We start from the raw sequence: 461,373 nt of genomic DNA on the forward strand, positions 1-461,373 counted from the left end.
ATGGGCACCATTTCAGGTTAGCAGCATGATCAAGAAGGATAAGAACGTGGATTGGCTGCCTTATCCGGTTCAATCGATCGACGATCAGCCTGCCAAAACGCAGAATCACCTAAGCTTGGGTGGCATATTTGCCGTACGTAAAGGTTATGAGCACCCAGAAGCATTGATCAAACTGCTGAATTTCCAGGCAGAGAAAATGTTTGGTGAGTCGGCCAAGGAAGAGCGTGCTGCGTATTTGAACGGTTTGACCGGACTTGGTTTTCATAATGCGACCGTATCCAATCTGCCTGCCAACAAAAACGTGAAGGCACAGGATGAAGTTGAGCAGGCGCTCAAAACGGGAGATACTTCCGGATTAGAACTTGAAGCGAAGCTGTTCTACGATGATATTATGGATTACCGCAATGGAAATCTGGATAAGTGGCATATGGAACGTATTTTTGGACCGGAAAGCTCGCAGGGCGTCATTAAATATTATCGGGATAACGATCTCATTGTCATGAATGAATTTATCTACGCCCCTACGAGAACCATGAACACCAAACAGGCAACCCTGGATAAACTGCGCGCTGAGACGTTTCTGAAAATCATCTACGGCAACCTGTCTATTGACGAGTTCGATAATTTTGTTGCAAATTGGAAAAAGCTTGGTGGCGACCAGATCACTCAGGAAGTGAATGAAGTCATTAATGCGAATAAATAAGGCACAGCAAAACAGCAAATGCCACTCTGCGTACGATACGCAGGGTGGCATTTTTCATTACGGCGAGAAAGATCATCCGGTTTCATGAGAGCTTTCTTTCTGCTTCTTGCGATATTCATTGGGGCTGCAGCCCATCTCTTGCTTAAACAGTTTGGTGAAGTGAGAGTAGTTGGTATAACCGACATTTCCAGCAATGGTATGCACCGATTGTGCGGTGGTCTCCAGTAGATGCCTGGCCGCCACAAGACGGGTATGAATGACATAATGGCCCAGTGAAATTCCCATCTCTTTCTTGAACAGCCGTGCCAGATAATCCGGGTTCAGATAGACCATCTCCCCCAGATTATTCCTCGTTAAATCTTCTCCATAGTGAGTGCGTATATAATGGGTAATCTCATGTACAACCGACTTTGGCTGTTCGGCGACATTCAGATATTCGGCAGCTGTATTAACCAGGTAAGCAATATAGGATTGCATATCTTCAATAGAATGCAGAGATTGCATGAACAATTGATCATTCGTTTTGCCCATATACAGCTTGTGCACTTCGATCTCCTTACTCTTCAATTGGGCATACACAAGTTGCACCAGATCAAGACGCAACAAACTTAGAACAGCGGTACCTACCACACCTTCACGGACAAGTTGATGCATATAACGACCCGTTTCATCCAGAAACGCCTGAAAGCGGTTTTCATTCAACAATTGCTCCAGTAGTCCCAGATCAGGTGGTACGTAATTCAACTCGGGTCTATTATAGTTTTCCAGTAAAAAGGTTTGGTTGCGGTGTTTGATTCGTTCTTCATTCATCAGCAACAACTCGTTGATGGTATGGCGAATCTGACCCAGCATTAGAGAGAACCCGATACTACAGCAGGCATCCGACTTCAGGTAATTATTAACCTCCGGGATGAACGAACCGCACATGGATTCGATCAGCTGTGCATCCGGTGCTCCGTTCCATTTTAGAATAACCATCCAGTTATGATACTTGATCTCGGTAATGGCTTCAATGGAGAACAAAGTGTCCTGGAACCGTTCAACCATCACATTCAAACAAGCATAATCGAACAGGTTCTTGTCCGTCTTGCCCAGCGTATGATCATACGGAAACAGGTTAACCAGAATAGGAAGAAACAGATCTGTTGTTTCATAAGGTAGATTTTGTTCTGTCAAAAAGGCAGAGACGTCGGCAGGGCCGGAAGGAAAAGCTTTACCTGAGATCAGCCTGCGCCAGCTGTCCTCAATCAGTTTACTCCGATTTTTCTGCCACAGTTCACCTTCATGAATGGCTTTCTCAATAAACTGCTGGTCTCGAGCTTTGGCAACCGCCTTTTGAATAATAAGAGTTAACTTGTCAAACTCAATAGGTTTTAGAAAATAATCAAAGCTTTGCAGCTCAATTGCTTTCTGAGCATAGTTGAAATCGGCATAGTTGGTCAGAAATATCGTCTGTACATTATGCGATTCCTCCCGGACCCATGCGAGTAATTCCAGCCCGCTGCCCTGGGGCATCTCAATATCACATATGAGAATCTGAACGGGATGATTTTGCAAAATCTCTTTGGCCTGCGCTATATTGTAGGCTGTGAATATCGTGTTGATCCCCAAGGCCTTCCAGTCAATTTTCTTTTCCAAAGCCATAACTACAAAATAATCATCATCAACCAGCAATGCATTCATGGTTTGTCACCTCTCCCGGAGTATCTGAATTTAGTATCATTTTAGGTAAGGAAAGTGTGATTCGGGCGCCACTTGCGTCGTTTGCAAACGTAATATTCGCTTCATCTCGATATAATAATTCCAAACGTTGGATGGTATTCATAATGCCAATCCGGTTACCACCTGTTTGTTCCAGCGCTTTTCCACGCATCAGTGCGTCAAGAACATCTGGACTGAAGCCTGGACCTGTATCCGAAATCCGGATGAGCACATGATCACCATTTTCTTGTCGTTGTTCCGTCACGGATAAAGTAATACATAATTCCCGGTCCCGGGAGACCCCATATTTGACGGCATTCTCGATGAATGTCTGAATGACGAGTGGTGGCACAGCGATGCCCGTGATGACCTCTGGCTGTTCAATTCGATAGGAAAAAGCATCACGGTAACGCGACTTCTGTATGTCCAGGAACGTTCTTACATGCTCAATCTCATTCTCCAGAAGAACGAAATTCTCCCCACTTTGAAAGATATATCGGAAATATCGGGACGTAGCCATCGCCATGTTCTCAATTTCTTCGTACATTTGCATCTGTGCCATACTGTACATGCTCGTCAAACAATTCAGGAAGAAGTGGGGCTTAATCTGCAATTTCATATAATCCAAACGTATTTTTTGTTTCTCCAATTCCTGCTCATAGCGATCGATCTTGAACCGTTTAATCTGGCCTACCAGTTCTTTAAACTGTGCATTGACCTGCTCCAGTTCCATAATCCGGCTGCTCTTGAAGTCTGTCGCTTCGTCACCTTCGTTAATACGCGCCAGATTTTTGGAGAATCGCTGAATGGGAACAAGCAGATTTCTCCTGAAAAACATCATAATTGCACTTAATGTGGAGGTCACAATCAGAAAAAGCAGCATAATGAGCAGCTGAGCAACCATGATTTTCTCGAATGCGCCAAACTTGATGACCATATGCGCGCTGAATGCCGCATTGGAGAAGTCGCTGCTGACTATATTGTGAGACTGGAACAGATCGAGAAATGAATGTCTCTCTTCCGGTATGTGATCCCCGCCAGCAGGTCCGGAAAGTTGCACACCACTCTCGTCTACTAGAGAGGCATATCCGTTGGCACCCAGATTAATCTGCTGGAGAGGGGCGATCAGTTCATCTGCGGATATCAAGGCAATAAGATAACGGTTGTAGTACGGCACAATATTGATAAGATAAGAAGTGCCGTTCACGTGAATCGGTGTCCAATGGGAATAGAACTTCTCATATACACCTTTATCACGGGTCAGTGTAATGATTTGTTTTTTCACTTCTGAATAATCCGAATAGGAGATACTTATTGGCGCGCAGTTGAGGAAATATTCACTATTCTCCAAATAATAAAAGAAATTGTACGACTGCCCGTAGTTTCGCTGTAGTTCGGCGAAGAGCAGATGTAGTTTCTCGTTGGCCTTTAGGAACGGGATACTGTTCACACCATATGTATTCATGTTGTCGAGATTCTCGTCGTTCGCCAGTGTCCACCCCATGAAATGATTAATATACGCAAAATCGTGATTAATACGATTGATGTACAGATCGGCCGCATCCTGCAAGTATTGGGTGGACTGCTGTTTGACCATGGAGATGGAAGCAATGCTGATCACGAGATCCAAAATGAGCACGACAAAGGAAATGACGAACATCATGCGGATATAATGCCGGATGGGGTAGGGTTTGATAGTGTTCAGGTTTGCCATGGAACAATGCACCACTTTCTTGATTGCTTGGTTATGAATACGCTTTAATATCTCAGGAATAGTATAAAACCTTTGTTTGAAAAAAACATAAAGATTTGCATCTTTTGATTTAGAAGTCCGGATTACACACACGAAAGTCTGGATAACGATATGATTTTTGCTCGTAAGCGTCTCGGCTACTTGTAAAGTTCATAGATGGAACCACAGAAGTCCGAATAACGTCCTTAGGGGTCCGATAAACCCAATGTGAAGCGGTTTATACTGAAGCTATTCCAGAGATGACAGGTCCTACGGGAGAACAGCATCAGTATATTTACAGGAGGGAAGGAAGAACCATGAGGACCAATCCACTTTATATCGGAAGAACGTTGGAGAGAATCAGGCGAAACTGGGGTCTTTACGTTTTGCTTTTTCCAGCGGTTCTGTTGACACTTTTATTTGCCTACAAGCCGATGTACGGCGTATTAATCGCTTTTAAGGACTACAGCCCGGCGTTGGGGATCGGAGACAGCCCTTGGGCTGGATTCAAATACTTTGAGAAATTCTTTCATTCCTATCAATTTACGAATACGATACGCAATACGCTTGTGATTAGCTTGTACAGTCTGGCTACCTTTCCAATTCCGATAATGCTTGCACTACTGGTGAACCAGATGAGGTCGGGAAGGTTCAAAAGGTTATTCCAGACCGTTTCGTATATGCCTCACTTTATTTCAACGGTAGTTATGGTCGGATTGATGCTGATCCTGTTCTCGCCAAGTACAGGGCTCGTTGGCAATATGTATCAGCTGTTTGGAGCACAAGCACCGGACTTAATGGGTTCATCAGCTCTGTTCAGCAGTGTATATGTCTGGTCTGATGTGTGGCAGCATGTCGGTTGGGACAGCATTATCTATATTGCCGCGCTGTCTGCCGTAGACCCAAGCCTTTATGAAGCGGCCACGGTTGATGGGGCAAGTCGATGGCACAAGGTTCGTTATATTGATATTCCGATGCTGCTGCCGACTGCCATCACGCTGCTTATTTTGCGGGTAGGCGGATTACTCGGCGTAGGATTTGAAAAGGTGTATCTGATGCAGAACGACCTGAACATTCTCTCAAGTGAAATTCTGTCCACTTATGTATACAAAATCGGGTTGCTGAGCAGTCAATACAGCTTCTCCTCAGCAATAAACCTGTTTAATACAGTCATTAATTTCATTTTGCTTATTCTGGTCAATCAGTTGTCCAAGAAATACAGTGAAAACAGTCTATGGTAGGGGGGAGACAAACAAGATGAGCGTTATGGAACCGGCAGCAATGACCAGAACTCCCCGTACAAAACGTCGATCACGCGTTACGGTTGCAGAAGTTGTACTGTATGCCTTTGCAGTTCTTTTTCTGATTGCTATCATTTACCCAATCTATTTTATTGTCATCGCCTCGTTCAGTGATCCTTCATCTGTGGCTAACGGACAGGTGTGGCTTTTCCCCAAAGGCTTTACGCTTGAAGGGTATAGGGAACTGCTGCGACACGAAAATATCTGGATCGGATATCGAAATACCATTCTGTATACGGTAGTGGGAACACTCTTCGGGCTTGTCGTTAATATTTCGGCGGCTTATGCATTATCGAGAAAAGATCTGGTGGGGCGTAAATTTTTCTCGCTGTTCTTTATCTTTACAATGTTCTTCAGCGGGGGCTTGATCCCAACGTTCCTGACGATCCGCGACTTCCATCTATACAACACGTTCCTCGTGATGGTGCTTCCGTTCTCCGTGGTGGTTTTCGACATGATCGTCGCCCGGACATTTTTCCAGACCAGTATTCCGGGAGATCTATGGGAAGCGGCCCAGATCGATGGCTGTGGTAACCTGCGGTATTTTGTACTGATTGTATTGCCGCTGTCCAAAGCAATCATCGCAGTCCTCGGACTATGGATTGCTGTAGGGTATTGGAATTCATATTTTAACGCCCTAATTTATCTAAAAGATCCGAATCTGTATCCGCTGCAACTGATTCTGCGTAATATCCTCATCACGAATCAGATGCAGTCCGGCATGGGTACAGGAGAAGCAGCACAAGTTGCCCTGCGCCTTGCCAATTTGATGAGGTATTCCGTTATTATCATCGCTACAATTCCGATCATGTGTGTGTATCCGTTCATCCAAAAGTATTTCAATCAGGGGGTGATGATCGGCGCAGTGAAGGAATAAGGCGGGTTGAAATTCATTACGAATCAAGGGGGTTCCCAAATGGGGAAAAAGATAGGCAAGAAGTTATTCACCAAAATGAGCAGCCTGCTTCTCGCGTCGGCCATGTTGGTCAGCGTTGTTGGCTGTAGTAGTGGAAATAGTAGTGAACATGCGGAGACTACGATTTCAAGTGATTTTAATCAGGAAGGTCTGCCAATTGTCAATAAACCGGTTACACTCAAGGTACTGACGGTTCGTTGGGGGAATATGGGCGACACCTTTACACAGAACCAATGGCTCAAGGATTTGGAGAAGGATTCCAATGTGAAGATTGAGTGGCAGGTGATGTCCTCCAATGACTGGGGTGAGCAGAAATCCATTATGCTTGCCAGTGGTACGCTCCCGGACATTATCCTGGGCGACCAGGTGTTCAGCGATTCGGACATTGTAAACAACCTGAGCTATTTCCGTCCACTGGATGAGTACATTGACTCGTATATGCCCAACTTGAAGGCAGCTATGGAAGAGACGCCAGATATGAAGAAAATCAGTACGTTTCCTGATGGCAAAATCTATTCCATGCCAACAAGGCTGCCTGCCCGTCCGAAGAGCCGGAACCAGCCTGTAATCAATAAGGCGTGGCTTGATAAACTGGGGCTGAAAGCACCAACGACAACAGAAGAGCTGTATCAGGTGTTGAAAGCGTTTAAGGAAAAAGATCCGAACGGAAATGGAAAACAGGACGAAATTCCTTACACTGAAACGGGTCTGAATGTGGATTTCCTCAATCCATTCGGAATCACTGACATTAATGCCAGCAGTATGATTGTCCAGGACGGTAAACCGGTCTTCTTCCCAACGACTGACGCCTATAAAGAAGCTCTTATTTATACACACAAGCTGTATTCAGAAGGGGTGATTGATCAGGAACTGTTCACACAAGACAATACAATGACATCAGCCAAATGGCAAAATGCAGATATTCCCATCGTCGGCTTCAGCAACCAGTGGACACCCGATGCGGTATTTGGCAAGTGGAGCGATCAATACGAAGCGATTGCACCTATTGCCGGACCTGATGGCAAACGCTATCAGCCAGGGGATCCAGGCGGTATGAACCTGGCCCGTAATGAACTGCTCATTACAAGTTCATGTACTGTTCCAGAAGTAGCGGCACGCTGGGCCGATCAATTCTATTCCAGTGAAGCCAGCATCCAGAATTTCTGGGGTGCGATCGGAACTGTAATCGAGAAAAACGATGATGGCACATACACGTTGATGGACCCGCCGGCAGGCACCAGCGCCGATGCTTGGTACTGGGATCAATCCCTGCGTGATTTCGGACCCAAATATGTAAGCCCTTCCTTTGAAGAAAAAATTAAGCTTAATCCGAAGGCTGGTGACGGACTCAAGCTGCAAATCGATCAGTTGGGCAGTGCCGATGTAACGACACCTTATCCGAAGGTTATGTACAATGCTGAAGAGTTCCAGGAGCTGCCAACGCTGACAACAGATATTGACGGTTATGTAGCAACGATGCGAGCTCAGTGGGTAACCAAAGGCGGCATCGAAGACGGATGGGATGCTTATATCAAAAAGTTGAATGATATGGGACTTGAACAGTTACTGACCATCCGTAATAATGCCTTTGAACGTTATATGAACGTAAAATAGACTGGAGTTCCGTCGTATATTTCATTGAATAACAAACAGGTGCGCCTCCTTATTAAAGGAGGGCACCTGTTTGTTCGTTTATGATCTGCGTTTCAACAATAAAACGCCGCTGATGTTCGATGTTTTTTTGCTATAGACCACTTTGAAACCAATATCATTGTCCAGCAAACAGTTTAAGGCATTGATCAGCAATGCACCACGCACCAGTGTGAAGGTGCAAGGCGATGTGTTCCCAATCACACGCACACTTCTGATTCTACGTGCAGAACCGGGAACGAGCGGGTTTCTGGACCAATAGATCAATACCAAATCCGGTTGTGGAACAGCTTTTACACTAGCCATCCTCATCATCCCTTTTCTATTAGATTCTTAATAGTAAATGAAAAGGAAATGAGGAAGGTGCTAGACAAAGGACGCGATATTTAATAAATGGACAATCGCCAGCTATGCCTCATGGCACAGCTCATGTTATTCGTATTTGTAATCACACACATGATTCGGATCAAAGTATGGGTGTATCAGTCAATCATAAGTGTACTTCCAGTCCCATACATATAATGTTGGAGGTGATTGGAATGAGCAAGGAACCCATAGATGAGAACAAAAAGATAGAGCAGAGAAATACCTTTCTTCGGGATAATAACGGAAAAGAGATGTCTTCCAACGAAGGGGTTAAAATATCGGATGATAGCAACTCGCTAAAAGCTGGGGATCGGGGACCCACGCTGCTTGAAGATTTTCTGATGCGTGAGAAACTGTCGCACTTTGACCGGGAACGCATTCCGGAGAGAGTTGTGCATGCTCGGGGATATGGAGCCTACGGTGAATTTGAGTTATATGAGTCACTTGAAGAGTTAACGATGGCCCATTTTCTTCAGGATCCTGGTGTGAAAACACCGCTGTTTGTTCGTTTTTCCGAGGTTGCAGGCTCCAAAGGAGTGAACGAAACGAATCGGGATGTACGTGGGTTCTCAGTAAAATTTTATACGGATGAAGGCAACTTTGATCTGGTCGGCAACAATATTCCGATCTTTTTCATTCAGGATGGAATCAAGTTCCCGGATCTGATTCATGCGCTGAAGCCGGAACCCAATAATGAAATTCCACAGGGCTCCACTGCGCATGACACCTTCTGGGATTTCATTGCGAATAACCAGGAGTCAGCAGCTATGGTCATGTGGATTATGTCGGATCGCACGATACCGCGAAGCTTTCGAATGATGCAGGGATTTGGAGTGCATACCTTCCGGCTGGTGAACAAAGAAGGCAAATCCAGATTCGTGAAATTTCATTGGCGGCCGGTACTTGGCATGCATTCTTTTGTGTGGGATGAGGCGCAGAAGCTTGGAGGGGCGGACCCGGACTTTCATCGCAGGGACCTTTGGGAGAATATCAATGCAGGTAACTTTGCGGAGTTTGAACTTGGAATACAGGTGCTGGAGGAAGCGGATGAATTCAAGTTTGACTTTGATATTTTGGATGCAACGAAATTATGGCCTGAAGAAGACATTCCGGTACGAATCATTGGCAAAATGACGATTAACCAAAATGTTGAGAATGTATTTGCGGAAACGGAACAGTCGGCTTTCCATCCAGGCAACATTGTACGTGGCATTGATTTCAGCAATGATCCACTGCTTCAAGGCCGACTATTCTCGTATACGGATACACAATTGGCAAGGGTGGGTACGAATTATCAGGAATTGCCGATCAATCGTCCCGTATGCCCTGTACATAACAACCAGAGAGACGGCGCTTCACGGTATACCATTGATCGGGGGAGAGTCGCCTATCACGAAAACTCTCTTGCCAATAATTCTCCCTATACTGTTCCTGGTACCAAAGGGGGTTTTGTAACTTATCCTTCCACGGTGCAAGGTCTCAAGGAACGGAAAACGGCATCTAGTTTCCTGGATCATTTCTCGCAGGCACGTTTATTCTGGAACAGCATGACAGGCGTGGAGCGGAGTCATATCATTCAGGCACTCACGTTTGAGCTCGGGAAGGTAAAGGACGTTTCGATTCGTCAACAGGTTGTTGAAATGTTAGGGAATATCAGCACAGAGCTGGCTACCATTCTGGCCCGCGAGCTTGGAGTCGCTGTACCGAACGTTCACGTTCACGAATCTTCAGTAACAAAGTCCTCCCCTGCGCTAAGTATGGCTAATACCGTATTTTCTCCCAAAACGCTGCGCGTCGGGGTGATTGTCGGTAAAGGATTCGATGGTCCGAGCACACAATACATTTTAGATGAGCTTAAGGGCGCGGGACTTCGTCCAGTCATTGTTCATGAAAGACAAGGTGTGGTCCATGGAACGGGCGGTGTGGAGTTGAAAGTGGACGACAGCTTTTTGACCGGATCACCTTTGGTATATGATGGTTTGTTCATTGTTGGAGGACAGAAGGAAGATGATTATTTTCAAAAATACACCCGATCCTATGCCATTGAAACGTACAATCATTTTAAACCGATAGGAGCTACACCGACGGGGGCTCTACTGATTCAGCCAGTCGGCATTATCGGAAAACCTGGTGTCATTGTGGAGCAACAGCCAGGAACGTTTGCACAGCAATTCATTCAAGCAATGACCCAGCAACGCTTCTGGGATCGAACTTAGTCAGACTGGATGCCTTTGAACGATCAAATTACGAATAGCAAGAAAAGGATCTCCCTCCAGAGGTCCTTTTCTTGCTGAAAGAAAAAATGAGCATTATTTCTCTAACGCCATTATAAGCTTACTTGTTGGTGCTATGCTGCTTCGACGGCAGTTTATCCGTTGGTGTACCTTTACCATTGTTTTTGTTATGACGAGCTTTTTCAGCATTCTCATTCACTTTTTTTACAAACTCATGGGTGCTCTCCATGTTTAAGCATACCTCCTTCAAAAAATCAAAATGTGTAGCCTGAATCTTAATATAACCATTGGGAGGTCATTATATTTGGATGCTCCACTCTGACCGTAATATCCGTATACGACTAGGATGGAGCGTCGGTGGGATAAACTGGACATGGGAAGTTAAGGCGTCTAAACTGTATAGAACGATACAAACAAGAAGGAGCCCGAATCGAACCATGTTGCAGAAATTCGGTTTTACACAATATGAAAGTCAGGTGTATGAGGCCATATTTGCGCAGGATGCACCGCTCGATGCCACATCCATTGTTAATTACTCCAATGTACCCAAGGCTAAAATATACGAAGTGCTTAATCGGCTTATTGATAAGGGAACCGTCCTAACAACCATGCATGGGAAGAAAAAATTGTACATGGCGGTTGATCTTCAATCCATTATCCTCAAAATAAGAGCCGACTTTGAGAAGGATATTGAGGAGTTAAAGACATATAAAATCAAACGTACATTCACAGATGAACATATCTGGACATTGAAGGATGCATCATCCATTGCATCGAATATAGAACAGCTTATTGAAGAGGCGGATTCATCTATCCTTTTTCTGGCCTGGAACGAGCAAATGGAGAAATACCGGGAGCTTCTGGAGAGAAAAGAGGCAGAAGGGGTACATGTAGAGGTCCTGGCTGTAGGAGGACTGCAAACGTCTCTAACCCATAAATATTCGTTAATCCCGATGCTTGAGGACAGTAATCTTGAGCCCTCGCAGTTAATCATTGTTGACCATGGCTATCTTTTGTTTGCAGGAATCGAACATGATTCATGGAAGGCCATCAAGACAACGTCCAAACCGATTGTTAAAGCAATGACAGATTATTTCTATCATGACGTCGCTCTTACTCAAATTACCAAAAAATACGGTGACCAGCTACTTCAGGATGAAGAAATTGCACGTCTGCTGGCGCGATTAATTTATTAAACTGATGTACCAAAAGCTATTCTTTCTGAGAATAGCTTTTTTGTATTGAAATCTTCTTTTGATTAAGTTACTATCGTAGTTGTAACTTTCAAGGAGGCTTCGAAAATGAATAAAAAAGTATATGTCCTGGCAATCGCGGCATTTGTGGTTGGTACCGTTGAACTCATTTTAGGCGGGATTCTGGACTTGATTGCGACAGATCTTCATCTGACTTTGGCAAAAGCCGGGTATTTAATTTCCATCTTCTCACTTGTCTATGCGTTATCTGCGCCTATTTTGTTAAATATGACGGCTAGATTCGAACGTAAAAAAGTATATATGTGCACTTTATTCGTTTTTCTAATCAGCAATCTAATCTCTGCGTTCAGTGCCAATTTCTATATGCTCTTGGCAGGCAGAGCATTGGGGGCCGCAACGGGATCTCTGATTTTTGTCCTGTCTCTGACGCTCGCAGCCCGTATTGTGGAGCCCCAGTATAAAGGGCGTGCTGTGGGAATTATCACGATGGGAGGAAGTGCTTCACTGATCCTGGGTGTACCTATCGGAATCTTTGTGGGTAACCTGGCCGGATGGCGTGAAGTGTTTATGTTGATCGCGATTCTGACTGTAGTGGTCATGGTTGCCATTGGCATTGCCATGGATCGTGTGCAGCCGATTCCGGCAGTATCCCTGAAGAAGCAGCTTACTGCTCTATGGAACCCGAAAATGCTGGCAATCCATGTTACAACATTGCTTGTGCTCGCAGGACACTTGACGTTATATGCGTATTTCACACCATTTCTCCAGGAAGCGTTGGGAGCCAGCTCAACAATGGTCACCTTTATCTATATGATGTTTGGTATCGCTGCTGTAGCAGGGGGCGGAATCGGCGGCATTTTATCAGATCGCTTGCACCCAGCCAAAGCCATTATCATCGTGCTGATACCCTTTATTATAAGCATGGCGGTTATTCCGTTTAGTACCGGGTTGCCTTTAATTGCTTTCTTGATCCTGCTAAGTATCTGGAGTGCGTTAAGCTGGACCGTTACCCCGGTACAGAATAGTCTGATTATCAAAACCTCACCGGCAACGGCTGAAACGTTAATTAGCACCAATTCAGGAATTTCACATGCTGGTATTGCTCTTGGAACCTATATTGGCGGGGTGGTTATCGATCACTCGTCCATTATGTATACAGGATGGGTGGGATCGGTTCTGATCCTGATGGGTCTTGTGTCAGCCGTTTATGCAATTCGTCGCAAGGAGCAAACTGTGCAGGCGGCGTGATAATGCGTTAGTTTAAATGTTGTCTATGCAAACTGCTCTATATTGTATTACTTCAGCAAACAAACCTTTGCGATCCAATAATTTATTGGATTTGCAGAGGTTTTTTTTATAACATTAGGCATAATATCTTTGCATTCAATTTGTAAAAGAACTTGATTTATTTAGGTTATCCCATATAATTATTATAGCTTTATAAAGTATCTTAATTTATTGGTTCGTTAATTAATATAGACATAAAGGGGAAACAATCATGAGCAATATCACAACAAAATCGGAAAAACAAAAAATGATCGATGGTGAGCTGTATTTGGCTTCCGATCCTCAATTGTCTCAAGAGAGGGAACATGCAAGAAGAATGACACGCTTGTACAATCAGACCACAGAAACAGATGGTGAGATCCGTACAAAATTTTTGAAAGAACTGTTAGGTTCAACGGGTGAACACCTGAGCATGGAACCGAATATTCATTTTGACTATGGTTACAACATTCATGTTGGAGAGCATTTCTATACCAACTTTAACTGTACGATACTTGACGTATGTGAAGTGCACATTGGGGATAACTGTTTAATGGGACCTGATGTTCACATATATACCGCTACTCATCCCTTGAATCCATTTGAACGGATAACAGGTGCAGAGTATGGGAAACCAGTGAACATCGGGAATAATGTATGGATCGGAGGCAGGGCAGTCATTAATCCAGGGGTCACTATTGGAAACAATGTCGTTATTGCTTCCGGGTCCGTAGTCACAAAAGATGTCCCGGATAACATGATTGTTGGTGGAAATCCTGCTAGAATCATTAGAGAGATAGAGCTTTAATCTATTCATTTTGGACAGAAGAGTTGGAGGCACAGGAATTCATGACAGAAAAAGAGAAATCACAACTGGGATTACTGTATAATGCGAATTACGACAAAGAATTGATTGATGAGCGTTTGTACGCGAAGGGACTTTGTTACGAGTATAATCAACTTCATCCAGGTAAGATCTCTGCGAGAGAGGCGCTACTCAAAAAGTTGCTTGGAAAAACGACGGATCGTTTCCTGATCGAGCAGCCATTTGTATGTGACTACGGCTATAACATTGAAATTGGTGAGAACTTCTATAGCAATCATAATATGGTTATGCTGGACGGGGCAAAAATCAGTTTTGGTGACAACGTTTTTGTTGCACCGAATTGTGGATTTTATACTGCTGGTCATCCTTATGATGTGGAACAACGTAATGAAGGTCTTGAAATTGTAGGTCCCATCACAGTGGGCAATAATGTTTGGATCGGTGGCGGCGTGACTGTGCTTGCGGGTGTGACCATTGGAGATAACACAATCATCGGGGCGGGAAGTGTAGTTACCAGAGACATTCCTTCTGATGTAATTGCTGCGGGTAATCCATGCAAAGTTATTCGCAAAATAACGGAAGCAGACAAAACGAAGTATAGAAGAAGCTAATCACCAAGTATTTACTAACCCTCAGAATGCCCGATGTTTTTCATCGGGTGTTTTTAATACCTTTGGAGATATTGTATAGTTACTACATTGGAGAAGAAACTATGGAGTAGGTGTGCTTATGAAAATAGCGAACGCGTATTTGATGAAAGAAATTAATATAAACCATGTACGCCAGGTCATGAAACGGGTGGAAACAGCAACAAAGCCACAACTGGCCTCCTTGACCAAGCTCAGTGTAGTAACCGTCAATTCACTGGTAAAAGAGTTGTGTGATCTGGGTGAACTGTTTGAGGACGAGATGGTGCCTTCCAACGGGGGGAGACCTGCATTAACCTATCGATACAATTACGATTTCAGCTTGGCTTTGGTCATGTATATCAACGAAAAGCAGGGGCAGGATCTGATCACCGCCACCGTCATTAACCTAGAGGATAACATGGTGTTCAGAGAAGAATATACGATGCCTACCTTTGACCAGAAACACTTCTATGAAATCATTGGGAACGTGCTGACTCAACATGCTTCCATTAAAGTGATCGGTATCGGTATTCCGGGGCAAACTGTGAATGGAGAAATTAAGGTGAGCAGTCACCAGCAGTTAGAAGGTATCCGCATGATTGAAGATCTTGAAGCACAGTTCGGATTACCAGTCATGGTGGAAAATGATGTGAATGCTGCAATCAGTGGATATTGCGCAAAAAAAGAGTTAGACGAGGATCAGTGTGTCATCGGAATTTATTTTCCAACCCAATACCCTCCAGGTATGGGCATTTATATGGATGGTAAAGTGATCAAAGGAAAACTTGGCATGGCCGGGGAGGTCAAATACCTTCCCATGGGAATTGATTGGTATAAATTAGTGGAAAAGGAAACGTTTGTAGCAACGGTATGTAAAATGATTCAAACGGTAAATGCGATTCTTGCTCCAGACCAGGTTGTAATTTACCAGAAGATGGTTGAAGAAGATGCAGTGGTTCAAGCATGGCAAAAGTATCAAGCCGATCTGTCGATGCCATCTTATCCTGACGTCATTCTGATTGATTCTTTCCGGGAAGACTTTGAAGCAGGGATGCGATGGCTAACATTGAAATCGTTGGAACCGGATCTGGTCCAATTCAACTGAAAACGCGATTCACCATATTAATAAAAATCCCCCAGCAGCAAACAATACATCATGACATCGTATACCAATGCATGTCCTTGTTTTCTGCTGGGAAAGAGCAGGAATACACCTGCTACAGCTGTATCACTTACTTAACGTTTTAGGCTCTTGCCGTTACTGTCGATGACATCTTTGTACCAGTGGAACGACTTTTTGCGATACCGTTTGAGTGTTCCTGAACCATCGTCATGGCGATCAACATAGATATAACCATAACGCTTTTTCAATTGTGCTGACGAAGCACTGACCACATCAATACATCCCCAGGACGTATATCCCATAACTTCAACGCCGTCTTCAATGGCTTCCCCGACCTGAACAAGATGATCATTCAAGTACTGAATGCGATAGTCATCTTCAACTGTTTTTTCACCATCAGGTCCGGTAATAAGCTCGTCCACAGCGCCCAGCCCATTTTCCACAATAAAGAGTGGTTTCTGATAACGGTCATAGAACATGTTCAGCACATAGCGCAGTCCTTGCGGATCGATCTGCCATCCCCATTCACTTGCAGGCAAGTAAGGGTTAGGTATACCGCCAAGCAGGTTACCTTCACCTACAACTTGTTTTTCCGGATCAGCCGTTTGGCAGATACTCATGTAGTAGCTGAAGGAAATGAAGTCGACGGTATGGAGCAACAAGTCTTCGTCGCCATCTTCCATTTGAATCTGGATTCCATTTTCCCGGAAGTAACGTTTCATGTATCCAGGATAGCGGCCTCTTACATGCACATCTCCGAAGAAATAATTGCTGTGTTCGAATTCCATCACTTTAATCATGTCATCGGGATTCGGTGTTAGCGGATAGGTCGGCATACTGAGCATCATACAACCAATCTGTGCATTTGGAATGATCTCATGACAGAGCTTCACAGCAGAAGCGCTGGCTACAAACTCATGGTGTATCGCCTGATAAAGGTCCTGCTTGCTCAATTTCTCTTTTGGTGTGTAGATACCACCACTCATGAATGGTGCTTCCAGAATCGAATTGATTTCGTTGAACGTGAGCCAGTATTTCACTTTATTTTGATAACGTTTGAATACGGCAGTCACATAACGCTCGTAGAAGCCGACCATCTTCCGATTAACCCAACCATCATATTCCTTGGAGAGATGGAGAGGTGTCTCGTAGTGGGAAAGGGTGACCAGTGGTTCGATTCCGTATTTATGACACTCGTCAAAGAGATCATCATAGAATTGAAGGCCTTCTTCATTGGGTTCCAGCTCATCGCCCTTAGGGAAGATACGGGACCAGGCGATGGAAGTGCGGAATACCTTGAATCCCATCTCAGCGAACAGCTTCACGTCTTCTTTATAACGGTGATAGAGGTCAATTCCGATCAGTTTCATGTTATCTTCAGTCGGTTCTTCAGTAATGGGACCCATGATACCTTTGGGGGCCACATCCTGAGTGGACAAACCTTTGCCACCTAGATTATATGCACCTTCAGCCTGGTTGGCGGCAATGGCACCACCCCACAGAAAGTTTTCGGGGAAATGAAATGATGGATGTTGAGAATGAGTCATGTGTATCGCTCCAATCGTTATGAATTCGTTGTGGATATTACATACAGCAGCACTGCATAAAAAAAGCTTAAACGTTGGAACGGGTTACACGTCAAGTTTTACTTTTTATTTATTTTGAGGCAAACTGTAATTCATCATAGAAAGTCAGCAAGAAAGGAGACTTCATGTGTCCAAGTTCGATGAAATTATGAAGCTGTCCGGTTACTCGAAGGCCACGGTGTCCAGAGTGATTAATCATTCACCACATGTGAGTGACGAGGCCCGGCAGAAAATAACGCAAATCATGAAACAGCTAAACTATATCCCGAACCGAAATGCCGTTTCCTTATCCACCGGACAGACCAAGCAAATTGGAATTGTCACATCCGCAACCAACGAGATTATTCTTACGTTTATGAATCAATTCATTGATACAGCGATGGATTATGGATTCCAGACCCTCATCTATACTTCGCGTGGAGATAAAGAGATTGAATTGCAGGCGTTCGAGGATCTGCGGAGTAAACGGGTGGATGGACTGGTGATTATGACCTGTGTCAATCATCCAGATAAACTGAAAGCCTATTGCGAGTATGGTCCGATTGTATCTTGGCAGCGGATGGAAGATGACGAAATTCCGTCAGTGGCTATGGACCAGGCGCAAGGCTACAGGCTGGCTCTTGAACATCTGGTGTCCAAAGGATATACCCGCATTGCCAATGCCTTTGGCAGAGCAGAAAGTCTGAATACCCAGAGTCGGCGTGAAGCCTATGAATCATTTATGGCAGATAAGGGTCTGCCTGTATTGCGTGAAGCCTATCAATATTCCGTGTTCAGTTCATCTGACGGAGAAGAGGCGATGCGAAGAATGGCAAGTGGGCCAGAACTTCCTCAAGCGGTGTTATGTTCTAATGATTATGCAGCAATCGGAATTTGGTCCGAAGCACGTAAACAGAATATACAAGTTCCCGAACAACTTGCTATTGTTGGTTTCGATGATATTGAACTGTCCCGTGTGCTTGGAATAACAACCATACATAATCCAATTGCAGAACAGGCTACCCAGGCCTTTCATCAATTATGGGCCGTCCTTGGCAAGCAGGAGTTACATCCTCAGCAACTGGAATTTCAACTGATAGAACGTGCAACCACCTGAATTTTTTGGGGGGAACGCACATCATTGCTTACGAATTCTTACACCATTTAGAGAACGTAGCATAGCAAAGGAGGGATCGTTATGGCACGTGTTTTATTTATTAACGGTGGATCAGAGGGACATGTCAATCCAACGATTGGCGTGGTACAAGAGCTTATTTCACGCGGGGAAGAGGTCGTGTACTTCACTATAGAAACGTATCGGGAACGTATTGTGAAGACGGGTGCTATAGTTCGAACCTTTGACGGTCAAAAATTTATTAAAGCCTTTGTTTCAGGTGGCAGAACTTATTTGCTCGAGCGAGTCAACGGTCTTTTGCTTACAGCAGATATCGTCATTCCGAGCGTGCTTGAACAGATCGAGGGTGAACATTTTGATTACATTATCCATGATTCCATGTTTGGCTGCGGACGTTTGCTTGCGCAAATTCTGAAGCTGCCTGCAATTAATTCATGCACTTCTTTTGCGCAGACCGAAGAATCATTCAATCATTTGATGCAACACTTTTTCTTAAATGTTCCTGCCGAAATCGTCCAACCTATAAACGATACATTCCATAGCCTGACGATCAGGTTACAGGAAAAATATGATGTGGAGATTGCTTCTCCCTACGAGGTGTTTTGCAATCCCGCGCCGCTTACCATCGTGTATACTACAAGGGAATTCCAGCCCTATGGAGAAGAATTCGATCACACGTATCAATTTGTAGGACCGTCCATATTTTCGGGACTAACGCATGAAGACTTCGACATGGAAGCCATTAAAGGGAAAACACTTATTTACATTTCACTGGGTACGGTTTTTAACCAAGCTCTTGATTTCTATAAGCTTTGCTTGGAAGCATTGGGGAATACCAATCATACAATTGTCATGTCTGTAGGGGATAGAACACAAATTACGGATCTGGGAGCAATTCCGGAAAATTTCATCGTTAAACGTTATGTTCCACAAATGGATGTATTGCAGTACGCTAAATTATTTATCACACACGGCGGGATGAACAGTACCAATGAAGGTTTATATTACGGGGTTTCCCTCATTATACTCCCTCAGAGCGCGGATCAGCCGATCATCGCAGAGCAGGTTGTTAGTAGGGGAGCAGGTCTCCGTTTACAAATGCAAACCTTGACTGCCAGTCAGCTGCGTGAAGCTGTGGATACTGTGTTGAGCGTTTCTTCTTTTGAGAAAGCTGCTGCGAATTTGAGGGAATCCTTTCGAAAATCAGGCGGATATCATTATGCTGTTGATGCGATTTTCGAATTTAAGACTCAACATTTCATTCACGGATAGTTCAGTCATTAATTATTCAAAATTGAAGCATTTCCGGACCAGAACCATGCGGTATACTGAACAAGAAGTTTCAAGAGAAGCTGCATTATTACAGATGATGTGGCCTCAAGTTGCAACATCTTGTAACAAGTTACATATTTCACAAACTAGCCGCTGGAAAGGTGAGATTGAACAGGATGAAGACAGTCACAGGTCGATTCAGAATTGCAGGCATATGGGAAGGTGTATCATTACTGCTGTTGATTTTTATAGCCATGCCGCTAAAATATTTTGCCGATATGTCTTCCCCAGTAACCATTATGGGTATGATTCACGGTATTCTTTTTCCGCTATATCTGATTGCACTTGTGCATTTGGCAGTTGTGAAGAAGTGGAAAGCTTCACGCTGGTTCATGGGATTGGTAGCAGGTTTATTGCCTTTCGGAACATTTGTATTCGAATCCTATCTTCGCAAGAGAGATTGGAAGTAAGGATTGCTGAAAAGAACAATGACAATGACAGCAGGCGACCAACTCCGGATGTTATCCGAACTGGTCGCCTGCTGGTTTCTATGCAAATTCTTTTTTTGGAAAGAGTGTGAACGCTTATTTTACGGTGCCTTGCTGACGATCTGATAGCAGGCTAACTCCAATATCGGCAGAGGCATCAGATACAGGTGCATACGCGGAGAAGGAAGCTACAGCAACCAGGGCAGTAAGCAGAAAAACAAATGATTTTTTCATACAATAACCTCTTTTCATATGGGATGATCTTCCAACTTCATTTTAATGCAGATAGGCTGTGTTTGAAAAGAAAATGTTTAGGTGAGTGCGAGATTTGTACAGTCAATCATTCGTGATAAACTATATTTTAACTATAGTTGCCAACTGACCGAAAGGGATGACCCCTATGAAAGAGCTCCATACTTTAACATCCATAGAAATGATCGAAGAAATGATTAAGCAACATGAATTGGTTTTTTTGTACGTATCACGGCCAGAGTGCAGTGTATGTCACGCCTTACTCCCTAAGATTAGGGAGTTACTTGAACCGTATCCAATGGTGCACTTGGCCCACATCAACGCTAACCAAGTGGAAGAGGTGGCGTCCAGGTTTCTTATTTTCACAGTTCCCACGATGATTATGTTGGTGGAGCAGAAGGAGTATATTCGAGCCGATCGTTTTGTTCGCTTTGATCGATTGGAAGAGCAGGTACAACAAATTTATCATATGTACACCCAGAACGGGTGATAAGAAACATGATTCACGGCAGCTCCTATATGAGCTGCTTTTTTTGCATAAGCAAAAGAATGTGAAAAAATAATTAAAGGGAAAAGTGTTGTATTGAAAACGGTTTTATGCTAATTTAAAATATATAAAAACGTTTTTATAGCAAAGGACCAAAAAATTATGGGAAAGATTACGATTAAAGATGTTGCAAGGGAAGCCGGCGTATCCATTTCTACGGTTTCCAACGCCTTGAATGGCGTAGATGTCTTGAATCCGGAGACCAAATCGCATGTCCTGAAGGTGGCAGAGCGTTTAAATTACGTTCCCAACCTGAACGGCAAACTGCTGAAATCCGGGCAAACCAAGATGCTGGGCTTTTTCACCACAAGTGTGTCGGGTCCGTATTTTTATAAGCTGGTTGAATCCATGTCTCGCGAATGCGATCGTCTAGGTTACGGACTAAATGTATTTGTGACCAAGGATAAGCAGGTCATTATGAGTAATATTCTGGGACGGCGTGTGGATGGCGTCATCATCTACGAAGAACTGCGGATTGATGAACAGGATATTGTCGCTATGGAGAAAGACAAGATCAAGGCAGTATTCTTGGATCGGGTCTTTCAGAGCGATACGATGGGAAGCGTCATTTTTGACTCCTATGTAGCGGGTTATGAAGCGACCAAGTATTTAATTGGACTGGGGCACAAGAAAATTGCTTACATATCCGGCGTGGACACTATGTTTGACAGTAATCAGCGTAGAGATGGATATCTGGCCGCTTTACGTGAGTACCAACTTCCGCTGGATGATGATTACATTTTACAGGGATATTTTGAGGAAGAGGGCACCTACAGTGCTGTGAAATCTTTTCTTCATCTGCATCCTGCCAAGCTACCTGATGCTTTTCTTGCAGGAAATGATGTGAGTGCAATCGGCTGCATCCATGCGCTGAAGTCTCATGGCTTCGAAGTTCCTCAAGATGTAAGTGTAGTAGGCTTCGATGATATTGATATTGCCCAATATTTTTCCCCACCATTAAGTACCGTTAGAAACCAGATTGCAAGGCAGGGTATCCTGGCGATCAATCACTTGGTTCGCATGATCAAGAAGAAGGAACATGGGGTTTCACAGAAACTGGCGGGTGAACTTATCATACGGGGTTCAAGTCATGTGAAGATGGACCGGAGTGATTTTTTAACATAGCGGATGTAATCATTTCCGGTCTTTTTTTAATTATTGATTTGAGATTAGGGGGTTTTTTTGTCGGAAAATAAAAACGTTTTTATGAGGAAATGCTTAAGTTGGAGGGGAGAAAAAGAGCGTGAGTAAATTAGCCGTAGAGACGTCGTCAACCGGTAAAAAGCCTGTAAGACCGGGGGGAAGGAAGCCAATCGGACAAAGAGTGAAAGAGTTCGTCATCGATTATCGAAGACAATGGGAAATTCAATCGATGATTATACCCGGCATCATTTTTATGATTATTTTTTGTTACATTCCAATATACGGATTGACGATTGCATTCAAAAATTACACCGTTATTGATACGCTGTCTAGCGCACCATGGGTCGGTTTGGAAAATTTCAGAATCATTATGTCAGACAAATACTTCTGGGATGCCGTAGTGAATACGTTGGGGATCAGCTTTTTGAAATTGGGTATCGGGTTCGTCATTCCCATTATCCTGGCAATCATGATCTATGAATTAAACAGCGGACGTTTCAAAAAGTTCGTGCAAACGGTTTCATACCTACCTCACTTTCTGTCCTGGATCGTACTGGGCGGCATGCTGATCACCTGGTTTTCAACAACGGGATTGTTTAATCAGCTGCTACTCAGCTTGGGAGTGATCTCGCAACCGCAGAACATTTTGCTGGATGCAGGCAAGTATTGGTGGATTGCAGTTTTATCAGATATTTGGAAAGAGGCCGGCTGGGGAACGATTCTATATTTGGCGATTATGTCCAAGATTGATCCTACGTATTACGAGGCAGCCAAAATTGATGGTGCAAGCCGTCTCAGACAAATTTGGAATATCACATTGCCCAACATGAAGTCGATCATTAGCCTTAATCTGATTCTTACTGTAAGCGGTTTACTTGGTTCCAATCTGGACCAGACGCTCGTTCTGATGAACTCGCAAAACCGTGATAAGGCAGAAGTTATCAATTCGTATGTATATCGTATGGGGATGTCACAGGGTGACTTTTCGTATGCTACCGCGGTTGGTCTGGGCGTCTCGATCGTGTCCGTTATTCTGTTGGTCACCGCGAACAAAATTACAAGCAAATTAAACGATAATCAATCTGTGCTGTAGAAGGAGGCATCCCGTGTGAATGGAAAGGTGGCTAAAGAAGATCTCGATAGTCGGATCTTTGATACCTTAAATATTATTTTACTCGCTATTTGTACTGTCATTATTGTGGTTCCGCTCTGGAATGTCATTATCTCTTCTTTTAGCTCGGGCAAGGCTTTGGCGGAAGGCGGGTTCATCTTCTGGTCACCGGAGTTCTCGCTGGAGAATTATAGAGCCGTGTTCAACGATTCGAGCATCTGGCAAGCGTTCTTCATTTCCATTTCCAAAACAACAATCGGAGTCGTTACACACGTGTTCTTCTGTGCCATGGTCGGTTACGGTCTGAGCAAAAAGCACATACGTGGCCGTAAACTGTACGTTGCCATGGGGGTTATCACGATGTTCTTCTCTGGCGGAATGATCCCAACGTACTTATTGATCAAATCACTTGGCCTCCTCAACAGCTTCTGGGTGTACATTATTCCGGCATTGTTCAGCTTCTATGATGTCGTCATTCTGATGAATTTCTTCCGGAATGTACCGGATTCTCTGGAGGAGTCAGCCAAAATCGATGGTGCAGGAGACTGGCATATTTTTCTCAAAATCTTCATCCCGCTGTCCATGCCAGCGATGGCAACCATTGCATTGTTCAATGGGGTAGGGCAATGGAATGACTTTATGACAACCAAGTTGTACATTACCGATCAGTCGCTGTATCCGCTGCAGATGATGCTGTACGAGATCATTGTTCAGTCCCAGACACAATCCATGCAAAATGTGGGTGGCTCGGCAGTCATCGAAACAACGACTAAAGGGGTGCAACTGGCTACGATTGTTATTACTACACTGCCGATCATACTGATTTATCCCATCCTTCAAAGATACTTTATCTCGGGTATGATGCTGGGAGCAGTCAAGGAGTAAGAGGACTCTAAGCTTGTTCGAAAGTTCGCTCTATTCAATATTTCTCACCTAACTTTAAGGAGGAAACAATATGTTCAAGATGAATAAGGCAGCAGGCAAAAAAGGAGTTAAACTGTGCGCGGCATTGCTGACAGCGGTGATCATGATTACAGGCTGCAGTAGTGGATCAGGGGGTTCGAGCGAAGGGAACTGGGTTTCCATTGAAGATCGCTATACAGTCGATCCGGAAAAACCAGCTTGGCAGCTGGATAAAAAGGAAGAAGCTACAGACTTAACTTGGTACGTTAATGCCGACTGGTGGAACACGGATTTCGGTAAAGACATTGTAACCAAGAAGATCAAGGAAGATCTGAACATCAATATCAAATTCATTACAGGTGATGACACGAAGTTAAATACGTTCTTTGCCGGTGGAGATATGCCTGACCTGCTGACAGTGTTTGACTCTAACTCTCCTGTGGTGCAAAAAGCCGCAACCTGGGCTATGCCGCTGAATGATCTTGCGGAGAAATATGATCCATACTTCAACAAAGTCGCGGCTGCCGACACCCTGAACTGGTTCCAACTAGCTGATGGCAAGACTTATGGCTATCCAAACTACTCCAATACGCAAGCGGATTATGATAGTGGCAACATCCCGGCCAAAACGGCATTTATCATCCGTAAAGATGTGTACGAGGCTTTGGGAAGTCCTGTCATGGGAACACCAGAGGAATTCGAAAGTGTGATGAAACAGATCAAGGAAAAGTTCCCAACGCTGATTCCATTTGGTTTTAACTCTATTGGGGAAGGAACAGGTTCACTCGGAGACACGTTGCAAGATTTCATTGGCGTGCCGCTTGAAACTGAAAATGGAGAATTCTATGACCGCAATCAGGATGAAGACTATCTTACGTGGTTGAAGACTTTAAACAAGGTGTACAGAGACGGAAATATTAGTGATGACAGCTTTGCTGATGATGGTACTGCCTTTGAGGAAAAAGTGAAATCCGGAAAATATGCAACGATGCTGCTGGATGGTACACCTCAACAGGGAGGAAATCTGCAAATTTATCTGAGTGCCAATGCAGGCAAAGAGTATGTTGCCATTGATGGACCACAAAGCACCAAGGGTAATGCGCCGACACTCAATCAATCCGGTATTACAGGCTGGATGATCAACTTCATCTCCAAGGACGCCAAAGATCCAGCCAAAGCGATTCAAATCTTTACGTATCTGTTGAGTGAAGAAGGTCAGCTTCTGATGAACTATGGTATTGAAGGCGAGACATATAAAAAGAATGCAGATGGTACGGTTGAGTTGCTGCCGGCTGTGAAAGACCTGCAACTGCATAATGCGGACAAATTCAAGAAGGAATATCGGTTGGGTGAATTCATGTTCTTTGGTCATGACCGTCACAAAGCACTGAGTGCGGATGCTTTCCCGGAAGCTATTAAACAAATGCAAGAGTGGGGCAAAGGCAAACTGAAACCACACTTCATTCTGGAGAATATTAGTCCGAATCAAGGAACACCTGAAGCACGTGCGTTGTCGGCGATCAACGCCAAGTGGAATTCAACACTGGTAAGCATGGTACGTGCCAAAGATGATGCCTCTTTTGACAATGCGCTCGCCGCATACAAGTCATTTTTAGGTGAAAACCGTTGGGATGATATCCTGAAGGTCCGTAGTGAGAAAATGAAACAGAATAAAGAGAAATTGGGTATCCAATAAGAGGAATGTGGAGGGAAAGCATATGACGAAATTCAAAATGTACAAATCCACGGGAGAAGATGCATTGTTTGTATCCGTGTCCCAGGATCAATTGAAATCGCAGGACTCCAGCATGGAGACAACGACTATCCTTCTGGATGATCAGCAAACATATCAGGAAATGGATGGTTTTGGAGCTTCTTTTACCGACTCATCTGCCTATCTGATCAACCAGATATTAAGCGAAGAGCAGAGAGCTGAAGTCATGACTCGGTTGTTCCATCCCGAGGAAGGCATCGGATTGTCGGTCATCCGCAATCCGATGGGAGCTTCAGACTATGCCAGAACGGTATACAGCTATAATGATCTGCCAGAAAATCAAACGGACCCGGAATTATCCGGGTTCAGCATTGCACACGATGAAGCGGACGTTATTCCTTTGACTCAGAAGGCTTTGGAGCTGAATCCTGATCTGAAGCTGTTTGCTTCACCTTGGAGCGCCCCGGGTTGGATGAAAACAAGCGGCTCCATGATTACAGGTCAATTGAAAAATGAGTGGTATCCAGCGTATGCGGATTATTTTGTGAAATATATCCAAGCCTACGCATCCCATGGATTGCCTATCCATGCAGTAACACCACAAAATGAGGCACTTTATGAACCAGGTCATTATCCCGGCATGTTGATGCCAGCCGAAGCACAAGCAGACTTTATCAAAAATCATCTCAAGCCGGCTTTGGTCAGAAATGACATTCAGTCCAAAATCCTCTGTTATGATCACAACTGGGATCGTCCGGATTACCCACTGACCGTGCTTGATGAGGCGGCAGAAGAGGTAGATGGAGTCGCTTGGCACTGGTATGGAGGCGAAGCCTCGGCACAAACGAAGGTGTATGAAGCCTTTGCCGGTAAAGAGGTACACTTCACCGAAGGATCAGGAGGAGAATGGATTCCTCCATTCGAACAGGCTTTCTCCAATGTGATCAGAACAGGTATTGAGATTCTTCGCAATTACAGCAAATCTTTTGTGCTCTGGAATATGGCACTGGATGAGAACAACGGCCCTGCCGTTCCTGGTTTCGGGAAAAGTACGTGCCGCGGCATTGTGAAGGTTAACCAGCAAACGAAAGAGCTTACCTATACACTGGACTATTATGCTCTGGCTCATTTCAGTGCATTGATTCGTCCCAAAGCGGTACGCATTGACTCGTCCTCCAATGAGGCATCCATTCGTTCCGTAGCCTTCAAAAATACGGATGGTTCTATTGCCGTCGTGCTCTTCAATGACGGAGAAGAGACAGGAAATGTGCAGGTTCAGCTAGGGCAAGAAGAACTGTTAAGTTTCCAACTCGAATCCAAAAGTGCCTTGTCCATTTTGATTAACCAAGAGTAATGCAGTTTTCTCCCATGCTCATGGGAAGTAGTCCTAACAGGCTGCTTAGATAGTGAATTGTAATGAAAGAAAAGGCGATACTGAGAGATTTATCTCTGAGTATCGCCTTTTGACGGTTATGGGTACGCCTATTTACATATGAATATCCTGCAATGATTCACACTCGTTTGCGGATTCGTGTCGCTGATGGGCGAGGCTTAGTGCCTCGTTTTTTGAACCATCGACGTGTCTTCCGCTTCCGTTTTAATTCGCGATGTGGACGTGGGCCAGCAAGGAGGATTTTCTTTTTTATAGGTTGAGAAGGTCTTGGGATTTCTGGCAGTTCAGACAGTTCACATGGTTCATCTGGAGTATCCATCATCGCTTTGTAGCTTATCGGCACAATACCCAACGCCTGTATCGTTTGGGGAACTTCCTCATTGATGAACACGGAAAGTTCGTCCTCCCGAATATCCGTCCATTCTGATATTCCACGCAGAACGTCGTCGACATAGCCAGGATGACATACAATCTCGGTAATCCCCTCGGGGAGCGAAAACAAATGATGAAGCAGCCGCTGCAAACCCTCCTGATCTCCGTAAGTATCCAACAGAATCGTGTTGCTCATTAGGGGGTTAGGTACATTAGGAATGGAATGAACGATTTGTGATCTTCGGAGCGGGATATTTTCTCGAATCGCTTTCTCCGCCATAACCTTATATATCAATGGATCGTTCTGGTGTAACAAATGATGGGAATCTAAATGTGCAGGATAAAGGGAGGTTCCTACAAAACGATTCCACTGCGCATCGAGTTCTCTGGCAACATCATCGCTATCTCGCACAGAGGTCCTTATCCCATTATGAAAAGTACCGTCGGGTCTCACCAGAGATGGTACGCTGTCCGGATCGGAAATAGATCGCCCGTAAGTGAGATTGAAATGCAAACCAATTCCGAAGTCCGGTAATGACCAGGCAGAGCGCACGGCATGATTAAAGCCCGGCATGTTGACCATCATTGAAGTACTCGTAATCCCCCCTGCGTGATAGGCTTTAATGATCCCTTCATTAACGGCAGGCGACAATCCGAAGTCGTCCGCGTTAATAATAACTTGCCTACTCATGCCTCTTATCTCCTTCCTCGCGTTGAGAACGAATCATTTGCCATGTCCCCAATATATTAAAGGCAACAAGGTATGGACCGTTCATTCGCACAGGCCTGTTAAAATACTTCAAATGCTGTCTTGTCCATGGTATATCCTGTTCGCTGGTAGAAATAATCGAGTTGCATGTGGAATACATTTAATGTAAACGTTGTTACGGATTGAGAAAAATGGGGTATCCTCGTTCAGAATCAGTCCGTTAATATGGGGAGGGAAAAGATTGTTGAGAAAAAGAAAAATCGTAAGTATGCTGGTGCTGTTCAGTTTCCTAATCGCTTTACTGCCTGGCACGACGACAAACGCTGCGACCAATTGGAATCTGGTGTGGAGTGATGAATTCAATGGAAGTTCTCTGAATACGTCGAATTGGTCTGCGGAGATTGGTACCGGCAGCGGCGGATGGGGAAATAATGAATTGCAGTATTATACGAATCGCACCGAGAACCTGCAAGTTACAGGTGGCAATCTGGTCATCACTGCACGCAAAGAAAATTACAATGGCAGCAGCTATACCTCCGCACGAATCAAAACCCAAGGCTTGAAGGACTTTACTTACGGGAAAGTTGAAGCACGCATCAAGCTGCCGTCCGGTCAGGGGCTGTGGCCTGCTTTTTGGATGCTGGGAAGCAACATTAATTCCGTCGGCTGGCCTAAGAGCGGAGAGATCGACATTATGGAGCGGGTCAACAACAATGCTTTTGTAAACGGTACCGTGCACTGGGATGCTAACGGGCATGCCGATTATGGAAAGATATCGGAGAATCTTGATTTTTCCCAATTTCATGTCTACAGCATCGAATGGGATTCCAAATATATAAGATGGTTTGTGGATGGCAAACAATTCAATGAGTTTTACATCGAAAATGGAACAGGCAATACGGAGGAGTTCCAACGTCCGTTTTTCCTCCTGTTGAATATGGCTGTGGGTGGGAATTGGCCTGGCAGCCCTAATAATGCGACACCTTTCCCATCACAAATGCTGGTGGATTATGTGCGGGTATATCAAACAGCGAGTACACCGAACATTGTCAGCGGGGGTCTCTATACGATCGGTTCCAAAGCAAGCGGTAAAGTGTTGGATATTGTGGATGTATCCACGGCAAGTGGAGCCAAAGTACAACAATGGACCAACTACAGCGCAAGCAACCAAACGTTCAGAGTCGACAGCACAGGGGATGGTTTCTATAAACTCACGGCTGTTCACAGCGGAAAAGTTATGGATGTGCCTAACTCAACAGCATCACCAGGCGTGCAGCTCCAGCAATGGGATGATAACGGCTCTAACGCCCAAAGGTGGAGCATCCAGGATGCGGGTAACGGTTATTATAAAATCATTTCCAAGGTGAATGGATTGGCAGTAGATGTCTCAAGCTCTTCAACGACGGACGGGGCTGCAATTCAGCAATGGAATGATAATGGTACAGATGCACAAAGATGGTCGTTTAACAAATTGAATTAATTCAAAGACGATACTTTTTGGGGAATCAATCACGAAATTCCTTCTTGATAATATATTGTTAACATCAAGCAAGTGATGTTTACCCGGTGGAAAATGTTCAAAAGGAGACATCTGATCAGATGTCTCCTTTTTGGAGTTTGCCATAAATGATCAGAACAAATTATTGGCTGCAATCAACAATAAGAGAACCCCGCTGACAAGCGTTCCGAACTGTCCCAATGTGAACGAACCAATACGAACGTTTGCCGCTTTGGACCCCATCCACACGCCAAACCATACGGTGACAAAACTGCCGATAGCTGCTGTAAGGGAAATATACAAGGGGGATAAGCCCATTAGCCCGGCGCTTAGGCCATTCGTCAGTGCGTTTGTCGAAAGGGCAACGCCCAGGATCAATGCTTCCAGAACCCCAATATGGTTTGATTTGTCCAAATCTACCCTTTCAGGATTTTGCAAAATAGACCCGATCCCGAGGGTTTGGGAATCGGTCTCTTCGTGATCTTTCCTCTTGCGGGGAACAGATAACAAGATGATACGAAAACCGATAACGAGTAAGATAAATGTCCCCAGTAGTATAGGGAAAACGCCAGGAAGCACGATCGAAATCCATTTCCCGAACAAAATGCCTGAATAGCTGAACAATAAACAAACAACGGCGATCAAAAAATTCGAAAATAGGCTGATTCTGATTTTTCTGATCCCGTACGATAGTCCGACACCCAGATTGTCAAGACTCGAAGAGACGGCCAAAGCAAGAATAAGCATCCACGCCATAAAATCACCTCATGATCTTTAGTCTGCTCTTAATGTATGTAGTGTTGAGATTCATGTGCCCGTCCTTGAGAAAAATGCAACAAAACACTGCTGATGAAGAAAGAATAAGGTAAACTTTCACCACATTGTCCCATATACTAGACTATCGATCATATCTCTGGGGGGATGCTGGTGAGAGCAAATGATCAAACAAAGGTTTGCCATATCGGAGATTTGATCAAGCCTCTGCTTGCCAGACGCTCTCTCTCGATGCGCAAATTCAGTACACTATGCGGAATGGACACGGCTACCATTTCTCGGATCCTGAACGGGAAGCAGCAACCGAAGCTCGCACATTTGCAGATCTTTTCCGAACATTTGGACATTTCCCTGGATCATCTCATTGAGGCTGCAGGCTACAAAATCAATCATGCAAAAAGAGGGGCCGAGCAGGGTATTCTGGATTCGCTTGAATCAATCAAGACGGTCCTGCAACATACGAAATTATTTGACCTCGATGTGACAACAGAACGGATTGAACAGGAAATGGTTAAGTACGAACAATATGCACGTACGGATGAAGGGCATCGAATAATCTGTAAGGAGTTTGATGTAAAAATCAATCAGATAAACGGTGCAGGACCGTTCATAGAACATTTGAAGGAAATGCATATTCGATACTGTGATGAGATTACACCTGAGAATGATCGTTCCCTGATAGGCAGTGCATTGTTATACTTTATTTCTTCTGCTGACCTGATCCCGGACTATCTATTTCCAATTGGTTATCTGGATGATGCCATCGTTGTGTATCTGGTGTTGGATCGTCTCAAGCAGCGCACATGAAACGATTTGTTTGGGGGAACGATGCTACGCGTAACCGAAATATCAGAACCCAAAAAAAACGGCGCGAAGTTTCTCGCGTCGTTCTTTTTGATGTCCGAATGAATCAGACATAGTTATAAAGAACTGTTTGGATCAATCAATAAGTCAGGGTGTTCGCATTTGCGAAAAGCAGATGAATAACGGAGAGTCATTAGACTTACAAAAGCATTAAAAAGGCTTATTTTCTATATATTTCTATAAAAGTGCTTGTATATCTCTTTTTGTGACTCTATAATATACCATAAATATACAATTAAATTCTAAATTTTATATTATATGTAATTTTAAGAGTTTGTTTGTACATAGATAAAGAAATCTCCTGATCTACCCAGATCCATAATACTCCCATGTAAAGTATGCGTTCTTGCTAACGCCGGTGATTACCCTCCTTAATGCATGCGAATAAACTTCCGCTCACAAGATAGATTGATCTGAAATCCACCTCTTCCATATACGCTGAAATTGGCTATCTATAATCTTTCACATACGATTGGAATTTAATAACCTGTCCTGTAAAGGAGGTGAGGCTTGATGTAAATAAACGCAATAAGTCTGTCCAGTTGAGGCCGTTTCATCGTTTCGTTTAAAGAAATGGATACAGTGAATCACTGTATCACAAAAACCGGGTAAAAGGAGTGGAAAAGTTTGATAAAGATGAATCGTTTACGCAAGCCGCTTTCCATGGGCCTGTCGCTTCTCCTTGCATTATCTATCATTCATCCGGTTTCAGCTGAAAACGCCGCATCGCAGAAGATCGACATGAAATCCAGTTCGGGCAAAATCACCACCTCCAAAGTCAACGCTAAGCTGAGCAAGGAATTTGAGAGTAATGATTATGTTACGTATCTGGTGAAAATGAAAGAACAGGTAGATACAGCCTCTGTTTCCAAACAAGCCTTGCAAAAGGCAACAATCGAAAAGCAAACGGCTTCGGCAACGAAACTGTCCGTGCGAAGCACGGTTGTCAGCTCTCTGCGGGAAACGGCCTCACGATCCCAGTACACCCTGGAAAGTTTTCTTGAACAGGAACTTGACCTTGGCAAAGTCAAAGATTATAAAAGTTATTTCATCGTTAACGCACTCGCAGTAACAAGTACAAAGGAAGTCATGGAACAGATTGCACTTCTTCCCGAGGTGGATAAAATACTGCCTAACGAGCAGCGTTATATGCAGAAAACCGAGATTAGCAGCGAAAATGCAACAGCTGCTCCAGCAACGGAGTCTGCCAAGGCACCAGCCAAAGAGGCAGAGTCGAAGGAAAGTGCAGCTGCTAACGATAAGAGCCTGCAGACAGAGAACGTTGAATGGAACATCGATTCTATCAATGCGCCAGCAGTATGGGATAGAGGAATCGACGGTACGGGAATCGTTGTTGCCAATCTGGACAGCGGGGTCGATTATACCCATCCGGCACTCCGCAGCAAATGGAGAGGACTCGATGCTTCGGGAAATATCGTTGATCCCGAGCTAAGCTGGTATGATCCCCATAGCCATGCCTCCCTTCCTGCGGATGGAGACGGTCATGGTACACATACGATGGGTACAATGGTAGGCTCCGAAGCAAACGGCACCAACAAGATCGGGGTTGCTCCCGGAGCAAAATGGATTGCCGTTCGGATTTTCAATCCGAGTACCACTGATGCCATTATACTGGATGGCGGTCAATGGCTGATTGCTCCAGTGGATGCTGAAGGAAACTTGCACCCTGAGCTTGCCCCGGATGTGGTTAACAATTCCTGGGGTGGTGGTGCAGGATTGGACGAGTGGTTCCGTCCAATGGTACAGGCTTGGCGTGATGCACAGATCTTTCCGGAATTCTCAGCCGGGAATGTGACACTGACGAATCCGGGAGGCCCAGGTTCAGTCGCGAACCCTGCGAACTATCCAGAGAGCTTCGCTACGGGAGCAACGGATATCAACGGGAATCTGGCTTCTTTTTCCCTTCTTGGTCCATCCCCTTATGAGGAGATTAAGCCAGAAGTTTCGGCTCCAGGTGTTAACATCCGTTCCTCTGTTCCGGGCGGAGTATATGAGGGTGGCTGGAACGGCACGTCCATGGCAGGCCCGCATACCACTGCACTGGCCGCACTCCTGCTTCAAGCCAATCATTCCCTTACGGTTGATCAGTTGGAGCAGATCATTATGGATACAGCGACACCGAGAACAGACAGCCGATATCCAACCTCGCCAAATAACGGCTACGGTCACGGCATTATTAATGCACTGGATGCTGTGGGCTCCGTCCTTGAAGGTATAGGCACGGTGTCCGGCAGGGTTGTCACAGCAGGTGACGATCTGGAAGCACCGGTCCTGGAACATACGCCTGTAAATTCTGCTTTTACGGGGCTTGATATTCCACTGACTGCGCGTGTTACCGATAATGTCGGTGTAACCACAGTAGAGGCTTTTGCCAAAACAACGGGCACGAGCCAGTACGTATATCTGCCGATGAATCGAGTAGCTGGAGATGCCAAAGATGGAACCTACACAGCGACAATTCCGGCATTTCTGATCGAGTCACAAGGCTTGGAATACTACATCCGGGTCAATGATTATGGCAATAACGGATTCGAGAGTGAAGTTTATAAGGTTACTGTATCGAATGGAGTCCAGCCTGGGTATCTGCAGGATTTTGAGGAAGACAATCTGGGCTTTACTTCGGGTGGAGTTGGCAACACCTGGGCATGGGGAGCACCAACGAGTGGACCGGGCAGTGCCTACTCAGGTGACAAGGTGATTGCAACCAATCTGACTGGGACTTATGCTGCCAACAGCAATGCCTACCTGCTCGCGCCACCAATTGATCTTACCCAGAGCTCTGAGGGAGCATTGTTATCCTTCAAGCACTGGTATGATTTGGAGAGCAACATCGATTTTGGCAAAGTGTACATTGCAACAGAGGATACTGACTTCGTATTTGAAGAGGCATTGAGCTTTACAGGTGCCGGTGGAGACTGGAAAACGCAATATATTGACTTACGTGACTACGCAGGTCAACAGGTGTTTATCAAGTTTAATCTGACCAGTGACAATTCCGTTCAAAAGGCTGGTTGGTATATCGATGACTTTTCTGTACAAGCTCCAGATGATATTGCTCCGGGAGCGCCAAGCGGATTGTCCGCTTCTGCCGACATTCTGGGGAACGTAAACTTGTCCTGGACGGGATCGGACGAAGAGGATCTGAAATCCTATAACGTGTATCGTTCAACGAATTCCGGCTCAGGTTATGAATTGCTCGGAAATACATCTGCAACGACATTTACGGATACGGCTACAGTAACAGATTCGACTTATTTTTATACGGTAGCCGCTCTTGATTATAGTGGCAATGAGAGTGACAAGTCGAATGAGGTATCCGTGACCGTGGAGGTCCCTCAAGATATCTTCATCGATCACTTTGATGGTAACAGCGACAATGGGTGGACTCATTCGGGCACCAAGGACGAGTGGGAACGCGGAGTACCCGTCGTTGGACCTGCCAGTGCGGTTTCTCCGCCGAATGTTTGGGCAACCGATCTGGACAGCACCTACGAGAACGGTTCAAACTATTCTCTGGTTTCGCCAGTCGTGGATTTAACCCAGGCGGATCAAGCTACACTGACGTTCAATCATTGGTATGAAATCGAAAGTGGATACGATTACGGTTATGTTGAAGCCACGAAAGACGGTGGCAACACATGGTCAGAGCTCGGCAAATTCTCTCATTCTTCAAATGGAAAACAATGGACTCCGGTATTTTACGATCTGGCTGCATTGAAGGGTAATGAAGTTCAATTCCGGTTCAGATTGACTTCGGACAGTAGTGTCGTCAAGCAAGGCTGGTACATCGATGACTTCCGCATTCTGGGTATCGCCGCTGAGACGGTTACGAAAGATACGGCGGTTGTTCTGAACAGCGACAAGCCTAAGCCGGAATATGATAATTCTTGGTACAAAATTTCAAGTACGGACAAGGCTGAATTCAATAAAACCAAGCAGGAGCAGCCTGAAGTACAGAAACCTGAAACAGGCTCTGTAACGCCGCAAAGCTTGCCAGCAAGTGCAACGGTTACCGTTCTGGAAACAGGACGTTCAGTGAAGACGGATCCGACGACAGGCAAATACAGTTTCACTCACGTGGCGGGTGATTACACGTTGAAGGCTGAGGCCTATGGATATTATCCTCAAACGAAGACGGTAACCATAACGGATGGTAGTGGAGCAACAGCCAATTTCAATCTGGAAACCATTCCTCAAGGAAAGATTGAAGGCACTGTGAGCGATGAGCGGACAGGAAAACCTATAGCTGGAGCTTCTGTTCTCGTATTAGAAGATGCTCAAGTAGGCGCTGTTCGCACAGGAACAGACGGCAAATTCGTTCTGGATGTTCTGGAAGGAAGCTATACGCTGTCGATCATCGCGACGGACTATTATAGCAAAACTGTAAATGTAACGGTACCTGGAAATGGTACAGTTGAAGCGAAAGTTGCATTAAAACCATTTATCGGATTTCCTGGTGAAATCGCCTATGATGATGGAACTGCTGAAAATGCAAGAGCCTTTGTGGCCGCAGATAACGCATGGGCTGTACGTATGACGCCAGAATTGGAGACAGCACAGCTTACAGGTGCATCACTTCGATTCTGGAATACACAATGGCCTGTACCAGGTGGAACAGCATTCAAATATGCCGTATATGATGCCTCCGGATCAGGTGGAGCACCAGGCCGATTGCTGGCTGGACCGTTCGACGGTACGGCATTGCGCAATGATCAGTGGACAACCGTTGAATTTCCAGAGCCTGTAGTTGTACAAGGCGATTTCTATATCGTGTATGTGCAGACTGCTGTCGGAACGAGCGCACCGGGACTCGCAACCGATGAAAATGGTGTGAATGCAGGGCGGAGCTGGCAGCGTGTAGGCGGCGTATGGAGTACTGCACCAGCTGAAGAGGGAAACTATATGATTCGTGCAGTGGTGAAATATCCGGTGAATGCACCTGTACTTACCCAACCGACGAACACCTATACCAACCAGCCGACATTTGATGTATCGGGAACTTCTCCAGCTTCTGGAGCCCAAATCAAGATATATAACGGGAAAGAAGTAGCGGGAACAACAACAGTGGAGAATGGAAAGTTCAAGCTGAATGTTAAACTTCGTGCAGGGGTTAATGCTATTTCTGCCGAAGCGATAGTTAACGGGAAAACGACGGATCGTTCCCTTCCAGTTGTGATCATCTTGGATCAGACAGCACCTGTGTTAACGGTCCTTACACCTGAAGAAGGAAGTCGAACCAACACAGAAGTGGTTCATGTAACCGGCGATGTACAGGACCAATTTCTCGACAAGGTGACCATTAACGGACAGAAGGTGAAATTGGAGCAAGACAGAAGTTTTAATCACCGCGTACTTGTGAATGAGGGAAAGAACACGATCACAATAATAGCGACAGATATTGCAGGCAATAAAACAACCGTGACCCGGACTGTTTATGTGGAAACGTCTTTGCCTGAACTGACCAATATTTCTCCGGCTGAGGATGTACGGATTGTGGCAGGAGAAACCGTAACGGTTTCGTTCGACAGTGTCCCCAAATTGCAGGCTTCTTTCCGGATTGAACTGCCATCCAATCTGAGCACACAGGCTGGGGCAGAGATTCCATTGGTAGAAACGGAACCTGGTCATTATACAGGCACCTATACCACCGCTTCTTCGCTGGTGCTTGAGGGTGGAGTGATCGTGATCCGTGCTCAGGATGCAGCAGGGAACAAAGTCGAAGTGGAAGCGCCAGGACGGTTGTTCGTATCTGCAGCAGAAGTTCCTGACACGAACGAGCCATCCGACGAAAATCTGTTGCCTTAATTTAAGCATCACGGATGTGCTTATAATCCAGCTTCAAATTGAAACGGAAACGATGATTTGAAAATGTTATGTTGAAAAGCCGACAAGCCCAAAGAATAGGGGTTTGTCGGCTTTTTGTGTGTAAATTCAAGAATTATTGCCTAAGACTCGTTCAATGAAATTGCATATGATGCATGAACTTAATGAAACAGCGATATGTGTTGGATATGAAGACGGGAGGAACGAACTGTGGGTATTGAGAAATCACAACCGTTAAGAAGCAAATGGCTAAAAACAAAGCAGCTTATCAATAATGATTCAATAAAACCGTTCATACCTGATACACAAAAGTTTAACAAGGTGAATCTAAAATCTATGATAGCCAGATATGGGATGTTATATATCAAGCCTGAAATAGGAACTCATGGAGTGGGCGTCATTAAGGCTGAGATGGAAAATCAACAGAATTTTGCGTATCAGATGAATAAAAAACGTCTGACATTTAATAGCTTCGATTCGTTCCATAAAAGTCTTGCACACGTTGTGAATCAGCGAAGCTATCTCATATGAATAAGAAATACAAACGTTTGAAGGGGATTGGCGTGGATATTGGACTGGACCAAAGTCTTAAACCCTGGGTCATTGAAGTGAATGCCAAGCCGGACCCTTATATATTTAATCAATTAAAAGATAAGACGATGTATCGCAAGGTAATCCGATACTTCCGCCATGCTAGTCAGAAGCAATAATGTCTCCAGCCAAACGTTGGACATCCTTGATTCCAACCTGTTACGTGATGAGAATAGTCTGGATTCCTAAGGGATGGAAACCAGACTCGGAAACGCATAAGGGCGTTCGCTGAAATCGGCAATTAACGATTACGCATGAAGAGAAGGCTTCCTACATCACACTGGCGTGGGCAGGAAGCTTTTTTTGCTTTTATTTTTAAAAGCTTATTCTAAATCATGTCGTAATTTTATATATTTATTGTCGTAAGTTCCTATTAAAATTAGATCAGGTCTGTGTTAATTTATAGTTAGATGTCAGAATATCATATAGTATGGAGGTTAAACATAGTGACCATTCGAATAGGTAAAATAAGCTTATGGCACGTACATGCCTGGGATTATATTAAACAAGCTCAGGAGCACGAAGATACGGTGATTGCTGCTGTATGGGATGAAGATGCCGAGCGCGGACAGGAAGCAGCTGAACGTCTGAACGTGCCATTCTATGCTTCGCTTGAAGATATGCTGGCACAGGACAACATTGATGCGGTTATTGTGGATGCGCCGACTCGTCTTCATGAAGAGGTAATCACCGCTGCTGCGAAAGCAGGAAAACATATATTTACAGAGAAAGTTATTGCTTCAACTCTTAAAGAGGTAAATACAATTATTTCTGATGTACAGGATAACGGAGTGAAAATGACGGTTTCTTTACCGCGTTTGAACGATGGATATACATTGACAATTCAAGATATTCTGAACCAAGGATTACTTGGTAAGGTGACTTATGTTCGTGTGCGCCTGTCCCATAACGGTGCTATTGCCAATTGGTTGCCTGAGCATTTTTATCATCTGGAAGATTGTCAGGGCGGGGCATTAATTGACCTCGGTTGTCATCCGATGTATCTGACGAATCTGTTCCTGGGTCAAGAAGTGACAGGGGTTAATGCTAATTTCGGATATGTTACTGGAAAAGAAGTGGAAGATAACGCGGTTGCTACCTTATTTACGGATTCCGGAGCAATCGGTGTAGTCGAGGCTGGATTTGTGAACAGTCATTCGCCGTTTGCGATAGAGGTTCATGGTACGGAGGGCACACTGTTATACGGCACACCGGAGGATAAGCTATTGATTCGCACGAATGTTGGTTCAGATCAACAGAAAGAATGGACGGAGATTCCATTGCTGGACAGAAGAGAAAGCGCATTCAGCCAGTGGGTATCCCATATTCAAAAAGATACGATTGCTACCGAGAATTTGCAGACGGCTACTCAGTTAACTCGCCTGATGGAGGCGGCCAACCTTTCTGCGAAAGAAGGGCGCAAAATCTCCTTGAAGGAGTTACAGGGATAGGGTATTGGGAGGTGCCGCATTGAGCCGATATCCTTTTGAGAAAATGCTTGAACGACAGGATATCCTGGAAAGACTGGATGTCTCGATCCTGTGGGGACACTACGAGATACGGGTTCTGCGATTTCATCTGACTTCTTTTCCGGCAGGCAGAATCGTTGATTTTCATAACCATGCGGAATTCGAGTTACATTTCATCCCGAGAGGGAAAGGAAAAGTCATTCTGGGGGATGAGATGCATCCGCTCTCTGAAGGCATGCTGTATTTAACGGGTCCGGGCCTTGTTCATTATCAGGAGGCGGATTCCCAGGAGGCCATGGATGAATTATGTCTGCATGTGGATATCATTGAACATCCCAGAGAGGGTGTAGATCCTTGGGAGGCAGCAGAATCAGAGGAAACGATCGAAAAGCTTAGAACGCTTCCTCTTGCTCCGGTACATGATTATCATCGCGCCATGAACTGTTTCCTGGAAGCTTATGAGGCTTGTGACCGTAAACTGATCGGATATTACACGTCCATTAAGCAGCAGGTGATCAGTATTCTGCTGAAGACCGTCCGAGCCTACGATATCGGGGGGAATCGGGCGGAGGCTCCTGTGCGAGACATGTCTGTGTACAGGTACGATTATGCCATTCAGTATATGGAGGCGAATCATCCCTCAGCAGTAACGCTGGAGAATGTAGCGGAAAAGCTACATATTAGCAGCAGACAACTGCAACGCATCTTTTATCAGGTTCAGCCGGAAATGCCTTTCAGCCGTGTGTTGGAGGATATTCGCCTGCGCGCGGTTTGCCGCAATCTGGAAGAAAGTCATGTTTCCATCGAACAAATTGCCCTGGCTTCAGGGTTTACCAATGCGAACTATTTGCATGCTGTTTTTCGCAAGCGTCTGGGGATGACCCCATCGGCTTTCCGTAAAATGAAACAACCAAACCAAAAGTGAGGGTGATTGGATATGAGTAAAACGTATCGTGTAGGGATTATTGGCTGTGGCGGGATTGCAAATGGCAAACATCTGCCAAGTCTGAGCAAGCTTGATAATGTGGAACTGGTTGCTTTTTGTGATATCGTTCAGGAACGTGCAGACGAAGCCAAAGAAAAGTATGGTAGTTCCGAAGCACAGGTATACACGGATTATCAAGAATTACTTCAGGATGATACGATTGATATTGTTCATGTTCTTACGCCAAATATCTCCCATGCTGAGATTTCTATTGCCGCGCTGGAAGCCGGAAAACACGTAATGTGTGAAAAACCGATGGCCAAGACATCTGCTGAAGCGCAAGAAATGCTTGAAGCAGCCGAGCGTACCGGTAAAAAACTGACTATCGGATACAATAACCGTTTCAGAGAAGACAGCTTGTACCTGAAGCAGATGTGTGAAGCTGGCGAACTGGGTTCGATTTACTTTGCCAAAGCACATGCGATCAGAAGAAGAGCGGTACCTACTTGGGGTGTTTTCCTTGATGAGGAGAAACAAGGCGGCGGACCGTTGATTGACATTGGTACACACGCACTTGATCTGACCCTTTGGATGATGGATAACTACCAACCAAAAGTTGTTCTGGGCACAACTCATCACGAGCTTTCACAAAGAGAAAATGCAGCGAATGCATGGGGCCCATGGGACCCGAAAAAATTCTCGGTTGAAGATTCCGCTTTCGGTATGATTGTAATGGAGAATGGCGCGACGATCATGCTGGAATCCAGCTGGGCATTGAATTCACTGGATGTGGATGAAGCAAAATGCAGCTTGAGCGGAAGCGAAGCGGGCGCAGATATGAAGAATGGCCTACGCATCAATGGCGAGAAATTCAGCCGTTTGTACACCAACGAAATTGAACTGAGTGCAGGCGGGGTCGCTTTCTACGATGGAAAGAGTGAAAGTGCACCGGATGTAGAGATGAGAAAATGGATTGAAGCGATCGATAAAGATCTGGAGCCGATCGTAACTCCTAAACAGGCTTTGGTGGTTTCACAGATCCTGGAGGCACTTTATGAGTCTGCTCGTACAGGTAAAGCCGTATATATGAACGAATCCAATCAAGCCTAGTATGAATTTCAGAAACCTTTATCCTCCTGATGAGGATAAAGGTTTTTTTGGTCTTTTATACGCTATCGATTCGTCTATACCATTCTCTACTTCTGTACGTATGATGAAAAAATATGTATGAGCAGGAAAGAGGGGATGTCATGATCACAAAGAAAGCGGGAAACGGTGTTTCCATCATTGTATGTACCAACCGGCCACAATTTTTTGACAACATTCTGCAAAATTATAATCGGCAGCGCTATAAAGTAAAAGAACTTATCATCATTTTGAATCATGACAGCATGAATCTGCAATTATATCAAAATCGCGTTCGAAAACATGCGAATGTTAGCGTTTATCAAGTACCAGAAAGCATATCGCTCGGACAAAGCCTGAATGCTGGGATTACCCGAGCCCGATTCCCGTTGATCGCCAAATTTGATGATGATGACTACTACTCGCCTTTTTATTTGAAAGAACAAGTGAATGGACTAAGACGAACGAAAAGTGATGTCGTGGGCAAACATTCGTGTCTGGTTTACTTGGGTGCCTCAAAAACGCTGCTGGTCAGATCACCCAAAGAAAAGAATAAACATGTGGAATTTATACAAGGCGGCACACTTCTATTCAAAAGAGAGATATTGAAGAAGGTCCGATTCACGGATCGTTCTATTGGAGAAGATGTAACCTTTCTAAGACAATGCAGAAAAAAAGGTTTCAAAACCTATGCTACGTCGCCTTTTAACTATGTATATCACCGGAGACAAAACAAACAAAGTCATACCTGGAGAGCAGATGATCACTTTTACCTGGAAGGAAGCAAAAGGTTAGCGATTACGGAAAATTTTAGATCATATGCAGATAAGGAATTATAGACGCAATAATCCAATGAAAAAGATGTATCTGTCTAATGCAGAGGCGTCTTTTTTTGCTTGGGAAAAATGAGTAAGCTGAAAACTATTTTTAAATATTCTCAAAAAAGTATTGCATATCTGTTTAGTCGGAATTATATTAATGGTATAAGGTCTAGACCATTTACAGATCGGAGTGTTTACATGTCCAGTACGTTTTCATTTCGTTTTGAAAAAGTATCTACCAAAAAGGTCAGTGAATTTATTAGGGAACAACTGGAAGAAGCCATCATACTCAAAGAATTAATGAGTGAAGAACAGCTTCCTTCCGAACGAGAGCTGGCCGAGATTTTTAATGCAAGTCGCATTACGGTACGTGAGGCGCTATCTACGCTGGAAGACAAGGGTCTGATTGAGAAGCGCGTGGGGGCTAAGGGTGGAACTTTTGTCCTGCCTCTGACAGCCAATTCTCATAAACGCACAAGAGAAGAAATTAAACGGGATTGGGAACAAATGCTGAAAGTATTTGAATACCGGACCATTATTGAGCCGGAAGCGGCTTTTCTGGCTGCTGAGCGGATTACCGCAGGCGAGCTGGAGCTGCTGGAAGCTTATATGGAGCAAAGCATTGAACCCCATTGTACAAGGGAATGGTTCCGGGCTCTGGATGTGAAGTTCCATCTGACCATTGCTAAGGCGTCCGGAAATCCATATTGCGAGGCGGCCGTAAGACAGATCAGAACAAAAATTAATCCGGCCTTGGACCTGATGCCATATGATGACCGAATTCGCTCCGTCAATCATGGGATACATATGGAGATTCTTGAAGCACTGAAAGCACATGACAGCATCAAGTCCCGGGAGACAATGAAAAGACACATTGAATTCTCGGCTGATGCGATCTATGCCCGACTGGTATCAGAATCGGATGACAAAGAAGGGAATGAGAACTAATGGACCAATCACAACTATATCAACGTGCACAAGCATTGCAGCCCCAACTCATTGCCTGGCGGAGAGATTTCCATCGCCACCCGGAAATCGGCTATGAGGAATTCAGAACGTCAGAGATCGTAGCCAAACACTTGGAAAGTCTGGGTCTTGAAGTGACGCGTAATGTCGGGAAAACCGGAGTCGTAGGTTTGCTGAGGGGGGAGGCAGAGGGCCCCACTTTTGCACTTCGGGCAGATATGGACGCATTGCCTATACAAGATCAGAAGTCGGCTGAGTACAGTTCCCAAGTAGAAGGCAAGGCGCATCTGTGCGGGCATGATGCACATACAACCATTCTGATGGGAGCGGCGGAGCTGCTAACAAGCCTCGGCCGACCGAAAGCGGGCAACATCAAATTTGTGTTCCAGCCTGCGGAGGAAGGGTTGGCAGGTGCACGTGCCATGATTCAGGATGGAGTACTTGAGAATCCGAAAGTGGACGCGATTGCTGGATTGCATATGACTCCAGGTCAAGATACGGGTACCGTCGGGGTTAGCAAAGGTGTGGCTTTTGCCTCGGCAGACCGTCTGGTAATTCGGATACTTGGCAAGGGCGGACATGCTGCCCGCCCGCATGAAGGTATCGATGCTATTGCCGTATCTGCTCAGGTCATCACTGCACTACAGAACCTGGCTAGTCGTATGCTAGACCCGCTGGAACCAGTTGTGGTAACGATCGGTAAAATTACCGGGGGCTACATGGGAACAGCGATTGCGCCGGAGGTTGAGATGATCGGCACGGTTCGAACACTCTCCCCAGCCATTCGTGAACGCATGCCAGCCTTGATTGAACAGGTCGTAAGTGGTGTGTGCAGTTCGTTCGGGGCGGGTCATGAAGTCATCTATGGAGATGGCTACCCGGTTGTGGTTAACGATCTGGGCATGGTGGACCTGCTTACGGAGACCGTTGACGGACTCGAATGGGCAAAGGGCTGGAGCAGTATTCCGCCTTCCACGGGCGGCGAGGATTTTGCATTCTACTGTGAACAGATTCCGGGTGTTTTCTTCCGACTGGGTTCAGGGAACGAGGAAGAGCGAACTCGTTATCCGCTTCACCATCCAATGTTCGATCTGGATGAGACGGTCATGTCATATGGTGTGGGTATGCTGTCCGCCGTAGCGCTTGAATATTTGGCAAGACACACAACTTCTGAGGGGGAGCATGGAAAATGAAAAAAAGACAATGGACTAGTATGTGGATCACATTATTGGCTGTAGTACTGGTACTGAGCGCTTGCGGTGGCAAGAGCACTGGCACGGATAGCAATTCGGCATCAAGTGAATCTGGCAGAAGTACTTCTGCCAGCACTAAGCTTACAATCGCAGCTGCTACGGATATTGAGAGCTTTGACCCGCACAACAACAATAATACATCCAGTGAAGCGGTGCTGGTCAATGTATTTGATTATTTAATCAAAAATGATAGTGAACAGAAGAAGGTTCCAGGTCTAGCGACTTCATGGGAGCAAGTGAATGACACAACATGGCGCTTTAAGCTGCGTGAAGGAGTGACCTTCCATAACGGTGATCCATTCACCTCAGCAGATGTGAAGTATACTCTGGAGCGCGTAGCCAAAGACAGTACACTGAAACAAAACAGCTACTTCAAAAACATCGTTGATGTGAAAGCGGTCGATGAATATACGGTAGATATTATTACCGACGGACCGGACCCGCTGCTGCTTAATCGATTGTCCAAGATGGGGGCTGGCATTCTGCCTGCCAAATATATTGAGGACAATGGGTTTGATCAATTCCTGAAACAACCTGTTGGCACAGGTCCATACAAATTCAGCAAATGGACAAAAGATGATCGCGTTGAACTTGTGAAAAATGAAAAGTATTTCGATGGTGAACCGAAATGGAATGAGGTTGTTTTCCGTGTTATCCCGGAAGCTTCCACACGGGTATCTGAGCTGCTGGCTGGTGGTGTTGATATCGCAGCATCCATACCGTCGACAGATATTGCGCGCATTGAAGGCGAAGCGGACAAAAAGATCGTCAAAGCGCCGATTCAGCGTGTACTTCAGTTGATTTTCCGTCAAACAGAGGGCAGCGTCACAGCTGATCCGAAGGTGCGGGAGGCTATTGATCTGGCGATTGACAAGCAGGGCATTGTAGACAGCATTGCCGGAGGTGCAGGTATCGTGACTCGTACATCCGTAACACCTGGCAACTTTGGAGCAGATCATTCGTTGTACAAAACATCACTTTATGATCAAGAGAAGGCGAAGCAACTGTTGCAGGAAGCAGGATATGCAGAAGGTGAAGCAGAGATGACCATCTCGGTATCCTCGCAGTATAAAGAGCCTGCCGAAGTCGTGGCAGCGATGCTGGAGCAAGTGGGCTTCAAAATTAATCTGGACGTGCTTGAACCAAGTGCTTTCAGTGAACGTTACAGTTCCAAATCATTCAAGGAAATCTTCATGATCGGAATAGGAAACTCCCTCTTTGATGCTTCCAATAACTACAATCGTTACATGTTGGACGAAGCCAAAGGTGAGTCGGATTATAACAATCCGGAAGTAGAGAAATTGCTCCAGTCTGCGCTGGTTAACATGGACCCGGCTTCCAGAGAGAAAGAGTACCAGCAAGTACAACAAATTCTTGCTGAAGATCGCCCAGCTGTGTATTTGTACCAGATGGAAGGGGTTTATGGTACCGATAGCCGTGTAAAATTTGAGCCGCGTAGTGACGAAATGTTCTATGCTGACGAGATTACACCTGCACAGTAAAATCAGACAGAACAACCTGTTATGACAAAGATAAGCCGTGAACGGCAGGGACTGTACCACGTTCCTGTCGTTCTTTTTTAAAAGGAGGTGGACAGAGAATGGGCAAATATGTACTTAAGTCACTACTGCAGGTTATTCCGGTCCTGTTCATTGTTTCATTAATCGTTTTTATATTGGTCCGCGTCACGGGTGATCCGGTTGCTCTGATGCTGCCCGAAACAGCTACTGCTGAAGACCGCGCTGTATTAACGCAGGCACTCGGACTGGACCAGCCATTATACACACAGTATATGAAGTTCCTTGGCAGCGCTTTGCAGGGAGACTTTGGTCAATCCTTCCGTTATGGAGAACCAGCTTTACGGCTTGTACTGGAACGATTGCCGGCCAGCTTTGAACTGGCTGTTGCAGCGATGTTTTTTGCCATTGTTATGGCTGTACCGCTTGGAGTTGCCTCAGCAGTCAAACGAAATACATTTACCGATCTGATCATCTCGGGAATATCGGTCATTGGTAAAGCTATGCCGAACTTTTGGATGGGCATTATGCTCATTTTGTTATTTTCTGTCATGTGGGGAGTTTTGCCTGTATCCGGACGCGGCGGAGTATCACATCTGATCTTGCCTGCCTTTACGCTAGGGGTCGGGTTGGCTGCACAAATGACTCGCCTTATTCGCTCCAGCATGCTGGAAATTCTGAGTCAGGATTACATCCGCACAGCACGGAGCAAGGGGCTTGGCCGGATGGTCGTGATTGGCAAACATGCGTTTCGCAACGGCTTGATTCCGGTTGTAACGATTATGAGTTTGCAGTTTACCAGCTTAATTGGTGGAACATTGATTACGGAGACGGTATTCTCCTGGCCCGGGCTAGGTCAGTTGCTGGTTGTTGCAGTCAACACCCATGACATGGCGATTGTACAGGCCGCCGTTTTTGTCATCGCGTTTATCGTCGTTGTAACGAATATTCTGACGGACGTGGCCTACCGGCTGCTTGATCCTCGCATTAAATACGATTAGAAGGAGGTGCAATCGATGACAGGCAGCAATGAAATGCCAATGCCGGGTGCAGAACAGGAACATGAGAATGTACGTACACCAACAGGACTTCACTATATCTGGAAACAACTGATCATCAGCAAGACCGGAATATTTGGCGCTGTGCTCGTTTTGTTGGTTGTGTTAATCGCCATATGTGCACCTCTGTTAACGAGTCATGATCCTGGTGCAGTGAATCCCCTCAATCGTCTTAAACCGCCAGCTTGGCTTGATGGGGGAACGGCTGAATACTGGCTGGGTACGGATAATCTGGGCAGGGACATGTGGAGCCGAATCGTATATGGTGCGCGGGTTTCATTAATCGTAGGTATGGGAGCAGTCATCGTGTCCGGAATCATTGGTGCCATTCTTGGTCTCTTGTCCGGATTTTACGGAAAATGGCTGGATGCAGTTATTATGCGCGTGGGTGATGCATTCATGGCTATCCCTACCATTCTGTTTATGCTCGTTGTGATGGCTATTGTGGGGCAAGGGATTACGACGCTGATTTTGGTTATCGGTGTAACTAACTGGGTTCCTTTCACACGTGTGGTTCGGAGTGAGGTATTGAGTATCAAGGAACGGGACTTTGTTCACGCTGCCAGATCGATCGGTGCCAAGAATGGGAGATTGATTCTAAAACACATTCTGCCGAATATTTTATCTTCCTTTATCGTGATCTGCGGTATGAATGTCGGGACCACGATCATTATGGAAGCTTCGCTCAGTTTCCTGGGCCTGGGCATTAAGCCACCTGACATTTCCTGGGGAGGTATGCTCAGTGATGGAAGACAATATGTGGCAACAAGCTGGTGGGTGGCAACTTTCCCTGGACTGGCAATTACTCTGACGGTTCTTGGTGTCATTTTCCTGGGAGATTGGCTGCGCGATGTACTTGATCCACGTACGGATACGAACAAAAAATAAGAGGAACGGAGAGGGGAGCCATGGACATGAATAAAAGACCGATCTTGCCAGAGGACTTAGTTCATTACCGCTGGGTTAGCCAGCCTGTAATCAATCAACATGGTCAGGTGGCGTACGTTGAACAGACGATTGATCAGCAGAAAAATGAGTATCACACGCAAATTCGGGGTGTTTTCCTGGATGGTTGTGAGGACAAGCCCCTTACAGATGGAGTGAAGGATTCATCTCCTGCCTGGTCACCGGATGGAACACAGCTCGCTTTTTTACGATTAGAAAGTGGGGGTAAGGGATTATGGACCCTTGCGTCAGACGATACAAAGGCTATAAATCTCATCCCGCCTGAGCGCAAGCTTTTACAATTTATCTGGTCCCCGGATGGGCAATATATTGCGTTTACCAGCAAAGTTGTAGAAGGCAAAGATGAAGCGATGGCTGACAAAACATCAAAGACAGACGAATCACCTAAAGTAACTCCCCTGCGAGGCAAGGTTTTTGAGCGCACGACACCGAAGGCAGAAGGCTCCGGCTGGTGGGATGGTCTTTATAGCCATATGTTTGTATATGAGATCGGAAGTGGAACCATTGCGCAGGTCACAACCGGACCATGGAATGTTGCTGCTCCGGTTTGGTCGCCAGACGGTCAGGCTATTTCCTTCATTTCCAAGCAGGTACAGGATGAGGGGCTGGATGCGGATCTGTTGTATTTTGCAGATGTACATACCGTGAATCTGGCAAGCGGCGAGCAGTGCAGAGTAACAGATTCCAGTCTTCAGGTTAGCCAGTTCGCATATTCACCCGATGGAGAGCAACTGATTCTGATCGCCAGTGACCGAGAGTATGGAAGTGGAAGTCACAACAGACTATATGAAGTGCCGACTAGTGGAGGTATTCCAAAGCCGCTGGCACCTGATGTCGATATGCAGTTGGGGAACGCAGCACTTGGGGACATGAAATCGGCAAGCCCATCTCCGTCGCCACTGATGGATTACCATCATGCGCAACGTACGGCATATGTGCTGGGTACCCATGGTGGAAATGTGGACGTGTATCAAATCACCGAGGATGGTCATTGTCAAGCTGTGACGGGAAGCGGTGAGAAGGATATATATCAATATACCCTGTCACCTGATGGTAAGACGCTGATCATTGGCGCATTGACTGAGGATCACCCTGGGGAACTGTACCGTGTGGATATTAACAGTGGTGAAATGTTCAGACTCACCCGGCGAAACGATGAATTAATGGCAGGCTTGGAAGTCAATATACCTGAACGTGTCGAGTTTACATCGTCGGACGGATGGCCGATTCAGGGTTGGTTGGTAAAGCCTGTTATGCAGGAATCGGACACCAAAGTGCCGATGATATTACAGATTCATGGCGGGCCGCATGCCATGTATACAGGCATCTTCAGCCATGAAATGCAGACACTTGCTGCACAGGGCTATGCCGTTCTATGGGTGAATCCACGTGGAAGTATGGGATACGGGCAGGAATTCGCCAGAGCTTGCCGAGGAGATTTTGCTGGAGGGGACTGCAGGGACCTGCTTGAGGCGGTGGATTATGCACTTGCTACATATGATTTCCTGGATGAAACACGTCTTGGTATAGGTGGAGGTAGTTACGGAGGCGTCATGACCAACTGGATCGTTGCTCATACCCATCGATTTAAGGCAGCAGTAACGCAGCGTTGTATATCCAATTGGTTGTCCTTGTATGGAACCAGTGATATTGGCATCTCCTATGTGGAGGGCGTAATTGGCAGCAATCCGACCGAACATGCAGACATGTTATGGTCCCGTTCTCCCCTTGCTCATGCGCATAAGATTGAAACACCACTTCTGATTATGCATGGGGAGCAAGATTATCGTACACCGATCGGACAGGCGGAGGAGTTATATACCACGTTAAAACGATATGGAAAAACGACTAAACTGATTCGATATCCAGGCTCCAATCACACTTTGCTCAAAAGTGGAAAACCCTCGCTGCGCGTGGATAGCTTTGAACAGGTAAATGCCTGGTTTAATCAATACCTCAGAGATGGAGAGGGCGGAGGATGAGCCGTGTTCAGTTATCCATTCCTGTAGCTCTGTTAGTGGAAAATGTTCTGACGAGCGGTGAACCGAGCGAATTAATCATTGATTGTTTACAGAGAAAAGACTTCTCTTCGTTGTTATCCAAGATCAAGGAACCAACGATGGATCTGGTGGAGAGACTGGACACAGCAGCTGAAGTGAGAGACAACTGGGAAGAGGCCATACGTAGCAGAGTCTATGAGTTCAAATTTTTGCATATTAACGCTTTGAAAAGACTGCTCTATTTCCGGTTTGGTCTCAAGGTAGACCAGGATTATATCCAGGAAGATTTGTCACTGAAACATATTCACCTGACCTTACAAGAGATCGAGTTGCTGCAATTGTTGGTTGGCAGACAGTGGATTGTGCAAGAAGAAGAACAAAACAAAGACGAGCACAGAGACAAGGGAAGAGACGCATCGTTTCCCATCCCTGTTCACATCCGATTGAAGTACTAGCTAAACACAGTTATGGAGTCAAAAAGCCGCGATTTTCCGCGGTTTTTTTATTTGAAGTAGCTATGTTTTTCAGAAAAAAGCGACTTGACTTTTGCAGACGTTTAAGCAGGTACTTGACAGCCGTATGGTATATTATAAAAAGCTCTTTAATGGGGAAAAGATGATAATCATACAAGATGGGGTGTACGTGATGTTTCAATATAAGGATCAGGAATATGAAGGTGTACATTTTGAAGGACGTGACTTGCGGTATGGAGAACTAATCAGCTGTGTTTTCAAACAGTGTACCTTTATGAACGCTTCGATGGAAGAAATCGAGACAAGCAACTGCCGTTTTATCGAGTGTGACTTTAAAGGTGCTTCCATGAATGGCTCCATCCATAGAGAGTCGGCTTTTGAAAACTGCTTATTTGGTGGTGCTAATCTTTTCGCTTCCAAATTCACCTCCTGCAAGATGACGGGGTCGGACTTTTCCGGTGCGCAAATGGATGGTATTACACTAAGTCAAGGCGATTGGTCTTATACGAATCTGAGACATACCCGATTAGGGAAACAGGATTTGCGGGGAATTCGTTTCTTTGAAGCCGACTTTACGGACACAGATTTTACCAAAGCGGATCTGAGAGACTGTGATCTCACAAGAGTAGTTTTAAGCAGAGCCAAGCTGCAAGGGGCCGATCTTAGAGGCGCGAACCTGGAAGGAATCGATCTGAAATCATTGGATATTAAAGGTGTACGTTTGGATCGCGAACAAGCGGTATTGTTTGTACGCTCTTATGGTGCGAAAGTAGATTAAGTTGAACATATACGGTTAGAGTTCATGCCAGTATTATAGAACGCAAGAACTTCATTCAGAAACAAGAAACCGCCAATAAGGCGGTTTTTTGATATGGAGGTGTTCCAGATCAAGCAAATTTGCAGGAATAAGAGATATAATCAAGAAATAGTAAACATAAGTTTCAATAAAAGGAGGCCATTATGTCGACTACATTAATTGCTATTGTTGCTGTTATTGGCTTTGGGCTGATAACAGGCACAATCACTATGATTATGATATTTAAACTGCTCCATAACAATAAACAGAAACAGCACCTTCGAAAAAGCATTTTAATGGAGGGAATTCCCGCAGAGGCGATTATTCATGACATTACACAAACTTCATCCAGTATGGATGGAAGGCCGGGAGTGCGACTGGATTTGACCGTAACCCAAGTTGACGGCCGTACCTTTCCCACGATTGTAGAGACATATATCCCGGTTACACATATTCCCCAATTCCAGAAAGGAAGTGTCGTTCACGTAAGATACATAGCAAACGGAAATGAACGAAAAGTTGAGGTAGAGGATGCTTATGTTCCTTAGGTGAGTAATCAATCCTCTTCTTTTGACAAATTTCTAACGACCAGAAAAATAGCAAACATACCGATTAAAATAATAATTCCATTTATTATTGGAAACCACATGATCGTATATACCTCGCTTCATTTCATGAAATGAATTACATTGCATTATGTTTCAACACCGTTTCTTTTTGAGCGTTTTAAACGCAAGGCTACCCAGCTCATGATCAGAGCAGCAACGAGTAAAAATAAAGTTATCCCTGCAATGACCACAAAGAAGGATTGGTCAAAAGCAGCAAAGGCGGCAAGTTTGAGTGACTCCGCAGACTCAGTAGGTAAACTTTCGGCAGCGAGAAGAGCTTCATCTAGACTGTCCTTCACATTAGCTGGCACATTAATCCCCACAGGAATCCTCATAGCAAGCGTGTATACAAGGGTAGACATGCTCCCAATGATGGCAATACCTGATGCTCCACCCAGCTCATAACCCACTTCCTCAATCGATGCTGCCATACCGGCTTTGTGCGGAGGTGCATAACTCATAATGGAATGGGATGCTGCGGTCATGCCTGCGCCAAGACCTGCGCCAAGTAGTGCTAAACCGAGGATCTGTCCAGTAAACCCTGCATTGAACTGCATCAGATATATCCCTATGCCCAGACCGGCGATCAAGAGAGAGAGACTTTTGATATATACGACATCTACACGATGCATGATGGAACCGACAATAGGGCCAGCAATGAGTGCTGCAACGGGTATAGATAAGGTAAAAAGTCCCGCTTGAAGCGGTGACATGCCCTCCACAAGTTGAAGGCGTTGAGTGACCATATATTGCACACCCATTTGCGCAAACAAACCGACCAGTGCGGTGATAAAGCCGGTGCTGAATCTTGGTATTTTGAATAAGGACAGATCCAAAAGCGGGTTGGTGCTGTTATTTTGACGGCGAATAAAGATGATAAGGGACAGCACACCTATTATTGCAGCGATACTGGCTAATGTCAGAGATCCTTCGCGTCTTGTGAATTCCTTGATGGAATAGATGATTCCCACCATGGCGATCATAATCTGAATGGAACTGGTGAAATCCCACTTTTTCGACGCATCACCTTGATGTTTAGGAATCATTTTTAAGGCGAAAACAAACGCGAGAATGGCAATGGGAAGGTTAATCAGAAACACAGAACCCCACCAGAAGTGTTGAAGAAGCAGCCCGCCGACAATCGGACCCAGTCCCGCACCACCTGATGCAATGGAGCCCCAAATGCCGATCGCGAGTGCAAGTTCTCGTTCATTCGTAAAGGTAACCCTGATGATCGACAATGTCGCTGGCATCATCATGGATGCGCCAACTGCAAGAAGAATTCTACTCATGACCAGTACAGCAGGTACTGGAGAAAAGGCAGCAGTAAGAGAAGCGACAGAAAATACGAGCAATCCCAGGGTGAATATTATCTTATGACCAAGACGGTCCCCAAGCGTTCCCATTGCAGGCAGAAGCCCCGCCATGACGAGGGAGTAACCGTTCAGAATCCATAATTTTTCTGAGGCTGACGCACCTAAATCATGGGTTAAGCTAGGTAAAGCAGTGTATAGGATGGTCATGTCCATCACAATTAGTAATAGTGCACTTGATACAATAACAAGAATCATCCAACGTTTTAACTTTGACATGTTTCCCTCCAACAATATATATAGATAACTTGCATTTTCAAACCATAAACTATAGGGTAACCCTATAGTCAAATTTACTTTTGAACCATAGATTCTAGCGGAGGCATGTACAATGTCGGGAAACCATACACAACAATTTACTACCAGTGAATTTGCAAAAATCTGCGGAGTCACTAAACATACTTTATTTCATTATGATGAGATTGGACTGTTAAAGCCGGAGTTTACGAATTCCAACGGTTACCGTTATTACGGTATTCAGCAAACCTATGTACTTGATGTAATCCATGTGCTGAAGAAGGCGGGAAGCTCTCTCGAGGAAATTAAGTCTTTTATTCAAAATCAAAATACGCCTTTATTAATCGAGCTGTTTCAACAGAAAGTGAAGGAACTGGAGCGAGAACAACTCCGAATCAAACGTATGCAAAAGCTCTTGAATGGTGCCATTGTCATGACACGGCAAGCTATGAGTGCTTCATATGAAGGTCTGGCTTTTGAAGAATGCGAGAAAGAATATTTTATTGCCGTTCAACTGGAACGGGGGGATGGAGACAAGGAGTTTTCCCGCAAGTTTGTCGAATATCGAAACCATTGCGAAGAGCGAATGATCGAATATGAGTTTCCGGTATGGACTGTAGTTTGTCAGGAGAGTTTTGAGACGGGACACTTCTATCCGGACTACTTTTGCAACCAAATAAAAGCACCGATTCCTGGCGAAGCGATGCTAGTCAAGCCCAAAGGATTGTATGCTGTCATGAATCATCGAGGATCATATGAAAGCATGCCCAAAACGTATCTAATCATCAAAGAGTATATAGAACGTGAGGGATTTGAGATCTGTGGAAACGTGTATGCCATGGATCTGCTCAGTTATTTTGCGGAAAATAATCCGGATGAGTATATCATCAAGATATACGTAGAAGTGTGTAAGGTTGCAGAGACGAAATAAAGAACAGAAATCGATTTAATCAAGGGGGATATTTTTTGAAATTAATTAAAGCTTATGATATGGATTTGAACGAAGAATGGTCAACGCTTCTTCAGGAATTGCTTGTTGCCAGTTTTCCAGAGGTTTATCCGAAAGACCGATTGTATTTCAAGCAAATTCCACATTGCAGAATATTAGCATTCACTTCAGATAATCAACTGATTGGGCATGTAGGATTAGATTACAGAATAATGAATTTAAATGGAAATGCAATAAAAGTCCTAGGGATCATTGATCTGTGTGTTTCCATTACACATCGCTCTCAAGGAATCGGTTCCTTTTTGCTAGCGGAAGTGGAGAAGCTGTCTAAAGGGCATATTGATTTTGTGCTATTATTTGCTGATCAAGAGGACTTGTATAGCAAAAATGGATTCAAAACGGTTAACAACACATGTAAGTGGTTGAAAATTGACCATGAGACCTTAACTACAATTGGAGTTGGAATTCAGAAGGTCGAGGGGTTGATGGTTAGAGAAGTCGGAACCATGTCATGGAGTGAAGGAGAACTCGATTTTTTAGGCTATTTGTACTGAGTACAAATAGCACTCAACCAAAAAGAATGAGCAATACTTGTGCCCACATAAAAGGTGGTAGAGCCACGAAGTTTCGTGGCTTTTTTGTATTCCAAAAGAATCTGTTTATAAAATGAATTTGTTGAAAAATGACAAAGTGATAAATTTTATTTATCGAAATGAAATTGAATTTCATTCATGAAAGTTTCATGAGTTCGTTTACATGCCATAGAAAATATTTTATAATTGTCATCGGAAGAACTATAACTAACCAAAAGTTATTAAGTGTTAAAAGGAAATTAAAAAGGCGTTAAAACGTCAAGAGACATCATGAAAGAAGGCAATTAGTAAATGAACTCATTTTTTGTAGATTCCAATGGAAACTTAAAAACCTCTTTGAAAGGTAAGGATGTTCTGTCCAATCCCATGTTGAACAAGGGTACTGCCTTTAACGAAGAAGAAAGAAGAGAGCTTAACCTGAATGGCATCTTGCCACCGATGGTTTTAAATATTGAAGAACAAGTGAGTCGAGTATATCAGCAATTGCAGAATGAATCGGATAATTTGCGGAAAAGCATCATGCTTAGTGATTTGTTCAACCGAAATATTGTACTCTTTTACCGTCTAATGAAGGATCATCTTAGTGAAATGCTGCCGATTGTGTATACACCTACGGTTGGCCAAGCTATTCAGGAATATAGCAATCAGTATCACAGACCTGGTGGTTTATATTTATCCATTAATGATATGGACGGGCTGGAGGAAGCCTTCCGTAACAGTGGTTTACACGCTGGAAATGTAGATTTGATTGTTGTGACCGACTCGGAAAGTATTCTGGGCATCGGAGACTGGGGCGTTGGCGGCATTAATATTGCGATTGGTAAACTCGCGGTATACACAGCAGCCGTAGGCGTTGATCCAAGCCGCGTTTTGCCTGTCGTGCTTGACGTCGGAACCAATAATCCCAAACTGCTGAATGACCCATTGTATGTGGGCAACCGTCATGAACGGATTCGCGGGGAAAAATATGATCAATTTATCGAAGCCTTTGTGAAAGAAACAACAAAGTGGTTCCCGGATATCCTGCTTCACTGGGAAGACTTGGGCAGCGTGAATGCCAGAAATATTATACAGAAATATGGGGAAGAACTGCTTACGTTTAATGATGATATTCAGGGAACGGGTGCGGTAACGCTTGCGGCAATCATGTCCGGAGTTCAAGTGACGGGTGTGCCTCTTCGTGAGCATCGTGTCCTTGTATTTGGTCCAGGGGCCGCTGGTATTGGTAACGCGGATCAGATTCTTGACGCCATGATGGAAGAAGGGCTTGAGAGGGAGGAAGCGGAGAACCGGTTCTGGGCTTTCGATTACCGCGGAATCCTTACCGATGAGACGGAAGGTCTATTTGAATTCCAGAAACCATATGTGCGTAAAGCTGCGGAAGTGAAAGATTGGGCATTGAATGAGCAGGGACAGGTCAGTTTGCTGGAAGCTGTGAAACAAATCAAACCAACGATTCTGATCGGCACTTCTGGTGTGACAGGTGCCTTTAATGAACAAGTTATCAAAGAAATGGCGAAGCATGTGGAACGTCCAATCATTATGCCAATGTCCAACCCGACTTCGCTTGCCGAAGCAGCACCAAGAAGTCTGATTGAATGGACGGATGGCAAAGCATTGATTGCAACAGGCAGTCCATTTGAATCTGTCATGTTTAATGACACTTTATATGAAATTGGTCAATCCAATAATGCTTTTGTGTTCCCTGGTTTGGGCCTGGGAGCGATTGTTGCAAAAGCATCGAAGTTCACCAAAAACATGTTCACCGCAGCTGCAGTGGCCGTAGCTAATTCGGTAGACTCCTCTGCACCAGGTGCTCCACTTCTGCCAAGAGTGAAAGAGCTGCATGCTGTTTCGTACAAAGTTGCAGTGGCAGTCGCCAAGGCGGCAGTGGAAGATGGCGTTGCGCGTGTAGAGCTGAAAGACGTTGAAGAGGCGGTAAAAGCTGCCATGTGGCATCCGGTGTACAAACCGCTGTATGCGGCCGTTTAATAATTGAAATAAATTAAATACAGCGCATGGTGACTATAAATCCATGAGGGTCGGGTGGAAGGTGGAGTTTAAAAGGGATCGACATGATTTCTCGCCTTGACCCATGGTTGTATTCCATGTTAAGTTTCTGGTATTAAATTATTGAGCTTTTAAAGGGGGATAGAGCGATGACTGAATTAGAGGTTGTAGATGTTTATGTGAACCTGTCAACGAACATGAACACTGACATGGTTCACAACATAACTAATCAGAATCCGGCACTTTATCCTTCTATGCATAGATCATCTTGGCGTTAAATTTTTGGACGCCAGGTTTCTTTATCGTATAGTCAGGTTGATGTAACGCAAAAAAGCACCGGTGAATGGGGGCTTTTTTGCGTTTTTTCATTTGAGGATATTCTAATCACTATGACAGAAGGAATGTGTCATTCATTCAAGGGCGGACTGAAATTCTGATTATGTTCAAATATAAAGTGAGGGACCATGTCGTGGTAAATATCCCGTCGGTTAACTTTTATATTTCACATAAAAAGGATGATCTTCATGTCTTTAATCAACGTTACCAACCTAACCTTTGCCTATGATGGCAGTTACGATAATATATTTGAAAATGTGAGTTTTCAGCTGGACTCCGATTGGAAATTGGGTTTCACCGGAAGGAACGGCAGAGGCAAAACGACATTCCTCAATCTGCTGCTTGGTAAATATGAATACAGCGGAACTATTTCTGCGAATGTCAGCTTTGAGTACTTTCCTTTTCAGGTTGAGAATAAAGGAGCTATGACCCTCGATGTCATTGAAGAGGTCTATCCTGAATATTTGCACTGGCAGCTTGTGCGAGAGCTTAACCTGTTAAAAGTTTCGGAAGATATTTTGTATCGACCTTTCGATTCCTTATCAAACGGAGAACAAACGAAGTTGATGCTGGCTGCGTTGTTCCTGAAGGATAATCGATTTTTGCTCATTGATGAACCTACCAATCATCTCGACATTCATGCGAGAAAACTCGTCAGTAATTATCTTCGCAGCAAAAGTGGATTTATTCTGGTGTCGCATGATCGATCCTTTCTGGATAACAGCGTAGACCACATCCTGTCCATCAATAAAAATAACATTGAGATTCAGAGAGGGAACTTCTCCGCTTGGTGGGAAAATAAACAAAGGCAAGATCAGTTTGAACTTGCAAGTAATGAGAAATTAATAAAGGACATCAAGCGTTTGTCCGATTCTTCCAAACGGACGGGTGGATGGTCGCATGAAGTGGAAAGAACCAAAAATGGAACGAGAAATTCCGGTTCAAAGGTGGATAAAGGCTATATTGGACACAAGGCTGCCAAAATGATGAAACGTTCCAAAAATATCGAGCAGAGGCAGCAATCCGCCATCCAAGAAAAGTCCAAACTGCTCAAAAATATTGAAAATGCAGAACGCCTCCAGATTCATCAACTGGATTTTCACAAGAAAGAACTCGTCGAATTGGAACATGTATCGATTGCATACGACTCCAATACGGTATGTAAGGACGTCAGTTTCACAGTTGAAAAAGGCGATCGTATTGCGCTTTATGGTAAAAACGGATCTGGAAAATCAAGCATCCTTAAATTGATTTGTGATGAGAATATCCCATATACAGGCCTTTTTCGAAAGGATCATCAGGTTAAGATCTCGTATGTGTCACAGGATACGTCTGATCTCGGAGGCCATTTATCGGATTATGCTGTCACGCAGGGAATCGATGAAAGCCTGTTTAAATCCATACTAAGAAAGCTTGATTTTTCCAGACTGCAATTGGAGAAAGATATTTCGACGTTTAGCGCTGGCCAAAAAAAGAAGGTTCTGATTGCCAAAAGTCTGAGTGAGAAAGCTCATTTGCACGTTTGGGATGAACCTCTCAATTTTGTAGATGTCATTTCTCGCATGCAAATTGAAGAGTTGCTGCTGGAGTACTCCCCGACCCTTCTGTTTGTAGAGCATGACAGTGAATTTTGCGCAAATATTGCAACGAGAATTATCGAGCTATAAGCAAAAGGAAAGATAAAAGATATAAATTCTAAGAGCCGCCGCTTGGCGGCTTTTAATCATTACATCTATCTTTGCAATACATAACCCATCATAGGTGATGCTTGTTACGTGTTCAGCCATCGGAATTGTGAGCAACTATGCTATAATTTTAAAGTCACATTCCAATCAAATGATGGATCATTGAATCAATTTATAGAATAAACTCCGCAAGAGGTGTAAACCCGTTGAAAAAAGAAATGACATCGATGAAGCAAACAAGACTTAACTCGATTCTGGACGAAGCAACCAAACTGCTGATTGAAAAGCCCAATGCATCCATGAATGATATCGCAGACTCTGCAAAAATCGGCATTGCGACTCTTCATCGTTACGTGGAGAGTCGCGAACAATTAATGGTTTATCTGGGCTTGCGTGCGATTGAGGTGGTAAGTGAGGCCATGCAAAACATTCAGCTGGATGAGGAAAACTGTGAAACATATATTCCGCAATTGATTGAAGTGCTTATTCCGTTAGGAGATAAAATATTCTTCCTTACCCATGATGCAGCTATACACTATAACCCTGAGATTGAGGGAGCAGATTTGAAGCTGAGAGAGCCTATACTGCATGCGGTCAGCTTGTTGCAGCAAAAGAATTATTTTCGTCAGGATGTCAATAAAAACTGGATTGTAGATGTGCTATATTCTATCTTGTTTCTGACGTGGCAGCAGGTTGTAAGTGGTGATATTGCGCGTAAATCAGCAGCTTCTCTGGTTGTGGATACGTTCTATCATGGCTTTAGGGCCAGATAAGTAGCCACTACCTTATAACAACATATAATAATGCAATATAACACCCCATTGTGGAGTCGGTCGTGTCATTGGATACGGACTCACTTTGGAGGTGTTTTTTTTGCGTGGAGAGCTATCAGCGATACTTGAAAGGCGCATATTTTCTTTTCAGTACATATTCAAATTTTAACAGAGTTCAGAATTTAAGATTTCAAACTTACAAAAAATGATATAAATTTCTAGTAGATTCAAATCATTACCAAATTAAGACAGTGAATTTGCGACAAGGAGGTCGATAATCTGCACTGAACGCGATACCGTTTCAACTCGCTTTTGCACTCATTCCATCATATCCAACAGGAGGGATTCCATGCTTTACACCATTATTGTGCCAGTTAACCAGGACTATAACATTTTGAACCTTTTCACGGACTCATTGCTACGGACAGTAAGCCCGTCCACTCAAATCATTTTTATTAACGATGGTTCTGGTTCTGCTGTCTTACAACATTTGGAGAAACTGAAACAAGAGGTTAGAGAAGGTGTAACGATTGAAATTCTTCAGCATGATTTTCCACTCGGTTGTGCTGTATCAATCAATAGCGCGCTTCGGCGAGCAGAGGGAGATTATATTTTCTTCCTGGATTCCGATACGATCCTTCAACCGAACTGGCAATCAATGATGAAAGAGACGATGGACAGCGACATTACGATCGGTATGATTGGCGGTGTTCTGCTCTATCCGCAAACGGGAGGTGTGCAGCATTGTGGTATTGCATTTGCCGATACAATTGGCCGCCACTTATTTCTGAACGCTTCGCCTGAAGACATTCCGAAGGAAACATTTTCAGTTCAGCTTGTCGTATTCGCCATGTTTGGTATGAAGAGGGAAGTGTATGAAACGGTAGGCGAACTGGATGAGAAGTTCTTCAACGGTTATGAGGATTTTGATTATCAGATGCGAGCACGGGCAGCCGGATATGATACGGTTATTAATCCGAATATTCTCGCCTATCACTGGGAACGGAGCAGTGGCATTCATCGCAACTTCAACCGGAAAAACAATCTGGCACGTTTCTGGAAAAAGTGGGGTGGGGAAATTGAGGCCGATGTTTGGCCATTCGTATTCGGTCATCTGAAAGAACAGCTGGATAGTCAGAGTGAATATCAGCATCTGCCGATCGTTGGTATTGATCTTGCAGAAGTTCGCAGTGACGCGGATACGTTCTGGACCAAGCTGGAGGAAGCTGACATTGCACCTGTTGCTGAGGTACGTGACTATTCCAACCGTTTTAACTCTAATGGAGCTATCTGGCTGCCGCAGGTTCTGGGCAAGGAGCTGATTCATAGCGAGAACCGATTGTTGTTTCTGGTGGACAATTTCGCTCGTTTGCTAGAAAACCGTTACTGGATCGAGATGAGACATGCTCATCGAGCCAAAGATCTGATTATTGATCTGTATGGCAATGTCATTACCATGGATCGTATATATGATGGCTGCTGGCCAGGCTCCAAAGTTCGCTAACTCACAAACCAAGTAAACAGGGAGGAACCAAAGGTGAAATCAAAAGAGAGCACGCTGGATCGTGCCGTAAGGTTTACCCGGAATCTGGAGTGGTTGGAACATGTCGAAAAGGTAATTCCGAGCGGATGCAGTACGTTAGCCAAAGCACCAGAACGATTATTTCCGGGATATACACCCGTATGCTGCGCAGAAGCACGCAATTCCCGTTTTATAGATATCGATGGAAATGAATGGTTGGATTGTGAGATGGCCATGGGTACGGCGCCATGGGGACATGCACGGCACGAAGTTCAATTAACCGTCATCCATCAGCTGAAAAAAGGGACAAGTTATTCTATTCCTGCTGACATTGAACTTGAATGCGCTGAATTGATTTTGGAGCGGTTTGAAGGTCGCTACCCCTCATTGCGATTCACCAAAAGCGGCGCCGATGCCGTCAGTGGAGCCGTACGTCTGGCTCGTGCTGGAAGTGGCAAAAGCAGGGTCATCGCGACTGCCTATCATGGGTGGCATGACTGGTCTGCCTATGGGTACTATGGCCGCGAAACGAAAGAGCGAGGCATCCCCGTGGATATCGAACGCACAACAATCTGGATAGATAAGCCCTCACCAGAGCGTATCGAGGCCCAAATCCAATCCTCTCCCGAGGATATCGCCTGCATTGTCCTTTGTCCGAATGAATGGAAACGTGACCCATTGGCGCAAGTTGTATCCCTATGTCGGTCATTGGATATCATTGTCATATTTGATGAAGTCACCTCCGGCATTCGAATGGGCAAGCAAGCTACAGCTGGGGAGTATGACATCTGGCCGGATCTGCTTTGTATTTCCAAAGGCATGGCGAATGGACTGCCACTCGCAGCCGTGATGGGACCGGAACATCTGATGTCGTTATCAGGTCAGGTCAGATTCAGCAACGCGCATTCCAGCGAGACCACTGCACTCGCGGCAGCGATTGCATGTGAGAGATTGATGAAAAGCGCTAAAGTATGGCCTAGCTGGCGCGAGGCTACTATTCGGATTATGGATTTGATTGAAGCTGAACTCGTACTTCTTGGATTAACCGATCAATTGGTGTTGAAGGGTACCTATGCGAGCTTCTCCATTAGCTCTATTTCGGAGGAAAACTTTCATACCGATCCTTTCCGAGAGTTTATGGTCAAACGAATGGCCCACTTCGGAATTTTTACCAAAGGGTACTTTATATTCTCAGATGCTCATACCCGGGATGAATTGTTGTGGGTGGAGGAAGCTCTCTTGCAGACACTTTCCGACTGGAAAGAAATGCTGAAACAGGAACACCTTTCGAATTGAGATTTACGAAAACGTTTAAAATTTTATTCAAATAAGAACATCGACTAGGAGGAATATTCAATGAAAGCACTCGTATATCAGGATCTTAAAAAGGTGACTTACCAGGATATTGAGGAGCCAACCATACAAAAGCCAAACCAGGTAAAAATTAAAATCTATGGTTCAGGCATCTGCGGTACAGACCTGAATATTGTCAAAGGCAAAGTGCCGGCGAATAAAGGAACGATTATTGGTCATGAAGGTGTAGGTACAGTGGTTGAGGTGGGCGACGAAGTTCGTGGTTTCAAGATAGGTGATCGGGTATTGGTTGATCCCACGCAATCTTGCGGTACCTGCTCCTATTGTCGTGAAGGTCTTTTCATCTATTGCGAGAATTTTGATGACTATCAAGTAGGCATGACTACTCACGGAACCTTTGCCGAATTCTTTGTTGGGGACGAGAAGTATATCTATGCCATCCCGGATTCCATGAGCTGGGAAACGGCCATGATGATCGAACCACTGGGATGTGTTCTGCAGACATTCATGAAAGCAGGAGTCAAGCCGAGTGACTCGGTACTCGTCCTTGGTTCCGGTGCAATCGGTTCCCTGTGTCAGCTTGTGAGCAAAAGATTGGCAAGACTTACAGTAGGTACGGAAGTCGATCCATACCGCAAAGAGTTCGCTTCAGAGATTGCGGATCATGTGTTCTATCCTCAGGAACTGACGCTCGATAAAGTATACGAGATTAATAATAAGAAGAAGTTCGATATTGTGGTGGACGCGGTTGGTAACCAGCTTCATGTAGGATTTGAGATGATTGCCAAAGGCGGCAAGATCATCCCTATGGGTTATGACGACAGCTATGAGGTGACGTTCAAATCAACTGCCGTGATTAATGATGGCATTAGTATCATTGGTGCGGTAGCTAATCACTCGATGATCAGTACAGCATTGAAATTTGCACAAAGTATTCCGGAACTGGAGCAAATGGTGACATCCACGGAACTGCTGAGTGATTATGAACAGGCATTCAATGGGACAATCGGGTATCATCTGCACACCGGAGAGAAATTGCCCATGAATTCGGTTAAAACAGCTCTGATCTTGTAAGCATGTAGACATTGGCAGGTTCACCGCTGCGAAAACAGGAATTCGCAGCGGTGAAAACCACCGCAGAAATGGGGGAGATATCGATTGAAGCTGCTACAGGATTTGCCGAGAAATCCGCGGTACTCCATCTTACTTGAACCGGTATGGGCCATTCCGGGCACGATTGTTCTTTTTTATGCTCCCTTATATATGAAGGAAGCCGGACTTTCGGATATTGAAATCGGTTTGATCAATTCGGTGAATCTTTATTTTGCCTTTATATTTCAGTTATTTGCGGGTTCAATCACGAATAAGCTTGGTCGCAAGCGAACAACGCTGATCTTTGATCTGATTGCCTGGAGTGTTCCCATGTTCATCTGGGCTTTTTCTCAGAATTTTTGGTTGTTTCTGATCGCTTACCTGCTGAATGCAACCTCCAAATTTGTGACGGTTTCCTTCAACTGTCTAATTATTGAGGATGTTGAAGAACACAAGCGATCCAAGGTATTCGCCATTCTCAACATGATCATTACTGGTGCTGGAGTACTGACACCGATCGCCGGGGTAGTGATTGCCGATTTTGGCATTGTGCCAACACTAGCCAGTATTTATTTTGTCGGTGGCATCCTCATGACCGTAATGTTCTTCATTCGCAACCGATATACGGATGAGACCGCAGTAGGGAAGGAACTTATGGGAATGCATAGCCAGACACGGGTGATACAGAGTCTGGCTTCCAGTCTGCGACTTTTCGGCAAATCGTTCTACAAACGGAGGCTTTTACCGATTATTCTCATCACGGTGCTTTCCAATCTGATCCTGCAGCTGAACTTTTTTCAGGTGATTTTTTTTAAGGAACAGTTAAAATTCAATGATCAGATTATTTCATTTATCCCGGTCGTCACCGCAGTAACCGTCATGCTCTTGTATTTGGTCATTATCCCGCGTCTGAAACGGCGTTCAGAAGAAAAGTATGTCAGTTCCTCGATCATTCTAAGTACAGTGGGTGCAATACTTTTTCTGTTGATCCCTGCGGGGAATATAGCCATGTTATTTCTGACTCTAATTGTACTGGCGGCAGGCAATTTCATCTTGCAAACGTACCGGGACTCACTGCTTATGAACCGATTGGGTACACATGAAAAAGCGGATATGTTCTCGGCTGTGCAGACCGTCATGACGTTAACAGCAATTCCATCAGGTTACCTGACAGGGCTGCTGTATCACTATAATCCCGTGCTGTTGTTCAGTGTCATTCTTGCACTTTACATCGTACTCATGGTCATAATGTTATTCCTCCCTGATCCCCAGAAACACTCCCAAGCGATCAGTACTTACAAAAATATGTAGGAGAAGGGGTTTTCTGTATATCGAACGAATATATAATACAGAAAATGAACCTGGGAGGCAAAGAGATGACAAACGTATTTGCAACAGAAACAAGAAACCAAATGAACTGGATCAATGAGCCGAAGAGCTGGTCTTATACCGATCAAGGAGTTCTGATTGTAGAAGCTCAGGCCGATACGGACTTTTTCCGGGACCCAGCGGGTAAACACATCCGTGCAACTGCGCCATTTCTGTCGATGCCCGTGCCTAACGATTTTGAAATGACGACCCAGCTAACCGTGGACATGAAAAATCAATATGATTCCGGATGTTTGATGGTTATGGCGGATGAACGAAACTGGTGCAAGCTTTGTTTTGAGTATGATGGAAAAGCAGCTACTATTGTGTCGGTGGTGACGAAGGAAGGTTCATCCGACGATTGCAATTCGGTTGAAGTTCCCGTAACGAATCCTTATCTGCGCATACGCAAAGTGGAGGACTGCATTTCATTTTTTTATTCACCCGATGGGGTGGAGTGGAAATTAATCCGATATTTCGGCATGCCGATAGAGGGGGAGATCCGGGCTGGAGTTGTTGGACAGTCACCAGCCGGAACGGGATGCACTTGTCACTTTTTATCGATGAATGTTACCCGTCCGGACGTGACTGCACGCTTTTAAGCCCATCTCCCTGCCAATCGGCTGATCATTGGAGGGAGAAAAGCGGAATGGTAAAAGCCTTTATTTTGGATTTTGATGGACTTATTGTGGACACGGAGACTCCCTGGTTCTATGCTTTTCGCGATATTTATAAAGAGCATGGACTTGAACTTGGCCTGGAGCTTTGGTCGAAAAACGTAGGAACATCGTTTGAAGAATTTCATCCTTTTCTGTACCTGGAGCAAGCGCTGCAAAAACCGATCGATCACGATCATATCAAGTTGCTCTCTGAACAGAAATACGAAGCTTACCTGGGACAGGCAGCAATTCTTCCAGGCGTGCATGAGTTGCTCCAGTCTGCCCGTAAAAAGGGAATTCAACTTGCCGTTGCTTCCAGCTCTACCCGGGATTGGGTTCATGGTTATTTACGTACTCTCGGCATTTTCGAATTATTCGATGTCATTCATACAGCCGAGGACGTCAAGCGGGTCAAACCGGACCCGGAATTGTATCTGCTCGCCTTGGAGAGTCTCGGGATCGGAGCATCCGAAGCGGTTGTGTTCGAAGACTCGCCGAATGGACTGAAGGCAGCCAAAGCCGCGGGGATTCGCTGTGTCATTGTGCCTAACGAGGTAACGCGTAATCTGGAATTCTCGAAGTATGATCTGCGATTAACCTCGCTGGCAGAGATCACGATGGAAATTCTTTAACCCTGGTATTGCTTGCGTAACTCGATAGGGGAGATTCCTTCATATTTTTTGAATACGGATCCAAAATAACTGGCGCTGTTGAAACCAACAGCCCGGGCAATCTCGTGGGCTGTTATTCCGGCGTCATGGACGAGCATTTCCTTGGCTTTCAATAACCGATATCGTGTCAGATAATCAAGCGGAGTCATTTGGAATTCCTTTTTGAATATCCGATTCAAATGCTGCTCGGTGACGTCCATTTGCTGAGCCAGCATGGAGAGCGAGATATCCTGATCATAATTTTGCTTGATAAAAGTAACCAGTCCGCCCAGCTTTAATCGGGCATCCGAGCGTTCATAAGCACCATAACGATCGCCATCAATAGTTAACCTGACTAGAAGCATGTACAGCAATGCGGATACGTGCCAGATCTGATCCTTGTGCCGGGACTGTAGCGCCAACGTTATTTCATGCAACAGGATATGAAGCATTCCATCCGGCTTGAAGGCGCGCAGCTCCCCGATCTGCAAGGTATGCAGAAAGCGGGGCAATAAATAGCCATTAAAGGACAAACAATCGAACAACAATGAATCACTCAGATTGTCGTAACGGTATGTCACCTCCGGGAACATAATAAGAGCTGTTCCTTCCCGAATTGAAAATTCATGATTTTTCGCTGCGATTTTCCCTGTTCCCCCGATACACTGCACAATGCTGTAATCCCGTGAATGGCCGTTCCAATTCATTAATTCATCTACGGTCAGCTGGTTTTGACCTGTAATCATAAGCGGCATATCGGTATCCAGCGAATTCCCCATACTAGGTTTCGGCATCGTTGTGTTATTCCTCATTTCGTTAAAGGTCGTGTGCGTAAATGGCGCGGATACAGAGTTAAAAGAAACTTGTTTTGAATTTTATTACATAAATAACATTAATTTAAACGGTCTATTCAATTCGATAACCTCTCATCGAAAACCTTTTAGGAATATGTATCATAATGTCGATGCCTTGCCATTACCAGACCAAACAGTATACGCTATAATGGATACAGTGATTTAGGAAAGGGATGCAGTCATGAAGAAAGTCATCGTCGTAGGATCAGGAATTCTTGGGGCTTCCACAGCGTATCAATTGGCAAAACGGGATGCGGAAGTTCTTATTATAGACCGGAAAGATCGAGGGCAGGCTACGGATGCTGCTGCCGGGATCATCTGTCCCTGGTTATCTCAGCGCCGCAACCAGGATTGGTATCAGCTCGCCAAGGCAGGTGCACGTTTTTATCCCGGATTGATTGAAGAACTCAAGAGCGAAGGGGAAACAGAGACAGGTTACGCTCAAGTAGGTGCTCTTAGTATTCATACGGATGTGGAGAAAATCAACAAGATGCAGGAGCGGGCACACCTTCGTAAAGAAGATGCACCGGAGATTGCTGATATTACTCGTCTGGATGCAAAAGAAACCCATGAGCGTTTTCCTCTTCTGGAGGAAAATGTTCAGTCAGTCTACATCAGTGGTGCTGCGCGTATCGATGGACGTGCACTGCGTGATGCCTTAATCCGATCCGCACAACGAAATGGAGCGGTCCTGATGGATGGGGAAGCGACACTTCAATATGAATCGGACCGAGTAACTGGAGTGGTTGTTGACGGTAAAGTCATATCGGCTGACGAGGTTATTGTGTGTGCCGGCGCTTGGGCTAATGAACTGTTGAAGCCCTTGGGCATTGATTTTAAGGTTCACTATCAGAAGGCGCAAATTATGCATTTGCAGGTTCATGATCGAGAAGACACTGGGAACTGGCCTGTGGTCATGCCTCCTTCGGATCAATATCTGTTAGCCTTTGATCAACAGAAGATTGTGATCGGGGCGACTCACGAAAATGATATTGAAGGATATGATACAAGAGTAACCGCAGGCGGAATGCAGGAAATTTTGAATAAAGGATTGGAACTGGCTCCCGGTTTAGCTGATAGCACGTTTCTGGAAGTAAGAGTAGGCTTCCGTCCTTTTACACCGGGTTTTCTTCCGGTTATGGGTGCTGTTCCTGGTTGGAATGGCTTGATCACAGCCAACGGGCTTGGAGCGTCCGGTCTAACGATGGGGCCTTTTATTGGAAGTCAACTGGCCAAGTTGGCTCTTGGTATAGATTTGGATATCGATATTCAGCCATATGATCTTGGAAAAGCAATGGATGATCAGAAATGAGGTGAACCATGACGTATTCACAGCGCTTAACTCACGGCAACTCATCAGACATTATTTATCTGGAGCACCAAATTGGCATCGCCGAGGAGGAATTGGCAAAAGCCGAGGAAGAGCGGCGGACATACGAATCGGATTTAGATCAGTTAAGGACATCTCCAGCGTATCGTTCAACTTCTGCAACGAACATCTCGAATGAGCATAAATTGGTGGATGAGTTAAACAAGGTGCAAAGTATGATTAAGACCATCCGCACCCGACTTAAGAACTTGCAAGAAGATTTAGGGGAACTTGAAGATTAATAGGAATGGTTTGACATTTGGAAAAACACATGTTGTAATAAACCTGAGCTATTTGCAGGGGGACTGTTCGCAGTTGAGAAGGTTAAAACCTGACCCTTTGAACCTGTTAGTTAATACTGACGTAGGGAGCAAATGACATGTACTCATGTTATTTTGCCCTTGCCGAAAATAGGACAAGGGCTTTTTGGTTTGCTTTTGGACAGGACGCGATAGCTTGATTTGAAGCTGGGACATTATGATTTTAATAAAAGGAGAAATGATCATGTCATTTTCAAGAACGTTAAAAGATAAGTCCATAACCGTATGGGAAGATGGATACAACCATCCCTTTTTACACGAAATGGGGAAAGGCACACTGGATCAGGAAGCGTTTAAGTTTTATCTTCTTCAGGACTATACATATCTGATTGAATATGCGAAGATTTTTGCCATGGGTGCGGTGAAGGCGACAGATGAAAAACTGATGACGAACTTTACGGTGATTCAACACGCTATTCTATACGAAGAAATGGATTTGCATCGAAATTACATGAATGAATTTGGGATTACGCTGGATGAAAATCATGCTGTCAAACCATCTCTTTACAACAAGGCCTATACGTCGAATATGATGAGTGTTGCACAAACAGGTGGGGTTGCCGAAATCATCGCCGTCATTTTCCCTTGTGCGTGGACGTATTACGACTATGCCACAAGATTAAAAGAACAATATCGAGATTCATTAGAGGGCAATTTCTATCAGACTTGGATCGAAAATTATGCAAGTGATGAATTCCGCGACTCATTCGAATGGTTCTATGATACACTGGATGCATTATGTGAACATAAAACCGAGCAGGAACTGGAGGCCATTGAAGACATATTCAGAAGAAGTGTTGAATTTGAATATCTGTTCTGGGATATGGCTTATAAAAGGCAACTCTCGTACTTCTGATGAATGAAATCTACTACAACCAGAGACAAGGATGAACATACAGATGGGCAATCATGGGGAACGCATCTATTTACGATTTTTGAACGTGGAGGACGCGGCATCACTGCTGGATTTGCAGTTCCGTAACCGGGCTGTTTTCGAAGAAATATCGGCAAGTGAACGATCGGATACATTCTATACATTGGAGGGCCAAGTAGCCCTTCTCGAAGGTTGGAACAAGGCGAGGGAAGAGGGGAAACGGTACTCTTTCGGGATCTTTCTGAACCATACGCATGAGCTTATTGGGGAGATCTCTCTGTTCGAGCTTGAACTGGATTCCACCACCAAATGGATTGTTGGTTATGTGCTCGATCAGGTGCAGAATGGCAAGGGATATATGAGTGAAGCCCTTCAGCTAGCACTGGATTTTGCTATGAATGAAGCGGGCATAAAACGAGTGGAGGCAGGTGCACTTCCCGACAATGCCGGATCGATTCGAGTGCTTCGCAAGGCGGGCTTTCAGGAGACGGACCGGCAGAATATTAAAATCAAGGGGATTTGGAAGGAACATATGATGTTTGCAGTGGATTTGCAATAGGTTATTAGATATCGTAACGTGAACCACCTAAATCATCCAGGGGGAACTTATGAATAAGCGGAAACAAATGTTATTGGACTCAGCGCTTGTACTCTTTGGGAAACATGGAGTGACCAACACCTCCATACAAATGATCTTAGACGAGTCGGGTGTGTCCAAAGGAACATTTTATAAATTCTTTGGCTCGAAGGATGATTGTATTCTTGCCATTCTGGAGCAACGTGTACAGGAAGATATGATGATTCGCAAAGATTTGGAGAGCCAAAGCTATGCTTCTGATTTTGATTTACTGGTGGATCAGATTATGGTGCCGATGATTTTGCCAGAAAAAAAGCTTGTTGTGGAGCTATTCTGGACAGGCTTCTACTCTGGAGAATGCGATCTGAAAAATTTGACTCGCATGCAGTTAAATTGGTTATCTGAACGACTGGTACAGGTATTTGGGAAAGAATTAAAACCTTTTGCTTATGAAGGGGCTATTTTTGGTTTTGGCATGATCCATCAAATCTCGAATATGTGGAGAAACTTCCATCTTGACCAACCGGCTTGGAACCATCTTGTGCCCAAAATCCTGAACTACATTGAAATTTTGCTTCGTTCCATGCTGGAAAGACAGGAGCATATTATTGATTTTTCAAGTCTTTCGATGATCGCTCCTGATTCCAAAGAAATTGCGCTGGATAAAAACAATCTACTTGAAGGTCTTCAGAAATTCAGTCATTCCATTCTCCATTCGGAAGTGTCTATTAAAGCGAAAGAACTGACCAAAGGGCTGCTTGCTTTAGTCGAGCAGAAAGAGATCAATATTTCCATGTTGGAAGTAACTCTACTGGCGTTTCAAACGGAATTTGAATCGGGTTCCGTTCAGTACGAGGCAAGCACGATTGTCAAAGATTGCAGCTCGTATCTCGAACAAATCAGGCAAATTCCGATGGAGAGCACGAAATAAAACGTTAGCGCAGCAGTTCTCACTTCAGTGGAGAGGCTACTGTTCATTGTATTATTAAATACACAAAAAAGCGGCAGATTGGACGTAAAGCTTAGGGTCCTGATCTGCCGCTTTTTGTATAAGATACAATAGGCTCTACATGATGTAATTCATGTAAATGTTATTCTTAATTTGTATTCATCGAGACTTTTTGTCTTACAGGCTGTTTGGAGTCTTCCTCCGTTGCTTGTTTGGTACGTTTAATGAAGAAGGAAAGTAGCAATCCGAGAACAGCAATGCCGATAATGACAACATAAGCATCATTAATTCCCTGGATCATGGATTCCATTCCCAACTGCTGTTGAGTTAAGCCTTTGGCTGCACCTGTTGCAACCATATCCTGTACATGTGCCGTTGTGCGACTGGTCATTACACTCACGAGCAATGAAGTACCCACAGCGCCAGCTACTTGTCTGACGGTGTTGGATATCGCTGTACCGTGTGGTCCTAGTCGTGGTGGCAGTTGATTCAAACCTGCCGTTTGGATTGGCATCATAAGCAGGGCCATACCAATTCGACGACCTGTTGACATTAATACAAGGTAGGTATAACTAGTAGAATCCGTTAGATCGATAAAACCGATGGTGGTTACGATCGTGATAACCATCCCGATAATTGCCAGCCATTTTGCGCCAAACCGGTCAAACAATCTACCCGTTATCGGCATCAGGAAGCCCATGACAAGCGCCCCCGGAAGCAATAATAATCCGGACTCCAATGCAGTGTAACCCCGTGCATTTTGGAGGTATAAAGGAAGCAACATCATATCAGCATACATGATCATCGTGATCGCGATATTAATGATTGTGGTCAGTGAGAACATATTATACTTGAAAGCCCGCAGATCGAGCAGCGGATTTGCAGACGCGAGTTGTCTCCATGTGAACAGTCCAAGAGCAATGACTCCTGCTGCAATGCATATGATTACTTCTGCGCTTGACCATCCCAGACTTCCTGCCCGGCTGAAGCCATACAGCAATGCGCCGAATCCAATCGTGGACAGCAACACGCTGAGTGTGTCGAACTTGAGATTGACTCGTTCCGATACATTTTTGAGATATACAAACGCAAAACCAATAACAATAACGGTTAGTGGGATCATCCCGTAAAACATCGTTTGCCATGTGTAGTTCTCAAGAATATATCCAGCAAGGGTTGGCCCAATCGCTGGAGCGAAAATGATGGCAAAGCCGACCATCCCCATCGCGGCGCCCCTTTTCTCAGGAGTGAACAAGGTAAGAATGACATGCATTAACAATGGCATGATAATACCAGCACCGGCTGCTTGAACCATACGTCCTGTCAACAGTGTACCAAAATTACTCGCAAGGGCAGATATAATCGTACCGATGAGGAAAATAAACATCGAAGCTTGAAATAATTGCCGTGTCGAAAAGCGTTGCATGAAATAGGCCGTGATGGGAATGAGTACACCATTCACCAGCATGTAGCCTGTCGTAAACCATTGGGCTGTTGCTGCTGAGATATTAAAATCACCCATCAGCTCCGGAGTTGCCACACTCATAACGGTTTGGTTCAATGTGGCAAGAAATGCACCCAAAATCATAACAAACAGTATGGGGCCCTTTTTTACGTCATCTCTTTCTTTTAATCTAGCCTGGCTCAATCCATTCCATCCTTTCAATCCACACGTGACTAAATTTACAACGTGTTGTATAGTTTACATTGTATCTATTGAATTATATACATATTCCCGAAGATTACAATTTACGATTTTGGGTATTTTCGTTGCTTATTTTACGAAATAATAAAATATGTCGTCTAATTCGGAAATAAACGACTGATCATTTAAAATTGTAATTTTTAAAATTTGAGGAGTGATATTGTATGAAAAACGAAAAGAAGTCTTCTACAGATCCTCGTATACTTCGCACAAGACAGTTGATTCGTGATGCTTTTGTAGATCTGTTGCAGGAAATGGACATCGAGAAATTGTCCGTCAACCGGATTGCAGAACGAGCGACGATCAACCGTGTGACCTTCTATCTGCATTATCGGGACATCACAGACATGATGGAGAAAATGGCGGACGAGATGATCGAGCACATTGAACGAATTGTGGACGAATATGCTCCTCAATTTGAAGATGCTGCCAAAGACGATGGTTGGCCAGTGCTTGTGAAATTGCTTGAACACTTTGCTGAACATTCCAAATTCTATCGCGTCGTTCTCGCTTCCAGACGAACCCCCATTTTTACGGAGAGGCTCATGAAATTACTAACGACACTCGTTTCGGCCAAGATCGAAAGCTTGGAGCTGGGAAGCTCTCTTTCACAAGCGGGTATTCATAAGGAAATCGCTATCTGGTACAGTTCCTCAGCTCTGATTGGTACCATTGTATCCTGGCTTCGTAATGACATGCCCTATGCACCGCATTTCCTTGCCAAACAGTTCTCTTTAATTCGCGCTTATTCTTACAATGACTTGATATAACAAAAAAACATCCAGCTATAGTCAGACTCAACTATACGCAGATGTCTTTTCAACAGACTATAAATGGGCTAATCTCCTGTCGGAGTTCGTAATATCATATACAGCCCGATGAGTGCTGCCAGAGCACCAAAAATGATGCCTGACAGTCCATTGTAAAATGTAGGATCTCCTTTGTATGAGAATGACATGATCGCAGTTTGTGTTAATGAAAGTGAGATCAATGATGAAGAGAAGTTCGTCAGTTTGATGGCTTCAATGACCGGTTCATTATTCCGTCTCGCCATAATGGCGCCCCCAAGAGATACCGCGATTTCGGTAAAAGTAACGGCAGCTATGATGAAGGCGACATAGTGAGGATAATGTGTTTTGCTGCCTGTAACGAATAATAACTTACTGCAATAAATGATGTACACCGTACTTGAAGCGAGCACAATATTGCCTATAAATCGGTATGCCGCGTATTGTTTTTTTAGGATTTCCTCCGGGCTGGAATCATCAAGATTCGAGTCCTCATGTGCTTTTGCTGCGTAATACTTGGCAACAGCGATGCCAATATTATAAAAGGCGTTAATGCATAAAAAGAAGGAGAGCGTAAAGATTCCTAAAAGTATTTTTCCAACTGCGATAAGGGCATTAAGTGGAATAGATAATTTTGCAAAGTAGATAATGCGATTATTTTTAACTTTAAAGACAGATTCTCCTCTATTCACTGGACGTATCCAATTCACTGTATCCCTCCCGAACGTAACCCCGATGTGCAAAGAATGAGTCTAGTGTTCAAGCATACCATAGTAAACCATATGGTCTACGTATGAGGTTTAGACATGTTCATCCCTGTCTATCTGTAATCCCAGATTAATGATGTTTTCATTTCTTGAGCTTGTTTATTTTGCCCAAAAGTACATAACCCTTAAGAACTTAATTCTCGTCATTAAATATACGAACAGTATAAAAATATACCTTGAATTATCCAGATTATGAATATAGTTCGAAAGTTTCATTCCAAATAATATACGATTAGTATAAAATTGGTTGTGCGCTGAACTGTCAATTCATGTGCCAACAAAGGAGGAATCAAAGGGAGGCGAAGAACTGAAGTGGCGCTGGGGATGATTATCAGAGGCATGGAAGAAATCCCTCTTTCCTTTGGATAAAATAGTTCGAGAGGCGGTGTACTGGATGTACAAAGAAGTGATTCGTGTTCACGATATTACCAATTTCCAGTCCAGATCGGAAGAGTTTTTTCCTCTTCACTGGTTTCGGAAAATGTTGTCAGAGAAACCTGTCTACTATCATGAGGATACGGACACATGGAATGTGTTCAGATATGACGATGTCAAGCAGGTACTAAGCAATCATGAATATTTTTCATCCGAAGGCTCAAGAACAACCATTTCAGTCGGAGCTAAAAACAAGGAAGGCACACCGCCGGACAAAATGAATATTTCGAGCATAGATCCTCCGCGTCATCAAAAAAGCCGTTCGTTGCTCTCAGCTGCTTTTACACCCCGCAGTCTGAAAAACTGGGAGCCACGGATTCGGAACATTGCGAAGCAACTGGTGGAGGATATCGAGCTCAATACAACGATCGACATCGTGCAAGCACTGGCAGCACCATTGCCTTCCATGGTTATGTCTGATTTGTTGGGCATACCGCTGACGGACAGCCACCGCTTCAAAAGTTGGGTAGATATTCTGTTTCAACCCGCCAATAGAGAAAATGCAGAGGAAATGGAACTGAAAAAGCAGGTCGCAGCACAGGAGTATTACCAGTTCCTGTACCCTATTGTCGTTCAGAAACGGACTCAGCCTGGCGACGATATCATTACAGATCTGTTGAAAGTTGATGTGGACGGCGAGAAGTTTTCCGATGATGAGATTGTTCGAACCACCATGCTTTTGCTCGGTGCTGGTATCGAAACAACCAGTCACATGGTATCTAATACATTTTATTCTTTTCTCTATGATGACCCCAACCTGTATGTGCAATTACGAGAGAACCCTGAGCTGATCCCACTTGCGGTGGAAGAGATGCTTCGTTATCGCTTCCATAATGCCAAGCGACATCGGACTGTTAAGAAGGATAATGATCTCTTGGGTGTAGAATTGAAAAAAGGGGATGTCGTTATCTCCTGGATGAGTGCGGCGAATATGGATGAAACCATATTTGAAAATCCGTTCGACTTGAATATTCACCGTCCTAATAACAAAAAACACCTCACCTTTGGGAATGGTCCGCATTTCTGTCTGGGTGCTCCACTGGCGAGAATGGAATTGATTGTTGCTTTGACCGCATTTGTAGAAAGGGTACCTTTCATCGAATCGGTTGAATCATTTGATTTGGAAAATAACCTTACCGTCTCGGCTCCAGGCCAGTCTCTGACGTACTTGCCTGTGAAGATTGTGCAATAGGAGAAAGATTAATATCATACAGTCAATATATAAAAGCCGTGATTGGATGTTTAACAACAAACAATCACGGCTTTTATAACGTTCAAGGTATTTTTCTGTCAGGAAAGAATCGAAAAATAAAACAAGACTGATCAGAACAATGTAGTCTACTCTTACGGTGAGTGAGTAAGCCTTTGATTTGATTTAAAAGAGGGGAAGGGTCATCTCACACATAAGACAAATGAGAAGATCACATTAGAGGAGTTTGCGATGAAGACTCGAAGTGGTCTTCTTTTTGCGACATGTCTCTGTTTCCGTTAGGGACGGAAAACTGCTGAGCGAGAAGCTGCTGTTCCTTGATGAGCAGATCGACTTTATGGTGCAGATGGTCCAATTGTTTGTTGTAATGCTTGTAGGTATAGAAACCAATAACAGCCTTAATTGCGAAGAAAATGACAGCTGCCGCAATAATCAATATATAGTTAGAAGCAATATGCCTGATCCAACTGTTGATTTCACTTATCACGTATAACCTTCCTTTCGCAAGAAATGCAGATTACTTCTATTCATTGCCTATACTATAGGAAAGATTACGTGGAAAATGTTCTCAAATGATTTCTTTCGCAAGCAGGATGGAACATGGCAACATTGTGTTTATTCCTGTTATTAAGTAGAATTATTTTAATTAATATTTTCCAAAGGAGAGCAAATACGTGCTGGAACTCAGCTTTAACGACCCGGAAAAACTGGTAACTGTAACCCACGCCCTGTCGACTCGTTCCCGGATTGACATTCTCCAGCTTCTTAATGCCAACAAATTAAACATTATCGAAATTGCTGAAGCACTTAACCTGCCCGTGTCAACGGTAGCCAACCATATTAAAGTGTTGGAGGCGGCCAATTTAATACATACGGAAATGCTCCCGGCTTCTCGTGGGGCCATGAAGGTTTGCAGCCGCAATTATGATGATATTCATATTGCTCTGGATCGAGTGAGTTCTTTTCCTACACGGGATACAAATGTCTATGAAGTACAGATGCCGATAGGACATTACAGCGACTGTGAAGTCGCGCCAACATGCGGCATGGCGAGCACGGAGGACATGATTCTGAAGGAAGACGACCCGGCAAGCTTCTATCATCCTAAGCATATTGATGCTCAGATCATCTGGCTGGCAAAAGGTTATCTGGAATATCTGCTTCCGATGGATATTCCGCAAGGTGCAACGATTGAAGCTTTGGAATTGTCCATGGAAATCTGTTCTGAAGTAGCAACCTATAACAATGATTGGCCCTCGGATATTTCCGTTTGGGTGAATGGCACTGAGATCGGGATGTGGACTAGTCCCGGAGATTTGGGCGACCGCCGAGGTAAACTTAATCCGGCATGGTGGTCTGATGGTTCCACACAATACGGCATTCTCAAAAAGTGGCGTGTGGACGACAACATGACCACGCTGGACAAGGAGAAAATTTCGGATGTATCCCTGTCAGATCTTCATCTTGAGGATAAACCCAAGTTAAGATTACGCATTGGAATCCATCCGGATGCCAGGCATCAGGGAGGCATTAACCTGTTTGGCGATGAGTTCGGGGATCATGAACAGAACATTATTATGCAGGTAAGGTATACGATGAATGCGGGTGATAAGGATGCGAGATATGCCAAATAACGGTACTTCATGTATCGTGAGTATCGAGCGTTTTAAACCGAACTTGTTTCATCTGGAGAAGGGTGAAGGTATATTCAAGTCCCATTCACATGCTTATGATGAATTGACACTTATACTGGATGGAGAAGGGTATTACAGTTCACCAGAGCAGAATGTCAAAGTAGTTGCGGGTGACCTTATTATGATCCCGCTAGGGCTTTATCACGGTTATGTGTGTACCGAGCCATGGCAGGGCATTTCCGTGCATTATTATCATGACTACCTGCCCGTGCATTGTCGATATCTCTTCAATGGGCAGGACCATCAGAGGAATCGCATTCAGCTTGCCCATCTCAATCAAGATAGTCTTCGCTGGGCAGATATCAGTTTATCCGAATTGGAGAAGGAGTGGCGGTCCGAAGACAAGCGGAGCATTGACTCCAATCATTTAATACGTCTAGCGCTGGAGACAGCACTGCTACTGTTCCAGCGAAATTGCTCAATCGAAGCTCCTCATCCTGTGATCGATCCAACCGGTCAAGGCATCATTCAGGAAGTCCTGAAAGAGATTCATTCGGGATACTACACGCCGATTACAGTTAGTGAATTGGCCTCTCGACATTTCCTGTCAGAAAGCAATCTGCGAAAGAAATTCACGGAATCGGTGGGGGTTTCTCCGAAGCAATACATTATCAATCTTCGTGTAATGGAAGCCAAACGGCTGTTACAACAAACCAACAAAGCGGTTGAAATGATATCTTCGGAAGTAGGGTTCACTTCGTCCAGCCGATTTTATGATTATTTTGTCAGATCTGTCGGGGTTACCCCACTGGAATGGCGGATGCAAAGCATTCAGTAAAACTTCAACAGGAAAAACCGTCTCCAGGATGTTTTTTTTCGACCGACGAAATCGCTTGAAGGTTGTCTTTTTTCACAACCGAATAAAAGCGTTTTCACAATTGTCTGCAAACAAATCCTGCCAGATAATAGAAAATAGCACGACATGAAGGGAGAGAATAGAGATGACAACCAGTACATTTTGTAATCCGGTGGCACTGCAATCCGCAGACCCTTGGGTCTACAGGCACTCCGATGGTCATTATTATTTTATGCGTACGCGCTCTAATTACCTGGAGCTTATTCAGTCCACCCGATTATCTCACATTGACGAAGGCAATCGGAAAATCATCTGGTCACCGGAGCCTGGCGGGCGTTTCAGCCATCATTTGTGGGCACCAGAAATCCATTTTTTGAACGGAAAATGGTACATATACTATACGGCCAATGATGGGGGAGGGGACGATTCACGGCGAATTTGCGTGCTGGAGAATGAAAGCTCGAATCCCATGGATGGCGATTGGGTATGGAAGGGGGCCCTCGACACTCCTGTTCCTGGTCTGGATGGTACGGTGCTCAAGCTGGCTGGGCAGCTATATTTTCTATACGCAGGCTACGGTCATTTTCCGGACTATGGGTCAGCGATCTATATAATGCGGATGTCTAACCCTTACTCTCTGACAGGTGACCATGTGCTGTTAACAGCGCCGACCCTTTCCTGGGAAAAGCAAGGCGGAATGGCCATTAATGAAGGCCCGGTTACGCTGCATCGAAATGGACGAGTTTTTCTGATTTTCTCGGCCAGCACAACCTGGTCGGAAGATTATGCACTTGGCATGCTGACCATGAATGAAGAGGATGATCCGATACTGGCCTCATCTTGGACCAAGTCCCCGGAGCCTATTTTTCGGAAGAGTATGGAGAATGGTGTATATGCCACAGGACACAACAGCTTTACTACATCACCGGATGGTCTGGAAGACTGGATCGTATTTCATGCCCTTCCTGCGCCGGGTGCAGATACCGGTTTACGGGCAACGCGCATTCAAAAATTTGAATGGAACAGGGATGGAACACCTGATTTTGGTGTGCCTTTCAGCGATGATCATGCGCTTCAAATTCCATCGGGAGAGTAAGACATAAGACTCGAGAATAGTGGATAGGTATGCCTATAGTTACAATTATTTTGTAATTAAAAAGCAAAGCATATAAATACTTTGGTGAAAACGCATGCTGTCATTAGGCGAAGAAAGTAAAAAATATGTTGGCTTCAAACTGGGTTTTACCGCATTAAAACAGCATTTTAATGGAGTTTCCCAGTGAATAATTAACTTTCTCATGCTGTTTGAAGGAAAAGTAAGCAAGAATATCAGACGTATTTTATTACAAGAAAATAAATTGAAAACGTTGACATCTAATTATTGTGTAATTATACTTTGATTCAAATACAGAACAAATATTGCACCATTGTTGTGTCCACCATTCCAATACTGATGGTATACCCTTTCATGCAAAAGTACTTTGTAAAAGGAGTATATATCGGTTCAATCAAAGGCTAATAGGAGTGATTTACGTATGAATAAAGACAAGATGACACTGACACCACGCCCGGAATACCCTCGCCCTCAGTGGGTGCGTAACCATTGGATCAATCTGAACGGAACTTGGCAGTTCGAAATAGATCATGGCAAAAGTGGGAAAGAACGAGGTTATGAACAGTCCGAACATCACCTCTCTGGGATAATCACTGTTCCGTTCTGTCCAGAGAGTAAACTGTCCGGGGTGGCCTATACCGATTTTATGGCAGCAGTATGGTATAAACGTGAGTTCTCCATTCCGGATGCTTGGATGAATGGACGCATTTTGCTTCATTTTGGCGCTGTTGATTACGAAGCCGAGATCTGGGTCAACGGAAAAGCCGTTGGCAAGCATCGGGGAGGCTATTCGCCATTCCATTTTGATATCACATCCCATGTTTCATTGGGAACGAATGTAGTCACGGTTTATGCGGAAGACGATGTGCGTTCTGGACTTCAGCCGCGAGGCAAACAGAGCGGACGATTCCACTCACATGGCTGCGATTACACGCGTACTACCGGCATCTGGCAAACGGTATGGCTGGAGCAGGTGCCAGAGGTGTATCTCTCCGACATGAAAGTCGCGGCTGATCCGGATAATGCATGCGTGCACCTGGAAGTTAAAATATGCGGTAACGCTGCTGGTGGAGAACTGGCTGCAACTACCCGCTTTGACGGCAAGGATGTTGGATGGGCAACGGCGGTTGTTCATGGACCTGCTGTGAAGCTTACCATCCCATTATCCGAAATCCATTTATGGGAGCCGGGGAATGCCAAACTGTATGACTTGGAACTGAAGCTGCATGGGCAGGATCAGACCAGCGACACGGTTGCCTCGTATTTCGGACTACGGACGATAAGGCTGGATGGCATGGCATTTCGCATCAATGAAAAGTCTGTTTTTCAGCGGCTTGTGCTGGATCAGGGCTTTTACCCGGATGGCATCTACACGGCACCTAGCGACGAAGACCTGCGCAAGGACATCGAGATCTCCATGGGGCTTGGCTTTAATGGAGCGAGATTGCACGAAAAGATGTTTGAGCCACGTTTCCTGTATTGGGCTGACCAGCTTGGTTACCTGGTATGGGGAGAACATGCCAACTGGGGACAGGATATTACAACGACCGAAAGTCTTGCCCGGTTCCTGCCAGAATGGATGGAAGGTATGGAACGTGACTTTAATCATCCATCGCTTATCGGCTGGTGCCCTTTCAACGAAACGTGGGATCGCGATGGAACCCGGCAGGATAACGACGTGCTACGCATTGTCTATGAGATGACTAAACGTATGGACCCGACACGTCCTGTTATTGATACCAGCGGTAACTTTCATGTGGTGACGGATATCTTCGATTTGCATGACTATGATCAGAACCCAGAAACGTTCCGGGCCAGATATGAACCGATGAAAAGCGGCGGGGAAGTATTCAATACCTTTCCAGAGCGGCAGACGTATGAAGGGCAGCCATATTTTATCAGTGAGTATGGCGGCATCTGGTGGAATCCGGATCAGCAAGATGAGAAAGCTTGGGGTTATGGGGACAGACCGCAATCCGAAGAAGCTTTCATTGCACGTTATGAGGGACTAACCAATGTCCTGCTGGACCATCCGAAGATGTTCGGGTTTTGTTATACCCAGCTATATGATGTGGAACAGGAAGTGAATGGATTGTACACCTATGACCGCCGTCCCAAATTCGACCCGGAAATGATTCGTCGCATTAATTCCCGCAAGGCTGCCATCGAAGATTGAACGTTGAACTTCAGAAGCGCGCATGATTCATAATCATATAGGGAGCGTGACTGTAGATGAAAATAATGAATTACAGGAACAAATTGTTGCTGGCCTTATGTGCATTTCTTATTTTCCCAATGGGACAGACGACGCATGCTGCTACCGTTCAGAATAACTTTTATAATGTAGTGATGCAGGATGGAGCTGATCCATGGGTATACAAGCACACAGACGGATTCTATTATTTCACTAAAACAACAGGTGGTAATGTTACCATCTGGAAGTCAGCTCAATTAACGACCATTGATGCGGCTCCAACCACAGTGGTAAATACCGGCTGCTGCGGCATCTGGGCCCCTGAGCTTCATTACATCAACGGTGCATGGTACATCTATTATGCCAAGGATAGTGGAGACAACGTAAATCACCGCATGTACGTTATGGAAAATACATCAGCTGATCCCACACAGGGAACCTGGCAATACAAAGGACAGATTACGGATCCCAACAACAAGTGGGCTATCGACGGGACGGTATTACAGGTGAACGGACAGCTCTACTTCATCTGGTCGGGCTGGGAAGGAGATACGAATGTAAGGCAAAATCTGTACATTGCCCAAATGAGTAATCCCTGGACTATCGATTCAAATCGCGTGGAAATTGCACGACCAACCTACGCCTGGGAAACCAATCATTCCCCGAATGTAAATGAGGGACCGCAGGTGATCGTTCGAAACGGTATCATCAGTCTAGTGTACTCGGCAAGTGGCAGTTGGACCAACGACTATTGTCTGGGGCTTATTACCGCTAACGCCTCAAGCAATTTGCTGAATCCGGCATCCTGGAGCAAGCGCACTCAGCCTATCTTCCAATCCGGCAACGGCTTGTACGGTCCGGGTCATCATTCTTTTACGAAATCACCTGACGGGACTGAGGACTGGATCATGTACCACACAGCGAAATTCAATAATTCCGGATGGAATCGTGAGATCCGCTTACAGAAGTTCACCTGGAATGCCGACAATACCCCGAATTTGGGTACACCGGTGAATCCCAACGTACCTATTGCTCTACCTTCGGGAGAAAAGTCAATCGTTCGATATGAAGGAGAAGAGGGAACCTTTGGTGGGATCGCTTATGCATCCCAGAGTCCTTCTGGTTCAGGCGGCATGAAAGCTGGTCATATCGATACGGCGGACAGCTATGTAGAATTTAACGTCAATGCAGCAACTGCGGGCACATATATTCTCCGGGCGAGGACAGCGAATGGCACAGCAGGCGGCAACTGGTCCAACCTGCTGCTGAGTGTGAATGGAGGCACAGCCAGTCCTTTCTACATTACGAACAAGGGATGGGAGAACTGGGGACTGTCTACAGCGAGAGTTCAGCTAAAGGCTGGTGTGAACAAAATTCGCTTCTCCAAAGGTGAAGGATATGGAGAACTGGACTTCTTTGATATCAAACCTGCAAATTAGAGTATGATAAATCCGATCCGAACCCTGCCGGTGTCCATCTGGACCTTGGCGGGGTTTTGTGATTTTGAAATTGAAAACTTTCCGATTCCATTCATATTCAGTTCATAAAAGTACGTTATTCTTCCCCTATAAACGATATGGGAGGAACCACAATTGACAAATACACAGCAAAGAACAACAGGTAATGAACTTGGAGATTGGGCCATTGAAGCAGAGGGGCTTGTAAAAATCTTTGGAGATAAGCGTGCAGTGGACGGTGTAAATCTGAACGTAAAGGCAGGTACGATCTATGGCGTACTGGGTCCGAATGGAGCAGGCAAAACAACAACAATTCGTATGCTGGGCACGCTGCTTCGGCCCGATGGAGGATCAGCCAAAATATTTGGACATGATGTGGTGAAGGAGTCACATATCGTACGCCAGCTAATTGGACTTACAGGACAATACGCATCGGTTGACGAGTCACTTAGTGCCAACGAAAATTTGATGATATTTTCACGGCTGCTGGGTCTTGGCCGCGCAGAATCGAAACGCAAGACTGCTGAGCTGCTCGAAGAGTTCGGCTTGACGGAGGCGGCGAAACGTCCGATCAAAGGGTTCTCCGGAGGCATGCGCCGCCGTCTCGATCTCGCAGCAAGCCTAATTGCTCAGCCGCCGCTGATCTTTCTAGACGAACCGACAACTGGACTTGACCCACGGACACGTGCACAGATGTGGAATACGATTCGCCAGTTGGTCAAGACCGGTTCAACGGTGCTTCTTACCACACAATATCTTGATGAAGCGGATCAACTGGCCGACCGTGTTGCCGTAATTGATCAGGGCCATGTTGTGGCCGAAGGCACGGTGGATGATTTGAAAGCCTCCGTTGGCACTGCATCACTTCAACTGCGCATCCAGGAACCGACACGGATTGAACACGCCCGTCAGATTGTGGAGCAGATCCTTCGAACAGAAACCAGCGTATCAGCGGAAGCAGGAAAGATTACTGCACCGATGGCGAATGCGAATATTGCAGCAGATCTGCTGATTGCCTTTCGTTCCGCAGGCATTGATCTGGCAGAGATGAGTGTCCAGAAACCTACACTTGATGAAGTATTCCTCACCATTACGGGTCAAGATGCGAGTGGCAATGCGTCTCATACGTCTCAAGAATCAAAAGCAGTGGAGGAGTTGCAAGTATGAACAGTACAATAGCGAAACAAAACCCAAGCCGTAAGCTGAGAAAATACACAAGCTTTGGGCAAACCGTCCGGAATTCCTTAACGATGGCTTATCGCGGGATCTTGAAGGTTAGACGAACACCAGAGCAATTATTCGATGTTACACTACAGCCGATCATTTTCACATTGATGTTTACGTACATTTTTGGTGGTGCGATCTCGGGAAATATTCAAGCTTATTTGTTGGTCATTATTCCGGGTATACTTGTGCAGACGGTAATTACAAGCTCCGTCGTTACTGGTGTGCAATTGCGTGAGGATATGGATAAAGGGGTATTCGACCGATTCAAATCATTGCCTATAGCACGTATTGCGCCACTGGCCGGAGCATTGCTGGCAGACACGATACGCTATACCATTGCAACGTTCCTTACCTTTACGATTGGATATTTATTGGGATATAGCCCTGCAGGTGGATTGGGTCATGTTGCCTTGGCAGGATTGCTGGTTATTGTGTGCGCTTGGGCCATCAGTTGGATTTTTGCTTTTCTCGGTGTTATTGCACGTACAGCGTCCAGTGTACAAGGAATTTCCATGCTCGTATTGTTTCCGCTCACCTTTGCTTCGAACGCTTTCGTTCCGGTAGATACGATGCCGAATTGGCTTCAGTGGGTAGTTAATGTCAATCCGATATCCCATTTGGTTTCAGCTGTACGAGAATTGGCGAATCAAGGGACAATGGGCACAGATCTGGTGACCAGCCTTGCCGGAGCTGCGGTTATTGTAGCCATTTTTGCACCATTGACAGTGCGGGCATATATGCGCAGAACGTAATTGGAAATCATCATATTTTGCTAAAACAGTGTAGCATGTCAGGAAAGAGATGTTATGCCTTCATGATATAAGGTCTTTTTCTTGACAGAATGTGGAGTATAAGGCAAGGTTGAAAAAATGGAGGTGGTCACTTTGACAAGCATATTGGTCGTTGATGACGACCCGCATATCCGAGAGCTGGTAGGACATTTTTTACAGCAGGAGGGTTTGCACGTAATCGAGGCTGTTGACGGTTTGGATGCTCTGCGATTACTCGCTGATCATAAGGTCGACCTCGTCGTTCTCGATATTATGATGCCAGGCATGGACGGATGGGAATTGTGCCGCCAGTTGCGGCAGCAGACGGATCTGCCGCTCCTGATGTTAACGGCCAAAGGGGAAACCTCGCAGATCATCAAAGGTTTTACCCTTGGGACGGATGATTATCTGGTGAAGCCTTTTGATCCGCTGGTGCTGGTTGCACGGGTGAAGGCTTTATTGAAACGATATCGGATTATGACTTCACAAGTGATCCTGCTTGGTGAACTGGTCCTGCGGGGTGATACGTTTGAGTGCAAGAAAGGTGATCAGGATATTGTGTTGCCACGTAAGGAATTTGAACTGCTGTTCACCCTTGCCAGTTATCCTGGCAAAACCTTTACCCGTGATCAGTTAATCGAAAAGATTTGGGGTTATGATTACGAAGGGGACGAGAGAACGATTGATGTGCATATCAAGCGACTTCGTGAACGGTTTCCGGAGGAAGAGCATGCTTTCGTCATTCGTACCATGCGAGGTTTGGGCTATCGCCTGGAGGTAAGGCAATGAAGCAGGAGGGTGGATTTCTTCATATTGCCAGAAACGTCATTCTGGTATCTCTGGCCCTGTTTGCCTGCTGGACAGCAGCCTTCTACCTTACGAGATATGTGTATTCCTTTATCCCATGGGAACCACATGAATTACTTGCTTTTCTGATCAATGCCATGCTCGGGTTCATTTTCTTTGGAATATGCATTACAATCATCGGTCCGCTAGTTAAAGGCAGGCAGTATGAATTTTTTAATGAGATGATTCAGGCATTGAAAAGTATTTCCCGGGGCGATTTTCGTGTGAATCTGGATGCGGAATTTGCCAATAGAAACGGGAGACAGAGAAATCCCCACCCGTTTGTCCAGTTGGTTGAAAGCATCAATGACATGGCGGCAAATCTCAAAGTGATGGAAGATTTACGTCAGGAATTCATCTCCAATGTATCACATGAGATCGGATCGCCGCTCACGTCAATCAGCGGCTTCGCCAGGGCGCTGAAAAATAAAGATATGGACCAGGAAAAACGGGAAAAGTATCTGACGATCATTGAAACGGAATGTGTTCGTTTGTCCAGACTGAGTGATAATTTAATGAAGCTCGCCGTTCTGGATTCATCCGAGCATGCATCTCATAAAACATCTTACCGATTGGATCGGCAGCTGGTGACTCTGGTTCTGGCCTGCGAACCCCAATGGGATGACAAAAAAATTGATATGAACGTAGAGCTGGAAGAAGTTGAAATCTTTGCTGATGAGGACTTGATGATTCAGTTGTGGATCAATCTGATTCATAATGCAATCAAGTTCACACCAGAAGGTGGGAAAATTGATGTTTTCCTTACGCAAGGTGAAGGCAAGGTCAGTGTACGTATTACTGACAGTGGCCCCGGCATTACCAAGCAGGATCAACTTCGCATATTCGAACGGTTCTACAAAGCGGATCAATCCCGCACACGTGCCTTGGGCGGCAGTGGGTTGGGTCTGTCCATCGTGCATAAAATTGTGGAGATGCATGAGGGTACTGTCTCCGTATTTAGTGAACCAGAAGAAGGTGCGACATTTACTGTACAACTTCCGGTCCATTCATAATAATAAAAAGGGTAATTGATGGACGTTGTCCGTCAATTACCCTTTTTATTTCAATTAATTCGGATATTTTTGTACAAAATAAGGTATATAAGTGATAAGCTGCAGGGTAGCCATTACATAAGGCCGTAAGGAGTGAGCAATATGCTGATATCTCCCACTCAACAACAGCGTCTGATTGATGTGATGAATTCATTCCCGTTACAACCAAAGTACTCCAAAGCAGAGCTGCTGATGAATGATCTGAAATTAAGCTCTTCAGGAGAGGTGGAGATGTTCTATTCTCCACATAATGAATATATCAATCCTTCCGCAAAAGTCATGCTTGTGGGCATCACACCAGGTTGGCAGCAGATGGAGATTGCTTATAGAACGCCTATCCAGGCTTTGAAAGCACACAAATCATATGAGCAAGCCTGTAAAGAAGCCAAAATAGCAGCAAGAATGGCCGGCTCTATGCGTACCAATTTGATTCTAATGCTCCAGGAAATAGGCTTGCATGAATATGTAAGAGTGCCCCATGTGCAAAGGTTATTTGAAGCAGATTGTACATTGTTACATACAACTTCTCTGATTCGATATCCAGTCTTGGTGAATAAGCAAAATTACAATGGACATCAGCCTTCCATTCCTCAAAGTGAATTTTTGTATCAAGCAGTACTTGAGTCATTTCTGCCTGAATTGGAACAGTTAAAGCATCCTCTGATTATTCCATTAGGAAAGTCGGTGGAGGCTGTACTACATCAATTGCTTGATGAACAGCGGATAGACGAAGGGAAGATTTTATGGGGATTTCCTCATCCATCTGGTGCAAATGGCTCTCGAGTGAAACAGTTTCTTCATACCAAGTCGGGGATGCAGAAAATTCTGAGGGAATGGCGTGATTAAATTTCTTACTTGCTTTTTACAAATTCAATAATAGTATAATGATTACGACTACATGACATGGAAACAGGAAAAGAGGAAACAAATGCCTACAATACTGGTTGCTGACGATGATCCGAATATTCGTGAACTCGTCTGTTTATTTTTGAGAAATGACGGATTTGAAACGGCTGAAGCTGCGGATGGCAAGGAGGCACTGACCGTTTACGGCTCGACACATGTCGATCTTGTCGTGCTTGATATCATGATGCCTATCATGGATGGCTGGACGTTATGCAAGGAGCTGCGAAGAGCCAACCCTGATCTTCCATTACTCATGCTGACTGCGAGAGGTGAGACCTGGGAGAAGGTGAAAGGGTTCGAACTGGGGACGGATGATTATTTGACGAAACCGTTCGATCCGTTGGAGCTCACGGCTCGTGTCCGAGCATTACTGAAACGATACAAAATCGGATCCACACATACGATCCATTTCGGAAACGTTATCCTGGATCGACAAACCTATAAGGTGACGAGTGGAACGGAGTCGCTTACGTTGCCACTGAAAGAGTTCGAATTGCTCTATAAGCTCGCTGGAACACCCGGACAAGTCTATACACGGGAGCAACTGATTGATCAGATCTGGGGCATTGATTACGCCGGAGATGATCGAACGATAGACGTACATATTAAACGCCTGCGTGAACGGTTCGCAACAACACCCGATTTTCGGATCGAAACGGTGCGAGGCTTGGGGTACCGGCTTGAGGTTTACGAATGATTAGATCTTTATATATCCGTGTGGTCCTGACATTTCTGGTCTCCGTCATCGCCGGCACGATCATTTCTTTTTTTGTGTCCACGATGATATTCGAAGATCAATTGAATGAAAATGCTCAAATTAACTTACGTAACTTCGGCCAAGATGTTGTGCAGATTTACAAAATCCTTCCATTAAATGAAGCAGAATCGTTCGTTAGTGGAATGAAGCTACTGAATTCCTACCATATTCGGATTTACGAAGCAACGGGTCAGTTCAAGTCTTATGGAAAGCTTAATGGACATAAATCGGCCACGGTGACGAAGGAGCAACTAAAGAAAGTAATAGACGGAGGCGTTGTTCAGGACAATCCGAACGGTATTGCGACAGTCCTCTTAGGTTTGCCGGTGAAAACGGAGATGGGAACGAAAGCGATGTTTCTGGAGACGCTCTCTCCACCTTCGGCTTCTTTTGTTGTCAACTGGGCATCGATCTTTGCAACCTGTTCATTGATTGCAGGAAGTATTATCATTCTGGTGGCTTCCATATATTTGGTTAGACCGATCAAAAAACTGACAAAAGCAACGAAGCGGATCGCTGCTGGAGATTTCAACGTCAAGCTGAATATCAAGCAAACCGGAGAACTGGGCACACTGGCACGCAGCTTCGAAGAAATGATGCATGATTTGCAGCAGTTGGAGCAGATGCGCAGGGAATTTGTAACGAATGTGTCGCACGAGGTTCAATCTCCGCTTACTTCGATATCCGGTTATGCTCAAGCACTGAAACAAGTAAACCTCTCAGAGCAAGAACGAAGCCGATATCTTGAGATTATCATCGCCGAGGCGAAGCGGATGTCCAAAATGAGTGATAATCTGCTCAAGTTGAGTATGCTTGAATCACAGTCACAGCAACCTCGACTTAGCACACTCAGCCTGGATGAACAGATCAGGCGGGTTATTGTAACTCTCCAGCCACAATGGTCTGCTCGCAACATTCACTTTGAGCTTGATCTTCAAGCCGTTAAAGTCTTGGCTGATCATGACCAGCTAAATCAGGTATGGACGAATATTCTCAGCAACGGCATCAAATTTTCCAAGGATGGCGGCGTGATTCACGTCAGCACCAAGCAGGATATCAAGAACGTGACTATTCGAATCTCCGACACAGGTATTGGTATCCCTCTTGAAGACCAGAAGCGCATATTCGAACGATTTTTCAAGTCGGATCGTTCTCACAGTCGCAAGTATGACGGCAGTGGTATGGGACTTGCTATCGTTAAACAAATTGTATCGCTTCATCAAGGGGACATCCGAGTAGAAAGTGAACCTGGTCAAGGAACGACCTTTATTGTCACGTTGCCAATCACTCCACCAACGGAATAGTTAGGCTTACAGGATAAGGTGGATGTATAGAATATTCACCCGATTGTCTAAATCGTATTTCAGGCCACGTATCACATGCAAGCTTCCTTGCATGTGATACGTGACCTTTTTTTGTTCGTTCATACTCCGTTCATATTGTCGTCATGATGAGGACATCTTGGTTGGTTAGGCTTGTATTAACGGCTTGTTACGGCCATTAAACAGATGAGGACAGGAGCAGATGAGTGTGACACAAGAAACAGAGAAGGAACAGTGGGGTGGAACCAAAACAAAGAAAGTGTTAAACATTTTGCTTAAAGTATTAGGTGCAATCGTTATAGCCATCCTACTTTTTGTGGCCACCGTGTATAGCGTTAACAAATTCAGTAGTCATTCGGAGCAAAAAAGAATGGAAACGTATGGACAGCATGTGGCTGTAGATGGGAAACAGATGAATATCTCCATTCAGGGTGAAGGCGAAGAAACCGTTGTAATTCTACCTGGTTATGGAACAGCTTCACCAGCACTAGATTTTAAGCCGCTTATCTCAGAGCTGTCTCCATATTATAAAGTGGTCGTGGTTGAGCCTTTTGGTTACGGATTAAGCGATCAGACCGAAAAGGAACGCAGTACGGAAAATATTGTAAGTGAAATTCATGAAGCTTTACAGAGTCTCCATATTGATCGCTATATCCTGATGGGTCATTCCATATCGGGAATCTATAGCCTGGATTATGTGAACAAATATCCAAATGAAGTACGTGCATTTGTCGGACTGGATAGCAGTGCTCCAGCGCTGAGTGAAAAAAAGATTGATTCTTCCATGACTAGACCGCTTAAAATACTGCGAGAATTAGGTTTTGGCAGATTGCAACTGAAACTGGGTGCTGATCCCTATGATGGACTACCTTATGATGATGAGACCAAAGAACAATTGAAAATTCTGATAAACAAAAATATGTATAATACCACGCAATTAAATGAGGCAGAAAGCATGTATTCCAATTTTAAAGCAGCTGAACTGCTAACGTTCCCTGTAAATCTCCCTGTTCTTTTCTTTATTCAAAAGAATCATCCTGCAACAGACAGGTGGATCCCTGAGCACGAGAAGTTAATAAAGGATTCTTTACATGGTGAAGTGGTACTGCTGGAGGCAAATCATTATTTGTATCGTTCCCATGCCAAAGAAATTGCTGAAAAATTTAGAGGATTTATGACGTCCCAGTAAGTATTAATTTATTTGCTTGTTCATATTCAGTTCATATTGACGTCACGGAGAGTACATTTTCATTGGTTAAGATTACATTAGCAGCAAAGAAGAATGCCGAACAAACAGTTCAAGACAGGAGAAGATGAGAGTGATACAACCAGAGGAAAAGAAAGCGAAGAATGGATCAAAGGCCAAGAAAGTACGAAACATTATACTTAAAATACTAGGAGCAATCGTAATCGCCATTGTTCTGTTTCTAGGTATTGTTTATATCACGAATGTGATCAGTACCAATTCAGAGGCGAAAAAGATAGAGACTTACGGCCAGCACGTATCTGTAGACGGGAAAAATATGAATGTGTTAATTCAAGGCGAAGGCAAGGAAACGATCGTGCTTCTGCCAGGCTATGGAACAGCTGCGCCAGCGCTTGATTTTAAGCTGCTCATCGATGAGCTATCTCCATATTACAAAGTTGTGGCGGTTGAACCTTTCGGTTATGGATTAAGTGATGGAACTGAAAAAGAACGAACCGCAGAAAATATCGTAAGTGAAGTTCATGAAGCTTTACAACAGCTTAACATTAACCAGTATATCCTCATGGGCCACTCCATTGCAGGCATTTACGGCATTGATTATGTGAACAAATATCCAAACGAGGTGACGGCATTTGTCGGAATCGATAGCAGTGTTTCAACACAACCGGGTATGGATGCCAAATTACCTACAAAAATGTTCGGATTCCTTAAAAAATCAGGTCTCCAAAGATTAGTGGTCAAATTTGGTGGTGACCCTTATGATGGACTCCCATTTGATGAGCACACCGTAGAGCAGATGAAAATGCTGTCGAATAAAAACTCGAATAGTTCCACGATGTTAAATGAGATGGACCATATTTCTTCCAATTTTAAAGAAGCTCAAGGTTTAACCTTCCCTAAAGACCTTCCACTTCTTCTCTTTATTCAAGCGAATAATGAAGGTGTAAAAGGTTGGATACCTTTGCATGAAGGACAGATCAAAGATTCGGTACATGGAAAAGTAATAACAATGGATGGAGAACATTATCTACACCATACGTTATATAAAGAAATAGCTGAAGACTTTAGAGCATTCATGAACGAAGCGAAGTAAATATCCTGTAAAAGTCTACTCGTGATTTCACAGATGTGTATTAATGAATATGAAAAGCCGTCCTTTGGGACGGTTTTTCCATAGTATGTCCAATTCGGCCGATGTCCGTGATGAAAGAGAGGAATTCAAATGAGATTATTTGAAATACTTTTAGTTTTATCCTGTTTCGCTTTACTCGTAGATCTATTGTTTATTAAAAGAAGTGCAAAGAAAATAGGATTGGGTTTGGGTATAGGAAGTAGCGTTATATTATTAGTTCAATTGTTTGTTGAGGGATACAGGTGGCAGTTGCTTTTGGTATATATCATGACAGCGCTATTCATACTCATCGTTTTATTCAGACATTCCGAAAAGATGGTGAATCTAAAAATAGGGAAGTTCTTGAAATATAGTTTATCTTCCTTAATCGTCATTTTACTTGTTGTATCTACTGGCTTGTCTGTATACTTACCTGTCTTTCATTTGCCGAAGCCGGATGGTCCAGAGAAAGTGGGTACTCAAACATTTCATTTTACAGATCAGAACAGAGATGAAGTATTAACTGAAGATCAAAGCGATAAGAGGGAACTAATGGTTCAAGTTTGGTACCCTACTGAAAATAGGAATAATAACAAGCGTGACACGCTGTTTCCAAAAGATAAAGAGAGGTTCAAAAAGTATATTCAGAGCTTCTCTACTTCTTTAAAACTGCCTGAATTTGTGCTCGACTACTGGAAGTATAGTCAAACCAACTCTTATGAAAATGTAGAAATATTACCTTCTGCAAGTCCTTATCCCGTGGTACTACTATCTCATGGTATGGGAACCAGTAGAGTTCTACATGCATCACAGGCCGAGAATCTGGCCAGTCATGGTTTTATCGTGGTCACAATCGATCATACGTATAGCACCTTTGCTACCATTTTTCCGGATGGCCGTGTAACGGATTATACAGCCAAGACGACTACAGTAGAGAATCGTACAAAAATAGGGAATGTATGGACACAAGACGTGGAGTTTGTAATCAATCAAATCGAAAAGCTGAATTCAGGTGCAATTGAAAGTCAATTCAAAGGGAAAATCGATTTAAATAACATAGGCGTGATGGGGCATTCTTTTGGGGGTGCAACGGCGTTTAATACAACTTATTTAGATCATAGAATCAAGGCTGGGGTCAATATGGATGGGTCATTATATGAAGTGGAAAATAGAGATGATATAAACAAGCCGTTTATGTTCATCAGATCGGGAAATTTTAAAGACTGGTTAGCCAATTTTGATAATGATAGAAATTCGGATGACGAAGTAACTAAATCTCTTTCAGATGAGCTGCACATTATGAAAAATGTTATCAATCAGGGGGGAAGTGTGATTTATATAGAAGGAACCCAGCACTTCAATTTCACGGACCTTCAATTCTATTCGGAGTTGATTAAACTGACTGGGATAACAGGAGATATAAATGGTAAAAGAGGATCAAGCATTGTAAATCAATATGTACTCGATTTCTTTAACAAGCAATTGAAAGGAACGGGTGGAAATCTGATTCAGGGTCCGAGCGACAAGTATCCAGAGGTGAAATTTGTAGGCCCGGAAGAACTATAGGGCGTGTCTGAAAACTCCGAAGGAAGCAGATTTTGCCGAATTTTTGTTCCAAGTCAGGAAGTTTTCCGCAGGCGTGCCGGGGCACGTCAAGGGAAAGTGACGCAGCATGGGGCGAAAAGGCGGTAAAAGATGCACTTCAGCGAGTTTTGAGACACGTCCTAATCAACCAAAACATTTAAACTCAGGAGATGATGTGAATGGGACGACAAAAGGGAAAACGAACTTCAATCGCTGCGTTAACCCTGGTGTTAACGATGTTAGCTCCGATGTCAGTAATGGCCGCACCAACTGCCGATAATAGAAGCAATTTTTCGTATGAACCAACCAAGAAAACAGTAGCGGAGAAAGCCAAAATCCTTACCGAGACGTTCGGTACGACCAGTGTGCAATATGCATTAATCGATGGTGGAGAGATTGTGGTGTCCGGTCAAACGGGCAAAAACGATATCAATAACAAGGTGCCTCTTACTTCGAACACGATCTATGGCATCGGTTCAACCAGTAAAATGGTACTTACAACTGCTGTAATGAAGCTGGTTGACGATGGCAAGATTGATTTGGATGTGCCTGTTGTGAACTATATCCCGGATTTTAAAATGAAAGATAATCGCTACAAACAAATCACACCGCGCATGCTGTTGAATCATTCCTCCGGTCTACTGGGCAGCTCCGGAAGCAATGCCACATTGTACGGGGATAATGACACGTATTCACATGATACGTTTCTTGATCAATTGGCGAATCAAAACCTAAAAGCCGATCCAGGAGAATACTCCGTATATTGTAACGACGGTTTTACGTTAGCTGAGATTATGGTTGAACGTGTTAGCGGCATGAGCTTTACTGCATTTATACACAAATATATTACAGAGCCCCTGGACATGAAACATACCAAAACACCACAGGATGTGGTTGATCCGGTAGCGATGGCGGGAATCTATTCTCCTTTGTATGAAGGCCAGCTTCCACAAGAGAATTATAATATCATCGCTACTGGAGGCATTTACTCTACCGCTGAAGATCTTGTGAAATTTTCACAAATATTCACGGGAGAGGTCGAAGGCATTCTTTCCAGTAAGTCGGTAGAAGCCATGGAGCAAGAAGAATACAAAAGAGGCATGTGGCCGGAGGATAGCGATACGTCCATATCTTACGGGCTAGGGTGGGATAGTGTGAACTTGTTCCCATTCAGTGAATACGGAATCAAGGCCGTTACGAAAGGTGGAGATACCATATCGTATCACTCATCATTAATCGTACTGCCGGAATACAATCTGGCAGCAGCCGTTACCTCATCAGGTGGGACAAGTGCAAAAGATCAGTTCATTGCAAGTGAATTATTACTCAGCGCACTTGAGGAAAAGGGCATTATTACAGAACGGAAGCCGGAAAAATCATTTGGGGTGCCAGTGAAGGCAGATATACCTAAAGAAATATCCACGTATGCAGGTATGTATGGCGCCAATAATTTGGTTAAGAAGATCGAAATGAATAATGCTGGACAAATGACTGTATCCACTCTAACAGCTGCGAGTGATTCGGCTCAAAAATACACATATACAGCGGATGGTACTTTTGTTAACGGTAAAGGCACAGAAAAGTTGAAATTCGTTACGGAGCAGAATGGAAGTACTTATCTGTGGTCTCGATCTTATATATCCTTGCCAGGACTTGGGCAGTTGGCTTTCTCAGAATATACAGCGGAGAAGCTGGAAGCCAATGAATTATCCCAGGATATTACCGCCTCATGGGAAAAGCGTGAAGGTAAAAGATATTACGTGGTAAATCAGAAATATACATCAACGGTTTATCTCCATTCATCACCAATCCTGCCTATTCATTCGAATAAAGAGACTCCAGGGTATATGTCCAATAATAAGGTTGTTGGAGCAAACGAAGCAGTCACGGAGCTGCAAATCCCTGGCATGGCTGGACGTGATACAAAGGAAATTTATTTCTCTAAAAAGAACGGAGTGGAGTACATTACAGCCGTAGGTAGCGTATTCGCCAGTGAGGAACTTGTACAACCACTCTATTCGGGTAAACAATCTGTAACAATGATTCAAGCAGATGGATATGCTAAATGGTTTTCGGTACCAGCAAATGTGAAAGGAAAAGTCATGACGGTGAAAATGCCTGCAAATGGCGCCTTTGCCGTATATGATCAGAATGGTGTTTGTATTAATCACACCGTGGTCAGCGGTAAGAATGAGGTTGTTTTACCAGAAAACGGCCGTATTGTATTTGCAGGTGAGGTTAATTCCAAATTTGAAATTTCATTGAAATAGTAAATTTAATGGATTCCCGCGAAGTAAGGTAGCATGCCGAAGGAGTAAGAATATTAACAGAAAAAAAGTCGTAGAATGCGCTAATATCCCCCTTTAAGTGTCACTTAAAGGGGATATTTTTATGCCGAAAAAAGGATCAAGGATCGTAAATCATCATGCTACTCAAATTATTTTGCCTGTTCATACTCGGTTCATATAGACGTCACGAGGAGTACATTTATATTGGTTAAGCTTATTTTAGAACCAAAGCAAGATACTCTAATAAAGAGATACTGACAGGAGAAGATGCAAATGATACAACAAGAGAAAATGAGAGTGGTCAAGAGAACAGTCAAAAAACGAACTTCAATTGCAGCTTTAACTCTAGTGTTAACCATGTTAGCCCCACTATCTGCAATTGCCGCACCGGCTGCCATGAATAACAACAGCAACCTTACGTATGAGAAAACGAAGAAAACCGTGATCGAAAAAGCCAAATTACTGACCGAGACGTACGGTACGACGAGTCTGCAATATGCGCTCATCGATGGTGGAGAGATTGTAGTGTCCGGTCAAACGGGCAAGAACGATATAAACGACAAGGTGCCTCTTACTTCGAACACGATCTTTGGCATTGGTTCAACCAGCAAAATGATGCTTACAGCCGCTGTAATGAAGCTGGTTGACGAAGGCAAGATCGATTTGGATGTGCCTGTTGTGAACTATATTCCTAACTTTAAAATGAAAGATAACCGATACAAACAGATCACACCTCGTATGTTGCTGAATCATTCCTCCGGTCTTCTGGGCAGCTCATTCAGCAATGCCACATTGTACGGAGATAATGACACGTATTCACATGATACATTTCTCGATCAATTGGCCAATCAAACCCTGAAGGCAGATCCCGGCGCATACTCAGTCTACAGCAACGATGGCTTTACGTTAGCCGAGATTCTGGTCGAAAGAGTTAGCGGCATCGGTTATACCGCATTTATACACAAGTATTTTACGGAGCCTTTGGATATGAACCATACCAAGACACCACAGGATGTGGTTAATCCGGCAGAAATGGCGGGAATCTATTCCCGTTTTTATGAGGGGCAACTTCCAAAAGAGAATTATAATATCATCGCTACTGGAGGTCTGTATTCCACCGCTGAAGATCTGGTTAAATTTTCAAGAATCTTCACGGGAGAGGTCAATGGCATTCTTTCCAGTAAGTCGGTAGAAGCCATGGCCCAAGAAGAGTATAAAAGAGGCATGTGGCCAGAGGATAGCGATACGCTCATGTCTTACGGGTTAGGGTGGGATAGTGTGAACTTGTTCCCATTCAACGAATACGGCATTAAGGCAGTTATGAAAGGAGGAGATACGTTATCTTATCAGTCTTCATTAACGGTACTCCCAGAACACAACATGGCTGCAGCCGTTATCTCTTCAGGCGGGTCGAGCTTGACCAATCAATTCATTGCGAATGAATTATTACTCAGCGCACTTGAGGAAAAGGGCGTTATTACAGAACGGAAGCCGGAAAAATCATTTGGCGTACCCGTGAAGGCCGATATGCCTAAGGGAATATCCAAGTTTGCAGGTATATATGGTGGCAATAATTCAGTTACGAAGATCAACATAAATACGACTGGACAAATGACTGTATCTTCACTTACAGCTCCGAGTAATCCGGCTCAAGAATACACCTATACAGCAGATGGTACTTTTGTTAACAACGAAGGTACAGACAAGTTGAAATTCATTGTGGAGAAAAATGGGAAAACCTACTTGTGGTCACGATCTTATATATCTGTTCCAGGACTCGGACAGCTGGCTTTCTCAGAATATAATGCGGAGAAGCTTGAAGCCAATAAATTATCCAAGGAGATTAACGCCGCATGGGCAAAGCGCGATGGTAAAAAATATTATCTAGTGAATGAGAAATACACATCAATGGTCTATCTCAATGCTTCATCGATCCTGCCTATTCATATGAATAAAGAGAATCCAGGGTATATGTCCAATAATAAGATTATTGGAGCTAACGAAGCAGCCAATCCTTTGCAAATTCCTGGTACTGCCGGACGTGATACGATGGACATTCATTTCTCCCAAAAGAACGGAGGAGAGTATCTTACAGCTTTGGGTTATTTATACGCCAGTGAGGAACTTGTAAAACCCATCTATCCGGGTAAACAATCCGCAACAACCATTCAAGCAGATGGATATGCTAAATGGTTCTCGGTACCAGCGACTGCGAAAGGAAAAGTCATGACGGTGAAAATACCCGCAAATAGCGCCTTTGCCGTATACGACCAGACGGGAATTTGTATTAATTACACCGTGGTCAGCGGTAAGAATGAAGTTGTCTTACCAGAAAACGGCCGTATTGTATTTGCAGGTGAGGTTGGCTCCCGATTTGAAATTTCATTAAAGAAGTAAAATGAAATTTCAAATGGCTGTACAATAAACGAACTCAACAGGAGAGAACCATCATGATGAAAAAAATATTTATCATTTTGCTCAAAATATTCGGTGCCATAGTTATCGCTTTTGCATTATTTATTGCCACTGTTTTTATTGTAAATGTATTTAGCAACAAATCGGAGGAAGGGAAAATAAAAGCCTATGGTCAGTCCGTAGCGGTTGACGGGAAAAACATGAATGTGTTGATCCAAGGAAAAGGTGAAGAAACCGTGGTATTGCTTCCGGGGTACGGAACAGCAGCACCAGCCCTTGACTTTAAACCGCTAATCGATGAGCTATCTCCATTTTACAAAGTCGTCGTGATTGAGCCTTTTGGTTATGGATTAAGTGATGTAAGCGAAAAAGAACGAACGATTGATAATATGGTCAGTGAAATTCATGAAGCTTTACAGCAGCTTAATGTTACTCATTACACACTGATGGGTCATTCCATTTCAGGAATCTATGGACTGGATTATGTGAACAAATATCCAAACGAAGTAAATGCTTTTGTTGGGATTGATAGCAGTGTTCCAACACAGGGTGGAACAGATGATCCATTCCCAACAGATGTGTACAAACTGCTCAAAAAATCAGGGTTCTACCGATTGTTAATGAAACTGGCCCCAGACCAACTGGTTGCACCAGCCGTTGATGATGAAACCAGAGAACAGATTAGAATGCTCTCACTCAAAAATACGTTTAATCCGAACAACTTAAGTGAAGGCGAAAATTTTGATCCCAATTTCAAAGCTGCTGAAAACTTGACCTTCCCCAAAGATCTGCCTGTCATTTTCTTTTTACAAGCGAATGATACCGAAACGGAAGGTTGGATACCTTTGCATGAAGAGCAAGTCAAAAATTCTGTACATGGTAAAGTGATGACTTTCGAAGGTGGACATTATTTACACCATACCCGATCCAAAGAAATAGCCGAAAACTTCAGGAAGTTTATGAACGAAGTAAAATAAACTTAGAACAAACGTAGTATCTTTCAGAATTGATTTCAGAAAGAATGAAACGCCCGTTCCCCAGTAGAACACCGTGGAACGGGCGTATTTTCCATGCTCATTATTATTGATTTGTTAACGAAATTTTGAACCTTGAACCAGCTTCACCAGCAAATACAATCGTACCGTTTTCAGGTAATGTAACTTCATTTTCACCACTAACCACGGTATGATTCGTACTAATACCCGTCTGGTCATATACAGTGAAAGCACCTTTCGAAGGCATCTTCACTGTCATCACTTTACCTGCGGCTGCTGCCGGTATCGAGTACCATGTCGCATAACCATTCGTTTGAATCGTTGTCTTCGATTGTTTCCCTGAATAGAGTGGTCTCACAAGTTCTTGACTAACGTAGACCTTTCCTCCTGCTGAGACGTATTCCACGCCGTCTTTCTCGAAGAACTTATACTCCATCGTATCACGCCCAGCCAAGCCTGGAATTTGCAGTTGGTTCAAGGCCGAATTTGCATCAATAATTTTATTAGTATACACATACCCTGGTGCCTCATCGAACATATGAATGGGGATGATCGGCGTTGCACTGTCATATACCGTTGAGGTGTATTTTTCATTCACCAGGTAATAAATGTTGCCTTCACGCTTCTGCCAAGCGGCTGTTACATCTTCGGGTAATGTATTGGTTTCGAGCTTTTCTGCCTTGTATTCCGAGGAGGCGATCTGTCCAAGCCCTGCCACAGACTGATACGAACGGGACCACAAGTATGTATTACCGTTATCCCCTTGGGCGAATTTCAACTTTTCTGTACCTTGCTCGTTCACGAAAGAGCCATCTGAGGTATACGTATACTTTTGTTCCGTACTGTTCGGCGACAATAGCAGAGACATCGTTAATTGCCCTTCATCATTCACTTCCAACTTCAATAATGAGCTGCCGACAGCCCCATAAATGCCTGCATACTGCGTTAGTTCCTTCGGCATGGTTGTTTTTACAGGTACGCCAAACGATTTTTCCGGCTTCCGTTCTTTAATAATATCTTTTTCCTCAAGTGCGCTAAGCAACAGTTCGCTCGCAATTAATTGGTCGGTTGTGCTTGACCCACCTGAGGAGGTAACGGCTGCAGCCATGTTGTATTCCGGAAGCACAATTAATGACGAATGATAGGCAATCGTATTCCCGCCTTTGGTAACTGCCTTGATGCCGTATTCGCTAAATGGGAACAAGTCTACACTATCCCAACCTAACCCGTACGAAATCGATGAATCGCTGTCCTCTGGCCACACACCTTTTTTGTACTCTTCTTGCGTCATTGCTTTTGCCGACTCACTGGAAAGAATACCTTTGACCTCTCCCGTAAAGATTTGCGAAAATTTGACGAGGTCTTCGGCAGTAGAGTAAATGCCTCCAGAGCCAATCATGTTCGTGTTCTCCAGTGGAAGTTGTTCCTTATTCAGCTGCGAATAAGTTACTGCCATTTGGTCAGGGTCAACCAGATCCTGCGGCGTTTTGGTGTGGCTCATGCCCAAGGGTTCGGTGAAATTCTGTTGGATGAAATGGCTGAAGCTCATGCCGCTGACCTTCTCCACTAGAATTTCAGCTAAAGTAAAGCTATCGTTACTATACACCGAGTAGGCTCCCGGATCTGCCTTCAAATTTTGCTCTGCCAATTGATCCAAAAATGTATCATGTGCATAGGTATCATTGTCCCCATACAGTATGGCACTACCGCTTGAGGTTCCGAGAATCCCGGATGAATGATTCAACAGCATACGAGGTGTAATTTGTGTGTAACGGTTGTCCTTCATCTTGAAATCCGGGATATAGTTCACAACCGGCACATCCAAATCAATCTTGCCTTCATCAACCAGCTTCATCACAGCGGCGGTAAGCACCATTTTGCTGGTTGAACCGATGCCATACATTGTATTAGAAGAAAGGGGGATACGGTTCTCCGGGTCGTTTTTGCCTACTTGTCCGGAGATTACGATCTCTCCCTCATCCATGAGTGCGTACTGCACACTTGTTGTACCATATGTTTCGGTAAGGAGCTTGGCCTTCTCCATCACCGCTTTTTGGGTCACATCATAGGTAAGGTTACTGCTATTACTGGTTGCCGGCGCGGCGAGAGCAGACATTGGGGCTAACATCGTTAACACCAGGGTTACGGCGGCGAATGAAGTTCGTTTTTTCAGTGTCAATCTCATCTTCTCCTGTCTTATCTGTGGATTGGGGGTCTCTGTGGTGGTACGTAAGTTAGTGTACTCTAGGACGGTGAACTGAATATGAATTGACCCAGAGTAAAATGGAAAAATACGGGTTGACAGAAAAATCCCTTGCGTATACAATCGTATACATAAAACAATTTGTATACGGATGTATACAAAAATGGAGGTGCTTCACAAATGAGAGAAAGACATATAAATGTGAACGAACAACCTGATCGCCATGGAGAGCGATCCAGACACGGTCGTGGGGAAGATGAGCAACAAGGTGAACGTTCCAGACGTGGGAGAGGGCATGGAGATCATCACGGAAAACGGGGTAATGGGGCACAAACGTTTCGTCGTGGGAGAATTCTAGTCTTTTTGGAACAAATGCAGAATCGAAGAGCTACGTTGGCCAGACAGCTTGGTCAAGAGGAGTTTCGTAATATTCATCAGATGATAAGTGGTGAGCTGAAAGCCATTGATCAGGTCATTGATGAATACATCCAACTTTTTGAATTGCAAAATGAAGAAGAAAGCCCTAATCAGGATCTGGAGAGTGAATAAGAATGGTTCGTCGTTTTTTCTCGTATTATCGTCCTTACAAAAAACTGTTTTTAATTGATTTTGGTTGTGCAGTACTAGCTGGTTTACTAGAGCTGGCATTTCCACTTGCTGTAAGCAAGTTCATTAATGAATTGCTGCCAGGTCAAGATTGGCCGCTCATTATCCTCGCATGTATTGTATTGCTGTCGATCTATGCACTGAATACCGTCTTGAATTATGTCGTGACCTACTGGGGACATATGCTTGGCATTAACATTGAGACCAACATGCGTTCGAAGATGTTTGCTCATTTGCAAAAGCTATCCTTCCGGTTTTTCGATAATCGTAAAACGGGTCATCTGATCGGTCACCTTACCAATGATCTAAACGATATTGGAGAGGTTGCTCACCATGGACCTGAAGATGTATTCATCGCGATTATGACTCTAATTGGATCATTCTGGCTCATGGCGAATATTAATTTAGAACTCGCACTGCTTACCTTTATCATTATCCCTATCATGGCCTGGGTTATTATCGTGTTTGGCGGGCGCATGACGAAGACTTATCGGCGTCTCTTCGGTGATGTGGGCAATTTCAATTCCCGTATTGAAGATAACGTAGGCGGCATTCGTGTCGTACAATCGTTCGCAAACGAAGAACATGAGAAAAAACTTTTTTCCGTAGACAACGAGAACTTCCGCAAAACAAAGCTGCTTGCCTATAAAACGATGGCGAAGAGTATATCGGTCAGCTATATGATGATGCGTCTGGTTACCGTGTTCGTTATGATCAGCGGTGCTTGGTTCTTTATCGATGGCAGAATTGATATGGGTGATTTCATGGCATTCCTGCTCTTGTCTAATATCTTCTTCCGCCCGATTGAGAAAATAAATGCTGTAATCGAAAGTTATCCGAAAGGGATCGCTGGATTCAAGCGTTATCTGGAAATCATTGATACCGAGCCGGAAATCGCCGATGCGAAAAATGCCGTTGAGCTAAAAAGCGTCCGAGGAGATATTCGCTTCGAAAATGTCTCGTTCGGTTATGAGGAAAATCGACGTATTCTGAATAATATCAGTTTGTCCATCAATCCAGGCGAAACCGTTGCTTTTGTGGGTCCTTCCGGTGCAGGTAAAACGACCATTTGCAGTCTGCTTCCACGGTTCTATGAAGTAGAGGAAGGTCGGATTACCGTTGATGGAGTTGATATTCGTGAGGTCCAGCTGGAATCATTGCGCAGACATATCGGTATTGTTCAACAGGATGTATTTCTTTTCTCAGGCACAATTAAGGAAAATATCGCTTATGGCGATTTAACGGCAACAGACGAGCAAATCTGGGATGCAGCCCGTCGTGCATCTTTGGAAGAGTTGCTTCTTACTTTGCCAGAAGGGATCGATACGATCATTGGTGAGCGTGGAGTCAAGCTTTCTGGAGGTCAGAAACAGCGCTTGTCCATTGCTCGCATGTTCCTGAAAAATCCACCGATTCTCATCTTGGACGAAGCAACGTCCGCTCTGGATACTGAAACCGAAGCATTAATCCAGAAGTCCTTGGCGGAACTGTCAGTGGGCAGAACAACCCTTGTTATTGCACACCGACTGACAACGATCAAGAATGCAGATCGCATCCTTGTAGTCAATTCGGATGGCATCGCAGAGCAGGGTAACCATGAGGAACTGGTCGCTGCCGGAGGCATATACAGCAGACTTCACCAGGTGCAATACAGCCATTCTTAAAAGCAAGAAAACAAGCCGTGCATTTGCGCGGTTTGTTTTTTTTTGTTTTTCAATAAAATGGCATTCATTTAGACTATAAAATTCATTGATAATATATTGTTGACAACGTCCACTAAACTGATTATTATAATGTTGACAATGTCCACTAAAAGGGAGGGTTTGACATCGACTCTCAGCAAATAAATGCAGATATGTTGACTGAAATGCGGCGTTTTAACCGTTTTTATACCAATATACTCGGTGTACTCGATAAACATATCCTAGGAACGGGATACTCCTTCGCCGAAGCAAGGGTCATTATTGAAATTGGCATTCAAGGGGAGAGCATTGCGAACAATTTGGTGGATACACTGACCATTGATCGCAGCTACATGAGCCGAATTGTAAGTAAACTGACCCGAGAAGGGCTGCTGATGAAAGTAGATTCGGCCGCTGACAGCCGGGTTAGTTTGATTCGCCTGACCGAGAAGGGTCAGGAGCTTTACGGTGAGTTGAATGAACGTTCAGATCAGCAGATTGTGAAGTTAATGCAAGGTTTGGATGAGGAAGAGATCAGAGAAGTTTACGCTTCAATGATGAATATTCAGGATAAGTTGAACAAAAGAGCAGGAGAGACAAGACGATGATACGATTTGAATGTGATTACAGCGAAGGCGCGCATGAGCGTATTTTGCAAAGACTGATTTCAACGAACATGGAACAAACGAGCGGTTACGGTAAAGATGCCCATTGTGATCGGGCGAGAAGCCTTATTCGACAAGCTTGTGAAAATGAACAGGCGGATGTGCATTTTTTGGTTGGTGGTACACAGACAAATACAACGGTTATTGCCTCCATTTTGCGTCCGTACCAAGGCGTGATTGCAGCGACTTCGGGCCACATCGCAGTCCATGAGACGGGAGCGATCGAAGCCACAGGTCACAAAGTGATTACGGTACCAAGCAAAGATGGAAAGATCACGTCAGATCAGGTTAAAGCCGTCTATGATGCCCATTGGAATGATGCAGCACCTGAACATTGTGTCCAGCCCGGAATGGTTTACATATCCCAGCCTACCGAGAACGGTACGATGTACAGCAAGGCAGAGCTGCAAGCATTGTTTGATGTGAGTCAACAGTGTGGTCTCCCGTTCTTTATTGATGGGGCGCGTCTTGGGTATGCTCTTGCTTCCCGAAATTGTGATATGACTCTCGCGGATCTCGCCCGCCTGTGTGATGTATTCTATATAGGCGGAACCAAGATCGGAGCATTGATGGGAGAAGCGGTAGTCATCCTGAACGACAAGCTCAAGCCAGATTTTCGTTATGTGATCAAACAAAAAGGCGGCCTGCTTGCCAAAGGCAGATTGCTGGGTATTCAATTTGAAACGCTGTTTGAAGATGGTCTGTATCTTGAAATTTCCCAGCATGCTGTGGACATGGCCATGTTGATTCATGATTCGCTTGCGGAGCAAGGTATCGCTTTCCTATATGATTCACCAACCAATCAGCAATTTCCGATTCTGCCAGATGACCTGCTTCAGGATTTACGCAGCCGTTACTCGGTCACATTCTGGGAAAAGGTGGACGATACTCACAGCGTCGTTCGTTTCTGTACCAGTTGGGCAACTCAGCGGCAAAATGTGGATTCACTGATTCGCGATATTTCCCAGGGTCTGAACAAATTAAAACTTGTGTGTAATTATTAATATCTAAAGGATAGTACATTGGCGGAGTAAAACGCCAAAAAAGAAGTCGCCATGTTAATGGCGACTTCTTTTTTTGTTTGCTGCTAAATGTTCCATGAATGCACTTCTAAAATTGAATCACGACCATTTGATGACAGGACCACTCCGGTATCGTATAGGTCACGAGGCCGTTCACCTGACTAAATGGAAGACTAAGACGCTGTGGCGCCAGATACACGTCCTGTACTTTTTCAGCCGCTGCAATGGTTACCTCTGTATTATTGAGAGGAAGCAAATCTTCGATAACTTCCACACCTTGTCCTCTACGTACTGGAGAGGCATACAGCAGATGATTCACCCAACGGCTCGAGTTCGTCTGCATCTGCAGCGTGGTAACCCCTTGCGCAGGCAGATTGGTCATCAGCGACTTGTTGTTACTGAGTAAACGGTCCAGCGCGTAACAGATGATTTCCTTGACTGCCAAGCTCCCCTTCGTCGCATAATCTTCAAAAACATTCCACGCGATATAGATTCCATCCTGACCTTCAGCCATGCCAGTTCCCGATTCCTGCAGATCAGAAGGGGTATGCTGGTGAGAGCAGAAGGTGAACAAGTCACGGTTGAAATATGAATTCTCCTTACTGCCAAGTACGATGCCGTCTGTCGTTGGCACTGTATTCTGTCCTTCGGTATACATGACGAAAGAGGCTGTACGCAGTGAAGGTAGCTCGAAATTCGGACGGAAATAGGAGGGACGGATTGGGGACACCTCCTGAAATTCTACACCCAAATCGAATTCAAAGTCCGTTCCATCCGGTGAGAGTCCGGAGCGGCCAGTGGCGAGAATTTTGCCGCCGCCGGCAAGAAAGGCAGTAAGTTTGGTTTTGATTGACTCTGTAATGCTAATGGCATCCGGCAAAATAACAACTTTATATTTGGACAGATCAGCCTGTAGATCTACCACATCGAAGAGATAGTGGCCTTCCAGCAAAACTCTTACAGCACCGGTATCATGGTGGCTGTGCTGGAGATGAGGGTCGCCTCCGGCTTCCCATAAGGTTGCCTCCACCGATAGCAACGCGATATCTGCCTTAGCAGTAGTATCTCGGCACCATTCTTCCTTCGCTTCTACCTCACGGTAAGCTTCCCCAATCAACGAATACGTGGCAATATCCATCTGACCACCCGGATGCAGCTGATCTCCGATGGAGCAACGCGCTCCGTTCGCAAGGCTCAGTGCAGTTTCATAACGCAGCGCATTGGGATGCTTGTATCCACCGAATTCACCCCAGGAGGTATGGAATTTTCCGGTCATGCCGAGGAAATCCATGCCCAGTGTCTGCGCATAACGTGCAGAGAGCGGGAAGTGGTCGTACCCCCAGCCGCCCGTTGGTAGCGATTCCAACTCCAGATGGGTATTCACATGGGCGAGATCCCGCCGCCCACGGTCGACGTGACTGCTGTTGTGGAACACTGGTAATCCGGGTTTCACTGCGTGCACAGTCTCATTCATTCGATTAGCATAACGAGCGTAAGTCTGTTCCCACAGTTTTCTCATATCTTGAATGTTTCGTGGATCGGAGCCCTGTGAGCGAATCTCGGCAACACAATATTGACAATAACATTCCCGAACACCAACGATATCGAGGAAGATGCCGTCCGCATCATATTTCTTTACGACTTCCTCGACCTGTAGGGTGAGAACGTCAAGATAAGGGGTGTTCATGCAAAATTGATGATATCCTGGCTTCATAAAGTCGGCTGTCCAACTGATTTGCTCCTGCTGATTGCGGATGAGCCATTGTGGATGTTTGCGTGCGAGTCGCTCATCCAGGCCAGCGGAGAGATAGACCGGTGTCTTCACGCCAATCTCATGAGCAGCCTCAATCTGGGCACCCAGAAGATCGAAATTCAGATGTGGATGCATTTGATTGGCGGTAGTTGGGTGATAGGCCCAGCCATGATGGCACTTGGAGAATATGGTGATGGAATCGACATACCCAGTTTTGAGCATCTCCTGAAATTGCTGCTTCGAAAAATCACGGCCAATGCCTTCAATGGCTTCTGACGTATGAAAATCGAGATGAACTTGACGAAATTTCATGCTTGCATCCCCCTGGTCATTAAATGATAGAATCATATTATATCTACCACTCTAATCGATCATCGGCTCCGATACAGCCGACAATTACGACTATATATAGCACATTCTCTACATTTTGAATAAGGAGGGATCTCATGCTTGTACTTGAACTTCAAGTTCCGCCGTTCCCGCTGTTAGCAGCAATTGGGCACACCGAATGGCAGCCGGGAATGCAACATGCCCAGCGTTGCTTTGATGTGTTCGATCTTATTATTTGCGCCAAAGGAGCGCTATACATGGAGGAAGATGGCCTCCGTTACGAGATTGCGGAAGGCATGATGCTGGTTCTTGAACCTGGCAAAGAACACCGTGGCTATAGACCAACGGACGTGCAGACGGAAGTATACTGGATTCATTTCCAGCTCCCCTCTGTCCCAAAGATGATATTGAAAGAAAAGACGACTTGGGAGCAGCCTTTGCTTCAGCAAACAGACCAGGATATTGAGGCTCCTCCTGGAGTCATTGAAATTCCCAAATTCGCCGCGGTGGATTTACGTAACCTGGAGCCGATAATGAAAGAAATGCTTGAGCTGCACCATGTACTCACCCGTCAGCGTTCCTTCGAGCTGCATGTTCTGTTAGGCCAATTCCTTCTGCAATTACAGAAGGGAATGAGACAGAACAGCCCGCAGGCTCGTTCCTATTTTCTAAGCGAGAAGGTGGCGACTTATCTTGGTCAACGCCTAGAGCAGCCGTTTGATTCAGGACAGATGGAGCGTGATCTGCTTTATCATTTTGATTACCTAGCCCGCTGCCTGAAGCAGTATACGGGGATGAGCCCGCTTCAATACAGGCATCACCTGCAAATGGAGAAGGCCAAGCGGTTATTGGCACATTCTGAGCTTCCACTGAAGCGTATCGGCGAGTTGTGTGGACTGCAGGACCATAACTATTTTACAAGGTTATTCAAACGTCAAACTTCCCTTACGCCTGGAGAGTACCGCAAGAAGCATCAGTTGTATTTCATGGAATAGATATGATCAAACAAAAAAACCGCCCGAAAGGGCGGTGGATGATGACTTATTCAATGTCCCGGAATTTCAAATGCTCAAGCTTTAAAGTCCTCGCTTCGTACAGGACTAGCATTCGATAAGGCCTGCCGAAGACTATCCGCTCCATGTTCCTGGTAACTGGGAGTCCCCGGTTGTTGGCGCCAGGATTCGCCCAATCCGCCGGCGTCTATGGCATCAAATCCCAACTCCTCGACAAGTTGAAGCACAATTTTCTTTGTATCAGGATCATCACCAGCTACCGGCAGAGCAAGTCGATCCGGTGAACCGGCAGGCAGTCCACGTTCAAGCAGATTTATAGCGGAAATACCATTAAAGGCTTTGTTAACAGGATGTTTCAAGTATTGCTCGACCCATCGGCTTTCAGGTAAGCCACCTTCGATCTCAGCAATAAAGCCGTCACGCTGACGGGGGTAATAGTTCCCGGTGTCAATAATGGCAGCACCAGATGCAATTTGGTCTAAGATACCATCAGGGAGATCCGGAATATTCTTTTGTGGAATCGTTACAATGACCAGCTCGGCTCCATGGGCGACTTCCGTTACTTCAAGTGGTTTTGCGCCTGTCTCTTCAGCTAAATCCGTCAAGGTATGAGGACCGCGTGAGTTAGCAATCGAGACATCATGACCAAGTTTGGCGAGACGACGGGTGAGATTACCACCGATATTTCCCGTTCCAATAATTGCGATTTTCATTTATTCCGACTTCCTTTCCCGATTTAATATGGTATGACATCTTCACTGTAACAGAGAACAATAGAGCTGTAAACAACTTCTTGACTGAACGTTACAAATTACCTATACTAAGATTTATTATTTCGTTGAGAAGGGAGGAAATGAAGTGACCAGAGGTGGAAGACCAAGAGAATTTAAGGATACGGCTGTGATTGACGCAGCCATGGATGCTTTTTGGCTGAACGGTTACGAAGGGTGTTCTACTGAGGATCTATGTAAACAGACCGGTCTCGGGAAGGGCAGTTTATATAATGCGTTTGGCAGCAAACATGATTTATACGAAAAGGTACTCCAGCGTTATCATGAGGAAGGAATACGGGAGCAAAGCGAGATTTTACAGAGCTCCTTACCGTTGAAAGAAAGATTACGCGGCCTGCTGGAGTGGGGTATACAGGAGGATTTTTCGGAATCGGGGCGAAGAGGCTGTCTCCTAATTAATGCAGCAATGGAACGGGCAAGGGTTGATCCTATGGTTGAGCAAGTGGTAACACGTCATATCGGATTTTTGGAGGATGCACTTTGTGATCTGATGGAGCAGGGTTCCCAGACAGGAGAGATTACTTCAGGGAGACCAGCCAAAGAGCTGGCAAGTCTGTTTCTAAGCAGCTATTACGGACTTCGTGTGCTTAACAGCTCTTCACAGAACCGTGATCTGGCAAAAAGTATTGTTGAAGGCACATTGGCAGCTATTTACTAGCCGGGTAATCCGGCACTTTTTTTTGCATTAGTTTTGTACCGAACATTACAATAATGTGGTTATATAACTCATATGAAAAGGGGAATTGAAGATGCCATTGGCAATCTATGTGCTTAGCTTGGCTATTTTTTGCATGACTACCTCAGAATTTATGGTAGCTGGAATGATGAATACACTTGCGGGGGAATTTGGAGTATCTGTCTCGCAAGTAGGATATTTGATTACAGCCTTTTCAGCGGGGATGGTCGTGGGAGGTCCCTTACTAACCGCAGCTCTGCTGAATATGCCTAGGAAAAAAGCGTTTATTATGCTAACCGGTGTGTTTCTCGCTGGACAGTTGCTTGGCGCGATCGCTGGTAGCTATGAGGTTATGATGGCCTCACGCATCATTGCAGGTATTGCTTCCTCGGCTGCGTTTGGCGTATCAATCTCGATCTCTGCTTCACTCGTGGAGGAGAACCAGCGGGGACGGGCGGTGTCGATAATCTTCGGTGGTCTTATGATCGCCACGGTTCTGGGTACACCTGCTGCAACATGGGTGGCCGATGCATATGGCTGGCGTTTCAGTTTTTGGGCGGTCGCCATTCTTGTTCTATTGTCAGGAGTAACCGCATTGCGGTTGATCCCCGTATTATCCAGACCGGAGCCCACCAGTTTGCGTCATGAAATGAAATCTTTTCGCAATCGCAAGCTCTGGGCGGCTTACCTGACAAGTTTTCTTATTATAGGAGCCACATTTGCAGCATTCAGCTACTTTGCTCCAATTTTTACAGAGTTGACGGGCTTTTCCTCGGCCTCAGTGCCACTATTGTTTGTTGTGTATGGAGCTGCTACGGTTGTTGGTAATCTGATTACTGGCCGACTGGCGGACCGATACACCATGCTGATTCTAACGATAGGGCTTGTTCTCTTGACGTTTGGTCTTCTGATATTCGCCATTGGCGTACATACAGCTGCCGTGGTTATTCCTGCTGTAATCATCATCGGGTTGGCCGGGGTTCCAATGAACCCGCCTATGGTTGCGCGAGTGATACGTACGGGAGGAAGTGGTCTTATGGTGAACACCGTTCACACCGCGATCGTCACCTTTGGTGTAGTGGTAGGGTCTTCTGTTGGAGGCTTGGCAATTAGTGCCGGTTATGGTCTGGTTGCGCCGATTTGGGTCGGGGTTGTGTTGGCTTTGGTGGGTGTAATTTCGCTGCTTCCGTATATGCGTGGAATCTTCAAAGTTAAGGTTGTAGATATGGATATAAAGCATTAAAAAGCGTTCGATAAGCCGATTGGCTTTCAGAACATGGTGTTCAACAATATGAATAAAAGCAGCCCAGATACGATAAAAGTACTGGACTGCTTCTATTTTTTTTGAAATGTGCCCCGTGACATTTCTTCTTATTATTAATTATCCAAATGAATTATTCTAGTGAATTATTCTTCTGAAATAAATCTTTTGCCAAGCAACCACATTACGCCGCTAATGATTAGAAAATATAAGGGCATTACCAGCAATGAACCGTTATGCAGAGCACCCATTCCCCATGTCGTAAGGCTTACCAGCAAGTAGTAGCCCAAGCTGAATATGGCACCTGCTGTGCCAATTACATCTTGAAAATGAACAAGGGCAAGACTTAGACAATTGGGCAAAGCAATACCTGCGCCAATTAACAGAACAAACATGGCTGTTAACATGCAGATGATCTGCAAAAGATTGGGCACCAGAGACACGCTGCTTCCAAGGGTTAGGAGCAGAGCTCCGCTGGTCATAACCAGACAACCCAAACGAATGATCTTTTCCGGTGCGTAAACGGTTAATAATCTTTTGGAGATCATTGCACCGACCACCGATGCCAAGGCCACAATAATGCCCAGAAAACCATAAACGCCAGGCGACAGATCAAAGTGTTCTATGAAGATGAAGGGGGCTTCGGCATAATAACTAAATAAAACTCCGTTAATACCTCCGATCAATACGCCAAACACGATTACGCGCGGCATAGCGAGCATCTTTTTAACAACCGGAAGTATAGCCACCTTGGAGCGTAAAGCAACGTTCGTTGTCTCCGGCAGTTTAAGAAAAGCATATATGAACAACAAAACGCTCATCAGTACTAACGCCAAGAATACCCATCTGAAACCAAGGGCCTGATCAATCCAACCACCAATAAGTGGTCCAACTGCCGGCGTAAATGCAATGACAGCAGAGATTTGGGCAAACATCGCATGTCTTCGATCTCCCGATACACTTTCGCGAAGCATGGTTTGGGTGATAATCGAGCCAGTTGCGGCACCGAAAGCCTGTACGAAACGGCCGACGAGAAGCCATTGAATTGATTCCGAATAAAAGCACATCAAGCTTCCGATCCCATATACGATGAGACCACCCAGCATTGCAGGTCTACGACCAATCAAGTCGGACAGCCAGCCCCAGCAGAAAACGCCCAAGGCAAATCCTATAAAATAGATGCTTAACGTGAATTGTACGGAACTATTAGATACACCAAGTGCTGCTGCGATATCTGGCAGCGATGGAGTGTAGATGGTCTCACTGATTTGTGGAAAAGCGATAAGAACAATCATTAAAAGCAAAGATGGTACTGCATATTTCTTCATTATATATTAGCCCTCCTACAAGCTTATACTCTGTTATGACAACAAGAATATGAGCCTAGCTAGGGAAAGGGGGGCATCATGATGGCGAGACGACTATAAATCATCATTTGTTGAATTACCTTTCATCATTATAAGAGTAGGAGGGTTTGACAATCATTGTTAATACTCGGCCTAGGTTAACATGCTTGATATGGCAAGTCAACCAGCTCTGGCTAATCGTACGATTAAGCAGTTTTGTCCCAAGCACTGAACGTACTAGACTTGGAATTATGAAATTTAATAAAGCTAGCCATTCGCCAAATGGCAATATAGGACAGGGCGACTACATTATTCAGGAATCCAAGAGTTTTGGGATCAATACCTGAGATGAACATGAAGTCAAAGAATCGGATCGAGAAGATAACAATAATTAAAACATAAAGAGATACGTTTCTTTTATAATACATCTTGCCATCCGATTTCCGCTCGAATTGCGTCACCAGAATTAATGGAATCGACAGAATTGCACCTATACCAATTGAACTGATCATTCTGCCAGATGTAAGCACCAATGTAGGGTCGAACAATTCAAACAAAGATGTAGAGATATAAAGGATCGGAATTAATAGTTTTCGGCCAGATTCGTGCAATGGCTTCTTGCTGCCCTGGATGACGCCCCTCAAAATAAGTACGACAATTAATAATGAGACTGTTAAAGATATTGGATTCATGGTAAGCACCTCGTCTGTTTTTTGTGTAACCTAAGTATCGAGGATATTTTAAATTTTTATCAGTGTAGAAAGTAATTCGTTTGAGGTGACTTTTGTCATCTTCCCGCAAAAAAAACATTTTGCACGATGAGTGTGATGATGGTGCTTCTTATCGAGGGACAAGATTTGTTGTACAACATGGAACGTTTCTAAAACAAACTGGGCGACCTCTCCCAATTGAATTCCGGGAAAAAGTCGCCGCTTCATAAAATTTCTTTTTATTGTCTACTTGACAGGGTTATGACCACGGAAGGCCCTGTCGCTGTTTAAGGATCTGTTCAAATCCCTTCTGAATCATCTATACGCTGTAAAATTACTAGACCAGCTCTCGCGATGGGCAGCTCGTACAAACCGTCCTGAAGCTCGATTTGACGAAGTAGAACAATTTGACCGCAGCAATTTTTTACAGTTAGATCGTAACGACCCTGATGGTGGCAACGGACAACTACTTGTTCGTTATAAGTTCCGTTGGCTACAATGAATCGGTCATAGGTAGCGTCCATTGGGACAACAATATTAGCGTAAACAGCGACAATTTTCGTACCTCCTCTTTGAGAACTGACAAGTGGGTAAAGTAGCTCGGGTTGTTCCGGAACTAACTTACCTTTCAGCAGGATGTCACTGTTCTCCTTACAGAAGGAGAGCCAGAAGCGGAGCATTCCAACGTACGCTTCTCCAATCTCATCGAGACGAACAGAGATTTGAGGCACTGAGAAGAGAACGTTGATCAGCTGCATGGCTGCGCTTTCGACCGATTCTTTAGGGTTGAACATGATCATGTCGGAATGGACGGCTGTATTCCCCGACAAAAGTCGCAGGTCGAGCGTGCGGATGCGATTTTGGATGGAGTCGTTCGGGCAATCGTTGGCCCGGAACATGTTGCCGTATTTTCGCATTAGCGGACCGATGTACGTTTGGCGGAATTCGATGAGAATATCCGGCTTGATGGCTCTCAGTCGCTCCATAACATCGGAGAGCAGGCGGTCCACCGCTTCAGGCACTGATTCATAATCCCGTCCTTCCGCCGTTCCCTCCTTCTGATCCGGGCTCAGTCTGAAGCTATCCACGAAATCCAGCTTCAGACCGTCGATATCCCACCCGGATACGGCCTGTTCATAGGTGTTGATCAGGTATTCCCGGACATCCGGGTACCGTGGGTCCAGCACTCCCGTATTCAGCTTCTCATCTACCCGCAATAGTTTATTCTCGAACTTGCTCCATACCTTGCTGCGCTTCCCTACAAATGGCACGGAGTACCATAGCATATATTTCATGCCCAGCCGATGTACGGTATCCACATGAGCTTTCATGTCCGGAATCTTGCCCGCATAGACTTCCCAGTCCCCGGTATACGCATAACCCCGGTTGTTGTCGTCCGTCTGCCAGCCATCATCAACGATAATGGTGTCACAGCCAAGTTCCTTAGCAAGTCTGCATTGTTCCTCCAATTCGGCAGCGGTCAATTTCTGATGATAGGAATACCACGTGGAGTACATGGGGCCGAGGGCCACTTCAGGAACTGCGGCGGGTTCATAGCCGGGAAGGCATTCCCACCACTCGGTTACATCTTCAATCGCCTTATAGAAGGGGATATCCCTACGGTCGATTCGAAGCGTTGCTTCGTAATGATCGAGTTTCGGCATTGCTTCTTCAAACAGGGTAACAGAGCATAGGAAGGTGGAATCCTCTTCATGGATACCGGCTTTTATCGACACGTTGTTCAATGCATCAGTAAAAGCGAAGGTCATTCGATTTCGCCCCTCTAGATTATATAAAGAGGCCACAGGCGCGAGAGAAGTGCTTTTGGACTGGAAACCATCGCCCCAATCCACTTGAAGGGCTTTATTGCGGTCTGTTCCCGGATGCCATAAAGAGTGGATGTCTACGGCGGGAATAGACCACTCGACCCGGCACACTGGCGGCTGTTCTTTTTTCACAGCTGATAGTCGGATATGGACCAGAAAAAGGTTCTCCGTAATGGTTTCGATGTTGGTAAAGCTGTCAAATAAGGTGCTGTTACTGTTAATAATTACAGTGGGGCAATCGTAGTTGATTAAAGTTTTCATAATACCTCCTGCTTGTAGAAATAGATAATGGACTAACAATACCTTGTTTAGAGTATAATATTCACAAAAAGTTTAGTAAACAAATAAAATAAATAAACGTGAAACAAAATATAAATACCATTTTGTAGTAATATAAATATATGTAAGCGATGACAATGAGGTGTTGTCAAACGATTTGATCTCTGATATAGTGAAAACACGCATTAGTTCACTAATGTTTAGTAAACAAAATACAATGTGATTGGCAAGCGCTTGGCAAAACTATAAAATGATTGTGAGGGGTGTTTCCCAAATATGAAGTGAAAAGGTGATTAGTAGTGCCAACTATTCGTGATATTGCAAGTCTGGCGGGTGTTTCTCCATCTACAGTTTCCCGTGTACTGAACGGGGATCCTTCCTTATCGGTATTGGAGGAAACAAGAAGAAAAATTCTTTCTGCTGCAGAACAGCTGCAATATAAAGTAACCCAGCGTCGTCATACCAATCAAGCGGCGCAGTTGAAAGATTATAAAATTGGATTGGTGACCTTCTGTTCGGAGCAATTTGAGTCGGAGGACCCGTATTACCTGACTATAAGGCTGCAAATCGAGAAAGAATTCAATCTGCTGGGGCTTCACATTACTCGGACTATTCGCTGGGTGAACCATGATTCGTATGAAAGCCTGTCGGGGCTTGATGGCCTTATAGTGATTGGCAAGTTCGAATTCGATCCATACAATTTGTACTTCAGCCGAATACATAACATTGTTTTTGTCGACTATTCGCCGGATGAGGACCGCTTTGATTCCGTCGTCGTCGATTTTGACAAGGTAACTCGGATGGCTTTGGATCATCTTACCGGACTTGGCTATACAAAAATTGGCCTGATCAGCTCACGCGATTTCATCAATCGTTTTGGTTCCAACTCTGGTATAGATTCAGTGGATCAGCGGCAAAGCAGTTTTGAATCTTATATGAAGCAGAAAAATCTGTACCTGCCTGAGCATGTCCATATCGGTAACAATTTCTCCATGTCTACTGGGTATCAGCTCATGAAGGAAGTGATTGAAAAGCAGGATTTACCGGAAGCTTTCCTGATTGGTTCCGACCCCATGGCGATAGCTGCTGGGAGGGCATTAAAGGAAGCCGGTTTAAAGGTTCCGAAAGATATCGCAATGGTCGGCATCGATGATATTGAAATGGCTTCTTACGCCAATCCGCCGTTAACCACGGTGAAAATCTACACTGAACAAATGGGCCAGAGCGCGGTAAAAATGCTGCTTGAACGTATCGGTGGCAGAGAAGTGCCGTTAAAGATCGTGATTCCGTCGAAGCTGATTATTAGAAGTAGCTGTGGTGCGGAAATCAGGTCCATAGGGGACGCGGAAGGTTGACCTATATTTAAATATTCAATTCAATAGGGGGAAAAATGATGAAAAAATGGTCTTTGATTATTTTATCTCTACTTGTTGTAATTGCATTGTCGGCGTGTTCTGGAAATGGAGGGAACTCGTCGGAAAGTCAGAGTGGGACGAAAGACAAGGGGAAAATAACATTTGCCTTCTGGGGAGCTCAGTCAGAAGCTGATGCGATCAAGCAGGCCATTGATAACTTCGAGACAAATTACCCTGACATTCAGGTTGAGAGCCAGTGGATTCAGAAGGATTATCTTACCAAGCTACAGACGATGATTGCTGGAGGGACGACTCCTGATGTCATGCTGATCTCAGGAGGGGATTTGCCTGGTTTTGCAAACGCTTTCCAAGAATTGAAGTTGGATGAATCGCTCTTCAGTTCGCCTTCCCTCGTTGATTCCATGAGTGTGGATGGCAAAGCATATGCAGCACCATTTATTATCAAGCCTAAAGTCATGGCGATTAACGTCGATCTTTTTGAGAAAAAAAACATTCCGCTTCCAAGCAAGACCGAACCGATGACGATTGAACAATTCAATGACATCGCTAAGAATCTCACATCTGGAGAAGGGGCAACAAAGATTTTTGGTTCAGAACCGCTGTGGCTCGGTAACTGGATTTATGCGTTCGGCGGTCAATTTTACAGCGATGATCTGAGTAAGTCGGCACTTGATTCACCGCAAGCCATAGCAGCTGCCGAGTATATTGTCTCTAGCAAACAAGCCGGCATCGTGCCGAACGACAGTGAGAAGCAGGGACAAAGCATGATGAACTGGTATTTGGGAGGAAGAATCGGCATGTTCACCGACTTCGGTCCTTGGTATTTGCCACAAATGGCTGATGTGCAGAAATTCAAATGGGATATTGTTCCTTTCCCAGGGAACGGCGGTTCCAAAGAAGTTAACGGGCTGGCTCTAAGCAAAGACAGCAAGAATGTTGAAGCCGCCGAAACTTTCATTAATCATCTTACACAAAACGAAGAAGTGCAAAAAATCATCGGAGGAAACAAGAATGCCTATGGGGTTCCGGTTATTTCCAGTGCAACAAGTGCGTTTGAAACGGTTTCCCCTGACAAGAACCTGAAAGCCTTCGTACTTGCCGCCGAGAAGCAGCATACACAAGAAGCCCAGAAGGGTACGAATGAAATCAACAACGAGATGAAAGCTATCGACGATACGACACCAATCGGAATTGGAAACAAGGATGTGAAGGAAGTATTCCCGCAGGTGGCAGAGAAGATAAACAAGATTTTACAACAAAACTAACGGGAGCAAACTATGAATGGAATAATAGAAGGGATCTACAATTTCTATGAAGGAATAGGGGCACCGGCAGCTGTGTTGCCTCTTCTCCCTTTTCTGACCGTTATCGTGCTAGTATTCGCTATTATTTTTACCATTACCAGAGTTCTTGTGAAAAAGAGGATTATCCATACCAAAACAGCAAGTTTTTATTTGTTCGTCTCAGTCTGGATCATTGGCTTTCTGTTATTTACGGTAGGTCCGATGATTTTCTCATTCTATATCAGCTTCAACAAATGGGAGGTCGTCAGCGACCCGAAATGGATCGGTTTGGACAACTACCGCATGCTATTCAAGGATACCATGTTTTATAAATCGCTGTCCGTGACCTTCTATTACACACTCGTAAGTGTACCCTTGCAGGTCATTCTCTCTTTAGCGATTGCCTTACTGATGAATTTGAAGCTACGCGGGATCTATTTTTTCCGTACCATCTATTATTTGCCAACGCTCGTGCAGGGTGTTGCACAAATGGTGCTGTTTATCTGGATCTTTAACCCGAATGTCGGTCTGGTCAATTCATTATTGCGTTTGATAGGTATCGAAGGCCCCGGCTGGTTCTCCAGTCCAGAATGGTCAATGCCTGCAGTCATTATCATGAGTCTTTGGACGGTCGGAGGCAATATGATTATCTATCTGGCCGGTCTTTCGGATATTCCACAAAGCCTGTATGAGGCGGCTGAGATTGATGGAGCAACGGCGGCAAGAAAAGCCTGGCATGTGACGCTACCACAGATTTCACCGATTTTATTTTTCAACACCGTTACAAGTATGATTGGGGCATTCCAGACCTTTACCCAAGGTTTCATGGTTAACGGTGGACCGGATAATTCGTTGTTATTTTATGCCTACTATCTATATCAAAATGCCTTTATGTGGTTCAAAATGGGCTACGGTTCGGCGTTGGCCTGGGTACTCTTTGTGATTATCCTCCTGTTCACTGCGCTCGTATTCCGCAGCAGTGCATTATGGGTTTATTACGAAACAGAGCAAACCGGAAGGAGGAAGCGTCGTGTCCGTAAAAAAAGAGCGTAAATCTGCTCACAAAAAGGTTCATTGGCTGGCCTATATATTGCTTCTGATCGGGAGCGTTATGTTCCTGTATCCCTTTCTCTGGATGGTTTCTGCCTCTCTGAGGAGTCTGGAGGAGGTTGCAGTTTCCGGGATGAGCATATGGCCTGATAACTGGCGCTGGGATAATTATGCGAAGGCGCTTACCGCGTTCCCGTTTGGTCGTTATCTAATCAATACTGTGATTACAACGGTGTTCCCTATCATTGGTACGGTTCTTTCTTCATCTATTGTGGGTTATGCCTTTGCCCGTTTGAAGGTGAGGGGAAGCGGGATATTGTTCGTACTGGTGTTGTCAACCATGCTGTTGCCAGGCGAGGTTACGATGATTCCGCAATTCATTCTGTTCAAGAATCTGGGCATGCTGGATACGCTTTACCCGCTGATCGTTCCAGCTTTCTTTGGATCGGCGTTCTATATCTTTTTGCTACGTCAGTTCTATTCCCGGCTACCCGTCGCATTGGAGGAAGCAGCGATCATCGACGGCTGCGGTTATTTTAAAATTTGGTGGAAGATTTTCCTACCACTGTCCAAACCAGCTCTGATGGCGGTTGGGGTCATGGTCTTTATGGGCTCCTGGAACAACTTCATGGGACCGCTTATTTATATTAACAGTGACAAATGGAAGACACTCACGCTCGGTCTCGCGGGGTTCCAGGGTACTTATGCCACAGATACCAACTTGCTAATGGCAGCGGCTGTTGTAATCACTTTGCCGTGTATCCTATTATTCTTCACCGCGCAAAAAGCATTTATGGAAGGTCTGACCTTCTCAGGTTCCAAGGAAAGTTAAACCGAAAAAGGACAGGAGTGACTTTGTCATGTCTTATGAGAGAGAAATAGAATCCCAAGCTGGTGCTGTAACTTTTCAATCTTCCGATAAGGAGTTGAATGAAGGTTTTGTTTGGGCCAAACGGCAGGCGCTGGAATATGCCCACTTTGGTGAAGATCCCGTCGGGCTATGGTACGAAGCCGCTCTTCCAGCCAGAGAGGCATTCTGCATCCGTGATGTAATGCACCATAGCACCGGAGCTGCTGTTCTTGGACTTCGTCTCCATACCAAGAATATGATCATGCATTTTGCCGAAAATATTGCCGAGTCACGTGACTGGTGTACATACTGGGAGATCAATAGGAACAATGTTCCTGCACCAGTCGATTATGAAAGCGATGAGGATTTTTGGTATAATCTCCCGGCAAATTTCGACATTATTGACGCCAGCTTGCGTCAATACTTATGGACGGGCGATACTTATTATTTAAATAACAGTAAGTTACTGGACTTCTTCAATTTAACGTTAAATGAATATACAAGTACCTGGGACAAAGACGGAGATGGAGTATTGGAATATTATCCCGAATACGGACGCAGGGGCCTGGCTACATTCAACGAAGCTGGACATCAGCCTTTGATGGGTGGTGATATGATCGCTGCTCAAATTGCCGGTTACCGTGCATTTGTCCATCTGGCCAGTCTCAGGGGACAAACGGAGATAGCGGAAGTGTACACTACCAAGGCGCAAGACTTGAAACGGCGTTATGAGCAAGAATGGTGGAACGAGGAGGAGGGGCGCTTCTTCGGCGCCAAGCTGCAAGACCATTCTTTCCTAACAGGCTATAATGCAGAAGGGACATTTCTCCCTCTCTATTACGGGTCGGTCAGTGACCCGGAGAAACTGCATAAGGCGCTTGAGGATGTCAAGATCAATCGTGTTGCTAACGTTGAAGGAAAGACTTACCTGCCGGATATTTTTTATCAGTACGGCCAAAATGAAGAAGCCTTTAGTGAATTGAAAGAGCTGGTGAATCCATCATTGGAGCGACGGGATTACCCTGAGGTATCTTATTGCGTGATAGGTTCCATGGCCGCCGGATTGATGGGAATTAAGGGAAACGGAGCATCCGTAATCAGCACCTTGCCAAGACTTACACATTCACTGGAATGGTCGGAAATGGGTAATATCCCTATCCTTGATCGGAACATTATGATTAAACATACTGGGAATACAGAGAGTGAAGTGACGCTGCAATCTGGAAAACCTTTTGTCTGGAAGGCTGCTTTTCCTGTAAATACCGAGACGTTATACCACAACGGCATAGCCGTTGCTGCCAAACAGGAAACAAACGAAGGTGGAGAACAGATCAGCTTTATTTCAATAAAAGTGGCTGAAGATGAGATGCACCGTGTGTCCATTGCGCAGGAAGGTTAATATTCAGTCAGGGTCTCTGCATACTTGTGCCATGTGACAGAGAGTCATAAAATGCTTTTCTAGAGATATGTGCCTCATTTTTTGGAGGTACATATCTCTTTTTTTTAGTAATTTTTTTGGGGATATGTCCATTCATTCATTGCAGTGCTGGAGTGCGCTAAAAAATATCAAACGGTCGCATCATTTCGTAGTCTTCATGCTCAAGCATGTGACAATGCCATACATAACGCCCGGTAAAGGGTCCGAAACGAGCAATAATCGTTGTAACGTAACCGAAGGGGGTTGCTACAGTATCCTTTAATCCCATTTCATACGGATTAGGAGGAGTGGGGGGCCCTGTGAAAATAAGTTTTCCAGTTTTCTGAAAATGAGAAACATCAAAAGGCTGACGATCAAGAATTTGAAAATCAACCAAATGAATATGAATGGGGTGAGGATCATCATCAATGATATTGATGATTCGCCAGATTTCAACCGTATTTAATTCAATTCTTTCGGAAATTCGATCCATCCACATTTTTCCATCTAATAGATTTAAGGAGCGACCATATTGATCCTTCACTCTGACAAGTGTTAAATATCTTGTTCTCTTTGCCATACTTTTTGGGAGTCGTTCGAATGCTCCTAAATAAAAGGGAAGTGAGCTGGTATCAATACTTTTTAATGGAACACTTATTCTGAATTGCATGATATCTATTGTTTCAGGGGACGCACTCTTGGTGACATTTTTGAGAATAATAGTTTGACCATAGTATTGAGAAAAATCAATGATCACATCTATACGCTCGGCACTTAAAAGTACAAATTCGTTTATTCTTACTGTTGTCTCAAGAAAGCCACTATCGGTTCCAAGTTGATAAAATGGTTGATTGGATTCCATTCTTAAGGTAAGGATTCGACTATTGGATGCATTTAAAATCCGAAATCGGTATTTTCTTGGTTCTACCTCCAAAAATGGATAAACCTTGCCGTTTATCAGAATGGTATCCGCATCAAAAGGAGGAACAAGGGAAGGGTGAGGAAGACCTGCATCATTTTGATCCGGTTTGCTGGGGTAGTATAGTGACCCGTCCGGATTGAATGATCGGTCCACAATGAGTAGAGGGATTTCATATTTTCCTTTCGGAAGATTAAGGGATTGTTCATTTTGGTCTCGAATGAAATAAAATCCCGCGAGTCCTGCGTAGACGTTCAATCTTGTAATTCCTACTGTATGGTCGTGATACCATAACATTGTTGCTCGTTCAATATTTGGATACGTATAAACCTCTCGCTCAAACAAAGGCCCCGTTTGCTCAAAATTTCTCGTAAACCAAGCTTCGGGGTAGCCATCACTATGAGCTGGCGTTCTTCCTCCGTGTAAATGCACAACGCTTCTACCCTCTGGAACAGTTATTTCCGAACCATGAATCGTAGTATCAACGGGAAGAAAGTGCTTATTGGGCAGGTCGTTCATCCATTTAACAAACACGGTTTCATTCTTCATCACTTCAAACGTAGGACCTGGAAATGTTCCGTCATAACCCCATAAACGTGTTGGTCCCAGGTCTCTATGCAGCTTCTGAGAAAACTCCTTCATAGTCACTTCATAATAAGAACTATTACTGCTTCGCTTCTTAGGAGATAATGTGTTTGGAATAGGCAGTTCATCCACGAATTTTTGCAGTTTTATCTTTTCAGGCATAAGAATTGGGAGCCTCCCTATGGTTAGGATCACTATGTAATTTTATGATCTTGAACTTGTTCATTATGTTAGTTATATATAGAGGAATAAAGGAGAAGCAAACAGCATCATACCTTCGTGCTATGACAGCAATTAAAACAGTAACTATTGAGTAAGCATTCTATTTGTATGTCATTTATACAAACGAGTAAAACGATAGTGATTTCCGCAATCTTTCACTATATGATAAAAGAAACGGATGATTTCAATGAAAGGGAGCGTCGCTTTGGATCGGAAAAGTGGAACAAACACTCTTGGAAGGGCTTTGGATATTTTATTTGCGTTATCTGAGGCGAATGGAACATTATCGGTTAGTGAGATTGCGGAAAAGGTCAACATTCCGGAGAGCTCAACTTACCGTTTTTTGCAAACGCTTGAAAAGAACGGGATTGTGGAGCGTAGGGGCAAGAATCAGATCGGACTTGGTTTGCGTATTCTGGATTTAGCTCGTAGTTTGAACCAACAGATTCATCGTGAGTTATTATCGCTTGCATTGCCTATTATGATCAATCTGATGGAGTCTACACAGGAAACTTCGTTATTGTTCGTTAGAACTGGAAATGATGCTGTATGCATTCAACATGTGAAAGGTCGAGGTCTTATTCAATTTGTAATAGAGAACGGTAGACGTTTGCCTCTTCATCAAGGCGCTTCTGGAAAAAGTATACTAGCTTTTGAAAATGAGAAGACGATTGAGCAGGTACTAGGGAATATTACAAACGATCGGAACCGATCAGAATTGATTGATAGCTTGAAAGCTGTCAAGGAACAGGGCTTCGCTTGTACTGAAGGAGAATATGATCCCGATGTATTTGCGATTGGAGCACCTGTAGTGGATAGTCATGGTCTTGTCGTGGCAAGCTTGTCTATTGCGGGTCCCTTATTTCGTGGCACGAAAGAGAGGATACCCGAAATGATTGATAGCGTTATGGAATCGTCCAAACATCTCTCCAATCTACTTGGAGGGGGATAGAAAAAAATATCAGCTATCATAATTAATCCCGATAGAAATAGTCGAATTAATGATTGACAAAAGAATGTTCTTGGTAATATTATTGGAATAAGAAATTTGATTATCGCATGTTAATAATAAATGACTGACCATAACATTGGAGGTCTTGTTTTTCGCCAATTGGCGAGAAATAAGGCCTTCTTCTTTTTTAGAGAGAATTCGAAATATTAGTTAAATGATGACTGATGGGTGCAAAAAAAATTATTTTTTATCCGAGTTAACAAATTAGTTTACTCAACTTTGAAAGGGGAGGAAGAACGATGACTGAAGCAGTGGCAGTTGAGTTCCAACATGTAAATAAAGATTATGGTTCCGGCAGTGTGCTACATGATTTTAATCTTACGGTACCGAAAGGACAGATTGTAACAATTATAGGGCCATCGGGTTGCGGCAAAACTACACTGCTCAAAATGATCAATCGTCTTGAGGAACCGAGTCAGGGAAAGGTTCTTGTTGAAGGGCGAGACGTAGGAGCTGCAGATGCAGTCAAACTTCGACGCGATATCGGATATGTAATTCAACAGATTGGACTGTTTCCACATATGACCATTGAAGAAAATATTGGCATTGTTCCGAGGCTTAAGGGAGCGAGAAAGGAAGAACGAAAAGAGAGAGTTGATCTATTACTGAACCTGATCGGTCTCCCAGCTGAACAATATAGCAAACGTTATCCCCATGAGCTTAGTGGCGGGCAGCAGCAACGGATCGGTGTAGCCCGTGCACTGGCGTCAGACCCTTCCATTATTTTGATGGATGAACCCTTTAGCGCACTTGATCCCATCAGCCGGGTCCAACTTCAAAAAGAACTGATCCATCTGAATCAGCGGCTGCATAAAACGATAATTTTTGTCACCCACGACATTGAAGAAGCGCTGAAGATCGCCGATCGAATAATTCTACTGAACGAGGGTGAGGTAGTTCAGAACAGCACACCTGCAGAGTTGCTGGCCCATCCGGCAAACGACTTTGTGATAGAATTCATCGGTCAGGAGAGGTTTCGTCCTTCTTTTCCAAGTGGGATGGCACAGCATATTATGATTGACGGTCTCTCGATAAGTAATATCTCAACAATCGTTGAGGCACTTGATCTCCTGCGTTTGAATCAGGCTGATGCCCTTGCCGTGACCGGGAATTGGGGAGAGCTACTGGGTATTGTAGGAATCGAAGAAATTAGTGAACATCTGCAGCATGACAGCAAAATGAAGGTCGGCGATATTGTGAAAAATGGGACTCGCGCCCTCTTTGAGAACACACCAATCTCTGATGTATTCGAACTGATGCAAAGTCAACGAATATTGCCTGTCGTGGATGATCAGAACCGTTTAATCGGTACGGTAACCCGTTCAGGTGTTATTGAAGCCATTGGGCGACACTTTCACCGAGAGGAGACGAGTGCATGAACCATGTATGGGATACGTTAGCTGCTGACTGGCCGATGATCGTTGAGAAAATGGGAGAGCACATGTATCTATCCCTGATTTCCGTCCTCATGGCGGGAATTATTGCAATACCCCTTGGTATTTACCTGCCGCAAGCGGATGGCGGATACAATCATTACTGTAGTCTCTGCCATCCAGACCATTCCAAGTCTGGCGTTGTTCGGATTCATGATTCCGCTGGTAGGCATCGGCACAACACCCGCCATTATTGCATTGACCTTATATGCCGTGCTTCCGATGCTCCAGAACACCTATGTCGGCATTAATGGAGTTCATCCTTCTCTGATTGAGGCAGGAACCGGAATGGGCATGACCAGATGGCAGATGATGAAGATGATTCAGCTTCCGATTGCGTGCAGTGTCATCATGGCCGGCGTAAGGCTCGTCGCGGTGCAAACGATCAGTCTTACGACGATTGCGACCTATATTGCCGCAGGAGGACTGGGAGACATCATCACAAGAGGCATTGCCATGATCAACACGGTTACCATTATGGAAGGGGCTATCCCCGTCTCGCTGCTGGTAATCTCCGTAAACTTCATTTTGCTGCTGCTTAACAGGGCACTTACCCCGAAGGGGTTGCGGCATTTGAATAAATTTTAAGCTTTTACCTAGGGAGAGGAGCACCAATCATGACAACCACAAACAATAAAAGATGGAATGTAATCAAAGGAGGCAGGCTACTTATCACCCTTGGGCTGGTATTGACGACCATACTTACAGTAGCGGGGTGCTCGAATTCCAATGCGTCCGGGCGTAACGATACCATCGTACTGGCCACGAAAGGATTCGCAGAGTCGGACATTTTGGCCAACGCCTTCAAACTCTTGGTTGAGAATGACACGAAGCTGAAGACAGAGATTAAGAAGCTGGACAACACACTGCTCTGGAATGCCATTGACTCAGGAGATGTGGATGCCTATGTAGAGTACAGCGGGACGGCCTTGATCAATATTTTGAAGCAGGAACCAGAATTTGATGCAGATGAAGCATTTAAAACAGTCGTAACCCAACTCAAGGAAAAGAACAAATTGATTGCGCTAGAACCCCTAGGGTTCAACAATACCTATGTCTTTACAGTACGTAGAGAAACCGCTGAGAAGTATGGGCTGAAGACAGCTTCTCAACTTGCTGAGAAATCAGGTGAACTGGTTTTTGGAGCCAGTGAGGAGTTTCTGAATCGCCCAGATGCCTGGCCTTATGTAGAGAGCATATACAAACCAAAGTTCAAGGAGACAAAGTCTATTCAGGACCCTTCCTTGCAGTATCAGGCGATAAAGCAAAAGCTGATTGATGTGAAGCTCTCGTATTCAACGGACAGCCAAATCCTGGCGAATGATCTCGTAGCGTTGGAGGATGACAAGCATGTGTTTATTCCGTATGATGCATTTCCAGTGGTTCGTGAGCAGACGCTGGATGAACATCCGGAGTTGAAAGAAGTCCTCAACAAGTTGGCAGGAAAACTGGATGAGAAGGCAATGCAAAAGTTGAATGCAGAGGTGGAGCAGGATCAGAAACCGGCACTTGATGTTGCGAGGGACTGGCTGAAAGCCCAAGGGCTAATCAAGTGAATTTCTACATGATGAATCAATGATTAATGGTAATTACGTTGTCTAACAACGAGTTAATAAGAGAGGGTGACGCACTGTGAGTAATGGTAAACGGCAGCTTGCGCTGGGGGCAATGATGTTTTTTCCGGCGGGTGAGCATATTTCAAGTTGGAGACATCCCGGGTCTGAAGCAGAGGGACTCCTTGATTTCAATTATTACAAAAGAATTGCGCAGACGGCGGAGCGTGGAAGATTCGACATGTTCTTCTACGCCGATGAACTGTACGTCTGGGATCGATTCGAATCCGGTATTAGCCATGCCAATAGCATTCGGCCGGAGCCGTTCACACTGCTTTCCGCTTTGGCTGCGGTAACGTCTCATATTGGTTTGGCGGCGACCATCTCGACGACCTATAACGATCCGTATCATATTGCCCGGAAGCTGGCGACGCTGGATCATTTCAGTGGGGGGCGAGCCGCGTGGAATATTGTGACGTCTCAAACGGACGAAGAGGCGTGGAACTTCGGTAAGGAACGCCATCTGCAGCATGAGCTGCGATATGAACGTGCGAAAGAATTTGTAGAGGCAACGCAAGGACTTTGGGACAGTTGGGAAGAGGAAGCACTGCTGTTCGACAAGGAAAGTGGGTACTTTGCAGACAAGAACAAGCTGCACAATCTGGATTACGAAGGTACTCATTTTAAAGTAAAAGGACCCCTTAATATCTCCCGTCCACCACAAGGGTATCCTGTTTTGATCCAAGCCGGAGCTTCGGAAGCCGGTAAAGAGGTGGCCGCGGCAACGGCCGAAATTGTATTTGCCCCTGGTGGCACTTTCTCTGAAGGGAAAGCGTTGTATGAAGACATCAAGGGAAGGCTTGCCAAATATGGCCGTTCTCCCGATGAAATCAAGATATTGCCTGCCTTGATGCCCATTATTGGGGCTACTGCCGAAGAGGCGGCGGAGCAGCTTGCTATTGTCGAGAATCTTACTCCAGACCGACTGGCTTTGGACTTGCTGTCACATTACATCGGGGTGGATGTTTCCGGCTATCCGCTGGATGAACCGCTGCCTTTTCTACCTGAAGAAGAAGGCTTTAACCAGAGTAAAAGTGGTTTACAACGTATCCGACGCATCCTCAAGGAAGAAGATTTGACGCTGATTCAGCTTGCCAAACGGATAGTAAGCAAACGGGCTTTTGCCGGAACTCCCGAGCAGATTGCCGATCATATTGAGGAATGGTTCAACAATGGTGCAGCGGATGGATTCAATATTGCCTTTACTCACCTGCCTGGTGCTCTGGATGATTTTGTAGCTGAGGTAGTGCCCATTCTTCAGCGCAGAGGTTTGTTGCGCCTAGAATATGAAGGCACTACACTAAGGGACCATTTTGGACTCAGCAAACCAGAAAACCGCTATTCACAAGAAAAGATTACTTTAGGAACGGCAGAAAGATAACTCAACGAGGAAGTACAAATAACTCCAATGTAATGATATAGCAGGAGACCGAAAGCGAGGAGTGACTGTGAAAAGGATTGTTGCTGAACGAGGTGGCGTGCTGCGATGCAAAGGCTGGCGTCAGGAAGCGTTGCTGCGCATGCTGGAGAACGTGCTCGAGAACGGCGAGAACCAGAAGGAGCTGATCGTCTATGCCTCCCTTGGAAAGGCCGCCCGTAACTGGCCTTCCTATCTGGCAATTGTCGATACCCTAAAGCAATTGGAGGAAGACGAAACACTGGTCATTCAGTCAGGCAAACCGATTGGTGTATTCAGAACCCATCGGCAAGCACCACTAGTCGTGATGGCTAACTGCAATCTGGTCGGCCGATGGGCAACCAGTGAGAATTTCTATGAGTTGCAAGATAAAGGACTGATCATTTGGGGCGGCCTTACTGCGGCTGCTTGGCAATACATCGGATCACAGGGTGTCATACAGGGAACCTATGAAATCTTCCAAAGTATCGCAAGGCTACACTTCGGCGGAGATTTGAGAGGACGTTTCATTCTAACCGCTGGATTGGGCGGTATGGGGGGCGCGCAGCCTTTAGCGGGTTATATGGCTAATGCGGCAATCCTTTGTGTAGAGGTTGCGGAGGAGAGAATAGACAAACGAATCGCTTCCGGTTATTTACAGCGAAAGACAGATAGCCTGGATGAAGCATTGCTATGGATTACTGAAGCTGTAAGCAGCGGCACAAGCCTGTCCGTTGGACTGCTCGGAAATGCTGCGGATGTCTATCCAGAACTGCTTCGGAGAGGTGTCCAGCCGGATATTGTGACTGACCAAACATCTGCACATGATTTGTTATACGGATATATTCCAAGCGGCTACTCACCTGCATCCGCTGGTGTGGCACGACGAGAGCATCCGACTGAGCTTCAGGCTGCTGCCGGAGCTTCAATCGCCAATGAAGTAAAGGCGATGTTGGAATTCAAACAACGGGGAGCGGTCGTTTTTGACAATGGCAACAATATCCGTTCACAGGCAGTGCAATATGGAGTTACGAATGCTTTTGAGATCGATATATTTACGGAAGCTTTTCTTCGTCCCCTTTTTGCCCGGGCTATCGGTCCTTTCCGCTGGATCGCTCTTAGCGGAGAGGCAGAGGATATACGAATCATTGACGATTATATCCTGAAAGAATTTAGTGATAATGACATCGTGTCTAATTGGATCAAACTCGCGAATACGTATGTGCCGTTTGAGGGATTGCCGGCCCGTATAGGCTGGTTTGGGCATAAAGACCGCAGCAAGCTGGCACTCGCGGTTAACCAATTGGTACGAGAAGGAAAACTTGCAGGACCAGTCGCCTTCTCCCGGGATCATCTGGATGCAGCTGCTATGGCTCATCCCAACATTATGACCGAACGGATGAAAGACGGAAGCGATGCGATTTCCGACTGGCCGTTGTTGAATGCCATGCTCAATTGTTCTTCCATGGCTGATCTGGTGGCGATTCATTCCGGCGGAGGGGGCTATTCCGGTTATATGACAAGTGCGGGAGTCACCATTGTAGCCGACGGATCATTGTCAAGTGATGCACGTCTTCGTACAGCACTTGACAATGATACTGGTCTTGGCGTACTCCGCTATGCGGATGCCGGTTATGAGCAATCGTTGGCCGAGGTTAAAACAAAGGGAATTGCCCGAATTGATACCCATCAATATGAAACCATTTCATCCACTGTGAAATAACATCGGGAAATGGTCCAACAGAAATTTCATCCAGGAGGAGATTTTATGCGGGAATTAACAAGAGATGATGTAAACGCTGCTGTCAAAGGCGGCTCTGTATTTGCCAGCGGCGGCGGAGGCTGGGTGGATCATGGACTGGAGATCGGACACGCGGCACTGAGCATCGGACGACCGAAGCTCCTGTCGGTAGATGAACTGCCGGATGACGCCATTATATTGACATGTACCGCAATCGGGGCACCTGCCGGACGAGACTGGCAAATGCTTGGAAAGGACTACATTAAGGCTGTTCAGCTAATCATTGAAAACTATGATGGCAAAATAGCCGGGGTCATGACTCCGCAGAATGGCATGTCCAGCACCATTAACGGTTGGCTGCCGGCAGCAGCCCTTGGTCTTGCTGTTATTGATGCTACTGGAGATATCCGCGCACATCCGACAGGCAAGATGGGCTCACTTGGCCTCGCGTCTTCTATTGATTACGAGACGATACAGGCAGTGGCTGGCGGCAAACCAGAGATTGGCAGCTACATGGAACTTGTGGTTAAGGGAACTCCGGCACGGACCTCCAATATACTGCGTACTGCTTCGGACATGGCGGGTGGGTTTATTGCCGCCGCACGGCACCCGCTCCCGATCAAACATATTAAGAAGCATGCTGCGATCGGTGGCATCTCGATAGCGATTGAGTTGGGCCGTGTCATTATGCAGGCAGAGCCGGAGGGACCGGAAGCGGTGCTAGAGGCTGTGGTACACAAAACCAATGGAAGAATCCTCGGCAGAGGGACGGTGACGACAAAAAATATTCGTTATTCAGGTGCTTTCGATGTGGGTACGATCGAAGTATCCATCCCCAACCGTAGGCTTACGCTTCATGTGATGAATGAATATATGGCTGTCGAGGACGATGAAGGTGCACGCCTGACCACGTTCCCGGACGTAATTACTACGTTTGACCTGAAGAAGGGTCTGCCTGTGAGTGTGGGAGATGTTGAAGAGGGTATGGAAATAGCGGTCTTCGCCATTGATAAATCCAAGGTACCACTGAGCTCCAGTGTAAAGGATCCCAGCGTATATCCCGAGGTGGAAGAAATGCTGGGCATCGATTTGCAGAGCTATGCTTTTGACAAGGAGAAAACAATTTATGCTTGAGGAGAGCATTCTCTCGCTCAGCTCTAACCAAATTGTATTGGACGGAAGCCACATGACCATTGAGGATGTGGAGAGAGTAGCTCGTTCGCGGAGATCCGTAGTGATCGCCGATGAAGCCTGGAAACGACTAGTCACTGCACGTAAAGTAATTTATGAACTAGCTGCAGAAGGCGTTCCTGTCTATGGACTGAACCGTGGAGTAGGCTGGAATAAGGACAAGGTCATCGGAGATGATTATTTTGAAGATTATAACCGGAATTTATTGTTATCTCACAGTGCAGGGGTGAAGCCGGAGGCCACAGAAGATGTCGTTCGTGCGGTGATGCTTGCCCGGCTCAATAGCTTGCTTGTAGGAGCTACCGGCGCTCAGCCCGATATTGCCAAACGTTACGCAGATTTTCTCAATATGGGTATTCACCCGGTTCTCCCGCTTCGCGGATCTGTGGGTGCGGCGGATATTACCTCGATTTCGCATATCGGTCTGGCCATGATTGGTAAAGGTGAAGTGCACATGGCAGGCAATCGTATACCAGCGAGCGATGCGTTAATGGTAATGGGTTTGGAGCCCCTGCGCCTTGGCCCCAAGGACGGTCTGGCTATCGTCAGTTCCAATGCTCTCTCAGCCGGAAACGGAGCACTGGCGCTCTTCGACATCGAAGAGTTACTGGATACCGCAGATTCTGTATACGCGCTGTCTTTGGAAGCCATCCGGGGAAATATCAGTCCGTTGGATGAAGCGGTTCATTTCAAACGTCCTTTTCCAGGACAGTTAAAGAGCCTGGCTATGGTCCGGCGCAGTCTGCGTGGCAGCGGACTCTGGAATGGTTTTAATCCTGATTCGCTGCAAGACCCGCTGAGCTTCCGTGACGCTTGCCAGATTCATGGTGCGGCAAGAGATGCTTATGCCTATGCGCGCCAGCAGCTTGAAGTTCATCTTAATAGCTCGGACGATAACCCCTGTGTGCTGACGGAAGAGCGAAGAATCTTATCCTGCGCCAATTATGACCCCATAACATGGACACTAGGCTTCGAGATGCTTGGAAGTGCGCTGCATCATGTATCCAAAAGTTCATGCTATCGCATGATCAAGCTGGGTGACCCGGACTTTACAGGGTTAAGCCGCTTCTTGACGGCTGATCCGAGCCGCTCCGTCGGTTTCTGCACGGTTCAGAAAACAGCAACCTCACTGGATGCAGAAATTCGTCATTTGAGTAATCCCGTTTCATCTGATTATTTCTCACTGGCGGGAGACATGGAGGATCATGCTGCCAATTCTCCTTACGTTGTAAGCAAGGTAAGAGAGATTGTTGATCGTGTTACTTATATTTTGGCGATTGAAGCGCTCCATGCTGCTCAAGCTATTGATCTGCGTATGGATATGACTCTAGGTGAGGGGACAAGAGCAGGTTATGAACTGTTGCGTTCCGAGGTTCCTTTTTTGTCAGAAGACCGTAATCAAACCATAGATATAGAGCGTGCCTACCTTCTGCTTAAGGAAGGGAAATGGCTGAAAGCAGTTCGTGGGAAGATGAATTAATTCTCTCAATAATGATGGAAAGAGGAGGAAGTACAATGGCACATGTTGATCCCCAGTGGTCTTTACGGGACCATTCCCAAGAGGGCTGGCAAATTCGTGCGGAGGTCAGTCCAAAGTGGATTCGCGTAAAATTTGACGGAGAGTTTATCGCAGACAGCAAGGAAGTTCTCGTTGTTACCGAAACAGGAAGACTGCCCGTTTATTATTTTCCGAAGAAAGATGTGAACCTTGACGTATTCAAACCTTCAGAAAAGCTGGTGAATGATCCGTATAAAGGAAATCAATTGTTTTGGCATATTAGCAGTGGTGGACGTACGGTAGAGAATGCGGTATGGAGCTATTCGGGTGCGCAACAGGAAGAGGTCTCTTTGCAGGATCATTATTCTTTTTCATGGAAAAAAGTAGATGCCTGGTATGAGGAAGAGGAAGAAGTATTCGTTCATGCGCGGGACCCGTTTTCCAGGGTGGATGCGATTCCGGCCTCACGTCATGTTCAAATCGAGTTAGATGGAGTAATTGTTGCTGATAGCAAGCGACCTGTGATTCTATATGAGACAGGATTGACCCCGCGTTATTATCTTCATCAGGAGGATGTGCGCCTTGATTTGTTGAAGCCAGTTGATATAACCACAACTTGCCCTTATAAAGGGATAGCCAGCTATTGGACTGCTTCAGTTAATGGAAGAGAATACAATAATCTTGTTTGGAGCTATAAGGACCCATTACCAGAAGTTCATGAAGTTGAAGGACTGTTATGCTTTTACCATGAGTCTGTGGATGCGCTCTATGTGGATGGGGTAAAGTGGTCCCTATCTGCTGATGATCGCCTTCCTTACCGCAATATAGGATGGGGGATAAAGTGAAATGGTAAATCATCTGGATTCATCTATTGCCTGCTCTCTGCGTCAGGAAGATAAACTAATGTTGAAGGCAGATCTAAATCCACGCCGGGTTCACGTCACGTTTGCTGGTGAGACTATTGCGGACAGCACACGTGTTATTACACTTCATGAGCGTGGCAAGTTACCGGTATATTATTTTCCACAAGAAGATGTGACGCAACAATTTCTGGTGAAGACTGAGTTGCAGACCCACTGCCCTATTAAAGGGGATGCTTCTTACTGGACCATTCAAGTGGGTGAGCGTATTTCTGAAAATGCAGTCTGGGGTTATGAGAATCCACTTAAGGACATCGAGTCGATCAAAGGTTTTGTGGCTTTCTATTGGAACAAGGTGGACGCCTGGTATGAAGAAGAAGAGCAGATCTTCGTCCACCCGCGTGACCCATACAAGCGCGTTGATGCGATCCAAAGTTCCCGCCATGTTCAGATCGTTCTTGATGGCATCAAGCTTGCAGATAGCCGCCGCCCGGTGATCGTATTTGAAACGGGAGTTCCCGTTCGCTATTATCTTCCGGTAGAAGACGTGGATCAGAATGTGCTTACCGCAAATGACAAGCAGACATCCTGCCCTTATAAAGGTGATGCATCCTACTGGACGGCTGTCCTCAATGGACAGACCTATGAGAATATCGTGTGGAGTTATCTAAATCCAATTCCCGAAATTCCAAAGATTGCTGGATTGATGTCGTTTTATAATGAGCAAGTCGATGTCTATGTGGATGGCGAGTTACAGCCCAAACCAAAATGGTACTATTCTGCACTTGAATTCTTTAATGAAACTGAAGTAACTGTCAGAAGACAATGATGAGTGTGTGATGAGGGACTCTGTCTGCTGCATAAGCGGATAGAGCCCTTTTTTTTGATGATTGCCTCAAAAGCCTTGTCAATACACAACGATTTGAATACCTTATGACATAACACAAAAGAGGAGGAGATTACATGAGTGAAGTAGGATATGGAAATGTTGGAGGTCTTGGTGGATACGGTGGTTTCACATCCATCGGAGCAATCCTTGTTCTGTTCATCTTGTTGGTCATCATCTCTAAAGCTTTCCTGGTTTAATTCTTACGCTCTTTGGAGGGCTCTACCGGCATAACGCTGGTAGAGTCTTTTTGTCATGATCACAATTTGAAAGCGTTTGACATATTGAATTATCAATCTATAATTATGGAGTTATGCATTCAACATAGAATGGATGAAGTTAAGGAGAATAGGTTGGAATGACACTTAAAAAAAGAATCTTTTTGCTGTTTTTTCTCAGTGCGTTTATTCCCTTCATTAGTATATTTGCGATTTCCTACTACACCATTGATTCCATTTTTGTGAACAAGATCGATGATGGTATTCGGAGCAATTTACAGCAGGTGACTTCCTCACTGGAGAATTCGATCACCAACCTGAATCATGTTACTCAGCAATTGTCCTACAGTGGTACATTAGGCAAAAAGTTGGATGAGGTGTTGAAACCATCCTCCAATATATTTGAATTGATTGAAACTCGGGATGAATTAAAGAGCGAATTAAATGTCGTAACGTTTACCAACCCGAATATCGGTTTGACATTGTATTATTTTCAGAAAGATGGCTCCACACAGTTCGGAAACTTTCCCATAAAGGATCGTTTTTCACCCGAATCTTTGCCTGTGCTCTCCAAAGCATATGGGATTACCTATTATGGTCCTCATGTCAGTATGAACCGGTTTGATGATCAACTCGTCTTATCCGCCATGCGGAAGGTAAAATTACCCCAGAGGGACGATGTTTATATTTACGTCGAATCCGGTTTTCACCTTGCGCAGGATATATTGGGTTACAATCAGTACAAAGGAGATTTATCCCACTTGATCCTCGATGGAGAGGGAAACATTGTGTATAGTGAGATTCCGGAAGCGATGAAAGTCGGGGAGAATTTCTCCAACTTATCGAATGGTGCAGCTTCGGACGGAATAGCTCGCGGTCATCATTGGTTCAGACAGGATTCCAATCAGAACTGGAGAGTTGTGTCGGTGATCTCGCAAGCCAAGTATCAACAAGAGAAAAATCAGTGGTTGCTTCAAATATTACTGGTCGCTTTATTTTTCCTTGGATTTACGGTATTTCTGGCGTGGCTGCTGTGGAAGATGGTTTATAAACCCCTCGGTCTGTTCCATTCGCAAATCAACGGAATGTCTCAAAATCCACAAACGGCAGGTAGCCAGACCCGCACGCAAATTCCCGAATTTGATTTTCTGTTAGGCGAATTCTCGAATATGCAGCATCAAATCGGTGACCTCTTTAAAGAGGTGCAGCAGAAAGAGAAAATTCGGGCAGATCTCGAAGTGGAGAAGCTTCTGTACCAGATCAATCCTCATTTTTTGATGAATACGCTGGATACGGTGCACTGGCTGGCGGTGATGAATGGACAAGGTGAGATCGACAGGCTGGTGCAGTCCCTGAATAAGCTGTTGTACTACAATTTAGGTAAATTGGGACAGGTTTCCACAATGGCAGAAGAGATTGACGCGCTTAGACAGTACTTGATCCTGCAGCAAATCCGCTATGATTTTGAATTTGATGTGCGTATTTCCGCTGATGAGCAAGTGCTTCAAATACCTGTACCTCGTTTTATTCTACAGCCGTTGGTTGAAAATTCACTTTACCATGGACTGAGTGACGAAGGTTTTATTCAAATTGAAGTGACACGCAAAGAAACGCTAAACATTATGATTCAGGATAATGGAGCAGGCATGACGGAGGAAGCGATTGAAAGACTTCTGAATAATCGTGTAGCTGAACATCAAAAAGTAGGGATGGGCATCGGGCTCAATTATGTTCACCGTATGTTACAAGCACAATACGGGGATCAAGCTCAGCTGGTGATTGAGAGTGAATTGGGAAAAGGGACAAGTATATTGCTTATACTTCCGATCAAAGGAGAAGATATCTCGGCATGATTAAGGTATTGATTGTGGATGACGATAAATTGGTACGAAAAGGAATAAGCTCCGCGATGCCATGGAACGAGTTCGACATGGAGGTAGTTGGAGAAGCAAGTAACGGGGCTAAGGCGCTGGAATTTCTGGAATCCAACTCGGTAGATCTGATGCTAACGGATCTGGCGATGCCGGTGATGTCTGGCATTGAACTGATGCGCGCCGCAAGGCAGCTCTATCCCGAACTTCATATTGTCGTGCTTACCCTTCATCAGGATTTCGATTATATCCAGGAGGCGCTTAGGCTGGGAGCGATCGATTATATAGCCAAAGTTCAGCTCGAGAAGGAGCAGTTCGAACATGTGCTGAATCGTATACATACCCGGATTGGTGAGTTGGGGAATACAAGACGAAAGCTCCCGCTACTCGGTGAAACCAACGTCCATTACCGTAAAGTGTATGCACTTGTCTCACTGGACCGGAAGTCCGGCCAGATCTGGCCCATCGGACTCGAATCCAATGTAGATGAGGTCCGATTTGAAGTGGAACGGAACAGCTGGATGTGGGCGGCACCCCTGGATGGAGAGGATCAGCTATTCGATAGACTGAAGGGATACTTGGATCAAGTTCCTCAAGGTGCGCTACTGGTGTTGTCTGATGTACAGGAACGGACATGGTCGCAAATTCAAAACTGGATTATAAACTATACAGAAACGTCCTTATTTTATGCGTATGAACCCCAAGATCCGGTTATTGCCGTTTCCTTGAATGAAGAAGACACTTCTCCAACAGAACCTCAGGATGAGGACATGGATCGTATTAAGCGAAGTTGGTTTCTATCTCCGTGGACGCATAACGACAATTATTATAACCAGCTTGTTGAAGAGTTTAAATCCCTAAGGCTGCAAAAAGGGCAACTGATGGGATTACTGTACTCCCTGGTCATGGAGTGGAACCATCTTTTTTCCCAGACTACGCTGGGCAGAATCTCAATGATCCATTCTTTTCAATCCTGGTACGAAGTGGAACAGTGGATCAAGCAGACCTCTGAGAGTATTCGAAAGGCGGATGAACAGACTTCGTATTCTCAGGAAATGATAGATGGTGTAAAAAAAGCCGTGATGATTATGCAGAATGATTTGGATCAGGCTTTTACAGCTTCAGGACTGTCCCAGCAACTCAACATTAGCCGAAGCTATTTCAGCCAATGCTTCAAGGACATCATGGGAAAAACCTTTAATGATTATTCCCGATATATACGAATGGAGAAGTCGAAAGAGTATTTATTGAACACAAACAACACGATTTTCTGGATTGCAGAGCGGGTGGGTTATACGGATGAGAAATATTTCAGCCGAATCTTTCGCGATCTGACAGGCGTGCTGCCTAGTGAATATCGACAATTAGGCAGAGCGGACAAATAGTGTACGCTCCACATAACCGACTGACAATCCGGTGAAAGAAGGGAAAGTAATGATCAAGAAGATGGCTGCGTGTCTTGTTGTCGTCAGCTTGATTGCAGGTATAGTATTCTTCAGTATTTCTTACTTTCGGGAATCGCCAATTGGACCAGCAACAACCATACCTGACACAGCCGCCACCGATCCATTTGGCAAATATGAACATCCCGTTTCCATCCGGTTGGGATATGTGGTCGACCCAACTGGTACGGATCTCTCTGAAGGAGAGACATTAGAAAAGAACATGTGGAAAACGGCGATTAAACAAAACCTTAACATTGATGTCGAAGTCATGTGGCAGGTATCCAAGGAGAACTTCGGTCAGAAAATTGATTTGGCTATTGCCAGCAATGATTTGCCAGATGCGATGATCGTTAATCAGGTTCAGTTGAATGAGATGGTCAAAGCGGGAGAAATTGAAGATCTGACCAATGCATATGCAAGCAGCGCTTCACCCGAGATGAAGAAAATTATCGACAGCACCAATGGATTGGCACGGGAACAAGTGACCTTTGAAGGGAAAATGATGGCTGTTCCGTCTGTGACGGCGGAAGACTTCAGCATGCTCTGGATCAGGCAGGACTGGCTGGATCGTCTTGGATTAAAACCACCGAAAACAGTGGACGAATTGGAAGCGATCGCGAAGGCCTTTGTGGAGCAGGACCCGGATGGGAACGGAAAAAGGGATACAATTGGGCTTGCTTCAAGCACAAGTCTGTTTAACGATTTCAACAACAGCGCTTTTGCTTTTGATCTAACTCCGATCTTCTCGGCTTATGGGGCTTTCCCCGGATATTGGCTCGAAAAAGATGGAAAACCAGTATACGGTTCGATTCTACCAGAGACAAGGAACGCCTTGGTCAGGCTTCGTGATATGTATGCCAAAGGTCTCCTTGATCCAGATCTGGGCATCCGCAAAGAGCCAGAGGAAACCGTCATTAGCGGACAGGCGGGAATGTTCTTTCAAGGTTTCTTTGCGGGCTACTGGCCGCTCCCAAGCGCTTGGCTGAATGATCCCCAGGCGAACTGGCAGGCTTACGCGCTCCCGCTGGATGCAAACGGAGCCTATCGTGTGAAGGTAGATAATCCCTCAAGTTCTTTCCTGGTGGTTCGAAAGGGGTATGCTCATCCGGAAGCGATCATTAAAATAAACAATCTGTACCTCCGTGATGAGTTTAAGTATGGTACCAGTTTTATGCTGAGTCGCAATTTTTTTGCCCCGGCAGATGAAGCCCGATATGAATCCAAAGCCGTGCAGGAGATTCTGTCAGGAACCAAATCACCAGCCGATTTCAAGGATAAGTCCGAATATAAGCTGCTGGAAAATACGGTTTCGACTATAAAACAAACCAAGCTAAAGCCTTATGATCAACTTGGCATTTCGTATTGGGATCAGCACAGCGAGAACTTTATGCGTGGTTATTCACTGCTCGTCGGTGGAAGAAACTTCTTTGATCCGAATATTCATAAAGTTCGAAGCCTTACCTACAAACGTACGCCAGCAGTGGAGAGTTCGTGGGTCAAACTTTCCAAATTGGAACATGATACATTTTTGAAAATTATTTTAGGAGCTGCGCCGATCGATTCATTCGATCAATTTGTACAGGAGTGGAAGGAACAGGGTGGCGACAAAGTAACTGCTGAAGTGGCTGCATCCCAGAATCATCGCTGAAGTGCTAACATATATACGCTGAATTTCACACGTTTTTGTACTGAATTCGATCATTCATAGCCGGTAGACTCCGTGTTTGAGGAGTTTGCCGGCTTTCTTTGTTCCAACTCGCTGTGTTACCCTCCCTTATTAACGAGGATAGACAAATGTAAGTCGGTAGGTAAGATAAATGTCCACAAGCTAAATCTTGCTCGTTGATCCGAGTGAAAACTGTATACATTTCTCTATCCAAACAAGCGTTTAATCCCTATCTCGATTAAGCGTCTCCAAGTTTTATAATGAAAGCGCAAACAACATGATAGAGAAATAATCAGAACGAAGGGGAGTTGAATTTGATGAGAAATAATTGGTCAATAAAAAGCAAACTGTTGACGAAACGACTGGCTGTGCTGTCCATGTCCGCCTTGATGGTTTCCGTCCTTGCAGCCTGTGGGGGATCCTCCAATCCGCCGACTGCTGAGGATGCAGGTCAATATGAGGTAACACCTGGAGATCCGTTCAGTGCCTATAAAGACGAAGTGACGGTAACGATGGGGCGTGTTACGACGGCGAACCCGAAATTGCCGGCTGGAGATACATATGAGAACAATGCGTATACCCGTCTGGTCAAAGAATCGTTTAACGCACAAATTAAGGACCAATTTGAGGCCAACGGTGAGGATTACAGCCGTCAAGTTTCTCTTGCAATCGCTTCCGGGGAACTGCCCGATATGATGCGTGTCGATTCCAAGGATGAACTTAAAGAACTGGTTGATAATGATCTGATTGAAGATCTGACGGAAGTATACAAACAATATGCCACCGATAATATCAAAAAGACTTACGATTCCTATGATGGTCGTGCACTGGACAATGCCACGATCGATGGCCGACTGATGGGCCTTCCAGCGACCTCTCTGGACTCCGCACCAACTATGGTCTGGGTTCGTCAAGATTGGCTGGATGTGCTGGGAATCAAACTTGATGCTGACGGAGACGGTGCTATCAAGCTGGAAGATGTAGAGAAAACAGCAGAAGAGTTCTTGAAAAAAGATCCTGGGCAAACAGGGAAACCGGTGGGCATTCCTTTTGTGAACACCCTGAATACGACAGACTATAATGGTTCTGCCTATACCATGCTGGGCGTTGCTTCGACCGAAAACGCGTTTCCTCAGTACTGGATGAAGGGCGAAGATGGCAGCATCGTTTATGGTTCGACCACAGAGGAAACCAAGCAGATGCTCGGCATTATGGCCGACTGGTTCAAAAGAGGTATCATCGACCCTCAATTTGGAACCCGTACATTTGACGATATCACTGCACTTTACACCAATGGCCAGAGCGGAATTGCTTTTGGACCGTGGCACATTCCAGACTGGGGACTGAGCAACGTCAAGCAAATGGATAAACATGCGAAATTTACGGCTTACACACTGGAGGATGCAGACGGTAAGGTAAACGTTGCACATGCCAATCCATCTGGTCAGTTTATTGTCGTGAGAAAAGGGTATGAACACCCGGAACTGGCGATTAAAATTATAAACCTGTTCTACGATAAATTAGCTAATGACAAAGATGTGGAAACTTCCATGCCAGAGGCAGCCAAGTATCTGGAAAGCGGCGTAGATGGTTCCACCAGACCTTTTAATATTGAAGTCAACTCGGCTACTTCGCTGCTAGATGATTATTCCGACGTCGTTCGGGGAATTAAAGGCGAGATTGGTTTGGATCAGGTCCGGACAACGGAATCGAAGAACAATATTGAGAGTATCCAAACCTACTTGAAAGACCAAGATACGGATGATGTAACGGCCTGGTCGAAATATCACTCGCGTATGAACGGAGTAGGGCTCATTGACAAGCTGACGCAGGAAAGCAAATTCAACTGGATGACGCCAGCTTTTTCTGGAACCACACCAAGCATGAAACAGACGTGGGCCAACCTGAACAAATTGGAACAGGAATCTTTCATCAAAATCATAACGGGTGCGGAACCGCTGGATTACTTCGAAACGTTCGTCAGCAATTGGAAGAAACAAGGCGGCGACCAAGTGATCCAGGAGATCGAAGCCGAGACCACATCCCAAAAATAATTAAGCTAACACTGCTGATAGGCTGCGATAAGCAGCCTTTCTTCAGGAAAGGGGTTCATCCATGAAGCAGGAAAATTATAAAGCAAGAAACCGCTTGGGCACGGGTGCCATGTATCATATGATGATGCTGCCAGGCATTTTATTTTTGCTGGTATTCAGCTACATTCCAATGGTTGGTGTCATTACGGCGTTTCAGGATTACGTACCAGCCAAGGGTATGTTGGGCTCCGAATTTGTTGGGCTCAAGCATTTTATTTATATGTTCAAACTGCCGGACATCGGTCAAGTTATCAGCAATACGTTGGTGATTGCCATCGCCAAGATTCTACTCGGCACCCTGATGGCCATCATTTTTTCCATTTTATTAAATGAAATCCGTTTTAAATTCGTTAAAAAATCCGTGCAGACCATTGTATATCTGCCCCACTTTTTGTCCTGGGTCGTTCTGGCCTCCGTGGTTGTTAACATGTTCAGCCTCGATGGAAGTGTAAATCAGATTTTAGCCGTTTTCGGCTTGGAAAATATTAATTTTCTCGGAAGCAACACCTGGTTCCAACCGCTAATTATCGGGACGGACGTATGGAAGGAATTCGGTTATAGTTCCATCGTTTATTTGGCTGCAATTACCTCGATTGATCCCGGCCTATATGAAGCGTCAGGGATAGATGGAGCGAGCTGGTGGAGAAAAGTATGGCATATTACATTGCCGGGCATGCTGCCTATTATCCTGCTCATGGGGGTCATGAGTCTGACCAATATCTTGAGCGCAGGCTTCGATCAAATCTACAATCTATATAATCCGGTTGTCTATGAGTCGGGCGATATTCTGGATACCTATGTATACCGGATTGGTCTCGTTGGCAGACAGTATAGTTTTGGTACGGCTGTTGGGTTGTTCAAGTCAGTGATCGGTATTGTTCTATTATTGTCGGCCAACGAATTGGCCAAAAAATACACCGACAGAAAAATATTCTAAGGAGGCGAAACTTGTGTCTTATTCCGCAAGCCTGAAAGACCGAATGGGCCGGTTTGTCATCTACGCCATCGTTATATTGCTGGCTTTGATCTGCCTCCTTCCATTATGGAATATCGTTGCGATTTCATTCAGCAGCAGTGAGGCCGTCTCGGCCAATGCCGTAGGTCTGTTACCCGTCAAGTTTACAACAGCCGCTTATTCGAAAATTATTGAGGATGCGCAGTTCTGGCGATCCTTTGGCATTTCCGTTCTACGTGTGGCTCTATCCCTTGTACTCAACATGATTCTTATTGTTTTGATGGCTTACCCGCTCTCCAAATCGAAAAGGGAGTTTAAGGGCAGAAATATATATATGAATGTCATGATTTTTGCCATGCTGTTCAGTGGGGGCATGATCCCTAGTTATCTGTTGATCAAAAACCTGGATATGCTCAATACGATTTGGTCGCTTGTACTGCCAGGTGCTGTCCCAATATTCAGTGTCATCCTTGTGATGAACTTCTTCGCCGCAGTACCGAAAGCGCTTGAAGAAGCGGCTTTTATCGATGGAGCAAACGCCTTGCAGGTCCTGTTCAAAGTGTATGTGCCCGTGTCTATTCCGGCGCTGGCGACCGTATCCCTGTTCAGTATCGTGGGCACGTGGAATGACTTCTTTAGTGGATTGATCTATATGACCAAAGTCAGCAATTATCCGTTAATGACCTACATACAGTCTCTTAACGTAAATATTGCTGAACTTCTGCAATCCGGCACAAACTCAGCTCAGCTCAGCAATCTGACTGAGATTTCGAACAAAAACTTAAATGCAGCCAAAATCGTAGTGGCTGTCATTCCGCTGCTGCTGATTTATCCGCTGCTGCAAAAATACTTTGTAACCGGAATTGTTGTGGGGTCGGTAAAAGAATAATAGTGAATGAAACGGAAATTGGATAAGCAGAATCTGGTTCAAGAGAAAGGTGGTGCGTTATGGGAAATAAAAATTGGTGGAAAGAAATTGTCGTATATCAAATTTATCCCCGCAGCTTTCAAGATAGCAACGGTGACGGAATCGGGGATCTGAAAGGTATATTATCCCGACTCGATTATTTGAAGGATCTTGGCATCGGTGCGATCTGGCTGTCACCGGTGTGCAAGTCCCCACAAGATGACAACGGGTATGACATTTCAGATTATCAGGATATTGATCCGATGTTTGGTTCGCTTGAGGATATGGAATTGCTGATTCAGGAAGCAGGCAAGCGGGACATCCGAATTATCATGGATCTGGTGCTTAACCACTCATCAGACGAACACCCCTGGTTTAAGGAAGCCCGGAAAAGCAAGGATAATCCGTACCACGATTACTATGTATGGAGAGATGGTGTGGAAGGAACGCCTCCCAATGATTTAGGTTCAACGTTTGGTGGATCGGCCTGGGAATGGGTTCCCGAGTTGGGACAGTATTATTTGCATCTTTTCTCTGTTAAACAACCGGATCTTAACTGGGAGAACCCCAAGGTACGGCAGGAGATATACGATATGATTCAATGGTGGATGGATAAAGGCGTAGGCGGTTTCCGTCTTGATGTTATCGATCTGATTGGCAAGCAGCCTGATCTCAAAATTACAGGCAATGGGCCAAATCTGCACCAATATATGCGTGAACTCAGTACAGAGACATTCCAAAAGGGTGACCTGCTAACCGTCGGAGAAACCTGGGGAGCAACGCCCGAGAGCGCCAAGCTTTATAGCAACCCAGACGGCAGCGAACTATCCATGGTCTTCCAATTTGAACATATTAGCCTGGATGAGCAGGAGGGGAAAGGCAAGTGGGATCTCCAGCCGCTGGATCTGCTTCAATTAAAGAAAGTGTTGTCCAAATGGCAGACCGAGCTGAAGGGCGAAGCCTGGAACAGCTTGTTCTGGAACAACCATGACCTTCCGCGGATCGTGTCCCGTTGGGGAAATGACGGAGAATATCGTGTGCAGTCTGCCAAAATGCTGGCGACTCTTCTTCATGGCATGCAAGGTACGCCATATGTGTATCAGGGTGAAGAGTTAGGCATGACGAACGTACGTTACCCCATTGAAGAATACCGTGATATTGAGTTGCTGAATCTGTATAAGGAACGTGTAGAGAATGGGTATCCTGAGGAAGAAGTGATGAAATCCATTTATGCAAAAGGCCGTGATAATGCACGTACGCCGATGCAGTGGGATGCTTCCGAAAATGCGGGTTTTACAGAAGGAGAACCATGGATTTTGGTAAATCCGAATTACGCGGAGATTAATGCGGAAGAATCTATAAATGATCCGGATTCCATTTACCATTACTATAAAACACTGATTCAGCTGCGAAAAGAACATGAAGTGATCATCTATGGGGATTATGAACTTCTGTACCCTGAAGACAGCAACCTCTTCGCATATACACGAAAACTTGATGGAACAAAATTACTTGTCCTGTGCAACTTCTATGGCAATACCGTTACATTCGATATTCCTGAGGAGTTTAGAGAGGATAAAACATTATTAATTAGTAACTATTCGGACGTTGTTTCAGAGAACGCACTTCGTCCTTATGAAGCAAGAATGTATCTGCAAGTGTAAAAAAGTAATAAGCAATATAGGCAGACATGTTATGACATTTAGCTGAAATGATGCTTAGGTGCGAGCGAAGAGTGGAGAAGATAGAGGGTTGATGGCGAATAGCCGTCAACCCTCTTTTTTGACGAAAAGAAGTTTTTGCAAGAAAACATCAAGCGCCATGGAATGTGAATGTTCCTTGTGGCGAATGATGGAGAAGCTGCGTTCCAGATGCAGCTGTCTAATTCGCAATTCTTCGACTTCCCCGGTTGCCAGCTCCTTATGAACAATCCATCTGGATACCATAGCAATTCCGAGTCCGGCAGCAACAGCTTCCTTCACACCCTGACTGCTGGTGAAGACATAGGACCGCTTGGGACGGATCGCAGTCTGTTTCATAAAATGATCGCTAAACGCGCGTGTTCCCGAACCCAACTCACGAAGCACCCAGACCTGATCCTGAAGCATATTCTGCTCTACAACGACGGAACCGGAGAGAGGATGACCGGAAGGAGCTACAACGATCATCTCATCTTTCATGTAAGGGATAACGTCAAGGTCTGCCGAGGCTTGCGCTTCACCCTCCACAAATCCGATATCCAGTTGATTTCCTCTAACTGCAGACAGAATCTCCTGGGTATTTCCAATCGTAACCTGAATGTTGACCTGCGGATACTGTGCTGCGAATTCTGCCAGCTTCTTAGGCAAAATATATTCACCTATGGTGAAGCTGGCTCCGATCTGAATGCTTCCGGTCACCTCATCCCGCAGCATCTGAATCTCCTGCCGCGCTTCATCGTAGCGAGCCTGAATGACTTTGGCATGTTTGTAGAGGATTGTGCCCGCTTCAGTCAGGCACACTTGCTTTGGAGAACGATGCAGCAGCTTGGCTCCCAGCTCATTCTCCAAATTTTTGATATGCAGGCTCACGCCAGGTTGGGACAGGTTCAGCAGTTCTGCAGCCTTGGAGAAATGGCTCTGTTCCACAACGGTAACGAAGACTTTTAAAGCATCAGTTATCATTAGAATTCCTCATTTGAATAGTGTGTTTTTGTAGTTATAAGCCTATTGAGGTCATTTTAGCATAAGATACCTAATCAATCATAAGTTTTTCTAATGATTAGGATCGTAGATTCATATTTCACTTCCTTCCTTTCTGCTTCTATAGTGAGGATATACTTTATCCAACAAGGAAGTGTAGAGCTATGATCTTACAGACACAATTGAAATTCGTTAAAAACATAAAAGTAGTTAGGAACCGAGGATTTCTGCAGGGGATCGGACTGACTTTACTGCTCTCGTTTATTGCCAAGCTGCTGGGTTATCTGCCGCTCTTAAATATCATGGGTCAACTCGTTATTGCAATTCTGCTTGGCATCTTGTACCGGGCGGTGCGTGGCGTTCCGCTGACCGCTCAATCAGGGATATCCTTTTCGGGAAAACGATTGCTACGGTTCGGCATCATCCTGCTGGGTTTGAAGCTGAACCTTCTGGATATTGTCCATGCAGGCTACAAAGTCGTTGCGCTTGCGGCAATCAATGTTGTTGTTACGATTTTTGTTGTTTACGGACTAAGCAAGTGGTTAAAGATCGACAAACGAATAGGGCTGCTGACCGCTTGTGGAACAGCCATCTGCGGTGCAGCGGCAGTGGTCGCGATTGCGCCACAGATCAAGGCCAAAGATGAAGAAACGGCAGTAGGTGCGGCCACGGTGGCTATATTGGGCACAATCTTCACCCTTGCATATACATTGTTATACCCGGTATTGGGTTTAAGTGCGAATGGATATGGCCTATTCACAGGAGCTACGCTACATGAAGTAGCACATGTCATCGCTGGGGCTGCACCTGGAGGGCAAGCGGCACTGGATATGGCAGTCATCGTCAAGCTAACCCGGGTCGCCATGTTGGTACCGATTGCGCTGATCATCGGCTTGTGGAGTGGACGACAGGCGCGTGGGGGAGAGCAAAAATTATCTAAAGGAATCCGGTGGCGTGAATTGCCAGTACCCTGGTTCATTTTCGGTTTTCTGGCTATGAGTGGATTAAACACGCTGGGTATTATTCCACAAGAGATGATCACGGGACTTCTGGTTCTATCCTATATGTTGCTCGCGATGGCCATGGCTGGATTAGGGTTAGGTGTGGATATTGCAACCTTCCGCCGTCTGGGCAAGAAGCCTTTCTTGGCAGGATTGCTTGGCTCTGTCGTTTTGTCCATTATCGGTTTCATGCTCGTTCGTGGTTTTGGCCTGAACTAGGGCGTGTGTTAGTTGAATTATACAGGGAGTATTCTCAAAACCGTTGTCACGCATTGACCCTTAGTGGATCAATGCGTGCTTTTTGTTGTTCGAGAGATGCTGATCATCAGATCCAGAAAGAATGCGACAGGAATAGTATAAATTCATCGCTTGAAAAAATATAAATATTTCCCTCTTTTGGTTCAAAAGTCCGAAATGCACATATGAAAGTCTGGATAACGATGTATTTTCTGCTCGCAAGCCTTAAGGTTGCTCGTAAATATCCAAAAAGGAACATCAGAAGTCCGAATACCGTCTCTAGGGGTCCGATAAGGAGAATTGGAAGCGGTTTATACTTAATCTATTCCAGAGATGACAAATACAAGAAGAAAAGCGGATCAGTTGCCCAAGAAACTCCCCAAGGTAAGCGGCGATCACGCATTACGGTCACGTAAACCATGTTGTATGCGTCTGCTATTCTTTATCTGATTGCAGTCCTTTACCCGATCTATCCTAGTCCTAGTGTCATTCACTGATTCTTCCGCTGTAGCTAATGGACAGGTGTGTGTCTATTGGTTTATTCACAAGTACTTTGATAAGGGGGTGATGATCGGCGTAGCGAAAGAATAAGGCAAATCAACCGTCCATTTTCATTGAAAAACCATTTTGCTAATAACCTGAGGAGGAATTGAATTTGCGCAACAAGTACATTGTGTGGTCACTCGTATTAACGATGCTGATCTCGAACGTATTCCTGACTGTCGGATTTCCATCACCAGTATCAGCAGCCGAAAGACCGGACCTGGCACAGGGCAAACAGGTTACCGCGAGCGGGTACAACCAAACATACAGCCCGACCAATGTGATTGACAGTAACCAAGCAACCTATTGGGAAAGTACCAATAGTGAGTTCCCCGAATGGATTCAAGTGGATCTTGGCACCAACACCAACATTGACCAAATTGTATTGAAGATTCCGACAGTGTGGGAAAAGAGAACCCAAACGATAACCGTGCAAGGCAGCACGAACGGTTCATCGTTCACGGATATCGTGGGTTCTGCGGATTATGTATTTAATCCATCGGTTGGGGAGAACTCGGTTACCATCGATTTTCCTGCTGTCGAGACAAGGTACGTTCGCTTAAGCGTAACGGGCAATTCCGAGTGGCCGGCAGCTCAACTGTCGACATTTGAAATTTACGGCCCAGGCAGTGAGGGACCAACGCTACCTGGCCCCGATCCTGTGGATCCCCCAATCATCCCTACAGAGGGAAGCAACATCGCCATCGGTAAGTCGATTACTGCATCGTCCAGCACTTTATCCTTCGTAGCTGCGAATGCAAACGATAACAACATCAATTCGTACTGGGAAGGGGGCAGCAATCCAAGCTCACTGACATTGGATCTAGGCTCCAATCATAAGATTACATCCATTGTACTTAAACTCAACCCGGATCCGGTCTGGAGCACCAGAACACAGACCATTCAAGTGCTTGGACATAACCAGGATACAACCACCTTTAGCAATCTGGTTTCCGCCCAATCATATACATTCAACCCGGCTTCCGGTAACACGGTGACCATTCCCGTTGCAGCAACGGTTAAACGTCTGCAATTGAACATTACCACGAACTCGGGCGCTCCGGCCGGGCAAATTGCTGAATTTCAAGTATTCGGCACACCTGCACCTAATCCTGACCTGACGATTACAGGCATGTCCTGGTCTCCATCTTCTCCAGTGGAGAACAGTCCCATCACCCTTAATGCGATCGTCAAAAACATTGGCTCTGCCGCTTCTCCAGCTTCTAGCGTCAACTTCTATCTGAACAACGAACTGGCGGGTTCGTCACCAGTAGCTGCTCTGCAAGCAGGAGCTTCGACAACGGTCTCGCTTAATGCTGGCAATAAAGCAGCTGCATCATATACGCTCAGTGCCAAGGTGGATGAGAATAACCAGATCATCGAAGAGAATGAAGGAAACAATAATTACACACACACCTCTTCTTTGGTGGTTGCACCGATTACAAGTTCTGATCTGGTAGGCACGGTCTCTTGGAGTCCTGGAACCCCTACAGCAAACAGCACAGTAACATTTACGGTTAATCTGAAAAATCAAGGCAACATGGCCTCCGCAGGTGGTGCACACGGAGTTACAGTGGTTCTCAAGAACGCTGCCGGAGCAACGCTTCAGACGTATAGTGGTTCCTATACCGGTACATTAGCACCTGGAGCTTCGGTCAATGTCAATGTAGGTACCTGGACTGCTGCAACTGGTAACTACAATGTGACAACTACCGTAGCAGTGGACAACAATGAAGCTCCGGTCAAACAAACGAATAACGTCGTTACAACAAGTTTGAACGTGTATTCAGCCCGTGGTGCAAGCATGCCTTATACCCGGTATGATACGGATGATGCTACGCGTGGTGGCAGTGCCACGCTGAAATCCGCACCGACCTTTGATCAGGCTCTGACGGCTTCGGAAGCCTCTGGCCAGCGCTATATCGCGCTTCCTTCCAACGGTTCGTATGCACAATGGACGGTTAGACAAGGGGAGGGAGGCGCAGGTGTAACCATGCGATTCACGATGCCGGATTCCGCAGATGGCATGGGTCTTGACGGCGCGCTTGACGTGTATGTTAACGGGTCCAAGGCCAAAACGGTTCCTTTGACCTCTTACTACAACTGGCAGTATTTCTCCAGCGATCATCCGGGGGATACGCCAAGTGCAGGACGTCCGTTGTTCCGTTTTGATGAAGTGCACTGGAAACTGGATACACCTCTAAAAGCTGGAGACACCATTCGTATTCAGAAAAACAATGGAGATAACCTGGAATACGGTGTGGATTTCCTCGAAATCGAACCCGTTCAGGCTGTGATCCCACGCCCGGCTAACTCCGTCTCTGTAACCGATTTCGGTGCGATTGCAAATGATGGAAAAGATGACCTTGCCGCATTCGAAGCGGCAGTCCAATCCGCGGTATCCACAGGCAAGACTCTATATATCCCTGAGGGCACGTTCCATCTGGGCAATATGTGGAAAATTGGTACGCCGACGAATATGATTAACAACCTCACCATTGTAGGTGCAGGCATCTGGCATACAAACATTCAGTTTACCAACCCTAATGCAGCCTCAGGCGGGATTTCTTTCCGTGTGCAGGGCAAGCTGGATTTCAGCAATATTTATATGAATTCCATGCTGCGTTCGCGCTATAACGAGAATGCAGTTTACAAAGGATTTATGGACAATTTCGGTAAAAATTCAAAGGTTAGCAACGTATGGGTTGAGCACTTTGAATGTGGTTTCTGGGTAGGGGATTACGCCCACACACCTGCAATCATTGCCGATGGCCTAGTGATCGAGAACAGTCGCATTCGGAATAACCTTGCCGACGGTGTCAACTTTGCCCAAGGCACGAGCAATTCGGCTGTACGCAACAGCAGCGTCCGCAACAATGGTGATGATGGTCTGGCCGTATGGACCAGCAACGTGAATGGTGCGCCTGCCGGTGTGAACAACACATTCTCGTTCAACACGATTGAGAATAACTGGCGTGCAGCAGGCATCGCGTTCTTTGGTGGTAGCGGACATAAGGCAACCAACAACCTGATTGTTGACACGGTTGGCGGTTCGGCGATCCGGATGAACACTGTTTTCCCTGGATACCATTTCCAAGACAACACAGGTATTCTGTTCTCCGATACAACGATCATTAACAGCGGCACAAGTAAAGATCTGTACAACGGTGAACGCGGAGCTATTGATCTTGAAGCTTCCAACGATTCCATCAAGAATGTAACGTTTACCAATATTGATATCCTCAATACGCAGCGCAGTGCCGTTCAATTCGGATACGGTGGCGGTTTCCAGAACATTGTGTTTAACAACATCAACATTAATGGTACCGGTCTGGACGGAATTGAGACGTCGCGGTTCACAACCCCGCATAAAGGTGCAGCAATTTACACCTATACCGGAAATGGCTCTGCCACATTCAATAATCTGACAACCAGCAATATTGCCAACCCTAATGTGAATCAGATTCAAAATGGCTTTAATTTGATCATTCAATAAATTTATTTCAAACAAAAACAGGGAGCTCTAAGAGTTCCCTGTTTTTTTAGGTTACTTTGATGAAGTATGGGTGAACATTGATCCGGATCTGAAATATTGAAAATAACCGCGCAAAGTAAGTTTTTAAGATGCCCCATATTTTCTTCTGTAGTGACTTAACGTGAGAAGAGGCCAAATATATGTATAGCTGTGATAATGGGAATAGAAGTTCCCGGGCAGACCTGCGCCTGTGGGATATGAGGTTCTCCAATCGTTTTCGTGCATTGATGCAATAAGCCGTAGAACGCCTTGATTCATCTCAGGTGTAGGTTTGGGTTGGACTGCAATGAGTGCGTCAAGTGCCCAAGCGGTCTGGGAAGGGGTACTTTCCCCTAATGGCACATAGTGCAGGAGTCGGTCACTTTGACAGGATTCTCCCCAGCCACCGTCGGAGTTCTGGATGCTTAAGAGCCACTGCGCTCCTTTTTGAACTGTATCATGGCCTGAAGGTAGCCCAACGGCCGTAAGACCGGTTAATGCTGCCCAGGTACCGTAGATATAACATACGCCCCATCTTCCGTACCATGAGCCATCTTTCTCCTGGTTTCGAATGAGCCATTTCGTTCCACGTTTGATCCATTCATGCCTGGTATCAAGCCCGGCAAAGTTACCGAGATACTCCAAGGTACGTCCCGTTAGGTCAGCCTCTGAAGGGTCTGTAGCCGCAGATTTGGCACCATCAATGGCGAGCCAGGTGAGCATCTCCTTGTTCGTATTTTTTTCGAATGCCGGCCAGCCGCCATCTTTATTTTGCATGGACAGAACCCAATTCAGTCCGCGATTCCAGGATTGCTGAACCGTTGGAAGAGTAGTGGACAAGCTTCGGATAGCCCGTAAAACTGCTGTTGTATCATCCACATCTGGATTGATCGTATTCGACTCCGAAAATCCCCATCCTCCAGGGACTGTATTCGGATTATGGATGCTCCAGTCGGCTGTTTTATCTTGCTGACGGGAGAGCAAATAGGAGGCCGCACGTTGAATAGCCTTATGGTCATCGGTAATGGAAGCCTCCTGCAATGCGTAGGTGATTAAGGCCGTATCCCACACGGTAGATGGGGAGTTTTGAATCGTTGTTTTACCTCCAGAAGAACGGCACTGCATTGCCGTGAGTCCGGTTATGGCTTTTGTAATCAGGGGATGCTGCTTATCGTATTTTAGGGCCAATAGGGCAAAGATCATGAGAATCGTACTACTGGCATAGCTGTATAATGTGCCATCAGACTCAATCCGCTCTATCATGAACTGTTCCGCCTTCGTTCTTGCAGTGTCGTGGATGTGGCGAGGGTTACCGAGCAGTCGGCTTCTCCCGCTTAGAATGTCGTCCTGCATTTCCTGATATCCCCGGGTAGTTGACTCATCTTCAACATTTCGTAAGTCGGTCAGATCAGACAGATCGGGAGCATGGGGTACTGTGAGGGCGAAGCGCAAGTCTGCCATAACGAGCATGGGAGTGAGGTGAACTCTGGAATAACCGGAAAATTCAAAATAGTTGATGGGAAAATAGGTAGGGAACATCAGTATCTCCAGGGGGATCATAGAGATGGATAAAGGCCATTTTATTTGTCCGGTAGCGGCAAGTATGGCTTTGGTCAAAATGCTGCTAACTTTTCCAATACCTCCTTTGGAGTGAATATACTGTTTGGCCCGCTGGATTGGCTCGTCCGTACTCTGGCTGTACCCGGAGTAGAGCAGGGCGTAGTACGCTTCAACCGATGCGGATAAATTTCCATCCTCTTCATCGGTGTACAATCTCCAGCATCCATCCTGTTGCTGTTCGTTAAGGATACGATCGTGCAATTCCCGGATGAACGCTTCATTCGGAACTTCCAATATCCGAAAGAGAATGATGACATAAGCATCAATTACCGTACCGTTCTCAAAACAAAAATGCCAGGAACCGTCTTGTTGCTGCTGTTGAAGCAAGGAAGTCGTCATCCGACTTATTTCCTCATCAATTGCGCTCAGTACATGGCTCATTCCGCGGATACCTCCAGAGTACGTCATTTTTGTATTATATGATGGCAATCAGGGGGAAATGAGGAGCAGAATGAGCGTGAAATCCAGTTCATTTCAGGGTTTTCTACAATTTTCAATAATAAAATGAATTTTACTATTGAAATTTTTTCCAATAAAGTGTATAAATATCTTTGTTAACGCTTACAAGATTTTGATCTATATCTTTCTCCGATACCCTTCAAAAAGGAGGTGTAAGTACTATAACATGCAATAACTGAAAAACGGACTTTATGTTTTCGAAAATGAAATCGATTTCATTTTGTGTATTTGATATTTGGCTGTTCAAATTATAATAAATCAAAGGAGATATGTTGATGAAGATATGGAAAAAGAGTGCGTTAGTGTTGCTGTCCACTTTTCTGGTAACGGCGGGTTCATATAGTTCATATATGCCCAAGACTGCGCATGCAGCGGGTGAACAGGTAGAGGTATGGATTTCAACTTCAGATCCCAATTCCGAACCGGCAGTGGGGCTTAGAACAGATGCCAGACTCACCAAGATTGCATCAAAAAACTTCAGCAGCAACTCAGGCAATGCCGATGTTACCATTACGGTCAACGAAAACCAAACGTATCAGCAGATGGATGGTTTTGGAGTGTCATTAACGGATGCGTCCGCATGGCTCATGAACTACAAGCTGGATAACAATAAGCGCGCGGAAGTAATGGAGAGGCTGTTTGGCAACACAGGCATTGGGCTTAGCTTATTGAGACAGCCGATCGGAAGCTCCGATTTTGCTTGGGCCGCCTACACTTATGCCGATACGCCAAATGATACTTCACTCAACCAATTTACAATCGACCGGGACAAGACTTACATACTGCCCATGGTCAAAGCGGCAATCGCTAAGAATCCCAATATCAAAGTAATGGGTTCCCCATGGAGTGCGCCTGCCTGGATGAAGTATTCCAACAATCTGAATGGCGGCAAACTGAAAGCAGAACACTACGGAACATATGCGAATTATTTCAAAAAATACATTGAAGCCTACCAGGCTGAAGGTGTACCCATCTATGCTGTTACGTTGCAAAACGAGCCAATGTACGAGCCCTCCCATTATCCTTCCATGGGTATGAATGTACAGGATCAGACGGGCTTTATCGGCGATTATCTTGGACCAACACTCCGCAATGCCGGAATCAACACCAAGATTATTGCATTCGATCATAACTTTCTGGACTGGAACTTCCCTAACCAAGTCATTACGAATCTGAAGAACGCAGGCAAGGGCAGCTACGTATCCGGCAGCGCATTCCACCATTATGACAGTGGGGACGGATCGACAATGACCTCCATGAATAACAGTCACCCGGACAAGGAAGTTTGGTTCACGGAGGGTGGTTTCGGCAACTGGAATGATCCGCAGAATGGTACCTCTTCGGGTTTCGATAATATGATGAACGAGTTCATTAATATTACGAGAAACTGGTCCAAATCGATCATTCTCTGGAATGCTGCCCTGGATCAAAAAGACGGTCCAGCATTGCTTTCACCGAACAACACTAATAAAGGCATGATTACAATCCGCAACTCGGACAACCGTAATGATGCTCCTGAGAATAATGTCACATATCACAAACAATATTATTTGCTGGGTCACTTTAGTAAATTTGTAGTACCCAATGCATACCGCATTGACAGCAACACCGGATCTGAAGTCAAAAATGTGGCTTTCCGAAATCCGGACGGTTCCAAAGTGGTTGTCGCCTACAACTCCTCCAGTTCATCGAAAAATGTGAAGATCCAATGGGGCAGCCAAAGCTTTGTTGTCACTATTCCAGGCAAGTCCGCTATGACGTATAAATGGTATGGAAATGTTTCTTAAGGGATAGCGGGGATTCAGATTCCCGTACCCAGCAAGCTAGGGGCCGCGAGCAGTCGCGGCTCTTTTAATTTGTTTTTATTTAAAGATCATCCATCGTATACATTTGTTGTGATTTTTACATATTCAAGGATTTTACAATTTTGATATTATGATTTCTTAGTTTAACTGTCCTCTTACATTGGGTTGATATACTAGCCTGAGCTTTTATATGGGAGAGGGGTTAGACAACTTGAAAGACATCAATCAACGCTGGGTAGCGATGATCCTTGTAGCAGTAATGGTTATCCAATCATTCTGGACATTTGCAGGAATCGGACATGCTGCAACATCAGAAAACCTTAACACCAGCAATTTGGCGAAAAACGTGGTGATCACCCATTTTTATGGAGGAAAGAAAGACGACGTACTCGACGTGTACGGCAACGACTTTGTAGAACTATATAATCCGACAGCAGAACCTGTTTCGCTGAACGACTGGTCCATACAATTTGCGGATACCCAAAAGAATAATTGGAAAGTAGCTCAGCTAGGTACAACGACTGCCCAGATTCCGGCATATGGCTATTATCTGATTGCGCTTGGCAGCAACGGCAACGTCGGAGAGCAGCTTCCACAGCCGGATGCCACTGAAGCTTCATTCAAATTAGGCAACAACAGCGGAAAGCTGGTTTTGTTAAATACGACACAACTGTTGACAGCTAACGATCCAACGGCAGATGTTTTACAGGAACATGTAATTGATTTTGTTGGATATAGTGCTGACGCTTATTGGGGGAGTCCGGCGCCGGAAGCGGGCAAGCAGAGCACCATGCAACGTTTGGTGTATGATCCGCTAAATCCGGAGAAAAGCACTACTACAGCAGCGTTCCCTAATCACGGAAACAACTGGGACACTCGGAATAACGGAAATGACTTTGAGAAGGTCAAAGGCGCGAAGGCTCGCAATTCAAGCACAACTTCCGCCTATGTCATTCTGGAGAGTAATCAAAGGTTAGAGATGCAATCGGCTTCGAGCGTAGATCCTGTACATAACAAGATTACGTTAAATGCATTTGGAGGCTTAGTTAAGCAGGGACCATGGTCATCCGATGACTTCAGTGTGCTGGGCCTCCCGGCAGGATTCACTGCTGAAGCCAATGCGAACGGAGATCAGATCGAAGTGACCATAACTGGAGACGGTACCGGGAATATGGTTTCAGACAGCCTTCTGACATTTGAGATTCATCCTGGTGCGTGGGATCAATTACACAAACCAGCCTCATCCTTAACAGTGTATCAAGGAAGCAATACCGTAACATTCGCTCAATTCACACCTTCCAATAAGATTGTAGCAACATTGGACTCCTCATCGTCGAGCATCCATATGGACAGTGCGAAGGACTTGAATACCACAATCCAACTCAATCTTAGCGCTGGCGTTCCCGTGGATGGGGTGCTGGACTCGAATGCTTACATTGTGACGGGGCTTCCTGAGGGAGATTGGAGCATCAAGGCTGAGGGCCGAAGCAGTGATCATACGATTACGCTTTCCATTTCGGGTACATCCGCTTCTGCTGTCATGAACTCCGTCATGCTGAATGTGACGTTAATGGCTGAGGCTGTGCAGGATAAGGACTGGCTGGCTTCGGAAATGATCAGCGTCCCCCTGCTTCGGTACAGTCAACCGCTTCTTGCTGATGAGAATCGCAAACATGTCGTTGAAGACAGCATCATAGCGGACAATACAGGTTTTAATGACCCTGCCACCAAACAATATAAATATGGAAGTGATGCCATGGGAGCGAACGAATATACCTTCCTGCGCGGTACACATTCCTTATTCAAGGCTGATCTGGCAGCGGGTCTTATTCCTTCTCCGAATTCGGTAATTCCAGGCTGGAATGAGAAGGACATCCTTACGTACACGCAAGGCGATGCCCATATTCAGAATGTGGGAACCTTTAACGACAGTACCAATCAAATGGTGTTTAGCTTGAACGATGTGGATTCTTCCGGCATCGGCAGCTTTTATGATGATCTGATTCGCTTTGTTACAAGTATTTATGTAGTCAAATACGAAAAAGACAGCTCTGCGATTACCAATCTGCAGGACGCCGATTTCCGGGACGTATCTCGTACCTTTCTAGATACCTATAAGGATACTCTGATAGAGATTAATAACGAGATAAACCCCAAAAATACCAAGTTAACCAAAAGCAATGTAACGGCATATACGAAAGAGGTCATGGACAAAGTCTCCAAAGTGTCTTATGAGGAAGCATTGCAAAAGTTGCTCGGCAAGCGGGCAATTGATGGGAAATTAAACATTGCCAGCAACTCCGATAAGTTTGAAGCCGCTACAGATGCGGAGAAATCTTCCCTGCAAGCTGCTTGGGAAGCATACAAATTGCAAGTCAGAAGCAATTTCCCAAACCTGAGTGACGATGAATTCGATGCCTATTTTAAGATAAAGGATATTGTACGCCGTATTCATCAGGGAATTGGCAGCATTGGGGTTGAACGCTACAATGTGCTGATCGAAGGAGCAAGTGAAGCCAATACGGATGACATTCTGCTCGACGTGAAAGAGCAGACTCGGAACGCCAATTTATCGAAAGATGCTTATCTTAAAACTTCAGTTGATCCCGATTCTTATCTGGGTGTACTCGAAGCAATGAATCGCTCGTATCTGATCAAGGAAGTCTCACCTTTTAAAGGGGATTACACGGATAAGCCGTTTAAGAACAAGCAAGAGCTGGAGCAGTATTTGGTCGATGCAGCCAAGGCTTACGCTTATGCAAGCTCGCGCTTGGACAAGGTATCCGATGAGTTGAACTACCGTTTTGAGGAACGTTTTGTAACAAATATCATACCCATCTGGGATGATTTGCAGAACTTTATTCTTAATGCAGCGGAGGATTACTCCCACCAGGTCGTAGCGGATTTTGTGCTTGTAAAGGAAGATATGCGAACCGGGAAGCTGATTGACGTTTCCACATTGGATAATTTATCTGTTGATCAAGGCTCCTTGACTCCAGCATTCAATCTTGCAATTACGGCGTATACTCTGAATGTTGAACAAGCAACAGACTCCATCAGTATTACGGCGAAGGCTACGGATAGCCAGGCTACCTTGTCTGTTAAAGGTGAACCTTATGCAAACGGAATAAATCAATCTTTCGGGTTGTCTGTTGGAAAAAATGTAATTCCAATTACGGTGCAAGCACGTAATGGATCAAGCAAGATTTACAGTATAAATGTCGTCAGAGCCGGAGATTCCTCCTCGGTTCCACCAACGTCTTCGACTCCTTCAACTCCAACTGGAGGAACGAATGGTGATCAAAAGGGTACCACTGCCAACAGTGGAACGATTACTGTGAATGGTGGATCGTTGAGCCTGGACGGGGTCAAAATCAATATGCCAGCCGGAGCGATGGAGAGCAGCATCGTCATCTCCGTAAATAAAGTAAGCCAAACGTCGAATCTGTTCACCGATTCCACATTGATACTGCTCGGGGATGTCTATGAGATTACTGCAAGCAAGAGCGGGAATTTCACCAAACCGGTAACTGTCACCTTACCATTCGACAAGAACAAGGTGGACTTTGACAAATCAATAGTGGGATTGTATTGGTTCAACGAGCAAGCCCAAAAGTGGGTTTCACTCGATAATTTGAAAGTAGATCAAATGAATGGAACAGTATCGGGAACCATTAATCATTTTACCAAGTTTGCTGTTCTGGTATCCGATAAGACTGTAACGTCAACTCCGGAAGGAACCAAGAATTTCACGGATCTCGTAGGACATTGGGCTTCCGGCAGTATTATGGATTTGGTTGAACTCGGTGTGATCCAGGGTTATCCAGACAACAGTTTCAGAGCGGATAAAAAAATTACCAGAGCCGAATTTGTTACTCTTATCATTAAGGCTCTACATCTGCAAGACTCTGCTGACAAAGGATTTGCGGATACTACGACGCATTGGGCACAAGACGCGATTTCCACTGCGGCAGGTCTGGGCATTGTGAATGGATATAGTGATAACACCTTTGGTCCAGATGAACTGGTGACCCGCGAGCAAATTGCGACAATGGTCGTTCGTGCAGCGCAGATTGCTGATTCAGACAGTAATATCAGCTTCTCTGATGGCGCTGAAATTTCTGGTTGGGCTCGTTCAGCACTTGCTGCGGCCATTACCAATGGGCTCGTTAACGGCTATCCAGACGGAACATTGAAACCGAAAGGGAATACAACTCGCGCAGAAGCCGCTACACTCATAGAAAGAACTATTCAATTAACAAAACAATTGACAAAATAAATCGAAGAATTCAGAAAGGCTGCTCTCCAGCAAGTTTAACTTGTTGGGAAGCAGCCTTTTTGTATTGCTTGTATCTTTTTTGTATCTGGTTCATTCGTTTTGTTACAACGATATACCATTTTCGATAATGACGCGATTGAGCTTGGTATTCACCGGGTTGGAAATCGTATCACCTACAGGGCATTTGCTCTCCAGAAATTGTACAAATGATTCAACTTTTTCTTCAGATGAGCTGGTTTTAATATAAAACGTGTATCGAATATCAGAATAACCGGGACGTACATCAGATCGGTTAAAAAATCCGTCAAGATCCAGATCACCTTCAACATCAACTCTGAAATCATCAAGTACCACATCGAATTTGGAGGCATAAACCCGGGCCACAATGGATTGACATGCGCCAAGGGAGGCAAGTAAAGCTTCTACAGGATTCATTCCCGTGTCCGTACCCCCGAGGTTTGTTGGCTCATCGATGATCAGTTCGAATTGTCTTGCTTTGGTGATCACTTTAACCCCATCTTGTAGATGGGCAGTAGCTTTGAAAGTCTGAACATTAGCCATCCGATACCTCTCCTTTATAAAACATTGTATGTAACTTGGTTTAGTATGGATTATAGTTCCATGAATCACAAGCTGTCAATATAAGGATGGGAATAGAATTAGATATTCACTCTTTAAATTAAGAAATGGATAGCCTAATGGCTATCCATTTCTCTAACATTTCAACTTCTCAGCCGATGTACTTATTCACTCATAACATGATCATATTTTTCCTTCAAACGTTTGATATCTGCCCTCGGCGGTGCGCCGAACATGCGGGAGTACTCCCGGCTGAATTGGGACGCACTCTCGTAACCAACCCGGAAGGCTACATCCGCAGCATCAGCTGACTCAGCCATGAGGAGTCGACGTGCTTCCTGAAGCCTTAGCTGCTTCTGAAACTGAAGTGGGCTCATGGCGGTAATTTCTTTGAAATGTCGATGGAATGAGGACACACTCATGTTGGCTGTCTCTGCAAGATCTTCGATTCGAAAAGGTTGCTCCCAATGTCGAACAATATGCTCAATGGCTTCCCTAATCCGGTAACTGCTGCTGCCTTCCACTGCAATCTGGGCCAGTTCAGCTCCATAAGGTCCCTGCAAAAGCCGATACAGAATTTCCCGCGTATAGAGTGGGGCGAGGAACGGGATTTCTCCCGGCGTATCCAGCAGCCGAACCAATCGAAGTACAGCATCTTGAATGGAGGGCTCCATCTGTCCAACAAATAGGGCGCGTCTGGCGTTTTCTTTAGAGGTGACCTTAATATTACAATCATTCAGTACTTCAAGAATCTGGTTCTGTGTAAACTCAAGCTTCAGACTCAGGTAAGGCGTATCAGTGGATGCTTTTATAATCTGACCAATCACCGGCAGGTTCATGGAAGCAATCAGATAATTGGATGGTCCGTATTCGAATCTTTCCTGTGCCAGCAAGATTTCTTTCAAGCCTTGAACGATAACACAAAATGAAGGCTTGTAAACCCGGTAAGCAGGCTCGCTTATGCTGGAATGCTGATAGACATACAAGGAAGGGATTTCCGTTTCCTTGGAGCTGTTATGAAGGGAGTGACGCTTAATTAGTTCGGTGAGTTCCTGTTTCTGCTGAACTGCGTTATCGGACATACATATCCTCCTTGCGAGTTGTTCTTGCTTCATTATAAGACTTAACGACCTTAGACAAAAGTGGACCTGATAGGATCAGGCAATCAATTAAGACAAATGATATACCGATTCGCTCCTTCAGTTCGGCATAATAATATTAGGCTCGCAGAATCAAGCAAGGGGACACGAAAAGGCAATCAGACAGCATAGCTGTAGTACCTCTACGAAAATAGCAACTTTATCCTGAACAAAAGGAGGTATGGAAATGAGTCATGTATTAATTTTGGGTGCCAACGGTCAAATCGCCCGTGAAGCGATAGACTTGTTTCTTAAGGAAACCGATGTCAGGCTAACACTCTATTTGCGGAAATCCAGCAGGCTCGGAAATATCGATTCGAATCGTGCGCGTGTGATCGACGGTGACGTGATGGATCAAGTCAAATTGAAAGACGCCATGAATGGCGTGGACGTTGTCTATGTCAATCTTGCAGGTGATCTGGAACAGTACGCCAGAACCATCGTGGAAACGATGAAATCTGCAGGAGTGAAACGACTAATTTTTATCAGTTCCATGGGCATCTACGATGAAGTGCCTGGACAGAAGTACAGCAGCATATTGGACCCTTATCGTAAAGCTGCTTCCATTGTTGAAGCTTCAGATCTAGACTATACAATCTTACGGCCAGCGTGGTTTACCAGAGCAAACGAGATCGATTATGAAATAACCCAGAAAGGCCAGCCATTCAAAGGCAGCGAAGTATCCTGCAAAAGCGTGGCCGCTTTGGTTGTTAAGCTGACAGAGTCACCAGAGCTGGAAATACGTCGCAGTCTTGGTGTAAGTAAACCCCATTAATTCAGTGTACTCCTAAATGGAGATAATAAATTCATGTACGTTAGTTCACATTCACATCATTTGAATGAAGAAAGGAAGTTATATGATGCAAAAACGAACACTGGGAAATAGCGGGTTGGAAGTTTCGGCAATTGGGCTTGGTTGTATGGGAATGAGCTACGGGTATGGTCCGGCTTCGGACAAAACGGAGATGATCGCGGTCATACGGGAAGCTGTTGAACGCGGTGTAACTTTCTTTGATACCGCCGAAGTCTATGGTCCATATATCAATGAAGAACTCGTCGGCGAAGCACTTTCTCCTGTACGCGATCAGGTTGTCATAGCGACGAAGTTCGGATTCGACATTCAAGGTGGCAAACAGAGCGGGATGGATAGCCGTCCCGAGCAGATCAGGAAAGTTGCCGAAGAGTCTCTTAAGCGACTTAAGATCGAGGCGATTGATTTGTTTTACCAGCACCGTGTTGATCCGGATGTGCCGATTGAAGAGGTTGCTGGAGCCGTGCAGGATCTGATTCGAGAAGGTAAAGTGAAGCATTGGGGGCTATCGGAAGCTGGCGTGAACACGATTCGACGTGCGCATGCCGTTCAGCCGGTCGCTGCTGTTCAGAGCGAATATTCCTTATGGTGGAGACGTCCGGAAGAAGAACTGATTCCAGCGCTTGAGGAGCTCGGTATTGGTTTTGTCCCTTTTAGTCCTTTGGGTAAAGGGTATCTCACGGGAAGTTTTAATGCGAAAACGACTTTTGATCAGGGGGATTTGCGTAATATTCTGCCACGTTTCACTCCAGAGGCGCTCGAGGCCAATCAAGTGCTGGTTGATCTGTTGAAAGAGAAGGCGGAGAAGATTCAAGCCACCCCTGCACAAATCGCACTTGCTTGGTTGCTGGCCCAGAAACCTTGGATTGTACCGATCCCAGGAACGCGCAAGTCGAGTCGTCTCAAAGAAAATATGGGTGCGGCGGACATTGAACTTACACCCGAAGATGTACAGAGCATTAATGATGCGGCTACAAAAATTACCCTGATGGGTTCGAGATATACAGAGGAGTTGGAGAAAAGAACGGGTCTCTGATCCATTATAGTATGCCAGAAAGATGGGTGGAAAGGTTGAGTAAACGCTTATCGAACCAAGTGAAGCAAATTGTAATCGAGAGATTGGAGTCTCAGATCAAATGGGAAGAAAATCCGATTTTCAAAGAATTGTATCTCAGTTACTGGATAAAATTAACTTCAGATGCCTGTCCTTTGGAACGACAGAAACGTAAGGACACCAGAAGTAACCCATCAAAGGCAAACATCTTTTCCCAACCTAATTAAAGGAGTGTATGAACATGGAATATGTGAAGTTGGGCCGTACCGGGCTGGACGTTTCGAGATTATGTCTTGGTTGCATGAGCTATGGAGTCCCTGAACGCGGGATCGCTCCATGGTCGCTGAACGAAGAAGAGAGTCGTCCTTTTATCCAAAAAGCGCTGGACTTGGGTATTAACTTCTTTGATACAGCCAACGTCTATTCGGATGGTACAAGCGAAGAAATCGTGGGTCGTGCTTTGAAGGATTTTGCTCGTCGTGATGAGGTTGTTATTGCAACAAAGGTTTACTTCCGCATGAAGCCGGGGCCGAATGGTGCAGGTTTGTCGAGAAAAGCCATTATGAATGAGATTGATAACAGCTTGAAGCGCCTAGGGACCGATTATGTGGATCTGTATCAGATCCATCGATGGGACAGCAGTACTCCAATTGAAGAAACGATGGAGGCCCTTCATGATGTTGTTAAGGCGGGTAAAGCCCGATATATTGGAGCTTCTTCAATGTACGCCTGGCAGTTTATGAAGGCTCAGCATACGGCGGAACGCAATGGCTGGACCCCTTTTGTCTCCATGCAGAATCTGTTGAATCTCATGTATCGGGAAGAAGAGCGTGAGATGCTGCCTCTCTGTCGTGAAGAGGGAGTTGGTGTCATTCCGTGGAGCCCTCTTGCCAAAGGGCGTCTTACCCGGGATTGGGATGAGAAGACAGCCCGTTCATCGAACGACGAAGCAGGAGACCGACTTGCTGCGGAAATGGTTGATGCCGATCGTAAAATTGTGGGGACTGTCGCCGATATTGCAAACAAAAGAGGTGTTTCTAGAGCAACCGTTGCACTGGCATGGGTATTGCAAAAAGAAGGTGTCACAGCACCAATTGTGGGTGCAACGAAAGAACATCACTTGGAGGATGCCGTAGCAGCCTTGTCCGTCAAGCTAGATGCGCAGGAGGTTGCAAGCTTGGAGGAATACTACGTACCACACAAAATATACGGCATGTAAGTTCCCTCTAGCCCTAGTAGTGAAAAAGGGTTGCCAATCAAAAAGAATTGTGTATAATTGGAGTCACATCAAAATATTCAAATGTTTTCTAGGGTTCCGCGACAGTTATGTCGGTCTGGTCCGAGAGAAAACTCACAGCCTATTGGTTGTGTCACGGAGGGACAAAAGCCTGGGAGATGAACTGCTTAAATGCAGTTTATTTCCCGGGCTTTTTTATTTTGGCTTCATGTAACTAATAATACACGTAGCAAAATTTGATAAGGAGTGTGACAGAAATGAACAAAACATGGTTGTCCGTCGTTATTGCAGCTTTATTTGAAGTCGGTTGGGTCATTGGATTGAAACATGCCAGTGGTTTTCTGGAGTGGGGGGCTACACTGATCGCTATTATTGTCAGTTTCACCTTGATGATCGCGGCTTCCCGCTCACTTGATGTAGGGACTGTATATGCGGTATTCGTTGGACTGGGTACCGCAGGGACTGTACTGGCAGAGATTATATTGTTTGATGCGCCGATTCAATCTGGGAAAATGCTGCTCATTGGGGTTCTTTTATTGGGCGTAATCGGTCTTAAAATGCTCAGCAAAGGAAAAACAAAGGAGGTGCATGAATCATGAACTGGGTATTTCTTATTTTTGCAGGTGTCTTTGAAATGATTGGGGTTCTGATGATTAATAAATTGCACAAAGATCGTAACCTGATGTCAATCATACTGTTGGTTGCAGGCTTTGGACTAAGCTTTCTGTTCCTATCGCTTGCGATGAAGACTCTTCCGATGGGAACGGCATACGCCGTATGGACGGGAATCGGCGCTTCCGGGGGAGCTATTCTCGGCATGATATTTTATGGAGAACCTCGAAATGCGTTAAGGATTCTGTTTATTGCCATGGTGCTTGGATCAGCAGTAGGGTTGAAATTGGTGAGTTAATGGAACGGTATCGGAACTGAATTTTCAAAATATAATATACAGAAGTGCTTTTTAATGTTATCCTTATGTGTTACGTTTTGAAATGAGATATACGTCAAATGAATATTTGTTGCGTAAATTAAGGAGACCTAATGACATTTAAAGACTTGAATATTATACCCGCAATTTTGGAAGGCTTGAGCAAAGCAAACTATACTGCCCCGACACCTATACAGGAACAGGCGATTCCAGCCGTATTGGCAGGCAGAGATTTGCTAGGCTGTGCGCAAACAGGGACAGGGAAGACGGCAGCATTTTCTGTGCCTATCATTCAGTTATTAAGCGAAAATTCAAACGGCCCCAAAGCCGCACGTCATATTCGCTCATTGATTTTAACACCAACAAGAGAACTTGCGATTCAGATTTCAGATAATATTAAGGCATATAGCCGTTTTACCGATATTCGTTGTGCCGCAATCGTTGGTGGCGTTTCACAGAAAGTCCAGGAGCGTGCGCTCAATCAAGGTGCAGATATTATTATTGCAACGCCTGGTAGACTGATTGACTTGGTCAATCAAAAGCGTATTGATCTTAAACATGTGCAAATACTGGTTCTTGATGAAGCAGACCGCATGTTGGATATGGGCTTCATTCATGATGTGAAACGAATCATCGCGAAGATGCCGAGCAAGAAACAGACGTTGTTCTTCTCAGCTACAATGCCTCCGGAAATTACAAAAATGGTAAAAACGCTGCTAGTTGATCCGGTAAAAGTAGAAATTACGCCCGTATCCTCCACAGTGGATCGAATTGAACAGTCTGTGTATTTATTGGAAAATGGAAAAAAACAGAGTCTGTTGAATCATATCTTGCAGGATAAGTCCATTGTTTCGGCACTGGTATTCACTCGTACAAAGCGTGGAGCTGACCGTGTAACTCGTGATTTGTCCAAAGTGAATATTACGGCTCAGGCCATTCATGGCAACAAATCTCAAAATGAGCGTCAAAGAGCCTTGAATAATTTTAAAAGCGGCGTTACACGAGTGCTGGTGGCGACGGATATAGCGGCAAGGGGTATTGATGTTGAAGAGCTGTCACATGTAATCAACTTCAACCTTCCTAATATTCCAGAAACGTATGTCCACCGAATTGGCCGTACGGGCAGAGCAGGGCATAGCGGAATGGCGATTTCCTTTTGTGAAAAGGAAGAGCTTCCGTTCCTGAAGGATATCGAGAAAGTAATCAAGAAGACCATTCCTGAGGTGAAAAATCATCCATATCCGATGACAAGTGTGCCTGCTTTTGTAAAATCGAACCAAACATCGAAGTCTGCACCCCATAAATCTGCAGCCGATAAACCTGCGAAGTCAAAAGCGAATCCCGCTCGCAAACCCAAGTCCGAGTGGTTTAAAAAGAGCGGTAAAGCTAATCACAGTAAGCCAAACAGTAGTAAGCCAAATAGCAGTAAACCAAACCACAATAGTACAAGTCACAGTAAACCAAAGAGCAGCAAAGTGAATAAAGCTCTTTAAAAAACGATCAAAACGCCTTCTCCATTTCGTGGAGGAGGTTTTTTTATGAACACAAAATCGATGCGATATTGATAATCATTTTCAATAAGAATAGAATGATAGAGAGAAAACTTAAAAAAATGTCACAAGGCCATTGTATCCAAGCAGTGACTTGAGGAAATCAGGAGGCGTAATTCATGTTCATTCAAACTCGCGTTATGGTAGTCGAAAAGGGCCACAGTCATAAACTGGTGGAACGTTTCAGTGCCCCTAGCCCTGTAGAGGAAATGTCGGGACTGATTGATTTCAGTGTAATGGTTAACAAAAAGAGTAAAGAACACGAAGAAGTGATGGTGCTGATTCGTTGGGAATCAGAAGAAGCATGGAAGAATTGGGAGAAGAGTGATGTGCATATTAAAGGTCATAAGGAAAAAAGAGGACAGGAGAAACCCGAGTATCTGATTAGCACTACGGTGAATATGTACGAGGTACAGAAAGTGAAGACAGCTAGAGTATCGAATGCTTAATTCGAATGATGAAAAACCGATCTCATGATTTCTCATGGGAAAGGTTTTTTTGTTTGTATGTCCATAGAAGCTGTGTCGCATCATTTTCTTATAGAGGTTCATTATAAATACTATAATACGTAGTTAAGAACGCAAGTTGACAGGTTTTAACCATTGAAGTTATTATAGATATCTAAGGTCCGTAAAGGAGGTTGAGCCATGTCTGGTGAACAATTCAAAAACGAGCACACTTCAGTACCATACATCCATTCAACGGATTTCTTATCTAATCTGGGAGTGGATGTCCTGTCTTTATTGCAGCCGCAAACCGGGGAGCGTATTCTGGATATCGGCAGTGGCAACGGAGATATGACAGCCAAGATCGCAGCTGCCGGAGGGATACCGACAGGTATCGATCTATCGGAGAGAATGGTGAAGCTTGCCCAACAGAAGTACCCTGACCTGAATGTTCAGGTGAAAGACGCTTCTCAATATCGGACAAATATACCCTTTGACGCTGTATTCTCGCATGCAGCTATACATTGGATCAATAATCCAGCGGCTTTGACACGATCCATCTGGTTGGCCCTGCGCGAAGGTGGACGATTCGTGGCTGAATTTGCCGGAAGCGGAAATGTCGCCATTTTGACCACTGCTATGAAGCAGGCTCTGGAGGAGCATGGCTATACATGGGCAGGACGGAATCCCTGGTATCATCCCACTCTTGGTGAATACGCCACCCTGCTGGAGCAGAACGGTTTCCGTGTCACATTCGCTCAGCATTTTGACAAGCCTGCTCCGCTCAAAGGGGAAGAAGGGCTTCGGAATTGGCTAAACAGTTTTGCTGATTATTTCTTTAAGGACGTTTCCTCCGCAGACATGGAATCAATCTATCAAGCCATTGTGACTGAGGTTAAGCCCCACTTTGAGCGGGAAGGTCAATGGTTTCTCGACACAACCCGGTTACGTATCGTAGCGATAAAGGAACCTGTCTGAGAATATAATTCCTGCATTACTGGCTAATCAGATTAAATGCTTGATATTTACATGCAAACGTACATTCGGTATCATTAGATTGGGTAGGGATAGTTTGTCTTCTGTGCAAAGGAGAGATACTGAATTGATGGATAAGATTATAGAGTACTGTTTGAAGAAAAAAGGTGCAACGAAGGAGTATCCCTTCGGACCCGATCCGGTTGTTATTAAAATAGCAGGGAAAATGTTTGCGCTTATGTTTGAGGACAAGGCAGATAACGTTCGCCTGAACTTAAAATGTGATCCGATCATTGCGGAAAACCTGAGAGAGCAGCATGAATCCGTTCAACCGGGGTATCATATGAACAAAAAGCATTGGAATACCATTATTCTAGATGGTTCCTTGTCAGAGCAGGATATCTTTGTCATGATTGACCATTCATACGATTTGGTTGTCAAAACTCTCTCCAAGAGTCTTTTGGAATCCATATCGTAAGTAATTAGGCCGCATGCAACAACAATTCAGACAGCAGGTGGTCGGCGCCAATTGCAGAAAATCAGCTTTGTTCGAAAAAGTAATAGCGGTAGTCCCAGGATGTTAACTTCGTATCCTGAGACTACCGCTATTTTGGTTACGTGCGCATTATTGCAGGTTATCCCAAATTCATTTTGATTAATTCCCCTAATTGCTCAGACATGACCTCGGGTGGATGGGGCATTTCGTTCTTGATCCACCACTCAACGACCCCTACATAAGACATGACCACATATTGGAGAATGATATCTTCACTTAATCCGGATTTTCTGGCCTGAGATAAGTGTACTTCCTCCTTGAAATCCTCATTAAGAAACTCAACCAGCCGGTTGCGGAATTGTACCGCTCCTTTACTGGCCATCATCGTCGAGAAGAACAAGTAATTCTGTTCCAAATAGGTAAACCAGGGAATGATGGATTCTTTCCATTCCAAGTCAGCAACCGAATGACAAATTTCACTTAATTCTTTGATATGCCCGTCAATAAGCTTGTCCAACAGATCATACTTATCGACGTAGTGCAGATAAATGGTGCCTCTGCTAACGTCCGCTCTATCGGAGATATCCTGTAGGGTAATATCATCGAAATTTTTTTCTGACATTAATTCAATTACTGCTGCTTTGATGGCTTCTTGTGATTTTCGAATTCTTCGATCTACTTTGGTCATGTGATTCTCACCAAACTTTCTATAGATAATAAACAATTTTATGTTTAATGTTCACTAATTAACGAAACGCATTCAATTAACAATGGTAAGCTTTCTTATTCTGTCTATAATTATTAACAGATGTTCATTAATATATCAATATTTGTTTTTATACAAAGACAGGCCAAAACATAGATATCATAACTAGAGTGGGGAGGATGAATAATGCAACGCTTATGGACGAAGTCATTTATTCTGATGACGCTGGGTTTGCTTTTTTTATTTACTGCATTTTATATGCTGTATCCCACACTGCCGCTTTTCATTAAAGAGATGGGTGGCAATGAAAAACAGGTGGGCTTGGCCATGGGAGCTTTAATGTTATCTTCCGTCATCCTTCGTCCTTTTGTCGGTGGACTCCTGGATCGATTCGGTAGACGTCCGTTTATGATCGGGGGTTTGCTTTTGTTCATATTGGCGATGTACATGTACAACTGGGTTGGTGGAATCATCATGCTGATCGGACTACGTATCGTGCATGGAATGAGCTGGGCTGTATCCACGACTTCCATGATGACAGCCGTGACAGACATGATTCCATCCGCTCGGCGCGGGGAAGGTATGGGGTGGTTTAGTACCTCTATGACGCTGGCAATGGCGGTTGGCCCCATGATTGGTCTGGGGATTATGCAGGGCACATCATATCAGACGATGTTTCTCTTTGCTGTTGGTTTGTCCGTCGTGGCCCTGCTTTTGACGTTGGGAGCGAAAATGCCATTTCAACCCCATACGGACAGGAAGAAAATTCAAATCTTCGAAAAATCAGTCTTGCCTGTTATGGCGCCAATCTTTTTTCTTTTCATTGCATATGGGGGAATTACTACATTTGTACCTTTATTTGCGGAGCAGATCAAAGTCAATTCCGGCACATTCTTTCTGGTCTACGCCGCGACACTTGCGCTATCCCGGCCCATTGCCGGAAAGCTGTCCGATAAGAAAGGAGAGACAGCAGTTATTGTCCCGGCTCTTATCATTACGATTATTGCTTTGATTGTGCTGAGCTTTGCAACCAGTTTGCTTGGCGTGCTCGCTTCAGCGGTTCTGTACGGGATCGGCTTCGGTTCCGCTCAGCCAGCCCTTCAGGCAATAACGCTTCGCCTCGCACCCGAGGATCGGAATGGGGCGGCCAATGCCTTCTTTTCGACGGCGACCGATCTCGGTATCGGATTGGGTGCCATGGTCCTGGGTCTGGTATCCGAATACATGAGCTATCACATATTGTTTGTGGTCAGTGCCTTGTCGGTCATGGTTTCTTTTCTACTTTTCATGATCTATGTAAGACGTTTGTTGAAAATCAAGCAGACGTTGCCTGGCAAAACGAGTGATTCCGTTTCACTGTAGTTGAATTGTAGTGTGTTGAATCAGATTTGTAGTATAATTTGTGCAGTTAAGAGCAGCAATTATTTCATGATGCGGAGGCTTACTGCATGTTCATTAGAGAGATAGAAGAAAAAGATAATCAAGAAGTAGAGTCTCTGATTCGAAGTTGTTTGATCGAATTCGGGGCCAATAAGTCAGGAACGGCATGGGCTGATCCGAATCTGGGCGATTTCTATCATCTTTACCAACGCGAGGGCTCCAGATATTGGGTGGTTGAGCATAACTCAACCGTTGTAGCTGGCTGCGGTATCGGACCCGTTGAGGGATTTTCACATATTTGTGAATTGCAGAAGATGTATGCATTAAAAGAAGCACGAGGCACCGGGATCTCATATGAGTTGCTTCGAATTTCGCTTGAATTTGCCAAAGAACACTATGAACAATGTTATCTTGAGACGCTTAACAACATGGTCGCAGCCAACAAGTTCTATATCAAGAACGGTTTTATTCCATTAGACGAACCGTTAAATGCAACGGAGCATTTTGCTTGTGATGCATGGTATATCAAAACATTATAAATTCATACCTCATGCTCAAAAAGCCTAGTTCAAGCGGCAGATTGCCGACGATGAATTAGGCTTTTTTGCATTTTTATATACCCATATACCTTAAAGAAACGTCAAACAGAGCTGCTCCACGATGCGGTCGGGAGAGTTGCCGCGTACGTTTTTTTGAAACAGATACGAATCATTACTCATGGCAGTCAGAAGCATGTCCGTTTTGAACAAGCTGATGGCCTGCGATTCGTCGCTCTCTGTTGCCATCTCTTCGAATAATCCAAATAGCTGTTGATGCAATTGGTCATAAAGAGGACTTGAGGTTCTGGACTCTGATCCTTGATATACTGCATTCTCGATGCCCGAGAGCAGCTCCGCATTTTTCTCTCTAAACTGGATAAACAACGTCAGCAGTCCCCGCAATCGCTCAGATGGTGGATGCTGTGCGTTCTCCTGCACATATATCTCCACATCATCGAAGAACAGCGCTGCGTTATCTTTGATCAAGTCCATACATAATTCACTTTTATTGCGGTATCGGCGGTATAAGGTACCCGCTCCAATCTGCGCTTCGGAAGCGATCTGATTCATGCTGACCCGCTCCACGCCGTGCAGCTCGAATAATTTGCTAGCCATATTCAAGATACGTTGGCGATTCTCGGCAGCATCCCGTCGCTCCGAACGAGAGGTTGTATTGGTTTTATCCACTGTCTGTCACTTCCTATCCTTCAACGTCCAAAATTTGACAAGGGGAGAACCCTCCGTTTAATATCAAGAAGAGGTTAAGCGGAGAGTTCTCCCTTTAATCTTAATCAAAACGAGAGGGATGGGCAACCCATGGAGAGTCATCATAACCAATCTGCACTTCTGGTCATGGATATGCAGAACATCATTGTATCGCAATATGCGAAGCACGAGGATGCACTGTTCCCTTTTCAGAAAGCGATAGAAGCAGCTCGCAGACATAACGTACCTGTGATTTTTGTGAAGGTTGGTCATCGCCAGGATTCCCCTCCAATTAGTGAGCGTAACAAGTTGTTTGGAAAAAAGTCAAGCCGCGGTGGTGGAAACGAAGCCAATCCGGCGATGAAAGTAGCAATGGACATTCACGAATCGGTAAAGCCGCTTCCAGGAGAGCTCATTGTGGACAAGTTCCGCGTCAGTGGATTCTCAGGAAGCAACCTGGAAAACCTTCTTCAATCCCATGGCATTAATACACTTATTCTTAGCGGTATCGCAACAAGTGGAGTAGTGCTGTCTACCTTATGTGAGGCGGCGGATAAGGATTACGCGCTGACTGTACTTTCTGATGCTTGTCTGGATAGGGACCCTGAAGTTCATCGAGTTCTCGTAGAGAGCGTATTCCCCCAACAAGCCGATGTGCTGGCTGTAGATGATTGGATAAATGCATTAATTTAAACCAATAAAATGGTCGAAGCGAAAGGATGGTTATTATGAGTGAGTTAGATCTTAATGTTTCACAAAAAGCAGCACTGAGCCTGTTTAGTGGGGATAGTGGTGAAAATCCGTTTTCACTGATCAAGCAATTGCGTGAAACAGGTCCTGTTATTCCAGTATCCTTGCCAATGGGTGGTACAGATCGCGGGCAGTGGTTGGTCACACGAATGGAAGAAGCGTCACAGGTACTCAAAGATCATGCCCACTTCACGGTAGACCCACTCTCCATCGACGGCAATGAGAATATTCTGAAAGCCTATGTGGAAAACGTAGATCCAGATGCTCCTCCAACGTTCTTTACCGGAAAATCAATGCTCTCTGTAGATGATCCTGATCATCGAAGATTACGTCGACTGGTCTCCAAAGCCTTTACCCCCAAATATATGGAAAGTCTTCGTCCACGTGTGCAGCAGATCGCTGATGAATTACTGGATCAGGTTCAATCCCAGGTTGAGATGGACTTGGTCAAGGACTACGCCTTTCCCTTACCGATTCATGTGATTTCCGATATGCTGGGAGTACCTAAAGCAGATCGCCCTCAGATCCAGACCTGGTCCTCCGCGATTGCACACGGTCTGGGCCTCGGAGTGCGTGAACCGGGAGTGGAGGAGCATCTCAAAGCTTTCGGTGACTATACTGCACAACTGGTAGCTGAGAAACGCAAACATCCTGCAGATGATTTGATCAGCCAATTGATTGCTATAGAAGAAGAGGGCGATCGACTCAGTGAACCAGAACTGCTATCCATGATTACGTTATTGATCTTTGCTGGCCATGAGACGACATCCAATCTGATTGCTACGGGTGCAATGATGTTATTGGATCATCCTGAACAATTGGAGAAGCTTAAGGCTGATCTTAGTCTGGCACCTTCTGCTGTTGAGGAATTGCTGCGTTTTAACGGGCCTGCAACCATTGCCGGACCTCGTTTTGCGACTCAGGATATAGAGCTGGCAGGACAACAGATCAAAAAGGGAGATATGGTCATCCCCGTGCTGAAATCAGCCAATCGGGATGAACTTCAATTTGAACAGTCAGAGGACCTGGATGTTGCACGTCATATTAATCGTCATCTGGCTTTTGGTCATGGCATTCATTCCTGCTTGGGGGCTCCACTTGCTCGTGTGGAGGGAGATATCGCCTTTACAACATTGTTAAAACGCATGCCTAATCTGCGACTTAATGTTCCTCGGGAAAACATTGAGTGGCATTTGGCGCTAAGTTCGCAGAGCTTGGCTGCATTACCTGTCGCATTTTAGCAGCAAGAGTTAGGCTAAGCTTCTATTGGGCAAGTAGAAAAATATATACCCAAAAAATCCGCCATGTTTGGCGGATTTTTTGGTTTAGGCTATAAGTTTCATGACGATAGGTAAAATCAACAATTCCAGTATCTATTTGCAGGATCTGATTGGGGAAAACACGAAATAATCTCTGACATGGTCTTTATCTTGTTGATATAGGGGGGGGCGTCGAAGGAGGTGTATGACGAAATCATTTTCCAAGATAAGCATTGGCATCGTACTACTGATCTATGCTGCGCTCATCAGTATCCGTATTTATCAAGGAAACTTAAGTATGACAACGTTAGTGTGGATAACGATCATTTCTACAGGGGTTATTGGCATTTTAGTTAGTTTACCGATATTGCTTTGCGCACATTAACCGGAAATTGTATGAAAAACGAAGAAGAATGATGAAGTAAAAAGTAATTTGATACAAAATAAATGATTTGTTACAATATTATCGACTGAATTAAACTTTACGTTTAAATTTCCTGTTCCATAAATACATAAGAGGTGGTGATACAATGCTTGAGCTGAGTTTTGATAATCCGAATGAGCTGGTCATGGTCACGCATGCTTTATCGACCCGATCCAGAGTGGATATTCTCCGACTATTGATCTCCCAAAACCTGAATATAGTAGAAATCGCGGAAGCTCTCAAACTTCCAGTATCCACGGTAGCTAGCAACATCAAGGTTTTGGAAGCTGCAAGGCTGATTAATACGGAACTGTTGCCTGCCTCTCGCGGGGCAATGAAGGTATGCAGCCGCAATTACGATGATATTCATATTGCTCTTAATCTGGAGAAAGCAATTCCCAAAGGCGATATTCAGGTATACGAAGTGGATATGCCTATTGGTCATTATAGTGATTGTGAAGTGTCACCAACCTGTGGCATGGCGAATAGCGAGGGCATGATCATTCGTGAGGATGAGCCCGCCAGCTTTTATCATCCGAAGCATGTCGGAGCGCAGATTATGTGGTTTCGTAAGGGCTATGTCGAATATTTGATGCCACTGGAGATTCCGGCAGAGGCGGTAATCGAATCGCTGGAACTGTCCATGGAAATGTGTTCTGAAGCGCCAAACTATGACCATAACTGGCCTTCCGATATCTCCGTATGGATTAACGGTGTGGAAATTGGTATGTGGACATGTCCTGGTGACTTTGGCGATCGGCGCGGAAAGCTCAACCCGGCTTGGTGGTTTGAATGGTCAACACAGTATGGTTTATTAAAGACATGGCGAGTGGACAAAAATAAGACGACGCTGGATATGGAGAAAATTTCAGCAGTTGATCTGGCTCAGCTTAACCTCCATAACAGCCACAAGTTAAGGGTTCGGATCGGTATTAAGCCGGATGCGGTTCATCAAGGAGGTGTAAATCTCTTTGGGCGACAATTTGGAGATTATGACCAAAATATCAAAATGACTATACATTATGCCATTCATTAGAATGGGATGAGGAAGAAAGGCCTCGGTTGCAGATATTATGTAACTAAGGCCTTTTTTTATTTTATAATTACACTAAATGTGTTTGAAAGCGTTGACAAGAAAGGATTACCCTTATATAATCCCCTATAGATACAGTAATAATGTAATAAAACAATTATATCGTTTGTATCTACAAATTAGAGTAAAGGGGATACTCGCATGAAAAAAAAGATCGGCTGGTTAGCACTGACATTATTGCTCTCATTCTCAACCGTTTTAAGCGCATGTAGCGGAGGCAGTAACGGGGATGGGGATAGTGGCTCCGGTGATGGAAAAGTGACATTGTCCTTCTGGACACTGTTCGATGGTGGTGATGGCGCAAACATGCAGACATTAGTCGATGAATTCAACAAAACCCACCCGGAAATTGAAGTGAAGAATACCAAATTGGCATGGGGCGAGTATTATACGAAGCTCGTTACTGCTGTTGGTAATGGTAATGGACCCGATATTGGGATCTCTCATTCCTCCAGGCTGCCTGATCTGATTAATCAGGGGGTAGTCACAGAGCTTGATACTCCTGCTACGGATGCAGGTGTGGATTGGAGCACCTATAACCAGAATCTCTTGGATGCGGTTACCGTAGAAGGTCAACATTATGCGGTCCCCATTGACACACATCCCTTTATCATGTTCTACAACAAGAAACTTTTAAAAGATGCAGGTTTGCTTGGTGAAGACGGGAAACCGATCTTGGAGCAATCTGCTGACGGGTTTGTAAGTTTCCTTAAGACTTTAAAAGAGAAGCTGCCTGCCAAAACGACTCCGTTTGCATTGTCCAATAATAATGATGACCCTTACCGCTTGTGGTGGTCCCTTTACTCCCAGTTGGGTGGTAACGACGTGGTGTCGGATGATCTGAAGTCCGCAGCCATTGATAAAGAGAAAGGCATCAAAGCCGCTGACTATATCCAGAAGCTTTATACCGAAGGCTATATCAAGAAGAATGATCCGGACTTTTATAAAAATTTTCAAAGTGGAACAGCCGCTATTATCATGACAGGGGTCTGGACGACAGGAACGTGGGAATCCACCAAAGGACTTGAGTTTGGAGCTATGCCGATTCCGAAATTCTACGACAAAGAAGCAACATGGGGAGATTCCCATACCATTGTTTTGCCACTGACTAAGGATGAGGACCCGGCTAAACGTAAAGCAGCCATGATCTTCGCCGACTGGGTTGCTGATAATGGTCAGGTCTGGGCGAAAGCCGGACATATTCCATCCAAGCCATCCGTCCTGGAAAAACAGGAATTCAAGGATCTGCCATACCGCAGTGATTATTCCGAAGTTGCAAGTGTAGTTAAATTCAGCAAACATTCCACCAAAAATGCACAAATCCGCGATGAAGCTGCCTTTAAATTTTTGAATGAAGTATGGATGAACAAAATGACCCCGGCAGATGCCATGAACAACATGGAGACAGCCATTCAGAAAATACTAAGCGAATAGAAGGAAGACGGGTCGCGCAAGCCTGCGTAATCACCATTTCTAGACAAGAAATCGCCGGCTTGCGTGCCAATCAAAGGGGAGACGCATATGAAGATCAGAAAAATGAGGGCGGATTTGCAGGCACTGGTATTTCTGCTTCCATTCTTAATTGTTTATGGTTTATTTACGATCTGGCCCATGATTAAAGGTGTGGAGATGACCTTCTACAAATGGACGCTGATCAAGAAAATGGATTTTGTTGGCCTGGATAACTTCCGAAAAGTTCTTCAGGACAGAGAGGTTTGGGAAGCGATCTGGCATTCAACCTTTTTTGTTTTCTTGAGCACACCGACCATGATTATACTCGCGATTCTGCTAGCTTTGATTGCCAACCGAAAATCGTCTTTGCAAAAGTTCTACCGCATCATCTTCTTTATACCAAGCGTACTCTCCGTCGCCGTCGCAGCTTATCTGGGTTTATTCGTATTTCAGCCTTATACGGGATTCGTCAATTCCGTCCTGCATCTTGTCAGGTTATTGCCTCAAAATTCCGAAATTTTCTGGCTGACGGAAACCGGGCTCGCCTGGGTCGTTATTACCGTAATTACCTTGTGGTGGACGGTCGGTTTTAACTTTATTTTGTATCTTTCCGCCATGCAGGAAATACCGGATGAGATTTATGAAGCGGCAAGACTGGATGGTGCGAGTGATACTCAAATATTTTGGAGAATTATTCTTCCTTATCTGAATCCATTGACCAAAACCATAACCATGCTGCAGATTATTGCTTCATACAAGGTCTTTATGCAAATTTACGTCATTACTGGCGGCGGACCGCTGGATCAGACACGTCCGATTATTCAGTTGATCTATCAGACCGGATTCAAGAACAACAACCTGGGTTATGCCGCAACGATGTCCTATATTTTATTCGTTATCCTGCTGGTGCTGTCGGCGCTGCAATACTGGATGAATAACCGGAAAGGGGCGGGAAACTGATGAAATGGCTGTATCGCATAGGATCTGCGTTGATGGCGGTTATGTTTGCGGCCCCACTTGTGTGGATGCTGATGGTCTCCATCAAAGAAGAAGGTATGAAGATTATTACAGTCCTGGACTGGTTTAAACCTCCATACTCACTTGCTGTCTATAACGAAATTCTGACAACGACAAAGCTGTCACAGTGGGTGGTTAACAGTTTGTTTGTCGCGGTGGTTGTAACCGTGTTGACTGTTATTTTCGCTGCCATGGCCGGATTTGCCCTGTCCAAAGTACCGTTTCGTTTCCGTACATTTATTTTCTTCTTCATTCTTGGCGGGTTGCTGATTCCTGGTGAAGCTACCATTATTCCGCTCTATCAGGTAGCCAAGGATCTTCATTTGCTGAATTCATACAGTGGATTAATCATTCCTGCGTTGGCTTCCCCTGTAGCAGTCATTGTACTCAAAAGCTTTTTCGATGGTATTCCAAATGATCTGTTGGAGAGCGTGCAAATTGACGGTGGGGGCTTTTGGCGGATTTTCACCAGCATTGTGCTGCCGCTGACCCGGCCAGCGATGGCTTCCATGGCAATCCTAACGTTTATTGGTTCATGGAACAATTTCCTATGGCCATTCCTTTCCATAACCGATGATAATCTGTTTACGCTGCCAATGGGTATCCCAACGCTAATGGGTCAGTATTCAGAAGATTACGTCAAACCGATGGTTATCAATGCAGTGGCTTCTGTTCCCATCATTATATTGTTTATCATTTTTGAGAAACAGATTGTTAAAGGCATCAGCATGTCCGGTATTAAGGGTTAACACTTTTTCAGGCCTATGAGCCAAATACAGAGGAGATCGGAGAGAACAAGATGACAACTAAATTTTACAACAAGGATTATCCAAGACCGCAATTTGTACGGAATGAGTGGTTGGATTTGAATGGAGAATGGGATTTTAGTTTTGATGACAATCAGGCGGGTGAAAGCGAGCATTGGTACGACCAGAATCAGTTTCCGGAAGGAACGAAAATCAAGGTTCCCTTCACGTATGAGACCAAAGCGAGCGGTATCGGAATCGAGACATTTCATCCTCTGGTCTGGTACCGCAGAAGTGTTCAGATTCCCCAGGAAGCAAAAGGAAAGCGGAGCATTCTGCATTTTCAGGGAGTGGATTATCGCGCAAAATGTTGGGTGAACGGAACGGTTGTTGGTGAACATGAAGGAGGGTACGCAGCGTTTTCATTCGACATTACCCCTTATATCACTTACGGCTCGGAAAACAACATTGTTCTTGAAGTAGAAGACAGTCAGAACGCGATGCAGCCTCGGGGGAAACAACGCTGGGTGGATGACAATTTTGAATGTTTTTATGTGCAAAGTACCGGGATATGGAAAAGTGTCTGGCTGGAGCATGTGAGTGAAGCAAGGGTTGAAGCGGTCAAGATGACACCGGACATCGATCGTCATATGATTCGTTTGGACTTTCAATTGAATGGGATCGAAGGCAAGAACAACTTGCGTTTGGAGACACGGATTGAGCTGAAGGGTCAGCATGTGCAAACCATCAGTCTATCTCCAGACAGACCCTGGATGACCGTGGAAGCCAGTGTCAAACATGAAGCTGGCGGTCCGTGGAAACAGTCGTTATGGTCACCGGACTCACCGAACCTGTACGATATCGAGTTTGTGATGTACGAAGATGAGAAAGAAATCGACCGGGTTCATTCCTATTTTGGTATGCGAAAAATATCGATTGAAAATGGGCAGATTCTGCTGAATAATGCTCCGTTGTACCAAAGAATGATTCTGGATCAGGGCTATTGGACGGAGAGCCATTTGACCCCACCTTCAGTGGAAGCACTGATTGAGGATATCGATAAAATTGCCGAGATGGGATATAACGGAATCCGTAAACATATGAAACTGGAAGATCCACGCTTTTTGTATTGGTGTGATGTAAAAGGCATGTTGGTCTGGTCAGAGATGGCAGCAACCTTCGAGTTTAATGATGAGGCAGTGAGCCGATTCACCAAAGAATGGCTTGAAATTGTACCCCAGCAATACAATCATCCCAGCATCATTACCTGGGTGCCATTTAATGAATCGTGGGGAATACCGACGATTGGTCACGAGGTAAGGCAGCAGCAATTCACGCAATCCATTTACCATCTGACCAAAGCCATTGATCCGTATCGTCCGGTCATTACCAACGACGGATGGGAGCATACGGTATCGGATATTTTGACACTCCATGATTATGTGGAGTCGGGAGAAGCTTTTCTGGAACGGTATCAGGATAAGGACTTGATCGTAAATAACAAGATTGCTTCCAATCGATGGAAGTTTGCTTTTGCTGAAGGTTACCACTATAAAGGACAACCCATTATCATCAGTGAATTCGGCGGTATTGCTTTCCAATCGGATAAAGGCTGGGGTTATGGCAATCAGGTGGACTCGGTTGAAGCCTTTATTGAACGTTTCCGTTCCATCACCGAAGCGATCAAAGCCATTCCCTATATCTCGGGCTATTGTTATACACAGGTCACGGATGTGCAGCAGGAGATTAATGGTCTGTTGACGGAAGACCGTAAACCGAAAGTACCACTGGAAGTGATCCGTAAGATCAATCTGGGGTGAGGCCTGACTATATACTAGAGATCCATTTAGAACAGGAGAGCTGAACATCATGCTGCGACAGGATTATCCAAGGCCTCAATTTGTACGTAAAGATTGGCTGAGTTTGAATGGGGAATGGGAATTTGAATTCGATGATGATAACAAGGGACGTTCGGAAAAATGGAGTGAGGGTAAGCAAGCATTCAGCCGCCGAATCCAGGTGCCGTTTGCTTTTCAAAGTCAACTGAGTGGCATTGCAGATCCTAATTTTCACGATAATGTATGGTACAAACGGACCTTTGACACTCCAGAGAACTTCACTGGCAAACGACTGCTGCTGCACTTCGGAGCCGTGGACTATGAAGCCTCTGTCTGGGTCAATGGACAGTTTGTGGTTCGGCATGAAGGGGGACACACCCCTTTTCATGCCGATATTACAGATGCTCTGCTGGAAGGAAGCAATGTGCTGACCGTACAAGCGATCGATTATAGCAGGGATGTAACGCTGCCGCGCGGGAAGCAGTTCTGGCAGGAGCAATCTGCCCAAATTTTCTATACCCGCACTACTGGAATATGGCAATCGGTGTGGTTGGAAGCTGTCGCACCCGTTCATTTGCAGAAGGTACGTCTGACTCCCGATGTCGATCGCAACGAAATCGAATTCACGGCTCATCTTCATAGGGAACAAACAGAACCAAGAGATTGGGACGCACAGGATGTCAGGCTGCGTGTACAGATTGCCTATCAGGGAGAGCTGCTCTCTGAGGATGAATACCGAATTAGCGGCAGGACAGAGACCCGTACCATCGGGCTTCATACCTTTAACGAGCATGGTCTTGGAAGGCTGTGGGCACCAGAGCACCCCAATCTGTATGACATTCATTTCACTGTATTGGTGGATGGTGTACCCGTCGATGAGGTCGACAGCTATTTCGGTATGCGCAAAATCTCCATTGAACAGGGCAAGCTGTTTCTGAATAACCGCCCTTACTATATGAAGCTCGTTCTGGATCAAGGGTATTTCCCGGATGGAAATCTGACTCCGCCGAGTGACGAGGCCATCCGGCGTGATGTGGAATTAACAAAGGAACTGGGGTTTAACGGCGCCAGAAAACACCAGAAGATTGAAGATCCGAGATACCTGTACTGGTGTGATAAGCTGGGACTGCTGGTATGGGGAGAGATGGCGAATGCGTACGATTTCTCTGAACAATACGTCGCCCAGGTAACACGGGAGTGGCAGGAGGCGCTGGAAAGGGACTACAACCATCCATGTGTTGTGGTCTGGGTACCTCTTAATGAAAGCTGGGGTGTTCCTAACATCCTGACCAGCAAGGAGCAGCAGTATCACGCCTTGTCGATGTATTATTTGACCAAGTCACTGGATTCTACACGTCCGGTCATTTCCAATGATGGCTGGGAGATGGTTCAGACCGACTTGTATAACATCCATGATTATGAATGGAGAAGAGAGGTTCTGGAGGAACGCTATCGCACTCGTGAAAATGCGGTAAACGCCCTTCCGGGCAGTCGAAAGCTGAGCGTGGGTAACTATCGTTATGAAGGACAGCCCATTTTAATTACCGAATTCGGTGGAATCGGGTATAAGAAAAGTGACTGGGAAGGCTGGGGTTACTCCGGAGCGGAAAATGACGAAGATTTTACACAGCGATTGCATGCCGTAGTACAGCCACTATTGGATTCTCCAGTAGTAGAAGGATTTTGTTACACCCAGCTGACGGACGTGGAACAGGAGATTAACGGTCTGCTGACGTATGACAGACAGCCCAAGATGCCGATAGAACAGATTCGGGCCATTATTGAAGGACATTATCCATCGTCCGCTGGCGAATAAGGAGGGGAACGCATGTTGAACACAAAGGAGACAAGTAGGTCCTGGGAAGGCGACTTTCAAGGGGAAAAGGCCATTTACCTTCGCTTTGGTTCCAGTGAGGCTGTTATGCTGCCGGAGATAGGTGGTAATCTGGTCGCTTATCGTGATCTTGAGCGAGGGCTTCGCTTCCTTCATGAACCGTCACCGGAAGAGATGGAATCATTCAAGGCAAGACCCATGATTCATGGAATCCCCGTTCTGTTTCCGCCGAATCGCTATGAGGACGGACGGTTTGCCTGGAACGGGCAGAAGCTTCAATTTCCGGTCAATGAGGAAGCAACAGGCAATCATTTGCATGGATTTTTGTATAATACGTCCTGGGTTGTGGATGAGTATGGACATACCGAGAAAGAAAGCCATGTCACGGTGTCCATTACCGTTGATGAAACTCATCCGGTATACGTATCCTTTCCTTTTCAATTCAGCATTACATTGCGCTACTCGCTGAGCAGTGATGGACTCATGCAGCATGTCAGGATTCGAAATCATGGAGCAACCTGCATGCCGTGTCTGTTGGCTTTTCATACTTCCATCAACGCGCCATTTACCGCAGATGGCTCGGCAAGGGATTACAGCCTCAAGCTAACCATCGGAGACAGATGGGAGCTGGATGAACGGATGTTGCCAACGACACGTTTTCAGCCACTGGTTCCAGCGGAAGAGCAAATGCGTGACTCAGGAGTATATCCGTTCTTTGCAGAAATGGATAACCATTACACTGCTGTACCGCAAAATGGGAGGAACCGGATGGAGCTTCAGGATACGAAGAATGGAATGACACTTATCTACGATGTGGGAACTTCCTATAAACAATGGATGATATGGAACAATAATGCGGAAGAAGGGTTTTTCTGCCCCGAACCGCAGATTAATCTCGTGAATGCGCCAAATCTGGATATGCAGGCCGAGGAAGCTGGATTATTTAGTTTGCAGCCGGGAGAGATCTGGGAAGAAACGAGCAGATTATATCTGCGTCATTCGTAAAAATAAAGATGAGGGGAGCAGCCAGGACAGCTAATGCTGTGATCGCTGCTCCTTTTAAAACCATTGAAGGCACTGACTTCTGCCTGTCGTCGCCACACTGAATTTAAAATAAGATAATGCCTGCTGCTCCAGCAACAGTGAGAATCAGAAGGGGATGAAGCTTGTACTTGAGCAGGAGAAATAAACAAACTCCGCTAATAAGCAGTGTCCCGATCCATACCCAGCTTATTCCTGCGTCTTCACTTGGATAACCAAAATGAATGGCAGCATAGATAATGAGTCCCGTCGTTACGGGGCGCAAGCCATATAAAGAGGACTTTACCCATGAATTGTCGTGAATCCGATAAAATAAGGCAGAGAGTAGTACAATTACGACGAGTGAAGGAAAAATCATACCTGCAGTAGAGACAGCGGCTCCTATATAACCTGCCGTCCGATAACCAATCAAGGTTGCGGCATTGGTTGCAATCGAGCCGGGCGCCATACCGGCCAGCGCTACGGTTTGTTGGAATTCTGCGCTTGTCAGCCATCCTTTTTCCGTTACCTCGTGTTGAATGATCGGAATAACGGCATAGCCGCCACCAAATGAAACGAGGCCTACACGTATAAACATCATGAACAGGTCCCAGTACATCTCAATCGCTCCGATTCGTCTTTCTTAAATGTAATATTCCAGTTCCGGGTAGCTGCCTGTTACAGACTTCTTCTCCATTTTCACTTGAAGACCCAGTTGTTTCTTGATCCGAATCACGGCCATGCCGCATATCAATCCCGAAATAATAAGATAGAGGGGATGGATACCTGCAAACAACAGCACAGCTACGGTCACAATGGCAGCTATCGCTGTTGTTGTATCTAAGATGGAATACCTGGCCGTTCGATAAGCTGCCATGCTAATTAGTGCAATAATACCACCGTTCATTCCTTTTAAAGCGGCTTCAACTTTGGGTTGGTTACGAAATAGGATGGCGAACACGCTAATCAGGATCACAATCAGAAACGTGGGACATGTCACGCCGATGACGGCAGACACAGCACCCGCAATTCCTGCCTGGCGGTGTCCGATCATCGCAGCGGCATTGACGCCAACTCCTCCGGGAGCCGAGCCGGCAAGCGATATAAGCTCACCAATCTCGTCCTCCTGCATCCATTTTTTCTTGTTCACCACTTCGCGTTCAATAATTGGCAGCATCGCATATCCGCCTCCAAAGGTGGAAGGACCGATGCAAAAGAAAGTCCAGAAGAGCTCGGTCAGTAACATAAATTGTTCTTTCAGGTTCTTGATGCTACCCCCATCCTTTCCATCAGGCATGATGAATTCGAGGCATTGGCATGGACTCTTTGCCAAGCTCGGCCCAGATATACTTGAGCAGAAGATCTGCCTTCAGATGGGTGTACTCAGGTTCGTTCCACAAGTTAAAGCGCTCATCAGGATCCTTTTCGAGATCGAAAAGTTCACCATAGGTTTGATTGTAATAGACGGTGATTTTATAACGCTGTTCGATATACGTTTTTTGATGAATCGTCGTGGGTTCGTGTCGAAATTCGCAGATAGCGTGATTACGAACGGCTTCCTTGGCGCCAAGCCAAACTTTCTTTTGATCCATGCCCGTCATGGCGTGCGGAATTGGAATGTTGCATAGGGACAAAAAGGTCGGAGCCAAATCGACCAGCGATTGTAGGGCATTTGATTTTTTCGCAGCAGGCACCTGACCAGGATATCTTACGATAAATGGGATTTTGATTAGATCCTCGTAATGGAATCCACCCTTGGCCTGAAGACCATGCTGCCCGAAGAAATGACCATGATCGGTTGTGAAAACGATGATCGTATCGTCTGCAATGCCCAACTCATCCAGCTTATCGAGAATTTTGCCAATATATTTATCCATCATGCTGATCATTCCGTAATACACGCCGACCAGTTTTTTCTTGTCATACGCCGTTAACCGGGATTTGTCGCCATATTCATAATAATGATGCGAACGGTAGCCGTGAATGCCGAAGCCGGTTTCAACCAGATGCTCAAAATTCGGATTCTCCTCCTGGGTCAGTTGAAAATGTGGTGGGTTACGATCATGCTCTCCAGGTGTTATCGACGGAATCGTCAGATCATCCGGGTCATACATCGAATCCCAAGGTTCCGGTACCAGATATTCCGGATGCGGATCGAAAAAACTGGCCCATAGAAAAAATGGATCATCAGCATGGGTGTATTGCTCCAAAAGGGAGTTGGTTCGTTCGGCTATCCAGGTGTTGTAGTGATATTTCTCAGGAATGGGCCACGTATAGGTTACGGAAGGGTCCATCGTTCCGGTTGGGGGAAGGAAGTAATCCCTCCAGTTCGTACATCCCTGTTCTTCCAGCCATAGCGCGTAATGCTGACCGACATGCGCTTCATTCGTATGATTACGTGTTAACTCAACGTGGTCAAAACCGTAAAACGGCCCGTGGAAATGTCTCCAGTACTCCAAATCCTGTAGGATTGGATATGCTTCTGCCGACGGGTAGGCTTCTGTAGATTTCAAAGGCTGAAAATGTGCTTTACCTACTAGGGCAGTGCGGTAGCCTGCCTCCTTGAAACTGTCCCCGACGGTATGACGGTCTTCAAGCAGTTTTGTGCCTAACGTCCAGGCCCCATGCTGACTGGGGTACATGCCTGTAATAATGGAAGCTCGGCTAGGGGTGCAGGTAGGGTTCGGGCAATATGCCCGATCGAACGTTGTTCCTTGCCGGGCGAGCCGGTCCAGATTGGGTGTGGAGATTTCAGACTGAAAAGCTCCGATCGTGTTCCAGTGCTGCTGGTCACTAGTAATTAGCAAAATGTTAGGTGTTCTCGACAAGTGTAATCGCCTCCTAGTAAGATGATATTGAAAAAAACGAGTTATAAAAATAGCCCGGTGTTATATTTTTATTGTCATTTTGTTATGATCAAACAAAATAGGAGAAGGAGGGAACTCCCTACGATGCAGGAATATGAATACGAGTATGCAGAATTCATCTACTATAAGCCAGGTTATTTGGATAAAGAGGAACACATCTGGCCAGTCCGGGCAGGGCGAAGTATAGCCAAATCCAATTACCGGGTTGGTCCCAAACGTATCGAGTGTTACAGTCTTCATTTTGTGCATGAAGGTATGGTCAGGTTTGAGTTTGATGGCAAGCGAGTGGACCTGCAGAAGAATGATCTGTTTTGTCTGTTTCCCGGCAGAACCTATTACTATCACATGCTTCCCTCGGAATCTCCGCTGCAAATGAACTGGCTGGCATTGGATGGGGTTAAAGTGAAGCCATTACTGGAGCTCGCTGGCTTGACTCCGGAAAGTCCGTTCGGCAAGCAGATGTTATCTCCACAGGTTCAGGAAACGTCGGAACGTCTGATTCATGCATTGGCATGTGTGGAACGGTGGAAGCCAGCAGTATCGCTGGAGTTGCACGGGTTGCTATATGGATTGTTGGCTAGTCTTGTTCCAGACACCAACTACGCACAGCCTACAGAACTGGCGGGCTGGATCCATGAATGCATGGATTACATGGAATTACATGCAACAGAGGGCATTTCCGTGCAGCAGGTCGCCGACTTCGCAGGGGTACATCGTTCGTACTTCTCCAACATGTTCACCACTCAGGTTGGTCTGCCCCCGTTAAAATTCATGCAGAGAATACGAATGGATAAGGCCAAACAACTTCTAAAGGATACGGATGCTACCGTTACGGAGATTGCTTTGTCGCTGGGTTATCCGAATCTATATTCATTTACCAGAGCATTCAAAATCTATTACAAAGTACCTCCAATCATGATGCGGAGAACCTCAAGCTGATCCTGAACAAACGGATGTCCGGTACGGAGAACGCGTACTTTTTTCGATTGGATCTTGAAAAAGGAGACTCCCACAATGAAGCTCTCTACATTGCAGAGATGGATTTCACCGAAACGCAGCATTCAAGGTAAAATTTTTATCGCTTTTATTGCCGTTACGCTAGTATCCATTATTTTGATTACGGTCATTGTTTATATGAGCATGCGTGAGACGATTACGCAAAATGCCATTACGTCGGTTTCGGACAGCATAAGGCAGGCAGATGAATCATTGAACATGATGCTGGAAGAGATCGACCGTCTGAATACTGTCGTGGTGACTAACAAAAACACGGTTATTGACACTTTGCTCAGTCCGAATGAGGAAATCAGTTATGAGTGGTTTCAGGAGCAGAAGCGGATGGATGAATTTCTATCGTCCCTGATCGATTATAAGGCTTACATTTCACGGATAGCTGTGGTGGGCCTGAACGGGAAGGTGTTTTTCTCAGGTGGACCTTGGCTGGACAGGACCATCTTGGGTACACCAATGATGAATTACATGCTGCAAAATGGATCAAGGCACGCGTATTTCAAGCAGACAGGAGTGTCAGATGCAATCACCATTGGTCGCGAGATTCGTTATAACCGTGCGTCCATTGGAGTTGTCATGGTGGACCTGAATTATGAGTTTATTCAGAAAACATACGACGTGAGGCCGACTACAGATAGCATGATCTATGTACTGGACAAGGGAAATCAATTCGTCTATGAAACCCGAGCTACCTCATCTCTTACTCCATCTTACCAGCAAATTAAGGAGATCAATCAGCAATTTAAAACGGATGGTGAAGCGGTCAGGCGGTACATTGATGGAAAAGAATATATCGTCGTTTGCCGTCAATCCGACTATACTGGGTGGAGTACTATTTCTTTGGTTCCGATGGATTCTCTTCTGACCGAATCGGTGAAGCTGCGCAAACTGCTGGCAGAGGTGTCCATTATCGTGTTTGTCGTTGTACTGATCGTTTCACTTCAAGTCTCTTCCCGAATTACCCTGAATATCCGAAAACTAAAATCACTGATGATGTTGGTGAAGGACGGAAATCTGACACTTCCCCAAAATGAGATTAAAAGTGAAGATGAGACAGGACAGCTGTACCATGTCTTTAACGGTATGGTGGAAGAATTGAAAGGTCTGCTCGAAGGAATCCGCGTCAGTGAGAAAGAAAAGCGGGAAGCTGAGCTAACTGCGCTCCAAGCACAAATCCATCCTCATTTTTTATATAATTCGCTCAATACGATCAAGTATCTGGCCAGGCTGAACGGAGTGCCGAACATTGAAGCGGTCTCGGGATCGTTGATTGAGCTCATGCGAAGTGTCCTCGGTAATTCAAGCGAATTTCTTACGGTGCGTGAAGAATTGGCATATGTTGAGCACTACATCTCCATCATGAAGTACAGATATATGAAGCCGATTCGTATGATTACCGAAATTGAGGATGACGTATTGCTGGATTGCCGGGTGTTGAAGCTAATGCTGCAGCCCCTGGTTGAAAACGCAATTATTCATGGAATCGGACCGCTCGAACAGGAAGGATTCGTGTTGATACGGGTGTATGAAGAAGGAAAAAATCTCAATATTGATGTGGTGGACAACGGAAAGGGGATCACGGAGGAGCAACGGGAGTATTTACTGAAAGGTACGGGTACAAACGGAAAAACATCACGTTTTAGTGGAATGGGTGTACGTAATGTACACGAACGAATCGTTCGAACGTACGGCGACTCGTATGGTGTCTATTTGTGCAGTGAACCGGGGTTGTACACTAAAGCTGAAATTCGGCTCCCCAAACTGGAGAAAAGTATGGACAATACCAAACAAGAGGTGATATAAGCCATGTTTCAGGTGTTACTCGTCGATGATGAACCGTTAGTACGCCATAATCTATGGACGTTATTGGACTGGGCTGACTATGGATTTGAATTATGCGGTCAGGCGCATAATGGGTTAATCGCTTTAACGATGATTGAGCAGTCGCCACCGCATATTGTCATTATTGATGTAGATATGCCTGAAATGAACGGTGTAGAGCTCAATCGGGCAATTAATGAACGTTTTCCATGCGTTAAGACGATTATGCTTAGCAGCTATGACGATTATGACTATGTGCGGGATTGCCTGAACAATGGCTCCATTGATTATTTGCTCAAGCATCGATTGGACGAGTCAACACTGCTCAACATCTTGAATAAAGCCGTATCGGAATTGCAGCAGGAAGATCGGTTGCGTGAGAAACAGGTCGCCGAGAGCGCCATAGCCGAGAAAGTGAGTCCCGAGGTTATGCGCGATTATTTGCTGTATTTGCTCAAAAGACAGACGAAAACAACGTACGGGTTTGAAGACTTTTCCCAGAAAGACAATCTGTATCCACATGCGTCCAGATATGCAACAGCAGCTTTACAGATTGTTCCATTCCTGCTGCTGACAGAGTCATACAGTGACGTGAGGACCAATGGTCTGGTTCAGCAGGTCGTCGATATGATGCAGCAGAGCCTGGGTGATATCCATGAGCGGACAGCGGTGTACGTTGAGGAAGGGCGATTTGTTATCGTGTTTTCTTTCAGGGAACGAAGCGAGCACATCATGCAGCGTGAGGTAGACGGCCAACTGCGGAAGATTCAGCATGCATTGGAACTGTTCCTGAATCTGCAAAGTGTAACCGCAGTAGGACCTATATGCACCAGTCTGTCACAGCTGGCATCCAGTTACTGCTCAGCGGAATACGAACTCGATGGATCTTCGTCTGTGAAAACGTTCAGAAGTCATACCCTCCAAATTGAAACTCCATGTTCCGACAAGCATTCACATGAAAACGATCAAAGTCAGCGAGTTTCACTGACCATTGAAGAGCACAAGCAGCTTCTGTTATCCATAGAAAGGTTTGACGAGCAAGGCGTGCATCAATTGATTTCCTCCATTATTGCTTCGATAGACCACTTGCCTATCCATTCACATACGGTTCAGATGATTGTCAGCGAGCTCATGCAAACGGGTGATAAAGCATGGAGGACCTGCTTGCCTTCCACAGATCCAGCGGTAGCTAATCTGCCATCAAGAAGCGAGCTTGGGCGGATGAAAAATGTAAGAGAATTGGAGCAAGGCTTGCAATCCTTCTTCTCCAGCCTGTTTCATTTGCTGAATCAACATCGTGTAATCGGGTCCTATTCTCGCCATGTCACGCAGACGATCCATTTCATTCTGGAGAGGTATCCGGGATATGTCACATTGGAGCTTGCGGCAAACGTAATCGGTCTGAATGCCTCCTACTTAAGCAGAATATTCAAGGAGGAGACGCAACGAACTTTTTCGGAATATCTGAATCAGATTCGGATTGATGCAGGCTGCAAGCTGCTGGACAGTGGCCGATATTCGATCAAAGAAATAAGCATGCAAGTGGGATTTACGACGCATAACTATTTTTTTAAAGTATTCAAAGAAATAACAGGTTTAACACCACAAGCGTATTTGAGCAATCCAGGAAAAAGGAAGAACGACACGAAACTCCCGTCTTTGCACTTGGGAAACTAGGCAGATAAGAGCAGAACTAAAAACTCGTAAAATATGTGGAGTAAAGGGTCATATTATTGTAATTACCTTCCATGCCCGGTGAATTATAATGAGCACACACCAACCGTGAACGCTTACAAATTACGTTGGTGATAAAGAATTGTGGGGGGCACAACTTTATGCGCAAACGCTGGGGAAGAAATATGATCATGATGATGATCGCTTCCAGTTTGATGCTGGCTGGATGCAATTCCGGTGGAAGCAATAACGAAGCTTCACCAGAGGTTTCGAAGAATGACGTTCATACGACCGGGTTTCCGATTGTGGACGAACCGGTGAATCTCAAGATGTTTACCCGAATTGCACCCGTAAATGGCCCTTTCAAGGAAATGCCGGTTTTCCAGGATTACGAGAAATTAAGCCATGTGAAGGTGGAATTCATTGAAGCGCAGACGGATGGTTTTCAGGAGAAAAAAAATCTGTTGTTTGCTTCGAATGAACTGCCGGATGCCCTGTTCCGTTCAGGTATTTCTCCGCTTGAAGCCATCCGCTATGGCTCTGCCGGCCAATTGATTCCACTGGAAGGCCTTATCGATGAATATGCTCCGAATTTGAAGAAATTAATGGAACAATATCCCGAAATTCGCTCAGGCATTACTACACCAGAGGGCCACATTTATACGATTCCGGGTATTGTTACGCTAAGTGCGGCGCGTACGGATAAGAAATGGATCAATCAGATGTGGCTGGACAAGCTGAATCTGAAAGTGCCGGAGACCACAGAAGAACTTTACAACGTGTTGCTTGCCTTCCGTGATGGTGATCCGAATGGAAACGGCAAACAGGATGAACTTCCGATGACAGCTCGTGTTGGATTGGCTGTGGTTAACGCGATGAGCGGATCATTCGGATTGGATTCACAGCTCGGCTATAACATTAATATTGAAAATAACAAAGTAAGTATCTGGATGGGCAGTGACCAGAATAAAGAAATGCTGATGTACTTAAACAAGCTGTATAAGGAAAAGCTTCTGGATCAGGAAATATTTTCACACACGGAAGCGCAATATCTTGCCAAGCAGGGATCGGGCAATACAGGCTTTTTCTTTGACCAGACGAACAATAACTTTTTGTCGATAAAAGATCAATATACCGGTATCGCCCCACTGGAAGGTCCGCAAGGTGACCGATTGCAGAGTCAGGCTCTGCCAATCGCCAGAGATTTTGGAGCCTTTGCAATTACATCTGTCAATAAATATCCGGAAGTCACGATGCGTTGGATTGATTATTTCTACGGTGACGAGGGTTCTACCCTGCTCCGATTCGGAAGAGAAGGCGAGCATTACGAGATGAAGGATGGTATTCCTTACTATAAAGAGGACTTCTTGAAGGAAATCAGTAACCAGGCCAAGATTACACCTTATGCCGGCGGAGGCGCGCCACATCTCATCAGTGAACAGGTTGCTTCTTTTATCAATCCACCTCAGGTGCAGGAGGCGCAGCAAAAGCTCGATCCGTTCATGCCAAAAGTCCGCTATGCGGCTCCGATGTTTGATGAGCAAACCGCCCAGGAAGTCAACATTCTGCGAAATGATATTGATAAATATTACGAAGAACAGAGTACAAAATTTATTGTGGGTGCAATCGGTTTTGACAAGTGGGAGCAATTCCAGACCACGCTCAAAAAGATGAGAGTTGAGGAACTGGAGAAGTTGTATCAGGATGCCTTTGACAAGATGCAGAAATAATGCTGAAACATCATGGATGAGGAGCAGTTGCCTATGAAAAGCGTCAAAACCGAAACAACGATTACGATGCCACGAAGCCATCCGAAAAAGAGTTCAGGACTGTTAAGGCAAATGGGCAAAAGATTAGACCTGTACCTTATGCTGCTTCTGCCAGTCACTTGGTATGTGGTATTCCACTATGCCCCGTTGTATGGACTGCAAATTGCGTTCAAGAATTTCAATCCGGCTAAAGGGATTCTGGGCAGCAACTGGGAAGGCTTTGGGCACTTCGAACGATTTTTTGATTCCTATTATTTCTGGAGACTTCTATGGAATACATTATCGATTAACTTGTTCTCTTTATTGATTGCCTTTCCGATTCCGATTCTACTGGCACTAATTATTAATGAAATTCGCAATAAAACCTTCAGCAAGTGGCTACAAAATATTACGTATATTCCCCACTTTATTTCAGTGGTCGTTATCGTTGGCATACTGAATGTGTTTCTCTCGCCCCATACGGGTCCTGTCAATCTGCTGATTGAGGCATTCGGAGGTACACCGATCCGTTTTCTTGAGGAAGCAGGTTGGTTCAAAACCATTTTTATCAGTTCGAATATATGGCAGAACATGGGCTGGCAATCCATCATCTATATTGCAGCCTTGAGCGGAGTGAACCCGCATCTGTATGAAGCTGCCAAGATGGATGGAGCATCAAGGCTGCGGCGCATTTGGCATATTTCGCTACCCGGCATCGCTCCTGTCGTAATCATTTTGCTCATTTTGGATATCGGTCATTTCATGAACGTAGGGTTTGAGAAAATTTTGCTGATGCAAAACAATCTCAATCTGGAATCGAGCGACGTCATTTCAACGTTTGTCTATACGACAGGTATTCTCAAGGGAGAATACAGCTATACAGCTGCTATCGGGCTTTTTAATTCAATCATTAATCTGTTGTTACTTTTACTGGTCAATCGGATTGCGCGCAAAACGTCTGAGACGAGCTTATGGTAAAGGAGGCAAGATCCTATGTCCAAGCAGGCGACATTACAAGCCAGTTCCAATGAACGGATTTTCGATGTAATCATATACATCATAGCCGCGATCATTATCATCGCTGTGCTGTACCCGCTGATTTTTATCGTGAGTGCTTCGTTCAGTGATCCCACGAAAGTATTGAACGGAGAAGTCTGGTTACTGCCCAAAGGACTGACGTTGGACGCCTACACGAATATTTTGCACAACGAGAAGATTTGGCTGGGGTACCGTAATACGATATTTTATACGGTCGTCGGCACTGTGATTAACATTATCATGACCGTGTTGGCTGCATACCCCCTTTCCAGACCTGACCTTCCTGGACGTAATGTAATCATGGTGTTTATCACGCTAACGATGTTTTTCAGTGGCGGATTAATTCCAACGTATCTATTGATCAAAAATTTGGGCATGGTGGATACGATGTGGGCTCTGATTATACCCGGCGCAATCGCCACGTACAATCTGATCGTGATGAGAACGTATTTCCAGTCGAGTATTCCATGGGAGCTGCAGGAAGCTGCCCATATGGATGGGTGCTCCAATTGGCGGCTGCTCTGGAGCATTATTTTGCCCCTGTCCAAGCCGATCCTAGCCGTGATGGTGCTGTTCTATGCCGTAGGCCACTGGAATTCATTTTTTAACGCGCTCATCTATATTCGTAACGAAAATCTGCATCCGCTTCAGTTGGTACTGCGCGAAATTCTGCTGATCAGCCAATCCGATGCCGTGGACGGCAGCCTTGGATTGGAAGACAAAATCCTGCTCGCGGAGAGCATCAAATATGCGGTGATTATCGTCTCTAGTTTGCCTGTACTGTTGATGTATCCTTTTGTGCAGCGCCATTTTGTTAAAGGGGTCATGATTGGATCAATTAAAGGTTAAATCCATGTCAACCTCAATAATGGAGGAGTTATGTTGAAATCAAACGCCAGAATTAGTATAGATTGTAGTCGTGCAAGTGAGCATACGGTCAACCCTTATTTGTTTGGGCATTTTGTGGAAGATATCCGGGACCATATGGAAGCGATGCTTGCATTTCCATTGAAGGATATGGATTTTGAAAGCGAGGCTGAATCAAGGACTTCCGTATCGGGGAACTGGCATGCCCACACCAACGGGAGAAATACTCAATATGCGATGGAAGCCCCGGCCCTCAGACATTCGGGTCGCGCTCAGCGTATTCGAATCTTAAGTGATGATGAAGCGTACGCCGGGATTGCGCAGAGGTCCGCACTGAAAGGGCCAATGGATTACACCGTCCGTATAGTTGCGCGAGCTTCCATCGAACTCCAGTATTTGATGGTGGAAGCAGTCGATAGACGTACGGAAGAAGTGCTCGGTCAGTTGAAAGTCGAATTGGACAGCCATAACTGGCGGGAGTATGAAGGACGGCTGACGATCTTACGTGCTTGTCCCGATGCAGAGGTTCGGGTGTATATTCCGGCGGAGCATCCAAGATGGATCGATCACGTCTCTACGGGAATGCTCTGGCTTGATCATGTGTCTTTATTGCCTATTGATCATATTGCCCTAGTAAAACATGAAGTGATAGAGATGACCAGAGCGCTAAACGCAGGCATGATGAGACTCGCAGGTAACTACATTAGCGCCTATCACTGGGAGCATGGCATCGGGCCGGTTCTGGAGAGACCAGTCATGTACAACGAGGCATGGGGAGGATGGACCAGCAAGTATTTCGGAACGGATGAATTTATCCGTTTTTGCCACGAACTGCAAGTGGAACCTCTGATTTGCGTGAACGATGGATCGGGTACACCTGAAGAGGCCGCCCAATGGATTGAATATTGTAATGGAAGTGTGGATACCCCAATGGGTGCTCTTCGGGCGAAGAATGGATCGCCGGAACCATATCATGTCAAGTATTGGGAGATCGGCAACGAGGTTTGGGGGCAATGGCAAGTTGGTGCTTGCTCTGCGGAACAATTTGCAGAGCGGACCGTACAGTTTGCAAAAACGATGAAGGAAGCAGATCCTTCCATTGTATTGCTTGCCTGTGGACATTACGAGCAGGATTGGAATAAAACCGTGCTTGCCCTGGCAGGGGAGCATATCGATTATCTAACGTTACATTTGTATCATGGCTACGGTCCCTTTGGCATGAATCCAGATACGCCGGCTGAGGATCGATATAAAGCAATGGCTAGTTATCCCGAGTGGACCCGGCATTATATACGCCAGACAATGGAGGTCATCCATTCCGACATCAAACATCAGCATGTAAAGCTGGCCATCACCGAATATAACACGATGTACTATCCAAACACTGTGCGAAAAGGACTGCCAGACGAACACACCCTTGGAGCCGCCGTGGCGAATGCAGCCAATCTGAATGAAATGATTCGTTGCAGCGATAGCGTGCACATCGGCAGTTTCTCCGATCTGGTCAATGGTTGGCTCGGGGGATGCATCCGTGTCGGGGATTTCTATGCCGATCAATATCGGGGCAAGCAGGCTGGATGGAGTGGACACCCGCTCACGATCTATGGAACTCCAACCTATGAAGTATTAAAGCTTTACGCGAATCGGGATATTCATCATATCCTACCTGTCGAAGCCGAATGTGGAACATTCTCTGTAGCTTCTAACAAAAGAACGCCTGTAGAGCTGGATGCACTCCCCGATCTGGATGTTGTGGCCGGAACGAATGCTGATGGCAGCAGGGTCACCTTGTTTGTTGTGAACCGAAGCTTGGAGGAAGTACCGATTGAGCTGGATTTACAAGCTTTCCATGCGAGCGAAGAGGGAACCTTATATGAGATTACCAGCGATTCGCACAATAACATCAACTCCGTGTTTCAACCCAATCATATCAAGTGCACAGAACGGAGTGTTTTGACCGAGCATTGGCAGCGTGGTTACGTATTACATCCTTCATCCATCTATGTACTGGAGTTTGGAAAGGCAGACCAATTGAAGCGACGTCCCGGAGTGTAGACAAATAGGGATTCAGAACTTGTACCTAAGTTCTGAATCCCTATTATCTGTTCTAGATGGTGTATCGACCACCATGAATCCGATACTTGCCTGATGAAAGCATGCAGTTTAAATAGTTACTTGCGTTCGCTTATACAAAACAGGTATTGCCGCTGCTATAAGGATCATGCCCATCACAGCGGGTGCGGCATGACCAAATGATACATAGATTTGACCTCCAATGATAGGACCAATCATTCTAGCTAACGCCTGAATAGATTGGCTACCCCCTTGAATCCTTCCTTGTTCACTAGAATCGACAGACTTGGAGAGCATGCCATTGAAGGAAGGCCCGAAGATCGAATCACCAAAACCAAATATGAACATGCCAGCAATAAATAAGGGATAGAATGAGAACAAAGTAGATAGCGCAATGAGACTGTAGCCTATAATCTCTGAAATCATTCCAAGAATGGCTATCTGTTTATCACTAAGTCTTTTCAAAAGCTTGGGCATGATGAAACTTTGTGAGATGATGTCTTGGACACCCATAATCGAGAACATAAGTCCAATTATTGCAGGCTTCCAATTGAAAGTATCCATTGAAAATTGTGAAAAGACGGCCTGTAAAGATCCGTTGGGTATCCAAAGTAAAAAGGCTGAGATAAGTAGTCTGTTTAAGTTTTTCATGGAAAGCAAGTTTGCAAGTTGTATGAATGGATTAAGTCTTACAAGTGTAATTTCTTTCAGTCTGTGTTTCTTGTCAAGACTCTCAGGCATAAAAAAGGATCCATATATAACATTCACTAAAGTTATGATTGCTCCAAAATACATGGGTGCAGAATAATCAATCTTGGCGAGTAATCCGCCTACAGTCGGTCCAATGACGGTGCCTACACCTACAACCGCACTTACCCATCCAAAGTATTTGGTTCTCTGTTCCGGTGGGATGATGTCCGCGAAATATGCGAAGATTGTGCCTATGCTTCCGCCTGTTATACCCTCAATTATACGCCCCGCAAAGAGTACCCATAGAGCTCCACCTATGCCGAAAACCAAATATCCGATTGCGGAACCCAAAAGGCATACCAGGAGCAATGGACGGCGGCCATATTTGTCGCTCAGAGCTCCAAGCACGGGGGCCGCAAAAAATACGCAGAAGGCATAAACAGAGGTCAGGAGCGTAACAACGATAGCTTGTTGTCCCGGATTGCTTATATAAGGCTGTACCAGGAATGGGACAACAGGTGCGATGATACTGAATCCTATTCCACAAAGAAACACAGAGATCAGACCGAATAGTAAAGCGTGTTTGTCTATGGTTTGTTCTGTGTTCTGTATATGATGTGATCGTGATCGAAATTTAAACATTCAATTCTCCCCTCAAATGTCGTGATTTTATTTCCTTGGAAACATTAATAGCGTACAACTGCTTTGTTTCCTTGTCAACAAAATAATAACAATAAAAATGCAGCTGTTCTCAAAAGAGCCCAGCTGCATTTAATTTAACTTTCATTATTCAAATTTATTCCGACTTCAGATTTACACCCAGTTTCTTTATTTCTGCATCCAAATGTCGATTATACTTGTCCACGAAGTTAAGCATACTTTCAAATTGCTCGTCGGTTACCTGCTCAAATACGGCTTTATCTCGCTCTTGAAACTCGTTGTGCAGGTCCTCATGGATTTGATAAATGACTTTCCCTTGTTCCGTAAGCCTAAAATAGATTTCTTTCTTGTTATCTGATTTCTGGTAGCTTTCAATAAGGCCTTTTTCTATGAGCTTCTTCGTTAATTTACTTATCGCACCGCGAGTCATATAAAAGGAATCCGCAAGTTTAGTCACATTGGAATCTACATTTTTTTCAATGTATTCGATGCAATGTACTTCAGAGGGCTTATAACCCTTAAGACTTTCTTCCATCTTATCTTTATTAAGCCAAACCAGCTTGTTATATAAGTCCCTGAAACCCAGTAAGACCTGTTCTTCTTTGTTCATGGCCTATCCTCCCACCCGTTGGTGCATTACAATATTATATTAAATTTTGGTTTCCAGTTCAAAAATATCAAAATAATTTATTTCAGGAATGAAACTATACGTGAAAAAGAGAGTCAAAAGCTTCTAAATTACAGTGTAAATCAAGGTTGATTTCTGAATAAACTTTTTTCATAACGACATACTACTTCAGAAGAGGTGGTAAAATTTGCAGCGAATCCATGAACAAGATCTTCACGATATAGAAAAGCAACTCTATGAGCATTTCAAAAAGAGCTCGGATTTCTTAAGCAAGAACGTGGTTATCGCCGATCAGGAATTCAGAGCGTATTACATGGAGACTCTTGTCGATCTTCCAACAACATTGTCTGCAGTTAACCAGGCGGCGAGTGGAAATAAGAACGGATCATTTCAAAATATGTTCAGGCCATTTGAAGAAGAGGCCGCCTTGTCAATGGACGAGATATGCGGCCATCTTTTGCATGGAAAGCTTGTTCTGTTCAGCACAGAAGGGACGGCAGCTGTCATGGAACCGGAGCATACTGACATTTCGCGTTCTGTCAGTGCACCGGAGAGTGAGAATCCCCTTCAATCTGCGTACGATGCTTTTACAGAAGATATTAATAAAAACATCGGTTTGCTACGGAAAAAGATGATTTCCGATGAGTTGGTTATTGAACGACGAGAGACAGGGACCCGGTCTACCAAGAAAATTGCCATGGTGTATTTGGAGGGAGTTGCCCAAGCTAAGGTCATCGCGTCTATTCGGGATAAGCTGGAACAAAATAAGGACAAGGAATTGACTACGGTAAGGGACCTGCTCAGTATACTGGGGCATTCGAAATTCTCAATAACACCAACGTATATCTCTTCGGAGCTACCTGGGGAAATGGTACAGAATCTGATGAACGGAAAAGTGGTTATTTTGATTGATCAATTTTCGTTTGCCTTTGCTTTTCCAGCCATCATAACGGATCTATGGTCAACAACGCTGGACGTTAACTACCCGTATTTGTTTCAAGTGTTTTTACGAACCGTACGGGCAATTGGCGCACTTTTGGCCGTTACGCTTCCAGGTATGTATATTGTGCTGAATTCGGTGAATCCGGAACTGTTGCGAATCCAGTTAGCCATCACGGTAGCCAAGAGCAGGGAAGGGGTTCCGTATCCTTCGTTGATCGAAATGCTGCTGGTTATGCTGCTTTTGGAGATGATTATCGAAGCCACCATTCGACTTCCCAAGAATATCGGACCCACCATAACCATGATTGGCGGTATTCTGTTGGGACAAGCCATTGTTCAGGCCAAACTCGTCAGCAATCTATTAATTATTATTCTGGTTGCCTCGGCAATTGCCAATTTTGTATTGGCAGGCTATATGAACACGACGGGCATACGAATGTACAAATATGTTGTCATGCTCATCAGTTCCTTTTTCGGAATATGGGGTCTTGAGGCTGCGATGATTTGGATTATACTGTATTTTGCCTCGTTGAATACTTTCTCCGTTCCCTACTTAAGTTTAAGTGTGAAAGGAAAGGCTCCGGATGAATAAAGCCCAGATTCTTACCATGTTTGTTCTGCTTCACCTCGCTTCGATCTTTGCCATCTTCCCTGAACGCATCATATCTGCGACTTCAAAAGGACACTGGGAACCCATAACGATCCTCTTTTTGGCAGAGTTACTGGTTCTATGGTTGTACTTAAAAGCGTTGTCGCAGTTTCCAGGGAAAACAGTGGTGGACATCTGTAATGATTCACTGGGCAAATGGGTAACGAGACTGATCGTTCTGCCGATGATGATTTTCCTATATATTGAGCTGCTATTGCTTATGTACTTTCAGTCAGTCGAAATTAAAGCCGTATTATTACAGAGAACACCGCCAGCAGCAACATCGGCTCTTTTTATCATTCTCTGCTTCTATGCTGTTTGGAAGGGACTGGGCGTAATGATCCGGGCTAGCATCGGATTGTGTATTCTCTTGATGCCATTCATTTTTTTCTCCATGATGATCAGCATCCAGAATTTCAGAATCAGCTACATTTTTCCGATTTGGGATAGTGGAATGTCATTTTTCTCCCATTCGGATTTCTATGTATGTACGGTAATTTCAGCCGGTTTTTTATTCCTTGGCATGATTCCCTCCAAGCAACGGCTTAGTTTTGGCAAAGCAGCAGCAGCGGTTGGTATCATATTTGTGTTTGCATTGGGATCTGTATACGTTCCGCTTCTTGTATTCGGACAGGAAACGGTAATCCATTTGCAATATCCCATGCTTATGGCATCAGACACCATTGATCTGGAGTGGGTTGTATTTGACTGGCTTCCAAGCTTTTACGTGGTGGCTTCCAGTGCGCTGGGTGTTTTGAAGGTTTCCGTTTTACTCTGGATTCTGGTATCCCTGCTGCATCAGCTATTTATGCCGAAAATCAATCGGTTATGGATTCTTTCCGTAGTGTGCTTCTCCTTGTACATGATTAGTCTCATGATACCGGATGTCAACGCTTTGAATTCATACCTGTACCTGAATTCTTTCTTTTGCGTTTATAGCGTTATCGGTTTTCCGATCATTGTATTCCTCGCGGCACAATGGCAGCGAAAGAAGGTGAGTACATGAACATGCGCACCATAAGGACTCTGATTGTAGCTCTTTCTATGATGATGTTACTTCCGGGATGTTGGGATACAAAGGATATTAACAAACAATATCTGCCTGTTGTCATGGGCGTGGGGAAAGGGAAGACGGAGAAATACAGGATCATTCTCCAAATACCCGATGCATCAGGCAAAACCCAAATTCTTGACAAAGAGGCGAAATCGATCAGTAAAGCCATTGATTTGATTCGTACAGATTCCGAAAAAAGCATCGAATTGGTACATCTGAGGTTGTTGTTAATCGACAGACAGGTCGCAGAGCAGGGGATAGATAACATCATCAATTTTGCTGTGAGAGCGAACGATATCTCCATCAAGGGCCTGGTAGGGGTTATTAACGGTGATTTTGAGAAGACGATGTATCATCAAATCTCGCCAACGCCTGAAATTTCTTCCTACGACTTTTTTAGCCAGGATGCCGGGTGGACGCCCAATCAATCCATCGTCCGAATATGGGAAGCCTATCAAAACCAAAATTCATATACGGAAGACATGGCCATCCCAATGCTCAAAAACGGCGATCGAACTTTGTTCACCTTTAAAGGCACGGCCGTCATGCGGGATGACCGCATGGTAGGAACGCTGAATAAGGAAGAAACGCTTTTGTTTAATTTATTTAAAGGGAAATATTCGGGAGGAACCATTGAAGTTGCACAGAACACAAGTGTTCTTATTCAAGATACCAAAATCAAACACAAGACCTCGTGGTCGGAGAACGGGCCATCCATCCTCACGGATATTCTTCTCAATGTGGTGATTACGGAAAGCCCTGAAGGAAAAGGCAACGTGGTGATTGAGAAAGAAATGAAGGAACAACTGAGCAGACAATTCAATGAAACCGTGAGAAAGATTCATTCCTTAAAATCGGATGTACTGGGGATAGGCATGATATTCCGTCCAAAGATGTCTGAGGAAAAAATAAAGGAATGGAAATCCAAATGGTTTCCGAAGTTGGAGCAAAAGATCAACGTTCGTGTCAACGTACTAAACGAAATTTATTTTAAAGAAAATGCCAACGATAATGATAGTCAGGGGCAAATGTTAAAAAAATAGCTTAGCATTGTTTACTCCGCTATAAGCGAGGAAAATGCTATACCGTTATGAAGTCGCCCTGGTGGCGACTTTTTTATAAAATTTTTTTGCATGTAATATTATTTCCATCATTGCACGTTCACTGTTGCCCTCGTGGCTCGCATTATTCCGGGTTTTTACATCCTTTTTATTGTTCATTGGCTTTGACCGTAGCTTCGACCCCCGTAAGCAGGGAAGAAGCTCCCCAAGCGGTATCTGAAATAATGCTTGGAGGTCACCACGGGAATGGTATTTGGCGTACCGTAAATAGAGGCAAGACCTGGCTAGCCATCGCTGCTGTTATCCTTATGGCTTCGTCAACGGAAAGTGTGAATAGTTACATCGCAGAGTATCTGGGCTCCATCACTCATATTTCGGGAAAAACATTGAGTATCGTGTTATTTATATATGGTTTAGCCAGTTTAGTGGGAAACGTGGTGGGAGCATGTAGGCTAAGTAACTTTAAGCAACCTTAAGTGACATACACAAAAGGGAAATGTTCATTATTCATCATCTTGCTTCCCGAATAATGAACATTTCCGATCTTGTTGTCAGCAGTTCCTGGAGGCCATCAATGGGTCATTAATGAAGAGAACAGTCGTCCCATTATTAAAAAGGCGCTGGATCTAGGGATCAATTTTTTTGATACAGCGAATGTATATTCAGCCGGAACCAGCGAGGAAGTGATTGGGCGCACCTTACGTGACTATGCTAATCGAGATGAAATTGTGCTCGCAACGAAGATCAATGGTCGTATGCACCAAGGCCCAAATGGTGCCGGACTTTCCCGTAAAGCCATCATGAGTGAGATAGATAAAAGCCTGAAGCGGCTGGAAACAGATTATGTGGATTTGTATCAGATTCATCGTTGGGATTACACTACACCCATTGAAGAGACAATGGAAGCCTTACATGATGTGGTCAAAGCAGGGAAGGTAAGATACATAGGCGCTTCTGCGATGTACGCATGGCAGTTTTTGAAAGCTTTACATGTAGCCGAGCAAAATGGGTGGACCCGCTTTGTATCCATGCAGGATCACTACAATCTTATCTACCGCGAAGAAGAGAGAGAGATGCTTCCCCTCTGCAAAGCTGAGAAAATCGGTGTGATTCCGTATAGTCCGCTTGCGGGAGGCCGATTGACAAGGGACCCTCAGGAAAAAACACATCGTTCCGAAACCGATCAGATTGCAAAGCAAAAATATGATGCGACTGCAGTTACCGACCGATTGATCATTGATCAGGTTGCCGCGATTGCGGAGAAGCATGGGGTTCCTCGTGTACAAATCGCCCTTGCCTGGTTACTGCAAAAGGAACCAGTCACAGCTCCCATTATTGGCGCTACCAAAATATCGCATCTTGAGGATGGTGTGGCCGCTCTTTCAATTAAGCTGACACCCGAAGAAACAGCATCATTGGAAGAACCCTATGTGCCTCATCGAATTGTTGGTCATCAATAATCAAAATGATTGGAAAAGGAAGATGGAACCAACGTAAAGTAACAGGTTCATCACATATACAAACAGAAGTCGCCTAATTGGCGGCTTCTTTATGTTTTTATCTGGCGATGCAGCATCGAATTTATTCGCTTTAGGGTGTAATGGAATTAAGCATTCTGAGATGGGGGAAGTCTTCGTAAAATAACATATCGCAGTGCTTACGATTATAAGGCTTGGTTAAGGGGATAATTGTTAATTGGAGAAAATCATTCACAATATATAGCTGTAAAGGAGCGGGATCATGTCCTTCTTTAGAACACTATCCGTACGGGCAAGGGAAGATGAGTTGATGGACGATTTCTCCATAGGGGGAGAAGAATTGAGCGAAGCGCTCAAACATTTGAGACGGCTGAACAAAATATTTGCGGCTCCCGCTCCAACCCGTGCAGGTGTGGAGAAGTTATGGAAAGCGATTGGCAGTCCAACTACGCTGACCCTTCTTGATGTAGGAGCAGGTTCAGGTGATGTAAACCAGAAGTTATTGCGCTGGGCGGACCAGAAGGGAGTTAAGCTTGAGATTACTCTGGTCGATCTGACAGAGGAGGCATGTGAGGAAGCGAGAAACCTTTTCCGGAATGAACCGAGAATCAAGGTTCGACGTGCCGATGTCAGGGAATTGCCGGATGCCTCAGCAGACATCGTGACCGGCTCGCAATTTGTCCATCATTTTGAAGGAAAGCAACTCGTGGAGATGGTCTCGCATATGCTGCGTGCCTCCAAATATGGTGTAGTCATTAACGATATCCATCGGCATCCCATATCCTATGCAGCCGTATGGATAACCACTCGAATGATCTCTCGCAATCGGTATATTCGTCATGATGGACCTCTGTCTGTTGCAAAAGGCTTCACGGGAAGGGATTGGCGGGAATTGAAGCAGCAGTTGAACCATGACACGCTGACCTATGAATGGAAGCCGTTGTTCCGCTATTCCGTCGTGATACCCCATCATGGGACGTTATCATAGCATCATTTCATCAATAGGCAGTTATCATAAAGGACAAAGAAAGGGGGTGTTCTTACGTGTCTAAACCAATGGATGTCATAGTCATCGGAGCGGGAATTGCGGGCAGTACCTGCGCGTTGCAGCTTGCGAGGCAAGGGCATCGGACACTGCTGCTGGATCGGCAGGAATTTCCACGTCACAAAACATGCGGTGAATTTATGTCGCCTGAGACAACGGAAATGCTCGATTACCTGGGTATCCAGCTTTGTGAACAAGAGATAAAGCCGAGCACCCTGGATCATGCCAAGATCATTATGCCTCAGGGCGGGGAGATCGAAGCTCCTTTGCCAGGATTGGCCTATGGCATTAGCCGATATGAACTGGATCGGATTTTACACGAGCAGGCTACAGCCGCAGGCGTTGAAATCGTTACGAGGGCAACGATAACTAACATTCAGCAGTTAGATGATTATAGCTATGAAGTCGAAGCCAAACAAGGAAATGAGCGGATTCAGTATAGAGCAAAAACCGTTATTGGAGCCTATGGCTCGAAGAAGCCGCGCGGGATGACCTCGCCAGCCAAGATGCGGGATAAAACAGCATATGTTGGTGTCAAATCGCATTATCGGGGAATCACCATCCCGCCACGGGTTGAGTTGTATTTTTGCAAGGGAGGGTATGTCGGTGTTTCGCCGATTGAGGATGGTATCGCAAATGTAGCTGCATTGCTGACCCTTGATACGGTGCGGGGAAGCGGCAAGTCTGTGAAGGATATTCTGCAGGCTGCATCCCTAACCAACGAAAGATTGGCAGCGAGGCTTGCCGAGGGAACCCCAGTCCCAGGAACACAGGTCTCAATTGCACCACTCCATCTATCCAATGTTCCTGAACCGTGGTCCCAATATCCTCATATTGGTGATGCGATGCTGATGATACCTCCCCTGTGTGGTGATGGAATGTCCATTGCACTTCGTTCCTCACTGCTGTGTGCTGAATGGACTGACAGGTATCTTCAAAGGAAGATCAGCTTTACGCAGTGGCAGCAAGAGTATTCGAGAGAAGCCAATCTTGAATTCTCCCGACTGCTCCGGCGTGCACGAAGAATTCAGAAGCTGGCTTTTGCCAAAACGAACAAATTCTATCCTGGTTTGGCCCGCATGGTCCCTGGTCTGGCGACTTATCTGGTGAAGGCAACACGGTTATCGGAAATCAATCTAGTCCATCGATCATAGATGGCAGCAAAGTGACATCCAAAAAATAAAATCCATAGGAACATGGGGCGGCTTATGTCAGCCTCTTTTTGTTTTTTCTCTGCCAATTTTGACGAGACCGTTTAGAAATCTGCCAAATACTCGTATAATAGAATCTAATTGTAGTTATAGAGACAAGAGTCAGACTTGAATTCGGGAGGCATTATTTTAAGATGAACTATTCATTTTCCAACCGGATTGCTGCATTGCAGCCATCCATCATTCGTGAGATCCTAAAGGCTTCTTCGGGTCAAAATGTAATTCCGTTCTCTGCGGGAAATCCCGCTCCGGAGACTTTCCCTATTGAGGCGATTCGCACTTTCACTCAATCGATTCTGGAACAAGACCCGGTAACAGCATTGCAATATGGAATTACCGAAGGCTATGCGCCGCTGCGTGATACATTGACTACACATCTGAAGACAGGCTTTGACACGGGTAAAGCATCGGATGAACTATTCATCGTATCTGGAGCACAGCAAGGAATTGAACTCGCTTGTAAAGTATTCTGTAATGAAGGGGATACGATTATCTGTGAGAGCCCGAGCTTTATCGGCTCACTGAACTCTTTCAGGGCTTCAGGTGCAAACCTGGTCGGCGTTCCGATGGAGACGGACGGTATGGATATCGGGAAGCTGGAGCATGCCCTGCAAACCGAGCAGAATGTAAAGCTGATTTATGTCATTCCGAGTTTCCAAAACCCTACAGGTTTTACCACCAGCCTGGAGAAACGCAAGGCAATCTATGATCTTGCCAAGAAGTATGGAGTCATGATCCTGGAAGATAACCCATACGGAGAACTTCGGTTTCGCGGAGAAGATGTAGCGACGATTAAGTCGATGGATGATGAAGGTCTGGTAATTTACGTAGGCTCCTTCTCCAAGATTCTGTCGGCTGGCCTGCGTGTTGGTTATGTTCTGGCTCCTTCCGAGGTTGTTCAGAAGATGGTTGTTGCCAAACAGGGAGAGGATGTACATACAGCCATGCTGCCGCAGATTCTGGCACATAAGTTCATGACTGAGTATAACTATGCAGAGCATATCAGCAGTATCCGTGCGATTTATCGCAGGAAGTCTGCCTTGATGATTGACAAGCTGCAGGAGCATATGGGTGAGTCCATTACCTTTACTCAACCGGATGGAGGGCTGTTCCTCTGGTGTGATCTGCCGGCTCATATCCCGATGCTGGATTATGCCAAAACAGCCGCTGCGGAAGGCGTAGCTGTTGTCCCGGGAACTGCTTTTCTCGTCGATGAGAACGAACCCTGCAATGCGATCAGACTTAATTTCTCAACACCTTCCGATGAGCAAATTGTGAAGGGCATCGAAATTTTGGGACAGGTTCTGCACAAATTCTAATTGGAGGCACATTTCATGAATCAACGTTTTCGGATCACTCGATCCATGCAAGAAAATAACGAGGAGCAATCCATCTCCTTGGAAGAATGCAAACAGTATTTTGCATCCAAACCGGGCTTTACGTACTCGCCTGTTCTTACCGTCCAGGGACCGGAGAGCGTCATGTCCATCGATGGGGATTTCTTCATGTGGACGTATGAGAACCTCCAGATTCCATTTCGTTTGTATATGGGAGATCTGTATGTTGCCATTGTCAATGAAGCTGTCGTTCCGCAAATGATTGAGGTTGCAACGGATTTGCGAGCCGATGTGGTTGAAGGGTAAGCAGAGACTTGGAATCAAATGCATCCGTCCAATTGTAACCATATAAGTGTCGGGAAAGTCGCCAATTTGGCGACTTTTTTGCTGTGAATCTGTTCGTCAGTTTGCTTATTGAAATATTCAATCGATGGGGAATTGACGCTAAGGACCTGTTCGTGATAATTTATATAAATCACAAAATCCAATAAATCCAATGAGGGAAAGGGGTTTTATGCAATGTCGTCGATCGTACTTGCTGCTGCCGAAGATATACGAAGCGAGGATTCGGAACTTTTAATCAAGGAGCTAAGTGAAGAACTGGGATTGTTATATGGCGGCGATGGGACGGCGGGATTTCAGCCATCCGACGTGGAGACACCGCGAGCAGCCTTTATTGTCGCGCGTTTGGATGGATATCCGGTAGGCTGCGGAGCCATCAGGCCCCTTGATGATACATCTGTGGAGGTCAAGCGTATGTACACACGTTCGGATTTCCGTCGTAAGGGTGTGGCCCAAGCCATTCTGGCCGAAGCAGAACGTCTTGCGCTCGAATTCGGCTACACCAATCTGAAGCTGCAGACTGGCCCCAAGCAGCCTGAGGCGGCGGCCCTTTATGAAAGAGTTGGGTACTATCGGATACCGATTTTTCACGGGGACTGGGATCGAGTACTTGCCTATCAAAAAGATCTGGTACTCAGTGCAACCCACAGAAACGAACACTCCTCATTGAACGCATAGATATCATCTATAACAAACGAACCGAAATCTCTTGTTAGCATCCAGAGATTTCGGTTCGTTTTTTTGTGTGTGAAAAGCCAATGGGGTCAAGAATATCGAAATTTCTTTACTCTTTTATAACAGAGGCATGTACAGCGTCTTCCATCTGATTATTGTAGGTACGGAATAATCCAAGGCGCCAGAAGGCAGCTCCTTTGAGATCATATCGCTTGGCAAGACCCAGTTTATCATCTATGGAGGATGAGGTTTCACTATTTAAGCTGATACCGAGCAGAAGCTTTTGCTTGGATACGCCAGCATCTAGCGCAAGTTGGATGGCCTGATCCACAAGACTGTTCGGCTCAGGGACCTGCGATTTGGTTCCAACAGGATTATATTGATAAGCCATAATGATGATGTCATCTGCCAGCGAAGCGAGTGTTTTGTAATCATAACCTTTATATGCACTATTTAATGGGGGGACGGCCAAAGATAGAGCGATGTCTTTAGGCAAGGAATCCTTCAATTGCTTGACGTAATTGTTCAGCAGCTTCTGTTGCTCTACAGCGTCCAGCTTAAAACCCAGTCCTTCAAAATCAAGAACAACGCCTCCAAAACCATTCTCAGCTATGGCAGCAGTTATGCCCTCAATGGACTTCTGGCGCATGCTGCTGTCACTCAGCACCTTGGTCAGTTCTCCGTTTCCATCCAAAGAATAAACCATAAGATACGGTTTAATACTCTGATTTGCTGCATCAGCAACGATGGATTGAGGTGTAACGTCACCGGCAGCAGCAGGAATTTGATACTCATTACCTTGAAGCGTAAATTGACCTTCGCGATCGATGCGACTCCAGCCAAAAGCGACGGAGTTCATGGATGGTACCAAATCGATTTCCTTATAGGATTGCAGCGCATAGAAGGCTCTCAAATGCATTTCACGTTGAGGTGAAACAAGAGAGACGGTACGAGTTGACTGGTTCCAGCCTACATTAACACCGAACTGACTACTGAACGAACTGAGTGGAATAAGCACACGACCTTCCCGCTGAACGGGTGGCGCTGCGAGCTTAACCTTTTCTCCATTGACGGTTGCTGTGGTGCTTCCCACTTGAAGCAGGACTTCCGTCGCCTGACCTTTCACATTTCCAATGGCTTTCACGGTTTGCGCCTTGCTATTCCAAGTAATGCTAATTCCCAGAGCTTCGCCAACAGTTCGGAAAGGGACATAGGTAACACCTTTATCAATCAGTGGGGCTGCATCGAATTTCAGAGGAACATCATCCAGCAAGACCGAAATGGCGGGTGCGGCATAGGCATCATTAAGGTTTGCAGTGGTTCCGAGTAAAGATATAGCAAGAATAGTGGCAGCAGCAGTCTTTCCTATTCGTGTATGTAACATATTTTGAATTCCTCCAACTCATCAAATATAGTAGAATGGCATCTCATCTTGACGGTGATCTAGCATAAAATAGTATAGCAAAATTTTCATAGAGTTCCAATTACAAGATATGATGGGTTAAAGTAAATACGCAAAGAAACGGAAATTCGTACAATTTCGGTTTCTTTGCGCATAATCGCATTTCCATTTTTTTATTTTTAAAGGGAATGAAATCAGAGGAAGTTGAATGCTCATTTTACAGCTGTGGTATTACCCATTTTATTCGTATCGGCAGCCAGATTCGCTGCTTCTTCCTCCGCTTTGAGGATCGAGAAATAACCAAGTATATCCCCGATCACGTTTAACGTTAGTCCGATTTTAGCTAATTCCAAGGAAGTTAGCTCCTCGTTCATCAGGTTATTTCTTTTGCCTTTAGCCACGACGTCACCCCGAAAATCAATTTTATTTCAACATATGTTAATCATGCTCTGTATACTTATGTATACGCCTAATTGTTGGATTAAATGGGCGGAGCAACAGTTGTCCCTTCGGACAGAAACTTCTGATTTTCTATTTGGTGCGAAGGATTTATATTGGCAGGGTAGTAAATCATAGGCTGGAATATTAACGAATGATATTATGAAGAGTAATAAATAAACCAGCGATATTAATTTTAGTCAGGAGGAGGAGATGCTAGTGGACTTTCATGAAAAATTACAGCGTTACGCAGCACTTGTGGTCAACGTTGGTGTTCATGTTCAGAGGGGTCAAACGCTTGTCATAACCGCGCCAATATCGGCTGCTCCGTTTGTTCGATTAGTTGTAAAAAATGCTTATGAGGCCGGCGCTCATGATGTTTATATCGAGTGGAGCGACGATGAGATTACGCGTTTAAAGTATGAACTTGCGCCGGACTCAGTGTTCCACGAATATCCGGCGTTCCGGGCAGCAGGTTGGGAGACTTTTGCCGAAAATAATGCAGCTTTCCTGACGATCACTGCGCCCAATCCCGATCTTCTGCAGGGAATAGATCCACAGCGGATATTGAATTTGAATGCATCCAAAGGTAAGGCATTAGCCAAATTTCGCAGCTACGGGATGTCCAACAAGATCAGTTGGTCTATAGTTACGGTTCCATCAACGGATTGGGCTGCCAAGGTGTTTCCTGATGTTGCCGAAGAGCATTTGATCGATACGATGTGGGAAGCTATCTTTAACGTTACGAGGATTAATTCGGCTGATCCCGTTGAGTCATGGAAGACACATCTTCAACTGCTTAGAAACAAGACAGAGCAGCTTAATCGTAAAAAGTATCGAGCACTTCGATACCGTGGACCCGGTACGGATCTGCGGATAGAACTGTCGCCTAAACATATCTGGGTAAGTGATGCGGATAACATCAACGAAAAGGGTGTTTCATTTTTGGCAAACATTCCGTCAGAAGAAGTATGGACTGTCCCGTTAAAGCAGGGGGTGAACGGCACGGTTCGCAGTACTAAGCCGCTAAGTTATGAAGGATATCTAATCGATGATTTCTCCTTGACGTTTGAAAACGGGAAAATTATTAATGTTCAAGCAGCGCAAGGGCTTGAGGTGCTAAAAAGATTAATTAGCATTGACGAAGGCGCGGCCTATCTGGGCGAGATTGCGTTGGTGCCCCATCATTCTCCGATTTCGGAATCAGGGCTTGTTTTTTACAACTCTCTCTTTGACGAAAATGCATCCAACCATCTCGCGATCGGTAATGCTTATCCGTTCTGTCTTGAGGGAGGGAACGAGATGACTGAATCGGAAAAGGCGGCAAACGGTGTGAACTCAAGCCTCATTCATGTCGATTTTATGATTGGATCGGCTAATATGGACATTGACGGAGAACTTTCAAATGGAGGCTTGGAACCTGTGTTTCGTAACGGTAACTGGGTGTAGAATTAATAATCATAGATCAATAATTGGTAATAAAACGGAGGAGGATTCAAATGTCACCCAGAAACATTCTGAAGGACCAACAAATGAGAAAGGAACGCATTGAGCATATCTTAAATTCAGCATTACAAACCATGGCGAAACGTGGAATTGATTCAACCAATATTAAAGATATCGCCAAGGAAGCAAAACTTAGCGTAGGCAATATCTATACCTACTTTACATCGAAGGACGAAATTTTCAGTGAGGTTCTGCGTCGAGGACAAACGATGTATGGGAGGACTATTGCACAAATAGCAGACATGGATATAGATCCTCGTGAAAAACTATTCGAGATTAGCAAAGGGTGGTTATCAAACGAGAGTAACTGGGCCTTCACCATCATGCTCCAAAGTATACGAACAAATCATGCCGTCAGCACTGAAATAAAACAAGCTGCAACCCAGAGATTTACTGACAATTTGGAACCTTTGGCAGAGATTTTTCGCCAAGGACAGGAGTCGGGCGGCATCATACAAGGAGATACTCGACAACTTGCGTTTTATTTTGTAAGTCTGATTCAAGGTCTGACCTTGCAGCTCGCTCCCGGTTATGAAATACAAGTAGATATTGATCCCCAAAAAATTGTTCGACTTTTTATGGAACCAGAAACAGTGGTATCAACCGCTGGTCTATTTGAGGGGAATAACGATTTAAGTTACATAAATAAAAAAATGTTTGACAGGTAAGAAATGGTATTGATAATATATCGTATAACAAAACGAATCGAAATTCACTTTGTTGATTTGCAACCGTAGAGATTTACACTGCCCCGCTTTATTCGCAGTGGAAAGGGGTAAATCTCTTTTTTTTGTCTCAAAACCAAGTAAACATGTAAGTATTATTGATTAAATGTGAAAGGGTGTCTTTAATGTCTGCGGATATGCTTATGATCAGCGACCTGAACAAAACGTTTGTCGCCCCTGTTGGTGAAATCATCGCACTAAACAACATTCAGCTCAACGTTCGAAAAGGGGAATTAGTAACCATCATTGGTCCGAGCGGATGCGGGAAAAGCACTTTGCTTAAAATTGTGGCTGGCTTAGATACGCAGTATACGGGAACCGTCTTGCTCAACGGTAAACCTATTAAAGGCCCCAGCATAGAGAAAGGATTCATTTTTCAGGAGCCCCGGCTGTTTCCATGGTTAACGGTGGAGAAAAACATTGCAGCCAATCTCTCTCTTAGAGATCTGAATGTCCGCCGAAAGGTGGAGGAACTGATTGAACTGGTCCGTTTAAAAGGATTTGAAAAATCATACCCTCGCGAATTATCAGGTGGGATGGCACAGCGCGTCTCCATTGCCAGAGCATTGCTGCGTAACCCGGATGTATTGTTGCTGGATGAGCCTTTTGGAGCGCTCGACGCATTTACTCGGTCTCATTTGCAGGAAGTACTGCTTGATATTTGGCAACGCAATGGAACAACAATGCTGTTTGTAACCCATGATCTCGATGAAGCCGTCTTCCTAGGGGAACGAGTCGTCATTATGAATCCGCGTCCAGGTCATATTCGGAGTATTCTTTCGATTGATTTACCTTTTCCCCGAAAAAGATCAAGCAGTGCATTTCAGGAGATGAGAAGACTGGTATTAAATGAGTTCGAAAAAGTCGATGAGCCTTTATATGACGTAGGCGGCGGTATATAGCGTTGTCCATAGTATAAGAAGAATGTACAGCATATTAAAGGGAAAGTGGTTTATATGAAAAAATCTCATCTAGTTCTTGTTATGGTGCTCGCGTTGTCTCTGTTGACAATGGCTTGTGCATCAAAAAACTCAAATGATAACGCAAGTGGTTCAGGCACGAGCCAAAATGTAACCGTCAAAATCGGGATTCAGGGAAGTGGTGGCTTATTCGGTAAAGCACGCGAAGCAAAATGGTTTGAACAAGAATTTGAAAAAACAGGAGCCAAAGTGGAATGGATAGAGTTTCAGAGTGGACCGCCCATGACAGAGGCTATTGCTTCCAATAAGCTGGATATCGCCAGCCTGGGGAACATGCCAATTATCGCAGCACAAGCTGCGAATATTCCTTTTAAAATCGTATCGCAAGTTCTGGACGGAAAAAATAACGTTGCAATTATTGTACCTGCCGGTAGTACCGCCCAGTCCCTTAGTGACCTGAAAGGCAAGAAGATTGCCGTTACAAAAGGAAGCAATGCATATAACTTTCTATACCGTGGTTTGGAGAAGTCCGGTCTAACGGATAAAGATTTTGAAATCATTCAGCTACAGCCAGACGAGACACAGTCTGCGTTTGAAACCGGCAGTGTGGATGCCTGGGCGACATGGGACCCTTACATTACTCTCAATACCTTAACGGGAAAAGGAAAAGTGTTGTCCGACGGTGAGCAGCTTGGCGTATTGTCCCCTTCGTTTACGATCGCGGGAACTGGTTTTGCAGAGGAACATCCAGAGCTTGTGACTCTGTACTTGAAGGTAGTTAATAAAGCATTGAAGTGGGAAAGCGAGCATGACACCGAAGCAATCGATAGATATGCAGCTGAACGTAACGTTCCTGCCAGTGTTATTAGTGGGACATTCGAACGTTCCCGCATGATCAACACGCCAGTTAATGAAGATATCGTAGATGAAATGCAGCAAACAGCGGATTTTCAATACCGAATGAAGAACATTCGAAATCAGGTTGTGATCAAAACTATAACGGACAATCAATATATCGACGCAGCTCTCAAGGATCCACTGAAATAAACATAATGACCCCTATAGAAGAGAGGCGTTCACTACATGCAAATGCGTGCGGAAAAGGCGGTTATTCCGCCTTTAATTCAAAAGAAGAACTCGGTTAAGAGGCGAAAACTTTACTTAAGAGCTAGCAATATGGTACTAGGGCTTATCGTTCCGGTGGCTCTGTTAATCGTGTGGGAGGTAGCCGGGGCTATGGGATATTTGAACCCGGTTCTGCTTCCAACGCCAAGCAGCATATGGAAAGAGCTTGTCAGCATGACGGAGACGGGTGAACTTGTGAAGCATTTGGGAATATCGACGTGGAGAGCTCTGCTTGGTTTTCTAATCGGAGGCGGTCTTGGTCTCACGATGGGGTTATGGGTCGGATTTTCTTACAAGACAGAGCGACTGCTGGACCCTTCCTTTCAAATGCTGCGGACGCTGCCTCACTTGGCCATTGCTCCCTTGTTCATTTTGTGGTTCGGTTTCGGTGAAACTTCGAAATTGCTGCTGATAGCTAAAGGCGCTTTCTTTCCGCTGTATGTTAATACTTTTCTGGGTATCCGATCCGTTGACAGCAAGCTATTTGATGTAGGAAAGGTGCTGCAATTCAGCAAATGGCAGATGATCACGAAGTTAATTCTTCCAGCATCTCTGCCGAATATCTTTCTGGGGATACGTTTATCCGTCAGTGTCGCCTGGTTGGGTCTGGTCGTTGCCGAATTGATGGGTTCTAGCGCAGGCTTAGGATATCTGATCAATGATGCTAGATCGTTCTCACTCACCACCGTAGTGTTTGTGGGAATCATTGTTTTTGCTGTCGTGGGCAAACTGTCAGATTCCATCATTAAGCTTCTGGAAGCGAGAGCGCTACGGTGGCAAGACGGTTTCAAAGGAGAAGAAGCAAAATGAGCAAGCTGGAGATTGGTAAACAAACCGAACGAGCAGGAGACTGGCTGAGCAGAATTCCAGGTCGTCTTCACGGGTGGATTATTCCGTTGGCTATTCTCCTCATCTGGGAATTGGCTTCTGCCCTTCAGCTGGTTTCAGCGACCATGCTACCTGCTCCTTCCAAGATTGCAGAGCAGTGCATCCGTCTAATCTTGAACGGCGAGTTGCTGGAACATCTCGGGATCAGCTCCTATCGAGCGGGCTTGGGTTTTCTGCTTGGAACAACTGTCGGGCTCATGCTAGGCCTATCCACAGGGCTTGGAAAATTGGCGGAGCGCACACTTGACCCTTCATTACAGATGCTGCGGATGATCCCGCTTCTTTCCCTCATTCCTTTATTCATTTTATGGTTTGGTGTAGGAGAGTTTTCAAAAATTCTAATGATTTCGCTAGGCGCGTTTTTTCCTGTTTATGTGAATACATTTCTCGGTATACGAAATGTTGATATGAAGCTGATTGAAGTCTCCCGGATTTACCAGTATTCAAGATGGGAGCTACTTGGCAAGCTCGTTATCCCTGCGGCACTTCCTAATATTCTGCTTGGAGTGAGACTGTCTCTGGGCGCGGCGTGGCTAGTCCTTGTTGTTGCTGAAATGATGGGAACCAGTGCAGGCGTCGGCTACATGATACAGGATGCCCGTGCATACTCACAAACGGATATTGTATTTGTCGGTATTGTAGTCTTTGCGGCTGTAGGCAAGCTCTCGGATTCGGCTGTCCGGCTGCTTGAAGACAGATGGCTCCGCTGGCGAGATACGTTCAAGGGATAATCCAAAAATGGAAACAAGAAGGGAAGATATATATGGGGACTAGACAAGAGCAGCTTCATCTAGGGGCATTCATTTATTATACAGGTCATCATCACTATGGCTGGCGCCGCTCGGATTCAGGAGCTGAACAGATTTTTGATTATAAATTTTACCGATCCATCGCACAGACGGCTGAACGTGGGAAGTTTGATATGATGTTTCTGGCTGATCTTCTCTATGTAATGGGCGCTGATCAATCGGCAGCAGGGATGCTGGACCCGCTAACGCTCCTGTCCGCATTGGCTACAGATACGGAAAAGCTGGGTTTGACCGCCACGGTGTCGACTACCTATAACGAGCCGTATAACGTAGCTCGAAAATTTTCCACATTGGACCATATCAGTGAAGGACGCGCTGGATGGAACATCGTGACCTCCCAATTGGATGTTGAAGCAAATAACTATGGACGAACAGAGCATCCTGAGCATGGGCTTCGATATAAAATGGCGCGGGAATTTGTCGAAGTAGCCACTCTGCTCTGGGATAGTTGGGAAGATCAATCATTAATTGTGGATCGGCAGGCTGGACTATTTGCGGACCCATCTAAATTAAAGGAAGTTTCATATAAAGGGCAGTGGTATTCCACCCAAGGTACGATCAATGTACCTCGTTCGCCGCAAGGATACCCTGTACTCATCCAAGCCGGATCATCCGAACCGGGACAGGATTTTGCTGCCAACTACGGTGAAGTGATTTTCACGGCCCAACAATCTCTGAATGCTGCGAAAGAGTTCTACAATAACGTCAAATCCAAACTCGCTCTATATGGACGCGAACAAGGCAGCATGAAAATAATGCCTGGTTTATCACCGATTTTGGGTAAGACGGAGGAGGAAGCTCAGCGAAAATATGAAGAGCTGCAGGAGTTGATTCCTCCGGCAGCGGCAGTAGGTATGTTATCCGGGATGCTTAAGTTTGACCTTTCCGAATATCCTGTCGAAGGCCAGCTGCCTGACATTCCAGATCCCGTGGAAGCTTCCAATGGAATGAAAAGCCGGGTACAGCTGATTATGGACATGGCCCGACAAGATAAGCTGTCCATTCTTGAACTGGGTCGGAGACTGATAGGGGCAAGAGGGCACATGCAGTTTGTTGGGACCTATGAACAACTGGCTGATTTGATGCAACAATGGTTTGAAGAATATGGTTGCGACGGATTTAACATCATGCCACCCGTTCTACCGGGAGATTTGAATGAATTTGTGGATCATGTTGTTCCGATTCTTCAAGCACGGGGGCTCTTCCGCACGGATTATACGGGCAGAACGCTTCGTGATCATCTTGGGCTGGATCGCCCGGGTATAAGTCATTTTCAAAAAGAGAAATCGGTAGATAAGACCTCCATAACAATATGAAAACACCTGTTTCAGTCTGATTTTCAATTGCTGGTCTTCCTAATGAAGAAAGAGAAAAGAAGTCGCCTATTGGCGGCTTTTTTCGTTTGGGACGATATAAGTTCTTGTTCCCAGATAAAAAAATTCATCTTCTTTAAAACTATTTTCGACTCTCAGCTGTCTAACATGCGAAACAACATACAAAGTAAGCTTTATTAAAAATGCGGCAATAATCAAAATATACAGTCGCAACGGGGGTGGACAAACTGAGCAAGGTGAGTACAGCACTAACTGAACAGCAGTTCAGTGAACGTCTGGAGGCATGTAAAGAAAAGCTTTATCGCTTCGCGTTCTCTTATGTAAAAAATGAACAGGAAGCATTGGAAATTATATCTGAAGCCTCTTTTAAAGGTTTTCTATCTTATGAAAAAGTGAAGAGTCCTGATTATTTTGAAACCTGGATGACCCGGATCGTCATCAACTGTTCTCTGGATTACATCAGACGAAAGAAGAAATACACGTATATGGAAGACAGTACAATACCGTTTGCAGCCGAAGAGAGTTCCATGGGGCTTGAAGAGCAATGGGATTTATACGAAGCACTTGATCACCTGCATCCCGAAGATAGGGCATTTATCGTTTTGAAATTTTTCCAGGATCAGCGATTCAAGGATATGGCGGAGGTACTTTCCCTGCCGGAAAGCACGGTGAAGACCAGGTTCTATAAGATCTTAAACAAACTCAAAAAACATCTGACCAAGGAAGAGGTTGATTTTACATGACAGGAAAAGAAAGATATGAACAGATCAATATCCCGTCCGGCCTTTCCGGAGTTATTCAGCAAGCCCGTCAGCGCGCACGAAACCAAAAGCGAAGAAAAATGATGATCTGGCGTAGTTCATCCCTGGTTGCTGCCTGTGCTGCGGTGATGATAACAGCTAACGTACCAGGTGTAGCCAAGGCATTATCCGATGTACCTGTAATAGGTTCTGTCGTCAAAATTTTGCAAGTTGGTGGTGGAGGGGAGCGCACAGATGGGGTTTCGGTTACAACGACCAAAGAATCGGATACACTAAACATTAATTTTCAGATCGATGGTGAACAGATCACCTCTGCTCCATCGTATACTGTGGATCACAAAGAAGGGCCGAATCGCTTGATCTTCACCTTCAACGGGGTACGTCATCTGGATTATGACAAGTTGGAGAAGGATATTAAAGCACTTAAGAATGTAAAAGATGTCTATCAAAATATCATTTTGGATGATTCCGCGATTGGCTTTGTGGTTGAACTTAATGATGATGTGGATTATTCCGTGTCAGAGTATCAGCAGCCTGGATATATTCAGTTGAAGCTTTTTTCCGACGGGAAGAAAACGCAATCGCATGAACTTTTCTTTGTCCGTAGCGAAGACATGGAGCAGGGCGAAGCACTGGCCATGTTGGCTGAACAGTATTCTGCCGATGGCAGCAGCGTTGTGCATACCCAAAATGGGAAATTCACCGTCGTTATGGGTGCCTTCGATAACCGTGCAGATGCAGAGAAACACCTGAAAGAATTTACTGACCGGGAGGACTACAGTGAACCACTGCATGTCGACAGCTGGATGAGTAATGAAAATCCTCAATAATGGAAGAAGCCTGCCCTAGCGCAGGCTTTTTTTGTTGTAACTATGAGATCTGCAAATCTGTAATCTTACATCGTTGTCAGTTTTGTGTAAGTTTGATCGATAGGAGCTGAAGTAGCCCTAATATACACTTAAAACAATTCAACGCACTACATTCACACCTTTAGGAGGCCAAACAATGAAAAGTGCATATGCGGATCTACTGAAAATAGTAAGTAAAAACAAGCCATCTATTCGGTTGAGGAGATCATTCGGATGTACCGAGATACTTGGGCTGAAATAGATCTAACGCAAATTCGCGAGAATGTCATAGAGATCCGCAAATTTCTACCACGTTCGACCAAACTAATGGCAGTTGTTAAAGCAAATGCATACGGCCATGGAGATATCGAGACGGCCAAAGAAGCAGTAGAGGCAGGCGCGGATTATTTAGCGTGTGCCTTCATTGAAGAAGCCATCCGTCTAAGGAATGCGGGCTTAAGACAACCGATTCTTATTTTGACTCCGATTCGTCCTGAACTTGTACCTTTGGCTCTGGAACATGATTTGATGCTTACCGTTACACAAGCGTCTTGGTTTCATGAGATGAGAAAATACAAGCCTGTTCATACCCCGCATAAGTTATCTGTGCATGTGAAAATGGATACTGGACTTGGACGAATTGGTATACGCACAAAAGAAGAGTGGCTTGAAATGGTTCCGTGGCTCAGAGCACCAGATGTAGTAGTCGACGGTTTCTATACCCATTTCGCGACAGCAGGTGAGGCAGACAACCGTTATCTACAGCTTCAGATTCAACGCTTCCTGGAAATGAAAGAGTGGAGCAGTATGTCACGGATTCCAATCAATCATTATCACTGTGCGGGAAGTGTGGCAGCACTTCGATTCCCGGAATTGTGCATGGATATGGCTCGAATAGGAGCTGCAATCTATGGCTTTTATCCGGAAAAACTAGTACCTAACATCCAACTAAAGCCAGCATTCAGTTTACACAGTAGATTATTGCAAACGAAAGGATTAAAAAAAGGCGAATATGTGGGCTACAACAATGCTTATCAAACAGACTCAGATCAATGGATCGGAACAGTGCCTATCGGCTATGCCGATGGATGGTCGCAGAGAATGCAAAATACAGAGGTGTTGGTGGAAGGGTATCGTGCAGAAATTATAGGGAAAATCTCCATGGATCAATTGATGGTCAAGCTTCCGATGTATTTTCCGGAAGGATCAAAGGTGACCTTCATTGGCTATTCAGGTGAGCGGGAAATTCCGATTCAAGCACTGGCCAATCATATCGGTGGTGTATCTCAAGAAATAACGAGTTCCATCACGGACAGAGTGTTACGAATTTATAAAGAAGGTGGGGAAGTTCATCATGAAATCACGGAAACTCGAACAAAAACATATTGAAATCAGCGTAAGTAACGAAGAACGATTTCAAGGGCATTTAGTGTTAATAAATGATCAAAACCCAATCAGAAGGCAAGTACAAGTCCATCAACTAGAGTCATTGGATTCCTTGCCTTCAATAAAGAAATTAAATAAGGAGATGCTTCTGGAGAAGCAGTGTTTCAATCAATTTCATGCTCTGCTTAAAGCTTGTGGGGGGACGGATGAAATTGTCGCCGTCAGCGCATATCGAACAAAAGAAGATCAAGTCCAGATCTATCAAGATTGTTTGATAGAACAGGGTTCGGAATATACTTCCAAATACGTAGCCTTGCCTGACCATAGTGAACACCAAACGGGGTTGGCTATCGATGTGGGTAAATTGGAATCGAATATCGATTTTATTGCTCCTTCCTTTCCGGACACGGGCATTTACAAGCCCTTCAGACAACATGCCATACAATTCGGTTTTATCCTTCGATATAAACAAGAAAAAGAATCAATCACTCGTATTGCTTATGAGCCCTGGCATTTTAGATATGTAGGATATCCCCATTCCAAAATCATGGAAGAAAACAATCTATGTTTAGAGGAGTACATCGATTTTGTACAGCAATATCGGTACTCTGGAGAGCAGCTTACGATTAAAGAAAAGGACATGACAATCCAGATATATTATGTTCCCACGGATAAAGGGACATCTAGCCATATCCCGATCTTGAGTTGTGATTCTTATCGGATATCAGGAACGAATCGTGAAGGATTCATTGTTACGACTTTCTCCAAAAATTAAGTTATAGCAATAAGGATGATTTAGACATATCACATTTTAGGAGGGTTTTACGATGCAGAAGAAGTCGATTGCGGTATTGTTTGGCGGATGTTCAGGTGAGTATAACGTATCTTTGAGCTCAGCCGCTTCAGTGATTGAAAATTTGGATACCGAAAAATACAATCTTGTGTTAATTGGAATTACACAGCAAGGTTCTTGGCTCAGATATAGTGGAACGGTTGAGGATATTCGCAATGATCGATGGCATTTGCATCCGAGTTGTATCCCATCCTTTTTCTCACCGAGCAGAGAAGTCAAAGGACTCATTGAGCTTGTTCATACGGAATATCATGTAACAACGATTGATGTTGTATTTCCAGTGCTTCACGGCAAATACGGTGAGGATGGAACCTTGCAAGGATTATTGGAACTGTCTGGTATACCGTTTGTTGGATGTGGCATGTTATCCTCTGCGTTATGTATGGACAAGGAACTGGCTCATAAACTGGTGCAGGCAGCAGGCATAGATACGCCGCGTTCCCTTACAATACATAGGAGTGAACGGATGGAAGAAGTGCTATCAGCAATAGAAGCACTGGGTTTCCCACTCTTTGTTAAGCCGGCTAGATCAGGATCGTCATTAGGCATATCGAAGGTGAACAATATGCAAGAGTTGATTACCGGAATTGAACACGCCTTCATACACGACAGCAAAGTTGTCATTGAGCAAAATATTAATGGTTTTGAAGTGGGATGTGCTGTATTGGGCAATTCTGATCCCATGATTGGCGTAATTGATGAGATTGAACTACAGGGGCAATTTTTTGACTTCTCGGAAAAGTACTCCTTGATCAGTTCGAAGATTCACTTGCCAGCCCGCATTGATGATGACACTGAAATGAAGGTTAAAGAGAGCGCTCTGACTATTTATAAAACGCTTGGGTGTAGAGGGTTTGCGCGAGTAGATATGTTCCTGACCACTGACGGAAGAATTGTGTTCAATGAAGTCAACACGATACCTGGTTTCACATCGAATTCCCGCTATCCTAACATGCTCCAAGCTAGCGGCATGACTTATGCAAATATTCTTAACCAGCTCATAGAGCTCGCCATTGATGAGAACTGAGAGCGGTTGAATGGAACATAAAACTGAAAAAGAAATATTTGATTACCCATTGTGTAACAATACACAATGGGTAATAATATTATCATGAAGGAATGAAGACATAATCTATTGTAAGAGAAGGGCGTGCGTCATTTAGTGATGAATAAACCAAGCTTGCGCGATATCAAAAGAGAGGCAACCACCAAAGCGCTGTCCAGCTCAGCGTTTGAACTTGCGGTTGAGCGGGGATTGGATGGATTCATTATCGATGATCTCGTTCAAAGGGCCGGATACTCCAGAAAAACGTTCGCCAATCATTTCTCCTGCAAAGAAGAAGCGATAGCCATGGCGGCAATACTTACAACAGATCATTACGATGAAGAGCCATTAAATGAAATTACACAACAAAACATACTGCCGTTGGATACTTTATATGTATTGATAAAGAGATCACTAACTGCAGAGTATGTTTCTAAAATGCGTCAACTCGTATCGCTTTCCAAACAGTACCCGACGCTCGAACCCTATCTTCTCAGCGTGCTCTCTCGTTTGCAAGCTACGGCTCAGGAAACATTAACCGATTTATCCCAGGGACGGTATCCCCAAGGATACTCCCATCTTCTTTCGGGGGCTGTATACGGTGCTGTCCTCGCGATATTCGACGGAAGTATCAACGTGCTACTTCCAGGGCAAGGGGCAACGGATTCTCCTGGGGAGATGACGTTGGATCAATATTTGGATGACATGTTCAACTACTTGCGAACCGGATTTTAGAAAACTCCCGAAAGGATGGGGAACACGATGAGAGTTACAACTAAAATGATTGATAAACAATTAAGAGTGAAAGGTAAACTTATTGATTTATTAATGAAATCTTCTCATGAAGAAAAGTGGCTTAACTCGATGAGGAAAATCAAAAAAAGATCGAATGCGACAGCGGGGAAAGACATCGACGGTTTACAGTGTAGTGAAGAGTGGATACCACGTACAAGTGATGGTTCCAAGATACGTGTTCGAATTTATAAACCTCTACATCCCCAAGGAAAAGCGCCAGGTGTTCTTTGGATACATGGAGGGGGATATGCGATGGGAAACCCGGAGCAATTCGGGGCAACCTACAAAAAATTAATTGATGCAGGGAATTGTATAGTCGTTGCACCGGATTATCAATTATCGATTGATGCTCCCTATCCAGCAGCTTTAAATGATTGTTATGATACCCTTTTATGGATGAAAAGCCATGTGAAGGAACTTGGGATTAGAGAGGATCAGCTCATGGTAGGCGGAGAAAGCGCTGGAGGGGGTCTAACCGCTGCACTTACTCTTTACGCCAGAGATAAGGGAGAAGTAAACATTGCATTTCAAATGCCGCTGTATCCCATGATCGATGATAGAATGATTACTGAATCCGCTAAGGACAATAATGCCCCCATTTGGAACTCTGATTATAATCAATGGGCTTGGAATTTGTATCTTGGCGAATTGGCAGGGAAGGATGTACCTCCCTATGCGGCTGCTGCCCGAGCTACCGATTACAGCAATCTTCCTCCGACAGTCACTTTTGTTGGTGATTTGGAACCGTTTCGAGACGAAACGATTCAGTATGTAGAAAACTTAAGAAAAGCAGGTGTACATGTCGATTTTGAGCTCTACAAAGGCTGCTATCATGGCTTTGATATCATTCAACCCAATGCAGAAGTGAGTAAAAAGGCAGTTTCAGTTTTTATTCAATCATTTAAATATGCAGTGGATCATTATTTTGCTGAGCAGACAGCGAAAAGATGATATTAAAAGGCGGAAATTCCATAGCTTAGGAATGTCCGCCTTTTATAAACGAATTCTTGAATTATTTATCTATTCAACTTAAACCGTTGTTGCAACGTGCTTTTCACGGGCAATCTTGGTTGCATCAACCATGTTGCGCAAGGAAGCAACGGTTTCTTCGAGTCCACGAGTTTTGAGACCGCAATCCGGATTAATCCAGAACAGTTTAGGATCCAATACACGCAAGGCGCGTTCGATCATGCTCGTCATTTCATCCACACTTGGAACACGTGGGCTATGGATATCGTATACGCCAAGTCCAATGCCCAGTTTATAAGTGTTCAACTCAAAGCTGTGAATCAGTTCACCGTGACTGCGGGATGTCTCGATCGAAATAACATCGGCGTCCATCGCTTCGATCGAATCAATCATGTCATGGAATTCGCAATAGCACATATGTGTGTGAATTTGAGTCGTGTCTTGAACCGTGCAAGTGGAAATGCGGAAAGCTTTGACAGCCCAAGCCAGATAATCGGCTTGCTGGTTTTCCTTCAACGGCAGTCCTTCGCGAACCGCAGGCTCGTCGACCTGGATCATGCCAATACCTGCTTGCTCCAACGCTTCGACTTCTTGTCTCAGTGCATACGCCAATTGATATGCGATGTGCTCGCGCGGGATGTCTTCACGTACAAATGACCAGTTCATGATAGTGATCGGTCCAGTAAGCATACCTTTTACAGGACGTTGTGTCTGGGACTGTGCGTATTTGGTTTCTTCAACGGTCATTTCTCCGGTAAATGCAACGTCTCCGAAAATAATTGGTGGTTTTACGCAACGGGAACCGTATGATTGTACCCATCCAAATTGTGTGAAGGCAAACCCTGCAAGTTTTTCGCCAAAGAACTCTACCATGTCGGTACGCTCAAACTCACCATGTACGAGAACATCGATCTCGATCTCTTCCTGAATTTTGATCCAGATATCAATTTGATCCCGGATGAAGGCCGCATACTGCTCATTGTTCAACTCACCCTTACGCCACAATTGACGTGCTTTACGTACTTCTGCCGATTGTGGGAAGCTGCCGATGGTCGTTGTTGGGAAAAGTGGCAATTTCCATTTGTCCTGCTGCGCGATATGACGCTCGGCAAACGGACGGGAACGTTCCGGCTGTTGAACGCTGAGTGATGCCACGGCTTCTTGAACAGCAACACGATTGCGCTCTTCGGATTGCTGGAGAGCCTGGATCGTACGATCGGAATTTTCAATTTCAGCGATGATTTCAGCGTTTCTTGAAGACAATGCTTTCGTCAGAAGAACGATCTCGTCCAACTTTTCATCTGCAAATGCCAGAGCATTTTTTAGTTCGGATGTGAGTTTAGTTTCACGCTCTGTCGTTACCGGAACATGAAGCAAGCTGCATGAGGATTGCACGAATAAACGTTCAGGTGTTACGAGTTCAGCCAGTTCATCCAACAGCTTCAGTTTTCCTGGCAAAGAGGCTTTCCAGATTCCGCGGCCGTCAATAACCCCAGCACCCAAAACTTTATCCGCTGGGAAACCGGACGCTTGAATGGACTGAATGTTACCAGTAGCTCCGTGTACAAAATCAAGTCCGATACCTTGAACCGGTAGGGCAACAATGTTGCTATAGTTCTCTACGGATTCAAAGTAGGTTTGCAGCATAATGTTCAGACCTGGTACAGCAGCTGCAAACGTCTCATAAATTTTACTCAGCAGCTTTAGGTCAGCATCACTTGTTTTGGTAACGAGGATTGGCTCGTCAATCTGTACCCACTGAACACCTTCGTTTGCAAGCTCCTGAAGCACTTGTACATAGAGTGGAAGCAAGCGGTCCAGCCAAGCGTTCGTTTCGGATTTATCGTATCCTTTGGACAGCTTCAGGAAGGTCAACGGTCCTACAAGAACCGGTTTGCCTTCAATACCCAGTTTCTCTTTGGCTTCACGATAAGCAATAAGGGGTTTATTTTCCGTAAGAGCAGGGGAAGCACCGTCCAGTTCAGGCACGATATAGTGATAGTTAGTGTTAAACCATTTTGTCATTTCACTTGCTGCTGCATCTTTTGTTCCCCGAGCAATTCCGTAATAGACGGACAAAGGTACAGCGCCACCGTCATATGCAAACCGTTTTGGAACAATTCCGAACATAACGGCAGTATCCAGAATGTGATCATAGTAACTGAAATCATTAACAGGAATAAGATCGATGCCTTTTTCTTGCTGCTTGCGCAGGTGATCTAACCGAATCTCCTGCAATCTTGCTTGGAATTCTGTTTCTTCGAGCTTGCCTGACCAGAATGCCTCCAATGCTTTCTTCCATTCCCGATCCGCACCAATTCGTGGATATCCCAATACACTGCTTTTTGCCATGACGTAAAACTCCTCTACAATATGTTACCAAAAAGTTATCACAAATCAGGAGTTATAATGTAATTCCATTAAGTTATATCTAGCTATAGCCTATAGCTATAACCCCAAATGTTTAGAACACCACTGTCGATAGAGGCTGTATTACTGGAACGTGTTAGTCTATAATGACGTTTGATTTAGGAAGGGAGAGGTCGTGGCAATAAAGAATCCGATTTTCTTCATTTGACTTATGATGGGCATGTGCGCTGCCGGTTGTAAAGAAGATAGGCTCATAATAGAGGCTCCTTAACAAATGTTGGGGAGCTCTTTTCGTTTGTCCAATCGTTTTTTTATCTCGATTAGAAGGGACAACTATACTTGATGCATAATAATGATAACTAGATGAATTGAACTAAACATTTACACGAGAACGTAGAGGACAGAAATAACCTGAAGAAGCGGAGCTAAAAGCTTTCTGAAAGAAAGCTGCATCGGAAGCATACACCTCGCCTTTATCCCCGGGTTTTCCCCTTTTAAAAAGGGAATCAAAAAAATCTGGGGATAACAGCGATCGGAAGGTTGTTCTGTCCTCGGAGAGGCAAGTGTAAATATTCTTTAGTTCAATTTATATAGATCATTGTTGAACTGGAAAATGTGGAAAGGGTGATTTGATGGGTGTACCTACTTTTCTTGAAACAGGTCATATGACAGGAGGTTTTCCAATCAAGGTAATTCATACCGAGGAACAGTTTAACTTTGCCGCACACTGGCATGAAGAGGTTGAATTGGTTGTAGTCAATGGGAAAAGCGCGAGAATTGGCGTCAATAACCATGTAGTTGACCTTGAACATGGAGACGTGCTGCTTATTAAACCGGGAGACATTCACTGTTTCTTGCCAGGTACAGATCATTTAACCATTATCCTGTTTCGGCTGGAATTATTAACGGGAAGCTTCACAAGCGAAAAAGAAACCCATGATCTCGGTGAGCTTTTCAATAAAACGACGGTCATCCCGTCCAACCCTTGTAATGAGAAAAATCTTGGGAAATATATAGATGCCTTAGTAAATGAAGAGAAAGATCAACAGGCGGGATATCGCTGGTTAATGGTTGCCAGATTATATGATCTCATCGTTCATATGCTGCGCACAAAGGCACCGATTACCGAGGAATTAACTTCAGGATGGCCATGTACACCTTCCAAAAAATTTGAATTTCTCGAATCGGTCTGTGAATACCTGGAGGAGCACTATGCTGAACCCATCAAACTGGATCAGGTCGCGGAGCACATTAAATTCAGCAAGTTTCACGTATGTAAATTGTTTAAAGAAATTAAAGGAATCACACTGATGGAATACCTGAATCATTTTCGAATAATCAAATCGGAGTGGGCCCTACTGTTTCGGGAAGAATCCATTCTGGATATTGCCATTGGTCATGGATTCAACAATGTGAACTCATACAACCGACTTTTCAAAAAATATAATGACTGCACTCCGTCTGAATTTCGTAAGAAGCATCGTACAAATATCACAACATATGAAGGATGATTCACAATATTTGGGGAGAAAGCCTTCTCCAAAATCCATATACTCTAATAAATTGTAAGCGTTTCCTTTTTGAAGGAGGGGGCCCATGAAGAAGTTTAAGCTTAAATATATCTCCATGATTGCACTCGTAAGCGCAGTGATAATGGTGTCCGGCTGCCAACCAAGTGGAGCCAACCAGTCCAAGCAGGAGGAGATCACCGTCTGGAGTTTTACGGATGAAGCGGGTTATGCCATTGAGAAATTCGAGGAGAAATATCCTGACATTAAGGTGAACTTTGTCAATATTCCGGGCAATTTCTACATCACCAAGCTTAAGTCTGCACTACAGACAACGTCTAAGGCTCCGGATGTGTTTATGATCGAGAATGCAAATATAAGAGAGCTGATTGATGTGCCTTACCTGGAGAATTTATCGGAGGCACCGTATAACGCCAATGAACTAATTACAGAGCAATATGCTTTTGTGCAGGCCAATGAGAAGGATAGCGAAGGAAATGTTAGAGCGATCGGTTATCAGGGAACGCCTGGAGGCATTTATTATCGGAGAGATTTGGCCAAAGAATATTTGGGTACGGATGATCCGGAGAAGGTAGCACCGCAAATTGATACATGGGAGAAGATATTCGAGATTGGAGAGAAGGTAGAGAAGCGAAGTGGAAATAAAGTTCATGCTCTTGCCAACTGGAATGCGATATCCAATTCATATGATGGTATCCCTTGGGTTAAGGATGGGAAGTTAGTCATCGATCCCACCTATATGAAGGTGCTTGACCTTGTTCGTGAAGCCCGTCAGCGGCATGTGCTTGCAGAGTTGGATGATGGTAGCGCCGGATATGCCGCTTCGATGCAAAAAGGCCAAGTAATGTTCTATCCGGGAGCAACCTGGGCGTTGCAATACACCTTTAAGGCGAACGCTCCGGATACCGAAGGATTGTGGGGTCTCGCGCCGGGGCCATCCGCTTTTAGTGCCGGTGGAACTTATATTGCGATGTACAGCAAAAGTGACAAAAAGGGTCTGGCCTGGAAGTTTATTGAGTTTTATAACTTTAATCATGATTTTCTGTCTGGGCTGGCGAAGGAACAGGACTATTTCACAAGCAACATGGTCGTTAATGATCAGCTTGCGGGCTCCGTATCTTCAGCATATTTGGGAGGGCAGAAGCATTTTGAGTTTTTCTCGGAAGCAGCCAAGCAGGTTCCTGTATATGAGCGAACCAAATATGATTCAATCATTAACAATGATATCTTCAAAAATGTACTCCAGTTGTATCTCAATAATGACATTCAGACCAAAGAAGAAGCCGTAAAACGAATCAATCGTGATGTCAAATTGAGATTTCCGGAGCTGGAAGTGGATTAGCTTAGAAGTAAGCGAATGCCTTTTAATCATCCGATGACTGGGGGTACAAATTATGTTTGCCAAGTCAATCCGCAAAGACCATTACGGATACTATTTCATTGCTCCGTTTTTCATTCTTTTCGCCATTTTTGGGCTATACCCCATTCTGTATTCTCTCTATATCAGCTTCACCAACTTTGATGGGATTACTACGCCGGACTTCGTCGGAATGGGTAACTATATTGCTGTTCTGCAAGATCCTTTGTTCTACAAGACGTTATTTAATACTCTTTTTATCTGGGGTGTCTCTGTAGTCCCACAACTTACCGTTTCGCTTGTACTCGCCTTTATTCTCAACGACAAGTTACTTAAGGGAAGAGATATTTTCAGAGCAGTTTATTTCTTTCCCAACATCGTTACCGCTGCATCATTGGGTCTGCTTGTAAGTCTGATCTTTGATTGGCAATCTGGCGGTTTAAATCATTTTCTGGTTCAAGTTGGAATCATCGATGATCCAATTAACTGGAAAAATGATCCCTGGTTTATGCGATTGATCGTTTCATCCATCCTGTTCTTTCAATACTTTGGTTACTCCATGGTCATCTATCTGGCAGGGCTTCAGGGTATTGATCCCGCTCTGCAGGAAGCCGCTCAAATGGATGGGGCGAAAAAGAAACATATTTTCATTCATATCATCGTTCCAATGCTCCGCCCAATCATTCTGTTTCAGATGATCACGTCCATTATTGGGGGTATTCAGATTTTCGATCAGCCGTTTACATTGACGAATGGAACGGGTGGTCCGGATCGTGCAGCCATGACGAGTATTATGTATCTGTATAATGTGGCATTCCAAAGTACACGTTTTGGTTATGGGGCGGCGATTGCATTCTGTCTGTTCATCATCATTATCCTGCTATCGGTCGTATCCTTCATGATGACGAAGCGCAAGAGCCGTGCATAGGGAGGGGGAAATGAAATGCAAACCGTCAAACCAGTCGAACAACAAAAAGTCATTCTACAGCAATACGATTCTGCGAGGCGTCTGACACTGGGCAAAGTCATTATTTATCTGTGTTTGATTAGCCTTGCCGTGATCTGTATCATTCCATTTTATCTCATGCTCATCTATTCTACACATAATAATGCAACGATTGCATCGACATTTACGTTTCTGCCCGGACCCTTCCTGTTGGATAATTATACGAACATGGCTTCCAAAATCAATATCTGGCGCGGGTTTGCCAACAGCTTTTTCATTGCCGGAACGTCTACGGTGCTATCCTTGTATATCGGTTCCCTGACGGCATATGGCTTCGCCAAGTTCAAATTCAAAGGACGCAACTGGCTATTCCTGTTTTTGCTTGCTACCATGATGGTGCCTGGGCAGCTCGCACTGATCGGGATGTATCGTCTGTTCAGTACGTTAGGCTTGCTGGACAGCTATGCAGCGATCATTTTGCCTGCAGCGGCGAATGCATTTAATGTATTTTTTATCAAACAATTTATGGAAAGCAGTATTCCAGACGAAATTATTGAATCTGCACGTGTAGATAGTGCAGGGGAGTTCCGTACGTTCAATCAGATTGTCTTGCCCATTCTGGGCCCGGCCATCTCGGCCCTTGGCATATTCACCTTTATCGGTTCGTGGAATAATTTTCTCACGCCGCTGGTCCTGTTCTTCTCCCTGGATAAATACCCGCTTCCGGTACTCGTTGCGCTGGTGCAAGGATATTATGGAATGGATTACGGACTGTTGTATTTGGGTGTTGCGATCTCGATCTTGCCTATTATCATTGTTTTTGCGATATTCTCCAGACAAATTATAGGCAGCGTTGCATTAGGTGCGGTTAAAGGATAGCATGTGTACGGAAATAGTCGCCTTTTTGGCGGCTTTTTGTTGTTTTACATGATATTTCTATGTCGCTGGCACTTAAATCACGGACATCGATGCTTGAAAAGTGGCGGAATACCATTTTGAAAGCCTTTCCAAAATCTATGATATACTACGATATGACTGGCATACCATGGAAAAAAATATACCGCCGTATCTTTTCCTTCACTTTCACTTGCAAAGGAGATGTCATGATGTTTAATGTTCTTGTTGTTGACGATGAGTGCGTGCAAAGAGAAGGCATTAAGGATTTGATCTCTCACTACGGCTTTCCCTTTCAAGTATTGGAAGCCGAGAACGGGAAGAGCGCAGAGCGAATTCTGGTTCAGAACGCAATTGATATCCTCATCACCGACGTCAAAATGCCTCTCATGGATGGACTAGAGCTTAGCAAACAAGCCAGGAAAACGCAGCAGAATATAAAGATTGTCATCTGCAGCGGTTATGATGAATTTGAATATGCCCGCAGTGCAATTCGGCTGGGTGTAGTTAATTATTTGCTCAAGCCACTGGTCAGGGAAGAGTTTCTACAGGTGATGGAAGATATTACGCAGATCCGTGCTCATGCCGGAGGTCCCGAACCGGAATCCGTGGAATCGAAGGTCATTCGACAGGTGAAGGATTATGTGAAGGATAACCATCAGAGAGATATTTCATTATCCGAGGCAGCCCACGATGTTTATCTATCTCCAGGGTATTTGAGCATTTTGTTTAAAAAAGAGACTGGGGAGAACTTCTCGAAATATTTGACCGATTACCGTTTGCGGCGCGCAAGCCATCTGCTCGCTCATTCGAATATGAAAATCAATGATATTGCAGGGGCCGTTGGCATCGACAATCATTCTTATTTTGCGAAGCTGTTCAGAAACAGGTTCGGCGTCAGTCCGTTACAGTTCAGAGAGTGCGGGGTGCTTCATGATCGGATGGATCAAGAGCAAATTCAATGATATCAGGTTCCGAAACAAGCTGCTGTTATCCCATTTGGTGATTGCACTCATTCCGATCCTTCTGCTGGGACTGCTCTCCTTCATACAGTCCTACCGTATTCAAATGAAGGAGTTGCGGAGCGAAGCTGAAGCGAGTCTGGAGCAGGTGGCCAACATTATGGATTATAAGATTAATCGCTACAATACGCTAAGTGAGTTCATGGTGCTTAATCGGGACTTATCGCAAATATTTACGAAAGACTACGAGGAAAATTATTATAATATGTACCTGGATTTCCGGGACATTCTGGAGCCATTGATCTCGAACATCCGGCTGATGGACGATGATATTGAAGGCATTACCTTTTATACATCCGGGGAGTTATTGGGAATCCGCAATAATATTTTGCCAATTGGGGATCTCAAGAGTAAGGCTTGGTATGACGGATTTCGAGGCAGGCGCTGGATTGTGGATGGGGAGAAGCTTTTTCTCGTTCAGGAACTGATCAGCAACCCAAAAGACAGCAATTTTATGGTGATCTCCATTCAGCATGATAGCATCTTTGCAGATCTGGACAATCTGTCGGAACATGTAGCTGTTCATATTGAGGACGCGAAGCAGCATGTGATATTCCAGGAAAACCACGAGCGTGCTGCTGTGGCCGCAGAATCGAAGGTTGGGAAGTCTGGTGATCTGCGTCTAAGTCGCCCGCTCGCCAACAACGGCTGGACGATTCACTATAATCTGCTGAATACCAATGCGTACGCCAATGCAATGAGTATTTTTCAAATTACGCTGTTTGTCATCATCCTCAGCCTGATTATTACCTTCCTGCTCATTTATGTCATTTCTAATAACTTTACGCAAAGAATTATCCATATCAAGAACAAAGTGGACAAGGTGGAGCGGAACAATCTGGATGTAATTATCCGAAGTTCATCCAGGGATGAATTTGGTGAGTTGACTAACGGTATCGGTAAAATGCTGACAAGGATCAACAGCCTGATCTCCCAGGTGTATCACGCCGAAATTGCAAAGAAGGAAAGTGAGTATAACAAGTTGATTAGTCAGATCAACCCTCACTTCCTGTATAATACACTTTCATTTATACGCTGGAGGGCCGAGAAAAGGGCAGATATAGAAACGAGTTATATGGTATCCGCATTAGCCCGTTTCTATAGAACAACACTAAACCAGGGGAAGAATATGGCCACCATTGAGGCTGAGGTACAGCATATTAAGGCGTATCTGGATTTGCAGCTCATCATGAACGATGGTCGATTTGATGTGGATTACCATATCAATGACGAGGTATTACATACCGAGGTGATTCATTTTATTTTGCAGCCGATTGTGGAAAATGCCATCAAGCATGGTTTTGTGGAGGCAGATGCGATAGATTATCGCATTCACATTACAGTTAACCGGGTGGGAGAAGGGATTAAATTAACTGTTCGTGATAACGGTGTTGGCATGACGCCAGTGCAGACGGCAGGGTTGTTAACAGGAGATAACGGCGGATGTGGTGTTCGGAACGTTAATGACCGGATCAAGCTGTATTATGGTCGGGATTACGGGCTCGTTATTCATAGTGAGCCAGGCAGCGGAACGGAAGTATCAATCGTCCTTCCTGCTACATGATTGTGTGTGTTTACATTAAAAACATAGCGTTAGTACTGAAGCGGTTGCTGTTGCGACCGCTTATTTGTTACTGTTATAAACTTTTAATCCAGAGAAATAAAGTAAATTGGAGGTCATAAAAAAAGTGATACATATCCGAAAAATGTGGCATATACGCCAAATATGAAAACGCATACAATTTGGTTATCAAAAGCAAATCAGATAAAGGGGATGACAGAATGAAGAAGCGCAGTAAGATGGCTACGCTGCTGATCGGAAGCATGATGATGGCTGTAATCAGTGGCTGTACCGGGGGCAATAACGAGAGCGCACAACCGCAAATTTCACAACAGGACTATGAACCTTATGGTAAATATGAGACACCCGTGGAATTTACGATTGGCCGAAATACCAATCATGTGAACAATCTGCCTGCCGGCGATACCATTGAAAACAATTTGGCTACGCGCTATGTAGAAGACCGGGTGAATGTCAAAGCCAAGGTGGCTTGGGAAACAGATGATATGGATCAGAAGCTGTCACTCTCGATGACGACTGGCGACCTGCCGGATGTAATGCTTGTCAGCCGAGAAATATTTAATCAACTGGTGGATAACGATCTCATTGCCGACATGACAGAGGTTTACGAGAAGACAGCATCCGAAGGTGTGAAAAATATTTATGGTTCCTATGGAGATTTGCTGTTGAATCAGGTAAAGGTGGACGGAAAAATCATGGGTCTTCCCATGACGAATATCGGAAACCAGCACCAATTGCTGTGGGTCCGGAAGGACTGGGTGGATAAAGTAGGCGCGAAGCTGCCGGAATCTGTCGAGGATGTATGGAATCTCGCGAGAACGTTTGTGGAGAAGGACGTTTCGGGAACAGGCAAGACGGTAGGTATGGTCATGGATTCCAATGCGATGAACTTTACGCCCATCTTTGCTGCACACGGTGCCTTTCCGATGAACTGGATTCAGAAGAACGGTCAGGTTGAATATGGATCTGTTCAACCCGAAGTGAAGCAAGCGCTGACAGAGCTGAGCGCCATGTATAAAGAAGGTTTGATTGATAAGCAGTTTGCTGTCCGGTCGAGTGAAGAGAAGGAAGCTCTCGTCATCAACGGACAGGCCGGAATGGTATTTAATCCATGGTGGATCGGCTACACCAACTACAAGGATTCCATTAAGCAAGATCCTGAAGCAGTCTGGGTTGCCGTATCTGCACCAGTTGATAAGAATGGCAAGTTCAAGACGATCCGGCAAGATCCGGTGGGCGGTGGTATCGTCGTTGTGAAGAAGGACTTTGCGCATCCTGAAGCGATCATGAAATCAGTCAATTTAACAACAGATTTTCTGTACTCCTTAACGGAAGACGCAATCAATTACAAGACAGAGCATCCCGACGAGTTGCTGACCGATGCAAGCCGCTGGAACAATGATCCTACCCAGATTCCGATGCAAGTGGATTATGATGATGTACTCAAGCGTTATTACGATGATCTGATCAAGGCAGATGAGGCAGGTGATGCTTCTGCTGTTCAGGAAGATCGAGTGGTTTCTTTCAAGGCCTATCAGGAATTCAAAGAAAAAGGAAATGCGATCGATGCAAACACCTACGGTGAATATCTCTCCCGGATCGAAGGGCAGCGTGAGGCGAACAATCCGAACCTGGAAGTAATCCACGCAGGCTTTTATGGAACAACCGAAACAATGAAGCTGAAGTGGGCGAATCTGCAGAAGCTCGAAGAGGAAACCATGCTCAAGATCATTATGGGGGAAGCGCCTGTAGATGAATTCGATAAGTTTGTCGACACTTGGAAACGTACGGGTGGAGATGAGATTACAGAAGAAGTTAACGAGATGAGCAACAGATGACGATTGCGTGAGCTTAGGTGCGGAAGCCTGATCGTGGCCTTCCGCACGGGCTTTCGCCGATAAAGCCTGTCCAATTAGGCACATGATGGAGGTGAAGGGACAATGGCTCAAATGGAAACAACCGTTAATCAAGAGCGGGAAGTGCGTTACCGGAGGAAAAAGAAACGTAAAACCTTTGATGAAATGACCTATCATTTTATGCTGCTGCCTGGCATGATCATGCTGTTCATTTTCTCAATTGTTCCGATGTTCGGGGTCGTGATGGCATTCCAAAAGTTCATTCCCGCCAAAGGAATATTCGGGTCAAAGTGGGCAGGGCTATCCAATTTCACGTATATGTTTCAACTGCCGGACGCAAAGCAGATTTTCATTAATACTTTGGTTATCGCAGTTGGAAAGATTGCTCTAGGGTTGATTGTACCCATCGTATTCGCCCTGCTGTTAAATGAGGTGCGTCTGAAAGTATTCAAGAGCACAATTCAAACCATCGTCTATTTGCCGCATTTTATGTCCTGGGTGGTTCTGGGCACGATGCTGACCATGATCTTTTCTTTCGATGGTATGGTAAACAACTTCCTTGAGTTTCTCGGTCTGGAGCGGATTATGTTTCTGGCGAGTAATGACTGGTTCAGGCCGCTGCTCATTGTGACGGATACATGGAAGGAATTTGGCTACGGGACGATTGTCTATCTGGCTGCATTAACGGCAATCAACCCTGCATTGTACGAATCTGCAGCAATGGACGGCGCAAGTCGCTGGAAACAGACGCTGAATATCACGCTGCCGGGTATGTTCCCGACAATTATCCTGCTGGGCACACTAAGTCTTGGCAATGTGCTGAATGCAGGTTTTGATCAGGTGTTTAACCTGTATAATCCGCTGGTATATGAAACGGGCGATATTATCGATACTTTTGTGTATCGTATGGGTCTGATCAACATGCAATATTCATTTGCAACAGCGATTGGATTGATGAAATCGGTGATCAGCTTTGTTCTGATCGTGATTTCCTACAGACTGGCTTCGAGGTATGCGGGGTACAGAATTTTCTAGGAGGGTTAGCATGATTCAATCCAAATCGCTCGGCTCCAGGCTATCCCGCCTGTTGATTATGTTTGCGTTAATTCTGATTACATTCATGTCCTTGGCGCCAATCGTCAATACCATTATGGTGTCCGTCAGCAGCAGTACAGCTGTTAATGCAGGTCGGGTCTACTTTTTTCCAGTGGAGCTGAATTTCTCATCGTATGGCCAGATTCTGAATGATACGAAGTTTTGGAAGGCTTTTTTCATCTCGGTCGAGCGGGTGGTGCTTGGGGGAGCAATCAACATGATTTTGACCATTCTCATGGCCTATCCGTTGTCACGAAGCGTCACACAATTCAGATCGAGAAACACATATATGTGGATTATTGTGTTTACAATGCTTTTCAGCGGCGGAATCGTTCCATGGTATATGGTCATCAGCAAGCTAGGGTTAATTAACAGCATTTGGGCGCTGGTTCTGCCAGGGGCAGTTCCTGTCTTTAATGTGATTCTCCTCATGAACTTCTTCAAGGGAATTCCAAAGGAATTGGAGGAGGCCGCATTCATTGACGGTGCCAGTCCGCTTAAAATTCTGCTCAAAATTTTCATCCCCATTTCCATGCCGAGCCTGGCAACGATCATGCTGTTTGTCATTGTCGGACACTGGAACAATTTCTTTGACGGGATCATTCTGATTAACGACAGCTCCAAAATACCGCTCCAGACCTATCTGCAGCAGCTCAGCCTCACACGGGATCAGATGCAGAATCTTTCGGTCGAACAGCTGCAGCAGTTTAATAAAATCTCTAATACAACGTTGAATTCTGCCAAAATTCTGGTATCCATGATTCCCATTCTGCTGATTTATCCTTTTCTGCAACGTTATCTAATCCACGGAATCGTACTTGGGGCCGTAAAGGAATAATTCTGGTTACCAGCATCATTAGCCGTTCTGCCTGAGAAATGTGGAAGGGGGTGAAGGAACACCGTCAAGGACAGGCACGAACAGAGCTGGAGCAAGGGATTGGCACTACTGCTTTACGAGTGAACTGTTAATTATACGTCGACTGGAGAAGGGAAGGGATCTGATGAGCAAAAGGAAAATGGTGAGCCTCACGCTGGTACTCAGCATTATTCTGGTCACCACCATGGGGGCAACAAGCGGCGGCAAGAATCGCTATGCCGATCAGGCGCAGTGGGCGCAAGAGAAACTGCATGAGTACTACTGGAACGATGCATCAAAAATGATGAATAATGCTTATCCATCAACACCAGAAGGTGAACATGCCTTGAATTACTGGTGGAAGGCTCATGCGGTCGATGCATTGGTGGATGGATACGAACGTACAGGAGACAAGGCGTACACTGAGCGAGCGGAAGAACTCGTTCGCAGTATCATTGCCCGCAATGGTTCACTTCACAATGAATTCTACGATGATATGGAATGGCTCGCGCTCGCCGGGCTTCGTCTGTATGATGCAACAGGCAGCGAAGAGATGAAGGGATACGTATTGGAGTTGTGGGATGACATTAAGACCGCCTGGTGGGAAGATGAGCTTGGCGGTATGGCTTGGAAAAAGGATCAGCGTTATAACCGAAATGCATGCTCCAACGGGCCTGCCGCTATCTTGGCTGCAAGGTTGTATGAACGTTTTGGTGATGCGCGGGATCTGGAATGGGCCAAAAAAATATATGATTGGGAGAAACAACATCTGGTTAATCCGAAAACGGGCCTGGTAGCGGATGGTTTGGTGCTGAAGGAGGATGGCACACTGGATGTGAATGAAGCATGGATCTTCACGTACAATCAAGGCACGTTTATCGGAGCGGGTGTTGAACTCTACCGGATAACAGGGAAGAAGACGTATTTGAAAGATGCCGAGAAAACGGCAGCAGGTTCTTTGAAGACCTTAACGGATGAGAAGACTGGCATATTTAAAGAGGATGGGGACGGGGACGGTGCGTTGTTCAAAGGCATACTGATCCGCTACATGGTTGAGTTGTATGAAATCGGGCATAACAAGAGCCTGAAAAAGGCAGTCTATCGCAATGCCGATGCCTTACTGAAAGGCAGCCGGGAAACTGGATTATTCGGTCAGGCTTGGGGCAAATCAGCCCAGAACCCACTTGACCTTACCGCTCAGCTCAGCGGCGTATTTCTGCTGGAAGGAGCTGCAAAGCTGGAAGCAGGCAAAGCGGATAAGCTAGGTAAACCGGAAAAACCAGTGAAAAAGTAGCCGTTTGAGTGGAAGATAGGTTAATAGGATAGTAATTATTAGAGGTCAGCACCTGCATGAGTCTTTCCAAGAGAAAGATCATGCGGTGCTGTTTTATGAGACTGTAATTCCATCATAGGGAACGGGATTTTCATCATATTTTGCAATGAGAGGGGTACGTAAAATGCATTCAATTACAGAACTCCCAGAAGCAATGAGACGTTTGACGGAAATAGTGCGGGAAAAGCAATCGGAGCGTACAGCAGACATGTTAGAGCAATGCTTGGCTAACACCTGGAACACCACCTTAAAGCGCATGGAGGACGGTTCAACTTTTGTTATTACGGGCGATATACCCGCCATGTGGCTGCGCGATTCTGCAGCACAAGTAAGACCTTTCCTGGTCCTATCAGAGGACCCTGAGATCGGGGACATGATTCAAGGCGTGGTACGACGTCAATTTGATTATATTTTGCAAGATCCTTATGCGAATGCTTTCAATGAATTGGCCGACGGTAAAGGACATCAGAATGATGCCACCGACATGAGCCTGTGGATTTGGGAGCGTAAATACGAGATCGACTCGCTATGTTATCCGATCCAGCTCAGTTATCTGTTGTGGAAGAATTCCGGCAGGATTGATCATTTGGATGAAACATTCCGCGCAGGTGTAAGGCAAATTATCGAGTTGTGGAAGAGAGAGCAGCGACATGAGACGGACTCCGCTTATACTTTTGAGCGCAGCAATTGCCCGCCATCAGATACCCTTATTCGAGACGGCAGAGGGTCGGAAACGGGATATACCGGTATGACCTGGTCCGGTTTCAGACCGAGTGATGATGCCTGTACGTACGGTTATCTGGTACCTTCAAATATGTTCGCAGTGGTTGTACTCCGATATGTCACAGAAATTGCTAAGGAGATTTTAATGGATGAGGAGCTTGCAGAAGCGGCAGAGAACCTTGCCACACAGATTAATGCGGGTATTCACCAGTATGGTGTGGTAGAGGATGATCAATGCGGTTCCATTTATGCATACGAAGTGGATGGGCTTGGCTCGACCAATCTGATGGACGACGCCAATGTTCCCAGCTTGCTATCCATTCCTTACCTGGGTTATTCAAATGCAGATGATCCGGTCTATGTGAATACACGGCAATTTATCCTGAGTGAGCGCAATCCGTACTTCTACCGGGGGGCGGCGGCATCTGGCATTGGTAGTCCTCATACACCGGATCGATACATCTGGCATATTGCGCTGGCGATGCAAGGCATGACCGCAAAGGATACTGCAGAACAGCAGCGTCTTCTTGAGTTGCTGCTTGCAACAGACGGTGGAACCGGATTTATGCATGAGGGATTTCATGTGGATCGACCGGAGGAATTTACTCGCCCTTGGTTTTCCTGGGCTAATATGATGTTTTGTGAACTGGTGCTGTTATGTTCCGGTGTCACTGTTAAACGGTAAATCAGCGGTGTGGTTTCATCCGAAAAAAGCATCGTACCCGGTATATCAGGGGTACGATGCTTTTATGCGTCTGCAGATTCATTATAAGTAAGGTTATTACTTGCTAACAGGTAAGTGGTAACTTTCTCGGATTAAGGAGAAATAGTCATCAGCACGAACGACCTTGAATTCTGTTCCGAGTTCTTCAGTGATCGCCAGTGCATCGGATGGGGTCGTACTCCATGCAAGCAATCCAAGAGAAACGAACAACGGGGACTTGCCATCCCAATTCGCTTTCGCTTCATTCAGCACCTGTAATCCGTCCTGCACCGTACTTATTCCACGAATTGTGGATACGGGCAGGCTATCGTCAACGATTTCCACACCATAGTTGTCTTCATAGCTGATGAATAAGCCGGGTGCATTATAATCCTGCGCGTAAGCCTTGGCTTTAAATGGCGTGAGAGGTACATTCTCACTGTCTACACGGTTCAAAACATAAGGAATGGTCATGCCGGTCTTTTTCATATATTTTTCGGTTTGCTGCAAAAATTGCCGGAAGCTTGAGTCGGGCCATGCCCCCGGATAGAAGTATCCTGCACCGGACGGTCCTGCGATCAGCAGATCATTCGGAGTTGCTGTGTTCACATAATAATTCAATATTGCTGGTGCGCCTTCGTAGAGAAGCGGGCTTGAAGTCCAGTTAATCGGAACCTTACCCCTAGCCGGATCATCCCACATCACACGCATGCGATGCTGGTTATACTGAAAATTATCGCCTTCCGTAAAGGTATACGTTACATAGATTTTGTTCTCCAACGCAGGTCGCGGAGATTTTTTCACCGGGGTGAGTTTCGGCTTTGTTCCCGAGAAAACAGTCAGGTTGCTGAACCAATCGGCAGCGAGAACATAGACACCATATCGAGATGCGATCTCAACGGAGCTGAACTCACCTTCGACATCATTGCTAAACCAGCCAAGGTAAGGAGTTCCTGGTTTTACGTCAGACATGATCTTCTCGAAGAGTGCTTTTTGCTCAGGCACATTGGAATCCAACCAGAATACCATCGCTTTATTAGCGACTGCATAATCCCTTAAATATGCATAGGGCTCCCGTTGCTCAGCGGAGAGAGGGCGGATATTACCCGCGGATACTTTATACTGATTCCACATGTCCACTTCAGCCGTCAGGTTCTGAGTACCTGCAGGAGGACTGAATTCATAAACAAAATAATTGCCATTATCGGCGAAACGGTGGCCGCCTTCTCCTTCAGCAACCTTGGAATTCTGTCTGTCATAGAGGAATTGTTCTTCTTCCGGTGTTCCTGCAATGAAGTTAGCGATCTCTTTTCCATCCGCCTTGACCGTAATCTCATGTACAGCCGGTCCCCAGCCATCTTGAGTAAAGGCGTCATCAAATCGGAGATATACCGAAGATTTTCCCAAGAGTGAAGAAAGGTCCAGGGAATACGTATTACGGTTGCTTGCATCCCGAATCTGTTGTTTTTCCTCCGCAATCGTAACAAAGGATTCAGGCATGCCTGATGGGATGCGAATCGCTGTATCCGGATCAAGTCCAATTAACATCTGGTGGTTCGTTTTCTTCCACAGATTCTCATATTGCCAGGTATAGGCATCTATCCCACTATTGAATTTACCCCGCAGGTCATCCATAATCTTCAATTTGTAAGGGGCTTTGGACAATTTGACTGCTAACTCGGGACTGGCAACCACAGCATTCTTCAGTCCTGCGAGCGTGGTTGCTACGTTGATCGTATCAGGTACTTTGGGATCATATACAATCATGCCTTTGACTTCGCTGCGATAAGCAGAGAACACTTCCCAATAATCCTGATGAAGCGTGTAAGGCACCTTAATGTCCTTAAGCCAGGTCAGTTTTCCTTCTTCCTGGGACTCAATCAGATAAATTCGGGGTTGTTCTCTGTTAACGATTCCCTGTAATGTTCCCAGCAACAATTTGATGTCACCTGGCGCATCATAGATGTCGGCTGCATCCAAATGTTTTGGCGTTTTGAAACTTGGCAGTTCACGGTGTTTGGACCCATCAGGTTTAGCTGTCTGTACATCCGTTTCCGAAGCTGAAGCAGCGCCGGCGGTTAATGAAAAAGCACATATGAAAGCTAAACAGAGCATCCTGAATCTACGAGCCATGGCGAATTCACTCCTTGTTATAGTCAGAAATTAGAGTATGTGCCTTCGTAATACCCACCCTCCTTTTGTGGCCAAAAGCCAATCCACACATCTCTATCCAACACATATTAAATATATTCATATATAATTTTACAAGGGGTTCGACAAAACTTCCCATTATTCCTGGAAATCAGGCATATTAAATGCGATGATATCAAGGAGATGTTCTTTGCAACTGCAGATAAGCTCAGCTTGTTTATTGCACTTGCAGGTGAAAGGATATATTATATATCTCAAATATTATGAATGAATTGGTGATGTGATCAAAATGAGTACAAATGATCGAATTCCACTGTATCAACAAATCCAGGACTATATCAGACATGTCATAACTCAAGAAAATATGAAACCCGGTGATCGCATACCGACTGAGAAGGAACTGATGGATCAGTTTCAGGTTAGTAAAATTACGGTTGCCAATGCCTTGACCGGATTAGCAAATGAAAAGTTAATTGCGCGTGTGCCGGGGAAAGGCAGTTTTGTAGCTGAAGAAGCGGATAGTGCTTCTGTGACCTCAACGCAAGCGACCACAATGAGAGGTAGAGAGGGGACACTGTCTACAGGAATGATTGGCATCATTGTGCCCTCCATCCATGATTATTTTGCCATACGGCTGGTTGAGGGAATTGAGCAAACCTTGCGTGAGGAAGGATATCGCAGCATGATCATGTTTACGCATGGCAAGGTGGATAAAGAGAAGGATGTCATCAAGGAAATGAAGGCGCTTGGGGCAGAAGGTCTGTTAATCTTTCCTGTTGATGAAGAGAACTACAACGAGGAGATCCTCGGCATGAAGCTCTCGGGTTTTCCTTTTGTACTGATGGATCGTTATTTGCCAGGGGTCGAGACACATTATATTGCGGCAGATGGCAGACGGGGCACAAGGCTAGCTGTGGAGCATCTATGGGAGCTCGGACACCGGGATATCGCTATTTGCTCCGATTCTCCCCTTCAGACAGTTACGGTTCAGGAGCGGATCGAAGGTTATATTGAGGCTTTAAAGGGCAAAGGCGCGTTAATCAATCCTGCTCATATGATTACGGATTTCCAACCATTAAGTGAACTTAAGGAAGCGGAGGCCCACCCCTTGTATCGATATATCCAAAATCGAATGGTCACAGCCTATGTTTCGCTTAACGGCAGGTTGGGTGTGCAAATCTATCAAATGGCCAAGCAAGCAGGGCTTCGAGTGCCTGAAGATGTATCGATTGTAAGCTTCGATGATCCCACCTCAATCGTGGAGGAATTCAGTATATTTACCCATGTTAAGCAATTTGAGCGGGATATGGGGTATCGGGCTGCTGCTAAATTACTTGAAGTATTACGTGGTCATGGGGAAGCGAAAAGTTATAGCAAAATGCTGATTGAACCCGAGCTGGTCGTACGTCAAACCACCGGAACGGTTCCTCAAGCTTAATTTTCACAAGAAAAGAAAACCTTTTCCGTAGAGAAGCGGAGAAGGTTTTTTTATGTTTGCATAAAAAAACATATTGAATATATTCATATCATATATTATAGTCTAGAAAATGATGGATAGTCATACATTTCAACCCAAATAAAATACGAGCTTGGGGAGGTTAAGAAGATGGCAAGAGATCGAAAGGAAGAGCGTACCGGATTTCAAGAATCTGCTGCTTACCATCCCGATTATGATCTGCAGACTGACTTTGTGATGGTTTACGGGATTGATGAGTCGATGCAGGAACGCATTCTGAAGTGGAAAGAAAAAGGATATGTGGTCCATTTGATGACAGGAGTTGCTTGGGGGACCTACAACAGCTATCTGGATGGAGCAAAAAATTCCATCGCATATTGGTTTCCTCCAACGCAGACGTAATGTTGAAATCTTTGTTAATGGAGTACGGATGAAAGCACTCTGGCCATCACTGTGGCAAGATATTCATTACGCTGGTGTGGACATTACAAATCACCTGGTGAAGGGCGAGAATGAACTCGAAGTTCTCACGGTTTCATTGCTGAAGCCTATGCCAGCCATTTCCTTTCCTGCTTATCTGATTGGTTCATTTGCTATAGAAGATCAGACAACATTAACCGTGGAATCCGAACAAGTAACTGGGGTTTGGAATGTCACGTCTTATATGGTGCGAGGTAATAATGTAATCGACATTCATGTGGCTAATACACTGGAGAATCTATACGGAAAGTCATCACTACCTTCGGGCATGAATGGGTCGGTAAAACTTGTAACTAAAATTTAAAATAATGTACGATTCAGGTTTAGGGTTTGGAATCGTCGGGGAAGAATATGAACACAATAAAGTCGCCATATTGGCGGCTTTTTTTGCATTGAACAAAAAAGACTGAGCTTAGCTAAGCTGGAAATAATTATATTTGAACCATGTTATTCATCAAATGATTCAGACCTCACACGTTATGAAAGCGATTTAAATTTATGTTGACGAAAACCATTTTCATAATTATTATGTAAATGAAAATAGTTTTAGAGAGGTGGATATCACTGTGAAGCAATATTTTGAGAAGGCTCAGAAGTTTGGTAAATCGTTTATGCTTCCTATTGCTGTTTTACCAGCGGCGGGTCTATTACTGGGGATTGGAGGGGCCTTGTCCAACGCCAATACGATTAACTCGTATCCATTTTTGCAAATCACATGGTTACAGCAAGTGTTTACGGTTATGAGCAGTGCAGGAAGTATTGTATTTGATAATCTGGCTTTGATCTTTGCCATTGGTGTAGCCGTCGGACTTGCCAGGGCGGACAAAGGTACAGCAGGTTTGGCAGCAGGACTGGCTTATCTGGTCATGAATGCATCGATCAATGCGATGTTGGTCAATTCGGGGAAACTTGCCGCAGATCATTTGGCTAGTGCCGGTCAAGGTGTGGTACTCGGAATTCAAACCCTGCAAACCGGTGTACTCGGAGGCATCGTCGTCGGATTGGTTACCGCATGGCTCCATAATCGGTACAACAAAATAGAACTTCCTCAATTCTTAGGATTCTTTGGAGGTTCACGTTTCATTCCTATCGTTTCATCTTTTGCGGCCATCTTTATTGGTATTGCTTTGTTCCTGATCTGGCCAACCGTCCAGCTCGGCATAGCACAGCTTGGCAGTTTGGTCGATAGAACAGGCTATATCGGAACACTGTTTTACGGATTTGTTTTACGGATGCTGGGTCCACTTGGCTTGCACCACATCTTTTATCTGCCTTTCTGGCAGACGGGAGTTGGAGGAACAATGGAGGTTGCGGGAAAAGTTTACGAAGGAACACAGAATATTTTCTTTGCTCAACTGGGAGACCCTGCAACCGAGAAGTTCTTCTCGGGAACATCCCGATTTATGTCAGGACGTTTTATCACAATGATGTTTGGTTTGCTCGGTGCGGCCCTCGCTATTTATCATACGGCCAAGCCTGAACGTAAGAAAATAGTTGGCGGATTGATGTTGTCTGCGGCACTCACTTCGTTCCTAACAGGAATTACGGAGCCTCTGGAATTCTCATTCCTGTTTGTTGCTCCAATCCTGTATGTCATTCACGCCGTATTTGATGGTTTGGCATTTATGCTTTCACATATTTTTGAGATTACAATCGGTCAGACTTTTTCAGGTGGATTAATCGACTTTATCTTATTCGGGGTACTTCAGGGTAATGCCAAAACGAACTGGATTATTGTTCCCATCATCGGTGTGGTCTGGTTCTTCCTTTATTACTTCACCTTCCGAATCTTGATCGTGAAGCTCAATTTAAAAACTTCGGGACGTGAGGAAGAGGTAACATCGGAGCCAGACGCCAAAACGCCAAGTCAGCACTCCAATACACCCGTATCAACGAAAGGTGAAGAACGTTCCATCGCTATCCTGAATGGACTTGGCGGTGCAGACAATATTAACGAATTGGATTGCTGTGCAACGCGGCTTCGCGTATCCGTGAAGGATATCGAGAAGGTTCAAAAGGATGCACTTACAGCTACTGGAGCCAAAGGGGTAGTACTTGTCGGTAACGGAGTGCAGGTTATTTATGGCCCTCAGGTTACCGTGATCAAAAATGAAATCGAAGAAATTATGGAAACGGAGTAATTGCGATGAATTTAGATAAATTAGGTTTACAAGGCGGTCTCGTTGTATCATGTCAGGCTTTGGAGTACGAGCCACTTCATAGTTCGCTGATTATGGGACGCATGGCAATCGCAGCAAAAGAGGGGGGAGCGATCGGTATTCGGGCGAATACTGCGGCAGATGTGAAAGAGATCAAGGAACAGGTTGATCTTCCCGTCATAGGTATTGTGAAAAGAAACTACGGAACCAATCCCGTATTTATTACACCAACGATCTTGGAAGTGGATGAGCTTGCCGAGGTCCATGCAGAGATTGTTGCGGTTGATGCCACTTTGCGTGCACGGCCGGATGGTAAATCATTGGATGAATTCGTACATGAAATTCGCACCAAACATCCTCAACTTCTATTAATGGGGGATATTTCAACCAAAGAGGAAGCCGTCAATGCAGAACGACTTGGTTTTGACCTGATCTCCTCCACATTGGTCGGCTATACAGAGGAGACAGCAGGGCTTAAGCTGTATGATAATCAATTTGCAGCCTTGAAAGAAATTCTAACTAGCGTACAAACGCCTGTAGTTGCGGAAGGGAATATCATGACACCGGAGATGGCAGCAACGTGTCTGGAAGCTGGAGTCTATTGTGTTGTTGTTGGTGGAGCCATTACGCGTCCTCAACAAATAACGGAACGTTTTGTCTCTGAAATTGCAAAATTGAAAAAGCCTTCTCCTTCTGTCCAATAAAAAGAAGAAATCAACAAAACAGCCAACGGAATAAGTTGGCTGTTTTGTTATTCAGCAGAATATAGAGCTTTTAATGTTTGCTGCCGCGCATTAAGTAAATGTTCATCCTCAAGTAATAGAAGAGAAATCACATCCAGGATGTAAATGATAGCCAACTGGCTATTGATGAAGTTCACATCTCCGGTTCGCCCGATATCCGGTGTGAAAATGCACAAATCCGAGACTTCAGACAGGGGTGTGTGATCAAAATTAGTAATTCCAACAACTTTGCTTCCTCTTTTTTTGGCCGCGTTTAAGGCATCACTGACTTCTAATGTTCGTCCTGAATTGGATAAACCAATGACCAGATCATCTTCCCCCAAAAGAGAAGCACTCATAATCATCATGTGTGAATCGGTCACCGCATCAATGACGATATCCATCCGCATTAGTCTGTATTTGAACTCCAAAGCAGATAAACCTGAACTTCCCAAACCATAGACATAGATTCTGCGAGCTTTTTTTATGTACTGGACCACTTGTTCGATTCTGTCGGTATCCAGCATTTCCGCGGTTGCGTTGATGATATCATTGTGGATCTGCTGTGTTCTTATAAAGAAATCCGTTTGATTGCGGGGTTGATCCACTTCACGGTTAAGTCGAATTTTAAAATCTACAAAGGTAGAACAACCTACTTTTTTACAAAATCGAGTAATGGTTGACATGGAAGCATTGGTGTAAGCAGCCAAATCCCTAATATTAATATTATTAATGGATGTTTTATTGCGCATCACATAATCAGCTATTTCCTTTTCTTTCACTGAAAAACGTTGATATTCAAGCTGCAGCATGTCGATGACACTGGATGACATTATGATTCCCCTTTCCCAGAACATGTTAACTTTTGTATAGTCTATCCTCATTAGTCTACTTCCTAAAAGCCAATTCATCAAACCTTTAAAAATAGTCTGTTTATTTTATCCAAATAGGAGCAAAAACCATATTAATTATTATGTTAACTAAAAACCTTATCCATATTATAAGTCAAATAAATGTAAGAGTTTACATAAGTTTTACTTCCCGCTAACCGGATGCTGATCTTCTCTTGTTATGCTAGGCCTGTTTGGATTTACATAAGCCAACCAATCATACATACAAAGGAGAGAATTATGATCAGTCACCTCTACAAAAAGATGTTATCCATCCTGTTATCGATTGCTTTGGTATTCGGATGGCTTGCGGGATTTGGGGGAGTTAATTCAGCCCAAGCCGCATCATTGTCGGAGCCTGAGATGCTGTTAGAGCGTAATGCCAATTGGCATTATTTCGATCAGGGTCAGGATCTACAATCGGAATGGCGTGCTTCATACGATGATTCGTCCTGGAATTCGGGACAGGCTCCATTTGGTTACAAAGACAACGGTAATGGCGTAAGCACTTCCTATTTTGGATCACTCAAAACGGAAGTCAACTACGGTCAGGACAAAAAAAATAAACCTCGCACAACCTATTTCCGGACAAACCTAACCGTTAACAAAGATCAAATTGACGATTACGGGCAAATTCTCGGCACATTCGGTATTGATGACGGTGCAGTGATCTATGTGAATGGTGTGGAAGTCATTCGCTTTGGCATGCCGGATGGAGAGATTGGGTACTCCACCCAAGCAACCTCAAATAAGGACTTGCCGGTAATGTATGAGAATATCGACCTGACTGAGCCAATGAAAGCCAATTTGCATGAAGGCTCAAACGAAATTGCGGTTGAAGTACATCAACAGAGCGACAGCAGCTCTGACCTGTATTTTGACATGGAGCTTAAAGCCTTGGCTAATGCGCCATCGCTGGATATCAGCAAAGTAACGGTTACCTTCTATGGAGATGCAACAAGTAGCAAAGGCTTCACTTGGTATACTCCTCTTGCATCTGCACAGAGCACTGTTCAAGTGGTGCCGAACCAAGGAGGAGTTGCCGACTTCAGTCAGGCCCAAAGTTTCAATGGGCGTGCAACCGTAGCTTCCAACTCCCCGGGAGAAATGGTGCATAAGGCGGAAGCGACAGGCCTTTCCCCTGACACTTCTTATTCTTTCCGTGTTGGTGATCAGGATCTGGGCATATGGAGTGAGGTTGGAACGTTCAAAACGGCTCCGGTTGACGGAGCATTTACCTTTATTGACTTGACGGATACACAAGCGAAGGAAGAGGATGAGGCGATCCTGTCTGGATCAACTCTGTCCAAAGCACTCGCAACTGTTCCAAATGCTGAATTTGTCGTCCATAACGGTGACGTTGTAGAGAATGGCACTTCAGAACAAGAATGGAATTGGCTGCTTGGTCATTCGCAAGCCAGTCTCATGAACACGACCATTGCACCATCTGCTGGCAATCATGAGAATAAAAATTATGCATTCTACGATCATTTTAATGTGAAGCAGCCAGACGGCGCTGCAACGGAAACAGGCGCATATTATTCTTATAATTACAGTAAAGCCCATTTTATCGTATTGAACTCCAACGAGAATTCAACGGAGTACGCCAACTTCTCGAATGAGCAAGTCGCATGGATGAAGCAGGATGTAGCGGAAGCAAAAGCTGCAGGAGCCAAGTGGATTATCGTTAATATCCATAAAGGTCCATACACGACATCCAATCACGCCACCGATAGCGACATTATTGGTACAAACGGTGAACGAAAAAAAATCGCCCCGCTCATGAACGAACTGGGGATTGATCTGGTCCTTCAGGGACATGACCATATCTATGCACGGACGAAGCCGATCAAGAGCGATGGTACCGCTGAAGATGTGTCCAAAATAACGGAGACCTTCAATGGACAGAGTATCGAGTACTCGGTCAAACCGGATGGAACCATTTATATGATTCCCGCTACCGCCGGGGCCAAAGTATACTTCAAAAACGTAAAACCAGAACTTGGTGAAGCGTACTTCAGCTTGTTCGAGCGTGCGGAAGAAAACCACGCACGGCAATATGGCGACACCACGAGCGCAGCCAGAGGTCAGGTCCAAAACTTCGTTTCATTGACTATTGACGGAGACAAGCTGTCCGCCGTAACGTATGAGATTGACCAAAATAATAATGCAGAGCCATTTATCGTGGATACTTTCGGAATCATCAAGGAATCGGATACAGTTCCTGTTCCAGAACAGGTAAACAAGGTAACGGTAACGTTCCATGGAGATCCTACCAAGAGCAAGGGGTTCACGTGGTACACTTCCGATCAAGTAACGAATAGCGACCTTCAGGTTGTGGAGAAAACATCTGCAGCACCTGATTTCACGCAAGCCAAATCGGTTCAAGGGCGCTCTGCACAGCCTTCGAATGCTCCTACAGAACTGATGCACAAAGCAGAAGTGACAGATCTGAAAGCCAATACGACCTATTATTTCCGTGTAGGGGATGCTTCCCAGCAAGTATGGAGCGAGACAGGTACCTTCCGTACAGCACCGGAAAAAGGCAAATTCACTTTTATTGATCTGGCGGATACACAAGCGAAGGAAGAGGATGAGGCAATTCTGTCCTCTGAGACATTGGCCAAAGCATTGGCTACAGTACCGGATGCACAATTTGTCGTTCATAACGGGGATATCGTCGATAATGGTGTGAAAGAGGAACAGTGGAACTGGCTGCTTGGGCATTCGCAGGAAAGCCTCTTAAATACAACCATCGTTCCATCCGCAGGGAACCACGAGGACGAAAATTATGCGTTTATCGATCATTTCAACATCCAGTCACCGGTAAATTCCGCTACGGAGACGGGAGCTTACTATTCTTATGATTACAGCAATGCGCATTTTGTTGTGTTGAACTCCAATGAGGATTCGGACGAGTATGACAATTTCTCATTAGAGCAAGTCGAGTGGCTGAAGAAAGATGTTCAGGCTGCCAAGAAGAATGGATCCCAGTGGATAATCGTCAACATTCACAAGGGACCGTACACGACGTCAAATCACGCAACGGATTCCGACATCATGGGAGCAAACGGTGTGCGTACCAAAATTGCACCGATCATGGCGGAGCTTGGCATTGATTTTGTGCTCCAGGGACATGACCACATCTATGCCCGCACAAAACCGATCGATCAGAAGGGGAAAGCGCGTCAGCCAGAAATGATCACGGAGATGCAAAATGGACAGAAAATCGAGTACTCTGTGAATCCGGATGGCACGATCTATCTTATTCCGGCAACAGCTGGTCCAAAAGTGTATTACAAAAATCCGAGCACAAGTCTCGGTGATGCTTATTACAATCTTTTTGAACTGGCAGAGGAGAATCATGCAGCCAAATATGGCCCTGATCCGAATGACAACCGTCGTCCAATGCGCAGTCAGGTACAGAATTTTGTGGGCATTACGATTGACGGCAGCAAACTAACAGCTATAACGTATGAAATTGACCAAAATCAAAATGGAGCAGCCCCGTTCATTGTTGATCGGTTCGGTATCGTGAAGAAGACAGAACCATCGAATCCGGGACCAGGAACGTCCAATCCGGGAACATCGAATCCCGGCTCGGGTTCAGGTTCAGGTAATGGGTCTGGCAGCGGTAATGGCTCCTCAGGAAGCGGTGGCGATACAACAACCGGTAACGGTTCGAACAGCGGTAGTGGTAGCGGAACTGATTCCGGCAACAAACCGGATACTGGATCAGGCAATAACGGAAACGGAGGCACTGCGCCAGCGTTGAAAGATACAGCCGGACACTGGGCAAAATCTGCAATTGATAAAGCCCTGGCGGCTGGATTCGTCAATGGCTATGGCGATCAGACCTTCCGTCCGAATCAGAAAGTCACGCGTGCCGAGTTCATTACGATGCTGGGTCGTGCCTTGAATCTGAATACCGTAAGCGAGAGTATTCACTATACGGATGATAACAAGATTCCTTCATGGGCGAAGCAGTATATTACAGCAGCTGCATCCGCTGGCATTGTCAATGGTTACGAGAATGGCTCGTTCGGCCCTAGCAAGACGCTGAGCCGTGCGGAGATGGTAACTATGATTGCACGCGCTGGCGGAATTCAAACGGATTCCAATGCGAAACTGGATTTCAAAGATGCAAAGGATATCCCAGCATGGGCAGTATCCTATGTAGCTTCTGCCGTGGAAGCAGGTCTGGTGGGCGGTGTAGGTGGTAATCGATTTGCTCCGATGCAGACAGCTACCCGTGCTGAAGCAGTTACACTTATTGTTGGGCTTCTTGAACAATCGAAATAACGCTAAACCTAATTTCCAAGAAACCAATGCGGAACGTTCCCGCATTGGTTTCTTGTTTTATTCTAGAGACCGGGAAATATTAGAGACATTGCAAAAGAATCAGAGTCCCTGTACAGTGGATGAATCATTAAGCAAAGACTCCAAGAAGGAGGGTCTCTATGAAGTCCCATACCTCTGAGCGTATTAAATTCCCGGCAGGGTTTTGGACAGGCTTACATCAATTAGGGATTGCCGCCCACGATGTAGCTCGCAAAGCACAACTGCCGCTCACGATTATAACTGAACCAGCCGTCACGACTGCTCAATATTTCGCGATCTGGCAGGCATATTCCGATCTCGTCGGTGACACGGCCGAAGCAATCATCAAACTTGCAACCGTCTTTGAAACGGGGAAATACCCGCCGAGTGTCTTAGCAACCTACCATGCGCGCGACTACCGTGATGCATTACACCGAATGGCTCGCTACAAACAGCTTTGTCCCCCTGAAAGCTTGCGTATTACTGAGGAGGGCGATGATTGTTCAATTGAACTGGAATGGTCTAAAGAACAACCAGGTCCGTCATTGCTGGTTGGAGTCACACTCGCATTTCTCCTCGAACTTGGGCGCCGGGGAACAGGTCAACCTTTGACTGCGCGGCTTGTCGAATTTTCGCATACCATGGGTGATGTTCGAACCCTTGAGACTTATTTTGGCTGCCCAATTCGGATTGGTGCAACATGTAACCGGCTTACCTTACATCGTAAAGATTTGGACCGTCCGTTTCTTTCATACAACGAAGAGTTACTGGAGATCCTTACTCCCGCCCTGGACCGATCGCTGGATGAACAGCAGGGCAGTCGTTCTATTACAGAAATGGTCAAATGGATTATGAAACGCAGTCTCACAGGAGGTCGCCCTGACATTCAGGTCGTTGCCAAGGAATTGGGTATGAGCGATCGGACCTTGCAGCGCCGGCTTACAGAAGAGAATACAAGTTTCAAGCATCTATTGACGCAAGCCAGACATGAGCAGGCACGAGCCTACTTGGCAGACCCTACACTGGACATTAAAGAAGTAGCTTTCTTAATTGGATATGAAGACCAGAACTCGTTCTACCGTGCCTTTCGTTCATGGGAAGGGGATACGCCAACGAATTGGCGTACGGAGTATTTAGGTGCGAATTCACTAACCGAAGGATCGTCAGAATCAACAACTCTTCATTAACTGAATGCTTTGTATCATTTGGCGTGTTATGCAAGAACTTTGGCGTAACACGCTAGTTACTGGGCAATGTAGACAAGGTAATATAAATCCTATCCGGAGCACAAGACTGTTTATAACATGATAACGAATCAGCTTGCCGCTACAAGAAAATAAAAGGAGTAGTGTGATATGGATATGGGTTTATACGGTAAAACAGCTTTGGTTACAGGATCGACGAAGGGGATAGGGAAAGCCATTGCCATTGAACTTGCCAAAGAAGGGGTTAATGTGCTCATCAATGGACGAAATGATACAGAGGTTGAGCGCACGGTTCATGAAATAAAGTCCGATTTTCCCGCTACCTCACCTGAAAAAGCTACAGCTGATCTGGTGGATATAGGTCAAAGAGAAGCCTTATTTGAAAAATACCCCCAAATTGATATCTTAGTGAACAATATGGGGATTTATGAAATTATGCGATATGAGGATATCAGCGATGAGGTATGGGAGAAATACTTCCGTACGAATGTGCTCGCTGCAAATGCATTGTCCAAATTTTATATGCCTAAAATGTTGAAAAATGAGTATGGCCGCATTATCTTTATTGCGAGTGAAGAAGCCATCATGCCTTCAGGACAAATGCCTCAGTATTGTATGACCAAATCCATGTTATTATCGTTGTCCAAAAGTTTATCGAAATTAACGATAGGAACAGAAGTAACCGTCAATACAATCATGCCAGGACCAACCCTCTCTGAAAATGTGCAACAAATCATTGAGAGCATCTACCCTGATGAATCAATGACTTTTTTAGAAAAAGAGAAGGATTTTATGCAGAAAAACCTGCCTCAATCCGAAATCCAACGATTTATCAAGCCTGTTGAGATAGGCAGATTGGCCACATTTGTATGCAGTCCGTATGCATCGGCATTCAAAGGTGCTCCAATCCGTATGGATGGGGGAATGGTGCCAACCATCTTCTAAACTTACTATACAACTGAACGTAAAGAACCTTGAGCTAAGCCCAAGGTTCATTTTTCGTTTTTATATATCCATAAGCAGCATCTGTGAGTAAATGGGCTCAAACTGTTCGGAATGACTTACAATGAATGATGTTCTCTAACCGTATATATGCAGTTTCTTCCTCCTGCCATAATATACTCTCCACGTTCAATATGAACTTGATCTCCAAGAACCGTTTTGAATAAATGCAATTCATTCTTACATAACCCGGTACATACGGCCGCAGCTTCACAGATTGGACAATGCTTCTCTATAAACAACAGGCTACCATCGCCTTGATCCTTAACCTCGGCCATATATCCTTCATTTGTCCGAATTTCAGCCAGTTTCTCCAGCCTTTCCTTCACGCCGGATGCATCACCAATGTACTGTAGATATTGCTCTTGCATGTTCTTATTCCGCACACTCAGTAGCTTGTCCAGCCCTTCATTCCCGAAAGCTTCTTTCATGGAATTGATCAGACTGACGGATAACTCCGAATATCCACTAGGAAAAAAACGATCAGCAGCGGGGGTTAATCTCCATAGCTTGGTTGGTCGACCCATGGGACGAGCCTCTTCTTCGAAAGTAACCAATCCTTCTTCTTTAAGCGCATTTAAGTGCTGCCTGATAGCCATTCCAGATAACGCAAATTGGGAGGAGAGTGCCACCACATCCATTCCACCTTGATGCTTAAGCAGGTTAATGATTGCTTTTCGGGTACTGGTTGAGGCATCCTTTTTCGTTTGATCCCGGCTCATGGTGAACCTCCTTTTTAAGCAACTGAATCTTCATTATTTCATACATTTTAAACAAAAACATTGACAAAGTCAAAGGCGAACTGTAGTTTAAACTTTGTAAAGTAAAATGTTTACTAAGTATCCGGATACGGTGTATACATAAAATTCTCTTGGAGGTCACATATCATGTCGTCCCATTCTCAAAGTATTTTCAGTCCGCGTTATTTTGCATTATCTATAGGAATTATATTGTCAGTGATGGCTGTTGGATTTGAAGGTTTGTCGGTAACGACAATTGCTCCTTCCATTGCTGGAGACCTGAAGGGTCTTAACCTGTTTGGCTGGATATTCAGTACATATCTGCTTGCACAGATTATCGGAACCTTGGTTGTTGGTCGGATTATTGATAGAAGGGGACCAGCAGTACCATTTACTCTCGCACTTCTATTGTTTATTGTCGGGCTGGTCGCAGCCGCAACTGCAGGAGATATGTATACCATGATCGCGTCACGGGCCATGCAGGGTTTGGGTGCCGGAGCTATGATGACTTGCGTGTACACGGCCATTTCCTTAAGTTATCCTGACGAATTACGCGCCAAAATACTGGGAGCATTCGGTACGGCCTACGTTCTTCCGTCCATGCTTGGTCCATACGTTGCAGGCCTTATTGCAGATCAGTGGTCATGGCGCTTTGTGTTCTGGGGGATTCTACCGATCCTGTTGATTTCAGCACTTCTTAGCTTACCTGCTTTTACGAAGTTAAAATCACAGCCTGCACAAGGGGAGAATGGATCTGCCGCTACTTGGATGGCACTGCTATTAACGATAGGTACGGGGACTTTATTAGTGGGACTTGGCAAGCTTCCGTCAATTATTGGATTTGTTATTGTCCTTATCGGGGGAGTACTGATGGTATACCCACTGCGCAAACTGCTGCCGGAGGGGACCCTTGCTTTGCGAAGAGGTATGCCCGCTATACTCGCTACGCGTGGACTGTTCTTCGCTGCTTATACCAGTACACAAAATTTCTTGGTATTAGCTTTAATTGAGGTGAAAGGCATTACACCTTCTCAGGCTGGTTTAATTGTAGCAAGCGCTGCACTGAGCTGGTGTGTCATTGCTTATTTGCAAGGGCGTTGGGACTCAGCAGATCAGGGTCGTGGACGTCATACACGAATTATTATTGGTGTACTCCTGCTTGCCATCGGAATTACCATCGTATTTTGGGTTCCTGTTGTGACCGTTACCGTAGCGGTTATAGGCCAAATCATAGCTGGAATAGGAATTGGATTGGCACATCCGATTAGCGGTGTTGTTGCGTTTTCCCAAACAGGAGAGGAAGGCGTTGGCAAAACCTCGGCAAATCTGCAATTTGCAGATTCATTTACACCGGGCGTAGTCATCGGGATCGGTAGTTCCATCCTGGTGGTGTGTCAAGCTGGCGGGATGTCATTGCAATCAGGATTAATCGTAACGATGGGCTTTCATCTGTTGTTGATTGTCTTGAGCTTGATTGCCAGTACTCGAATTGCACCAGTAACAGACCAAATAAGAACGGGACTGCAATCGTTAGGCTTGAAAAACAAATAAACGGGGGTAAGCAAAGGAAGGTGTGTTCATGCGATGTTGACTTCGGATACCGAGAAACTTTTCACAGCCTATCGTATTATCGGAACGAAATGGACGATCCATATCCTATGTACTCTTTCGCAAGGTCCTAAGAAATTCAGCGAAATTTACGAAAATGTGCCTTCCATCTCAGAAGCGATCCTCTCCAAACGATTAAAAGATCTTCAGAATGATCAGTTGGTGAAGAGAAAAGCCCTAACACATCCCATACAGATCATGTATGAACTTACACCCAAAGGGGCCGCTCTAGCTGCTTTCATACCCTGTTTGATGGAATGGTTTACTACAAACATGAATTAGCGCAAAGGAATATCCTGCGATTGCCATCATTTTATCCGGAGGTTTTCTGAATGAACCATGTGTTAATCCTATCAGATACGCATCACATTGTTAAAAGTTTGAGTTTGTTGATTCAAACCGAGCCGTCGTTACATGTACTGGACGCTACTCGTGATGTGATCGGTAACATGGATCAACTTCCGGATAATTCTGTGATCATCGTAGATATGAATGTGGACAATATCGAGCTGCTTATAGAACAATTTCCCGAGAAATATCGAGTGATATTGTATAGCGGGTCGCTGGAACTTATGGATATTCCTATCCATCTGCAATCAACAGGTTGTCGTTATTTTAATGCATATACGAGTCCTGAAGAAATCATTAAGATTTTAATGGGCTGTGTTTGAAAAACAACAGGTTAGCCAAAAAATACGTTCCAAGGAGGTATAACAATGATTCAGGTCAGTGAAGCAGCAGCAGAAAAAATCGTTGAAATCCTGGTAAGTGCGGATACCCAGAGTTCTTTCCTTCGGGTCGGGGTGGATGAGGGGGGATGCAGTGGTCTATCCTATACCCTTATCGTAGATGAACAGCAGGCAGAAGGGGATATCTTATTAGATAAAGGTGTATTTCGTATATTGGTTCACACCAATACGGTTCCATATATTGAAGGACTTGAGATTGATTACGAAGAAAGTGGAATGTTAGGGGGATTTACCATGAATAACCCTAATGCAAAAGTTTCATGTGGATGCGGGGCCAGCTTCCGAATGGCGAATTACCGTGGTGAGGTCAAAAAATGTGATTAATTGTCAGGATGACGGAATATTTTCAACCAATATCTCATATTAAACATACAATGAAGGAGCTTTCTATTCGCCGATCGTGCAATCATGTCTTTTCAACTCAGGGAGAGAATGTCATGAATATTTTTGAAAATCACATACCTTTGGAAAAATTGAAATGGAATGAGCCATTAAAAGACCACACGTATATAAAACTGGGTGGTAAAGCAGACATACTTATCCATCCTACAACGAAAGAAGAAATTGTTAACGCGGTTAACATTGCAAAAACATATCAAATACCTCTGACGGTCATTGGAAAAGGATCAAATGTCATTATCAAAGATCAAGGTGTACGCGGAATAACGCTCTCTTTAAGCCAATTCGATCAGATTAACGTCTATGGTGACAAGATTGTCGCGCAGAGCGGTTCCAACATTATTGATGTGTCACGTACTGCTTTGCATAACAGCTTAACAGGTCTGGAGTTTGCATGTGGAATACCCGGAAGTACAGGTGGCGCTTTATATATGAATGCGGGAGCTTATGGTGGTCAGATGGATGAGGTCGTTGAGCGAGCGCTAGTAGTTACTAAAAATGGAGAATTGCTTAACATGGTCCGAGATGACATGCAGCTTGGTTATCGAAACAGTATCTTCCGAACGGATCAATACATCATACTTGAAGTCGAATTTAAGCTTAAACCAGGGAACAAGGATGTCATCTCCAGTACCATGCAGGATTTAACGTTAAAACGTGAATCCAAACAACCACTTGAATTTCCCTCTTGCGGAAGTGTATTCAAACGTCCAGAGGGACATTATGTTGGAAAGCTCATTCAAGAATGCAACTTACAAGGCACTCGCATTGGGGGAGCGGAAATTTCCAAGAAGCATGCTGGTTTTATCATTAATGCAGATGACGCCACTGCCGAGGATTACTTGGAATTAATCAAATTAATTAAAAAAACAGTACGTGATCAATTTAATATTGAATTGGAGACGGAAGTCATTATTTTGGGAGAGTAGGCTGCTATGAACAGTGAGCTAAGTGTTGTCGTCTATATTCTGGTTCTCCTTAGTTCACATGAAAATGAGAAGCTAACCAGTACTCAGATCTCTGAACGGATTCGGGTGAACCCGGCGAGGATACGCCGAGTCCTTAGCTCGATCAAAAAAGTGGGATACGTTAAGGCAAAAGAAGGTATTGACGGTGGTTATGTTTTGTCCAAAGACCCGTATGAGATAACCTTGAAAGATGTGTACACCCTGGTGTCTTCCAAACCGCTTCAGATCCCCAAACCATCCATTATGAAAAAAGGGAATTTAACAGCAGAGGTAGATATTCAGCTCGCAAGCATTTTCATAGAAAGTGAACAACAGTTAATGCAGCAGTTAGAAAAAATCACCCTAGGCAGTATGCTTCATGTGATGAAGGAATGTGCGTTGGAAACCGTGGAATAGTTTGATGATGAAGAAGAAATCATTGGAGGTTAATGTTGTGAAATTAATCGGATTGTCCGGGTCACTGATTGGATCAAAGACACCAGTAGGTGTGGATGCTGTACTCCAATTCGTAAAAAATAATCATCCAGAAATTGAAGTTGAACTCATAGATTTAAGAGATTATAAAAGGATCGAATTTTGCGATGGTCGCAAATTGGAGGATTACAATGAAGACACCCAGTTGGTGGTCCAAAAATTGATTGATGCTGACTTTTACGTGATCGGCACACCAATATATCAATCCTCTCTGACAGGTGTACTGAAAAATGTATTCGACCTTCTGCCTGTGCAGAGCATTTACAATAAAGTGATGGGTTTTATAGCAACCGGTGGCACCTATCAGCATTATTTGGTAGTGGAAAATCAATTAAAACCGATTGCCGGCTTTTTCCGCTCTTATGTCGCCCCAAGCTATGTATATCTAAATAGTGATCATTTTGATGCTGAGAATAACATTAAAGATACTGAAGCCTTAAGTCGGCTAGAAAAATTAGCTGAGGAACTGGTCTTCATGCAGACTCAATTAAAAGCTTCATCCCGCTGAACAAGGAGTCGCCAATTTGGCGGCTTTTTTGTTTTGAAATCAATTTGAATCGTTTAACAAGAGTGTAACTATTAAGCAATTCAATGCGTTATATTCATAAAGATTATAGGTATGATAGCTCTCTAGAAATACACATCTATTAAGGTAACTAATGTAGAAACCATTACAATGGAGGGTATTATGCTCAAAACGAAAAAGAAACAACAGTTTACGAATTTGAAAGGTCAACTATTCCGATGTATCGTCGCAAGCTTTACAGCTGTGGGGCTTCTTGCTCTGGGGGGGAACGCCGTAATTCTGTCTCAGGCACATGCAGACGCACCTGATGTTTCGGTACGCAACTGGTATTCCTATATGGGGATATCGGTACCCGAACTTAAGCCTTCCTGGACTGCACAGGTGGACAATTATTTGAATATGAACGAACCTTATATTGGTCATCAGGCAGTAGCAGAAGAGGGTAAGGTATTCACTTTCGCCGATAGCAAACTGATCTCATTGGATGCAAAGACAGGCAAACGGCTATGGTCTTACGGAAAAGGATTAACACCCTATGTTGTTTATCATAATAACGTCATTTACGGTCTCACTGGGGATCATAAGCCTTATGCTTTGAACGCGAAGACAGGAAAAGCGATATGGCAATCAGGCTCATCCACCTGGATCGATACACGGTATCGTACAGAAATGTTAGTTCCAACAGGTGATACCCTTTATATTATCCAAGGAAGTACAACATTTGCATTTGATATGAAGACGGGCAAGATGAAGTGGAGGGCTGACGAGCCGCTTGGTGAAGGGAACGGTACCGACTACCTGGAGGAATCTAATGGCGTCGTGCTTCGAACCTTTTATGTACAGGGGGCACTTACGTCCATCCAACTAAATGCATATGACAAGAAGACAGGCAAAAAGTTGTGGGACCATTTCGGTCAAGGAGAAGCACTTCAAATTAAAGACGGTCTAGTGTATTCGGTTGATTATCATTCTTCCAAACTGACAGAATATCAATCAAAACCGGAACGTAAAGTGAGTGTGAATGCCTATAACCTCAACACTGGCGTACAAAAGGGGAGCCTTGAATACAACTGGAAAATGAACGGTGATCCACCATATGACTATGGGTATGGGAGTGTATTTGCAAGCAATGGAAAGTTATACATTGAACAAGGAGAACGGGTAGCGGAATACAACTTTGACAAATATACAGCTAATGCGGATCCGCTTCGGACTTATCAGCGCCCTTTTTATAAAGAAAATGGGCAGTCGCTTGGTATCGTGCAAGAAAGGCTGATATACAAAAATGAAACAACGGGAGAACTAGCGGGTATCAAGCTGGTGAATGGACAGGAAATCAAGTGGTATGGCGATGCACCTGTTGCTCAGATTAGCGTGTACGGCAAAGGAATGTACCGGACGCAGCGTAACGGAACAATGTTCGGGATTAATATGTTGACTGCTACACCCGTCTTTCGGGTAACCACCGGGGCCGATTTACACGAAGCGACGCTGAAGACAGACGGTATGATCATAATACAGGCGGAGGGTAAACTCCTCGGTGTAAAGCTGCCCGCATCGCTGAGATAAGCAAAGACTAAGTTGTGTTTCCATAAAAGAAAAGAACAGAGGTAGCTGGTCAGTGCGATCGGCTACCTTTGTTTATTTTTCATCTTCAAAAGTTAGCAGAATTCGTATTAAAGAGGTGAAGTAGCCAAAAATTATTTTTCCTCATGCGTGGCTTTTTTGCTTCCTCCGGTGTCTAATTAAATGTAAATCAAGAGGAGGTTCCCCACCATGTCAGGAGCTCATGACACGAAACCTGTTTATCCGGATGAACAGGAAAGCATCGCTATCTTTGAGAACACGTATGAGCAATATCGTCAACGAATCAGCAAATACTTCTCACTGAAATTGAACCCGTTGGTTGCAGATGATTTGACCCAACAGGTATTTTTGAAAGCAGTCGAAAATATTCACAACTTTAAAGGAAGCTCTAATTTATTCACCTGGATCTTTAAGATTGCTCAGAACACGGTGAAGAACGAATATCGCAGGTTATCGCGACAAAAAGAATCTCCTTATGATTTTACAGATTATGAATCGCAATCGATCTCTCTTGAATTTACGAAACATGTTGATATTCGAATTGATATTGGCTCTGCATTACAAAAGCTGGATGAGATTGATCAGGAAATTATTGCATTACGCTTTTTCGTTGACTGCACCTTGCCCGAAATATCCAAGATTGTTGGACGACGGGAAAGCGCAGTAAAGAACAGACTGTACCGGGCTTTGGAGAAATTAAGAAAAGAACTGAAAGAGTGGGGGGAAATTGCCATCATGTCTATTCAAGACCTGATTTCCATTGTAAATAAAGGTGAAAACCAAGATACGAATGATCGTACGAAGAAAGTGCATCAAGATTTGTTCGATGAGCTCAACAATAGTGTTGAACGAGTGTCGACCAAATATAAACATCATCCATCACAAAAGGTGGTTATTGAAATTTATCCTGATCTGCCAACGTTCCATCAAGCTGTCGGCGAAACAGATGCCCCGAATTGGTTTATGGGCACATATGAAGGGCGTACTCTGGAAATTGTCTCTCCATTGGAGCCGGGACCGGAGCATACGTATCAATCCATTCTGAAAGGCACAGTCCACTTGTTCGCCATGTGGCTAATCAGCGATATTAATCCTGCAGCTCCCAAATGGATCAGACAGGGCATTGGTGGATATGAGGCGAAACAGATGTCCCAAGATTTCATTAAAGGATCAACGGAAGATAGCATACGCAATCATTCGATTCCATCTTTTGATGAATTAAATAACGATACGTGGGATTTTGAAACGATGAAAGGTTTTCAGTTCTCTTATATGATGGTGGAATTTGTGGTTGAGCGATACGGAGTAGATGCATTGAACAAACTAATCCGCAGTCCTCAAGATTTTGAAGGGATCTTTCAATGTAGTGAGACTGAACTGCATGAGCAATGGGTGAAGTATATAAAAATATAACCTTATACTGTTGATTGTAGGCCCGGTGATGAACCGGGCTTTTTTGTGTTGGAAATGCCCTTCGTGAACAACCTCGTATGTAAAAGATGTTTTATAATCGTTTGTTATATACGCCTCCAATGGTCTGTTCTGTATAATTCGTTGTACATCTGGATTCGCTTGCGGATTATGAAGGAGGAGGACAATGATGACTTTTTTTCAAAATGGGACACATGAAGAACTTCAATGTTTGCTCGTTCAGGCAAGAAGTGTTTGTCTAAGGGCATTAGATCAGTATGAATTACCATGGGATTGTATACATTTTATTCAGTTGTCAGATACCATCACGTACAAAATCGATACAGCTCCATCGAAAAGCTATTTGCTTCGCATTCATTCCAATCGGCTAAGTAAAGAGGCTATCCGTTCAGAACTTACTTTGCTTCAATCATTGGGCACATCCGATGATCTCCACGTACCTCAGGGTGTGGCGAGCCGTGGCGGCTCGTATGTTTTGTCCATGGACACAGAAGAAGAGGGACAGTACTTTGATGTCACGATGATGAATTGGGTGGACGGAGAGCATATGGATGGAAATGAGGTTAATGAACGTTGTGCATACCGTATGGGCTCTATGGCCGCAAAGCTCCATGAAGCAACTGCCCGTTTTGTACCATCTCTTGATTTTGCTCGGCCCACATGGGGCGAAGAGAGTTTTAAAGTGGATATGACCAAACTGAGACGTTATTACACAAGGTTTTTATCCAATCAGGCATGGAAGACGTATCAGAAAGCATCCCATAAAATATTGTCCCAACTTGCAGACTTGGATCAGAATCCACAGCATTACGGAATCATCCACGGAGATTTACATATTGGCAACATCGTATTCAACGATGAACAACCTAATCCAATTGATTTTGGCCGATGTGGCTACGGATATTATCTTTACGATATAGCAAACACAATATTAGGGCTTTTCCCCGCACAACGTTTGGAGTTCATCAGAGGTTATGAAAGTGTAAGGACACTGCCAACAGATTATGTTGAGGTTTTGGAAAGTTTCTTTATCATGTGCATGATTGAGAATTACAGCCACCACTCATCCGACCCGAGAGAAACATCACGAATAATAGATGAGCAGCCGTACGCACAAGCGTGTATCAGAGAATATTTAATGAATGCTCCATTTCTTTTCAATGGGATAGAAGTACAGGAAGTCACCTATATAAATTGAACTAAAGAATATTTACACTTGCCACTCCGATGACAGAACAACCTTCCGATCGCTGTTATCCCCAGATTTTTTGATTCCCTTATTTAAAGGGGAAAATCCGGGGATAAAGGCGAACGCTCCGCTTCTTCAGGTTATTTCTGTCCTCTCCGTTATCGTGTAAATGTTTAGTTCAATTTATATAGAATGTTTAATTCAAAATTAACGGCTTCCCTTATTTTGGCACGTCATTAAAGTTCACTCTACTGCAAAGTAGTATAATTTTTCTACTTAAAAGTAGAGTTTTTGCTGTAGATGATGGATAAAGATTATTTGATAATGAGGGAGGGAAGACAAAAAACGCAAAGGTCAAAGGAGGAATGTTTATGAAGAGCAGGCTGGCATTAATTACTGCTATTTTGATGACAGTAACCAGTTTGATCATGCCAGGTACGATGAAACCGATTCATGCAGCTAGTTCGCATAACTTTTATGTATCGCATGAAGGAAATGACGACAATGCTGGGACTGCGGAATCGCCATTCAGGACAATTGAAAAGGTAAAGCAAGCGGTACGTGGAATTAACGGTGCCATGACAGAGGATATCTATGTGTATTTGCAGGATGGTGAATACATGTTAGATGACACCTTGGTTTTTAACAGTGAGGATTCTGGAAGCAATGGCTACAACATTATTTACACAGCGGATACAGGAGCAAAACCTGTCATCAGCGGAGGTGTGGATATTAGTGATGGGTGGGAATTATACGATACTGAAAAAAACATTTACAAAAGAACAGGGGTGAATTGGAATTTCAGACAGTTATACATCGGTGAAGATCGGGGTATAAGGGCGCGGCAACCGAATCTTACCGAGGCAGACGCAGATCTCCAGGGTCCATATTTCAGAGCCAAAAACGGGGAATATCCTTATGTGATAGGTGAGGATGCACGTGAATGGGGGAATATACTAAACGGCACCAATGCTGAGATGGTCGTGCTGCAAAGTTGGAGCCAGGTGCGCGGAAGAATTGATACGATTAATACAACAACGGGTCAGATTGATTTTAAATTCCCGGAAAGCGGGTTTTCTTATAATCATCATGGCCAGGGAAATTCACCATTCTTTTTTGAAAACGCTTTATCCTTGTTGGATGCAGAGGGAGAATGGTTTCTTGATACCGATGATCAAACGGTATATTACAAACCGAGAAGCAATGAAACGATGAATACGACGCGCATCATTGCACCTAGGCTAGAGACTATTGTAAAGATTGAAGGGACTGAAGATAGTAAGGTTCGCAATCTGGAATTTTCCGGACTTACCTTCAAACACAGCAATTGGCTCGCGCCTTCAAGCTACGGATATGTAGATGTTCAGGCCGGGTTCAGGTATCAGTCGGTTACTGGAGGTAATAACACAGAAATTCGCAATACAGCGCGTTATACTGCAGCCAATGCGATGCTGGAATTAAAATATTCGGGCGACATTAGGATTGCACGTAACACATTCCAGCACGCAGGCAGCTGGGGTATTATGGGTTATGAAGGAACAGAACACACCGATATAACCTGGAACACCTTTACCCAAAACGCTGGCGGAGGAATAGCTATGGGAATCGTAGGCGATCTATGGGATGACGATGAAGGTCAGAACCCTTCGTATACGCTACCTGATGGTCAAAGCCAGCACGATAGCATTACACATAACACGATTGATCGTGTTGCCCTGGACTACGGTGATATGGTGGGGATCGGAGCAATGTTACCGCAGCATATGACTATTGCAAATAACGAGATAAGCAATCTACCATATTCTGCGATTAGCATTGGCTGGAACTGGTCTGACTTGGATCATGGCATGACGAACAATCAGGTGCATAACAACTATCTCCATGATTCTGTCAAACTGATTCAGGATGGAGCAGGCATCTATACCTTGGGCCGAATGGATGGCAAATCAAATATCTACCATAACTACATCAAAAATATGCGGCAAGGGAAATACGCTGCCTGGAACCACATTATGGGTGTATATCTGGATGGCAGGACCAGCTACCGCATGGTTGAACAAAATGTAATTGACAACACTGAGCATGCTTTTTCAGGGTCAGATCACGATAATATTTTCAGACACAATTATTACAATGTTGATTTTGGCAACAATAATGCTTCAAACACCGCATATGGAAATGTGGAAGTTGCGGGATCGAATTGGCCACAGGAAGCATTGGACATTATAGCAGCTGCTGGCCCGGGTAAAGAACCGCTTCCGGCACCGAAAGAACCGACCAATCTTGCTTTAATGAAGCCTGTAACAGCTTCTTCACAGAGTAAAGATCCGGCATTTGCGGTTGATGGCGATCCGACTACGAGATGGGCGCAGGAGGAAGGAAGAGCAGACCCGCAATGGCTGATGGTAGATCTCGGGGACGTTTACCCTATTGCATCTACAAGTACCATGTTCGAACTTGAAAATGGTTACACGTACAAAATTGAATACTCCACCGATGGTGATGTATGGGATATGTACGCAGACAAGACAGCGAATGTAACTACCCAGCAGACGAATCTTGATCTAAAAGCTGTAGAGGCCCGTTATATTAAAATTACGATGACACATGATTGGGGAGGAAGTATCTATGAATTAAGCGTTTTCCCAGGAGAAGGCACAAAGCTCCCTGAATCAAACTCGTTACTTAAAATCAATGAAGCCACTTTTGAAAAAAATCCAACCAAGCAAGATGACATTCGTGTGAAAATGATTTTCAACGGTGGGGCGCTCAATGGCATCAAGCTTGGTGATACGTACTTGGTTGCAGACCGGGATTATAAGTTGTTCTGGGATCAAGTGATTATTCAAAAGGCGTATCTGGACACATTGCCAATCGGAGAGAACCACCTCACGTTTGATTTTGCTACAGGTGTAGACCCTGTGTTCAAGGTAACCGTTATGGAAAATGACGGCGCAACAGTAATTTCACTGAACAAGCCGGCGATGGCTTCTTCGCAGAGTTTAGACCCTGCCTTGGCTGTTGATGGCAATCCAAGGACAAGGTGGGCGCAGCAGGAAGGTCTCTGGCACACCGAAGGCTGGCTGATGGTCGATTTGCAGGGTGTGTATGCCATTAAATCTGTTACGACCATGTTTGAATTGTCCAGTGGGTATAAATACAAAATTGAGTACTCTATGGACGGGCAAAACTGGCAAACCTATGCCGATCGGACAGAGAGTGAAACGACGAAACAGACGTATCAAGATCACCATTCGAGTGAGATTATCTCCAGATACATGAGGATAAAGGCTCTTTATAGTATGGGGCCAAGTATTTATGAATTTAGTGTATATGGTGTACCCGTAGGATCAAACTCATCTATAAATCTTGCAACAGCTGCTTTCAACAAGCACCCGAACAAACAAGACGATATAATTGTTGAAATGAATCTTCAGGGGAATACGCTCACAGGCATTAAGAATCGTTCTTTACACTTGAAGCCTGACACAGATTATACCGTTGCAGGGAATAAGGTAACGATTCATCGTGATTATCTAACAAAGCTGGGTGAGGGCAAGAACCACCTGACATTTGAATTTAGCTCGGGTGAAAATAGCTTGCTTGAGTTAAATGTAACGGATGTAAGTGGTGAAGAAATCAATATTGCCCTGAGCAAAGTGGTCGTTGCTTCATCGCAAAATAAAGATCCATTGTTCACAGTAGATGGTGATCCAGACACCAGATGGGCTCAGCAGGAAGGCCTGACTACTTCTCAATGGTTGAAAGTCGATCTAGGCGATGTGTATTCAATATCAGGCACAAAAACGATATTCGAATTAAGTTCTGGCTACAAATACAACATCGAGTACTCCATTGACGGCTTCAACTGGACTAAATATGTGGACAAAACAAGCGTTGCGACCACAGAACAAGTTAATGAAGATCGTAAAGATGCCGAAGCACGGTATGTACGATTGAATATTACAGATTCGAGTGGGAATGGAGCAAGCGTACACGAATTTAGCGTATACACCGTAAAGGAAACTACTGTAACCGATGCAACTATTAATCCCGTTGCAGTTACGTTCGACAAAAATCCTTCACAACAGCAAGACGTCGTGACTAATGTTCAATTAAACGGCAATGTATTGAAAAGTGTGAACAATGGAAACCAATTGTTGAATTTGAATAGTGATTACACCTTTGCAGGTGAGAAACTGACTGTGCACAAATCCTATTTAGCTTCCTTAGGGATAGGTACAGCGACGCTCACCCTAGTATTTGACCAAGGAAATGATGCTAAGCTCGAAGTGAAAGTAATGAACACCCAGGGTACTGGCAACAATGGCGGTAATAGTGGTGGTAACCATGGCAGTGGGAACGGGAACAGTGCCGGTAACCCAAATAATGGGGGGACTGAGAGCACCACTAAATCTGGTAACGAAAATAACGGTAATAATGGAAACACAGAGGGTAAGTCCGATGGTGAAGCGGGTGGGGAGAATGGTGTAGTCGTTCCTACGTTTTCGGATGTTGCTAATCATTGGGCGGAAGCCAATATCTATAAAGCAGCGAAGTTAGGCATCGTTAATGGTTATAATAATGGCACCTTTAAACCAAACAGAACGGTTACGCGTGCGGAGTTTACAGTTATGCTAATGAAGGCGTTAAAGCTCGCTGATAGCGAAAGTGAACTAAGTTTTACCGATGCTGGTAAGATCGGTTCGTGGGCACAGCAAGCTGTTGCTCAAGCTGTCCAGGCAGGTATCGTGAACGGGTATAAAGACGGAAGTTTCCGTCCATCCGCGAGCGTTTCACGTGCGGAACTGGCGGTTATGGTCGCCAGGGCTGGTAAAGTGAAGATTGCAGATGTGGAGACGACGGGTTTCGCAGACGATAACGACATACCGGCATGGGCAAAGAGCTCGGTATTCGCTTTGAAAGAAGCAGACATTTTGAAGGGAAGTTCAGGGAACAAATTTATGCCGAATGCATTAGCGACTAGAGCCGAAGTGATTACCATTATTATGAACCAGCTGTCTGTAGATCAGTGATTCAAAAAATAAAAAATAGGCCGCCCACAAAGCAAAAGGGCGGCCTATTTTTTTTCAGACATACGATAGTCTGAGGGAGAGATGCCGTGCACTTGTTTAAATTTGCGGAAGAAATAGTTGGGATCCAGAAACCCGACTGCGTTAGCAATCTCCGATGCTTTTAGTGCTGTTGATACCAGCATTTTTTTGGCATTACCTAGCCGTATACGATTGAGATAATCGTTGAAGTATTGTCCAGTCTCTTCCTTGAACAATCTGCCGAGATAGACATTATTTACGTTGAAGCGCATCGACAGCAACTGTAAGGACAATTCCTCACTATAGTTTTTGAGTATGTAACTTTCTACTTTCCTCGTAATAGGATTCTGGGACAGGATACCAGCATCTTGCCCCGCATCATCCAACACTACATGATTACAGCTTGCTAGCGCTTCGCTGTAAGACTCATGTAATTGTTGGGGGAGGGTGATCACCTTGCCGAAATAATTGTTCCAGGGTGTTTTTAATATCTCTCCGTACCGCTGGGCAATATCATCCATCCAACGCTGGTTAATTATGTTGAATTTCTCTGTTTCAGTGCCTTCATCTGCGAATAAGACAATGATTTGTCTTTGTTCATTCAGGAAAGTGATACCACGTCCAGTTTCATGAAGTGCTTCTTCCATGCTATTGAGGATGGCAAAGGAGCGGAATTGTTCCTCCATACGGGATAGCTCGCCTTCCTGCGGATTGCTCCAGTCAATAAGACATATTTGGTAGTTTTCATTCATGAGAAGTGGTAGCTGCAAAAATTTCAGCTTCTCCCGGAGCTGATCGTTTTGAATCCGATTTTGTGCCCAGCGAAGGAGAATGTTATTTTTTAATAGTTGGAATGATTCTCTCTGCATTTGCTCGGCAATGAATTGCCCCTCAACACGTTCGGTACAAGAAACGATAATCTGGGTCAGCTCGGAGGCATCAATAGGCTTGAGCAAGTAATCTTCCACCTGGAACTTCATTGCTTGCCTTACATATGCATATTCATTGTAACCACTCAAGACAACGATAAAGGTTTTCCATTTTCTCAATCGGATCTGCTCAATCAGATGCAGACCGTTACCCTTAGGCATGCGAATGTCAGTAAGCACGATATGTGGTTTATGGAGTTCCATAAGCTCAAGCGCTTCATAAGAGCCTCCAGCCTCGAGTTTCACATCGATATTAAGCGCTTTCCAATTGATTAGCCGTTTCAAGCCTTCTCTAATAAATTGATCATCATCAACAATTAATAGAGTGGTCATAGAGTACCTCCTTAAGAAGCTTGCTAGCGTTTATGTGGGAAAATCATGATAAGACGGAACAATTCGGTATCCTGTTGCATCTCAGGTAAAGACAAACCATATTCATTGCCGTAATAATGCTTGATCCTCTCATGTATATTCTTTAGTCCAAGATGCTGGTCAGGGAAAGTATTTGGCGTTTGCAGCAGCTCCTGCAATCGGCTGTAATCTTCTGCAGTTATACATTGACCGTTATTGCAAATTTCAATCGTAAGCAGATTGGTTTCTTTCTTAATTTCGATTGAAATGATTGGTTCATCATATTGCTCCAGCCTCCCATGCTGGATCGCATTTTCGATAACAGGTTGCAATGTGAATTTGAGCATGAAGCAATTTTCAAGATTTAGCTCGGAGATCACTCTCAGTTCAATGCGGTTGGACTTGCCAAGCATTAGCAGCTCCAGATAGTAGTTCGTATGTGCCAGTTCCTCCTGCACCGAGATGAGGTCATCAGTCGGCTGCAGCATCCAGCGGTATAGCAGTCCCAGATGGTATATTTTTTCTGCCAGAAAAGGTTGCTCGCTGATGACGGCCTGCATTCGCAGTGATTCCAACGTATTGTACAGGAAATGAGGGTGAATCTGTGTCTTTAATGCGATAAACTCGGCATCTCGCTTTCTAATTTCTGCTACATACACTTGATTGATATGATTTTGCAATTCCTCTGTCATCCGGTTGAAGCGCATAATCAGATCACTGATTTCATCGTCTCCGTTTACTGGCATCAGAGTGGTGAAGGGATTGCGCTGCACCTTCTTGAAATGTTTGCTCATCTGATTAAAGCGTCCGACGATCAGCCGCTGGATGATATGAATTATCATGATGCAGACCAACCAGCTTATGCCAAGTGTGATGAGGATACGTATCATGGTGTTGGCTAGCTTGCTCTCTATATTAGACTTGGAGCTAATACCGATAATTTCGAGATGATTCTTGTCAATTGTGATCCGAGAAATCAAATCAGTAGATGTACTTAGATCAAATGGTTCATTTGGTTTGCTGTCCAACAGCAAATTGTTTCTTTGCTTGATAATGAGCCGATAATCCGAGTTCTGGGAATCAAATTCGTTTGTAATAACCCCTGTGTTCAAGACAGCAAGTTGGTAGCCGTATACATCCTCGGGACGAATACGAAGTGGATTATAAATTGGATTAGCAATATAAAGGATGTGTTCCGCAGGTGTTAGCAATTCATCCGAACTTCCAAAATAGGGGTGTTGATACGCTTTTGGAAAAGTTTCAAAAAATGGCTGTAAAGCAAATGCTTCATTAATACGGTATTTTTGCTGCTGCGATTCAATGAACAGTTGTCCATCTTGCAGCCGATACAATAAAACTGCCGAAGTGTAGGGATTGCGCGACAGCATATGCGTCAGTACGTTTTTGATATAATTTTGCTGGGTTATCGCTTCCCGATCCTCCATGTCAGTAGGAATGTTACCGGGTAGAAACATCTCGGATACACTGGTCTGCATGTTGCTTCCCATACCTTGATAGATGCTTAATGTATCATACTGAAACCGCTCAATCATATCGACGAGTTGGATTTTTAACTTTTCGGTACGAATGGAAAGCATCTCGATCTCTTTTTTCTCCAGAATAGAATAGAAGTTATTATAAATAGCCATACCTAGCAGCAAGAATACAAGAAGCAGGGCTGTGCCAATCGCAATATTAAGTTTGCGAAATATATATCGGCCAATCCATTTGCGGTAAAAGGAAACTATTGACATCCAGCGACCCCTTTGATGTTCGTTTAATGTCATTTTATGTACTCCATTAAAGCGCTGTCAACATAGATATAGTTTTTCCAGTAAAAGTTTGGTTTTTGCTGTCGCAACTACCGTCAGGATTCATTTCATTTCTAATGCAAAAAAGAAGTTTAATTGTTCTAGCTAAAGTAAAATTTATGCTGTAGCTCCTTTAATTCAAACATTCCTATAATAGATTTTGAAGTTACTAATTGAACTGAAGAGGTGGGCGAAATGAAAAAATGGTTTACCATGTGCATGACACTCCTCATACTGGGCACGGTATTGGCTGCTTGTAGCGGCAGTGAGGGGAGCAAAGGAAACCAAACGAACAAAGAAGCTGGCAAGGACATAGAAATCGTCTTTCAATCCTGGGTGACACCGAACCTGACAGTCGACTACTATGATCAATTGATTCAACGATTTGAAAGCGAGAACCCTGGTATCAAAGTAAAGCGTATTCAGCCCCCTGCAAATGAAGGCTCACCTGACAGCTATTTGAAAGCATTGCTGGCATCCGGAGATTTTCCTGACGTTGTCCAGAACGCCACGATCCAAATGTTCGTAGACGCAGACGCGTTGCTTGAAGTACCGATTGATGATGATATTAAAAACATTAACAACTATGAAGCGGAGATGATAGACGGCAAACTGTACAATATTTCTGCGATTAGACAGCCGCAATCATTGATCTTCTACAATAAGAAGCTGTTCGACGAGGCAGGCATTGAAGCTACACCTAAAACTTGGGCGGAGCTGGAAACTGCTGCCGAGAAGCTAAAAGCCAAAAATATTACACCAATTCTAACAGCAGGGGATTGGACCGCCGGATTTACCTTCTCGGTTATGACATCTTCAAACATATACAAAGAAAATAGGAACTGGTACGCTGATCGCTTCGATAATAAAGTGAAGTTTACGGATGCGGACTGGATTGAGAGCGCAAGTTATTACACCGATTTGGTGAAAAAGGGCTACTTTAATAAAGGCGCTTTAAGCATCGATTACACGGCAGCTGAGCAGGAGTTCTTAAAGGGCAAGGGAGCGATGTATCCAATGGGATCATGGTTCAGTGCAGCTGAGGCAACTGCAGACAAAGATTTTGAAGTAGGTGTCTTTGCAACCCCTACCAAGGATGGGACACAATATTTGCTTGGTGGCGAGAATGCAGGCGGTTATGCAGTAGCCAAAAATAGCAATCACCCGGAAGAAGCACTCAAATTCGCCAAATTCATGATGCTTGATCCTGAAGCTCACAAAGGCTATTTGCAAGCAGATGCACTCTTCTCCAATTTGAAGGTACCGCTGAAATGGGACATGTCCCCTTTGCAAACTGAAATCTATGAGCTGCTTCTTAACAATCCCCCAATGGTTGGCCATATGAACAATAAAGTTGGTAAAGTACCGGTGGCAGGCATCCAGGACCAATACAATAAAGTAGCGCAAAGTATTTTGCTCGGTGATACAGACGTAGAGAATAATATGAAAACACTTGATGAGTATTGGGACAAAAATAACAAATAAAATTGTGAAAAGGGACAGACAAATGTCTCGTCCCTCTAATAAGACACCATTAAGCTAATCTGGCGGTGATACGTTTGAATAAAAATGATCGATGGTCGTATACCTTAATGTTTTCACCAGGCATTATTATCTACTTCTGTTTTCTGTTTATTCCGATTATTCTGCTAGTCTATTATTCATTTTATAACTGGGATGGCGTTAGTCCATCCTATCAGTTTGCCGGACTAAGTAATTATATTGAAGCCTTTCATGACAAAGCATTTGGACGGGCGTTGGTCGTCACCTTATTTATCACTGTTGTTGCAACAACAGTTGTCAATATACTCGGAATTGGCTTTGCGGTGCTTTTGAATAAAAAAGGGCGGATGACAAATTTCTATAGATCAATCTTTTTCTTTCCGCTGCTGTTAAGTACCGTATCCGTCGGCTTCATATGGAAGAGCATTTTAAGCTATAACGGGTTGTTGAATAACCTACTGGAAAGGATAGGAGTTGAACGCATCGAGTTCTTTGGTAATCCGAACTTGGCTGTGTTGACCATTACATTTCTTGCAATTTGGCAGTCTACGGGCTTTGTTATTGTTATTTATTTGGCAGGTCTCCAATCTATTTCGTCAAGCTTGTATGAGGCAGTGAAAATAGATGGCGCGAACAGATGGCAGCAGTTCAGGCATATTACGTTTCCAATGCTGGCACCGGCCTTTACAATGAGCATCATATTTATGTTTACTGGCTCCATGCGAGAATATGACCGTGTCGCGGTTCTTACATATGGTGGACCGGCAGGAGCAACCGAAACGATCGCCTATCAAGTGGTCAAGATTGGTTTGAATGCCAACCGTCTGAGTTACTCTGCTAGCCTTGCCGTATATATGCTCGTTATCGTAAGTATTCTGGCTGTTTCTCTAACCGTTTATTTACGTAGAAGAGAGGAGAGGCTGCTATGAAGAATAATCTCTCGCAATATATCAGACATGTATTTCTGATCCCATTATCACTTGTATTGTTAGTGCCATTTTATATTGCAGTCGTCAATGCATTTAAGAAAAAAGCAGATATATTATCCAACCCGTTTTCTTTCCCGCTGAGCAACATGACCTTTGATAATTTTATTCGCTCGGCAGTGACACCTTCTTTTAATATTTTCAAAGCCTACTGGACGTCGATTATGATTACTTCCGTCTCGGTTGTGCTTCTCATCTTTTTATGTTCAATGATGTCCTTCGTCTTTGCGCGTGTGAACAATCGATTCTTATCTGTATGTTATTTGCTTCTTCTGTCAGGCTTAATGATTCCACCTCAGGTTATATTAATTCCACTTGTTCAAGTGCTGTCGAAGCTGGGGCTGATGTTTACACCACAGGGATTGATTCTCTATAATATTGGGTTTTATGTCCCCTTTACTGTATTTATATTTGTGGGCTTTATCCGTACATTGTCCAAAGAGCTCGATGAATCAGCGAAAATGGACGGTGCCAGCCAGTTGACCATTTTTTGGAGAATCATATTCCCATTACTGCGACCTGCTACAGCTTCTGCTGTAATCTTTCTGTGCCTATGGATTTGGAATGACTTTATTAACCCTGTCATTATTCTGGGTTCCACCAAAAGCTACACCGTAACGACAGGGATCTTTCAGGCAGTGGGGCAGTACAGCACAAACTGGGAGGACATTTTTGCGCTCGTTGTCCTGGCTTCTGCACCTATATTTCTACTCTATTTATTTATGCAACGACAATTTATCTCTGGTCTTACGGAAGGCTCGGTTAAGGGATAATCGTGTCGTATCGAACCTGCATTTCGCAACGGTAATGGGCGTAGTTGCTCTGATGCTATGATGCGAACAATTTGAAATTGTTAAGGAGTTCACACGGATTCATATCAATTGAGACACCCGTATTCACGGATCTTTTCTTATTAAATGCGGAAAGGTTGATGTAACAAAAATATCTCTAAACAAAAGCCGTTATACCTGTGGTATGTTTTACCTATGAAATCCCGCTTCAATGTGAGAGGAGATTGTATGCCACAAGTGAAAAGAGTAATTCGAAGCAAGTGGTTTCTATGGATGACAGGCGTTGTCGTCATTTTGATCGCTGCATTTTGCGTACTATCCTTCATCCTCGTAAATTCGGTATCTGCTACCTTCGAAACCGGAAGTGTTGAAGAGAAATATGCTCTACCCGGCACTTACAAGGTAGACATGCTGGAGATCAAGGACGAACAAGGGGAGAAGCTCTACAGGATTTATTCTCCGCAATCAACGGATGTCTTGCACCCGCTCATCGCTTGGGGCAACGGAACTGGGGCATTACCTGACAATTATGATCAGTTGTTAAGACACCTGGCCGGTTGGGGATTTATTGTCATTGATACATATAGCCAAACCACGGGTACAGGAAAAGAAATTATGGCTGCGATTCAATATATGCTTAGTGAAAATGAAGCGACGGCCAGCCCGTTCTATCACAGGATTCAAAAAGATCGGGTCGGTGCGGCAGGGCATTCGCAGGGATCAACGGGTGTAATTAACGCTCATACGAATTTTGAAAACGGGGCTCTCATCAAAACGGTTGTATCAATTGCTCTGCCTGAGCTGAAATATTGTGATCCAGAGGACGTGTATGATACATCAGCGCTGAAGGTTCCATTTTTTGTTATAGGGGGGACCCGAGATTTCATCATCTCCCCGTCAGAATCCAACAAATTGGCCTTGAATAATACCAACTCGGATCTTCCGGTCTTAATGGCCATGGCTAAGGGCGCTGCACACACAGCGATAGAGCAGGATGGAGGACAGCATAGAGGTTATTTGACAGCTTGGATGAGATATCAATTAATGAATGATTCGGAGGCAAGAATGGCCTTTGTTGGAAAGCATGCTGAAATAGGAACGAATAAACATTGGAAGGATGTTACTTCCGCAAATTTACAATAGTCATGGTTCACATAAATCGAAGGACCCTTCTGAAATGGAAGGGTCCTTCTTCGTAATTACGTGAAAAACATTTTGAGGCTGAAATGGCGTTATTTAATGCCACTATAAACGTTTTCAGTAAAGGCATCCTGTTGAACACCAAGTAACGGTAGCTATGATTTCGCCTTTGCTGTTGACTGTCTGGGAATAAGCATCGTGGGTAACTTAACCTGAAGGTACTCACTGCTTGGATTCTCCACTTGTTTCAGGATGACTCTGCCCGCTTCTCGCCCGAGTTCAAGTTCCTGCTGGACAACAGCCGTGGGCGGAATGATACAGAACTCCGGAAATTCCACATCATCGAAGAACACGACAGATAAATCTTCGGGTACAGAGATCCCCATCTGCATCGCCGCTTGAATAACATGAGGGCTGAAATTGGAGGACAGAAGGGCCGTCATCTGCGGATTTGCCTGTAAAAACTTCTGAATCATCATGATAACCTCTTCATTGCTGTCACTCATGGCCAGGCGTGTCATCTGTATACTGCGATCAATCAGAATATGACGCTCCTCCAAGGCCTTCTCATACCCATGCAATCTGTCCTCAATACTTGATGTACCCTCAGCAAGAGTGGAAATAAAGCCAATTCGACTGTGCCCAAGCTCATGAAGATGCTTAACCGCCTGAATAGCTGCCTCATGGTTGTCCGAGCTGATGGAGTTGGTCTCCACCCCTTTTAGATTGCGGTCCAGAAGGACAAGTGGGAAGCGATTTAGCGTAAGCGCAAGAATCTCATTGTTATAGTGCTCACCCTCAACGGGATAGATAATTAGTCCTCTGACGCCTGCCTGTTTCATTTCCTGAATTTTGAGAATCTCCGTCTCTTGTGAATCATTCGTCTTGGCAAATAACAATTGATAGCCATTCTCTGAAAGGGTGTCCTCAATTCCGCTCAGTAGATTGGCGGTGAACCGATTGTCGAGACGGGGGAGAAGGAACCCGATTGTTGGTGCTGTGAGTTGCTCTTTTACCGCTGAAGTAATGTTACGAATTTCCTCCGGGCTGTGATCGTTAACAAAGGTGCCTTTGCCTTGAAGTCGGTAGACAACTCCTTTATCGACCAGAGCAGTAAGGGCATTTTTCACCGTGATACGGCTCACACTGAATTGTTCAGCCAGTTCATTTTCGGAAGGAATTCGGCTGCCCGGTTTCCAATTTCCGCTTCGAATCTGGTCAATGATATATGTCTCGATTTTCTTGTACATTGGCTTGAAGGTTCTCACCATCGCATTTTATCTCCATTCACTATTAGTTCGTTCTAAATATATTATATTAATACAACATATACAAGTGCTAAAAATCAATATCAAGTGAGTAAGACAAGAAGATTTAATTTACGAACAAATATGATAAAAAAACCTTATGGATAAACAATTTATTCGAAATACATTCTGTTAAGTTGTATCTAAAAATAAACATTTACAAGTAAAAGTATGTTGTTTATATTGTTTTTAAAGTTGGTTGGATAAAGCGTTTCCAACGAGCCTTCAAAATCTTATCTATGTCACAAATTTTGTCTCAATGGTTCCTTAATTGAAAAAGGGGGTGCAGCGGTTTTTAACGCCAATTTGTTGTCGTGGAATATTCATTAAGCCAGAAACGAACCAAAATTAAAGATAAGGGTGGTTACGGGATGAAAAAAAGAGCAGGCATGATCGTTACTTTGTTAACTGTTTTCTCACTCATTGTAAGCGCTTGCGGTGATGCCCAGTCCGGGGGAACGGAACCCAAAGCGAGTAAAGAGCTGACGATGTGGACGTGGAAGGTTGCTTACACGCCAGGAATTGAAGCAGCCGCGAAATTGTATGAGGAGAAAACAGGAATCAAAGTCAAACTCGAGACCTTTACACCGGATGATACGTATCGCCAAAAATTCCAGGCAGCAGCCAATTCCAAAAATTTGCCAGATATCGTGAACTGGTGGGCAACGGCAGGAGATTCCATCGAGAACTCGGTGCTCGAGCTGTCTGGTGAAGTGAGTGATGATCTGTTGAACAGCTACTACAGTGCTGCAATGGACCCGATTATTGTTACACAGAGTCAGGTTGACTCCTGGAAAGAAGACAAGAATGCCACCACAATTCAAAAGTCACTGAAGACTGGCCAGTTCTACGGGCTGCCGCTCGATATTGGAGGATTCTTTACTTTCTATGGAAACAAGAAGCTGATCGAAGAAGCAGGGCTGACAGCGGAAGCGCCCAAAACGTGGGAAGAATTCGTCACAATGATGGAGACTGTCAAAGAGAAAACAGGTACTCCTGGGCTTGTGTTTGGTGCAAAGCTGCCTGATCTATGGGAAAACTGGGCTGGTTCGGCACTGTCCATCATGCTGAACGAACCTCAGGGTTATATTGATCTGCTCGAAAGAAAGTCCAAACTAAGCGACCCTTCAAATCTGCCGGTTGTGAAAGCGATGGAGACACTGGCAAACAAAGATCTGTTTATGCCGGGAATTTTGTCAACGGATATTGACGGAGCAGACCAGGCGTTTGCTGCTGGCAAAGCCGCTTTCGATCTCGGTGGTTCCTTCACAATGTCTACGCTACTGGCTATGGGAATGAGTCCTGACGATATTTTCACCTTCCCGGTACCACCGCTTGAAGGATCGAAAATTAACAGCTGGACGACTGATCCATTTACGTTAACGATGTTGTCGGTGAATAAGAATTCGCAGAACAAGGCTGAAGCGCTCGATTTCATTAAATTCCTGACAGGTGATCCAGATGCTGCTGTTGCTTTTGCTAATGCGGCGTATACAGTACCTGCGCTGAACTTGGGTGATCGTGCAAATGATCTGGATCCGAACCTAAAATCAATTTCAGATGCATTCGCTGCCGAGCCTGGTCCTTACAGTCAAGCTTCACCAGCGATCAATACGTATCGTGGCAAGCATAAAGAGTGGGAAGTGTATGCCCAGTCCATGCAATCCATGATCGAGAAAAAGATGACTGCTGAACAAGTCGCCAAGAAGTTCGACGACACCATGGAAAGTCTGAGAGCCAGCGGGAACTAGTACAACCAAAGCGATCGGCAAGCCCCTTACGGGGCTGTCGATTGCCAAATTGAGAGCAAAAGGTGATTGATCATGATAAAAAGTCGAAATAAGTGGATGCCGTATCTCTTTTTACTGCCTGGCGTGCTTTTGTTTCTTGCCATCGGCGTGTATTCGGTCGGATTCTCGATCATGCTCAGCTTTTATAACTGGTCCGGGATCGATTTTTCCACCGCAAGGTTTGAAGGTCTGGCGAATTTTCGTCAGTTCCTGCTCGGTGATGATCCGATTGTAACCCGGAATTTCTATAATGCCGTTCTGCACAATCTGATTATTGCGGTTTCACAGGTTGTGGTCGTCGTTCCAATCGCACTTGTGCTGGCATTTGTGCTGCAAAATACGAAGGCAGCAACTTGGTACCGGACGATTTATTTTCTGCCGATGATCGCATCTGGCGTAGCTATCTTTTACGTATGGAAAGGCTTGTTTGAACCTAGTGGAGCATTCAACTCACTCTTCTTATGGATGGGCTTGGATTTCCTTGCTGTACCTGGTGGAATGCTGGGGAGTTCGTCTACTTCTTTACTCGGTATTATTTTGACATCGATATGGGGCGGTCTGCCTGGAACGCTGATTCTGTACTATGCTGGTCTGACTTCCATTGATCCGACACTGTATGAAGCAGCAAGTGTGGACGGTGCCAAGAAAACAACCATGATATTGAAAATTACGTGGCCGTTACTAAAGCCAATCACGCTTATTGCCGTCATTCAGATGGTGAACGGAGCCTTTCAGGCCTTTGAGAATGTGTTCATCATGACGGGTGGCGGACCGGCTGGCAGTTCGGAGGTTATTGGTACGCTCGTGTACCGTACAGCTTTTCTAAACAACGATTATGGTCTGGCCAGCGCAATCGGGTGGGTATCATTTCTGATTACAGGTACCATTGCCATATTCAGTATTCGCTCATTCAAGGCAGACATCTAAAAGGAGGAGCACATGGTCAAATATATTAAGCATATCATTCTAATCTTGTACGGATTGACCTGCCTGTATCCTTTTGTCTGGATGATCGGCACTTCGCTGAAGACATCACAGGATGCATTAGCCAATCCACAGAGTCCGTTTCCACAAGCTGCACCGATGTGGTCCACTTTCGGTGACGTATGGAACAAATTGAACTTCTATCAGTTTTTTATAAACAGCGTGATCGTAAGTGCAGTCGTGATTATAGGCGTCATTCTCATCTATACCATGATGGCCTATTCGTTTGCCAAGTTTGTCTATCGGGGCAAAAAATTCATCTACTACACGTTTATTGCATTGCTGCTCGTTCCAGGTGTGACCACATTGATTCCGCTTTATATCAACATGACTAATCTGGGGTTGCAAAACACGTATATTGGCATGATTCTGCCCATGATTAACGGGGCTGCACCCTTCGCCATTTTCCTATTCACCAGTTACTTCCGCACAATCTCACATGAGTTATACGAGAGCGCTGTACTGGACGGATGCAACAATTTCAAAATCTACTACAGAATCTATCTGCCATTGGCGTTGCCAGCTATCGGAACCATTGCGATTCTGAACTTTATCGGAAGCTGGAACAATATTTTATGGCCGATGATCATCGTGGATAGCAGGGATATGTTTACGTTACCGATGGGACTCATGTATCTGGATTCATCTTCATTTAAGAAATGGAATGAGCTTATGGCAGGGGCTTTAATTACGGTCATTCCAATCCTGCTTGCCTTCCCGTTCATGCAAAAGATGTATGTCAAGGGCATGACCGTAGGCTCAGTAAAAATGTAAATACACAACAAATAAATCATACAAGATTGGAATGAAATAAATGACTACAAAAACTGCGCATATTGTCGCACATTCTCACTGGGACAGGGAGTGGTATCTATCCTTCGAGAAGCACCGAATGTTGCTCGTTCAGCTCATGGAGGATTTAATCGAGACATTTGAAAATGACCCGGAATTTACGAATTTCCATCTGGATGGGCAATTTATTGTGCTGGAGGATTACCTGGAAATCATGCCGCATCGATCCAACCAGGTCCGCAAGTTAATTGAAGAGGGCAAGCTGATCGTCGGTCCATGGTACATCCTTCAAGATGAATTCCTCGTCAGCAGTGAAGCCAATGCACGCAATCTGTTAATTGGTATTCAAGCCTCTGAACAAATGGGAGGATATGCGAAAATCGGATATTTCCCGGATTCCTTCGGCAATATGGGCCAGGCACCGCAGCTCATTAGTCAGGCGGGTATTGAGGTAGCTGTATATGGACGTGGAGTGAAGCCAGTTGGATTCAATAACGAAATTCAGTCTGGCAACGAACATACCTCGAAATACTCGGAGATGTATTGGGAATCACCCGATGGTACTCGTGTACTGGCGATCTTGTTCGCCAATTGGTACAACAATGGCATGGAAATTCCGGTGGAACCGGAGAAGGCGAAAGCTTACTGGGCCGAAAAGCTGGCTGCAGCAGAAGAGTTTGCTTCAAGTTCGGAACTCCTGTTCATGAACGGATGTGATCATCAGCCGCTCCAGAAGGATCTGACACAAGCGTTAAAAACAGCCACCGAGATTATGCCAGACGTGACGTTTCGTCATTCCAGCTTTCCCGAGTACATTCAGGCTTTACAAAAAGCGAAACCACAATCATTGGACGTCATTCGCGGCGAACTTCGAAGCCAATGGACCGACGGCTGGATCACACTTGTAAATACTGCTTCAGCAAGGGTATATATCAAACAGCAAAATGTAAAAAGCCAGACGTTACTGGAGAAAGTGGCTGAACCGCTGGCAGTCATGGCCTCTCTATCTACAGGCATTTATCCACGGCATGAGCTGTTATATGCCTGGAAGACGTTACTGAAGAATCATCCCCATGACAGTATCTGCGGGTGCAGTGTTGACGAAGTCCACAGGGAGATGATGACCCGGTTTGCCAAATCGCAAGAAGTGGCTGAAGCCATATCGGTTCAGAGTGCTCGTACAATAGCCGAATCCGTGGATACATCTGGCTTTGACGCAGATTCTGCGTTGCCTTTTGTAGTGTTTAACACTTCGGGACATCGTCGATCCAATGTAATTGTAACTAGGATGGACGTTGAGCGACGTTACTTTGACCACCAGCCTCCGCATGAAAAGTATCAGGAATTCAAGCGCGAATATGAAACCTTTGACTCGAACGATTGGGTTGTATTGAACGCGGAAGGCAAGCAAGTGGAAGCCGTAATCACACCCGTTGGACCAACATTTGGATATGATTTGCCGGATGATCGATTCCGTCAACCTTACTGGGCATATCAAGTGGATGTGGAGCTTCACGCCCAGAACATCCCGGGTTTTGGATATCATACTTTTGCTCTTATGCCTCAGAGTGTTATTGGAGAGAGTGTGCTTAGCGAACTGAATACCCCTGAACTTGTTACAGAACAGCAAGTGATGGAGAACGATTATGTGCGGATCGAGATTGCGGGGGATGGATCGTTTACCATGTTGGATAAAGTGAACGGTCGCAATTATACAGGGCTTGGCATTTATGAGGATACCGGGGATATCGGAAATGAGTATATGTACAGACAACCGGATCAGGAAGCTCCGTTAACTACGCAGGGGCTGCCTGCTCAGATTAAGCTGGTGCATCATACATCACTGAAAGCCGTTTATGAGATCGTGCATAACTGGGAGCTCCCGATAGGCGCAGATGAACTGCTGGATGAAGAGATCCGTTCCATGGTTCCATTTCGTTATCGGAAATCCCGGCGGCTTGATGAAACTAGGGAGGTGAGCATTCGTACAGAGCTGAGCCTTGAAAAAACGGGGCGTTCGGTTGGTATTAAAAGCTATATCGATAACACGGTTCAGGATCATCGTATCCGCATGTTGTTCCAAACGGGACTCGAAGCAAGTCATGTTACCGTTGACTCTATTTACGAACTGGCGCAACGCCCGATACAGCCGGAAGCGGAATGGAGAAATCCTAGCAATGCGCAGCATCAAAATGCATTTGTCAGTATCAGCAATGGTCATGAAGGGCTGACGATTGCGAATAAAGGTCTTAATGAGTACGAAGTATTGGCTAATCAGAACACCATTGCTGTGACACTGCTGCGTGGGGTTCGTGAGCTGGGGGATTGGGGAGTATTTGCAACACCTGAGGCCCAATGTCTTGGGCAGCACATTCTGGAAATGGAGCTCATCTCACATGATTTGGATGTTATTCAATCCGATGCTTATGTGCAGGCGTATCAATTCCCGGTTCCCTGGACCGTTCAACAAACAGGTGTACATGGTGGAACGTTACCCGCTACTCACGAGTTTTTGCAATGGGAGGGTGATCATCTCGCTTTTAGTGCGATTAAACGGGGCGAGGCGAATGATGACATGCTGTTCAGGGTGTTCAATGTATCATCGGAGACAACTTCACTGAAGGTAACGCCTTCGTTTGAGGCTAAGAAAGTGTACGAAAGTACAATTGTTGAAGATCAAGGTGAAGCCATGAAGGTAGCGGATGAGGGAAGTTATGTTTTGAATGTGGGACCGGCAAAAATTCAGACGATCGGCATTCAACCCACAACACGTTTAAAATAAACAATTCAGTCTTGGAGTTCTCTCCACTGCTGCGGATTGAAAACGGATGCATCATGTTCCACATACGACAACCCTGTTTTCGTGCAGCTTGATTACATGATCAAGTTAATGGGAGGTACGATTGTGAACAAACGATTATGGTTAGGTGCCAGGTGTACCATTTCAGTGCTGTTGACTATTGTCATGTTATGTTCAGGGCTATACATCACACCAGCAACCACACACGCGGCAGCAGAGGGGGAAGATATTACTGAACAGGGAGACGTCCATCTAAATGATGTGTCACCTGACTCGGTAAGTATTACGCTGGGGGAAACTCCTGTTCAGCAGGGTATAACCGCTCGTCCCGGCGATGGACCTCCAGCAGGTCTTCAAGTGGGGACGTTTGACGGCAAGGGGTATTGGAAAACCAATCAGACGGTGAATCCAACAAATCCGGCCGATAACATCCTGTATTTTTACTTTAATGTTGCGGATGAATATTTGTTTGAAAATACGGATCAGGACGTGTTCGTCACTGTTGAATATTACGATAGCGATAGTGGATCGATGTCTCTGCAATACGATTCGAAGCAATCCAATTTCAAGGATGCTCCTTTGTTTCGATATGAAAATACGGGAACCTGGAAGACACATACCTTCAAGCTCAGCGATGCCAATTTCGGTAACCGCACCCATGATGCGGATTTCCGAATCGGGGTTAGCGGCGCAGGGGCACCAGCCAACATTCCGGAACTTCATCTGGCCAAAGTAACCGTCCGTAAGCAACCTCAGCAGCAGGCGGGTACTCAGACCAAGGTCTATGATACGGAATTCCCTACATCAGATATCGTCATTGCAGATCGGAGCGTAACCGATTATGGAGCAATAGGGGACGGAGTCTCAGACGATACTCAAGCGTTCAAAGAAGCGCTGGCAATAGCCGGAAATCAAGGCGGTGGAGTTGTGTTCGTGCCATCCGGAACCTATAAATTAACCGGAGAGCTGGTTATTCCGACAGGCGTTACGCTTCGCGGAGATTGGGGGAATCCCGAAGAGCATGACGGGCTAGTCAAAGGAACGATCCTTGCTGTATACAGCGGCAAAGGTCAAGCTAACGGGAACAGCTTCATAAAGATGGAGCCTTCCAGTGGGGTAACACATTTGTCTATCTGGTATCCGGAACAGAATATGAATAACCCGGTGGCTTATCCATGGACGATGGAACAACTTCCAGGTGACAGTGCCACGGTGAAAAATGTAACACTCGTCAATGCGTACCAGGGGATTAAGATTGGCCCGGAATGGAACGAACTTCATTACGTGAAGGATGTATATGGCACCACACTGAAAACCGGTATTTTTCTGGATTTCACAACAGACATTGGGAGACTGGAAGAGCTTCACCTGTCCCCGGATGTATGGGCGAACTCAGGTTTGCCAGGAGCACCTGAGCAATCTCAACTGCGTGAATATATGATACAGCAATCAGAAGGTATCGTAATGGGGCGCTCGGATTGGGAGTATATGTCGAATATTCATATCTCGGGTTATAAGACAGGGATACGAATCACGACAAGAACAGGAAGCCTTGAAACAGCCAATGCGCAGCTGTACAAAATCCAGATCGACGACTGCAACGTAGCGCTGAAGATTGAAGGCGTCAATGATTATGGATTGCTGGTGACGGACAGTCAATTCGAAGCGAGTGCTGGTCCGAATCCTGTTGCCATTTATGCAACTGAAGGCTTTCACTCCATTGCCCAATTTAACAGTGTTACGGTGGGCGGGGAGCCCAAACATGCGGTTGTGAATGAAGGGCGTGGAACGTTGTCCTTTGAGAGCAGCTCTTTCGAGAATTGGGGTGAAGGAAGCGGAGATTATGCCATTGTTGCCAAAAGTGGCTCGCTTATACTGGGCAGTTCTACCTTCGCCAAGCCGGATCGGCACCTGTTTCTTCAGGGAGATGTTGCAACAATCAATGCCATACATTCCGGACACGAAGGCAACCTTGCAGTGAACGATGAAAGTACCTCGGCGGAACTGAACATTCATCAGGAAGAAGGTTTGGTTTTGGAAACCATCCCTGACGTTCCCTCAGTGGATATTGTTGTGCAGCCCAAACCGGGTACACGCGAATTGTTTAACGTAGTGAGCCAGCCCTATTTGGCTGATAACACAGGGAATACTGATTCATCCCAAGCAATTCAACAGGCGTTGAATGATGCCGAGGCTGCAGGTGGAGGAACGGTGTATATGCCGGCTGGCATATACCGCGTTGAGCAGGCATTGGTGATCCCGACTGCAGTAGAACTGCGGGGCAATTATGATGTACCTCATCATACGATCGGGAATGGAACCGTTATTTTTACGAACTATGGAGAAAATGCTCCGGATGCCGATGCCTTCATTCAGCTAGAGGAAGCAGCAGGATTACGCGGTTTATCTGTCTATTACGATCAACAAACATGGTCTGATGCCAATCCGGTGAAGCCTTACGCCTGGACTGTGCAAGGTCAAGGGAAGAACGTATACCTGATCGATACAACCTTGGTTAATCCCTATCAGGCTGTCGACTTCGGCACCCATGATACAAGTGGTCATTATATCGATTATGTAGCGGGATCACCGCTCAAGGAAGGCATATATCTTGGTGGCGGGTCAGACGGAGGATATATGCGGAATGTGCAGTTCAATCCGCATTATTATGGTCGGAACAATTATCCGAATCATCCATCGAATGATGAAGAATTTAATCAAATTTGGAATTATCAAAAAGAGAATCTGGATGCCTTCCGTATTGGGGATGTTACCAATCAGGTTATTTTCAATACATTCGTATACGGTTCAAAGTACGGTATTCATTTTGAAGAACAGAATGGAAGAGGGCCCGAAGCTGTCGTTATTGGTCATGGCACCGATGGCAGCAAAAAGGGAGCCGTATTGCAACATGCGGGAACAGCAGGTCTTTCGTTTATCAACACAGAGCTTGTTTCCATGAGTACAACAGACAAGGTGTACGTGGAGGTTGGGCCAGACTTTGGCTCTAAAGCGGTGTTCTTCAATACGTCCATGTGGGGAGATACAACAAGGTCCTTTGATATTCACGGAGGAGATATCCGCATACAGCAGGGAAACTTCACGAACGTTGGTGAAATCGGCATTAACGCAATCGGTGGTGACATTACCCTCTACAATTCCTATTTTCAACAGCCTCGTACGAATCATGTGGTTGCAGGTCCAAACGTAGAGAAGATGGTGATATCCAACAACCTGTTTAATGGCGGTTTTCAGATTGATAATGAGGCACCTCCTGGAAAAGTGACGGGTACCAATCTGTTTCCTTTGGCACTCAAACTGAACCAGCTTGGGTATGATCCATCCAGACCAGGTGAACCCGGAAGCACGCTGACTTTGACTAATGTTGCAGGTGCGCCTTTGCTTAAAGGGCAGATCGAACTGATTGAGCCGAGTGTGTATCATGCGATATTTAAGCCAGTGCGATTTGAAGGGCTGGGCATTGGGGAAAGCATGGATGTGGCGCTTCCTTATATATCAAGTGACTTGCTCAAATTCAGAGTAACGCTTGAGAGCGGGTTCCGTTATGAGACTTCAGTCAAGCTATCACAATCCTTTGCGGCACAAAAAGATGCTGTTGGAACTCTGCCATTCATTGAGGTTTCCAGTCCGGAGCATTACAACAGCGTCGGTGGGAGCTGGGGAGGTCCGAATGACCTCAGCATTCAAGCTAAAGCAAGTTGGGATGCGGAAAATTTGATTCTCAAGGTGGACGTCAAGGACGATATTCACCATCAATCCAATACCAATGGCGATATATGGCAAGGAGACAGTTTACAGCTCGGTATTGACCTTGGCAAAGAGGATGGTGCGGCCAGCAAACAGGTGAATGAGCTTGGTTTTGCACTGAATCAGGAAGGTGTCATCACGAAATGGAGATGGAGAGCTCCAGAAGGTGTTGCTACAGGATTATTGGAATCCGCTTCAGCAAACATTACCCGGGACGAGACGACCCATATTACTCATTATCAAATTACGCTGCCTTTTGCAGCACTTCATCAGGAAGGATATTCGTTCCAACCTGACAAACCTATCGGTTTTGCATTGCTTGTCAATGAAAACGACGGCGAAGGACGATCAGGCTTTATGGAGTTTAATGGAGGGATCGGTACAAGTAAAGATGCACGATTATTCGGAAACTTGTATCTGCTTACGAGTGGTTATGTGACATTGTTGGAGCAATCGGCTGAGGCGAGTGTTCGTACTGCGGAGCAAAAGAAAGATGTTACTTCTATAGATACAGCAACCAACTTCGTCAATCTGCTACCGGGCGGCACGTTGAAGTCCTCATTACTCGTAAGACTCGCTGCTCTTACATCAGGTTCCAATACGAATCCCGAGGGACCCAATCCACATCCAGGCTCGGGTTCTGGTTCGGAGCCAAGTGCTGGAGGGGGCTCTACGACTGGAGGGAAGAATGAAGCAACACCTGCCGCTCCTGTTGCTACAATGCAGCTACAGCCCAAGCTGGATAAAGCTGCTGCATTGGCAACAGCCGAGCTCACCAACAAGATGATGGAGGATGCATTCAATCGCATCACCCCTGATCAGGACGGGAAAAAGAAGCTGATTGTGGACATCGAGTCCGTGGATGGTGCTGAAGGATACGCTTTGACACTTCCATCGAGCTTTTTGCAGGAAACACCATCTACCCATTGGCTGGAGATTCGAACAGCAGGGGGAGTGCTGCTGGTTCCGAGCAATTTGCTGGCCAATACCCAAGGAACGATTGGAGAGCGTAGTACCTTGGTGTTAAGCAAGGCTGACCGAAGCACTTGGAATGCCAAGATGAAATCAGATTTAGGAGAGCGGCCTGCGATTTCATTATCTGTGATATCGGATGGCAAATCCGTTATATGGCAAAATTCCATTACGCCAATCACAGTAAGTTTACCTTATCAGCCTAATGTAACTGAACTTCTGGACCCGGAAAAACTCGCAGTACGACTTATAGCGGATGACGGGCAAATAATCTCCATTCCAAATGGGAAATTCAATAAAAAATCGGAACAAATGATTTTCAAAACACGGCAAAACGGAGTTTACGCAATTAATCAGGATAATCGAACATTCCAGGATATACGGCAGCTATCATGGGCCCGCCATGCCATCGAAGTTCTGGTGTCCAAAGGGGTTATTCGTGGAATGTCAAAGGCAGAATATCAGCCTCAATCCATGATCCGCCGAGCGGATTTCGTAACCCTGCTTACCAATGCCTTAGAATTACAACCTGATCAGGGAACCAAGGTGGAACGCTTCGCGGATGTACCTGAGCATGTTTATTACGAACAGTCCGTGAATACCGCAAGAACGCTGGGCATCATTCAAGGGGCAGGCGCCGATCTATTCTCGCCAGCGTCTCCAATTACCCGGGAAGAAGCAGCGGTTATGATCTACCGAGCTATGCAAGTTATCGGGATGCAGCCTCTTCCTGAAGGTGAATCCAGTCTGGATGACTATAAAGATACTCATTTGATTAAGGCATATGCCCGTGATGCGATTGATTCGTTAACCAGATCAACAATTATGGAAGGTAGTAATGACAGCTTCCATCCGGAAGCTACACTTACACGTGCTGAGACCGCAGTGTTGCTGTATCGTTTATACAACCGTTTGCCTTAAATCCACTAGTATGATCAAAATGGAGCAAATGAGGAGAGTGAACGCATGGCTAAAATTACACGGATAGAATGCCTACGTACAAGACACGACGGAAGCTGGACAATTGTGAAGATTTCGACGGATCAGGATGGTCTTTACGGATTGGGTTCTGCTTCCGATCTTTATAATCCCGAAGCGGTGGTACAGGTCATAGAACAACTGCTGGCACCATTACTCATGGGAAGGGATGCATCCCAAATTGAAGATTTGTGGCATCTCATGCATATGAGCGGATATTGGAGAAATGGGGCAATGCTTAACACGGCCATTGGTGGAATTGACATGGCCCTGTGGGATATCAAGGGCAAGGAAGCGAATCTGCCGGTATATCAATTGTTAGGAGGGGCCTGCCGTTCGGCAGTTCCCTGTTACGGCCATGCCGGAGGTGCTGATATCAGCGAGCTGAAAGAAGATGTATCTCGTTTTATGGAAGAAGGATACACGGTCATTCGAGTGCAGATGGGAGGCTACGGTGGCGGGGGATTTGTCAGCGGAAAGGACGCGAATTTGCCGCGCGAGCCCTGGAGCAGCGGTCCTGTATTCGATGAACATGCGTATCTGCATGCCATCCCTGACATGTTCGAGAAGTTGCGCTTGGAATTTGGTAATGGGATTCAGTTTACCCATGATGTGCATGAACATTTGTCTCCAATTCATGCCATTCAGCTGTCGAAGCGACTTGAGCCTTATCATCTTTTCTTTCTGGAAGATGCACTTGCTCCGGAACAGATCGGATGGTATCGACAGCTTCGTCAACAGAGTGCTACGCCGCAGGCAGTAGGAGAATTATTTGTTAATCCTCAGGAGTGGACCGATTTGATTCAAGAGAAGTTGATCGATTTCATTAGAGTTCGGGTATCGAAAGCAGGCGGAATCAGCGCTTGCCGCAAGATCGCTACGCTGGGCGAAGCTTACGGAGTACGAACAGCCTGGCAGGAGGGTGGGGAAAATGATCCGGTTAACCAGGCAGCTGCTGTCCATCTGGATATGGCCCTGTGGAACTTTGGTATCCAGGAAATCAATCATTTTAAACCTCATGAGTTGGAGGCTTTCCCAGGACATATCGTCAGAGAGGGCGGATATCTATATCCTTCCAACAAACCGGGACTGGGAATTGAATTGGATGAAGTGAAGGCCAAATCATTACTTAACGACTCTTGGGATCCCAACAAATATCATCGGCCGTATCCTCTGGACCGCAAAGCGGATGGGACATTGGTGCGACCATAACGAAGTGACAAGAACAGACAGGAGAGATATAGGAATGAAGACTATTGCAGTTACAGGCGGAGGCGGAAAGCTGGGTTCACAGGTCATTGAGAAGCTGCAATTACAGGGTCATGATGTCGTATCGCTGGATAAACACCTGTCTGACCGGGTCCGCTGCAGACAGATCATTGTCGATCTGAACGATTATGGTCAAGTCGTGGGAGCGCTTGCCGGAGTGGATGCGATCATCCATCTGGCCGCGATTCCTGCGCCGCTTCACTACCCTCACAGCTACATTTTCGCTAATAATACACTTTCCGGATACCATGTGCTGGAAGCAGCCTCTTTGCTGGGTATAAAAAAGGTGGTCATGGGCTCCAGCGAATCATCCTACGGATTTGCCTGGGCCAACACCCCCTTCTCTCCCGATTATTTCCCGGTGGATGAACAGCATCCGCAACAGCCGCAGGAATGTTACGGCCTGTCCAAGATCGTTAATGAGGTCACTGCAGAGATGTTTCATCGGAGAAGTGGGATGCAGGTGATTTCCCTCCGTTTTTCAATGATTGTGGGACCGGGAGAGTACAGACATCTGGCTATTGCGAAGGCGGAAACGTTCAAGCACATATTGTGGAGTTACATTGATATCAGGGATGCCGTGGATGCTTGTTTGGCTGCTCTGCACGCCGATTATAATGGGGCTGTTCATGTTAATGTTACCGCTAATGATACGTTAAGCGATCGCCAAACGACAGACTTGCTCGCCACCTTTTATACCGATGTAAAAGATCTACGGACACGTTTCTCTAATCGAGAAGCCATTGTCAGTAATGGAAGGGTAAAAGAGGTTCTATCCTGGGGACCGAAGCATTCGTGGACGGATGAAGAACAGGAGTAGCTCACACGCAACTAAAATGAATAGGGGGATACTATATGCTAAATTTCATGCAAAAAAACAAGAGGGTTTTGGCTTTTGCAAGTGCGGCATTATTGATTCTTACGTTGTGTTTGTCTATTTCTCCTTCCATCGTATCGGCAGCTTCCGCGTTTAATCAAACGCAGGCTTCCAGTTACAATAGTCAATCTGGAGTCCAGCTGGAAAGTTCCAGCGAGGGCGGGCAAAATGTCGCATTTATCGACAACGGCGATTACATTGTATTCAACAATGTGGATTTTGGCAGCGGTGCCAATTCAATCGACGTGAGAGCTGCAAGCAATAACAGTGGCGGTACCATTGAGGTCCGTCTGGATAGCCTAAACGGGACACTCGCGGGAACTGTTGTTGTTCCGGGTACGGGCGGGTGGCAATCTTGGCAAACGAAGTCCGGGTCGATCAGTGGTGCCACTGGTGTACACACGGTCTACCTTAAATTCACTGGCGGAACCGGAAATTTGTTCAATCTACTCTGGTTCAAGTTCAGTGCATCCGCCGCAGGTAGCGGAGGAGATGTCGTAGGCAAACTGTATGCTGGATATCAAGGCTGGTTCAACGCAGCCGGAGACGGTTCACCGAACGGGGGCTGGGTGCACTGGTCCAAAAATAGCAGTGCGCCATCAGCAAATGGCAACGTGAATTTCGAGTTGTATCCAGACCTTCGCGAATATTCCAAGCTGTATCAGACAAGTTTGGCGAACCTCGGCAATGGTTCTCCTGCCAAACTGTTCTCCTCATACGATCAGGAGACGGTCAACAAACATTTTGAGTGGATGCAAACCTACAATATCGACGGTGCAGCATTGCAACGGTTCGGCGCAGATGAGAGTGACACACCTAACAACTGGAAAAGCAACCGGGACAGCGTGGCCGTTAAGGTTAAGAATGCCGCGGAATCCTATAATCGCAAGTTCTATGTCATGTATGACATTACGGGAATGAATTCGAGCAATTGGGTACAGGCAGTCAAGCATGACTGGACGACTAATGTCGTGAACAATATGCACCTTCCATCATCTTCGGCTTATGCGAAGCAGAACGGCAAAATGGTTGTCTGCATCTGGGGTATTGGCTTCACGGATCGTCCGGGTACTGCAGCAGAGGCGGCCGATTTGATCGGTTGGTTCAAAAACCAGGGGATCTATGTCATTGGCGGCGTGCCTACTTATTGGAGAACGGGTAACAACGACTCCCGATCTGACTTTATGAATGTCTACAAGTCGTTGGATATGATCTCGCCTTGGTCCGTTGCCCGCTTCGGCAATATTCAGCAAGCGGACAGCTTCAAAACCAATCAGCTTCAACCTGACCTGGCCTTCACCCAGCAGAATGGAATTGACTATCAGCCAGTTATCTGGCCGGGTTCGGCTTGGTCGAACATGACTGGAGGCCCAAGAAACGAGAATCCGCGTCTGCATGGTGACTTCATGTGGAGGCAGGCCTACAATCTGAAGAGCATCGGCATTAATACTGGATATATCGCAATGTTTGACGAGTACGATGAAGGCACAGCTATTGCCAAGATGTCAGAGAACAGCTCCATGATTCCAACCAATCAATATTTTCTGACGCTGGATGCCGACGGTGTTGCCGTATCTTCGGACTTTTATCTCCGACTTGCAGGGGATATCAATCGCATGTTCAAAAACCAGATTCCAGTGACGGCAAACCATCCGACGAGTCATCAATAGACACAAAGTGCATGATTTTAACAAGTAAGTATACGTTCAGGAGGATTTAAAATGACTACTAATGATATTGACTTTGAAACCACACGCCAAAAGACTACATCCATGAATCCAGTAATTACATCCATATACACAGCAGACCCTTCGGCCCATGTATGGAATGACGGTAAAATTTATATTTACGCTTCTCATGACATGGACCCAGCCCGAGGCTGTGATCTCATGGACAGATATCATGTTTTCTCCTCGGAGGATATGGTTCACTGGTTGGACGAAGGGGAAATACTCCGTTCGGACGACGTTTCCTGGGGCAGACCGGAGGGCGGCTTCATGTGGGCGCCTGACTGTGCATACAAGAATGGGACATATTACTTCTATTATCCGCATCCAAGTGATTCGAACTGGAACGATTCCTGGAAAATTGGGGTTGCCACCAGTCGCTACCCAGCGCATGGCTTTACGGATCAAGGGTATATCGAGGGACTTGGCGGGTTTGCACTGATTGACCCGTGTGTACTTGTAGACGATGACAACAGCGCCTATATCTATTATGGTGGCGGCAATGTCTGTCTAGGAGGAAAGCTCAATGAAGATATGATGTCTCTGGAAAACGGTATGACAGAAATGCAAGGTCTCGAGGATTTTCACGAGGCGGCCTGGGTATTCAAAAGAAACAATCTTTATTACCTTACCTATGCGGATAATTTGGAAAACAACAACCGTATGAGATACGCAACAAGCGAGAATCCGCTTGGTCCATGGACGTACCGAGGCATCTTCCTGGAGCCGACCGGCTGTTCCACGACCCATGGCTCTGTAGTGGAATTCAAAGGGCAATGGTATCTTTTTTATCACAATCAAGCGATCTCTGGAGAAGGTACGCTGCGCAGTGTATGTATCGACTATCTGGAGTTCGATGAAGATGGTTCCATCAAGCCTGTGGTTCAGACAAGGGAAGGTGTGTCCTCCGTCGGTCCAGCCCCAGTTCCTGTCCAGCAACGGAAGGTTTATGCAGGCGCAGCCAGCCAGGTTTTTGGTGGAGCTGAAATCAGGGAATTGCAATCCGGGCAAACCGTGGTCGGGAATCTTCAATCCTCAGAAGCTTTCGCCTTGTTTAAAAATATAGATGGAGGCGAAGGCGGAAGAGCATCAGTTGAGCTTCATTATGCGACAGGCGAACGACTAGCCAAATTGCATCTGACGATTAATGACCAGGACTATTCCTTGCTGAATGCGTTATCCACTGGCGGTTTGCAAGAATTTAACGGGATCACAAATATCACCGTTCCTTTGGAGCCAGGCAATGTTAACACGATCAAAATTTCAGGTGGACATGGAGAGATCAATCTTTTATGCCTCACCGTTATCCCGCTGTTGGATTAATACGTAAGAAACGGGATATACGTCTAAACCTCAGGAGAGTTTTCCTGAGGTTTTTTCTTGTTTATATGAACGAGTGAGTTCTAAAAAAAGATAAGCACTTTTTTCCAACAAAATGCCAAATAAATGACAACGAAATGTTATTTCTATTTGTAACTGCTTACTTTATGCTAGATTTCAACACCAGATGTAAGACAGAAGCGCACGTAGAGAACCTTGATTTATTTGTAAGCGGTAACAAAAAACAGACTAGGAGGAAATCATGTGAGGAAGAGTCGTCGATTCATGTTCACGCTGTTGGTTATTTTATTAATGGTTTCGTCGGTGCCACTCCCTGCCAAAGCCTATCAAAATCCGCAAACGTTACCGGATGAATGGGGACAATATGGACTCGGGGACCCCTATGTATTGAAATTTAATGGATATTATTACCTGTATGTAAGCACAAGAGATACGGACGATGGTGTCAAAGTCTGGAGCTCCAAAGACCTGGTGAATTGGTCGTACCGTGGATTAGCTGCAACAGATCCCATTACGCACGGAGCTTATGCTCCTGAAGTCGTTTACTGGAATGGCATGTTCTACATGTATACATCACCTGCCGGAAAAGGTCATTACGTGCTGAGCAGCACAAGTCCTACCGGACCCTTCAATGTAGTAACTGGCAACCTTGGAAAGTCGATTGACGGTAATGTATTCATTGACGATGATGGCTCGTTCAGCTTCTATCACGCCGCACAGGGCCGCATAGATGCAGCACCGATGAGCAGTCCGACTGAGATCGGAGTGAGTGCGTCAACAGGAGTGGGGATGGGAGGCTGGACTGAGGGTTCAACCGTCTTCAAACGAAATGGAAAATACTATATGACCTATACAGGTAACCACGTATTTAGCAAAGGATATCGGGTGGATGTAGCAGTTAGCACCACAGGTCCGAGGTCCGGTTATGTTACTGATAGCACAAACCCGGTATTAATTCGTACAGAGGGCCCAACCGTGGGATTGGGACACAATACCGTAGTAACAGGACCTAATCTGGACACTCACTATATGATGTATCATAATTTGGAAGGTAATGGGATAATTGGACCGCTACGGCATCTGAACATGGACCGAATTGTATGGAACAACGACAAGATGATTGTGCAAGGTCCTACTTCAACGGATCAACCCAATCCAGAAATGCCTGTTTTCTATGACTACTTCGATCGTTCTGCAATCGGGAGCAATTGGTCCAACGTGAACGGTGGTAATTGGGGCATCTACAATCAGGAACTCATGTGGCAAAATTCAATGGGCAGCTCAACTTGGTATAAACAAGTGACCGCTTCGAGCAGCGCATCCGATTATACGGCTGAATTTAACATGAAGGAAATGAATCGGGGGACGTCCACCAATCCGAGATACGGCGCTACATTCTCCTATACGAATGAGAACAATTACGGTGTTGCGCTGATTAGTTCGAAAAACAAAAGACTTGAGACATTTTTCCGAATTAACGGAGTGGATCAGGCTTGGCAAACATTCGATCTGCCTGCCGACTTCAATTATTCGAAATGGCATAACATACGGATAGAAAAATCGGGATCAACGTTTAAATACTACGTAGATGGTATGTTCAAAGCAACGCGTACCGCCAATGTAGGAGCAGGCAAAATTGGTGTTCTGACAGAGGATACGCATGCGGACTTCGGCTATACTGCTTTTAACAACGATGTGAACGGAAGCAGCGCATGGAATGCCTCCAAACCGATTCCAGGCACAATCGAGGCAGTTCATTATATGAAAGGAGGCGAAGGTGTCGCTTATCACGATACAACGGCCGGGAACCTGGGCGGGGCTTATCGGACCGATGCCGGGGATATTCGCCTGAATAACGATGGACTGTTCAACTTAGGCTGGAATCAGACTGGAGAATGGTATAAATACAAAGTAAACGTAGAGTCAAGTGGATATTACGATATTGATTTTCGCATGGCTACCTCGTTGGACGGGGCTCAGATCCGAGTGTGGGATGGTGCGACCGACTTAACGGGTATCGTCAATGTACCTAATACGGGCGGATGGGATAATTGGAAAAACATATCGAAGAAAAAGGTCTATTTAAACGCCGGACAACGGGAATTAAAGGTTGAGTTCGTAACAGGTGAGGCCGATTTCTCAAGAATGACGTTTCAGAAAAATGTTGATGTGACAAGCGTAAGCGATAATTTTAACGACGGCGATGACAATGGATGGACCCGGTTTGAAGGAACCTGGGCGGTGGAGAACGGAGAATACAGTGCAGCGAGCACCGGACCTGCCAAATCTACATTTGGGGATTCGGGATGGGCGGATTATACGGTCGAGGCAGATATCAAGATGATTGACTCGGGGGGAGATGGGGGCTTGCTTGTCAGAGTGTCCAATCCATCCCACGGCACTGAGCGAGGCCAAAACAATTATGATGCTTTACAAGGATATTACGCCTATCTGACCACAAGCGGAGTCAGTCTGGGCAAGATGAATTATAATTGGGCGCTCCTCAAGAGCAACGCGCAGTCATATTCCACCAATACCTGGTATCATATGAAAGTTGCCGTTAATGGTACAAACATCAAAGTTTATGTGGATGATATGGTCACTCCGAAGATCGATTATACCGACAACAGCTTGAATCCGTTCACGCATGGCAAAGTCGGTGTTAGAACGGCAAACAAGCATACGCATTTCGATAACGTATCGGTTACTCCTTGAACCGGAAGCTAAGCGTTGAGAATGAAAATGGTTGTAACGAGAACTGAAATGCATATCAAGCCGCCAATTGGCGGCTTTTTTGCCTTAAACGATATAAGCTATTAAACCCAGTGGTGCCTTCCTCTGATCTCCTTCACCACCGTCATTTCCCATTAGCCAATCCAACCCATTTCATTGATAATTAAATGATGAATTCGACAGGAGAGGGTGGTTGGTAATGAAAAGTAGTGATTTGCTGATTGGATCGCATGTATCCTTTGGAGGAAAAGAGATGCTTCTCCAGGCTAGTAAAGAAGCCGCTTCTTATGGTGCATCTACTTTTCTGATGTATACCGGCGCACCGCAGAATTCGAAACGAAAACCTATTTCGCAATATAATATAGAAGCAGGACAATTGCATATGAAGCATCAGGGCATTTCCAATATAGTTGTGCATGCTCCATTTCTGATAAATCTGGCCAATAGTTACAAGCGAGAGGTGTTTGATTTTAGCGTACAATTTCTACGGGATGAGATCGAACGAACGGCATCGCTTGGATCAAATCAGCTTGTTCTTCACCCCGGGGCACACGTAAACGCTGGATTGGACATCGGTATTCGACAAATAATCCGGGGATTAAATGAAGTATTACAAGACGATAATCACCCGGAGGTACAGATTTCGTTGGAGACGATGGCGGGAAAAGGAACAGAGTGCGGAACAAGCTTTGAAGAACTGGCACAGATTGTCGATGGCGTGCAACGGAATGAACGGATTTCCATATGTCTGGATACTTGTCATGTTCATGATGCTGGGTACGATATTGTTCATAATTTTGATGGGGTACTCGAGAAGTTTGACAAGGTACTTGGCCTTGATCGATTGAAAGTACTGCATATCAATGACTCCAAGAATGTGCGGGGATCGAGGAAAGATCGCCATGAGAACATCGGGCACGGACATATCGGACTTCAGGCTTTGGATTATATCGTACATCATCCCGAACTCGTGTCACATCCGAAACTGCTTGAGACGCCGTCGATTGGCAAAATAAAATATAAAAGTGCACCTTATCGACATGAAATTGCCCTGTTAAGAAGAGAGTGCTCTGAACCCGTGCAGAAGGAAGAGGATTCTTTAGAAAACAGTAAATAGAGAGTATTATAAACATTCGCTCACTCATTCCATGTTTATTCTCACGGGACATATGTTAAAATGGATGTAGAACGTTACTTTTTACTAAAAAGGAGGCCGCCATGCAGCCAATAGAGCCTCAAGACATCCAACACCGGATCAATCAACTTCTCGATCAGGACCTATATTTACACCTCGAACTCACGTCAGGTGCTTACGCCAGTCACTTCGATAGCACCAGGCATCCGGGGTCGGCATTCATTTCCAATGCGGTCATACGATATACGCAAGGATCTATCTCGGGCACGGGCCCATACCGAGTTGGCTTAAAGACCACTCACGGCTGGATATACGCTGAAGGACTTACACACATTGACGAGCTGGAACAAGAACGACTCATTCTGGCTGGTCACGATAGTCAAGGAAAGCTGGTTGTAGCTTTACAACTTAGTCGGGAATTGTTCTGATGAAAGCGGAGGATCAAATAAGCATGAATAACAAACAGATTGAACATCAGCGCATTTTAGTTGTGTTTCCCCATCCCGATGATGAAGCATTCACTGCTTCGGGAACGTTGGCGAAGTACATAGAAGGCGGTGCTCAAGTCACTTATGCTTGCCTGACTCTAGGGGAGATGGGACGTAATATGGGCATCCCTCCATTTGCCAACCGGGTCACCTTGCCAATAATCCGTAAGGATGAACTCATAGAGTCCTCCAATGCGATTGGTATTCAAGACTTAAGGATGCTGGGTTTTCATGATAAAATGATCGAGTTTGAAGACCCTGAGCTGCTAGATGGCCACATCTTGGCGCTGATCAAGGAGCTTAACCCATCACTGGTCATTACTTTCTATCCGGGATATAGTGTGCATCCCGATCATGATGCAACCGGAGCCGCAGTTACGCGAACGATTGGTCGATTGCCCGCAGAGGAAAGACCTATTGTGTACTGCTGCGCATTCTCGAACAATCACGAAGAGAGCATCGGGAAAGCGGATGTGATTGAAGATGTGAGCGGGTTCCTTGCCAAGAAAATGGCGTCGATTCGAGCTCACCGTTCACAATTCCAAGCGCCGGAACTTGTCGGCAAGCGGGAAATGGATGATGAACAAATCCGAAATCGGTTTGGAAGAGAAGCATTTTGGACCTATAAGTTCGATTGATTTTACAATCTGTAGAATCTAATTTGCGTAAAAAGTCGCCATTATGGCGACTTTTTTTTGTTATGGCTTTAGCCAGTTGAGTGCGTGAAACGCGCGAAACAAAAAACCACCCGCTATGCGGGTGGAGGGATCGAGGGTTTGACCGCCAAGACCATTCCAATAAAATTGAGATGTTCAGGCTCAAAAGAAAGGAATGGTCATTGATGGCAAACAAGAGCTACAGCCTAGCTCACACAAAGTGGATGTGTAAATACCACATTGTGTTTACCCCGAAGTATAGACGGAAAGAAATCTATAATCAAGTAAGGAAAGATTTAATCGAAATCTTCAAACGTTTGTGTAAGTACAAAGGTGTAGAGATTATAGAAGGTCACATGATGCCCGATCATGTCCACATGTTGGTAGCGATTCCACCGAAAATTGCAGTCTCAACGTTCATGGGATATCTAAAGGGAAAAAGTTCGCTCATGATATTCGAAAAACATGCTCAGTTGAAGTATAAATAGGGTAATCGAAAGTTTTGGGCAGAAGGGTACTATGTGAGCACAGTGGGTCTAAACGAAGCAACGGTAAGAAAGTATATTCGTGAGCAAGAAGCACATGATCAAGCGGTAGATAAGCTGAGTGTAAAAGAATACGAAGATCCATTTAGCAGTAATAGGAGCAAAAAGAAGTAAAACCAGTTTAACTGGTAAGTGAAAGCGGCAAATAACACTGAGCCTGAACAGATTTGCTGTCAGGCTAGCGTCTTTAGGCGCAGTTTGGCAACAGGGGGTTATACCCCAAGAGCAAACCACCCGTTGGACGGGTGGTCATGATTTTAGACATACCATATTGTTCAGGTGGTGAATGGAGTGGGAAGGGGAGAGCGTATGGTTTCTATGCGCTTCCATGGGTAATAACATATTGACCATTAAACTCGTAAGGAGTGATACAATTGAAAGAACTTCGTTCTGTTTTTATTAAAATCCCGATATTCGTTATGTTTCTTGCAATTACAGCTTGCTCTGGAGAAACGGAGCCGCCTGCAACCTCTGAACCGTCAGCACCAACAAATGAGTCGGTTACAGCTCCCACCACAGAGAATGTAGAAACATCTGAAACGACACGACCGCAAACAGAAAGTTTTGATTTGATGACAGGGGAGGGGAATTCATCACAAACGGCAACCTTGCATCAAGGAGAGGGTTTTACATTGTACGTGTTCGAGAAGTTTTCTTTTGATGCTGCCAAAGGCCGCTTGTCGCTGACAAGCAATCCGGACTACTATGTGGATATTGAACCGCTGCCCTCTGATTATGATTTGAAAAAGCTTGAGACAGCGGGGCGAGAAGAATTGGAAAAATTCAGCGCGGTGACTGATTATAGTGGCGAGTTGATTGAGCACCCGCTTGGTTTTGCTGAGCTTTATCTTCAAGCTTCATCTGAAAAAGGGATAAACGATTATATGGTCTGGAAATCAGAAAAAGGTGACGCTTTTTTATTCCGTCTTCACAATCCCAAAGGTGACGAAGCCTCTGATTTCGCTGGTCCGGTCCTTGTGTCTTTATCCACGGTTCAGGACGAATAGTCATCATCATCTTAAGGAGTGAGTGGACATCGTAATGCCAAAAATGCGAAGCAAACAATTCATTCGAATTACTGCGATAGTCATTTTACTTTTGCTCATAACGTGCATCGCATTTGTTTATGTTAATGACAGACCTGGCGGACTAGCCGATCGGCGCATGTCCAAAGCAATGGGAATGAGTGAAACCATGCATATTCCTATAGGAAAAACTGCTGAAGAAGCGATCCAGAAGTTTAGAAATAATGATGATTCATTACAAATCATTCATCAAGAACCGGTAGACGGCGGCATAATTTTGTTTAAACAAAAAACGGGTCAGGAAAATAACAGCAATCTTCAGATGGAGTATGCTCGGAAAATAATATTAGGATGGAAGTGGGCATGGGGTGGCGGATATTCCATCGGTGAATCATCTCAGTTCACGTCTGCAATGGATTATATGAGCATACCTGGATTGAGTCATATATCGACACCTTTCCCTATGCTGTTTGGACATATATTAGACCCGGCTATTCAGCGTGTAACTGTCGAGTTCGAGGGGGATGAGAAACCAGTAGTTACCGAAGCCAAGCTGGTTGAGGTGGGACCGGAAAGCATAATCTGGTTTGTATACTTGCCCTCATCTGCAACTATCCCGTATGAAATGAAGGGATTCAACGATAAAGGAGAGCTCGTAACCCATAAACAAATTGATGATCCGAATGGCATGGGTTCCATGGTTCTGGGAGAACGTTAATGAGTGTTCGTACGGAACCTGTGAGTAGGGTAGGGATAGCCAAGTTTGGAATACAATAAAAAGGGAACAACCCATTGTTTAGGGGTTGTTCCCTTATACGTTACAAGGAAATTCCGGTTTACAAAAAAATAAGTAAAAGAATTCCGACTACGAAGCAATAGTATGAAAAGTAAATCAAGTTCCCTCTAGCCATAATTCCCATGAACCATCTCATTGAAAAGTAGGTTACGATAAGGGTCGTAATGAACGCTAAAATGTAAGGTATAGCCAACTGCGCGCGGTGCGGATCGGTTACGATGTCAGATGCACCTAAAATTACCCCGCCGATGCTAATCGGAATGTAGAGCATAAAGGAAAATTTCAACGCTGTTTCTTGTTTCATCCCGACAGCAATAGATGCAATGACTGTTGCACCTGAGCGGCTTATTCCCGGAATAAGAGCCACCGCTTGAGCCAGACCCACCAGTACTGCGTCTTTCGCAGACAAATCTCCATCTCTTTTGCGCCCGCGAAGGTTTCGAATGAGCCACAGCGCAATTCCTGTGATCAGTAAACTAATCGCAACCGTATAGACAGAAGTGAATATTTCTTCAATTTTATCCTTGAATAGCACAGCCCCGATCGCAGCAGGGAGGGTACCAATAATTATGTATAGACAAAACATAAAATCTGCTCTGTACTCCGCATTGCGAGAGACTAGGAACCGCCAGCCTCCTACAATAAGTTTTTTGATATCTTCCCGAAAGATAAACATAATGGCAATCAGAGAGGCTGTGTTCGTCAAAATTTCAAAGGATAATCCGTTCTGTTCCATGCCAAGCAATCGTTGAACGATAATCAAATGTCCGCTTGAAGAAACCGGAATAGGCTCTGTAGCCCCTTGTACGACACCTAGTAACACATATTTCAACCATAAAATAAAGTCTTCCATTGTATCCTCCTACTCATTATTTTCGATTGGCTTTGACATATTTCAGTTGGGCCACAATGATGACACTAATAATCACCAAAAGGAACCACGAACTGATCTTGCTAAAACTGACCAGTTGCCAGGAGTCATGCTGGTCAGGATATTTCCAGCCGTTAAAAAATGTAGCTATATTTTCAGCGGTCCAGATGAAAAAACCTACGATGATAAAAGCGAGTGTTAACGGCATTCGATAGGTAGTTAATCGTACCCGATAGATAATCCATGTTTTTCGAAAAACAATAAATACAAGAGCGGTCAACCACCAACGAAAATCGGGAATAAAATGATGTGTGAAAAAGTTGATATAGATAGCTCCACCTAACAGAACTGAAGATGCAAACCCAGGCCAGCCCGTCATGTCCATACGCAATCTGCGCCATATTTGACACATAAAACTTGCTACACTTGCATACATAAATCCGCTATAAAGGGGGACACCAAAGAGCTTGGTATACCCAGGCTCAGGGTATGACCAGGAACCCATCCATACCTTATACATCTCCAGTACCAACCCAATCACGTGAAATATACATATGACTTTGATTTCATCACGTGTTTCCAATCCGCTCCGGTACATAAGGTATTGTACTGCTAATAATACAAGCAGAATGGCATCATAGCGATAAAGAAAGGGTATCTGAATTACGCTAGAAAGGGCCAACGTTCCAAAGATCGCCACAGGAAAAATGCAACTCATCGCCTGATGATAACCGAAATGCAGGAACTGTACTAAAGGTTTCAAGTTATGTTTATCTCCTTCCTAAGCCTTGTTCATAATAATATAGATATGGTCCGTTTGTAAAAAGAGAAAAAAAGATATACATATTTTCTTATTTTCAATTCGAGCTTATTCGAAGACAAATAAGGCCCCTCGTCAACTGGAGGGACCTTGTTTTTTGGCTAATCCATTTATGCATTTTCAGATAGCTTGTAGGCAGATTTAATCGTATGTTCGATGAGCGTCGCAATCGTTACAGGACCAACACCGCCCGGTACAGGTGTAATTGCTGAAGAAGGAACAAAGCAAGCTTCGTAGTCCACATCTCCGACGTTGCCTTTGTTATAACCTGCATCAATAACGACAGCACCTAGTTTAATCCAGTCTCCTTTAACAAAGAGCGGTTTTCCCACGGCTGCAATTATGATATCGCCAAGCTTCACAATTTCCTCCAGATTCACGGTTTTGGAGTGGCAAGTCGTCACCGTTGCATTCCGGTTTAGCAGCATGGCTGAGACAGGCTTGCCCAGAATTGGACTTCTTCCGATGACAACCGCATGTTTGCCCTCGATCTGAATATTGTAGAAATCCAGAATTCGCATAATAGCCTGTGGTGTACAGGAAGGGAATTCTGCGTCTCCAAAAGCATTAAGTGCAAAACCGAGGGTCGTTACACCGTCAACGTCCTTCTCGATACTAATGGCATCAAAAGCTGCTCTTTCATCGATATGATTCGGGACAGGGTGCTGAAGCAAAATACCGTGTACGGAAGGGTCATCATTTAGCTTGTTAATTTCTTGAATCAATTCATCCGTGGTGGTATCCGCAGAAAGAACGACCTTAATGGAATGCACGCCTAAACGAGCACAAGCATTTCCTTTCATCCGCACATAGGTCGCTGAAGAAGGATCATCTCCGACGAGAATTGTAGCGAGACTAGGCTGAATGCCTTTTTCCTTAAGAATGGCAACCTTCGAGGCCATGTCTTCCTTCATAAAGTCCGCTACCGTTTGTCCATTCAAGATCAGTTTGTCAGTACTCATTTTCACATCGCCCTTTCAACATAAAAAAGAGGCAAGGAAGTAAATATTCCTTACCTCTGCCCAGGCGTACGGCTTATTACAAAACCATATGCTCCCTCACGGTTCACCGTGTTCGCCAGTTACATATGATCGTTTAAATTGTTTAGATTGATAGTACTTGAAAAAGCAGAATTGTTCAATAGTTAATGGATTTCTCTTATCAAGAGAGATGACCTTAAGGATTAAGTATCTCTTCTATCAATGAAAATTCAACATGATCTACTTTCCAGCCCTTATTTGTATAGACGAGTGTGGCACTGCGGTAGAGTGTTTCCTTGTTACCATAAATGGAACTAGAACCAGAATATTGACTTAATCTAGCTGTATTGCTGTCAGGGTAAGTCAGGCCGGATTGGCTAATGATTTTGAATTTAAAGTCATATTCCAGCCCTTTATCCCGAATAATTTGATTGATAAAACGATCTGTAAAATAGGCGCTAAAGTATGTCCGAATTTGCTTAATGGACGACAGATTTGTCGCTTCATTTAATTTATCAACGAAGATTTGCTGTTGTTTGGCCGTTATTCTTTTTGTATTGGGCACTTGCACTTTGGGTTTTGCCATCGTTACCTGTAGTTGCTTACCATCAAGAGTAATGGTTGCTTGACTGGTTTGTTGATTCCATTGCACGTCAGCGCCTAAAGTTTGACTGATAAACCGCGCCGGGACATAGGTGGTGTTATCGTTTAATTCCGCAGGAACATCCAGAGAAACTTCCTCTTGGTTAACCAGTATCTTTTTAGAGTTAATGGTCAAAAGTATTGTCGTTTCACCTTTGGTAATGGTGATATTTTTTAGTTCTTTGTTCCAGTTAACTTCCGCTCCCAAGTTTTCGGACACTGCCCGTAACGGAATTAGAACACGATTATTTTTTAGCATGCCAGTATCCATTGTGATGTACTGGTTTGCAGCTTCCCCGGTAGCAGCAAAACTCGGCAGGATGAGCAGAGTCGTTGTCAGCAAGGAAATAGTGATTTTTTTAAACATAGGCTCCTCCTCTAAGGATTAATTATTTGAATATATAGACGTTATCAAAATAGAAAATGTTTCTTTATGTAAGATGCCATTCTCCAAGCAGTAAGGTAGCTTCAGTTGAGAAAAGGGCTTAATTCTAAATCTTTCTTTTTCTTTTATCAGAGGAAATAGTTGATAACTGTTCTCACTCATGATATATTGTTAAGAAGTAAACTATTTCAGATTAAATCCCTGAATTAGTTTAATCATTTAAGGGTTTTTTATTGTTTATAAGTAAATAAGGAGCGATTGAAGAATGGATTCAAACGATCGAACAAAACAGTTACTGTATGAGCAATTTATCCGATTTTTACATGTATATGAGAATCACAAGGATACGGAAATTGAACATTTTCTAAGTATCGCCCAGCGGGAAAGCATGGACAAAATCCCTCAGCATTTGACCGCGGTTCATATGATAGATTGCATTGGCAAGCATGAGCCTATTAACAACACAGGTATTGCCGACGCGATGAATTTGTCCAAAGCAAGCATTACCAAGATCGGCAACAAACTGCTGGAGGAAGGGTTCGTCAAACGTACGAAAATGAATGACAACAAGAAGGAGAGCTATTTCCGGTTGTCACCGCAAGGCAAAAAGATCTTTGAACTGCATGAACGTTTACATGTACTTGAGGCTGAACGGTTCTATCGTTCTTTGGACAAATATTCGGAACCGGAGCTGAAAATAATACATCAATTTCTTCAAGACAGCAGCATGGATATGGAATCCAGATAAACTGAAGGAGAGTGAAACACTTGAGTCTGGCAGAATTGATCAGGGAACGCAGAAGTATTCGTAAATGTAATTCTACACCGGTGGAACAGGAGTTGGTTGTTGAATTGCTGCGCAAGGCCACACGGCTTCAACCATCTGTTGAAGCTGGCTCATGGCGTGTTGTTTATGCCGGAACTCCCGAAGCACGCAAACGGCTAGTGGACTGCATGCTGGAACAGATGTCGCAGAGCAAGCTCGGCAAACTGATTCCGGGAAAACTGCTGGATGTGTTTAAAAAGAGATTCACTGATATTCCTGCCCATGTCATTGTTATGTCGACTGTAGGACCGGATCGTCTGACCAATGACCGCAATTATGCGGCTGCCTGCGGGATGATGCAGAGCTTCCAACTGCTGGGCTGGGAACACGGGTTAGGAATGCTGTGGGATACAGAGTCCATGATTCAGAATGAAGGGTTTTTCAAAGGAATTGGACTGCGTGAGGATGAAAGATTTGTTGGCATTCTTCATATGGGATATTACGACAAAGCGCCAAGAAGCCGGAAAAGAACACCAGCTGAGCAAAAGTGGACTGTATTTCAGGGTCAGACTACGTAGAAGGGGAGGATGTAAAAATGGAATTGTCCGATCTGCAAGGAGGCATACACAGTCCAAAAGATTTTTTGGATCGACCGGTATCGCAGGAGCTAATCCTTGAATTGCTCAATCACGCCGTGTGGGCGCCAAATGATGGACTTCGTGAGCCGTGGCGATTTATTTTTGCCGATAACCGTAATGGGAAACTCATGCAGGGATTGCAGGAGCACGCTCCAGCCTATCTTCTGATCTTGGTGAAGGAAGAGGCGGATCATCATAAGCGGGAAGAGGACTTTGCAGCAGTCTGCTGTCTGATCCAAAATTTTCGTTTGCTTGCCCATGAACAGGGCCTGGGTGTGCGCAGCACGTTGCATGACTGGATGTATGACAGGAGTCGTACTGAAACTCTTGGCGTACTGGGCAACGAGCGGATTGCTGCGGTACTAGAATTGGGATATGGCGCCGAACAGCCGGAAGGGAAAGCTGAGATAGCTGAGCCTCAGCTTCAGTTCGAACTGCTTTAGCGTGTAAGATGTAGGAAAGAGAATTCAAATGAATGAGGAACGACAAAACCTTGATCGGGATTGTCGTTCTTTTTTTATGTGGTTGCAAGCATCCATTTCCTAGCTGTTATAAACGAAACTTTGTTTCTCCAGAGGAGAATTTGCAAAATTTCTAATCTTGGATGAGTGCTGCTATCTGATCTTTCACATTGACATCACTCAATCCCCCGTGGTAACAAACGACAGATGTAATGTCGAGATCTGCATACTTTCTTAACGAGAGTTTTGCTGCGTTCATATCCGGTGTAGTCGGGGCGTGAATTCCCCCAAGCATACCGTCTACACTGTACATTGAATCCCCGGCAATGAGAGTTTTACTTTCCTTCAAATAAAGACTGATATGACCGGGTGTATGCCCAGGCGTGTGAATAACGCGAATCCCGCCGCAAAACGGCAGTTCCTGACCATCTATTAGGGTATGGTTCACTGTGCCCTTCGGGGTAGTCTCCAGGTGACCATCTTTTATAAGAGGCAGTTCCCCTTGGATGTAGGGCTTATCCAGTTCGTGTGCATATACTTTAATAGCGTTACCACGCGTCTGCAAAATCTCCGGTAGATTCCCTATATGATCGACATCCTGATGGGTCAAAATCACCGCCTTTAGTTTGTCTAACGAGACGCCAACTTTTTCCATTGCCACACGTAAATCCTCATATTGACCTGGAAAACCAGTGTCTATTAGAATAGTCATTTCTTGATCCTTTAAAAGAATAGGGTGTATCACATTCCCATGATAGTCCAGATGGAGCATTTCGACTCCCTTTGAAATTTCCATAATATTAGTCCTCCGTAGAAAGAAATAGTATCTCTTTGTAAACGAATCAACTTCGTAAAAAGATACGGGGTAGAATTGGAAAATAGATTTGTGTTTTCCTGTGAACCAAACCAAGTATAGGATGATCTAATGAATAGAAGGAATGAGAGGAAAGGGGGAGCATTGGTGGATTTATCAGAAAAAGCAGAACTTGCAAGACAAGGAGATAAGGAAGCTTTTGTGTTTTTAATACGTGCTGTCCAACAAAGCCTATTTGTTATAGGAAGATCAATTGTTAAAACGGATGAAGATTGTGCAGATGCGATACAGGAGACCATTGCCAAAGCTTTTTCTAATGTACATACACTGAAAGAGCCCACTTATTTTAAAACTTGGATCATTCGGATTTTAATCAATGAGTGTAATCGGATTATTAAGAAAAAGAAGCGAGTATCCCTTGTCCCTTATGATATGAGAAAGACATCTTATAAGGGGGATTTTGAACAAATTGAGCTGTTTGAGGTAATTGACGAATTGGAGGAACAGCTTCAAACCATCGTGACACTTTTTTATATCGAGGATTTATCGGTCAAGGAAATATCTAGAGTGCTTGAAGTTTCCGAAGGAACAGTAAAGTCAAGGTTATTCAGGGCCAGACGACAATTATCCGAGCTCGTTCTAGGGGAAGGAGAGGGAAAATATGAATTTTCATGATCCGGTTGACCGTGAGCTCAAGCAATTATTTGATGCTAAAAGAAAAGACCTGATCATTCCTGATACAGTACAACTTGCTATGGAGAACGCACTTTCCTCCATCTCTGAGCAGAATGTAAAAAAGAGATATCCCCATAAACGATGGAGATGGGCAGCAGCAGTTATAGCCCTCTTTATCATTCTAGGAGCGGTTTCGATTTATTCCGTGCCAACATTTGGTGAGATGATTCGGTCTTTATTTGCCAAGGATAACCCAGATATTGGACTTTTGCGGGCACAAGAATTGCGACTAGTGCATAATCCTCATATCAAAGTAAAGGACAAAGGTTATACGCTGGTAATTGATGAAGCTGTTGCAGATCCTACACGAGTGACGATGGCTCTTCAACTCTTTGATAAAAAAGGTAAGCACGATCGCGATAAGTTACACCTTGGAGATCCGAACAACATTACGATCAAAGATGCTAACGGTAAAGAATTAGACACCATGTACGATATGGGGTACACAAATGATTTTTATTATATGGTTGCTTTCTTCAATGAGCCATTGCAAACAGACAAGATTACAATAGAAGGGAATATTGGGACGCTTGGCAACAGGAACGAGCCTTCTATTAAAGGAGATTGGAACTTTAGCTTTGATATAGATATGAGAGAGGCTAACCAGCAAACGAAAATAGAAGAATTGTCAGGTAGCTACTCAACGCCACACGGAATGACTGTCACTTTAAAGAGGTTAACGAGAATGGTGCAGGGAGTCCGTTTTGAACTGGAGACTGAACTTAATGATGCTGCAATGGCAAGGTCTCCCGGTGATTTATCGGAAAAGCAGATGTTGAGCTTTCACTTTGAAACCATAGAGAATGAGGAAATTCATTCGGTGAATTCGAGAAAGAATGGTGACATGGTTAGTCTGATGTCTACTGATTATGCAGTCATTGGAGACGGGAAGATTCGTTGGAGTTATATTTTCAAGTACTTGCCAGAGCATGAACCGTATCGTTTTATTTTGGATGGTTACTCGGTCGCCGAAATAGACGGCAGCAAAATTTCCTTTAGCCCATCGGAGCTGATAGAACCCAAATCTTTTAAAATATTAACAGATCGCATAGAGTTGGTTGGGACGTCGCTTGAGGACTCACAAAACCCTGATGCCACATATGAAACGGCCGTATCGTTCTACGGGGAAATGGATAATGAAATAAACAATGAAGAATGGAAAGCATACGATTCAGCAGGCAAGCAGTATGACGTTAGTAAGAGGGGGGTCTCAACCTTAAAAAATACGCTTACTGATAATTGGAGAGAGGGATTTATTAGTATGGGAAATCGCGATACGCAGCAGCCTTATGAATTCCGGATTACGGGGTTAGACCACATCCCGGAGGAACTTATCCTGGTAAGACGAGTTGTAGATAAAAGGTACAAAGACCCTGACTGGTCTGTATTGCTAAAGTGATTTTTTAAATGTGTGGTCTATCGACCACTAATACCCTCATTATTACTTTCCATGCCGCCCTTCTGGGCGGCTTTTTGCATATTGTTTTCTTGTAGGTACAGGTCGATTTTTAGAAGGAGAGGAGACATAAATCTAAACATATTAGAGATTAATCTTTAGTTTGTCAGGTTTATATGTAACCGCAATCATCCTATAATTTAGTCATAAAGGAGGTAAAAGTAAAAAAAATATTGCATCAATTGGTAATTGAGAACTTCAACCGAGAATCAGACGAAAGCACTAGATCGGGCAAATATAATCATATTGGGAGGTAGAGTATGTTTAAATTTAGCAAAAAAATGTTGACGGTGCTTCTTGCGGCTTCCATGAGTTTTGGCGTGATTGCAGCAACCTCAAGTGCAGCGACAGATTATTGGCAAAATTGGACCGATGGCGGCGGCACGGTCAATGCCGTGAATGGATCAGGCGGCAATTACAGTGTGACATGGCAAAATAGCGGTAATTTTGTTGTCGGTAAAGGCTGGAATGTCGGATCTCCAAACCGGACAATTAACTATAATGCTGGCGTTTGGTCTCCATCCGGTAATGGATATTTGACACTTTACGGGTGGACAAGAAATGCACTCATTGAATATTACGTCGTAGATAGCTGGGGCACGTATCGACCAACAGGAACGCTTAAAGGTACCGTCACCAGTGACGGAGGAACCTATGACATCTATACAACAATGCGATACAACGCACCTTCCATTGACGGCACACAAACCTTTGCCCAGTACTGGAGCGTAAGACAGTCGAAGAGAGCGACCGGGGTTAACTCCGCTATTACGTTCAGTAACCATGTGAACGCATGGGCAAGCAAAGGAATGAATCTGGGTAGCAGTTGGTCTTACCAGGTGTTAGCGACAGAAGGATATCAAAGCAGCGGAAGTTCCAACGTAACGGTGTGGTAAGCAAACCCATGGTGACTCATTAAATGAAAGTAAATCAGATTCTTATACATTAGGGACAGGCTCAATGCCTTTTCCTCAGTTCTACCATCAGTCCGGATATGTTGAAGGCCGTTTCAGTCAGACAAATGGCCTTCGACGTTGCCGGATGAGAATGGCAGGCATCATAGCCAATTATTTTCCCATTAGCTTAAAGGAGATTGTTCAATGAGAAAGCTATTAATGTTCTTTTTAATAGCAACAATGCTAGTGATTAGTGCTTGTTCGCAGGATAAACCCGAACCGAAGGATAACCTTGTATTCGTGCAAGGTGGAACGTTTAAGAACAACAAGTCCAATTTTGCTGGAAGAAATGCGACCCTGTCGAACTTTTATATCGGGAAATATGAGGTAACTCAAAAAGAGTGGGAAGATGTCATGGGAAATAAACCCTCTGGATTCAAAGGAGATCAATTACCGGTAGAAATGGTGAGTTGGTATGACGCGGTAGAGTATTGCAATCAAAGAAGTATACAAGAGGGCTTGAAGCCTCATTACAACATAGATAAGGATACCCAAGACCTGAATAATAAGAATGATAACGATAATATAAAATGGACAGTAACGATTAATGAGGGAGCTAACGGTTACCGACTGCCTACAGAAGCGGAATGGGAATATGCCGCAAGTGGAGGTCAGGAGAGCAAGAATTACACATACAGCGGCAGCAACAACGCCGACGAAGTCGCATGGTATTGGAAGAACGCCGGGGACAAAATCTTAACTGGAGATTGGAACTGGCCAGCCATAGAGAGCAACAAAAATAAAACCAAATCGATTGGTACCCAGAAGCCCAACGAGCTTGGAATTTACGATATGTCTGGCAATGTACGAGAGTGGTGCTGGGACTGGTACAGCGATGCTGAGAGCCAAATTGCTTCATTTCGGGTTGTGAAGGGCGGGGGCTGGATCGGCGGTGTTAACAATAACGAGATCGCTTTTCGAGGCAAATTCGATGCAAATGGTTTTGGTCCGGATCAGGGTTTTCGTGTTGTTCGCGGAGAATAGTCGAAACGTTGTAAAGTACCCAAATAGTTTAAGACGGCCTCATAAGCTGTAAAGTAGGTCGTTGAACAAAAAGAGATGCCCACGCTAATGTAGATTAGCCAGGGCATCTCTTTTTGAAATGCTTGTATTTCATTCTAATGCACAGGATCGGAAACTTGATGCATTGTCGTACAATTTGAACCTTTATTTTGCAGGATCAAAAAGTATCCTACGACACAAAAATGATCGGATCATACAAAAAAGTGCGTACTATTCAACGATTAGAGAACCTGATAATCTAACATTCGAACGGCATGTTGAATTGTCGTTCAATATAAAAATCGTACTGAAGGGGTGGAAAAAATGCCAGAGTATCAACTTCACTTGAAAGATAAACGTATCGTATGGGGAAACGCAATAGATGTAGAGACTCTCATTGGCACATATCCACAAGACTCGATTAGACCAGGCGAGAATGCGGCTTTGGATTGGAAATTGCCCGACGGAATATATAGAGCAAAAGAGGTCGTCATAGAGCTGGATAAACTGCTTGAGGCGATACTGGTTCAGCTGGGCGATCCGATAGATGGTAATCCTTCGGTGTTATTGGACAGCCTTCAGGCCAATTTGGCGATCTCCGGTGATCTTTCATCACTACCGCTTGGACCGTTGGCTTTGAAGGATAAAGCGGGTGTTGAACTTACAGCACAGGCGGCACGCATTGGTGAACAATTGGTTCTTTGGGCACGAGAGATTAATTCTGATAAGAAGGCACTGGCGCAATATGGACCGGAAACTCTTGGAGAGCTGGAATTTAGAAGTCATTGCTACGGTCATACCCTGATACCGGAAGCTATTGCTCAGGTTTGGGGACCCGCTGGGGGACCAAGAGTTATGCAGTTATATAATGAATACTTGCACCAATTTGTATTGCTGCGGGATGCATTACTTCCCTTTGCCAATTGGGAACAAGTACCGTTTGAAGTCAAGGAATACACGCAATCCAAAGGATTACGTTTTCTGGAGCCTGCCCGTAAGGTCTTTTTAACTCAATTACTCGGGAAGGAATTAACTCACAAGGCGATTGTCCAGTATGCACAGAGTGTGCTTAGCTCGGGTTTGACTTCTGCTGGTTACGGCTTTCAATATTCTTTGGGAACCGTATTGCCAGCTGGCTTGGGAGAGTCGGCTGGTACGGCTGCACGTTATCTTCTGAAGTGGCATCCGGTACAAACCCTTGAGATTGAAGATACAAAAGATATAGTTGCCATCTCTTTCGAATATGAATATGACGATTATTATGCTGCACCACGCGACGAAGCAGGAACGGGTATACCTGGCAGCAAGGATTACCTTCACATTTCAGAAGACCACAGTGATCTTCCATTCATCGCACGGCTGCTTCCGAATACAGAGTCAGATCGAACAACAGTGCGTTTCAGTGTGGAGAGAGAAGGTCATGCATCATCTACTGTAGATCTTGGTCAGCTTTTTAGGGGACATCGATTTTCATATCGGCCTGAAAAGAACAACCATTCCAAGGATGCTACTGTGAAGCGAACATCGACCAGCATCCATCGGGTAGCAGACATTTTGTCACATTCCGGATTGGTGACAAATACGGATAATGGAGTCCATGTCATACCAACAGGCGGAAATGAACTTGTACAGTGGGCTTTGTTAGGCAAGCTGTATCCCGAAAATGTGGTGTTATTGGCTAAAGGAGATCAAGAGGAGCTGGAAACAGCTTTGGTTTCGGGCAAGGGGTATGGAACGCAATTTCTGGTGTTGTAATGCCTTAAACCATTTGTGACAGATGATATGACGGCGGCAGCGTATTCGTACAGAGCTGCTGCCGTCAAAGTACGACTACTTTAATTTACGTTAACGATGTCGCGGCGAGAATCATCATTGTCGCAAGATACTTCGTCGGGGAATTTCTCGATATAAGTCGTTCCAAACTTGCACAACATCTGTAGCATGGGGGCCAGTTCCTCGCCCAGATCGGACAAATAATATTCTACTTTTGCTGGTGCAACCGGATAGACCTTGCGAATAATCAGACCGTCACTTTCAAGCATTCTGAGCTGCATCGTAATCATGCGTTGGGTTGCGTCAGGAAGAAGTCGCTGAAGCTCATTAAACCGAATGGGACCTTTAGTTAAGTGATTGAGTATAGAAATTTTCCATTTACCGCTAAGTAAGCTCATGACAATTTCCGAGGTACAGCGATAGGTTTTATTTCTAAAGTTAATCATCCTCCAACACATCTCTTTCACCTTGATTTTGTACTCCCCACTCACATAAACCTTCCAGAACGGGCAATAACGTTTCGGCTTTATCGGTCAGTCTGTACTCGACTTTAGGCGGGACTTGTGGATACTCTTTCCGTTCGACCATACCATCCGCTTCCAATTCTTTTAGTTGTGAACTCAGTGTTTTAAACGTAATCGCTCCAATTTGTCTTTTCAGTTCATTAAAGCGTACAGGTTGGTTTTCTGCCAAAAGATAAATGATGACCATTTTCCATTTGCCGCCAATGACAGACAGTGTATAGCCAAAAGGCGTATCTTGAATATGTTTAACCTTACCTTGATATTCAGCCATGCTCATATTTATGCTATCCTTTCGGGTAGTACCTGTCATAATAGTGCGTACTACTTTTTGATTTGCGTTCAGTTTATACTAACCTTACTTTGAAGTAAAGGAGAGAAAAACATGAATCAAAAAACAATACGTCTGTTAATGCCACAATGGCAAGGGGGAAATAACCCTAACTACTCTTTTGGGGCGGAACTGCTTGCCTGGCTGGCTCCTGATAATGATCAACCACTGATTCAAGTTCCTGTACAAGCATATGATGGAACCCCACTGGAAAACGAGAATGGTGTAAATGGGAGAAAACAGCTCATTGAACAACTGGAAGCAGCCCAGCATATTATTCATGCTCACAAGCCTGACCGCATCGTCATGTTTGGTGGGGACTGCTTGGTCGAACAAGCTCCGTTTGCCTATTTAAATGAACGATATAATGGAGAATTAGGCTTGATCTGGATCGACGCGCACAGTGATTTGGTTGGTTACGTGGGTTATGATAACGGACATACGCTACCTCTGGGCAATCTTTTGGGAGAAGGGGATGAAGAGTTTGCAAAACATGTAAAAATCCCTCTAAAACCTGAAAATGTCTTTATCGCGGGGTTGGCAACACCTACAGAACAGGAAGGCGAATTAATCTCAGAAGCGTTTGAACGATTAGGTATAACGACTGCAGAATCAGATACAGAAATGATTCTAAGACTTGGCATTAAAACTGCCGGAGCCGAAGAATTAACGAAAAGTACAGAATCCATCAAAGAGTGGATCAAAGAAAGCGGTATTAAGCACCTGGCTATTCATCTGGATCTAGATGTGCTTGATCCTAAGGCTTTTCGCTCGTTATTATTCGCGAATCCTGAAGGACCTTATACTTTCTCTCCTGCAGGAAGCTTGCAAATCCCTCAGCTCCTTCATCTGCTCAAAGAACTGTCCGAAGAAACAGATGTCGTGGGATTGGGTATAACTGAGCATATGCCATGGGATTCAATTAACCTGAAAAACCTGCTGGGGGAAATACCTATTTTAAATAAATAATATCATTCAATATACTCACCAACGGATTTATAATAATAGGCTGACCATAAAAAATACACTCAGACACTTTATCATTGTGTGAAGTGTATTTTTTTATGACTGTACGTGAGATAAAAACTTAAATAACATTTGGGTGCTGATGATTTGAAGTTATGGCTGGTGATCTGGTGATCTGGGATGCTTTGTAAGACACCCTTGGTCATTTACCTACATACATTATCTCAGGACAAATGACTATTGAAGTCAGTCATGGAGGGAATTGATCTAATGTCAATTAATCATCATTCTAATACAACACATCCTTATTGGATCGAGAACGTGGGCGTGAGAGAGAGGGAGCCCATGATTCCTCATCCTGTTGTTGTGGAGGTTAGGCAAGTCGCATCCAATCAAATTGTAGTGACGTACGATCAGCCAGCGGATTTAGCATCAGCAACAAACATATCGAATTATTGGATAAGAAGTAATATGTCTAGTCCATCAGATATAGCCAGTGTAGGAATGGGAGAAGCCATCACGAAAGAAAACACGATTCGTGCTGATCGGGGGATGATAGCTCCTATTAATAATTCCAAAACGAGATTTGTTATAACCTTCAATGTTAATGCGACTATGGGTGTTCTTTATATTTTGCTTCCATGCTTTGTGAATTTGGAGGGGAGATCCGGATTCACTGGTGGAAATTGGGGACCGTTCAGCAGAAATATGTTTATTGGATTGTAGTAAACAGTTCAATAGGGCATGAACAAAGAAAGTCGCCAGAAATGGCGACTTTTTTATCGATAGAAAGGGTCAGATATCAAGTTTACGTGTACCAAGCCATTTCACCATTTCTGGGTCGTTATGAGAAAAGAACAGACTCTGCTTCGTATCTAATGCAGTAATCGATTCCATATCATTTTGGCTTAATTCAAAGTCAAAGATATTGAAGTTCTCAACAATTCTTTCTTTACGAACAGATTTCGGGATTACAACGACTTCTCTTTGTGTCAACCAGCGTAAAACGACCTGAGCAACGGATTTATTCACCTTTTCCGCAATGGACACCAATACTTCATTCTGGAACAGATCATTTCTTCCTTCAGCAAAAGGGGCCCAGGATTGAATCTGAACATTATTCTCTTTCATAAATGCAGCACTCTCGATTTGTTGATTGAAAGGGTGTGTTTCAACCTGGTTTACCGCAGGAACTACCTCATTATGAATGATTAAATCGATCAGACGATCCATCTGGAAGTTACTAACCCCAATGGCACGGACCTTTCCTTCACGATACAATTCCTCCATTGCGCGCCAAGAGCCGTACACATCTCCAAATGGCTGGTGAATCAAATACAGATCCAACACATCCAATTGCAATCGTTCCAGAGATTTTTCGAATGCATTTTTAGTGTTTTCATATCCAGTATCCTGAACCCAAAGCTTCGTAGTAATAAATAACTCTTCTCTTGCGACACCACTTCGTTTAATGGCTCGACCAACGGCTTCTTCATTCAGATATGAGGCAGCTGTATCAATCAGGCTATATCCTGCCATAATGGCATCGTAAACGCTTTGTTCGCATTCATTTTGATCTGCAATTTGATAAACACCAAAACCCATAATGGGCATCTCCACACCATTGTTAAGTATTACTTTTTCCATGTTAAGCCCTCCTTATTATAGGTTAATTATGTACCAAATCATAATTCTAGCGTTATATCATTCATATCAAATGTTTGCCTAATTATCTCACAGGACGTATGAAATTCACTCTTGACCTTCAAATAAAAGACTTCTATTCTGCCTCGAATAGAAGTCTTTGGATTTCCTTCAGAATTTTCCACTTTTCCAACCATCCAAGCGGATCGAAAGAACTAACCTTTCTTCTTACAGCTTGACCCAGGCCACCAGCCCATCGGGTTGATCCGGGTTAATACCATTGCGTTCGGCATTTGCCAAAGCAGCGATTTGCGAGATGAAAATGAAAGGGATACCCCGCACCGCTGTATTGAGCGGATGACTTGTTGTGATCTCAAGGTCGATAAATTCCTGTGGGATGCCCATCGCACGATCGGCAAACGTAATAATGGTGGCTCCACGCTCCTTAATATCCCTCAACAGATTGCGCTGATGCTCAATACCGCTGTCCGACAAGGCAGCGATCACTAAAGTATCCGAACCCACGGTCACCATCGGCCCGTGCCGAACGTCAAGAAGATGGTATGCGTGGGCTTGTGTCTTGGCAATTTCGGTCAGAGCGATGGCACCCTCGGCTGCCAGCCCTTGTAGTTCACCGTCTGCAAGGAGGACTGCATTCGTCCAGTTGAAGTCGGAGACGTGGCGGATGCTGTCCTCTACACGTGCCATGTAGGCTTCACCTTGGTGAATCGCTTCCTGCATATCGATAATCAGCTCCTCATCATCAGCAAGAAAAGCGGCAAGAAGCAGATTGGCTGCATACAGATTGGTTACTGTGCGGGTCTGGCAAACACTATGGTCGAAAGCCCATGGCAGTTCCAGAGGGAAATCAGCGCTTTTGGATAACGGCGAGTCCGTTACACAAGAAATCGTTAATAAAGGAATACGTTGATCGGACTGGAGTAAACGCAACGCTTCAACGACCTCACTAGTGCTGCCAGATCGTGACGGCGCTATGATCAGGCTACCCTCCAGCATGGGACGATAGCGGTCTGCATGGAGCATGAGATCACCAGCGGCAAGTGACATCGCAGGCAGGCCAGCACGCAAACGGAAGGAAAAAGCGGCCGCTTCGCTCAAGCAATAGCTGGACCCGGCGCCAACAAAGGTTACGGAGGTAATCCCTTGAGCTTGGACAAAGGCAGTAAATTCCGTGCGCTTGGCCAGTAAATAGTTGTAGGTCTGCTGCAGGGCCTTATATTGTTCTTTTACTTCACGATACGTCAAACTCATAAAAATACCTCCCGGGAACGATTTAGATTGATAACTTCAGTTTGTGATCTTTTCGATCAAATATATAGTTAAATGATTGTGTTAATCATAATTATGCCTTTATATCCCTCTAAATTGCAATAGTTTTCCAAAATAATGATTGATTTAATCAAATAAAAAGATTATTATGATCACAAGCTAGAAATTATCAAATGTTTCCCAATCTCATCTGACCCGTGAAGGGAGGTGCAGGATCGTTCAAATCGTCGCTATGTAACCTGATAGAAGATGTTATTTTAACTCGAATCCTTGAAGCAGGAAGCGACGAAACCTTAAAAGGGGGAATGGATATGCCACTGATCTCGTCCACTGAAATGCTGCAAACAGCTCGCAGGGACCAATACGCCATCGCTGCATTTAACGTACATACCCTGGAGATGCTTCAGGCTGTCGTTGAAGCGGCTGTAGAAACCGAATCACCACTAATTATTCAAACCACGGTGGGCACAGTCAACCACTTGGGTCCGGATTACATTGCCCATGCGGCTAAAACCGCAGCGGACTTGACGGATATCCCCATCGCACTTCATTTGGATCACTGCACTGATTTTTCGACGATTATCCGATGCATTCGAGCAGGTTATACCTCCGTTATGATCGATGCATCTATGTACCCTTTTGAAGAAAACGTGAACCTAACCCGTAAAGTGATGGAGGTTGCCCAGGCATCTGGCGTGAACGTGGAGGCGGAGCTTGGCAAGGTCGGCGGTGTTGAGGACGATATTGTCGTTGAGGAACAGCATGCTTCCCTAGCAGATCCTGAAGATTGCGTGCATTTTGTTGAACGTACCGGCGTAACTACACTCGCTCCAGCAATCGGTACCGCACACGGTATATATAAGGGGCAGCCGAACATAGATTTTGAACGAATTGAAACCATTGCGAATCGAGTATCGGTTCCTTTGGTACTGCACGGTGGTTCGGGCATACCAGCTGAACAGATTCATCGGGCGGTTGCACTGGGGATGTCCAAGGTAAACATAGCCACAGAGCTGCGTATTGCTTTTTCCAAAGCTATCAAGGATGTTTTTTTAATTCATCCGGAAGAGAATGATCCACGCAAATACATGGCTCCGGCGAAGGAAGCAGTTAAACGGCTTGCCATGGAGAAAATACGGTTATGTGGAAGCACTGGCAAAGCCGGCGTAGTCCGATGATTACGACAGTCACACTCCATGCGGCCATCGACCGGACGTTGTACGTTGACAAGTTTGGCGTAGGCCAAGTGCATCGGGTGACCCGACAGGTTAATGAGCCAGGTGGCAAAGGCAATAACGTAGCCAAGGTGATCCGGCAGCTCGGGGGACAAGTCACAGCCACAGGCATTATTGCTGGCAATAACGGTGAATTTATTGAGAGCAGTCTGACTGAACGGGGGATACGGACTGCTTTTATCCAATCAGCGGGAGACTCCCGAGTCTGCCTTAACATTGTGGACGATTCCAGTGGCAGCTCTACCGAGCTGCTTGGGCAGGGTCCAACCATGTTAGAAGCCGAAGTTGAAGCGATCAAGAAAAAAGTACAGGAGCTTGCCACCCAGTCCAGTGCGGTTGTCATGTCTGGAAGCTTACCCCCAGGTGCACCGGACACATTGTACGCAGAACTGATTTGTATTGTTCGTTCAGCAGGCGCGAAAGCCTTTCTGGATACAGGTGGAACAAGTTTCAGCATTGGGCTGAGTGCAACACCCCATTTCGTGAAGCCGAATGAGCAGGAGCTGGCCGAATGGCTGGGGCAGAAGCCAAGAAACGTGAGCGAATGGGCCCGTGCAGCGCACAGGTTGGCGGATCAAGGCATTGACGAGGTGTGCATAACACTCGGCAGTGACGGTGCACTGGCTATTTTAAAAGGAAATGCATATATGGTGAAGCCGCCATCCATTCAGCCTGTGAATACGGTAGGTTGCGGAGACGCCTTTGTTGCCGGCATGGCATATGCAGGAGAGCGCGGCGATTCGGCTGAGTCCAGACTGCGTACGGCTGTCGCGGCTGCTGCTACGAATGCAATGTCTTCTAAAGCAGGTGACATCGACTATGTTCTGTTTGAGGAATACGAACATCAGGTGCAAATTATACCTTTATAATGGTTGAAGGTTTTGAAAATCAGCTTCATATCCCTCATGAATAACCGTTAGAGAGATGCTTTTCTTATGGGATGCAGTTCACGTCGACATATTGCAATCCATCCTTTCATCCTACACAATAGAGCTAGCACGGGCTGAAGTTAACGGATATCATGCAGGCCCAGACATATTAAAGGAGAGACTTATGCAATATTCAAAGGGTGAACTGCGCAGAGCACAAACATTGGAACTGATTAAATCGCATGGAAAAATATCGCTGCAAGAGATTGTCCAGACGGTTGGCTGCTCAGAAGCAACTGCAAGACGTGACTTGGACGCACTTGAAAAAGCGGGCGAGATTATTCGAACAAATGGGGGAGCCATATATGAAGGGGGTCTGACGTCGGCGGTATCGGAGCTGCCTTTTGCAGCAAAACGCGATTTCAGACGGATGGATAAGGAACGGATCGCCGCCACGGCCGCCGCCCTTGTTAAAGCGGGAGACATTATCTGCCTGACGGGAGGTACAACGACGTTCTTTATTGCGAAGGCACTCAAAAAGCACCGTAATATTACGATTGTCACCAACGCGGTGAATATTGCTTATGAATTGGCTGATGCCGAAGATATTCAGGTCGTGGTCATTGGTGGCGTTATGCGTTCCAAAAGCTACGAATTATGTGGTCCGCTGGCGGAAAGCGTGATCGACAAAATTAACATTACGAAAATGTTTCTCGGGGTGGACGGAGTAACGCAGAATTTCGGCTTTACGATGCATTCCGAGCTTGAAGCCCGTATAGCCCAATTAACTATGGAACGTTCCAGCGAAGTTTATGCTGTATTCGATCAAAGCAAGATTGAGAAAAGTGCTTTGTTTACTATTGCTCCCTTAACTCAGGTGACAGGGGTAATTACGAATAAACAGCCGGAGGGATGGTTTGAGCAGGCGTGCCGGGAGCATCAGATTGCGATACATACAACTACAGACCACGTTGCTTCTATATAAATACGCTTAATACTCAAACGCCCTTCCCTTCATATGCTGGCTAATTTGCAGGACAAGGGAGGATATGCGAATGCATTTTTCCAAGTTTATGCTGATCATTGCGATGGTTTGTGTTGTATTCGCTGAAGCGGGCTGTTCCAGCTCATCCTCTTCAGGCGGCGATACATCCGCAGACCCGCAAGGTAAGGTGAATCTGGTCTTTTGGAGTCATCAGGAAGACGCCATTGTGGGCGCATACAAGAAATTAATATCCAAATACCAGACCTTACACCCCGATATAACGATCGAGTATCAGACCTTTCCATATGATGTATACAGCCAGAAGTTGAAAGCCTCATTCTCCGCGAAGAAACCGCCCGATATTGCCGAATTCTTCGGCACGTGGGTGCCCGAATATTCCAAGAACGATCTGCTTGTCGAAATCCCTGATAGTGAAAATGTAAAAAAAGCATACTATGATGCCCCCTTGGGGGGATATTTGCGGGATAAAAAGCTATACGGACTGCCACTTGAATACAACATTGAGAACGGTGGCATGCTGATTCACCCGCAAATGCTCAAAGACCAAGGCTTCGACCACACACCGTCGAACTGGACAGAGCTTGTGGATTACGCCAAAAAATTGACTGTCCGTGATAACAATGTCATTAAAGTCAAAGGCTTCGATTTTGTATCGGCAGACAATATTACGTTTACTTTCTTATCCCTTATTTTGCAGCAAGGTGCAAGTTTTATGGGTGAAGACGGACATGTTAATTTCCACACACCGGAAGCGGACAAAGCGATGTCCACCTTGGTTTCGCTCGTGGCCGATGACAAAGTTGCGGATTTAACCACGTTCGGCGGTGAGCTGGATACCTCTGACTATTTTTTTCAGGGGAAATCAGCCATGACCTATCGCGGTCCCTGGACGATTGCTGCGGGACAAAACAACTATAAGGTTGATGATTTTGAATACGTTTCTGTGCCTTCCTTTACGGAAAATCCACCCGTTTTTGCTGCCGAATCCGGTTGGGGGCTTGCGGTGTCAAAGAAAAGCAAACAGCAGGAGGCTGCGCTTGATTTCATCCAATTCATCTCGGAGAAGGACAACCTCTCGACCTGGAATACGGACACCTTTACCGTTCCAGCCAAAAAAGAAATTGCCGAAAACCCGGAATTCCTGAAGAACAATCCTCATCTAAAGCCCTCGCTGGACATATTGGCGTTAGGTCAATGGATCGGCCCAATAGCAGACCGGGATTTCTTCTTCAAGCAGGTTAACGACAATTTCCAACTGATGGCCAGTGGACAGCAGAGTGTCGAGGACGGATTGGCGAATATCGAACAGACGATCAATGATAATCAGGATCAACATAAGTGATAGGGGTGCTGGGGCATGAGTACTGCTATATCTACCAACAAGGCGGGCAAGGTTAACCCAGCGGTAAAGTCAACGGCTTTCAGGGCAAAACGAAGGTTCATCATCATCTCACTCGTACCGATCTTGCTTTTGTTCGGGGTGTTTGCTTTCCTTCCCATCGCATGGAGCCTGGGCTTGTCCGCATTCAAGTATGACCCGCTCAGCTCAAACGCGATATTCGTGGGGGCGGAGAACTATATCCGCATGTTCCAGGATTCCATCTTTCTGAAGTCACTATGGGTAACCTTCAAATTTGTATTTATCGCCGTACTGATCAACATTGTCATTACGCTTTTGATTGCTTCAGCGATTCAGCGAGTCCGCATCCCGTGGCTTAAAAATGGCTTTCGGACCGTATTCTTTCTTCCCACGATCGCTCCGCTGGCGGGAACAGCCATCGTATGGAATACCATGTTCAATTACAATGACGGCTTGTTCAACATGATTCTCGCCAAGCTGAATATGGCGCCGATCCAGTGGCTCAGTGATCCGCATTATGCGCTCTATTCCGTCATTATGATGACCTTGTGGGCTGATATTGGCTATAATATCGTTCTTTTCATTGCCGGATTGGATTCCATCCCGGATATGTACTATGAAGCAGCGACGCTGGAGGGGGCGGGCCGCTGGCATGTCTTTCTTCACATTACACTGCCATTGCTGCGCAGAACGTTGCTGTTTGTTTCCATCACGACAGTTGTTTCCTATTTTCAGGCCTTCCCACAATTTCAGATTATGACCAAGGGCGGACCCTTTAACGAAACCCGAGTGCTGTCACTGCAAATTTATGAACAGGCATTCTCCAGCTCCAATATGGGGTACGCATCCGCTATGGCAACCGTGTTTCTAATGATCATCCTGCTTGTGACGCTGCTGCAACTTCGATGGGGGCGCACGCAATGGGAACATTGAGAGGAGAGGGGAGAAGAAGCCGATGCCGCGTAAATTTAGCCTGTGGGAAGGGTTTACTATCGCAGTTCTTGCAGTTATAGCTTGTGTTATGCTTTTGCCTTATGTCTGGATGGTTCTGTCATCTCTGAAAAGTAACATGGACATCGTCTCAGGTTCCGGCGGTTTTTTTCCAAGTAAGCCGAGTCTGGACGGATACCGAACGGTTTTTAGCGAGGCGCCGTTTGTCACGTGGCTGCTGAACAGTCTGGTGACTTCCGTCATCATAACGGTGGTCACCTTGTTTACTAGCGCTCTAGCCGGATATGTCTTTGCCAAGCATCAGTTTAAAGGCAAGAAACTGCTGTTCATTCTGATCCTGGCAACCATGATGATTCCCTTTCAGGTTATTATGATTCCCACGTATCTGATCACGGCTGAGCTTGGACTAGTTAACCATTTGCTGGCGATTATTTTGCCCAATCTGGTCAGCTCCTACGGCGTATTTCTGGCTAAACAATTCATAGAAGAGATTCCACAGGAGCTGCTGGAGGCAGCAAGGATGGACGGTTCTGGCGAATTCAGGCTGATGCTTCGCATCGTTATGCCGCTTATTCTACCGATGCTGTCAGCGCTAGGGATATTCACGTTTATGAACTCCTGGAATAACTACCTGTGGCCACTGATTGTATTAAATGATGAGAGCAAGATGACCGTTCCGCTGGCATTGGTCTATTTTAACGGAACGCACCAGGTCAATTACAACGTCGTCATGTCAGCTGCGGTACTGATTACAATACCGGTTATTATAATGTTCCTGATCTTCCAGAAGCAATTTATTAAAGGCCTAGCTATGACGGGCATGAAATAACGGGTGAGGAGAAGAGTTATGACTAAAATCTCAATTATCGGAGCAGGCAGTGCATTTACGCGAGAGATTGCTATGGATATCCTGCTGATTGAAGGCTTGGAGGGTGGCACTATTGCCCTGGTTGATATTGACGAGCGGCGGCTTGATTTGGCACGCAGGCTGGTGCTTCAAATCGTAGAACGGACAGGGAAGAAGTGGGAGGTGATTGCCTCTACTGATCGTAGAGAGGTCATCGGCGGTTCACAGTTCGTGATTAACCAAATTGAAGTAGGCGGGCTGGAGACAGTTCGTTATGAATATGAAATTCCGCTGAAATACGGGGTAAAGCAGTGCATTGGCGATACGCTGGGACCCGGAGGACTGTTCAAGACACTCCGTACCCTTCCCAGCTGGATGGAGATCGTGCGAGACATTGAAGCGCTCTGCCCAGACTGCATCATTCTAAACTATACCAATCCGATGTCTGCGGTTACACTCCTGACTTCCCGCATTACGGATATTCCGGTAGTGGGACTATGCCACTCCATCCAGAACACGTCGGCTCAACTGGCCGAATATGCCGGAGTTCCATATGAAGAGATGTCATGGAAAGCCGGAGGTATTAACCACATGTCCTGGTTTGTGGAGCTGTCCCACGCCGGGAGGGATCTGTATCCTGTTCTGTTGGAGAAAATACAAACTCCTGAGCTGCTGCGGCAGGATCCGGTACGCTTTGATGCGATGAAATACCTGGGCGCATTTGTCTCGGAATCCAGCGGCCATTTCTCGGAATATATCCCGTATTACCGTAAACGCCAATCGCTTATCGACCAGCACTGCAACTCAGGTTATAACGGAGCTACGGGATTCTACGCTGACAACTGGCCGATCTGGCGGAGAGAGAATGATGAGCAGATCGTTTCACAGCTTGAGGGAACGGCACCGCTTGAGCTGAAATCCAGCAATGAATATGCAGCCATTATCATCGAAGCAGTCTTGAAAAATGAGCCGAAAGTCATTTATGGTAACGTTCCTAACCAGGGATTGATTGAAAATCTGCAGCCTGATGGTGTGGTGGAAGTGGCCTGTCTCGTTGATGGGAAAGGAGTTCAGCCTTGTCGCTTTGGAAGACTGCCCGAGCATTTGGCCGCATTGTGCCGCTCGAACATGGCTTTTTTTGACCTGGCTGTGGAAGCTGTGCGGAGGAGTGACAGGGAAATGGCTCGCCATGCACTGATGCTGGACCCACTAACTGCTGCGGTATGCTCCCTGGAGGAGATCGGAAGCATGTTCGATGAACTGTATGAGGCGGAACAGGGATTTGTTCCGGTGTTGAAATGATGCAGAGACAGGAAACAAGTCCCATTGTTGTTATCGCTGGCGAGCTAAATGTAGACGCCATTGTATCCGGAAAAGATGTGATGCCGGAATGGAATCGAGAGAAAATGGTTGATGGCTTCGAGATTGTACTTGGTTCCTCTTCAGCAATTACGGCCTGTGCGCTGGCCAGCCTGGGAGCGGATGTGAGATTCGTTAGCGTAGTGGGGGATGACGATTTCGGAAAATTCTGTATAGCTGAGCTGCAGCGTATGGGCGTAAATACAGAGCATGTAACCCGATTGTCTGGCATCAAGACAGGGGTAACCCTGTCGCTCTCCACACCTGACGACCGCGGGTTGTTAACTTACGCTGGCAGCATCCCGTTGTTGACACCGGATTATATTCCAGAGTCTCTGTTGCAGCAGGCCACACATCTTCATTTTGGTTCCTATTATTTGCAGGATGGAATGAGACCTCATTGGCGAGAGCTCTTTACAAGATTGCGGGCAAATGGGATCAGCACGTCTTTTGATACAGGTTGGGATGTATCCAATCAATGGGACCACGAGGGCATAAGTGCACTACTGACGGTGACGGATTTATTTATTCCCAGCGAGGATGAACTGCTGCACATTTTCCCTGCTGACGGGGTAGCCGATGTGCTTGACTCCATGCTTCCTGCGGTGGCGGGGATTGTAGCGGTCAAACAGGGGTCAAAAGGTGCTACACTGCGCGAACTGGACGAAAGTACAATATCGGCCGGACCTTACACTTTGACCCCTGTCGATACGACAGGAGCAGGCGACTGTTTCAACGCAGGAATCATATATGGATACTTGCTCGGGATGAGGAGCGAAGAACTGCTGCGATTTGCCAATGCATGTGGGGCATTGTCCACACTTGGCATTGGTGGGACAGGAAGCCTGCCGACGATGGAGGCTGTTCTTCTTTTGCAAGCAGAGCATGTCCAATAAATCCTGATTTTAATCTAACACAACCAAATTGATCAAAGGGAGTTGAGGAAATGTTGAAGTTCGGTAAAACATTGCTCGTGGGATTAAGTATGGTGGTAGGGATAGGCTTGGTTTCAGGGATTGAATGGTCCTCATCTGCTGCCGCAGCAGGTACGGATTACTACGTAGCGACTAACGGAAATGACTCCAATGCGGGAACGAGCAGCGCGCCATGGAAGACGCTTCAGCACGCAGCGGATGCTGTTCCTGCAGGCAGTACAGTGCATGTTCGTGGCGGTGTGTACAACCAGAAGCTGAAGATCACCCGCTCAGGCTCCGCTTCACAGGGGCCGATTGTATTCACTAACGATGGCACGGAGACTCCGATTATTGACGGCACAGGACTTTCGGTTAGCGGGATTGAAGGGTTGATTGACCTGACCGATGTGAATTACGTTACCCTTCAGGGATTTGAAATTCGCAATTATACTACAGCTACTAAGGACGTCATGCCCGTAGGCATTTATGTTCACGGATCAGGCAGCTTCATCAATTTGTCTGGTAACAAAGTCCATGATATCAAAAACACGGCCACCCCAACCGGCAGTGATCTGCTTGGCCGTGACGCACATGGGATCGCCGTATACGGCACAAAGGCACCTGAATCCATTCACGATATTACGATTAATGGTAATGAACTGTACAATCTTGTGCTCGGCTCCAGCGAATCGCTGGTTCTCAACGGTAACGTGGACACTTTCTCGGTGACTAATAATGTTATTCACGATAACGACAACATCGGCATTGATCTCATCGGTTTTGAGGGTAAAGCGCCGAATACGGCTTACGATCAGGTACGGAACGGACTCGTGAAGGGCAACAGAGTCTACAATATCTCTTCCAATAATAATCCTTCGTATGGAAAGTCACTTCCGAATAACAGTAATGCGGCCGATGGCATTTATGTCGATGGTGGCAAGGACAGTATTATCGAACAGAACTACAGCTACAACAATGATATCGGTATCGAGATTGCGTCCGAGCATGCCGGTAAATCTACCAGCAATATTACAGTTCGCAGCAACGCAGTCTACAACAACCGACTCACCGGCATCGCGATGGGCGGGTACGATACCAAACGCGGCTCCACAGTAAACTGTAAGATCGTTAACAATACCGTATACAAAAATGACACGCTTGGCGATGGCAGCGGCCAGCTTTACGTTCAATACGACACACAAAATAACGTAATTAAGAACAACATTTTCGTAGCCAGCTCTACAGATGTATTGATTTACAATGAATACACCAAGAATTCCGGAAACGTTGTGGATTATAATCTCTATTTCGCCCCTGCCGGAAGTAATGGAGCGAATTGGACATGGAAAAATAAAGATTATACAGGATTCTCCGCTTATAAAACGGGAACTGGCAATGACGCACATTCCTTGTTCATTGATCCCAAATTTGTAAATGCTTCAGGATACGATTTCCATCTTCAATCTACATCTCCAGCGATTGATGCCGGGAACACGGATAATGCAATTATCGGGACACTGGACATTGAGGGGAAACCGAGAGTACAGGGAGCTGCTGTGAATATCGGCGCTTACGAGTGAGCCTTATAATCTAATGGGAAGATTCTTCCCTAAGACAAACCGACAAGGGTAGCTGAGTGATCAGCTGCCTTTGTTTTATTTAAATTGTAATAACCCTCTTTAAATACCTGTACCTGAATTAGACCTTACGTAAACCCATATTTAGGTAGGAAGCGGCATTTCCATTTCGAGCCAAGGATAGTAAAATCGGTTATAGCATGATTAATGCTAATGTTAATTCACAACTTTAGCCAAGAAAGGAGGATGTGGAATGAAACCCGGTTCCATCAAGCACTGCATGGTCATCTATTGGACCATAATCTTAATGCTAGTTTTGGCCGCGTGTTCCCGATCAGAACAAAATGAAAATCCGTCACTCCCACAGCCCGCTCATCTTATACAACAGCCAGTTGAATACAAGCCGAACCCCGATGAACCCGCATGGAAGCTTGATAATATGCCTGTGGATTTGACCTGGTTTGTGGGCGCGAACTGGTATGGTCACACATGGGGTGAGAGCATGACCTCCAAGGTTGTAACAGAGAAAACAGGCGTCAACATCAAATTCGAAGTGCCATCCGGCGAAGCCAGCGAACAAATTGCGCTCATGATGACTTCCGGTAAGCTGCCGGATTTGATGACAATAGGCTCGTGGGAAAGTGCAATTAATAAGTTGTGGGAAGGCGATCAGGTATATGCTTTAAATGAACTGGCGGAGAAATATGATCCCTACTTTTTCAAGGTCGCGGGGGACGGTGCATTGAAGTGGTATCGTCAGGAAAACGGCAATACATATGGCATTCCAAATGATTCATACAGCCCCAGCCTGATGCAGGCCACCGGTTTGACGGCTGCGAACCAAACCTTTTTGGTGCGAAAAGATCTGTATGAGGCTATGGGAAGACCGGATTTAAGCAATCCGGAAGGCTTCTTAAACGCTTTGCAACTATTGAAAGATCAGTATTCTGTGTATAAAGGTCAGCTCATCAGTCCTTTCTTTGCTCAGGGGAATGTCTCTTACGGGATGACCGAGTACCTGCAAAACCTGCTGGCTATTCCGCATGAAAAGGACGGCAAATTTAACGATCGTATGACCGACCCGGACTATATCACCTGGCTGAAAACTTTCCGCACAGCTTATGAACGAGGCTTGATTAATGTGGATTTTATGGTGGACTCGAATGCTCAGGTAGAGGAAAAAACCAGTAATGCTCGTTATTTTATGATGATTCGCGAGTGGACTGGCATGGCGGCTATCAATCCGATATTGGCCGCGGGTGCATATCCGAATTCCTACTACATCGCTGTGGATGGCCCGCAAAACAGCCACGGTGATTCCGCCAGACTGTTCCCTGGCAACATGGACGGCTGGATGGTTACGATGATTAGCAAATCCACCAAAAACCCTGAACGAGCCATCCGCTTCTTGACCTATCTGGCCAGTGAAGAAGGCCAAAGGGATATATTTCTGGGCAAAGAAGGCGAAACATGGGCGATGGGGAATGGCAAGCCGTATTTGAATACGGAAATGGTCCAATTGCTTGACACAGATAGGGAGAGGCTGGAAAAGGAATACGGTATCATGGATACCTACTGGATGCTGCGCAACCCTGCCTTCGTTAACCAGTGGAGACCAGAAAAGGCACCATCCGTTAAGCAAATGGAGGAGTTCGCGAACAAACAGGCAGATATGGACAGCGGTATCTATAAGGGAATAGATCCTGTAGGAGATTCCGATATAGCCTTATCCTGGTCGCGTATTTCTCAGAATTGGGAAGAAGTTCTGCCTGAACTGATTACCGCCAAAGATGAAGCTGCTTTTGATAAAATTTTCGAAAATTTCTTGGCCCGCCGTGTGAATTATGGTTTTAATCAGGTGATGGAATACCGTCAGACCGAGCTGGAGGCGAGAAAAGCCAAGATGGCTGAATAATCATACCCCAACATCCTCGCTCTCTATCAGCTAACTTGTAATATATGGTATAACAAAGGTGGTGAGGGTTTCAGAATGAATTACCTACTGACTAGATTGAGGAAACTTTACCGCAATGCCCGTATATCCCAAAAGCTGTTTCTGGCGTTTAGCCTGATGATTGCCATACCCGTTATTTTAGTATCCTTTTTATATATTCGCATGCAGGAAACCCAGCTATACAAGGACGCTATGGCAGCAGGCAACAGCCACGTTTCATGGCTAAACGAACAATTGCGCAGCAGAATGGACATTATTGAGAACGCTTCCAACACGGCGCTCACTCAAAAGTCATTTGTGGATTTTATTCATTCCAATATGCTTGTGGATGGACTGCGACTGGTGAAATTTAAGCAAAACCAATTTGAGCAAATGCAAAACATCATTCAAAGTAATGCGATGATCAGTGAGCTCAGCTTTTACGTGGATAATCCGAACTTGTATGAAATCTGGCCTGAAATCTATCATTATCAGAAATTTTGGCCGCAGGATTACTGGGCAAAGCTTCGGGATGAAGGTGGTGCGGCTTACCGCTTATTTTCTTTTAAGGATGGTGAACATACGCTATCATACTACCGGCTGGTTCGCCTTCAGGGTCAGGAGAAAAAACGACCTAGTATTATGGAAATTCGCGTTCCGCACAGTATGTTTTTCAGCGACCTGCTCCAGGAGAGCAAGGGAGACTTCTTTTCTGTTTTGATGAACGAAAGCGATCCCCCCCAATATGTTTATAATCCCCAGCATGAATTTTCTCGAAAAGCCGGAGAAGGACTGGACGAAATCCTTGGCGGTATTCATCGCCAGTTGGATGTACTGCCACAGGAAAGTCCCGTTAAGATTAAGGTAGGAGATCAGAGCTACTATGCACTGTACCGTTACATCGCTCCGTTAAACACTTATGTGGTCGATATTGCCTCCCATCAGGCATTGATGAAGGGGCCACGCAGCTGGTACGCATTTGTGGTAACGATTACATTATGTGTACTGCTGCTCATCATGCTGCTCGTATCACATACAACTCGGCGCATTTTCCGTCGGCTGGACAGCGTACTGGCTTCAATGCGTCAGGTTCGGAAGGGTGAACTGGATGCAACGATTGATACCGGCCTTGATGAGAACGAAAGAGGGGATGAGATCGATGAGGTGGCTGTGAGCTACAACAAAATGTTACATGAGGTCAAACGTCTGATGACACAGGTCGTGGATAAGCAATTGATCGCCAAAAACGCACAGCTGCACTCCCTGCATTCGCAGATCAACTCTCATTTTTTGTATAACGCACTGGAATCTATTCGTATGCTCGCGGAGGTTCAACGGCAACCCGCTATTGCGAATTCATTGGTATCATTAGGTTCGCAACTTCGCTACAGCATGCAGTGGCGCAGCGATACCGTTGCGCTTCGTGAGGAACTTGCCAACATTCAAAGCTACATTCAATTTATTAATTTAATGGAAGGCGGCAGCTTCATGTTGACGGCAGATCTCCCGCAGGAGGTGCTCCGCTATGCGATTCCTAAAATGTGCATGCAGCCCATCGTTGAAAATGCAGTGCATCACGCTGCGCCGTCAGGCGGTAGTGTGTGTATTCAGATCACCGTTTCAGTGGAGAATGACCGCTTGCTCATTAAGATACAAGATGATGGAGAGGGGCTAGACCCGGAGATGTTAGTCCGACTGCAAGCGGCACTGCGGGGAGACTCAGATTCGCCGATTGTTACCAGCAAGAACGGACTTGGTTTGGAAAACGTGAATAAGCGGCTGCAGCTTCATTATGGCGAGGATTGCGGTCTTTGGATTGATAGTGTTCAGGGCGCTTATACCTGTGTAACGATACGTTTGCCTTGGGAAAATGTAAATCTTGGAGGGTGGTAGGACGTGATCAATATTCTGGTTGTGGACGATCAAAAGCACATACGTGACGGTCTGCAGGCGATGCTGCATCAATTTCCTCTGGAGCTGAACAACATTTACTGTGCCGCAAGCGGGATTGAGGCGCTAATCCTTTTGCGCCAGCATAACATTCACATCGTTATTACCGATATTATGATGCCGGACATGGACGGGCTGGCACTGATGGCACAAACCAAAGAGGAGCGCATCGAGGTGGAATACCTCATTATTAGCGGTTATAGTGATTTTACATATGCCCAAAAAGCCATCGAACTTGGGGCAAAGGGATACTTGTTAAAACCTCTGAAGCGAGAGGATCTGCAAACTTCACTAGAGCATGTATGGCAGGAAATCCAAACAAGGCAGGCGCTTACGCACAACATGCAGCATGTCTCCCGTCTTGCCCGAGAGACAGATCGTAAAGAATTACGGATGTTTATGCAGGGGGCGTTAAACGATGAGGCTTGGATTCTCCAAATCCAGGAACAAAATCCTGCACTATGGCACAATTATCGCTTATGTTTGCTGCGAGAGAAATGTTGGATCAACCAGCCGGGTGCCAGCAGCGTTCATAGCATGGAAGCTATTGCCTATGGTGTGTTCGGTAGACAAGGTTGCATTTGCCTGCAACACAGCCCGTATCTGATCCTCGCAGTGAATGCCGCTTTAGATCCGGATGCTTTGCCGGCGTCGCTCAAGGAAGGAATGATCGATGCTATAACCGTTATGACTGACCCGCAGCAAGGATTAAAGATGTTGCCCGGCAGCTATACACAAGTACATGAGCTATACCACCATAGTTACTTGTTTCCAGATCAATATATCATCCTGCCAGCACATATTGAGCATATGGAGCAGCAGTGGCAACTTCCCTATGAAGAGCTATATGAACTGTTCCAGTCTGTTGGGACCGACGATAGTGGTAGAATCGCTCAGGGCCTTTCCGCAATATTTCACAAAAATGTGCTGCAACGCTATCATATTCGCTATACCCAACAGCTCTGCGGCGCCACAGTGCAGATGATGGAGGAATACGAGCGAGTTATTCGTCCCTACATGGGTGAAGAAGCGCTGGATCTTGAATCTTTGCGTAATCTCTTTGATTATCCGGGGATGCGCGATTATATTCAAGCGCTGCAACAGCAGCTGCTTCGACTGAATCAGTTCTATTTTGAATATAAGCACAGTTATCGCAATTCTCAGGATTTAAATGAAGCCATCCGTTTTATACACGAGAGCTATCATAAGCCGCTGGACCTCGCGATGGTATCCAATCATGTGTCGCTTAATTACGCCTATTTCTCAAATCTGTTCAAGAAGAACATTGGCAAAGGTTTTGCCGAATACCTGAGAGATGTACGTATGGATAAAGCGCGGCGTCTCCTAGCCGAAACCGACCATAAGATTGTTGAAGTGGCTGCTATGGTAGGCTATGAAAGCTACAAAAGCTTTACGCGAGCGTTCCGCCTTGTGATGGAAATTCAACCCACAGAGTATCGACAAATGATGCGCCAAAAGGTAGAACGTGAAGTACAATACCACAGTACAAATATATAAATTGAATCAAAACCCAAAAAAATGGGATATAACAAAAATAATTGTACCTTTTCAGCAGATTAACCTATTCGATAGAATAAAGATATTCCCCAATGTAAGCGATTACCTTTGTACGCCTAGATTGGGAGAAACTATTATCCTATCAAAGGAGGGCAATTATGAAACCATCTCACTTTACGGAGAAACGGTTTATGAAAAAGGTACTTGGTTTGTTCTTAGTGGTTGTGATGCTGGCTAGTGTTGGCGTGTTGCCAACTTCAAAAGTTCAAGCAGCTGGAACTACAGTTACCTCAATGGAGTACTTCTCACCAGCAGATGGACCTGTTATTTCAAAATCAGGGGTTGGCAAAGCCAGCTACGGATTTGTTATGCCTAAGTTCAATGGGGGCTCCGCTACGTGGAACGATGTTTACAGTGACGTGGGTGTCAATGTGAAAGTGGGTAACAACTGGGTTGATATTGATCAAGCCGGAGGTTATATCTATAACCAAAACTGGGGGCACTGGAGCGATGGCGGTTTCAATGGCTATTGGTTCACACTTTCCGCAACAACCGAAATTCAACTGTACTCCAAAGCGAATGGTGTTAAGCTTGAATATCAACTTGTATTCCAAAACATTAACAAAACAACCATCACAGCGATGAATCCGACACAAGGGCCGCAAATTACAGCAAGTTTCACAGGCGGTGCAGGCTTTACATATCCAACGTTCAACAATGATTCTGCGGTAACCTATGAAGCCGTAGCGGATGATTTGAAGGTGTATGTAAAACCTGTAAACAGCAGCTCATGGATTGATATTGACAATAATGCAGCCAGCGGCTGGATTTATGATCACAACTTCGGCCAATTCACCGACGGTGGAGGAGGTTACTGGTTTAACGTAACCGAATCGATCAACGTCAAATTGGAATCAAAGACTTCTTCGGCTAACCTTGTTTATACAATTACGTTTAATGAAGCTACAAGAAATTCATATGTCATTACGCCATACGAAGGAACAACCTTCACAGCAGATGCAAATGGTTCCATTGGAATCCCGCTTCCCAAAATTGATGGGGGTGCGCCAATCGCCAAAGAACTGGGCAATTTCGTATACCAGATTAACCTCAATGGGCAATGGGTGGATTTGAGTAACTCCAGTCAGAGCAAGTTTGCATACTCGGCTAATGGCTACAACAATATGTCTGATGCCAACCAGTGGGGGTACTGGGCCGATTATATCTATGGTCTTTGGTTCCAGCCAATCCAGGAAAATATGCAAATCCGTATCGGATATCCGCTGAACGGACAGGCGGGTGGAAATATTGGCAACAATTTCGTCAACTATACCTTCATCGGTAATCCAAATGCTCCGCGTCCGGATGTATCCGATCAAGAGGATATCGCGATCGGAACACCAACCGATCCGGCTATCGCGGGCATGAATCTCATCTGGCAGGATGAATTTAACGGAACTACGCTGGATACAAGTAAATGGAACTATGAAACAGGATATTATCTCAATAACGATCCCGCTACCTGGGGATGGGGAAATGCAGAACTGCAGCACTACACGAACAGCACTCAAAATGTTTATGTACAGGACGGGAAGCTGAATATCAAAGCCATGAACGATAGCAAATCTTTCCCGCAGGATCCGAATCGGTATGCGCAGTATTCTTCAGGTAAGATTAACACCAAGGATAAACTCTCCTTGAAGTACGGCAGAGTAGATTTTCGTGCCAAGCTTCCTACAGGGGATGGCGTTTGGCCAGCGCTGTGGATGCTTCCAAAAGATTCTGTATATGGCACATGGGCTGCATCGGGTGAAATCGATGTTATGGAAGCAAGAGGACGTCTTCCAGGGTCTGTAAGCGGTACCATACACTTTGGCGGACAATGGCCCGTGAACCAGTCTTCGGGTGGCGATTATCACTTCCCAGAAGGGCAAACTTTTGCCAATGATTATCATGTATACTCGGTCGTCTGGGAAGAGGACAACATTAAATGGTATGTCGACGGCAAGTTTTTCTATAAAGTCACTAACCAGCAGTGGTATTCCACAGCTGCACCGAACAACCCGAACGCTCCTTTCGATGAGCCGTTCTACCTCATTATGAACTTGGCAGTTGGCGGAAACTTCGACGGAGGCCGTACTCCGAACGCGTCCGATATCCCGGCAACTATGCAAGTGGATTATGTACGTGTGTATAAAGAACAGTAATAAAACAGCCGTTTCCGCGATTGGGGTCGTGTCGAGGCCATTCACCATAGTTATGGGTGATGAGGCAAGTTGAACGGAGAAGAAAAGACAGGGAAGACCAACAACAAAAATGTTGTTGGTCTTTGTCGTTTGAGAAGGTAGCCGCTTAGTCTCAAGCGAAATTTCTCTTCTCTACAATAATGAAGCAGCCTTCGTTCAACAATTGAACGAAGGCTGCTTGGAGTTTTATATCATGCCTATTTATTGTGTATTTCCATGAAAATGCTTTTAATGACGGGAAGCTGCTTGTGCCGAAGGGCGTGATACCACAGGAGCTTCTTCACGCACAACCGCCTGTACTGATGGACGTGTTACCCCAGCTGCTTCTTCCCGAACTACCGCTTGTACTGCCGAACGTGTTACCTCAGGAGCTTCTTCACGGGCTACCGCTTGAGCTGAAGGACGTGTTACCCTAGCTGCTTCCTCGCGAGCTGCCGCTTGAGCTGATGGGCGTGTTACTACTGGAACTTCTTCACGAGCTGTCACTTGAGCTGATGGACGTGTTACTGCAGGAGCTTCTTCACGGACAGCCGTTTGCTGCGATGGACGCGTTACCGTGGAAGCTTCTTCACTTGCAACCACCCTCGGAGTATTGCTCGAAGCCCAAGCCGTTGTCACTGTACTAATTGCAGCAACGACGAATAGCGTCGATATCGCTACAACAAAGGTCTTCTTTTTCACATTCTTTACGTTAAGCATAAAAGTTAATCTCCTTTTTAGTTGTTTACCGTCCCCGGATAAAGAGGAGCAGAATTGTATTGGTAGAAGCCTTGATCCTGCCACTACGTTCAGGATGGTTTCCCCATATCGTTTACGATCCGCAAGGGACATTCCCTTTACGACTTCTTCATCGCAGGACAGTTCACTCCACGTATGAATATCTTTGGAAAGCATATGGACCAATGGATTGAACCAATGCAATGCACGGGCTACTAATATGAGTGCCTTGATCCATAGATCTTTCCTTTTCAGGTGGATCAGTTCATGATGGAACACCATACCCATATCCACGTTTGCAGAATTCTTCATAGGCAGATAAATAGTAGGTTTCCTGAGCCCAATTAGAAAAGGACTGCGAATTAGAGCGCTGCAAGCAAGCCGAACCTCGCTCTTGAGACCCAGATTCTCCTTGACTACAGGGAGCAGCATAGCAACTTCGCTGGTCTTCGGAACGATAGTTTGCGTAAGTTTTAATGTCTTGAGAAACCTGAGATAACTATATGTTTGCCATGCTGCAAAAGCTATGGCCCCGATTACCCATAAGCATATTAAAGCGAGAGCTACGTTTGTTGAAATGGTCTGTACCTGGATGGCAGGAGCCGGATTGAATGGTCCAGGTAACACTTGTTGAACATTTAAGGGTAACTCGTTTACTGTAGTACTGGATGTGAACAACGAAAAAATCCAATTAAAGACCAGAAAGATGGGCAATAGATACAAAACTAAAGCCATTTTTCCAATTCCAAAACGCCATTTTGCAGGAATGACTTGAAAGGGAGCAAGGCGCAAAGACAGAATGAAAGCGACAACGACACTTCCGGCAACAGTCAGCGTAGACAGTAATACAAGAATGGTATTCATAGACTACACCTACTTTTCTGAAAACCATTGTCTCAGCTCTGCAATATCTTGATCAGAAAGCTTGTCGCCATCATACAAAGCTGAAATCAAATTTTTTACAGAGCCTTGATATAATCCATCCAGCACTTGTTGTGCCTCCAATAGCTTGTAGTCTTCGGGCGAAATACGAGGGACATACTTGTTGGTACGTCCATCCCTTGTAGCTGTAAGAGCCCCTTTGTCTACCAGCCGAGAGAGAAAGGTGGAGATCGTTTGCGCCTTCCATGCTTTCCCCTTTTGGGAAAACATGTTCAGCAGTTCGGTGGAGGTGACAGGTGGATCACACTCCCAGATCACTTCCATCAGCTCCATTTCAGTATCCGATAATTTTTGAAGATGGTTCACGGTGAACACTCCTTAACTTCGTTATGCGTCCATATCGAAGGTTATTACTACACTACGTAGTAGATATAAATTACTACAACGTGTAGTAGATAGTCAAGTGTTGAATGGATGTTGCGGAACCAGAGTCAGGTTTGTACTAGCTATATAAGTTCAACTAATGATTATTTACACTGACACTCCGATGACAGAACAACCTTCCGATCGCTGTTATCCCCAGATTTTTTTGATTCCTTTTTGAAACGGGGAAATTCGGGGATAAAGGCGAACGCTTCGCTTCTTCAGGTTATTTCTGTCCTCTCCGTTCTCGTGTAAATGTTTAGTTGAAAATATATAGTAAGCTCAATCTTTGATTTATTATAATGCAGAGACGAATGTCTGGAGTATATACTTAGTCTTAAATCCTGAAATCACTATAGGGAGGAACTACATGAATTTGTTTCATATACAATCTACACTGCAAGAGACCGACTGGACCGCGTCGTTCCTGAAGAATAACTTTATCGGCATTGGTTGGCCTGCGACAGGAGATTTGGAGCACGAGCCTGCAGAAGAATGGACAGAGCAATTAGTTCAACGCTACAGGATAGGAAAGACGGAACTTAGTGATGTCCTAGATACGCTCCATACTTTTGTCTACGTTATGCAGGATGGGGACTATGTCTTGATAGACGATGAAGAATGGGCATATGTTGGGGATTTGGGCGATTATTTTTACGATGATTCCAACGGAACCGGAGAGGAATACATATGCCACCGACGAGGAGTTACCTGGCTGGGACGCATCCCCTTAGCAGAGTTAAATGACAAAGTACTTGCACTTGTAAGTCATTACTCAATTATTGCGAAATTCGAACATCCAATTTCGCAGGCTCAACTGGAACCCTGGGTTTCGACCATCTCTGCAACCACTGAAGGAGATAACCATTCTTCAGTTAGAGTAGATGAAGGCACTATTCAAGAAGCACTCGATGTTCTAAAAAAGGCATTGCAGAGCGAAGAAGAGGATCTGCGAATCCGTGCAGCGGCAGCTATTTTACATTATGCAAAATCCTAGGGGCTTTCTCACTTTGGTTTCTTTGATATCGGCTATTCTAGTAAGGGATAAGAGGAGCGACAAAGGACAATATGTATATGAGTTGAATAATAGTTAGTGTTGAACAGACGCCAAATGGTGTCATAATATTTAAACGACACTACATGGTATGGAATGAAATTAACGGCTTTTTCTTGGCAATCATATGTAGGAGAGAATCATTTTAGAAAATACAATAATATGACTAGCATGATGAAGGATGGTCCCTGATGACAACTAATAAAACAAATCCCAAAGTTGATGAATATTTAAAGAAAGCAAAGAAGTGGAAGGAAGAATCGGAGAAGCTAAGAGAGATCGTTCTTTCCTGCGGCCTGACCGAAGACTTTAAGTGGATGCATCCTTGTTACACGTTGGAGAATAAAAACGTCGTTATCATTCATGGATTTAAGGAATATTGTGCGCTTCTTTTCCACAAAGGAGCTCTGTTAAAGGATGAGCAGGGTATTCTAATCCAACAAACAGAAAATGTACAAGCAGCTCGCCAGATCCGGTTCACCAATCTTCAACAAATCGTTGACATGGAAACTATCCTGAAAGAGTATATTGTTGAAGCCATTGAGGTTGAAAAGGCCGGATTAAAAGTGGCACTCAAAAAGAATACAGAATATGATGTTCCAGAAGAGTTTCAAACTAAACTGGATGAAAATCCTGCTTTGAAAACGGCTTTTGAAGCACTGACGCGTGGACGTCAACGAGCTTACCTTTTTTATTTTTCGCAACCCAAGCAATCCAAAACCCGCGTGTCCAGGATTGAGAAATCTACGCAGCAGATTCTGGATGGAAAAGGGTTAAATGATTAAGGTGATAATGTAACCGGGAAGCAGTCTGTTTTGAAATTAATTTATATACGTTGAAACACTCGCATTGGTGGGTGTTTTTTTGTTTTGTCATTTGTCGAATATGAAATCATCTTGTCAAATGTACTATTGCATGATATCGTTGATAACGATTATCAATATCATTTGAAAAAGGTGGGTTTATTTTGCTGAAACGAAGAAACTCGATCTGGCTTTTGTCTGCTCTCATTATATTGCTTGTACTGAGTGCTTGCGGTCAGGCCGCAACGACAAGCGATACAACGGAGACCACAAACACAACCGGAGCTGCGGATACGGAATCATCAACCGACTCAACTTCTGCGTCTGTTGCCGATACCACAACAGGTGCCGAGGGAGAGACCGTTACATATCAGTCAGATGCAGGTGAAGTGGAAGTACCTGCGGATCCGAAGCGGATTATCGATCTGACCGCATTTTCAACAGGCTACTTTGTTGCACTCGATGCCCCAGTCGTGGGTGCAACGTCAGGTGCAATAAACAACGAGTACATCAAGGATCAGCTCAAAAGTGAGGGGACAACAGATCTGGGAGAGCAGCCAACAGCCGAGCAACTGATCAGCCTAAAGCCTGATCTGATCATCGCATACACGGGTATGGAGGGTCTCGACAAGTTGTCGCAGATTGCACCAGTGGTACAGTTACAATATGGTAAGCGCAACTTCAAGGATCTCATGTTGGAGATGGGTAAACTGACCAATAGAGAAGCCGAAGCAAAAGACTGGATCACACAATGGGAAGCGAAAATTAATGAGCTGAAGCCAAAGGTACTTGCAGCTGTGGGAGATCGTACAGTCTCCATTTTGAATCCATACTCCAAAGGATTATTTGTATTTGGTCATAATTACGGTCGTGGTGGTGAAATACTCTATGACGAATTTGGTCTCAAGGCACCAAAAAGGGCCCAGACAGAGGCAATTGATAGTGGCACAGGCTGGGCCTCAATCTCGATGGAAGTGTTACCGGAATATGCAGGCGACATCATCTTCACCAGCCCGTGGTCGGGAGATACAACCGATCCGAAGATTGTTTATGATAATACAGTGTGGAAAAATCTAACTGCGGTCAAAGAGGGTTATGTTTTCCAGCTTGATCCGACCTCCGATACATACAACGACCCTGTATCGCTTGAAGGTCAACTGAAGTTTATCTCGGATAGCCTGCTTTCAGTGAAGTAGTCCTTGGGTGAATGTTTGAAGAGGTCCGTGCATTCTAGCACGGACCTCTTTATTTGGCGATCTTAAGTCGCAGTCGCTGCCCCTAACCCTGACATAGTCTTTTAACTATCGTACTCCGTTGTCGTAGTATAACCACATTAGCTTAGTAGTAAGGTTATTACATATTGGTCATATAAAATAGTTAATGCCCTTTTATCAATTTGCTTTTTAAAATAAGGCCCTTTGGCGAATCTGGACCAAAGGGGTTTTCAATTTCATTTTCATGATAATATAAGATGAAGTATGCGAAATAAATCTGGGTTAGGAGAAGATAATATGGACGTTTTTGCAGAATATCTAGCACGAATTGATAACCTGGGACATCGGGATCGTACGGAAGAAATTTTAGAATGGATTATCAAGAAGTACCCAAATTTAGTACCAAAAATAGCGTGGAATCAGCCCATGTTTACCGATCATGGCACATTTATTATTGGATTTAGTGTATCCAAACATCATTTGGCTGTGGCGCCTGAAAAGGCAGGGATTAATCATTTTTCCGATGAAATTGTGAAGGCCGGTTATGAGCACACCAAGGAGTTGGTGCGTATCCGGTGGGATGGACCGGTTGATTTTTCATTACTGGAAAGAATGATTGATTTCAACATCACGGAGAAGGCAGACTGTTCAACCTTTTGGCGGAAATAGGCATGGCGGATACCCAATAACAAAAGACCTCGCTCTCACATACAACGATGAGCTGGGTCTTTGTTATGGTCATTCAGCAAATGGTTTGGACATTGCACCAAAATAATCTATAACTACGTTGCGAAACGCGATAGCTGCTTTCGAGATATATCTGTTTTTATGCGACAATAAAGCAATTTCTCGCACAAGGTTCTGATCCTCGATCCGAAGATATACAATGCGTTCCTGTGAGTTTCTTGCTGTATTTGGTATAAAGGCAAGCCCAATCTCCGCCTCTACAAGTGCAGTTAATCTTGCAGGCTCATCTCCTTCGTAAACATACTTCGGTACAAACCCGACGGATTGGCATTTGGAGTCCACCAGATCACGAATACCATATCCTTTTTTCACCCCCACAAACCACTCTTCCTTAAGCTCTGCTAATGTGATACTGCTTCGATCCGCATATCGATGACCTAGAGGCACAGCTACTACAATAGGGTCCTGGAACAGCATCTGACATTCGATATCATCCCCTTGGATTGGAGGGGAGGACAGGCAAAAATCAATTTCGCCTCGGTGAAGAAGCGTGGACATGTCTTCCAAAGTAACCATTTGTACATGAAACTGGACGTTCGGTTTATTTTTTCGGAATGCCCGCAAGATTCCTGGTAATGTGCTTGCTGTAGTGACCGCCAATTGAAGTGTACCGTGTTCCGGGTTGGAAAGATCAGCAATTTCCTGTTTTCCCTGTTCCAATTCAAATAGGGCTTTTTCGGTCCGTCGAAGGAATGTTCTTCCGAATTCGTTTAACCGCAGCTTTCTGCCCAATCGATCAAATAGCGGTGCACCCAAGTCATCCTCCAAACGTTGTATCGTCTTGCTCAGTGAGGATTGAGTGACATGCAGCTTACCCGCAGCTTCCGTAACATGTTCACATCGGGCTAATGTCAGAAAATAGCGTAGCTGTAGAAGTTCCATTTCGCACCACTCTCTTATTCCTTTTAGTTCATCAAATCATAACATAAAATGCATTGGAATAAATAACGGATTTCCATTAAGATGACAACAGAAGAAGGAGGGATATACATAATGAACACTCGAAATATATGGTTAATGATATCTGTGGGCTTGGGAATCATGCTGAATCCGCTAAATTCCTCCATGATATCTATAGCGATTGCAAGACTACAACAGGAGTTTTTACTTGATGTTACGGCCGTGTCGTGGATTATTTTTTCCTTTTACATCGCAAGTGCTGTGGCTCAACCGGTCATGGGCAAGTGCAGTGATCTGTTCGGCCGCAGAAAAATATTCCTTATCGGTCTGGTTGTTGTCTTCGTTTCCTCCATGTTAGCTCCGTTATCTCCAGACTTTTCTTGGCTCATTGTTTTCCGGATCATTCAATCTGTTGGCACAAGCATGATGGTATCCGTCGGGATGGCGATTGTAAGAATCCACGTTACTGAGAAACAGGCAGCCGCTTTGTCTATCCTTGCGATGTTCCTGTCCGGTGCGGCCGCGGTAGGCCCCTTTATTGGTGGTGTATTGATTCATTGGTGGGGCTGGCCAAGCATATTCCTTGTGAACATTCCATTTGTAATCGCAAGCTTTATCTTCGCCTGGAAAGCCATTCCCAAAGAGGGGTCATTCAAATCCACGTCTGGTGACATGTCCATCAGAAAATGGTTCCTGCTGATTGATGCGCCAGGCATACTCTTGTTCACAATCGCTTTGGTGACTCTGCTAATGAGCGTGCTTTCCGTTAAATCAACCGGACATCTTTCAACATGGCACCTTATGGCAGGGGGAATCGGTTTGATTGCATTAGCAATTTTTATACGACATGAATTGAAAACACCATCCCCCTTTATCCCGCTGAGGGTATTCGCCAAATATCCCGAAATGACCTGGGTGAATGTACAATTTATGCTGGTTAACACTCTGTTTTACGCTCTGTTTTTTGGAATACCATCTTATTTGCAGCAGGTACGCCATCTGAACGAAGTTCATACAGGAATAATTATGCTAACCCTCGGTTTATGTTCACTTATCAGTTCTCCTCTCGCAGGACGCTGGATTGACAAATCAGGTACGCGACCAGCTTTGATCGTTTCTGCGGTTTTAATGACGCTCGGGTCTGTCTTGATTGTGGCATTGGATAATGCTTCGCCGGTTGTCAATGTCATCTTGCCCTTAGCTGTATTCGGCATCAGTAACGGGTTGAACAGTGTCGGTATGCAGGCGGCTTTATTTAAGAGCACACCCAAAGAAATGATCGGTGTCGCATCAGGTATTTTTAATACATCGAGATATCTGGGTACCATTTTGTCGTCGTTGTTGATTGGAATTGTTATGGGAGACACATTCAGTTTTATAGGTTTTCAAACGCTCGGAATCATCCTGACGGTATTAGCTGCATCTTTAATCATGATGACCTTACGGCGCCAGCGATCCTCGGACACGCAGACGTTATAGTGTTAAATCACATCATTACGTAGTCATGTATTGCTTTCGAAATTGAAGCGGAGACAATCCGATATACCGTTTGAAACAGGCTGAGAAGTATGGAGCATAACGAAAGCCCACTTCTTCAGCGATGCGATCGATCAACCAGTCTGTAGTAACCAGTAATCGCTTTGCACGTTCTAAACGAAGTTCATTTAAATATTCAATTGGCGTTTTACCATACTTCATTTTCATGCAGCGGATAACATAGTTGGGATGAAAATGGAGAGCTGCTGCCAAGGTTTCATTAGTGACCTTTTTCTTGTAATTCTGTTGAATGTATATTGCTGCTAGTTCTGCTAATCGATTCTGCACGGAGTCCATAACCCGTAAGCTGCCTTCTTCCAACATGGAAAGCAATTCACCGAGCAAGCGCTGCTCCTGCCAAAAGGAGCTATCCATTTCCGGGGTCAACAATTGCTCCAGAAGGTTGAAAGCCGCTTGTGAATTGGCTAATTTCGAATGTTTAGGAAGCCTTAACGTATAAGGGTTGCCAAACGGTCTGGAGGAATCTTGCAACTCCGGTTCAAGGACAGAAGAGGTTAGCAAACTTTCATATCTTTCAACATGCTCAAAATGCAGCCAGTAAAACACCGTTTTCTGCGTACACGGCCTGACCGAATAGTGTTCTCCCTCTGGCAACAGGATAAGTGAATCTCCTTTTTCCAAAGTCCATTGCTGATCATTCTCTCCAATATATAACTCTCCCTTGACCACAATCAGTACATCGTAAATACCAAGCTTTTTTCGGTTCGGATGATGATCTCCGATTTCATATTCAGAACGTCCAGCTCCTAAATAATAGGGGAGTTGGGGGACTTTAAGCTCTATGATTCCATCTTCATTCAAAACAGATAGCCCTCCCTATTAGTGTTAAATTTTATAGAAAAAAGTTCAATTCAATTCTATTTTCCCATGTAATCACAGCTTATAATTGAAAACCACAAGAGTCAATTTTATAGGAGGAATTCCATAATGCCTAAAACCAAAGTGGCCATTCAAGACACCTTCTGGAAAGAATACTCCGAATTAGTCCGTCAGACCGTCATTCCTTATCAATGGGAAGCGCTAAATGACCGAATCGAAGGCGCAGAGCCGAGCTATGCCATCCGTAATTTTCGAATTGCAGCTGGCTTAGAGAAAGGTGAATTCGGAGGATGGGTATTTCAGGATAGTGATCTCTACAAATGGTTGGAAGCGGTTGCTTATTCGATCGGTAACCATCCTGATCCCAAGCTGGAGAGCATCGCTGATGAAGTGATTGACCTGATTGGTCAAGCTCAACATGAAAATGGCTATGTAAATACCTACTTCACCATTAAAGAGCCTGGAAGACAGTGGACCAATCTGTATGAAGCTCATGAGCTATATTGTGCCGGTCATATGATTGAAGCAGCAGTTGCATATTATCAAGCGACAGGGAAGCGCAGATTTCTCGACATCGCATGTCGGTTCGCTGATCTCATTGATAGCTTGTTTGGAACCGAGCAAGGTAAAATTCAGGCATATTGTGGGCACCAGGAGATAGAGTTAGCTCTGGTTAAACTGTACAACGTTACAGGGGAACAACGTTATTTGGATCTGAGCAGCTATTTCATTAATGAACGTGGCAACAAACCCAGTTATTTTGTGGAAGAATGGGAACGCCGGGGAAGGAAGAATATTTGGTCACAAGGAACTCCCAATCTTGAGGTATATCAGTCTCATCTGCCTGTGAGAGAACAATCGGTGGCCGTAGGTCACTCAGTTCGTGCCGTTTATATGTACACCGCAATGGCCGATTTGGCGCGCCTCACGAATGATTCAAGTTTGCGTGAAGCCTGTGAGCGGCTATGGAACAATACAACTCGCAAGCAAATGTATATTACCGGCGGCATAGGTGCAACACATCTGGGGGAAGCATTCACGTTTGACTATGATTTGCCTAACGATACGGTTTATGCAGAGACCTGTGCTTCCATTGGACTGATTTTCTGGGCACGTCGGATGCTGCAATTGGAGGCCAAGAGTGACTATGCTGACGTCATGGAAAGAGCATTATACAATAATATACTTGGCAGCATGTCCAAAGATGGTCAACATTTCTTCTATGTAAATCCACTAGAGGTACACCCAGATGCGAGTGAAAAAAATCCTGACAAACATCACGTGAAGCCCGTACGGCAGAAATGGTTTGGATGTTCATGCTGTCCGCCTAATGTGGCTCGTTTATTAAGTTCACTTCATGATTATATTTATGATGTATCCGATGACGGAAAAACGGTGTACGTGCATTTGTTTATCGGCAGTCAGCTTCAATGGGTGACAGGAGACGGTCTGCAAGTGACATTACACCAACGATCTGAATTACCGTGGCATGGGAAGGTGGAATTCTCGATTTCTTTTGCTGGTAATCATGCTAAAGCTGCTCCATTTGAGATTGCACTCCGAATTCCTCAGTGGTTTCAAAGCCAGGATCCAATATTAAAGATCAACGGGGAACCCCAACATTATCGTAAGCATAATGGTTATGCAAAAATGGAACGTGCTTGGTCCGATGGTGATACAGTAGAGTGGATATTGCCACTTGAGACCCAATTGATCGCTGCTCATCCTCTGATCCGGCCAGATGCTGGAAAAGCTGCCATCCAACGCGGCCCGCTCGTTTACTGCCTAGAGCAAGTGGATAATGGATCTCCACTATCTTCACTCTCATTCGCGGAGGACCCAGAGTTGAGAGAACACGAAACGCCTGAACTGCTTGGTGGTTGCATTACTGTAGAAGTTAATGGGCTACTTGTGGATGAATCCGTGTGGTTGGATAATCAACCTTACCAGCCGCTACACAAAAACGTAAAACCGGTACAACTCACAGCAATCCCTTATTATTTATGGGGCAATCGACAAGCGGGAGAAATGAATGTTTGGCTTCGTACCTGATTCTATAATTCGTATATGACACCTTTAATTGAAAAGCGGGAAAGAAACACAATTACTAAAAGTCGCCTAAATGGCGACTTTTTTGCTTTAAGATCATGCTCATTTAATGCAAACAGCTACTTTTTTTAAACGAAATTTAAGATACGCATTAAACCAGTGTAAGGTTGATCTTCTATACTTGCATCTGAGCTTCAAAAATCATTCGAGGGAGAGATTTATATCAATCATTCACGTTCATTCACATCAAATCGAATCAGAATAACAGCCATCAGCGCACTCGCTATGATTCTGATCGCATGCCCGATCATAAGTACGGGTAGTGCTGCCGCTAATGCAGCTCCTGTATCAGCTATTTCACAAGCCACAAAAGATATTAAGGCTCAAGCGCCTATCCAATATCGAATTCAAGCCCGGCTGGATGAGAAGAAGATGACGATAGAGGGGAGTGAATTCATTACTTACCGCAATACAAGTAAAGATACATTGAAGCAACTGGTTTTTCATACTTATGCTGATGCTAACCTTTCGGAATCGACACAGACGACCATGTTTAAACATTCCAATGAAGAGATTAGCAAAAATAACCCTGATAAGAAACCGGAAGACTTTCTTGGAGGAATTGATATTGAGAAGGTGATGACCGGCGGACAAGTCCTTGATTTCAGTAATAAGGACCAAGCTATGTCGGTGAAATTGGAGCAACCCCTTCAGCCTGGTGAATCCGTGTCGGTTCAAGTGCATTTTAATCTGAATATTCCCTATGGCTCACAGCGCTTATCGTATTACAAAGATATTATCAATGGGGCTCATTGGTTCCCTGTGATGTCAGTCTATGACGAGGCTAAGCATGAATGGGATAGCAAACCTTATAGTAAAACATTTGAAACGGATTACTATACTTCCGCGGATTATGAAGTTCAGTTCAATGTTCCCGATGAATATCAGGTAGTGATGCCTGGTACGATAACCACACGGGATGATGCAGAGACTGGACGCAAAGTGGTATCCACCGTAGCCGAGAATACGAGGGAGTTTGCTTTCTTTGCCAGCCCGAACTTCAAAGTGGAAAGCGCAACCCGGAATGGCCTCACCGTAGAGTATTATTATTTTGACAACCAACCAGGTAAGAAAAAGATCATTGATGGATATATTGATCAAGCATTTAAAGCCATTGATTTTTTCAGTGGAAAATACGGTAAATATCCTTATCCTGAATTCCGGATTGTTGAATCATATGTGGAAGGTGTAGCTATCGAGTATTCAAGACTTATCCAAATGGGGCAAATCGGAATAAATTCTGCTTCAGAACAGGACACGGTTTTTGTGCATGAAATCGCCCACCAGTGGTTTCATGCGTTAATCGGGAATAATTCGGAGACAGAGTCTTTCCTGGACGAAGGATTTGCAGATTTCTCCAAAGTGTATTTTTCTGAGAAGCAGGGGGATAAGATGAATGGCTTTAAGTCCATCCAATTTGACGATTCCACTGTGGATAAGGCCATTGCTTCAACCAATGACGAGGTGGGAGATTGGGCAAGCCCAGTTTATTACGATAAAGGCCGCCAAGCGATATACCAATTGTACCGTTCCGTCGGGGAAGAGAAATTCGATACCTTTATGAAAGAGTATTTTAAACGTTATGTATACCAAAACGCTACGATTGACGGACTTCTGCAAACGATAGAAGATGTACTGGGGAAAGAGGAGCGAGATGATATGAAGACGGCTTTATTTGAGCCCAATTTTGCGCTGAAGCCCGAATATCAACTGTCGAATGAGGAGAAAACGGCATACCTGCATGATCAGTTTCAATCGCTGTATGGATCAGCGTTAACTCAGGTTCCGAATTTACCTTTTGAAACTATGAGCCGTGTGATGGATAAAGCCCTTCAAGGTGAGCCATTAGCCATTGTGCTCAGTGATCAGGTGAGCAAGGCAGCAAACAAACAACAGGAAGCTATGGTAAACCAACTGACAACTCTTCTGGATTTAACCGGAGTGAAGTATGACCTGATCCAGGACCGGCAGGAGTTGAAGCAAAAAATGAAAAAAGAACTGGCTACCAGCAACCTGATTGTACTTGGCAACGCCAAATCAAATGGTTTTGTACAAGCATTAAAATCCAGCATTATAGACCGTGCTACCCATATCGGGTTTCAATGGAAGACGACCATGAACCAACCATCTGCAGCTGGAGGCTATATTATCAAACATCCTTATAATCAAAATCGTTTGATGCTGCACTATTTCTGGAATGAAGATCATCTGAGCGGTGGGAGTCTTGAATCATTCATGATGAAAATGCAGGAATCCATTGGATTCACCAACGCATATTGTCAGTACTATGTTTTGGACAAGACTGGCAAGGTAACACTGGATAAAAAAGTGGAAAATCCACTTTCGAAATTTTTCGCTGAGGAATAACCCGAAAGTGTTCAATCTTATAAAGAAAGATTAAATATGCTTGCCAATTGTCATTGGAAGATCATAATATCGTATGTTACAGAGTCGCCTATATGGCGACTTTTTTATTTAAGTTCAATTTAGGTTTTTAAAAGCTGTTCTGAAGGGTAAATATAACGTGGATCTTTAAATGGATGTAAAATAAAACGTTGCGGAGGAAAATGAAGAATGTGAGGAAAAGCATTGATTGTTAATATACTGCAAATAATAACAATATAATGTGCAAAGACACCTGAAAATGTAGGATAGTAACATCAATGACAAGAAAATGATCAGGATTCGGAGAACACCGAAATGAGGAGGACATATGAAAACAACCAAGGTCTCATTTTATGTACTATCACTAATTCTGCTCCTAGTGGCGGGGTTATCCGGATGGTCGGGGGATGCCAATGCAAACTCCAATTCAGGTAAAACCTATGTGATTGGCACGGACATCACATTTGCACCGTTTGAATATCAAGATGAAAATGGGGATTATGTAGGCATCGATATGGATTTGCTGGATGCGATCGCCAAAGACCAGAACTTTAATTACCAAATCAAAGCCCTGGGATTTAATGCGGCTGTGCAAGCTCTTGAGTCCAATCAGGTGGATGGCGTCATTGCCGGGATGAGTATTACAGATGAACGAAAACAAAAGTTTGATTTCTCAGAGCCTTACTATGAATCAGGCGTTGTTATGGGAATTAGTGCCAATAATGATACTGTAAAAAGCTATGAAGATCTTCGCGGTAAAAAGGTCGCCGTGAAAACGGGCACAGAAGGATACAGCTTTGCTGAATCTATCGCTTCAAAATATGGTTTTACCATTGTTCCATTCGACGATTCTTCGCAAATGTATGATGATGTGAAAACTGGAAACTCGGTTGCATGTTTTGAAGATGAACCAGTTCTAAGATTTGGGGTAAATCAGAATAACGGTTTAAAAATCGTGACCAAGAAAGAAGACGGGGCTTCCTACGGATTTGCGGTTAGCAAGGGACAGAACCAGGAACTCCTAAAAATGTTTAATGACGGCCTAACAAATATCAAGGTAAGCGGCGAGTATGACCGTATTAAAGAGAACTACCTTGGTGAAAATGCCGTTGTCGCAAACCAGGGTCGTTGGGAATTAGTCCAAAAATCTCTGCCTGCGCTGTTCAAAGGTCTGGGAAATACCCTCTTATATACGATTATTTCGCTGTTTTTCGCCTTTATCATCGGTTTGATTTTTGGCTTTATGAAAGTAGGACAAAATAAGTTTCTTCGTGGTGTTGCTACCGTATTTGTGGATATTTTCCGCGGCATACCATTGATCGTTCTGGCATTCTTTATCTATTTCGGGATTCCTCAGGCCATGGGCTTCACCATGCCACTGTTCCTGGCCGCCATTCTGACATTGAGTTTGAATGCAGGGGCGTACGTAACGGAAATTATTCGCGGGGGTATTCAATCGATTGATCGTGGACAGATGGAAGCCGCTCGCTCATTGGGACTTCCTTATCGCAAAGCCATGATAAAGATCGTAATCCCTCAGGCCATACGGGTTATGATTCCTTCATTTATTAATCAGATGGTTATTACATTGAAAGATACATCGATCTTGTCCGTTATTGGACTGGTGGAGTTGACGCAATCCGGTAAGATTGTTATCGCAAGAACATTCGCCTCTTTCGACATTTGGTTGACCGTTGCGATTATGTACCTGATTGTTATCATCACATTGACTAAGATTGCTGACTACCTGGAGGTGAAGGTTCGTCGTGGGTAAAATTAAAGTTGAAGGATTAAAGAAAAGTTTTGGCACAAATCAAGTGCTGAAAGGCATCGATATATCGGTCAACGAAGGTGAAGTTGTCTGTGTCATTGGACCTTCCGGCTCGGGTAAAAGTACGTTTTTGCGTTGCATTAACCAGTTAGATGAGATCACAGCTGGACGGGTTATCGTAGATGATCGGGATCTAAATGATCCCAAAACGAACATTAACAAAGCACGCGAGAATATTGGAATGGTGTTTCAGCATTTCAACCTGTTTCCTCATTTCAGCGTGCTCAAAAATATCATGTTTGCACCCAGAGAACTTGGGATATTAAAAGAACAGGAAGCACGTGATACGGCACTTCGTTTACTTGATCGGGTTGGTTTGTCGGATAAAGCAGACAGCTATCCAAACCAACTTTCGGGCGGACAAAAACAACGCGTAGCGATCGCTCGTGCGCTTGCCATGAATCCGGACGTTATGTTATTCGATGAACCAACTTCGGCGCTTGACCCCGAGATGGTAGGCGAAGTCCTTGGTGTAATGAAGGATCTTGCGAGCGAAGGTATGACGATGATTATCGTGACCCATGAAATGGGGTTTGCCCGTGAAGTTGCGGATCGGGTTGTCTTCATGGACGGTGGATATGTTGTAGAGCAGGGCACTCCTGTTGAAATATTCGGAAATCCAAAAAATGAACGGACGATCAGCTTCCTGGAGAAAGTACTCTAAAAAGCCAAATCAAAACCCCTTCAAGATCATTTCTTGAGGGGTTTTTGGTTTGCATTTGATTTAGTTATGGATTTGAATTACATAGCAGGTATTCACTCAAGTGAGTCCTTGTTTAGCCTTCTTTTCCATCTGCGATGGCCTCTTCGGTCGTCGCATAAACCAATCGGTTGCGAACCAGGGAGGGCAGGAATTTTAGATAGAAAAAGCTGACGGCTATCGTGCAGAATGCCAGCATGTAATGCAGCCAGGTGACCGATAACCAGACTGGAAAGGCGAGGGCGATACCTCCCAAAGCCAGTGAGTGCCCAAGCATCATGATCGGCTCGATCAATGAATTAACTCGGCCCATATTCTGTGGGGGAACAAGCTCCGGCATCCAGCTGCCAAGCGCGATGTTAATAGGAGCTATGGCGATTCCCGCCAACAGGATGAGAAAAAGATAGACTTCAATCCGCACAGTTGTTCCAAGTCCTCCGATGAGCAGGCTGGAAATGAATAGCCCAGATATCAAAATCGGAGTTCTTGTGAAGCGCCGGATGAAGTGAGGAGCGATGATGCTGCCAATCAGAAAGCCGATCCCCAGAAAGACAGTAATGAGCGAAGACTGAACGACGTAATTGTCGGGGCTTAACTTGTATTTCATGGTGAAGATGGGGAGTACAGAGAAGACACCGTTTACAATACCGAAAAATAGAAATCCACTAATCAGTACGAGAAGCAATCGATTCCCGGCAATATACCGAAGGCCATGCCAGAAATCCTTAAAAAGAAGTGATAGCCGTAGTTCCCGAATAGAGGTTCTTCCGTTGGGGATACGGGCACGTTCGGGGAAATCTCCCCAGGCTAACAGAAGACCGGAGATCAGGAAACTGACACCGTCGATGATAAAGGCACCCTTAATGCCGATAAAATGATAGGCTGCTGCGCCCAAGCTCATACCAAAGAGCATAAACATCCCCATGATCATCTGATTGAGGCCTGAGGCCTGAACATACTGGTCCTGATCAATGCTGCCTTGCAGCAATCCCATTTCTGCTGGACCAAAAAATTTGGATATCGAACTGCGTAAAAAGAGCATCAAAAAGCAGAAGAACAGCATGTCATAATGAACAAATAATAGCAGCAGCAGGGTAAGTCCTGCCCTGATCCAGTCGCTGTAGGCAGCAATATGCTTGCGGTCGAATCGGTCAGCGATGACACCGACGATCCAGAACACAGCCAAGGTAGGCAATGAGTACATCAGCTCCGCCATCGTAGCGAGTGACGGGCGCTCACTGTACCTGTCTACCAAATAAAAGGCGAATGCCATATTTCCAATCACGGTTCCTAGCTGTGAAGCAAAAGCCGCAATGAACAGCTTACAGAACGTTGGATTACGAAAAAGCGACTTCATTCCTTCTCCTCCTAATGTTACGTTTCTTTGATCGATACTGGATGGAGCAGACTTTTTAAATAAAGCATCAGGGCATCATACTGCATTCGAGTGTTTGCTTTTTCAGGACCTATTGTGATGTAGTGGGTCATAATTCCCTCTTGAAAGGATGCAGCGAGTCTGGAGATATCCATGATGTCCATGACAGGTGAGAACTCTTCACGTTCCACACCGATCCGAAGCAGCTCCGCAAATAGTGCGATTCCCTTTTCATATCGTTCAAGAAGCAGCTTGTGGCGTGGCTCATCCCGCCACCCTACCAGAAAGTACTCATAGAACGCAGGCATCAATCCTCCGTGGGGAGAGCGATGGAGCTCCTGCAACTGCTGGGAATAAAGTGTAGTCACCATTTCCCATATGGAGGAAGAGGACTCCATTAGCTGATTGATATACTGTTCATAATCCGCATCCTGATAATCCAGTAAAGCCTCGAAAATATCCTCTTTGGTCTGATAATACAAGTAAATCCAGCCTCGACTCATTCCGGTTTCCTGAATGATATCCTTTAACGTCGCCGCGCCATAACCCTTTTCGGTAAACACCCGCTTAGCTGCTTCAAGTATTTGCAGATTTCTCCGTTCTTTTTGAGTATCTGTTAGTCTGGGTGACATTTCACCACTTCCTTCCCGTTTCATCAAAATGAACCTCATGTCATTTTAATAATAATGACACAAAGTTCATTTTGCAATAGAAAATAAAATAATCAAGACGAGAGAACTTCCAGGTGCTATATGATGCAGCGCACGTATATCAAATGGATGCTGTAGTTTAGTCCAATTCCTTACCTCTTCAAATTAAATTAACAGATTGAATAGTTGTGTACATTATTAAACAAATCGGACTTATTTAATAATTGTAGATGTTATGATCTTGTTTATAATAATATACATATGGTCATTAATTAGTTTGTGTGCATTTTTATAGCTCAACTAGTCTAGCAAAATGAATGCACCAAAACACAAGATACAAATAGGAAGCAGGAGATCAATTTTTATGGAAAAACAGAAATCATTATTCATCTTTATATTAACCATAGGTGTCTTCGGTATTTTAAATACTGAAATGGGTATCGTGGGAATATTACCTTTAGTGGCTGATCACTTTCATATCAGTGTATCCAAAGCTGGCTTACTAGTTAGTCTCTTTGCCATTGCTGTTGCAATATCTGGTCCTACGTTGCCGTTATTGTTCTCGGGTTTTAATCGCAAGAAGGTCATGTTGCTGGTACTTGGTGTTTTTGTGCTGGGGAATATGGTGTCCATATTTGCGACAAACTTCAACGTAGCCTTAATAGCCCGCGTCATTCCTGCTTTTTTACACCCGGTTTATGTCTCTATCGCTTTGACAGCGGCAGCAGCCTCAGTTAGCAGGGAAGACGCCCCAAGAGCGACTTCCAAAGTATTTAAGGGAGTAACGGGGGGGATGGTACTTGGGGCACCTATCTCAAGTTTTATTGGTAGCAGTACTTCAATCGAGATGGCCATGATATTTTTTACGATCGTGAACGCTATCGCATTCATTGCTGTGCTCCTGTTTGTACCCTCGATGCCTGTTCAGGAAAGGCTATCTTATGGATCGCAATTAAGTGTATTAAAAAAATCAATAACTTGGTTATCCATTGTTGGTGTCATTTTTATTAATGCAGCGATGTATGGCGTGAGCAGTTATCTGGCGGAGTACCTTGAAACCATTACGAATGTAAATGGGGGCACAATTAGTTTAATGTTATTCATATTTGGCGGGGCAAGTATATTAGGAAACATTGTCGCAGGCAAAGTGCTTACTACGAATCCCTTGAAATCTGTAGCCTTGTTCCCATTTATCTTGGGAGTGGTATACATTGTATTATTCTTAATGGGAGAGTTCACTGGACCCATGGCTTTCATTGTTTTTGTTTTTGGAATAATGGTTGCTGTAGGAAATAACATTAGTCAATACTGGATCACATCAGCAGCACCGGAAGCCCCCGAATTTTCGAATGGATTGTTTCTAGCATCCGGTAATTTGGGGGTAGCTACAGGCACATCTGTTGGAGGACTCGTTATTTCAGGAATGGGTACACAGTACGTCGTATTAGGCGGACTCCTGTTCTTGATATTGAGTTTAGTCTTTATTTTACTGAGGAACTCCTTGCATATTACTCATCCAACTGGAAATTCTTCAACGAATATGTAGTCATTTGCATGTTTTTGGCGTAGTCGATTTGAAAAATACAGGAATATATCACGTTTAATACGTAATCAAAGGCAATTTGTGATGAAAATGTACCGATCTTTGCATGTTTTGTTTCGTCATTCGGCACCTGGATACAGATCGTACTCATTTTGGCCAACTCACTTTGATGATTAGCGGTAATCGTGATAAATGGAATTTTTTCGCGAGAGAAATGTTGGGCTGCCTTTAGGAAAATGGGCGATTTTTCATGGTAGGTCAAAAAAATGGCGCAATCCTGTGCCGTAAGATTTATAGTGTGGTAAGCCCATTCGGACAGCTCTGTTGTGATCACGACGTATTTATTGATTTTAATCAGTTTATTCTGAAAGCTCTTCGCGCGGATTTGAGAATCCCCCAACGCATAGATGAAGATTCGTTTCGCCTGATCCAGCAAATGGGCTGCTTCTGTTAGAGAGGCTTCATCCATAAAAGCAAAGTTTTTCTCAATCGTTTCTTTCATTAGTTCAGCAATATCTTTTGCCACCTGAAGTGAAGATTCACCAAGTGCGAACGGATAATTGGGATCAATATTGGAGATGTTCTGAGCATCCTGCTGAAACTCTCGGGCAAGCTTAATGCTGAACTCCTTAAACCCTGAAAGTCCAAGCTTATGAGTTAAGCGGTTGATGGCAGAATGTGAGGTGTATGTAGCTTTGGCAAGCTCTTGAATATTCAAGTGAAGCATTAGCTCCTTATGAGTCAGAATATAAGAAGCGATGCTTTTTTCATTTGGTGTAAAGTGGTTCATGTCTGTTAATTGGGTCAATATTTTCAACAGGTTCACCCCGGATTCATTGAAATAACGTTGATGTAGAGCGTCCAGTAAACATTTTGTTTAAAAAGAGGGCATCTGAAATCCGAATTATTGGTCAAATGTACCGTAATTTCTTCAAAGCTCCTCCGGAGGATTTTCTTCTTCTATAATAAATGAAAAAGAGCCTAAGGGGGAATTCATATGTTAACCATCGGTTACATTGGCAATGGCAAAAGTACAAATCGTTATCATCTTCCTTTTTCATTGAATCGGGATCATTTGAAAGTAAAAACGATATATGCCCGTCATCCGGAGAAAACAGAATGGGTGAAAGCTCCTGGTGTTCTGTATACAGATGATCTTGCAGCTTTAATGAATGACGATGACATTCAGTTGGTCGTGGTCTGTACACATACCGAATCCCATTATGAGTATGCAAAGATGGCACTCGATCATGGAAAACATGTACTTGTTGAAAAACCTTTTATGCTGACCAAAGAAGAAGCCGAATCCATTTTCCAGTACGCCAAAGAAAAAAATCTCTTGATTCAATGTTATCAGAACCGACGATATGATTCGGATTTTCTGACGACCAAGAAAGTGATTGAGTCAGGAAAGCTTGGCGATTTGCTGGAAGTGGAGATGCATTACGATTATTATCGACCGGAGATCCCCAATGCTACCACCCATTTTTCCAAATACAAAAGTTATTTATACGGGCACGGTGTTCACACCATTGATCAGGTATTATCCTATTTCGGGCAACCGCACAAGATACATTACGATGTTCGTCAATTGCTGGGTCCTGGCAGAATGAATGATTATTTCGATCTGGACTTTTATTACGCTTCGCTGAAAGTATCAGTCAAATCTAGCTTTTTCCGCTTAAAGCCCCGCCCGAGTTTTGTAGTATACGGCAAAAAGGGAGTATTCGTAAAACAAACTGAGGATCGTCAAGAGGAACATCTGAAGTTATTTTACCTTCCCAAAGGACATCCCGATTTTGGTAAGGATTTGCCTCAGCACTATGGCGTACTGACGTATCTGGATGACGCAGGAATATACCATGAAGAAAAAGTGATCTCTGAACAAGGCGATTATGCAAGAGTGTATGACGATATCTATGAAGCCATCAACCATGGCAAAGAAAAAGTGATTCAAGACAAAGAAACGATCGCGGTTATGGAAATATTAGAAAAAGGTATGGAGGAGTGTAACTAATATGAATCTGGGAATTGTCGGAGCCGGAATGATTGTATGGGATCTATTAAGCTTTATTCATGAAATTCCTGCGATTACGTTGGAGGCCATATGTTCCAGACCTGCTCATCTGGATAAATTGCTGACTCTGCAAGAGCAGTATGGAATTGCTCGAATACATTCAGAATATAGCGAAATGATTGCAAATGATGAAGTGGATACGATCTATATCGGACTTCCAAATCATCTTCATTATGCATATGCCAAAGAAGCGTTATTGGGCGGCAAACATGTTATCTGTGAGAAGCCGTTCACTTCCAACCTGCAAGAATTTCTTGAACTTAAAGAGATTGCACGGGAAAAACAGCTGGTGTTGGTTGAAGCCATCACAAACCAATATTTGAAGAACTATTTGTCCATGAAGGAGAATCTGCGCAAACTGGGTGACATCAAAATTGTGGAGTGTAACTATTCCCAATATTCATCCCGCTATGCGGCTTTTCAGGCTGGAGAAGTGCTGCCGGCATTTAATCCGGAAATGTCTGGTGGAGCCTTGATGGATATTAATTTGTATAATATTCATCTGGTCGTAGGGCTTTTCGGAAGCCCGAAGAAGGTGGAATACTGGGCCAACATGGAACGCGGGATTGACACTTCAGGCATGTTGCTTTTGGACTACGGTGAGTTCAAGTGTGTTTGCATAGGCTCCAAAGACAGCACAGCCCCCAATGCAATGAACATCCAGGGGAATAAAGGATATATCCATATGACGAGCTCGGCCAACAAATGTGAATCCTTTGATCTTGCGCTTCATAAGGAAACGCCGATTCGGGTAGATGATAAGGATCATCCTCATCGCATGTATGACGAGTTTGTAGAATTCGAGCGTATGATTCGTGAACAAGATTTGGAGAAAGTCACAGTTATGCTTGAGCATAGCGAGAAGGTGATGGATGTTATTGAACAAGCCAAACAGTCCGCAAATCTTATATTTGGACCTGATCGATAATATATTCTGAAATTCCAGTATGATTGTATCTTTTTGTGCATTTCCCAAGATGACTGTGTTAAAATGCGGTGAAAGATATAAAAATTCATGTGTCAGTGAACCAATAACAGTCTTCTTGGGGAGTATTTAATGATAACGATTAAAGATGTAGCAAAGTTAGCGGGTGTCGCGAGTTCAACCGTATCCTATGTACTCAACGGCAAAAAACATGTAAGTGAGCAGACAAGACAGAAAGTACTTGCAGCAGCAAGTGAGCTTAATTACATCAAGCATGGAGCCGCATCCGAATTAAAGCGAAAAAACACACAAACGATTGGTGTTATTGTTCATGATATGTCCGTCCCCTATTTTTCCGACTTGGTGAGTGGAATTGAATCCAGCGCCATAAGTCAGGGATACGACCTGATCGTATGCAGTTCTTTAGGCGGAGAGCGATCGACAGCCGCACGCTTTATCAGAGAGAGAAGGCTGGACGGCGTGATTGTAATCGCTGAAAATATTGAAGATGAGTTGTTGTTGCAGGCTGCTGAAACGGGATTTCCTATTGTTGTGATGGACCGGGAACTCCATAGTGAGCATATTGTAAATGTTCTGATGGATGATGAGCAGGGTGGTTATATGGCAACCCGTTTCCTTCTGGATAAAGGTCACCGCGCAATAGCCTACATTAGTGGACCTTTAAGTTCGGATTGTAATCTGATGCGATATCAGGGTTATCTGAGAGCTATGCATGAAGCTGGGGTGGAAGAAAATGAGAATTGGAGACTTGGCGGCCAATTTCTGAAAACAGGTGGCTACAACGCAGCCAAGTTGCTAATGGAGGGAGAGCTTCCAACGGCAGTCTTTTTTGCGAATGATGAAATGGCCATTGGTGGCTTAGAGGCTTTTAAAGAACACCAGGTTTCCATACCCGAAGATCTATCCATTATTGGATTTGATAACATACATGTAACCGAATACTTAAATCCACCTCTTACGACTTTTCGACAACCCAAAACAGATGCAGGCTCCTTTGCTGGACATGTACTCATTCAAATGTTAAAAGGAGAAGCTGTTGAGTCTACTTATAGGATCAATATACAGTGTGTCGAGCGTGACTCTGTTTCGCAGATGATCCTTTCTGAAGGATGAGTGCACATACATTTTCAATGACCACCCTTACAGCCCTAATCACGGGCTGTTTTTCTTTTTAATACGAAATTATACTCGTAGACCTTCTGAGACTGTAAAAAAGGTATATAGTCTCATTCAAATGGACATCATTCCAAAAGCATTGATTTCCGTTTCCTGTTATTTTATTATTAAAAGCTAAAAAGGCGGGACTATCCATGTCCATGAGAAACGGAAAGATAATCAAAGCACCACAAGAGCTGGAACGTGCACCAGACAAGCAAGGAAGCTTAAAACAGAATGGGTTATCCGTTATTCAATTCTGTTTGCATACACAGGGGACAACAGGTTCATTTTTTCTGAAAGATCACATGTTGTTGTTCGTTATATCAGGTGTGTATACGGTCCGATTCAAGGATCAGGAGTACACTGTGCGCAGTGATGAAATGGTGTTTCTTCACAAATCGATTCGTATTGATTACATAAAGTCGGGTGAACCCGGCTCTGAATTTATGCTGGATTATATGATGTTTTTCCTGAATGAAAGTATGCTCGAAGAGTTTGTTCAGTTTTCTGGCTTCAAACAGACAAATAGCGTGAATGAAATCACTCCGGTGTCCATTATTCCGGTCAATGAACTCACTCGCTCTTATATAGCGTCATTGAAACCCTATTTCGAAAATCCAGACAAGGTACAAGATGGACTGATCCGGCTTAAATTCATGGAACTTCTGTTTCATCTGGCGCAAGCCAATGAACAATTCTTACATCAACTACTGCAACCGAATCATAATCAAAACAGTAACTTCGGCAAAATAATGGAGGAGAATATCACGAATCCCATCTCCATAAGCGATTTGGCTTATTTGTCCGGCAGAAGCCTGTCTACCTTCAAGAGGGATTTTCAGACGCTATACCACACTTCACCCTTGAAGTGGATTCGTAATCAGAGGCTGGACAAAGCCAAGAAACTGTTGGCCGAGACGTCTCTGTCCGTCACCGACGTCTGTTTCTCAACAGGTTTCGAAAACGTTGCCCATTTTTCCAAAGTGTTTAAGCTACAGTTCGGGCTTCCGCCCTCGGAGTTTAGACAGCAATGCAAACGAAGCGAGGGAAAAACAACATAAAGCCAGCTTAATCGGTCCATACTTTAAGTATAAGTGACTATGTACCACTGTTGAGTAAAGCGCTTCGCGATAAAATATCGTGAAACGCTTTTTTTTCATTATTTGAGACAAATGAGCTAAATAAACAAATCTAATGAGCTTAGCAGCAAAGAAATGCATCTATTTTCTTGTTATTCTTGACACATGCGTTACAACGTTGTCTCAACCTAAATGTCTGAGGAGGATTAACCAATGGAATATGTGAAATTAGGAAATACAGGCATGGATGTATCTCGACTTTGCCTTGGTTGCATGGGATTTGGTGAACCAGGACGTGGTTTTCATCAATGGGTGTTGGATGAAGAGAATAGTCGTCCCGTCATTCAGAAAGCGTTGGAGCTAGGCATTAATTTCTTTGATACAGCAAATGTATATGCTGGCGGAACAAGTGAGGAGATTCTGGGTCGGGCTCTCAAGGACTATGCTAATCGAGATGAAATTGTCCTTGCGACAAAAGTGTTTTCCCGCATGCATGATGGTCCGAATGGCGCTGGACTTTCTCGAAAGGCAATTATGAGTGAGATCGACAAGAGCCTCAAGAGGCTGGGAACGGACTATGTGGATCTGTATCAAATTCACCGCTGGGACAACCATACCCCTATTGAAGAGACCATGGAAGCATTACATGATGTGGTGAAGGCAGGGAAGGCAAGATATATTGGTGCTTCTGCCATGTCAGCATGGCAATTTCAAAAGGCTTTATATGTCGCTGAGAGAAATGGATGGACCCGCTTTGTATCGATGCAGAACCACTATAACCTGATCTACCGTGAAGAGGAAAGAGAAATGATGCCTCTTTGTCAGGAAGAGAAAATCGGTGTAATTCCTTACAGTCCACTTGCTTCTGGCCGGTTGACCAGAGATTGGCAGGAAACAACACAACGTTCCGAAACGGATCAGGTTCAAAAGGCAAAATACGATGCGACAGCCAGCACCGATCGATTGGTAGTAGAGCGAGTTGCAGAAATCGCAGAAAAACGCGGCGTTCCCCGGGTACAAATCGCTCTTGCCTGGTTGCTGCACAAGAATCCGGTTACAGCTCCGATTATTGGCGCTACGAAGACATCCCATCTCGAAAATGCAGCTGAAGCTATATCGATTGCGTTAACATCAGAAGAAATGGCTTGTTTGGAAGAGCCGTATGTGCCTCATCCGGTATTTGGACTTAATGTTGGATTTAGCTCATAAGGTCCCATACGTTCTCAGGTGTTGTTTCTAACACATGACTGATGTCTGCATAATTCAAATAATTGCGATGGAGTTTATCTTTGATAAACTCCATTTTTGTGATATATATATTCCTATCTATAGGCCTCGAGAAATATTGAATTTAGCAAAGAGGAAGTAGCGCACAGGATTTCTAAATTAATATAAGAAGGTGTCTTTTTGACTCTAAATATAGTTAACAGCGAGGTGCACAGCCTCTTTGATCAATTTACCGATCTGATTCAAGGACAAACCCGGCTTCAGACATGGGAGCAGCATATTACGATTCCACACGAAATGGGCCAAGGAAGCATCCACAGAACACGAATCCGTCCTGGTATGGAAATTGTTATAACCGATGTGACCTATGTCCAGGATATGAAACTTCGTATTCAGGAGGCTTGTCCGTTATTTGAGATAAGTTATTGTCTTAATGGCGATATCTATTGTGAGTGGGAAGGAAAGGAAAGCTATACCCATCATTGGACAGGCAACGTGTTATTTTTCGAGGATGAATTGGTATATGAAGAGAAAAAAGCGGACGTCCGGCATCATATGCTTGAAATTCGCTTATCCCCGCAGGAACTGTTGTATTATGCGGCAGATCTAACCGAGGAACAGAAAATGCAATCCTGGCTGCAGCGATATAAAGGGAACATTGATAACTATCCCAATACACCGGAGATTCATCGATGTGTTTCGAATATGTTGAATTGCACGTATAATGGAGCTTTGAAAAGGTTGTACATGGAGAGCAAATCCATGGAATTGATTGCTTTGTTTGGTGAAGTAGAAGGGTATCAGGCGCTGAATGAAAAAAGCTTCCTGAGCCGAGATGATCTGGCGAATCTTGATTATGCCAGGGAATTGGTTATTCGCCATTTTGAACAACCCTTATCCATTCAGGAGCTGTCCAGAAAGGTCGGGCTCAATGAATTCAAGCTTAAAAAGGGGTTTCGCGAACGCTTTGGCATGACTGTATTTGAGCTGGTACGCAAGCAAAGAATGGAAATGGCGCTTTATTATATGGAAGTACAGCGAATGAATGTCGGAGAAGCGGCGGTATCCGTTGGCTACAGTAATGTCAGTAATTTTGCGACAGCCTTTCGTAAGATTTATGGATATAACCCCAGTGAGCACCTCAAAATGTTACCTTAGCGAGATATAAAAACCGATTAGGGCAATTCAGAAGGAATTTCAGACATGACGATCATGTCGAAATTCCTTTTTTTATTTTTGCCCGCGCTCCTTTTATAGGGATAGAAAATCCCTTTGCAGGTAGATCCTCTCTTACCAATAACTGATAATTATTATCAATTGGAGAAGGATAGGAGAGGATCATGATCATGCATAAATCAACTGCAACAGCTACAAGAGAAGTATACACGGCACCTCAGGTGGACCCGCGCCGCTGGATGGCTTTAGTCCTGATTTTATTGCCAACGCTGCTGATTTCGCTGAACAATTACATGATTCAGGTGGCTCTTCCTATGATGCAGTCCAGCATAAAAGCAAGCTTTGGCGAGGCCCAGCTTATTTTTTCTGGATATTCGTTAGGGCTTGCAGTTGCATTGATTCTGGGTGGGAAAATGGGCGATTTATATGGTCGAAAACGTATGTTATGGATTGGCGTATTGGGCTTCACCCTGATGGGGCTGCTCGGAAGCGTAGGTTCTAATCCAACGCTGCTCATTGTCATTCGCATCATCCAGGGTTTATCGGCAGCGATGATCCAACCCCAGGTTTTGTCGATTATACAGAGCAGCTTTCCGGCTAGCGAAAAAGGGTTTGTTTTTGCCATCTATGGTGCCGTTATCGGTGTAGGTTTTACACTTGGGATCATATTAGGTGGCATATTAGTGGACTGGAACCTGTTCAATCTTGGCTGGAGGATCGTTTTTCTATTTAATGTGCCTATAGGATTGCTTGTACTAGCAGGGCTCCACATCATTCCCGAATCACGGGGACATTACAAGCAGAGTATTGACTGGCTCGGCACTGCTATGATCATGCTTGGCTTGCTTATGCTCATTTATCCGTTGACGATTGGGCAAAAACTAGGATGGCCGATATGGACTTGGGGCTGTGTGTTTGGTTCACTCTTGCTACAAGTTCTATTCGTTCTTCGGCAGAAACGGAGGGAAGAGGAAGGACGCACGCCGTTAATGGAGCTATCCATATTCAAAATTGACTCGTTTCGGATCGGTATTATCACAGAAATCGTTGTATATCTGAGCATGTTCTCTTTTTTCTTCATCTTAAATTATTATGTTCAGGCGGGATTACAATTCGATGTTCAATCAACCAGTCTTGTTTTTTTGCCACTAGGCCTTGGATTTTTCGCCACTTCATTATTATCTTCGCGGATGGTGAAAAGGTGGGGAGAAACGGTATTGAAAGCAGGGACACTTACCATGGGTGGAAGTATATTTTTGCTGATGTGGTCTTTGCATGCCGACGCCGTTCATTTGTTCCAGTTCCACAATATATTGATTCTCTTGGTGTACGGGCTTGGTCTGGGCATGGCCACAACGCCGCTCGCCAATACAATCTTGAATCGCGTGCCAACGGCCTCGGCAGGAACCGGATCGGGGCTGTTCACAACCTTTATGTATTTGGCGAACACATTGGGTGTGGCAATGATCAGCATTTTGTTTTCTGCCGCACTGCGCTCGCCCCTTGCCGATGCCGGCCTTGGGGATTATGTAAGAGCTTTTTCCATTTCAAGCGCCGCGAGCGGCGTACTTGCCTTTGCTGCTTGTGGCTGCATTTACCTGTTAAAAGAAAAGTGATGTAATTGCATCAGACTAATTCTTTCATTGATTTTTGATCTCATTACTCGAATTCCGAAAACTCTTAGGCGTTTGGTTTTGCTGTTTTTTGAAAGACTGAATGAAGTTATTTACATGGTTAAAACCAACCCTATGAGCTATTTCGGTTACTGTATAATCGGTTGAAGTTAATAACTCCATGCTTTTCTTGATCCGGTACTTAATTAAATAATCATACGGTGTCATATGAATGGTCTTCTTAAAACTCCGGGTGCACTCCGAGATGCTTAGATGTGCTGTATCAGCAATTTCTTGCAGTGTGATATTCATTGAATACTGTTGATGGATAAAGCTAAGCATGAGTTGAAGGCGCTCTTGCTGAAGCTTTACATATTTGGGCGCCTCCTCGGAGGGAAGAATAATATTATGAATCAAAATTAACCACAATTGTACGATTTTGATCGAAACCTCATATTCCCATCCCCACTTTTTTTTCATATCAAATCTCTTTTTCATATCCCATAACATATCTAGCACAATCTGTTGCCATTCTACATCGCCCTTGATTACCAGCGACACCAGTGAAGAGTCTGTATAAGGTAAGACATAATTTTTCTCCATGGCACTATCTGCGTAGAATGCTAACAGCTTTTCAGGGAAATTAAAACTCACATATTGACCGTTGTGAGTCAGATGTGTTGTAACATGCAAGACTCCTTTATTAATTAGGATAGCTTGACCTGCCAGTAACTCATGATCAACACCGTTTACCTGTATAACCAACCTTCCTTGAGTAACCAATGTAATCTGTAGTTCCTCATGCCAATGCAAGTCATTAAATCCCCTACCTTCAGGAATAATTTTCTCGGAATTAGCTGTGTACATAATGTATGGAAATGAAGCATCAGGGAAAAGAATCGTCTCGTGAAGCTGCTTTGACATTTAAATGCATCCTTTCAAATGATGATATTTATATATAATATAGCGATATTATTACACAATTAAAATATTAACGATGATATTATTATATCCAATCTTTGTTTTATCACTATAATCCTGTGCACAGAATTTGGATAGAACATGTTGAAGGAGTAAGTATGAAAATGAATAAATCGTTGTATCCGCCTCATCCGTATCTGTTACTTTTTATCAGCATTTTGTCCATCTCGATCTCTTCCATATTGATAAAGTCCTCAGAGACACCAACCTCTGTAGCTGGGATGTACAGATTGTTCATAACTGTAATACTAATGCTTCCTTTTGTTCCTTGGAAAAGTCTTCGAAACCTTAAGATGAGCAAAAAAGATTGGAGTGTTGTATTGTTAGCGGGGCTATTTCTCGGGTTACATTTCTTATTCTGGATGGAGTCATTGGTGCATACCTCCGTTGCAAGTTCCATGGTCATTTTATCGTTGCAGCCCTTATTTGTAATGGTCGGGTCATACTTCATCTTCAAGGAACGAGCAAACATGGTTACCATTCTATGCTTGGCCACTGCTCTTGCAGGATCAGTCATTATCGCATGGGGCGACATCGGGGTGTCAAGAGAGGCACTGATCGGAGATGGATTATCTTTATTAGGTACAATCTCGGTTTCGGCATATATGCTTGCTGGACAAAAAGTAAGTCATAAAATCGATGCAAATGTGTACAGCGTTATTGTTTTCTTCCTTGCGGGAAGTGTTTTGCTTATCTACAGTCTATTCAATCATATCTCCCTGACCGGATATAACACTTCAGATTGGATGTATTTCTTGTTGCTTGCCATAATCCCAACCATTTTTGGACAATTACTTATTAATCTATTATTGAAATCTTTAGGCGCAACGACTGTATCTGTGGGTATTATCGGAGAGCCTGTTCTTGCCATCATACTCGCCTTTGTATTCCTGGGTGAAACCATCTCTCTGTTTCAGTTTATAGGCGGGATGATGACTGTAATCGGCATGGGGGTGTATTTCTGGGCAAAATCCTGGCGATGCACCGTTTCTGAAGTTCAAACTTGACCTGAATTTACAGGAACTATTCTAACCATAAAACAAGTAGAAGAGGAGAATATATATATGGCTACCATTGATGATTTTTTGAAACTGGATATCCGTATCGGAACCGTTACTAAAGCTGAGTTTTTTGCAGAAGCGAAAGTACCTGCGATCAAACTTGAGATTGATTTTGGAGAAGAGATTGGAATAAAAAAGTCCAGTGCACAAATTACTAAAAGATATGCAGCCGAGAAACTGATCGGTAAACAAGTCATAGGGATAGTCAACTTTCCGCCGCGCCGGATAGCCGGGTTTAAATCAGAAGTATTGGTTCTGGGAGGAATACCCGAAAAAGGGGATGTCGTTCTGTTAAAACCAGATATCGAGCTGCCTGACGGAACTCCGATTGGATAATAGCTCGTTTTGTCATATTGGCGTAACAGACAACGGGTAAGATGGCTATCGAGGTGATTGATCATGAAGAGAATATCAGCCAAATCGAGTTGGCCAATCGGAAGAAATGTTTTTCTCTCGGCGGCCATTTTGGTTGCACTAGCTGGATGCAGTTCTAACTCTGCTTCTCCAAAGCCATTGGAGATTTCAGGGATGAACAGCAGTCAGGAGGAGAAGGAGGATGTTCCTTCGGAGAAAATGAGCTACTGGAATGAACAGCGAAAAGGGACCAATTTTATGAACTCCACATCTCTTCCTGACAACTATGAAGCAGCCAAGGAACAGGGCATAGAGTTCGTCCGGCTTGCGCCCGATAAGTGGAGTAAGGATCGAGATTTTTTGTTTAACGACAAGCCAGATGCCAATATCAATGCAGATTTTTTGATAGGCAGCTCGGATAAGTACGAAGGTATCGTGGAAGCGGATTTTGCCCGACTCAAAGCGGATCTGGACGCCGCCGAGGCTAAAGAGATGAAAGTGATTATTACGGTGCTCAGCTTACCGGGAGATCGCTGGCGGCAGTTTAATGGGGCCAAAAATGATGATCGGATCTGGAATGATACTGAATATCACAAGCAGGCCGCTCAGTTTTGGAAGGATCTTGCACAACGATTGAAGAATCATCCTGCCGTCATCGGCTATAACCTGATTAATGAGCCTCATCCGGAAACGGGTACGGGTTTTCATGACTTCTGGACGCAGGACTATTCCGATTGGTATGCCAAAGTGGAACATACCACAGCTGATCTGAATTCACTCTATGACACGATAACCAAAGAGATCAGGACGGTAGACCAGACAACTCCCATCATTCTGGATTCGGGGCTCTACGCAACACCTTGGGCCTTTACGTATTTGAAGCCGATTGATGATCCTAACGTGCTGTATGCTTTTCACATGTATGAGCCTTATGAGATGACAAGCCAGAACAAGAAAAAAGGATTTACGTATTCTTATCCGGGGAGCGTAAAGGTTGGAGATGATGAGAGGGAAAAAGAATTTAACCGTCAGGCCCTGAAACAATTTGTCGAGCCTGTCGCCAAGTGGGCATCCGATCATAACATACCTGCAAACCGGATTATAGCTTCCGAATTCGGGACGAATCGAATGGTTCAAGGTGCAGATCGCTACATGTCGGATCTGATATCTATCTTTAATGAATACGGATGGCATTGGGCTTTCTATGCATTTCGTGAAGATACCTGGGATGGGATGGACTATGAATTAGGTAGCGAGAAGCCTAACTGGAAGTATTGGGATGCCATTGAAAAAGGAGAGCATCCATTACGCGGTACGGTAGACAATCCGATTTGGAATGAGATCAAGGAAAGCCTGACGAAGTGAAATGGAGAAAGATCACCGTTATATTCTTGCTTGTTCTTCTAGGGATTGGCTGTTATGCGAGGGAGATTGAACCTAAAGCTCTGGCAGTAACTCACCTGGATATCGTCAATGAATTCGTGCCAATATCTATGAATGGAATTCAAATCGTGCAATTTTCTGACACCCACTTGGGTCCCGATTATTCGGTGAATCAGCTTCAATCCTTAGTTAATCGTATGAATCGTCTGAAGCCAGATATCGTAGTGTTTACTGGAGATTTAATCGATCATTACACACACTTTGGCTCGGAAAATAGAAAGAGAGCGCAACGAGTGTTAGCGAAAATAAATGCACCTCTCGGAAAATATGCGGTTTACGGAAATCATGACAGGGGAGGAGGCGGAAGCCAAAAGTACAAGCAATACATGGATGACGCGGGGTTTAGCGTACTGGTCAATGAGGTACACGCTATCCGTACTACCACAGGGGATAAAATAAACATAGCCGGACTCGATGATTTTTTGCTTGGAAAGCCGCAAGTTAAGCGTACGCTGCAATCGCTCCGTAAACAGGATTTCAACCTGCTACTCGTCCATGAACCGGATGTTGCGGACCAATTGAGCGCATATCCGATTGACCTGCAGCTGTCCGGCCATAGCCATGGAGGGCAGGTCAGAATTCCTTTGATCAAACCGCTTATTACAACTGCATTAGCTCACAAATATGTCGCAGGACTATACTCCTTGCAAGGCAAAAGCAATCCGCTAAAGCTATATGTCAATCGAGGAATCGGAACCACCCGAATGCCTCTGCGCTTCTTCGCAAAACCCGAGTTAACCGTGATTCGTTTGATTGCCGCTGTAAGCTGATGTTAACAAAGTAAAGCTCCCACTCACGGCAGATGCAACCTAGAATGCAGAACAGCCTCCGAAAAATTATTCGGGGGCTGTTCTTAATTTGAAGTTCATTCTGATGATGAATTCTGGAATAACTAGCAGCAAAGCAATAGAGCCATAAATACTTATAGTGTAGCATGTAACATAAGCCAACCCGAATCCCAGATGAAAAAGGGAAGTGATGAGGTGAATCAACATGTTCGTGAAGCAAAAGGCATAACTTCGAATCATCCAGTTCCGGTGTTGAACCATTCGTTTCTGTTTAATTTGAATGAGAGCGGTAATCGTAATGAATAGCCAGATGATATTAAGCGCATTGAAACCGATACTGCTTATTTTCCCTCCAGTAGCGTAAGGGGCCATATAACCGGAAGTCAGTACAACAAGCGCTACGGACACAATGTAAACATAACCATTTATACGGTGGAACCTGCGGCTCTTTTTAAAAATTCGATTAGAGAAGTTGAGTAATCCAGACGCCATGGCCAAACATGCAAAAGCAACATGAACGTACATGACATTCAGCCAGATCGGAAGATGAAGCTCACGCTTCGAACCGGTCTTATGGCTTAAAAAGCTTGAAGCTTCTGGGTCTATCCAATAGTTCTTCACTAGAGCATACACAATAAAGAAAATACTGACGCAGGCCAGCCATCCGTATAACGTTCCTCGTTTCTTCATATCAAACTACAACCCCCGAAACTCTTTTTTGTGCACATAGCTAACCAGGCTAGTTTATTCGTTTTCCTGTTAATTTGGAAGCAGGAAGAAGGCCAGCCTTAGCGATTCCATTCATTTGATCTCCATCCACGGCAACTTCGAATTTCAGATTCAAACGCATAGGTTTGGTAATTGACAGGCTCCAGGTCAACTTGTTGTCGCAGAGTACAGGGTTCAAAAATGGGATTGTTTCGTTACCTTGTGTTGCTGAGCCCTGGATCACATCGGAAATTGTCTTTATGTAGAGTTTGACCTCCAGTTTACCGACAGGTGTAGCGATTGTTGTGTCCCAATTCCCATCAAAGACGGTTGTCTGAGTTTTCTCATTAAGCAATATGCCAGAGGTCACTACCGTTTGATTCATTACAATGTTCGGTTCGTTTTCCGTCAACGACTTGTGAGTGGTGGGCGCAATGCCCTTTGCTCTCCAAACGGTTCCTCTTCGCTCATACTCAAACAACTGCTCTATGTCGTGTGCGATACGTGGCCCCAGTTCACGTTCGACCAGATACAACGCAACATCAAGCCCCGAGGTCACACCGCCGCCAGTAACCAGATTACCATCATCCACTACGCGTGCCGGGACAGGAATTGCCCCAGTCGCACCAAGTAAATCCATACCCAAACGATGTGTTACAGCAGATCTTCCTTCCAGGAGTCCTCCCATAGCTAACAAGAGGGAACCACCGCAGACTGTAGCGACTAAGATGTCTTTGTGGTCGAGAGCTGTCTTGATCATTGTAGTCAATTCCGTATTCATGGCTTTACCAAGAATGGCAGGAATCGTGTCTGGACCATCTCCTTCAACATTACCGGCTGCACCAGGCACAAGTATGATACCCCCACGTTCCGGGTCAAGAGTGTTGTTCGCTTCAATTGTCAAACCATTCATACCACTAGTCACTGGTCTTGGACCTTCAGCCGTGACCATCTCTACTCTTACGGCGTTGTCGGTATGCATGGAAGCGGCGCAAAATACTTCGTAAGGTGCAACGGCATCCAATAGGTCGAAGCCATCAAATAACACGATCTGAACAGTTAACATTTCATCCATCCCCTTATCTTTATTTCGTCAAAAGATACTTCAGCATGTGATATTCTTCTCGTCAATTTAGCCTTTAGCCATTCGACTGGACGAATTAGAATATAAGTCGTCCGTACTCACAGTTAGAATCGTAACAAACGAATATCTCAAAGGAAGTCCTAGAAAGGTCACAAAACTATAAACAAATCATCACAGAATTTAGTCTCGACTTGGTAAAGGAAGAAAAAATGATAAACTAGATGGCAGAGGTGGGATAAGCATGAGTATGTATCATACGATACTTGTTGTAGATGATGATCAGAGCATCGTTGAGCTATTAAGGGACTTTCTAGAGAATGACCAATTTCACGTAAAGACTGCTTGTGATACGGAACAAGCTTGGGCCATACTGCAACAGCATTCCATAGATTGCATTGTACTGGACATTATGATGCCGGGACAAAACGGATTTGAGCTATGCCGTCGAATTCGAGGGGACAGCAATGTTCCAGTCCTTTTCTTGAGTGCTCGCAGTGATGATGTGGACAAGATCCGTGGCCTTACGCTCGGAGGAGATGATTATATCGTCAAAACGGCTTCGCCTGGGGAAATTGTTGCCAGAGTGAAAGCCGTTTTGCGGCGCACTACTTCCAGACAACCCATGGAAGGGAAGATCTTGGATTATGGACGCATCCAGTTGAATCTGACTGCAAGAGAAGTCCTGGTCGAAGGGGGGGAAGTCGAGCTTACACCTAAAGAATATGAGTTGTTGCGATTATTTGCGGAGCACCCGAGGCAGGTTTTCTCCTACGAACAACTGCTTGCAAAGTTTTGGGAAGGTGTAGGCGACAGGCATACCATTCGGGTTCATCTTAGCCGGCTTCGCGAAAAAATTGAATCCGATCCAAACCATCCACAATTCCTCATCAACGTGTGGGGAGTAGGATACCGTTTTGAGGGAGTGTAACATGAGAAAACTCCGTATTCGTACATTTACTATGCTTTGTTTATTCTTCTTGCTTACATTGCCTTGGATCTTTTTTGTCACGGCTCACTTTATGGACACTCAGTCGTTTAGCATCTCTACAAGCCAACAGCAAAATGAAACGCTGCAAAGACATCTCAGCGAGATGATCCACATGATTGAAGTTGGTACGAACAAATGGACGGATACCGGTTGGCAAAACGAACTTCATACCGAGTTGAGCAAAGCAAAGATGGATGTGGAGATTGAATCTGCGTCCAATTCGGAAATTTATCGTTCCAGCCAAAAGCACCATAGTAGATTATCGTCTACTGAACAGTTTTCTGTCATAAAAGATGGACAATTACTGGGAAGGGTAGTTCTTTATCTTCCTAAATCCAATGTAGTTCCAATGCTTGCGGCATTTTTCGGGCTGCTGCTTGCTTTCTTTGTGGTTGGAGTTGAAATGAGAAGGTTCCTTCTTAAACCCCTTGAGAAAATGAGCAAGGCAGCCAGACAAATTACTGCTGGACATTGGGAAGTCCAATTACCTAAATCCAGAATCATGGAAATTGCCGAAGTCCGTGATGGATTCGAAGTTATGGTGAAGGGACTTGAGCAATCCCACCGTAAACAAGTGGAGCTTGAGGAAGAACGCAGATTTGTCACCGCAGCCGTTGCACATGATTTACGCACACCGTTGTTTGCCTTGCGGGGGTATTTGGATGGATTGGAACAAGGAATAGCTCAGTCACCGGAGAAGGTCACCCGATATATTGCCGTATGCAAAGAGAAATCCGCTCAATTGGATCGATTGGTTGAGGACCTCTTCACTTTTACAAAAATGGAGTACTTGGAAAGTGAACTTAACACAAGAACGCTAGATTTAACACAGATCCTCCGAAAGTCGATAGAGAGTGTGAGTCCACAAGCTGAGCAGAAACATATTTCTATCTTAAACCAATTAACTGACGGTTGTTTTATTAACGGAGATTCGTATGTATTGGAGCGTGCGATGAACAATATATTGGAGAATGCCGTTAGATATACGCCATCAGGTGGCGCAATAACAGTCCAATGCTGTAAAGACGGCAATAAAATCAGGTTTACTATCCGTGATACCGGACCTGGCTTCTCTTTTGAAGAATTAGAGCGCGTTTTTGAACCTCTGTATCGTGGGGAAACGTCTCGAAGTCGTGCAACTGGAGGCAGTGGATTAGGATTAACGATCTCACAACGAATGATGAAGCAACATGGAGGCGAACTTATGGTAAGTAACCACCCTGACGGTGGAGCAGTTTTGGCAGGATGTTTACCGTTAACTGACCCGAATTAAAAAGATTTGTGCGGTCCTTGTCTCCTAAGATTATGGTATGTTATTTAACGCGTATTACGATGGATTTTGACTTCAGACTGGAAGAGAGGTAAGCCTTATCCCAGCTTCCAGTCTGGATATCTCGATATTATGCTTGATTTGTTAACGTGTTAGATATAATATGTTCATATGTTTAAACTCTTAAACGTAATGGAGTGATTTAAATGCAAGCCATGGTAATTGAGAAATACGGGAAGAATGTTCCCTTGATACGGAAAGAAATGCCTACTCCTCAAATCGGAGATTATGATGTATTGGTAGAAATCCATGCAGCAAGCTTAAATCCGATTGATTTTAAAATAAAAGAGGGCAAAGTAAAGCTCCTGCTGAATTACAAGATGCCATTGATCCTTGGAAATGATTTTTCCGGTGTTGTGGTCAAGGTTGGTAAACAGGTGAACGCTTATAAACCCGGAGACGAAGTATACGGCAGACCCCGTAAAGACCGAATTGGAACTTTGGCCGAATACATTGCTGTCCATGAAAAAGACATCTCTCTGAAGCCCCAAAACTTAAACTTTGAAGAAGCAGCATCCATACCACTGGTCGGACTTACGACATATCAAGCCTTTTACGATATTTTGAACCTTCAGAAAGGCCAAAAAATATTAATTCATGCAGGATCAGGAGGAGTTGGCACGTTCGCCATCCAACTGGCCAAATTAATGGGAGCTTATGTTGCCACTACTGCCAGTGATAGAGGTTACGAATTGGTCCAATCCCTTGGTGCGGATCTTATCATCAATTATCGCAAGGAAAATTTTGAAGAAATGCTGTCGGGATATGATGCGGTGTATGACACGATAGGAGGCGAGGTACTGGAAAAATCCTTTCAAGTACTTAAGCCGAATGGAAAAATAGTATCTATTTCCGGCTTGCCAAACGCGAGATTCGGGCGAGAAGCCAACTTGGGTTGGTTAAAGACCACACTGCTATCGATTGTGAGCCATAAGATTACAACTCTTGAGAAGAAAAACCAAGCAAGATATCATTTCCTTTTTATGAAACCAAGCGGGGTGCAATTAGAGCGAATAAAGGGTTTCTTGGAGGAAGGTCTCATTAAACCGGTTATTGATAAGATTTATGATTTCAAGGATGCCGGGCAAGCGTTTCATTATCTCGAAGGGGGAAGTGCCAAAGGAAAGGTCATCGTTAAAATGAAGTGAAGTGTTCAATGGAGATGGATACCGTTCTTGTCCGGATTGAGGGCAAGAACGGATACTATAATTATCTTTATTTTATCGGTATCCAGATTTGAGGCGGCTGGTGAGGTCCTGGATATACTTCAAGCTCAGGTATACCTGCATGCTCGTAAGGATTGGAAGGGAACCATTCGGAAATAATCTGCTTCCATAAGCGCTGCATACTTTCCGGCATCGGACCTTCGACTTCAAAAACACTCCATTTGGAAGCTGGAATTGTGAATGATGATAATCCTTCAGGTATTTCACCATCATATGCCGTAGCAATCCAGTATTCCATCTGTTTCTCCTGGATTTCGTTCTGATCCACACAGACGCCAAGCAATCCTTGAATTACACCATTATTCAATTCAAATAAACGATCTTCTGTACCGCTCGTATACGCATCCTGCCACATCTTGGCTATACCTCGTAAGTTTTCCCCATCGATATAAGAGAAAGCCTGCTTTATCCCTACTAATGTAAACGCAGCTTGTTCAACAATTCTGTGATTCATTGGTTCTGCTCCTTTTAGACTTAATTGAATAACCAAACGATTATACGATTTGACAGAGGTACTGTTCTTACGCGCTTCACTGGGGGCAATTCCGTGCTGCCTACGAAAAGCTTTGGAGAAGGATTCAGGAGTGTCATAACCATACTTGAGCGCCAGATCAATGATTTTGTGATCACTCTGTATCAATTCATTGGCTGCCAATGTTAATCGTCTTCGTCTGATATATTCGGCTACCGTAACATCAGTTAATAGGGCAAACGTACGTTGAAAATGAAAGGGAGAAATATGAGCTTGAGCTGAAATTTGCTCCATTGTCATATTTTCGAGTAAATGTTCTTCCATATATGCAATAGCTAGCTGTAATGATTCGATCCAGTTCATGCGGTTAACCACTCCTTGATTCCTATAATAGATGAAGACTGGTCCAAGAGCCTGTCATTATGTGCTTTGATTTGTCCGGTTAGGGAAAGAGGGAGAGGGAAACCCAATAGATACGTAAAAAAAAGATGACCCCTGATGAACTCAAAGGCCACCTTTTGAAAAAAAAAGAATTGAACGAAAAATAACGCTATGATATAATCGTTAGCGCCATTGAAAAACAAAATCAAAGTATGTACTTGTTTTTATCCCTACTTTAATTTTACATCGGGAATTTTGATTTGTCAATGCTCTTTTTCATCCCAAAAATAGGAAAAGGAGTGGTTCGGAGAGATGCAAACAAAAGATTGGCAGCTGGAACAGGAGCGGCTGGAGTCTGTAAGGAGCAAACTGCAGGCCAGAATCACAGAATTGGAGCCAGAGGTTGCCGGAATGCATGACCAGGCTACGGAAATTCGCAAGCGCTTTTGGGAAGAAGTTACGATTAACACTAGCACCCACGAAGATTTCGAAGAGACCTTCTACACCATTAACCAGCAGTCTGCGGTATTGGCCGAGCGTGAACGTGGTCACATGCGGTTGACGCAACAATGGAATAACATGAAACGTTTGCTCCCGTCCCCTTATTTTGGCCGCATCGACTTTCAGGAGAAAGGTCTGGCCCTCACCGATCAGATCTATATCGGTGTGTCTTCTTTTGTAGACGAAGACGGATTGAGCTTTCTGATCTATGATTGGCGTACACCGATCGCGAGCATGTACTACGACTCTTCCCCCGGCGTAGCGTCCTATGTGACGCCAATCGGACGAATCCATGGCACAATGGAGCTCAAACGGCAATTTCAGATCCATAACGGACAAATCCGCAACATGTTTGATGCGAACGAAACGATTGGAGACCAATTGTTGCAGCAAGTGCTCGGCAAAGGTGCGGATTCACAAATGAAAAGTATCGTGGCAACCATTCAGAAGGAACAAAACGCCATCATCCGTAATGACAAAAGTCGAATGCTTATCGTACAAGGAGCAGCCGGTAGCGGTAAAACTTCCGCAGCCTTGCAGAGGGTGGCGTACTTATTGTACAAACACCGCCAGACGATCAGTGCTGATCAAATTGTTCTTTTCTCACCGAATCCGATGTTTGGCAGTTATATTTCCACTGTCCTTCCGGAGCTCGGTGAAGATAATATGCAGCAGACCACTTTTCAACAATTTCTCGACTATTGGCTCGGCTCTTCGTTGTGTCCGGAGGATGTCTTTGATCAGATTGAATATGTACTGACCGCGCATGGAGCTCCGCGCTATGAGGCTCGTCTTCAGGGGATTGAATATAAAGCTTCTGATGCTTTTCTGCAAGCCCTGCAGAACTATGGAAACTGGTTGGGGCAGGAAGGTATGCGATTCAACAGCATTCGGTTTCGAAATCGTGATTTGATTACTGCGGAGCAAATGAGAGCCAAATTTTACGGTTATGATCGTTCCCTGCCCTTGCTAAATCGAGTTCTTCTCTTGCAGGAATGGCTGCTGAAAGAGCTGGCTTCGCTGGAACGCATGGAACGTGAAGAACCGTGGGTACAGGAAGAATTGAATTATCTCGACACTGATCAGTATGCGGATATCTTCGAAATGCTGCATAAAGATAAGGAAGTATTCGATATCGCGGAACAGTACGCCCAAATTCGTGAGAAAATAAGTAAGAAGCGTCGAGAAGATGAAGGTGACTTTGACTTTGCGCAGAAGGAGGAGGAACTGCTCGGCCGCAAGATCGTGAAAGAACGTTTTAGCCCACTAAGGAAAGGTATCAAAAAATTCTCGTTTGTTGATATCAAAGGTATATATGGCGAATTGTTTGTTGACGAAGCCGCTTATCGGGAGAAAACGAATGCTGCGGTTATCCCCTCGCTATGGCCTGAGATATGCAGTCAAACGAAGGAAAGTCTGCTACGGAACGAGTTGTTCCATGAGGATGCGACTCCCTATTTGTATGTAAAAGAACTGATTGAAGGTGTCCGGACGAACACGGAAATCAAGTATGTCTTCGTTGATGAAGGTCAGGATTATTCAACATTTCAATATGAATATCTCAAAAAGCTGTTTCCCCGAGCCCGTATGACAGTGCTCGGCGATTTTGGGCAAGCGATCTTCACGCAGGCTACCAATTTGGCCGCAGCTGATTCACCACTGGTACGTCTCTACGGTGAAGCCGAAACAAGCCTTTTCTCCCTTGTACGCAGTTATCGCTCTACGAAGGAGATCGTTGAATTTACAAGAGCGATGCTTCCAGACGGAGATGAAATTGTACCATTTGAAAGAAAAGGTCCAAAGCCCCTGCTGACGAGAAGCAATGACAGGGAGAAGCTGGATGCACAAATGGTGGCAGATATCGCGGCGCTAAGAGCCGAGGGCTTTGATTCCATAGCTATCATCACGAAGACCGCCGCCGAAAGCCACAAGGCCCATGAATCGTTACAGATTCAAGGAGGAGAAGCTTTGCAGCTCGTTACGAAGGAAACGTTTAACTTCGAAAAAGGTGTAATGGTCATTCCTGTGTACCTCGCCAAAGGTGTCGAGTTCGATGCAGTCTTGGTCTATGATGCTTCGTCTGGAGCTTATGGTCGAGACAATGAACGCAAGCTTCTTTATACGGCGTGTACGCGGGCTATGCATCGCCTTCATCTATACACGACGGGCGAGTGGTCGCCTTTCGTTCAGGCCTTACCAGCGGATTTGTACGAGAAATCGGACGTCAATACAACGGAGTAAACATGCCGGCATTGTCTGATCTAGCAGCGTATGCGAATTGAATCAATCAAATAATAAGTAACACTAGTCGCCTTTTTGGGCGACTTTTTTTGAATTTCTAAGTCATTATAGCGACGAACTTGTCAGCGACAACCTTTGAATTATTTCCATATTGTTATACTCGGCATAAATTTTATTATATGGGTGGACTAAGATTACAGTTATATAATAGTAAACGTAACCAGAAGGATAGATTGTATACATAAAGTAATAGAGGAGCTGGGATCATGTTAAACAAAATTAACTTGCAGGGAAGCTGGGAGCTTCAACTGGATGAACATAAACAAGGCGCTCAAGGCCCATTTGACGACACTATAACGCTGCCGAACACGACTTCTCATGCACGCAAAGGAAGAAAGAGCGATGTGTCTCACATCGGGTCTTTGACCGATGAATATTCATATGAAGGATGGGTATGGCTGAAACGGGAGATTGATATACCAGCAACGCTTGCTGGCAAAAGATGCAGTTTGTATCTGGAACGCACGCGCATAACCAAGTTATGGGTCGATGGTGAAGAATATGGAGCGCAGGATAGCCTCAACACTCCCCATGTGTACAGCTTGCCGGAGGGGCTATCGGAAGGAAAGCACACCCTTACCATCCGGGTCGATAATACGGACTATCCGACGAAAGGCGGGCATCTTACATCCGTCGATACACAGACTAACTGGAACGGAATTACCGGGAAGCTGGAGCTTCATTTTTACCACGACGTGCACATGGGTGAGGTACAGATCTATCCCGATGCTAAAGAGCGAACATTCAAAATCACATATACATTGTCCAAATCGATACCAGGTACTGTATTGTCCGTTACTGCGCAAACCTTCAAGCCCCTTTTAAAAGAGACTCATGGATATATAGCATTAGACAGAAATCATGTGGTGAATGAGCAAACCTATCCATGCAACCAGGACGAAGTTAATGTGCTCTACAAGATGGGAGACGACGCATTGCTCTGGAGTGATTCAGACCCACATCTGTATGTGCTGACCCTTACTCTGTTGGGGGAACATGGCGATGTGCTGGATACAACCGAAATCATAACAGGACTGCGAGATTTTGAAGCTAATGGAGATGCTTTTACGATCAACGGTCGAAAGACCTTTCTTCGCGGAAAACATGATGGTCTAATCTTCCCGCTTACAGGTTACGCGCCAACCGATGTGGATGAATGGCTGCGAATCCTGAGTATTTCCAAATCATATGGTATAAATCATTATCGTTTTCATACCTGTTGTCCGCCTGAAGCAGCGTTCACCGCTGCAGATATGCTTGGCATCTATATGGAACCTGAATTGCCATTCTGGGGTACAATCACGGATGAACTCGACCCACAGCACAATCAGGCTGAACAGGACTACCTCATTCGTGAAGGCTTCGCCATGCTCAAGGCGTTTGGGAATCACCCTTCTTTTGTAATGATGTCACTCGGTAATGAACTTTGGGGCAGTAAAGAAAGACTGAATGCCATTATTAAAGCGTACAGAGCATTTGATCCACGCCATCTGTACACCCAGGGTTCAAACAATTTTCAGTTCACTCCGCTGATTCTAGAGGAAGAAGATTTTTACTGTGGCGTACGTTTTTCCAAAGATAGACTTTTCCGCGGCTCCTATGCCATGTGTGATGCTCCGTTGGGTCATGTTCAAACCGACGTGCCTGGTACTCTGAAGGACTACGACGACATGATTTTGCCCGTTGGAACAGTTTCAGAGAATGAGAGAATTCAAGCAGAAGAATCTGAAATTCAAATTCAATATGGCACGGAGGCCAAGACCGTGAAAGCCGCTTCTGTTGAACAACAACTCATTCCACATCTACCCGTCATTTCCCATGAGATTGGACAATATGCCATGTACCCGAATTATGAAGAGATCGAGAAGTATACCGGGTCACTGAAGGCAAAAAACTTCGAGGTGTTTCGGGAACGATTGCAATCCAAAGGAATGGGACATCTGGCTGAACCCTTTTTCAAAAGCTCTGGCAAGCTTGCAGTAGCCTGCTATAAGGAGGAGCTTGAAGCGGCATTTCGATCCAATCATCTGGCAGGATTTCAATTGCTTGATCTTCAGGACTTTAGTGGGCAGGGAACAGCACTGGTAGGTATTTTGGATGCCTTCATGGATTCGAAAGGGTTGGTTACTCCCGAGGAGTGGAGAACGTTTTGCTCCGATGCAGTCCTTCTGGCCCGATTCGAGAGATTTAACTACATTTCGGGTGAAGATTTCAATGCCCACATTCAATTAAGGTACTATCGAACAGATTCATTGAAGGGTCGTACCGTGGAGTGGGAGATGCGTGATTCGAATCAACTGCTTGCACAAGGAAAAGACGAGATTCGCTTTGATTCTGAAGAAACTTGGTTTGAAATAAGTCAAATAAAGTTCAAGCTGCCTGATGTGAAAAAGATGACGCCAATCACTCTATCCCTGCATATTCCAGGTACCGATATTCGGAAACAATATGACCTATGGGTATACCCTGATCATGATGTGACAGCTATTGAACATGACCATATTTATAAGGAATTGACCGATGAAGTCATTCACTTACTGGAAAAAGGCGAGAGCGTGCTGTTACTCCCAACACTCGAAGATAACGATAGTTCAGTCGAAGGCACATATTGTACCGATTTCTGGTGTTATCCGATGTTCCGATCTATTTCGGAAAGCATGAACAAGCAAGTACCCGTCGGTACACTTGGCCTCTTAATTAATAACTCGCACCCGGCATTGAAGCATTTTCCAAGTGAGACCCACTCCACTTATCCTTGGTGGCATATTGTCATGAATTCACGGTCTATTATTCTGGATAAGCTCTCAGAAAAAGTTCAACCTTTCGTTCAAACCATCGACAATTTTGAACGTAATCATAAGCTGGGGCTACTGTTTGAATGCCAGATTGGAAAAGGCAAGCTGCTGGTTGGGGCTCTAAATTATGATAAATTGATTAGCCAGACGGAAGGGCGGCAATTACTTTATAGCCTTTCACAATATGTAAAAAGTGAGGACTTCCGACCGGAAGCCAAGATAGAACTGGATGAGCTTCAACAGTTGTTAGGAAAGAAATAGAACCTGCATAATGCAGGTTATTATCGATAAGAACATACACCGATCAGATTCGCCATACTAAACGAGAAGTTTGTTTTCAGAAACTAACAAGAAACCCTTCAAACTGTTTTTTTACAGTTCGAAGGGTTTTTCTTTAATTATAGGTGCTTAAAGAATCACTTAAGATCTGTTACCAAAAGTATCGAGACATCAACAGCAATGACATTAGTTAACGTAAACATTATTATGTAAACTAAATAAAAGTCAGTTTCATCTCTTTTTACCTTAATGACATAAAACCTCCATCATATGTAAACCGTAATGGGGTACGCATGAAGGAGGATACATATGAAAAGTCATGTGCATCGAAAAGAAGAAGACAAACTGAGCTGGATTAGTCTTTCATTATTTGGAGCAGGATGTACGCTGGGAACGGGATTTTTCCTCGGAACAAGTCTGGCTATTCATTGGTCCGGTTTATTCGTGCTTGTACTTTTGGTGCTGGCTGCTGCAGGGACCTATTTTGTATTTGGCGCATTGGCTCAGATGACGGCAGATGATCCGAAGGAAGGGGCTTTTCGAACATATGCCGGAGAAGCGTTCGGCCCATGGGCCGGTTTCGGAAGCGGATGGATGTATTGGTCTTCCGAAATGCTGATCATGGGAAGTTCATTAACGGCACTCGGATTGTTCTCTCAATTTTGGTTTCCCAAGTTTCCATTATGGGTGTTTGTGGCGGTATATGCATGCATTGGATTGTTCATCGCCGCATTGGGAGCCAAAGGGTTAACTCAAACGGAGAATGTGCTCGCAGTAATCAAGTTAGCTGCAACGGTTGCTTTTATCGCGATTGCAGCAGCAGCATGTCTGGGCTGGTTAGATGTAAAGATTACACCGCAGAAAATAATGAATGAATGGTTTCCTCATAAAATAAAAGGCGTGTGTACCGGATTTATTTATGCCTTTTTTGCCTTTGCCGGGATTGAGGTCATGGGTTTAATGGCAGCCAAGCTGAAAGAACCAAAGGACGCAGTGAAATCAGGACGAGTGATGTTGTTAACCGTTAGTACGCTGTATGTTGTGGCGATTGCCTTGATCCTGCTATTGGTTCCCGCTGCAAAATTAACACCAGACGAGAGTCCTCTCGTCAAAGCGATGTCATCCATTGGATTTACGGTCGTGGTTCATATTCTCAATGGAATTTTGATTATCGCGGGGTTCTCCACGATGGTCGCTTCAATCTATGCGATTACGTCCATGTTAGTTAAACTGGGTGAAGACGGAGATGCACCGAAGATGTTTACGAAGACTTGGGGGAAAAAGAGCATGCCTCTATATGCGCTAGGATGCACTGCAGCCGGATTAATCCTTTCTACTCTCCTGGCGTTATGGATGCCTAAGAGCCTATTCGAATATGTAACAACCGCAGGCAGCTTGGTATTAATGTATACCTGGCTTCTGATTTGCATCACGTATATCAAGAAAATGAAACCAAGAAAATGGAATCGTATCAAAGTATGGACCGCCATGGTTCTTATACTTGCAGCAGTAGCTGGGACGGGCATGGAAAAAACCAGCAGAAGAGGTCTGCTGGCAAGTATAGGTCTTGTTGTATTGATTGCCTTGATTACCTATATTATAAACAAAGTACGAAAACCGCGACCTTCACCATCCACTAAACCGTCAAAGTCCTGACTCCTGGATAGAGCTTTTCATACGTCTTGGCTGGTCTGCTGAGTTCTGGCTACTTGGGTTGTGCTACTGTGTTGTCTTATATCAGCTATTTCGTCAATTTGCTAATGGCTTGCTTCATGCGCATAAAAGGACATTTGGAAGGGGTTTGCTCGTCATCGGGCAGGAAATATTGTTTCCATTCCAGATTATCCTGCTCCCCATACCACATGAGTGAAGGGTGAGCCGGAACGGCATCATAGGCTGCCAAGCGCTTGCGAATCAAGGTTTTCATTTTCCGGCCAAGAGGTGTGTTGTCATTAATCGATTCAAACACCCACCGTGGTTGAAAAGCAAACATAAGATAAGGGAAGTGCCTGCTGGCTCTAAGCTCGTGCGCGGGAGTGGCACAGAAACAAAAGTAGGGCTCCCCGCCAAAGCAAAATTCCCATGTGGCTTCATGCGGATCAGTCGAAATATGTTCAGGCCAGGAAGCAGCATCGAGTGAGCTTACCCGGTTAAGCATTTCCCAGAACAAGGACTGATACTGCTCCACTGTTGTGTTTTTTCTCAAATCATCCGATGTATCGCAAATGACTACCAAAGAAGCGTAATGTCCCGTGTCCCGTGAAACGGCTCCATATTGACTAAGTAATTCCGCCATGTCTTCAGCAGAAGCTTGTGTACGCGGATCACTTGTGAATCCGTATCTCAGATGTCCTGAGAGAAAACCCATCCGTCCGGGTACACAAGGATACGTATTACCCTCATCTGCAATCATATTAGCGAATTGTGAATACGCGTCCTGCTGCCATTCGGGCAGACCTTTGAATGATGCATTTATTTCATCGGCACTGTACAGATCTGCCATGGATTCTCCAACTCCATTCCACATGATACCGTTAACGTATTAATGCGGATGGCGTTGGGTGACTGTCCAGTGTAGTTTTTATGTCAGAAAAAGATGGAGCGTACAGCTTCAAACCCGAAGTACAGGCCAAATCCGATAAGGCAGATTCCTGAGATGATGGAGATCCAGCGCAAAACGGTTTCGTTGCTGCGTTTATGAAATCGGCTGGCCATACCAGCCATGATAACGTCCCATACAAGGATTCCTATGAAAATACCAGAACTGTATAGTAGTAGATGAGCGGTGTCGGTATGCTTCACGGTTGTAGCAAGAATAGAGCCGTAAATCCCGAGCCAGAATAAAATATTCAGCGGATTGGACAGGGCCATGAGAAAGCCAGATATAAAGGATTTTCCAACCCTTGCATCTTCTGTAAAAGAGGCCTGGATGCCGTCTTTTAACTTGGACAGTGTTTCCACTCCGGTATATACCAAAATAAAGCTGCCAAAAGACCAAAGAAACGAGCGCATGAACGGCGTGTCCAGAAAATGGGCAACTCCAAAGTAAATCAGAAGCATGTACACCAAATCGGCAAACATAGCTCCCAGTCCCAAAATCCAGGCATGCATGAATCCGTGGCGTGCTCCCCGATCCAACTGAGCGGCATTGATCGGACCAATTGGAGCTGATAGTGAGATTCCCAGAATGATATAACTGAACAGTACAGACATATACGCGTTCACTCCTTAACGGGTCGACGACTTGTACCGATAAGTCACACACTTACGGGTACAAGTCATCGTATTCCCGTTTGGAGCAAATTAGAACAAGCTGTTAGCATAGAGCTCATTTAAACGGTCGTTGATTCCACGTCTAGTTGAACAGGAGTACAATGGTACCCGTTACAAGAACTCTCTTCACATGGACAAGCAGACAAACCGATGATCAGATCCATCAAAGCTTCCATTTCCACATAGTCACCAGCGCTCGATTCGGGTGCGATAACATCAATTTTCCCCTCGCCATCTACAACGGAATTCATAAATAGGTTGAAGGGATAATGCTGATCTGGGGGAGCGATGCCGAAAGGTTCCAAGGCTGTATTCAGATTATGATAACAACTGGGATGATCTTTTTTATCATATAAGACCTCATACATCTCTGGACGACAGGCCGAATTGAAAAAATCATGAATGCCTACAGTTTCTTGGACAATGGAAATGAGAGGTTCATAACGGTTAGAATACAGGCATTGTCCCGGTTTAATCCTGTATGTTCGCAGGACATCGAGCGTTACACCGGGATCAAGCCGATTATTGATATTTTGCGCATCGTAAGCAACAAAATCGACCACTTGCTGCCCCTCCAAATCGGTTACACGGATCAACGAACCTTTCTTCACTCTAAGAGCGTAACCTGTTTTGGCAGGAATATGAATAGACTGCTTATGGGTTTTCGTTGAATTCATCCGTATTTCCCCCGATGTTTTTTAAACTCAGTATGCGGAGAGGACATTACTTTCATTCACTATTGAGTAATGCAACAGATGACTCTGAAGGATACGCTGTACGTAAGATTGCTGAGATACGTGAAAAAGGGAATGCATTTATACTGGAAAGAGTGGATTGCCTTTCATGCCGACCCAAAGTTCGGATGTTTCCAGCTGACCAGCCAGATGAAGCAACCAGTCTTCACGGCCTTTCGTTGCCATAATTTGTACACCCATGGGCAGGCCTTCAGTAGTCAGATGCACAGGAACACTCATGGCTGGTTGACCCGTCAGATTTGCGAGCTGAGTGAACGGAGTGTAAGTAAGGCTTGGTTCAAACATCTCATAAATCAACTGTTGCTGCTGGATCTTGTCCAATTCGCTAATACGCATCAGATGCTGAATTTGTTCATCATGAGGTGTCAATTCGCCGATTTTGGGTGCTGGAAATGCATTGACAGGTGTGACATAAAAATCATACCGTTCAAACAATGTGGACATCTGAGCTGCGGCAACATCCCATTCGGCCAGACTATGTACGAATTCGGCAGCGGATACTTTTTTACCCGCTTCAGCCAGAACCCAGGACTCGATCTCCATATCATCAGAGGTTAATGCTCTGCCCATAGAACGTTCCATCGAAGAGATCATCGCCGCCATTTCGCCGCTGTTCATCATGTAATAGTTCTCCATCAGTTTGACACCATTAACTGGACTCAGCTTTTCTTCAACCTCATGACCCTGTTCTTCCAGCCAGCGAACCATCTTATATACAGCTTCTATGGCTTCGTCACTCACAGGTGTACCTACAGGAGAAGCTGTTGTGTAAGCGACTCTCAGTTTGCGTTGATGAGGATAGTGCATATCAGACAAGTAGCTGCCCGGAAAGAGGGGAGCATGAAACGCAGCTTCGGGTTGAATCACTTGCAGTGTATCCAGTAAAGCAGCGCTGTCGCGAACGGAACGGGACAAGGCAAAATCAATCGAAGCACCCTGCCACTGACGACCAACTCCCGGTCCAACAGGTGTCCGTCCACGTGTAGGCTTGAGTCCGAACAAGCCGCTGAATGAAGCAGGGATTCGGATGGAACCGCCACCGTCACTGGCTCCTGCAAGGGGTACAATACCCGAGGCTACTGCGGCAGCGGCACCTCCACTTGAACCGCCTGGCGAGTGATTCGTATTCCATGGATTTCGACTTGGACCGTGAAGACGGGGCTCAGTAATATTTTTCAGACCAAATTCCGGCGTATTGGTATGTCCAATGATAATGAAGCCTGCATCGCGCAGACGCGAAACGAAATTGGAATTCCGCAGTGCACGATGTTCACTGAGAAGACGTGAACCCGAGGTGAGAATTTCACCCTCCAGGGATTGGGAGATATCTTTTAATAACAAGGGCACGCCGGCAAAGGGCTGCTCTCCTGGGCGAACCATACTCGCTTCCTGACGTGCACGTGTTTCATATGTACGAATAACTGCATTGAGCTGCGGGTTCACTTCTTCCAGGCGTGCATAGGCCGCTTCCAGCAATTCGACAGGAGATATCTCCCGAGCGCGAACCAATTCAGCCAAGCCTATGGCATCGTAAGATGTATATGAAAATGATGAAGATGAAGACATGATGATCGTTCCTCTCTAAATTGACTTGATCTACTATTCCATAAGTCATCGTACCACCGGAATAGCGAAAAGACAAAAGGCACTGTACATCTCAAAGGATGTCCAGTGCCTTAATTGATTTGCTTTTATATAAAATTCAATCCGTACGAAGCTTTGGTGCACCGTCAGCCGGAGTCGCTGAGCGTTCTTGCTGTTTGGAGATGGCGAATAGGGCAATCCAGATGAGGATGAAGCCCACCAGTTGCTCCCAGGTAATTAATGTACGGAATGCAATCCAGTTTACCAGTACACCGGCCATCGGGAAACTCAGTTCTGCGAGCGTTGCGACTGAGGCCTTGGTGGAAGAGAGCCCTTTGTAATATAACAGAAGACTCAGTAACCCTGGAAGTAATGCCTGACCCAGAATATTAAGTGCTACAGCCGCCTGTTCACCTGTAGCGGAAGGGAATGTCCAGGCAGCACCTTCGTTCCACGTCATAAAGACCAGCAGTGGCAAGGCTACGACAAAGCGCAGAGAGGTGACCGTTTCATAACGGGTTTGCCCCAGCATCAGCCGCCCCATAACCGTTGAACCGCCCCACAATGCAGCTGCACCCAGCGATAACAGGCTGCCTGCATGAACCCAATTGTCCCAGTTGCCAAGGGGAAGGGTAAATCCGAACGTGAGCAGGTATGTTCCTGCAAGTGCAATGATAAACAGTCCACCGAAGCGGCGAGGCAATGTTTCTTTCAGCAGCAGCTTAGCCAGAACAATCGCAAATAGCGGCTGCATCTTTTGCAGTAACAAAACAGTGTTGGGATCGTTATGCGTAAGTGCCAGAGTGAACAATACCGTGGCGAGAGCAGATCCTCCCCAGGAGATAAAAATCACCGCAATCCAGTGGCGTGCACGCAGGTTTTTCAGATCAGCCCGAAACTTCCACAAGACGGGAATTGCCACAAGGCTGACAATAATATGTTCCACCAGTACAATCTGCGTGGAGGTCATTGTTTTGAGCAAAATAATACGGAACAGTGGATCTACACCCCAAAGGGCGGCGCCGAGCACGACGAGCCAGAATCCGGTATTGCTTCGTTCCTTGCGGTAAACTGTTGATGCAGGTTGTGTCTTTTCCATATTCAGGACTCCTTCGTCAGAACACGGAATCTTCAGTTGGCAAAATCGACAAAAGCCCCCGTTTTGGTATACACCAAATAAACGGGGGCTCAATCATTGACATGTCGTACGAAAATAAGCCTTTCCGTAACGGCATGTTAATGTGTTGATCTTCTCTCATCCGGACTGTACCGTCGGCCTTGGAGTCACACCAAGTCAGTCGCTGAATGTCCAAAGTCTGGTCAAACAGCGAGTCGCGGGCTGGTTCTTTAAGAACATCACCGCCGGTTGGGAATTGCACCCTACCCCGAAGATCCTATTCAATTATATTGTGTATTGAACAAGCTGTAACATTAATAAGTCCATCTTATTCCTGTAAGCGCTAGCAGTTCAAGTGTTTTTTTAGAATATGATATTCCAGCTTCCCTGTTGTCTGCGTAGTAATACAATCTGTCCTGCATGATACGCATCGTGGAGTACCCAGCGGGCAAGTTCATGTGCCCATTTTTCATCCGTATCCATGAAAGGGGCTTCAAGATCGGATTCTTCTAATGAAGCAAGCTGATGACGAAGCTGTCCGGCTAATTGTGTTGTATTTTGCATAAGTGTACTCCAGCCAGTGCTATCAGAAGGGTCGCCCGGATCTCCGAAGGTAGATTCATTGTTTTCGGCAGGTGTACCGGATGGTGTTGTACGCTGAATGCGACTCAGCAAGCGTTGATTATAATAATACATATGGTTGACCAACTGCCAGATGCTTAATCCACCGGATGATGGAACCCAGGCTGCCTGTTCAGCAGTCAGTCCTTCGAGTGCCTTGGATAAAGGCACAATCCAGTTACATTGATCCCAAGTGTCATCTTTCTGAATGAGCAATAGTTCTGTTGCTGTTGTAGTCATTGATTTTTCCTCCCTAAAATAAATTCATGGTAACTAGCTAAAGCACTTAAATGTGGTTACAATTAATATAACCCAAACATGAATAAATGTAACTATCTTTTTTTGTTTTAGATCGTTACAATTTAGCGGAGGTACGTATGGATAGACTATGGACTGATTTTGTAAACAGTGATTACCATGACTGGCGTGGCGGAGATCGTTCTGAGGACAGGCTTGGCAAAGCCGAATGGCAGCAAGCATTCATTAAACAATGGCAACTGAACGCATCTATACCTGCTTCATCTGAAGAGGAGGGAGCCTTGAGAAACTTCAGAAATGAATTGCAGGCTCTTGCAACTCGTTTATCTGGCGGAAATCCATTATCGAACAAAGACCAGGAATGGCTTAACGCCATGATGGAGGAAGGTCAAGTCATAAGAAGACTGAAGGCTGGAGATGAGGGACTGAAAATTTCACTTATTCCTGTAGGAACTCAATGGCAGCAGGTCATGGCAGAGGTCGCAGCCGATTTTGCGATCACAGTAATTGAAGGGGATGGCGGAAGAATTCGTATCTGTGACAATACGGATTGCCGTTGGTTTTTCTATGACGATACACGCAGTAGAACCCAGAAATATTGTGATGACAAGATGTGTGGTAATCTGATGAAGGTTAGAAGGTTTCGGGCAAAACAGAAGAAGGATCAGCAGCAAGAGTAAGGTGTATGCACAGAAAGTGTGATTTGTTGTAATTTGCGACAGCCAGGACATATTCAATAAGATTTTGGTAAATCCAAAATTGAATCTTCCCATGTAGTCCTATATAATGGTTATATACTTAAAATATTTCAGCTAGTCATTTCATCAGAGATTAACATCCGGGATTCAAGCGTATATCCAACAAAAAACAATGATTGGAGATGTGTCTTGTGGGGACAAGTTATCTACTGAAAAATGGTTGTGTATTGTCTATGGATTCGTCGGTGGGTCAGTATAAACAGGCGGACGTTCTCATTGAGGATTCTCTTATAACTGCTATTCAGCCCGACCTGAGTTGTATTGAAGCAGAAGTGATAGATGCATCGGAGATGATCATACTCCCTGGACTCGTAGATACGCACCGGCATGTGTGGGAGTCGCTTGTAAAAACAGCGGGAACCAACTGGTCACTGCCGGTCTATCTGCAGAATCTCTACTATGGAGCGATGGGAAGTAAACTCCGGCCACAAGACAGCTATATCGCCAATTTGCTCGGTTCTTTGGAAGCGCTTAATGCAGGAGTGACCACGGTGCTTGACTGGAGTATGCCGTATTCCCCGGAGCACACGGATGAACTGATTCGCGGACTTCAGGATGCGGGTATTCGGTCGGTTTTCGCTTATGGTCTACCGGGTGAGACGCCCTACTGGAACAGAGAGAGCCAGCTGACGTATTCGAATGATGTGAGGAGAGTCAAGGAACAGTATTTTTCCTCACGGGATCAGTTACTTACATTCGGTCTTGCCATTCGTGGTCCGGAGTTCAGCCATTGGGATATCACAGTGAAGGAAATTCAGCTTGCTCAAGAGCTGGATGTAATATGCTCCATGCATGTTGGCTTTGGAAGCTGGGGGTCTGTGGATCGCTCGATAAGTAAAATGTATGAGGCTGGTTTACTGAGTCCGGGTCTGAACGTTGTACACGGAAATACGATGGATACGGATGAGTATAAAATGTTGGCCGATAGCGGCGCCTCACTGTCTGTCACACCGGAAGTAGAGATGATGATGGGGCACGGGTATCCGGCAACGGGGTACTTCCTGGAAAATGGAGGAACTCCAACGCTCGGAGTCGATGTTGTAACATCAACAGGTGGGGATATGTTCTCCCAGATGAAATTTGCACTTCAAGCTGAACGTTCTCGGGAAAACGAACAACTTTTGCTGCAGGGTGAAATGCCTGGTGAGCTTAATCTGCAATCCAGTCAAGTGTTGAGATTTGCAACTTCTGCTGGGGCGAAGGCTCTTGGACTTGAACGGAAGATTGGCACACTTACGCCAGGTAAAGAAGCAGATCTGATTATGATCCGAACCACCGACCTTAACTTATTCCCGGTGCATGATCCGGTTGGAGCCGTCGTTCAATTTGCCAATCCATCCAATGTGGATACCGTGTTCGTAGCAGGTCGGCCGGTGAAGCGCGAAGGCAGGTTGCTGCATGTCGATCTGAACGAGGTCCGTCGTAAGGCTTTGGACAGCAAGGAATATCTGCTATCTCAATATCGGATGTCGGATGCAGAGCGAATTGTATTTTCGTAAGTTAGATAATCCATGTGAATGAAAGAGTGACTCTCTTCCGGAATGAAAAGAGAGGATGTTCTTATCTGTCTTATAGATCTAATAGTGTTTCAAGTGAAGAGCCACATACGGATATGTGGCTCTTTGGCGTACCTGTTTATTGTGCAACAAGACAGGGAGAGCAAGGAATAAACAACAAAAAGAGGCGAAAAGACACTGCATTTCTGTAGTTGCATGTAACAACGGGTTTATAATGTTTTGTTAAAGAAAAAAGCTATTAAAAAACTGCGCATAATATAAATTATACGCTGTTTTCTTTTAAATCGATTTTCATATTCACCCCTGTCCAACAGATCATGATAATTTTCGCCTGGAACGCACAAAATATACTATCATCCCAAAATAAATTTAACCAAGCAACGCGACAAAGTGTAGAAATCGATAGATTTTTGTAGTTGGTCGGTAAGATAGAACAAAGGGCTTTTTCATAGAACAGATGAACCAAACAAAATATTTGAAGTAAAGAGACACATTCATCATTTTCAATACGAGAGGAAACTGTGTATGAATCAAAACCAGAATCGATCTTCCCTGTTTAGAAAAAAGCCGATTGCCACCGGAGATAACGAAAGCAACATGTTGAAAAGGGTGCTTGGCCCATTTGATCTGATGACTCTCGGGGTAGGTGCGATCATCGGTACGGGTATCTTTGTACTCACAGGCGTTGCTGCCGCAAAATATGCAGGTCCCGGTTTGGTACTGTCTTTTCTGCTGGCAGGTATTATCTGCGCCTTCGCTGCATTATGTTACTCGGAGTTTGCATCCAGTGTGCCTGCTTCAGGAAGTGCGTATACATACAGCTATACCGCTTTCGGCGAAGTCATTGCCTGGATTCTGGGATGGGATCTAATTCTGGAGTATGGATTTGCGAGTGCGGCTGTTGCCAGCGGTTGGTCTGGATATTTTCAAACGTTATTGTCCGGATTCGGGTTGCAATTACCCCATGCGCTCACCAGTGCATTTAGTCCTGAAAAGGGAACCTATTTTGATATCACCGCAGCGATAATCACCTTAATCATTACATTCCTACTCACCCGAGGGGTGAAAGAGGCTGCTCGTGCCAACGGAATCATGGTAGCGATTAAAATTATCGTAGTGCTGATCTTTATCGGTGTGGGTGTGTTCTATGTGCAGCCAGATAACTGGCAACCGTTTCTTCCGTTTGGCATCTCAGGGGTAACCGCAGGGGCGGCAACGGTATTTTTTGCTTACATTGGTTTCGATGCGGTATCTACGGCTGCGGAAGAAGTGAAACGTCCTCAACGGGACTTGCCAATCGGTATTATTGCATCCCTTGCGATCTGTACCGTGCTTTACATCGTTGTATCGTTGATCCTGACAGGGATTGTACCTTATCACATGCTGAATGTGAGTGATCCGGTTGCCTTTGCCTTTGAATTTGTGCAGTTGAAAGGATTGTCCTGGATTGTTTCGCTTGGAGCGATTACGGGAATTACCACTGTATTACTTGTAATGATGTATGGTCAGACACGTTTGCTTTATTCCATGTCACGGGACGGACTATTGTCTCCGGTGTTCTCTAAAGTCAGTGGCAAAAGCCAAACACCCGCTACGGGTACTTGGGTTGCTGGGATCATCGTCGCTTTATTCTCGGGATTCATCTCACTTGGCCATCTGGCGGAATTGACCAACATCGGAACACTGTTTGCTTTCGCGGTTGTGAGTCTGGGAATTATCGTATTGCGGAAAAACAACCCGGAACTAAAAAGGGGATTCCGTGTACCTTTTGTTCCATTGATTCCTATTCTGAGTGCTGTTGGCTGTATGTATCTCATGACACGTCTTGCGGCTCTAACTTGGATCACGTTCTTCGGTTGGTTAATTATTGGTTTAATCATCTACTTTGCCTACGGTCGTCATCACAGTCATTTGAATCCGGCACGGCGTATATCGGACACTTTCAAAAAAACAAAGGGGAAATAGCTGTCATAGCTGATTCCTACATTGTAGAGATATCGTGAAAGGTTAGTAAATTAATTTGTCACACTAGAACTATACGTAATAGAGTCAACTGCATTGTCTCATACCGCATCGCCAAAACGGCGCGGAATGGGGCTTTTTTTTGTGAGAGCAGTTCGTGTAATACGAAAAAAATGGTAATGTATAAGGCTATATATGGGTATCTAATAAGTAATACATCTGTCCTTGTGAGCGGAACCGGGGTTGCGGTCAGGGCAAATATGACATATATTTGGGGGTGTGACATGCCATCAGATATAGGAGAGGGGATGTATCATGAACACACCATTACATACCAATCAACATCACCAAAATTCGAATTTTGGTTTTGCATTGGCTGACTCAGCTGTACTTGCCGAGACGAAACTAATCATTTCACACCCAGGGGACACAAACGAATTTCAATTGGATATTGATCCGCAGCGCCGTTTGAAGGATGGACGCAAAGTATCGGTTGTTGCGCAGCAAATGGATGCACCGCCGGATCGGCAAGATGCCATTATCATATATGGGGAGGAGCTGGGATTTGTACAATATGCAGTTACCCTGCGACCAGACAGTACATGCTCACTCACTCCCATTGAAGGAATAGATCATCCGATCGTATTGAATTTGGGTGACTTTGCAGAAGGGGAGTACGAGCTGCGAATTTCACTGCACGTCAAAACACCCCGCATCGCAGAGGGACCACTGGAGCCCGAGCAGCATGCCATGGTGAAATATGCTCAGGTAGTAACTGTAGCGATATGTCTGTTTCCAGCCGAAGTTGTGCAGATGAACACATTACCCGAAACGGTCTGGACACGGGATAATCATGTGTTTGACTCCTACGGCAGTGGTGGCTTTATTCTCGCAGATCTGCCTCGTATGGCGAAACGTGTAGAAGATCTAATCGGTTCTGGAAACCATAATCTGATTGAACAATTCAGTGAGGGTGACCTTTCGGACACCTTGCTGGAGGAAGGTCTCATGGCGATTGCCTGGGGAGTAACACCATGGTGTTATTCGATTTATTCGGCTCCGGATGAACATTCGAGAACTATACTTTCGGTAGACAAGCTGGGTGATGAACCCCAGACCACCGGAATATACCGTATGCATCCTGAAAGTAAACAATTAAGTATCGTGCCGGTAAATGAATTGGCTTACTGGCCATCCTGTGCAGAGAAAGCATGGCCTGTAATCGATGTTGCGGGAGAAGGCGAGACGTTGCGTATGGACTTGTATGTTCAGATCTGTGAATCAGTGAATGGACTGCACGAAAATCCACTGCCTTCATTTGTACTCACCCGCAGTGAGGGACAGCCCGAGGCGATCATCCCACTAATCGATGTCGTAATTGTAGACTAATAAATAGAAGTGTGGTGACGAACACAGATGATGACTGAAGAGATTCAGGAGCAATACGCCGATGAGCTTGAAGCTTTTCATATATGGATGAAAGATGCGGGCTACACGGGACATACGGTAAAATCATACACAGGTGACGTTGCTGAATTTCTCATCTCTATTAATGGAAAGTCACTGGAGCAGGTCAAAAAACTTCATGTTTTATCCTTCTTGTCCCGAGCTCGGGAAAGAGGGGTAAGTGACTCTACGCGGAATCGGAAACACGCAGCTGTGAACTGTTTTTATAAGTCATTGATTGAGCTTGAACTGGTGACCAATAACCCCGCTTTCGGAATCAAGAAATCCAAAACCGAGCAAAATCGTGCCCCCGTCTTCCTTGACGAAAGCGGTTTGGAACGATTTTTGCAATCGGTCGAGGGCAAGTATCGTACACGAAACCTGGCTATTTTTCTGCTCATGGGATACATGGGATTGCGGGTCGGAGAGGTTCATGCCTTGAACTGCAAAAACTATAATGCGGAACGGCGCACGCTGGACGTATTCGGTAAGGGCCGGAAATGGCGTACACTGCCTGTGCCTGAGACCGTTGCCGAACTGTTATCCCAGGCTCTCCAGGAGCGGCTGGATCCATGGCGTGCAAAGGAAGAGGCCTTATTCGTCTCGCAAAAAGGGAAACGATTGTCGATTCGCAGTATTCAGCTTATATCGACCGAAACCTTTGAACGCTTTCAGCAGGAATCGGCCTCCAATCAGCGTGTGAACTATTCCAGTCATAAACTGCGTCACTCATTCGCTACCATGATGCTTAGACGCGGAGCAGATTTGCGAACGGTTCAGGAGCTGTTGGGTCATTCCTCCATTCAAACCACCACGGTATACACCCACGTAACCAGCCGCGAGAAGGAGGAAGCGATGGCCTTGCTGGATGTCAAACTTCCCGCGTTTGTGGCGGATATGTAAGAGATAAGCTTCAGTTATATATAGAAGGAAGTAATGATAGAGAAGCCTGTCCACGTGACAGGTTTTTTTGTAATTTCATGTAGAGGAGTGTTAATACATTTAATGGGAATATGAGAGGTGAATACTAATTTTAAATAAATCTGTTTTTTTTATTAACGGAACAATTATTATGTAAACTTAAATATGAAATCAATTTTTATTTTGCTATAATTAATACTTGTTTATAACAAGACCAAAGGACCACTCGCATCTTCATAAGGAAGATACAGGTGGTCCTTTAGTTATACAACCTTTACGCTATTTGCTTATGATAAAATAACGTGATTAGACAAACACCTGGATTTACTCCAGTCCGGCAATCTGTTCCTTCAATTTGTTAGCAGAGGCTTGGAAAGCGACTTTCTCCGTCTCATTCAAAGGAAGTGGAAGAATCTCACGTACGCCGTTGCGATCAACTACACATGGAACACCCAGATATACATCGGATACGCCATTGTAATCTTCCAGCAATGTGGAAACGTTCAGTACGGAGCCTTCATTGCCGAGAATGGCAGCCACAATACGGTCCAAAGCGAGCGCAATTGCATAGGAAGTGGCACCTTTGGCATTAATAATCTCATAAGCCGCATTTTTGGTCCGGTCGAAGATATCTTGTTGTGTTTCTTCATCCAGCTCCAGATCCGTTCCAGCAACGTTGGCGAGACTCCATACCGGTACTTCGGAATCGCCATGCTCCCCAATAATATGGGCGTGAATGCTTCGTGGATCAATTCCTTTGTTTTTACCAATCAGGTAACGGAAACGTGCACTGTCCAGTAACGTACCAGAACCAATCACACGAGAAGCGGGCCAACCGCTTTGTTTCCACGAGGTATAGGACAAAATATCTACAGGATTCGTTGCAATCAAAAGAATACCATGGGAATTAACTTCAGTAATACGTTCAATGATCTCTTTGAAAATACTTGCATTTTTCTTCAGAAGATCAATGCGAGTCTCTCCTGGTTTTTGGGAAGCACCCGCAGTAATAATAATGATGTCTGCGTCTTTGCAGTCGGAGTAATCGCCTGCCCATACTTTAACGCCTCCGGTAAATGGGAGACCGTGGTTCATATCCAGCATTTCGCCGGTAGCCTTATCATGATTCACATCCACAAATACCAACTCGGACGAACGCTGTCTTAACATCAGCGTGTATCCCGTTGTTGTTCCCACCGCACCCATGCCTACAATAACGACACGACTTGGTTTGAGCGCTGCACTGTTTACCATTTTCATATCCTCTCCTTTTTGGGGTATACTTCCAATCCATATTAAGGGATAAGCCTGTGAAAAGCGAGCCATGTCTATAAACTTTCTCACATTTCATGTCTATTTGCGGAAGATTTCGTCGAAAACCCGGTTTATATTCCCTAGAAGAAACAGATGCAGCAAAAAAACGCTGCCGGCTTCCAGAGAGTGGAGATGAACCTTTTCGACATCGTTTGTGGTAGAATAGGAGCAGTGGATTCAGATGAATCGTAAATACAACATGAATGGACAGGCATGCGCGCCTGCTTATTGGATGAGAGAGGTGGAAACCACTTGCGTTCGCAATGGATCAAAATCGCGCAGACAGCACTGCTGTCTATCGGTATAGCTGCACTGCTGGCGGCTTGCACCGATTCGGGAGAGACCCCGGTGGCAGAGCCGCCGCAGGAGCGAGAAGATAACGGGAATATGGGCCAGACATTAACTGTTGTTCCCCCTGCAAACAGTACACAAGCTGCGGATACAGCCAAATATCAAATTCAGACCCGGTTAACGGATTTCCAGTTGCTTAATGGTAACGGTGGATTAGCATGGGGAGTGACGCGGAACGCCCTGCGTCTGTATTATACTCAGGATCAGGGAAGTACTTGGACCAACATCTCACCTTCGGAAAATGTACAGTTTCCGGCTAATCCGCAATATGGACAAAGCATTTATTTTGTAGATAGTACACATGGATGGATTGTTCGTGAAGGAATGGGCGGAACAGATACGATGGTGCTGCGCACGAACAACGGAGGAGCGAGTTGGAGCCTGTCCTCCTTGTCGAAGACGGATAAGGTGACGGCCATTACATTTGTTTCTCCTGAGAAAGGCTGGATACTGACAACAGTGGATACTTCCATTGGCAAGCAAGACAAGAAACTGTATCTTACCGAAGATGGCGGTATTACCTGGAATCAGATGACTTCGAGTGACGAAGATGGTAAACCAGCATCTGCAGAGATCCCTACACGGGGTTATTCCACTGGGATGACTTTCTCGGACTCGGATCACGGGTTCTTGACCGCTCTAGAGTTCGGTACGCCGAAATTGTACGTTACATCGGACGGTGGCCAACATTGGAAGGCGGGCCCGTCGTTCTTTGACCGAAACAAATTTAACGGATGTGGTAATTTTAACATCAGCTCGCCACAGTTTTTTGGACGGGAAGCTCAAACAGCCTGGATGTCGATATCCTGTTCTCAAGGGGAAAGCACCAAGTTCAACGGGTTTTTCACAACAAATGGCGGAGAGAGCTGGCAGTTATCAACGTTCAGTCTGAATAAACAAACCGGAATCAATCGCGGTCTGACTCCTACATTTCTGAACCCCTTGGAAGGCTGGGTCATGCAGAAAGGCAAGACTTATTACACCAAAGATGCCGGCAAGACCTGGAAGGCACTTCCTGTAAGTGAAGTATTGGAAAACATTCTCAAAGAGTACCCGGAGATCGTCAAGCTCCAAATGGTTTCTTCGAAACTAGGCTGGATTTTGGTCGAAAATACGGATACCAAAAGATCACTGTTGCTGCAAACCGTTGACGGCGGTGTGCGTTGGAAAGTACTATAATTGCGTTGAAGTAGAACGTGACTAGAAGAGAAACCTGCGGGTTTCTTTTCTTTTTAATTACTTTGTGAATTAAATCACAATAAATCCCTTCAAATGATGTTATATTGAATTCAAGAAGAGATGGGAGTGATGAACATGAGAACGAATGAACAAGCTCAATTCACGCAGGCGGACGAGTTAACCAGATACATGCTCCAATTATGCTACACATGTGATGATGCCAACCGTTGTACCACTGAGGAAGAAGTTAAAGCTTGTATGGCTAAGTACGAACAGGCAGATGAACCGGTACAGACGGATGGTGGAGAAGTAACCCGCGGATTTATGGAACTGATGTACGCTTAAAATCCAAGTAGACGGAAAAAAATACTGCTTTATCAACGATTGGCCCCCGATTGGGGGCGTTTTTTATTGGAAAACGAAGAAAGCAGGGATTTTTTATCAACCAAGGAAGCTGTCTTTTGTGGTCTGATCCGGGTATTACGGGAGCATTAGCGGACCCAAAACTTCTTTCCATACATTACTGTATCGCCTTTTACAGGCACCAAGAGAGTCATTTATTATACCACTCGCAGGCTCGCGATAACTTCTTTAACCCTAACGGAAACTCTCAGATGCCTATTGTACTGATCGGAAACTTTGTTACTGTTACAATGTTTGCTCCGGATAATCTGGCTGCAGTATGGATGCATACAACACCCCCAGGGGAAGCTAGAGGTTTATTTTGGAACTTAATCACTTTCAAATAATTCAGAATTTACATATCAATTGTAAAAAAAATTTCTGCTGGCTTAATGTTTGATAATAGCCTTTTTTATTTTTGTTTCACATTCGCCTTGTCAATAAATCCAAAAATTGAATACTTTAAGACATACCACAAATGAGGAGGAAAACGCATGAGTGAAGTTGGTTATGAGGAAAGAAGATATGGTGGAGGGTATGGTGGTTTCACGTCCATCGGTGCAATTCTGGTACTCTTTATCTTGTTGGTCATCATCTCTAAAGCATTCTTAGTTTAATTCTTCAGCTTTAAAAAGAGCTCTGCTACCCAGGCAGAGCTCTTTTGAGTTTTGTCCCAGAGGGGGGATCTAAGTCAACAATTATCGATCTGAATGGTCGGATACTCTTTTGCGCATTCCAGCTAGACCTAGTAAACCAAGCAAGCCCAGCCAGCCCCAATCCATACGCTTACCGTCATCTGTTGAATTTGCTCTTACACTGTTTGGATTATAATTGGAGCTGTTGTAATGGTACGTATTATTGTCACGACCATCAACAGTAGCTTCATTTACATTTTGAGCCGATGCAGGAACAGCTAAAGCTGCAAACAGCAATATTGAAGCAAAAGCAGTTGTTACTCGTTTCTTCATGAAAATAACCTCCTGAAAGCGTGATGAATTTAATTTCTCCAAAAATCAGTTCATTATTCCATTGTGAATTTTTCAGTGTTTTTGAATATGTTGTTATTTAATTAGGAACTATATATCTGGTGGAAAATAAATATTGAAGGAGCGGTTTTGATGGGAATATTAAGTGGAAATCCAAAAAATGAACCTATGCATTATGGCGAAATCTTCAGCGTATGGCAATGTTCAACGGTTGCAAAGGGAGCTCTTTCCTTCTACCAAGCATTTCTAAATCATGCAGGAGATAAGGATTTGAAAAAAACATTGGATGCACTGATTGATCAGGCTAAACTGGAGATTAAAGAGTGTGATACCTTGCTTACTGATAATGGGATTGCTCCAACACCAGCCTTACCAGATAGGCCTCCAGTAAAACTTGAAGACATTCCTGTTGGTGCAAGGTTCACTGATCCTGAGATAGCGGCAAAAATTGCATCTGATACTTCGATGGGACTGGTTGCTTGTAGTCAAGTTATGGGTCAATCGATTAGAGAGGATATTGGAGCCTTATTTGCCAAATATCACGTTACTAAAACCGCTTTAGGCCTTCGTATTCTTCAAATGAGTAAAGAAAAAGGTTGGCTTGTTCCTCCTCCTCTTCAAGTGAAAAGACCTGAAGCAGTTGAAGCTTAAAATTTAATTGATAAACTCCCTGCTGACTATAAACGTTGGCAGGGAGTTTTTGCCGTTGGAGTAATTTTTAGTGCCGGATTAGTAAGCAACCGCATATTATGGAATCCCCTTCTCTCTACTCCAGTGTTGTTGTGAACTTCCCCAGTATACCTCCAAAGCGTATGCAAGACGGCTTAAAGATCTTGGCGTAACCGGGGCGTGGAAACTGTTTTGATAATGCCTGTATCGAGTCTTTCTTCACACACCTTAAGACAGAAGAAATTTATCGAAATAAACCAAACTGCTTCGACGATGTGTAGCAAGGTGTGTATCGTGACATCGAGTTTTATAATAACCGCCGTTGCCAAATAAAACTCGGCGAGCGTTACCCTATAGAGGACAGAGAAACATATAAGGGCTAAACTACCATGTCAGTAGCCTTTTTTTGTTAGAGATAGCTTTAAAATAGTTGTTCGTCCATACTTCAAACCAACTTCTCACGTACACTAAACTATGTTTATAGGGAGGTGTCCTGATTGAGTTGTCCAGATGAGAAAAAAAGGTGTAAGAAAAAAATTGTAACTGTACATTCTCCAAAAGGAAAAAAAAAAAATCGCCGAGTAAAAGTAATTAAAAAAATTGTACAGCTAAAGTGTCCTTCACCTGAAGTAAATGTTACTACGCCGACAGTTGTTGGGCCTACTGGTCCCCAAGGCTTACAGGGGATCCAAGGAAAACAAGGCGTAGAAGGCGTTCCAGGGCCGATCGGACCTCAAGGGCCAGCTGGAGGACCTCCGGGGCCGCAAGGACCTCAAGGGCAACCAGGTCCAGCGGGAGCAGTAGGTCCTCAAGGCGAAGCAGGACCTGCGGGGCCGATGGGCGCGCAGGGTATCCCTGGGGAACAAGGACTTGTGGGACCACAAGGTCCGCAAGGCTTGCCTGGTCCAGCCGGAGCCATCGGACCACAAGGATTTCCCGGACCAGCGGGAGCAACTGGCCCGGCTGGTGCCACCGGAGCGGCAGGCGCAACTGGTGTTGCTGGGCCAACAGGTGTTACTGGAGCAGCGGGAGTAGCTGGTGTTGCTGGACCAACAGGTGCTACTGGAGCAGCGGGAGTAGCTGGTGTTGCTGGACCAACAGGTGCTACTGGAGCAGCGGGAGTAGCTGGTGTTGCTGGACCAACAGGTGTTACTGGAGCAGCGGGAGTAGCTGGTGTTGCTGGACCAACAGGTGTTACTGGAGCAGCCGGAGGGGTTCTGGGGTTTGCCGATTTTTTTGCTCTGATGCCCCCTGATAATGCAGCTACTGTTGCTCCAGGCACGGATGTAAGTTTTCCTCAAGATGGGCCTACTAGCGGAACGACTATTTCTCGAACGGGTCCTAGTTCATTCAATCTAGCAGCAATAGGCACTTACCAAGTACTGTTTCAAGTTAGTATCAATGAAGCCGGTCAACTTATTTTAACCCTCAATGGTGCTGATTTGGCTCCAACCGTAGTTGGGCGGGCAACAGGAACGTCTCAGATTGTAGAAGTAGCTTTAGTACAAACGACTGTCATTAATTCAATACTGACCGTACGCAACCCGGCTGGTAATTCCACTGCACTGACGATTACACCTCTCGCCGGAGGAACAAGGCCAGTTTCGGCACATCTGGTTATCACGCAATTGGCATAAAGAGGGTACAAAGGGTATCCTCAGCTGGGATATCGGTCATTCATCAAGGCCGCTATCCCAGTTGGTGCCAAGGTTTTCAAAAAAGATCGATTGTATCCATAATAGTAAGAAGCAACGCTGCTCCAAAGCACTGATGAGTGGAAAGAAACGAATCTGGGTGCAGATTACAAAGCATAATGTAGTGCATTAAACGTTGAGAATAGTGCTCATTTTCGTTTGGAGGCAACCCTTCGGCATTCTGTCGGAGGGTTTTTCCCTTCAACCTTTTGGATTTGAATCAGAATAACAAGTTCCCTGTTAACGTGCATATATATTACAGAAGACGGGTCAAGACTCCGGCTGTCCTAGGTTTTATGAACGGAGGGGAGAGACATGGGCATTGAATCATCCTGGATGTTTGATTTTTTTGGAACCGTCTTTCCGGTAGTATTTGTCCTGATTATAGGTATTGTTCTTCTGTCGGTAGGGAAAGAAGTATGGAGATGGGGACGCAATAACTCAGAGCCACTGCTTACCGTACCTTCTCGTATTACCAGCAGGAGAATGCAGATGAGTCAGTCGCACTCCGAACCAGGAAGTACAGCCCGTACGCATTATTACATCACTTTTGAAGTGGAGAGCGGAGATCGTCTCGAATTCAAAGTGAATGGTGATGAGTACGGCATGTGCGCCGAGGGAGATGAAGGTCGACTCTCTTTCAAGGGAACGCGTTATGTAGGCTTTGAACGCTACAATCGTTTGTATTCAGAGCGTGTACGCGGATAAACCGGCTGGCTTGCGCCATAATGGCGTAAGCTTTTTTTAATTTCTTTTACGGACAAGCGTTTCTTAATGGGGCTAACGTGTTTTTATATAAGAAGAGACTTTATTCAATTTATGGTCCATATTCGGTGAGTTGATGTAGACTTATGTGATGAATGGACCATCCTAATAGAGGAGGAAATGATGATGTCATTTACAGATCAAGTCGTGGTTGTGACGGGAGCAGCCCAAGGAATCGGTCGAAGTGTAGCTGAGGCCTATGCGGTTGCAGGGGCTAAAGTCGTACTTGCCGACTATCAGGAAGCGGAAGGGGCTGCTGCGGCAGCTTCGATTCGCAATGAAGGCGGAGAAGCCATTTTTGTCCAGTGTGATGTACGTCAAGAGAAGGATATAACGAACCTCATTCAAACGACAATGGATGAATTCAAACAGATTGATGTGCTCGTAAACAATGCGGGTGTCTCCAGATGGAAGTCTCCCTATGAGCTAACGCTGGAAGAGTGGGACGATATACTCAATACCAATGTGCGAAGTTGTTTTCTCGCAAGCCGGGAAGCAGCGAAGCATATGAAGCACAACGGAAATGGTGGAGCGATTGTGAACATGGCCTCAACACGTGCCTTTATGTCAGAGCCGGAAACAGAGGCCTATGCTGCATCCAAAGGTGCTATCGTGGCGTTGACCCATGCGATGGCGGTCTCCTTGGGTAAGGACAAAATTCGGGTCAATTGTATCAGTCCGGGATGGATTGAGACAGGCAATGTTGAAAAATTGAAGCCAGAGGACCATGAACAGCACCCGGCAGGACGTGTAGGCGTTCCTTCGGATATCTCCCGCGCTTGTTTATATTTGTCCGATCCGAGCAATACCTTTGTCACAGGGACCAACCTGATTATTGATGGGGGCATGACCCGAAAAATGATATATGAGGACTAGTACCGGGATTTCTCCGGTCAATTGTAAACTTTTGAAAACATAGCAGAAATAAGCCCAAGTTAAGCACTTGGGCTTATTTGTTTTTGATAACTCGGTTGCTATAATAAATGTGATTTTACCACAGTACAGGAATGGAGGGAGATTATGTTCGGGAACTCATCCCGGAAAGTGTTTTGGCTATTACTGCTGATTGGAGGGATTATAATGACAGGCTTTGAATCTACTGCGGAAGCTGACGCAGATATACGAGCAGCCTGGGTATGGCAGGCCAAGTCTGTCAGTGATGGAGGAAATGAGCTGCTGGAGAATGCAGCTAAACATAAGATTAACAGACTGTATGTGAATGTGGATATGAATCTGTCAGAGGAGATCTATCATACGTTTATATCTAAAGCCAGCAAAGCTGGAATTGCAGTTGAAGCTCTTGGGGGAGATCCGTCATGGGCAGTCAGCGGTCGTGAAGGTCCGATGCTCAAGCTGGCGTCCTGGGTGAGTAATTATAACCTGGCTGCAAAGCAGGAAGAGCGATTTGACGCCCTTCACTTGGATATCAAACCTTATGTATTGCCACAGTGGAAAGAAGATGCCAAGCCGCTGGTCCAGTCCTGGGTTGTCAATATGAAGCTCTTGCTGGAACAGGTTAAACAGGCTGGGGCGGTTGAAGTGAATGTCGACTTGCCTTTTTGGCTGGATTCTTACACCGTGACGGGTAGCAGAACTACTGACGATGCGGATAACGAGTCGTTGTCACACTGGTTTATTGGACAATTTGATCATATTACGCTATTGGCTTACCGTGATAGCGCCCAAGGAAACAATGGAATTATACGTTTGGTAGAACAGGAAATGATATGGGCGGACGCCAGAAATGGTTCTATTACCGTTGGGGTAAACACCAAGCCCATGCCTGGGGAAGAGTTCACGACTTTTGCTGGCAAAGGTGCAGCGCAATTGGAGAGTGTCATAAAGGAAGTGGCATCTGCATTCACGGATCACGCTTCCTACTCCGGTTCGGCTGTGCATGACATTGTGTACTGGGGGCAGCTGGAACCAGAGGAACAGCCACCATTACCGGAGAATCCATCCAATCAACCGGAAATTCGGGGAACCTATATCTGGCAGGCTTCTCAGGTTACGAATGATGGTGGAGATCACATTTTGGAGTTCGCCAAAGAGCAAAACGTTAATTGGTTATACGTCCGGCTTGATTTGGATCAACCGTACTCCAGCTATCGCAGTTTTGTGAAACGGGCCCAGGCTCAAGGTATTGAGGTTCATGCCATGGGAGGCCATCCAATATGGGGTAAAGAGGAAAATCGGCCACGAATAAAGCGCCTGATCGATTATGTGAAGAATTATAACGCTGAATCCGAACCGGATGAACGTTTTAAGGGGATTCATCTCGATATTGAGCCATACACCTTACCTGAATGGGAAAATGATCGGGACAAGCTGCTGACCGAATGGGCTGCTAATATTGCTTATTTCCATGAAGAGACGAAAAAGGACAGTGATCTGGAAACGAGTGCCGATCTGGCCGTTTGGCTCGATACGTCCCCGTTACCGGGAAGAGACATGTCCGTCAGTGAATACATGATCACAACGCTGGATCACGTATCTCTGATGGCATTCCGTAACATTGCCGAAGGCTCCAATGGAATTGCCGACGTTGTCAGTCAGGAAATGAAAATTGCGGATCGTTTGGGTAAACCACTCCTGATTTCGGTGGAGATGAAAGAGAATTTTGAAGGTAAACATATTTCATTTTATGATAAGGGAGCAGCGGAGATGGAACGTCAGCTGGCACTGCTTCCAGATCTGTTAAGCGAGTATAAAGCCTACAAAGGCAATATCGTCCATGCTTACGATTACTGGATTCAAGCCAAGCCCTGAATAGGCAGGTTATATAGGAGATGTTATGTCTCGGGACTTCACATAGGGTGAGGTTCCGGGCTTTTTTTATGGGAAAAAGATAAAATCGTGTCACCGAATGGGCATCTGCACAATACGATATACGGTGATGAAGAGGTTCAACAAGGGAGGAAAAAGGATATGGCTGTTATTAAAGCCAACTCGGAAGACGTCAAGCTGCTCGCTAGACTGATGAGAGCGGAGGCTGAAGGTGACGGCGAACAAGGCATGCTGCTTGTAGGCAATGTGGGTGTAAACCGGGTGCTCGGCGATTGCTTGGATTTCGGTGATATTCGGGACATTAATCGAATGGTGTTTCAGAACCCGGGTGGCTTCGAGTCTACGCAAAAAGGGTACTTCTACCAAAGAGCAAGACAATCGGAAATACGCTTGGCACAGCGTGTCATTAATGGTGAACGCTTCTGGCCAGCTAGCAACTCCCTGTGGTTTTTCCGTCCGGTGGGAGAATGTCCGCCAACCTGGTATGACCAGCAAAATACAGGCCGCTTCAAGGCGCATTGTTTCTTCAGTCCGACAGGCGAAGACTGTCCAACAGTATATTAAATTTTGGGAGGAATCACAATGATTAATCAGCCATATCAACCAACACAGGTTATGGGCCAACAGGCCAATTCGCAAGTACAAGGAACTTCTTACAAAATTGGAAACGGAATGCCGATGATGTCGCCAACACCAGGCATGGTTTCACCTAGCTCCACAAGCGTACCTCCGCTCGTATCGAGCGGTGCTCCAATGACACCTACGGGTGGCGTTGTAACCACAACTGCGCCACAGTTCGAACAATCCTACATTGAAAACATCTTACGGCTCAACCTGGGCAAATGTGGAACATTCTACATGACTTACGAAGGAAACAAAGAATGGAACGCCCGCATTTTCCAAGGCATACTGGAGGCAGCTGGTCGTGACCATATCATCATCAGTGACCCGAACACTGGAAAACGGATCATTCTTCTGATGGTCAATTTTGACTATGCTACATTCGATGAGCCGTTGTTGTATCAATATCCAGGCGTGATCGGGAACTATCCGCAACAACCGAGCAGACGCTAATCTGTAGGGAAAAAAGAACATAATATAATACGGCCATACACAGGCTGCCTCGAATGTGGATGTTATTCCGCAAACGCGGCAGCTTTTCCTATATTATTAAATAGACGATAAACTAAACTAAAATTAAACATAAGCAGAAGTAACCTTTTTCTCAAAACAGGGCACTTAAAGATAAATACATCAAGCAGCAAGCGCACAGGAAGGAGCAAGACATATTGAAGACATGGATCGATGGAGCAATCCAGGGGGAAGCCGAGGCCTATGAACAACTGGTGAAGCAATTTCGTGGGATGGCACTGGCTGTCGCTTATCAAAAATTAAGGGATACGTTCCTGGCTGAAGATGTAGTACAAGAGGCATTCACGGAGGCCTTTGCGAATTTGTCCAAACTGGACAATCCTGATGCATTTCCCGGGTGGTTCAAAGTCATCGTGGAGAGACAGTGTTACCGTCTAATGAGGCGTAAGCAGCATGGCACCATCCCGGTTCTGGAGATTCAGGATGTAATTCAAGAAGAGGATCAGGCTCATAATCCTGAAGAACAGGCTTTGAAAGGAGAGGTGCATCGTCTCCTGCGAGATTCGATTTCCATTTTGCCAACTTCCATGCAGCTTGCTGTTGAACTGTTTTATTTTCAGGGCTACTCGCTCAAGGAAATGTCGGAATTCCTCGGGGTTAATGTTCCGGCTCTAAAGAAACGGTTGTATGATGCCAGATCCAGGCTCAGACGTTCATTGCCTGTGGCCGATGTGATTTCAGTATTTAGTGATCTATACGAAGGAGGAAAAGGGATGCTTCACATTATGAATGGTGACCATGCGGCAGATCGATTAAGACAAAGTGGGATTCAAGGTGAAATTCTGGTCTGGCGAGAGCTCTATACATTTGGACCGATAACAAGAAATATGAGGAATGAGAAAGATCGAAGTGGACGTGCACAATATTTGGAGCAGCACTTGGGTATTCCACAGACTGAATACTTGAAAATTAAGGAACTTGAGCAAACCTTTAGGTCATTCCAGCAATACGAAGAGATCGTCCTCTGGTTTGAGTACGACCTCTACGATCAGGCGATGCTATCGTATTTACTGTACTATTTCAAGGAACAGGACCTAAAGAATACAAAGCTGAATCTTTTATGCATCGACACCTATCCGGATATTGAACATTTTCGGGGACTTGGGCAACTTACAGCATCACAGATTGGACGTTTATCAGGTACCTGGCACGTGATGGGGGCAGAGGAAATCCAGGCTGGCAGCGAGTTTTGGGCAGCGTATGCATCATCTGACATTCAGGATCACAAGGACTACTTGCTGAAAAATACATCGGTGCTCCCTTTTGCACATGCTGCATTCAAGGCCCATCTGTCCCGTCTGCCTTCTTTATCGAACGGACTGGGCATAATTGAGCAATCCACACTGGAGGCCATAAGAGAGGGCGTGGATAGCCCGTATCCATTATTCAAGCATGTTGGAGACCAATTGCATATCTTGGGAATGGGTGATCTGGAGTACTGGGCTCATCTGAAGAGACTGACGGAGGAACCTCATGCTTTACTTCGACTAAGTGGTGTACAAGCTTTTCCTAACTTCCAGCAGCATCATGATGAATTCCGTCACGGTGTCTTGTCTTTGACCGAACTCGGTATTCAGGTGCTGAATGGAGAAGCAGATTGGGCACTATTAAGACATGATAATTCCTGGATTGGCGGTCTTCAGATTGGCGAAGGTAAAAAAGTAAACTGGCGTTGGGACACCGTTAATGAGAACGTAGTGATCCTATAGAGAGTGAGATGTCAGTAGAAGCAGAATAAAAGCAGTGGAGTGGTAGAAGCAGTAAAGCGGTAGGTAGGTGTGCTAGCTAACCCTCATCATCCATAAAATTATGAAAAAAGAGTATCCCGCCATGCCTGAGCATGGGCTAGGATACTCTTTTGTTAGTTCAACCGTTATTCTACTTGGACGCATCCAACTTCAATGCAGTTACCATCTTGCGGAACACGTCTGTATTATCAAGATAACCGGAGAACAGGCGGGACCCTGGTCCCGAGGCATTGATTGGCACATCGTCGAATGTGTGGACTTCCTGGCCTTCATCATGAGGCAAATTACCCGTGTAGTGAACACCGTCCGGATCTTTGTCCGGGTTAGCGATATACCATGTTTTGTCTTTCACGTTAGGGTCCTGAATGGTAGGGCTGATTGGCACCGGATTAGCAAGATAGTTCTCGTTGTTATCCGGCATATTGCCCCAGCCAACAGCAATCTTCCACTCGGAATCCGGGTTGTCCGGGAAGCCATCTCCGTTTGCATCCACATACGTCGGGAATTTGGAGTCAGCATATGTGCCGATCAATTCACGGAGTTCGTCACCCGATTTACCTTTGGCGGCTTCCGTGTTATACGTTCCGTTGAGGGTAAGGGAATGACCGTGGTCCGATGTGACGATAACGAGCGTATCCGGGTGTTCCTTGGCATATTCCTTAACCCGACCCACCGTTTGATCGAATTCAATCGCATCCCATACGGAGCGTTCAAAATCCATCGTGTGAGCCTGTTTATCAATCGATGCGCCTTCGACCATCAGGAAAAATCCGTTTTTGTTCTGTTCCAGCACCTGAAGAGCTGTGTCGGTCATTTCCATCAACGTTGGCTGATCGGTATCCTTGCCCACAATTTCTGCATTGTTAGGCTGAGTATACTCCCGGTCATAATAAACGTTCATGTTGCCTTTGCGGAATAATCCAAGCAATGATTTGGTAGAGGCAGACTTGTCCAGATTCGTTGCATCTGTAACGTAGGTATATCCTTCTTTTTTGAACTCCTCCACAATATTGCGTCCATCTTTGCGTTTTCCGCCGTCAGCTGCTGGAAGGAACCACTCCAGTCCACCGCCCAGAATAACATCCGGTCGATTGGCTTCATTCAGATACATGCTGGCGATCGCTTCTTGTTCCCCGCGCTTACGTGTATGTACAGCCATCGCAGCAGGTGTCGCATCTGTCACATCCGCAGTCGTTACAAGGCCGGTAGCCATGCCACGTGTCCGTTTGACCAGCTCAACGATGTTTTCCACCTTCGGATCGTCAAAAGGGTCTGGTGTATTGTCGGGGTAGACACCCTCGGCGTTTACAGCTGTTTTGTGACCGGTTGCATAAGCGGAAGCACTATTGGCGGAATCGGTGACGATGGAATCCATGCCAGACGTGGTGACCATGCCCATGGCATCCATTTGTTCCATCTCCAGCCAACCCTTGAATTTGCCTTCGTTAATACCCTTGGATACAACACGAGCGGCGGTACGAATATTGGCACTCATGCCATCGCCGATCATCAGAACGACATTTTTGGCTTGTTCACCGTTTGTCAGTGTGGCTGTGTCTTTGGAAGGATCGAACACTTGGTATACGACCCGTGAATATGTACGCTTGCCTGTAGCAGTCGTTTCGGCGGTTACCACGATGGAATCATTCTCTTTAAAGGCTACATCCCGGATGGTGTATTCTGTGCTCAGGTCGGTGCTGGTTGTCCATGTTCCGGACTTGCCGAAGTATTTGTCCGGTGACAATCCATTAACTTGGATTTTAATGTCTTTCGATTTCAGCTTGGCACCGTTCAGCTCAACCCGGAAATCCAGCTTTTGGCCTGCCAGAATCTGAGCGCGGTCGATAGGTAAAATGGTAAATGCGGCCGGGGCCGTCTGTTGCTGGGCAGATACGGGTTCAGCATGGACCTGCCAGGGGACGGCTGTTATCGCAACAGCCGCGCTGAGTAGTAGAGCATTCCATTTCATAGCATGATGGCTTTTCAATGTACATACCTCCGGAATCAAAAATTGTTGTTCTATTTGGAAGTATATAGCTGAATGATTAACTTAGCGTAAGAGAAAAGTTAAACCTAAGCAAGAAGATGCATATATTTGTTAGTAAAACGTAAAAAAAACTGCGCATTCGGTACATTTGTTAACGAAATAGCCCGTATGTATCATTTCGTTGTCATAGGACACGGATTGACTGTGTAGTGTAGAATTATATAATAAAAGAAGCATATCCTTGTTATTCGACAGAAGAAGGTGGAGGTGAACGCATTGGGAAGTTGAAACTGCATATGAGCGGCAGAATGGCAAATATCCTACATTTTCGAAGGAGGTGGACCTATTTGCCGAAGAATGACGGCGAATAGGATGATAATTTGAGTGACCCCTTACCGAGTATATTAAATTTATTTTTAATTGCTTTGCTTGTATTGATGAATGGTTTCTTTGTCTCGGCAGAATTTGCGATGGTCAAAGTTCGTGGTAGCCGGATTGAAGCCTTGGTGGAAACAGGCAATAAAAATGCGATTTATGCTTCCAATATTGTACGCAACATGGATGCTTATCTATCCGCGTGTCAATTGGGCATAACGCTCGCTTCACTTGGACTCGGTTGGCTGGGAGAGCCAGCGATTGCTCACCTGTTAGAGCCCATGTTTACCGCATTTGGAATGGGGCCGGTATACGTACACGGGATTTCCATTGCGATTGCTTTTGTTATTATTACGATTTTGCATATTGTACTCGGGGAACTTGCTCCCAAGACGATGGCAATCCGCAAATCAGAGACGATCACGTTATGGTCTGCGGCGCTGCTTACGTTCTTTTACAAATTAATGTATCCCTTTATATGGGCATTGAATGGTATGGCGAACAGCCTGCTGAGAGTGTTTCGCATGGCACCGGCCTCGGAGCATGACTCGGCGCATAGTGAAGATGAAATACGCATTCTGATGAAAGAAAGCAATAAGAGCGGTTTAATTGACAATACTGAATTGGCGCTTGTTGATAATATATTTGATTTTACGGCAACAACCGCCCGTGAAATTATGATTCCGCGGACGGAAATGATCTGCCTGAATGCCAATCAGTCCATGCTGGAAAATCTGGAAATTGCCAGTGAAAGCATGCGTACCCGTTATCCGGTTTATAACGGTGACAAAGACCATATTATCGGTTTTATTCACATTAAAGACCTGATGCGATCTCAGCTTACAGATACCATCTCGGTGATTCGGCCGATTCTCGCAGTACCCGATTCCACTCCGATCAGTGACTTGCTCAAGCGGATGCAACGTAGCAAGACACAGATTGCCATCCTGATCGATGAGTACGGAGGAACCTCCGGCCTTGTAACGCTTGAAGATATCATGGAGGAGATCGTGGGCGAGATTCAGGACGAATTTGACCAAGAGCGTCCGGCGATTGAGAAAGTGGATGAGATGGAATATTCCATTGACGGCCTCATGCTGATTGAAGAAGTTAGTGAGCGCTTTGGGCTGGATATGGACCGGGCGGATTATGATACGATTGGCGGCTGGTTATACTCCAGAGTAGAGGCCATCCCACCAGAAGTGGGGCAGTCGGTAGAGTATGATGGATATGTCTTTGTTATTCAAGAGACCGAACATAAGCGGATTTCACGTGTGAATGTGATTAAGCTGGATCTGATGGTTGAAGGCGAAGGAGCCTGATCCAAGGTATTATTTTTGGAGACAGGAAAATCGGTCTATTGAGAAGCCGTACGGTGGAATATTTCACTGTGCGGCTTTTTGTTTACTCTATAATCGTAGCATGCACGGCTGCAAACAGGGTATAATGGAACGACTTTGCAAGATAGGAGAGGTTGAGATTGAGCTATCGCATTGAGGTTGGATTTACACCTGTATTTGAATTCATGGCCAGTTTGCATACATATATTTGCCGAAAATCGCATAAAAAGATTGATTTATCTATAGCCTGGGCGCAAGAAACAGAAGGGCAGCTAACCCCTGAGCTTGCTACTGTCTTGCAAGATATGAACGTGGATGATGATTGGAAATGGATGTATCTGCTTGTCTGTTTGCGAGTGGAAGCCGAGGAGCCGGAGGATTTTATTGAATGGTTCAGCAAACGAACAGTGCTTGAGCTCCGCGACATTTTTGCCCGGTACAGCTTCCCGTATACGGACGATATCGCTGCTTTCCAAACCAAGATGACCTATGTCTTAACTGGGTGGAATGAGCAATATTTTCGCTTGCTTGATCCCGCGATCTTACAACATCTGCGCCAGGAGGTTCTGAACCGTAAGGAACAGTTAAGTCATTCTCCCCAGGAAGAGGTACTCGACGATGCGACCAACGGTTTGATGTTCCGAGATATGAAGGGTCTGGATAGACTGCTGCTTGTGCCACAATTTCATTTTCAACCGCTAAATGTCATCCTGCATTTTGGGGATACTCTGTTGTGCCATTATTCCTCCAGATTGTATATGGGAGACCATGAGTATATTCCGACTCATCATTTGCGTGTGATCCGCAGTTTGGGAGAGAAGAATAGACTGAAAATCATGCGTTTTCTGCATCAGGGACCGCGTTCGTTCATAGAAATTGTTCGTCACTTGAAGCTCTCCAAAGGAATTACTCATGACCATCTTTCCAAGCTTCGTGGAGCAGGGTTGGTCTACGCGCATTTTGAAGGAGAGAGCTTGGTTGAATATTCTCTTCGTCTGCATGCACTGGAGCAAATTTTACCGAATGTGATGAATTATCTGGAGCAATAACGTTTATCAAAATGTGGTTTTTAGAAAAAATATATTCCTCCGATACAGCCGTATGTTTGTTGTGGCCGAACTGAAATTTATTCAGGAAATCCGCGCAAAACATACGGCTATTTTATCGCTTTAAAGTGGATATTAATGGGTTTAATATAAATATTTTTTTGTGGTTCTCTATTTACAGAACTAAATGAGGTTCTTATAATAGGGCTTATCGAACTTATACCTTACTAATTTCATAGGAATTATATATATTCTGGATTGTTTCGGGAATTAGGAACGGCTGAGTGAGAAAAATATGGATCATTTATGAATTGGGGAGGATTTTATGAGATTGAAAGGTATTTCCGTGGCATCGTTAATCATCAGTAGTGCAATTGTATTATCGGCATGTGCTGGAGGTGGAGGAGCAGAGACCACTACCGCTGGAAGCGGGACAACAAATTCGGGCACACAAGCCACTCCGGTTTCAGCAGCACTGGATGCACCATTTCAGGCAACGGACCTGAATCAATTACCTGAGACGGCAAAAAAACGGACGGATACGGTTATTGTGGGACTTACGGATCCCAGCGGGGCTTTCACACCGTACTTCCATCAGAGCGGATATGATGGCAACGTTGCTTCATTGCTTTTTGCTTCGCTCGTGACCGTAGATGAGAAAGGATTACCTGTTCCCGATCTCGCTGAAAGCTGGGATGTGTCCGAGGATCAGCGTACATACACGTTTCATCTGAGAAAAGATTCCAAGTTCAGTGACGGCTCCCCGCTCACTGCAGATGATATTGCTTTTACATGGACAATTCTGCATGACAAGTCATATGACGGGGGATTCGATATTTTCTCCACCAAGGTTAAAGGCGGCAAAGCGTATACCGAAGGAAAGGCAGATCACATTGAGGGTATTAAGGTCATTGATCCGTTAACGATCTCGGTTACACTGGAACAGCCAAACGCAACTGCTTTACTTACATTGGGCTCTGAAGTGTTGTCCAAAGCCTACTACGGCAAAGACTATCAATTCGGAAAGCTCGAATACATTAAAAATCTTCATGCAACACCTGTAGGCAATGGCCCTTACAAACTTGAAAAGTTCATTCCGGGTCAGGAAGTACGATTTGTTGCCAACGAGTTCTACTACAAGGGCAAACCGAAAACCGAACATTTCATATATAAAACATCGGAAGGAGACACCTGGCAGTTTATTGAGACCGGAGAGATCGACTTCACTTCGTTCACGGCTACTCAGGAGAATATTGATAAGCTGAAAAATATCCCATACCTCAACCTTCTGCCTTACACACCAAGTACATACGGATATTTACAGCTCAATCTGGAACATGAACAGCTTCAGGAAAAAGAAGTACGCCAAGCCATAACGTATGGCCTGGATCGTCAGTCCATCTATGTGGACGCCAACCAAGGGGCAGGCGCTGTTGCCAACATTCCGACTTCACCAATTTCCTGGTCTTATACGGAAGAAGGCATTAATCCATACGCCTATGATCCGGACAAAGCTAATCAATTGCTGGATGACGCAGGCTGGGTGCCTGGAGCGGATGGCATCCGTGAGAAAAACGGGAAGAAGTTGTCCCTGCATTTCCTCGGAACGAAAAGTCCGGCCACGGATATCTTCATTGCTGTAGCCAAAGAAAACTTTGAAGCGATTGGCGTGCAGTTCCAGCCTGAAGTGTTTGCCGATTTCAACTCGCTTGTCTCCAAAGTGGAGGGCGGCGATTACGACCTGGCTTCCTTCTCCACACCGATGTTAACGGATCCTTCGGACGGTGTGCTGCAATTTGTGGATGGTGAGCTGAAAGGGTACGACAATCCCAAAGTGAAAGAGCTTTATAACAAAGGTCTGGCTACGACAGAAATTGAGGAGCGCAAGGCAGTATACAAAGAGTTGTACCAGTTGCTCAACGATGAGCTGCCTGTCATTTTCACCAGTTACAAAAAAACAGTCTATGCCTATAACGGTCGGATCGATGGACTCTCTGTCAGTCCATACCGCGGGATTGCAACCAGTTTGCCCGAGTGGTCTCTGAAATAAGCGGTCGTACGAAGCAAGAAACATAAATACCGAAATAAACAAAACGTCCCTTGTGTTTGCGATGTCGCAGATACAGGGGACGCATTGATAAGGAGCCTGATATGAGCACTTACATTGTGAAACGGATGACATACATGGTTCTTATTTTGCTGGCCGCTTCCGTCCTGATATTCAGCCTGTATGCACTTACCCCTGGCGACTACATCTCCAGCAACATTAAGTTGAGTCCCGAGCGCAAGGCCGAGCTGCGAGAATTGTATGGACTGGACAAGCCAGTTATCGAACGGTATCTCATCTGGATGAAAAATGCTGTACACGGGGACTTCGGATATTCATTGGCACAACAAAAGCCAGTGCTCGCGCTGTTTAACGAATATATCTGGAATTCATTCCTGTTAGCTGCGGTGACCACGTTCCTGACCTGGTTCATCGCGGTTATTATTGGTGTGATTGCTGCCTATAAGCAGTACTCGTGGTTCGATACTTTCGTGATGATAGGCATATTTGCAGCCATGTCGGTGCCATCCTTCTTTATCGGATTGTTTTTGATTAAACTGCTGGCGGTTGACTTAAAATGGTTGCCTCCAGGCGGCATGATGACCACAGGAAGTAATGCCACCGGTCTGGCCTATGTCAAAGAGGTGATCCAGCACATGACCTTGCCTGTAATTGTTATGACTCTGCTTGGGGTAGGCTCACTTACCCGTTACTTCCGCAGCAACATGATTGATGTGATCAAGCAGGATTATATTCGAACAGCACGAGCCAAAGGATTAAAAGAAAGCAAAGTGTTATACACCCATGCCTTGCGCAATGCTCTGTTGCCTGCGATAACACTGATTGGATTCGAGCTGCCGTCCTTATTCGGCGGTTCACTGATTATTGAGAAAATATTCAGCTGGCCCGGTATCGGTCAGTTATATATGCAGTCCTTCTCACTGCGGGATTATCCGCTACTGATGGGCTTTACCATGTTTATCGCCATCCTGACCGTCATTGGAACGCTGCTGTCTGATGTGCTCTACCACATCGCAGATCCGCGTGTCCGTTTGCAATAAGGGGGCTATGAAAATGACAATCTCTTCATCGTCTGTAACGAGAAATGCCGCAGAATCTGCCTTACCTTTAAAGGTTCCTGCCAAGTCTTCTTTATGGAAATTGTCGCTCCGAAGACTACTCAAAAACAAACTTGCCGTTGGCGGATTCATCGTGGTTTTGTTGATGTTTGTGGCTTGTTTCATTGGACCGCTGTTCTCACCTTATACCGATAACAAGATCAATATGACAGCGATGAAACAAGGTCCCGGCATTCATCACTGGCTTGGAACAGATGCGCTTGGTAGGGATGTGCTTACCCGTGTGCTGATGGCTGGTCGTATATCGCTCACCGTTGGTCTCGCCTCCATGGTTCTATCCGTATTTATCGGCTCCTTGCTTGGAGCTATTGCCGGATATTATCGCGGTATTGTTGATCAGGTCATTATGCGGATTGCCGACTTGCTGCTTACGATTCCGGGACTGCCGCTGCTGTTCATTTTCGGCGCTTTGTTATCGGATTGGAAAGTTCCGCCGGATTCCAGAATGTATATCGTCATGTTGATGCTCAGCTTTGTCAACTGGCCCGGTATGGCCCGAATGGTACGGGGACAGATGTTAAGCTTGCGGGAGCGGGAATTCATGCAGGCTGCTGTTGTTCTTGGCTTGCGTGACCGTCGCAAACTGTTTCACCATCTTCTGCCCAATATCGTTCCGCTTCTTATCGTCATGGCGACTCTGAATATCGGTGGGTCCATTCTCAGCGAGTCGGTACTCAGCTTTTTTGGACTGGGTGTCATGCCGCCAACGCCTACATGGGGCAATATGATCGATGCGGCCAACAACATGATTGATTTTCAACAGCATCCGTGGTTATGGATTCCGCCAGGGCTGTCCATTTTCGTGACCGTTATTGCCATTAACATTTTTGGTGATGGTCTTCGAGACGTATTAGATCCCAAACAGAAGAGAAGGTGAGCACGCCCTATGCAGAATATGATTGAAATTGAACAACTTGAAACTCATTTTTACTCGGAAGAAGGCAATGTCAAAGCCGTCGACGGCGTAAGCCTGAATGTACGTGAAGGGGAGACGGTGTGCATCGTTGGTGAATCAGGCTGTGGCAAAAGTGTAACCGCTATGTCGATCATGGGATTGATTGAAGAACCGGCAGGCAAGGTGGTAGGTGGTGCGATCCGTTTTGGTGGACGGGATCTGCTCCGTGAAAGTAAATCCTCGCTGCGTGCCATCCGTGGCAATGACATCTCCATGATTTTCCAGGAACCAATGTCCTCGTTGAATCCCGTGCTGAAAATCGGTGAGCAATTAATGGAGCCGCTGATTGTACATTTGAAAATGAGTAAAAAGCAGGCTCGCGCACGAGCGGTTGAACTTATCGCCGAAGTTGGTATTTCACGCCCGGAACAGATTGCAAACAGCTATCCGCATGAGCTGAGTGGAGGCATGCTGCAGCGCATTATGATTGCCATTGCCATCTCATGTAACCCGAAACTTTTAATCGCCGATGAACCAACCACCGCACTGGATGTGACTATTCAAGCGCAGATATTGGATATGTTACAACACATCAAGTCCCAGTCGGGAACCTCCATTCTGATGATCACGCATGACCTTGGCGTTGTAGCCGAAATGGCGGATTATGTCGTTGTAATGTATGCAGGCAAAGTGGTGGAAGAGGGGGAAGTTGTGCAATTATTTGAGTCTCCCAAACATCCATATACTCAGGGATTGCTTCGCTCCAAGCCCATTATCAATCAACGGCAGGATGAATTGTATTCGATACCCGGACATGTACCTGATCCACTATCCTTAAAAGATTCCTGTCATTTTGCTGATCGTTGTGAGCACTGTATGTCGATATGCACCACGCAAATGCCTATGCTGAAGCAGCTTGGACCCGGACAAAAGGCAGCATGCTGGCTGTATGAGGAGGCGTTGAGTCATGTCTGAACCTCTATTGGAAATCGAACATCTCAAAACCTATTTTCCAGTGCGCAAAGGTTTATTGAATCGTACAGTAGCCCATGTGAAAGCGGTCGATGATATCAGCATCACAATCCATGAAGGCGAGACATTTGGATTAGTGGGTGAATCCGGAAGTGGCAAGAGCACCGTTGGAAGAACCATCGTTCGCTTAACGGAGAAAACGGAGGGACAGATCCGTTTTCAAGGTGTAGACTTGCATCATTTGTCTATGCAGGAAGTGCGTAAGATCCGTCCGCAGCTTCAACTTATTTTCCAGGACCCCTACAGTTCACTGAACCCGCGCATACGCATTGGTGATGCGATCGGGGAGGCTGTATTGGATCACCGGTTGGCGACCGCAAGCGAGGTTCGTGATCTCGTCAAGGAGGTTCTCGGAGCCTGCGGATTGTCATCTTACCATATTGATCGTTTTCCCCATGAGTTCTCTGGTGGACAGCGACAGCGGATTGGGATTGCGCGAGCTTTGATCTTAAATCCAAAACTGATTATCGCAGATGAACCGGTGTCTGCACTGGACGTGTCCATTCAGGCTCAGATTATCAACCTGTTCAGACGGCTTCAGCAAGAGCGTGGCCTTGCTTACTTGTTTATTTCGCATGATCTGAGTGTGGTGGAACATCTGTGTGACCGCATTGGAGTAATGTATCTGGGCTCCATGGTCGAGACGGCTTCCAGAGATGAGTTGTTCGGCAATCCACTGCATCCGTATACAAAAGCCTTGCTATCAGCTGTACCTGTGCCGATTCCCAAATTGAAACGGGAACGAATTGTGCTTAAAGGGGATATCCCCAGTCCGGTGAATCCGCCAACTGGCTGCAAGTTCCATACACGTTGTCCATGGGCAGAAGATATCTGCAAGCAGCAAATTCCAGCGTATCGGAACGTAGGAGCGGATCATTTTGTAGCCTGTCATTTGGTCTGAGGCATGTGAGAATAATTTCATATCAACGTTATCTTATGGATACGGAATGGAATTATTTAGGTTTCATCCATTCTGTATGTATTCACACGAAGATGCATCAAAGAACCAAAAGACGCTGCCGACATGTAAGTCGGAGCGTCTTTTATTTTTTTGAAACCTTCTAACCACTACATCCGTTTAATATTTACACAAAATCAAATTTGGAAAATGAAGGGTGGATACATATGCGGAAAATAAGAATAACGTCCATGCTGAAAGTCATGATTGTTGCAGCACTATCGGCACCCATAATTCTTGCCATACCAACCGCCGGGGTAGCTGTAGCCAGTCCAAGTATCCAGCCTCACGCGCTTACTCCACCACCACCGCCCTTGGAACCAAGTATTCATGCACTGACTTCCCCGAAATATATTTATCAGGCAGAGGGGACTGTTACACCTGGAGGGGGGCTGACTGCGGTTGTAAATACAACAACAACGACCTTCTCGGAAATGAAATCGCTGCAAGTCGATTATCGACTTGAGCGCTGGACGGGATCGGCCTGGATACTCTATCAATCCGGTTCCAAGAAGAAAACGCAAACGCAGACCCTGAATGCCCAATCGAACTGGACCGTTATAACCGGATATTACTATCGAGTCGTCAGTCTTCACACGGCCGACGATGGGGTCAAGCCTGAGACGACAACACATATTTCAAGCAACGTATTATTTTAATTTACTTGCGAGTACTACCTGGAAATTTTTGTTCCTGCAGGTCATTGGCAATGGCAGTCATCTCTTCTTCCGAGACGGTTCCGAATAAGCTCATGTTGACAGAACCCATCATCCATTGAAAGGTATTATAGGGGGGGCCGAGGTACATAAATGCATCGCTGCCATCAGCCAATTTTACGATACTTGTTTCGCGAAGCATAGGCCCCTCAATGATCTGACCGGGCGAAACATAGGCATAATCAAACTGAATGACTTCTTCTTCACCATTTTTGCCTTCGCCGCTATAACGAACCCTCATTCGTTGAGATTCGTAATAATCTTCCGGATTGACGGGATTGAGGGTATCCAGCATGAGCTCAAATTTGATCTTTGTAAACCGCTCGGGAATCGCTTTTGATAACAAAAAATCACCCATAAATCCCGAGCGTGCAATATCCTTTGTTACAACAATAGGTTCAAGCAAGTGTGACTCCTCATAGAAGGGGAGTTTAATCTCTCCTTCTTCTTCGGGTTGTTCATCTCCACTGGAAAATGTGGGAGCCTCATTGATTCCTCGTTCAGGAGGTGGAGGTGTCTTGGCTGTCGACGGATCAGCGCCCAAATGAGTAGTACGATCCTCGATAACAATGGATTTCATACCATTGCCCCAGTCCTTAATTGATTGAACAAAGGGAGAAACAGCTTGCGTCCCGGTAGGCATACTGAAGATGACGGCGCCGATGGTCACGGACGCAGCAACAATGACGGATAAACGTATGGTGCGCATTCTTTTCTTGCGTACGCCAACCCGGACAATTTCCTTTTGAACTCGGAGCCAGGATTGACGCATGGGTTCGGTGTTGGAAGCAGGGGTGGCAGATACAGCCTGATGGAAGGCTTCGTCAAAAGCCATATCAAACGCGGCATCGAAAAAATCGTCTTCCAGCTCTGAATCGAATGAATCAATATGCTTATCGGACTTGCCTTTGCTCAATACTTCCACCCCATTCCTTATGTAATTTCTTCTTGATACTTCCGCGGGCTCTGAACAAACGTTGCTTCACAATTTCTTCGGATGTATCAAGCAGATCAGCCATTTCCCGATAGGAAAGACCCTCTTTCCAGCGCAGCTCCACGAGTACACGGTATTCCGGCTTAAGCTGTTCCAGATAGAACTCGATGGATTCCTGCATCATTTGAGTCTCCACCGTGCTCTCTACGGAAGCTGCCGTCTGATTAATTGTCTCCATATCTATAAAAACACTATCCGTATCCAGTTGGTTACGGTTATTTTTATTTTTTCTCAGATAATTAATGGCGGTATTCCGTGTGACAACCTTCAGCCAGGCTTTCAGTTTGACTTCGTTGTCGAAGAGAGGTTTGTTTTTAATGATTTTGATAAAAGCTTCCTGAATGATATCTTCTGCTGCAGCACGTTCTTTGATGATGTAAACGATGAGACCATGTACCATATTATAGTATTCGTAGTACACTTCTTCTTGAAGCTGAGGGCCCAAATTATGGAAATCTGAGGCTAAGAGTAATTGGAGCCGATTGGCCATGATGTTCTCCTTTCTGGTGAACAATCCACAAACATTGGTATCATTTCATTTTACAACATTATATGGAAGCGATACAATGGGAGGTTAGTCCGACAAAAGCAGAAAAAGTATAGCCGAAATAGAGAGAGGCCGCCTTACTAACCAGTAAATCATGGTCAGTAGGGCAGCCTCTATGTGTTATTTAATAATCGTAGAATAATAGATACAAATGGCTTAGAAAGCCCAATCGCCGTTCAGGAAGATGGCTTCACGATCGCCATTCGCTGTCACACCGTAAATGTTCGTTTCCGGCGATCCCATCATGAAGTCCACGTGCGTAATGCTGGAGTTCATGCCGCGAGCTGCAAGCTCTTCGATTGACATGGTTTTGCCACCATCAATATTGAAAGCATAGGAACTGCCGATCGCGAGGTGACATGAAGCATTCTCATCATATAGCGTTGTGTAATAGAGAATACCACTTTCCGAGATTGGAGAATGGAAGGGCACCAAAGCGACTTCACCGAGATAATGCGAACCTTCATCCATATTGATGAGTCTTTCTAGTGTATCTTGACCTTCTTCAGCGTGGAAATCAATGATACGTCCGTTCTCAAACGTAAGAGAGAAGCGATCAATGATACTTCCGCCATAACTAAGCGGTTTGGTACTGGACACTTTGCCGTTCACCCCATATTTGGCTGGTGCTGTGAACACTTCCTCTGTCGGGATGTTGGCCACAAAACGGGTGCCTTGTTCGTTAATGCTGCCAGCCTGCGCCCAAATGTGCCCTTCAGGAAGATCAACGGTAAGGTCGGTTCCCGGAGAAACAAAATGCAGAGTTTTATATTTTTTGCTGTTCAGGGCAACTGCTTTGTGCTCCAAACGCTCAATATGCTGCTCCCAAGCCGCTACAGGATCTTCCAGATCGGCTCTTACAGCAGCAAAGATGGCTTCCCAGAGCTGTTTCACCTGCTCGGCAGGGGGAAGGTCAGGGAAGACTTTGGCGGCCCAATCCGGCGAAGGACAGGCTACTCCTGTCCAGCTCATTTTGTCGGCCTGCTGATACTGACGGTATTTGGACATCGCCTGACCGTATGTACGCTGATGGGTGGAAATACGTTCTGGATCGATGCCTTTTAGCAGGTCCGGGCTGGATGACAATATGGTCAAGAACGCAGCATTGTTCGCTGCCAGCTCCTCAAGTTCAGCGGCATGCCATTTCGGTGGGTCTTGGAAAGAGTCCTCAGGCGCCATTTCAAACCGCAGCCTATTGACAGTTTCGTCTCCATATTTGACGATAACTTTCTTTGCTCCGGCCTCGTAGCCTTTGCGCACCAACAAACGCACGAATTCAGCTGTATCAATCATCGCGCTGATGACGAAGATTTGTCCGGGCTGAACGTTGGCTCCAACTTTTACGGCCAGTTCAGCATAACGATCCAGTTTTTGTTCAAAACTCAACATATCTAGTTCCTCCATATCATGAATGCCCCGCATACGCAGGAAAAGAGAGGAGTGACCCTCTCTCTCATTTACACCGTTTAATTTACATCGTTTAAATTAGAAAGCCCAGTTGCCTTGCAGGAAGATTGGCTCTTCGCTACCTTCGGAAGTGACACCGTGAATGTTCATTTCTCCTGATCCAATCATGAAATCCACATGAGTGAGACTGGAGTTCATGCCATGGCTGATCAATTCATCCTTGGACATCGTTTTGCCGCCTTCCAGACAGAAGGCATAGGCGTTACCGATAGCCAGATGGTTGGATGCATTTTCATCAAAGAGGGTGTTGTAGAACAAAATATTCGTATCCGAAATTGGCGATTGATGTGGAACGAGAGCTACCTCGCCCAGATAATGTGCGCCTTCATCCATTTCGATCAAGCTTTTCAATGAATCGAGTCCTTGTTCAGCAGTATAATCGACAATTCGACCATTTTCGAAAGTGATGGAGAAGCCGTCGATCAGGTTGCCACCATAACTCAGTGGCTTGGTGCTGCGAACTGTACCGTTAACTCCGGTTTTCAGTGGAGCGGTGAACACTTCCTCTGTAGGCATATTGGCAACGAAGACGTGTCCCTGCTCATTGATGCTGCCACCGGATACCCACAGATGGCCTTCAGGAAGCTCGATAGTCAGGTCTGTGCCAGGGGCTGTATAGTGAAGCTTTTTGTATTTCTTCTCGTTGAGCAGATCAGCGCGGGAGTCGAGATTCAACAAATGCGTTTTCCATTCAGCGACAGCATCCTGCTCACCAATGCGAACGGTTTTGAAGATGACATCCCACAATTTATCGATTTGCTGCTCTGCCGGAAGATCAGGAAATACTTTGGCAGCCCATTCAGGGGAAGGAACGGCAACGATGGACCAGCTGAATTTATCAGCCATCTGATAGGAGCGATATTTCTCCAACGCTTTACCGCGTACTTTCTGACTAGTCACGATCCGTTCTTGGGGTACACCGGCAAGCAGATCCGGATTTTCTGCAATAACATGAAGGATAGCAGCGCCTTCTTCCACGAGTTCAGTCATCTCGCCTGCGAACCATTTCGGTTCAATAGAGAAGGATTCTTCGGGTGCAAGGTCATAATGAAGGCGTGTAACCACTTCGTCGCTCCAGTTTACTTTGACCAGCTTGGCACCTGTGCCATAAGCGGCTTTGACGATCAGGCGCACAAAATGTGCAGCCGAGATTGGTGCGTTCACGACGAGAGTCTGCCCAGGATGGACATTGACACCGACTTTGACAGCCAGTTCGGCATATTGTTGTAAATTCGTTTCAAAATTGTTCATGCTATTTTTTCCTCCTGTTTGGTATAATGTCGTAGCTGTTTGTTATTATAGTCCTCATTACAGGTATGTAAGGAGTCAGTATGGTTCCCTCATTGAATAAGGTATACGTTGCTACGATATATATTGTACAATTAACCAATAATAATTACCAAACTAGGTTTACCATAAATTGTGGAGACCTGCAACTGAAGAGAGATTAAAGGAGAGAACGATTGTGAATATTGAGATTATTCGTGCAGAGATGCGTCGTGAAGATGAGAAGAATTATGTAGGAAATACGGTTTTTCGTGCAGAAGGCGAAAAGTCAGTTTATGAGATTACGTTTATGAGCAAGAACGGCAAGGATTGGGACTATAGTCTGCATTTCACTGAACAATCCGGTGATGAAGAGGAATTGCTGCGTATGGACGAGCTGCTGGAAAACGATGACGATATGTACAATCAGCTGCTTGATGCGGCACTGGACGCTTACCCAGCATAATAGGACCGAGAGGTTCTTGTTCTAATATGGAATGTAGCTGATTATACTAGACGGTGTATGCCTGAAACAGGGCGTCCACCGTCTATTTTATTGGGAATAAGGAATAGTTACTCCAGAAAAGGGAAGTCTATGACAGATGAATGGAACCAGAGAGACAATCCGCCTGAATGGGAGGTAACCGTGAATGGCATCTGACAATCTGATTACAGCAGGAATGACGGGACTTGAAGAAGTCGCGCACGATATCCTCAGTCTGCGTACACTGTTCGTTAATGTTGTGTTCATCGGGGAGCCTGGAAGCAGGAACTGGGTGCTCGTGGACACTGGAATGGCGAGTTTCACTGATCAGATTCTTCATGTTGCAACTGAACGCTTTCCTGGTCCACCGTCTGCGATTATTTTGACACATGGTCATTTTGATCATGTCGGGACCGTCATCGAATTGGAACAATTCTGGGGTGTCCCAGTGTATGCACACCCGCTGGAACTGCCTTATTTGACAGGTGTGAAGGATTACCCTCCCGCGGACCCTACTGTAGGTGGGGGTTTGATGGCAAGGCTGTCATTTGCTTATCCTAATGAAGCTATTAATCTGGATGATCGAATATTCAGTCTGCCGGATGATCATTCCATCCCAGGTGTTTCTGGCTGGGAATGGCTGCATACACCCGGTCATACGCCGGGCCATGTGTCGCTATTCCGGAAAGATGACCGTACCCTGATTGCGGGAGACGCGATCGTCACCGTGAAACAGGAATCGCTCTGGAGTGTGCTGCTTCAGGACAAACAGTTGCACGGTCCACCCGCGTATTTCACGACGGATTGGGAAGCGGCTCATCGATCGGTTCAGCATATTCGTCGACTGGAGCCCATAGTTGCTGTTACCGGCCACGGACATTCCTTAACCGGAGAAATGCTGAAAGATTCGCTGGAGCGACTCGATCTTGATTTCGAACAGACCGCCGTTCCGAATCACGGCAAATATGTGGATTAATAGAGCTGATGCCATGCATGGGTATTCCATTGAAATCTGGAATGATTCCATTACGGCAGCATAAGCGGATGGGGACAGCCACGGAGCTTCGTAGCTGTCTTTTTTGTCGTTCCATCATGAATTTGTTCTCTATCATAGATTGGTATTTTGTGCGCGGTCATGATATAGTCGAGCCGTATAATATAACCTTAGTATGCAGGAGGTACATATAACGATGACACAGCAAAATGCAGCTTTCGAAGAACAATTTGGAGGTATACCAGCCGTCTGGCTTCGTTTTAATCAATTCGAAGCGGCTGTTATTCCGAGCGTGGGTGCCAACCTTGTTGCTTTCCGTGATACAGAGCAGGGGTTCCGTTATTTGCGTGAGCCGGACCAGGAACATATGGACGAATTTATGGCTGCACCTGCCGTATACGGTATTCCGATTCTTTCCCCACCAAATCGCTATGATGATGGCCGCTTCCCTTGGAACGGTGAAGTCTATCAACTACCTATAAACGAACCAGCTACAGGCAACCATCTGCATGGATTCCTGCATGATGCCGAGTGGAAGGTTGAGGGCTACGGATCTGACGAGCTGGAGAGTTATGTTGTGCTTAGTCAGGAAGTGAAGGAAGGACATGTCTTCTACAAATACCTGCCATTCACCTTTACTGTGACGCTCCGTTATTCGCTGAGTAGTCTGGGACTTCAGCAGCAATTGAATGTCCACAATAACGGGAAGGAACGTATGCCGAATTTGTTCGCATTCCATACAGCCATTAGCGTACCTTTTGCACCGGAAAGCCAGGCATCCGATTACACGGCCAAAATAACGATTGGTCAGCGTCGTGAATTGAATGAACGTTCTTTGCCTACAGGACAATTTCAACCGCTTACACCAGAGGAAGAGCAATTAAAGGGTGAGGGTGTTAGTCCGTTTTTTGCAGCCATGGACAACCATTACACTGCAGAACCGCAGAATGGGCGCAACTATATGGAGCTTACCGATCATCGTACCGGTGACAAGCTTGTATATGATGTAGGCACGTCATACAAGCACTGGATGATCTGGAATAACAACATGACTGGTGGCTTCTTCTGTCCTGAACCACAGATGAACCTGGTCAACGCTCCGAATGTACAAGGCATTCCTGCTGAAGAAATCGGTCTTATTGGTCTTGAGCCAGGCGAAGTATTCGAGCAAACCAGCCGTCTTTATCCGATCAAACCGCAAAAATAAATACTCAGACATTTTGCGTCACGCTTACATTTTTGTCGAAAAGGTGAAAAGCTGTCAGTCAATCATGTATAATATGACAAGATACACAAGCTTTGCTCATAAAAGCATTTTGCATAAATCCCAAAGATGACTTTGGAATCAACAGATGCAAGATGCTGTGAAGAAAAGAATGTATACGTATTTTTGTAGAGACCCAAACCATCTTTTTGGAGGAGGAAAAGCAAGTGGAATACCGCATTGAGAGAGATACGTTAGGTGAAATGAAAGTACCAGCCGACAGGCTGTGGGGAGCTCAAACGCAGCGCAGCAAGGAGAACTTTCCGATTGGTCGCGAGCATATGCCGATGGAAGTCGTACGTGCTCTTGCCATTTTGAAAAAAAGTGCTGCTGCCAGTAACCATAAATTAGGTAAATTGTCCGCTGCCAAATCGGATGCTATCGCTTATGCCGCTGATGAAATTATTGCAGGCCGGATTGATGATCATTTCCCGCTCGTGGTATGGCAGACGGGTAGCGGAACACAGTCCAACATGAACGTAAACGAAGTCATTGCGAATCTGGGTAACCAATTGCTTGAACAAAAGGGCAAGGAAGAACGTCTGCATCCGAATGATGATGTGAACATGTCCCAGAGCTCCAATGATACATTCCCAACGGCTCTGCATGTTGCAGGTGTACTTGCTGTTGAAGATCAGCTCTTGCCGGCAATCGCGGTGCTGAAAGCCACTTTTGCAGACAAATCGGAAAAATTCAAAGATATTATCAAAATTGGACGTACACATCTTCAGGATGCAACGCCAATTACACTCGGTCAGGAGATCAGCGGCTGGGAAGCGATGCTCGATAAGAGTGAACGCATGATTCGGGATAGTGTTAATTATATGAAAGAACTCGCAATTGGTGGTACTGCTGTGGGAACTGGAATTAATGCACATCCTGACTTTGGTGATTATACAGCGAAGGAAATTGGCAAGCATACCGGCAAGGAGTTTGTATCAGCACCAAACAAATTTCACGCGCTTACAAGTCATGATGAGGTGGTCTACGCTCACGGTGCAGTTAAAGCGCTTGCAGCTGACTTGATGAAAATTGCCAATGATGTTCGCTGGCTGGCTAGTGGCCCACGCAGTGGTCTGGGAGAGATTCGTATTCCAGAGAACGAACCGGGCAGTTCCATTATGCCGGGTAAAGTGAATCCAACCCAGAGCGAGGCGATGACCATGGTGGTTACGCAAGTGATGGGGAACGATGCGGCGATTGGCTTCGCGGCAAGTCAGGGCAACTTCGAGTTGAATGTGTTCAAACCGGTTATTATCTATAACTTCCTGCAATCCGTTCAGCTTCTTGCTGATTCCATCGTTGCATTTAACGATAAATGTGCGGTGGGCATTGAGCCTAACCTCAGTCAGATTGAACATAATCTGAATAACTCGCTCATGCTGGTTACTGCTCTTAATCCGCACATCGGTTATGAGAATGCAGCCAAAATTGCCAAGCTTGCGCATAAGGAAGGACTGTCTCTGAAAGAAGCTACATTGCAGACAGGTCTGCTTACGGAAGAGCAATTCGATCAGTATGTTGATCCAGCGAAAATGATTGCCCCGAAAGCCTAATTAATCATTATTATGCGAACTTCATTCTAATAAACAAGCGGCCTGCATATGCAGGTCGTTTTTTAGCTCGTGAGGTTCGTGAACGTGAACTAATGCTTGTCAGTCTATACGTATACATATAAACTACATATGCGACTTTTTTTTAATCGATCGGAATTGTTTATTTCATTGGAGGTTTCTGCGTTGTTGAAAAAGAGAAGATTCACGATACGCTCCAAAATTCTATTGGGCTATCTAGTGGTTGTTTTGTTATTTGGTGCCGTTTTGCTGGTGCTATCTGCCCAAATTGATGCATCGCAGAAGGAAATCGATTTTATCAGCCACCACGACCTGGAAGTGCATAACCTGACCAATGCAATTGAGAAAAATGTTCTGAATATGGAAACAGGACAGCGGGGATTCATGATTACCGGGGAAGAAAGTTATTTGGAGCCATACAACCAAGCACTAACCCAGTGGAACTCCAATTATGCCGAACTGTATGAGCTGGTTAGCGATAACCCATCCCAGCAGATGACTCTGGAAACCATCAAAACACATATTGTCCGCTGGATTGATGTTGCCGGAGCAGCCTCGGTAGCCCTAAAAAGACAAGGAGATCAGGAGAAAGTCATTGAATTTTTCCATTCCGATCCGGGGAAAAGCGAAATTGATCTGTTAAGATCCCAGTTCGAGAACTTCCGCAACACTGAGTTGCGCCTCACGGAGAGCCGGGTGACCGAACTCGCAGCGCGAAGCTCCACACTCCTTACCATTATGTACACCTTATGGGCTGCCGTTGCCGGACTATCTGTTGCCGCAGCGCTTGTCATTTCGGGTAATATCGTCAAGACCCTGCGTGAAGTCAAACATACCATCAGCGACATATCTCAAGGCGGCAATCTCACACAGCGTATTCTTGTTCGAACACAAGATGAGGTCGGTGATTTAGGTAAAGAGACGAACATATTGCTTGACACGGTACAGGAACAGAATCGACTTAAGGATCGGGTTGCCAGCATAGCTACGCTCCTGCAGAACCCAACAAGTCTGGAGGGACTGTCACGGTTGTTCCTAAACCAAGTCGCGATCCTGCTTGAAGCCCCTTATGGCGTGTTATATGCAATGAAAGAGAATCGTCTCATTCGTGTAGCTGCTTATGCAGCAGATGGAGAGAAAGAGCGTTCCCTCGGTAAAGTATCCGTTGCACCGGGTGAGGGATTAGTCGGTCAGAGTGCGATTGAGAAGCGAGTTTTGCAGATGAACGACTTGCCTCAAAATTATATTCGCATCTCATCGGGACTTGGTGATGCGTCAGCTGCATCACTCACGGTAGCCCCGGTGGTATTTGAAGGTAAAACGATAGCTGTAATCGAACTGGCTTCCATGAAGCAGATTGAACCAAAGGAAACAAAGCTGCTAACCGAACTGATCGAAATCTTCGGGGTCTCGCTACATTCCACCGTAACACGCATGGAATTACAGCATTTGTATGATGAATCCCAGGTGTTGAATGAAGAATTGCAGACACAATCGGAGAAACTGCAGGCACAGACCGAAGAAATGGTGTCCCAGACGGAAGAATTACATATGCAGACAGAAGAACTGTACATGTTGAACGAGCGTCTGGAAATGCAGAAAAATGTGGCTGAGACCTCTGTCAGCGAACTTGCAGAAGTAGCGGATCAGTTACGGACAAGCTCTGGTTACAAGTCTGAGTTCCTGGCGAATATGTCGCATGAACTGCGTACCCCGCTGAACAGTATGCTGATTCTGTCCGAGATATTGGCTGAGAACAAACATCAGCACTTAAACAGTGAGGAACAGAAATATGCTTCGGTGATCCATGCATCAGGCAAGGACCTGTTGAATCTGATTAACGATATCCTCGATCTTTCCAAAGTGGAGGCCGGAGAGATGGAAGTGGATTTGGATGATGTCTATCTTGGAAGCCTGCCGGAAGCGATGAATCAATATTTCCTGAAAACGGCGGAGCAAAAAGGAATTGATTTCCGTATTCAGCTTCAAAGCCCTCTGCCGGAAACGATTTTTTCCGACGAGATGAGGTTACACCAGATTTTGCGTAATTTGCTCTCCAATGCTTTCAAATTCACCAATGGAGGTGAAGTGGCCTTAACCATCTCCAGAGTGAGTCTGTCCAATGCTGAAGCGAACGGAGCAGAGACGGATGTTATAGCTTTCTCGGTTAGTGATACCGGAATTGGCATTTCGGACAACAAACTTTTGCAGATCTTTGATGCGTTCAAGCAGGCAGATGGAGCCACAGCCCGAAAATACGGTGGAACCGGACTGGGACTGTCGATCTCTCAATCCCTTGCCAATCTGTTGGGAGGATCAATCTCAGCAACGAGTCGCGAAGGACAAGGAAGTGTCTTCACCCTATTCCTCCCGCTTAGAAGGGAAGAGCCTGAGGTTATGCAGAACTCCAGATTGTTCTTGAACGAGGTTGCCGTGACTGCTCCTGAAATAAACAGTGCTTCAGGAATGAATTCAACCAAAATCGAGATGTTGCTGACTCCACTTGAAGAATCATTATTGAATGGTCGTCAGGTTCTCGTTGTCGATGATGATATTCGAAATGTATATGCCTTGGCAAATGCCCTTGAGCAGTATGACATGAAGGTGATTACAGCTCAGAATGGCTACGAGTGCCTGGAGATGTTAGAGAGCGGAGAAGCGAATCCGGATATTATCTTGATGGATATCATGATGCCAGAGTTGGATGGGTATGAAACCACTCGCCAAATACGTGAGAGATTAAATCTCAAGAAGCTCCCTATTATTGCTTTGACTGCCAAAGCCATGAAAGAAGATCGTGATAAATGTATCGCGGCAGGAGCTTCAGATTATATTAGCAAACCGCTCAATATGAAAGAGGTACTGTCCCGGATGAAATTATGGCTGAGTCATGAAACATTGGGAATCTGATCTTTTCCGTTTGTAATTCAACATGTATTAACATAAAAATAAAACCTATGCCAGTTGCGCAACGATTGCTGCAATTGTGTCATGGGTTTTATTTTTTTCTCATGTAAGCTATTAAAACGAAAATGATGTTATAATACTTAACAACAATCAAGGTTTATTTCAATAAAATGGTTAAAATCAAGTGTATAACCTTTGTTCAAGTCCAAATCAAGGATATAAACGGTTTCTTGCGTTATATATATGGGAGGTAATGTCCATGCAGCTCACGGTTAAAGAGGCTTTACAGGTATACCCGTTGTCTGAAGCCAGACTGGTTGCAGGTGGGGAAGGGACTTCGCGGATGATGAAATCCGTTAACGTCATGGACGCTCCAGATATAGCGGATTGGATCAAATCCGGAGAACTGCTGTTCACAACCGCATTTATTATGAAAGACAACGAGACCGATGCACTTCGTTTGATGCGCCGCCTGAACGAACGTGGTTGTGCCGGACTTGGCATTAAATTAGGCCGTTTCTGGCAAGCCATTCCGCAAGGAATTATCGAGGAAGCAGATCGACTGCGGTTACCACTGCTAGAACTTCCGTTCCAGTTTACATTTTCCGATCAAATGAATGCTTTATTCAAGGCTGAACATGAACGCAGCAATCGGTTACTGCACGAGGTGGTGCAAAAACAGAAAAAATTGATGCACTTTGCATTGCAACAGCAACAGCATCGGAATGTATTTGCCGAACTCGCTACCGTGTTGAATTATCCGCTTGCGGTTATTGGCTCCCGCGGACATGTACTGTACGGCAGCGAAGGCATTTCAGGAGATGCGGTAGTACAGGGCTGGCCCTGGAAGTCCGTTATGCACCGAGTGAAATGGAATCAGGGAAGCTGTCACCGGGTACCTATCAAGCAGAATGATGAAGAATACGGATTTTTACTCGTCTTTACAGAGTCAGCGCTGTCACTTAGAGCGGAGGAAGAATTGTTTCAGCAGGCTGCGGATGTCCTAGCATTCTATATGGATATGACCTATCGAGAACACATTAACCCCACCGTTCAGGATGAGATGCGTACGCTGTTAACCCAATATCTAGATAACAAAATGACGGTAGATGAACTCACCAAGCTCAGCGAAAATAAAGGGGTTCATTTGTTCCAGGGGACCTATCAATGTGTATTGATCACGCTTGAACCGTCTGTTTTTGCAGAAGGAAAGCTACTGAAACAGATCCACCGCGAGTTGCAGTACAATCCGTTGATGCAATTCACGGCCTCACAACATTTTCAGATCGAAGATGGCATACTATCCATCTATACCTGTCCAACAGGGCGGGATTATGGAGAAGAATTATCAGCATTCCTGCTGAATCGGTTTGGTGATGTTCTTGCAGCACAGGAAGCCAAGGGAGCATCTGCACCGCGGTTCTGGATCAGTAAAATGAAGCATGAGCCGAAGTCGCTGCGCGAAGCCTATCAGGAATGTCTGGATACCCGTCAACTGGCTCGTCGATTCGGTATGAAAGATCGTGCTCTTCAGTTCGAGATGCTGGAATTTGCCTATGTATTTCAACATGTTCCGGATAACATCATGGAGAATTACTGCAATAAAGTACTTGAACCATTACTGTCCAGGGATGGCGATCCCAATCAGGTACTGATGAATACGTTGGAATCTTTTATCGAAAATGATGGACTCATTAACGAAGCTGCGAAGCAATTGTTTGTACATCGGAACACCGTTACCTATCGGATGGAAAAAGTCGGAAGTTTGCTGCAAATGGACTTTAAGAAGACTAATGATCTGCTGAAATTAAAACTGGTGTTCACCTTCCGTAAGTTTGTACGGGACAAAACTGCGGCAAGGCCGTATTCGCAGCATCATTAATCTGAAGAGTGGACCCATTTAATACGTAAATACTTTTATGATCATAATCATTATCCAGAACAAGTGTGTGCAGCATGACAATGAAGCAGGCATGTCAGATAAAACCGTATTTCCCTTGAGGAAGTGCGGTTTTTTTCGCTTTTCATTACATTTGAACAACCAAATCCCGTGCATTGCTAACAAATCACATAACTGATGTTATGTTATATTACAAATTTGCGTAAATAATGTTGTCGCAGTATCGAGAGACACTTAAAATGAAGAACAACAATCCACAGAAGACCGGAGGTTCTAACATGGGCGACTTCATTAAACTCGTTAACAACTGGTCTATCACACAGTTCGTGCATACGTTTGGCGGACTATTCGAAGAATCACCTTGGGTGGCGGAGCGTTCCTGGCCTTCACGGCCATTTGACTCCTTTGGACAAATGATGAATGTGATGAAGAACGCAGTTCAGACATCCGATGAAAAGGTCAAGTTGCAGTTGCTTTGCAATCACCCGGATCTCGGTGCGCGGATCAGCATGAGCAGCAATTCCGTTCAAGAACAGGCTGGTGCAGGGCTTAATTCACTTTCGCCGGAGCAATATAACGAACTTAGTAAATTGAACAAAGAATATACAAGCCAATTCGGCTTTCCTTTTATATTGGCCGTGAAAGGTCACACAGCTCAGTCTATCCTGGAGTCCATGCGGAGGCGTAATCGGAAAGGTAGAGAAGAAGAATTCCAGACCGCTCTGAAGGAAGTATTCAAGATTGCTTCCATTCGATTGGAGCAGTGGCTGGTACAGATTGGTCATGAACATGAGTTTGAATTTAAGTCATCCGAAGTAGAGCAACGGACCATGTATTACGGCAAAGGGGATGTATGGATGTACCGCTCATACGCCAAACCATTGACGGGTATCCAGCCCATCCCGGAATCTCCTTTCACCGGACGGAATAATATCCTGTTCGGATTAAACATTAAAGTAGCTGTGCAAGGCGACGAATTTCTGCCTTCTTTTATCGAAGGAGATAACTCTCACGTCGTTGCAACGGATTCAATGAAGAATTTCATCCTAAAACATGCTGCGGATTACTACGGAGCTACGGTGGAAGGTTTTCTCGCTTACGTCAGCCGACGTTTTCTGGAGACATATCCGCAGATGACCAAAGTTCAGATGACGGCAGATCAGATTCCTTTTGAAGATGTGCCTGTTCGCAGAGAGGGAAGCCTTCGTGCAAGCGAGCTGGTATTCCGTTATTCCCAGAATGATCGGGCGACAGCTGCAATTGAAGCGCAGCGAAAAGGAAATCAGGTCGAACTGAGCAATCATTTCAGTGGTGTTGCAGATATCAGACTGATCAAGGTCAAAGGCAGTGAATTTGCCGGTTTTGTCAAGGATGGGTACACCACCTTACCCGAGACATGGGACCGTCCACTGTTCATTTTCCTGAATATCAATTGGCGTTACGAGGACCCGAGAGATGGCATGGACGATCAGCGTGGGCGTTATGTAGCGGCGGAGCAGGTAAAAGATGTTGCTGCTGCCGTGTTCCATGCGTGTCGTTCGGCATCCATTCAGCATCTGATTTATCAGATTGGACTAAGACTCTTGCGTCGATTTGGACAGCTCAGTGAAGTTTCATTTGAATCCAACAATCGGACATGGGAGACGGTGCTGGAGGAAGTAAAAGAAGGAGAAGGCAAAGTATTCACCGAGGCCAGACCTCCTTATGGGTTCCAGGGCTTCTCAATGACAAGGGATGATCTAGAGGCTGACCATAGGGGCTCGAAGAAAGATAGGGAGGCATGATGTCGGTGGCGGGAGGACGGATTACTACGCATGTGTTGGATACTTCCAAGGGCGTTCCGGCCGAAGGCGTTCGGGTTGAACTTTTTGTATTGCACAGGGATGGCGAGAAGGAAAACAAAATGAAAGTTGCTGAATCGGTGACCAATGCCGATGGGCGTCTGGATGCTTCGTTACTTGAAGGCGGGAAGCTTGAGCAAGCGGTATATGAGCTTCAATTCAACGTTGAGGGTTATTACGCACAGAGATCTCTTGAAGAATTGGGGCAGGCGTTATGGACAGTTGTACCGATTCGGTTTGCCGTATCTGATGCTGCAAGTCACTACCACATTCCTTTGTTGATTGCGCCAGGAGGTTACAGTACATACCGGGGAAGCTGAAATATATGAATCCGGTTCTGATCAGGGAGGGTCATCCATATGACAAGATTAGATACGATCATCCGGGGAGCCCGGGTTGTTTTGAGAGATAGCGTGGAAGAACTGGATATTGGGATTACTGGTGAAAAAATATCTGCTTTGTCCTCACACCTAGTGGGTGATGAAGACACTGAAATAATAGAAGCAAATGGCCTCACCGTGATGCCAGGGGCGGTAGATATTCATGTTCATTTCAATGAACCTGGACTCGCGAGTTGGGAGGGATTCAAGTCGGGATCAGCATCATTGGCTGCAGGCGGAATTACGACGTATGTCGATATGCCGCTTAATGGTGTCCCCCCAACAATTAGACCGGAGGCTTGGGAGTCGAAAATGAAAGCAGCCGACGGTCAATCTTATGTTGATTATGCGTTCTGGGGAGGACTTGTTCCGGGCAACCGGGTCGAGCTTGCTCCTTTGGCTGGTATGGGTGCGGCCGGATTCAAGGCATTTATGTCTGAACCTGGCGGAGAAGGGGAAGACATCTTTGCCAGAGCGGATGACGATACACTTTTGAATGGCATGTACGAGATTGCAAAGCTAAACCGTGTGCTGGCGCTTCATGCGGAAGACGAAGCGATGGTTGCTGAACTTGGTGCCAGAAGTATTGCAGGTGGACGAATCGGCCCGATGGATTACGTGCAATCTCGTCCAGTAGAAGCAGAAGTTCGGGCGGTGTTCCGAGCGCTGCAATATGGGGAGCAAACCGGATGTGCACTGCATTTTGTTCATATCAGTACACGGGAAGCGCTTGATCTGATTGCAGAGGCGAAACAGCGCGGGCTGGATGTAACTTCTGAAACATGTCCGCATTACCTGACTCTGACAGATGAGGATGTTGTCCGGTTGGGAGCTGTAGCTAAGTGTGCACCGCCATTGCGGAGTCAGGCTGAGCAAGATCAGTTATGGGATGCGCTGGAAGCAGGCCTGATTGATGTTATTGCATCCGACCACTCACCTTGTCCGCCATCGATGAAACAAGCTGATAATTTCTTTGAAATTTGGGGTGGCATCTCTGGTGCGCAAAGCACGTTGCTACTCATGTTGGAGGAAGGACATCTTCAGCGAAATGTAGCCCTCCCGTTGCTCGGAAAAGTCCTGGCTCTGCAACCTGCCAGAAGACTTGGGTTGGAGAGCAAAGGTGAGATCGCCATCGGCAAGGACGCGGATCTGGTACTTATTGATTGGGTGAAGAATACAACCTTAAATACGGATGACCTGCACTACACACATAAACAGAGTCCTTATGTGGGACGCACGTTTTCCTCCAGAATTGCAGATGTGTTCTGCCGGGGCACACGAGTATACAGTTCAAAAACAGGATTATCGGATGAACCTGTGGGACGATTTATTCGTGCTAACTCATCTGTTCCAGTTGGTGTTGAGGGAACGGAGGGGATATCATGACGGACTTTGAAGTACACACGCCTTCTGGTACGGAACGTCCCATCCAGCCTTTGCCACAATTGGAGCAGGTGGAGCTGAAAGGCATGCTTGACTGGTTGTCCGCCTATGGCGCTGATCCCCAGGGAGGTGTGACACGCCTATTGTATGACCAAGCATGGTGTGAGGCACAACATGCGCTTGCGGCAAAAATGCAGGAGAAAGGGTTGGCTCCTGAATTCGATCAATCGGGCAACCTGTATGGAACTCTGTACGGTACGGGTTTAGGAACAGGAATGGAAGAGGCGCCGATTGTTACGGGGTCCCATATTGATACTGTGGTACATGGTGGAAAGTATGACGGCGCATATGGAGTAGTTGCGGGAGTGCTCGCGCTAGAGTATCTACAGAAAAGTTTTGGGGCACCTAAACGAACGCTTCAAGTCGTGTCCTTATGTGAAGAAGAAGGTAGTCGATTCCCCTTCGCTTATTGGGGATCACGAAGTATAACGGGGGTAAGCGGGCTGGAAGAAGTTCAGCATTTGAAGGATCAAGAAGGCATTACCTTTGCACAGGCGATACGTGATGCAGGCTTTGGACCAGACAGCAGCTATAGATCGGCTTCACACACATATGGTGCGTTTATCGAACTTCATATCGAGCAAGGTCAGGTCCTTGAACGATTGGGCCATTCGATTGGTATTGTATCGGATATTGTAGGCCAGAAACGCTTTAGCATTACAGTAAGTGGCGAAGCCAATCATGCCGGAACTACACCGATGGCCTGGCGCAAGGATGCACTTGCAGGTGCAGCCGAGATGATCACAGCCGTAAGACACATTGCGCTTGAAGCGGGAGAACCACTTGTAGCCACTGTGGGACGAATAACAGCTGATCCGGGTGTGGGTAACGTCGTTGCATACCGAGCCGTATTCTCGCTCGATATCCGGCATATCAGGCAAGAGAGCATTGACCGATGCTGGCAGAATATCATACAGGCATTTAGCCGAATAGCAGCTGAGCAACAGCTCGAACTGAACTGGGAAGAACACTTGTCTGTCACACCTATTCCGATGAACGAACAGATTACGTCAGACATTCGAGATATCTGTGAAGTGCACCAATTATCCTATATACACATGCCAAGCGGCGCAGGACATGATTCGCAGATCTTTCAGCCGGCTTGCGCCACAGCGATGATTTTTGTCCCCAGCCAGGATGGCATTAGCCATAATCCCCTTGAATATACAGCTGAAGAGGACCTGATGAAAGGTTTCCGGGTTCTCGTCCAGTTACTCTATAAATACGGTTACGGGAGTTGAGTGAAGATGTCCAACTATAAAGAATTGTCCCCGTCCTTGCGAACGATCATGACACCGGGGCCAGTTGAAGTCGACCCAAGAGTTCTGAGGGCATTATCCTTCCCGATTCTAGGGCAGTTTGATCCGGAGTTCACTTCCCTGATGAATGAGACGATGGCCATGCTGCGTGAACTATACATGACAGACAATGAGTGGTGTTATCCGGTAGATGGCACATCTCGTTCGGGTATTGAAGCCGTGCTGGTCAGTCTGATCCAACCGGGGGACAAGGTGCTGGTCCCCATCTATGGTCGCTTTGGACATCTGTTGGTTGAAATTTCGGAACGCTGTGGTGCCGAGGTTATCTTTTTTGAAACAGAGTGGGGAACAGTATTTGATCCCGAAGAGGTAATCAAAGCGATCCATGCACATAAGCCGAGTTTGGTTGCGATGGTTCACGGCGAGACATCAACCGGGCAAATGCAACCTCTCACCGAGATTGGTAAAGCCTGTCGTGAACTGGATATTTTACTTGTCGTCGATGCAGTTGCCACAATTGGCGGTACACCTGTTGAGACAGATGCCTGGCATCTGGATGCGGTGATGGGTGGAACGCAGAAGTGTTTGTCCGTTCCATCCGGGATGGCGCCAATAACGTATAACAGCCGTGTGGAGAAGAAACTGATGAGCCGCAAAACCGTCGAACGGGGACTCCGGGATGCAACAAGTGCTCGGGCTGAAGGACGCACGATTGCCAGTAATTATTTTGACCTGAGCCAATTGCAGGACTACTGGAGTTCGGCACGGTTGAACCATCATACAGAGGCTACTTCGATGCTCTACGGTCTTCACGAAGGACTGCGGATTTTGCTTCAGGAAGGTCTGGATGCCCGTTTTCAGAGACATCGGATCAATGAACGAGCGTTGGTTGCGGGAATTCAGGGCATGGGGCTCAAACTGTATGGAGAGTTATCTAGTAAACTTCCGATGGTCACTTGTATCGAAATTCCGGATGACATAGACGGAGAATCGGTACGCAGCATGCTTCTGAACGATTTCAGTATTGAGATTGCCAGCTCATTTGGACCACTGAAAGGCAAGATTTGGCGTATTGGTACGATGGGATTCAGCTGCCAGCGCAAAAATGTACTGCATGTGCTAGGTGCACTGGAAGCTGTCTTGTTGCGTCATCGTCACGCCTTGCCAGCAGGGGAGGCCGTGCAGGTAGCGCTGGATGTGTATGCTGGGAAGGAGGGTGTCTTATGTTGAACCAGATGCCGATATCCAGGGAGGTGATGGTTACCTCCCCACATTATTTGGCGAGTGCGGTTGGCAGCTCAATCCTCCAGCAGGGCGGTAACGCTTATGATGCTGCTGTCGCTGTAAGTGCCGCACTGGGCGTAGTCTACCCACACATGACAGGACTTGGCGGAGATGCTTTCTTTCTAATTCACGATGGAACAAGTGGTGATATAACGGCCTACAACGGAAGCGGTCGTTCAGCAGCAGGCATTCATGCCGATACGTTCAAAGCGATGGGGATGAGCGCCATTCCTCAACGAGGTGTGCTTAGTGCGATTACCGTTCCTGGAATGGTAGATGCATGGTGGGAAGTCTGGTCCCGCTACGGGAAGTTAAAGTGGGAACAGTTACTTGAACCAGCTGCGCAATATGCGGAAAAGGGATGCCCTGTATCCCGAAATCTGCGCCTGTGGCTGGAACGTGATGAGGATTTCATTATGGGGCATACACCGCTGCGAGCGGTATTTGCCCCTTTTGGTACACTTTTGCAGGAAGGCGATCTGCTCTTGCAGCCTGATCTTGCCTCTTCCATTCGCCTGATTCAGGCAGGTGGACGTGATGTTTTTTATACCGGGGAACTGGCGGAGCAGCTAACTTCGGCTATTCGTGAGGATGGCGGCATGCTTGCCCTAGCGGATTTCGCGGCTCACAAGGGAGAGTGGGTGAAGCCGATCACTACCGATTACCGTGGCTATCAAGTTCACCAGATGCCGCCGAATTCACAGGGTTTCTCGATGCTGATGATGTTGAATATACTGGAACATATTGATCTATCATCCGTGGCGCGTACGTCCCCCGAGTTTTATCATTTGATGGCTGAAGTGGTCAAAAAGGCTTTTCGTGACCGTGATCGATATCTCACAGACCCGGAGTTCAGGGATATTCCGCTGGAAAATCTGTTATCCAAGGTTTATGGAGATGCATTGTGGAACGAGATTCAGTCCGCTCCACCTGTGGCACAGCCTTTTCTGTCCAAAATGATGGGTCAGGATACGGCTTATGCGGCGGTTGTGGACAATGAAGGCAATGCCGTCTCGTTTATTCAGAGCCTGTACTTTGATTTTGGCGCTGCCTATGTGCCTGGCGATACGGGTGTGATCATGCAGAACCGCGGGTCCTTTTTCTCACTTGATCCGAAGGACGCCAACGTATTGGAACCGAATAAACGCTCATTCCACACCCTAATGCCGGGTCTTGTCACTCGTAACGGAAAACCATATATGCTCGTAGGCACGCAAGGTGGTGAGGGCCAGCCTCAGACACAGTTATCGGTTCTTACGGGTGTGCTGGACTATGGTCTGAACATTCAGGAAGCCATTGGGCTGCCACGATGGGTATATGGGCGTACCTGGGGCGAGGAAGGCGACACGATGCGAGTGGAGAACCGCTATCATGACGACGTATGTGACACGCTTGCCCGATGGGGGCATAATGTCGAAGCCAGAGCGCCGTGGGACGGGATTATGGGGCAGTCACAAGGGATTGTCATCCGTGAAGATGGCATGATTAGTGGGGCAGCAGACCCCAGGGGAGATGGCATGGCTATCGGGTGGTAGCGTGATTTATGTGAAGCATCATGCATAGATCCAAAGAAGATCATCCTCAATATGCAGGATCAGAATTAGTAAAAATTACGCAGATAGATACGGATAGGGGAGATTATCATGGGAACGATCCTGCTAAAAGGTGCACAACTCGTCACAATGAATGCAGAAGAGGATGTATTTACGGGAGATTTGCTGATCGAGGACAATAAAATCAAAGAGATTGCAGAGCATATCGATGTTCAGGCAGATCAGGTCATTGATGCTCGAGGCAAAGTGCTGCTGCCAGGTTTTATCCAGACGCATATTCATCTATGTCAGACCTTGTTCCGCGGACGTGCAGACGACCTGGAACTGATGGATTGGCTTCGTCAACGCATCTGGCCGCTTGAGGCAGCGCATGATGAGGAATCTGTCTATTACTCCGCGATGCTCGGATTGGGCGAATTGATCTCCAGCGGTACAACGACGATTTTGGATATGGAGACCGTGCATCATACCGATTCGGCTTTTCAGGCGATGGCACAGAGCGGCATTCGGGTGATTTCCGGTAAAGTGATGATGGATCACGGGGATGAAGTTCCTGAACCGCTGCGTGAAAATACGGCTACCTCGCTGCAACAAAGTGTCGATTTGCTGGAGAAATGGAACGGATTCGGCGGCGGACGCATTCAGTATGCGTTTTGTCCACGCTTTGTCGTCTCGTGCACCGAGGAATTATTGGTTGAGGTACGTGACCTGTCGAATAAGTACCATGTGAAGGTGCACACCCACGCCTCCGAAAATCGTGGCGAGATCGAATTGGTGGAACACGAACGTGGTATGCGCAACATCGTCTATCTGGATCATATCGGCCTGGCTACCCCAAGATTGGTGCTCGCCCACTGTGTGTGGCTGAGTGAGGAAGAGAAGGAGATTATTCGCAAACGCGGGGTAAAAGTCACCCACTGCCCCGGATCGAATATGAAACTCTCCTCGGGTATAGCGGATATTCCTGATCTGCTGAATCGCCAGATTGCGGTAGGGATTGGTGCCGATGGTGCGCCGTGTAACAACAATCTGGATATGTTCCAGGAAATGCGCCTGACCGCTCTCATTCAAAAGGTGCCTCATGGTCCAACAGTGATGGACGCCCGGACGGTGCTGCGCATGGCGACGATGGGTGGAGCGGAAGTGCTCGGAATGTCCAAGGAAATCGGAAGTCTGGAGGTGGGTAAAAAAGCAGATATGTTACTGCTGGATCTGGAAGATTTTCATACGTACCCTTCCTATGAGACCGATGTGTATTCCCGTGTGGTCTATTCCGCAACGCGCAGCTGTGTGGATACCGTTATTATTGATGGAAGCATCGTGCTCAAAAACCGGAAGATTCAAACGATTGATCGTGGTATCGTGCTTCGTGAATCGGATAAAAGTATTGCAAGATTGATGAAACGCATCTAGTCGAATGCAAGCGGAAGAAGAAATTCATCCAGCTAACTGTCTGAGCAGAAGTTGGACATTCAATATACGCTAGGAAGGTCCAGAATCACTTCTTCGGATTCGGATTCAAATCCCTGAAAGGATGGAGACGCGATGGAAATGCATGATCTGTGTGCAATTGCAGCGCGGGAACCGCGCTGTATTCTCGCAACAGCGGTTAAGGTAGAAGGTCATGCTTACCGTAAGCAGGGAGTCTCTATGCTTTTGACCGAAGAAGGTGCGATGTTTGGCAGTATCAGTCCAGGTTGTCTGGAGAGTGATCTGCTGGCTAGGGTGGACCGTGTGCTGGATACACAACAGTTGGAATTTGTGGAATATGATATGCGTCCCGAAGATGATTTGTCCTGGGGGGAAACGATTGGCTGCGGCGGGTTAATTATAGTGCTTCTAGAGCCGGTATGTGGTGAACTCAGGTCGATCTTGTCCCATATGCATACGTATTTTCAATCTGGATCAGCTGTTGAGCTAACCCGTTCATTCTATGATCAATACACCCGGATTCATTATGTGACTCAGCTCGCTGAAGGTGCAGAAAGCCAGACATCATTATCCCCTTCTCCAGTTGCCAGGGGAGCTTCTCTAGGTCCAATAAATACAATGATTACTGACGACACACCGCGACTATCGTTGGTCGTTATTCATTCGTCTGAAGCTGACGCTGTCGCATTTAATTCTGGAGAGAATGATCTTCAGAGGCATGAAGGATTGACTGATACAGAGCGGTGGGATGTCCCCCTAAAGATCTCTGCAAGATATGAGCCCAAACCCCGTCTGATTATTGTTGGAGCCGGAAATGATGTGATTCCGGTCGCCCATCTGGGCAAATCAGCAGGATTTCGCGTGGTTGTAGCGGATTGGCGAGAAACCTTATGCACCGCTGAACGCTTTCCGGGTGTTGAACTTATCCGCGGTTTCCCTCGTGAGATCATGCCTGTACTGGGTATCCAAAGCGGAGATTATATCGTATTGATGAGTCATCAATTTCCGAGAGAACGGGAGTTTCTTGAATTACTTGAGGATCGGAATTATGCATACCTTGGCATTATGGGCTCCAGAACACGGACAGCACGTTTGCTGAACGATCTCCCTCCACTAAAACATTTGCATTCACCCGTCGGCTTGACCATTGGTGCCGACGGACCGGAAGAGATCGCAATCAGTATCGCAGCAGAACTTATTGCCTGTAAACGAGCAGCTGTTACCGCAGAGCGTCGCAACGTACAGAGGGGGATTGCACATGCGACTGACGGGCATCGTGCTAGCGGCAGGTAAGAGCAGCCGAATGGGGCGGGATAAACTGTCTATCATCATGCCTGATGGAAGATGTTTGGCCGCATGGACCTTGGAAGCTGCCTTGAATTCCGATTTGGAGAGAGTCATCTGTGTGGTCAAACCCGAGGATTCATTGGCATGGATTCCCTCCATGTGGCTCAATGCAGCATCATATGGCTGTAGTCTTGATATGAGGGCGAAGCTACAGATTGCAATCTGTACCGAGTATGCATACGGTATGGCCATGTCCCTTCACTGTGGCATTCTGTCTGCTATGGCATACAGGCCAGAAGGTGTGATGATGATTTTGGCAGATCAGCCGCTATTGCAGGCACAAGATATTAACAGGGTCGCTGCGTCGTTAGCCGCCAACAAACTTTGTGATTATGCAGCAGCTACGGATGGCGGTGGAGGCAAGCCTCCGGTAGCCTTTCGTGAGCATATGCTGGGGCCTCTTTTGTCACTCAACGGAGATGAGGGGGCGCGAAAAATCATGCGCAATGCCAAATATACAGGCACACATGTATCGTTGTCTGAATTTAGCTTTTGGGATGCGGATACCGAACCAGAGCTGGAGCGCATCTTGGATTATGTGAATGGGATAAGATGATTGAAAATAAAGGCAGAAGGAGCGATTCCTTGTGTATTATTTCTCGAAGTAATGAGGTCAGCCAGACCATCTGGTTGGCCTCTTTATTGTTTTTATTTAATTGGTTATGAAGTGACTTGTGTTAGCTTTTGAGAGTTAATAATGCATCACACACAAATTAAACAGTGTATTTATACATTTATCCAAAATGATGTGAAGATAATTGACCTTATTGTTGCAGTCCCATATGATTTGAAGAATTATTTGGATCATTCGTTCATATCCAACACCGCGCAGACAGATTCCAGGTAGAGAAGGGAGATGGAAGGATGGTCACGCCGGCATATGGGTCTGGAGCGCAGCCAACGGTTTGGCAGCCCGTTAATCTAGATGAGCTTCAAGCTTTAAAGAATGAACTGTCCGGGAAGTATTGTTTTGCAGCAGGGGCCACATTATTGCGTACTCAGTGGGAAGGCGGCCTTGTTCCTGTACCTGAGCATATGATCAGTCTTTCCCGTATTCCAGGTGCAAGCGGCGTATATGTGGATGGAGATGATCTGGTCATTGGAGCACTGACGCGATTAAGTCATTGTGCCACAGACGTTCATCTGCAACAATTGCCCTTATTACAGTCCGCAATGAATGCCATAGCTGCTCCTTCTATTCGGAATGTGGCGACGATTGGCGGAAACATTGTATCGGGAGTCGGTGACTCCATCCCCGCACTCCTTGTCTACGATGCACAGCTGTACTGGATGACGGACAACGGCATGGAGATACGTAGTCTTTCGTCCTGGCTGAACGGTGGTCGTGACGGCAGTCGCAATCCGTATGATGTGTTAATCGCCATTCATATTCCGATGAAGCATACGCCATTCCTTGATTTCACCAGCGAACGGACATCTGCGGAGCGTGAAATTTCATTTTACCGCAAGCTGGGTCGGCGGGAGACCTTTACAGCATCGCTGGTGACAATTGCATTTCACGGAGAAGTGGGTGCAGATGGCCGCTGGAATAAGATAGCGATAGCTGCAGGTGGAGGTTCAGGCATGGCCATGCGACTTACGGAGTCGGAAAAGTTGCTTCTTGGCGTGGAGGCTTCTGTTATGCAAGCTTCATCTCTAGCTGCCACGGCAGCTTCGGAATTCGTGACTTATAGTGATGCATTCGCTACAGAACAGTACCGCAAGCAAACGGCAGGTAATATGCTCGGTGTTGGACTCTGGGAAGCACTTCGCTCATAGAAGAAAACCATTTTGGAGAAGCAAAACGTAAGCCCAACAGCTTCTGAATGGTAAAGGGGAGAGAGATCATGCTGTTGAATCGGAATAGTAGTGGGAAACGCTGGCATCTGCGGCCAGATGGCGTAGGCAAAGTAACGGGAAAGCTTCAATATCTGACAGACATGACGCTACCTGATATGATCCACGGAAGGGTCCTTCGAAGCTCTTACCCTTATGCCCGCATATTGTCTATCGATATTACCGGAGCGGAGGCTATGGAGGGCGTATTTGCCGTACTCACCTCCAAAGATGTGCCCGGTTTGAACCTCTTTGGCATTGCAACTCCAGATCAGCCTGTATTTTGCGAGCATGTCGTTCGTTATGTCGGTGATGCCATTGCCGCAGTTGCTGCGGATTCCCCGGAACGTGCAGCGCTCGCTCTGGATGCCATCCGTGTTGAGTATGAAGAATGGACTCCGCTGGACAGCCCAGAAGCTGCACTGGCACCCAGCGCACCAGAGCTCCATGAACATGGCCCCGGCAATGTGCTGCACTGTACCGAAATCAAGCGAGGCAATGTAGATGAAGGCTTTGCTGCATGCGAACATATTGTGAGTGAGACTTATTATACCCCTCGCCAGATGCATGCCTATATGGAGACGGAAGGCGGGTTATTCGTTCCTGATGAAAGTGGGAGACTCCATGTCTACGCGGCTACACAGCATGGTTACAAGGACAGGATGCAACTTGCCCGAATCATCGGGTGTTCCGAAGAGGATATTCGGGTGGTCTCGTCTCCGATAGGCGGTTCTTTTGGCGGGAAAGATGAGCTGAATGTACAGCCTTATGGGGCACTGCTTGCGTTAAGATCCGGACGTCCTGTGAAAATGCACAATTCACGCAAAGAATCCGTACGTGCAGGCTTGAAGCGGCATCCTATGAAAATTGAGATGCAGACCGGTATCAGCCGTGAAGGCATGATCCAGGCTCACCGAGTCCGTATTACCGCAGACACCGGAGCATATGCCACGCTGGGGGCGCCAGTCCTGAACTTTTGCACAGAACACTGTCTCGGGCCTTATTCTATTCCCCATGTAGATGTGGAGGGTGTCTCGGTGTATACGAATAATGGGGTGTCGGGAGAGTTCCGGGGATTTGGCGGTAATCAGGCAATCTTTGCAATGGAGGGTCAGATGGATCGACTCGCCGAGATTATGAATATGGACCCTTGGGAGTTTCGGAGACGCAACATGAGAGAAAAGTCCGATCCTGGACCATTGAATCAACGGATTCTGGTCACGGATGGACTGTCGCAAGTATGGGAGGCGATGGATCGTTCGGAGTTATGGCAAAAGCATCAGCATCCCCCGGCAGATCTTGCTCTGCCTCCCTGGATTAAACGTGGTGTGGGTGCAGCCATCGCCATGCACGGGGCAGGATTGGGTTATGGCATACCCGATCCGGCGGGGGGCCGCCTATCCCTGAATGCCGAAGGTAAGATTGAAGTGGCATTCAGCTACGAAGAATTCGGTCAGGGACTCATTGCCACGCTTGAAATGATGCTCTGCGATCTGTTCCACTGTTCAACATCCGATCTGAGCATCATCATTGGGGATACGGATCGAGTGCCACACAGTGGTTCAAGCACCGCTTCGCGTTCAACGACGATGGCCTGGATGGCTCTTCAGCGATTACAGACACCATTCCGCTCCAAAATCTTGTCAGTAGCCTCTGCTTTGTCAGGTATTCCGGCTGACGAACTGATTACTGGAATAGAGGGAGTATGGCGCAAGGGACAGCTTTCTCCAAAAATTACTGCGAATGAACCGGCGATGAAATCCAGAGTTTTTGTTTCTTACGTTGATCTGGCGAAGCATGGAGAAGCGGAAGAATGGATTTTTGATACTCAATTTGAATATCCGACCACGCCGGACAATGTTGTGGGTGGGCATTATCTATATACGTATGCGGCAGTAGCAGCAGAGGTGGAGGTAAACACGCTAACCGGGGAAGCCAAATTACTGGATACGAGGCATGTGGTGGCTGCTGGCCCTGTCATCAATCCAATGGGATTCATCGGACAGATTGAAGGCGGGAGCGTAATGGCTCTGGGTTTTACATTGACCGAGGACGCCGTGATGCAAGACAGTCGCTATATGACAACCAATCTGGACACCTACCTGATTCCGACGATTCGCGACATTCACACCAACCTGGAGGTGGAGGCAATTGAAGATCTGCCAGAGGGCGATCCGTTTGGACCACGGGGGATTGGCGAGATTGGTTCGGTGGCGCTAGCTCCGGCGATAACCGCTGCGATTCATCAGGCTATAGGGGTATGGGTTAATCGTTTGCCCGTTCCGCGCGATCAACTGCTCAAACCACTGGACGTACCGCTTCAGGAAGGAGTGAATCCAACATGAGTGAGCCTTTGGAAAACCCGTGGACAGCCGTTGTGAATGGGGAAAAGAAACAATTGCAGATTGCCCAGACAACCCGTCTTGTTGATGTACTGCGCTCGCATTTGAATCTGACCGGAACAAAAATTTCATGCGAGATCGGTCGCTGCGGTGCATGTATGGTACTGATGGATGGAGGGCCGGTCAATTCCTGTCTCGTTATGGCTTATCAATGTATTGGAAGCGAGATAACAACAATAGAAGGGTTGCACGGTGAAAAAGAAGGCGAGTTACATCCAATTCAACAGGCTTTTGTGGAGGAGGGCGGCTTCCAATGCGGATACTGTACTCCCGGAATGGTCATTTCCACCAAGGCTCTCTTGGACCGCAACCCGCAGCCTAGTCAGGAACAGATCGAAATGGGATTATGCGGCAACCTGTGCCGCTGCACCGGATATGGAGGAATACTACGAGCGGTAAACAAGGTTATCGATGAGCACGATAGAATGGGTTCTACCCAATGATCATGGAAGTAGTACGGTCCGAGCTTTCTATATCATAAGAGTTGTTATAGACCAACCTATGTTCTGGGGGTTGGTCTTTGTTGTTTAATGAAACATCTTACGAAAATGGGTCGATGCGGGCATAGTGAAGACTTGTTCGTCAGTATACTTTTCAATTGTCCGTATGTTACTTATAATAGATGTCCAATGAAGATGAGTGTAATTAGTATTACACACAAGGAGGTGTGTTCTTGAACAAATCAGATCGTATGCTGGCCATCGTACTTGAACTGCAGCGAGGGAAGGTTCAACGTGCAGAAGATTTAGCCCTCTTGTTTGAAACAAGTGTCCGAACCATATACAGGGACATTCAGGCGTTATGTGAGGCAGGAGTTCCTGTGGTGGGAGAACCCGGAGTAGGATATTCACTTATGGAAGGATACTTTTTGCCTCCGATCAGCTTCACAGCTGAAGAAGCGGTAACACTTCTCATCGGACTTGATTTTGTCGAACAGCGCTTCGATAACTACTACAAAAGTACATCCCTTACGTCCCGTTCCAAAATTGAAGCAATCCTGCCTGTGCCTCTTCGGGAAGAGGTGGGACAGATACAACAGGGTATCCGTTTACTTCGTTCACCGGACAGTCATGCAGGCGAGCGAGAGATCGAACATATGGGAATCATCCGAAAGGCAATGCAGCATAAGCTCAAAATCCGCTTTCATTACCATAAACCTGGAACTATTAATGAAAACGTGCAAAAGACCATCCGTATGGCCTCCCCTTACGGGATGCTTTGGATGCAAGGCTCATGGATGCTGATTGCCCGATGCGATTTGCGACAGGAGATTCGTCATTTTCGTATATCCCGCATGAGCGACCTGGAGATTAGTACAGATCCATTCGATCTTCCTCCAGGTTTTAATATTCATAGCTACTCACCACCTGACAACCGTGATGTTCATGTCCGTGTATGGTTTCATGGTCGAATTGCAGATAGAGTGATTGAAGCGAATAATTACTACATGGAGAAAGCAGAACTGCAAACAGATGGATTATACGCAGATTTTCGTGTAAGGCATCCAGAAGATGTACTGCGTTGGATACTTGGCTGGGGAGCCTCGGCTCTGGTTTTGGAGCCTGAATCGTTGAGAATCCGTATTCGCGAGGAAGCAAGCAATCTCCTTAAACACTACTGACATAACGCTGTCAGTAGTGTTTGTGTATGATCGGTTTATAACCGATTGAAGGAGCTGTGTATTTGTATGGACACGCCAAGAACAAGGAACAACGATGAGATTCGACGTCATTTTGAACTGACGCTGGAACGTTATTTGCAGGAACTGGAGCTGATGAGCGATGCTCAGTTAAGCTACAAACCCAGTGAGATTGAGTGGTCGGTGGGCCAGATGTACCAGCATTTAATTCAATCTGCGATGAAAATGCATTTAGCCAATGTTCAACTTTGTATAAGCGCAGACGAGGACTTAGGTAAGAAGAAAAACCAGGGCAAAACAGAAACAGGTGAAGCTGTTTTTGCGCAAGCAAGTTTTCCTCCGATACGTATCCACGTTCCTGCTTCTCCTGAGTATACTCCACTACAACCGGATGGAAGAGAATCAATAATTCAAGGATTTAATGAGGTAAGGGATGAAATGCGGAGAATGGAAGTGCTGTTGGAAGAAACAACACAGGAATGTACGTTGGCACATCCAAGCTTCGGCGGTTTGAATGCAGAGGAATGGTTTGCATTGGTCGAGATGCATTATCGTCATCACTTCTTGCAGCTTGAGCGTCTGAAGAAGGCATGGGAAGAACAGGTGCAGAGATGAATGAACAGGCAAAACATGATTTGATGGCAAATAGCAAAGAAATTCAGCAGACTCATACGAGAGAATTTCTGTCCCATCAGTTAGATGTCGAAGCAGAATCAGAAGAAGGAAACCGCTACTGGATCGGCGTTGTGTCTGCATCACATGTGGAAAAAGGGGTGGAAGGGAGCTTCGCCCAGCTCTGTCACGGCAAGGTAGCTTCACTGCGCAAAATGAATGCAGGAGACTGGCTGATCTATTATTCGCCGCGAACAAGCATGCAAGGAGGCAAGGTACTTCAAGCATTCACCGCCATAGGGCGCGTAATAGACAATCAGGTGTACACCTATCGTATGTCGGATTCCTTTGTACCATATCGGAGGAATGTTCAGTATTATCCTTGTCAGCAGGTGAAGATCGCTGATTTGCTGGACCAACTGATCCTTACTCGGGGACAGGCACGTTGGGGATATCATTTTAGATATGGGCACTTGCAAATTCAAAGAGAGGATTTTCTGAAAATTGCAGTTGCCATGTTGAGAGCTGAGGTAGAAACCTGCTAACCTACAAAGTTTGGGGAAAGAGTCAGATCATATTTATCTGGGACACAAAGCTGAGGGGAAAATAGACCTATTTGAGGGGAAATATAAAAATCTGAATTTTTATCAACGTAATAATTATTATGTAAACTTATTATTTTCGATGACCTCCATAAGCTGTATCTATATTGCTAACGATTTTTAAAGCGCGGATAGAGTTGGATTTAGGTGGATTTTTAGTTCGAATCTTTGAAGAAAATGCCCCTCTTATAACACCTTCAATATAGTTCCTTTTGAAGTGCAGGATGGTTGTAGCGGGCTTATTATAAATCGTTTTCGATGAACATGAGAATGGATGATATTTCTCTTTGTGAATTTAAGTTTAATCACACAAAAACCTTGTTATATGAAATGAGTTGCACTAAGGACAATCTCAACGCGATGAATATGGAGTTTCTAAAAAAATAAGATGAAATATGCTGCTTTAAACCTAAATTATTTAGCGGAGTAGACCTGTAAATTGGCATGTTCAAAGGTGTGTAAATGTGTTCATTTATTGATGAGGGACAGAATGGGGTGATTTCTCAAAATCGGGCTATTGCTCCCTTTTAAGATCAATTTCATATGGATTTGCGATGGATTTAGTACCGCTTTCAATGTATGCTTTTGGAAACTGGAAAGGAAGTGGGAAAAATGGAACGCGAACTGGCGTTGGAAATTGTCCGAGTAACAGAATTGGCTGCGTTAGCTTCAGCACCCTGGATGGGGCGGGGCGACAAGAATAGTGCAGATGAGGCGGCTACTTTGGCTATGCGCGCCATGTTCGATTCCGTGTCTATTCGCGGCACGGTGGTAATCGGTGAAGGAGAAATGGATGAAGCACCCATGTTGTATATCGGCGAGGAAGTCGGCAACGCTGAGGGCCCCGAGGTTGATGTGGCTGTAGATCCTTTGGAAGGTACAGAGATCGTAGCCAAGGGCCTGAACAACGCTTTATCGGTTATTGCAGTGGCGGGAAAAGGCAACCTTCTCCACGCACCGGATATGTATATGGAGAAGCTGGCTGTAGGGCCGGCTCTGGTGGGCAAGGTCAGTATCGAAGACCCGGTTGAGGTGACATTGGAGAAAGCCGCTGAAGCATTAAACAAAAACATCTCAGATCTAACTGTCATGATTCTGGACCGAGTTCGGCATGAGAGCACGATCAAGACATTGCGCAAGGTTGGTGTGCGAATCAAGTTCCTCAGTGATGGTGACGTTGCTGGCGCAATGGCACCTGCGTTCCCAGAGGCAGGTATTGATCTGTATGTCGGATCAGGCGGAGCACCGGAAGGTGTGCTTGCTGCAGCCGCCTTGTCCTGCCTGGGAGGCGAAATTCAAGGTCGCCTGATGCCTGCGAATGCAGACGAATTCCAGCGCTGCTTGCAAATGGGAATCGACAATCCTTACAAAGTATTAACGATGCAGGATATGATCGGCACGGAAGATGTTATTTTTGCAGCAACAGGTGTTACCCCTGGTGAGATTCTTGGGGGAGTGCGTTACCTCGCAGATGACCGGGCAGAGACCGATTCCATTGTCATGCGTGCCAAAACAAAAACGATTCGTTTCATCCGTTCTCAGCATTTCCTTCCTAATAAGGAAGTGTTGCACAAAGTGCGGCAGCTTCAATCGACACCTGAGCCTTCGGATCGCATTCAAAGTCATGTCACTATTTTGGAACAGGCTGAGTTCAGTCAATCATCCGTTGGTAACGGTGTGACGACCTGATGTAGCTCTGCACTTTAGTTAGCTGGGCCAACATGAATCCATGTGAAAGCGTGTGACGAAGAAGGTTATATAGGACAAGTTACAAGAAAATATATAAATTGAACTAAACATTTACACGAGAACGTAGAGGACAGAAATAACCTGAAGAAGCGGAGCTAAAAGCTTTCTGAAAGAAAGCTACATCGGAAGCATACACCTCGCCTTTATCCCCGGATTTTCCCCTTTGAAAAAGGGATTACAAAAAATCTGGGGATAACAGCGATCGGAAGGTTGTTCTGTCATCGGAGTGGCAAGTGTAAATATTCTTTAGTTCAATTTACATAGCAAGCAAGAGGTGGGGAATTTGTTTACACAAATCCTCATCTTTTTTTGTGTTAAAAGCATTGACAACGGTTACAACACATGAGAAGATGTACGCGCGTACATAATTATTTTGATACATGGCATCGGTTTTACATGTGTTCAGGAAACATGAAGGAGGTGAGATCCATGGCATCCCGTAAAGAAGTGGCTGACCTTGCCGGTGTTTCGGAAGCTACAGTATCCCGAGTTCTTAATGGCGTTGGTCCTATTAAAGAGGAAACCCGCCGTAAGGTCATTGAAGCTTCCGAGCAGTTGGGTTACGTGCCCAGCGCACTAGCCCGCAGCTTTGCGAGAAGCAAAAGCGGTAACCTTGGCGTGGTGTTGCCCTACGTTCCGAAGGCGCACTTGTTCTCGGCGTATTTCTTCTCGGAAATGCTGAGTGGCATTGGGAGCAAAGCCAGAGACAGCGGCATGGACTTGCTGGTCATGTTCAGGACACCGGGTGAAGTGATGAATTATACGGATCTGTTCCGCCGTCAGAAAGTGGATGCTTGCATCATTCTCGGCGCGCGAGATGATCATGGGGAACTGGCTGCCATGCAACAGCTTCAGCAGGAAGGGCATCCCTTTTGCATTATGAGCCAACACTTTGCAGGCGAATCATTCATGGAAGTGGATGCCGACCATGTGGAGGGCAGTAGGCTGGCAATCCGTCACCTTACCGATCAGGGCTACCGGAAAATTGCCTTTCTTAATGGTCCGGATAGTTATTCTAACAGTCAGGAGCGGCTTCAGGGCGTTCAAATCGGACTGAATGAGGCCGGAATGAATATGGATTCCAGTCTGTTGTTGGAAGGGAATTACGGCAGACGAAGCGGGGTGGAGGCAGCTGCCACCATTGCAGCCCGGCTTGACGAAATTGACGCTGTATTTGCTGCGAATGACCGGATGGCAATCGGTGTTATGCATGGTTTGCGTGAGCGTGGGATCAAGGTTCAGGATTTCCCCGCGTTTGTGGGTTACGATGACTCCGATGCGGCCGAGATGGCAGTTCCACCGCTGAGCAGCGTCAGGGTTCCCTTTTATGAAATGGGAGAACTGGCTGCATCCAAGCTTATTCATGGATCATTGGGGGCAACAGCTTCATCAGTGAATACCGAAGTTCCCTCAGAAACTGCAAGGCAGTTGTTGCCTACGGAACTGATCATCCGTGCCTCTTCAATTCGTAATTAATACATTGCTAGTTATATTCCAAAAGGAGGAAATGACCATGTCAAATCGTCTTCGTGTCGGAATGGTTGGATACAAATTTATGGGGAAAGCCCACAGCAACGCTTATCGCAGTCTGCCAATGTTTTTCCCGTCTGCCCCGCTGCAGCCGGAGATGTCTGTAATCTGCGGACGGAACGAGCAGAGAGTTCAGGAGGCCGCCAGCCAGTTCGGCTGGTCTGAAAGTGTAACGGATTGGCGTGAGCTGGTGCGGCGTGATGACATCGATCTGATCGATATTAATGCTCCGAGTGATGCCCATAAGGAAATCGCGCTGGAAGCCGCTCGCCAGGGTAAACATCTGTTCTGTGAAAAACCGCTGGCTTTGTCGCTAGCTGATTCGCGTGAAATGCTCCAGGCTGCTGAAGAAGCAGGGGTTGCACACATGGTCGGATTCAACTACCGTTTCTCTCCAGCAGTGCAGCTGGCTAAAGAGTTGGTGCAAAGCGGACGCCTAGGCAAAATCTATCATTTCCGAGCGTTTTTCCTTCAGGATTGGATCATGGACCCTTCGTTCCCGCTGGTATGGCGTCTGCAAAAGGAAGTAGCCGGTTCCGGCTCACATGGCGATCTTGGCGCACACCTAATTGATCTGGCACGTTTCCTGGTGGGTGAATTCAAGGAAGTAATTGGGATGAGCGAAACGTTCATTAAAGAGCGGCCGCTGGCTTCGGAAATGACCGGACTTAGTGCCAAAGGCAGTTCGAACGCAGATGCTCCGAAGGGCGAAGTGACGGTAGATGATGCCACTTTGTTCCTCGCACGATTTGCAGATGGTGCGTTGGGAAGCTTTGAGGCTACACGGTTTGCAGCAGGTCATCGCAGTACCAACTCGTTTGAAATCAATGGCAGTCTCGGTAGCGTCCGCTTTGATTTTGAACGGATGAATGAACTAGAAGTGTATTTTACGAAGGATGATGAAGATGTGCAGGGCTTCCGCCGTGTTCTGGCGACCGATCCGGCACACAAATATGCTGAGGCGTGGTGGCCTGCGGGACATACGATTGGATTCGAGCATACGTTCACACATGAAATGCTGGAGCTGGTGACTGCGATCTCCGAAGGACGGCAGCCTGAGCCAAGTTTCCATGATGGGGTTGCCTGTCAAGCGGTATTGGAAGCCGTTGAACGTTCCGTTACAGAGCGCCGATGGGTGTCGCTAGAAGAAATGTAAGCATTGAACCACTGAATTGTGAAGTGGACATCATGTTGACACTCATTTGAAATAAATAAGCTAGATTTAAGCTAGGATGTTGACCTCGGAGAGGTCTTGAGTTTGCGCAAGGTCCGATAGAGAATGACAATAACTTAACTTCCGGAAAGCGAGTGATAGGTGATGAGCAAAGCACTAATCGTATGGGGCGGCTGGGATGGACATGAACCAGAGCAGGTAGCAGCGATTTTTGAACGCATTTTGAAGGAAGAACAATTCGAGGTCGAAGTCTCAGATACACTGGAAGCTTATGCCGATGCAGAGAAACTGCTGGGTCTGGACCTAATCGTTCCGCTGTGGACAATGGGACAGATTGAACAGGAACTGGTCAATAACGTATCTGCGGCTGTTCAGAGCGGCGTAGGTCTTGCGGGTCTTCATGGCGGGATGTGTGATGCGTTCCGCAACAACGTCGACTGGCAGTTCATGACGGGTGGACAGTGGGTTGCGCATCCAGGGAACGACGGCGTGGAGTACACGGTAAACATGAAGCGTGGTTCCAGCCCTTTGCTGGATCATATTGAAGATTTCCAGGTGAAAAGCGAACAGTACTACCTGCACGTGGACCCTGCAGTGGAAGTGCTCGCAACAACACGTTTTCCTATTGTTAACGGTCCTCACGCAGCGAATGGCCCAGTAGATATGCCAGTCGTTTGGACCAAACGCTGGGGTGCAGGCCGTGTGTTCTACAACTCGCTCGGACACCATGCAGATATTGTGGAGATGAAACAGGTTACTGAGATGATGCGTAGTGGTTTCAAATGGACTGCAGCAGGCAAAGCTCTTGCGCAAAGCCGCAAGGACGCAGTGACTGAAGTTTACACAGGAATGGCTGATAACCAAAATCACTAATTTAATTTAAACCTAATTCATATCAGTTGAGATCAATTAATTGACCCACATAACAGCGGTCTTGAGTTGTTTTGGAAGCGCTATATCAAGTGGGAACACGAAGGGAGTCCAAGCATGAAAACAATGAAAGTAGGCATTATTGGCTGCGGTAAAATCAGCGGTATTTATATGGAGAACTGTCACCGATTTGAGGTGCTTGATCTTGTAGCGGTTGCAGATCTAGATCGGAACAGGGCAGAGGAGCAGGCGGCTGCCTATAATGTTCCTAACGTATACACGGTAGAGGAAATTTTGGCAGACCCTGAGATCGACCTGATTATCAATCTGACGATTCCTGCCGTTCATGCGGATGTATGTTTGCGGGCGCTCGAAGCAGGTAAACATGTCTACGTGGAAAAACCACTCGCTGTTACACGTGAAGAGGGTCAGGCGGTCCTGGAAACGGCCAAGCGCAAAGGTCTGCTGGTAGGCTGTGCGCCAGAGACGTTCTTTGGTTCAGGCATTCAGACGGCACTCAAAGTGGTAGAGGATGGTGTCATTGGCAAGCCTGTGGCAGCTACCGCATTCATGATGAGCCGTGGACATGAGCATTGGCATCCCGATCCGGAGTTCTACTATGCAGCCGGTGGCGGGCCGATGTTTGATATGGGGCCCTATTATCTGACTGCGCTCGTACAATTGCTGGGGCCAATCAAGTCAATTGCTGGCATGACGGGCAAAGCGATGGAACAGCGGACGATCACGAGTGAGAAAAAGCGGGGTCAGAGCATCCCTGTTGAAATTCCGACGCATGTAGCTGGATTGTTGCAATTTGAGCAGGGAGCTATCGGCACGCTGATTACGAGTTTTGACGTATTTGGCGGAAGTGTATTGCCACCGATTGAAGTATACGGCACCCATGGAACCTTACAGGTTCCTGATCCAAACACATTCGGCGGTCCAGTTCGTTACCGTTTGCTAGGTGATGAGGAATGGACTGAGGTACCGCTTCTGCCAGGATATCAGGAAAATACACGTGGCATCGGTGTTGCAGATATGGCTTATGCAGTGGGCAGCGGACGTGCTCATAGAGCAAGTGGAGAGCTGGCCTACCATGTGCTTGAAGCCATGTGGGCGTTCCATGATTCTTCGGATGAGCAGACTTTTTATAAAATGGACAGCACATGTCAGCGCCCAGCTGCACTGCCGGCAGATCTTCCATTATACACACTTGATCAATAATCGATTAAGTTAGAAGTATAGCCCTGACTCCCGATACGAGGGAAGCAGGGCTAATTTCATTTTATATCAAGGCATAATTAGGGTTCGAATCCGGCCTGGCTAATCCAGATTTCATCTTCCTCAAAATGCGCCTTCATTCGCTCGACTACCATTTTGTATGCCTCAGGACTGAACCAATCTTCCTTGTCAACTTGTTCGTAAAGTGGCTTCATGCCAAGTCTCCGGGTTCGCTTGCCCTCACTGC

At 45.1% G+C, this 461,373-nt stretch carries 380 protein-coding genes, 2 pseudogenes and 4 riboswitches (2 of these 386 running past the window's edge); of the genes and pseudogenes, 308 read left to right on the plus strand and 74 right to left on the minus strand.

Annotated features, from left to right (window positions below):
• Positions 1–703, plus strand: the 3' end of a protein-coding gene (locus ACDJ58_RS12395) for an extracellular solute-binding protein (RefSeq protein WP_413378283.1). 941 nt of this gene lie to the left of the window's left edge; only the last 703 of its 1,644 coding nucleotides appear in the window; its start codon lies off the left edge, out of view; it ends in the stop codon at positions 701–703.
• A gap of 72 nt (positions 704–775) precedes the next feature.
• Here ACDJ58_RS12395 and ACDJ58_RS12400 read toward each other — a convergent pair whose 3' ends face one another.
• The gene (locus tag ACDJ58_RS12400; RefSeq protein ID WP_413378285.1) at positions 776–2,386 is read right to left on the minus strand and encodes a response regulator; all 1,611 of its coding nucleotides are present in this window, start codon (positions 2,384–2,386) and stop codon (positions 776–778) included.
• Entirely contained in the window at positions 2,367–4,118 is a 1,752-nt protein-coding gene (locus ACDJ58_RS12405) for a sensor histidine kinase (protein ID WP_413378287.1), read from the minus strand. Before ACDJ58_RS12405 ends, ACDJ58_RS12400 begins: the two co-directional genes overlap by 20 nt.
• Positions 4,119–4,453: 335 nt before the next feature.
• Between ACDJ58_RS12405 and ACDJ58_RS12410 the strand changes: the two genes are divergently transcribed.
• Genes ACDJ58_RS12410 through ACDJ58_RS12420 form a run of 3 tightly spaced genes read left to right on the plus strand, consistent with a single transcriptional unit; the run spans position 4,454 to position 7,967 of the window.
• Entirely contained in the window at positions 4,454–5,377 is a 924-nt protein-coding gene (locus ACDJ58_RS12410; RefSeq protein ID WP_413378289.1) for an ABC transporter permease, read from the plus strand.
• Positions 5,378–5,417: 40 nt separating this feature from the next.
• Positions 5,418–6,314 (plus strand): carbohydrate ABC transporter permease, encoded by an 897-nt coding sequence (locus ACDJ58_RS12415; protein ID WP_413379639.1) that lies wholly within the window; start codon positions 5,418–5,420, stop codon positions 6,312–6,314.
• A gap of 39 nt (positions 6,315–6,353) precedes the next feature.
• Positions 6,354–7,967, plus strand: coding sequence for an ABC transporter substrate-binding protein (locus tag ACDJ58_RS12420; RefSeq protein ID WP_413378291.1), 1,614 nt, complete (start codon positions 6,354–6,356; stop codon positions 7,965–7,967).
• A gap of 78 nt (positions 7,968–8,045) precedes the next feature.
• Here the strand turns inward: ACDJ58_RS12420 and ACDJ58_RS12425 are convergent, their stop codons facing one another.
• Positions 8,046–8,309, minus strand: coding sequence for a hypothetical protein (locus tag ACDJ58_RS12425; protein ID WP_413378293.1), 264 nt, complete (start codon positions 8,307–8,309; stop codon positions 8,046–8,048).
• A gap of 233 nt (positions 8,310–8,542) precedes the next feature.
• Between ACDJ58_RS12425 and ACDJ58_RS12430 the strand changes: the two genes are divergently transcribed.
• Entirely contained in the window at positions 8,543–10,585 is a 2,043-nt protein-coding gene (locus ACDJ58_RS12430; RefSeq protein ID WP_413378295.1) for a catalase, read from the plus strand.
• 118 nt (positions 10,586–10,703) lie between these two features.
• On the opposite strand, the gene ACDJ58_RS12435 is transcribed toward ACDJ58_RS12430, so the two are convergent.
• Positions 10,704–10,832, minus strand: coding sequence for a DUF4023 family protein (locus ACDJ58_RS12435; RefSeq protein ID WP_413378297.1), 129 nt, complete (start codon positions 10,830–10,832; stop codon positions 10,704–10,706).
• Between the two features lie 208 nt (positions 10,833–11,040).
• Between ACDJ58_RS12435 and ACDJ58_RS12440 the strand changes: the two genes are divergently transcribed.
• From ACDJ58_RS12440 to ACDJ58_RS12460, 5 genes are all read left to right on the plus strand, one after another.
• Complete coding sequence (locus ACDJ58_RS12440; RefSeq protein ID WP_413378299.1) at positions 11,041–11,799, plus strand: TrmB family transcriptional regulator; 759 nt, start codon at positions 11,041–11,043, stop codon at positions 11,797–11,799.
• Between the two features lie 105 nt (positions 11,800–11,904).
• Positions 11,905–13,065: an MFS transporter gene (locus ACDJ58_RS12445; RefSeq protein WP_413378301.1), complete on the plus strand. Its 1,161-nt coding sequence runs from the start codon at positions 11,905–11,907 to the stop codon at positions 13,063–13,065.
• A gap of 250 nt (positions 13,066–13,315) precedes the next feature.
• Positions 13,316–13,891, plus strand: a complete 576-nt coding sequence (locus ACDJ58_RS12450) for a sugar O-acetyltransferase (RefSeq protein ID WP_413378303.1) — start codon at positions 13,316–13,318, stop codon at positions 13,889–13,891.
• A 41-nt stretch (positions 13,892–13,932) separates the two neighbouring features.
• Entirely contained in the window at positions 13,933–14,520 is a 588-nt protein-coding gene (locus tag ACDJ58_RS12455; protein WP_413378305.1) for a sugar O-acetyltransferase, read from the plus strand.
• A gap of 118 nt (positions 14,521–14,638) precedes the next feature.
• The gene (locus tag ACDJ58_RS12460; RefSeq protein ID WP_413378307.1) at positions 14,639–15,643 is read left to right on the plus strand and encodes an ROK family protein; all 1,005 of its coding nucleotides are present in this window, start codon (positions 14,639–14,641) and stop codon (positions 15,641–15,643) included.
• A 131-nt stretch (positions 15,644–15,774) separates the two neighbouring features.
• Here the strand turns inward: ACDJ58_RS12460 and ACDJ58_RS12465 are convergent, their stop codons facing one another.
• The gene (locus ACDJ58_RS12465) at positions 15,775–17,208 is read right to left on the minus strand and encodes a glycoside hydrolase family 1 protein (RefSeq protein ID WP_413378309.1); all 1,434 of its coding nucleotides are present in this window, start codon (positions 17,206–17,208) and stop codon (positions 15,775–15,777) included.
• Between the two features lie 166 nt (positions 17,209–17,374).
• Between ACDJ58_RS12465 and ACDJ58_RS12470 the strand changes: the two genes are divergently transcribed.
• The 3 genes from ACDJ58_RS12470 (at position 17,375) to ACDJ58_RS12480 (ending at position 20,103) form a co-directional block, all read left to right on the plus strand.
• Positions 17,375–18,343, plus strand: coding sequence for a LacI family DNA-binding transcriptional regulator (locus tag ACDJ58_RS12470; RefSeq protein WP_413378311.1), 969 nt, complete (start codon positions 17,375–17,377; stop codon positions 18,341–18,343).
• Between the two features lie 81 nt (positions 18,344–18,424).
• Complete coding sequence (locus tag ACDJ58_RS12475) at positions 18,425–19,633, plus strand: macrolide family glycosyltransferase (RefSeq protein ID WP_413378313.1); 1,209 nt, start codon at positions 18,425–18,427, stop codon at positions 19,631–19,633.
• Between the two features lie 176 nt (positions 19,634–19,809).
• Positions 19,810–20,103 (plus strand): DUF3817 domain-containing protein, encoded by a 294-nt coding sequence (locus ACDJ58_RS12480; protein WP_113052230.1) that lies wholly within the window; start codon positions 19,810–19,812, stop codon positions 20,101–20,103.
• A 114-nt stretch (positions 20,104–20,217) separates the two neighbouring features.
• Here ACDJ58_RS12480 and ACDJ58_RS12485 read toward each other — a convergent pair whose 3' ends face one another.
• Positions 20,218–20,355: a hypothetical protein gene (locus ACDJ58_RS12485; RefSeq protein WP_413378315.1), complete on the minus strand. Its 138-nt coding sequence runs from the start codon at positions 20,353–20,355 to the stop codon at positions 20,218–20,220.
• Positions 20,356–20,521: 166 nt separating this feature from the next.
• Here ACDJ58_RS12485 and ACDJ58_RS12490 point away from each other — a divergent pair, with 166 nt between their 5' ends.
• From ACDJ58_RS12490 to ACDJ58_RS12515, 6 genes are all read left to right on the plus strand, one after another.
• Positions 20,522–20,863, plus strand: coding sequence for a thioredoxin family protein (locus ACDJ58_RS12490; protein ID WP_413378317.1), 342 nt, complete (start codon positions 20,522–20,524; stop codon positions 20,861–20,863).
• A gap of 159 nt (positions 20,864–21,022) precedes the next feature.
• A complete protein-coding gene (locus ACDJ58_RS12495; RefSeq protein ID WP_413378320.1) occupies positions 21,023–22,045 on the plus strand; it encodes a LacI family DNA-binding transcriptional regulator in 1,023 nt (340 codons plus the stop codon).
• Positions 22,046–22,163: 118 nt separating this feature from the next.
• On the plus strand, positions 22,164–23,156 hold the full coding sequence (locus tag ACDJ58_RS12500) for an ABC transporter permease (RefSeq protein WP_413378322.1): 993 nt from the start codon (positions 22,164–22,166) through the stop codon (positions 23,154–23,156).
• 15 nt (positions 23,157–23,171) lie between these two features.
• Positions 23,172–24,059 carry a carbohydrate ABC transporter permease gene (locus tag ACDJ58_RS12505; protein ID WP_413378324.1) on the plus strand — a complete coding sequence of 296 codons (888 nt, stop codon included), beginning with the start codon at positions 23,172–23,174 and terminating at the stop codon, positions 24,057–24,059.
• Between the two features lie 70 nt (positions 24,060–24,129).
• Positions 24,130–25,773, plus strand: a complete 1,644-nt coding sequence (locus ACDJ58_RS12510) for a sugar ABC transporter substrate-binding protein (RefSeq protein ID WP_413378326.1) — start codon at positions 24,130–24,132, stop codon at positions 25,771–25,773.
• A gap of 22 nt (positions 25,774–25,795) precedes the next feature.
• Positions 25,796–27,145, plus strand: coding sequence for a glycoside hydrolase family 30 protein (locus ACDJ58_RS12515; RefSeq protein ID WP_413378328.1), 1,350 nt, complete (start codon positions 25,796–25,798; stop codon positions 27,143–27,145).
• Positions 27,146–27,302: 157 nt separating this feature from the next.
• Here the strand turns inward: ACDJ58_RS12515 and ACDJ58_RS12520 are convergent, their stop codons facing one another.
• Positions 27,303–28,247: a carbohydrate deacetylase gene (locus tag ACDJ58_RS12520; protein WP_413378330.1), complete on the minus strand. Its 945-nt coding sequence runs from the start codon at positions 28,245–28,247 to the stop codon at positions 27,303–27,305.
• A gap of 286 nt (positions 28,248–28,533) precedes the next feature.
• Here ACDJ58_RS12520 and ACDJ58_RS12525 point away from each other — a divergent pair, with 286 nt between their 5' ends.
• A complete protein-coding gene (locus ACDJ58_RS12525; protein WP_413379641.1) occupies positions 28,534–29,745 on the plus strand; it encodes an RICIN domain-containing protein in 1,212 nt (403 codons plus the stop codon).
• Between the two features lie 150 nt (positions 29,746–29,895).
• Here ACDJ58_RS12525 and ytaF read toward each other — a convergent pair whose 3' ends face one another.
• Positions 29,896–30,519: a sporulation membrane protein YtaF gene (ytaF, locus tag ACDJ58_RS12530; protein ID WP_413378332.1), complete on the minus strand. Its 624-nt coding sequence runs from the start codon at positions 30,517–30,519 to the stop codon at positions 29,896–29,898.
• Between the two features lie 165 nt (positions 30,520–30,684).
• On the opposite strand from ytaF, the gene ACDJ58_RS12535 reads away from it, so the two are divergent.
• The 17 genes from ACDJ58_RS12535 (at position 30,685) to ACDJ58_RS12615 (ending at position 51,753) form a co-directional block, all read left to right on the plus strand.
• Positions 30,685–31,344: a DUF1232 domain-containing protein gene (locus ACDJ58_RS12535; RefSeq protein ID WP_413378334.1), complete on the plus strand. Its 660-nt coding sequence runs from the start codon at positions 30,685–30,687 to the stop codon at positions 31,342–31,344.
• Between the two features lie 684 nt (positions 31,345–32,028).
• Positions 32,029–37,227, plus strand: coding sequence for a S8 family serine peptidase (locus tag ACDJ58_RS12540; protein WP_413378336.1), 5,199 nt, complete (start codon positions 32,029–32,031; stop codon positions 37,225–37,227).
• Between the two features lie 228 nt (positions 37,228–37,455).
• Positions 37,456–37,776 (plus strand): YheC/YheD family protein, encoded by a 321-nt coding sequence (locus ACDJ58_RS12545; protein ID WP_413378338.1) that lies wholly within the window; start codon positions 37,456–37,458, stop codon positions 37,774–37,776.
• On the plus strand, positions 37,773–37,955 hold the full coding sequence (locus tag ACDJ58_RS12550; protein ID WP_413378340.1) for a YheC/YheD family protein: 183 nt from the start codon (positions 37,773–37,775) through the stop codon (positions 37,953–37,955). The genes ACDJ58_RS12545 and ACDJ58_RS12550 overlap by 4 nt, the downstream gene beginning before the upstream one ends.
• 327 nt (positions 37,956–38,282) lie before the next feature.
• The gene (locus ACDJ58_RS12555; protein ID WP_413378342.1) at positions 38,283–39,287 is read left to right on the plus strand and encodes a Gfo/Idh/MocA family protein; all 1,005 of its coding nucleotides are present in this window, start codon (positions 38,283–38,285) and stop codon (positions 39,285–39,287) included.
• A 19-nt stretch (positions 39,288–39,306) separates the two neighbouring features.
• Positions 39,307–40,230, plus strand: a complete 924-nt coding sequence (locus ACDJ58_RS12560) for an AraC family transcriptional regulator (protein WP_024634223.1) — start codon at positions 39,307–39,309, stop codon at positions 40,228–40,230.
• A gap of 12 nt (positions 40,231–40,242) precedes the next feature.
• A complete protein-coding gene (locus ACDJ58_RS12565) occupies positions 40,243–41,340 on the plus strand; it encodes a Gfo/Idh/MocA family protein (protein WP_413378344.1) in 1,098 nt (365 codons plus the stop codon).
• Between the two features lie 140 nt (positions 41,341–41,480).
• On the plus strand, positions 41,481–42,194 hold the full coding sequence (locus ACDJ58_RS12570; RefSeq protein WP_413378346.1) for a glycosyltransferase: 714 nt from the start codon (positions 41,481–41,483) through the stop codon (positions 42,192–42,194).
• Positions 42,195–42,374: 180 nt separating this feature from the next.
• Positions 42,375–43,124, plus strand: coding sequence for a FadR/GntR family transcriptional regulator (locus ACDJ58_RS12575; RefSeq protein WP_079694345.1), 750 nt, complete (start codon positions 42,375–42,377; stop codon positions 43,122–43,124).
• Positions 43,124–44,335, plus strand: coding sequence for a M20 metallopeptidase family protein (locus ACDJ58_RS12580; RefSeq protein ID WP_413378349.1), 1,212 nt, complete (start codon positions 43,124–43,126; stop codon positions 44,333–44,335). Before ACDJ58_RS12575 ends, ACDJ58_RS12580 begins: the two co-directional genes overlap by 1 nt.
• Positions 44,332–45,897, plus strand: coding sequence for an ABC transporter substrate-binding protein (locus ACDJ58_RS12585; RefSeq protein WP_413378351.1), 1,566 nt, complete (start codon positions 44,332–44,334; stop codon positions 45,895–45,897). The genes ACDJ58_RS12580 and ACDJ58_RS12585 overlap by 4 nt, the downstream gene beginning before the upstream one ends.
• A gap of 98 nt (positions 45,898–45,995) precedes the next feature.
• Positions 45,996–46,913 (plus strand): ABC transporter permease, encoded by a 918-nt coding sequence (locus ACDJ58_RS12590; protein ID WP_413378353.1) that lies wholly within the window; start codon positions 45,996–45,998, stop codon positions 46,911–46,913.
• A gap of 39 nt (positions 46,914–46,952) precedes the next feature.
• On the plus strand, positions 46,953–47,858 hold the full coding sequence (locus ACDJ58_RS12595; protein ID WP_413379643.1) for an ABC transporter permease: 906 nt from the start codon (positions 46,953–46,955) through the stop codon (positions 47,856–47,858).
• Between the two features lie 26 nt (positions 47,859–47,884).
• A complete protein-coding gene (locus tag ACDJ58_RS12600; protein WP_413378355.1) occupies positions 47,885–49,918 on the plus strand; it encodes a prolyl oligopeptidase family serine peptidase in 2,034 nt (677 codons plus the stop codon).
• Positions 49,915–50,391, plus strand: coding sequence for a hypothetical protein (locus tag ACDJ58_RS12605; RefSeq protein WP_413378357.1), 477 nt, complete (start codon positions 49,915–49,917; stop codon positions 50,389–50,391). Before ACDJ58_RS12600 ends, ACDJ58_RS12605 begins: the two co-directional genes overlap by 4 nt.
• A 190-nt stretch (positions 50,392–50,581) precedes the next feature.
• Positions 50,582–51,187, plus strand: a complete 606-nt coding sequence (locus tag ACDJ58_RS12610) for a pentapeptide repeat-containing protein (RefSeq protein ID WP_413379645.1) — start codon at positions 50,582–50,584, stop codon at positions 51,185–51,187.
• A 182-nt stretch (positions 51,188–51,369) separates the two neighbouring features.
• The gene (locus ACDJ58_RS12615) at positions 51,370–51,753 is read left to right on the plus strand and encodes a hypothetical protein (protein WP_413378359.1); all 384 of its coding nucleotides are present in this window, start codon (positions 51,370–51,372) and stop codon (positions 51,751–51,753) included.
• A gap of 146 nt (positions 51,754–51,899) precedes the next feature.
• Here ACDJ58_RS12615 and ACDJ58_RS12620 read toward each other — a convergent pair whose 3' ends face one another.
• Complete coding sequence (locus ACDJ58_RS12620) at positions 51,900–53,405, minus strand: MFS transporter (protein WP_413378361.1); 1,506 nt, start codon at positions 53,403–53,405, stop codon at positions 51,900–51,902.
• A gap of 112 nt (positions 53,406–53,517) precedes the next feature.
• Between ACDJ58_RS12620 and ACDJ58_RS12625 the strand changes: the two genes are divergently transcribed.
• The 11 genes from ACDJ58_RS12625 to ACDJ58_RS12675 all read left to right on the plus strand — a co-directional run bounded on the left by ACDJ58_RS12625 (position 53,518) and on the right by ACDJ58_RS12675 (position 66,356).
• A complete protein-coding gene (locus ACDJ58_RS12625) occupies positions 53,518–54,354 on the plus strand; it encodes a MerR family transcriptional regulator (RefSeq protein WP_413378363.1) in 837 nt (278 codons plus the stop codon).
• 35 nt (positions 54,355–54,389) lie between these two features.
• Positions 54,390–54,926, plus strand: a complete 537-nt coding sequence (locus tag ACDJ58_RS12630) for a GNAT family N-acetyltransferase (RefSeq protein ID WP_413378365.1) — start codon at positions 54,390–54,392, stop codon at positions 54,924–54,926.
• Positions 54,927–55,256: 330 nt separating this feature from the next.
• Positions 55,257–56,957, plus strand: coding sequence for an NAD-dependent malic enzyme (locus tag ACDJ58_RS12635; protein WP_413378367.1), 1,701 nt, complete (start codon positions 55,257–55,259; stop codon positions 56,955–56,957).
• A gap of 542 nt (positions 56,958–57,499) precedes the next feature.
• The gene (locus ACDJ58_RS12640) at positions 57,500–58,978 is read left to right on the plus strand and encodes an Lsa family ABC-F type ribosomal protection protein (RefSeq protein ID WP_413378369.1); all 1,479 of its coding nucleotides are present in this window, start codon (positions 57,500–57,502) and stop codon (positions 58,976–58,978) included.
• 224 nt (positions 58,979–59,202) lie between these two features.
• Positions 59,203–59,769 carry a TetR/AcrR family transcriptional regulator gene (locus ACDJ58_RS12645; protein ID WP_063565199.1) on the plus strand — a complete coding sequence of 189 codons (567 nt, stop codon included), beginning with the start codon at positions 59,203–59,205 and terminating at the stop codon, positions 59,767–59,769.
• Between the two features lie 349 nt (positions 59,770–60,118).
• Positions 60,119–61,273, plus strand: coding sequence for a glycosyltransferase family 2 protein (locus ACDJ58_RS12650; protein ID WP_090949691.1), 1,155 nt, complete (start codon positions 60,119–60,121; stop codon positions 61,271–61,273).
• Between the two features lie 33 nt (positions 61,274–61,306).
• Positions 61,307–62,587 (plus strand): aminotransferase class III-fold pyridoxal phosphate-dependent enzyme, encoded by a 1,281-nt coding sequence (locus ACDJ58_RS12655; protein ID WP_413378372.1) that lies wholly within the window; start codon positions 61,307–61,309, stop codon positions 62,585–62,587.
• A gap of 60 nt (positions 62,588–62,647) precedes the next feature.
• Entirely contained in the window at positions 62,648–63,679 is a 1,032-nt protein-coding gene (locus ACDJ58_RS12660) for a zinc-dependent alcohol dehydrogenase (RefSeq protein ID WP_413378374.1), read from the plus strand.
• Between the two features lie 84 nt (positions 63,680–63,763).
• Positions 63,764–65,008, plus strand: coding sequence for an MFS transporter (locus tag ACDJ58_RS12665; protein WP_413378376.1), 1,245 nt, complete (start codon positions 63,764–63,766; stop codon positions 65,006–65,008).
• A gap of 65 nt (positions 65,009–65,073) precedes the next feature.
• Positions 65,074–65,667, plus strand: a complete 594-nt coding sequence (locus ACDJ58_RS12670; RefSeq protein ID WP_413378378.1) for a DUF1349 domain-containing protein — start codon at positions 65,074–65,076, stop codon at positions 65,665–65,667.
• A 47-nt stretch (positions 65,668–65,714) separates the two neighbouring features.
• A complete protein-coding gene (locus ACDJ58_RS12675) occupies positions 65,715–66,356 on the plus strand; it encodes an HAD family hydrolase (protein WP_175382711.1) in 642 nt (213 codons plus the stop codon).
• On the opposite strand, the gene ACDJ58_RS12680 is transcribed toward ACDJ58_RS12675, so the two are convergent.
• Positions 66,353–67,168, minus strand: coding sequence for an AraC family transcriptional regulator (locus tag ACDJ58_RS12680; protein WP_413378380.1), 816 nt, complete (start codon positions 67,166–67,168; stop codon positions 66,353–66,355). The genes ACDJ58_RS12675 and ACDJ58_RS12680 overlap by 4 nt on opposite strands.
• A 241-nt stretch (positions 67,169–67,409) precedes the next feature.
• On the opposite strand from ACDJ58_RS12680, the gene ACDJ58_RS12685 reads away from it, so the two are divergent.
• From ACDJ58_RS12685 to ACDJ58_RS12705, 5 genes are all read left to right on the plus strand, one after another.
• Complete coding sequence (locus ACDJ58_RS12685; protein WP_413378382.1) at positions 67,410–68,540, plus strand: NAD(P)/FAD-dependent oxidoreductase; 1,131 nt, start codon at positions 67,410–67,412, stop codon at positions 68,538–68,540.
• Between the two features lie 8 nt (positions 68,541–68,548).
• Positions 68,549–68,839, plus strand: coding sequence for a hypothetical protein (locus ACDJ58_RS12690; RefSeq protein ID WP_413378384.1), 291 nt, complete (start codon positions 68,549–68,551; stop codon positions 68,837–68,839).
• 46 nt (positions 68,840–68,885) lie between these two features.
• Positions 68,886–68,984: riboswitch (TPP riboswitch) on the plus strand.
• A gap of 117 nt (positions 68,985–69,101) precedes the next feature.
• The gene (tenA, locus tag ACDJ58_RS12695) at positions 69,102–69,773 is read left to right on the plus strand and encodes a thiaminase II (RefSeq protein WP_413378386.1); all 672 of its coding nucleotides are present in this window, start codon (positions 69,102–69,104) and stop codon (positions 69,771–69,773) included.
• Between the two features lie 43 nt (positions 69,774–69,816).
• A complete protein-coding gene (locus tag ACDJ58_RS12700) occupies positions 69,817–70,350 on the plus strand; it encodes a GNAT family N-acetyltransferase (RefSeq protein WP_413378388.1) in 534 nt (177 codons plus the stop codon).
• Positions 70,351–70,399: 49 nt separating this feature from the next.
• Positions 70,400–71,299, plus strand: coding sequence for a TetR/AcrR family transcriptional regulator (locus ACDJ58_RS12705; RefSeq protein WP_413378390.1), 900 nt, complete (start codon positions 70,400–70,402; stop codon positions 71,297–71,299).
• A gap of 166 nt (positions 71,300–71,465) precedes the next feature.
• Here ACDJ58_RS12705 and ACDJ58_RS12710 read toward each other — a convergent pair whose 3' ends face one another.
• Positions 71,466–72,905 (minus strand): DHA2 family efflux MFS transporter permease subunit, encoded by a 1,440-nt coding sequence (locus ACDJ58_RS12710; RefSeq protein WP_413379647.1) that lies wholly within the window; start codon positions 72,903–72,905, stop codon positions 71,466–71,468.
• A 281-nt stretch (positions 72,906–73,186) separates the two neighbouring features.
• On the opposite strand from ACDJ58_RS12710, the gene ACDJ58_RS12715 reads away from it, so the two are divergent.
• Entirely contained in the window at positions 73,187–73,792 is a 606-nt protein-coding gene (locus ACDJ58_RS12715) for a TetR/AcrR family transcriptional regulator C-terminal domain-containing protein (protein ID WP_413378392.1), read from the plus strand.
• A gap of 68 nt (positions 73,793–73,860) precedes the next feature.
• Here the strand turns inward: ACDJ58_RS12715 and ACDJ58_RS12720 are convergent, their stop codons facing one another.
• On the minus strand, positions 73,861–74,520 hold the full coding sequence (locus tag ACDJ58_RS12720) for a hypothetical protein (protein WP_413378395.1): 660 nt from the start codon (positions 74,518–74,520) through the stop codon (positions 73,861–73,863).
• Positions 74,521–74,971: 451 nt separating this feature from the next.
• On the opposite strand from ACDJ58_RS12720, the gene ACDJ58_RS12725 reads away from it, so the two are divergent.
• Positions 74,972–76,204, plus strand: a complete 1,233-nt coding sequence (locus ACDJ58_RS12725; protein WP_413378397.1) for a cytochrome P450 — start codon at positions 74,972–74,974, stop codon at positions 76,202–76,204.
• 229 nt (positions 76,205–76,433) lie between these two features.
• Here the strand turns inward: ACDJ58_RS12725 and ACDJ58_RS12730 are convergent, their stop codons facing one another.
• Complete coding sequence (locus ACDJ58_RS12730; protein WP_413378399.1) at positions 76,434–76,709, minus strand: hypothetical protein; 276 nt, start codon at positions 76,707–76,709, stop codon at positions 76,434–76,436.
• A 187-nt stretch (positions 76,710–76,896) separates the two neighbouring features.
• Here ACDJ58_RS12730 and ACDJ58_RS12735 point away from each other — a divergent pair, with 187 nt between their 5' ends.
• From ACDJ58_RS12735 to ACDJ58_RS12825, 19 genes and pseudogenes are all read left to right on the plus strand, one after another.
• Positions 76,897–77,856, plus strand: a complete 960-nt coding sequence (locus tag ACDJ58_RS12735) for an ArsR/SmtB family transcription factor (RefSeq protein WP_413378401.1) — start codon at positions 76,897–76,899, stop codon at positions 77,854–77,856.
• Positions 77,846–78,694 carry an AraC family transcriptional regulator gene (locus ACDJ58_RS12740; RefSeq protein WP_413378403.1) on the plus strand — a complete coding sequence of 283 codons (849 nt, stop codon included), beginning with the start codon at positions 77,846–77,848 and terminating at the stop codon, positions 78,692–78,694. The genes ACDJ58_RS12735 and ACDJ58_RS12740 overlap by 11 nt, the downstream gene beginning before the upstream one ends.
• A 163-nt stretch (positions 78,695–78,857) precedes the next feature.
• A complete protein-coding gene (locus tag ACDJ58_RS12745) occupies positions 78,858–79,808 on the plus strand; it encodes a family 43 glycosylhydrolase (protein WP_413378404.1) in 951 nt (316 codons plus the stop codon).
• A 318-nt stretch (positions 79,809–80,126) separates the two neighbouring features.
• Positions 80,127–80,231 (plus strand): annotated as a pseudogene (locus ACDJ58_RS12750) (carbohydrate ABC transporter permease); the annotation flags it as partial.
• Positions 80,232–80,247: 16 nt separating this feature from the next.
• Complete coding sequence (locus ACDJ58_RS12755) at positions 80,248–82,002, plus strand: glycoside hydrolase family 2 protein (protein WP_413378406.1); 1,755 nt, start codon at positions 80,248–80,250, stop codon at positions 82,000–82,002.
• 56 nt (positions 82,003–82,058) lie between these two features.
• Positions 82,059–83,459, plus strand: coding sequence for a family 43 glycosylhydrolase (locus ACDJ58_RS12760; protein WP_413378408.1), 1,401 nt, complete (start codon positions 82,059–82,061; stop codon positions 83,457–83,459).
• Positions 83,460–83,612: 153 nt separating this feature from the next.
• Positions 83,613–84,644, plus strand: coding sequence for an ATP-binding cassette domain-containing protein (locus ACDJ58_RS12765; protein WP_413378410.1), 1,032 nt, complete (start codon positions 83,613–83,615; stop codon positions 84,642–84,644).
• A complete protein-coding gene (locus tag ACDJ58_RS12770; RefSeq protein WP_413378412.1) occupies positions 84,641–85,456 on the plus strand; it encodes an ABC transporter permease in 816 nt (271 codons plus the stop codon). Before ACDJ58_RS12765 ends, ACDJ58_RS12770 begins: the two co-directional genes overlap by 4 nt.
• Positions 85,457–85,588: 132 nt before the next feature.
• Positions 85,589–86,263: a response regulator transcription factor gene (locus ACDJ58_RS12775; protein ID WP_099854353.1), complete on the plus strand. Its 675-nt coding sequence runs from the start codon at positions 85,589–85,591 to the stop codon at positions 86,261–86,263.
• Positions 86,260–87,333 (plus strand): sensor histidine kinase, encoded by a 1,074-nt coding sequence (locus ACDJ58_RS12780; RefSeq protein WP_413378414.1) that lies wholly within the window; start codon positions 86,260–86,262, stop codon positions 87,331–87,333. Before ACDJ58_RS12775 ends, ACDJ58_RS12780 begins: the two co-directional genes overlap by 4 nt.
• A gap of 141 nt (positions 87,334–87,474) precedes the next feature.
• Positions 87,475–88,218, plus strand: coding sequence for a hypothetical protein (locus tag ACDJ58_RS12785; RefSeq protein WP_413378416.1), 744 nt, complete (start codon positions 87,475–87,477; stop codon positions 88,216–88,218).
• 82 nt (positions 88,219–88,300) lie between these two features.
• On the plus strand, positions 88,301–88,975 hold the full coding sequence (locus tag ACDJ58_RS12790; RefSeq protein ID WP_413378418.1) for a response regulator transcription factor: 675 nt from the start codon (positions 88,301–88,303) through the stop codon (positions 88,973–88,975).
• On the plus strand, positions 88,972–90,339 hold the full coding sequence (locus ACDJ58_RS12795) for an ATP-binding protein (protein WP_413378420.1): 1,368 nt from the start codon (positions 88,972–88,974) through the stop codon (positions 90,337–90,339). The genes ACDJ58_RS12790 and ACDJ58_RS12795 overlap by 4 nt, the downstream gene beginning before the upstream one ends.
• 220 nt (positions 90,340–90,559) lie before the next feature.
• Positions 90,560–91,546, plus strand: coding sequence for an alpha/beta fold hydrolase (locus ACDJ58_RS12800; protein ID WP_413378423.1), 987 nt, complete (start codon positions 90,560–90,562; stop codon positions 91,544–91,546).
• A gap of 130 nt (positions 91,547–91,676) precedes the next feature.
• A complete protein-coding gene (locus ACDJ58_RS12805; RefSeq protein WP_413378425.1) occupies positions 91,677–92,657 on the plus strand; it encodes an alpha/beta fold hydrolase in 981 nt (326 codons plus the stop codon).
• 129 nt (positions 92,658–92,786) lie between these two features.
• Positions 92,787–94,241 carry an alpha/beta hydrolase family protein gene (locus ACDJ58_RS12810; protein WP_413378427.1) on the plus strand — a complete coding sequence of 485 codons (1,455 nt, stop codon included), beginning with the start codon at positions 92,787–92,789 and terminating at the stop codon, positions 94,239–94,241.
• Between the two features lie 197 nt (positions 94,242–94,438).
• A complete protein-coding gene (locus tag ACDJ58_RS12815) occupies positions 94,439–96,529 on the plus strand; it encodes a serine hydrolase domain-containing protein (protein ID WP_413378429.1) in 2,091 nt (696 codons plus the stop codon).
• 291 nt (positions 96,530–96,820) lie between these two features.
• Positions 96,821–98,944, plus strand: a complete 2,124-nt coding sequence (locus ACDJ58_RS12820) for a serine hydrolase domain-containing protein (RefSeq protein WP_413378431.1) — start codon at positions 96,821–96,823, stop codon at positions 98,942–98,944.
• Between the two features lie 53 nt (positions 98,945–98,997).
• Positions 98,998–99,939, plus strand: a complete 942-nt coding sequence (locus tag ACDJ58_RS12825) for an alpha/beta fold hydrolase (RefSeq protein WP_413378433.1) — start codon at positions 98,998–99,000, stop codon at positions 99,937–99,939.
• Between the two features lie 103 nt (positions 99,940–100,042).
• On the opposite strand, the gene ACDJ58_RS12830 is transcribed toward ACDJ58_RS12825, so the two are convergent.
• Entirely contained in the window at positions 100,043–102,142 is a 2,100-nt protein-coding gene (locus ACDJ58_RS12830) for a serine hydrolase domain-containing protein (protein ID WP_413378435.1), read from the minus strand.
• Positions 102,143–102,340: 198 nt separating this feature from the next.
• Between ACDJ58_RS12830 and ACDJ58_RS12835 the strand changes: the two genes are divergently transcribed.
• The 4 genes from ACDJ58_RS12835 to ACDJ58_RS12850 all read left to right on the plus strand — a co-directional run bounded on the left by ACDJ58_RS12835 (position 102,341) and on the right by ACDJ58_RS12850 (position 106,117).
• Positions 102,341–102,709 (plus strand): hypothetical protein, encoded by a 369-nt coding sequence (locus tag ACDJ58_RS12835; RefSeq protein WP_413378437.1) that lies wholly within the window; start codon positions 102,341–102,343, stop codon positions 102,707–102,709.
• A 2-nt stretch (positions 102,710–102,711) separates the two neighbouring features.
• Entirely contained in the window at positions 102,712–104,430 is a 1,719-nt protein-coding gene (locus ACDJ58_RS12840) for an ABC transporter ATP-binding protein (protein ID WP_413378439.1), read from the plus strand.
• A 191-nt stretch (positions 104,431–104,621) separates the two neighbouring features.
• Positions 104,622–105,056, plus strand: coding sequence for a MarR family winged helix-turn-helix transcriptional regulator (locus ACDJ58_RS12845; protein ID WP_231952523.1), 435 nt, complete (start codon positions 104,622–104,624; stop codon positions 105,054–105,056).
• Positions 105,053–106,117 carry a threonine aldolase family protein gene (locus ACDJ58_RS12850; RefSeq protein ID WP_413378442.1) on the plus strand — a complete coding sequence of 355 codons (1,065 nt, stop codon included), beginning with the start codon at positions 105,053–105,055 and terminating at the stop codon, positions 106,115–106,117. Before ACDJ58_RS12845 ends, ACDJ58_RS12850 begins: the two co-directional genes overlap by 4 nt.
• Before the next feature lie 106 nt (positions 106,118–106,223).
• Here the strand turns inward: ACDJ58_RS12850 and ACDJ58_RS12855 are convergent, their stop codons facing one another.
• Positions 106,224–108,200 (minus strand): alpha-amylase family protein, encoded by a 1,977-nt coding sequence (locus ACDJ58_RS12855; RefSeq protein ID WP_413378444.1) that lies wholly within the window; start codon positions 108,198–108,200, stop codon positions 106,224–106,226.
• A gap of 134 nt (positions 108,201–108,334) precedes the next feature.
• Between ACDJ58_RS12855 and ACDJ58_RS12860 the strand changes: the two genes are divergently transcribed.
• Complete coding sequence (locus ACDJ58_RS12860; RefSeq protein ID WP_413378446.1) at positions 108,335–109,213, plus strand: AraC family transcriptional regulator; 879 nt, start codon at positions 108,335–108,337, stop codon at positions 109,211–109,213.
• Between the two features lie 74 nt (positions 109,214–109,287).
• Here ACDJ58_RS12860 and ACDJ58_RS12865 read toward each other — a convergent pair whose 3' ends face one another.
• Entirely contained in the window at positions 109,288–109,944 is a 657-nt protein-coding gene (locus ACDJ58_RS12865) for an NADPH-dependent F420 reductase (RefSeq protein WP_413378448.1), read from the minus strand.
• 145 nt (positions 109,945–110,089) lie between these two features.
• Here ACDJ58_RS12865 and ACDJ58_RS12870 point away from each other — a divergent pair, with 145 nt between their 5' ends.
• A complete protein-coding gene (locus ACDJ58_RS12870; protein ID WP_413378450.1) occupies positions 110,090–110,680 on the plus strand; it encodes a TetR/AcrR family transcriptional regulator in 591 nt (196 codons plus the stop codon).
• 91 nt (positions 110,681–110,771) lie between these two features.
• Positions 110,772–111,941, plus strand: coding sequence for an MFS transporter (locus tag ACDJ58_RS12875; RefSeq protein ID WP_413378452.1), 1,170 nt, complete (start codon positions 110,772–110,774; stop codon positions 111,939–111,941).
• Positions 111,942–112,105: 164 nt separating this feature from the next.
• On the opposite strand, the gene ACDJ58_RS12880 is transcribed toward ACDJ58_RS12875, so the two are convergent.
• The 3 genes from ACDJ58_RS12880 to ACDJ58_RS12890 all read right to left on the minus strand — a co-directional run bounded on the left by ACDJ58_RS12880 (position 112,106) and on the right by ACDJ58_RS12890 (position 116,102).
• The gene (locus ACDJ58_RS12880) at positions 112,106–113,287 is read right to left on the minus strand and encodes a multidrug effflux MFS transporter (RefSeq protein WP_413378454.1); all 1,182 of its coding nucleotides are present in this window, start codon (positions 113,285–113,287) and stop codon (positions 112,106–112,108) included.
• A gap of 224 nt (positions 113,288–113,511) precedes the next feature.
• A complete protein-coding gene (locus ACDJ58_RS12885; protein ID WP_413378456.1) occupies positions 113,512–113,997 on the minus strand; it encodes a CcdC protein domain-containing protein in 486 nt (161 codons plus the stop codon).
• Between the two features lie 317 nt (positions 113,998–114,314).
• On the minus strand, positions 114,315–116,102 hold the full coding sequence (locus ACDJ58_RS12890) for a glycoside hydrolase family 36 protein (protein WP_413378458.1): 1,788 nt from the start codon (positions 116,100–116,102) through the stop codon (positions 114,315–114,317).
• 317 nt (positions 116,103–116,419) lie between these two features.
• On the opposite strand from ACDJ58_RS12890, the gene ACDJ58_RS12895 reads away from it, so the two are divergent.
• Genes ACDJ58_RS12895 through ACDJ58_RS12915 form a run of 5 tightly spaced genes read left to right on the plus strand, consistent with a single transcriptional unit; the run spans position 116,420 to position 122,078 of the window.
• On the plus strand, positions 116,420–117,475 hold the full coding sequence (locus ACDJ58_RS12895) for a LacI family DNA-binding transcriptional regulator (protein WP_413378460.1): 1,056 nt from the start codon (positions 116,420–116,422) through the stop codon (positions 117,473–117,475).
• A 35-nt stretch (positions 117,476–117,510) separates the two neighbouring features.
• Positions 117,511–118,761: an extracellular solute-binding protein gene (locus ACDJ58_RS12900; protein ID WP_413378462.1), complete on the plus strand. Its 1,251-nt coding sequence runs from the start codon at positions 117,511–117,513 to the stop codon at positions 118,759–118,761.
• 12 nt (positions 118,762–118,773) lie between these two features.
• Positions 118,774–119,832 carry a carbohydrate ABC transporter permease gene (locus ACDJ58_RS12905; RefSeq protein ID WP_413378464.1) on the plus strand — a complete coding sequence of 353 codons (1,059 nt, stop codon included), beginning with the start codon at positions 118,774–118,776 and terminating at the stop codon, positions 119,830–119,832.
• Complete coding sequence (locus ACDJ58_RS12910) at positions 119,810–120,661, plus strand: carbohydrate ABC transporter permease (RefSeq protein ID WP_053782315.1); 852 nt, start codon at positions 119,810–119,812, stop codon at positions 120,659–120,661. The genes ACDJ58_RS12905 and ACDJ58_RS12910 overlap by 23 nt, the downstream gene beginning before the upstream one ends.
• Before the next feature lie 28 nt (positions 120,662–120,689).
• On the plus strand, positions 120,690–122,078 hold the full coding sequence (locus ACDJ58_RS12915; protein ID WP_413378467.1) for an MGH1-like glycoside hydrolase domain-containing protein: 1,389 nt from the start codon (positions 120,690–120,692) through the stop codon (positions 122,076–122,078).
• 157 nt (positions 122,079–122,235) lie between these two features.
• Here ACDJ58_RS12915 and ACDJ58_RS12920 read toward each other — a convergent pair whose 3' ends face one another.
• Positions 122,236–123,762 carry a multicopper oxidase family protein gene (locus ACDJ58_RS12920; RefSeq protein ID WP_413378469.1) on the minus strand — a complete coding sequence of 509 codons (1,527 nt, stop codon included), beginning with the start codon at positions 123,760–123,762 and terminating at the stop codon, positions 122,236–122,238.
• Between the two features lie 247 nt (positions 123,763–124,009).
• On the opposite strand from ACDJ58_RS12920, the gene ACDJ58_RS12925 reads away from it, so the two are divergent.
• The 18 genes from ACDJ58_RS12925 (at position 124,010) to ACDJ58_RS13010 (ending at position 146,271) form a co-directional block, all read left to right on the plus strand.
• Positions 124,010–124,774: an IclR family transcriptional regulator gene (locus tag ACDJ58_RS12925; RefSeq protein WP_413378471.1), complete on the plus strand. Its 765-nt coding sequence runs from the start codon at positions 124,010–124,012 to the stop codon at positions 124,772–124,774.
• 299 nt (positions 124,775–125,073) lie between these two features.
• The gene (locus ACDJ58_RS12930; protein ID WP_413378473.1) at positions 125,074–126,213 is read left to right on the plus strand and encodes an ABC transporter ATP-binding protein; all 1,140 of its coding nucleotides are present in this window, start codon (positions 125,074–125,076) and stop codon (positions 126,211–126,213) included.
• A 102-nt stretch (positions 126,214–126,315) separates the two neighbouring features.
• On the plus strand, positions 126,316–126,855 hold the full coding sequence (locus tag ACDJ58_RS12935) for an ABC transporter permease (protein ID WP_413378475.1): 540 nt from the start codon (positions 126,316–126,318) through the stop codon (positions 126,853–126,855).
• Between the two features lie 29 nt (positions 126,856–126,884).
• Positions 126,885–127,823, plus strand: a complete 939-nt coding sequence (locus ACDJ58_RS12940; RefSeq protein ID WP_413378477.1) for a glycine betaine ABC transporter substrate-binding protein — start codon at positions 126,885–126,887, stop codon at positions 127,821–127,823.
• Positions 127,824–127,899: 76 nt separating this feature from the next.
• Positions 127,900–129,261: an LLM class flavin-dependent oxidoreductase gene (locus ACDJ58_RS12945; RefSeq protein ID WP_413378480.1), complete on the plus strand. Its 1,362-nt coding sequence runs from the start codon at positions 127,900–127,902 to the stop codon at positions 129,259–129,261.
• Between the two features lie 67 nt (positions 129,262–129,328).
• The gene (locus ACDJ58_RS12950) at positions 129,329–130,999 is read left to right on the plus strand and encodes a urocanate hydratase (protein ID WP_413379649.1); all 1,671 of its coding nucleotides are present in this window, start codon (positions 129,329–129,331) and stop codon (positions 130,997–130,999) included.
• 45 nt (positions 131,000–131,044) lie between these two features.
• Complete coding sequence (locus ACDJ58_RS12955; RefSeq protein ID WP_413378482.1) at positions 131,045–132,151, plus strand: DUF917 domain-containing protein; 1,107 nt, start codon at positions 131,045–131,047, stop codon at positions 132,149–132,151.
• Positions 132,144–133,688: an HAL/PAL/TAL family ammonia-lyase gene (locus ACDJ58_RS12960; RefSeq protein WP_413378484.1), complete on the plus strand. Its 1,545-nt coding sequence runs from the start codon at positions 132,144–132,146 to the stop codon at positions 133,686–133,688. Before ACDJ58_RS12955 ends, ACDJ58_RS12960 begins: the two co-directional genes overlap by 8 nt.
• 35 nt (positions 133,689–133,723) lie before the next feature.
• Entirely contained in the window at positions 133,724–134,551 is an 828-nt protein-coding gene (locus tag ACDJ58_RS12965) for a DUF427 domain-containing protein (protein WP_413378486.1), read from the plus strand.
• 1 nt (position 134,552) lies between these two features.
• Positions 134,553–135,395, plus strand: coding sequence for a DUF427 domain-containing protein (locus ACDJ58_RS12970; RefSeq protein WP_413378488.1), 843 nt, complete (start codon positions 134,553–134,555; stop codon positions 135,393–135,395).
• 134 nt (positions 135,396–135,529) lie between these two features.
• Positions 135,530–135,652: a sporulation protein YjcZ gene (locus ACDJ58_RS12975; RefSeq protein WP_079697598.1), complete on the plus strand. Its 123-nt coding sequence runs from the start codon at positions 135,530–135,532 to the stop codon at positions 135,650–135,652.
• Between the two features lie 158 nt (positions 135,653–135,810).
• The gene (locus ACDJ58_RS12980) at positions 135,811–137,523 is read left to right on the plus strand and encodes a histidine kinase (protein WP_413378490.1); all 1,713 of its coding nucleotides are present in this window, start codon (positions 135,811–135,813) and stop codon (positions 137,521–137,523) included.
• Positions 137,520–138,926 carry a response regulator transcription factor gene (locus ACDJ58_RS12985; protein WP_413378492.1) on the plus strand — a complete coding sequence of 469 codons (1,407 nt, stop codon included), beginning with the start codon at positions 137,520–137,522 and terminating at the stop codon, positions 138,924–138,926. Before ACDJ58_RS12980 ends, ACDJ58_RS12985 begins: the two co-directional genes overlap by 4 nt.
• Positions 138,927–138,975: 49 nt before the next feature.
• On the plus strand, positions 138,976–140,634 hold the full coding sequence (locus tag ACDJ58_RS12990) for an extracellular solute-binding protein (protein WP_413378494.1): 1,659 nt from the start codon (positions 138,976–138,978) through the stop codon (positions 140,632–140,634).
• Positions 140,635–140,969: 335 nt separating this feature from the next.
• On the plus strand, positions 140,970–142,706 hold the full coding sequence (locus tag ACDJ58_RS12995) for an extracellular solute-binding protein (protein ID WP_413378496.1): 1,737 nt from the start codon (positions 140,970–140,972) through the stop codon (positions 142,704–142,706).
• 61 nt (positions 142,707–142,767) lie between these two features.
• Positions 142,768–143,682, plus strand: coding sequence for an ABC transporter permease (locus ACDJ58_RS13000; RefSeq protein WP_413378499.1), 915 nt, complete (start codon positions 142,768–142,770; stop codon positions 143,680–143,682).
• A 13-nt stretch (positions 143,683–143,695) separates the two neighbouring features.
• Complete coding sequence (locus tag ACDJ58_RS13005) at positions 143,696–144,589, plus strand: carbohydrate ABC transporter permease (protein ID WP_082935096.1); 894 nt, start codon at positions 143,696–143,698, stop codon at positions 144,587–144,589.
• A gap of 59 nt (positions 144,590–144,648) precedes the next feature.
• Positions 144,649–146,271, plus strand: a complete 1,623-nt coding sequence (locus tag ACDJ58_RS13010) for a glycoside hydrolase family 13 protein (protein WP_413378501.1) — start codon at positions 144,649–144,651, stop codon at positions 146,269–146,271.
• 105 nt (positions 146,272–146,376) lie between these two features.
• Here the strand turns inward: ACDJ58_RS13010 and ACDJ58_RS13015 are convergent, their stop codons facing one another.
• A complete protein-coding gene (locus ACDJ58_RS13015) occupies positions 146,377–147,270 on the minus strand; it encodes a LysR substrate-binding domain-containing protein (RefSeq protein ID WP_413378503.1) in 894 nt (297 codons plus the stop codon).
• A 182-nt stretch (positions 147,271–147,452) separates the two neighbouring features.
• Here ACDJ58_RS13015 and ACDJ58_RS13020 point away from each other — a divergent pair, with 182 nt between their 5' ends.
• Together ACDJ58_RS13020 and ACDJ58_RS13025 are read left to right on the plus strand one after the other, a co-directional pair.
• On the plus strand, positions 147,453–148,508 hold the full coding sequence (locus ACDJ58_RS13020; protein ID WP_413378505.1) for a YeiH family protein: 1,056 nt from the start codon (positions 147,453–147,455) through the stop codon (positions 148,506–148,508).
• 712 nt (positions 148,509–149,220) lie between these two features.
• Positions 149,221–152,565, plus strand: coding sequence for a CARDB domain-containing protein (locus ACDJ58_RS13025; RefSeq protein ID WP_413379651.1), 3,345 nt, complete (start codon positions 149,221–149,223; stop codon positions 152,563–152,565).
• Between the two features lie 123 nt (positions 152,566–152,688).
• On the opposite strand, the gene shc is transcribed toward ACDJ58_RS13025, so the two are convergent.
• Positions 152,689–154,584 carry a squalene--hopene cyclase gene (shc, locus tag ACDJ58_RS13030; RefSeq protein WP_413378507.1) on the minus strand — a complete coding sequence of 632 codons (1,896 nt, stop codon included), beginning with the start codon at positions 154,582–154,584 and terminating at the stop codon, positions 152,689–152,691.
• Between the two features lie 353 nt (positions 154,585–154,937).
• Between shc and ACDJ58_RS13035 the strand changes: the two genes are divergently transcribed.
• Both ACDJ58_RS13035 and ACDJ58_RS13040 read left to right on the plus strand, forming a co-directional pair.
• On the plus strand, positions 154,938–156,449 hold the full coding sequence (locus tag ACDJ58_RS13035; RefSeq protein ID WP_413378509.1) for a glycoside hydrolase family 30 protein: 1,512 nt from the start codon (positions 154,938–154,940) through the stop codon (positions 156,447–156,449).
• A 229-nt stretch (positions 156,450–156,678) separates the two neighbouring features.
• On the plus strand, positions 156,679–160,746 hold the full coding sequence (locus ACDJ58_RS13040; RefSeq protein WP_413378511.1) for an S-layer homology domain-containing protein: 4,068 nt from the start codon (positions 156,679–156,681) through the stop codon (positions 160,744–160,746).
• A 102-nt stretch (positions 160,747–160,848) separates the two neighbouring features.
• Here ACDJ58_RS13040 and ACDJ58_RS13045 read toward each other — a convergent pair whose 3' ends face one another.
• Both ACDJ58_RS13045 and ACDJ58_RS13050 read right to left on the minus strand, forming a co-directional pair.
• A complete protein-coding gene (locus ACDJ58_RS13045) occupies positions 160,849–161,307 on the minus strand; it encodes an OsmC family protein (RefSeq protein ID WP_192266975.1) in 459 nt (152 codons plus the stop codon).
• A gap of 182 nt (positions 161,308–161,489) precedes the next feature.
• Positions 161,490–162,407 carry an AraC family transcriptional regulator N-terminal domain-containing protein gene (locus tag ACDJ58_RS13050; protein WP_413378514.1) on the minus strand — a complete coding sequence of 306 codons (918 nt, stop codon included), beginning with the start codon at positions 162,405–162,407 and terminating at the stop codon, positions 161,490–161,492.
• Between the two features lie 244 nt (positions 162,408–162,651).
• On the opposite strand from ACDJ58_RS13050, the gene ACDJ58_RS13055 reads away from it, so the two are divergent.
• The 9 genes from ACDJ58_RS13055 (at position 162,652) to ACDJ58_RS13095 (ending at position 169,943) form a co-directional block, all read left to right on the plus strand.
• Complete coding sequence (locus ACDJ58_RS13055) at positions 162,652–163,239, plus strand: NAD(P)H-binding protein (RefSeq protein WP_413378516.1); 588 nt, start codon at positions 162,652–162,654, stop codon at positions 163,237–163,239.
• Positions 163,240–163,324: 85 nt separating this feature from the next.
• Positions 163,325–164,311 carry an aldo/keto reductase gene (locus ACDJ58_RS13060; RefSeq protein ID WP_413379653.1) on the plus strand — a complete coding sequence of 329 codons (987 nt, stop codon included), beginning with the start codon at positions 163,325–163,327 and terminating at the stop codon, positions 164,309–164,311.
• A gap of 259 nt (positions 164,312–164,570) precedes the next feature.
• A complete protein-coding gene (locus ACDJ58_RS13065) occupies positions 164,571–165,548 on the plus strand; it encodes an aldo/keto reductase (RefSeq protein ID WP_413378519.1) in 978 nt (325 codons plus the stop codon).
• A gap of 77 nt (positions 165,549–165,625) precedes the next feature.
• A riboswitch (guanidine-I (ykkC/yxkD leader) is annotated at positions 165,626–165,726 on the plus strand.
• A 97-nt stretch (positions 165,727–165,823) separates the two neighbouring features.
• Positions 165,824–166,165, plus strand: coding sequence for a DMT family transporter (locus ACDJ58_RS13070; protein ID WP_413378521.1), 342 nt, complete (start codon positions 165,824–165,826; stop codon positions 166,163–166,165).
• A complete protein-coding gene (locus ACDJ58_RS13075) occupies positions 166,162–166,476 on the plus strand; it encodes a DMT family transporter (protein WP_413378523.1) in 315 nt (104 codons plus the stop codon). The genes ACDJ58_RS13070 and ACDJ58_RS13075 overlap by 4 nt, the downstream gene beginning before the upstream one ends.
• Before the next feature lie 131 nt (positions 166,477–166,607).
• A complete protein-coding gene (locus ACDJ58_RS13080) occupies positions 166,608–167,987 on the plus strand; it encodes a DEAD/DEAH box helicase (protein WP_413378525.1) in 1,380 nt (459 codons plus the stop codon).
• Between the two features lie 176 nt (positions 167,988–168,163).
• Positions 168,164–168,493 carry an antibiotic biosynthesis monooxygenase gene (locus tag ACDJ58_RS13085; RefSeq protein WP_413378527.1) on the plus strand — a complete coding sequence of 110 codons (330 nt, stop codon included), beginning with the start codon at positions 168,164–168,166 and terminating at the stop codon, positions 168,491–168,493.
• Positions 168,494–168,691: 198 nt separating this feature from the next.
• Positions 168,692–169,468, plus strand: coding sequence for a class I SAM-dependent methyltransferase (locus ACDJ58_RS13090; RefSeq protein ID WP_413378529.1), 777 nt, complete (start codon positions 168,692–168,694; stop codon positions 169,466–169,468).
• 124 nt (positions 169,469–169,592) lie between these two features.
• Entirely contained in the window at positions 169,593–169,943 is a 351-nt protein-coding gene (locus ACDJ58_RS13095; protein ID WP_413378531.1) for an MmcQ/YjbR family DNA-binding protein, read from the plus strand.
• A 157-nt stretch (positions 169,944–170,100) separates the two neighbouring features.
• On the opposite strand, the gene ACDJ58_RS13100 is transcribed toward ACDJ58_RS13095, so the two are convergent.
• Positions 170,101–170,649: a TetR/AcrR family transcriptional regulator gene (locus ACDJ58_RS13100; protein WP_090897593.1), complete on the minus strand. Its 549-nt coding sequence runs from the start codon at positions 170,647–170,649 to the stop codon at positions 170,101–170,103.
• Between the two features lie 204 nt (positions 170,650–170,853).
• Here ACDJ58_RS13100 and ACDJ58_RS13105 point away from each other — a divergent pair, with 204 nt between their 5' ends.
• Both ACDJ58_RS13105 and ACDJ58_RS13110 read left to right on the plus strand, forming a co-directional pair.
• Entirely contained in the window at positions 170,854–172,029 is a 1,176-nt protein-coding gene (locus ACDJ58_RS13105; protein WP_413378534.1) for an MFS transporter, read from the plus strand.
• Positions 172,030–172,115: 86 nt separating this feature from the next.
• Entirely contained in the window at positions 172,116–172,586 is a 471-nt protein-coding gene (locus ACDJ58_RS13110; RefSeq protein ID WP_413378536.1) for a GNAT family N-acetyltransferase, read from the plus strand.
• Between the two features lie 90 nt (positions 172,587–172,676).
• On the opposite strand, the gene ACDJ58_RS13115 is transcribed toward ACDJ58_RS13110, so the two are convergent.
• Positions 172,677–173,273: a TetR/AcrR family transcriptional regulator gene (locus ACDJ58_RS13115; RefSeq protein ID WP_413378538.1), complete on the minus strand. Its 597-nt coding sequence runs from the start codon at positions 173,271–173,273 to the stop codon at positions 172,677–172,679.
• A gap of 129 nt (positions 173,274–173,402) precedes the next feature.
• Here ACDJ58_RS13115 and ACDJ58_RS13120 point away from each other — a divergent pair, with 129 nt between their 5' ends.
• The 9 genes from ACDJ58_RS13120 to ACDJ58_RS13160 all read left to right on the plus strand — a co-directional run bounded on the left by ACDJ58_RS13120 (position 173,403) and on the right by ACDJ58_RS13160 (position 184,709).
• Positions 173,403–173,984, plus strand: a complete 582-nt coding sequence (locus ACDJ58_RS13120; protein ID WP_413378540.1) for a cysteine hydrolase family protein — start codon at positions 173,403–173,405, stop codon at positions 173,982–173,984.
• 35 nt (positions 173,985–174,019) lie between these two features.
• The gene (locus ACDJ58_RS13125) at positions 174,020–175,282 is read left to right on the plus strand and encodes a cytochrome P450 family protein (protein WP_413378542.1); all 1,263 of its coding nucleotides are present in this window, start codon (positions 174,020–174,022) and stop codon (positions 175,280–175,282) included.
• Between the two features lie 548 nt (positions 175,283–175,830).
• Positions 175,831–176,760: an ArsR/SmtB family transcription factor gene (locus tag ACDJ58_RS13130; protein WP_413378544.1), complete on the plus strand. Its 930-nt coding sequence runs from the start codon at positions 175,831–175,833 to the stop codon at positions 176,758–176,760.
• 198 nt (positions 176,761–176,958) lie between these two features.
• The gene (locus tag ACDJ58_RS13135) at positions 176,959–178,251 is read left to right on the plus strand and encodes an ABC transporter substrate-binding protein (protein WP_413378546.1); all 1,293 of its coding nucleotides are present in this window, start codon (positions 176,959–176,961) and stop codon (positions 178,249–178,251) included.
• A gap of 87 nt (positions 178,252–178,338) precedes the next feature.
• Entirely contained in the window at positions 178,339–179,229 is an 891-nt protein-coding gene (locus ACDJ58_RS13140; RefSeq protein ID WP_413378548.1) for a carbohydrate ABC transporter permease, read from the plus strand.
• Positions 179,229–180,035, plus strand: coding sequence for a carbohydrate ABC transporter permease (locus tag ACDJ58_RS13145; RefSeq protein WP_413378550.1), 807 nt, complete (start codon positions 179,229–179,231; stop codon positions 180,033–180,035). The genes ACDJ58_RS13140 and ACDJ58_RS13145 overlap by 1 nt, the downstream gene beginning before the upstream one ends.
• A 50-nt stretch (positions 180,036–180,085) precedes the next feature.
• Positions 180,086–181,852, plus strand: coding sequence for a glycoside hydrolase family 2 protein (locus ACDJ58_RS13150; protein ID WP_413378552.1), 1,767 nt, complete (start codon positions 180,086–180,088; stop codon positions 181,850–181,852).
• 49 nt (positions 181,853–181,901) lie between these two features.
• Positions 181,902–183,686, plus strand: a complete 1,785-nt coding sequence (locus ACDJ58_RS13155) for a glycoside hydrolase family 2 protein (RefSeq protein ID WP_413378554.1) — start codon at positions 181,902–181,904, stop codon at positions 183,684–183,686.
• A gap of 12 nt (positions 183,687–183,698) precedes the next feature.
• A complete protein-coding gene (locus ACDJ58_RS13160) occupies positions 183,699–184,709 on the plus strand; it encodes an aldose 1-epimerase (protein WP_413378556.1) in 1,011 nt (336 codons plus the stop codon).
• 103 nt (positions 184,710–184,812) lie between these two features.
• On the opposite strand, the gene ACDJ58_RS13165 is transcribed toward ACDJ58_RS13160, so the two are convergent.
• From ACDJ58_RS13165 to ACDJ58_RS13175, 3 genes are read right to left on the minus strand one after another with little or no spacing between them, the layout of a single operon-like run.
• Positions 184,813–185,343 carry a chromate transporter gene (locus tag ACDJ58_RS13165; protein ID WP_413378558.1) on the minus strand — a complete coding sequence of 177 codons (531 nt, stop codon included), beginning with the start codon at positions 185,341–185,343 and terminating at the stop codon, positions 184,813–184,815.
• Positions 185,344–185,367: 24 nt separating this feature from the next.
• Complete coding sequence (locus ACDJ58_RS13170; RefSeq protein ID WP_413378560.1) at positions 185,368–186,021, minus strand: chromate transporter; 654 nt, start codon at positions 186,019–186,021, stop codon at positions 185,368–185,370.
• Complete coding sequence (locus tag ACDJ58_RS13175; RefSeq protein WP_413378562.1) at positions 186,014–187,552, minus strand: sulfatase; 1,539 nt, start codon at positions 187,550–187,552, stop codon at positions 186,014–186,016. Before ACDJ58_RS13175 ends, ACDJ58_RS13170 begins: the two co-directional genes overlap by 8 nt.
• Positions 187,553–187,675: 123 nt before the next feature.
• On the opposite strand from ACDJ58_RS13175, the gene ACDJ58_RS13180 reads away from it, so the two are divergent.
• From ACDJ58_RS13180 to ACDJ58_RS13210, 7 genes are all read left to right on the plus strand, one after another.
• Complete coding sequence (locus ACDJ58_RS13180; protein WP_413378564.1) at positions 187,676–188,530, plus strand: AraC family transcriptional regulator; 855 nt, start codon at positions 187,676–187,678, stop codon at positions 188,528–188,530.
• Positions 188,531–188,605: 75 nt separating this feature from the next.
• On the plus strand, positions 188,606–190,405 hold the full coding sequence (locus ACDJ58_RS13185; protein ID WP_413378566.1) for a sensor histidine kinase: 1,800 nt from the start codon (positions 188,606–188,608) through the stop codon (positions 190,403–190,405).
• Between the two features lie 3 nt (positions 190,406–190,408).
• Positions 190,409–192,100 carry a response regulator gene (locus ACDJ58_RS13190; protein WP_413378568.1) on the plus strand — a complete coding sequence of 564 codons (1,692 nt, stop codon included), beginning with the start codon at positions 190,409–190,411 and terminating at the stop codon, positions 192,098–192,100.
• Between the two features lie 158 nt (positions 192,101–192,258).
• Positions 192,259–193,827 carry an ABC transporter substrate-binding protein gene (locus ACDJ58_RS13195; protein ID WP_413378570.1) on the plus strand — a complete coding sequence of 523 codons (1,569 nt, stop codon included), beginning with the start codon at positions 192,259–192,261 and terminating at the stop codon, positions 193,825–193,827.
• Between the two features lie 33 nt (positions 193,828–193,860).
• Positions 193,861–194,823, plus strand: a complete 963-nt coding sequence (locus ACDJ58_RS13200; RefSeq protein ID WP_413378572.1) for an ABC transporter permease — start codon at positions 193,861–193,863, stop codon at positions 194,821–194,823.
• A gap of 15 nt (positions 194,824–194,838) precedes the next feature.
• Complete coding sequence (locus ACDJ58_RS13205; protein WP_413378574.1) at positions 194,839–195,732, plus strand: carbohydrate ABC transporter permease; 894 nt, start codon at positions 194,839–194,841, stop codon at positions 195,730–195,732.
• Positions 195,733–195,765: 33 nt separating this feature from the next.
• Positions 195,766–197,805 (plus strand): alpha-L-arabinofuranosidase C-terminal domain-containing protein, encoded by a 2,040-nt coding sequence (locus ACDJ58_RS13210; RefSeq protein ID WP_413379655.1) that lies wholly within the window; start codon positions 195,766–195,768, stop codon positions 197,803–197,805.
• Between the two features lie 108 nt (positions 197,806–197,913).
• Here ACDJ58_RS13210 and ACDJ58_RS13215 read toward each other — a convergent pair whose 3' ends face one another.
• Together ACDJ58_RS13215 and ACDJ58_RS13220 are read right to left on the minus strand one after the other, a co-directional pair.
• Positions 197,914–199,155 carry an MFS transporter gene (locus ACDJ58_RS13215; protein WP_413378576.1) on the minus strand — a complete coding sequence of 414 codons (1,242 nt, stop codon included), beginning with the start codon at positions 199,153–199,155 and terminating at the stop codon, positions 197,914–197,916.
• 154 nt (positions 199,156–199,309) lie between these two features.
• Positions 199,310–199,783 carry a MarR family transcriptional regulator gene (locus ACDJ58_RS13220; protein WP_413378578.1) on the minus strand — a complete coding sequence of 158 codons (474 nt, stop codon included), beginning with the start codon at positions 199,781–199,783 and terminating at the stop codon, positions 199,310–199,312.
• Positions 199,784–199,988: 205 nt separating this feature from the next.
• Between ACDJ58_RS13220 and ACDJ58_RS13225 the strand changes: the two genes are divergently transcribed.
• From ACDJ58_RS13225 to ACDJ58_RS13265, 9 genes are all read left to right on the plus strand, one after another.
• Positions 199,989–201,335: a spore germination protein gene (locus ACDJ58_RS13225; RefSeq protein WP_413378581.1), complete on the plus strand. Its 1,347-nt coding sequence runs from the start codon at positions 199,989–199,991 to the stop codon at positions 201,333–201,335.
• Positions 201,328–202,398 carry a GerAB/ArcD/ProY family transporter gene (locus tag ACDJ58_RS13230; RefSeq protein WP_413378583.1) on the plus strand — a complete coding sequence of 357 codons (1,071 nt, stop codon included), beginning with the start codon at positions 201,328–201,330 and terminating at the stop codon, positions 202,396–202,398. Before ACDJ58_RS13225 ends, ACDJ58_RS13230 begins: the two co-directional genes overlap by 8 nt.
• Complete coding sequence (locus ACDJ58_RS13235) at positions 202,395–203,489, plus strand: Ger(x)C family spore germination protein (RefSeq protein ID WP_413378585.1); 1,095 nt, start codon at positions 202,395–202,397, stop codon at positions 203,487–203,489. Before ACDJ58_RS13230 ends, ACDJ58_RS13235 begins: the two co-directional genes overlap by 4 nt.
• Positions 203,490–204,052: 563 nt before the next feature.
• Complete coding sequence (locus tag ACDJ58_RS13240; protein ID WP_413378587.1) at positions 204,053–204,967, plus strand: aldo/keto reductase; 915 nt, start codon at positions 204,053–204,055, stop codon at positions 204,965–204,967.
• Between the two features lie 280 nt (positions 204,968–205,247).
• Entirely contained in the window at positions 205,248–205,973 is a 726-nt protein-coding gene (locus ACDJ58_RS13245) for an SAM-dependent methyltransferase (protein ID WP_413378589.1), read from the plus strand.
• 56 nt (positions 205,974–206,029) lie between these two features.
• Complete coding sequence (locus ACDJ58_RS13250; protein WP_413378591.1) at positions 206,030–207,184, plus strand: NAD(P)/FAD-dependent oxidoreductase; 1,155 nt, start codon at positions 206,030–206,032, stop codon at positions 207,182–207,184.
• 191 nt (positions 207,185–207,375) lie between these two features.
• On the plus strand, positions 207,376–208,560 hold the full coding sequence (locus ACDJ58_RS13255) for a PLP-dependent aminotransferase family protein (RefSeq protein ID WP_413378593.1): 1,185 nt from the start codon (positions 207,376–207,378) through the stop codon (positions 208,558–208,560).
• 15 nt (positions 208,561–208,575) lie between these two features.
• Positions 208,576–208,884, plus strand: coding sequence for a hypothetical protein (locus tag ACDJ58_RS13260; RefSeq protein WP_413378595.1), 309 nt, complete (start codon positions 208,576–208,578; stop codon positions 208,882–208,884).
• A gap of 213 nt (positions 208,885–209,097) precedes the next feature.
• Positions 209,098–209,598, plus strand: coding sequence for a GNAT family N-acetyltransferase (locus tag ACDJ58_RS13265; RefSeq protein ID WP_413378597.1), 501 nt, complete (start codon positions 209,098–209,100; stop codon positions 209,596–209,598).
• A gap of 106 nt (positions 209,599–209,704) precedes the next feature.
• Here ACDJ58_RS13265 and ACDJ58_RS13270 read toward each other — a convergent pair whose 3' ends face one another.
• Positions 209,705–210,979, minus strand: coding sequence for a stalk domain-containing protein (locus ACDJ58_RS13270; protein ID WP_413378599.1), 1,275 nt, complete (start codon positions 210,977–210,979; stop codon positions 209,705–209,707).
• 230 nt (positions 210,980–211,209) lie between these two features.
• Positions 211,210–211,350: a hypothetical protein gene (locus ACDJ58_RS13275; protein ID WP_157258453.1), complete on the minus strand. Its 141-nt coding sequence runs from the start codon at positions 211,348–211,350 to the stop codon at positions 211,210–211,212.
• A 304-nt stretch (positions 211,351–211,654) separates the two neighbouring features.
• Between ACDJ58_RS13275 and ACDJ58_RS13280 the strand changes: the two genes are divergently transcribed.
• The 14 genes from ACDJ58_RS13280 (at position 211,655) to ACDJ58_RS13345 (ending at position 225,381) form a co-directional block, all read left to right on the plus strand.
• Positions 211,655–212,884, plus strand: coding sequence for an aminopeptidase (locus tag ACDJ58_RS13280; RefSeq protein WP_413378601.1), 1,230 nt, complete (start codon positions 211,655–211,657; stop codon positions 212,882–212,884).
• 50 nt (positions 212,885–212,934) lie between these two features.
• Positions 212,935–213,609 carry a TetR/AcrR family transcriptional regulator gene (locus ACDJ58_RS13285; protein WP_413378603.1) on the plus strand — a complete coding sequence of 225 codons (675 nt, stop codon included), beginning with the start codon at positions 212,935–212,937 and terminating at the stop codon, positions 213,607–213,609.
• A 182-nt stretch (positions 213,610–213,791) separates the two neighbouring features.
• On the plus strand, positions 213,792–214,568 hold the full coding sequence (locus ACDJ58_RS13290; RefSeq protein ID WP_413378605.1) for an ABC transporter ATP-binding protein: 777 nt from the start codon (positions 213,792–213,794) through the stop codon (positions 214,566–214,568).
• A 54-nt stretch (positions 214,569–214,622) separates the two neighbouring features.
• Positions 214,623–215,633, plus strand: coding sequence for an aliphatic sulfonate ABC transporter substrate-binding protein (locus tag ACDJ58_RS13295; protein WP_413378607.1), 1,011 nt, complete (start codon positions 214,623–214,625; stop codon positions 215,631–215,633).
• A gap of 42 nt (positions 215,634–215,675) precedes the next feature.
• A complete protein-coding gene (locus ACDJ58_RS13300; protein WP_413379657.1) occupies positions 215,676–216,521 on the plus strand; it encodes an ABC transporter permease in 846 nt (281 codons plus the stop codon).
• Positions 216,518–217,330, plus strand: a complete 813-nt coding sequence (locus ACDJ58_RS13305) for an ABC transporter permease (RefSeq protein ID WP_413378609.1) — start codon at positions 216,518–216,520, stop codon at positions 217,328–217,330. Before ACDJ58_RS13300 ends, ACDJ58_RS13305 begins: the two co-directional genes overlap by 4 nt.
• A gap of 32 nt (positions 217,331–217,362) precedes the next feature.
• Entirely contained in the window at positions 217,363–218,724 is a 1,362-nt protein-coding gene (locus ACDJ58_RS13310; RefSeq protein ID WP_413378611.1) for an LLM class flavin-dependent oxidoreductase, read from the plus strand.
• Between the two features lie 254 nt (positions 218,725–218,978).
• On the plus strand, positions 218,979–219,485 hold the full coding sequence (locus ACDJ58_RS13315; RefSeq protein WP_413378613.1) for a sigma-70 family RNA polymerase sigma factor: 507 nt from the start codon (positions 218,979–218,981) through the stop codon (positions 219,483–219,485).
• Positions 219,482–220,333 carry a hypothetical protein gene (locus ACDJ58_RS13320; protein WP_413378615.1) on the plus strand — a complete coding sequence of 284 codons (852 nt, stop codon included), beginning with the start codon at positions 219,482–219,484 and terminating at the stop codon, positions 220,331–220,333. The genes ACDJ58_RS13315 and ACDJ58_RS13320 overlap by 4 nt, the downstream gene beginning before the upstream one ends.
• A gap of 252 nt (positions 220,334–220,585) precedes the next feature.
• Positions 220,586–221,740, plus strand: coding sequence for an alanine racemase (alr, locus tag ACDJ58_RS13325; RefSeq protein WP_413378617.1), 1,155 nt, complete (start codon positions 220,586–220,588; stop codon positions 221,738–221,740).
• Positions 221,706–222,512 carry a D-alanyl-D-alanine carboxypeptidase family protein gene (locus tag ACDJ58_RS13330; RefSeq protein ID WP_413378619.1) on the plus strand — a complete coding sequence of 269 codons (807 nt, stop codon included), beginning with the start codon at positions 221,706–221,708 and terminating at the stop codon, positions 222,510–222,512. Before alr ends, ACDJ58_RS13330 begins: the two co-directional genes overlap by 35 nt.
• 52 nt (positions 222,513–222,564) lie before the next feature.
• Positions 222,565–223,617, plus strand: a complete 1,053-nt coding sequence (vanG, locus tag ACDJ58_RS13335) for a D-alanine--D-serine ligase VanG (RefSeq protein WP_413378621.1) — start codon at positions 222,565–222,567, stop codon at positions 223,615–223,617.
• 138 nt (positions 223,618–223,755) lie between these two features.
• Positions 223,756–224,370: a TetR/AcrR family transcriptional regulator gene (locus tag ACDJ58_RS13340; RefSeq protein WP_413378623.1), complete on the plus strand. Its 615-nt coding sequence runs from the start codon at positions 223,756–223,758 to the stop codon at positions 224,368–224,370.
• A 27-nt stretch (positions 224,371–224,397) separates the two neighbouring features.
• Positions 224,398–225,381 (plus strand): alpha/beta hydrolase, encoded by a 984-nt coding sequence (locus tag ACDJ58_RS13345; protein WP_413378625.1) that lies wholly within the window; start codon positions 224,398–224,400, stop codon positions 225,379–225,381.
• Between the two features lie 78 nt (positions 225,382–225,459).
• On the opposite strand, the gene metE is transcribed toward ACDJ58_RS13345, so the two are convergent.
• Positions 225,460–227,751, minus strand: coding sequence for a 5-methyltetrahydropteroyltriglutamate--homocysteine S-methyltransferase (gene metE, locus ACDJ58_RS13350; protein WP_413378627.1), 2,292 nt, complete (start codon positions 227,749–227,751; stop codon positions 225,460–225,462).
• A gap of 650 nt (positions 227,752–228,401) precedes the next feature.
• Here metE and ACDJ58_RS13355 point away from each other — a divergent pair.
• The 11 genes from ACDJ58_RS13355 to ACDJ58_RS13405 all read left to right on the plus strand — a co-directional run bounded on the left by ACDJ58_RS13355 (position 228,402) and on the right by ACDJ58_RS13405 (position 241,647).
• Entirely contained in the window at positions 228,402–229,280 is an 879-nt protein-coding gene (locus tag ACDJ58_RS13355; RefSeq protein WP_413378629.1) for an AraC family transcriptional regulator, read from the plus strand.
• An 85-nt stretch (positions 229,281–229,365) separates the two neighbouring features.
• Entirely contained in the window at positions 229,366–230,640 is a 1,275-nt protein-coding gene (locus tag ACDJ58_RS13360; protein ID WP_413378633.1) for an ABC transporter substrate-binding protein, read from the plus strand.
• Between the two features lie 52 nt (positions 230,641–230,692).
• Positions 230,693–231,583: a carbohydrate ABC transporter permease gene (locus ACDJ58_RS13365; protein ID WP_413378635.1), complete on the plus strand. Its 891-nt coding sequence runs from the start codon at positions 230,693–230,695 to the stop codon at positions 231,581–231,583.
• A gap of 15 nt (positions 231,584–231,598) precedes the next feature.
• Positions 231,599–232,480: a carbohydrate ABC transporter permease gene (locus ACDJ58_RS13370; protein WP_413378637.1), complete on the plus strand. Its 882-nt coding sequence runs from the start codon at positions 231,599–231,601 to the stop codon at positions 232,478–232,480.
• A 224-nt stretch (positions 232,481–232,704) separates the two neighbouring features.
• Positions 232,705–233,460 (plus strand): response regulator transcription factor, encoded by a 756-nt coding sequence (locus ACDJ58_RS13375; protein ID WP_413378639.1) that lies wholly within the window; start codon positions 232,705–232,707, stop codon positions 233,458–233,460.
• Positions 233,429–235,081 carry a sensor histidine kinase gene (locus tag ACDJ58_RS13380; RefSeq protein ID WP_413378641.1) on the plus strand — a complete coding sequence of 551 codons (1,653 nt, stop codon included), beginning with the start codon at positions 233,429–233,431 and terminating at the stop codon, positions 235,079–235,081. Before ACDJ58_RS13375 ends, ACDJ58_RS13380 begins: the two co-directional genes overlap by 32 nt.
• Positions 235,082–235,299: 218 nt before the next feature.
• Positions 235,300–236,937: an extracellular solute-binding protein gene (locus ACDJ58_RS13385; protein ID WP_413378643.1), complete on the plus strand. Its 1,638-nt coding sequence runs from the start codon at positions 235,300–235,302 to the stop codon at positions 236,935–236,937.
• A gap of 111 nt (positions 236,938–237,048) precedes the next feature.
• Entirely contained in the window at positions 237,049–237,990 is a 942-nt protein-coding gene (locus ACDJ58_RS13390; RefSeq protein ID WP_413379659.1) for an ABC transporter permease, read from the plus strand.
• Between the two features lie 10 nt (positions 237,991–238,000).
• Positions 238,001–238,888, plus strand: coding sequence for a carbohydrate ABC transporter permease (locus tag ACDJ58_RS13395; RefSeq protein WP_413378645.1), 888 nt, complete (start codon positions 238,001–238,003; stop codon positions 238,886–238,888).
• A 163-nt stretch (positions 238,889–239,051) separates the two neighbouring features.
• A complete protein-coding gene (locus ACDJ58_RS13400) occupies positions 239,052–240,200 on the plus strand; it encodes a glycoside hydrolase family 76 protein (protein WP_413378647.1) in 1,149 nt (382 codons plus the stop codon).
• A 163-nt stretch (positions 240,201–240,363) separates the two neighbouring features.
• Positions 240,364–241,647 (plus strand): glycoside hydrolase family 125 protein, encoded by a 1,284-nt coding sequence (locus tag ACDJ58_RS13405; protein ID WP_413378649.1) that lies wholly within the window; start codon positions 240,364–240,366, stop codon positions 241,645–241,647.
• A 96-nt stretch (positions 241,648–241,743) separates the two neighbouring features.
• Here the strand turns inward: ACDJ58_RS13405 and ACDJ58_RS13410 are convergent, their stop codons facing one another.
• Complete coding sequence (locus ACDJ58_RS13410; protein WP_413378651.1) at positions 241,744–243,798, minus strand: GxGYxYP domain-containing protein; 2,055 nt, start codon at positions 243,796–243,798, stop codon at positions 241,744–241,746.
• Positions 243,799–244,105: 307 nt separating this feature from the next.
• On the opposite strand from ACDJ58_RS13410, the gene ACDJ58_RS13415 reads away from it, so the two are divergent.
• The 5 genes from ACDJ58_RS13415 (at position 244,106) to ACDJ58_RS13435 (ending at position 248,615) form a co-directional block, all read left to right on the plus strand.
• Positions 244,106–245,254 carry a GntR family transcriptional regulator gene (locus ACDJ58_RS13415; RefSeq protein ID WP_413378653.1) on the plus strand — a complete coding sequence of 383 codons (1,149 nt, stop codon included), beginning with the start codon at positions 244,106–244,108 and terminating at the stop codon, positions 245,252–245,254.
• Positions 245,255–245,422: 168 nt separating this feature from the next.
• Positions 245,423–245,674 (plus strand): hypothetical protein, encoded by a 252-nt coding sequence (locus ACDJ58_RS13420; protein WP_413378655.1) that lies wholly within the window; start codon positions 245,423–245,425, stop codon positions 245,672–245,674.
• 28 nt (positions 245,675–245,702) lie between these two features.
• Entirely contained in the window at positions 245,703–246,056 is a 354-nt protein-coding gene (locus ACDJ58_RS13425; protein ID WP_413378657.1) for a hypothetical protein, read from the plus strand.
• Between the two features lie 307 nt (positions 246,057–246,363).
• Complete coding sequence (locus ACDJ58_RS13430; protein WP_413379661.1) at positions 246,364–247,893, plus strand: maltose/glucose-specific PTS transporter subunit IIC; 1,530 nt, start codon at positions 246,364–246,366, stop codon at positions 247,891–247,893.
• Between the two features lie 5 nt (positions 247,894–247,898).
• Positions 247,899–248,615: an N-acetylmannosamine-6-phosphate 2-epimerase gene (locus tag ACDJ58_RS13435; RefSeq protein ID WP_413378659.1), complete on the plus strand. Its 717-nt coding sequence runs from the start codon at positions 247,899–247,901 to the stop codon at positions 248,613–248,615.
• A 47-nt stretch (positions 248,616–248,662) separates the two neighbouring features.
• Here ACDJ58_RS13435 and ACDJ58_RS13440 read toward each other — a convergent pair whose 3' ends face one another.
• Positions 248,663–249,466 carry a MurR/RpiR family transcriptional regulator gene (locus ACDJ58_RS13440; RefSeq protein ID WP_413378661.1) on the minus strand — a complete coding sequence of 268 codons (804 nt, stop codon included), beginning with the start codon at positions 249,464–249,466 and terminating at the stop codon, positions 248,663–248,665.
• A 297-nt stretch (positions 249,467–249,763) separates the two neighbouring features.
• Between ACDJ58_RS13440 and ACDJ58_RS13445 the strand changes: the two genes are divergently transcribed.
• From ACDJ58_RS13445 to ACDJ58_RS13455, 3 genes are all read left to right on the plus strand, one after another.
• Positions 249,764–253,825 (plus strand): S-layer homology domain-containing protein, encoded by a 4,062-nt coding sequence (locus ACDJ58_RS13445; RefSeq protein ID WP_413378663.1) that lies wholly within the window; start codon positions 249,764–249,766, stop codon positions 253,823–253,825.
• A gap of 158 nt (positions 253,826–253,983) precedes the next feature.
• Entirely contained in the window at positions 253,984–255,030 is a 1,047-nt protein-coding gene (locus ACDJ58_RS13450; RefSeq protein ID WP_413378666.1) for a helix-turn-helix domain-containing protein, read from the plus strand.
• A gap of 168 nt (positions 255,031–255,198) precedes the next feature.
• Positions 255,199–255,993 (plus strand): SDR family NAD(P)-dependent oxidoreductase, encoded by a 795-nt coding sequence (locus tag ACDJ58_RS13455; RefSeq protein ID WP_413378668.1) that lies wholly within the window; start codon positions 255,199–255,201, stop codon positions 255,991–255,993.
• A 116-nt stretch (positions 255,994–256,109) separates the two neighbouring features.
• On the opposite strand, the gene ACDJ58_RS13460 is transcribed toward ACDJ58_RS13455, so the two are convergent.
• Complete coding sequence (locus ACDJ58_RS13460; protein WP_413378670.1) at positions 256,110–256,772, minus strand: helix-turn-helix transcriptional regulator; 663 nt, start codon at positions 256,770–256,772, stop codon at positions 256,110–256,112.
• A gap of 165 nt (positions 256,773–256,937) precedes the next feature.
• On the opposite strand from ACDJ58_RS13460, the gene ACDJ58_RS13465 reads away from it, so the two are divergent.
• The 11 genes from ACDJ58_RS13465 to ACDJ58_RS13515 all read left to right on the plus strand — a co-directional run bounded on the left by ACDJ58_RS13465 (position 256,938) and on the right by ACDJ58_RS13515 (position 270,757).
• Entirely contained in the window at positions 256,938–258,341 is a 1,404-nt protein-coding gene (locus tag ACDJ58_RS13465; RefSeq protein ID WP_413378672.1) for an MFS transporter, read from the plus strand.
• A gap of 33 nt (positions 258,342–258,374) precedes the next feature.
• The gene (locus tag ACDJ58_RS13470; protein WP_072732816.1) at positions 258,375–258,680 is read left to right on the plus strand and encodes a winged helix-turn-helix transcriptional regulator; all 306 of its coding nucleotides are present in this window, start codon (positions 258,375–258,377) and stop codon (positions 258,678–258,680) included.
• 50 nt (positions 258,681–258,730) lie between these two features.
• Positions 258,731–259,069, plus strand: coding sequence for a hypothetical protein (locus tag ACDJ58_RS13475; protein ID WP_413378675.1), 339 nt, complete (start codon positions 258,731–258,733; stop codon positions 259,067–259,069).
• A 45-nt stretch (positions 259,070–259,114) separates the two neighbouring features.
• Positions 259,115–259,471, plus strand: coding sequence for a HesB/IscA family protein (locus ACDJ58_RS13480; RefSeq protein ID WP_413378677.1), 357 nt, complete (start codon positions 259,115–259,117; stop codon positions 259,469–259,471).
• 113 nt (positions 259,472–259,584) lie between these two features.
• A complete protein-coding gene (murB, locus tag ACDJ58_RS13485; protein ID WP_413378679.1) occupies positions 259,585–260,475 on the plus strand; it encodes a UDP-N-acetylmuramate dehydrogenase in 891 nt (296 codons plus the stop codon).
• Between the two features lie 6 nt (positions 260,476–260,481).
• Positions 260,482–260,910, plus strand: coding sequence for an Rrf2 family transcriptional regulator (locus tag ACDJ58_RS13490; RefSeq protein ID WP_413378681.1), 429 nt, complete (start codon positions 260,482–260,484; stop codon positions 260,908–260,910).
• Positions 260,911–260,947: 37 nt separating this feature from the next.
• Positions 260,948–261,496 carry an NADPH-dependent FMN reductase gene (locus ACDJ58_RS13495; protein WP_413378683.1) on the plus strand — a complete coding sequence of 183 codons (549 nt, stop codon included), beginning with the start codon at positions 260,948–260,950 and terminating at the stop codon, positions 261,494–261,496.
• 180 nt (positions 261,497–261,676) lie between these two features.
• Positions 261,677–263,083: a PQQ-binding-like beta-propeller repeat protein gene (locus tag ACDJ58_RS13500; RefSeq protein ID WP_413378685.1), complete on the plus strand. Its 1,407-nt coding sequence runs from the start codon at positions 261,677–261,679 to the stop codon at positions 263,081–263,083.
• A gap of 207 nt (positions 263,084–263,290) precedes the next feature.
• Complete coding sequence (locus tag ACDJ58_RS13505; RefSeq protein WP_413378687.1) at positions 263,291–264,514, plus strand: RNA polymerase sigma factor; 1,224 nt, start codon at positions 263,291–263,293, stop codon at positions 264,512–264,514.
• 184 nt (positions 264,515–264,698) lie between these two features.
• Positions 264,699–265,730, plus strand: coding sequence for a phosphotransferase enzyme family protein (locus tag ACDJ58_RS13510; RefSeq protein ID WP_413378689.1), 1,032 nt, complete (start codon positions 264,699–264,701; stop codon positions 265,728–265,730).
• Positions 265,731–266,092: 362 nt separating this feature from the next.
• A complete protein-coding gene (locus ACDJ58_RS13515; protein ID WP_413378691.1) occupies positions 266,093–270,757 on the plus strand; it encodes a X2-like carbohydrate binding domain-containing protein in 4,665 nt (1,554 codons plus the stop codon).
• Between the two features lie 44 nt (positions 270,758–270,801).
• Here the strand turns inward: ACDJ58_RS13515 and ACDJ58_RS13520 are convergent, their stop codons facing one another.
• Together ACDJ58_RS13520 and ACDJ58_RS13525 are read right to left on the minus strand one after the other, a co-directional pair.
• Positions 270,802–272,037, minus strand: a complete 1,236-nt coding sequence (locus ACDJ58_RS13520) for a response regulator (RefSeq protein ID WP_413378693.1) — start codon at positions 272,035–272,037, stop codon at positions 270,802–270,804.
• Positions 272,038–272,060: 23 nt separating this feature from the next.
• Complete coding sequence (locus ACDJ58_RS13525) at positions 272,061–273,809, minus strand: sensor histidine kinase (RefSeq protein ID WP_413378695.1); 1,749 nt, start codon at positions 273,807–273,809, stop codon at positions 272,061–272,063.
• Positions 273,810–274,061: 252 nt separating this feature from the next.
• Between ACDJ58_RS13525 and ACDJ58_RS13530 the strand changes: the two genes are divergently transcribed.
• The 4 genes from ACDJ58_RS13530 to ACDJ58_RS13545 all read left to right on the plus strand — a co-directional run bounded on the left by ACDJ58_RS13530 (position 274,062) and on the right by ACDJ58_RS13545 (position 278,289).
• Complete coding sequence (locus ACDJ58_RS13530) at positions 274,062–275,351, plus strand: ABC transporter substrate-binding protein (protein ID WP_413378697.1); 1,290 nt, start codon at positions 274,062–274,064, stop codon at positions 275,349–275,351.
• Between the two features lie 74 nt (positions 275,352–275,425).
• Entirely contained in the window at positions 275,426–276,298 is an 873-nt protein-coding gene (locus tag ACDJ58_RS13535) for a carbohydrate ABC transporter permease (RefSeq protein ID WP_413378699.1), read from the plus strand.
• Positions 276,295–277,128, plus strand: coding sequence for a carbohydrate ABC transporter permease (locus ACDJ58_RS13540; protein WP_413378701.1), 834 nt, complete (start codon positions 276,295–276,297; stop codon positions 277,126–277,128). The genes ACDJ58_RS13535 and ACDJ58_RS13540 overlap by 4 nt, the downstream gene beginning before the upstream one ends.
• 246 nt (positions 277,129–277,374) lie before the next feature.
• Positions 277,375–278,289 (plus strand): alpha/beta hydrolase, encoded by a 915-nt coding sequence (locus tag ACDJ58_RS13545; protein ID WP_413378703.1) that lies wholly within the window; start codon positions 277,375–277,377, stop codon positions 278,287–278,289.
• 152 nt (positions 278,290–278,441) lie between these two features.
• Here the strand turns inward: ACDJ58_RS13545 and ACDJ58_RS13550 are convergent, their stop codons facing one another.
• Positions 278,442–279,557 carry a GntR family transcriptional regulator gene (locus tag ACDJ58_RS13550; protein ID WP_413378705.1) on the minus strand — a complete coding sequence of 372 codons (1,116 nt, stop codon included), beginning with the start codon at positions 279,555–279,557 and terminating at the stop codon, positions 278,442–278,444.
• A gap of 407 nt (positions 279,558–279,964) precedes the next feature.
• Between ACDJ58_RS13550 and ACDJ58_RS13555 the strand changes: the two genes are divergently transcribed.
• The 16 genes and pseudogenes from ACDJ58_RS13555 (at position 279,965) to ACDJ58_RS13630 (ending at position 304,191) form a co-directional block, all read left to right on the plus strand.
• Positions 279,965–281,344: an ABC transporter substrate-binding protein gene (locus tag ACDJ58_RS13555; RefSeq protein ID WP_413378707.1), complete on the plus strand. Its 1,380-nt coding sequence runs from the start codon at positions 279,965–279,967 to the stop codon at positions 281,342–281,344.
• A 72-nt stretch (positions 281,345–281,416) separates the two neighbouring features.
• Positions 281,417–282,310 carry a carbohydrate ABC transporter permease gene (locus tag ACDJ58_RS13560; RefSeq protein ID WP_053781826.1) on the plus strand — a complete coding sequence of 298 codons (894 nt, stop codon included), beginning with the start codon at positions 281,417–281,419 and terminating at the stop codon, positions 282,308–282,310.
• 12 nt (positions 282,311–282,322) lie between these two features.
• Positions 282,323–283,141, plus strand: coding sequence for a carbohydrate ABC transporter permease (locus tag ACDJ58_RS13565; RefSeq protein ID WP_024631711.1), 819 nt, complete (start codon positions 282,323–282,325; stop codon positions 283,139–283,141).
• Between the two features lie 40 nt (positions 283,142–283,181).
• Positions 283,182–285,941 carry an alpha-mannosidase gene (locus ACDJ58_RS13570; protein WP_413378710.1) on the plus strand — a complete coding sequence of 920 codons (2,760 nt, stop codon included), beginning with the start codon at positions 283,182–283,184 and terminating at the stop codon, positions 285,939–285,941.
• A gap of 123 nt (positions 285,942–286,064) precedes the next feature.
• The gene (locus tag ACDJ58_RS13575; RefSeq protein WP_413378712.1) at positions 286,065–291,620 is read left to right on the plus strand and encodes a glycosyl hydrolase family 28-related protein; all 5,556 of its coding nucleotides are present in this window, start codon (positions 286,065–286,067) and stop codon (positions 291,618–291,620) included.
• Positions 291,621–291,665: 45 nt separating this feature from the next.
• Positions 291,666–292,889 carry an enolase C-terminal domain-like protein gene (locus ACDJ58_RS13580; RefSeq protein WP_413378714.1) on the plus strand — a complete coding sequence of 408 codons (1,224 nt, stop codon included), beginning with the start codon at positions 291,666–291,668 and terminating at the stop codon, positions 292,887–292,889.
• 34 nt (positions 292,890–292,923) lie between these two features.
• A complete protein-coding gene (locus tag ACDJ58_RS13585) occupies positions 292,924–293,766 on the plus strand; it encodes an NAD-dependent epimerase/dehydratase family protein (RefSeq protein WP_413378716.1) in 843 nt (280 codons plus the stop codon).
• A 35-nt stretch (positions 293,767–293,801) separates the two neighbouring features.
• Positions 293,802–295,493, plus strand: coding sequence for a carbohydrate-binding protein (locus tag ACDJ58_RS13590; RefSeq protein WP_413378718.1), 1,692 nt, complete (start codon positions 293,802–293,804; stop codon positions 295,491–295,493).
• A 51-nt stretch (positions 295,494–295,544) separates the two neighbouring features.
• Positions 295,545–296,873: a family 43 glycosylhydrolase gene (locus tag ACDJ58_RS13595; RefSeq protein WP_413378720.1), complete on the plus strand. Its 1,329-nt coding sequence runs from the start codon at positions 295,545–295,547 to the stop codon at positions 296,871–296,873.
• Between the two features lie 261 nt (positions 296,874–297,134).
• Positions 297,135–299,606 carry a family 43 glycosylhydrolase gene (locus ACDJ58_RS13600; protein WP_413378722.1) on the plus strand — a complete coding sequence of 824 codons (2,472 nt, stop codon included), beginning with the start codon at positions 297,135–297,137 and terminating at the stop codon, positions 299,604–299,606.
• Between the two features lie 217 nt (positions 299,607–299,823).
• Positions 299,824–300,741 carry a deoxyribonuclease IV gene (locus tag ACDJ58_RS13605; protein ID WP_413378724.1) on the plus strand — a complete coding sequence of 306 codons (918 nt, stop codon included), beginning with the start codon at positions 299,824–299,826 and terminating at the stop codon, positions 300,739–300,741.
• Positions 300,742–300,842: 101 nt separating this feature from the next.
• Complete coding sequence (locus ACDJ58_RS13610) at positions 300,843–301,187, plus strand: YojF family protein (RefSeq protein ID WP_024631702.1); 345 nt, start codon at positions 300,843–300,845, stop codon at positions 301,185–301,187.
• A gap of 23 nt (positions 301,188–301,210) precedes the next feature.
• The gene (bshB2, locus tag ACDJ58_RS13615; RefSeq protein ID WP_053781932.1) at positions 301,211–301,885 is read left to right on the plus strand and encodes a bacillithiol biosynthesis deacetylase BshB2; all 675 of its coding nucleotides are present in this window, start codon (positions 301,211–301,213) and stop codon (positions 301,883–301,885) included.
• A 203-nt stretch (positions 301,886–302,088) separates the two neighbouring features.
• A pseudogene (gene tnpA / locus ACDJ58_RS13620) lies at positions 302,089–302,562 on the plus strand (IS200/IS605 family transposase).
• Positions 302,563–302,813: 251 nt separating this feature from the next.
• On the plus strand, positions 302,814–303,455 hold the full coding sequence (locus ACDJ58_RS13625) for a hypothetical protein (protein ID WP_413378727.1): 642 nt from the start codon (positions 302,814–302,816) through the stop codon (positions 303,453–303,455).
• 34 nt (positions 303,456–303,489) lie between these two features.
• Entirely contained in the window at positions 303,490–304,191 is a 702-nt protein-coding gene (locus ACDJ58_RS13630) for a hypothetical protein (protein ID WP_413378729.1), read from the plus strand.
• A gap of 118 nt (positions 304,192–304,309) precedes the next feature.
• On the opposite strand, the gene ACDJ58_RS13635 is transcribed toward ACDJ58_RS13630, so the two are convergent.
• The 4 genes from ACDJ58_RS13635 to ACDJ58_RS13650 form a co-directional block, all read right to left on the minus strand.
• On the minus strand, positions 304,310–305,122 hold the full coding sequence (locus ACDJ58_RS13635) for an undecaprenyl-diphosphate phosphatase (protein WP_413378731.1): 813 nt from the start codon (positions 305,120–305,122) through the stop codon (positions 304,310–304,312).
• Between the two features lie 16 nt (positions 305,123–305,138).
• Positions 305,139–305,903, minus strand: a complete 765-nt coding sequence (locus tag ACDJ58_RS13640) for a DUF817 domain-containing protein (RefSeq protein ID WP_413378733.1) — start codon at positions 305,901–305,903, stop codon at positions 305,139–305,141.
• 167 nt (positions 305,904–306,070) lie between these two features.
• Positions 306,071–306,922: a bifunctional 5,10-methylenetetrahydrofolate dehydrogenase/5,10-methenyltetrahydrofolate cyclohydrolase gene (locus tag ACDJ58_RS13645; RefSeq protein WP_413378735.1), complete on the minus strand. Its 852-nt coding sequence runs from the start codon at positions 306,920–306,922 to the stop codon at positions 306,071–306,073.
• 51 nt (positions 306,923–306,973) lie between these two features.
• Positions 306,974–307,055, minus strand: a riboswitch (ZMP/ZTP riboswitch).
• An 81-nt stretch (positions 307,056–307,136) separates the two neighbouring features.
• A complete protein-coding gene (locus tag ACDJ58_RS13650; protein WP_413378737.1) occupies positions 307,137–307,949 on the minus strand; it encodes a stalk domain-containing protein in 813 nt (270 codons plus the stop codon).
• 283 nt (positions 307,950–308,232) lie between these two features.
• On the opposite strand from ACDJ58_RS13650, the gene ACDJ58_RS13655 reads away from it, so the two are divergent.
• From ACDJ58_RS13655 to ACDJ58_RS13665, 3 genes are read left to right on the plus strand one after another with little or no spacing between them, the layout of a single operon-like run.
• On the plus strand, positions 308,233–308,715 hold the full coding sequence (locus tag ACDJ58_RS13655) for a MarR family transcriptional regulator (RefSeq protein ID WP_413378739.1): 483 nt from the start codon (positions 308,233–308,235) through the stop codon (positions 308,713–308,715).
• Between the two features lie 11 nt (positions 308,716–308,726).
• Positions 308,727–309,311, plus strand: a complete 585-nt coding sequence (locus ACDJ58_RS13660) for a nitroreductase (protein ID WP_413378741.1) — start codon at positions 308,727–308,729, stop codon at positions 309,309–309,311.
• A gap of 17 nt (positions 309,312–309,328) precedes the next feature.
• Positions 309,329–309,814 (plus strand): nitroreductase family protein, encoded by a 486-nt coding sequence (locus ACDJ58_RS13665; RefSeq protein ID WP_413378743.1) that lies wholly within the window; start codon positions 309,329–309,331, stop codon positions 309,812–309,814.
• Positions 309,815–309,965: 151 nt separating this feature from the next.
• Here ACDJ58_RS13665 and ACDJ58_RS13670 read toward each other — a convergent pair whose 3' ends face one another.
• Positions 309,966–310,628 (minus strand): MBL fold metallo-hydrolase, encoded by a 663-nt coding sequence (locus ACDJ58_RS13670; protein WP_413378745.1) that lies wholly within the window; start codon positions 310,626–310,628, stop codon positions 309,966–309,968.
• 165 nt (positions 310,629–310,793) lie between these two features.
• Between ACDJ58_RS13670 and ACDJ58_RS13675 the strand changes: the two genes are divergently transcribed.
• From ACDJ58_RS13675 to ACDJ58_RS13695, 5 genes are all read left to right on the plus strand, one after another.
• Positions 310,794–311,321, plus strand: coding sequence for a sigma-70 family RNA polymerase sigma factor (locus tag ACDJ58_RS13675; RefSeq protein ID WP_413378747.1), 528 nt, complete (start codon positions 310,794–310,796; stop codon positions 311,319–311,321).
• The gene (locus tag ACDJ58_RS13680) at positions 311,308–312,780 is read left to right on the plus strand and encodes a DUF4179 domain-containing protein (RefSeq protein ID WP_413378748.1); all 1,473 of its coding nucleotides are present in this window, start codon (positions 311,308–311,310) and stop codon (positions 312,778–312,780) included. The genes ACDJ58_RS13675 and ACDJ58_RS13680 overlap by 14 nt, the downstream gene beginning before the upstream one ends.
• Before the next feature lie 317 nt (positions 312,781–313,097).
• Complete coding sequence (locus ACDJ58_RS13685) at positions 313,098–313,733, plus strand: glycoside hydrolase family 11 protein (RefSeq protein WP_413378750.1); 636 nt, start codon at positions 313,098–313,100, stop codon at positions 313,731–313,733.
• 204 nt (positions 313,734–313,937) lie between these two features.
• Positions 313,938–314,777, plus strand: a complete 840-nt coding sequence (locus ACDJ58_RS13690) for a formylglycine-generating enzyme family protein (protein WP_413378752.1) — start codon at positions 313,938–313,940, stop codon at positions 314,775–314,777.
• Positions 314,778–315,119: 342 nt separating this feature from the next.
• Entirely contained in the window at positions 315,120–316,550 is a 1,431-nt protein-coding gene (locus tag ACDJ58_RS13695; RefSeq protein WP_413378754.1) for a hypothetical protein, read from the plus strand.
• Between the two features lie 80 nt (positions 316,551–316,630).
• Here the strand turns inward: ACDJ58_RS13695 and ACDJ58_RS13700 are convergent, their stop codons facing one another.
• Together ACDJ58_RS13700 and ACDJ58_RS13705 are read right to left on the minus strand one after the other, a co-directional pair.
• Positions 316,631–317,014, minus strand: a complete 384-nt coding sequence (locus tag ACDJ58_RS13700) for a winged helix-turn-helix transcriptional regulator (RefSeq protein WP_090897836.1) — start codon at positions 317,012–317,014, stop codon at positions 316,631–316,633.
• On the minus strand, positions 317,007–317,369 hold the full coding sequence (locus tag ACDJ58_RS13705) for a winged helix-turn-helix transcriptional regulator (protein WP_413378756.1): 363 nt from the start codon (positions 317,367–317,369) through the stop codon (positions 317,007–317,009). Before ACDJ58_RS13705 ends, ACDJ58_RS13700 begins: the two co-directional genes overlap by 8 nt.
• A 105-nt stretch (positions 317,370–317,474) precedes the next feature.
• On the opposite strand from ACDJ58_RS13705, the gene ACDJ58_RS13710 reads away from it, so the two are divergent.
• Together ACDJ58_RS13710 and ACDJ58_RS13715 are read left to right on the plus strand one after the other, a co-directional pair.
• The gene (locus tag ACDJ58_RS13710; RefSeq protein ID WP_413378758.1) at positions 317,475–318,389 is read left to right on the plus strand and encodes an arginase family protein; all 915 of its coding nucleotides are present in this window, start codon (positions 317,475–317,477) and stop codon (positions 318,387–318,389) included.
• A gap of 267 nt (positions 318,390–318,656) precedes the next feature.
• The gene (locus tag ACDJ58_RS13715) at positions 318,657–319,112 is read left to right on the plus strand and encodes a hypothetical protein (protein ID WP_413378760.1); all 456 of its coding nucleotides are present in this window, start codon (positions 318,657–318,659) and stop codon (positions 319,110–319,112) included.
• A gap of 69 nt (positions 319,113–319,181) precedes the next feature.
• Here the strand turns inward: ACDJ58_RS13715 and ACDJ58_RS13720 are convergent, their stop codons facing one another.
• Both ACDJ58_RS13720 and ACDJ58_RS13725 read right to left on the minus strand, forming a co-directional pair.
• Positions 319,182–320,033 carry an aldo/keto reductase gene (locus tag ACDJ58_RS13720; protein ID WP_413378762.1) on the minus strand — a complete coding sequence of 284 codons (852 nt, stop codon included), beginning with the start codon at positions 320,031–320,033 and terminating at the stop codon, positions 319,182–319,184.
• Positions 320,034–320,258: 225 nt separating this feature from the next.
• Positions 320,259–321,302, minus strand: coding sequence for an SIS domain-containing protein (locus ACDJ58_RS13725; RefSeq protein ID WP_413378764.1), 1,044 nt, complete (start codon positions 321,300–321,302; stop codon positions 320,259–320,261).
• 329 nt (positions 321,303–321,631) lie between these two features.
• Here ACDJ58_RS13725 and fba point away from each other — a divergent pair, with 329 nt between their 5' ends.
• The 13 genes from fba (at position 321,632) to ACDJ58_RS13790 (ending at position 339,046) form a co-directional block, all read left to right on the plus strand.
• The gene (gene fba / locus ACDJ58_RS13730; protein ID WP_413378766.1) at positions 321,632–322,498 is read left to right on the plus strand and encodes a class II fructose-1,6-bisphosphate aldolase; all 867 of its coding nucleotides are present in this window, start codon (positions 321,632–321,634) and stop codon (positions 322,496–322,498) included.
• Entirely contained in the window at positions 322,462–323,424 is a 963-nt protein-coding gene (locus ACDJ58_RS13735; protein WP_413378768.1) for a 1-phosphofructokinase family hexose kinase, read from the plus strand. Before fba ends, ACDJ58_RS13735 begins: the two co-directional genes overlap by 37 nt.
• 184 nt (positions 323,425–323,608) lie before the next feature.
• Positions 323,609–324,409: a DeoR/GlpR family DNA-binding transcription regulator gene (locus tag ACDJ58_RS13740; protein ID WP_413378770.1), complete on the plus strand. Its 801-nt coding sequence runs from the start codon at positions 323,609–323,611 to the stop codon at positions 324,407–324,409.
• Positions 324,410–324,479: 70 nt separating this feature from the next.
• Entirely contained in the window at positions 324,480–325,772 is a 1,293-nt protein-coding gene (locus ACDJ58_RS13745) for an ABC transporter substrate-binding protein (protein WP_413378772.1), read from the plus strand.
• A 15-nt stretch (positions 325,773–325,787) separates the two neighbouring features.
• On the plus strand, positions 325,788–326,723 hold the full coding sequence (locus tag ACDJ58_RS13750; protein WP_413378774.1) for a carbohydrate ABC transporter permease: 936 nt from the start codon (positions 325,788–325,790) through the stop codon (positions 326,721–326,723).
• A gap of 22 nt (positions 326,724–326,745) precedes the next feature.
• Positions 326,746–327,570, plus strand: coding sequence for a carbohydrate ABC transporter permease (locus ACDJ58_RS13755; protein ID WP_076288557.1), 825 nt, complete (start codon positions 326,746–326,748; stop codon positions 327,568–327,570).
• 18 nt (positions 327,571–327,588) lie between these two features.
• Positions 327,589–328,890, plus strand: coding sequence for an alpha-galactosidase (melA, locus tag ACDJ58_RS13760; protein ID WP_413378777.1), 1,302 nt, complete (start codon positions 327,589–327,591; stop codon positions 328,888–328,890).
• Positions 328,887–329,843, plus strand: a complete 957-nt coding sequence (locus ACDJ58_RS13765; protein ID WP_413378779.1) for a carbohydrate kinase family protein — start codon at positions 328,887–328,889, stop codon at positions 329,841–329,843. The genes melA and ACDJ58_RS13765 overlap by 4 nt, the downstream gene beginning before the upstream one ends.
• A gap of 50 nt (positions 329,844–329,893) precedes the next feature.
• Entirely contained in the window at positions 329,894–331,441 is a 1,548-nt protein-coding gene (locus tag ACDJ58_RS13770; protein ID WP_413378781.1) for a choice-of-anchor Q domain-containing protein, read from the plus strand.
• Positions 331,442–331,691: 250 nt separating this feature from the next.
• Positions 331,692–333,353 carry an extracellular solute-binding protein gene (locus tag ACDJ58_RS13775; RefSeq protein ID WP_413378783.1) on the plus strand — a complete coding sequence of 554 codons (1,662 nt, stop codon included), beginning with the start codon at positions 331,692–331,694 and terminating at the stop codon, positions 333,351–333,353.
• Between the two features lie 75 nt (positions 333,354–333,428).
• A complete protein-coding gene (locus tag ACDJ58_RS13780) occupies positions 333,429–335,264 on the plus strand; it encodes a sensor histidine kinase (protein WP_413378786.1) in 1,836 nt (611 codons plus the stop codon).
• A 3-nt stretch (positions 335,265–335,267) separates the two neighbouring features.
• Positions 335,268–336,839 (plus strand): response regulator transcription factor, encoded by a 1,572-nt coding sequence (locus ACDJ58_RS13785; RefSeq protein WP_413378788.1) that lies wholly within the window; start codon positions 335,268–335,270, stop codon positions 336,837–336,839.
• A gap of 158 nt (positions 336,840–336,997) precedes the next feature.
• On the plus strand, positions 336,998–339,046 hold the full coding sequence (locus tag ACDJ58_RS13790; protein ID WP_413378790.1) for a glycoside hydrolase family 16 protein: 2,049 nt from the start codon (positions 336,998–337,000) through the stop codon (positions 339,044–339,046).
• Positions 339,047–339,313: 267 nt separating this feature from the next.
• Here the strand turns inward: ACDJ58_RS13790 and ACDJ58_RS13795 are convergent, their stop codons facing one another.
• Positions 339,314–340,666, minus strand: a complete 1,353-nt coding sequence (locus ACDJ58_RS13795) for a M56 family metallopeptidase (protein ID WP_413378792.1) — start codon at positions 340,664–340,666, stop codon at positions 339,314–339,316.
• Between the two features lie 9 nt (positions 340,667–340,675).
• Complete coding sequence (locus tag ACDJ58_RS13800) at positions 340,676–341,050, minus strand: BlaI/MecI/CopY family transcriptional regulator (protein WP_413378794.1); 375 nt, start codon at positions 341,048–341,050, stop codon at positions 340,676–340,678.
• A 427-nt stretch (positions 341,051–341,477) separates the two neighbouring features.
• Between ACDJ58_RS13800 and ACDJ58_RS13805 the strand changes: the two genes are divergently transcribed.
• From ACDJ58_RS13805 to ACDJ58_RS13820, 4 genes are all read left to right on the plus strand, one after another.
• Positions 341,478–342,104, plus strand: a complete 627-nt coding sequence (locus ACDJ58_RS13805; protein WP_413378796.1) for a hypothetical protein — start codon at positions 341,478–341,480, stop codon at positions 342,102–342,104.
• Positions 342,105–342,352: 248 nt separating this feature from the next.
• Positions 342,353–342,946 carry a YdeI/OmpD-associated family protein gene (locus tag ACDJ58_RS13810; RefSeq protein WP_413378798.1) on the plus strand — a complete coding sequence of 198 codons (594 nt, stop codon included), beginning with the start codon at positions 342,353–342,355 and terminating at the stop codon, positions 342,944–342,946.
• 182 nt (positions 342,947–343,128) lie between these two features.
• A complete protein-coding gene (locus ACDJ58_RS13815) occupies positions 343,129–344,160 on the plus strand; it encodes an ABC transporter substrate-binding protein (RefSeq protein ID WP_413378800.1) in 1,032 nt (343 codons plus the stop codon).
• Between the two features lie 315 nt (positions 344,161–344,475).
• Complete coding sequence (locus tag ACDJ58_RS13820) at positions 344,476–344,847, plus strand: iron chaperone (protein WP_413378802.1); 372 nt, start codon at positions 344,476–344,478, stop codon at positions 344,845–344,847.
• Positions 344,848–344,916: 69 nt separating this feature from the next.
• Here the strand turns inward: ACDJ58_RS13820 and ACDJ58_RS13825 are convergent, their stop codons facing one another.
• Positions 344,917–345,807, minus strand: coding sequence for a LysR family transcriptional regulator (locus ACDJ58_RS13825; protein ID WP_413378804.1), 891 nt, complete (start codon positions 345,805–345,807; stop codon positions 344,917–344,919).
• 111 nt (positions 345,808–345,918) lie between these two features.
• On the opposite strand from ACDJ58_RS13825, the gene ACDJ58_RS13830 reads away from it, so the two are divergent.
• A complete protein-coding gene (locus tag ACDJ58_RS13830) occupies positions 345,919–347,304 on the plus strand; it encodes an MFS transporter (RefSeq protein ID WP_413378806.1) in 1,386 nt (461 codons plus the stop codon).
• A 15-nt stretch (positions 347,305–347,319) separates the two neighbouring features.
• Here ACDJ58_RS13830 and ACDJ58_RS13835 read toward each other — a convergent pair whose 3' ends face one another.
• Positions 347,320–348,183 carry a helix-turn-helix domain-containing protein gene (locus ACDJ58_RS13835; protein ID WP_413378808.1) on the minus strand — a complete coding sequence of 288 codons (864 nt, stop codon included), beginning with the start codon at positions 348,181–348,183 and terminating at the stop codon, positions 347,320–347,322.
• A gap of 126 nt (positions 348,184–348,309) precedes the next feature.
• Between ACDJ58_RS13835 and ACDJ58_RS13840 the strand changes: the two genes are divergently transcribed.
• The 4 genes from ACDJ58_RS13840 to ACDJ58_RS13855 all read left to right on the plus strand — a co-directional run bounded on the left by ACDJ58_RS13840 (position 348,310) and on the right by ACDJ58_RS13855 (position 355,190).
• Positions 348,310–350,253, plus strand: coding sequence for a glycoside hydrolase family 127 protein (locus tag ACDJ58_RS13840; protein WP_413378810.1), 1,944 nt, complete (start codon positions 348,310–348,312; stop codon positions 350,251–350,253).
• 282 nt (positions 350,254–350,535) lie between these two features.
• Entirely contained in the window at positions 350,536–352,677 is a 2,142-nt protein-coding gene (locus tag ACDJ58_RS13845) for a M1 family metallopeptidase (protein ID WP_413378812.1), read from the plus strand.
• A 346-nt stretch (positions 352,678–353,023) separates the two neighbouring features.
• Positions 353,024–354,469 carry an amino acid ABC transporter substrate-binding protein/permease gene (locus ACDJ58_RS13850; RefSeq protein ID WP_413378814.1) on the plus strand — a complete coding sequence of 482 codons (1,446 nt, stop codon included), beginning with the start codon at positions 353,024–353,026 and terminating at the stop codon, positions 354,467–354,469.
• Complete coding sequence (locus ACDJ58_RS13855; protein ID WP_413378816.1) at positions 354,462–355,190, plus strand: amino acid ABC transporter ATP-binding protein; 729 nt, start codon at positions 354,462–354,464, stop codon at positions 355,188–355,190. Before ACDJ58_RS13850 ends, ACDJ58_RS13855 begins: the two co-directional genes overlap by 8 nt.
• Before the next feature lie 112 nt (positions 355,191–355,302).
• On the opposite strand, the gene ACDJ58_RS13860 is transcribed toward ACDJ58_RS13855, so the two are convergent.
• Together ACDJ58_RS13860 and ACDJ58_RS13865 are read right to left on the minus strand one after the other, a co-directional pair.
• Positions 355,303–356,583: an MFS transporter gene (locus ACDJ58_RS13860; protein ID WP_413378818.1), complete on the minus strand. Its 1,281-nt coding sequence runs from the start codon at positions 356,581–356,583 to the stop codon at positions 355,303–355,305.
• Positions 356,584–356,600: 17 nt separating this feature from the next.
• Positions 356,601–357,257 carry a TetR family transcriptional regulator gene (locus ACDJ58_RS13865; protein ID WP_413378820.1) on the minus strand — a complete coding sequence of 219 codons (657 nt, stop codon included), beginning with the start codon at positions 357,255–357,257 and terminating at the stop codon, positions 356,601–356,603.
• 358 nt (positions 357,258–357,615) lie between these two features.
• Between ACDJ58_RS13865 and ACDJ58_RS13870 the strand changes: the two genes are divergently transcribed.
• Positions 357,616–358,797 (plus strand): MFS transporter, encoded by a 1,182-nt coding sequence (locus ACDJ58_RS13870; protein ID WP_413378822.1) that lies wholly within the window; start codon positions 357,616–357,618, stop codon positions 358,795–358,797.
• Here the strand turns inward: ACDJ58_RS13870 and ACDJ58_RS13875 are convergent.
• Positions 358,760–359,611 carry a MurR/RpiR family transcriptional regulator gene (locus ACDJ58_RS13875; RefSeq protein WP_090897933.1) on the minus strand — a complete coding sequence of 284 codons (852 nt, stop codon included), beginning with the start codon at positions 359,609–359,611 and terminating at the stop codon, positions 358,760–358,762. The genes ACDJ58_RS13870 and ACDJ58_RS13875 overlap by 38 nt on opposite strands.
• Positions 359,612–359,791: 180 nt before the next feature.
• Here ACDJ58_RS13875 and ACDJ58_RS13880 point away from each other — a divergent pair, with 180 nt between their 5' ends.
• The 7 genes from ACDJ58_RS13880 to ACDJ58_RS13910 all read left to right on the plus strand — a co-directional run bounded on the left by ACDJ58_RS13880 (position 359,792) and on the right by ACDJ58_RS13910 (position 368,073).
• Entirely contained in the window at positions 359,792–360,811 is a 1,020-nt protein-coding gene (locus tag ACDJ58_RS13880; RefSeq protein ID WP_413378824.1) for a Gfo/Idh/MocA family oxidoreductase, read from the plus strand.
• A gap of 1 nt (position 360,812) precedes the next feature.
• Positions 360,813–361,799, plus strand: coding sequence for a Gfo/Idh/MocA family protein (locus tag ACDJ58_RS13885; protein ID WP_413378826.1), 987 nt, complete (start codon positions 360,813–360,815; stop codon positions 361,797–361,799).
• A gap of 129 nt (positions 361,800–361,928) precedes the next feature.
• Positions 361,929–362,930: a LacI family DNA-binding transcriptional regulator gene (locus ACDJ58_RS13890; protein ID WP_413378828.1), complete on the plus strand. Its 1,002-nt coding sequence runs from the start codon at positions 361,929–361,931 to the stop codon at positions 362,928–362,930.
• 197 nt (positions 362,931–363,127) lie between these two features.
• The gene (locus tag ACDJ58_RS13895; protein ID WP_413378830.1) at positions 363,128–364,036 is read left to right on the plus strand and encodes a helix-turn-helix domain-containing protein; all 909 of its coding nucleotides are present in this window, start codon (positions 363,128–363,130) and stop codon (positions 364,034–364,036) included.
• Positions 364,037–364,267: 231 nt separating this feature from the next.
• Positions 364,268–365,263 carry an aldo/keto reductase gene (locus ACDJ58_RS13900; RefSeq protein ID WP_413378832.1) on the plus strand — a complete coding sequence of 332 codons (996 nt, stop codon included), beginning with the start codon at positions 364,268–364,270 and terminating at the stop codon, positions 365,261–365,263.
• 198 nt (positions 365,264–365,461) lie between these two features.
• A complete protein-coding gene (locus ACDJ58_RS13905; protein WP_413378834.1) occupies positions 365,462–366,439 on the plus strand; it encodes a helix-turn-helix transcriptional regulator in 978 nt (325 codons plus the stop codon).
• A 188-nt stretch (positions 366,440–366,627) separates the two neighbouring features.
• Entirely contained in the window at positions 366,628–368,073 is a 1,446-nt protein-coding gene (locus tag ACDJ58_RS13910; protein ID WP_413378836.1) for an MFS transporter, read from the plus strand.
• Positions 368,074–368,097: 24 nt separating this feature from the next.
• Here the strand turns inward: ACDJ58_RS13910 and ACDJ58_RS13915 are convergent, their stop codons facing one another.
• Positions 368,098–368,994 (minus strand): AraC family transcriptional regulator, encoded by an 897-nt coding sequence (locus ACDJ58_RS13915; protein WP_413378838.1) that lies wholly within the window; start codon positions 368,992–368,994, stop codon positions 368,098–368,100.
• A 155-nt stretch (positions 368,995–369,149) separates the two neighbouring features.
• On the opposite strand from ACDJ58_RS13915, the gene ACDJ58_RS13920 reads away from it, so the two are divergent.
• From ACDJ58_RS13920 to ACDJ58_RS13935, 4 genes are all read left to right on the plus strand, one after another.
• Complete coding sequence (locus tag ACDJ58_RS13920; RefSeq protein ID WP_413378840.1) at positions 369,150–370,058, plus strand: DMT family transporter; 909 nt, start codon at positions 369,150–369,152, stop codon at positions 370,056–370,058.
• A gap of 57 nt (positions 370,059–370,115) precedes the next feature.
• Positions 370,116–370,448 carry a chaperone CsaA gene (gene csaA, locus ACDJ58_RS13925; RefSeq protein ID WP_413378842.1) on the plus strand — a complete coding sequence of 111 codons (333 nt, stop codon included), beginning with the start codon at positions 370,116–370,118 and terminating at the stop codon, positions 370,446–370,448.
• 192 nt (positions 370,449–370,640) lie between these two features.
• The gene (locus ACDJ58_RS13930) at positions 370,641–371,831 is read left to right on the plus strand and encodes a glycoside hydrolase family 5 protein (RefSeq protein ID WP_413379663.1); all 1,191 of its coding nucleotides are present in this window, start codon (positions 370,641–370,643) and stop codon (positions 371,829–371,831) included.
• Positions 371,828–372,679 carry a metallophosphoesterase gene (locus tag ACDJ58_RS13935; protein ID WP_413378844.1) on the plus strand — a complete coding sequence of 284 codons (852 nt, stop codon included), beginning with the start codon at positions 371,828–371,830 and terminating at the stop codon, positions 372,677–372,679. The genes ACDJ58_RS13930 and ACDJ58_RS13935 overlap by 4 nt, the downstream gene beginning before the upstream one ends.
• A gap of 66 nt (positions 372,680–372,745) precedes the next feature.
• Here ACDJ58_RS13935 and ACDJ58_RS13940 read toward each other — a convergent pair whose 3' ends face one another.
• Positions 372,746–373,387 (minus strand): DUF2306 domain-containing protein, encoded by a 642-nt coding sequence (locus tag ACDJ58_RS13940; RefSeq protein ID WP_413378846.1) that lies wholly within the window; start codon positions 373,385–373,387, stop codon positions 372,746–372,748.
• Between the two features lie 49 nt (positions 373,388–373,436).
• The gene (locus ACDJ58_RS13945) at positions 373,437–374,471 is read right to left on the minus strand and encodes a DJ-1/PfpI family protein (RefSeq protein WP_413378848.1); all 1,035 of its coding nucleotides are present in this window, start codon (positions 374,469–374,471) and stop codon (positions 373,437–373,439) included.
• A gap of 259 nt (positions 374,472–374,730) precedes the next feature.
• Between ACDJ58_RS13945 and ACDJ58_RS13950 the strand changes: the two genes are divergently transcribed.
• The 3 genes from ACDJ58_RS13950 (at position 374,731) to ACDJ58_RS13960 (ending at position 377,955) form a co-directional block, all read left to right on the plus strand.
• Positions 374,731–375,417 (plus strand): response regulator transcription factor, encoded by a 687-nt coding sequence (locus tag ACDJ58_RS13950; protein WP_413378850.1) that lies wholly within the window; start codon positions 374,731–374,733, stop codon positions 375,415–375,417.
• Position 375,418: 1 nt separating this feature from the next.
• Complete coding sequence (locus ACDJ58_RS13955; protein ID WP_413378852.1) at positions 375,419–376,750, plus strand: sensor histidine kinase; 1,332 nt, start codon at positions 375,419–375,421, stop codon at positions 376,748–376,750.
• Between the two features lie 203 nt (positions 376,751–376,953).
• The gene (locus ACDJ58_RS13960) at positions 376,954–377,955 is read left to right on the plus strand and encodes an NADP-dependent oxidoreductase (RefSeq protein WP_413378854.1); all 1,002 of its coding nucleotides are present in this window, start codon (positions 376,954–376,956) and stop codon (positions 377,953–377,955) included.
• 67 nt (positions 377,956–378,022) lie between these two features.
• Here ACDJ58_RS13960 and ACDJ58_RS13965 read toward each other — a convergent pair whose 3' ends face one another.
• Positions 378,023–378,868 carry an AraC family transcriptional regulator gene (locus ACDJ58_RS13965; RefSeq protein WP_413378856.1) on the minus strand — a complete coding sequence of 282 codons (846 nt, stop codon included), beginning with the start codon at positions 378,866–378,868 and terminating at the stop codon, positions 378,023–378,025.
• A gap of 330 nt (positions 378,869–379,198) precedes the next feature.
• Here ACDJ58_RS13965 and helD point away from each other — a divergent pair, with 330 nt between their 5' ends.
• The 3 genes from helD to ACDJ58_RS13980 all read left to right on the plus strand — a co-directional run bounded on the left by helD (position 379,199) and on the right by ACDJ58_RS13980 (position 386,418).
• Positions 379,199–381,628: an RNA polymerase recycling motor HelD gene (gene helD / locus ACDJ58_RS13970; RefSeq protein ID WP_413378858.1), complete on the plus strand. Its 2,430-nt coding sequence runs from the start codon at positions 379,199–379,201 to the stop codon at positions 381,626–381,628.
• A gap of 266 nt (positions 381,629–381,894) precedes the next feature.
• Positions 381,895–384,744: a glycoside hydrolase family 2 TIM barrel-domain containing protein gene (locus ACDJ58_RS13975; RefSeq protein ID WP_413378860.1), complete on the plus strand. Its 2,850-nt coding sequence runs from the start codon at positions 381,895–381,897 to the stop codon at positions 384,742–384,744.
• A 327-nt stretch (positions 384,745–385,071) separates the two neighbouring features.
• On the plus strand, positions 385,072–386,418 hold the full coding sequence (locus ACDJ58_RS13980; RefSeq protein ID WP_413378862.1) for an amino acid permease: 1,347 nt from the start codon (positions 385,072–385,074) through the stop codon (positions 386,416–386,418).
• Between the two features lie 85 nt (positions 386,419–386,503).
• On the opposite strand, the gene ACDJ58_RS13985 is transcribed toward ACDJ58_RS13980, so the two are convergent.
• From ACDJ58_RS13985 to ACDJ58_RS14010, 6 genes are all read right to left on the minus strand, one after another.
• Entirely contained in the window at positions 386,504–387,265 is a 762-nt protein-coding gene (locus ACDJ58_RS13985) for a YqcI/YcgG family protein (protein ID WP_413378864.1), read from the minus strand.
• 83 nt (positions 387,266–387,348) lie between these two features.
• Positions 387,349–387,975, minus strand: coding sequence for a LysE family transporter (locus ACDJ58_RS13990; RefSeq protein ID WP_413378866.1), 627 nt, complete (start codon positions 387,973–387,975; stop codon positions 387,349–387,351).
• A gap of 119 nt (positions 387,976–388,094) precedes the next feature.
• Positions 388,095–388,712, minus strand: a complete 618-nt coding sequence (locus ACDJ58_RS13995; RefSeq protein WP_413378868.1) for a DUF1989 domain-containing protein — start codon at positions 388,710–388,712, stop codon at positions 388,095–388,097.
• Between the two features lie 138 nt (positions 388,713–388,850).
• Positions 388,851–390,356 carry an amidase gene (locus tag ACDJ58_RS14000; protein ID WP_413378870.1) on the minus strand — a complete coding sequence of 502 codons (1,506 nt, stop codon included), beginning with the start codon at positions 390,354–390,356 and terminating at the stop codon, positions 388,851–388,853.
• Between the two features lie 136 nt (positions 390,357–390,492).
• Entirely contained in the window at positions 390,493–391,473 is a 981-nt protein-coding gene (locus ACDJ58_RS14005) for a DMT family transporter (protein ID WP_413378872.1), read from the minus strand.
• A 144-nt stretch (positions 391,474–391,617) separates the two neighbouring features.
• A riboswitch (FMN riboswitch) is annotated at positions 391,618–391,771 on the minus strand.
• 83 nt (positions 391,772–391,854) lie between these two features.
• Positions 391,855–392,352, minus strand: coding sequence for a DinB family protein (locus ACDJ58_RS14010; protein ID WP_413378874.1), 498 nt, complete (start codon positions 392,350–392,352; stop codon positions 391,855–391,857).
• Between the two features lie 137 nt (positions 392,353–392,489).
• Here ACDJ58_RS14010 and ACDJ58_RS14015 point away from each other — a divergent pair, with 137 nt between their 5' ends.
• The 5 genes from ACDJ58_RS14015 to ACDJ58_RS14035 all read left to right on the plus strand — a co-directional run bounded on the left by ACDJ58_RS14015 (position 392,490) and on the right by ACDJ58_RS14035 (position 398,956).
• Positions 392,490–393,050: a CGNR zinc finger domain-containing protein gene (locus ACDJ58_RS14015; RefSeq protein WP_413378876.1), complete on the plus strand. Its 561-nt coding sequence runs from the start codon at positions 392,490–392,492 to the stop codon at positions 393,048–393,050.
• A 200-nt stretch (positions 393,051–393,250) separates the two neighbouring features.
• The gene (locus tag ACDJ58_RS14020) at positions 393,251–394,627 is read left to right on the plus strand and encodes an amidohydrolase family protein (protein WP_413378878.1); all 1,377 of its coding nucleotides are present in this window, start codon (positions 393,251–393,253) and stop codon (positions 394,625–394,627) included.
• A 543-nt stretch (positions 394,628–395,170) separates the two neighbouring features.
• A complete protein-coding gene (locus tag ACDJ58_RS14025) occupies positions 395,171–396,610 on the plus strand; it encodes an amino acid permease (protein WP_413378880.1) in 1,440 nt (479 codons plus the stop codon).
• A 312-nt stretch (positions 396,611–396,922) separates the two neighbouring features.
• The gene (locus tag ACDJ58_RS14030; RefSeq protein WP_413378882.1) at positions 396,923–397,996 is read left to right on the plus strand and encodes a hypothetical protein; all 1,074 of its coding nucleotides are present in this window, start codon (positions 396,923–396,925) and stop codon (positions 397,994–397,996) included.
• Positions 397,997–398,023: 27 nt separating this feature from the next.
• The gene (locus ACDJ58_RS14035; RefSeq protein ID WP_413378884.1) at positions 398,024–398,956 is read left to right on the plus strand and encodes a tyrosine-type recombinase/integrase; all 933 of its coding nucleotides are present in this window, start codon (positions 398,024–398,026) and stop codon (positions 398,954–398,956) included.
• Positions 398,957–399,298: 342 nt separating this feature from the next.
• On the opposite strand, the gene ACDJ58_RS14040 is transcribed toward ACDJ58_RS14035, so the two are convergent.
• Positions 399,299–400,228, minus strand: a complete 930-nt coding sequence (locus ACDJ58_RS14040) for an L-lactate dehydrogenase (protein WP_024632045.1) — start codon at positions 400,226–400,228, stop codon at positions 399,299–399,301.
• 312 nt (positions 400,229–400,540) lie between these two features.
• On the opposite strand from ACDJ58_RS14040, the gene ACDJ58_RS14045 reads away from it, so the two are divergent.
• From ACDJ58_RS14045 to ACDJ58_RS14055, 3 genes are all read left to right on the plus strand, one after another.
• Positions 400,541–401,818, plus strand: coding sequence for a WD40/YVTN/BNR-like repeat-containing protein (locus tag ACDJ58_RS14045; protein ID WP_413378886.1), 1,278 nt, complete (start codon positions 400,541–400,543; stop codon positions 401,816–401,818).
• Positions 401,819–401,953: 135 nt separating this feature from the next.
• Positions 401,954–402,163, plus strand: a complete 210-nt coding sequence (locus tag ACDJ58_RS14050; protein WP_413378887.1) for a hypothetical protein — start codon at positions 401,954–401,956, stop codon at positions 402,161–402,163.
• 551 nt (positions 402,164–402,714) lie between these two features.
• Positions 402,715–402,837, plus strand: a complete 123-nt coding sequence (locus tag ACDJ58_RS14055) for a YjcZ family sporulation protein (RefSeq protein WP_413378888.1) — start codon at positions 402,715–402,717, stop codon at positions 402,835–402,837.
• An 81-nt stretch (positions 402,838–402,918) separates the two neighbouring features.
• On the opposite strand, the gene ACDJ58_RS14060 is transcribed toward ACDJ58_RS14055, so the two are convergent.
• On the minus strand, positions 402,919–403,188 hold the full coding sequence (locus ACDJ58_RS14060; protein ID WP_413378890.1) for a WGxxGxxG family protein: 270 nt from the start codon (positions 403,186–403,188) through the stop codon (positions 402,919–402,921).
• A gap of 150 nt (positions 403,189–403,338) precedes the next feature.
• Between ACDJ58_RS14060 and ACDJ58_RS14065 the strand changes: the two genes are divergently transcribed.
• The 8 genes from ACDJ58_RS14065 (at position 403,339) to ACDJ58_RS14100 (ending at position 411,982) form a co-directional block, all read left to right on the plus strand.
• Entirely contained in the window at positions 403,339–403,857 is a 519-nt protein-coding gene (locus tag ACDJ58_RS14065) for a DUF3231 family protein (protein ID WP_413378892.1), read from the plus strand.
• Between the two features lie 515 nt (positions 403,858–404,372).
• Complete coding sequence (locus ACDJ58_RS14070) at positions 404,373–405,512, plus strand: collagen-like protein (RefSeq protein WP_413378894.1); 1,140 nt, start codon at positions 404,373–404,375, stop codon at positions 405,510–405,512.
• Positions 405,513–405,884: 372 nt separating this feature from the next.
• Positions 405,885–406,277 (plus strand): DUF2500 domain-containing protein, encoded by a 393-nt coding sequence (locus ACDJ58_RS14075; RefSeq protein WP_413378896.1) that lies wholly within the window; start codon positions 405,885–405,887, stop codon positions 406,275–406,277.
• A gap of 183 nt (positions 406,278–406,460) precedes the next feature.
• The gene (locus tag ACDJ58_RS14080; protein WP_413379666.1) at positions 406,461–407,210 is read left to right on the plus strand and encodes an SDR family NAD(P)-dependent oxidoreductase; all 750 of its coding nucleotides are present in this window, start codon (positions 406,461–406,463) and stop codon (positions 407,208–407,210) included.
• Between the two features lie 204 nt (positions 407,211–407,414).
• Positions 407,415–409,103, plus strand: a complete 1,689-nt coding sequence (locus tag ACDJ58_RS14085) for a hypothetical protein (RefSeq protein ID WP_413378898.1) — start codon at positions 407,415–407,417, stop codon at positions 409,101–409,103.
• Between the two features lie 159 nt (positions 409,104–409,262).
• Complete coding sequence (locus ACDJ58_RS14090; protein ID WP_063563952.1) at positions 409,263–409,685, plus strand: cell wall hydrolase; 423 nt, start codon at positions 409,263–409,265, stop codon at positions 409,683–409,685.
• A gap of 18 nt (positions 409,686–409,703) precedes the next feature.
• Positions 409,704–410,195 (plus strand): spore coat protein GerQ, encoded by a 492-nt coding sequence (gerQ, locus tag ACDJ58_RS14095; RefSeq protein ID WP_076288616.1) that lies wholly within the window; start codon positions 409,704–409,706, stop codon positions 410,193–410,195.
• Between the two features lie 215 nt (positions 410,196–410,410).
• Positions 410,411–411,982: a sigma-70 family RNA polymerase sigma factor gene (locus ACDJ58_RS14100; protein ID WP_413378901.1), complete on the plus strand. Its 1,572-nt coding sequence runs from the start codon at positions 410,411–410,413 to the stop codon at positions 411,980–411,982.
• Positions 411,983–412,151: 169 nt separating this feature from the next.
• Here ACDJ58_RS14100 and ACDJ58_RS14105 read toward each other — a convergent pair whose 3' ends face one another.
• Positions 412,152–414,008, minus strand: coding sequence for an alkaline phosphatase (locus ACDJ58_RS14105; protein WP_413378903.1), 1,857 nt, complete (start codon positions 414,006–414,008; stop codon positions 412,152–412,154).
• 380 nt (positions 414,009–414,388) lie between these two features.
• Here ACDJ58_RS14105 and ACDJ58_RS14110 point away from each other — a divergent pair, with 380 nt between their 5' ends.
• The 8 genes from ACDJ58_RS14110 (at position 414,389) to ACDJ58_RS14145 (ending at position 423,499) form a co-directional block, all read left to right on the plus strand.
• Positions 414,389–415,705, plus strand: coding sequence for a hemolysin family protein (locus ACDJ58_RS14110; protein WP_413378905.1), 1,317 nt, complete (start codon positions 414,389–414,391; stop codon positions 415,703–415,705).
• A gap of 158 nt (positions 415,706–415,863) precedes the next feature.
• Entirely contained in the window at positions 415,864–416,772 is a 909-nt protein-coding gene (locus ACDJ58_RS14115; protein WP_413378907.1) for an ArsR/SmtB family transcription factor, read from the plus strand.
• Positions 416,773–417,094: 322 nt separating this feature from the next.
• Positions 417,095–418,819, plus strand: coding sequence for an ABC transporter substrate-binding protein (locus ACDJ58_RS14120; RefSeq protein WP_413378909.1), 1,725 nt, complete (start codon positions 417,095–417,097; stop codon positions 418,817–418,819).
• Between the two features lie 101 nt (positions 418,820–418,920).
• A complete protein-coding gene (locus tag ACDJ58_RS14125; protein ID WP_090898117.1) occupies positions 418,921–419,877 on the plus strand; it encodes an ABC transporter permease in 957 nt (318 codons plus the stop codon).
• Positions 419,878–419,890: 13 nt separating this feature from the next.
• On the plus strand, positions 419,891–420,832 hold the full coding sequence (gene opp4C, locus ACDJ58_RS14130) for an oligopeptide ABC transporter permease (protein ID WP_413378911.1): 942 nt from the start codon (positions 419,891–419,893) through the stop codon (positions 420,830–420,832).
• Between the two features lie 9 nt (positions 420,833–420,841).
• On the plus strand, positions 420,842–421,825 hold the full coding sequence (locus tag ACDJ58_RS14135; RefSeq protein WP_413378913.1) for an ABC transporter ATP-binding protein: 984 nt from the start codon (positions 420,842–420,844) through the stop codon (positions 421,823–421,825).
• Positions 421,818–422,783, plus strand: a complete 966-nt coding sequence (locus tag ACDJ58_RS14140; RefSeq protein ID WP_413378915.1) for an ABC transporter ATP-binding protein — start codon at positions 421,818–421,820, stop codon at positions 422,781–422,783. Before ACDJ58_RS14135 ends, ACDJ58_RS14140 begins: the two co-directional genes overlap by 8 nt.
• 224 nt (positions 422,784–423,007) lie before the next feature.
• The gene (locus ACDJ58_RS14145; protein ID WP_413378917.1) at positions 423,008–423,499 is read left to right on the plus strand and encodes a hypothetical protein; all 492 of its coding nucleotides are present in this window, start codon (positions 423,008–423,010) and stop codon (positions 423,497–423,499) included.
• 1 nt (position 423,500) lies between these two features.
• On the opposite strand, the gene ACDJ58_RS14150 is transcribed toward ACDJ58_RS14145, so the two are convergent.
• The 4 genes from ACDJ58_RS14150 to ACDJ58_RS14165 form a co-directional block, all read right to left on the minus strand.
• The gene (locus ACDJ58_RS14150; protein ID WP_413378919.1) at positions 423,501–424,472 is read right to left on the minus strand and encodes a hypothetical protein; all 972 of its coding nucleotides are present in this window, start codon (positions 424,470–424,472) and stop codon (positions 423,501–423,503) included.
• On the minus strand, positions 424,450–425,040 hold the full coding sequence (locus tag ACDJ58_RS14155) for an RNA polymerase sigma factor (RefSeq protein WP_063563940.1): 591 nt from the start codon (positions 425,038–425,040) through the stop codon (positions 424,450–424,452). The genes ACDJ58_RS14150 and ACDJ58_RS14155 overlap by 23 nt, the downstream gene beginning before the upstream one ends.
• 213 nt (positions 425,041–425,253) lie before the next feature.
• The gene (locus ACDJ58_RS14160; protein WP_413378921.1) at positions 425,254–426,486 is read right to left on the minus strand and encodes an aminopeptidase; all 1,233 of its coding nucleotides are present in this window, start codon (positions 426,484–426,486) and stop codon (positions 425,254–425,256) included.
• Positions 426,487–426,582: 96 nt separating this feature from the next.
• A complete protein-coding gene (locus ACDJ58_RS14165) occupies positions 426,583–427,815 on the minus strand; it encodes an aminopeptidase (protein ID WP_413378923.1) in 1,233 nt (410 codons plus the stop codon).
• Positions 427,816–428,029: 214 nt separating this feature from the next.
• Here ACDJ58_RS14165 and ACDJ58_RS14170 point away from each other — a divergent pair, with 214 nt between their 5' ends.
• From ACDJ58_RS14170 to ACDJ58_RS14295, 26 genes are all read left to right on the plus strand, one after another.
• Positions 428,030–428,296 (plus strand): hypothetical protein, encoded by a 267-nt coding sequence (locus tag ACDJ58_RS14170; RefSeq protein WP_174532100.1) that lies wholly within the window; start codon positions 428,030–428,032, stop codon positions 428,294–428,296.
• A gap of 184 nt (positions 428,297–428,480) precedes the next feature.
• Entirely contained in the window at positions 428,481–429,290 is an 810-nt protein-coding gene (locus tag ACDJ58_RS14175) for an MBL fold metallo-hydrolase (RefSeq protein WP_413378925.1), read from the plus strand.
• A gap of 214 nt (positions 429,291–429,504) precedes the next feature.
• Positions 429,505–430,515, plus strand: coding sequence for an aldose 1-epimerase (locus tag ACDJ58_RS14180; RefSeq protein WP_413378927.1), 1,011 nt, complete (start codon positions 429,505–429,507; stop codon positions 430,513–430,515).
• Between the two features lie 224 nt (positions 430,516–430,739).
• On the plus strand, positions 430,740–432,128 hold the full coding sequence (fumC, locus tag ACDJ58_RS14185) for a class II fumarate hydratase (protein WP_413378929.1): 1,389 nt from the start codon (positions 430,740–430,742) through the stop codon (positions 432,126–432,128).
• A 186-nt stretch (positions 432,129–432,314) separates the two neighbouring features.
• A complete protein-coding gene (locus ACDJ58_RS14190) occupies positions 432,315–435,056 on the plus strand; it encodes a CHASE3 domain-containing protein (protein ID WP_413378931.1) in 2,742 nt (913 codons plus the stop codon).
• Between the two features lie 256 nt (positions 435,057–435,312).
• Positions 435,313–436,935 (plus strand): PucR family transcriptional regulator, encoded by a 1,623-nt coding sequence (locus ACDJ58_RS14195; protein WP_413378933.1) that lies wholly within the window; start codon positions 435,313–435,315, stop codon positions 436,933–436,935.
• Positions 436,936–437,231: 296 nt separating this feature from the next.
• Entirely contained in the window at positions 437,232–438,737 is a 1,506-nt protein-coding gene (gene pucL, locus ACDJ58_RS14200) for a factor-independent urate hydroxylase (RefSeq protein WP_413378935.1), read from the plus strand.
• A complete protein-coding gene (gene uraH, locus ACDJ58_RS14205; RefSeq protein ID WP_413378937.1) occupies positions 438,734–439,114 on the plus strand; it encodes a hydroxyisourate hydrolase in 381 nt (126 codons plus the stop codon). Before pucL ends, uraH begins: the two co-directional genes overlap by 4 nt.
• 39 nt (positions 439,115–439,153) lie before the next feature.
• A complete protein-coding gene (gene allB, locus ACDJ58_RS14210) occupies positions 439,154–440,560 on the plus strand; it encodes an allantoinase AllB (protein WP_413378940.1) in 1,407 nt (468 codons plus the stop codon).
• Complete coding sequence (locus ACDJ58_RS14215; RefSeq protein ID WP_413378942.1) at positions 440,557–441,858, plus strand: Zn-dependent hydrolase; 1,302 nt, start codon at positions 440,557–440,559, stop codon at positions 441,856–441,858. Before allB ends, ACDJ58_RS14215 begins: the two co-directional genes overlap by 4 nt.
• A gap of 6 nt (positions 441,859–441,864) precedes the next feature.
• Entirely contained in the window at positions 441,865–443,106 is a 1,242-nt protein-coding gene (locus tag ACDJ58_RS14220) for a pyridoxal-phosphate-dependent aminotransferase family protein (protein WP_413378944.1), read from the plus strand.
• Positions 443,100–444,695 (plus strand): gamma-glutamyltransferase, encoded by a 1,596-nt coding sequence (gene ggt / locus ACDJ58_RS14225; protein WP_413378946.1) that lies wholly within the window; start codon positions 443,100–443,102, stop codon positions 444,693–444,695. Before ACDJ58_RS14220 ends, ggt begins: the two co-directional genes overlap by 7 nt.
• Positions 444,696–444,803: 108 nt before the next feature.
• Positions 444,804–446,126 carry a 5'-deoxyadenosine deaminase gene (locus ACDJ58_RS14230; protein ID WP_413378948.1) on the plus strand — a complete coding sequence of 441 codons (1,323 nt, stop codon included), beginning with the start codon at positions 444,804–444,806 and terminating at the stop codon, positions 446,124–446,126.
• 132 nt (positions 446,127–446,258) lie between these two features.
• Positions 446,259–447,437 (plus strand): XdhC family protein, encoded by a 1,179-nt coding sequence (locus ACDJ58_RS14235; RefSeq protein WP_413378950.1) that lies wholly within the window; start codon positions 446,259–446,261, stop codon positions 447,435–447,437.
• Entirely contained in the window at positions 447,403–448,047 is a 645-nt protein-coding gene (locus tag ACDJ58_RS14240) for a nucleotidyltransferase family protein (RefSeq protein WP_413378952.1), read from the plus strand. Before ACDJ58_RS14235 ends, ACDJ58_RS14240 begins: the two co-directional genes overlap by 35 nt.
• Before the next feature lie 308 nt (positions 448,048–448,355).
• Entirely contained in the window at positions 448,356–449,270 is a 915-nt protein-coding gene (locus ACDJ58_RS14245) for an FAD binding domain-containing protein (protein WP_413378954.1), read from the plus strand.
• A gap of 68 nt (positions 449,271–449,338) precedes the next feature.
• Positions 449,339–451,672, plus strand: coding sequence for a xanthine dehydrogenase subunit D (gene pucD / locus ACDJ58_RS14250; RefSeq protein ID WP_413378956.1), 2,334 nt, complete (start codon positions 449,339–449,341; stop codon positions 451,670–451,672).
• The gene (locus ACDJ58_RS14255) at positions 451,669–452,172 is read left to right on the plus strand and encodes a (2Fe-2S)-binding protein (RefSeq protein ID WP_413378958.1); all 504 of its coding nucleotides are present in this window, start codon (positions 451,669–451,671) and stop codon (positions 452,170–452,172) included. The genes pucD and ACDJ58_RS14255 overlap by 4 nt, the downstream gene beginning before the upstream one ends.
• A 230-nt stretch (positions 452,173–452,402) precedes the next feature.
• Entirely contained in the window at positions 452,403–453,350 is a 948-nt protein-coding gene (locus tag ACDJ58_RS14260; protein ID WP_413378960.1) for a helix-turn-helix transcriptional regulator, read from the plus strand.
• Between the two features lie 66 nt (positions 453,351–453,416).
• Positions 453,417–453,983 carry a DinB family protein gene (locus ACDJ58_RS14265; RefSeq protein WP_413378962.1) on the plus strand — a complete coding sequence of 189 codons (567 nt, stop codon included), beginning with the start codon at positions 453,417–453,419 and terminating at the stop codon, positions 453,981–453,983.
• Positions 453,959–454,525, plus strand: coding sequence for an EVE domain-containing protein (locus ACDJ58_RS14270; protein WP_413378964.1), 567 nt, complete (start codon positions 453,959–453,961; stop codon positions 454,523–454,525). Before ACDJ58_RS14265 ends, ACDJ58_RS14270 begins: the two co-directional genes overlap by 25 nt.
• A 669-nt stretch (positions 454,526–455,194) precedes the next feature.
• Positions 455,195–456,271: a class II fructose-bisphosphatase gene (gene glpX, locus ACDJ58_RS14275; protein ID WP_079695983.1), complete on the plus strand. Its 1,077-nt coding sequence runs from the start codon at positions 455,195–455,197 to the stop codon at positions 456,269–456,271.
• Between the two features lie 489 nt (positions 456,272–456,760).
• On the plus strand, positions 456,761–457,807 hold the full coding sequence (locus ACDJ58_RS14280; protein ID WP_413378966.1) for a LacI family DNA-binding transcriptional regulator: 1,047 nt from the start codon (positions 456,761–456,763) through the stop codon (positions 457,805–457,807).
• 37 nt (positions 457,808–457,844) lie between these two features.
• Positions 457,845–459,017, plus strand: coding sequence for a Gfo/Idh/MocA family protein (locus tag ACDJ58_RS14285; protein WP_413378968.1), 1,173 nt, complete (start codon positions 457,845–457,847; stop codon positions 459,015–459,017).
• 162 nt (positions 459,018–459,179) lie between these two features.
• Entirely contained in the window at positions 459,180–459,908 is a 729-nt protein-coding gene (locus ACDJ58_RS14290; protein WP_413378970.1) for a ThuA domain-containing protein, read from the plus strand.
• A gap of 114 nt (positions 459,909–460,022) precedes the next feature.
• Complete coding sequence (locus tag ACDJ58_RS14295; RefSeq protein ID WP_413378972.1) at positions 460,023–461,129, plus strand: Gfo/Idh/MocA family protein; 1,107 nt, start codon at positions 460,023–460,025, stop codon at positions 461,127–461,129.
• Between the two features lie 77 nt (positions 461,130–461,206).
• Here ACDJ58_RS14295 and ACDJ58_RS14300 read toward each other — a convergent pair whose 3' ends face one another.
• Positions 461,207–461,373, minus strand: the 3' portion of a protein-coding gene (locus ACDJ58_RS14300; protein ID WP_413378974.1) for a radical SAM protein. It continues 652 nt past the right edge of the window; 167 of the gene's 819 nt are visible here — the last part of the coding sequence; its start codon lies off the right edge, out of view; its stop codon occupies positions 461,207–461,209.

It is taken from the genome of Paenibacillus taichungensis (assembly GCF_047302525.1).
GTDB lineage: Bacteria > Bacillota > Bacilli > Paenibacillales > Paenibacillaceae > Paenibacillus > Paenibacillus taichungensis_B.

What these genes read in the sequence shown, in the direction of transcription:
- ACDJ58_RS13995 (WP_413378868.1), bottom strand. Translation starts at nt 388,712, where the DNA reads ATGAATTCAACGAAAACCCATAAGCAGTCTATTCATATTCCTGCCAAA.
- ACDJ58_RS12610 (WP_413379645.1), top strand. Translation starts at nt 50,582, where the DNA reads ATGTTTCAATATAAGGATCAGGAATATGAAGGTGTACATTTTGAAGGA.
- ACDJ58_RS13295 (WP_413378607.1), top strand. Translation starts at nt 214,623, where the DNA reads ATGAAAAAATCTCATCTAGTTCTTGTTATGGTGCTCGCGTTGTCTCTG.
- ACDJ58_RS12685 (WP_413378382.1), top strand. Translation starts at nt 67,410, where the DNA reads ATGAAGAAAGTCATCGTCGTAGGATCAGGAATTCTTGGGGCTTCCACA.
- ACDJ58_RS12885 (WP_413378456.1), bottom strand. Translation starts at nt 113,997, where the DNA reads ATGAATCCAATATCTTTAACAGTCTCATTATTAATTGTCGTACTTATT.
- ACDJ58_RS13415 (WP_413378653.1), top strand. Translation starts at nt 244,106, where the DNA reads ATGAGTACAAATGATCGAATTCCACTGTATCAACAAATCCAGGACTAT.
- ACDJ58_RS12985 (WP_413378492.1), top strand. Translation starts at nt 137,520, where the DNA reads ATGATTAAGGTATTGATTGTGGATGACGATAAATTGGTACGAAAAGGA.
- ACDJ58_RS12745 (WP_413378404.1), top strand. Translation starts at nt 78,858, where the DNA reads ATGACAACCAGTACATTTTGTAATCCGGTGGCACTGCAATCCGCAGAC.
- melA (WP_413378777.1), top strand. Translation starts at nt 327,589, where the DNA reads ATGACTAAAATCTCAATTATCGGAGCAGGCAGTGCATTTACGCGAGAG.
- ACDJ58_RS12920 (WP_413378469.1), bottom strand. Translation starts at nt 123,762, where the DNA reads ATGCCTGAAAAGATAAAACTGCAAAAATTCGTGGATGAACTGCCTATT.
- pucD (WP_413378956.1), top strand. Translation starts at nt 449,339, where the DNA reads ATGCTGTTGAATCGGAATAGTAGTGGGAAACGCTGGCATCTGCGGCCA.
- ACDJ58_RS12680 (WP_413378380.1), bottom strand. Translation starts at nt 67,168, where the DNA reads ATGCCGAAACCTAGTATGGGGAATTCGCTGGATACCGATATGCCGCTT.
- ACDJ58_RS13360 (WP_413378633.1), top strand. Translation starts at nt 229,366, where the DNA reads ATGAAGAAGTTTAAGCTTAAATATATCTCCATGATTGCACTCGTAAGC.
- ACDJ58_RS13770 (WP_413378781.1), top strand. Translation starts at nt 329,894, where the DNA reads ATGTTGAAGTTCGGTAAAACATTGCTCGTGGGATTAAGTATGGTGGTA.
- ACDJ58_RS12605 (WP_413378357.1), top strand. Translation starts at nt 49,915, where the DNA reads ATGAGCCGTGTTCAGTTATCCATTCCTGTAGCTCTGTTAGTGGAAAAT.
- ACDJ58_RS13145 (WP_413378550.1), top strand. Translation starts at nt 179,229, where the DNA reads ATGAAATGGCTGTATCGCATAGGATCTGCGTTGATGGCGGTTATGTTT.
- ACDJ58_RS12995 (WP_413378496.1), top strand. Translation starts at nt 140,970, where the DNA reads ATGAGAAATAATTGGTCAATAAAAAGCAAACTGTTGACGAAACGACTG.
- ACDJ58_RS13540 (WP_413378701.1), top strand. Translation starts at nt 276,295, where the DNA reads ATGAAGAATAATCTCTCGCAATATATCAGACATGTATTTCTGATCCCA.
- ACDJ58_RS14145 (WP_413378917.1), top strand. Translation starts at nt 423,008, where the DNA reads ATGCGGAAAATAAGAATAACGTCCATGCTGAAAGTCATGATTGTTGCA.
- glpX (WP_079695983.1), top strand. Translation starts at nt 455,195, where the DNA reads ATGGAACGCGAACTGGCGTTGGAAATTGTCCGAGTAACAGAATTGGCT.
- ACDJ58_RS13475 (WP_413378675.1), top strand. Translation starts at nt 258,731, where the DNA reads ATGAACCATGTGTTAATCCTATCAGATACGCATCACATTGTTAAAAGT.
- ACDJ58_RS12940 (WP_413378477.1), top strand. Translation starts at nt 126,885, where the DNA reads ATGACAACCACAAACAATAAAAGATGGAATGTAATCAAAGGAGGCAGG.
- ACDJ58_RS12660 (WP_413378374.1), top strand. Translation starts at nt 62,648, where the DNA reads ATGAAAGCACTCGTATATCAGGATCTTAAAAAGGTGACTTACCAGGAT.
- ACDJ58_RS13490 (WP_413378681.1), top strand. Translation starts at nt 260,482, where the DNA reads ATGAACAGTGAGCTAAGTGTTGTCGTCTATATTCTGGTTCTCCTTAGT.
- ACDJ58_RS14265 (WP_413378962.1), top strand. Translation starts at nt 453,417, where the DNA reads ATGGACACGCCAAGAACAAGGAACAACGATGAGATTCGACGTCATTTT.
- ACDJ58_RS13050 (WP_413378514.1), bottom strand. Translation starts at nt 162,407, where the DNA reads ATGTCCGATAACGCAGTTCAGCAGAAACAGGAACTCACCGAACTAATT.
- ACDJ58_RS12635 (WP_413378367.1), top strand. Translation starts at nt 55,257, where the DNA reads ATGAACTCATTTTTTGTAGATTCCAATGGAAACTTAAAAACCTCTTTG.
- ACDJ58_RS13840 (WP_413378810.1), top strand. Translation starts at nt 348,310, where the DNA reads ATGCCTAAAACCAAAGTGGCCATTCAAGACACCTTCTGGAAAGAATAC.
- ACDJ58_RS13310 (WP_413378611.1), top strand. Translation starts at nt 217,363, where the DNA reads ATGGGGACTAGACAAGAGCAGCTTCATCTAGGGGCATTCATTTATTAT.
- ACDJ58_RS12800 (WP_413378423.1), top strand. Translation starts at nt 90,560, where the DNA reads ATGAGTGTGACACAAGAAACAGAGAAGGAACAGTGGGGTGGAACCAAA.
- ACDJ58_RS14230 (WP_413378948.1), top strand. Translation starts at nt 444,804, where the DNA reads ATGGGAACGATCCTGCTAAAAGGTGCACAACTCGTCACAATGAATGCA.
- ACDJ58_RS13000 (WP_413378499.1), top strand. Translation starts at nt 142,768, where the DNA reads ATGAAGCAGGAAAATTATAAAGCAAGAAACCGCTTGGGCACGGGTGCC.
- ACDJ58_RS13455 (WP_413378668.1), top strand. Translation starts at nt 255,199, where the DNA reads ATGGATATGGGTTTATACGGTAAAACAGCTTTGGTTACAGGATCGACG.
- ACDJ58_RS12565 (WP_413378344.1), top strand. Translation starts at nt 40,243, where the DNA reads ATGAGTAAAACGTATCGTGTAGGGATTATTGGCTGTGGCGGGATTGCA.
- ACDJ58_RS13380 (WP_413378641.1), top strand. Translation starts at nt 233,429, where the DNA reads ATGATCGGATGGATCAAGAGCAAATTCAATGATATCAGGTTCCGAAAC.
- ACDJ58_RS13025 (WP_413379651.1), top strand. Translation starts at nt 149,221, where the DNA reads ATGCTGATCTCGAACGTATTCCTGACTGTCGGATTTCCATCACCAGTA.
- ACDJ58_RS14220 (WP_413378944.1), top strand. Translation starts at nt 441,865, where the DNA reads ATGTCCAACTATAAAGAATTGTCCCCGTCCTTGCGAACGATCATGACA.
- ACDJ58_RS13305 (WP_413378609.1), top strand. Translation starts at nt 216,518, where the DNA reads ATGAGCAAGCTGGAGATTGGTAAACAAACCGAACGAGCAGGAGACTGG.
- ACDJ58_RS13290 (WP_413378605.1), top strand. Translation starts at nt 213,792, where the DNA reads ATGTCTGCGGATATGCTTATGATCAGCGACCTGAACAAAACGTTTGTC.
- ACDJ58_RS13410 (WP_413378651.1), bottom strand. Translation starts at nt 243,798, where the DNA reads ATGGCTCGTAGATTCAGGATGCTCTGTTTAGCTTTCATATGTGCTTTT.
- ACDJ58_RS14160 (WP_413378921.1), bottom strand. Translation starts at nt 426,486, where the DNA reads ATGTTGAGTTTTGAACAAAAACTGGATCGTTATGCTGAACTGGCCGTA.
- ACDJ58_RS13070 (WP_413378521.1), top strand. Translation starts at nt 165,824, where the DNA reads ATGAACAAAACATGGTTGTCCGTCGTTATTGCAGCTTTATTTGAAGTC.
- ACDJ58_RS13105 (WP_413378534.1), top strand. Translation starts at nt 170,854, where the DNA reads ATGCAACGCTTATGGACGAAGTCATTTATTCTGATGACGCTGGGTTTG.
- ACDJ58_RS12510 (WP_413378326.1), top strand. Translation starts at nt 24,130, where the DNA reads ATGTTCAAGATGAATAAGGCAGCAGGCAAAAAAGGAGTTAAACTGTGC.
- ACDJ58_RS13805 (WP_413378796.1), top strand. Translation starts at nt 341,478, where the DNA reads ATGAATTTGTTTCATATACAATCTACACTGCAAGAGACCGACTGGACC.
- ACDJ58_RS12435 (WP_413378297.1), bottom strand. Translation starts at nt 10,832, where the DNA reads ATGGAGAGCACCCATGAGTTTGTAAAAAAAGTGAATGAGAATGCTGAA.
- ACDJ58_RS12460 (WP_413378307.1), top strand. Translation starts at nt 14,639, where the DNA reads ATGAAAATAGCGAACGCGTATTTGATGAAAGAAATTAATATAAACCAT.
- ACDJ58_RS13450 (WP_413378666.1), top strand. Translation starts at nt 253,984, where the DNA reads ATGAAGTCCCATACCTCTGAGCGTATTAAATTCCCGGCAGGGTTTTGG.
- ACDJ58_RS13695 (WP_413378754.1), top strand. Translation starts at nt 315,120, where the DNA reads ATGCCAGAGTATCAACTTCACTTGAAAGATAAACGTATCGTATGGGGA.
- ACDJ58_RS12400 (WP_413378285.1), bottom strand. Translation starts at nt 2,386, where the DNA reads ATGAATGCATTGCTGGTTGATGATGATTATTTTGTAGTTATGGCTTTG.
- ACDJ58_RS13870 (WP_413378822.1), top strand. Translation starts at nt 357,616, where the DNA reads ATGGAAAAACAGAAATCATTATTCATCTTTATATTAACCATAGGTGTC.
- ACDJ58_RS13035 (WP_413378509.1), top strand. Translation starts at nt 154,938, where the DNA reads ATGAAGATATGGAAAAAGAGTGCGTTAGTGTTGCTGTCCACTTTTCTG.
- ACDJ58_RS13270 (WP_413378599.1), bottom strand. Translation starts at nt 210,979, where the DNA reads ATGTTACATACACGAATAGGAAAGACTGCTGCTGCCACTATTCTTGCT.
- ACDJ58_RS13340 (WP_413378623.1), top strand. Translation starts at nt 223,756, where the DNA reads ATGAATAAACCAAGCTTGCGCGATATCAAAAGAGAGGCAACCACCAAA.
- ACDJ58_RS13610 (WP_024631702.1), top strand. Translation starts at nt 300,843, where the DNA reads ATGCAGCCAATAGAGCCTCAAGACATCCAACACCGGATCAATCAACTT.
- ACDJ58_RS12810 (WP_413378427.1), top strand. Translation starts at nt 92,787, where the DNA reads ATGAGATTATTTGAAATACTTTTAGTTTTATCCTGTTTCGCTTTACTC.
- ACDJ58_RS14090 (WP_063563952.1), top strand. Translation starts at nt 409,263, where the DNA reads ATGGCTGTTATTAAAGCCAACTCGGAAGACGTCAAGCTGCTCGCTAGA.
- ACDJ58_RS14285 (WP_413378968.1), top strand. Translation starts at nt 457,845, where the DNA reads ATGTCAAATCGTCTTCGTGTCGGAATGGTTGGATACAAATTTATGGGG.
- ACDJ58_RS13685 (WP_413378750.1), top strand. Translation starts at nt 313,098, where the DNA reads ATGTTTAAATTTAGCAAAAAAATGTTGACGGTGCTTCTTGCGGCTTCC.
- ACDJ58_RS12455 (WP_413378305.1), top strand. Translation starts at nt 13,933, where the DNA reads ATGACAGAAAAAGAGAAATCACAACTGGGATTACTGTATAATGCGAAT.
- ACDJ58_RS13850 (WP_413378814.1), top strand. Translation starts at nt 353,024, where the DNA reads ATGAAAACAACCAAGGTCTCATTTTATGTACTATCACTAATTCTGCTC.
- ACDJ58_RS13510 (WP_413378689.1), top strand. Translation starts at nt 264,699, where the DNA reads ATGATGACTTTTTTTCAAAATGGGACACATGAAGAACTTCAATGTTTG.
- ACDJ58_RS12715 (WP_413378392.1), top strand. Translation starts at nt 73,187, where the DNA reads ATGAAAAACGAAAAGAAGTCTTCTACAGATCCTCGTATACTTCGCACA.
- ACDJ58_RS13890 (WP_413378828.1), top strand. Translation starts at nt 361,929, where the DNA reads ATGATAACGATTAAAGATGTAGCAAAGTTAGCGGGTGTCGCGAGTTCA.
- ACDJ58_RS13185 (WP_413378566.1), top strand. Translation starts at nt 188,606, where the DNA reads ATGAAGCTCTCTACATTGCAGAGATGGATTTCACCGAAACGCAGCATT.
- ACDJ58_RS12410 (WP_413378289.1), top strand. Translation starts at nt 4,454, where the DNA reads ATGAGGACCAATCCACTTTATATCGGAAGAACGTTGGAGAGAATCAGG.
- ACDJ58_RS13090 (WP_413378529.1), top strand. Translation starts at nt 168,692, where the DNA reads ATGTCTGGTGAACAATTCAAAAACGAGCACACTTCAGTACCATACATC.
- ACDJ58_RS13420 (WP_413378655.1), top strand. Translation starts at nt 245,423, where the DNA reads ATGGCAAGAGATCGAAAGGAAGAGCGTACCGGATTTCAAGAATCTGCT.
- ACDJ58_RS13605 (WP_413378724.1), top strand. Translation starts at nt 299,824, where the DNA reads ATGAAAAGTAGTGATTTGCTGATTGGATCGCATGTATCCTTTGGAGGA.
- ACDJ58_RS13400 (WP_413378647.1), top strand. Translation starts at nt 239,052, where the DNA reads ATGAGCAAAAGGAAAATGGTGAGCCTCACGCTGGTACTCAGCATTATT.
- ACDJ58_RS13265 (WP_413378597.1), top strand. Translation starts at nt 209,098, where the DNA reads ATGTCGTCGATCGTACTTGCTGCTGCCGAAGATATACGAAGCGAGGAT.
- ACDJ58_RS13010 (WP_413378501.1), top strand. Translation starts at nt 144,649, where the DNA reads ATGGGAAATAAAAATTGGTGGAAAGAAATTGTCGTATATCAAATTTAT.
- ACDJ58_RS14290 (WP_413378970.1), top strand. Translation starts at nt 459,180, where the DNA reads ATGAGCAAAGCACTAATCGTATGGGGCGGCTGGGATGGACATGAACCA.
- ACDJ58_RS14135 (WP_413378913.1), top strand. Translation starts at nt 420,842, where the DNA reads ATGCAGAATATGATTGAAATTGAACAACTTGAAACTCATTTTTACTCG.
- ACDJ58_RS13985 (WP_413378864.1), bottom strand. Translation starts at nt 387,265, where the DNA reads ATGGCAGATCTGTACAGTGCCGATGAAATAAATGCATCATTCAAAGGT.
- ACDJ58_RS14270 (WP_413378964.1), top strand. Translation starts at nt 453,959, where the DNA reads ATGGGAAGAACAGGTGCAGAGATGAATGAACAGGCAAAACATGATTTG.
- ACDJ58_RS12485 (WP_413378315.1), bottom strand. Translation starts at nt 20,355, where the DNA reads ATGAAAAAATCATTTGTTTTTCTGCTTACTGCCCTGGTTGCTGTAGCT.
- ACDJ58_RS13195 (WP_413378570.1), top strand. Translation starts at nt 192,259, where the DNA reads ATGCGCAAACGCTGGGGAAGAAATATGATCATGATGATGATCGCTTCC.
- ACDJ58_RS13565 (WP_024631711.1), top strand. Translation starts at nt 282,323, where the DNA reads ATGGTCAAATATATTAAGCATATCATTCTAATCTTGTACGGATTGACC.
- ACDJ58_RS13405 (WP_413378649.1), top strand. Translation starts at nt 240,364, where the DNA reads ATGCATTCAATTACAGAACTCCCAGAAGCAATGAGACGTTTGACGGAA.
- ACDJ58_RS13385 (WP_413378643.1), top strand. Translation starts at nt 235,300, where the DNA reads ATGAAGAAGCGCAGTAAGATGGCTACGCTGCTGATCGGAAGCATGATG.
- ACDJ58_RS14125 (WP_090898117.1), top strand. Translation starts at nt 418,921, where the DNA reads ATGAGCACTTACATTGTGAAACGGATGACATACATGGTTCTTATTTTG.
- ACDJ58_RS13775 (WP_413378783.1), top strand. Translation starts at nt 331,692, where the DNA reads ATGAAACCCGGTTCCATCAAGCACTGCATGGTCATCTATTGGACCATA.
- ACDJ58_RS14000 (WP_413378870.1), bottom strand. Translation starts at nt 390,356, where the DNA reads ATGTCTTCATCTTCATCATTTTCATATACATCTTACGATGCCATAGGC.
- ACDJ58_RS14080 (WP_413379666.1), top strand. Translation starts at nt 406,461, where the DNA reads ATGTCATTTACAGATCAAGTCGTGGTTGTGACGGGAGCAGCCCAAGGA.
- ACDJ58_RS14060 (WP_413378890.1), bottom strand. Translation starts at nt 403,188, where the DNA reads ATGAAGAAACGAGTAACAACTGCTTTTGCTTCAATATTGCTGTTTGCA.
- ACDJ58_RS13395 (WP_413378645.1), top strand. Translation starts at nt 238,001, where the DNA reads ATGATTCAATCCAAATCGCTCGGCTCCAGGCTATCCCGCCTGTTGATT.
- ACDJ58_RS14245 (WP_413378954.1), top strand. Translation starts at nt 448,356, where the DNA reads ATGGTCACGCCGGCATATGGGTCTGGAGCGCAGCCAACGGTTTGGCAG.
- ACDJ58_RS12585 (WP_413378351.1), top strand. Translation starts at nt 44,332, where the DNA reads ATGAAAAAAAGACAATGGACTAGTATGTGGATCACATTATTGGCTGTA.
- ACDJ58_RS13915 (WP_413378838.1), bottom strand. Translation starts at nt 368,994, where the DNA reads ATGTCAAAGCAGCTTCACGAGACGATTCTTTTCCCTGATGCTTCATTT.
- ACDJ58_RS12570 (WP_413378346.1), top strand. Translation starts at nt 41,481, where the DNA reads ATGATCACAAAGAAAGCGGGAAACGGTGTTTCCATCATTGTATGTACC.
- ACDJ58_RS13735 (WP_413378768.1), top strand. Translation starts at nt 322,462, where the DNA reads ATGTGGAAGCACTGGCAAAGCCGGCGTAGTCCGATGATTACGACAGTC.
- ACDJ58_RS13130 (WP_413378544.1), top strand. Translation starts at nt 175,831, where the DNA reads ATGCTTGAGCTGAGTTTTGATAATCCGAATGAGCTGGTCATGGTCACG.
- ACDJ58_RS14065 (WP_413378892.1), top strand. Translation starts at nt 403,339, where the DNA reads ATGGGAATATTAAGTGGAAATCCAAAAAATGAACCTATGCATTATGGC.
- ACDJ58_RS13975 (WP_413378860.1), top strand. Translation starts at nt 381,895, where the DNA reads ATGTTAAACAAAATTAACTTGCAGGGAAGCTGGGAGCTTCAACTGGAT.
- ACDJ58_RS13920 (WP_413378840.1), top strand. Translation starts at nt 369,150, where the DNA reads ATGAAAATGAATAAATCGTTGTATCCGCCTCATCCGTATCTGTTACTT.
- metE (WP_413378627.1), bottom strand. Translation starts at nt 227,751, where the DNA reads ATGGCAAAAAGCAGTGTATTGGGATATCCACGAATTGGTGCGGATCGG.
- ACDJ58_RS13595 (WP_413378720.1), top strand. Translation starts at nt 295,545, where the DNA reads ATGACTACTAATGATATTGACTTTGAAACCACACGCCAAAAGACTACA.
- tenA (WP_413378386.1), top strand. Translation starts at nt 69,102, where the DNA reads ATGTCATTTTCAAGAACGTTAAAAGATAAGTCCATAACCGTATGGGAA.
- ACDJ58_RS13900 (WP_413378832.1), top strand. Translation starts at nt 364,268, where the DNA reads ATGGAATATGTGAAATTAGGAAATACAGGCATGGATGTATCTCGACTT.
- ACDJ58_RS12845 (WP_231952523.1), top strand. Translation starts at nt 104,622, where the DNA reads ATGTTGACTGAAATGCGGCGTTTTAACCGTTTTTATACCAATATACTC.
- ACDJ58_RS13255 (WP_413378593.1), top strand. Translation starts at nt 207,376, where the DNA reads ATGAACTATTCATTTTCCAACCGGATTGCTGCATTGCAGCCATCCATC.
- ACDJ58_RS12740 (WP_413378403.1), top strand. Translation starts at nt 77,846, where the DNA reads ATGCCAAATAACGGTACTTCATGTATCGTGAGTATCGAGCGTTTTAAA.
- csaA (WP_413378842.1), top strand. Translation starts at nt 370,116, where the DNA reads ATGGCTACCATTGATGATTTTTTGAAACTGGATATCCGTATCGGAACC.
- ACDJ58_RS12820 (WP_413378431.1), top strand. Translation starts at nt 96,821, where the DNA reads ATGATACAACAAGAGAAAATGAGAGTGGTCAAGAGAACAGTCAAAAAA.
- ACDJ58_RS12495 (WP_413378320.1), top strand. Translation starts at nt 21,023, where the DNA reads ATGGGAAAGATTACGATTAAAGATGTTGCAAGGGAAGCCGGCGTATCC.
- ACDJ58_RS13790 (WP_413378790.1), top strand. Translation starts at nt 336,998, where the DNA reads ATGAAACCATCTCACTTTACGGAGAAACGGTTTATGAAAAAGGTACTT.
- ACDJ58_RS14215 (WP_413378942.1), top strand. Translation starts at nt 440,557, where the DNA reads ATGACGGACTTTGAAGTACACACGCCTTCTGGTACGGAACGTCCCATC.
- ACDJ58_RS12710 (WP_413379647.1), bottom strand. Translation starts at nt 72,905, where the DNA reads ATGATTTTGGGTGCATTTCTTGCCACATTGAACCAAACCGTTATGAGT.
- ACDJ58_RS12465 (WP_413378309.1), bottom strand. Translation starts at nt 17,208, where the DNA reads ATGACTCATTCTCAACATCCATCATTTCATTTCCCCGAAAACTTTCTG.
- ACDJ58_RS13065 (WP_413378519.1), top strand. Translation starts at nt 164,571, where the DNA reads ATGGAATATGTGAAGTTGGGCCGTACCGGGCTGGACGTTTCGAGATTA.
- ACDJ58_RS12890 (WP_413378458.1), bottom strand. Translation starts at nt 116,102, where the DNA reads ATGAAAACTTTAATCAACTACGATTGCCCCACTGTAATTATTAACAGT.
- ACDJ58_RS13515 (WP_413378691.1), top strand. Translation starts at nt 266,093, where the DNA reads ATGAAGAGCAGGCTGGCATTAATTACTGCTATTTTGATGACAGTAACC.
- ACDJ58_RS14005 (WP_413378872.1), bottom strand. Translation starts at nt 391,473, where the DNA reads ATGGAAAAGACACAACCTGCATCAACAGTTTACCGCAAGGAACGAAGC.
- pucL (WP_413378935.1), top strand. Translation starts at nt 437,232, where the DNA reads ATGGGCGACTTCATTAAACTCGTTAACAACTGGTCTATCACACAGTTC.
- ACDJ58_RS12625 (WP_413378363.1), top strand. Translation starts at nt 53,518, where the DNA reads ATGTCGGGAAACCATACACAACAATTTACTACCAGTGAATTTGCAAAA.
- ACDJ58_RS12690 (WP_413378384.1), top strand. Translation starts at nt 68,549, where the DNA reads ATGACGTATTCACAGCGCTTAACTCACGGCAACTCATCAGACATTATT.
- ACDJ58_RS14035 (WP_413378884.1), top strand. Translation starts at nt 398,024, where the DNA reads ATGATGACTGAAGAGATTCAGGAGCAATACGCCGATGAGCTTGAAGCT.
- ACDJ58_RS13750 (WP_413378774.1), top strand. Translation starts at nt 325,788, where the DNA reads ATGAGTACTGCTATATCTACCAACAAGGCGGGCAAGGTTAACCCAGCG.
- ACDJ58_RS13140 (WP_413378548.1), top strand. Translation starts at nt 178,339, where the DNA reads ATGAAGATCAGAAAAATGAGGGCGGATTTGCAGGCACTGGTATTTCTG.
- ACDJ58_RS13885 (WP_413378826.1), top strand. Translation starts at nt 360,813, where the DNA reads ATGAATCTGGGAATTGTCGGAGCCGGAATGATTGTATGGGATCTATTA.
- ACDJ58_RS13945 (WP_413378848.1), bottom strand. Translation starts at nt 374,471, where the DNA reads ATGTTAACTGTTCAGATCGTGTTATTTGATGGCTTCGACCTATTGGAT.
- ACDJ58_RS13910 (WP_413378836.1), top strand. Translation starts at nt 366,628, where the DNA reads ATGCATAAATCAACTGCAACAGCTACAAGAGAAGTATACACGGCACCT.
- ACDJ58_RS12860 (WP_413378446.1), top strand. Translation starts at nt 108,335, where the DNA reads ATGCTTGTACTTGAACTTCAAGTTCCGCCGTTCCCGCTGTTAGCAGCA.
- ACDJ58_RS13110 (WP_413378536.1), top strand. Translation starts at nt 172,116, where the DNA reads ATGTTCATTAGAGAGATAGAAGAAAAAGATAATCAAGAAGTAGAGTCT.
- ACDJ58_RS13705 (WP_413378756.1), bottom strand. Translation starts at nt 317,369, where the DNA reads ATGAGCATGGCTGAATATCAAGGTAAGGTTAAACATATTCAAGATACG.
- ACDJ58_RS13795 (WP_413378792.1), bottom strand. Translation starts at nt 340,666, where the DNA reads ATGAATACCATTCTTGTATTACTGTCTACGCTGACTGTTGCCGGAAGT.
- ACDJ58_RS12490 (WP_413378317.1), top strand. Translation starts at nt 20,522, where the DNA reads ATGAAAGAGCTCCATACTTTAACATCCATAGAAATGATCGAAGAAATG.
- ACDJ58_RS12790 (WP_413378418.1), top strand. Translation starts at nt 88,301, where the DNA reads ATGCCTACAATACTGGTTGCTGACGATGATCCGAATATTCGTGAACTC.
- ACDJ58_RS12520 (WP_413378330.1), bottom strand. Translation starts at nt 28,247, where the DNA reads ATGAGTAGGCAAGTTATTATTAACGCGGACGACTTCGGATTGTCGCCT.
- ACDJ58_RS12865 (WP_413378448.1), bottom strand. Translation starts at nt 109,944, where the DNA reads ATGAAAATCGCAATTATTGGAACGGGAAATATCGGTGGTAATCTCACC.
- ACDJ58_RS12850 (WP_413378442.1), top strand. Translation starts at nt 105,053, where the DNA reads ATGATACGATTTGAATGTGATTACAGCGAAGGCGCGCATGAGCGTATT.
- ACDJ58_RS13725 (WP_413378764.1), bottom strand. Translation starts at nt 321,302, where the DNA reads ATGAGTTTGACGTATCGTGAAGTAAAAGAACAATATAAGGCCCTGCAG.
- ACDJ58_RS13055 (WP_413378516.1), top strand. Translation starts at nt 162,652, where the DNA reads ATGAGTCATGTATTAATTTTGGGTGCCAACGGTCAAATCGCCCGTGAA.
- ACDJ58_RS13960 (WP_413378854.1), top strand. Translation starts at nt 376,954, where the DNA reads ATGCAAGCCATGGTAATTGAGAAATACGGGAAGAATGTTCCCTTGATA.
- ACDJ58_RS13085 (WP_413378527.1), top strand. Translation starts at nt 168,164, where the DNA reads ATGTTCATTCAAACTCGCGTTATGGTAGTCGAAAAGGGCCACAGTCAT.
- ACDJ58_RS14255 (WP_413378958.1), top strand. Translation starts at nt 451,669, where the DNA reads ATGAGTGAGCCTTTGGAAAACCCGTGGACAGCCGTTGTGAATGGGGAA.
- ACDJ58_RS13520 (WP_413378693.1), bottom strand. Translation starts at nt 272,037, where the DNA reads ATGACCACTCTATTAATTGTTGATGATGATCAATTTATTAGAGAAGGC.
- ACDJ58_RS13880 (WP_413378824.1), top strand. Translation starts at nt 359,792, where the DNA reads ATGTTAACCATCGGTTACATTGGCAATGGCAAAAGTACAAATCGTTAT.
- ACDJ58_RS13550 (WP_413378705.1), bottom strand. Translation starts at nt 279,557, where the DNA reads ATGGTGAGAACCTTCAAGCCAATGTACAAGAAAATCGAGACATATATC.
- ACDJ58_RS13150 (WP_413378552.1), top strand. Translation starts at nt 180,086, where the DNA reads ATGACAACTAAATTTTACAACAAGGATTATCCAAGACCGCAATTTGTA.
- ACDJ58_RS13425 (WP_413378657.1), top strand. Translation starts at nt 245,703, where the DNA reads ATGAAAGCACTCTGGCCATCACTGTGGCAAGATATTCATTACGCTGGT.
- ACDJ58_RS14240 (WP_413378952.1), top strand. Translation starts at nt 447,403, where the DNA reads ATGCGACTGACGGGCATCGTGCTAGCGGCAGGTAAGAGCAGCCGAATG.
- ACDJ58_RS13465 (WP_413378672.1), top strand. Translation starts at nt 256,938, where the DNA reads ATGTCGTCCCATTCTCAAAGTATTTTCAGTCCGCGTTATTTTGCATTA.
- ACDJ58_RS13755 (WP_076288557.1), top strand. Translation starts at nt 326,746, where the DNA reads ATGCCGCGTAAATTTAGCCTGTGGGAAGGGTTTACTATCGCAGTTCTT.
- bshB2 (WP_053781932.1), top strand. Translation starts at nt 301,211, where the DNA reads ATGAATAACAAACAGATTGAACATCAGCGCATTTTAGTTGTGTTTCCC.
- ACDJ58_RS12450 (WP_413378303.1), top strand. Translation starts at nt 13,316, where the DNA reads ATGAGCAATATCACAACAAAATCGGAAAAACAAAAAATGATCGATGGT.
- ACDJ58_RS13545 (WP_413378703.1), top strand. Translation starts at nt 277,375, where the DNA reads ATGCCACAAGTGAAAAGAGTAATTCGAAGCAAGTGGTTTCTATGGATG.
- ACDJ58_RS13160 (WP_413378556.1), top strand. Translation starts at nt 183,699, where the DNA reads ATGTTGAACACAAAGGAGACAAGTAGGTCCTGGGAAGGCGACTTTCAA.
- ACDJ58_RS13940 (WP_413378846.1), bottom strand. Translation starts at nt 373,387, where the DNA reads ATGAAGAAACGAGGAACGTTATACGGATGGCTGGCCTGCGTCAGTATT.
- ACDJ58_RS13930 (WP_413379663.1), top strand. Translation starts at nt 370,641, where the DNA reads ATGAACAGCAGTCAGGAGGAGAAGGAGGATGTTCCTTCGGAGAAAATG.
- ACDJ58_RS13045 (WP_192266975.1), bottom strand. Translation starts at nt 161,307, where the DNA reads ATGGCTAATGTTCAGACTTTCAAAGCTACTGCCCATCTACAAGATGGG.
- ACDJ58_RS13205 (WP_413378574.1), top strand. Translation starts at nt 194,839, where the DNA reads ATGTCCAAGCAGGCGACATTACAAGCCAGTTCCAATGAACGGATTTTC.
- ACDJ58_RS12475 (WP_413378313.1), top strand. Translation starts at nt 18,425, where the DNA reads ATGGCACGTGTTTTATTTATTAACGGTGGATCAGAGGGACATGTCAAT.
- vanG (WP_413378621.1), top strand. Translation starts at nt 222,565, where the DNA reads ATGCAGAAGAAGTCGATTGCGGTATTGTTTGGCGGATGTTCAGGTGAG.
- ACDJ58_RS13460 (WP_413378670.1), bottom strand. Translation starts at nt 256,772, where the DNA reads ATGAGCCGGGATCAAACGAAAAAGGATGCCTCAACCAGTACCCGAAAA.
- ACDJ58_RS13765 (WP_413378779.1), top strand. Translation starts at nt 328,887, where the DNA reads ATGATGCAGAGACAGGAAACAAGTCCCATTGTTGTTATCGCTGGCGAG.
- ACDJ58_RS14165 (WP_413378923.1), bottom strand. Translation starts at nt 427,815, where the DNA reads ATGAACAATTTTGAAACGAATTTACAACAATATGCCGAACTGGCTGTC.
- ACDJ58_RS12650 (WP_090949691.1), top strand. Translation starts at nt 60,119, where the DNA reads ATGCTTTACACCATTATTGTGCCAGTTAACCAGGACTATAACATTTTG.
- ACDJ58_RS12905 (WP_413378464.1), top strand. Translation starts at nt 118,774, where the DNA reads ATGAATGGAATAATAGAAGGGATCTACAATTTCTATGAAGGAATAGGG.
- ACDJ58_RS13470 (WP_072732816.1), top strand. Translation starts at nt 258,375, where the DNA reads ATGTTGACTTCGGATACCGAGAAACTTTTCACAGCCTATCGTATTATC.
- ACDJ58_RS12640 (WP_413378369.1), top strand. Translation starts at nt 57,500, where the DNA reads ATGTCTTTAATCAACGTTACCAACCTAACCTTTGCCTATGATGGCAGT.
- ACDJ58_RS14140 (WP_413378915.1), top strand. Translation starts at nt 421,818, where the DNA reads ATGTCTGAACCTCTATTGGAAATCGAACATCTCAAAACCTATTTTCCA.
- ACDJ58_RS13430 (WP_413379661.1), top strand. Translation starts at nt 246,364, where the DNA reads ATGCTTCCTATTGCTGTTTTACCAGCGGCGGGTCTATTACTGGGGATT.
- ACDJ58_RS13120 (WP_413378540.1), top strand. Translation starts at nt 173,403, where the DNA reads ATGGAGAGTCATCATAACCAATCTGCACTTCTGGTCATGGATATGCAG.
- ACDJ58_RS14180 (WP_413378927.1), top strand. Translation starts at nt 429,505, where the DNA reads ATGACACAGCAAAATGCAGCTTTCGAAGAACAATTTGGAGGTATACCA.
- ACDJ58_RS13740 (WP_413378770.1), top strand. Translation starts at nt 323,609, where the DNA reads ATGCAATATTCAAAGGGTGAACTGCGCAGAGCACAAACATTGGAACTG.
- ACDJ58_RS13825 (WP_413378804.1), bottom strand. Translation starts at nt 345,807, where the DNA reads ATGGAACTTCTACAGCTACGCTATTTTCTGACATTAGCCCGATGTGAA.
- ACDJ58_RS14120 (WP_413378909.1), top strand. Translation starts at nt 417,095, where the DNA reads ATGAGATTGAAAGGTATTTCCGTGGCATCGTTAATCATCAGTAGTGCA.
- ACDJ58_RS13075 (WP_413378523.1), top strand. Translation starts at nt 166,162, where the DNA reads ATGAACTGGGTATTTCTTATTTTTGCAGGTGTCTTTGAAATGATTGGG.
- ACDJ58_RS13720 (WP_413378762.1), bottom strand. Translation starts at nt 320,033, where the DNA reads ATGGAAAAAGTAATACTTAACAATGGTGTGGAGATGCCCATTATGGGT.
- ACDJ58_RS14030 (WP_413378882.1), top strand. Translation starts at nt 396,923, where the DNA reads ATGAACACACCATTACATACCAATCAACATCACCAAAATTCGAATTTT.
- ACDJ58_RS13200 (WP_413378572.1), top strand. Translation starts at nt 193,861, where the DNA reads ATGAAAAGCGTCAAAACCGAAACAACGATTACGATGCCACGAAGCCAT.
- ACDJ58_RS13260 (WP_413378595.1), top strand. Translation starts at nt 208,576, where the DNA reads ATGAATCAACGTTTTCGGATCACTCGATCCATGCAAGAAAATAACGAG.
- alr (WP_413378617.1), top strand. Translation starts at nt 220,586, where the DNA reads ATGTACCGAGATACTTGGGCTGAAATAGATCTAACGCAAATTCGCGAG.
- ACDJ58_RS13230 (WP_413378583.1), top strand. Translation starts at nt 201,328, where the DNA reads ATGAATAAAGCCCAGATTCTTACCATGTTTGTTCTGCTTCACCTCGCT.
- ACDJ58_RS13955 (WP_413378852.1), top strand. Translation starts at nt 375,419, where the DNA reads ATGAGAAAACTCCGTATTCGTACATTTACTATGCTTTGTTTATTCTTC.
- ACDJ58_RS13170 (WP_413378560.1), bottom strand. Translation starts at nt 186,021, where the DNA reads ATGCCTGATGGAAAGGATGGGGGTAGCATCAAGAACCTGAAAGAACAA.
- ACDJ58_RS12445 (WP_413378301.1), top strand. Translation starts at nt 11,905, where the DNA reads ATGAATAAAAAAGTATATGTCCTGGCAATCGCGGCATTTGTGGTTGGT.
- ACDJ58_RS13320 (WP_413378615.1), top strand. Translation starts at nt 219,482, where the DNA reads ATGACAGGAAAAGAAAGATATGAACAGATCAATATCCCGTCCGGCCTT.
- ACDJ58_RS12925 (WP_413378471.1), top strand. Translation starts at nt 124,010, where the DNA reads ATGAAAGGGAGCGTCGCTTTGGATCGGAAAAGTGGAACAAACACTCTT.
- ACDJ58_RS12770 (WP_413378412.1), top strand. Translation starts at nt 84,641, where the DNA reads ATGAACAGTACAATAGCGAAACAAAACCCAAGCCGTAAGCTGAGAAAA.
- ACDJ58_RS13895 (WP_413378830.1), top strand. Translation starts at nt 363,128, where the DNA reads ATGTCCATGAGAAACGGAAAGATAATCAAAGCACCACAAGAGCTGGAA.
- ACDJ58_RS12670 (WP_413378378.1), top strand. Translation starts at nt 65,074, where the DNA reads ATGACAAACGTATTTGCAACAGAAACAAGAAACCAAATGAACTGGATC.
- allB (WP_413378940.1), top strand. Translation starts at nt 439,154, where the DNA reads ATGACAAGATTAGATACGATCATCCGGGGAGCCCGGGTTGTTTTGAGA.
- ACDJ58_RS13655 (WP_413378739.1), top strand. Translation starts at nt 308,233, where the DNA reads ATGGATTCAAACGATCGAACAAAACAGTTACTGTATGAGCAATTTATC.
- ACDJ58_RS12880 (WP_413378454.1), bottom strand. Translation starts at nt 113,287, where the DNA reads ATGAAGAAATATGCAGTACCATCTTTGCTTTTAATGATTGTTCTTATC.
- ACDJ58_RS13580 (WP_413378714.1), top strand. Translation starts at nt 291,666, where the DNA reads ATGGCTAAAATTACACGGATAGAATGCCTACGTACAAGACACGACGGA.
- ACDJ58_RS12590 (WP_413378353.1), top strand. Translation starts at nt 45,996, where the DNA reads ATGGGCAAATATGTACTTAAGTCACTACTGCAGGTTATTCCGGTCCTG.
- ACDJ58_RS13155 (WP_413378554.1), top strand. Translation starts at nt 181,902, where the DNA reads ATGCTGCGACAGGATTATCCAAGGCCTCAATTTGTACGTAAAGATTGG.
- ACDJ58_RS13670 (WP_413378745.1), bottom strand. Translation starts at nt 310,628, where the DNA reads ATGGAAATTTCAAAGGGAGTCGAAATGCTCCATCTGGACTATCATGGG.
- ACDJ58_RS13745 (WP_413378772.1), top strand. Translation starts at nt 324,480, where the DNA reads ATGCATTTTTCCAAGTTTATGCTGATCATTGCGATGGTTTGTGTTGTA.
- ACDJ58_RS13500 (WP_413378685.1), top strand. Translation starts at nt 261,677, where the DNA reads ATGCTCAAAACGAAAAAGAAACAACAGTTTACGAATTTGAAAGGTCAA.
- ACDJ58_RS14055 (WP_413378888.1), top strand. Translation starts at nt 402,715, where the DNA reads ATGAGTGAAGTTGGTTATGAGGAAAGAAGATATGGTGGAGGGTATGGT.
- ACDJ58_RS12795 (WP_413378420.1), top strand. Translation starts at nt 88,972, where the DNA reads ATGATTAGATCTTTATATATCCGTGTGGTCCTGACATTTCTGGTCTCC.
- ACDJ58_RS13215 (WP_413378576.1), bottom strand. Translation starts at nt 199,155, where the DNA reads ATGTTTAAATTTCGATCACGATCACATCATATACAGAACACAGAACAA.
- ACDJ58_RS13345 (WP_413378625.1), top strand. Translation starts at nt 224,398, where the DNA reads ATGAGAGTTACAACTAAAATGATTGATAAACAATTAAGAGTGAAAGGT.
- ACDJ58_RS13285 (WP_413378603.1), top strand. Translation starts at nt 212,935, where the DNA reads ATGTCACCCAGAAACATTCTGAAGGACCAACAAATGAGAAAGGAACGC.
- ACDJ58_RS13190 (WP_413378568.1), top strand. Translation starts at nt 190,409, where the DNA reads ATGTTTCAGGTGTTACTCGTCGATGATGAACCGTTAGTACGCCATAAT.
- ACDJ58_RS13830 (WP_413378806.1), top strand. Translation starts at nt 345,919, where the DNA reads ATGAACACTCGAAATATATGGTTAATGATATCTGTGGGCTTGGGAATC.
- ACDJ58_RS12970 (WP_413378488.1), top strand. Translation starts at nt 134,553, where the DNA reads ATGGTAAATCATCTGGATTCATCTATTGCCTGCTCTCTGCGTCAGGAA.
- ACDJ58_RS12830 (WP_413378435.1), bottom strand. Translation starts at nt 102,142, where the DNA reads ATGAGATTGACACTGAAAAAACGAACTTCATTCGCCGCCGTAACCCTG.
- ACDJ58_RS12960 (WP_413378484.1), top strand. Translation starts at nt 132,144, where the DNA reads ATGCTTGAGGAGAGCATTCTCTCGCTCAGCTCTAACCAAATTGTATTG.
- ACDJ58_RS13480 (WP_413378677.1), top strand. Translation starts at nt 259,115, where the DNA reads ATGATTCAGGTCAGTGAAGCAGCAGCAGAAAAAATCGTTGAAATCCTG.
- ACDJ58_RS13635 (WP_413378731.1), bottom strand. Translation starts at nt 305,122, where the DNA reads ATGGAAGACTTTATTTTATGGTTGAAATATGTGTTACTAGGTGTCGTA.
- ACDJ58_RS12675 (WP_175382711.1), top strand. Translation starts at nt 65,715, where the DNA reads ATGGTAAAAGCCTTTATTTTGGATTTTGATGGACTTATTGTGGACACG.
- ACDJ58_RS12420 (WP_413378291.1), top strand. Translation starts at nt 6,354, where the DNA reads ATGGGGAAAAAGATAGGCAAGAAGTTATTCACCAAAATGAGCAGCCTG.
- ytaF (WP_413378332.1), bottom strand. Translation starts at nt 30,519, where the DNA reads ATGGCGTGGATGCTTATTCTTGCTTTGGCCGTCTCTTCGAGTCTTGAC.
- ACDJ58_RS13355 (WP_413378629.1), top strand. Translation starts at nt 228,402, where the DNA reads ATGGGTGTACCTACTTTTCTTGAAACAGGTCATATGACAGGAGGTTTT.
- ACDJ58_RS13570 (WP_413378710.1), top strand. Translation starts at nt 283,182, where the DNA reads ATGACTACAAAAACTGCGCATATTGTCGCACATTCTCACTGGGACAGG.
- ACDJ58_RS14010 (WP_413378874.1), bottom strand. Translation starts at nt 392,352, where the DNA reads ATGACTACAACAGCAACAGAACTATTGCTCATTCAGAAAGATGACACT.
- ACDJ58_RS13525 (WP_413378695.1), bottom strand. Translation starts at nt 273,809, where the DNA reads ATGTCAATAGTTTCCTTTTACCGCAAATGGATTGGCCGATATATATTT.
- murB (WP_413378679.1), top strand. Translation starts at nt 259,585, where the DNA reads ATGAATATTTTTGAAAATCACATACCTTTGGAAAAATTGAAATGGAAT.
- ACDJ58_RS12595 (WP_413379643.1), top strand. Translation starts at nt 46,953, where the DNA reads ATGCCGGGTGCAGAACAGGAACATGAGAATGTACGTACACCAACAGGA.
- ACDJ58_RS12965 (WP_413378486.1), top strand. Translation starts at nt 133,724, where the DNA reads ATGGCACATGTTGATCCCCAGTGGTCTTTACGGGACCATTCCCAAGAG.
- ACDJ58_RS12755 (WP_413378406.1), top strand. Translation starts at nt 80,248, where the DNA reads ATGAATAAAGACAAGATGACACTGACACCACGCCCGGAATACCCTCGC.
- ACDJ58_RS12840 (WP_413378439.1), top strand. Translation starts at nt 102,712, where the DNA reads ATGGTTCGTCGTTTTTTCTCGTATTATCGTCCTTACAAAAAACTGTTT.
- ACDJ58_RS12600 (WP_413378355.1), top strand. Translation starts at nt 47,885, where the DNA reads ATGAATAAAAGACCGATCTTGCCAGAGGACTTAGTTCATTACCGCTGG.
- ACDJ58_RS13650 (WP_413378737.1), bottom strand. Translation starts at nt 307,949, where the DNA reads ATGTTTAAAAAAATCACTATTTCCTTGCTGACAACGACTCTGCTCATC.
- ACDJ58_RS13690 (WP_413378752.1), top strand. Translation starts at nt 313,938, where the DNA reads ATGAGAAAGCTATTAATGTTCTTTTTAATAGCAACAATGCTAGTGATT.
- ACDJ58_RS12700 (WP_413378388.1), top strand. Translation starts at nt 69,817, where the DNA reads ATGGGCAATCATGGGGAACGCATCTATTTACGATTTTTGAACGTGGAG.
- ACDJ58_RS12980 (WP_413378490.1), top strand. Translation starts at nt 135,811, where the DNA reads ATGACACTTAAAAAAAGAATCTTTTTGCTGTTTTTTCTCAGTGCGTTT.
- ACDJ58_RS13710 (WP_413378758.1), top strand. Translation starts at nt 317,475, where the DNA reads ATGAATCAAAAAACAATACGTCTGTTAATGCCACAATGGCAAGGGGGA.
- ACDJ58_RS12405 (WP_413378287.1), bottom strand. Translation starts at nt 4,118, where the DNA reads ATGGCAAACCTGAACACTATCAAACCCTACCCCATCCGGCATTATATC.
- ACDJ58_RS12620 (WP_413378361.1), bottom strand. Translation starts at nt 53,405, where the DNA reads ATGTCAAAGTTAAAACGTTGGATGATTCTTGTTATTGTATCAAGTGCA.
- ACDJ58_RS13820 (WP_413378802.1), top strand. Translation starts at nt 344,476, where the DNA reads ATGGACGTTTTTGCAGAATATCTAGCACGAATTGATAACCTGGGACAT.
- ACDJ58_RS12705 (WP_413378390.1), top strand. Translation starts at nt 70,400, where the DNA reads ATGAATAAGCGGAAACAAATGTTATTGGACTCAGCGCTTGTACTCTTT.
- ACDJ58_RS13645 (WP_413378735.1), bottom strand. Translation starts at nt 306,922, where the DNA reads ATGAGTACTGACAAACTGATCTTGAATGGACAAACGGTAGCGGACTTT.
- ACDJ58_RS13015 (WP_413378503.1), bottom strand. Translation starts at nt 147,270, where the DNA reads ATGATAACTGATGCTTTAAAAGTCTTCGTTACCGTTGTGGAACAGAGC.
- ACDJ58_RS13965 (WP_413378856.1), bottom strand. Translation starts at nt 378,868, where the DNA reads ATGAACTGGATCGAATCATTACAGCTAGCTATTGCATATATGGAAGAA.
- ACDJ58_RS12515 (WP_413378328.1), top strand. Translation starts at nt 25,796, where the DNA reads ATGACGAAATTCAAAATGTACAAATCCACGGGAGAAGATGCATTGTTT.
- ACDJ58_RS12425 (WP_413378293.1), bottom strand. Translation starts at nt 8,309, where the DNA reads ATGGCTAGTGTAAAAGCTGTTCCACAACCGGATTTGGTATTGATCTAT.
- ACDJ58_RS13435 (WP_413378659.1), top strand. Translation starts at nt 247,899, where the DNA reads ATGAATTTAGATAAATTAGGTTTACAAGGCGGTCTCGTTGTATCATGT.
- ACDJ58_RS13665 (WP_413378743.1), top strand. Translation starts at nt 309,329, where the DNA reads ATGGAATTGTCCGATCTGCAAGGAGGCATACACAGTCCAAAAGATTTT.
- ACDJ58_RS12815 (WP_413378429.1), top strand. Translation starts at nt 94,439, where the DNA reads ATGGGACGACAAAAGGGAAAACGAACTTCAATCGCTGCGTTAACCCTG.
- ACDJ58_RS12725 (WP_413378397.1), top strand. Translation starts at nt 74,972, where the DNA reads ATGTACAAAGAAGTGATTCGTGTTCACGATATTACCAATTTCCAGTCC.
- ACDJ58_RS13590 (WP_413378718.1), top strand. Translation starts at nt 293,802, where the DNA reads ATGCTAAATTTCATGCAAAAAAACAAGAGGGTTTTGGCTTTTGCAAGT.
- ACDJ58_RS14050 (WP_413378887.1), top strand. Translation starts at nt 401,954, where the DNA reads ATGAGAACGAATGAACAAGCTCAATTCACGCAGGCGGACGAGTTAACC.
- ACDJ58_RS12875 (WP_413378452.1), top strand. Translation starts at nt 110,772, where the DNA reads ATGCCATTGGCAATCTATGTGCTTAGCTTGGCTATTTTTTGCATGACT.
- ACDJ58_RS13680 (WP_413378748.1), top strand. Translation starts at nt 311,308, where the DNA reads ATGAATTTTCATGATCCGGTTGACCGTGAGCTCAAGCAATTATTTGAT.
- ACDJ58_RS14175 (WP_413378925.1), top strand. Translation starts at nt 428,481, where the DNA reads ATGGCATCTGACAATCTGATTACAGCAGGAATGACGGGACTTGAAGAA.
- ACDJ58_RS13180 (WP_413378564.1), top strand. Translation starts at nt 187,676, where the DNA reads ATGCAGGAATATGAATACGAGTATGCAGAATTCATCTACTATAAGCCA.
- ACDJ58_RS13375 (WP_413378639.1), top strand. Translation starts at nt 232,705, where the DNA reads ATGATGTTTAATGTTCTTGTTGTTGACGATGAGTGCGTGCAAAGAGAA.
- ACDJ58_RS13060 (WP_413379653.1), top strand. Translation starts at nt 163,325, where the DNA reads ATGCAAAAACGAACACTGGGAAATAGCGGGTTGGAAGTTTCGGCAATT.
- ACDJ58_RS13100 (WP_090897593.1), bottom strand. Translation starts at nt 170,649, where the DNA reads ATGACCAAAGTAGATCGAAGAATTCGAAAATCACAAGAAGCCATCAAA.
- ACDJ58_RS13235 (WP_413378585.1), top strand. Translation starts at nt 202,395, where the DNA reads ATGAACATGCGCACCATAAGGACTCTGATTGTAGCTCTTTCTATGATG.
- ACDJ58_RS13505 (WP_413378687.1), top strand. Translation starts at nt 263,291, where the DNA reads ATGTCAGGAGCTCATGACACGAAACCTGTTTATCCGGATGAACAGGAA.
- ACDJ58_RS12525 (WP_413379641.1), top strand. Translation starts at nt 28,534, where the DNA reads ATGCTGGTGCTGTTCAGTTTCCTAATCGCTTTACTGCCTGGCACGACG.
- ACDJ58_RS12440 (WP_413378299.1), top strand. Translation starts at nt 11,041, where the DNA reads ATGTTGCAGAAATTCGGTTTTACACAATATGAAAGTCAGGTGTATGAG.
- ACDJ58_RS12955 (WP_413378482.1), top strand. Translation starts at nt 131,045, where the DNA reads ATGCGGGAATTAACAAGAGATGATGTAAACGCTGCTGTCAAAGGCGGC.
- ACDJ58_RS13220 (WP_413378578.1), bottom strand. Translation starts at nt 199,783, where the DNA reads ATGAACAAAGAAGAACAGGTCTTACTGGGTTTCAGGGACTTATATAAC.
- ACDJ58_RS13445 (WP_413378663.1), top strand. Translation starts at nt 249,764, where the DNA reads ATGATCAGTCACCTCTACAAAAAGATGTTATCCATCCTGTTATCGATT.
- shc (WP_413378507.1), bottom strand. Translation starts at nt 154,584, where the DNA reads ATGAGCCATGTACTGAGCGCAATTGATGAGGAAATAAGTCGGATGACG.
- ACDJ58_RS12535 (WP_413378334.1), top strand. Translation starts at nt 30,685, where the DNA reads ATGCTGGTGAGAGCAAATGATCAAACAAAGGTTTGCCATATCGGAGAT.
- ACDJ58_RS14015 (WP_413378876.1), top strand. Translation starts at nt 392,490, where the DNA reads ATGGATAGACTATGGACTGATTTTGTAAACAGTGATTACCATGACTGG.
- ACDJ58_RS13585 (WP_413378716.1), top strand. Translation starts at nt 292,924, where the DNA reads ATGAAGACTATTGCAGTTACAGGCGGAGGCGGAAAGCTGGGTTCACAG.
- ggt (WP_413378946.1), top strand. Translation starts at nt 443,100, where the DNA reads ATGTTGAACCAGATGCCGATATCCAGGGAGGTGATGGTTACCTCCCCA.
- ACDJ58_RS12975 (WP_079697598.1), top strand. Translation starts at nt 135,530, where the DNA reads ATGAGTGAAGTAGGATATGGAAATGTTGGAGGTCTTGGTGGATACGGT.
- ACDJ58_RS13560 (WP_053781826.1), top strand. Translation starts at nt 281,417, where the DNA reads ATGATAAAAAGTCGAAATAAGTGGATGCCGTATCTCTTTTTACTGCCT.
- ACDJ58_RS13365 (WP_413378635.1), top strand. Translation starts at nt 230,693, where the DNA reads ATGTTTGCCAAGTCAATCCGCAAAGACCATTACGGATACTATTTCATT.
- ACDJ58_RS12575 (WP_079694345.1), top strand. Translation starts at nt 42,375, where the DNA reads ATGTCCAGTACGTTTTCATTTCGTTTTGAAAAAGTATCTACCAAAAAG.
- ACDJ58_RS12915 (WP_413378467.1), top strand. Translation starts at nt 120,690, where the DNA reads ATGTCTTATGAGAGAGAAATAGAATCCCAAGCTGGTGCTGTAACTTTT.
- ACDJ58_RS12835 (WP_413378437.1), top strand. Translation starts at nt 102,341, where the DNA reads ATGAGAGAAAGACATATAAATGTGAACGAACAACCTGATCGCCATGGA.
- gerQ (WP_076288616.1), top strand. Translation starts at nt 409,704, where the DNA reads ATGATTAATCAGCCATATCAACCAACACAGGTTATGGGCCAACAGGCC.
- ACDJ58_RS14195 (WP_413378933.1), top strand. Translation starts at nt 435,313, where the DNA reads ATGCAGCTCACGGTTAAAGAGGCTTTACAGGTATACCCGTTGTCTGAA.
- ACDJ58_RS14040 (WP_024632045.1), bottom strand. Translation starts at nt 400,228, where the DNA reads ATGGTAAACAGTGCAGCGCTCAAACCAAGTCGTGTCGTTATTGTAGGC.
- ACDJ58_RS13125 (WP_413378542.1), top strand. Translation starts at nt 174,020, where the DNA reads ATGAGTGAGTTAGATCTTAATGTTTCACAAAAAGCAGCACTGAGCCTG.
- ACDJ58_RS13630 (WP_413378729.1), top strand. Translation starts at nt 303,490, where the DNA reads ATGCCAAAAATGCGAAGCAAACAATTCATTCGAATTACTGCGATAGTC.
- ACDJ58_RS13135 (WP_413378546.1), top strand. Translation starts at nt 176,959, where the DNA reads ATGAAAAAAAAGATCGGCTGGTTAGCACTGACATTATTGCTCTCATTC.
- ACDJ58_RS13165 (WP_413378558.1), bottom strand. Translation starts at nt 185,343, where the DNA reads ATGTACTGGGACCTGTTCATGATGTTTATACGTGTAGGCCTCGTTTCA.
- ACDJ58_RS12615 (WP_413378359.1), top strand. Translation starts at nt 51,370, where the DNA reads ATGTCGACTACATTAATTGCTATTGTTGCTGTTATTGGCTTTGGGCTG.
- ACDJ58_RS13780 (WP_413378786.1), top strand. Translation starts at nt 333,429, where the DNA reads ATGAATTACCTACTGACTAGATTGAGGAAACTTTACCGCAATGCCCGT.
- ACDJ58_RS12785 (WP_413378416.1), top strand. Translation starts at nt 87,475, where the DNA reads ATGCTGATATCTCCCACTCAACAACAGCGTCTGATTGATGTGATGAAT.
- ACDJ58_RS13330 (WP_413378619.1), top strand. Translation starts at nt 221,706, where the DNA reads ATGAAATCACGGAAACTCGAACAAAAACATATTGAAATCAGCGTAAGT.
- ACDJ58_RS14235 (WP_413378950.1), top strand. Translation starts at nt 446,259, where the DNA reads ATGGAAATGCATGATCTGTGTGCAATTGCAGCGCGGGAACCGCGCTGT.
- ACDJ58_RS13440 (WP_413378661.1), bottom strand. Translation starts at nt 249,466, where the DNA reads ATGTCATCCAGTGTCATCGACATGCTGCAGCTTGAATATCAACGTTTT.
- ACDJ58_RS12825 (WP_413378433.1), top strand. Translation starts at nt 98,998, where the DNA reads ATGATGAAAAAAATATTTATCATTTTGCTCAAAATATTCGGTGCCATA.
- ACDJ58_RS12760 (WP_413378408.1), top strand. Translation starts at nt 82,059, where the DNA reads ATGAAAATAATGAATTACAGGAACAAATTGTTGCTGGCCTTATGTGCA.
- ACDJ58_RS13845 (WP_413378812.1), top strand. Translation starts at nt 350,536, where the DNA reads ATGATTCTGATCGCATGCCCGATCATAAGTACGGGTAGTGCTGCCGCT.
- ACDJ58_RS13530 (WP_413378697.1), top strand. Translation starts at nt 274,062, where the DNA reads ATGAAAAAATGGTTTACCATGTGCATGACACTCCTCATACTGGGCACG.
- ACDJ58_RS14295 (WP_413378972.1), top strand. Translation starts at nt 460,023, where the DNA reads ATGAAAACAATGAAAGTAGGCATTATTGGCTGCGGTAAAATCAGCGGT.
- ACDJ58_RS13950 (WP_413378850.1), top strand. Translation starts at nt 374,731, where the DNA reads ATGAGTATGTATCATACGATACTTGTTGTAGATGATGATCAGAGCATC.
- ACDJ58_RS12990 (WP_413378494.1), top strand. Translation starts at nt 138,976, where the DNA reads ATGATCAAGAAGATGGCTGCGTGTCTTGTTGTCGTCAGCTTGATTGCA.
- ACDJ58_RS14085 (WP_413378898.1), top strand. Translation starts at nt 407,415, where the DNA reads ATGACAGGCTTTGAATCTACTGCGGAAGCTGACGCAGATATACGAGCA.
- ACDJ58_RS13810 (WP_413378798.1), top strand. Translation starts at nt 342,353, where the DNA reads ATGACAACTAATAAAACAAATCCCAAAGTTGATGAATATTTAAAGAAA.
- fba (WP_413378766.1), top strand. Translation starts at nt 321,632, where the DNA reads ATGCCACTGATCTCGTCCACTGAAATGCTGCAAACAGCTCGCAGGGAC.
- ACDJ58_RS14025 (WP_413378880.1), top strand. Translation starts at nt 395,171, where the DNA reads ATGAATCAAAACCAGAATCGATCTTCCCTGTTTAGAAAAAAGCCGATT.
- ACDJ58_RS13300 (WP_413379657.1), top strand. Translation starts at nt 215,676, where the DNA reads ATGCGTGCGGAAAAGGCGGTTATTCCGCCTTTAATTCAAAAGAAGAAC.
- ACDJ58_RS14280 (WP_413378966.1), top strand. Translation starts at nt 456,761, where the DNA reads ATGGCATCCCGTAAAGAAGTGGCTGACCTTGCCGGTGTTTCGGAAGCT.
- ACDJ58_RS14020 (WP_413378878.1), top strand. Translation starts at nt 393,251, where the DNA reads ATGTGTCTTGTGGGGACAAGTTATCTACTGAAAAATGGTTGTGTATTG.
- ACDJ58_RS12430 (WP_413378295.1), top strand. Translation starts at nt 8,543, where the DNA reads ATGAGCAAGGAACCCATAGATGAGAACAAAAAGATAGAGCAGAGAAAT.
- ACDJ58_RS12930 (WP_413378473.1), top strand. Translation starts at nt 125,074, where the DNA reads ATGACTGAAGCAGTGGCAGTTGAGTTCCAACATGTAAATAAAGATTAT.
- ACDJ58_RS13715 (WP_413378760.1), top strand. Translation starts at nt 318,657, where the DNA reads ATGTCAATTAATCATCATTCTAATACAACACATCCTTATTGGATCGAG.
- ACDJ58_RS12415 (WP_413379639.1), top strand. Translation starts at nt 5,418, where the DNA reads ATGACCAGAACTCCCCGTACAAAACGTCGATCACGCGTTACGGTTGCA.
- opp4C (WP_413378911.1), top strand. Translation starts at nt 419,891, where the DNA reads ATGACAATCTCTTCATCGTCTGTAACGAGAAATGCCGCAGAATCTGCC.
- ACDJ58_RS13980 (WP_413378862.1), top strand. Translation starts at nt 385,072, where the DNA reads ATGAAAAGTCATGTGCATCGAAAAGAAGAAGACAAACTGAGCTGGATT.
- ACDJ58_RS13245 (WP_413378589.1), top strand. Translation starts at nt 205,248, where the DNA reads ATGTCCTTCTTTAGAACACTATCCGTACGGGCAAGGGAAGATGAGTTG.
- ACDJ58_RS13020 (WP_413378505.1), top strand. Translation starts at nt 147,453, where the DNA reads ATGATCTTACAGACACAATTGAAATTCGTTAAAAACATAAAAGTAGTT.
- ACDJ58_RS14155 (WP_063563940.1), bottom strand. Translation starts at nt 425,040, where the DNA reads ATGGCCAATCGGCTCCAATTACTCTTAGCCTCAGATTTCCATAATTTG.
- ACDJ58_RS12550 (WP_413378340.1), top strand. Translation starts at nt 37,773, where the DNA reads ATGAATAAGAAATACAAACGTTTGAAGGGGATTGGCGTGGATATTGGA.
- ACDJ58_RS13390 (WP_413379659.1), top strand. Translation starts at nt 237,049, where the DNA reads ATGGAAACAACCGTTAATCAAGAGCGGGAAGTGCGTTACCGGAGGAAA.
- uraH (WP_413378937.1), top strand. Translation starts at nt 438,734, where the DNA reads ATGATGTCGGTGGCGGGAGGACGGATTACTACGCATGTGTTGGATACT.
- ACDJ58_RS12855 (WP_413378444.1), bottom strand. Translation starts at nt 108,200, where the DNA reads ATGAAATTTCGTCAAGTTCATCTCGATTTTCATACGTCAGAAGCCATT.
- ACDJ58_RS13860 (WP_413378818.1), bottom strand. Translation starts at nt 356,583, where the DNA reads ATGAAGTCGCTTTTTCGTAATCCAACGTTCTGTAAGCTGTTCATTGCG.
- ACDJ58_RS12580 (WP_413378349.1), top strand. Translation starts at nt 43,124, where the DNA reads ATGGACCAATCACAACTATATCAACGTGCACAAGCATTGCAGCCCCAA.
- helD (WP_413378858.1), top strand. Translation starts at nt 379,199, where the DNA reads ATGCAAACAAAAGATTGGCAGCTGGAACAGGAGCGGCTGGAGTCTGTA.
- ACDJ58_RS13080 (WP_413378525.1), top strand. Translation starts at nt 166,608, where the DNA reads ATGACATTTAAAGACTTGAATATTATACCCGCAATTTTGGAAGGCTTG.
- ACDJ58_RS13990 (WP_413378866.1), bottom strand. Translation starts at nt 387,975, where the DNA reads ATGTCTGTACTGTTCAGTTATATCATTCTGGGAATCTCACTATCAGCT.
- ACDJ58_RS12900 (WP_413378462.1), top strand. Translation starts at nt 117,511, where the DNA reads ATGATGAAAAAATGGTCTTTGATTATTTTATCTCTACTTGTTGTAATT.
- ACDJ58_RS13700 (WP_090897836.1), bottom strand. Translation starts at nt 317,014, where the DNA reads ATGATTAACTTTAGAAATAAAACCTATCGCTGTACCTCGGAAATTGTC.
- ACDJ58_RS14075 (WP_413378896.1), top strand. Translation starts at nt 405,885, where the DNA reads ATGGGCATTGAATCATCCTGGATGTTTGATTTTTTTGGAACCGTCTTT.
- ACDJ58_RS13370 (WP_413378637.1), top strand. Translation starts at nt 231,599, where the DNA reads ATGCAAACCGTCAAACCAGTCGAACAACAAAAAGTCATTCTACAGCAA.
- ACDJ58_RS13865 (WP_413378820.1), bottom strand. Translation starts at nt 357,257, where the DNA reads ATGAAACGGGAAGGAAGTGGTGAAATGTCACCCAGACTAACAGATACT.
- ACDJ58_RS13555 (WP_413378707.1), top strand. Translation starts at nt 279,965, where the DNA reads ATGAAAAAAAGAGCAGGCATGATCGTTACTTTGTTAACTGTTTTCTCA.
- ACDJ58_RS12480 (WP_113052230.1), top strand. Translation starts at nt 19,810, where the DNA reads ATGAAGACAGTCACAGGTCGATTCAGAATTGCAGGCATATGGGAAGGT.
- ACDJ58_RS12780 (WP_413378414.1), top strand. Translation starts at nt 86,260, where the DNA reads ATGAAGCAGGAGGGTGGATTTCTTCATATTGCCAGAAACGTCATTCTG.